Source organism: Pseudomonas shahriarae (genome assembly GCF_014268455.2).
GTDB classification, from domain to species: domain Bacteria; phylum Pseudomonadota; class Gammaproteobacteria; order Pseudomonadales; family Pseudomonadaceae; genus Aquipseudomonas; species Aquipseudomonas shahriarae.
The window spans coordinates 2,622,717-3,084,089 of sequence record NZ_CP077085.1 but is presented as its reverse complement, the minus strand read 5'-3'; the positions used below and the strand labels follow the sequence as shown (position 1 = coordinate 3,084,089).

Annotated in this window: 407 protein-coding genes, 2 tRNA genes and 13 pseudogenes (1 of these 422 cut by a window edge); 203 read left to right on the top strand and 219 right to left on the bottom strand. The window is 60.5% G+C overall.

The window, feature by feature from the left end:
• Positions 1–30: 30 nt before the first annotated feature.
• Genes HU773_RS13790 through HU773_RS13780 form a run of 3 tightly spaced genes read right to left on the bottom strand, consistent with a single transcriptional unit; the run spans position 31 to position 2,679 of the window.
• On the bottom strand, positions 31–372 hold the full coding sequence (locus HU773_RS13790; protein ID WP_057438450.1) for a cupin domain-containing protein: 342 nt from the start codon (positions 370–372) through the stop codon (positions 31–33).
• A 27-nt stretch (positions 373–399) separates the two neighbouring features.
• On the bottom strand, positions 400–1,806 hold the full coding sequence (locus HU773_RS13785; RefSeq protein WP_169990194.1) for an NAD(P)/FAD-dependent oxidoreductase: 1,407 nt from the start codon (positions 1,804–1,806) through the stop codon (positions 400–402).
• Between the two features lie 48 nt (positions 1,807–1,854).
• Entirely contained in the window at positions 1,855–2,679 is an 825-nt protein-coding gene (locus tag HU773_RS13780; protein ID WP_186625746.1) for a helix-turn-helix domain-containing protein, read from the bottom strand.
• A 257-nt stretch (positions 2,680–2,936) separates the two neighbouring features.
• Between HU773_RS13780 and HU773_RS13775 the strand changes: the two genes are divergently transcribed.
• Positions 2,937–3,209, top strand: coding sequence for a DUF1652 domain-containing protein (locus HU773_RS13775; protein ID WP_057438448.1), 273 nt, complete (start codon positions 2,937–2,939; stop codon positions 3,207–3,209).
• Between the two features lie 47 nt (positions 3,210–3,256).
• Here HU773_RS13775 and HU773_RS13770 read toward each other — a convergent pair whose 3' ends face one another.
• On the bottom strand, positions 3,257–5,722 hold the full coding sequence (locus HU773_RS13770; protein ID WP_186625744.1) for a UvrD-helicase domain-containing protein: 2,466 nt from the start codon (positions 5,720–5,722) through the stop codon (positions 3,257–3,259).
• A gap of 227 nt (positions 5,723–5,949) precedes the next feature.
• Between HU773_RS13770 and HU773_RS13765 the strand changes: the two genes are divergently transcribed.
• Positions 5,950–6,645, top strand: coding sequence for a pirin family protein (locus HU773_RS13765; RefSeq protein ID WP_057959680.1), 696 nt, complete (start codon positions 5,950–5,952; stop codon positions 6,643–6,645).
• Positions 6,646–6,775: 130 nt separating this feature from the next.
• On the opposite strand, the gene pgm is transcribed toward HU773_RS13765, so the two are convergent.
• From pgm to HU773_RS13745, 4 genes are all read right to left on the bottom strand, one after another.
• Positions 6,776–8,422 carry a phosphoglucomutase (alpha-D-glucose-1,6-bisphosphate-dependent) gene (gene pgm / locus HU773_RS13760; protein WP_186625742.1) on the bottom strand — a complete coding sequence of 549 codons (1,647 nt, stop codon included), beginning with the start codon at positions 8,420–8,422 and terminating at the stop codon, positions 6,776–6,778.
• A gap of 114 nt (positions 8,423–8,536) precedes the next feature.
• Positions 8,537–9,943: an aminotransferase-like domain-containing protein gene (locus HU773_RS13755; RefSeq protein ID WP_186625764.1), complete on the bottom strand. Its 1,407-nt coding sequence runs from the start codon at positions 9,941–9,943 to the stop codon at positions 8,537–8,539.
• Positions 9,944–9,980: 37 nt separating this feature from the next.
• Positions 9,981–11,390, bottom strand: a complete 1,410-nt coding sequence (locus HU773_RS13750; RefSeq protein ID WP_169990191.1) for a hypothetical protein — start codon at positions 11,388–11,390, stop codon at positions 9,981–9,983.
• A 701-nt stretch (positions 11,391–12,091) separates the two neighbouring features.
• Positions 12,092–13,114, bottom strand: a complete 1,023-nt coding sequence (locus HU773_RS13745) for a zinc-dependent alcohol dehydrogenase family protein (RefSeq protein WP_120733064.1) — start codon at positions 13,112–13,114, stop codon at positions 12,092–12,094.
• Between the two features lie 247 nt (positions 13,115–13,361).
• Between HU773_RS13745 and HU773_RS13740 the strand changes: the two genes are divergently transcribed.
• The gene (locus HU773_RS13740) at positions 13,362–14,276 is read left to right on the top strand and encodes a LysR family transcriptional regulator (protein WP_057959684.1); all 915 of its coding nucleotides are present in this window, start codon (positions 13,362–13,364) and stop codon (positions 14,274–14,276) included.
• Positions 14,277–14,589: 313 nt separating this feature from the next.
• Here HU773_RS13740 and HU773_RS13735 read toward each other — a convergent pair whose 3' ends face one another.
• The gene (locus HU773_RS13735) at positions 14,590–15,495 is read right to left on the bottom strand and encodes a LysR family transcriptional regulator (RefSeq protein ID WP_186625740.1); all 906 of its coding nucleotides are present in this window, start codon (positions 15,493–15,495) and stop codon (positions 14,590–14,592) included.
• 130 nt (positions 15,496–15,625) lie between these two features.
• On the opposite strand from HU773_RS13735, the gene HU773_RS13730 reads away from it, so the two are divergent.
• From HU773_RS13730 to HU773_RS27550, 3 genes and pseudogenes are all read left to right on the top strand, one after another.
• Entirely contained in the window at positions 15,626–16,456 is an 831-nt protein-coding gene (locus HU773_RS13730; RefSeq protein WP_186625738.1) for an oxidoreductase, read from the top strand.
• 79 nt (positions 16,457–16,535) lie between these two features.
• Entirely contained in the window at positions 16,536–17,537 is a 1,002-nt protein-coding gene (locus HU773_RS13725; protein ID WP_057959686.1) for an aldo/keto reductase, read from the top strand.
• A gap of 107 nt (positions 17,538–17,644) precedes the next feature.
• Positions 17,645–17,833, top strand: a pseudogene (locus HU773_RS27550) (IS66 family transposase); the annotation flags it as partial.
• A gap of 41 nt (positions 17,834–17,874) precedes the next feature.
• On the opposite strand, the gene HU773_RS13715 reads toward HU773_RS27550, so the two are convergent.
• From HU773_RS13715 to HU773_RS13680, 8 genes are all read right to left on the bottom strand, one after another.
• The gene (locus HU773_RS13715; RefSeq protein ID WP_186625736.1) at positions 17,875–18,462 is read right to left on the bottom strand and encodes a hypothetical protein; all 588 of its coding nucleotides are present in this window, start codon (positions 18,460–18,462) and stop codon (positions 17,875–17,877) included.
• Positions 18,463–18,557: 95 nt separating this feature from the next.
• The gene (locus tag HU773_RS13710) at positions 18,558–18,728 is read right to left on the bottom strand and encodes a ribbon-helix-helix protein (RefSeq protein WP_120733054.1); all 171 of its coding nucleotides are present in this window, start codon (positions 18,726–18,728) and stop codon (positions 18,558–18,560) included.
• A gap of 468 nt (positions 18,729–19,196) precedes the next feature.
• Positions 19,197–19,553 carry an NTP transferase domain-containing protein gene (locus tag HU773_RS27640; protein ID WP_057959688.1) on the bottom strand — a complete coding sequence of 119 codons (357 nt, stop codon included), beginning with the start codon at positions 19,551–19,553 and terminating at the stop codon, positions 19,197–19,199.
• Between the two features lie 54 nt (positions 19,554–19,607).
• Positions 19,608–20,588 carry a GTP 3',8-cyclase MoaA gene (locus HU773_RS13700; protein WP_186625734.1) on the bottom strand — a complete coding sequence of 327 codons (981 nt, stop codon included), beginning with the start codon at positions 20,586–20,588 and terminating at the stop codon, positions 19,608–19,610.
• A complete protein-coding gene (locus HU773_RS13695) occupies positions 20,578–21,561 on the bottom strand; it encodes an XdhC family protein (protein ID WP_120733050.1) in 984 nt (327 codons plus the stop codon). Before HU773_RS13695 ends, HU773_RS13700 begins: the two co-directional genes overlap by 11 nt.
• 2 nt (positions 21,562–21,563) lie before the next feature.
• Positions 21,564–23,750 carry a xanthine dehydrogenase family protein molybdopterin-binding subunit gene (locus HU773_RS13690; RefSeq protein ID WP_198817441.1) on the bottom strand — a complete coding sequence of 729 codons (2,187 nt, stop codon included), beginning with the start codon at positions 23,748–23,750 and terminating at the stop codon, positions 21,564–21,566.
• Between the two features lie 11 nt (positions 23,751–23,761).
• Positions 23,762–24,220 carry a (2Fe-2S)-binding protein gene (locus tag HU773_RS13685; RefSeq protein ID WP_120733048.1) on the bottom strand — a complete coding sequence of 153 codons (459 nt, stop codon included), beginning with the start codon at positions 24,218–24,220 and terminating at the stop codon, positions 23,762–23,764.
• 144 nt (positions 24,221–24,364) lie between these two features.
• Positions 24,365–24,982 carry a hypothetical protein gene (locus HU773_RS13680; protein WP_120733046.1) on the bottom strand — a complete coding sequence of 206 codons (618 nt, stop codon included), beginning with the start codon at positions 24,980–24,982 and terminating at the stop codon, positions 24,365–24,367.
• A 479-nt stretch (positions 24,983–25,461) separates the two neighbouring features.
• Here HU773_RS13680 and HU773_RS13675 point away from each other — a divergent pair, with 479 nt between their 5' ends.
• The 8 genes from HU773_RS13675 to HU773_RS13640 all read left to right on the top strand — a co-directional run bounded on the left by HU773_RS13675 (position 25,462) and on the right by HU773_RS13640 (position 33,061).
• The gene (locus tag HU773_RS13675; protein WP_186625732.1) at positions 25,462–26,388 is read left to right on the top strand and encodes an AraC family transcriptional regulator; all 927 of its coding nucleotides are present in this window, start codon (positions 25,462–25,464) and stop codon (positions 26,386–26,388) included.
• A gap of 126 nt (positions 26,389–26,514) precedes the next feature.
• Complete coding sequence (locus HU773_RS13670) at positions 26,515–27,780, top strand: low temperature requirement protein A (RefSeq protein ID WP_200661123.1); 1,266 nt, start codon at positions 26,515–26,517, stop codon at positions 27,778–27,780.
• 569 nt (positions 27,781–28,349) lie between these two features.
• Entirely contained in the window at positions 28,350–28,649 is a 300-nt protein-coding gene (gene hxsD / locus HU773_RS13665; RefSeq protein ID WP_057438442.1) for a His-Xaa-Ser system protein HxsD, read from the top strand.
• Positions 28,646–30,133 (top strand): His-Xaa-Ser system radical SAM maturase HxsB, encoded by a 1,488-nt coding sequence (gene hxsB / locus HU773_RS13660; RefSeq protein WP_186625730.1) that lies wholly within the window; start codon positions 28,646–28,648, stop codon positions 30,131–30,133. The genes hxsD and hxsB overlap by 4 nt, the downstream gene beginning before the upstream one ends.
• Complete coding sequence (hxsC, locus tag HU773_RS13655; protein WP_128593714.1) at positions 30,133–31,368, top strand: His-Xaa-Ser system radical SAM maturase HxsC; 1,236 nt, start codon at positions 30,133–30,135, stop codon at positions 31,366–31,368. Before hxsB ends, hxsC begins: the two co-directional genes overlap by 1 nt.
• Entirely contained in the window at positions 31,365–31,973 is a 609-nt protein-coding gene (hxsA, locus tag HU773_RS13650) for a His-Xaa-Ser repeat protein HxsA (protein WP_128593713.1), read from the top strand. Before hxsC ends, hxsA begins: the two co-directional genes overlap by 4 nt.
• A 50-nt stretch (positions 31,974–32,023) precedes the next feature.
• On the top strand, positions 32,024–32,437 hold the full coding sequence (locus HU773_RS13645; protein ID WP_128593712.1) for a hypothetical protein: 414 nt from the start codon (positions 32,024–32,026) through the stop codon (positions 32,435–32,437).
• Positions 32,438–32,578: 141 nt separating this feature from the next.
• Complete coding sequence (locus tag HU773_RS13640) at positions 32,579–33,061, top strand: hypothetical protein (RefSeq protein ID WP_128593711.1); 483 nt, start codon at positions 32,579–32,581, stop codon at positions 33,059–33,061.
• A gap of 23 nt (positions 33,062–33,084) precedes the next feature.
• Here HU773_RS13640 and HU773_RS13635 read toward each other — a convergent pair whose 3' ends face one another.
• Complete coding sequence (locus HU773_RS13635; RefSeq protein ID WP_411356326.1) at positions 33,085–33,447, bottom strand: 5'-nucleotidase; 363 nt, start codon at positions 33,445–33,447, stop codon at positions 33,085–33,087.
• Positions 33,448–33,476: 29 nt separating this feature from the next.
• Positions 33,477–33,626, bottom strand: a complete 150-nt coding sequence (locus HU773_RS27810; protein ID WP_411356325.1) for a 5'-nucleotidase — start codon at positions 33,624–33,626, stop codon at positions 33,477–33,479.
• A gap of 297 nt (positions 33,627–33,923) precedes the next feature.
• Between HU773_RS27810 and HU773_RS13630 the strand changes: the two genes are divergently transcribed.
• Both HU773_RS13630 and HU773_RS13625 read left to right on the top strand, forming a co-directional pair.
• Positions 33,924–34,214: a type II toxin-antitoxin system ParD family antitoxin gene (locus HU773_RS13630; RefSeq protein ID WP_032698686.1), complete on the top strand. Its 291-nt coding sequence runs from the start codon at positions 33,924–33,926 to the stop codon at positions 34,212–34,214.
• A gap of 2 nt (positions 34,215–34,216) precedes the next feature.
• On the top strand, positions 34,217–34,573 hold the full coding sequence (locus HU773_RS13625; RefSeq protein ID WP_128593693.1) for a type II toxin-antitoxin system RelE/ParE family toxin: 357 nt from the start codon (positions 34,217–34,219) through the stop codon (positions 34,571–34,573).
• 97 nt (positions 34,574–34,670) lie between these two features.
• Here the strand turns inward: HU773_RS13625 and HU773_RS13620 are convergent, their stop codons facing one another.
• From HU773_RS13620 to HU773_RS13580, 9 genes are all read right to left on the bottom strand, one after another.
• Positions 34,671–36,089 (bottom strand): aldehyde dehydrogenase family protein, encoded by a 1,419-nt coding sequence (locus HU773_RS13620; RefSeq protein WP_128593692.1) that lies wholly within the window; start codon positions 36,087–36,089, stop codon positions 34,671–34,673.
• Between the two features lie 14 nt (positions 36,090–36,103).
• Positions 36,104–37,429: an omega-aminotransferase AptA gene (gene aptA / locus HU773_RS13615; protein ID WP_128593691.1), complete on the bottom strand. Its 1,326-nt coding sequence runs from the start codon at positions 37,427–37,429 to the stop codon at positions 36,104–36,106.
• A complete protein-coding gene (locus HU773_RS13610; RefSeq protein ID WP_169990117.1) occupies positions 37,426–38,943 on the bottom strand; it encodes a serine hydrolase domain-containing protein in 1,518 nt (505 codons plus the stop codon). Before HU773_RS13610 ends, aptA begins: the two co-directional genes overlap by 4 nt.
• A 67-nt stretch (positions 38,944–39,010) precedes the next feature.
• Positions 39,011–40,291: an OprD family porin gene (locus HU773_RS13605; RefSeq protein WP_128593690.1), complete on the bottom strand. Its 1,281-nt coding sequence runs from the start codon at positions 40,289–40,291 to the stop codon at positions 39,011–39,013.
• Positions 40,292–40,421: 130 nt separating this feature from the next.
• On the bottom strand, positions 40,422–42,053 hold the full coding sequence (locus HU773_RS13600) for an ABC transporter ATP-binding protein (protein ID WP_128593689.1): 1,632 nt from the start codon (positions 42,051–42,053) through the stop codon (positions 40,422–40,424).
• 2 nt (positions 42,054–42,055) lie between these two features.
• Positions 42,056–42,925 carry an ABC transporter permease gene (locus tag HU773_RS13595; protein ID WP_169990116.1) on the bottom strand — a complete coding sequence of 290 codons (870 nt, stop codon included), beginning with the start codon at positions 42,923–42,925 and terminating at the stop codon, positions 42,056–42,058.
• Positions 42,922–43,863: an ABC transporter permease gene (locus HU773_RS13590; RefSeq protein WP_128593687.1), complete on the bottom strand. Its 942-nt coding sequence runs from the start codon at positions 43,861–43,863 to the stop codon at positions 42,922–42,924. Before HU773_RS13590 ends, HU773_RS13595 begins: the two co-directional genes overlap by 4 nt.
• An 11-nt stretch (positions 43,864–43,874) precedes the next feature.
• Positions 43,875–45,443 (bottom strand): ABC transporter substrate-binding protein, encoded by a 1,569-nt coding sequence (locus HU773_RS13585; protein WP_169990115.1) that lies wholly within the window; start codon positions 45,441–45,443, stop codon positions 43,875–43,877.
• Positions 45,444–45,568: 125 nt separating this feature from the next.
• On the bottom strand, positions 45,569–46,435 hold the full coding sequence (locus HU773_RS13580; protein ID WP_169990114.1) for an alpha/beta hydrolase family protein: 867 nt from the start codon (positions 46,433–46,435) through the stop codon (positions 45,569–45,571).
• Between the two features lie 131 nt (positions 46,436–46,566).
• Between HU773_RS13580 and HU773_RS13575 the strand changes: the two genes are divergently transcribed.
• Positions 46,567–47,445, top strand: a complete 879-nt coding sequence (locus HU773_RS13575; RefSeq protein WP_128593686.1) for a LysR family transcriptional regulator — start codon at positions 46,567–46,569, stop codon at positions 47,443–47,445.
• A 228-nt stretch (positions 47,446–47,673) separates the two neighbouring features.
• Here the strand turns inward: HU773_RS13575 and HU773_RS13570 are convergent, their stop codons facing one another.
• Both HU773_RS13570 and HU773_RS13565 read right to left on the bottom strand, forming a co-directional pair.
• Positions 47,674–48,960 carry a TonB-dependent receptor gene (locus HU773_RS13570; RefSeq protein WP_225923785.1) on the bottom strand — a complete coding sequence of 429 codons (1,287 nt, stop codon included), beginning with the start codon at positions 48,958–48,960 and terminating at the stop codon, positions 47,674–47,676.
• Positions 48,944–49,723, bottom strand: coding sequence for an AraC family transcriptional regulator (locus HU773_RS13565; protein ID WP_169960295.1), 780 nt, complete (start codon positions 49,721–49,723; stop codon positions 48,944–48,946). Before HU773_RS13565 ends, HU773_RS13570 begins: the two co-directional genes overlap by 17 nt.
• Before the next feature lie 98 nt (positions 49,724–49,821).
• Between HU773_RS13565 and HU773_RS13560 the strand changes: the two genes are divergently transcribed.
• Complete coding sequence (locus HU773_RS13560) at positions 49,822–50,073, top strand: hypothetical protein (RefSeq protein ID WP_057438437.1); 252 nt, start codon at positions 49,822–49,824, stop codon at positions 50,071–50,073.
• Between the two features lie 141 nt (positions 50,074–50,214).
• Positions 50,215–51,705, top strand: coding sequence for an MFS transporter (locus HU773_RS13555; RefSeq protein ID WP_186625728.1), 1,491 nt, complete (start codon positions 50,215–50,217; stop codon positions 51,703–51,705).
• 29 nt (positions 51,706–51,734) lie between these two features.
• Here the strand turns inward: HU773_RS13555 and HU773_RS13550 are convergent, their stop codons facing one another.
• Entirely contained in the window at positions 51,735–52,349 is a 615-nt protein-coding gene (locus tag HU773_RS13550) for a helix-turn-helix domain-containing protein (protein WP_186625726.1), read from the bottom strand.
• A gap of 145 nt (positions 52,350–52,494) precedes the next feature.
• Between HU773_RS13550 and HU773_RS13545 the strand changes: the two genes are divergently transcribed.
• From HU773_RS13545 to HU773_RS13535, 3 genes are all read left to right on the top strand, one after another.
• Entirely contained in the window at positions 52,495–53,667 is a 1,173-nt protein-coding gene (locus HU773_RS13545; RefSeq protein WP_189691253.1) for an NAD(P)/FAD-dependent oxidoreductase, read from the top strand.
• A gap of 26 nt (positions 53,668–53,693) precedes the next feature.
• Positions 53,694–54,074 (top strand): RidA family protein, encoded by a 381-nt coding sequence (locus HU773_RS13540; RefSeq protein WP_186625724.1) that lies wholly within the window; start codon positions 53,694–53,696, stop codon positions 54,072–54,074.
• A gap of 96 nt (positions 54,075–54,170) precedes the next feature.
• Positions 54,171–55,238, top strand: coding sequence for a YkvI family membrane protein (locus tag HU773_RS13535; RefSeq protein WP_186625722.1), 1,068 nt, complete (start codon positions 54,171–54,173; stop codon positions 55,236–55,238).
• A 66-nt stretch (positions 55,239–55,304) separates the two neighbouring features.
• Here the strand turns inward: HU773_RS13535 and HU773_RS13530 are convergent, their stop codons facing one another.
• The 8 genes from HU773_RS13530 to HU773_RS13495 form a co-directional block, all read right to left on the bottom strand.
• Positions 55,305–56,552: an OprD family porin gene (locus tag HU773_RS13530; protein ID WP_186625720.1), complete on the bottom strand. Its 1,248-nt coding sequence runs from the start codon at positions 56,550–56,552 to the stop codon at positions 55,305–55,307.
• A 39-nt stretch (positions 56,553–56,591) separates the two neighbouring features.
• Positions 56,592–57,926: an MFS transporter gene (locus HU773_RS13525; protein ID WP_169990110.1), complete on the bottom strand. Its 1,335-nt coding sequence runs from the start codon at positions 57,924–57,926 to the stop codon at positions 56,592–56,594.
• Between the two features lie 53 nt (positions 57,927–57,979).
• Positions 57,980–58,741 carry a 1,6-dihydroxycyclohexa-2,4-diene-1-carboxylate dehydrogenase gene (locus tag HU773_RS13520; RefSeq protein WP_186625718.1) on the bottom strand — a complete coding sequence of 254 codons (762 nt, stop codon included), beginning with the start codon at positions 58,739–58,741 and terminating at the stop codon, positions 57,980–57,982.
• Positions 58,742–58,751: 10 nt separating this feature from the next.
• A complete protein-coding gene (gene benC / locus HU773_RS13515; RefSeq protein ID WP_169990108.1) occupies positions 58,752–59,774 on the bottom strand; it encodes a benzoate 1,2-dioxygenase electron transfer component BenC in 1,023 nt (340 codons plus the stop codon).
• Positions 59,775–59,784: 10 nt separating this feature from the next.
• Entirely contained in the window at positions 59,785–60,273 is a 489-nt protein-coding gene (gene benB / locus HU773_RS13510) for a benzoate 1,2-dioxygenase small subunit (protein ID WP_128593680.1), read from the bottom strand.
• Complete coding sequence (locus HU773_RS13505; protein ID WP_186625716.1) at positions 60,270–61,646, bottom strand: Rieske 2Fe-2S domain-containing protein; 1,377 nt, start codon at positions 61,644–61,646, stop codon at positions 60,270–60,272. The genes benB and HU773_RS13505 overlap by 4 nt, the downstream gene beginning before the upstream one ends.
• 107 nt (positions 61,647–61,753) lie before the next feature.
• Entirely contained in the window at positions 61,754–62,701 is a 948-nt protein-coding gene (locus HU773_RS13500) for an AraC family transcriptional regulator (protein WP_057959707.1), read from the bottom strand.
• A gap of 294 nt (positions 62,702–62,995) precedes the next feature.
• Positions 62,996–64,453: a TrkH family potassium uptake protein gene (locus tag HU773_RS13495; RefSeq protein ID WP_057959708.1), complete on the bottom strand. Its 1,458-nt coding sequence runs from the start codon at positions 64,451–64,453 to the stop codon at positions 62,996–62,998.
• 427 nt (positions 64,454–64,880) lie between these two features.
• On the opposite strand from HU773_RS13495, the gene HU773_RS13490 reads away from it, so the two are divergent.
• Positions 64,881–66,647, top strand: a complete 1,767-nt coding sequence (locus HU773_RS13490; protein ID WP_186625714.1) for a peptidoglycan D,D-transpeptidase FtsI family protein — start codon at positions 64,881–64,883, stop codon at positions 66,645–66,647.
• 141 nt (positions 66,648–66,788) lie between these two features.
• On the opposite strand, the gene HU773_RS13485 is transcribed toward HU773_RS13490, so the two are convergent.
• Positions 66,789–68,444, bottom strand: a complete 1,656-nt coding sequence (locus HU773_RS13485; RefSeq protein ID WP_186625712.1) for a methyl-accepting chemotaxis protein — start codon at positions 68,442–68,444, stop codon at positions 66,789–66,791.
• Between the two features lie 323 nt (positions 68,445–68,767).
• Positions 68,768–69,652 (bottom strand): LysR family transcriptional regulator, encoded by an 885-nt coding sequence (locus HU773_RS13480; RefSeq protein ID WP_186625710.1) that lies wholly within the window; start codon positions 69,650–69,652, stop codon positions 68,768–68,770.
• Between the two features lie 113 nt (positions 69,653–69,765).
• Between HU773_RS13480 and argC the strand changes: the two genes are divergently transcribed.
• Positions 69,766–70,722, top strand: coding sequence for an N-acetyl-gamma-glutamyl-phosphate reductase (argC, locus tag HU773_RS13475; RefSeq protein WP_128593696.1), 957 nt, complete (start codon positions 69,766–69,768; stop codon positions 70,720–70,722).
• A 49-nt stretch (positions 70,723–70,771) separates the two neighbouring features.
• On the opposite strand, the gene HU773_RS13470 is transcribed toward argC, so the two are convergent.
• Positions 70,772–71,662, bottom strand: coding sequence for a LysR family transcriptional regulator (locus HU773_RS13470; RefSeq protein ID WP_057438424.1), 891 nt, complete (start codon positions 71,660–71,662; stop codon positions 70,772–70,774).
• A 165-nt stretch (positions 71,663–71,827) separates the two neighbouring features.
• Between HU773_RS13470 and HU773_RS13465 the strand changes: the two genes are divergently transcribed.
• The 4 genes from HU773_RS13465 (at position 71,828) to HU773_RS13450 (ending at position 77,033) form a co-directional block, all read left to right on the top strand.
• The gene (locus HU773_RS13465) at positions 71,828–72,910 is read left to right on the top strand and encodes a 4-oxalomesaconate tautomerase (protein WP_186625709.1); all 1,083 of its coding nucleotides are present in this window, start codon (positions 71,828–71,830) and stop codon (positions 72,908–72,910) included.
• 43 nt (positions 72,911–72,953) lie between these two features.
• Positions 72,954–74,261 carry a dicarboxylate/amino acid:cation symporter gene (locus tag HU773_RS13460; RefSeq protein ID WP_186625761.1) on the top strand — a complete coding sequence of 436 codons (1,308 nt, stop codon included), beginning with the start codon at positions 72,954–72,956 and terminating at the stop codon, positions 74,259–74,261.
• A 127-nt stretch (positions 74,262–74,388) separates the two neighbouring features.
• Complete coding sequence (locus tag HU773_RS13455) at positions 74,389–75,693, top strand: CitMHS family transporter (RefSeq protein ID WP_186625708.1); 1,305 nt, start codon at positions 74,389–74,391, stop codon at positions 75,691–75,693.
• Between the two features lie 86 nt (positions 75,694–75,779).
• Positions 75,780–77,033 (top strand): OprD family porin, encoded by a 1,254-nt coding sequence (locus HU773_RS13450; protein ID WP_169990103.1) that lies wholly within the window; start codon positions 75,780–75,782, stop codon positions 77,031–77,033.
• Between the two features lie 87 nt (positions 77,034–77,120).
• On the opposite strand, the gene HU773_RS13445 is transcribed toward HU773_RS13450, so the two are convergent.
• From HU773_RS13445 to HU773_RS13425, 5 genes are all read right to left on the bottom strand, one after another.
• A complete protein-coding gene (locus HU773_RS13445) occupies positions 77,121–78,365 on the bottom strand; it encodes a M20/M25/M40 family metallo-hydrolase (RefSeq protein WP_186625707.1) in 1,245 nt (414 codons plus the stop codon).
• Between the two features lie 305 nt (positions 78,366–78,670).
• Positions 78,671–79,885 carry an aldose 1-epimerase family protein gene (locus HU773_RS13440; RefSeq protein WP_128593674.1) on the bottom strand — a complete coding sequence of 405 codons (1,215 nt, stop codon included), beginning with the start codon at positions 79,883–79,885 and terminating at the stop codon, positions 78,671–78,673.
• Positions 79,886–80,160: 275 nt separating this feature from the next.
• Positions 80,161–80,640 (bottom strand): YbaK/prolyl-tRNA synthetase associated domain-containing protein, encoded by a 480-nt coding sequence (locus HU773_RS13435; protein ID WP_016964635.1) that lies wholly within the window; start codon positions 80,638–80,640, stop codon positions 80,161–80,163.
• Positions 80,641–80,656: 16 nt separating this feature from the next.
• Positions 80,657–81,415 (bottom strand): sulfite exporter TauE/SafE family protein, encoded by a 759-nt coding sequence (locus HU773_RS13430; RefSeq protein ID WP_032859412.1) that lies wholly within the window; start codon positions 81,413–81,415, stop codon positions 80,657–80,659.
• A gap of 4 nt (positions 81,416–81,419) precedes the next feature.
• Positions 81,420–82,505 (bottom strand): TauD/TfdA family dioxygenase, encoded by a 1,086-nt coding sequence (locus HU773_RS13425; RefSeq protein WP_057959720.1) that lies wholly within the window; start codon positions 82,503–82,505, stop codon positions 81,420–81,422.
• 109 nt (positions 82,506–82,614) lie between these two features.
• On the opposite strand from HU773_RS13425, the gene HU773_RS13420 reads away from it, so the two are divergent.
• Entirely contained in the window at positions 82,615–83,547 is a 933-nt protein-coding gene (locus tag HU773_RS13420) for a LysR family transcriptional regulator (protein ID WP_057959721.1), read from the top strand.
• A gap of 144 nt (positions 83,548–83,691) precedes the next feature.
• Here HU773_RS13420 and HU773_RS13415 read toward each other — a convergent pair whose 3' ends face one another.
• Positions 83,692–84,261, bottom strand: a complete 570-nt coding sequence (locus HU773_RS13415; RefSeq protein ID WP_120732999.1) for a DJ-1/PfpI family protein — start codon at positions 84,259–84,261, stop codon at positions 83,692–83,694.
• 163 nt (positions 84,262–84,424) lie between these two features.
• On the opposite strand from HU773_RS13415, the gene HU773_RS13410 reads away from it, so the two are divergent.
• On the top strand, positions 84,425–84,862 hold the full coding sequence (locus HU773_RS13410) for a GNAT family N-acetyltransferase (RefSeq protein ID WP_186625706.1): 438 nt from the start codon (positions 84,425–84,427) through the stop codon (positions 84,860–84,862).
• A gap of 136 nt (positions 84,863–84,998) precedes the next feature.
• On the opposite strand, the gene HU773_RS13405 is transcribed toward HU773_RS13410, so the two are convergent.
• Both HU773_RS13405 and HU773_RS13400 read right to left on the bottom strand, forming a co-directional pair.
• Entirely contained in the window at positions 84,999–85,436 is a 438-nt protein-coding gene (locus tag HU773_RS13405) for a tetratricopeptide repeat protein (RefSeq protein WP_120732995.1), read from the bottom strand.
• Between the two features lie 217 nt (positions 85,437–85,653).
• Positions 85,654–85,860, bottom strand: a complete 207-nt coding sequence (locus HU773_RS13400) for a hypothetical protein (protein WP_225923859.1) — start codon at positions 85,858–85,860, stop codon at positions 85,654–85,656.
• Between the two features lie 251 nt (positions 85,861–86,111).
• Between HU773_RS13400 and HU773_RS13395 the strand changes: the two genes are divergently transcribed.
• Positions 86,112–87,485, top strand: a complete 1,374-nt coding sequence (locus HU773_RS13395; RefSeq protein ID WP_217883924.1) for a transposase — start codon at positions 86,112–86,114, stop codon at positions 87,483–87,485.
• 180 nt (positions 87,486–87,665) lie between these two features.
• On the opposite strand, the gene HU773_RS13390 is transcribed toward HU773_RS13395, so the two are convergent.
• The gene (locus tag HU773_RS13390; protein ID WP_120732990.1) at positions 87,666–88,397 is read right to left on the bottom strand and encodes a helix-turn-helix transcriptional regulator; all 732 of its coding nucleotides are present in this window, start codon (positions 88,395–88,397) and stop codon (positions 87,666–87,668) included.
• Between the two features lie 161 nt (positions 88,398–88,558).
• Here HU773_RS13390 and HU773_RS13385 point away from each other — a divergent pair, with 161 nt between their 5' ends.
• On the top strand, positions 88,559–89,503 hold the full coding sequence (locus tag HU773_RS13385) for an alpha/beta fold hydrolase (protein WP_120732988.1): 945 nt from the start codon (positions 88,559–88,561) through the stop codon (positions 89,501–89,503).
• 356 nt (positions 89,504–89,859) lie between these two features.
• On the opposite strand, the gene HU773_RS13380 is transcribed toward HU773_RS13385, so the two are convergent.
• Positions 89,860–90,753, bottom strand: a complete 894-nt coding sequence (locus HU773_RS13380; RefSeq protein ID WP_120732986.1) for a LysR substrate-binding domain-containing protein — start codon at positions 90,751–90,753, stop codon at positions 89,860–89,862.
• Positions 90,754–90,847: 94 nt separating this feature from the next.
• Between HU773_RS13380 and HU773_RS13375 the strand changes: the two genes are divergently transcribed.
• Complete coding sequence (locus HU773_RS13375; RefSeq protein ID WP_186625929.1) at positions 90,848–92,014, top strand: MFS transporter; 1,167 nt, start codon at positions 90,848–90,850, stop codon at positions 92,012–92,014.
• Positions 92,015–92,065: 51 nt separating this feature from the next.
• Here HU773_RS13375 and HU773_RS13370 read toward each other — a convergent pair.
• From HU773_RS13370 to HU773_RS27805, 3 genes and pseudogenes are all read right to left on the bottom strand, one after another.
• Positions 92,066–92,554, bottom strand: a pseudogene (locus HU773_RS13370) (P-loop nucleotide/nucleoside kinase family protein); the annotation flags it as partial.
• A 269-nt stretch (positions 92,555–92,823) separates the two neighbouring features.
• Positions 92,824–93,678: an EamA family transporter gene (locus HU773_RS13365; protein WP_057959726.1), complete on the bottom strand. Its 855-nt coding sequence runs from the start codon at positions 93,676–93,678 to the stop codon at positions 92,824–92,826.
• 62 nt (positions 93,679–93,740) lie between these two features.
• Positions 93,741–93,961 (bottom strand): annotated as a pseudogene (locus HU773_RS27805) (DUF1493 family protein); the annotation flags it as partial.
• Positions 93,962–94,194: 233 nt separating this feature from the next.
• Here HU773_RS27805 and HU773_RS27420 point away from each other — a divergent pair.
• Positions 94,195–94,329 carry a helix-turn-helix domain-containing protein gene (locus tag HU773_RS27420; RefSeq protein WP_225923873.1) on the top strand — a complete coding sequence of 45 codons (135 nt, stop codon included), beginning with the start codon at positions 94,195–94,197 and terminating at the stop codon, positions 94,327–94,329.
• On the opposite strand, the gene HU773_RS13355 is transcribed toward HU773_RS27420, so the two are convergent.
• From HU773_RS13355 to HU773_RS13340, 5 genes and pseudogenes are all read right to left on the bottom strand, one after another.
• The gene (locus HU773_RS13355; protein ID WP_186625930.1) at positions 94,326–94,907 is read right to left on the bottom strand and encodes an HD domain-containing protein; all 582 of its coding nucleotides are present in this window, start codon (positions 94,905–94,907) and stop codon (positions 94,326–94,328) included. The genes HU773_RS27420 and HU773_RS13355 overlap by 4 nt on opposite strands.
• 107 nt (positions 94,908–95,014) lie before the next feature.
• A complete protein-coding gene (locus HU773_RS13350; RefSeq protein WP_057959728.1) occupies positions 95,015–95,572 on the bottom strand; it encodes a helix-turn-helix domain-containing protein in 558 nt (185 codons plus the stop codon).
• Between the two features lie 157 nt (positions 95,573–95,729).
• Positions 95,730–96,455, bottom strand: coding sequence for a methyl-accepting chemotaxis protein (locus tag HU773_RS27800; RefSeq protein WP_374068045.1), 726 nt, complete (start codon positions 96,453–96,455; stop codon positions 95,730–95,732).
• Between the two features lie 132 nt (positions 96,456–96,587).
• Positions 96,588–96,872, bottom strand: a pseudogene (locus HU773_RS27795) (HAMP domain-containing protein); the annotation flags it as partial.
• 648 nt (positions 96,873–97,520) lie between these two features.
• Positions 97,521–98,060: an ATP-binding protein gene (locus tag HU773_RS13340; protein WP_057959730.1), complete on the bottom strand. Its 540-nt coding sequence runs from the start codon at positions 98,058–98,060 to the stop codon at positions 97,521–97,523.
• A 172-nt stretch (positions 98,061–98,232) separates the two neighbouring features.
• Here HU773_RS13340 and HU773_RS13335 point away from each other — a divergent pair, with 172 nt between their 5' ends.
• Positions 98,233–99,213 carry an NAD-dependent epimerase/dehydratase family protein gene (locus HU773_RS13335; protein ID WP_169990097.1) on the top strand — a complete coding sequence of 327 codons (981 nt, stop codon included), beginning with the start codon at positions 98,233–98,235 and terminating at the stop codon, positions 99,211–99,213.
• Here HU773_RS13335 and HU773_RS13330 read toward each other — a convergent pair.
• Complete coding sequence (locus tag HU773_RS13330; protein ID WP_120732971.1) at positions 99,179–99,568, bottom strand: MerR family transcriptional regulator; 390 nt, start codon at positions 99,566–99,568, stop codon at positions 99,179–99,181. The genes HU773_RS13335 and HU773_RS13330 overlap by 35 nt on opposite strands.
• Positions 99,569–99,960: 392 nt before the next feature.
• On the opposite strand from HU773_RS13330, the gene HU773_RS13325 reads away from it, so the two are divergent.
• From HU773_RS13325 to HU773_RS13315, 3 genes are all read left to right on the top strand, one after another.
• Complete coding sequence (locus HU773_RS13325; protein ID WP_057959733.1) at positions 99,961–100,356, top strand: hypothetical protein; 396 nt, start codon at positions 99,961–99,963, stop codon at positions 100,354–100,356.
• Positions 100,357–100,512: 156 nt separating this feature from the next.
• Positions 100,513–101,139, top strand: a complete 627-nt coding sequence (locus tag HU773_RS13320; protein ID WP_057438400.1) for a LysE family translocator — start codon at positions 100,513–100,515, stop codon at positions 101,137–101,139.
• Between the two features lie 161 nt (positions 101,140–101,300).
• Complete coding sequence (locus HU773_RS13315; protein ID WP_186625931.1) at positions 101,301–102,263, top strand: arsenic resistance protein; 963 nt, start codon at positions 101,301–101,303, stop codon at positions 102,261–102,263.
• Here the strand turns inward: HU773_RS13315 and yddG are convergent.
• Positions 102,260–103,150, bottom strand: a complete 891-nt coding sequence (gene yddG / locus HU773_RS13310; protein WP_057438397.1) for an aromatic amino acid DMT transporter YddG — start codon at positions 103,148–103,150, stop codon at positions 102,260–102,262. The genes HU773_RS13315 and yddG overlap by 4 nt on opposite strands.
• 730 nt (positions 103,151–103,880) lie before the next feature.
• Here yddG and mexE point away from each other — a divergent pair.
• The 3 genes from mexE to HU773_RS13295 are packed head-to-tail and all read left to right on the top strand — an operon-like array spanning position 103,881 to position 109,732.
• Positions 103,881–105,125, top strand: a complete 1,245-nt coding sequence (gene mexE, locus HU773_RS13305; RefSeq protein ID WP_057959775.1) for a multidrug efflux RND transporter periplasmic adaptor subunit MexE — start codon at positions 103,881–103,883, stop codon at positions 105,123–105,125.
• 15 nt (positions 105,126–105,140) lie between these two features.
• On the top strand, positions 105,141–108,320 hold the full coding sequence (locus HU773_RS13300; RefSeq protein ID WP_120732962.1) for an efflux RND transporter permease subunit: 3,180 nt from the start codon (positions 105,141–105,143) through the stop codon (positions 108,318–108,320).
• A complete protein-coding gene (locus tag HU773_RS13295) occupies positions 108,317–109,732 on the top strand; it encodes an efflux transporter outer membrane subunit (RefSeq protein WP_057959735.1) in 1,416 nt (471 codons plus the stop codon). Before HU773_RS13300 ends, HU773_RS13295 begins: the two co-directional genes overlap by 4 nt.
• Positions 109,733–109,883: 151 nt before the next feature.
• Here HU773_RS13295 and HU773_RS13290 read toward each other — a convergent pair whose 3' ends face one another.
• Positions 109,884–110,900 carry an AraC family transcriptional regulator gene (locus HU773_RS13290; RefSeq protein WP_057440114.1) on the bottom strand — a complete coding sequence of 339 codons (1,017 nt, stop codon included), beginning with the start codon at positions 110,898–110,900 and terminating at the stop codon, positions 109,884–109,886.
• Between the two features lie 188 nt (positions 110,901–111,088).
• Between HU773_RS13290 and efeU the strand changes: the two genes are divergently transcribed.
• The 5 genes from efeU (at position 111,089) to HU773_RS13265 (ending at position 116,760) form a co-directional block, all read left to right on the top strand.
• Positions 111,089–111,922, top strand: coding sequence for an iron uptake transporter permease EfeU (efeU, locus tag HU773_RS13285; RefSeq protein WP_169990094.1), 834 nt, complete (start codon positions 111,089–111,091; stop codon positions 111,920–111,922).
• 78 nt (positions 111,923–112,000) lie between these two features.
• On the top strand, positions 112,001–113,134 hold the full coding sequence (gene efeO, locus HU773_RS13280; protein WP_225923872.1) for an iron uptake system protein EfeO: 1,134 nt from the start codon (positions 112,001–112,003) through the stop codon (positions 113,132–113,134).
• Between the two features lie 14 nt (positions 113,135–113,148).
• Positions 113,149–114,438 carry an iron uptake transporter deferrochelatase/peroxidase subunit gene (efeB, locus tag HU773_RS13275; protein ID WP_057959776.1) on the top strand — a complete coding sequence of 430 codons (1,290 nt, stop codon included), beginning with the start codon at positions 113,149–113,151 and terminating at the stop codon, positions 114,436–114,438.
• A gap of 23 nt (positions 114,439–114,461) precedes the next feature.
• Positions 114,462–115,274 (top strand): iron uptake system protein EfeO, encoded by an 813-nt coding sequence (efeO, locus tag HU773_RS13270; RefSeq protein ID WP_115128161.1) that lies wholly within the window; start codon positions 114,462–114,464, stop codon positions 115,272–115,274.
• A 289-nt stretch (positions 115,275–115,563) separates the two neighbouring features.
• A complete protein-coding gene (locus HU773_RS13265) occupies positions 115,564–116,760 on the top strand; it encodes an MFS transporter (RefSeq protein WP_057444795.1) in 1,197 nt (398 codons plus the stop codon).
• Here the strand turns inward: HU773_RS13265 and pssA are convergent.
• On the bottom strand, positions 116,757–118,100 hold the full coding sequence (pssA, locus tag HU773_RS13260) for a CDP-diacylglycerol--serine O-phosphatidyltransferase (protein WP_186625933.1): 1,344 nt from the start codon (positions 118,098–118,100) through the stop codon (positions 116,757–116,759). The genes HU773_RS13265 and pssA overlap by 4 nt on opposite strands.
• A 124-nt stretch (positions 118,101–118,224) precedes the next feature.
• On the opposite strand from pssA, the gene HU773_RS13255 reads away from it, so the two are divergent.
• The gene (locus HU773_RS13255; RefSeq protein ID WP_057959740.1) at positions 118,225–118,788 is read left to right on the top strand and encodes a TetR/AcrR family transcriptional regulator; all 564 of its coding nucleotides are present in this window, start codon (positions 118,225–118,227) and stop codon (positions 118,786–118,788) included.
• A gap of 44 nt (positions 118,789–118,832) precedes the next feature.
• Positions 118,833–119,312: a nuclear transport factor 2 family protein gene (locus tag HU773_RS13250; protein WP_057440109.1), complete on the top strand. Its 480-nt coding sequence runs from the start codon at positions 118,833–118,835 to the stop codon at positions 119,310–119,312.
• 51 nt (positions 119,313–119,363) lie between these two features.
• Here the strand turns inward: HU773_RS13250 and HU773_RS13245 are convergent, their stop codons facing one another.
• Both HU773_RS13245 and HU773_RS13240 read right to left on the bottom strand, forming a co-directional pair.
• The gene (locus tag HU773_RS13245) at positions 119,364–120,521 is read right to left on the bottom strand and encodes a PQQ-dependent sugar dehydrogenase (RefSeq protein WP_169990090.1); all 1,158 of its coding nucleotides are present in this window, start codon (positions 120,519–120,521) and stop codon (positions 119,364–119,366) included.
• Between the two features lie 18 nt (positions 120,522–120,539).
• Positions 120,540–120,857, bottom strand: a complete 318-nt coding sequence (locus HU773_RS13240; RefSeq protein ID WP_120732947.1) for a hypothetical protein — start codon at positions 120,855–120,857, stop codon at positions 120,540–120,542.
• A 197-nt stretch (positions 120,858–121,054) separates the two neighbouring features.
• On the opposite strand from HU773_RS13240, the gene ku reads away from it, so the two are divergent.
• Positions 121,055–121,891 (top strand): non-homologous end joining protein Ku, encoded by an 837-nt coding sequence (gene ku / locus HU773_RS13235; RefSeq protein ID WP_128593703.1) that lies wholly within the window; start codon positions 121,055–121,057, stop codon positions 121,889–121,891.
• 24 nt (positions 121,892–121,915) lie between these two features.
• The gene (gene ligD / locus HU773_RS13230; protein WP_186625934.1) at positions 121,916–124,339 is read left to right on the top strand and encodes a DNA ligase D; all 2,424 of its coding nucleotides are present in this window, start codon (positions 121,916–121,918) and stop codon (positions 124,337–124,339) included.
• A gap of 31 nt (positions 124,340–124,370) precedes the next feature.
• On the opposite strand, the gene lpxO is transcribed toward ligD, so the two are convergent.
• The gene (lpxO, locus tag HU773_RS13225) at positions 124,371–125,270 is read right to left on the bottom strand and encodes a lipid A hydroxylase LpxO (protein ID WP_057440106.1); all 900 of its coding nucleotides are present in this window, start codon (positions 125,268–125,270) and stop codon (positions 124,371–124,373) included.
• 284 nt (positions 125,271–125,554) lie between these two features.
• Entirely contained in the window at positions 125,555–126,898 is a 1,344-nt protein-coding gene (locus HU773_RS13220; protein WP_169990087.1) for an LPS O-antigen chain length determinant protein WzzB, read from the bottom strand.
• A gap of 402 nt (positions 126,899–127,300) precedes the next feature.
• On the opposite strand from HU773_RS13220, the gene HU773_RS13215 reads away from it, so the two are divergent.
• Positions 127,301–127,711 carry a TIGR03067 domain-containing protein gene (locus tag HU773_RS13215; RefSeq protein WP_169990086.1) on the top strand — a complete coding sequence of 137 codons (411 nt, stop codon included), beginning with the start codon at positions 127,301–127,303 and terminating at the stop codon, positions 127,709–127,711.
• A 127-nt stretch (positions 127,712–127,838) separates the two neighbouring features.
• Here HU773_RS13215 and HU773_RS13210 read toward each other — a convergent pair whose 3' ends face one another.
• A complete protein-coding gene (locus HU773_RS13210; RefSeq protein WP_186625935.1) occupies positions 127,839–128,651 on the bottom strand; it encodes a class I SAM-dependent methyltransferase in 813 nt (270 codons plus the stop codon).
• Positions 128,652–129,121: 470 nt separating this feature from the next.
• Between HU773_RS13210 and HU773_RS13205 the strand changes: the two genes are divergently transcribed.
• Positions 129,122–130,708: an ABC-F family ATPase gene (locus HU773_RS13205; RefSeq protein ID WP_071610063.1), complete on the top strand. Its 1,587-nt coding sequence runs from the start codon at positions 129,122–129,124 to the stop codon at positions 130,706–130,708.
• A gap of 178 nt (positions 130,709–130,886) precedes the next feature.
• The gene (locus tag HU773_RS13200; RefSeq protein ID WP_115128153.1) at positions 130,887–132,059 is read left to right on the top strand and encodes an MFS transporter; all 1,173 of its coding nucleotides are present in this window, start codon (positions 130,887–130,889) and stop codon (positions 132,057–132,059) included.
• On the opposite strand, the gene HU773_RS13195 is transcribed toward HU773_RS13200, so the two are convergent.
• On the bottom strand, positions 132,053–133,090 hold the full coding sequence (locus tag HU773_RS13195; protein ID WP_186625936.1) for an alpha/beta hydrolase family protein: 1,038 nt from the start codon (positions 133,088–133,090) through the stop codon (positions 132,053–132,055). The genes HU773_RS13200 and HU773_RS13195 overlap by 7 nt on opposite strands.
• Positions 133,091–133,274: 184 nt before the next feature.
• A complete protein-coding gene (locus HU773_RS13190) occupies positions 133,275–133,886 on the bottom strand; it encodes an FMN-dependent NADH-azoreductase (protein ID WP_057440100.1) in 612 nt (203 codons plus the stop codon).
• 125 nt (positions 133,887–134,011) lie between these two features.
• Here HU773_RS13190 and HU773_RS13185 point away from each other — a divergent pair, with 125 nt between their 5' ends.
• Both HU773_RS13185 and HU773_RS13180 read left to right on the top strand, forming a co-directional pair.
• A complete protein-coding gene (locus HU773_RS13185) occupies positions 134,012–134,920 on the top strand; it encodes a LysR substrate-binding domain-containing protein (protein ID WP_057440099.1) in 909 nt (302 codons plus the stop codon).
• 11 nt (positions 134,921–134,931) lie between these two features.
• Complete coding sequence (locus HU773_RS13180) at positions 134,932–135,282, top strand: MmcQ/YjbR family DNA-binding protein (protein ID WP_057440098.1); 351 nt, start codon at positions 134,932–134,934, stop codon at positions 135,280–135,282.
• An 88-nt stretch (positions 135,283–135,370) separates the two neighbouring features.
• Here HU773_RS13180 and HU773_RS13175 read toward each other — a convergent pair whose 3' ends face one another.
• Both HU773_RS13175 and HU773_RS13170 read right to left on the bottom strand, forming a co-directional pair.
• On the bottom strand, positions 135,371–135,754 hold the full coding sequence (locus tag HU773_RS13175; RefSeq protein WP_057440097.1) for a DUF1294 domain-containing protein: 384 nt from the start codon (positions 135,752–135,754) through the stop codon (positions 135,371–135,373).
• The gene (locus tag HU773_RS13170) at positions 135,754–136,584 is read right to left on the bottom strand and encodes an undecaprenyl-diphosphate phosphatase (RefSeq protein ID WP_186625937.1); all 831 of its coding nucleotides are present in this window, start codon (positions 136,582–136,584) and stop codon (positions 135,754–135,756) included. The genes HU773_RS13175 and HU773_RS13170 overlap by 1 nt, the downstream gene beginning before the upstream one ends.
• Before the next feature lie 249 nt (positions 136,585–136,833).
• Here HU773_RS13170 and HU773_RS13165 point away from each other — a divergent pair, with 249 nt between their 5' ends.
• The 3 genes from HU773_RS13165 to HU773_RS13155 all read left to right on the top strand — a co-directional run bounded on the left by HU773_RS13165 (position 136,834) and on the right by HU773_RS13155 (position 139,700).
• Positions 136,834–138,468: a methyl-accepting chemotaxis protein gene (locus HU773_RS13165; protein ID WP_057959748.1), complete on the top strand. Its 1,635-nt coding sequence runs from the start codon at positions 136,834–136,836 to the stop codon at positions 138,466–138,468.
• 147 nt (positions 138,469–138,615) lie between these two features.
• On the top strand, positions 138,616–139,179 hold the full coding sequence (gene pnuC / locus HU773_RS13160; RefSeq protein WP_057440095.1) for a nicotinamide riboside transporter PnuC: 564 nt from the start codon (positions 138,616–138,618) through the stop codon (positions 139,177–139,179).
• The gene (locus HU773_RS13155) at positions 139,176–139,700 is read left to right on the top strand and encodes an AAA family ATPase (protein WP_057959749.1); all 525 of its coding nucleotides are present in this window, start codon (positions 139,176–139,178) and stop codon (positions 139,698–139,700) included. The genes pnuC and HU773_RS13155 overlap by 4 nt, the downstream gene beginning before the upstream one ends.
• Before the next feature lie 5 nt (positions 139,701–139,705).
• On the opposite strand, the gene pvdQ is transcribed toward HU773_RS13155, so the two are convergent.
• Positions 139,706–141,994: a bifunctional acylase PvdQ gene (gene pvdQ / locus HU773_RS13150; RefSeq protein ID WP_169990083.1), complete on the bottom strand. Its 2,289-nt coding sequence runs from the start codon at positions 141,992–141,994 to the stop codon at positions 139,706–139,708.
• Positions 141,995–142,247: 253 nt separating this feature from the next.
• Here pvdQ and HU773_RS13145 point away from each other — a divergent pair, with 253 nt between their 5' ends.
• Complete coding sequence (locus HU773_RS13145; RefSeq protein ID WP_057959751.1) at positions 142,248–142,628, top strand: hypothetical protein; 381 nt, start codon at positions 142,248–142,250, stop codon at positions 142,626–142,628.
• Position 142,629: 1 nt separating this feature from the next.
• On the opposite strand, the gene HU773_RS13140 is transcribed toward HU773_RS13145, so the two are convergent.
• The 6 genes from HU773_RS13140 to HU773_RS13115 form a co-directional block, all read right to left on the bottom strand.
• On the bottom strand, positions 142,630–142,824 hold the full coding sequence (locus HU773_RS13140; protein ID WP_057440092.1) for a hypothetical protein: 195 nt from the start codon (positions 142,822–142,824) through the stop codon (positions 142,630–142,632).
• Positions 142,825–143,082: 258 nt separating this feature from the next.
• Positions 143,083–143,856 carry an enoyl-CoA hydratase gene (locus HU773_RS13135; protein WP_057959752.1) on the bottom strand — a complete coding sequence of 258 codons (774 nt, stop codon included), beginning with the start codon at positions 143,854–143,856 and terminating at the stop codon, positions 143,083–143,085.
• Between the two features lie 14 nt (positions 143,857–143,870).
• Positions 143,871–144,998 carry an acyl-CoA dehydrogenase gene (locus HU773_RS13130; RefSeq protein WP_186625938.1) on the bottom strand — a complete coding sequence of 376 codons (1,128 nt, stop codon included), beginning with the start codon at positions 144,996–144,998 and terminating at the stop codon, positions 143,871–143,873.
• A 9-nt stretch (positions 144,999–145,007) separates the two neighbouring features.
• A complete protein-coding gene (locus HU773_RS13125; protein WP_057959754.1) occupies positions 145,008–146,201 on the bottom strand; it encodes an acetyl-CoA C-acyltransferase in 1,194 nt (397 codons plus the stop codon).
• A 12-nt stretch (positions 146,202–146,213) separates the two neighbouring features.
• Positions 146,214–146,981: an SDR family NAD(P)-dependent oxidoreductase gene (locus HU773_RS13120; protein ID WP_186625939.1), complete on the bottom strand. Its 768-nt coding sequence runs from the start codon at positions 146,979–146,981 to the stop codon at positions 146,214–146,216.
• Between the two features lie 21 nt (positions 146,982–147,002).
• On the bottom strand, positions 147,003–148,655 hold the full coding sequence (locus HU773_RS13115) for an AMP-binding protein (protein WP_186625940.1): 1,653 nt from the start codon (positions 148,653–148,655) through the stop codon (positions 147,003–147,005).
• 254 nt (positions 148,656–148,909) lie between these two features.
• On the opposite strand from HU773_RS13115, the gene HU773_RS13110 reads away from it, so the two are divergent.
• The 4 genes from HU773_RS13110 to HU773_RS13095 all read left to right on the top strand — a co-directional run bounded on the left by HU773_RS13110 (position 148,910) and on the right by HU773_RS13095 (position 154,249).
• Positions 148,910–149,803, top strand: a complete 894-nt coding sequence (locus HU773_RS13110; protein ID WP_115128142.1) for a bestrophin family protein — start codon at positions 148,910–148,912, stop codon at positions 149,801–149,803.
• 75 nt (positions 149,804–149,878) lie between these two features.
• Entirely contained in the window at positions 149,879–150,937 is a 1,059-nt protein-coding gene (locus HU773_RS13105; protein WP_120732924.1) for a HEAT repeat domain-containing protein, read from the top strand.
• Between the two features lie 142 nt (positions 150,938–151,079).
• Positions 151,080–152,582 (top strand): ATPase domain-containing protein, encoded by a 1,503-nt coding sequence (locus tag HU773_RS13100; protein ID WP_057959759.1) that lies wholly within the window; start codon positions 151,080–151,082, stop codon positions 152,580–152,582.
• On the top strand, positions 152,579–154,249 hold the full coding sequence (locus HU773_RS13095; RefSeq protein ID WP_170045617.1) for a response regulator: 1,671 nt from the start codon (positions 152,579–152,581) through the stop codon (positions 154,247–154,249). Before HU773_RS13100 ends, HU773_RS13095 begins: the two co-directional genes overlap by 4 nt.
• Before the next feature lie 130 nt (positions 154,250–154,379).
• Here HU773_RS13095 and HU773_RS13090 read toward each other — a convergent pair whose 3' ends face one another.
• From HU773_RS13090 to HU773_RS13070, 5 genes are all read right to left on the bottom strand, one after another.
• Positions 154,380–154,757, bottom strand: a complete 378-nt coding sequence (locus HU773_RS13090) for a response regulator (RefSeq protein WP_057440084.1) — start codon at positions 154,755–154,757, stop codon at positions 154,380–154,382.
• 78 nt (positions 154,758–154,835) lie between these two features.
• Positions 154,836–156,029, bottom strand: coding sequence for a hybrid sensor histidine kinase/response regulator (locus tag HU773_RS13085; protein ID WP_057959761.1), 1,194 nt, complete (start codon positions 156,027–156,029; stop codon positions 154,836–154,838).
• The gene (locus HU773_RS13080) at positions 156,023–156,628 is read right to left on the bottom strand and encodes a chemotaxis protein CheB (protein ID WP_057959762.1); all 606 of its coding nucleotides are present in this window, start codon (positions 156,626–156,628) and stop codon (positions 156,023–156,025) included. Before HU773_RS13080 ends, HU773_RS13085 begins: the two co-directional genes overlap by 7 nt.
• The gene (locus tag HU773_RS13075) at positions 156,625–157,440 is read right to left on the bottom strand and encodes a CheR family methyltransferase (RefSeq protein ID WP_057440081.1); all 816 of its coding nucleotides are present in this window, start codon (positions 157,438–157,440) and stop codon (positions 156,625–156,627) included. Before HU773_RS13075 ends, HU773_RS13080 begins: the two co-directional genes overlap by 4 nt.
• A 15-nt stretch (positions 157,441–157,455) precedes the next feature.
• Positions 157,456–160,956 (bottom strand): response regulator, encoded by a 3,501-nt coding sequence (locus tag HU773_RS13070; protein WP_057959763.1) that lies wholly within the window; start codon positions 160,954–160,956, stop codon positions 157,456–157,458.
• Positions 160,957–161,179: 223 nt separating this feature from the next.
• Here HU773_RS13070 and HU773_RS13065 point away from each other — a divergent pair, with 223 nt between their 5' ends.
• On the top strand, positions 161,180–161,542 hold the full coding sequence (locus HU773_RS13065; protein WP_057959764.1) for a response regulator: 363 nt from the start codon (positions 161,180–161,182) through the stop codon (positions 161,540–161,542).
• A gap of 123 nt (positions 161,543–161,665) precedes the next feature.
• Here HU773_RS13065 and HU773_RS13060 read toward each other — a convergent pair whose 3' ends face one another.
• From HU773_RS13060 to HU773_RS13050, 3 genes are all read right to left on the bottom strand, one after another.
• The gene (locus tag HU773_RS13060) at positions 161,666–162,337 is read right to left on the bottom strand and encodes a DUF3313 domain-containing protein (RefSeq protein WP_186625941.1); all 672 of its coding nucleotides are present in this window, start codon (positions 162,335–162,337) and stop codon (positions 161,666–161,668) included.
• A 141-nt stretch (positions 162,338–162,478) separates the two neighbouring features.
• A complete protein-coding gene (locus tag HU773_RS13055) occupies positions 162,479–162,973 on the bottom strand; it encodes a DUF934 domain-containing protein (protein WP_057440077.1) in 495 nt (164 codons plus the stop codon).
• The gene (locus tag HU773_RS13050; RefSeq protein WP_186625942.1) at positions 162,970–164,640 is read right to left on the bottom strand and encodes a nitrite/sulfite reductase; all 1,671 of its coding nucleotides are present in this window, start codon (positions 164,638–164,640) and stop codon (positions 162,970–162,972) included. Before HU773_RS13050 ends, HU773_RS13055 begins: the two co-directional genes overlap by 4 nt.
• A gap of 239 nt (positions 164,641–164,879) precedes the next feature.
• Between HU773_RS13050 and ccoN the strand changes: the two genes are divergently transcribed.
• Positions 164,880–166,307, top strand: coding sequence for a cytochrome-c oxidase, cbb3-type subunit I (ccoN, locus tag HU773_RS13045; protein WP_169961003.1), 1,428 nt, complete (start codon positions 164,880–164,882; stop codon positions 166,305–166,307).
• Entirely contained in the window at positions 166,307–166,528 is a 222-nt protein-coding gene (locus HU773_RS13040) for a cbb3-type cytochrome c oxidase subunit 3 (RefSeq protein ID WP_120732912.1), read from the top strand. Before ccoN ends, HU773_RS13040 begins: the two co-directional genes overlap by 1 nt.
• 1,055 nt (positions 166,529–167,583) lie before the next feature.
• On the opposite strand, the gene HU773_RS13035 is transcribed toward HU773_RS13040, so the two are convergent.
• On the bottom strand, positions 167,584–168,078 hold the full coding sequence (locus tag HU773_RS13035) for a hypothetical protein (protein WP_057440074.1): 495 nt from the start codon (positions 168,076–168,078) through the stop codon (positions 167,584–167,586).
• A gap of 119 nt (positions 168,079–168,197) precedes the next feature.
• On the opposite strand from HU773_RS13035, the gene HU773_RS13030 reads away from it, so the two are divergent.
• A complete protein-coding gene (locus HU773_RS13030) occupies positions 168,198–168,899 on the top strand; it encodes an aspartate/glutamate racemase family protein (RefSeq protein ID WP_057959638.1) in 702 nt (233 codons plus the stop codon).
• On the opposite strand, the gene HU773_RS13025 is transcribed toward HU773_RS13030, so the two are convergent.
• From HU773_RS13025 to HU773_RS13015, 3 genes are all read right to left on the bottom strand, one after another.
• Positions 168,887–169,399, bottom strand: coding sequence for a GNAT family N-acetyltransferase (locus HU773_RS13025; protein WP_057959637.1), 513 nt, complete (start codon positions 169,397–169,399; stop codon positions 168,887–168,889). The two genes, HU773_RS13030 and HU773_RS13025, sit on opposite strands and share 13 nt — an antisense overlap.
• Before the next feature lie 60 nt (positions 169,400–169,459).
• Positions 169,460–170,608, bottom strand: coding sequence for a glycerate kinase (locus tag HU773_RS13020; RefSeq protein WP_186626289.1), 1,149 nt, complete (start codon positions 170,606–170,608; stop codon positions 169,460–169,462).
• Between the two features lie 112 nt (positions 170,609–170,720).
• Positions 170,721–171,821 carry a sugar diacid recognition domain-containing protein gene (locus HU773_RS13015; RefSeq protein WP_057959635.1) on the bottom strand — a complete coding sequence of 367 codons (1,101 nt, stop codon included), beginning with the start codon at positions 171,819–171,821 and terminating at the stop codon, positions 170,721–170,723.
• 170 nt (positions 171,822–171,991) lie between these two features.
• On the opposite strand from HU773_RS13015, the gene HU773_RS13010 reads away from it, so the two are divergent.
• Positions 171,992–173,302, top strand: coding sequence for an MFS transporter (locus HU773_RS13010; RefSeq protein ID WP_128593741.1), 1,311 nt, complete (start codon positions 171,992–171,994; stop codon positions 173,300–173,302).
• Positions 173,303–173,416: 114 nt separating this feature from the next.
• Here HU773_RS13010 and HU773_RS13005 read toward each other — a convergent pair whose 3' ends face one another.
• Positions 173,417–174,121, bottom strand: a complete 705-nt coding sequence (locus HU773_RS13005) for an SDR family oxidoreductase (RefSeq protein WP_186626288.1) — start codon at positions 174,119–174,121, stop codon at positions 173,417–173,419.
• A 101-nt stretch (positions 174,122–174,222) separates the two neighbouring features.
• On the opposite strand from HU773_RS13005, the gene HU773_RS13000 reads away from it, so the two are divergent.
• A complete protein-coding gene (locus HU773_RS13000) occupies positions 174,223–175,125 on the top strand; it encodes a LysR family transcriptional regulator (RefSeq protein ID WP_128593743.1) in 903 nt (300 codons plus the stop codon).
• 128 nt (positions 175,126–175,253) lie between these two features.
• Complete coding sequence (locus tag HU773_RS12995; protein WP_186626287.1) at positions 175,254–176,264, top strand: aldo/keto reductase; 1,011 nt, start codon at positions 175,254–175,256, stop codon at positions 176,262–176,264.
• A 32-nt stretch (positions 176,265–176,296) separates the two neighbouring features.
• Here HU773_RS12995 and HU773_RS12990 read toward each other — a convergent pair whose 3' ends face one another.
• Positions 176,297–176,773 (bottom strand): Lrp/AsnC family transcriptional regulator, encoded by a 477-nt coding sequence (locus tag HU773_RS12990; RefSeq protein ID WP_120732899.1) that lies wholly within the window; start codon positions 176,771–176,773, stop codon positions 176,297–176,299.
• A 133-nt stretch (positions 176,774–176,906) separates the two neighbouring features.
• Here HU773_RS12990 and rarD point away from each other — a divergent pair, with 133 nt between their 5' ends.
• Positions 176,907–177,788, top strand: a complete 882-nt coding sequence (gene rarD / locus HU773_RS12985) for an EamA family transporter RarD (protein WP_170060418.1) — start codon at positions 176,907–176,909, stop codon at positions 177,786–177,788.
• Positions 177,789–177,837: 49 nt separating this feature from the next.
• Here rarD and hppD read toward each other — a convergent pair whose 3' ends face one another.
• The 3 genes from hppD to HU773_RS12970 form a co-directional block, all read right to left on the bottom strand.
• On the bottom strand, positions 177,838–178,914 hold the full coding sequence (gene hppD / locus HU773_RS12980) for a 4-hydroxyphenylpyruvate dioxygenase (protein ID WP_057440066.1): 1,077 nt from the start codon (positions 178,912–178,914) through the stop codon (positions 177,838–177,840).
• Positions 178,915–179,209: 295 nt separating this feature from the next.
• Entirely contained in the window at positions 179,210–179,920 is a 711-nt protein-coding gene (locus HU773_RS12975) for a fimbrial biogenesis chaperone (protein ID WP_186626286.1), read from the bottom strand.
• A gap of 27 nt (positions 179,921–179,947) precedes the next feature.
• Complete coding sequence (locus HU773_RS12970; protein WP_186626285.1) at positions 179,948–180,511, bottom strand: fimbrial protein; 564 nt, start codon at positions 180,509–180,511, stop codon at positions 179,948–179,950.
• Positions 180,512–180,864: 353 nt separating this feature from the next.
• Between HU773_RS12970 and HU773_RS12965 the strand changes: the two genes are divergently transcribed.
• Together HU773_RS12965 and HU773_RS12960 are read left to right on the top strand one after the other, a co-directional pair.
• Positions 180,865–182,406, top strand: a complete 1,542-nt coding sequence (locus HU773_RS12965) for an EAL domain-containing protein (protein ID WP_186626284.1) — start codon at positions 180,865–180,867, stop codon at positions 182,404–182,406.
• A gap of 197 nt (positions 182,407–182,603) precedes the next feature.
• Positions 182,604–182,969: a histone-like nucleoid-structuring protein, MvaT/MvaU family gene (locus tag HU773_RS12960; protein WP_029294664.1), complete on the top strand. Its 366-nt coding sequence runs from the start codon at positions 182,604–182,606 to the stop codon at positions 182,967–182,969.
• Positions 182,970–183,172: 203 nt separating this feature from the next.
• On the opposite strand, the gene HU773_RS12955 is transcribed toward HU773_RS12960, so the two are convergent.
• Complete coding sequence (locus HU773_RS12955) at positions 183,173–183,709, bottom strand: DUF4946 domain-containing protein (protein WP_120732894.1); 537 nt, start codon at positions 183,707–183,709, stop codon at positions 183,173–183,175.
• A gap of 192 nt (positions 183,710–183,901) precedes the next feature.
• Here HU773_RS12955 and gloA point away from each other — a divergent pair, with 192 nt between their 5' ends.
• Positions 183,902–184,423 carry a lactoylglutathione lyase gene (gene gloA / locus HU773_RS12950; protein WP_057440061.1) on the top strand — a complete coding sequence of 174 codons (522 nt, stop codon included), beginning with the start codon at positions 183,902–183,904 and terminating at the stop codon, positions 184,421–184,423.
• 138 nt (positions 184,424–184,561) lie between these two features.
• Here gloA and ahpF read toward each other — a convergent pair whose 3' ends face one another.
• From ahpF to HU773_RS12935, 3 genes are all read right to left on the bottom strand, one after another.
• The gene (gene ahpF, locus HU773_RS12945; protein ID WP_057959615.1) at positions 184,562–186,115 is read right to left on the bottom strand and encodes an alkyl hydroperoxide reductase subunit F; all 1,554 of its coding nucleotides are present in this window, start codon (positions 186,113–186,115) and stop codon (positions 184,562–184,564) included.
• 126 nt (positions 186,116–186,241) lie between these two features.
• Positions 186,242–186,805, bottom strand: coding sequence for an alkyl hydroperoxide reductase subunit C (gene ahpC / locus HU773_RS12940; RefSeq protein WP_010210361.1), 564 nt, complete (start codon positions 186,803–186,805; stop codon positions 186,242–186,244).
• Positions 186,806–186,937: 132 nt separating this feature from the next.
• Complete coding sequence (locus HU773_RS12935; RefSeq protein WP_186626283.1) at positions 186,938–187,870, bottom strand: site-specific integrase; 933 nt, start codon at positions 187,868–187,870, stop codon at positions 186,938–186,940.
• Positions 187,871–188,051: 181 nt separating this feature from the next.
• Here HU773_RS12935 and HU773_RS12930 point away from each other — a divergent pair, with 181 nt between their 5' ends.
• A complete protein-coding gene (locus HU773_RS12930) occupies positions 188,052–189,059 on the top strand; it encodes a DNA-binding protein (protein ID WP_057959613.1) in 1,008 nt (335 codons plus the stop codon).
• Here HU773_RS12930 and gorA read toward each other — a convergent pair whose 3' ends face one another.
• Both gorA and galU read right to left on the bottom strand, forming a co-directional pair.
• The gene (gene gorA, locus HU773_RS12925; protein ID WP_186626282.1) at positions 189,060–190,418 is read right to left on the bottom strand and encodes a glutathione-disulfide reductase; all 1,359 of its coding nucleotides are present in this window, start codon (positions 190,416–190,418) and stop codon (positions 189,060–189,062) included.
• Between the two features lie 100 nt (positions 190,419–190,518).
• Positions 190,519–191,358, bottom strand: a complete 840-nt coding sequence (gene galU / locus HU773_RS12920; RefSeq protein ID WP_057440057.1) for a UTP--glucose-1-phosphate uridylyltransferase GalU — start codon at positions 191,356–191,358, stop codon at positions 190,519–190,521.
• Between the two features lie 309 nt (positions 191,359–191,667).
• Here galU and HU773_RS12915 point away from each other — a divergent pair, with 309 nt between their 5' ends.
• From HU773_RS12915 to HU773_RS12860, 12 genes are all read left to right on the top strand, one after another.
• On the top strand, positions 191,668–191,853 hold the full coding sequence (locus HU773_RS12915) for a hypothetical protein (protein WP_029294643.1): 186 nt from the start codon (positions 191,668–191,670) through the stop codon (positions 191,851–191,853).
• Between the two features lie 107 nt (positions 191,854–191,960).
• Positions 191,961–193,183 (top strand): IS3 family transposase gene (locus HU773_RS12910; RefSeq protein ID WP_162947727.1). Its coding sequence is split into 2 segments (ribosomal slippage): positions 191,961–192,312 and positions 192,312–193,183, totalling 1,224 coding nucleotides; the frame shifts between segments, so codons are not numbered across the junction.
• Between the two features lie 658 nt (positions 193,184–193,841).
• A complete protein-coding gene (locus HU773_RS12905; RefSeq protein WP_057959611.1) occupies positions 193,842–194,363 on the top strand; it encodes a fimbrial protein in 522 nt (173 codons plus the stop codon).
• Positions 194,364–194,413: 50 nt separating this feature from the next.
• Positions 194,414–194,974, top strand: coding sequence for a fimbrial protein (locus tag HU773_RS12900; protein WP_057959610.1), 561 nt, complete (start codon positions 194,414–194,416; stop codon positions 194,972–194,974).
• Between the two features lie 21 nt (positions 194,975–194,995).
• Positions 194,996–197,605 (top strand): outer membrane usher protein, encoded by a 2,610-nt coding sequence (locus tag HU773_RS12895; RefSeq protein ID WP_162947793.1) that lies wholly within the window; start codon positions 194,996–194,998, stop codon positions 197,603–197,605.
• On the top strand, positions 197,602–198,360 hold the full coding sequence (locus tag HU773_RS12890) for a fimbria/pilus periplasmic chaperone (protein WP_057959608.1): 759 nt from the start codon (positions 197,602–197,604) through the stop codon (positions 198,358–198,360). The genes HU773_RS12895 and HU773_RS12890 overlap by 4 nt, the downstream gene beginning before the upstream one ends.
• 25 nt (positions 198,361–198,385) lie before the next feature.
• Positions 198,386–198,967 carry a fimbrial protein gene (locus HU773_RS12885; RefSeq protein WP_057959607.1) on the top strand — a complete coding sequence of 194 codons (582 nt, stop codon included), beginning with the start codon at positions 198,386–198,388 and terminating at the stop codon, positions 198,965–198,967.
• Between the two features lie 10 nt (positions 198,968–198,977).
• Entirely contained in the window at positions 198,978–199,469 is a 492-nt protein-coding gene (locus tag HU773_RS12880; protein ID WP_186626199.1) for a fimbrial protein, read from the top strand.
• Between the two features lie 13 nt (positions 199,470–199,482).
• Entirely contained in the window at positions 199,483–199,962 is a 480-nt protein-coding gene (locus HU773_RS12875; RefSeq protein WP_057959605.1) for a fimbrial protein, read from the top strand.
• Positions 199,963–199,973: 11 nt separating this feature from the next.
• On the top strand, positions 199,974–200,522 hold the full coding sequence (locus tag HU773_RS12870; protein ID WP_057959604.1) for a fimbrial protein: 549 nt from the start codon (positions 199,974–199,976) through the stop codon (positions 200,520–200,522).
• A gap of 112 nt (positions 200,523–200,634) precedes the next feature.
• On the top strand, positions 200,635–201,588 hold the full coding sequence (locus tag HU773_RS12865; protein WP_057959603.1) for a fimbrial protein: 954 nt from the start codon (positions 200,635–200,637) through the stop codon (positions 201,586–201,588).
• 155 nt (positions 201,589–201,743) lie between these two features.
• Positions 201,744–202,025 (top strand): YgdI/YgdR family lipoprotein, encoded by a 282-nt coding sequence (locus tag HU773_RS12860; RefSeq protein ID WP_057440049.1) that lies wholly within the window; start codon positions 201,744–201,746, stop codon positions 202,023–202,025.
• A 9-nt stretch (positions 202,026–202,034) separates the two neighbouring features.
• On the opposite strand, the gene HU773_RS12855 is transcribed toward HU773_RS12860, so the two are convergent.
• The 4 genes from HU773_RS12855 to HU773_RS12840 form a co-directional block, all read right to left on the bottom strand.
• Positions 202,035–202,265 carry a hypothetical protein gene (locus tag HU773_RS12855; protein ID WP_186626200.1) on the bottom strand — a complete coding sequence of 77 codons (231 nt, stop codon included), beginning with the start codon at positions 202,263–202,265 and terminating at the stop codon, positions 202,035–202,037.
• Positions 202,266–202,338: 73 nt separating this feature from the next.
• Entirely contained in the window at positions 202,339–203,262 is a 924-nt protein-coding gene (locus tag HU773_RS12850) for a c-type cytochrome (protein WP_169960848.1), read from the bottom strand.
• A complete protein-coding gene (locus HU773_RS12845) occupies positions 203,259–203,909 on the bottom strand; it encodes a c-type cytochrome (RefSeq protein ID WP_169960849.1) in 651 nt (216 codons plus the stop codon). The genes HU773_RS12850 and HU773_RS12845 overlap by 4 nt, the downstream gene beginning before the upstream one ends.
• A gap of 182 nt (positions 203,910–204,091) precedes the next feature.
• Positions 204,092–204,442 (bottom strand): hypothetical protein, encoded by a 351-nt coding sequence (locus HU773_RS12840; RefSeq protein ID WP_057440046.1) that lies wholly within the window; start codon positions 204,440–204,442, stop codon positions 204,092–204,094.
• 213 nt (positions 204,443–204,655) lie between these two features.
• On the opposite strand from HU773_RS12840, the gene HU773_RS12835 reads away from it, so the two are divergent.
• From HU773_RS12835 to HU773_RS12785, 11 genes are all read left to right on the top strand, one after another.
• Positions 204,656–204,958: a DUF1883 domain-containing protein gene (locus tag HU773_RS12835; RefSeq protein WP_003173824.1), complete on the top strand. Its 303-nt coding sequence runs from the start codon at positions 204,656–204,658 to the stop codon at positions 204,956–204,958.
• 29 nt (positions 204,959–204,987) lie between these two features.
• Positions 204,988–205,155, top strand: a complete 168-nt coding sequence (locus tag HU773_RS12830) for a hypothetical protein (protein WP_162947682.1) — start codon at positions 204,988–204,990, stop codon at positions 205,153–205,155.
• Between the two features lie 31 nt (positions 205,156–205,186).
• Positions 205,187–205,855 carry a DNA oxidative demethylase AlkB gene (gene alkB / locus HU773_RS12825; RefSeq protein WP_186626201.1) on the top strand — a complete coding sequence of 223 codons (669 nt, stop codon included), beginning with the start codon at positions 205,187–205,189 and terminating at the stop codon, positions 205,853–205,855.
• 87 nt (positions 205,856–205,942) lie between these two features.
• Positions 205,943–207,019, top strand: coding sequence for a bifunctional DNA-binding transcriptional regulator/O6-methylguanine-DNA methyltransferase Ada (gene ada / locus HU773_RS12820; protein WP_057959599.1), 1,077 nt, complete (start codon positions 205,943–205,945; stop codon positions 207,017–207,019).
• An 83-nt stretch (positions 207,020–207,102) separates the two neighbouring features.
• Positions 207,103–208,167, top strand: coding sequence for an NAD(P)H-dependent flavin oxidoreductase (locus HU773_RS12815; protein ID WP_057959598.1), 1,065 nt, complete (start codon positions 207,103–207,105; stop codon positions 208,165–208,167).
• A gap of 110 nt (positions 208,168–208,277) precedes the next feature.
• Positions 208,278–209,030, top strand: coding sequence for a molybdate ABC transporter substrate-binding protein (gene modA / locus HU773_RS12810; protein WP_057959597.1), 753 nt, complete (start codon positions 208,278–208,280; stop codon positions 209,028–209,030).
• Positions 209,031–209,711 carry a molybdate ABC transporter permease subunit gene (modB, locus tag HU773_RS12805; RefSeq protein WP_057440041.1) on the top strand — a complete coding sequence of 227 codons (681 nt, stop codon included), beginning with the start codon at positions 209,031–209,033 and terminating at the stop codon, positions 209,709–209,711.
• A 5-nt stretch (positions 209,712–209,716) separates the two neighbouring features.
• Positions 209,717–210,796 (top strand): molybdenum ABC transporter ATP-binding protein, encoded by a 1,080-nt coding sequence (gene modC, locus HU773_RS12800; RefSeq protein ID WP_128593753.1) that lies wholly within the window; start codon positions 209,717–209,719, stop codon positions 210,794–210,796.
• Between the two features lie 66 nt (positions 210,797–210,862).
• A complete protein-coding gene (locus HU773_RS12795; RefSeq protein ID WP_057440040.1) occupies positions 210,863–211,900 on the top strand; it encodes a DNA topoisomerase IB in 1,038 nt (345 codons plus the stop codon).
• Between the two features lie 146 nt (positions 211,901–212,046).
• Positions 212,047–213,681 (top strand): ABC-F family ATP-binding cassette domain-containing protein, encoded by a 1,635-nt coding sequence (locus tag HU773_RS12790; protein ID WP_186626202.1) that lies wholly within the window; start codon positions 212,047–212,049, stop codon positions 213,679–213,681.
• Between the two features lie 79 nt (positions 213,682–213,760).
• Complete coding sequence (locus HU773_RS12785) at positions 213,761–214,465, top strand: YoaK family protein (protein ID WP_057959594.1); 705 nt, start codon at positions 213,761–213,763, stop codon at positions 214,463–214,465.
• A gap of 136 nt (positions 214,466–214,601) precedes the next feature.
• Here HU773_RS12785 and HU773_RS12780 read toward each other — a convergent pair whose 3' ends face one another.
• The 4 genes from HU773_RS12780 to HU773_RS12765 form a co-directional block, all read right to left on the bottom strand.
• Positions 214,602–214,955 (bottom strand): hypothetical protein, encoded by a 354-nt coding sequence (locus HU773_RS12780; protein ID WP_057440037.1) that lies wholly within the window; start codon positions 214,953–214,955, stop codon positions 214,602–214,604.
• A gap of 39 nt (positions 214,956–214,994) precedes the next feature.
• The gene (locus tag HU773_RS12775) at positions 214,995–215,306 is read right to left on the bottom strand and encodes an AzlD domain-containing protein (RefSeq protein WP_057440036.1); all 312 of its coding nucleotides are present in this window, start codon (positions 215,304–215,306) and stop codon (positions 214,995–214,997) included.
• On the bottom strand, positions 215,303–215,998 hold the full coding sequence (locus tag HU773_RS12770) for an AzlC family ABC transporter permease (RefSeq protein ID WP_186626203.1): 696 nt from the start codon (positions 215,996–215,998) through the stop codon (positions 215,303–215,305). The genes HU773_RS12775 and HU773_RS12770 overlap by 4 nt, the downstream gene beginning before the upstream one ends.
• Positions 215,999–216,089: 91 nt before the next feature.
• The gene (locus HU773_RS12765) at positions 216,090–216,305 is read right to left on the bottom strand and encodes a hypothetical protein (RefSeq protein ID WP_003212603.1); all 216 of its coding nucleotides are present in this window, start codon (positions 216,303–216,305) and stop codon (positions 216,090–216,092) included.
• Positions 216,306–216,479: 174 nt separating this feature from the next.
• On the opposite strand from HU773_RS12765, the gene HU773_RS12760 reads away from it, so the two are divergent.
• From HU773_RS12760 to HU773_RS12720, 9 genes are all read left to right on the top strand, one after another.
• A complete protein-coding gene (locus HU773_RS12760) occupies positions 216,480–216,836 on the top strand; it encodes a metalloregulator ArsR/SmtB family transcription factor (protein ID WP_057444819.1) in 357 nt (118 codons plus the stop codon).
• A gap of 18 nt (positions 216,837–216,854) precedes the next feature.
• Positions 216,855–218,138 (top strand): arsenic transporter, encoded by a 1,284-nt coding sequence (locus HU773_RS12755; protein WP_057440035.1) that lies wholly within the window; start codon positions 216,855–216,857, stop codon positions 218,136–218,138.
• Between the two features lie 12 nt (positions 218,139–218,150).
• Positions 218,151–218,621 (top strand): arsenate reductase ArsC, encoded by a 471-nt coding sequence (locus HU773_RS12750; protein WP_057440034.1) that lies wholly within the window; start codon positions 218,151–218,153, stop codon positions 218,619–218,621.
• A 12-nt stretch (positions 218,622–218,633) separates the two neighbouring features.
• Positions 218,634–219,320, top strand: a complete 687-nt coding sequence (gene arsH, locus HU773_RS12745; protein ID WP_057440033.1) for an arsenical resistance protein ArsH — start codon at positions 218,634–218,636, stop codon at positions 219,318–219,320.
• Between the two features lie 52 nt (positions 219,321–219,372).
• On the top strand, positions 219,373–220,200 hold the full coding sequence (locus HU773_RS12740; RefSeq protein WP_057959591.1) for an AraC family transcriptional regulator: 828 nt from the start codon (positions 219,373–219,375) through the stop codon (positions 220,198–220,200).
• Between the two features lie 47 nt (positions 220,201–220,247).
• A complete protein-coding gene (locus HU773_RS12735; protein WP_057959590.1) occupies positions 220,248–220,859 on the top strand; it encodes a LysE family transporter in 612 nt (203 codons plus the stop codon).
• Positions 220,860–221,164: 305 nt separating this feature from the next.
• Positions 221,165–221,449 carry a hypothetical protein gene (locus HU773_RS12730; protein WP_081044239.1) on the top strand — a complete coding sequence of 95 codons (285 nt, stop codon included), beginning with the start codon at positions 221,165–221,167 and terminating at the stop codon, positions 221,447–221,449.
• A gap of 209 nt (positions 221,450–221,658) precedes the next feature.
• Positions 221,659–224,373 carry a magnesium-translocating P-type ATPase gene (gene mgtA / locus HU773_RS12725; protein ID WP_186626204.1) on the top strand — a complete coding sequence of 905 codons (2,715 nt, stop codon included), beginning with the start codon at positions 221,659–221,661 and terminating at the stop codon, positions 224,371–224,373.
• Positions 224,374–224,480: 107 nt separating this feature from the next.
• The gene (locus tag HU773_RS12720; protein WP_128593755.1) at positions 224,481–225,209 is read left to right on the top strand and encodes a PA4824 family protein; all 729 of its coding nucleotides are present in this window, start codon (positions 224,481–224,483) and stop codon (positions 225,207–225,209) included.
• A gap of 342 nt (positions 225,210–225,551) precedes the next feature.
• Here the strand turns inward: HU773_RS12720 and HU773_RS12715 are convergent, their stop codons facing one another.
• Complete coding sequence (locus tag HU773_RS12715) at positions 225,552–226,283, bottom strand: tellurite resistance TerB family protein (RefSeq protein ID WP_057959587.1); 732 nt, start codon at positions 226,281–226,283, stop codon at positions 225,552–225,554.
• 295 nt (positions 226,284–226,578) lie between these two features.
• On the opposite strand from HU773_RS12715, the gene HU773_RS12710 reads away from it, so the two are divergent.
• Positions 226,579–226,863 (top strand): hypothetical protein, encoded by a 285-nt coding sequence (locus HU773_RS12710; RefSeq protein WP_057440027.1) that lies wholly within the window; start codon positions 226,579–226,581, stop codon positions 226,861–226,863.
• Positions 226,864–226,900: 37 nt separating this feature from the next.
• On the opposite strand, the gene HU773_RS12705 is transcribed toward HU773_RS12710, so the two are convergent.
• Positions 226,901–227,083, bottom strand: coding sequence for a hypothetical protein (locus HU773_RS12705; RefSeq protein ID WP_057440026.1), 183 nt, complete (start codon positions 227,081–227,083; stop codon positions 226,901–226,903).
• Positions 227,084–227,309: 226 nt separating this feature from the next.
• Between HU773_RS12705 and HU773_RS12700 the strand changes: the two genes are divergently transcribed.
• Complete coding sequence (locus HU773_RS12700) at positions 227,310–227,912, top strand: glutathione S-transferase family protein (protein WP_057959586.1); 603 nt, start codon at positions 227,310–227,312, stop codon at positions 227,910–227,912.
• Here the strand turns inward: HU773_RS12700 and HU773_RS12695 are convergent.
• Together HU773_RS12695 and HU773_RS12690 are read right to left on the bottom strand one after the other, a co-directional pair.
• The gene (locus HU773_RS12695; RefSeq protein WP_186626205.1) at positions 227,902–228,333 is read right to left on the bottom strand and encodes an MAPEG family protein; all 432 of its coding nucleotides are present in this window, start codon (positions 228,331–228,333) and stop codon (positions 227,902–227,904) included. The two genes, HU773_RS12700 and HU773_RS12695, sit on opposite strands and share 11 nt — an antisense overlap.
• Positions 228,330–228,641 (bottom strand): hypothetical protein, encoded by a 312-nt coding sequence (locus HU773_RS12690; RefSeq protein ID WP_057959584.1) that lies wholly within the window; start codon positions 228,639–228,641, stop codon positions 228,330–228,332. Before HU773_RS12690 ends, HU773_RS12695 begins: the two co-directional genes overlap by 4 nt.
• A 112-nt stretch (positions 228,642–228,753) precedes the next feature.
• Here HU773_RS12690 and HU773_RS12685 point away from each other — a divergent pair, with 112 nt between their 5' ends.
• The gene (locus HU773_RS12685; RefSeq protein ID WP_057959583.1) at positions 228,754–229,563 is read left to right on the top strand and encodes a helix-turn-helix domain-containing protein; all 810 of its coding nucleotides are present in this window, start codon (positions 228,754–228,756) and stop codon (positions 229,561–229,563) included.
• Positions 229,564–229,573: 10 nt separating this feature from the next.
• Here HU773_RS12685 and HU773_RS12680 read toward each other — a convergent pair whose 3' ends face one another.
• The 6 genes from HU773_RS12680 to eutH all read right to left on the bottom strand — a co-directional run bounded on the left by HU773_RS12680 (position 229,574) and on the right by eutH (position 236,892).
• Positions 229,574–232,411 carry a TonB-dependent receptor gene (locus tag HU773_RS12680; RefSeq protein ID WP_186626206.1) on the bottom strand — a complete coding sequence of 946 codons (2,838 nt, stop codon included), beginning with the start codon at positions 232,409–232,411 and terminating at the stop codon, positions 229,574–229,576.
• 97 nt (positions 232,412–232,508) lie between these two features.
• Entirely contained in the window at positions 232,509–233,474 is a 966-nt protein-coding gene (locus HU773_RS12675) for a FecR domain-containing protein (protein WP_057959581.1), read from the bottom strand.
• On the bottom strand, positions 233,471–233,977 hold the full coding sequence (locus HU773_RS12670; RefSeq protein ID WP_057959580.1) for a sigma-70 family RNA polymerase sigma factor: 507 nt from the start codon (positions 233,975–233,977) through the stop codon (positions 233,471–233,473). The genes HU773_RS12675 and HU773_RS12670 overlap by 4 nt, the downstream gene beginning before the upstream one ends.
• Before the next feature lie 280 nt (positions 233,978–234,257).
• Positions 234,258–235,103 carry an urea carboxylase-associated family protein gene (locus HU773_RS12665; RefSeq protein ID WP_057959579.1) on the bottom strand — a complete coding sequence of 282 codons (846 nt, stop codon included), beginning with the start codon at positions 235,101–235,103 and terminating at the stop codon, positions 234,258–234,260.
• Positions 235,104–235,234: 131 nt separating this feature from the next.
• The gene (locus tag HU773_RS12660) at positions 235,235–235,591 is read right to left on the bottom strand and encodes a DUF1937 family protein (RefSeq protein WP_120732854.1); all 357 of its coding nucleotides are present in this window, start codon (positions 235,589–235,591) and stop codon (positions 235,235–235,237) included.
• 56 nt (positions 235,592–235,647) lie between these two features.
• Positions 235,648–236,892 carry an ethanolamine utilization protein EutH gene (eutH, locus tag HU773_RS12655; protein WP_057440016.1) on the bottom strand — a complete coding sequence of 415 codons (1,245 nt, stop codon included), beginning with the start codon at positions 236,890–236,892 and terminating at the stop codon, positions 235,648–235,650.
• A 386-nt stretch (positions 236,893–237,278) separates the two neighbouring features.
• Here eutH and HU773_RS12650 point away from each other — a divergent pair, with 386 nt between their 5' ends.
• Complete coding sequence (locus HU773_RS12650; protein ID WP_057959577.1) at positions 237,279–238,058, top strand: DeoR/GlpR family DNA-binding transcription regulator; 780 nt, start codon at positions 237,279–237,281, stop codon at positions 238,056–238,058.
• A 4-nt stretch (positions 238,059–238,062) separates the two neighbouring features.
• Here HU773_RS12650 and HU773_RS12645 read toward each other — a convergent pair whose 3' ends face one another.
• The 3 genes from HU773_RS12645 to HU773_RS12635 are packed head-to-tail and all read right to left on the bottom strand — an operon-like array spanning position 238,063 to position 242,138.
• A complete protein-coding gene (locus tag HU773_RS12645; protein ID WP_057959576.1) occupies positions 238,063–239,478 on the bottom strand; it encodes an FGGY family carbohydrate kinase in 1,416 nt (471 codons plus the stop codon).
• A 25-nt stretch (positions 239,479–239,503) separates the two neighbouring features.
• Entirely contained in the window at positions 239,504–240,742 is a 1,239-nt protein-coding gene (locus tag HU773_RS12640; RefSeq protein WP_120732853.1) for an NAD(P)/FAD-dependent oxidoreductase, read from the bottom strand.
• On the bottom strand, positions 240,729–242,138 hold the full coding sequence (locus HU773_RS12635) for an NAD(P)/FAD-dependent oxidoreductase (protein ID WP_186626243.1): 1,410 nt from the start codon (positions 242,136–242,138) through the stop codon (positions 240,729–240,731). Before HU773_RS12635 ends, HU773_RS12640 begins: the two co-directional genes overlap by 14 nt.
• An 811-nt stretch (positions 242,139–242,949) precedes the next feature.
• Between HU773_RS12635 and HU773_RS12630 the strand changes: the two genes are divergently transcribed.
• Positions 242,950–247,926 (top strand): glycosyltransferase family 32 protein, encoded by a 4,977-nt coding sequence (locus HU773_RS12630; RefSeq protein WP_186626244.1) that lies wholly within the window; start codon positions 242,950–242,952, stop codon positions 247,924–247,926.
• A 19-nt stretch (positions 247,927–247,945) separates the two neighbouring features.
• Here HU773_RS12630 and HU773_RS12625 read toward each other — a convergent pair whose 3' ends face one another.
• Positions 247,946–249,268: an aminotransferase-like domain-containing protein gene (locus HU773_RS12625; RefSeq protein WP_169960866.1), complete on the bottom strand. Its 1,323-nt coding sequence runs from the start codon at positions 249,266–249,268 to the stop codon at positions 247,946–247,948.
• Positions 249,269–249,360: 92 nt separating this feature from the next.
• On the opposite strand from HU773_RS12625, the gene HU773_RS12620 reads away from it, so the two are divergent.
• Genes HU773_RS12620 through yghX form a run of 3 tightly spaced genes read left to right on the top strand, consistent with a single transcriptional unit; the run spans position 249,361 to position 251,731 of the window.
• Complete coding sequence (locus HU773_RS12620) at positions 249,361–250,251, top strand: DMT family transporter (protein ID WP_120732846.1); 891 nt, start codon at positions 249,361–249,363, stop codon at positions 250,249–250,251.
• A gap of 51 nt (positions 250,252–250,302) precedes the next feature.
• Entirely contained in the window at positions 250,303–250,797 is a 495-nt protein-coding gene (locus tag HU773_RS12615) for a PaaI family thioesterase (RefSeq protein ID WP_120732844.1), read from the top strand.
• A 46-nt stretch (positions 250,798–250,843) separates the two neighbouring features.
• Positions 250,844–251,731, top strand: a complete 888-nt coding sequence (yghX, locus tag HU773_RS12610; protein ID WP_057959570.1) for a YghX family hydrolase — start codon at positions 250,844–250,846, stop codon at positions 251,729–251,731.
• A gap of 291 nt (positions 251,732–252,022) precedes the next feature.
• On the opposite strand, the gene HU773_RS12605 is transcribed toward yghX, so the two are convergent.
• On the bottom strand, positions 252,023–252,901 hold the full coding sequence (locus HU773_RS12605) for a LysR family transcriptional regulator (RefSeq protein WP_057439722.1): 879 nt from the start codon (positions 252,899–252,901) through the stop codon (positions 252,023–252,025).
• Between the two features lie 132 nt (positions 252,902–253,033).
• On the opposite strand from HU773_RS12605, the gene ampC reads away from it, so the two are divergent.
• Positions 253,034–254,176: a class C beta-lactamase gene (gene ampC, locus HU773_RS12600; RefSeq protein ID WP_186626245.1), complete on the top strand. Its 1,143-nt coding sequence runs from the start codon at positions 253,034–253,036 to the stop codon at positions 254,174–254,176.
• 227 nt (positions 254,177–254,403) lie between these two features.
• Here the strand turns inward: ampC and ubiT are convergent, their stop codons facing one another.
• The 7 genes from ubiT to norR all read right to left on the bottom strand — a co-directional run bounded on the left by ubiT (position 254,404) and on the right by norR (position 260,969).
• Positions 254,404–254,871: a ubiquinone anaerobic biosynthesis accessory factor UbiT gene (ubiT, locus tag HU773_RS12595; RefSeq protein ID WP_057439724.1), complete on the bottom strand. Its 468-nt coding sequence runs from the start codon at positions 254,869–254,871 to the stop codon at positions 254,404–254,406.
• Positions 254,865–255,755, bottom strand: coding sequence for a U32 family peptidase (locus HU773_RS12590; RefSeq protein ID WP_057959568.1), 891 nt, complete (start codon positions 255,753–255,755; stop codon positions 254,865–254,867). Before HU773_RS12590 ends, ubiT begins: the two co-directional genes overlap by 7 nt.
• Positions 255,756–255,765: 10 nt before the next feature.
• The gene (gene ubiU, locus HU773_RS12585) at positions 255,766–256,761 is read right to left on the bottom strand and encodes a ubiquinone anaerobic biosynthesis protein UbiU (RefSeq protein ID WP_186626246.1); all 996 of its coding nucleotides are present in this window, start codon (positions 256,759–256,761) and stop codon (positions 255,766–255,768) included.
• A 64-nt stretch (positions 256,762–256,825) separates the two neighbouring features.
• Entirely contained in the window at positions 256,826–258,061 is a 1,236-nt protein-coding gene (locus tag HU773_RS12580; RefSeq protein WP_115128087.1) for a molybdopterin molybdotransferase MoeA, read from the bottom strand.
• Positions 258,058–258,612 (bottom strand): molybdenum cofactor biosynthesis protein B, encoded by a 555-nt coding sequence (moaB, locus tag HU773_RS12575; protein WP_057444821.1) that lies wholly within the window; start codon positions 258,610–258,612, stop codon positions 258,058–258,060. Before moaB ends, HU773_RS12580 begins: the two co-directional genes overlap by 4 nt.
• A 92-nt stretch (positions 258,613–258,704) precedes the next feature.
• Positions 258,705–259,352, bottom strand: coding sequence for a pyridoxamine 5'-phosphate oxidase (gene pdxH / locus HU773_RS12570; RefSeq protein ID WP_057439727.1), 648 nt, complete (start codon positions 259,350–259,352; stop codon positions 258,705–258,707).
• Positions 259,353–259,451: 99 nt separating this feature from the next.
• A complete protein-coding gene (gene norR, locus HU773_RS12565; protein ID WP_186626247.1) occupies positions 259,452–260,969 on the bottom strand; it encodes a nitric oxide reductase transcriptional regulator NorR in 1,518 nt (505 codons plus the stop codon).
• 178 nt (positions 260,970–261,147) lie between these two features.
• Here norR and HU773_RS12560 point away from each other — a divergent pair.
• Positions 261,148–261,597, top strand: a pseudogene (locus tag HU773_RS12560) (hemerythrin domain-containing protein); the annotation flags it as partial.
• Between the two features lie 40 nt (positions 261,598–261,637).
• On the opposite strand, the gene HU773_RS12555 reads toward HU773_RS12560, so the two are convergent.
• On the bottom strand, positions 261,638–262,069 hold the full coding sequence (locus HU773_RS12555) for a hypothetical protein (protein WP_057959566.1): 432 nt from the start codon (positions 262,067–262,069) through the stop codon (positions 261,638–261,640).
• Positions 262,070–262,079: 10 nt separating this feature from the next.
• A complete protein-coding gene (locus HU773_RS12550; protein WP_186626248.1) occupies positions 262,080–263,267 on the bottom strand; it encodes an NnrS family protein in 1,188 nt (395 codons plus the stop codon).
• Between the two features lie 513 nt (positions 263,268–263,780).
• Between HU773_RS12550 and HU773_RS12545 the strand changes: the two genes are divergently transcribed.
• Together HU773_RS12545 and HU773_RS12540 are read left to right on the top strand one after the other, a co-directional pair.
• Positions 263,781–264,500 (top strand): Crp/Fnr family transcriptional regulator, encoded by a 720-nt coding sequence (locus HU773_RS12545; RefSeq protein WP_057444811.1) that lies wholly within the window; start codon positions 263,781–263,783, stop codon positions 264,498–264,500.
• Positions 264,497–264,697 carry a hypothetical protein gene (locus HU773_RS12540; RefSeq protein ID WP_057959563.1) on the top strand — a complete coding sequence of 67 codons (201 nt, stop codon included), beginning with the start codon at positions 264,497–264,499 and terminating at the stop codon, positions 264,695–264,697. The genes HU773_RS12545 and HU773_RS12540 overlap by 4 nt, the downstream gene beginning before the upstream one ends.
• Here HU773_RS12540 and HU773_RS12535 read toward each other — a convergent pair.
• The 4 genes from HU773_RS12535 to HU773_RS12520 all read right to left on the bottom strand — a co-directional run bounded on the left by HU773_RS12535 (position 264,691) and on the right by HU773_RS12520 (position 269,953).
• On the bottom strand, positions 264,691–266,532 hold the full coding sequence (locus HU773_RS12535; protein ID WP_057959562.1) for a nitric oxide reductase activation protein NorD: 1,842 nt from the start codon (positions 266,530–266,532) through the stop codon (positions 264,691–264,693). The genes HU773_RS12540 and HU773_RS12535 overlap by 7 nt on opposite strands.
• A 72-nt stretch (positions 266,533–266,604) precedes the next feature.
• Entirely contained in the window at positions 266,605–268,026 is a 1,422-nt protein-coding gene (locus tag HU773_RS12530) for a cbb3-type cytochrome c oxidase subunit I (RefSeq protein ID WP_057959561.1), read from the bottom strand.
• Positions 268,027–268,029: 3 nt separating this feature from the next.
• Complete coding sequence (locus HU773_RS12525) at positions 268,030–268,470, bottom strand: c-type cytochrome (protein WP_057439734.1); 441 nt, start codon at positions 268,468–268,470, stop codon at positions 268,030–268,032.
• Between the two features lie 1,015 nt (positions 268,471–269,485).
• A complete protein-coding gene (locus tag HU773_RS12520; protein ID WP_057439736.1) occupies positions 269,486–269,953 on the bottom strand; it encodes a GNAT family N-acetyltransferase in 468 nt (155 codons plus the stop codon).
• A 224-nt stretch (positions 269,954–270,177) separates the two neighbouring features.
• Here HU773_RS12520 and HU773_RS12515 point away from each other — a divergent pair, with 224 nt between their 5' ends.
• Positions 270,178–271,428, top strand: coding sequence for a ribonucleotide-diphosphate reductase subunit beta (locus HU773_RS12515; protein WP_170045163.1), 1,251 nt, complete (start codon positions 270,178–270,180; stop codon positions 271,426–271,428).
• Between the two features lie 52 nt (positions 271,429–271,480).
• Here HU773_RS12515 and HU773_RS12510 read toward each other — a convergent pair whose 3' ends face one another.
• Positions 271,481–271,780 carry a putative quinol monooxygenase gene (locus HU773_RS12510; RefSeq protein ID WP_057441906.1) on the bottom strand — a complete coding sequence of 100 codons (300 nt, stop codon included), beginning with the start codon at positions 271,778–271,780 and terminating at the stop codon, positions 271,481–271,483.
• An 83-nt stretch (positions 271,781–271,863) separates the two neighbouring features.
• Positions 271,864–272,874, bottom strand: a complete 1,011-nt coding sequence (locus tag HU773_RS12505; RefSeq protein WP_186626175.1) for a zinc-binding alcohol dehydrogenase family protein — start codon at positions 272,872–272,874, stop codon at positions 271,864–271,866.
• A 112-nt stretch (positions 272,875–272,986) separates the two neighbouring features.
• Between HU773_RS12505 and HU773_RS12500 the strand changes: the two genes are divergently transcribed.
• The gene (locus HU773_RS12500; protein WP_057959539.1) at positions 272,987–273,877 is read left to right on the top strand and encodes a LysR family transcriptional regulator; all 891 of its coding nucleotides are present in this window, start codon (positions 272,987–272,989) and stop codon (positions 273,875–273,877) included.
• 36 nt (positions 273,878–273,913) lie between these two features.
• Positions 273,914–274,402, top strand: a complete 489-nt coding sequence (locus tag HU773_RS12495; protein WP_057441896.1) for a DUF1289 domain-containing protein — start codon at positions 273,914–273,916, stop codon at positions 274,400–274,402.
• A 148-nt stretch (positions 274,403–274,550) separates the two neighbouring features.
• Here the strand turns inward: HU773_RS12495 and mdeB are convergent, their stop codons facing one another.
• Positions 274,551–277,229, bottom strand: coding sequence for an alpha-ketoglutarate dehydrogenase (mdeB, locus tag HU773_RS12490; protein WP_186626176.1), 2,679 nt, complete (start codon positions 277,227–277,229; stop codon positions 274,551–274,553).
• A gap of 192 nt (positions 277,230–277,421) precedes the next feature.
• On the opposite strand from mdeB, the gene HU773_RS12485 reads away from it, so the two are divergent.
• Positions 277,422–278,360, top strand: coding sequence for a class I SAM-dependent methyltransferase (locus HU773_RS12485; protein ID WP_057959537.1), 939 nt, complete (start codon positions 277,422–277,424; stop codon positions 278,358–278,360).
• 150 nt (positions 278,361–278,510) lie between these two features.
• Positions 278,511–279,233, top strand: a complete 723-nt coding sequence (gene pcsA / locus HU773_RS12480) for a phosphatidylcholine synthase (RefSeq protein WP_057441892.1) — start codon at positions 278,511–278,513, stop codon at positions 279,231–279,233.
• A 58-nt stretch (positions 279,234–279,291) separates the two neighbouring features.
• Here the strand turns inward: pcsA and HU773_RS12475 are convergent, their stop codons facing one another.
• Entirely contained in the window at positions 279,292–280,077 is a 786-nt protein-coding gene (locus HU773_RS12475; protein ID WP_057441891.1) for a sulfite exporter TauE/SafE family protein, read from the bottom strand.
• Positions 280,078–280,280: 203 nt separating this feature from the next.
• Between HU773_RS12475 and HU773_RS12470 the strand changes: the two genes are divergently transcribed.
• The 6 genes from HU773_RS12470 (at position 280,281) to HU773_RS12445 (ending at position 284,557) form a co-directional block, all read left to right on the top strand.
• The gene (locus tag HU773_RS12470) at positions 280,281–280,802 is read left to right on the top strand and encodes a DUF3455 domain-containing protein (RefSeq protein ID WP_057959536.1); all 522 of its coding nucleotides are present in this window, start codon (positions 280,281–280,283) and stop codon (positions 280,800–280,802) included.
• A 91-nt stretch (positions 280,803–280,893) separates the two neighbouring features.
• Positions 280,894–281,433, top strand: coding sequence for a sigma-70 family RNA polymerase sigma factor (locus HU773_RS12465; protein WP_057959535.1), 540 nt, complete (start codon positions 280,894–280,896; stop codon positions 281,431–281,433).
• On the top strand, positions 281,430–282,122 hold the full coding sequence (locus HU773_RS12460) for an anti-sigma factor (RefSeq protein WP_057959534.1): 693 nt from the start codon (positions 281,430–281,432) through the stop codon (positions 282,120–282,122). The genes HU773_RS12465 and HU773_RS12460 overlap by 4 nt, the downstream gene beginning before the upstream one ends.
• 84 nt (positions 282,123–282,206) lie before the next feature.
• The gene (locus HU773_RS12455; RefSeq protein WP_057441885.1) at positions 282,207–282,764 is read left to right on the top strand and encodes a UPF0149 family protein; all 558 of its coding nucleotides are present in this window, start codon (positions 282,207–282,209) and stop codon (positions 282,762–282,764) included.
• Between the two features lie 102 nt (positions 282,765–282,866).
• Positions 282,867–284,123 carry a 3-phosphoshikimate 1-carboxyvinyltransferase gene (aroA, locus tag HU773_RS12450; protein WP_186626177.1) on the top strand — a complete coding sequence of 419 codons (1,257 nt, stop codon included), beginning with the start codon at positions 282,867–282,869 and terminating at the stop codon, positions 284,121–284,123.
• Positions 284,124–284,155: 32 nt separating this feature from the next.
• Positions 284,156–284,557, top strand: a complete 402-nt coding sequence (locus HU773_RS12445) for a hypothetical protein (protein ID WP_057959531.1) — start codon at positions 284,156–284,158, stop codon at positions 284,555–284,557.
• Positions 284,558–284,598: 41 nt separating this feature from the next.
• Here HU773_RS12445 and HU773_RS12440 read toward each other — a convergent pair whose 3' ends face one another.
• Positions 284,599–285,279 carry a GNAT family N-acetyltransferase gene (locus HU773_RS12440; protein ID WP_057959530.1) on the bottom strand — a complete coding sequence of 227 codons (681 nt, stop codon included), beginning with the start codon at positions 285,277–285,279 and terminating at the stop codon, positions 284,599–284,601.
• A 27-nt stretch (positions 285,280–285,306) separates the two neighbouring features.
• Entirely contained in the window at positions 285,307–286,212 is a 906-nt protein-coding gene (locus tag HU773_RS12435) for a LysR family transcriptional regulator (RefSeq protein ID WP_057441905.1), read from the bottom strand.
• 119 nt (positions 286,213–286,331) lie between these two features.
• Here HU773_RS12435 and HU773_RS12430 point away from each other — a divergent pair, with 119 nt between their 5' ends.
• The 6 genes from HU773_RS12430 (at position 286,332) to HU773_RS12405 (ending at position 294,267) form a co-directional block, all read left to right on the top strand.
• Positions 286,332–287,552, top strand: coding sequence for an MFS transporter (locus HU773_RS12430; RefSeq protein WP_186626178.1), 1,221 nt, complete (start codon positions 286,332–286,334; stop codon positions 287,550–287,552).
• A 54-nt stretch (positions 287,553–287,606) separates the two neighbouring features.
• The gene (locus HU773_RS12425) at positions 287,607–288,317 is read left to right on the top strand and encodes a FadR/GntR family transcriptional regulator (RefSeq protein WP_057959528.1); all 711 of its coding nucleotides are present in this window, start codon (positions 287,607–287,609) and stop codon (positions 288,315–288,317) included.
• 109 nt (positions 288,318–288,426) lie between these two features.
• A complete protein-coding gene (gene lhgO, locus HU773_RS12420) occupies positions 288,427–289,620 on the top strand; it encodes an L-2-hydroxyglutarate oxidase (RefSeq protein ID WP_057959527.1) in 1,194 nt (397 codons plus the stop codon).
• Between the two features lie 172 nt (positions 289,621–289,792).
• Positions 289,793–291,121 (top strand): MFS transporter, encoded by a 1,329-nt coding sequence (locus HU773_RS12415; RefSeq protein ID WP_057959526.1) that lies wholly within the window; start codon positions 289,793–289,795, stop codon positions 291,119–291,121.
• Positions 291,122–291,201: 80 nt separating this feature from the next.
• Positions 291,202–292,053: a CAP domain-containing protein gene (locus HU773_RS12410; protein WP_186626179.1), complete on the top strand. Its 852-nt coding sequence runs from the start codon at positions 291,202–291,204 to the stop codon at positions 292,051–292,053.
• Positions 292,054–292,080: 27 nt separating this feature from the next.
• Entirely contained in the window at positions 292,081–294,267 is a 2,187-nt protein-coding gene (locus HU773_RS12405; protein WP_057959525.1) for a response regulator, read from the top strand.
• A 3-nt stretch (positions 294,268–294,270) separates the two neighbouring features.
• Here HU773_RS12405 and HU773_RS12400 read toward each other — a convergent pair whose 3' ends face one another.
• The 5 genes from HU773_RS12400 to HU773_RS12380 all read right to left on the bottom strand — a co-directional run bounded on the left by HU773_RS12400 (position 294,271) and on the right by HU773_RS12380 (position 300,196).
• A complete protein-coding gene (locus tag HU773_RS12400) occupies positions 294,271–295,398 on the bottom strand; it encodes a GGDEF domain-containing protein (RefSeq protein WP_186626180.1) in 1,128 nt (375 codons plus the stop codon).
• Between the two features lie 191 nt (positions 295,399–295,589).
• A complete protein-coding gene (locus HU773_RS12395; RefSeq protein WP_186626181.1) occupies positions 295,590–296,153 on the bottom strand; it encodes a nucleotidyltransferase family protein in 564 nt (187 codons plus the stop codon).
• Positions 296,154–296,207: 54 nt separating this feature from the next.
• The gene (locus tag HU773_RS12390; RefSeq protein ID WP_169990558.1) at positions 296,208–296,687 is read right to left on the bottom strand and encodes a VOC family protein; all 480 of its coding nucleotides are present in this window, start codon (positions 296,685–296,687) and stop codon (positions 296,208–296,210) included.
• 71 nt (positions 296,688–296,758) lie between these two features.
• Positions 296,759–297,973 (bottom strand): EAL domain-containing response regulator, encoded by a 1,215-nt coding sequence (locus HU773_RS12385; RefSeq protein WP_057959523.1) that lies wholly within the window; start codon positions 297,971–297,973, stop codon positions 296,759–296,761.
• 168 nt (positions 297,974–298,141) lie between these two features.
• Positions 298,142–300,196, bottom strand: a complete 2,055-nt coding sequence (locus tag HU773_RS12380) for a TonB-dependent receptor (RefSeq protein WP_057959522.1) — start codon at positions 300,194–300,196, stop codon at positions 298,142–298,144.
• 252 nt (positions 300,197–300,448) lie between these two features.
• Here HU773_RS12380 and HU773_RS12375 point away from each other — a divergent pair, with 252 nt between their 5' ends.
• From HU773_RS12375 to HU773_RS12365, 3 genes are all read left to right on the top strand, one after another.
• The gene (locus HU773_RS12375; protein ID WP_186626182.1) at positions 300,449–301,669 is read left to right on the top strand and encodes a multidrug effflux MFS transporter; all 1,221 of its coding nucleotides are present in this window, start codon (positions 300,449–300,451) and stop codon (positions 301,667–301,669) included.
• 15 nt (positions 301,670–301,684) lie between these two features.
• Positions 301,685–302,296, top strand: a complete 612-nt coding sequence (locus HU773_RS12370; RefSeq protein ID WP_057959520.1) for a TetR/AcrR family transcriptional regulator — start codon at positions 301,685–301,687, stop codon at positions 302,294–302,296.
• A 361-nt stretch (positions 302,297–302,657) separates the two neighbouring features.
• Positions 302,658–302,744 (top strand) — tRNA-Leu (locus tag HU773_RS12365).
• 180 nt (positions 302,745–302,924) lie between these two features.
• On the opposite strand, the gene HU773_RS12360 is transcribed toward HU773_RS12365, so the two are convergent.
• On the bottom strand, positions 302,925–303,575 hold the full coding sequence (locus HU773_RS12360; RefSeq protein WP_057959519.1) for an NAD(P)H-dependent oxidoreductase: 651 nt from the start codon (positions 303,573–303,575) through the stop codon (positions 302,925–302,927).
• 93 nt (positions 303,576–303,668) lie between these two features.
• Between HU773_RS12360 and HU773_RS12355 the strand changes: the two genes are divergently transcribed.
• Positions 303,669–304,298, top strand: coding sequence for a TetR/AcrR family transcriptional regulator (locus tag HU773_RS12355; protein ID WP_057959518.1), 630 nt, complete (start codon positions 303,669–303,671; stop codon positions 304,296–304,298).
• A gap of 172 nt (positions 304,299–304,470) precedes the next feature.
• Here HU773_RS12355 and HU773_RS12350 read toward each other — a convergent pair.
• A pseudogene (locus tag HU773_RS12350) lies at positions 304,471–304,620 on the bottom strand (phage holin family protein); the annotation flags it as partial.
• A gap of 161 nt (positions 304,621–304,781) precedes the next feature.
• On the opposite strand from HU773_RS12350, the gene HU773_RS12345 reads away from it, so the two are divergent.
• Positions 304,782–305,123, top strand: a complete 342-nt coding sequence (locus HU773_RS12345) for a hypothetical protein (RefSeq protein WP_186626183.1) — start codon at positions 304,782–304,784, stop codon at positions 305,121–305,123.
• A 122-nt stretch (positions 305,124–305,245) separates the two neighbouring features.
• Here HU773_RS12345 and HU773_RS12340 read toward each other — a convergent pair whose 3' ends face one another.
• On the bottom strand, positions 305,246–305,827 hold the full coding sequence (locus tag HU773_RS12340) for a hypothetical protein (protein ID WP_120732793.1): 582 nt from the start codon (positions 305,825–305,827) through the stop codon (positions 305,246–305,248).
• Positions 305,824–305,949, bottom strand: a pseudogene (locus HU773_RS12335) (recombination protein NinG); the annotation flags it as partial. The gene HU773_RS12340 and the pseudogene HU773_RS12335, both read right to left, overlap by 4 nt.
• Before the next feature lie 499 nt (positions 305,950–306,448).
• Here HU773_RS12335 and HU773_RS12330 point away from each other — a divergent pair.
• Positions 306,449–307,012 carry an isochorismatase family protein gene (locus HU773_RS12330; RefSeq protein ID WP_186626184.1) on the top strand — a complete coding sequence of 188 codons (564 nt, stop codon included), beginning with the start codon at positions 306,449–306,451 and terminating at the stop codon, positions 307,010–307,012.
• Positions 307,013–307,607: 595 nt separating this feature from the next.
• Here the strand turns inward: HU773_RS12330 and HU773_RS12325 are convergent.
• From HU773_RS12325 to HU773_RS12290, 8 genes and pseudogenes are all read right to left on the bottom strand, one after another.
• Positions 307,608–309,437 carry a hybrid-cluster NAD(P)-dependent oxidoreductase gene (locus HU773_RS12325; protein WP_128593930.1) on the bottom strand — a complete coding sequence of 610 codons (1,830 nt, stop codon included), beginning with the start codon at positions 309,435–309,437 and terminating at the stop codon, positions 307,608–307,610.
• Between the two features lie 36 nt (positions 309,438–309,473).
• Entirely contained in the window at positions 309,474–310,235 is a 762-nt protein-coding gene (gene chbG / locus HU773_RS12320) for a chitin disaccharide deacetylase (RefSeq protein WP_169990561.1), read from the bottom strand.
• A 200-nt stretch (positions 310,236–310,435) separates the two neighbouring features.
• Entirely contained in the window at positions 310,436–312,142 is a 1,707-nt protein-coding gene (gene nagE / locus HU773_RS12315) for an N-acetylglucosamine-specific PTS transporter subunit IIBC (protein WP_057959511.1), read from the bottom strand.
• A gap of 25 nt (positions 312,143–312,167) precedes the next feature.
• Positions 312,168–314,681, bottom strand: a complete 2,514-nt coding sequence (ptsP, locus tag HU773_RS12310) for a phosphoenolpyruvate--protein phosphotransferase (RefSeq protein WP_217883923.1) — start codon at positions 314,679–314,681, stop codon at positions 312,168–312,170.
• Positions 314,682–314,717: 36 nt separating this feature from the next.
• The gene (locus HU773_RS12305) at positions 314,718–315,740 is read right to left on the bottom strand and encodes an SIS domain-containing protein (RefSeq protein WP_115127493.1); all 1,023 of its coding nucleotides are present in this window, start codon (positions 315,738–315,740) and stop codon (positions 314,718–314,720) included.
• Positions 315,721–315,858, bottom strand: a pseudogene (locus HU773_RS27415) (hypothetical protein); the annotation flags it as partial. The gene HU773_RS12305 and the pseudogene HU773_RS27415, both read right to left, overlap by 20 nt.
• A gap of 140 nt (positions 315,859–315,998) precedes the next feature.
• Positions 315,999–316,121: pseudogene (locus tag HU773_RS12295) on the bottom strand (type VI secretion system contractile sheath small subunit); the annotation flags it as partial.
• Between the two features lie 397 nt (positions 316,122–316,518).
• Positions 316,519–316,731: pseudogene (locus HU773_RS12290) on the bottom strand (DUF4113 domain-containing protein); the annotation flags it as partial.
• Between the two features lie 176 nt (positions 316,732–316,907).
• Here HU773_RS12290 and HU773_RS12285 point away from each other — a divergent pair.
• The gene (locus HU773_RS12285; protein WP_128593602.1) at positions 316,908–317,519 is read left to right on the top strand and encodes a hypothetical protein; all 612 of its coding nucleotides are present in this window, start codon (positions 316,908–316,910) and stop codon (positions 317,517–317,519) included.
• A 43-nt stretch (positions 317,520–317,562) separates the two neighbouring features.
• On the opposite strand, the gene HU773_RS12280 is transcribed toward HU773_RS12285, so the two are convergent.
• The 3 genes from HU773_RS12280 to HU773_RS12270 form a co-directional block, all read right to left on the bottom strand.
• Positions 317,563–317,709, bottom strand: coding sequence for a hypothetical protein (locus HU773_RS12280; RefSeq protein WP_186625849.1), 147 nt, complete (start codon positions 317,707–317,709; stop codon positions 317,563–317,565).
• Positions 317,710–317,826: 117 nt separating this feature from the next.
• A complete protein-coding gene (locus tag HU773_RS12275) occupies positions 317,827–319,146 on the bottom strand; it encodes a sensor histidine kinase (RefSeq protein ID WP_057441967.1) in 1,320 nt (439 codons plus the stop codon).
• Positions 319,139–319,813: a response regulator transcription factor gene (locus HU773_RS12270; protein ID WP_057441969.1), complete on the bottom strand. Its 675-nt coding sequence runs from the start codon at positions 319,811–319,813 to the stop codon at positions 319,139–319,141. The genes HU773_RS12275 and HU773_RS12270 overlap by 8 nt, the downstream gene beginning before the upstream one ends.
• 170 nt (positions 319,814–319,983) lie before the next feature.
• On the opposite strand from HU773_RS12270, the gene HU773_RS12265 reads away from it, so the two are divergent.
• Positions 319,984–320,127: a hypothetical protein gene (locus HU773_RS12265; protein ID WP_162947681.1), complete on the top strand. Its 144-nt coding sequence runs from the start codon at positions 319,984–319,986 to the stop codon at positions 320,125–320,127.
• Positions 320,114–320,713, top strand: a complete 600-nt coding sequence (locus HU773_RS27410) for a hypothetical protein (RefSeq protein WP_225923858.1) — start codon at positions 320,114–320,116, stop codon at positions 320,711–320,713. Before HU773_RS12265 ends, HU773_RS27410 begins: the two co-directional genes overlap by 14 nt.
• A 27-nt stretch (positions 320,714–320,740) precedes the next feature.
• Here HU773_RS27410 and HU773_RS12255 read toward each other — a convergent pair whose 3' ends face one another.
• Together HU773_RS12255 and HU773_RS12250 are read right to left on the bottom strand one after the other, a co-directional pair.
• Positions 320,741–321,349: a LysE family translocator gene (locus HU773_RS12255; protein WP_057959778.1), complete on the bottom strand. Its 609-nt coding sequence runs from the start codon at positions 321,347–321,349 to the stop codon at positions 320,741–320,743.
• 202 nt (positions 321,350–321,551) lie between these two features.
• Complete coding sequence (locus HU773_RS12250; RefSeq protein WP_057959779.1) at positions 321,552–321,947, bottom strand: MerR family transcriptional regulator; 396 nt, start codon at positions 321,945–321,947, stop codon at positions 321,552–321,554.
• A 73-nt stretch (positions 321,948–322,020) separates the two neighbouring features.
• On the opposite strand from HU773_RS12250, the gene HU773_RS12245 reads away from it, so the two are divergent.
• Positions 322,021–323,085: an SDR family oxidoreductase gene (locus HU773_RS12245; protein WP_186625850.1), complete on the top strand. Its 1,065-nt coding sequence runs from the start codon at positions 322,021–322,023 to the stop codon at positions 323,083–323,085.
• 95 nt (positions 323,086–323,180) lie between these two features.
• The gene (locus tag HU773_RS12240; protein ID WP_128593604.1) at positions 323,181–324,065 is read left to right on the top strand and encodes a LysR family transcriptional regulator; all 885 of its coding nucleotides are present in this window, start codon (positions 323,181–323,183) and stop codon (positions 324,063–324,065) included.
• Between the two features lie 46 nt (positions 324,066–324,111).
• Here the strand turns inward: HU773_RS12240 and HU773_RS12235 are convergent, their stop codons facing one another.
• From HU773_RS12235 to HU773_RS12225, 3 genes are all read right to left on the bottom strand, one after another.
• Positions 324,112–325,206, bottom strand: coding sequence for an alkene reductase (locus tag HU773_RS12235; protein WP_057959782.1), 1,095 nt, complete (start codon positions 325,204–325,206; stop codon positions 324,112–324,114).
• A 161-nt stretch (positions 325,207–325,367) separates the two neighbouring features.
• Positions 325,368–326,033, bottom strand: coding sequence for a TIGR02466 family protein (locus HU773_RS12230; protein ID WP_128593615.1), 666 nt, complete (start codon positions 326,031–326,033; stop codon positions 325,368–325,370).
• A 164-nt stretch (positions 326,034–326,197) separates the two neighbouring features.
• Positions 326,198–326,815 (bottom strand): LysE family translocator, encoded by a 618-nt coding sequence (locus HU773_RS12225; protein WP_057445077.1) that lies wholly within the window; start codon positions 326,813–326,815, stop codon positions 326,198–326,200.
• Between the two features lie 66 nt (positions 326,816–326,881).
• Between HU773_RS12225 and HU773_RS12220 the strand changes: the two genes are divergently transcribed.
• From HU773_RS12220 to HU773_RS12210, 3 genes are read left to right on the top strand one after another with little or no spacing between them, the layout of a single operon-like run.
• Positions 326,882–327,799 carry a LysR family transcriptional regulator gene (locus tag HU773_RS12220; protein ID WP_186625851.1) on the top strand — a complete coding sequence of 306 codons (918 nt, stop codon included), beginning with the start codon at positions 326,882–326,884 and terminating at the stop codon, positions 327,797–327,799.
• Between the two features lie 35 nt (positions 327,800–327,834).
• The gene (locus tag HU773_RS12215) at positions 327,835–328,362 is read left to right on the top strand and encodes a P-loop nucleotide/nucleoside kinase family protein (RefSeq protein WP_057959786.1); all 528 of its coding nucleotides are present in this window, start codon (positions 327,835–327,837) and stop codon (positions 328,360–328,362) included.
• Between the two features lie 52 nt (positions 328,363–328,414).
• A complete protein-coding gene (locus tag HU773_RS12210) occupies positions 328,415–329,035 on the top strand; it encodes a LysE family translocator (protein ID WP_057959787.1) in 621 nt (206 codons plus the stop codon).
• A gap of 87 nt (positions 329,036–329,122) precedes the next feature.
• On the opposite strand, the gene HU773_RS12205 is transcribed toward HU773_RS12210, so the two are convergent.
• Together HU773_RS12205 and HU773_RS12200 are read right to left on the bottom strand one after the other, a co-directional pair.
• Positions 329,123–330,703 (bottom strand): sensor domain-containing diguanylate cyclase, encoded by a 1,581-nt coding sequence (locus tag HU773_RS12205; RefSeq protein ID WP_169990568.1) that lies wholly within the window; start codon positions 330,701–330,703, stop codon positions 329,123–329,125.
• A 321-nt stretch (positions 330,704–331,024) separates the two neighbouring features.
• On the bottom strand, positions 331,025–331,480 hold the full coding sequence (locus HU773_RS12200; RefSeq protein WP_057959789.1) for a tautomerase family protein: 456 nt from the start codon (positions 331,478–331,480) through the stop codon (positions 331,025–331,027).
• A 96-nt stretch (positions 331,481–331,576) separates the two neighbouring features.
• Between HU773_RS12200 and HU773_RS12195 the strand changes: the two genes are divergently transcribed.
• From HU773_RS12195 to HU773_RS12175, 5 genes and pseudogenes are all read left to right on the top strand, one after another.
• Complete coding sequence (locus HU773_RS12195; RefSeq protein ID WP_057959790.1) at positions 331,577–332,536, top strand: GlxA family transcriptional regulator; 960 nt, start codon at positions 331,577–331,579, stop codon at positions 332,534–332,536.
• Between the two features lie 161 nt (positions 332,537–332,697).
• The gene (locus HU773_RS12190) at positions 332,698–333,567 is read left to right on the top strand and encodes an AraC family transcriptional regulator (protein ID WP_057959791.1); all 870 of its coding nucleotides are present in this window, start codon (positions 332,698–332,700) and stop codon (positions 333,565–333,567) included.
• A 128-nt stretch (positions 333,568–333,695) separates the two neighbouring features.
• Entirely contained in the window at positions 333,696–334,781 is a 1,086-nt protein-coding gene (locus HU773_RS12185) for an NAD(P)/FAD-dependent oxidoreductase (RefSeq protein ID WP_186625852.1), read from the top strand.
• Between the two features lie 106 nt (positions 334,782–334,887).
• A pseudogene (locus tag HU773_RS12180) lies at positions 334,888–335,091 on the top strand (chlorhexidine efflux transporter); the annotation flags it as partial.
• A gap of 50 nt (positions 335,092–335,141) precedes the next feature.
• A complete protein-coding gene (locus HU773_RS12175) occupies positions 335,142–335,672 on the top strand; it encodes a hypothetical protein (RefSeq protein ID WP_057959793.1) in 531 nt (176 codons plus the stop codon).
• Here HU773_RS12175 and HU773_RS27405 read toward each other — a convergent pair.
• Positions 335,632–335,941 (bottom strand): annotated as a pseudogene (locus HU773_RS27405) (transposase); the annotation flags it as partial. The gene HU773_RS12175 and the pseudogene HU773_RS27405 sit on opposite strands and share 41 nt — an antisense overlap.
• 270 nt (positions 335,942–336,211) lie before the next feature.
• Positions 336,212–336,682 carry a hypothetical protein gene (locus HU773_RS12170; RefSeq protein WP_189691268.1) on the bottom strand — a complete coding sequence of 157 codons (471 nt, stop codon included), beginning with the start codon at positions 336,680–336,682 and terminating at the stop codon, positions 336,212–336,214.
• 406 nt (positions 336,683–337,088) lie between these two features.
• Between HU773_RS12170 and HU773_RS12165 the strand changes: the two genes are divergently transcribed.
• A complete protein-coding gene (locus HU773_RS12165; RefSeq protein ID WP_057959795.1) occupies positions 337,089–339,083 on the top strand; it encodes a methyl-accepting chemotaxis protein in 1,995 nt (664 codons plus the stop codon).
• A 406-nt stretch (positions 339,084–339,489) separates the two neighbouring features.
• Here HU773_RS12165 and HU773_RS12160 read toward each other — a convergent pair whose 3' ends face one another.
• The 7 genes from HU773_RS12160 to HU773_RS12130 all read right to left on the bottom strand — a co-directional run bounded on the left by HU773_RS12160 (position 339,490) and on the right by HU773_RS12130 (position 347,464).
• Positions 339,490–341,235 (bottom strand): ABC transporter ATP-binding protein, encoded by a 1,746-nt coding sequence (locus HU773_RS12160; protein WP_057959796.1) that lies wholly within the window; start codon positions 341,233–341,235, stop codon positions 339,490–339,492.
• Between the two features lie 55 nt (positions 341,236–341,290).
• Positions 341,291–342,238 (bottom strand): acetamidase/formamidase family protein, encoded by a 948-nt coding sequence (locus tag HU773_RS12155; protein WP_120732767.1) that lies wholly within the window; start codon positions 342,236–342,238, stop codon positions 341,291–341,293.
• A gap of 75 nt (positions 342,239–342,313) precedes the next feature.
• Complete coding sequence (locus HU773_RS12150; protein WP_186625853.1) at positions 342,314–343,933, bottom strand: ABC transporter substrate-binding protein; 1,620 nt, start codon at positions 343,931–343,933, stop codon at positions 342,314–342,316.
• A 29-nt stretch (positions 343,934–343,962) separates the two neighbouring features.
• Positions 343,963–344,889, bottom strand: a complete 927-nt coding sequence (locus HU773_RS12145; protein WP_057959799.1) for an ABC transporter permease — start codon at positions 344,887–344,889, stop codon at positions 343,963–343,965.
• Complete coding sequence (locus HU773_RS12140) at positions 344,890–345,738, bottom strand: ABC transporter permease (RefSeq protein ID WP_186625854.1); 849 nt, start codon at positions 345,736–345,738, stop codon at positions 344,890–344,892. It lies immediately after the preceding gene.
• The gene (locus tag HU773_RS12135) at positions 345,735–346,328 is read right to left on the bottom strand and encodes an ANTAR domain-containing response regulator (protein ID WP_057959801.1); all 594 of its coding nucleotides are present in this window, start codon (positions 346,326–346,328) and stop codon (positions 345,735–345,737) included. Before HU773_RS12135 ends, HU773_RS12140 begins: the two co-directional genes overlap by 4 nt.
• Positions 346,325–347,464 (bottom strand): transporter substrate-binding protein, encoded by a 1,140-nt coding sequence (locus HU773_RS12130; RefSeq protein WP_057959802.1) that lies wholly within the window; start codon positions 347,462–347,464, stop codon positions 346,325–346,327. The genes HU773_RS12135 and HU773_RS12130 overlap by 4 nt, the downstream gene beginning before the upstream one ends.
• A 1,153-nt stretch (positions 347,465–348,617) precedes the next feature.
• On the opposite strand from HU773_RS12130, the gene HU773_RS12125 reads away from it, so the two are divergent.
• From HU773_RS12125 to HU773_RS12105, 5 genes are all read left to right on the top strand, one after another.
• Positions 348,618–349,070 (top strand): hypothetical protein, encoded by a 453-nt coding sequence (locus HU773_RS12125; protein WP_225923857.1) that lies wholly within the window; start codon positions 348,618–348,620, stop codon positions 349,068–349,070.
• Positions 349,071–349,347: 277 nt separating this feature from the next.
• Entirely contained in the window at positions 349,348–350,184 is an 837-nt protein-coding gene (locus HU773_RS12120; RefSeq protein WP_120732761.1) for an MliC family protein, read from the top strand.
• 1,069 nt (positions 350,185–351,253) lie between these two features.
• A complete protein-coding gene (locus HU773_RS12115) occupies positions 351,254–351,739 on the top strand; it encodes a sigma-70 family RNA polymerase sigma factor (RefSeq protein WP_057959804.1) in 486 nt (161 codons plus the stop codon).
• Positions 351,736–352,677 (top strand): FecR domain-containing protein, encoded by a 942-nt coding sequence (locus HU773_RS12110; protein WP_120732759.1) that lies wholly within the window; start codon positions 351,736–351,738, stop codon positions 352,675–352,677. The genes HU773_RS12115 and HU773_RS12110 overlap by 4 nt, the downstream gene beginning before the upstream one ends.
• Before the next feature lie 100 nt (positions 352,678–352,777).
• Positions 352,778–355,303 (top strand): TonB-dependent siderophore receptor, encoded by a 2,526-nt coding sequence (locus HU773_RS12105; protein ID WP_057959806.1) that lies wholly within the window; start codon positions 352,778–352,780, stop codon positions 355,301–355,303.
• 300 nt (positions 355,304–355,603) lie between these two features.
• Here the strand turns inward: HU773_RS12105 and HU773_RS12100 are convergent, their stop codons facing one another.
• Entirely contained in the window at positions 355,604–355,873 is a 270-nt protein-coding gene (locus HU773_RS12100; protein WP_115128046.1) for a hypothetical protein, read from the bottom strand.
• A 302-nt stretch (positions 355,874–356,175) separates the two neighbouring features.
• Between HU773_RS12100 and HU773_RS12095 the strand changes: the two genes are divergently transcribed.
• Together HU773_RS12095 and HU773_RS12090 are read left to right on the top strand one after the other, a co-directional pair.
• Positions 356,176–356,616 carry a hypothetical protein gene (locus tag HU773_RS12095; RefSeq protein WP_120732757.1) on the top strand — a complete coding sequence of 147 codons (441 nt, stop codon included), beginning with the start codon at positions 356,176–356,178 and terminating at the stop codon, positions 356,614–356,616.
• Between the two features lie 57 nt (positions 356,617–356,673).
• Positions 356,674–357,564, top strand: coding sequence for a tetratricopeptide repeat protein (locus HU773_RS12090; RefSeq protein ID WP_115128044.1), 891 nt, complete (start codon positions 356,674–356,676; stop codon positions 357,562–357,564).
• A 191-nt stretch (positions 357,565–357,755) separates the two neighbouring features.
• On the opposite strand, the gene HU773_RS12085 is transcribed toward HU773_RS12090, so the two are convergent.
• Both HU773_RS12085 and HU773_RS12080 read right to left on the bottom strand, forming a co-directional pair.
• Complete coding sequence (locus HU773_RS12085) at positions 357,756–358,280, bottom strand: lysis system spanin subunit (protein WP_128593611.1); 525 nt, start codon at positions 358,278–358,280, stop codon at positions 357,756–357,758.
• Positions 358,280–358,408, bottom strand: a pseudogene (locus HU773_RS12080) (cell wall hydrolase); the annotation flags it as partial. The gene HU773_RS12085 and the pseudogene HU773_RS12080, both read right to left, overlap by 1 nt.
• Before the next feature lie 28 nt (positions 358,409–358,436).
• On the opposite strand from HU773_RS12080, the gene HU773_RS27790 reads away from it, so the two are divergent.
• Positions 358,437–359,006, top strand: a complete 570-nt coding sequence (locus HU773_RS27790) for a site-specific integrase (protein WP_437181146.1) — start codon at positions 358,437–358,439, stop codon at positions 359,004–359,006.
• Positions 359,007–359,106: 100 nt separating this feature from the next.
• Here the strand turns inward: HU773_RS27790 and HU773_RS12065 are convergent.
• Positions 359,107–359,180 (bottom strand) — tRNA-Cys (locus tag HU773_RS12065).
• A gap of 229 nt (positions 359,181–359,409) precedes the next feature.
• Positions 359,410–361,134, bottom strand: coding sequence for a gamma-glutamyltransferase (gene ggt, locus HU773_RS12060; RefSeq protein ID WP_057959811.1), 1,725 nt, complete (start codon positions 361,132–361,134; stop codon positions 359,410–359,412).
• Positions 361,135–361,277: 143 nt separating this feature from the next.
• On the opposite strand from ggt, the gene HU773_RS12055 reads away from it, so the two are divergent.
• Positions 361,278–362,564, top strand: coding sequence for an MFS transporter (locus HU773_RS12055; protein ID WP_057439638.1), 1,287 nt, complete (start codon positions 361,278–361,280; stop codon positions 362,562–362,564).
• Positions 362,565–362,770: 206 nt separating this feature from the next.
• Here HU773_RS12055 and HU773_RS12050 read toward each other — a convergent pair whose 3' ends face one another.
• The 6 genes from HU773_RS12050 to nosR form a co-directional block, all read right to left on the bottom strand.
• Positions 362,771–363,304 (bottom strand): nitrous oxide reductase accessory protein NosL, encoded by a 534-nt coding sequence (locus tag HU773_RS12050; protein WP_225923856.1) that lies wholly within the window; start codon positions 363,302–363,304, stop codon positions 362,771–362,773.
• Positions 363,301–364,131, bottom strand: coding sequence for an ABC transporter permease (locus HU773_RS12045; RefSeq protein ID WP_120732632.1), 831 nt, complete (start codon positions 364,129–364,131; stop codon positions 363,301–363,303). The genes HU773_RS12050 and HU773_RS12045 overlap by 4 nt, the downstream gene beginning before the upstream one ends.
• Positions 364,128–365,039 carry an ABC transporter ATP-binding protein gene (locus HU773_RS12040; RefSeq protein ID WP_186625864.1) on the bottom strand — a complete coding sequence of 304 codons (912 nt, stop codon included), beginning with the start codon at positions 365,037–365,039 and terminating at the stop codon, positions 364,128–364,130. Before HU773_RS12040 ends, HU773_RS12045 begins: the two co-directional genes overlap by 4 nt.
• Positions 365,039–366,286 (bottom strand): nitrous oxide reductase family maturation protein NosD, encoded by a 1,248-nt coding sequence (locus HU773_RS12035; RefSeq protein ID WP_186625865.1) that lies wholly within the window; start codon positions 366,284–366,286, stop codon positions 365,039–365,041. Before HU773_RS12035 ends, HU773_RS12040 begins: the two co-directional genes overlap by 1 nt.
• Positions 366,287–366,476: 190 nt before the next feature.
• Positions 366,477–368,399 (bottom strand): TAT-dependent nitrous-oxide reductase, encoded by a 1,923-nt coding sequence (gene nosZ, locus HU773_RS12030; protein WP_057439642.1) that lies wholly within the window; start codon positions 368,397–368,399, stop codon positions 366,477–366,479.
• A 38-nt stretch (positions 368,400–368,437) separates the two neighbouring features.
• Complete coding sequence (gene nosR / locus HU773_RS12025; protein WP_186625855.1) at positions 368,438–370,618, bottom strand: transcriptional regulator NosR; 2,181 nt, start codon at positions 370,616–370,618, stop codon at positions 368,438–368,440.
• 221 nt (positions 370,619–370,839) lie between these two features.
• Here nosR and HU773_RS12020 point away from each other — a divergent pair, with 221 nt between their 5' ends.
• On the top strand, positions 370,840–371,631 hold the full coding sequence (locus HU773_RS12020; protein ID WP_057959828.1) for a MipA/OmpV family protein: 792 nt from the start codon (positions 370,840–370,842) through the stop codon (positions 371,629–371,631).
• A gap of 601 nt (positions 371,632–372,232) precedes the next feature.
• Here the strand turns inward: HU773_RS12020 and HU773_RS12015 are convergent.
• Positions 372,233–373,513, bottom strand: coding sequence for an ATP-binding protein (locus HU773_RS12015; RefSeq protein ID WP_057439651.1), 1,281 nt, complete (start codon positions 373,511–373,513; stop codon positions 372,233–372,235).
• Between the two features lie 4 nt (positions 373,514–373,517).
• Positions 373,518–374,225, bottom strand: coding sequence for a winged helix-turn-helix domain-containing protein (locus HU773_RS12010; protein ID WP_057439652.1), 708 nt, complete (start codon positions 374,223–374,225; stop codon positions 373,518–373,520).
• A 157-nt stretch (positions 374,226–374,382) separates the two neighbouring features.
• On the opposite strand from HU773_RS12010, the gene HU773_RS12005 reads away from it, so the two are divergent.
• Positions 374,383–375,582: an MFS transporter gene (locus HU773_RS12005; RefSeq protein ID WP_057439653.1), complete on the top strand. Its 1,200-nt coding sequence runs from the start codon at positions 374,383–374,385 to the stop codon at positions 375,580–375,582.
• Here the strand turns inward: HU773_RS12005 and HU773_RS12000 are convergent.
• A complete protein-coding gene (locus HU773_RS12000) occupies positions 375,538–376,140 on the bottom strand; it encodes a MiaE family protein (protein ID WP_186625856.1) in 603 nt (200 codons plus the stop codon). The genes HU773_RS12005 and HU773_RS12000 overlap by 45 nt on opposite strands.
• A 157-nt stretch (positions 376,141–376,297) precedes the next feature.
• On the opposite strand from HU773_RS12000, the gene HU773_RS11995 reads away from it, so the two are divergent.
• Positions 376,298–377,164, top strand: coding sequence for a universal stress protein (locus tag HU773_RS11995; protein WP_057439655.1), 867 nt, complete (start codon positions 376,298–376,300; stop codon positions 377,162–377,164).
• A gap of 250 nt (positions 377,165–377,414) precedes the next feature.
• Here the strand turns inward: HU773_RS11995 and HU773_RS11990 are convergent, their stop codons facing one another.
• Positions 377,415–377,885 carry a DUF1289 domain-containing protein gene (locus tag HU773_RS11990; RefSeq protein WP_057439656.1) on the bottom strand — a complete coding sequence of 157 codons (471 nt, stop codon included), beginning with the start codon at positions 377,883–377,885 and terminating at the stop codon, positions 377,415–377,417.
• A 395-nt stretch (positions 377,886–378,280) separates the two neighbouring features.
• Between HU773_RS11990 and acnB the strand changes: the two genes are divergently transcribed.
• The 5 genes from acnB (at position 378,281) to HU773_RS11965 (ending at position 384,847) form a co-directional block, all read left to right on the top strand.
• Entirely contained in the window at positions 378,281–380,890 is a 2,610-nt protein-coding gene (acnB, locus tag HU773_RS11985) for a bifunctional aconitate hydratase 2/2-methylisocitrate dehydratase (RefSeq protein WP_057439657.1), read from the top strand.
• Positions 380,891–381,205: 315 nt separating this feature from the next.
• Entirely contained in the window at positions 381,206–382,099 is an 894-nt protein-coding gene (locus tag HU773_RS11980; RefSeq protein WP_115128033.1) for an alpha/beta fold hydrolase, read from the top strand.
• A 25-nt stretch (positions 382,100–382,124) separates the two neighbouring features.
• Positions 382,125–383,396 carry a glycosyltransferase gene (locus HU773_RS11975; protein ID WP_186625857.1) on the top strand — a complete coding sequence of 424 codons (1,272 nt, stop codon included), beginning with the start codon at positions 382,125–382,127 and terminating at the stop codon, positions 383,394–383,396.
• Between the two features lie 119 nt (positions 383,397–383,515).
• The gene (locus HU773_RS11970; protein WP_057959820.1) at positions 383,516–384,241 is read left to right on the top strand and encodes an autoinducer binding domain-containing protein; all 726 of its coding nucleotides are present in this window, start codon (positions 383,516–383,518) and stop codon (positions 384,239–384,241) included.
• Between the two features lie 27 nt (positions 384,242–384,268).
• Positions 384,269–384,847: an acyl-homoserine-lactone synthase gene (locus tag HU773_RS11965; protein ID WP_057439660.1), complete on the top strand. Its 579-nt coding sequence runs from the start codon at positions 384,269–384,271 to the stop codon at positions 384,845–384,847.
• A gap of 42 nt (positions 384,848–384,889) precedes the next feature.
• Here HU773_RS11965 and HU773_RS11960 read toward each other — a convergent pair whose 3' ends face one another.
• Positions 384,890–386,167 (bottom strand): HAAAP family serine/threonine permease, encoded by a 1,278-nt coding sequence (locus HU773_RS11960; protein WP_057439661.1) that lies wholly within the window; start codon positions 386,165–386,167, stop codon positions 384,890–384,892.
• Between the two features lie 237 nt (positions 386,168–386,404).
• Here HU773_RS11960 and HU773_RS11955 point away from each other — a divergent pair, with 237 nt between their 5' ends.
• The 7 genes from HU773_RS11955 to pdxR all read left to right on the top strand — a co-directional run bounded on the left by HU773_RS11955 (position 386,405) and on the right by pdxR (position 392,612).
• Positions 386,405–386,599: a hypothetical protein gene (locus HU773_RS11955; protein ID WP_057439662.1), complete on the top strand. Its 195-nt coding sequence runs from the start codon at positions 386,405–386,407 to the stop codon at positions 386,597–386,599.
• Positions 386,600–386,915: 316 nt separating this feature from the next.
• A complete protein-coding gene (locus HU773_RS11950) occupies positions 386,916–387,410 on the top strand; it encodes a DUF4822 domain-containing protein (RefSeq protein ID WP_057959822.1) in 495 nt (164 codons plus the stop codon).
• A gap of 79 nt (positions 387,411–387,489) precedes the next feature.
• Positions 387,490–387,921 (top strand): hypothetical protein, encoded by a 432-nt coding sequence (locus HU773_RS11945; protein WP_057959823.1) that lies wholly within the window; start codon positions 387,490–387,492, stop codon positions 387,919–387,921.
• A gap of 156 nt (positions 387,922–388,077) precedes the next feature.
• Positions 388,078–389,031: a 2-hydroxyacid dehydrogenase gene (locus HU773_RS11940; protein ID WP_057959824.1), complete on the top strand. Its 954-nt coding sequence runs from the start codon at positions 388,078–388,080 to the stop codon at positions 389,029–389,031.
• Positions 389,032–389,160: 129 nt separating this feature from the next.
• Entirely contained in the window at positions 389,161–390,228 is a 1,068-nt protein-coding gene (locus HU773_RS11935) for a phosphotransferase family protein (RefSeq protein WP_120732624.1), read from the top strand.
• Between the two features lie 17 nt (positions 390,229–390,245).
• The gene (locus tag HU773_RS11930; RefSeq protein ID WP_057439666.1) at positions 390,246–391,013 is read left to right on the top strand and encodes an SDR family oxidoreductase; all 768 of its coding nucleotides are present in this window, start codon (positions 390,246–390,248) and stop codon (positions 391,011–391,013) included.
• Between the two features lie 165 nt (positions 391,014–391,178).
• Positions 391,179–392,612, top strand: coding sequence for a MocR-like pyridoxine biosynthesis transcription factor PdxR (pdxR, locus tag HU773_RS11925; RefSeq protein WP_186625858.1), 1,434 nt, complete (start codon positions 391,179–391,181; stop codon positions 392,610–392,612).
• A 29-nt stretch (positions 392,613–392,641) separates the two neighbouring features.
• Here pdxR and HU773_RS11920 read toward each other — a convergent pair whose 3' ends face one another.
• Positions 392,642–393,271, bottom strand: coding sequence for a DNA-3-methyladenine glycosylase I (locus HU773_RS11920; RefSeq protein WP_186625859.1), 630 nt, complete (start codon positions 393,269–393,271; stop codon positions 392,642–392,644).
• A gap of 232 nt (positions 393,272–393,503) precedes the next feature.
• On the opposite strand from HU773_RS11920, the gene HU773_RS11915 reads away from it, so the two are divergent.
• The 3 genes from HU773_RS11915 (at position 393,504) to HU773_RS11905 (ending at position 396,299) form a co-directional block, all read left to right on the top strand.
• Positions 393,504–394,814, top strand: a complete 1,311-nt coding sequence (locus tag HU773_RS11915) for a C4-dicarboxylate transporter DctA (RefSeq protein WP_057439668.1) — start codon at positions 393,504–393,506, stop codon at positions 394,812–394,814.
• Positions 394,815–394,904: 90 nt separating this feature from the next.
• A complete protein-coding gene (locus HU773_RS11910) occupies positions 394,905–395,606 on the top strand; it encodes a FadR/GntR family transcriptional regulator (protein WP_057439669.1) in 702 nt (233 codons plus the stop codon).
• Between the two features lie 15 nt (positions 395,607–395,621).
• Positions 395,622–396,299, top strand: coding sequence for a GntR family transcriptional regulator (locus tag HU773_RS11905; RefSeq protein ID WP_170060708.1), 678 nt, complete (start codon positions 395,622–395,624; stop codon positions 396,297–396,299).
• A gap of 1,577 nt (positions 396,300–397,876) precedes the next feature.
• On the opposite strand, the gene HU773_RS11900 is transcribed toward HU773_RS11905, so the two are convergent.
• Positions 397,877–402,736, bottom strand: a complete 4,860-nt coding sequence (locus HU773_RS11900) for an NAD-glutamate dehydrogenase (protein ID WP_057439671.1) — start codon at positions 402,734–402,736, stop codon at positions 397,877–397,879.
• Positions 402,737–403,263: 527 nt separating this feature from the next.
• On the opposite strand from HU773_RS11900, the gene HU773_RS11895 reads away from it, so the two are divergent.
• The 11 genes from HU773_RS11895 to HU773_RS11845 all read left to right on the top strand — a co-directional run bounded on the left by HU773_RS11895 (position 403,264) and on the right by HU773_RS11845 (position 418,917).
• Positions 403,264–404,868, top strand: coding sequence for a dermonecrotic toxin domain-containing protein (locus HU773_RS11895; protein ID WP_186625860.1), 1,605 nt, complete (start codon positions 403,264–403,266; stop codon positions 404,866–404,868).
• 94 nt (positions 404,869–404,962) lie between these two features.
• Positions 404,963–405,316: a hypothetical protein gene (locus HU773_RS11890; RefSeq protein ID WP_057959831.1), complete on the top strand. Its 354-nt coding sequence runs from the start codon at positions 404,963–404,965 to the stop codon at positions 405,314–405,316.
• A gap of 247 nt (positions 405,317–405,563) precedes the next feature.
• Entirely contained in the window at positions 405,564–406,523 is a 960-nt protein-coding gene (locus HU773_RS11885) for an AAA family ATPase (RefSeq protein WP_057959832.1), read from the top strand.
• Positions 406,524–406,528: 5 nt separating this feature from the next.
• Positions 406,529–407,461: a DUF58 domain-containing protein gene (locus HU773_RS11880; protein WP_057438643.1), complete on the top strand. Its 933-nt coding sequence runs from the start codon at positions 406,529–406,531 to the stop codon at positions 407,459–407,461.
• Positions 407,458–407,952 (top strand): DUF4381 domain-containing protein, encoded by a 495-nt coding sequence (locus HU773_RS11875; RefSeq protein ID WP_057438644.1) that lies wholly within the window; start codon positions 407,458–407,460, stop codon positions 407,950–407,952. The genes HU773_RS11880 and HU773_RS11875 overlap by 4 nt, the downstream gene beginning before the upstream one ends.
• Complete coding sequence (locus HU773_RS11870) at positions 407,945–409,033, top strand: vWA domain-containing protein (protein ID WP_057959833.1); 1,089 nt, start codon at positions 407,945–407,947, stop codon at positions 409,031–409,033. The genes HU773_RS11875 and HU773_RS11870 overlap by 8 nt, the downstream gene beginning before the upstream one ends.
• Positions 409,030–410,766, top strand: coding sequence for a tetratricopeptide repeat protein (locus tag HU773_RS11865; protein ID WP_186625861.1), 1,737 nt, complete (start codon positions 409,030–409,032; stop codon positions 410,764–410,766). The genes HU773_RS11870 and HU773_RS11865 overlap by 4 nt, the downstream gene beginning before the upstream one ends.
• Entirely contained in the window at positions 410,763–412,403 is a 1,641-nt protein-coding gene (locus tag HU773_RS11860) for a BatD family protein (RefSeq protein ID WP_057959835.1), read from the top strand. Before HU773_RS11865 ends, HU773_RS11860 begins: the two co-directional genes overlap by 4 nt.
• A gap of 1,035 nt (positions 412,404–413,438) precedes the next feature.
• Positions 413,439–414,680 carry an exonuclease SbcCD subunit D C-terminal domain-containing protein gene (locus HU773_RS11855; RefSeq protein ID WP_057438646.1) on the top strand — a complete coding sequence of 414 codons (1,242 nt, stop codon included), beginning with the start codon at positions 413,439–413,441 and terminating at the stop codon, positions 414,678–414,680.
• A complete protein-coding gene (locus HU773_RS11850) occupies positions 414,677–418,315 on the top strand; it encodes an AAA family ATPase (RefSeq protein WP_186626305.1) in 3,639 nt (1,212 codons plus the stop codon). The genes HU773_RS11855 and HU773_RS11850 overlap by 4 nt, the downstream gene beginning before the upstream one ends.
• Positions 418,312–418,917 carry a glutathione S-transferase gene (locus tag HU773_RS11845; protein WP_076965179.1) on the top strand — a complete coding sequence of 202 codons (606 nt, stop codon included), beginning with the start codon at positions 418,312–418,314 and terminating at the stop codon, positions 418,915–418,917. The genes HU773_RS11850 and HU773_RS11845 overlap by 4 nt, the downstream gene beginning before the upstream one ends.
• Before the next feature lie 13 nt (positions 418,918–418,930).
• On the opposite strand, the gene HU773_RS11840 is transcribed toward HU773_RS11845, so the two are convergent.
• The 3 genes from HU773_RS11840 to HU773_RS11830 all read right to left on the bottom strand — a co-directional run bounded on the left by HU773_RS11840 (position 418,931) and on the right by HU773_RS11830 (position 420,718).
• Positions 418,931–419,110, bottom strand: coding sequence for a hypothetical protein (locus HU773_RS11840; RefSeq protein ID WP_076965178.1), 180 nt, complete (start codon positions 419,108–419,110; stop codon positions 418,931–418,933).
• Between the two features lie 155 nt (positions 419,111–419,265).
• Positions 419,266–420,441 carry a lactonase family protein gene (locus tag HU773_RS11835; RefSeq protein WP_057438650.1) on the bottom strand — a complete coding sequence of 392 codons (1,176 nt, stop codon included), beginning with the start codon at positions 420,439–420,441 and terminating at the stop codon, positions 419,266–419,268.
• Positions 420,428–420,718, bottom strand: a complete 291-nt coding sequence (locus HU773_RS11830) for a DUF5629 family protein (protein ID WP_057959839.1) — start codon at positions 420,716–420,718, stop codon at positions 420,428–420,430. The genes HU773_RS11835 and HU773_RS11830 overlap by 14 nt, the downstream gene beginning before the upstream one ends.
• Positions 420,719–420,859: 141 nt before the next feature.
• Here HU773_RS11830 and HU773_RS11825 point away from each other — a divergent pair, with 141 nt between their 5' ends.
• Both HU773_RS11825 and HU773_RS11820 read left to right on the top strand, forming a co-directional pair.
• Positions 420,860–425,722, top strand: a complete 4,863-nt coding sequence (locus HU773_RS11825; RefSeq protein WP_186626306.1) for a DUF6543 domain-containing protein — start codon at positions 420,860–420,862, stop codon at positions 425,720–425,722.
• A gap of 43 nt (positions 425,723–425,765) precedes the next feature.
• Positions 425,766–430,427 (top strand): dermonecrotic toxin domain-containing protein, encoded by a 4,662-nt coding sequence (locus HU773_RS11820; RefSeq protein ID WP_186626307.1) that lies wholly within the window; start codon positions 425,766–425,768, stop codon positions 430,425–430,427.
• A gap of 50 nt (positions 430,428–430,477) precedes the next feature.
• Here HU773_RS11820 and HU773_RS11815 read toward each other — a convergent pair whose 3' ends face one another.
• Positions 430,478–432,853, bottom strand: coding sequence for an efflux RND transporter permease subunit (locus HU773_RS11815; RefSeq protein WP_057959842.1), 2,376 nt, complete (start codon positions 432,851–432,853; stop codon positions 430,478–430,480).
• 15 nt (positions 432,854–432,868) lie between these two features.
• Positions 432,869–433,909: a WD40/YVTN/BNR-like repeat-containing protein gene (locus tag HU773_RS11810; protein WP_057438652.1), complete on the bottom strand. Its 1,041-nt coding sequence runs from the start codon at positions 433,907–433,909 to the stop codon at positions 432,869–432,871.
• Between the two features lie 328 nt (positions 433,910–434,237).
• On the opposite strand from HU773_RS11810, the gene HU773_RS11805 reads away from it, so the two are divergent.
• Positions 434,238–435,353: a Gfo/Idh/MocA family protein gene (locus tag HU773_RS11805; protein ID WP_057438653.1), complete on the top strand. Its 1,116-nt coding sequence runs from the start codon at positions 434,238–434,240 to the stop codon at positions 435,351–435,353.
• A 773-nt stretch (positions 435,354–436,126) separates the two neighbouring features.
• Here HU773_RS11805 and HU773_RS11800 read toward each other — a convergent pair.
• From HU773_RS11800 to HU773_RS11750, 11 genes are all read right to left on the bottom strand, one after another.
• Complete coding sequence (locus tag HU773_RS11800; protein WP_169990682.1) at positions 436,127–437,302, bottom strand: integrase core domain-containing protein; 1,176 nt, start codon at positions 437,300–437,302, stop codon at positions 436,127–436,129.
• Between the two features lie 307 nt (positions 437,303–437,609).
• Entirely contained in the window at positions 437,610–439,313 is a 1,704-nt protein-coding gene (locus HU773_RS11795; RefSeq protein ID WP_057438654.1) for an AMP-binding protein, read from the bottom strand.
• 27 nt (positions 439,314–439,340) lie between these two features.
• The gene (locus HU773_RS11790; RefSeq protein ID WP_057959844.1) at positions 439,341–440,639 is read right to left on the bottom strand and encodes an acetyl-CoA C-acetyltransferase; all 1,299 of its coding nucleotides are present in this window, start codon (positions 440,637–440,639) and stop codon (positions 439,341–439,343) included.
• Entirely contained in the window at positions 440,636–441,538 is a 903-nt protein-coding gene (locus HU773_RS11785) for a MaoC family dehydratase (protein ID WP_057959845.1), read from the bottom strand. Before HU773_RS11785 ends, HU773_RS11790 begins: the two co-directional genes overlap by 4 nt.
• Before the next feature lie 2 nt (positions 441,539–441,540).
• Complete coding sequence (locus HU773_RS11780) at positions 441,541–442,884, bottom strand: 3-oxoacyl-ACP reductase (protein ID WP_186626300.1); 1,344 nt, start codon at positions 442,882–442,884, stop codon at positions 441,541–441,543.
• A gap of 143 nt (positions 442,885–443,027) precedes the next feature.
• A complete protein-coding gene (locus HU773_RS11775; protein ID WP_186626301.1) occupies positions 443,028–445,553 on the bottom strand; it encodes an acyl-CoA dehydrogenase in 2,526 nt (841 codons plus the stop codon).
• A 295-nt stretch (positions 445,554–445,848) separates the two neighbouring features.
• Positions 445,849–447,291: an outer membrane protein transport protein gene (locus HU773_RS11770; RefSeq protein ID WP_076964899.1), complete on the bottom strand. Its 1,443-nt coding sequence runs from the start codon at positions 447,289–447,291 to the stop codon at positions 445,849–445,851.
• Between the two features lie 125 nt (positions 447,292–447,416).
• Positions 447,417–447,932, bottom strand: a complete 516-nt coding sequence (praB, locus tag HU773_RS11765; protein ID WP_076964898.1) for an alkane oxidation protein activator PraB — start codon at positions 447,930–447,932, stop codon at positions 447,417–447,419.
• A gap of 129 nt (positions 447,933–448,061) precedes the next feature.
• Positions 448,062–448,556, bottom strand: coding sequence for an alkane oxidation protein activator PraA (praA, locus tag HU773_RS11760; protein ID WP_057438657.1), 495 nt, complete (start codon positions 448,554–448,556; stop codon positions 448,062–448,064).
• A gap of 146 nt (positions 448,557–448,702) precedes the next feature.
• A complete protein-coding gene (locus HU773_RS11755; protein WP_186626302.1) occupies positions 448,703–449,980 on the bottom strand; it encodes an alkane 1-monooxygenase in 1,278 nt (425 codons plus the stop codon).
• A gap of 326 nt (positions 449,981–450,306) precedes the next feature.
• Positions 450,307–451,305, bottom strand: a complete 999-nt coding sequence (locus HU773_RS11750) for an alpha/beta fold hydrolase (protein WP_057959851.1) — start codon at positions 451,303–451,305, stop codon at positions 450,307–450,309.
• Between the two features lie 299 nt (positions 451,306–451,604).
• On the opposite strand from HU773_RS11750, the gene HU773_RS11745 reads away from it, so the two are divergent.
• The 3 genes from HU773_RS11745 to HU773_RS11735 are packed head-to-tail and all read left to right on the top strand — an operon-like array spanning position 451,605 to position 454,899.
• A complete protein-coding gene (locus HU773_RS11745; protein WP_186626303.1) occupies positions 451,605–453,161 on the top strand; it encodes a flavin-containing monooxygenase in 1,557 nt (518 codons plus the stop codon).
• A complete protein-coding gene (locus tag HU773_RS11740) occupies positions 453,158–454,054 on the top strand; it encodes an SDR family NAD(P)-dependent oxidoreductase (protein ID WP_076964895.1) in 897 nt (298 codons plus the stop codon). The genes HU773_RS11745 and HU773_RS11740 overlap by 4 nt, the downstream gene beginning before the upstream one ends.
• Complete coding sequence (locus HU773_RS11735) at positions 454,054–454,899, top strand: metal-dependent hydrolase (protein WP_057959854.1); 846 nt, start codon at positions 454,054–454,056, stop codon at positions 454,897–454,899. Before HU773_RS11740 ends, HU773_RS11735 begins: the two co-directional genes overlap by 1 nt.
• Positions 454,900–454,962: 63 nt before the next feature.
• Here the strand turns inward: HU773_RS11735 and hemN are convergent, their stop codons facing one another.
• From hemN to HU773_RS11720, 3 genes are all read right to left on the bottom strand, one after another.
• Positions 454,963–456,348, bottom strand: coding sequence for an oxygen-independent coproporphyrinogen III oxidase (gene hemN, locus HU773_RS11730; protein ID WP_225923855.1), 1,386 nt, complete (start codon positions 456,346–456,348; stop codon positions 454,963–454,965).
• Positions 456,335–457,660 (bottom strand): oxygen-independent coproporphyrinogen III oxidase, encoded by a 1,326-nt coding sequence (locus HU773_RS11725; protein ID WP_076964892.1) that lies wholly within the window; start codon positions 457,658–457,660, stop codon positions 456,335–456,337. The genes hemN and HU773_RS11725 overlap by 14 nt, the downstream gene beginning before the upstream one ends.
• A gap of 93 nt (positions 457,661–457,753) precedes the next feature.
• The gene (locus tag HU773_RS11720; protein WP_057959857.1) at positions 457,754–458,197 is read right to left on the bottom strand and encodes a CopD family copper resistance protein; all 444 of its coding nucleotides are present in this window, start codon (positions 458,195–458,197) and stop codon (positions 457,754–457,756) included.
• Between the two features lie 329 nt (positions 458,198–458,526).
• Between HU773_RS11720 and HU773_RS11715 the strand changes: the two genes are divergently transcribed.
• Together HU773_RS11715 and HU773_RS11710 are read left to right on the top strand one after the other, a co-directional pair.
• Complete coding sequence (locus tag HU773_RS11715; protein ID WP_057959858.1) at positions 458,527–459,132, top strand: SCO family protein; 606 nt, start codon at positions 458,527–458,529, stop codon at positions 459,130–459,132.
• Positions 459,132–459,602: a copper chaperone PCu(A)C gene (locus HU773_RS11710; protein ID WP_057438666.1), complete on the top strand. Its 471-nt coding sequence runs from the start codon at positions 459,132–459,134 to the stop codon at positions 459,600–459,602. Before HU773_RS11715 ends, HU773_RS11710 begins: the two co-directional genes overlap by 1 nt.
• Before the next feature lie 991 nt (positions 459,603–460,593).
• Here HU773_RS11710 and HU773_RS11705 read toward each other — a convergent pair.
• The gene (locus tag HU773_RS11705; RefSeq protein ID WP_076964891.1) at positions 460,594–460,923 is read right to left on the bottom strand and encodes a DHCW motif cupin fold protein; all 330 of its coding nucleotides are present in this window, start codon (positions 460,921–460,923) and stop codon (positions 460,594–460,596) included.
• Between the two features lie 135 nt (positions 460,924–461,058).
• Between HU773_RS11705 and HU773_RS11700 the strand changes: the two genes are divergently transcribed.
• Positions 461,059–461,373: the 5' portion of an HIT family protein gene (locus HU773_RS11700; protein WP_186626133.1), read on the top strand. It continues 180 nt past the right edge of the window; 315 of the gene's 495 nt are visible here — the first part of the coding sequence; its start codon is at positions 461,059–461,061; the stop codon falls past the right edge of the window.

The window sequence follows — 461,373 nt, the reverse complement described above, 5'->3', positions numbered from 1 at the left end:
TTTTATGGCAGGCGATCAAGGATCAAAAGATTAGAGGATCAACACATAGGTCTTGCGCACGGTCTCCTGGATATCCCAGATGCCCGTGCTGTTGGCCGGCAACATCAGTGCATCGCCGGCTTCGATATGCAGGGTTTCGCCGTCATCGGGGGTGAAGGTGCAGCGGCCCTGGATAAAGTGACAGAACTCCTGGGCCACGATCTGGCGCCGCCAGCGGCCGGGGGTGCATTCCCAGATACCGGTTTCGACGCCGTCGTTGCGCTCTACGCTGAGGGTGGAGGCCACGGCAACCGGAGTGCCCAGGGGCACGGCGACCGGGTTTGAGTCCGGCAAGTGGCGGTTAAGGGTGTCTTTGAATTGGGTAATGCTCATGGTCATACCTGTGGTGATTGAAGCGACTTAGTGCATGAAACCTTCCATGAAACCGGCAATCCCACTGGCCAGCTTGCGCCGCCAGGGCGCGGTGTTCGGGTCGGCCAGGGTCTGGTCCTCATGGACAAAACTGCGAATGATGGCGTTGTAGCCCAACCAGCGGCACGGCTCCGGCTCCCAGCCCCGGAGGGCACTCAGGCCGCCGTCGCGCAACACCCATGGCTGCTGGACCAGCGGCGTGTCGCGCCCCAGGATCAGGTCGGCCAGGGTCCGGCCACCCAGGTTGCTGGCGCCCACGCCCTCCCCGCCATACCCGCCGGACAAGGCGATGCCGCGCTGTTGGTCGCACAGCATGTGCGGCCGGAAACGCCGCGACATGCCGAGGTTGCCGCCCCAGGAGTGGGTGACCCGCACATGCTTGAGTTGCGGGAACAGCTCGCAGAACAGGTAGCGGCGCAGTTCCACTTCGCTGTCGGTGAGGTCGAAGTTGTGGCGCAGCTTGCCGGCAAACTGATAGCCACCGCGCGCCCCGAACACCAGGCGGTTATCGGCGGTGCGCTGGCCGTAGGTGACCTGGCGGCTGCTTTCACCGAAGGCCTGGCCTTGATTCAGGCCGATTTCCTCCCAGGTACTGGCCGGCAGGGGTTCGGTGGCGACGATCAGGCTCTGCACCGGCAGTTGATAGCGACCCAGGGGCTTGAGCGTCGGCGCATAGCCCTCCACCGCCGGCACCACCCACGAGGCGCGGACCTGGGCCTGCTCGGTGCGCAGGCTGCCGGACTGCCAGTGGGTGACCGGGCTGTTCTCGTAGATCGCCACGCCCATGGCCTCGACCACCCGCGCCAACCCGCGCACCAGCTTGGCCGGGTGGATCGTCGCGACGTGGGGGGTGTAGACCGCACCATAGGCCGAGGCGATGCGGATCTGCCCGGCCAATTGTTCGGGGCTGAGCCAGCGATAGTCGTCGTCGGTCAGGCCCTGGCCATGCAGCTTGGCCAGGTATTCGCGCAGGCTGGCTTCCTGCTCGGGGTAACGGGCGGCGCAGTGCAACGCCCCGCCTTTGCGGTAGTCGCAGTCGATACCTTCGCGCTGCAACACCTGCCCGACTTCATCGGGGATGCCGTGCAGCAGGTCAAACGAGGCCCGGCGCTGCTCGGCGGGCAGCCCTGCCAGCAAGCGATCTTCGCCCAGCAGATTGCCCATCAGCCAGCCACCGTTGCGCCCGGAAGCGCCAAAACCGGCGGTCTGCGCCTCGATGATCACCACCTTGAGCTGCGGCGCGTGGCGCTTGAGGTAATAGGCGGTCCACAACCCGGTGTAGCCGGCGCCAATAATGGCCACATCGACATCCAGGTCCTGCCCGAGGGACGCACGCGCCTCCAGCGGCTCTTGCAGCTGGTCCATCCATAAACTGATCTTGCGCCATGCCGGCATGCCGAACTCCACCACCAAACGTCGATGGCGTGATCCTAGTGCCTGGCTTCAGTCGTCGTCTTGCGCGCGTGCACGCAGGGAAATTTGTTTGACGTAGGCCTTGGGCGACAAGCCAGTGTGCTGGCGGAAACAGCTGTAAAACGCCGACAAGGAATTGAAACCGGCGGCAAACGCCAGCTCGTCGATACGGATCGGCGGCGTGGCGCCGTCCAGCGCCGCCAGTAAATGCTGCAGGCGGGCCTGGTTGACGTAGCGGTAGAAGCTCTGCCCCAGCACCTGGTTGAGCAGGTAGGAAATCTGGTTGCGGCTGTAACCACATTCCTTGGCCACCCGCTGCAGGTCCAGTTCCGGGTCGAGATAGGGTTGCTGGCGCTGGAAGTACTGCTGCAGATCGTTGGCCAGGTAACTCAGTTGCTGGGGCGACAGGCCCAGGCGGCTGACGGTCGGCCGCGTAGCCTGGGACTGGGAGCGGCTGGTGGCGGGCTCGTGCACCAGGGACGCGTATTCGTTGACGCACCAGATCAGCCCGTCACGCACGGTGATCGCCTCACTGGTGCGAAACGACACCAGGCCCTGGCCGCCACGCAAGGTCACGCGATACTGGATAAAGGCGGTATCGCCGTCGGTGCGAATGCGGTCGGTGTGTTCAATGCCTTCGTCGGGGTCGCGGGGCATGCTGGCTTGCAGGTACTCACGCAACTGGTCGAAGCACACCACGCGGTTCTGGAAGAAGTCGTGGTACTGGATATCCGGGTGATAGTGCGCCATCACCCCGTCCAGGTCCCGGTGTTTCCAGCAAAGATGATGGCGCAACACCACCTCGGCAGTCGCTTGCGTCTGTTGCGGGCTATCGGCCGGGACGGTCTGTGGCATACAACGCTCGAAAACGGCTAAAGCCTGGAGCTTGCACAACTTTACCAAGGGCTTCAATGGCAACGTGACAGTTTTAAGTGGTGGCCTTTTGCCTAAGTATTTGTAAGACATGACCCACGTCAAACTTCTTGCAAGCAACTGCCGAACGGATAGAAAAAACTCCGCTGCTCACTGCAAGTGAGTGCTATTTTTTAAGCTTCACAGTCAGCACCATTGATGGTTCTGACACCCTTGCCGCGAGCTAAAGGAAGTGCTCAATGAACAAGGTGGGCCACATGAACAAAGTGACGTTCCCCAACGCATGTCAGTTGATGCGCTGGCATTTTCATCCGGTCGGTTTTGAAGGCAGCATGGACGCACCCGGCAGCCTGATTGCGCGCCTGTTTGACCGAGAGAGTGGTGAAACCCTGATTGCCATCGCTGGCATTCCCTGCGCCACGGTGATGAATGCCACGGATGTGGAGCGGATTATCGAAGCGATCGAGGCTGAGCTGGAATCGTTTGTGCGGCCAAAGTTGCTGCAGGCCTGAAGGGTGTGGGAGCTGTCCCGCCCGGCGAGACAGCTCCCACATTTGATTTATTGCGCTTTAATGGCGCGGCGATCATCAAAGAACGCCTTGCCCCCCGCCACCCGATCCGACGCCCTGGGCGCATGCCCCACCTGGCCATCCTGCCCTTCGACATACCAATAGCAATGGCTCACCGCCCGGGTAATCCCGACATAGGCCAGGCGCAGCACTTCGTCTTTTTGCGCATTGTCGTAAGGCTCGGCATCCCCGTCCTTGCCAAGGCCGGCCATGCGGTACACCTGGTTCTTGTAAGGCGAACGGGTCAGGTGCTGGCAGTCGCCAAGCAAAAACACGGCATCCGCCTGCAGCCCCTTGGCGCTGTGGTAGGTCAGTTGCTTAAAGCGGCGCATGCCCGGCGGCAAGCTAGAATCAAGGTTAACTACAGACCGAATATGCTCCTGAATCAATAGCTTATCGCTGCTTTTTCGATACAGCATCAATACCGATTCGCCCCGTTGATAGTGCGCCAGCAACTGCTGCGCCAGGCCCGCCTCGTCACGATCCAGCACCTGTACCGGCACCAGCGCCCTGGCTGCGCCGCTGGCCTTGGCCTTCTTGCCGCTGATTGCCGGTGCGGCTTTAACGATATGTTCGGCCGCATCAATGATGTGCTGATGACTGCGGAAGTTCTCCCCGAGCATCACCCGCGTGGTGGTCGGCGACGGGAACTCCTTGTTGAACTCCATGAAGTACTTGGGCGAACTGCCGCGCCAGCCATAGATCGACTGCCAGTCATCACCGACACAGAGCAGCGAAGAATGCTGGGCCGCGCGCCCCACATGCAGCGCCGGCCCACGGCTGCGGATCTCGCGCAGGCTGGCGCGGATCCACGACACGATCTGTGGCGAGACATCCTGGAATTCGTCGATCATCAAGTGCGACAGCGGGCGCAACAGCCCGTCGCTGAGCAGCTTGAGGTTTTCTGGCGTGTTCTCGCCAAACAGCGAAAACATGCGGTTGTAGGTCATGATCGGCGGCGACTGGTCCAGCAGATGATCTTCCAGGGCCTTCCAGAAAATACTCAGGGCCTCGAAGAAGCCGCGGTCCGGGTCATCCTTGGCAAAGCTCATCTGGCCCACCGCCGTGGGCACGTCCAGGCCGAGGTTCTCGATAAAGCCGGCGGCGCTCACGAAACAGTCCAGCAATGGCGCTGAAGCCAACTCACCCTTGACCTTGTAATCAAACCCGGGGCCGGAGCTGGCATCCCCCGCCAGGCTGCTCAACAGGCGCCTGGATGATTCGTAATTATCCAGCCAAATCAATGGCTTGCGGCAGAATGCTTGAAACAGGGTGCGCTTGACCGCCCATTCAGCCCGCACCGACAGCTTAGCCCCAGAGCGGGCGATCTGTGGGTTTTCCCTGGCGTCGAAACCCAGCACTACCCAGGCATCCAGCTCGGCGCTGTAGCCATGGCAATGGAACGACGCACCATTGATTTCAACACGCTGGCGGTTCGGCTCGATGCCCTTGATCGGCCATGCGCCGGCCCGGAACCACAGATCCTCGATCACATCGCACAATTCTTCATCGCGCTTGGCCGCCAACTCGGTGACGGCCACGCGTTTTTGCACATCCGGGTGGTCGCGCTCCAGCTCCTTGAGCTGCAAGGCATGGCGGGCCATCGGTGCAATCAACTCGCGAAAACGTGCATGCCGGCCGTAGAGGCCGTGGTAGCAGGCATTGAGCTGCTGGCGCTGGGCATCGTTGATGCGCAGGTCGAAGGGGTTGCTGTCGGCCTCGTCATCGTAGAGGCCGCTGCGCAGGTTTTCGAAGGCCTGCAACCGCTCAAAGCCCGGAAGGCTGCGAACCATGGGCAGGATGCGCGAGTGAAAGGTCCGCACTACCGCCTGGGCTTCTTTCAAAGCAAGGGGTTGGCCCCACAGGTGGAGAATCTCCATGAGCTTGCGGATAAAGTCCTGGCGTGACTCGCGGGTGAAGGTCACCACGGTCATGGCGCTCAGCTCAAAGCCCAGGTAATGGGTCAACAGCAGGATCCGCAGGACCAGCGAGGTAGATTTGCCAGCCCCGGCCCCGGCAATCACCGAAGTTGAAGGGGTATCGCTGAAGATCATCTTCCACTGCGCCGTGCTGGGCTGCGCATGGGCCGGCAGCAGGCGCGCCACATCGGCTTTGATGCGTTTTTTCAACTCGGGGGTCAGTGGCAGGCGCCAATCGTCGAACAGGCTGTCGTCCACGCCCGGGGCGCGGTGCTCATCGCTACGGAAGTCGCGAATCAACAGAACCTGACGCCCCTCTTCGATGCCATCGCGCCGGCCTTCCTGGTAGCCATACTCCACGCCGGCCTCATGCCCGCTGCGAAAGCCATCGGCCTGACCGTGCAACCACGAAAAACGATGCTGGGCCCGCAGGCGCGTCAACCCGTGGCCAAACAGCCGCGCAGCCAGGCGTTTGAACAGCGGCATTTGCGCCAGGGGGCGCAGTTCGGGAGGCAGATCGGGGGTGTGTTGCGGCACGCGGACTCCTGCGGGGGCTTGAGCGAACAGAGCCCCTATGGTCGCCGGAATCCCCCGACAGTTCCAGCCAATTGCTTTGGCTTCATGCAGTTAGGCGATTAACTGAAGCTGGGGTCTAGTTCTGGGACTGGAAAAACAATCGAATAATCTGATGAGAATTAGGCATTTTTTACGCTTTTTGTCGATGATGCCCTGGCGGATGATAGGCCCATCAACAGGAGACGATCATGCTTGAACTTCGACCTTTTACCTCCCTGGGCGGCGCCAATCACGGTTGGCTGGATGCTCATCACCACTTCTCGTTCGCCGAGTACCATGACCCGCAACGTATGCACTGGGGCAACCTGCGGGTGTGGAACGACGACATCATCGCGCCGGGCACCGGCTTTCCGCAGCATCCGCACCGGGACATGGAAATCATCACCTATGTGCGTGAAGGTGCCATCAGCCACGCTGACAACCTGGGCAACAAGGGCCGTACCGAGGCGGGCGACGTGCAGGTGATGAGCGCCGGTACCGGGATCGCCCATAGCGAATACAACCTTGAAGCCACGGCGACCAAGATTTTCCAGATCTGGATCATTCCCAATGAAGCGGGCTTGCCCCCTTCCTGGGGCGCCAAACCTTTTCCCAAGGGTGAGCGCGAAGGGTTCGTGACCTTGGCCAGCGGCAAGCACGGTGACCATGAAAGCCTGCGGATCCGTGCCGACGCACGCCTGGTGGCGGCCAATCTGAAGGCTGGGGAAAGTGCCGAGTATCACCTGGATGCAGGCCGCCGGGCGTACCTGGTGCCGGCGACCGGGGTGATCGAGGTCAATGGTCTGCGAGCGCAGGCGCGTGACGGCATTGCGGTGCAGGATGAGCGGGTGTTGCGGGTGACGGCGGTCGAAGACAGCGAAGTGGTGCTGGTGGACCTGGCCTGATCTCGAGCCAGACTCAAAAACCAATGTGGGAGCGGGCTTGCCCGCGATGACGATGGGTCAGTCACACATGTATTGACTGATCCACCGCCATCGCGAGCACGCCCGCTCCCACATTTTTTACAACTGTGTGTCAGTTCGGGGTGATGGCGCCATCCACCAACACCTGAGCCTCTTCCACCAGGCGCTTGAGGTGATCTTCGCCAACAAAGCTCTCGGCGTAGATCTTGTAGATATCCTCGGTGCCCGACGGCCGTGCGGCAAACCAGCCGTTTTCGGTCATGACTTTCAGCCCGCCAATCGCCTGGTCATTCCCCGGCGCATGGCTGAGGATCTGCTGGATGCTCTCCCCGGCCAATTGCGTGGACGTGACCTGCTCCGGTGCCAGTTTGCCCAGCAGCGCCTTCTGCGCCGGCGTGGCCTTGGCATCCACCCGAATGGCGAACGGCTCGCCCAGGGCGTCGGTCAGGCCACGGTAGATCTGGCTGGGGTCCTGGCCTTTGCGCGAGGTCATTTCTGCGGCCAGCAAGGCCGGGGTCAGACCGTCCTTGTCAGTACTCCACACGCTGCCGTCCTTGCGCAGGAACGAAGCGCCCGCGCTTTCTTCGCCGCCAAAGCCCAGGGAACCGTCGAACAGGCCGTCAGCAAACCATTTGAAGCCTACCGGCACTTCGTACAGGCGGCGGCCGATGCGTGCGGCCACGCGGTCGATCAAACCGCTGCTGACCACGGTTTTACCCACGGCAGCATCCGCCCGCCATTGGGGACGGTTCTGGAACAGGTAGTCGATCGACACCGCCAGGTAGTTGTTCGGCGCCAACAGCCCGCCCGACGGAGTGACGATGCCGTGGCGGTCGTGGTCGGGGTCGCAGGCAAACGCTACATCGAAGCGTTCTTTAAGGCCGATCAGGCCTTGCATCGCGTAGCTGGAGGACGGGTCCATGCGGATCTGGCCATCCCAATCCACGCTCATGAAACGGAAGGTCGGGTCGACTTCGGTATTCACCACGTCCAGGTTCAGACGGTAATGCTCGGCGATGGCCGACCAGTAGCGCACCCCTGCTCCACCCAGCGGGTCCACGCCCAGGCGCAGATCGGCGCTGCGGATGGCGTCCATGTCGATGACATTCACCAGATCGGCCACATAGGTGTTGAGGTAGTCATGGCGATGGGTGGTGTCGGCTTTCAGCGCCTGCGCGTGGGTGATGCGCTTGACCCCGGCCAGCTTGGCCGCCAGCAGTTCGTTGGCCTTGGCCTCGATCCATTTGGTGACGTGGGTATCGGCCGGGCCGCCGTTGGGCGGGTTGTACTTGTAGCCGCCGCTCTGGGGCGGGTTATGGGAGGGCGTGATGACAATGCCGTCGGCCAGCCCGCTGGTGCGGCCACGGTTGTAGCAGAGGATGGCGTGGGAAATCGCCGGGGTCGGCGTGTATTCATCGCCTTCGGCAAGCATCACATGCACACCGTTGGCGGCCAGCACTTCCAGGGCGCTGGCGCCGGCCGGCGTGGACAGCGCGTGGGTGTCGAGGCCGACAAACAGCGGGCCATTGATGCCTTGCGCCTCGCGGTACAGGCAAATGGCCTGGCTGATGGCCAGTACGTGCCATTCGTTGAAGCTCAAGTCAAAAGAACTGCCACGGTGCCCGGACGTACCGAAAGCCACGCGCTGAGTGGAGATCGCTGCATCGGGCTGGCCGGTGTAATAGGCCGTCACCAGTCGCGGGATGTCCACCAGCAATTGAGCTGGCGCCGGTTTGCCCGCAAAAGGACTGAGAGTCATGCAAAAACCTCTGAAAAGAAGGATTCGGAAAAGGAATGCAGTTTACTGGGTGTTCGACCGCCACGCGACGGTATCTATCCCACAACAATCAGTGATATTTCCCACAAAACCAATTCATCCGTGCTGCCCCTGCCTGAGGGCCTGGGCCAACTCCTCCAGCACCAGGTCCAGGCTGTGATGAGTGCTGACCACATGGCTCAAGCGAAAGTGCTGCTGGTACAGGCCAGTCACGCTGAACAACTCGCCCGGGGCGATCACCACCTGGCGCGCCAGCATGTTCTGGAACACCCGGCGCATATCCACGGCCTCGGTCGAACGCAACCAGAAGGTGGCGCCAGCCTGCGGCGTCCGGTACGTCACGCGCTCGCCCAGATGCTGGGCCAGGCGTGCCTGCATCGCTGCAGCGTGTTCCTTGAGCACTATGCGCAAATCATCCAGGTGCTGGTCAAAGCGGCCACTGTGGTAAAGCCGGGCAATCGCACGCTGGCGAATGGACGATAAACGAAACGCACGCAACAGGAACTGACGCTGCAAGGGCGTGCTCAGGTGCCGCGAGAGTAGATAACCATAGGGCGCCTCCGGGCCCATGGCTTTCTCGAAACTGGAAAACACCATCAGCCGCTCGGGGTTCACCAGGTCCCGCAGGTAGCGGGTGCACGCCTCAAACGCCAGCCCGCCATGGGTGTCGTTTTCCAGCAGCCAACAGTCATATTGCTCCAGTAACCTGGCCACCTGCGCCTGATCCGCCACACTCAAGACGTTGCCCGTGGCAAGGCCTGGGGTCGAGGACAGCAGCGCCAGTTGCACCCCCTCGGTCCGCAGTTGCTGCTCCAGATACCCAGGATCGAGCCTGCCCTGCTCGTTGCATGGCCACTCGATCACACGCACTCCGGCATCTTGCAACAGGCGCAGGATAAGCCAGTCACATGGCGACTCCACCAACACCGTCGCCCCTTTGAGCGCCAGCACTTCGATCAGAATGGCCAGGACACCTCGCAGGTCCGCGCCGATGTACACGTCATCCGCCTGCCAGCAACGTGTGGGCGAACGGGTATAGCGCGCCGCCAGTGCCGCACGCAGTTCCCAGATACCACACGGCTGGGAATAGGGTTGCAACTGGCGCGGATACTGGCGCACCAGTTCACGCTCCAGTTGCAGCAGCGGCGCGTCCAGGGACAACAGCTGTGCCGGCTCATCGGCACTGAGTACCAACATCCCCGGCCTGCGTGCCCCTACATACAAGCGCTCCAGCAAATCCCCCGTGGTACAGCACGCAGTGCTACCGGCAATGGGCAAGGCGTAGTAGCCGGACTTGGCTACCGAGTACACCCTGCCCTCCTTTTCCAGGAGCGAGTAGGCGTACTGAATGGTGGAAATCGACACATTCAACCGCTCTGCCAGGTGTCGCAAGGACGGCAGCTTGACCCGGCCCTCGGTGCCCACTTCATTGATTAGGTTGATCATGTAGCGATACACCGCCTGATAGGCGAAGTCTGCCTGTTTATCGTCCCTCATGAGGATTCCTGCCCGAGCAACGGCTGCCGTCGCGCAACCACCCTCAGTACCCTGTTACGCCGCACGGTCCTGTGGCCGGCTCCTCGACATTGATACAGGCCGCATTGGCCGCGACATGGGTGCCGTACAAATGCTGCAAAAGCGCCAGGGGCAAACCGCTGGTATCGACCATCCAATGCTGGATCAGCTCTGCCGACGCCTTGCCCTCGAGAGCTTTGTGCAGTTCGGGCAGCACCACCAGCATGCCCGGGTGACAGCGACGCAAGAAGGCTTCCAGCCGCTGTCCTTGCTGGATAAACGGTGAAAACAACAGGCACACCAGTTGGCTCTCCTCCAGGCCAAAGAACTCGCGGGCGTAGGTCGCCGCCAGCATGCGCCCATCCTTGGTGCCGGCTTGGGCAATCAGCAATTCGGGGATTTTTTTACGGCGCATAAAGCCGCTGGCGTGTTCGATAAAGCGCGTGACGCCCTCTCGATAATCAAGGCCCAGCAGCACTTCGGCCTGCAGGCCATGCATATGCGCCATCAGCAAGGGGTTGGCGTAGGCCGGGGTGCTGAACTGAAAGGCGAATTCATCCTGTTTGTAACCCATAAAATCGTTAAGCAGTGCCGTGAAATCCTGCCCGGCCGCGCGTAACAGATCGGCCACGCCGATATAGGTCAGGTGACGATGCACCTCTTTGGAAGCGTTATCCTCCGACGCGTAATGTTCGCCATAGACATCGCGGTAATAGCCGGCGCTGCAATCATCCATCCGGCAAAACAGGGCATTGAGCGCCAGTGGCTGGCCGGCGTGGCCTTTCATGCCAGCAGCGCGGGTGGTCCTGAACAGCCACGCCAGGTATTGGTTCTGCTGGCGCGGCGAATCACTGCTGACCAGGGCGTGCACCCCACCGTCCCATGCCGTGATACGGCGATAGAAATCCCCCAGGGACAAGTATCTGTCGTTGCACACGCTGGCGCGGATATCCCCTGAACGCTTATGCCCGATCATCAACATGTTGCGCCGGCCGATATCCTGGCCCGCTGCTGAAGCGGGGCGCAGGTGGTTGAAGGGCAGAACCTCCTGGTTTTCCACCATCAGCAGCTCGACCCTGGGGTCGTCGTGGAAAAACAACGCGCTGTAGCCCCGATGAATGCTGTCCAGCGCCGCTTGCGTCATCCCGGTATGGCGCAGGGTTGCGACTCGCAATTGAAAACTCCTCGGCGCCCGGCCGGCGATGGTCAATTGGGCGGCGCGCAAGAAGGCCAGTGCGTAACTGCTGCCTTTGCCGCCCCCGTGGGTGACCAGTACTTTGTAGTCGCCGATCTGCTCGATGCCACCTGCCGCTACAATCAACCGCTGAATCAATAACTGAAGTGCGGTGCGCTCCGCTCGCGAGAAGTAGCCCTGCAACCGTTGCAATACCTGCTGGTAAACATAATTCATGGCTTGTTCGTGAATAGCGCTCATAGCTTTACTACCTGAGGTTAACTGTCAGTTCCGAGCAAGCAGTTGCGCGTGCCTGTCCGACCTGCTGTTTGCTTAGAGTTGACGTCTGTTGCGATTAAAGCTGATAGCTAAATGTTAGCACCGCACAACAAAACGCCAGTTGGAACATCCCGACGAAGATGCGACCACCTGCTGAAGAAAGCCCCTACAGCGGCCCAATGACCGCCTTAGGAACGGTCTTACAACTTCCTACTAGTCTTTAACTCAAACATTAAAGAATGATCTGACATATGCAGTGCAGGGCAAGGTCGGGATTCAGTTCGCGCGCACTTTAAGCCTCTCTCTACAGGCCAACGTCCTTGAGCCGGTATACAAGACGACTTGTTAGTTACAGCGAACCGCTGTTTGGATTTGATTTCTGCAATCATTGCTCAGTCCTTGAGATGAAAGTGACTGGGCAATTATCAGCGCTTGTTTGATGATTAAAAGATACAGACTCGGCGCGAAAACCAGTGCAGTTTGGCGAGCCGGTGTTTACCGCAGTGCCCATGTAAAACGCCGCTGCTCTGGGATTCAGGGCAGCGGCGGCATTAAAGGCAGGTTTTGCAGGGGAAGAATCCCGGCGGCAGATTCAGCAGGCGCGGAGATCCTGTCCTTCTAAATGGCGTATTTGCCCCATGGCAAACACCGGCGAAATGTCCGTTTACGAACATTCCCACAGATCAAACGGCTTCAACCTGCAACGCCACCCGCTCGCGACATGGGCATTCGTCCATATAGCGATGGGCTTCGACGAACTGGCTGAACGCAAACACTCGGGTCTTGAGCGGCACCAGCATGCCGTCGGCGGTCAACTGGTTGATCTCGCGCAGGGCCCGTTGCAATGCGGCCTGGTCCTGGGCAATGCCCAACTCCGGCTTGCCAGTGAAGTTGCCGATGCAGTGCACAAAGAACTGGATGTTTTTCTGGAACGCGGCACAGGCCGGGAACGGGGTCTGGTTACCACCTTGCAAGCCATACAACACCAGGCTGCCACGGGGTGCGAGCACATCGCCCAACAGCGACATCTGGGGGCCACCGAGGCCGTCAAACACCACATCCACGCCGCGTCCCTCGGTGAACTTGTTGATTTGCATCAGCAAGTCCTGCTCTTCAGTGACGATGACCTTTTCCGCGCCCAGGGACAGCAGGTATTCACGCTCGTCCGGCGACTTGGTGGCGGCAATCACCCGCGCCCCCAGGGCCTTGCCCAATTGTACGAACGAAGGCCCGGCACAATGGCTGGCATCCGTGACCAGGGCGAATTGCCCGGGCTTGACCCGCGCCAGGTCGACATAGGCAAAGTAGGCAATCAACAACGGTGTGTAATGCACGCTGGCCTGCACCGGGCTCAAGACATCCGGGTAACGGGTCAGGGCTGAACGGGGCAGGACAATCAGTTCGCCATACACTGGATAGTCATTCGGGCTTTCGGCCGGAAAACTGGCAACCTTGTCGCCAATGGCCAGGTCTTCAACGCCCTCGCCCACCGCCACCACCACACCGGCCATTTCATGGCCAAGGCCCGACGGCAAGCGCGCATGGGAAGACGCCAGGTTCTGCCGCCAGAGAATGTCGTACCAGCTGATGCCAATCGCTTCGACACGCACCTGCACTTCGCCCGGTGCGGGCAACGTGGCTTCATGCTCTTCGCACTTGAGCACCTCGGCCGGACCAAACTTGTGAAAACGGATCGTGCGGGACATCGCAAACCTCGCCAAAGTAACCTCTAATGCCATGAACTTTATCTGGGCTTTCGGGGCAAGGCCACCAGTCGCCATTAATAGTCGTCATGTCTGTCATTGATTCCGCCACCTCGGAAAATACCCCAGGCAGCGTAGGAAATCTGAATTAGCCGGTGCAGAGTACCAGCCTTTCCCCGTAAGATTCATGCCGGCCATTGTTATCATGTGGCCGCTCACGTCAAGTTCGCTGAATCTGCCAGGACACAAGATGAACCGTAACGACCTGCGTCGTGTCGACCTGAACCTGTTGATCGTATTCGAAACCTTGATGCATGAGCGCAGTGTGACCCGCGCTGCCGAGAAGTTGTTCCTCGGCCAGCCGGCCATCAGCGCCGCCTTGTCGCGCCTGCGCGGGTTGTTCGATGATCCGCTGTTCGTGCGCACCGGGCGCAGCATGGAACCCTCGGCCCGGGCGGTGGAGATTTTCGCCCTGCTCTCGCCGGCCCTGGATTCGATTTCCACCGCCGTCAGCCGCGCCGCCGAATTCGATCCGGCCACCAGCACCGCAGTGTTTCGCATCGGCCTGTCGGACGATGTCGAGTTCGCCTTGCTGCCACCCCTGCTCAAGCGCCTGCGCGCCGAAGCACCGGGCATCGTGCTGGTGATCCGCCGCGTCAATTACATCCTGATGCCGGGCCTGCTGGCTTCCGGGGAAATCTCCATCGGCGTCAGCTACACCGCCGACCTGCCGGCCAACGCCAAACGCAAGCTGCTGCGCCGCAGCCTGCCCAAACTGCTGCGCGCCGACAGCGTGCCCGGCTCCCTGAGCCTGGACGATTTCTGCGCCCGCCCCCACGCCCTGGTCTCGTTTGCCGGCGACCTCAGCGGGTTTATTGATGAAGAGTTGGAAAAGCTCGATCGCAAGCGCCATGTGGTGCTGGCCGTCCCGCAATTCAACGGCCTGGGCACCCTGCTGGCGGGCACCGACATCCTCGCAACCGTGCCCGACTACACCGCCGAAGCCCTGACCGCCGCAGGCGGCCTGCGGGCTGAAGACCCGCCGTTGCCGGTGCGCAGTTTTGAATTGCATATGGCGTGGCGTGGTTCACAGGACAATGATCCGGGGGAGCGCTGGTTGCGGTCGCGGATACAGATGTTCTTCGGCGACCCTGAGAGTCTTTAGGCGTTGTCGGGCAGGCTGTTTAGCTGATCATTTCTGGCTTTTCATAGGCCATGGAGATCCATTCACTTCCAGTGGATTGCTACATTGGGGGCAAATCTGAGGGCATGCTTTGGATGGTTTGAAAAGGATGCCCCAGGCTGAAGTCCAACAGCCACTTCTCGGAAAAGTCATACGCTGCCGCTCCCAAACCGCCGTCGAGCGCTATCCGATCACCTCAATTTGTAGACTTGAAGCGATCTTCTGGCGCCTCTGAAATCCTGACAATTCCGTCCAGGAACGCCAACTACAGAGGTCGTTGGAAAAAATAATAACGCTATAAATTTTTGATCTGGCGGGTAGAGCGAGTGAATTCAATAAATGCCTTTAGCGGAGCGGGAGTATGTCGCCGGCCAGGGTAGTACAAGTGCAACCCTGGATAGTATGGGCACCAATCGGCTAAGACCTGTTTCAGTCTCCCATCTGCTAAATACTCAGTCACCATGCCTTCAAAGACATAAGCCAACCCCAGCCCATCTATGGCTGGTCCGAGCATAAGGCTGACGTCACCCAGAGTGAGTGGACCGTTAACTTCGATTTCTTGGGCGATTCCCCCCCGCTCGAATTCCCAGCGATAAATCGAGCCACTGGGAAATCGATGGCGAATACAGGGGAGCCGATGCAAATCCTCGGGTTTTTGCGGCGCAGCATGGCGTTCGAAAAGCGAAGGTGACCCCACAACAATTGACCGCATGTTGGGCCCAATAGCCAGAGAAACCATGTCTGCTTCTAGACGATTACCGAAGCGCACCCCAGCGTCAAACCCTCCAGCTACTACGTCTACAAACGCATCACTTTCGACAATCTCTACTCTGATATCCGGGTACTGCTGGAGAAACGGGCTAACAATTGGGAGCAGCACCAATTCGCAAGCTTGGCGTCCTGCGGTGATGCGCAAACTGCCAGAAGGCTTGTCACGAAAGCTATTGAGATCTTCAAGGGCATCATCGATATCTCGAAACGCAGGCCGCAAACGAATGTACAGCCGCTCCCCCGCCTCCGTAAGGGCGACGCTACGAGTCGTCCGATTGAATAAGCGCACGCCGAGACGACTCTCCAGTACTCGCAGCGAATGGCTCAATGCTGAGGGGGTAAGGCCAAGATCTATCGCCGCTCTACTCAGGTTTAGATGCTGAGCGATGCTCAAAAAGATCGATAAATCGGCGGGAGATGGAGATTTCATTTGTGAGCCGCTTTCACAGAGTCAAGTAACCTTCATGGTATTAACACATCAGTAATGCACATTTAAAGTTGCGTCAACTTATCAGTAAGGCCCGGCAATGCCGCACGGGCTACTGGCAGGAGGAGTTGATATGCGTACTTGGTTCATTACAGGCGCTTCTCGTGGTTTTGGCACACTCATCGCAGAACAAGCTCTGCGTGCTGGTGATGCAGTCATCGCTACCGCTCGCAAGCCTCAAGACATTACCAGTCGCTTGGGAGATCACCCGAATCTGTTGGCTGTACGCCTGGACGTAACCAGTGAAGAAGAAGCACATCAGGCTGTTGCCGAAGGTATCAAGCGATTTGGCCAGATCGACGTGGTCGTCAACAACGCCGGCTTTGGCGTGTTGGGCGCCGTTGAAGAAACCAGTGCTGAAGAGACGGAACGCCTGTTCGCCACAAACGTCTTCGGTGTGCTCAACGTGACGCGCGCTGTTCTGCCGCACCTGCGTCGGCAACGTAGCGGGCACATCATCAATATTTCCTCTGTAGGCGGATATCAGTCGTTTATCGGTTGGGGTGTGTACTGCTCCACCAAGTTTGCTGTGGAAGGCATTACCGAGGCACTGCATCAGGAATTGGCACCTCTGGGAATTCGAGTGACGGTCGTTGAGCCCGGTTTCTTCCGCACCGACTTTCTTGATGAGCAGTCGTTGATCAAGACCGCGCTGGAGCTGTCTGACTACGATGAGACGGTCGGTAAAATGCGGCAGTTTGCTGAGGGCGCTAACCACGCGCAGTCCGGTGATCCATTGAAGTTTGCAGAAGCCATGTTGACGCTGGTCAATGCACCTAACCCTCCACAGCGTTTGACGATGGGTAGTGACACGGTAGCCATCGTTGGCGAGAAGAATCGTTTTGTGAACGCTGAATTGGCTGAATGGAAAGAGCTGTCTATCTCGACCGATTTTAAAGTCTAAACACGCAATGATATGGAAACCGAGCTTGCTCGGTTTTTGCGTATCTTGACTACCCAATTAACGATCTGCTGGAGGGTTTATGAAGTACGTGAAACTTGGTAGTACGGGCCTTGATGTTTCCAGACTGTGCCTTGGATGCATGACCTTCGGTGATCCTGATGCTGGCATGCATCCCTGGACATTGGGTGAGGAAGCAAGCCGACCGATCATCAAGCACGCAGTGGAGCAAGGGATCAACTTTTTTGACACAGCAAACAGCTACTCCGCTGGAACGTCGGAAATTATCGTTGGCAAGCTGCTGAAGGAGTTCACACGTCGAGAAGAGACCGTAATCGCCACGAAGGTATTTTTCCCGGCAAACATGAGGGAATGGGAAGGCTCCGCAAAGCCAAACGAGAAAGGTCTTTCTCGTAAAGCCATCATGGCCGGCGTTGATGCGAGCCTGATTCGCTTGGGCACCGACTACATCGACCTGTACCAGATTCATCGTTGGGACTACGACACGCCTATCGAAGAAACGATGGAGGCCCTGCATGACATCGTCAAAGCAGGCAAAGCCAGGTACATCGGCGCCTCATCCATGTATGCATGGCAGTTCGCTAAAGCACAGCAGGTCGCCATGGCAAACGGATGGAGCAAGTTTGTGTCCATGCAGAACTATCTGAACCTGGTGTATCGAGAAGAAGAGCGGGAAATGATCCCATTCTGCCTCGATCAGGGCGTGGGGTTGATGCCATGGAGTCCGATGGCACGCGGCAGGCTGACCAGACCATACGGCCAGCAGACCGAGCGCACCAAAACCGATCTCTCAGGGCAGTCGTTTTACCAGGCTACTGAAGTCGAAGACGGTCGGGTGATTGACATTGTTGAGCAGATTGCTGGGGAACGAGGCGTGCCTATGGCGCAAATTGCGTTGGCATGGGTGTTAGCCAAGCGTGGCGTCTCAGCACCTATCGTTGGCGCCTCTAAAGCAACCCAACTTGACGACGCAATCGCTGCGCTGGAGTTGGTACTGAGCGAAGAGGAAGTCAAACGCCTTGAGGCCCCATATGTACCCCATGCGGTGACTGGATTCTCCTGATGCGGCAGTAAAAGAGATACCGGCAAACTTATGCCGGTATCAGCTTATCGCCGCTGATCGACTCCTACTCTGGCACAACCTGCGGCATGACTTTCTCGCCTAGCCTCGATCAGATGCCCAATGGATCAGCAACGGCCAACACCCTGGGTTACAGACTTAAACGCTGGGTAGCGCTGACGCGCTACCCGGAAGACGAGGCCGTGCCCATCGACTACAACCCGGTGGAGAACCATATCAGGCCACGGGTACTTGGGCTCTCAAACCGGTGGTTTACCGGGCCGCCGCGTGCAGATCGAAGCTTGCGGCGCCCGTGGGAGACACGCGGGTGCGTGCCTTGTCAAAGGATGACATAAAGCCTCAAGATCCAACTCACCTGATAAGTAATGGCCGCGAGCACCAAAACCATCTGGAGTTTCTTTGAAGTGATTGCTACTGCAATTATGCAAAGGAGGACGAACGCAATCTGTCGGATCAAGTACTCGACCCCGAGTGAGTACAGGTAATCCTCGCCTTTTATTAATGTATCTCCAACATCTAGCAAAAACGCAAAGGCAAGTAGTCCGAAAAACCAGCGCTTGCGCTGCTCGAAGTAGTCCTCGAATCCCTTGTACTCATACATTTGGTCGGGAAGCAATAATGCCGTGAGCGCTGCAAACACCATCGCGTAGAAAAGCAGGAACCCATAGAGTGGGAATGTCCAGACAGGGATCCGCGACAAATGGAATTCGTACCACCAAAAGTGCACGATCGTGATGAAGAGGAATATCACCCACCCAAGGTGGACAGGATAAACTTTAATTATTCCTGGGTGCTGTACGAAGCGTGTCAGGCCGTTTACCAGTCGCGCAAGGCTTAGGCCCAAGACCATGCCGATAATCGTGCGCACATGCGAAAAATACTCTGGATGAGTTGAGGCCACTTCCATAGATAGTTCCATCCTTGATGAGCAGTACAGTTTTTGGGGCCAAGCGGCCGAGTATTCCTATATGTAACTCCAACGCGATCTTGCCCGAAAGAAAATTACTCCGGCTCACCGGTCAACCTCCGAGTTTCGGCTTCTATGAGGTATAGCTTTATCAGCCTCCGAATGATTTGCGACGTTGTTTTGTCTTCTTCTTCCGCGACCTGCTCCAGACGCTGTTTAGTCGATGGGGCAATCAAGATTGTCAGCCTTTCAGTATTCTTTTGCATTTGTGTCCACTCCTCCGGCGCCTATATTTCGTCACTCCGCCTAGGCTTTTTGATTGTAGTGCATGCTGCCTCGCAAGCCAGTCCAGCTATTCTGGCTCGGCCATATACCGCTGCCAGCTCTTCCGCTCTTTGTCAGGCAGTTGGAGCAGTTCGGGAAGCACCATGGCGACGCGGGTGGGTATCTGCGATTCGTTTTTCCAGGCGAGGACTTGCGCTTAGAAGGGATATGTAAAACTGCAGGCACCATGAGTAGATATATTTTCCACCGACTAGGTAAAAAGAGCGCCCCGAGGGGCGCTAAAGATTCATCTCTTTCCAAAGGAGCTCTACAGAAAAGCTTCAGAGATGAATATTGCTCGATGTGTAGCTTGTAGACTTGGATGTTTTTATTCGCATTTAACCAGCTTAAAAAAGGTAGAACGTCGTACTTGTACAGCTAAGCGAACGATGAAAATTCTAAAGGCGTGATCACCATTCGATGAACTCTTCGATTTCGACACGCCGCCGGGAATCGATATCGCTTAGTTCTGGGGGCCATACAGGGTGCGGAGCCACCTGCAATTGGTCTTTTTCATCGAAGTCCTCAGCAAGCAACTTTAACGTTTGCCAGAACTGCCGCTTTAACAAGAAATTAGCCCCTTGTACCCTCCTAAATGTCGGAATAACTATGCGTTCAGGCGAGACTACTGACACGAGATGATGCAGAGTGTCGCCAGTGATCCAGGGCATGTCACTAAGAAAGCTCGCCGCTGACAATGCATCCGCGTGCTCGATCGCCCGTATACCACTTAGCAGGCCCTGGCTCCTAGCCCGGGCAGAAACCATGCTGCGTATTACCCATACCCGAGGTGGCGATTCAGTTTCAGGGATCATTGCTTATTACCCACCAATGACTTTCATGATCATGAGGTCGCCCGTGAAATGAGTCGGTTGTTTGTCCAGTAAGGCGTGCCTCGACAATTCGCGAATACGTGACAAGGCAAGATCGCGTGGAAGTTCAAGGGCATCGCCCAAGTAATGGCTTTGGCTGGAGGAAAGGCACCCATGCAGCCACCCGCTCGAACTTAGGCGCACTCGGTTACAACTGCAGCAAAAAGGCGCGCTGGCGTTGGCGATCACGCCGAAGTGACCTCGCCCCGGTATATTGAAGCGCAATGCCGTGGCGCTGGGCGCACTCGGTACTGCGCTGAACGGATGGTGCTGACCGATAACCTCAAGAATCTCGGCCATGCCATAGAACTGCCGACGAAAAGTTTCATCATCGCGCGCCAGATGCCCCATGCGCATCAACTCGATGAAGCGCAATTCCACCCCCCGGGCCAGACAGTACTCAAGTAGAGGTAAGATCTGATCATGGTTGTGCCCAAGAAGCGGCACCATGTTGATTTTTACCTGCAAACCAGCCTCCAGGGTTTGGTCAATGCCATCGAGTACTGTGGCCAGATCCCCACCCCGGGCGATGCGCTGGAAAGCCTCTGCATCCAGTGTGTCGAGCGAAATGTTGATACGCTTGACGCCAGCCTCCAATAACAGAGGAAGCTTGCGCGACAGTAATTGACCATTGCTGGTCAGCGATACATCTTCGAAGCCCAGCCGCCCTACTGCCCCGAGAAAGCCATCGAACAAAGGGCTGATCAGCGGCTCGCCGCCGGTGATCCTCAGGCGCCCCAGTGGGTTTACGGTTTTCAGGTATTCCACCGCCAGCAACAACTTGTCCAGCGACAAGCTATCGTTGCGAGCCTGAAGACGTTTGCCATCAGCCACGCAGTAGATGCACGCGTAATTACATGCGCTGGTCAGGCTCAGACGCAGGTTTCCCAAACGCCGCCCTTGCCCATCGACGATCGGTTCAGAGTGCATCGCGTGACCTTCCACGCTGGACTCGGATGATATCCGCCATCACCGCCAGTGCGATCTCGGCAGGCGTCTTGCTGCCCAAGGACAACCCTATCGGCATGTGCAGTCGAGCAATTTGCTTGTCGCTTAACCTCCCGATACGGCGCAGTCGCTCCGCGCGCAGCTTAGAGGTTTGTAGCGAACCCATGACGCCGATGTAGAAGGCCGACGTGCCTACAGCCTCCATCATCGCCAAGTCGTCGATGCGCGGATCATGGGTCAGCGCCACTACGGCAGTGGCAGCATGGCATCCGCCGGCACTGATGAACATCGACGGCAAGATAGTTTTAACCTCTATGCCGGGTAGCTCGACACCTACTAGAGCTTCCTCCCGTGGGTCACAAAGGATGACTTCGAAACCAAGCGTGCGGGCGAACTCGGCGCACGCCACCGATACCGGCGACATACCTGCGATGATCAGGCGCGCAGCCGGACCGATCCGCAAATGCACGATTTCACTTTCGACCTGTTCAACTACCCGCGGGCCAAGGCCGTCGTCGACCTCGAAACGGGCATCGCCGCTGCTTAAGTTGACACAACGCAGCAGATGGCGCTGCCCGCGCAGTGTCGAACGCATGATCTCCAACTGGTCCAGTGTCGCCGGGTCGGCCGGCAGACGCTCGATCAGCACTTTCAATATTCCACCGCAAGGCAGAGTGATTCGCGAATCCCGTGGTCCACCGTGGGCATCCCCGTAACGCACGACCTGAATACGATCCCCGAACTCACCCTCCTGCAAGCGTTCAAGGAAATCCTCCTCGACACAGCCACCCGACAGTGAGCCAACGTAGCGCCCATCGCTGCGGGCCACGAGCCAGGAACCTGGCCCTCGCGGAGAGGACCCGAAAGTGGCGAGCACTGTGCACAGCCAAACATCCTCGCCACTGCGGGTCCAGGTCAACGCTTGCTCAATAACCTGCAAGTCCAAATGCTGCATGGTCAAGCCGACAACTGGTCACTGATAGGCAAGCGCCGAATACGCTTGCCGGTCGCCGCAGCCAAGGCGTTCACCAGCGCCGGCGCGAGAGGCGCAACGGGCGGCTCACCGATACCGCTTGGCGGGCTTGCCGACGGCACTATATGTACCTCGACCTTAGGCATGTCATAGATGCGCAGCGGTTCGTTGTTATGGAAGTTGGATTGATCAATCTTACCGTCGGTCAAGGTAATCGCTTCGTGCATGGCCGCTGAAAGAGCGAAGCCAACGGAGCCCTCGACCTGAGCACGGATTACATCCGGGTTGACCGCAATGCCGCATTCCACCGAGCAAACCACACGGTCCACTTTGAATTTGCCGTCGCTTTGCACCGTAACCTCGACCACTTGCGCCACCACAGAGCCAAAGGCTTCGTGCAGAGCCACTCCCCGGCCACGACGTTCACCCTGCTTGCCAGCTGCCAACGGCGTGTCCCAGGCAGCCTTTTGCGCCACCAACTTGAGCGTTTCGATGTGACGTGAATGCCCTTCGAGCATTGCCAGGCGCCAGGCCACTGGATCCTGTCCCGCCATCTGAGCGAGCTCGTCAAAAAAACACTCAGTGGAGAAAGCGTTATGGGAATGTCCCACTACCCGCCACCACTGTATGGGTACTGGAATATCGCTTGGGGTATGCAGATCAACACGCAGATTGGGGATTCGATAAGGAAGCGTCGACCCTCCCTCTACCGATGTGGAGTCGATGCCATCCTTAATAAACGCAGCGAAAGGTGATCCTGCGAACACGGATTGACCGACCAAGCGGTGCTGCCAGGCCACCAGTTTGCCTTGCTCATCTAGCCCGGCAGTCAGGCGATGATGGTACATCGGTCTGTAGTGGCCGGCCTGCATGTCGTCTTCGCGTAACCACACCAGTTTTACCGGCGCCTTCCCACCGATAGCTTTGACGATATGGGCATTTTCCAAAACGTAATCAGCATCTTTACTAGCCCGCCGGCCGAAACTGCCACCGGCGTAAAGCGTGTGGACCCGAACCTGCTCCGGTTCCAGGCCGAACAGGTCGGCCAACACCGTCTGCACATGTGACTGCATTTGCGCACCATGCCAAGTTTCACAACCGTACTTAGTCAGGGCGACCACGCAGTTCATCGGCTCCATGGCCGAGTGGGCAAGAAAGGGAAAGTCGTACTCCGCTTCCAACGTACGCGTTGCGCCCGCAAGACCGGTATTAACATCACCATCGTTGCGGACAACCGTACCCTCCGTTTTGGCTAACTCACGGTAGCGCTTGAACAACTGCTCGGAGCTTTGCTTGAACGCACCACTCTCGTCCCACTGGATCGCTACTGCGTCACGCCCCTTCTTTGCGCTCCAGGTGTCTTTCGCCACAACAGCGACGCCGCTGGGGATCTGCACCACATGTACCACTCCAGGGATGGCAAGCGCCGCCTTGGCATCAAAGGATTTCACCTTGGCGCCAATGCGCGGCGGATGAGCAACCACAGCCGTTAGCATGCCGGGCAAGTGAATGTCCTGGGTATAGATCGCCTTGCCATTGACCTTGTCAGCCGAGTCTTTACGCGCCAACTGCTGCCGACCGATCAGTTTGAATGCACTGGGATCTTTGAGCTTGACCTGGGCCGGGACCGGCTGATCGGCGGCGAGCTTGGCAAGTTGGCCGAATGTTGCCTGCTTACCCGACGCAGCATGCCGCAGTACCCCATCTACCACTTCGATTTCTTGCGCCGGCACTTTCCACAGCCAAGCCGCGGCCGATACCAGCATGGCGCGAGCGGTAGCTCCGGTCATGCGCAGTTGTTCCCAAGAGTTGGCGATGGAGCTGCTGCCACCGGTACCTTGAATACCCAATAGCGAATTTTTGTAACGCGACTCTGCCGGGGCGCTTTCAACACGGACTTGCGCCCAGTCTGCATCCAACTCCTCAGCAACCAAAGTGGCCAGACCAGTGTAAGCGCCTTGTCCCATCTCCAAATGTTTGGAGATGACGGTGACGACATTATCTTCGCCTATGCGCAAGAAAGCGTTGGGTTCAAACTCTCCCTCCTTCTTTCCCACGCGCGCGGTGCTGTCAGCCAGCGACCAAGGCATATAAACGGCCAAAGTGAGGCCTGCTGTACCTTTGAGGAAGCGGCGACGACTTTCGTTCTCGATAGACCGGATCATATTCATTACCTCGTTGCTCAAGCCAGCGACTTGGCAGCATCATGGATGGCCGCGCGAATGCGTACATAGGTTGCGCAGCGGCAGACATTGCCACCCATTGTTCGATCGATGTCGGTATCTGAAGGTGAGCGATTGGTTTGCAGCAAAGCCACAGCGCTCATGATCTGACCTGACTGGCAGTAACCACACTGCACCACGTCGAGCCGTTGCCAGGCCTCCTGAACTACCTTACCGGTCGGGGTATCGCCGACACCTTCAATCGTGACGATCTTCGCCTCGACTGCTGCCGAGACAGGTGTAACGCAAGAGCGGACGGGCTGACCATTAAGGTGAACAGTGCACGCCCCGCACAGGGACATACCGCAGCCGAACTTGGTACCGGTAAGCTGCAAACTATCGCGCAGCACCCACAGCAGGGGCGTATCGGGGGCAACGTCGACACGCAGGTCCTTGTTATTGATATTAAGCGTGATCATGAAATCCTCCGACCCGTAGGTGTTTAAATGGCTGGCGCCAGGCCAGCCTTGCGAAGCGTTTGCCCGAAGGCTGTTTAAAGGGCGAGTGCCAGACACTCGCAGATCGCTCGCCAAAAACTGTTTGGCAGCACATCAATATGTTCATCATTCGGGACAAGGCTGGCCTGCAGCACCCCACACGGTCATGTCCTGCACGTGCGTCTCGAAACTGCCTGGCGGTGTAGAGCGCCCAGGTCCGGGAACCCAGGCCCAGGGAATAAAGCCCTTTATCTTTGCGTCATGATGAAGGTGCTCAACCAGGCCAGCGGCATCACGTCCCCCATTACGCTTGGGGTCGCGCAACTGGGTACAAATCTCCGCGCCGGTCTTTGCGAACCACTCGAATGCCACTGGGGCGAGCTGCCAGGGAAGGCCCACATGCGGCGGCATGTTGGGGGCAACGTTTGGTGTGTCCGAACTTGCGTGACAAGCAACGCAAGACACTGTTTCAACGCCTATTCGAGAGTCACCCGCGTGGATATTCATGCCGTGCGGGCGGGTCTTGTTCTCACTGGCGATGGTCCACATTGGAATATTGTTGGGGCCGACGTGACAGTTGGCGCAGCGCGGGTGAGTCACCACGGCTTCAATCCGCTGCCAAGCCTTTAACCCCTCGGCTTTACTGACACTACCTGCCGGAGGCATGGAACTGCCTGCGCTGTCAGCCAGTGCCGTGCCCGAAATAGGCAATGCCAGTAATAATGCGATCAGTCCTATTTTCATTATAAAGGTCCTTCAGGCGAACTCACGGTGTTGGACAGACGGCTTGGTGAATACTTTCTCCAGAACATGCCAGGTTATTCAGGCGGCATCTTTTTACGCCGCTCTTGATTGATCCGGTGACAGCCAATGGATAACCCACGGCGCGATTTCTGATGATGCAGTCACCACTTTGTTGTCCACGCAGATGCTTAAGAGTAGGTGAGCAACATCTCGACTGCTTGCACAAAAGTTATGATTACTTGCCTGATTAATCGGATTCGGCAATTAGCGACGCGGGAGGCGAATGATCTTGCGATGCTGGACGGCCAGGCAACAACGGTCGGGCATGGCTTGCATCTAGTGGACTGCACTACAACCAAGACCAAATTGCCTGATTCTTAGATTTTTTTACCTAAAAGACGGAAATTTCAGGGGGGCTACAACTTCCAGCGGCGCCTGCTGCTACCATTTTCCGTTTAGTTAGCTAAGGAAATTACCAAATGCACGACGATCAGGGATCTAAAACCGCAAATGTCCCTCAGGCAGCAGAGTTGTCCGCCGCGATTCAGCGTTTTGCCAGCACTGACGGTGATTTCACTACAGCGTTTCCCGCGCTGACAATGCATCGCCGTCATGGCGTTAGCGAGCCGATGCCTTGCATCTATAACCTGGGCATAGGCGTCATTACCCAGGGCTATAAGCAAATCATGGTCGGCGACAAGGTGCACAATTACGGGCCTGGCCAATTGATGCTGTCGACTTTCGACATGCCAGTGACTGCCCACGTCACGCGGGCATCTCGCAGCGAACCACTGCTGGGTATGATGCTGAAGCTGGACATTCGCCAGATTGCGCAAGTGGCCTATGAGATGGAGTTGCCGTCTTCGCCCGAGACCGCCTATGAGCCAATCTCTGTCCACAAGCTGGAGCCTGCTTTATTCGATGCGTTTTTGCGACTGGTACGGCTACTGGACGAGCCGCAATTGGTAAGCCCACTTGCGCCACTGCTTCAGCAAGAAATCGTCGTCCGTTTGTTAGCTGGTCCCCAAGGTTCCCAACTTCGCCACATCATTGCCGATGGCACGCCGCGTCAGCGAATGGCCCAAACCCTTTCCTGGCTCAGGAAGAATTTCAAACAAGCTTTGAATCTGGATGACCTGGCCGCTCACGCGCACATGACTCCATCAACGTTCCGTCAGCACTTTCGCGATATCACCGGTATGAGTCCTCTGCAGTTCCAAAAGCAAATGCGCCTGCAAGAGGCTCGGCAATTGATGTTGAACCAGGCTTTCGACGCAGGCGAAGCCAGCAACCTTGTCGGCTACGAAAGCGCCTCGCAATTCAGCCGGGAATATAAGCGACTGTTTGGCTCGCCCCCTTCGCGCGATATTCGGCGCATGCGTCTTGACGCGGACGTGTCTGAATAGCCGACTCCTTGAGCCAACCTCTTTGTGGCGTCACGCGCGGGAAGCGAAATGACCTATGCGAGTCACGTTGAACATAACTTTTCAAACCACCTTTGATACATGGCGCTTGCCAACGAGGGATCACGCATGAGCACATCGGCGTCTGTTACTAAAGCTCTTCACCATCACCTACGGCGGATGTCCGGGCGCGATCCGCACGAAACACACCGCGTTGCCTCGTCTCTCGAACTATTGTTCGACCTGACCTTCGCGACCTGCTTCGCGTTTGCTGCTACCCAACTCGCACATGCATTGGCAGCAGGCCACTACTCCACTGCATTGATTGGGTTCGGATTCGCGAGCTTTTGCATTTGTTGGGCTTGGACCAATTTCTCGTGGTTCGCATCAGCCTACGATACTGACGATTGGATTTTTCGCATTACCACAATGGTGCAGATGGCTGGTGTCCTCGTGCTGGCGATCGGATTGCCACGGCTGTTCTCCTCAATAGAGGAGGGTCACCAGCTGGATGCTTCAGTTATGGTACTGGGCTACGTGATCATGCGCATTGCGATGATATTTCAGTGGTTGCGAGCAGCGAAACAAGACCCTTCAAGGCGCCGCGCCTGCATCACTTACGCTGTCGCGATCGCGGTGGCGCAACTCGGCTGGATAGCACTTTTCATTTTTCCTCTTTCGATAGACGTCACCATCACACTGTTTTTTTTGTGGTTTCTAGTCGAGTTTGCAGGTCCGATATTGGCGGAACGCAGGGACGGCGGCACGCCGTGGCACGCGGAGCACATTGCAGAGCGCTACAGCTTGTTCGCAATTATTGCCCTGGGCGAAGGGTTGGTGGGGACGGTCGCAGCCCTGTCTGCGGAAATGGAGCATGTGGGATGGACGGCTGAAACGGCACTGGCCTGCGTTGCAGGTGTCGGAATCACCTTTGGAATGTGGTGGGTCTATTCAATTCTGCCATCGGCTAACGTGCTGCACGCTTATCGCTCGCGCGCTTTCGTATGGAGCTATGGGCAAATACTGATTATTGCCTCGATTGTCGCAACGGGTGCGGGACTGGACGTCGCGGCGAACTTTATCGAGAACAAAGCCCACATTGGAGTGCTACCGGCTCTGCTCGCCACAGCTATTCCGCTTGCGATCTTTCTTGGGCTGATTTACGCGCTTCATTATTTTCTAGTGCGCCACTTTGACCTACTGCACGTATGGCTCTTGCTGGCGACCGTTGTGGTCATCGCGGTTGCGATCGGCGCAGCTATGTTGGGCATGAGCATCGTAGTGTGCCTGGTCGTGCTCATGTTTGCGCCTATCATCACAGTAGTCGGTTACGAGGTTCTAGGGCATCGTCACCAGGGAGAAATGCTCAGTGAACGATTAGCGGAGGCCGCGTAAGTCGGCGTTATCTTTCGACTCCTTACCTCAACAGCTTGGGCCTGGAGGCAACGATCCCCGCGGGAGAAAAACACTGAGTACCAGCCACTGCCACACTGGAGTTCGTCGGAAGCCGCCCTTCACGTCCATTCGCGTATTCGGTGCGAGTGGGGGCAAAAACAAACTCGTTCGACCTGGAAACACCGTCCTAGAGCCAAGTCAAAATGTTTTTGGGGGATCCTGAGAGTCTTTAGGGGTCGTCTGGCAGGCTGTTCGGCTGATCATTTCCGCCTTTCCATAAACCATGGAGCTCCATTCACTTCCAGTGGATTGCTACATTGGGGGCACATATGAGGGCATGCTTTGGATGGCTCGAAAAGGACGCCCCCAGGCTTAGGCCAAGCAGGCTATTGATGAGGATGGGTGGACATGCCCCCTCGGCCCTACCCCGTATCAATGGCCGGGCCGTAGTGAGCGCATCACCCACCACGCCGGACAAATGCGTGCAAATGTAAAAAAATATGATGGCATAATGCCTCGGCAACCGGCAAAATCCACACGATTCCAATGGATTTGAAGGACCGATTCCGATGACATGGCCAGTCACGCTGAAACTCGACAGCGCAGCCTACCCGCTCAGCGTGGTGCAACGCGCCGCTTATTCTCTGGCCGACACTGTCACGATCCAGGTCGGTATTGACGCCAATCAGATAAGCCTCACGGCCCACCCCGCTGAAGTAAGGTTAATGCTTTCCCCGGAGCAGGCTCACTCGCTGATCCTTCAGCATCTGAACGACTTCGCCCTACGCGACCATATCAACCGCGAAACAGCAGGGTTGCGCGAAGTCCTGGCCCGAGCCGCGCTCGCTGGATGTGGGATTTCCCAGTGACACTGATTGCGACAGACGCCAAGCACTACCGCTTGCTGCCTTTTCGATTCATGCGCATGAACATGGGACATAGCCGTGACATCCTGCTCACCTCCGATACCGGTGAGTACATGCACGTGAACGACGCGCAATTACGAGCCCTCAGTTACTTCGACGTTCAAGCAAGTACACCTTTTTACAAGGACTTGCTGGCCCGCCACTTCATCTACGAACCAGGCCGCCATGACCCGTTCCTGGAAATGGCCGCGCAGTATCGCAGCCGCAAGGACTTCCTCTTCCAGGGCCCTGCACTGCACTTGTTCGTGGTTACATTGCGCTGCAACCACACCTGCCAGTACTGCCAGGTGTCGCGGGCGCCTTTGGGGGGAACCGGCCATGACCTGTCGGAAGCAGATGCACAGGCGGCGGTCGATCGCCTGTTCGAATCGAACGCCCCCACCCTGACTGTGGAGTTTCAGGGTGGCGAGCCGCTTCTAGCCTTCGAGCGCGTCCGTCAGATTGTTGAATGGGTCGTTGAGCGAAACGTGGTCGAACAACGGGATATCCAGTTCGTCATCACCACCACGCTGCACCACCTGACGGAGGAAATACTCGACTTCGCAGAACAAAATCGCATCCAGTTTTCGACCTCGCTCGATGGGCCGGCGCCCTTGCACAATGCCAACCGCCCTACCCCGTCACGAGACTCCTACGAACGCACTGTAAAAGGCATCCAGTGGGTCCGTGAGCGCCTTGGCCATGATGCAGTTTCCGCGCTTACCACGCTGACCTCAAGAAGCCTCGAACAACCTGAAGCGATCATTGATGAGTATGTAAGCCAGGGCTTCTCCAGCATCTCGCTTCGGCCTCTGAGCCCTTATGGGTTTGCCACCAAGAGTGCCCATCGACTGGATTACCCTATTGAGCGATACCTGGCCTTCTACAAGAAGGCTTTGGCCTATTTGCTGCATATCAACCAACAGGGCGTATACCTCTCAGAGAGTTATACGAGCCTGTTGCTGAAGAATATCCTGACACCCTTCTCCTCCGGCTATGTAGACCTGCGCTCTCCCGCTGGCGCAGGCACTGCGGCGCTGGTTTATAACTATGACGGTTACGTCTATCCCTCAGACGAAGCCCGAATGTTGCTGGAGATGGGTGAAGACGGCTTGAGGCTCGGCACCGTGCAGCAACCCTTGTCTGAATTACTTGCATCGCCCGTTATGAATGCGTTGCTCGCCAGTGGTGTGGCAGAGGCGCTGCCGGGCTGCTCCGACTGCGCACTTGTCCCGTACTGTGGTGCTGACCCCATCGAACACTACGCCCGTCAGGCTGACCCAATCGGACACCGAGTGTTCAGCAGCTTCTGCAAGAAGAACATGGGGCTGCTGAAGCATCTTTTCGGCCAGCTTCGCGATGGCGACGACAATGTGCAAAGGGTGCTGCTGTCTTGGTTGAACAAGCGCTCTTACAACGATGTCCGGTTCCCGGGTTACAGGGGCTGATGGCGATGCTGCGCAAAGATACCCACTTCGAAATCCATCACCTCAATGAGCCGAAACTGTTCAAGGTCATCACTCTGGATGAGTTCATCGAACAAGGCCTGGCTGTTTGTGCCGGAAGCGCTGAATTCGGTGACCTGCTACTTTGGCTGCCAAACGAAGAACGGCTACATAGCCCGCATCTGCTCTCATTACCAGTAGGTGGTTTCCTGATCCCGGAGCCATTGATCGGCGACCTCGACAGCGAGCGGCCGTACCTGCACGCCCCCAAAAATGCGGATGTCGTGCAGCCCGGCGATGTCATTGCCATCGCACCCGGCAACGCGTTGGTGCGAGTGCTCTATCGACGAGGCTCAGACAGTAACCTGCTGTTCATGACCGATCGTTGCAACAGCCTCTGTCTGATGTGCTCGCAGCCGCCCAAAGATATCGATGACCGTTGGCACATCGAGGAGAACCTACGGCTGATCGACCTGATGGACCCGGGCGAGGAAAGTCTGGGAGTCAGCGGCGGAGAACCAACGCTTTATCGCGACGGCCTGCTCGAAATCCTGGCCAAGTGCAAAGCCGTTTTACCGCAAAAATCCATTCATGTGCTCAGCAACGGGCGTCTGTTCCAAGACCCGAGCTGGATCGCAGCACTCTCTGCCATCGGCCACCCTCAGTTGAGCTGGGGCATCCCGCTATATGCCGACAATGCCGAAGACCATGACCATGTGGTGCAGGCTTCAGGGGCATTCAGCGAAACCCTGCAAGGTCTTTACAACCTCGCGCGCGCCAACCAGATCATAGAGATACGCGTGGTGCTCAATCGCCTGACCACACCACGCTTGCCAGAGCTCGCCCACTACGTGTTCAGGAACCTGCCCTTCGTGCGGCATGTTGCACTGATGGGTATCGAAAGTACCGGCCTGGCCAGGAAGAACTACGAAGAACTGTGGATTGACCCGCTGGACTATCAGGAGTCGTTGAGCCAGGCCGTGTATTTCCTGTTCAACCGCGGAATGCCGGTTTCGATCTATAACTTGCCCCTATGCCTGATCCCGGCCCACCTCTCGCGTTTCGCCCGCCAGAGCATCTCGGACTGGAAGAACCTGTTCATCGATACCTGCCAGCAATGTGCTGCCGTCAAACAATGCTCTGGCTTCTTCAAATCCCACACCGACCGCTGGCAGAGTCGCGGCGTACAACTACTTTCGAACGAGGCCTTTAGCGCCTATGCAAGGAGTGCACAGTGAAATTGCTCGACCGCTGGAAAGTCCTGATCAGTGGGATCAGCTTGCTGCCAATGGCAGGTACCGCCCTGGCACATGCGGGCCATCTGTCGCTCGCCGATGCAAACTGGCAACCCAACGACAAGCTACAGCCCCCGGTATTTGCCGATACGCTCAATGCGCCAAACACAGTCAACATCTATGCGGCGCATCGCTCGCACAGTTCCCATCGGTCCCACAGTTCGCACAGTTCTCACTACAGTGGCTCGGGTGGCTATAGCGCACCTCGCTACTACAGCCCACCCGCTACCAGTACCCGAAGCTACAGCACGCCGAGTGCTTCGAGCAGTTCCCCAAGCAGCAACAGCCTTTATCAGTCGTCTGGCACTACCAGCGGGACAAGTTCGAGCACTTCAAAGAGCCGCGCGACCAATGAACAGAAAAGCAACCTGGTCACCCGTGTGCAGACCGCGCTGATGGTGCGCCAGTATTACCAAGGCATCATTGATGGGGTGATGGGCAAGGCGACACGTGGTGCGTTGATGGCCTTTCAGATGGACAGTGGGCTGACCGTGAATGGCCGGATGGATACGCCATCGCTGAATGCGTTGGGTATCAAGATTCCATAAGTTGTTTCAGGTTAAAGCTAGCGTCCGCTCAGTAACGAAGGAGTAATCCCATGCAGCACATCATTCAAGTCGACAACACTCTCTGGGCATTGATCAGCCGCCTGCAAGGCAAGGAACTGCAAACACCATCGCGTAGCGCCCGTTTCCGTATCACGACCGTTGATGCAGATCGCGTTATGATTGAGACCGGATCGCAAGACTCGCAGTTGGCGCTGACTCGAACAGCTTTCCAACAAACGTTGGACTACCTCACCGGAAACAATCATTTCGGCCAAGCACAAGCGGCTGAAATCAGCTCCAACCATACGTACGAAAAAGCCGGCCCACTGTGCCAGGCGGCTCGTTACCGAGAAGATGGCAAGCCGGGGCGTACCAACATCACCTACATTCTGCCGATTCTGGAGCAGTGCCAGGCAGTCGGCATCTGTTCAACCACCCCAAACAGTACTTGGCTACTGCCCTGAGGGGAGCCGAGATATAGCCCCTTGGCTCAATGGCTGCCCGTAACAGAGCACGCGAACCTGGAGCACGGACCTGAATTTAGCGTCAGAGCACCGTATTACTACGTTATAGAGTCAGTATCCGACTGCTGGAACTGCTCAAATTTGACCCGCGTGTTCTCATTCAAGCTGTCGGAGCAACATGAAGAGTTCGATTACTACGAGGATGAGGACGAAGATTTCGAGCTCACAAGGAACCTCGGCGAATGGAAGTGCCATGGGTATCGCGGAACGGTCTCCAACGTCGTCAGCCTCTCTCCCTTGGTAGCGAAGCAGATCCATCATTTCACCAACAAGTTCAAGCAGGCCTACAGCAAAGCGGCATGCAGCCGCTACCTGATGAATCACTGCGAAAATTGCGGGGCAAAGCTCGGCGATTTCTTCCTGCACAGCGAACCTAGTGGAGCTTTTTTCCCGACCTCACCACAATCAGCAGATGACTCTCGTCAGAATCAACGAGCGGTTCGACGCCAACTGCGGCGTCGGCTTTGCATCCGAAGTTTTTTTCGACTGGATGCAGGTTCGCGAGCAAGCCTAATTACCCTATCCAACAACGGGTGCCCGAGGAGCCTATACGGATTTCTGTAGCACTACGCGCTCAAACCTCCGTGTTACACCACCTGCTGGACATGATCAGCTTCAGGCTCTAACGCAACCACTGTCGCGACATGGTTGGTGATGCCGAAAGGAATGTGCACGGATGGAGCAACTGCGCTAGTCGATTTAAGGTGCCCTGATTGGTCATCGAAGAAGATGTGTGGTTTCAATACACCCAAGATTTTGCCTTTCTCGATGCCACCCAGGAAGAATGCGTCATTAGCCATGACACCCCAACTCTTGAGTGTATTCATCGCACGCTCATGAGACGGAGCATTGCGGGCTGTGACGATCGAGACGCGTATGCGGTTTTCGTATTTAGGATTGAGCTTCTTGTGCTTCTCTTCGGCTGACTGGATTTTGGATATCCGTACCATGAACTCCTCCAGCAGCCCTGGGTTACCCCTTAGGAAGCGGAACGTGAAGATTTTTTTGCTGAAACTTGCGGTATTTCTCCTCCCCCCTGACTCTGAAACACTGCGTCCGATGCCCGAAAATCAAACACAGCGCTGGAAGCGACGCCGATCACCAGTCGATTTTCTAACTCATAGGGCATTGGGACCTCTCTTGATACCTCTAGACGCAAATATTGATGGGCATCGAACATGCCGATCGATTTTCAGGGCGGATCGAGAAACACACATCGCGCGCCTCCTGCATGCACAGTCAGGCATATCAGCCTTCAAATCAATCTGCAGTTGCTTTATTAGGGATGTATCACTTTGAACCTTGCTGATTGACGCTGCCCACCACCTGATCGCCGGATGTCGGCCCCAAGCTATTCTCCTCATCGAAGATGGCATAATATGCCAACAATCAAAAGTACCCGTTTGCATGGAACTGGAGCTAAGTTATGGCGACGCGAAACGTTGTGCTCACCCCTCACCAAGAACAGGTTATCCATGACCTGGTGCAGTCCGGCCGTTATCAGAATGCCAGCGAAGTGATGCGAGAGGGTTTGCGTTTATTGGAGCAGCGCGTCGCCGAAGACACCGCCAAAATTGAGGCGCTGCGTCAGGCGACCTCGATCGGCATCATGGATCTTGAGCACGGGCGCTTTACTCAGGTGAACGAAGGGGATCTGGAGCACTACCTCGAGGGCTTGAGCCTGGAGGCAACCCTCCCCGCGCGCGAGAAACACTGAGCATGCCGCAGTATCGGATTTCCAACGCGGCACGCGCCGACATTGTCGACATCCTCAGGCTCTCCCAGACGCAGTTCGGCGATCAGGCACGCCAGCGCTACCAGATGCTCATCCTCGCGACGCTGCAAGCGCTCGCCGACACGCCTTATCGCATTGGCAGCCACGACCGCGATGAGCTTGCACCGGGCCTTCGCAGCTATCACCTCATCTATTCACGCCAGCAGGCCAAACAAGCCCGTGGAATGGTCAAAAACCCACGCCATATCGTGTTCTATCGTGTGGCAAACGACGACGTGATCGAGGTCGTCAGGCTCCTTCATGACGCCATGGAAGTGCAGTTGCACTTGCCTGACGACTGATCAGCGACCTGGCCCAACGGATTAACTGGCCGACCAATATCAGACAAAACGCCATGATCGTCGCCGGATCAGCCTGTAAATTCATGCCTGAAACCACTTAATACCCAAACAGCGACTTGCTCTCCAGATACTCGTCAAACCCAGACTCTCCCCACTCGCGGCCGTTGCCCGACTGTTTGTAGCCGCCAAACGGCGCAGCCTGGTCGGCGCGGGCGCCGTTGAGGTGGACCATGCCGGTACGCAGTTGCCGGGCGACCCTGCGGCTGCGTTCAAGGTTGGCCGAGGTGACGTAACCAGACAAGCCGTAGGGGCTGTCGTTCGCGATCGCTATTGCCTCGGCTTCGCTGTCATACGGGATGATCGCCAAGACCGGGCCAAAGATTTCCTCGCGTGCCACCAGCATATCCGGTGTGACGTCGGCAAATAGAGTCGGTTGCCCATAGTAGCCACGCTCAACGCCTGCCGGCCGCCCCAGCCCTCCGGCGATCAACCGCGAGCCTTCGGCGATGGCCTGGGCGATCATGTCCTGTACCCGCTCGAACTGCATGGCGTTGGCTAGAGGGCCGATGGCGGTGATCGGGTTGCTGTCGTCGTAGCACACCTGCGTGAGTACTTGCTCGGCGATCTCAATCGCCGCCTGTTGCTGCGCACGCGGCACCAACAACCGCGTCGGTGCATTGCACGATTGGCCGCTGTTGCGGATACAGCCCAACACTCCATGACGCACAGCGCTGGGCAGGTCGGCATCGTCGAGCAGGATATTCGCGGATTTGCCGCCCAGTTCCTGGGACACACGCTTGACCGTATCCGCCGCCGCCTTGGCCACTGCAACGCCGGCACGGGTGGAACCGGTAAAAGACACCATGTCCACCTCGGCATGGCGCGCCAATGCGGCCCCCACCCCTGGCCCGTCGCCGTTGACCAGGTTGAACACCCCCGCTGGCACCTCGGCCTCATGCAGCACCTGGGCAATGATCCGGGCTGACAATGGCGCACGCTCGCTGGGTTTGAGCACCACGGTGCAGCCCACGGCCAGCGCGGGGGCGAGTTTGCAGGTGAGTTGATTAAGCGGCCAGTTCCAGGGCGTGATCAGGGCGCACACGCCAATGGGCTCGCGTACCACCAACGTATTGCCCAGACGACGCTCGAAGCGGTACTCGCGTAACACATCCAACGCCTGTACCAGATGGCCCAGGCCTGCCGGCACATGGGCGCTGCGGGCCAGGGACAGCGGCGCGCCCATTTCCAGGTGAACCGCTTCGATCAGCGCTTCGCTGTTGCGCTTGTAGGCTTGGATAATACGTTGTAGCAGGTCGATACGCGCCTCAAGCGAACTGGCCGCGAACCCCGCAAACGCTTGCCTGGCCGCGCCGACTGCGCGGTCCACATCATGGCTGTCGCCAAGGATGATGCGCGCAACCATCTGCTCGGTGGACGGGTTTACCACGGTTTCAACGGCCGTGCCGTGGGGCTTGACCCAGGCACCGCCAATGTAGAACTCAAACAGATCCGACATACCTTGGACTCCCTTCAGGCGACGTGTTTCAGGGCACTCGCCAGGGTGTCGAACACCTGGGCGATCTCCTGCGGGCTGATGACCAGCGGCGGCGAAATCACAATGGTGTCGCCAGAGCCGCGCACCAGCACGCCGTTGTCAAAGCACCACTGCGCAACCTCGCTGCCACGCGCGCCGGGGAAACCTGGGCGCGGCTCGAGTTCTACCGCGCAGAGCAAACCGATCGCGCGTACGTCCAGCACCGCACCGATACCTTGCAGCGCGAGTGCGGTCGACTGCCACAGCCCGCTGACCGCGTTGACGTGCTGGTTGATACTCAATTCACGATGCACCTCGAGGGTCGCCAACCCGGCCGCACACGCCAGTGGATGCGCTGAATAGGTGTAGCCATGCATCAGTTCGATGACATTCGGCGGCCCGGCCATGAACGCTTCATACACCGCGCCACTGACCAGCACGCCGCCCATGGGCACGGCACCGTTGGTCAGGCCCTTGGCGGTGGTGATCAGGTCCGGCAGGACGCCGAAGGCTTGCGCGGCAAAGGGCGCGCCGACGCGGCCAAAGCCGGTGATTACCTCGTCGAAAATCAACAGCACGCCGTGCCGTGTGCAAATCTCGCGCAAGCGTTGCAAATAGCCTTGGGGCGGCGGATAAACCCCGCCGGAACCGGTAACCGGCTCGACAATCACCGCAGCCACGGTGCTAGGGTCCTGGATATCCAGCAGTTGTGTCAGCGCATCAGCGTAACTGGCGCCCTGCTGCGGCTGCCCGACACTAAAACGCATGCCCGCGTCATAGGGCAATGGCAGGTGCGAGACCTCCCCCAGCAGTGGGCCAAAGTCACGCTTCTGGCGGCCGATACCGGATACCGACAGCCCACCGAAGCCCATGCCATGGTAGCCCTTGGCACGCCCGATAAATTTGGTCCGGCGGCAATCACCACGCGCCTGGTGATAGGCCCGCGCGATCTTCAGCGCGGTATCCACCGCTTCAGAACCCGAGTTGGTGAAGAACACCTGCTCCATATCGGCGGGGCTGATGTCGATCAGGCGCTCGGCCATTTCCTGGGCCTGTGGGTGGCTCATCTTGAATGACGAGACGAAGTCCAGGCGCCCCGCTGCTTCGCGAATGGCTTCGACGATTTTCGGTTGGCCATGCCCGGCATTCACGCACCATAGCCCCGCCATTGCGTCGAGTACGCGGCGCCCATCGGTAGTGGTGTAGTGCATACCGTCGGCGCTGGCAAACATCATCGGTTGTTGCTGGAACTGGCGCATCGGGGTGAATGGCGCCCAGAACGCACCGCGCGCGGAAATTGAAGGGTTGGAAAGATCGTTCATGGCGACTCCTGCAAAGCGATGGCTGGGTGGCCGGTCAGCGTCGGGCGCTGCAACGGGCCTGCATTTACGTTGACGCTGCGGTCCACGGACAAGGTGCCGTGTTCGATACGGCAGGTGACCCGATCACAAAACGCCGTCTCGACAAACTGCCAGGTCATGCTCAACACCCCGTCTTCGGTCCAGCGCGCCTGCGCCACCACCGGGGTGAGTTCCGGCTGGTATTGGTGATGCAGATAGTGGCCGGTCATACTGGTCTGGGTTTCGATGCCGGCGGTGAACCCGGCACGAATGCAGTGGGTGCCACGGGGGTCGGTGAGGTAAAAGTCACAATGCTCAGGTCCGAACTCCAGGCGTACTTCGCTGACCTGGTCTTCGTTGGCCTGCATGACAAACGTGCGGCTGAATTCAGCCTGGCGCGGCGAGCTCGCGGCGCCAGACAGGACCGGCCGCTGTTGATGCGCCAGCAGCGCCGCCAGGCCGGCATCCGCCGGGCCTTCGGTGGGCACGTCCAGCGCAGGCAAAAGATGCTCCCAGAGCAGGCTGTGCAAGCGCCGCTCGCCCAGGGCAAGCCCCGCGGTAAAGGCAATCACCGCGTTATGACGAGGTAACACAATGCACTGCTGGCCAAACACGCCGGAGGCGTAATACCCACCGTGCAGGGTCATCCACCACTGGTAGCCGTAGCCTTCGCGACGCGTGACAGCAGCATCGCTCGACTCGTCGCGGCTCAGGTAGCGCTTGCCATCGAAGGCGCCCATCCATACATCATCGACATGCCCGCGGGTCGCTTGGGCCACCCATTCCCGGGACAGCAATTGCTGCCCCTCCCAATTGCCGTGTTGCAAGTGCAATACGCCGAACTTGAGCAAGTCTTCGGTGCGGCAACTGAGGCCATTGCCACCGGTGTTGAAACCGCCAGGTGCCAGGTCCCACTCGATGGGGCCCATGCCCATGGGTTGGAAGATGCGTACGTTGCACAGCTCGAACGCCGTCTGGCCGCTGACCACGCTGACAATCGCCGAGAGCATGAAGCTCGACGCACTGCTATAGATAAACCGGTGCCCTGGCGGGTCTTCGACCGGCTCATTGAGGAACAACCGCACCCAACTGTCACTGCGCCCGCGCCAGGCGCCACCAGAGATGCCCTGGCGGTGGCCGGTGCGCATGGTCAGCAAATCCCGAACGGTCATGGCCGCCAGGTTGGCGCTGATGGATGCCGGGCAATCGGCGGAAAAAAAATCCACCACTTTGGCGTCCAACGACAGCGCGCCGTCATCCACCAACAGCCCGACGGCCATGGACACCCAGCTTTTGGTCGCCGAATGTTGGACATGCAGGCGTGCGGCGCAATAAGGCGCCCAGAACGCTTCAGCTACCACCGCGCCATCGCGGTACAGCATGAAGCTGTGCAACTCCAGGTCCGCAGCGTTCACCGCTTCGATGAAATCACTTACGCCACGCGCCGATACGCGTTGTTGACTGGGCAGTGCCCGCCGCAACGGCAAACTCGTCATCTGATCTATCCCCTCATTTCCACTGCTTGGGCGTGCAACAGGCTGTTCCTGTTGCACGCCATTACCGCTACCAGAGCGCCACGGTGTAGCCCAGGATCACTCTGTTTTCGTTGGTGTCACGGGCGAAGTTGCTCGTGGCACTGGCGTTCTGCCAACGCAGCGATACATCCTTGAACGTGCCGCTCTGCACCACATAGCCGAGGCTCAAGTCCCTCTCCCACTCGCGTCCTTCGCCGTTGAAACCGATGACCTTGGCGTTGTCGCCCTTGGCATAACGCATCGAGAACAGCAGGCCCGGAATGCCCAGCGAGGCGAAGTCATAGTCATAGCGGGCATGCCATACGCGCTCGCCGGTCTGGGAGAAGTTGGCCAGTTGATACTCGGTGAACAGGTAGGTGTTGGTACCGTCCACATACGTGAACGGCGTCGAACCGTACTGTTCCTGGTAACCGCCGCTGAGGTTGTGGCCGTAGAGGCCATAGCCGATGCGCGTGCTCAACGCCCGGTTATCCACCTTGCCGGCCAGGGCCGCAGCGTCTTCACTGGCGCTGAAGTAGCGGATATCGGTCTTGAACATGCCAGGGCCCCACTTGAAGCTGTTTTTCAAGCCCAGGTAATGCTGTTGGTACAGGCTTTCCAGTTGCGCGAACTGGTAGGTCACAAAGGTCGTCGGTGTGAGTGCGTACTCGCCGCCGGCATAGCGGAACTCATCGCTCTTGGCGCTGCTTTTGTAGGCGCCGTATTGACTGGTAAGCCCCATATCCTCGTAATGGGTTGAGTCGCGCTGCTTGACCTGGTCCAGTTGGCCCGCGGTCAGTGTCAGCTTGTCGATGTCCTTGGAGGTAAGTGCAGTACCGCTGAAACTCTGCGGGAACAAGCGGCTCAGGTTCGGCTGCAGCGTCGGCAGGTCAGGCACCATGTAACCCACGCGCAACTCGCTTTTGGCCAGGCGCGCCTTACCGGTGAGGCCAAGTTTGGAGTAGTTGTCATGGGCTCGGCGGGCGTAGCTGGGGGAGCCTGGCTCGGCCATGCTGGAGCGCGCCAGCAGCCCGGTGCCGGAGTTGTCCGGGCTCGAATCGAGCTTGATGCCCAACATGCCTACCGCGTCCAGGCCCAAGCCCACGGTACCATCGGTAAAGCCCGACTCGAGCTTGAGGATAAAACCCTGCGCCCATTCGGCACGCTTGTTCTGTCCGCTGGACTCGCGGTAGTCGCGGCTGAAGTAGTAGTTCTTCAACTCCAGCGCCGCTTTGCTATCGGCGACTAAGTCGGCCTGGGCAAACAAGGGCATGAAACCGGCGCCCATGACGCTGGCACTGGTGACAACTTTATTGATGCGGTTATTCATGTGTAGGTTCCTGGCAGACAGGTTGAGTGGGGTTGTTTTTGTTTTCTTCGGCCATGGCTTCGCCCGCTTCGCAAATCGTCGATTTGCGAAGGGTTGGGTTTTAATGCCGTGGCCTGGGGTGCAGCAGTACCTAAATCACGCTGGCACGGAGGCGGTAACTGCCGTCCGCACGTTTCTCCAAGGGGCTGGCCGCGGCGAGTAGCCGACGGGTGTAAGGGTGTTGGGGGGCGTCGAAAATCGTGTCACGTGGGCCCATTTCGACCACTTCGCCCTGGTTCATAACCGCCACGCGGTGGGCGATGCGTTCTACCGCCGAGAGATCGTGGGAAATGAACAGGCAGGCAAAGCCGTATTGGCGTTGCAAGCGCTCGAACAGTTCGAGGATCTGCTTCTGGATGGTCATGTCCAGTGCCGAAATCGGCTCGTCGGCAATCACCAGCTTGGGTCGCCGCACCAACGCACGGCCAATCGCCACGCGCTGGCGCTGACCACCGGAGAGTTGATGGGCAAAGCGCTCGCGAAACTGTTCGGGCAAGCCTACGTCGACCAGAGTGTCGGTGACCCGCTGACGCTTTTGCACGGCCGTCAGGGCTGGTTCATGGCGCAGCGGTTCGGCGAGGATCTGGCCGACGGTCATGCGCGGGTCGAGGGACGAATACGGATCCTGGAAAATCATCTGGCATTGCAGGCGGTGTGCCCGGTTGGCGGCTTTGAGGATATCCACGCCCTGGAACAGGATCGCCCCGGCACAGGGGTTGACCAACCCGACGACCGCACGCCCGAGGGTGGTCTTGCCCGAACCGCTGCCACCGACCAGGGCCAGGGTCTCGCCCGGCGCGATACTCAGGTTCACCGAGTGCACCACGCGATTGGGCACGCTGCGCCCCCAGAAACTGCGCGGTCCCGGGTGTTCGATACACACATCCCGGACCTGCAACAACGCGCGATCGGCCGTCGGCAGTGGCACCAGTTCCCCGCGCCGTGGCAGCGCGTCCAGCAATTGCCGGGTGTATTCGGCCTCGGGGGCAAAGAGGATGTCTTCGATACGGCCCTGCTCGACCGCCTTGCCCGAGCGCATCACCACGACTTTGTGGGCATAACGCGCCACCAGGGACAGATCGTGGCTGATAAACAGAATCGCGGTGCCCTGCTCGCGGGTCAGTTCCAGCATCAACTCGATCACATCCAGTTGCGCCAGGCAATCCAGGGCCGTGGTCGGCTCGTCGGCAATCAGCAGCGCCGGGCGCAGCAACATCACCGAGGCGAGCATGATGCGTTGGCGCATGCCACCGGAGAATTGGTGCGGGTAGGATGCCAGACACTTTTCGGCGTCCTTGATGCCGATGCGTTGCAGCATGGCGATGCAGCGCTCATGGATCGTCGCCGAATCCAACGTGGTATGCAGCTTGAGTGCCTCGCTCATCTGCCGGCCGATGGTCAGCGCGGGGTTGAGCGAGACCATCGGTTCCTGGAACACCATGCCGATCCGCGCACCCCGCACTTCACGCATGGCCTTGGCATTACTGCTATCCAGCGCCTGCCCCTGGAAGAGGATGCGCCCACCGCACACCTGCATCGGTGCTGGCAGCAAGCCAATGGCAGCTCGCGCGGCCATAGTCTTGCCGCTACCCGACTCGCCCACCAGTGCGACGATTTCGCCGGGGGCCATGGTGAAGCTGAAGTCATCGACGGCCAGCGGACCGTCCACGCCGACGCGAATCTGTAGATTTTCAACGGCCAGTAAAGGGACTGGAGCGCTCATGCTCATTTCCTCATGCGTGGGTCGAGACGATCACGCAAGGCATCGCCGAACAAATTGATAGCCAGCAACGTCAGGCTGATAAAGATGCCCGGGAAGATCCCCAGCCACGGCGCCGTCGAGATATAAGTGCGGCTCGCCGAGAGCATGCTGCCCCAGGTCGCGGCCGGCGGTGGAACCCCGAGGCCGAGGAAACTCAGCGCACTCTCCGAGAGCAACGCCCAGCCAAACATGCTGGTGGCCAATACACACAGCGGCGCCAGACAGTTTGGAGTGATGTGACGGAACATGGTGTACAGCTCGGAGTTGCCGATCACCCGCGAAGCCTCGATGAACTCCAACTCACGCAGCGACAGCACGCTGCCACGTACCACCCGCACCACCGAAGGGGTGTAGGCGATACCCAGGGCGAGCACGATGCCGTACTGGCTCGCACCGACAATTGCCATGATGCCCAGGGCCATAAGAATGCCGGGGAACGCCAGCAACGCATCGTTGAGCATCATCAGCACCCGGTCGGTCCAGCCACGCAAGTAACCGGCGAGCATGCCGATCACCGTGCCGCAGATCACCGCCACGCTGACCGAGAGCAGGCTGATCCATAAGCTGGTACGCGCACCAATGATCAGCCGGCTGAACACATCCCGGCCAAACTCGTCGGTACCCAGCCAATGCATGGCGCTCGGTGGGTGCAGGCGTGAGAGCAGGTCCAGTTTGAGCGGGTCGTAAGGCGTCCACACCACGCCGAGCAATGCCAGCAACACCAGTGCCGCGAGCAAGCTGGCGCCGATCAGGGCGTTCAGCGGCGGGTAACGCCGGCGCCGCCGAGGCTGGATCGCCGCCACGGTGGGCAAGGCAGGAGTCTTGAGGTTCATAGCTTCACCCTTGGATCGAACAGCGGATACAGCAGATCCACCAACAGGTTGACCAACACATAGATGCAGGTGACCAGCAGCAGGCATCCCTGCAACACCGGGTAGTCGCGGGAGAAAATCGCATCGACCATCAATCGGCCGATACCTGGCAAGGTGAACACCGTTTCCAGCACCGCAATGCCGCCCAGCAAGTTGCCAAGGATCAGTCCAATCAAGGTCCAGGTCGGTGCAAATGCGTTGCGCAAGGCGTGCCGGCACAGCACCGCGCTTTCCGACAATCCCTTGGCCCGGGCATGGGCGATGTACTCCAGGCGTAGCACCTCAATGGTGCTGGCCCGTGCCATCCGGGCAATTGCACCGAACTCCACCAGCGTCAAGGTGATGATCGGCAGCACCACATAGGTCAAGGCTTTCATCGGGTCAGTGGCAAAGCCGACGTAACCGATCACCGGCAACCAGCCCAATTGAATGCCGAAGACATACAGCAGCAACAAACCCAACCAGAAGCTGGGTACCGACAGCAACAACGTTGCCGTCGCCACCAGGCCCAGATCCATCGCACTGTTTTGCTTCCAGGCTGCGAGCAAGCCCACCGGCACTGCGAGCAGGGTCGCCAGCAACACTGCCACCAGCACCACGGTCGCACTGACACTGAAGCGCTCAAGCAGCAATTCCAACACCGGCTGGCGGCTGCTGATGGACACACCGAGGTCGCCACTGAGCACCGATTTAATCCAGATCAGGTACTGGGTCACCACTGAGTGGTCAAGCCCCAGGCTGCTGCGCATATCGGCAAGGCTTTGCGGGTCGGCCATGTCGCCTAGCATCAACAGCGCCGGGTCACCGGGGATCAGGCGGATCAAGGCGAACACAATCACCGAGATCAGTAACAGGGTCGGCACCGCCATGCCGAGCCTGTGCAATATGAATCGAAACATAGCGCTACACCTTACTTGGAAGTGTCGAGCAGCTTCACGCCCCACAGGCGCGGCTTGGCAACAGGCCAGGAACGATACCCCTCGACGCGCTTGCCCATGGCGCCAATGGCAGTGCCGTTATAGATAACCACCATGGGCACATCCTTGAGCATCAGCGTGTGCAGCCTGTCGAACAGTGGCCGGCGCTTGGCTGGGTCAACTTCACGCTGAGCCTCACGCAATATGGTCAGGGCTTCGGGGTTGTCCCAGACCTTACGCGGTTCCTTGTCCTTGTCGCCGATCACCGATTCGTAGCTTTGCGCCGCATCGAAACGTCCTGAGTACGAGAACGACATCATCTGGTAGCTACCGGTCTGGTAACGCTCCAACTGTGTGCCCCACTCCAGGGTTTCCATCTCGATGTTCAACCCTGCCGCTTGGGTCATGGCTTGGCTGAGCAAACCCATGTCGAACATCTGTGGGTAGCGCTTGTTGACCAGCATGCGGATTTTTTCACCGCTGTAGCCGGCCTCCTTCAACAGGCGCCGGGCCTCGTCGAGGTTGTAGGTATAACCCTGGTGCGCGGTGCCGGCGTAGTACGGACTCGCTGTGGGAATGATTGAGTTGTTGACCACCGACAAACCATCGGACAACGCCGCCACCATCTGCGCGTAATCCAGGGACAACGCCACTGCACGACGGATGCGCACGTCCTTGAGCAACGGGTCGCGGGTCTGGAACAGCAACCCGCTGATGGTCATGATCGGGCTGACCTGGATCTGCAGGTTCTGGACCTGCTTGAGTTGTGCGGCATCCATTGCGGTCACGTCCGGCAGCAGGTCCACGCCACCCGACAGCAACGCTGCCTTCGCCGAGGCCGAATCGGGGATCACCTCGAACCGCACGGTGTCGACAAACGCCTGCTTGTTGCCGGTGTAACCGTCCACCGCGCCTTCTGCACGTGGGGTGTATTGCTTGAAGCGATCCAATTCGACGTACTGGCCCTTCTGCCATTTTCCCAGGGTGAACGGGCCGGTGCCAATCGGTGCGCGCCAACTGCCATCGGCGGCCAGGGAGTCTGGATGCAGGATGCCGCTGCCCGCGCAATCCGGACGGGCCATGGCGGCCAGGAACAAGCCATTGGCCTGATCCAGGGTGAACACCACGGTTTTCGGATCGGGGCTGGCGATATCAACGATCTTGGCCGCACCGCGGCCATCGAACTCTGCCAGGCAACGCCATTGAGTCTTGGGGTCCAGGTAGCGCTGCCAGGTCCATTGCACATCCTTGGCCGTCAATAGCTGGCCGTTGTGGAAGTGCACGCCGTCGCGCAGGGTAAAGGTGTAGCGCAGGCCATCCGCCGAAACGTCAACGCCGCTGGCTAGCATCGGGGCGATGCTGGTGTCTTCACGGTACGCCACCAATCCTTCGACGATATGCATCATCACCGCGTCGGTGTTGTCGTCGCGGTTGACGCCTGGGTCGGTGCTGCGGATATCACCGTTGAGCCCAACGCTGATGACCTTGTCCTGGGCAACGGCCATGGAAAAGGTGCACGCCGACATTACGACGGCCAATGCCGTCTTTACGTAACTATTCACGGGAGAAAGACTCCTTGAAGGAATTTTCCGGTCAGTGGCGGGAGCCAAGGCAGGACCGGCATCAGAATGAGTGAATCCTTGATTATTGTTATGCGGTCTTTTCTGAGTGCATCACCTGCGGTGTATCAGCCCAAGCTGCGCTTGTGGCGCAACACCTTGGCGAAAAAGTCCTGGGCAGCCGGCATGGCCTTGATGCCCTGGTGCGCGACGTTGGGCAGCAGGTCGAAGTGCACCTGCACACCGGCAGCCTCGAAGCTGGACTTCAAGGTAGCCAGGCGCTCTGGTCGCGTACGTCCGGCAGCGTTGGCACCGGCCATGAAGTGTTTGCCGTCTTCTCGGTGGGTAATTTCCCAGGTTTCGAGGTCTGAATCACCCACCACCATGTGCACAGGCAATCGCTGCAAGGCTGGTAGGTTCAACGGTTTGCCAAAGCGTGTGGCAAAGTCCCGCACGCCGACCCACCAGTCCTGATCGGCATCAAGCAGGGTCACCGAGCCCGGCGCGCCAATGGACGCAGCCCAGAGTTTTTCGGGGTGCAGATAGCAGAAGCGATGGGTGAATTGCCCTCCACCGGAATAGCCGAACAGTGCAAAGGTATCGAAGCTGCGACCGTAGCGCTTGCCAACGCTGGCAATCATGTCGAGTAATACTTGGTCGTAACGGATATCGCCTTCGACCATCTGCTTGTAGCCATCACCATTGCCGTCGCCCAGCACGCCGACCGGGAACAGCGGCGACAGGATCACACAATCGTTCCAGCGGCCAAATTCCGCGAAGCCATTGCGGTAAAGCTCCATCGCACGGGTCGAGCCGTGCAGCGAGACCACCAGATCTACCGGCCGGGAGGTGTCCTCGATGGCTTCAGGCACGTAAAGGGTGTAGGCAAACCGGCTGTCCTGATGGTGGGAGTACACGGTGGTCGCGCCAAGGTGATAGACGTTTTTTGCCGCACGTAATGCTGCGTCTTCAGGGCTGATATCTGGATTGCTCATTGAGAAAGTTCGCCAAGTCAGTTCGGACTTGAGTATTGGTCGAGCACTATAAAAAGAAAAACTAATTTAACTTTAGCCAATGTAAACAAAACCTTTACCATGCAGGCGAGCCCATAAACGCGGTCCTCCCCATGAGCAACATTCGTTTCTTCAAGACGTTTATCGCCGTCGCCGAGTACGGCAGTTTTGCCGCCGCCGCCGACCGTGTGGCCCTCACCAACGCAGCCGTTGGCCAGCAAATGCGTGCCCTCGAAGAAGAGATGCGCCGACCGCTGTTCGACCGTAGCCAGCGACAGATCAAGCTGAGCCGCGATGGCGTGTTGTTACTGCCCAAGGCCAAGCGCCTGTTGGCGGACTACGAGCAAATGATTGCCGAGGCACCCGATGGCATGGCCATGGAGGGTGAAGTGTCCATCGGCGGCATTACCTCCGGCATGGGCCTGCTCGCCAATTGCCTGGTGCAACTGAAAAAGCTGCACCCTCGCATATCCGTCAACCTGATGACCGCCCGCTCCGACGAAGTGGTCAACCTGGTACACGCCGCCAAGCTCGACGCAGCATTGCTGATCGAGACGGCACGGCAAAACTTTGACGGATTGAGCTGGACCCTGCTCTACAACGAGCCCATCGTCATGCTCGCCAACACCGCGCAAACCGCCGGCATCAACGACGCCGTGGAATTGCTCAGGACCCAGCCGTTCATTCGCTATGACCGTTCCACCGCCGTAGGCCGCAAGGTGCAGTCGATCATCAAGAGTGAATCGGTGGAGCCGTTGGAAATCCTCGAGCTGAACTCGATCATCGGCATCGCCGACCTGGTGCGTCAGCAAGTCGGAGTGGCGATCGTACCGCTGCTGAAAAATTTTGACTGGCATAAAGACCCCAGCTTGCGCGTATTGCCGCTGCCGGGGGACCTCGCAGTACGCCGGGTAGGGATTCTGGAGCAAGGCACCAAAAGTGCGATTACGGGTGAAATTCGCAAGTTGCTGATGTCGGCGGTGGCGAAGTGACCGTGACCGGGCGGCGGTCTAAGGTTCACGCTTCGCAAGTTCCTCCAGCAGGTCCGCGGACGACATGAAAAACAAGCCATCGGTGACCGCCGTACTGAAATCCAGCAGCCGGTCGATGATGCGCAGGGAAAACGTCAACCTGATCGGTGCCGCTTGGGGTTACGCGCCACAGACAAAAAAACGCCTGCATCGCTGCAGGCGTCTTTGTATGCGTTGCTCCAGGCCCCGTCAGAAATCTACGGTACCCGAGACCAGCAAGGTACGCGGTGCACCCAAACCACCGGAAAGGCCGCTGCCGTCACCGCCGTTCCACGAACCGAGCCAGTACGCCTTGTTGGTGACGTTCTGCACGGTGGCGCGCAGGGTCACCGGCTTGGTCTCGACCTTGAAGGCATAGCGCGCGCCCGCATCGTAGGTGGTGTAAGCGTCCAGCGAGACCCGATGGTCGTTGGTCGCGTATTGCTTACCGGTATGGTTGACATTACCGATCAAGGTCAGCCCAGGCACGTCAAGCAGGTCGTATTCGGTGCCCAGCTTGGCGAGCACCTTAGGTACGCCGGTGACTTGCTCGCCTTTGACGCCGCCGGCGACCACCTTGGTCATTTCCGCCTGGGTATAGGTCGCGCCCCCCATCAGGCGCAGGCGCGGTAGCGGCTCACCGAAGAACGACCACTCCACACCACGGTTACGTTGCTCGCCGTAGACGCCGAAGATATTGGTGGCCGGATTGGTATAGGCACTCGGTTTCTCGATCTGGAACAGGCTGACGGTGTGGGCTAACGTGCCCAGGTCGACCTTGGCCCCTACCTCGTATTGCTTGGTCTGGTAAGGCTGCATGACTGCATCGCGATTCGCCGCCGTATCAGGTGCCGTAGCGCCCTGGCTCAGGCCTTCGATGTAGTTGCCATAGAGCGACACCTTGTCCGTCACTTTGACCAACAGCGCAGTGGCCGGCGAGACGCGGCTTTCGTCGTAGCGGACTTTCGACGCCCGGTCACCGAAGTTCTCGGTGGTGTTTTCCACGCGCTGGCGGCGGGCGCCCACGGTCCATTGCACGCGGTCATCGGCGAAAGACAGGGTATCGGCCAGCGCATAACTGCCCAGGGTCGCGCGGGTCTGCGAGGTGGTCACGCCATAACCCGGGAAGGTCGGTGTGTCGCCAAAGTCCAGGTTGTCGAAATGGGTGGTACCGGGAATACCGGCCCTGGCGTCCTTGAAGCTGTTGTCGGAGGTGAAACGGGTGGTAGCGAGGGTCCAGGCGTGGCCCACAGGCCCGGTCTGGAATTTGCCCTTCAGGCCTACTTCACCGGATTGCTGGGTGCCGCTGCGGGTCGAGCTACTCGCCGAAGAACTGATGTCACCCACATCGTTGATCAGGGTGCTGGAGTTGATCAGCGCGTTGTCACTCCCATCGCGCGGCCCCCATGCCGCGTAGGCCGTGACGGAATCTGACAGGTCGCTCGTATTGGATCGGATCCCGGCTAGGGCGCGCCCGGCCTCAAAGGCAGTTTGCAAAGTAGCGACCCGGTGTAACACCGAACGTGCGACGAAACAGTGCAATAAAAGCGCTGACGTTTTCGTAGCCCAATTCCAGGGCCACACGGGTGACCGACATGTCCGCCGCAAGCATTTCCAGGGCCCTTAGCAGGCGCACCCGCTGACGCCATTCGGTAAAGCTGAAACCGGTCTCCACCACAAAGCGCCGTGTCAGCGTGCGCGGTGCCATCCCCACCCAGGTCGCCCAGGCCTGCAGGCCGCGCTCGTCATCGGGGTGATCCGACAGCGCCTGGGCAATCTTGCGCAACCGGGCGTCCTGAGGTATCGGCAAACCCAGGGCCACCCGGGGCAGAGTCTGTATTTCATCAAGCACTACACCGGCCAAGCGCGACTGCGCCTGGTCCAGAGGCTTGGCTCCCCACCCCGCAGCACGGGCAACTACTTCTCGCAGAAGCCCGGACACTGCAAGGATGCATGGCGTTTCAGGTAAATCAATGCACGCCAGTTCGCGCACGTAAACGCTCCACCCGGCAAACGGCCCATGGGAACGCACGCCGTGGGGGATATTGGGCGGGATCCACACGGCATGTGTCGCAGGCACCACCCACTGACTGGTACCGGCATCCACCGAAAGCAGGCCCGACGTTGCGCCAAGCAACTGGCCCCGCGCATGGCCGTGGCGCTCGGTAACCCGTGGTTCAAGCTCCTTGCGGATCACTGCAACAATCAACGGATCCTCGGCCGAGGAGGCCTCGGCGGGGGAAATCAAGGCAGCTGGCATGAGTGGCCTTATTGGGTTATTGATTGTCTTCAATAACGTAAATCAGCCAACACTACGCCCTTATAGTCAAGGTCTTCAACACCTAGCGAGGAAACACCATGCGCGCAGAAGATATGCTGCCCGATGACAAAAACCAGGTACAACGCAACGGCGTCATGATTCGTAAAGGCAGCGTTGGCGCCTTCCTGATCAACGCCAGAGTGTGGACCGCCCCTACCTCCACGCCCGCGGCGCGCAGCGCTGCCGAGCAGGACCTGATCGACAGCCTGCCGGCCCTGCGTGCCCTGGGACTATTTGAAGTGCTTGCGATCCGTGATGGCGCCTTGCAGCGTCTGGTGGATGCACATTGATGGGCTTTTGCCCACAGGGCTATCCCTTGCAAGGTCTTTTGAAAGGCCAGTTGTACTCGGAGATGGAGGCTGACCTGGGTCTTGACCTGAACCTTACTTGAGGTTTTATAAGGAGTGCCTGAATCGCAACGTGGCCTCCCTATGAATACCCACCACACCTCACCAGATCAACGTTCGCAACCGGTACCAGAGGTCGATGATCCTCCAAATGCAGGTTGGGCCACCCTCCTCTCTGGCGCCAATGGCGTGCGCTCCCTGGCGTTGGCAGGGGGCGTCGTGCTCCACGCGATCAACGTCTACATTGCGACTACGATCCTGCCCTCAGTTGTCCGGGACATCGGCGGTATCGACTACTACGCGTGGAACACCACACTGTTCGTCACCGCCTCGATCCTTGGCTCAGCATTGTCAGCCAGGCTCCTGGTCGGCTTGGGGGCACGCGGCGCCTACACCCTCGCCACGCTGGTGTTTGCAGCCGGTGCGCTGATCTGTGCGTTTGCCCCATCCATGCCCGTGATGCTGGCCGGCCGTCTGATCCAGGGGTTGGGTGGCGGTTTTCTGTTCGCGCTCTCTTACGCGATGATCCGCCTGGTGTTCCATGAAACCTTGTGGCCGCGAGCGATGGCGTTGGTGTCGGGCATGTGGGGAGTGGCCACACTGATCGGCCCGGCGGTCGGTGGCGTCTTCGCTGAACTCGGCGTATGGCGCGCGGCTTTTTGGTCGCTCATCCCTGTCGCCGCGTTGTTCGCCCTGTTGGCTACCGTGGTGTTGCCCAAACGCAACGCCATCAGATCACAACGCTTGCCGCTCCCTCTGGCCCAGTTGGTGTTCCTGACGTGGGCCGTGCTTGCGGTTTCAGCCGCCAGCGTCTCGTCAACACTCGCCTGGAACATCGCCGGTCTGGGTGCCGCCGCGATACTGACTGGCCTGCTGATAGTCACAGAAAGCCGCGCCCGCCATCGACTGCTGCCAACGGGCGCCTTCAGGATCACCTCCGCGCTGGGAGTGCTGTATGCAACCCTGTCCTTGCTTGCGGTGGCCGTTACCAGTGGCGAGATCTTCGTGCCACTTTTCCTCCAGGTCCTGCACCATCAATCGCCGCTCGCCGCCGGCTACCTCGCGGCGCTTATGGCGGGCGGATGGACGCTGGGCTCAATCGCAAGTTCCGGGGCGCGCGGCAAAGGCATCAGGCGCGCGATCCTTGCCGGCCCGATCCTTGGCTTGACGGGCATGGCTGCACTGGCCGTTTTGATTCGCGTCGAAAGTAGCGGTGGCTGGCTGACGGTCACGCCGATCTGCCTGGCGCTCGTCGCCGTCGGGTTTGGCGTCGGGCTGGCGTGGCCGCATTTGCTGACCCGGGTATTTCAGGTGACGCCTGCCAGCGAGCAGGACTTGGCAGGCGCGTCGATTACTACTGTGCAACTGTTCGCCACCGCCCTCGGTGCGGCCCTCGCCGGCATGGTGGCAAACCTTGCCGGCCTTACGCATCCCGCAGGCATCGCCGGCACGGCCAATGCTGCCGGCTGGCTGTTCGGTGTGTTTGCGGTCGCACCCGGCGTTGCCATTTTTACCGCCCTGCGGGTGATCCGGTGTTACTCCAAAGACCAGGCAATCACTGCAGGGCACCGGTAGAGGTCACTGCCCAAAAACGCCTTGGCGCCTCAGGACTCCGACATCACCACCATCACTTCGGCGGCGGTGCCATCCTCGCCTTCCGCCAGGTAAATATGGCCGATTGCACTATTGAAATAGGCCGTCTCACGACAGCCGATGCTAAGGGATTCACCGGTTTCAAATTGAATGCGCACGCGGCCTGACAGGACGACCGCGAACTCTTGCCCAGGGTGCCGGATGTAGTCTTCGAATTGACCCAGTTCCCGCGCATAGATCCGCGCATACATGGGCGTCATGCTGCGCCCGGGGAAATCCCCGGCCATCGGGTGATAGTCATAATTGCCCGTGCTGTAGCCGGCCGCACCGTCGATGGCGGTGCTGACCACCGTAGGCTGTTGGGCGCTGACACCTTGTCTGGTCGGGCTGAACAGCTGGGCAATATCTATATTCAGGGCCCGCGCCGCAGCCGCCAGTTTTTCATAACTTACCGACACCTGCGCCAGTTCCATCTTCGACAAGGTCGACAAAGCCACGCCTGAGCGCTCGGACAGTTGTTTGAGCGTCAACTTCTGGCGCTTGCGGATCACACGCAGGCGGGCGCCAACCTGGGCGCGATCTATCAAGGGATGGGTTGTGGAACCCGAGGCGCAATCGGAACTCATGCAGGCTCTCTGTCGTACAAAAAACGGTGCCTGGAGCTGAGCCAGGGCATGGGCAGGAATAATACCTCATGGTTGTGGGTTGACTGGAAAATTCTCATATCTTACATTTCTCTTATCTGAGAATTATAAAAACACAGGAAAGGGCATGTCGTTCCTTCCCCAGAGACAGGAGGTACTCGCAGTGCCCAACAGCGAATGTTTCGATTTCGCCATCATCGGCGGTGGTATTGCGGGGGCCTCCCTGGCTTATCGCCTGGCCGGCCAGGCCAGTGTCGTGGTGCTCGAACGTGAAAGCCAGCCGGGTTACCACGCCACCGGGCGCTCTGCTGCAATGTTCATGGAGAGCTATGGCACGCCACAGATCCAGGCCCTGACCCGCGCCAGCCGAGGCTTCTATGAGCAGCCGCCCGCCGCGTTCACCGAACATGCACTCCTGGAACCGCGCGGCTGCCTGTACATCGCCGGCCAAGAGCAGCAATCCCTGCTGCAACAAGCCTTCGCCACCAGCCGGGCGCAGGCCGGCAACGTGTCATTGATTGATACCGAGCAGGCCCTGGCATTGGTGCCGTGCCTGCGCCCCGAGGCGGTTGCCGGGGCGATGCTCGAGACCGATGCCCGCGACCTCGACGTGCATGCGCTGCACCAGGGCTTTTTGCGGGCCATGCGGCGGGCCGGCGGGGTGCTGCACTGCGATGCCCAACTGAAAGGCGCCACCCGCGAAGGCCTTCAATGGCACCTGGTACTGGCCGACGGCCGCCAACTGCGCGCGCGCCACCTGGTCAATGCCGCAGGCGCCTGGGCCGATCAGGTCGCACAGCAGTGCGGCGTGCCGCCCGTTGGGTTGCAACCGTGCCGACGCTCCGCCTTTACCTTTGACGGCCCCGAAAACACGGACTTCTCCCGCTGGCCGGCGGTGATCGGTATCGACGAAAGCTTCTACTTCAAACCCGACGCTGGCCAATTGCTGGGCTCACCGGCCAATGCCGATCCTGTCCCGCCACAGGATGTAATGCCCGAAGAGCTGGATATCGCCACCGGCATCTATCACATCGAGGCCGCCACCTCCTTGACCATTCGCCGCCCACGCCATAGCTGGGCCGGCCTGCGCTCATTCGTCGGCGACGGTGACCTGGTGGTCGGCTGGGACAATCATTGCGAAGGCTTCTTCTGGCTGGCGGCACAGGGCGGTTACGGCATTCAGTCCGCAGCCGGTGTATCGCAACTGGCCTGCAGCCAATTACTCGATCTTCCCCTTCCCGAGACCCTGCGCCACCAGGGCGTCGAGCCACAACGCCTGGCCCCTGGCCGCTTGCGTTAATTCATCCCCCCAACGAGGTGCATAGCATGTCTGACACTTTCCAGCGTTACCCCAGCCACCTGCCCTACCCGTTCTCCAAGGCCATTCGGGTCGGTGATTTCCTGTACCTCTCCGGGCAAGTCCCCATGACCCCTCTGGGCGAAGTGGTGCTCGGTGATATCCGCGAGCAGACCGAGGCGGCCATGGCCCGCATCGGCGAAACCCTGGCCGAATGCGGAGCAAGTTTCGAGCAGGTGATCAAGGCCACCGTGTGGCTGTCGGACATGCAGCATTTCGCGGGTTTCAACGACGTGTATAAGCGCCACTTCGACGGTGGCTTCCCGGTGCGCTCCACGGTCGGCGGCGCCCAATTGGCCTTGGGCGTCGATGTCGAGATCGAAGTCCAGGCATGGGTCGGCGCCCGTTGATCCACCCCAGCCGTTTGCCAGAGCGATGCCCCGGTAGGCCATGAGCAGTGGCCTTCCCCCCTGAGCGATAACAACAATAATTTGAGGGAAGTCGTCATGAAAGAAAGTCTGAAAATAGCCGGCGCATTTGTCGGCGTCATTGTCGGTGCAGGGTTCGCCTCCGGTCGGGAGCTGCTACTGATGTTCGTGGATTTCGGCGTCTGGGGGCTGCTGGGTTCGGTGGTCAGCGCCGCGCTCTTCATCTTTCTCGGCATGGCGTTGGCGGGCATGGGCAGCCGGCTGCGGGCAAAGTCCCACAAGGACGTAGTGCATGCATTGTGCGGACGCTACCTGGGGACCTTTGTCGACCTGATGATCACCTTTTTCATGTTTGCGGTAACGGTGGTCATGCTGGCCGGGGGTGGCGCCCTGCTGGAACAGCAGTTCGGCATTCCCGCCCTGTTCGGCAGCGCTGGGGTGACGCTGATCGTGGTCGCCATCGTGTGCCTGGATGTGAAGAAGGTCATTGGCATGATCGGCGCCGTCACACCGCTGCTGGTCCTGACAGCGGCAGGCGTGGCCCTGTATGGCGTCGCCACCCGGGGCCTGAGTTTCGGCGACCTCAACCAACTGGTCAGCCAGCAAGACCCTGGCGCGAGCCATTGGCTGCTGGGCGCGTTGTTGTATGTGTCCTACAACATCGTGGCCGGGGTGCCGTTTCTGGCGATCATGGGCGGTGCCGCAAAGTCCGAGAAACAGGCAATCTGGGGTGGTATTTTCGGCGGAGCATTACTGGGGCTGTTGATGTTGGTAATGAGCCTGGGTCTGCTGTCACGCCTGGACAGCGTGGCGGACCTGCCCATGCCCATGCTGTCCATCGCCACTGAGGTTTCGCCGGCCCTCGGCCTGCTGATGGCGTTGATCATTTTCCTGATGATCGTCAATACGGCCGTGGGGACCTTGTATTCCTTTTCGGCCCGATTGCTGCCGGCAGGCACACGTACATTCCGCATTGGCTCAGCAGCCTTCGGTGCATTGGCATTCGCTGGCAGCCTGGTGGGATTTGTCAGCCTGGTGGGCCAGGTCTATCCGCTGTTCGGTTACCTGGGCTTTTTGCTGATTGGTGCAGTGGTCGTGGGTTGGCTACGCGTAGGGGGATTGTGGCTGGCCAGTAACGGTAGATGATTCGGTACACCTGCGCCGCACACAAAAACTAACCGAGCAAGGCCTGGAGCCCTGCTCGGTCAGGGTCTAAAGCAGCGTCCAGGTGTAACTGAGGATCAACCGGTTCTCATTGATATCGCTGCGGTAGTTTGAGCGCGCCATCACATTGCGTACCCGAATCCCCAGGCCACTGAGTACGCCGCTTTGCACCGCATACCCGATATCCAGGTCACGCTCGCGGTCCCGGCCCTCGTAGCCGCCGCCGGTGTTGACGTTGTCGCCGGTGATATAGCGCACCGTGGTAGTCAGCCCCGGCACCCCGAATGCCGCGAAGTTGTAGTCATAGCGCACCTGCCAGGAGCGCTCGTCGGTATACGCAAACTCGTAGGTGGGGACTTCGTTACCCAATGGCGTGACATTGGCAAATACCCGGGGGAAGGCGCTGTCGCCGTACATCGCCTGGTACCCCACGTAAAAGGTATGGCCACCGCGCCTGGCCGACAGCAGCGAGAAAAACGCCTGGTTGTCGATCTTGCCGAGTAACTGCTCGCCCTCCTCGCGCGCTGTGTAGTAACCCAGGTTGGCACCCAGCACCCACGTCCCGAACGGCTGACTATGCTTGAGGCCGATAAAGTCCTGGGCGTAGATGTCCTGCAACTGGCCATGCCAGAGGCTGACACTGGTGCGTTCGCGATTAAAGGCGTAGTCGCCGCCGACATAATTGAAGGCATCGCTCTGAGCCCCGCGCTGCGGCACATGGCCGAGCATGGCGATCATCTTGCCGTCACCGGCCTCGTTGCGCAGGCTGGTGGTGCTCAGGTGCCCCGCCTGCAGGGTCAGCCCCGTGATTTCATTGGAGCTGAGACTGAGCCCCTGATAACTCGGCGGCAGCAAGCGAATGTCACTGAAGGCCAGCACCGGCAGGTTCGGCTGCAACTCCCCAACCTTCAGTTCACTACTGGACAACCGCGCCTTGAAGGTCAAGCCCAGGCGGCTGTAGTCGTCGGCAGCGCGGCCGTCGTCCTTGACCGGCAACAAGCCGCTATTGACCCGGTCCGGGCTGCTGTCGAGCTTGAGGCCCAGGGTGCCCAGCGCATCCAGGCCAAAGCCAATGGGTCCGGGGGTATACCCGGATTTGTAAGTCAGGATAAACCCCTGGCCCCACTCCTGGGCCTGGGACTGTTGATTGGCGCCGACAATATCGGAGAAGTCGCGGCTGAAGTAATAGTTGCGGGCCTGCAAGGTAGCCGTGGAACCCGCGAAAAAACCACCCTCGCCCGCCGTTGCCGCAAGGGGCAGCCCTAGCAGGGAAAGCCAGATACGTTGTGTGTGCATGTCGTTGCTCTTTGTTTTTATTATCGACAGGTCGGACAGTTACAGCGCCTGGGCGGCGGGCAACCGGATAGCGGTGCGCCGCTCATTCAAGGCGAACATCGTCATGGCCAGGGCCGCAATGGCACCGGGCACGGCAAAGGCCATGAAGTTCAGTTGCAGCGGCAGCTCGATCGCCATCAGCGCGCCGCCTAACAGTGGGCCGACGATGGCGCCATTGCGCCCGATGCCGGAGGCCCAGCCCAGGCCGGTGGCGCGAATCGACAAGCCATAGAGTTGCGCCGCCCCCGCATACAGGAGGATTTGCGTGCCGATGGTGGTGGCACCCGCAATAAAGATCAGCAGGTACAAGACCGGCATCGGGCTGTTGATGCCCAGCAGGCTGATGGAAACCACGGCGGCAACAAAGAAGCAGATCACCACTTTCACCAGGTTCAGCCGATCCCCCAACCGCCCGCCAATCAACGCCCCGGCCATACCGCCCAGGTTCAGGGCAATCAGGAACGACAAGCTCGACCCGAGGCTGTAGCCAGCCCCGGCCATCAGCTTGGGCAGCCACGAACTCAAGGCATAGACCATCAACAGGCAGCAGAAAAACGCGGTCCAGATCATCGCCGTGCGCATGGCCAGGCCATGGCGGAACAACTCCACCACCGACGCGCCCTTGCTCTTGACGTCCGCGATGAGCAGTTCATCCCCGGCGTTGATCGGGGTGTCTGGCGACAGGCGATTAAGCAGCACTCGGGCCTGCTCTACACGGCCCTGGCGGATCAGAAAGCCAATGGATTCGGGCAACCACAGCACAATCACCGGCAACAGCAGCAGCGGGATGACGGCGACAAAAAACATCGACGACCAGCCATAGGCCGGCAACATGAAAATCCCCACACTGGCGGCGAGCATGCCACCCAGGGAATAGCCGCTGAACATGAAGGCCATCAAGGTGCTGCGCACTTTTTTCGGCGCATATTCGTTGATCAGCGCCGCCGCGTTGGGCATCAGCCCACCACAGCCAAGCCCGGCGATAAACCGGCAGATGCCGAACTCCGTGGGGCTGCTGGCAAAGCCGTTGATCACCGTGGCAATGCTGAACAACGCAAAGCAAAAGACGATGCCTTTCTTGCGCCCGAAGCGGTCCGCCAGGGTGCCGAAGATCAGCGCGCCGAACATCATGCCGAACAGCGCATAACTGCCCAGGGCGCCGGCCTGCAGGGGCGTCAGCCCCCACTCGCGCATGATCGATGGCAAGACCACGCCATAGATAAACAAGTCATAGCCATCAAAGATCAACAGCAAGGCACACAGGCTGACAACCAGCCAATGGAAGCGATTGAAAGGGGCATTGTCGATAATCGAATGAACGTCATGGGTACGCATGGCAGTGCTCTCTTTATTGTTGTTGTGAGTCAATGTCTGCAGGTAACGGTGAATCAGCCGAGGTCGCCACCTCCTACCGGCAAGGTCACGCCGGTGATATAGGAGGCCTCGTCAGAGGCCAGAAATAGAATCGCGCCCGCTTGCTCGTCGATGCTGCCGTAGCGTTTCATCGGGCTGCTGTCGAGGGTCTGGTCGACGATCTGCTGGTACCACACGCGCTCCTGCTCGCTTTGCGGCTGGCTGTTGCGCGGGATGCGCCGCGGTGGGGCCTCGGTGCCGCCCGGTGCGGTGGCATTGACACGGATGCCGCTGCCGACGGTCTCCAGGGCCAGGCACGCGGTCAGGGCATTGACCCCGCCCTTGGCCGCGCCATAGGGCACCCGATTGACCCCGCGTGTGGCGACCGAAGACACATTGACGATGGCACCACTGCCCTGCTCGAGCATGTAGGGCAGCACGCAATGGCAACACCACAACGTGGGGAACAGCGAGCGGCGCACTTCGGCTTCGATTTGCGCTACCGCGTAGAACTCAAAGGGCTTGGCCCAGATAGTCCCGCCGACGTTGTTGATCAGAATGTCGATGCGCCCAAACCGCACTTTGGCGGCGGCCATGACCTCGGCACACGCGGCATGTTGCTCAAGGTCAGCGGTCAGGGTCAGCAGCCGTGCATGCTGCAACTCATGCACCAGCTCCGAGCGATCGACCGCAACCACCCAGGCGCCCTCCGCCAGCAACCGCTCGGCCACGCGCCGGCCGATGCCCTGGGCGGCGCCGGTAACCAGCGCTACCTTGGTGTCAAAACGTGGATTCATGCTGATCTCCTCACGCGGCGTCAGAACTTGCGACGGCATTGGCGGTGAATTTCTCGTAATGGAAGCTGGCCGGGCTCACGCCTTGGTGCTTGAAGTGCTGGCGCACCGCATCGACCATCGGCGGCGGCCCGCACAGGTAGACATCGACATCACCGTCGTGGAGCGCCTCGCGGCCCATATGCTGGGTGACATACCCCTGGCGCGGGTGCGCGGTCTGCGGGTCGGCCACGCACGTGACAATCGTGAGCTGGGGCAAGCGCGCGGCGAAAGCCTCCAGGGCCTCAAGCAGGACCAGGTCCTGATCCCGCGTTACCCCATAGATCAGTGTGATCGGCCGGGCTTCCCCGCGCTGTGCCAACACCTCAAGCATCGACAGAAACGGCGCCAGACCGGTGCCGCCGGCCAGTAACAACAGGGGCCGCATCACCTCGCGCAGGTAAAAACTGCCCAGTGGTCCAGTCATCGGCACGCGATCGCCCGGCTGGGCGCGCTCCAGCCAGCCGCTCATCAAGCCGCCCGGCACATGCTTGATCAGGAAACTGGCGTGCGTGTCGCCAGGACGGCTGCTGAATGAATAGGAGCGCGTCTGCCCACTGTCGGGCACACCGATATTCACGTACTGGCCGGGTAAAAATACCGGCGCCTGGTCCAATGCAAAGCTCACCTCCAGCGCGGCATCGGCGTGGCGGGTAATGCTCGCCAGCGTCGCGGCAAACTGCGTGGTGCCGGTCTTGCACGCACTGGACGGCAACGGCACGGCAATCACGCAATCGGATTGCGGCACCATCTGGCAGGTCAGCACCTGGCGTTCCCGGGCTTCGTCGGCGCTCAGGGCGTCGTCGATATAGTCGTCACCCAAGTCGTAGGCGCCGGTTTCACAATGGCATTTGCAGGTACCGCACACCCCGTCGGAGCAGTCCATGGGCAGGTTGATGCGTTGGCGAAAGGCGGCATCGAGGACCTTCTCCCCCACCTTGCAGTCGATGAAGCGGGTCACCCCATCTTCGAAGTTCAGGGCAATGGCATAGCTCATGGCGGTGTCCTCAGATGTGGTAGATGTCGATGACCTGGTGGATGTAATCGTTTTTCAGCACCACCTTCTTGCGCGTGATCAGCGGCTGCTCGCCACTGATATCCAGGCCATAGAAGGACGTCCCGAAATAGCTGTCCGTGGTCTTGTAGCGGTGGCTGAGGGTGTGCCAGTTGAAACGCAGCTCTACCTGCGCGCCATCGTCGGCCAGCACTTCGAGGTTGCCGAGCAGGTGCACCGTGCGCGGCTCGGGCGTGCTGGCGCTGGATCGCTCGGTCTTGATCCGGAAGATGCGGTCTTCCAGGCCGTCGCGGCTGGGGTAGTAGATCAGTGAGATTTCGCTGTGCGGGTCTTCGGTGAGGGTGTCGTAGTCGTCCCAGGCGGGCATCCAGAACTCCACTTTGGGCGAGTAACACGCCAGCCATTCATCCCACTGGCGGTCATCCAGCAGGCGCGCTTCGCGGTAGAGAAAATCCAGCAGGCGGTCACGGGACAGGCTCATGGCTGCACCTCCCGGTCGCTGGCGATCAGGCCCTGCTGTTCGCGCTCGATTGCGCGCTGCAGGCTGGCGGCCCAATGCGCATGCTGGCGCACGAACAAGCCTTCGTCTTCGGTCTTCACCCCGCTCAGTTGCGGGTGCATGCCCATAGCCCTGGCGTTGTCGTCAGCACCCTCCACCCACTGTTTGGCGCCACGGCTCAGGTCATTCCACAGGGTGGTCGCCCCCTGGTAGCCGGTCTGGCAGGCGCGGAACTCCTCCAGGTCATCCGGGGTACCCATGCCGCTGACGTTAAAGAAGTCTTCGTACTGGCGAATCCGCGTCGCCCGCTCCTGGGCACTTTCGCCGATCGGCGCCATGCAATAGATGGTCACTTCGGTCTTGTCCACCGCGAGGGGCCGCACCACACGGATCTGCGTGGAGAACTGGTCCATCAGGTACACATTGGGGTAGAGACACAGGTTGCGGGTCTGGTCGACGATAAAGTCCGCACGCGCCTGGCCCAGGCGCTCGGCCAATGCTTCGCGGTGGGCATGCACCGGACGCACCTCGGGGTTGAGCAGGCGCGTCCACAGCAGGATATGCCCGTGATCGAAGGCGTAGACCCCGCCCAGGCTTTTCGACCAGCCATTGGCATCGACCGTGCGCGTGCCTTCGGCCTCGTAATTGCGCCGGCCCATGGTCGCCGAGTAGTTCCAGTGCACGGAACTGACGTGGTAACCGTCGGCACCGTTCTCGATCTGCAGCTTCCAGTTGCCGTCGTAGACATAGGATGAACTGCCGCGCAGCACCTCCAGGCCCAGGGGAGCCTGGTCGACCATCTGGTCGATGATGACGCGGGTCTCGCCCAGGTAATCACTCAGTTCCGGCACCGCGTCGCTGAGGCTGCCGAACAGAAAACCGCGGTAGTTTTCAAAGCGCGCCAGGCGCTTGAGGTCATGGGAGCCGTCACAGTCGAAGCTGTCCGGGTAGGCCCCGGTCTTGCCATCCTTGACCTTGAGCAGCTTGCCGGCGTTGCTGAAGGTCCAGCCGTGGAATGGGCAGGTGAATGAGCCCTTGTTGCCCTGCTTGCGCCGGCACAACATGGCGCCGCGATGGGCGCAGGCATTGACCAGGCCATGCAGGGTGCCCTGTTTGTCGCGGGTGATCACCACCGGCTGGCGGCCAATCCAGGTGGTGTAGTAGTCATTGATTTCCGGCACCTGGCTTTCATGGGCCAGGTACAGCCACCCGCCTTCGAAAATGTGCTTGATCTCCAGGGCAAACAGCTCGGGGTCGGTAAAGATGTCGCGGCGGCAGCGGAACACCCCGGTAGCGGGATCTTCCTGAACGGACTCGCGCAGTTGTGCGGCGAGGCGCTCGAGTGTACTGGTCATGGGGCAGGCCCTCCGTTGTTCTTGTATCAGGCGCCCTCACCGTACGTGTTCGTCCTGTTCCTCAATATCCGCTTCCTGCAAATCAGTATCCGGCTGGCGCAAGCCGCTTAGCGATGGCGCTTCCAGGTCTGCGAAGGCAGCTCACCAAAGCGTTTGCGATAGGCCTCGGAGAAGCGCCCCAGGTGCATAAAGCCATGGTCCAGTGCCACCTCCGTCACACTGCGCGCGGTAGTCAGTTGTAAACGCGCATGCACCCGCTCCAGCTTGCGCTGGCGCACATAATCACGGGGCGACAGACCCACCTGGCGTTCGAACAGGCTATACAGCGAACGCTCACTGACCTTGGCCACCGCCATCAGTTGCTCGATGCTGATATCCTCGCCCAGATGTCCCTCGATAAACTCGCGCACGGCCTCAAAACCGCCGCCTTGCGCCGCCTGGGGAACCACCCGCAGCACATTGCTGGCCAGCAGCGCCAGCAGCTTATTGGCCACAATCCGCTCATACAGGCCCTGTACCTCAGGTTCGGCGGCGTTTTCCGCCTCATGGCAGATCAGCCCCAGTAACTGCAGAAAACCGTCCATCTCACTCAGCGCCCGGCGTGCATCCGCAAAGCGAATACCCGGTTGCGGCAGCGTCCAGTGCTGCGCCAGGCAAGCGTTTTCCAACAGACGCACCGGTAACTTGATGATGAATTTCTCGCAGTCGGCGGAATAGGTCAGGTCCACCGGGTCATCCGGGTTGATCAGCAAGATCTCTCCTGGCCCGAAGACCTGCTCCCCGCCCCGGGAGTTGGAGCGGCAGTGGCCTGTCAGCAGGATCTGCAAGTGATAAATGGTTTCCAGCGCCACCGACGTGACCCTGACCGGCGCGCCATAGCTGATACGGCACAAGTCCAGGCTGGAAAAGGTCCGGTGACTGATACTCGCCATGGGCCGGCCCTTGGGCGGCAGGCGGATACAGTGGCTGCCCACATGCTGGTTGACATAGTCCGACACGGCATAGGCATCGGCGCCCTGGAAAATCTGGCTGCGCTCACTCAATAGCACGGTCATGGTGCGCCTCTTTATCGTTATTGGCCTCAGGCTGAGGCGTGATGCCGCGACCGTCCAATATGGATAAGGTCTGACGGGATACCTTGGAGGTATGGTCGGCTTTGCGTGGGGCGATAATCCGCACTAGGCCGGGCATCATGCGGCGCACGACCGCTTGGGGGGCGACATGTCTTGATACGTGTTCCGTAGCGCCTTAGATCAGAAGTGCGCTCATGGGATGTGCTGCCACTTTTTATAAGCGGGCGCGGGTTGCGGGCTTCGAGGCGGGCTAGTCTCGGCCCTCGACAATCGGGGTCAATATCTCCAGAAAACCGGAGTTACGAGTACTAACACCGTCAGGATTTCCAACCTTCCCAGAAGCATGCCAACGGTCAGTAGCCATTTTGCGGCATCCGGTAATGATGAGAAGTTACCGGCCGGGCCAATGATTGTGCCAAGCCCCGGCCCGACGTTACACACCGCAGTAGCGGCACCGCTCAACGCGGTTGTCCAATCAAGTCCGATGAGCGCCAGGCCCAAGGCGATGACGGCAATGGTGATGGTGAAGAAAAACGAGAAGGTCAATAGCGAGCGCACGATCTCTTCGTCGATGGGATGGCCGTTGTATTTTTTCTGAATCACGGCTCGGGGGTGAATCAACTGCTTCAAGCTACTGACCAGTAGAGCGGCAGCCACCTGAAAACGGAAGATTTTAAGCCCGCCGGCAGTGGAGCCGGAACAACCACCCACGAACGTCAAATAGAAAAACAGCAAGACCGCGAAGCTGCCCCACAAGGTGTAGTCGCCAACAGCAACACCCGTGGTCGTGACGATTGAGGTCACGTTGACTGCCACGATACGAAACGCATCCCACCACTCGTAATCGCTGTGAAAATGCAGCCAGGTGCCCACAGCCAGCGATGTGACAAGCAAGAATCCAATAAATCCGCGTACCTGGTGATCCTTGATCAGCGCACGCCGATTACCCCGCAATGTGGCGACGTACAAGGTGAACGGCATACTGCCCAGAATCATGATGGCCACTGCCACCCAGTGAATCGTTGGTTGTGTCCAGTGCCCAAGTGAGGCATCGGAAGTTGAGAACCCCCCGGTAGAGATCAACGACATTGCGTGGTTGATCGCGTCAAATGGCGTCATTCCAGCGAACCAGAGCGCCAGGGCTCCGATGCCAGTAAGCCCGCAATAGAGCAGCAGGATGTACTTGGCGCCCACATGGGAACGCGGCGTTATTTTCTCTGACCAGTCTGAGGACTCTGTCTGGAACAGCCGCATGCCACCCACTCGTAACAGTGGAAGGATCGCCACGGCCATGCCAATAAATCCTATGCCTCCCAACCAATGCAGCATGGAGCGCCAGATCAACAAGCCGGGAGATGAGGTGTCCAGGCCGCTGAGTACCGTCGAGCCGGTGGTTGTGATGCCAGACATCGTTTCAAAAAACGCGTCGGTGTAACTGATGTGAGTGATGAACAGCATTGGCAACGCTGCGAAGGTGCACACCACCACCCAACTGCCCGTCGTCAGCAGGTACATATCTCTCGGGCGAAGCTGACCAGCATCCGGACGCCCCCCCCGGACAACCAACAGGAGGCCACAGATGAGGGTAATCAGACTTGACCAGAGAAATGCCGCCAGATCGTCGTTACGCTCGTAGACCACCAGCGTGATCATGGGGATAACCATGCTTATGGCCAGCGTGATCAGAAAAATGCCTAAGATAAATCCAATAAGCCGAATTGCTGCGAGGGACATACAGTAGCGTTCCAAATTATCACCCCGCAGTATCGGATGCCCAACCTGAAAGCTCCGTAAATTTTGCGTAAAACTTTCACGAGCAAGCCGTCAGACTGCGTGCGTCAAAGGGCAGCTTTTGGCCCAGAGCAATTCAACCAGCAGCATGCTGCCAAACGGGTATGACCTCATCACGTTGCCGGGTACTCGATTCGCTTAAAGCGTCTGCGTTGCAGTTGCCATTATTATTTTTCCCATTCAACAACGAGGAAGCCCGTTGTAAAGATAAGAAATTATCTGTATTGCTAAAATCCAAAGCTGGAATCAACTATCCAATTCTCTAGAGGCGAATAGATCGAGAAAAGACATTTCTTAATATTACAGAGCGAAGCACGAATAATTTAGTTAGGCTGGTCCTGTTTTGAACGTATACAACAGGATGTGCCGTGTGAAGCCCCTAGCGACAAACCCAAGATTCGCCATTGTCTTAGCTGTTTTTTATACACTATCAATGGTTCTTGCGGCCAAAGTAACTTACCTGATGATTTTTTCCCATGAATTCCTGGCCAGCGAAGGCCGCAAACGAACAACGCGAATGATTGAAACGATCCCCGTTCGCGGGACTATATTCGACAGATTCAGTCAGCCGCTGGCAGTTTCCACACCGGTGAGCACCTTGTGGGTAAACCCTAAACAGTTTGACCCAACAAATCAGCAAGCAGCCTTACTCAAAGAACATCTTGACATCAATGAATCACTAACAAAAAACCTAACACTAAACACTCAAAACAAATCCTTTGCCTATTTGGCCAGAAGGATTGATCCCCAGCTGGCGAACACGATAATGGAACTATCTATTCCTGGCGTTTATGAACGCCAGGAATACAAGAGATACTACCCTCAATCCTCGATGCTTGCTCAGTCAATAGGCTTCACCAATATTGACCAGAAAGGTATCGAAGGTATCGAATTAATGTATAACCATAAACTTTCTGGCCTGCCTGGCATAGAAGAGCACACGTTAAACCTACACAAGCGAGCCACTCGTGAAATCGTTGTGCACAAACCCTTTACTCCGGGAGACAATCTGCATTTGACGATTGACTCCACACTTCAACATTACGTTGAAAAAGCACTACTGAAAGCCCTCATGAAAAATGCAGCCAAGTCTGCAAGTGCGATCCTTATACACGCTAAAACAGGTGAGATACTAGCACTCTCTACAATGCCCTCCTTTAATCCCAATGCACGCAAAAGCTTCAACGCGGAGCTTATTCGAAATCGCGTTTTCACTGATGTGTATGAGCCCGGCTCAGTGATAAAACCATTCAGTATGGCAGCCGTTCTGACGGCTAAAATAATTGACAAAGACGCCATTATTCAAATAGCACCAGGATTCGTAAAGATAAATGGATATACCATCAGGGATGTAGGCAGAGACAGCCAATTGGATTTGGCGGGAATTATCCGCCGCTCTTCAAATGTTGGCATGAGCAAGGTTGCGATTCCGACAGGTGGCGCAGTCATCTCGCAATTGCTTACTGAGTTGGGATTCGGAATCAACACAGCTATCTACTTCCCCGGAGAAAGCGTCGGGACGGTTCCAGTCAACCGGGTGTGGTCCGACATTGCTACAGCGAGTCTCTCATACGGATACAGCTTGTCTGTCAACTTGGCACAACTGGCTCAGGCCTATACCGTCTTTGCGAATGACGGGAATCTAGTTCCATTATCAATAATCAAAGGCGAGGCAAAGCCGGCACGCAACGTCATAAGTCCGGAGGTCGCCAACAGTGTTCTGAGCATGATGGTGCAGGCCGTGGATGGCCCTGGAGCAGGTGGAAAGCGCGCAGCCATCGACGGTTACACAGTTGCAGGCAAAAGCGGCACGTCACGCAAGGCATCCAGCGGCGGATATCAAAACAATAAATATAGAGCCATGTTCGTAGGTATCGCTCCGGCCAACGCGCCGGAATTCATAATGGCCGTAATCGTAGATGAACCCACTGCCGGAGGCTATTTCGGGGGAGCTATTGCAGCACCGATTTTTAAGGAGGTCCTTGAAGACGCTCTTCGGATCAGAAATATTCCGAGTGATGAGCGTCGTTCCACTCGCGCCACGCCTGGGCGTGCGGGGGCCCCATCGCCCGCGATGTTTACGACGCCTATGCACTCGCAGCCACCGTTGCGAGCCCATATATCCGCAACGGGTTGAACGCTCAGTCTGAACTGGGCAGTAAGCTGGGTTCCCAATGATGAGTTGGATGTGGGCCAGCTTTCCGAGTGCAACTCAATGATCATTGCTAGGGAGCCATTTCTCGCAGCAACGCGGCTCGCGATGAAACGGCAACAGCCCCTAGAGCTGAAAGCGCGAGATGTTCTCTCGCAATGTCACGCTGGTGCGTGCCAATCCTTCGCTCTCCTGCTGAGCGCTGCGGAAGGCTGCAGCGGATTGCTCGGCGCTTTGGCTGACGGTCACGATGCCCCGGCTGATCTGCTCGGCAACGGTACTCTGCTGCTCGGCGGCAGCGGCGATTTGGTGGTTCATGCCGTTGATCCGCTCGATCATGGTGACGATCGTGCTTACCGCGTCACCGGCCTCGGAAACGCCGGACACCGACTGCGCACTGGAGTGCTTGCAGCGTTGCATATGCTGCGAGGTCTCATCGGCAATTTTCTGCAGACTGGCGATCAGCCCCTCAATCTCTGAGGTGGCCTTCTGGGTACGCTGTGCCAGGCTGCGCACCTCGTCGGCGACTACCGCGAAGCCGCGTCCGGCCTCGCCAGCACGGGCAGCCTCGATGGCAGCGTTGAGCGCCAGCAGGTTGGTCTGGTCGGCCACCGACTTGATCACTTCAAGCACGCCGCCGATATTGCCGGTTTCATTCTTCAGCCGACCCATGGCCATATTGGACTGTTCGATTGTCTCGGCCAGTTCGCCGATCATGTTCACGGCATCTTTGGCCTTCTGCTGGCTGTACAGAGCCGCGCTATCGGCCTCGCTGGCGGCACTGGCGGCGGATTCGGCATTGCGCGCGACATCCTGCACGGTGGCGGCCATTTGGTGAACGGCGGTGACGATCTGCTCGACCTCGCACTGTGCCACGGCCACGCTTTCGGCGTTTCTCAGGCTCGACTGGCTAAGCTCCTGGCTGGATTCGGCCACGGTCTGTGAGGACAGGTTTATGCCCTTGGTCATGTCCCGCAGGTTCTCCTGCATGCTCAGCAAGGCGGCCATGATGCTGGCTTGTGGTGGCTCAATCGTGCGCTCGCTAGCGCGCAAATCGCCCTGGGCAACCCGTTGGGCGAGCTGGTTGAGTTCACTCGGTTCGGCACCCAGCGCGCGCAGCAGGTTGCGGCTGATGACGTAGCCCAGTACCGCTGCTAGCAAGACGGCCAGCGCCGTAATGGCGAGCAGCAGGTTGCGTTGTGACAGATAGTTTGCGTCATTTTCGCTGACCTGCAGGTCTGCCTTCTGGTTGGTGTAGCGCAGGTATTCACCAATTGCCCGGGTCAGCTCGGCCAGCAATGGTGTGCACTGCTCGCTGACCATGCGCATGGCCTCATCGTTTTCACCCTTGAACAGGTGTTCGGCAATGGTGTGCGCTACCGGTTTGTAGCGGCTCTCGACCTGCTCGATGGTTGAGAACAGCTCACGTGATCTGGGCGACACATCATCATGGCTATCAATTGCCTGGCGTAGCGCGGCGAGGCTGCTGGCCACCGTTTGTTCGTTGAGGGCAATCGCGCCCCGCTGCTGTCCTCTCGCGGTGACATTGCTGTTCAAGGCGATGTTACGCAGGGCAATCGCGCGCTGGGCGGCGGCGTCGTTCAGTGTGTTGGCCAGGCGGGTACGTGCATCAACGCCGTTAACGTAGAGGAAAAAGTCCTTATTGCTGTTAGCCAGGGCGTACAGCGAGATGGCGGCGATCAGCAACATAAACGCGACCAGGCTGGCATAGCCGGCATAGAGACTGGTGCGTGTAGAGAGCCGGAGAGTGTGCGATGGCATGATGTACCTGCGGAATGAGAGGAGCAATTTAGGGACACCTGCAAGGGCTGTATTCGCCCCTGGTCCGCATCCTGCGCAGGTATTCTTTTGTTCATCGGCAACGAGTAGCGGCGTTGTTTCCTGGTCAGTGACACTTGTACAAGAAATTATTCCTGTACAACTCTTGTACAGATATATTTGGATGATGTCGTCATGACATCACTCAATCCCGATGAACGGTTAGTCGCCTCCGGTTTCTGACAGGCGCGATAAATAGAGGCCGGGCTGACTGTCGCCAACGTCAGCGATAGCTCGAAAGCGCTCCTTTCTCTGACAACATCGCCCTAGCCCGCGCTCAACCCCCACAACACATCCAGCACATGCTGCGTCGGCCGCTCGACGTCCCCACCACGGTGGGCAATACCGAGTTGACGCCACAATAAAGGCTGTAATGGCCGCATGACGATCCGGGTATCGGGCAATGGTGTGGAGGCTTCATGGGGCAACAACGTCGCGCCGTAACCGGCCGCCACCAGGCTTTTGATCGCATCGTTGTAGTTCAGTTGAATACGCGGCATGGGCTGGCATCCATCACTGGCGAACCACTCCGAGGTCAAGCGCGAAAGCCGAGTAGTGTTGTCATTCAGAATCAATGGCTGAGCGGCCAGCCAACCAGGGCTCACAACCTCCGGGCATTCCCAGCGTGCCGGCAAGAAGGCCATGACCGGGTCCCGCCGCCATGGTTCGATCCGCAATGCCTTCACCGGGGTCTGTGGCAGCGCGACCAGACCGATCTCCAAAGAGCCCTCGGCAAGCTTCTTCAAGGTTTCCTGCGACGTGAGCACCGCGACCTGCACATCAATAGCGGGATGGCGTTGGCTCAAGGTCTCCAACGCTTGCGGCAACAACTGCGCGATAGCCCCTGTGGAGGCACCCAGCCGCACACGCCCGGCCAAGCCCTGCACCTGACGCTCCACATCCTCAAGCGCCTGCTCAGCATCCGCCAACAGGCGCCGCGCGCGGTCCACCAGGGTTCCTCCTATCGCCGTAGGCTGCACGCGCCCACGCGTGCGCGACAACAGCTTGCCGCCAACCCGCGACTCCAGGTCGGCGATATGCAAACTCACCGTGGGGGGCGCCAGGTGTAGTGCACGGGCCGCCTCGGCAAACGAACCCAGGTCGGCAATGGCCACCAACGTGCGCAGACGGTCCAGGCTGATTTCGCGCATGATCACTCATCCTTCAGAAAAACTGAATCTCATCGTTTGGAAATTCAACTTTTCCTATCTTAACCCCGCGCTGAAGATTGGAACTCCTGATTTCCTATGTCCGAGAGCATTCCATGGCAAGCCCCCTTGTATTCATCGACGGCGACCAAGGCACCACCGGGTTGCAAATCCATCAACGTCTACGCGACCGGACCGATCTGCGGCTTATCACGCTCAGCCCCGAACACCGCAAGGACCCGCAACGTCGCGCCGAAATCATCAACGCCTGCGACATCGCGATTCTCTGCTTGCCCGACCAAGCCGCACGCGACGCCGTAGCGAGCATCGAAAACCCCGCCGTTCGGGTGATCGATGCGAGTTCGGCGCACCGCACTCATCCAGACTGGACCTATGGTTTTGCGGAGATGAACTCACAGCAGGCCCAGCACATCGCCCTGGCGCGGCGGGTCAGCAACCCCGGTTGCTATCCCACGGGAGCGATAGGGTTGCTGCGCCCATTGCTGGAGGCCGGGTTGCTGCCCAGGGACTTCCCGACGAACATTCATGCGGTGTCGGGCTATTCCGGAAAAGGCCGCGTCGGCGTGCAAGAGCATGAGGGAGAAGGCGCGTCACAGGCGCCGTCGTTTCAGGTTTATGGCCTGGGGCTGGCACACAAACATATTCCGGAAATTCAGCAGCAAAGCGGTCTGACGGAACGGCCGATGTTTGTGCCGGCCTATGGGGCTTTTCGTCAGGGGATCGTGCTGACCATACCGTTGCAACTTCGGTTGTTGGCGCCGGGCGTGGATGCGCTGCGGTTGCATGCGTGCCTTATGCAGCACTACATCGGTGCGGAGCATGTACAGGTGATGTCGATGCAAGAGTCTAAAGAGTTGACGCACCTTGATCCTCAGGCGCTTAACGGGACGGACAGATTGCGCTTGGTGGTGTGTGAAAATGATGAGACGGGGCAGGTTTTGTTGGCTGCGGTGTTTGACAATCTTGGGAAGGGAGCCGCTGGAGCGGCGGTGCAGAATCTGGACTTGATGGTTGCAGGAAGCCGTTTGCAATCCAGTCGGGCTTGGGGTTAAACGGTCGTCCACGGCAGGCAGCAATCGGCCAAACTCAGCCGTTCACTGTCTATTGCGGCCATTGCTCAAGCAATATCGAGACGAATTTTTCCGCCGCTGGCGAAAGTGATGATCCGCGGCGGTAGACCAAGCCCAAAGAGCGGTTCACAACCGGTTCGATCAACGGGACGCTGACCAAGGTGGGATGATCTTCCGCCGGCATGGACAGGCTCGGCATCGCCGAAACCCCCAGGCCGGCCTCCACCAGGCCCAGAGAAGTGGAGAGATGCTGCACTTCGTAGAACCATTGCGGCCGCCAACTCAACCCAGAAAGGGCATGATCGAGCAGCATGCGGTTCCCGCTCAGGCGCCCTACCCCAATAAGACGGTAATCGCTCAGTTCAGACCAAGTGACCGCACTGCGCCCAGCCAATTCATGATCGCGCCGGCACGCCAGTACAAAAGGTTCGCTGACCAATGGCACGAACTCAATGTCCGGATGCTGCCCACTCATCATGTTGATACCGAAGTCGGCCTCCCCCCGCAGTACCGCTTCAAGCCCCTCATTGGCACTCAAATCCAGCAGACGGATCCGGATTTTTGGGTAGCGCTCGTTGTACAGCCGAATGACTGAAGGCAAGAAATAGAATGCGGCAGTTGGGATACACGCCAGGGTTACCCGGCCAATCTGGCGCTCGGCCAGTTCACGGATATTGAGAATCGACTCATCGAAGTCATCCAGCAACCGACGCGCCTTTGGAAGAAAGTCGCGGCCGACGCTCGTGAGGCTGACCTTGCGTGTGGTGCGATCCAGTAAAGAGGTGCCCAACCCCTCCTCCAGTTTTTTTATCCGCCGACTGAGTGCAGGTTGAGACAGATGCAAGGCATCAGCTGCTTCGTGAAAACTGCCAAGTTCGGCAATTTTAACGAAAGATCGAATGTCGTTCAGCTCATAGTCCATGTCTTATCTCATCAGCAGCAGGCACCAGAAGAACACCCAGCGTAAATTTATCATTCGCAAAACGCAATAATCTCTTCAATCTTTGCATTTGATAGATTTTTTAAAGCTTGAGACTCTTGCCCCAAGAACATCAATTGCGTCGATTGATTAACAAGAGTCAGCATCATGCAAAGAATTCCCTGTGTGCTTATGCGCGGTGGCACCTCTAAAGGCCCGGTTTTTCTCGACTGGGACTTACCGGCAGCCATTGAGGCCCGTGACGAACTGCTGCTCAACCTGATGGGCTCCGGCCACGAGCTGGAGATCGACGGAATCGGCGGTGGCAGCCCGCAAACCAGCAAGGTGGCGATTGTCAGCCCTTCGCTGCACCCGGACGCAGACGTTGACTACCTGTTCGTTCAAGTGATGGTTTCGCAACGCCGGGTCGACAGCGCGCCCAACTGCGGCAACATGCTGTGCGCCGTCGGCCCGTTCGCCATCGAACAGGGCCTGGTCAAAGGCACACCGGGTCGCACTCGTGTGCGCATTCGCAACGTAAACACAGGGACTTTTATCAACGCCGACGTGTACACACCGGATGCCAAGGTCAGTTACGAGGGCGACACCGCCATCGATGGTGTGCCGGGTACGGCAGCGCCGGTGCAACTGACGTTCCTCGATGCGGCTGGCAGCAAGACCGGCAAACTTTTCCCTACCAGCAATAGGCAAGACGTGATCGACGGCATTGCAGTGACCTGCATCGATATGGCCATGCCCATGGTGCTGATCGAGGCCAGTCAACTGGGCAAGCGTGGCGATGAAAGCCCGGCAGAACTGGACGCCGATAAAGACTTCCTGCGGCGCCTTGAGTCATTGCGGCTTAAGGCAGGCCTGGCCATGGGCCTGGGTGATGTCAGCGACAAAGTGATTCCAAAGCCGGTGCTGGTCTCGCCCGCCAAAGCCGGCGGTACGATCCAGGTTCGCTATTTCATGCCACATAACTGCCACCGCGCCCTGGCCATTACCGGCTCGATTGGGTTGGCCACCGCATGCGTGATAGAGGGCAGCATCGTCGCGCAGATGCTCGGCGGGATCAGTACGCCGCGCCTTGAAGCGGTGCGTATCGAACATCCGAGCGGCGGGATTGATGTCGTATTGTCCTACACCGGCGTCAACGATGAGACAATTCAAGCGTCCGTCGTACGCACTGCGCGCAGGCTTTTCTCTGGTTATGTCTACGCCACAAACGCTCAACGCCTGGCCGGGTAATTCCGGTGGTCGTTGGCGCTTTTGCATCCGCACAATTCTAAAAATGGGTGATGCCATGAAAGTTGTTAAATCGCTCTACTTCCAGATTCTCTGCGCCGTGGTGCTGGGCATCATGGTTGGGCATTTCTGGGCTCAGCAGGCCATCGCGCTCAAACCACTGGGTGATGCGTTCATCAAGCTCATCAAAATGATGATTGCCCCCGTGGTGTTCTGCACCATCGTCACTGGCATCGCCGGGATGAGCGACAAACGCTCGCTCGGCCGCCTGCTCAGCAAAACCATGCTGCTGTTTTTCGGCCTCACGGTGATCAGCCTGGTGATCGGCCTGGTGGCGGTGTACGTGTTCCAGCCGGGTGCCGGCATGAACATCGATCCCAGCCAACTGAGCACCATGGGCCTGGCCCAGTACACGGAGTCGGCTGCGAAGCTTGGGGTTGTGGAGTTTTTCATGCACATCATCCCGGACACTTTTATCGGTGCCTTCAGTAAAGGGGAAGTGCTGCCGGTGCTGTTTATCGCGGTGTTGTCCGGCTTCGCCCTGTCATCCCTGGGCGAGCGTGGCAAGCCAGTACTCGACGTGCTCGAATCGGCTTCGCAGATGGTGTTCAAGATCTTCGCTTACCTGATGCGTTTTGCTCCGATCGGCGCCTTTGGCGCCTTGGCGTTCACCGTCGGCCAGTACGGCATCACTTCGCTGGGTTCGCTGGCGAAACTGATCATGACCTTGTACATCGCCTGCGGCTTCTTCGTGTTCGTCGTATTGGGCAGTATTTGCCGGGCCAACGGTTTCAGCCTGTGGAAACTGCTGCGCTACTTGCGCGAAGAGTTCCTGGTGGTACTCGGCACCTCTTCCACGGAACCCGTCATGCCGCGCATGTTGGAGAAACTCGAAGCACTGGGTTGCAAAAAAGGCATCGTGGGCCTGGTACTGCCCACAGGCTACTCGTTCAACTTGGACGGCACGGCCATCTACCTGTCATTGGCGGCGATTTTCATTGCCCAGGCCTGCAACATTGACCTGAGCTTTACGCAAATCATCACCATGCTGGCGATCATGCTGCTGTCCTCCAAAGGCGCGGCCGGCGTGACCGGCAGCGGGTTCGTGGCACTGGCCTCGACCCTGACGGTCATTCACGACATCCCGCTGGCCGGCCTGGCGTTACTGATCGGCGTTGACCGCTTCATGTCTGAAGCGCGGGCCCTGACCAGCCTGGCCAGTAACGCGGTCGCGACCGTGGTGATTTCGATGTCTGAAAATGCCTGCCACCGCGAAACGCTGACGCGGATGCTCGACGCAAAACCCGATGAGGCAACAGCCTGGGAAGACCTGAAGGTCGCCAAACGCGTCTAGCGCAAACCGCAAACACCTGACTTGACTGCCCCCCCTCCCCGCCAGGCGCCATTGTGCCACCCGGCGGGTCAGGGCTCGTGCGCCTCGGCGTCAGCCATTCTTACGATAACAACAAGAGAATCGTCCTATGCTCGCTTTCCTTGGCTTGGCCATGGTGGTCGTATTCACCTTCCTCATCATGACCAAGCGCTTGTCGCCGATCGTCGCGCTCACCGTGGTGCCTATAGTCTTCGCCGTGATTGGCGGTTTCGGCGGCACCACCGGCAAAATGATGCTCGACGGCCTGAAAATGGTTGCACCGTCTGCCGCGTTGCTGCTGTTTGCCATCCTGTTCTTTGGCCTGATGATCGACGCGGGGTTGTTCGACCCGCTGATCCGCAAGATCCTCAAACGCGTCAATGGCGACCCGATGAAAATCGCAGTGGGCACGGCCCTGCTGTCCTTGCTGGTCGCGCTCGACGGCGACGGCACCACCACCTACATGATTACCTGCGCGGCGATGTTGCCGCTGTATAAACGCATCGGCATGAACCCGATGATCCTGGCGACCATCTCCATGCTGTCGTTGAGCATCATGAGCGGCATGACCCCTTGGGGCGGCCCCGCGACACGGGCCATCGCCGCGCTGGGCCTGGATGCCGGGGAATACTTCGTGCCGTTGCTGCCGACCATGATCGGCGGCGCCATGTGGGTGGTCTTCTCCGCCTTCCTACTGGGGCGAGCCGAGCGCAAGCGTATCGGCAACGTGCAACTGCAAAGCGGTGGCGGCGATTGCTACATCAACGCGATTCTTGAGGACACCCCTCACAAGCGTCCGAAGCTGGCCTACGTCAACCTGGTGCTGGTGATTGCGGTGATGGTCGCCCTGGTCCTGGGCCTGATGCATTCGGCGATCCTGTTCCTGATCGGCTTTGTGCTCGCGCTGATGATCAACTATCCGCAATTGGACATTCAGAAAGAACGCATCCTGGCGCACTCGGGCAATGCCATGACGGTGGTGCTGCTGGTATTTGCCGCAGGGATCTTTGCCGGGATTTTTTCCGGCACCAAGATGGTCGACGCCCTGGCGCAGACCCTGGTCGACTGGATCCCACCCTCCTGGGGCCACCTGTTCCCGCTGGTGGTTGCAATCACCAGCATGCCGCTGACCTTCGTGCTGTCCAACGACGCCTACTACTTTGGCGTGGTACCGATCCTGGCCAATGCCGCCGCGGCATACGGCATCGACCCGGTGGAAATCGCGCGGGCCTCGATCCTCGGGCAACCGGTGCACCTGATGAGCCCGCTGGTCGCCTCGACCCTGCTGCTGGTGGGCATGGTCGACCGTGACATCGGCGACTTCCAGAAAGCCACCGTCAAATGGGCGGTGCTGACCTCCCTGGTCGTTACCGCCCTGGCATTGCTGACTGGGGCCATCAGCCTGTTTACCTGATTCATCTTCCTGCTGCCGTTCAACGCGCCTCGCTCACGGGGCGCGTGTTGCCTTGCACCCCGAATAACAACAACGAGACGTTTGCCATGAACCCTATGTATACCCGTCGGGCCCTTTTTTGCGCGTTCGGCCTGGTCCCCCTCGCCGGTGCCAATGCCGAAGGCTTTATTGACGACAGCAAACTCAAGCTGCAACTGCGCAATGTGTATTTCAACGAGAACTTTCGCGATGAGCACGGCATGAGCGCACGCGCCGCAAGAACGGCCAAAAGCGAGCGCACCGAGTGGGCCCAGGGATTCCTGCTGGACTACCAGTCCGGGTTCACCGCCGGCACCCTCGGCTTGGGCATGAATGCCCTGGGGCTCTATGGCATGAAGCTCGACTCAGGCCGCGGGCGCAGCGGCACGGGGCTGCTGCCGGTTCACGATGACGGCCGCGCAGCCGGTGAATTTGCCAGTGCCGGTGCCACCGTAAAAGCCAGGTTCGCCAAAACCATCGTCAAGTACGGCACCTTGCTGCCCAAGACGCCGGTGCTGATTTACAACGACGCACGCTTGCTGCCCCAGACCTACCAGGGCACCCAGGTCAGCAGCAACGACATCGAGAACCTGACCGTCACCGGTGGGCACCTGGACCGTTTCAAATTACGCGACTCCAGCGACAGCGTACCGATCGTGCCGGATGGCTACAGCGGCGAAAAATCAGGGGATTTCAACTACGCCGGTGCTGAATACAAATGGGGCAAGAACACCCGGCTGAGCTATTTCTACGGTGAACTGGAAAACTTTTACCGACAGAATTTCGCCGGCATCCAGCACGACCTGCCGTTGGCCGGAGGCGTGCTGACCGGCGACCTGCGTTACTTCAACAGCGTTGATGGCGGCTCGGCCTACGCCGGCAAAATCGACAATGACATGCTCAGCGGCCAATTGTCCTACGCGATCGCAGGCCATACGTTCGGCGGCGGCTACCAGACCCTGCGCGGCGATGCCGGTTTGCCCTACATCAGCGGCGCCACCGTGTACTCGTTCAGCAACGCCGGTATCGGCAAGTTCATCGAGGAAGATGAGAACACCTGGATGCTCAACTACGGCTACAACTTCGCCGCCGCTGGCGTGCCGGGCCTGACCTTCTCCACGCGCTACCTGAGCGGCAATGACGGCAAGTCCACGAGCACGGTCAAGGAATGGGAGCGTGACGCCGAGCTGGCCTATGTTGTGCAAACCGGCACGTTCAAGGGCCTGGGCATGCGCATGCGCAACTACGTCTACCGCTCCGAGTTCTCCCGGGGCCGTGACAGCAACCGCCTCTACCTCACCTACGACATCGCACTCTGGTAGGTCGTTGGGCATTCGTCTTTGCCAAAAACGGAGCTTCCCGACCGGCCACAAGCATTTTGTCGCCTGTGGCTGCGGAAACCGTCGTAGTTACGGTGCTACGTCAGCGCCGGACAGCTGGGTGATCAGTGCCACCGTAAGGTAAAGCCTCGGAGCAATGCTCGACAGCTCGATGTATTCGTCATCGGCGTGCAATCCGGCACCGACGACACCCATCGTCTCCAGCACAGCCGGTTTCGCGCTCCCTGGCATGTATGCGTAGCCCGCATCGGTGCCAAAGCGCATGGCGATAGGCTCAATGTTGCGGCCTATTTTTTTGTAAAGCGCTTGTGCGGCTTTCGCCAGTTGTTCGGAGCCCGGATTCTTGGCCAGCGGTGGGCGACCCTTTTCCAGGCGCAATGTCACTTCAGTGCCATCGATGAGTTTATTCGCAGCGATGCGTTGGGCGTCGGCGAGTACGCGGTCAGTTTCACTCAGATCGGCGTAACGCATATCTGCCTCGGCCGAGGCGCTGGAAGGAATGATGTTGCGTTTCTCTCCACCTTTTATCAACGTCCAGTTGACCGTGGTGCCTTTGGCCGGATCGCCAAGGTCCTTGAGTTGCAACATCTGGTGCGCGAGTTCCATGGCCGCGTTGTGCCCGGCTTCAGGGGCAGAACCAGCATGCGAAGACTTGCCCTTCACGTCGAGAAACACGCCGTTTATGCCGTTGGTAGCGACGGTTACCGCGTCCCTGTCCGGTGGCTCGTACGAGAACACATAGTCCTGCTGACGAGCGAGCTCGGCGATGATTTTTTTCGAACCCGCAGAGCCGGTTTCTTCATCGGGATTGAACAGCACTGTTAGGGTACCGAAATCCTTGAACTTCTGGTCCTGCAGTATCTGCAATGAATGCAGAATCATCGCGACGCCACCTTTGGCGTCAGCAACACCGGGACCATAGGCGCGCTCGCCGTCGAGCTTGAATGGGCGTTTCGCCGCTGTACCTGGCCCGAACACCGTGTCGTAGTGGACCATCAGCAGAAAGTTCTTGCTGCCAGTGCCTTTGAGCGTGCCCACGATGTTATCGCCCGCAGAGGGGGTCGCAGGTGTCGTGGTGACTTCAGCACCCAACCCCTTGAGCCGCTCAACTAACATCGCGCTGACGGTTTTCAGGCCGAGCCCATGGCCGGTTCCGGTATCAATGTCCACCAGCTCTTTGACGGTGGCAAGATAGGATTTTTGTTCGGCCTCGGCTTTTTTCAGCAACTGGGGGGCCAAATCCGTAGCGAACGCGGTACAGGATAAGAATGAACACGCGAGCGCGGCGGCGATGGATGAACGTCGGATAAGCATGCTGTCTCCTTCAGATCATTGCTAATTGAAGCCCCATCTTTACCCCATAAATTTCGTCAACGCCACCTATCGCTGCGGGCGTTCACGCAGGCAATGCTGGTTACCAGCAATATAGTTTGTCTATGAATGCCAACACAGAATTGACCCACCTCCCTATCGGTACTAATCCATTAAGGGCAATGGTTTTCGAGGCGGCAGACCGGGTCAGCAATATTTCGGCAACTGGGTCAATTCGACTTCGGTGCCAACACGAAGTCGACTTTTTCAACAGAATCGGCCAAGAGCCGACAATGCTCCAGCCGGTCTCACCCCTTGCTCAGATCAACCAACGGCGTCTGCCGCACCTCAGTCTCCCGCCCATCCTGAATCTCGCTCACCCGCTTCAAGGCCTTATCCACCGCCACCTTATCCGCCAACAAGCTGTAGCTGATGCGGAACTGCTTGTGTTCCTTGGGCCCAATTGTCGGTACCAGGTTCAGTGGCCGCTGATAACGGCGGTTGTAGGAAAAACTTGTCCCCGGCTCCAGCCCCGTGACATAGCCCTGGCCTTGGGTATCGGTGTTTTTCCACAGGGAAAACACGGGCAGTGTCTGGGTGTTGAAGCCGACCGAAACGCCCAGGCTGCCGGCCTTGTTGTGCAACACGGTCAACGTGTCGCCCTTGGCATCGGCATACGGCACCACGTTGTAAACCGTTTCGTCGTAGTCCCTGGTCGGTGCGCGGTAGGTTTGCCAGTCGGGCAGATCGCCCTTGGCCTTGTCGTTGAACGGCGACACCTGTTTCACCGGCGCGGCAAAACGGGCGCCCTGCTCCAGGAACGGGGTGCTGAAGTTGCTGTGATACAGCGCCTGGTATTCCTTCGGATAGTCGCCGTTGTTAGTCAGGGTGTCGTTGAGGGTGAACACGACGCTGCCGGGTTCGGTGACCAGTTCGGTCGCGACCGAGAAATCGACCTTCTTGAACGCCTGCTCTTTCAGTTCGCCACGTAGGGTGATGGCGTACGGTGGTTTTTCATCGATATGCAGGGTGACTTTGTTCGCAGGAATGTTGGCGGCCCGACCGTGCAGGGTCAGCAGTTCGCCGTTGTCGATGCCTGGGTGGCCGACCCATTCGAATCCGCAGCGGGTGACCAGCTCATTGAAACCTTCCAACCAGCCCAGACCACCGCGGCCATTGAGCTCGATGAAGGACGGATTGACCACTTCCTTGACCGGCGAATCCCAGCCCATGCGCACATTGCCCACCGAGGCCTGCAAGACGTTCATTCCGCGAGTCGGCACTACCGAGAGTTTCAGCGTGCCGTTATCGATTTCGACGATGCTGACGCCCTCCTGCCGACCGCCGTGCAGGGTGCGCAGGGTAACGCTGAAGGGTTTGTCGGTTTTTAGTCCGAGTTGCTGACTGGTGATCTGCCAGTTCTGGGCAGCTTTGTCGGTGTCGAGCAGAACGTAATCCCAAGCCATGGCGTGGGAGGCAGCGGACAGTGCGCTGAGGGCAACAAAGAGTTTGAGCGGGGTCATGGCGGCAGCCTTTCTTGGAGTTGTGCCATTTTTATAAACTTGATGAAACGCTTCAGCAAGCTAAAAATCGACCCAACGCCGACGAAGTTGGCAATGCAGCGGCCAGTGCAGTTTGAGATCACTGAGCAAACACGGTCAGCTCTCGTGGCCTGCATACCGCAGCCCCTCTACCCACTCTTCAATACACTCGTATCGGCAAAGGCTGGGTGAAGGCCATAGGCCTTGATATAGATCTGTCCCCTTTTTCTTTTTTGCGGCGTTGTGAAAACGTCTGCTCAGGCCTGGCTGATATCCAGCAATCGAGGCATGGCAATCGCCAGATAATCCTGCGTATCGAGCACCATCGACGCATCCAGCCGCCCCGCGTTGAAGGCTATTTCAGCGTAGCCTGTGGTCAAGGCCGGATCGACGATCAATTGAATTCGCTCATCGAAGACAAAAGGAGGGATGGCGCCGATCCGGCACCCGGTCAGTTCCATGGCGGTTTCGGCCTTCACCAGCTCGGCTTTTTTGCCGCCCAGGGCCGCTCCGACTTTCTTCATGTCCAGCTTCTGGTCGCCCGGCAGTATCACCAGTGCATAGGGTCCGGCCTGCCCCTTGAGGGAGCAAAGCATGGCCTTCGCGCCCTGGCCGGGCTCGGTGCCACGGATTTCGGCGACGCGCGCCGACTGGCCCTCGGCATCGTGCATCAACACCCGGTAGGAGGCTGAGCGGGCATCGAGTAGTGCCACGAGGCGATCGAACATGGGATGCATGGAGTTTTCCTCTGGTTTACAGGAGCAGGTCGTAGGACAGTTTGCTGATCAGAATCACCAGCAACACCAGGAATAGAGCCCGGACAAAGGGCACGCCTTTATGAACCGCCAGCCAGGTGCCAGTGAGCGCGCCCAGAATGTTGAATGCCGCCATGGGGATTGCGATCAGGTAGAGCACGTTACCCGTCGGAATGAAGAACATCAGTGCCGCTACGTTGGTCGCGATGTTCACTAGCTTGGCCGATGCCGAGGCATGAAGAAAGTCGAAGGCGAAGCAGCGGATGAACAGGAAGATCAGGAAGCTGCCAGTACCGGGGCCGAACAGACCATCGTAGAAACCGATGGCACCGCCGATGACGATCGCCAGCAGTTTTTCCTTGGTACCGATACGCATGGGTTTGTGCAGGGCGCCGAAATCTTTTTTCCAGAAGGTGTAGATCGCCATCAGTACAATCAACACCAGCACCGCCGGCCGGATCATCGACTGGGGTACGAACGACACCGTGGCGGCTCCGAAGAAGGCCATGACAAAAGCCGCGCAGGCCGCGGGGATCACAAGACCCCAGTCAATCACCACCTTACGCACGAAGGACCGAGCCGCGAATGCCGTGCCGCAGGCGGCCGCAACCTTGTTGGTACCCAGCAGCGCCGCCGGTTGAGCGCTGGGTAGCACGTTGAACAGCGCGGGAATCTGGATCAGTCCGCCGCCGCCCACCGCCGCATCGATCAGGCCGGCGGCGAAGGCGAACACGCAAAGGATGACAATATCGACCATGAAATCAGGCTCTGACTATGTAGGGTTGATGAGGGTCCAGCGGCACCACGCGTGCCGGATCATTGACCCCGAAGACACGTAACATCCAGCGATCACGGCCGTCGTAACGGGGTGTAAAACCATCCCGGGCATGCAGGGTTTGCTGGTTTTTGAAGATCAGCATGTCCCCTGGTTGCAGCAGTATGTGGTGCACGACATCGGGATGATTGGCAGCGGCGGCGAACAGCTGGAGGGCAAACTGCGCATTGGCGCAGGTCGTTTCGACACTCGCTTTGTTGTAGCGGCAATACAGGCCATCGTTTGCGCTTCTGTACAGCAAGGGGACGTTTTCCAGCACATTCCCCTGTTTGCCGAAGGAGGCCGGTCGGCGAACGGTGAAGTTCGGTCGTGACAATTCTTCTTCGACGCAGGCCGGGAGAATGGCCAGCACCTCGTCAATTGCGACGATGCGCGTCGGCACGTCGAGCTCGCAGCGCAGGCCGGTCAGGGACAGGTACTCCGGACAGGCCGACAACTGCGAGACGGGTTCGCAGGTCAAAGGCAAGTGAGGGTTGTCGACATGCATGTCCAGATCCGCGCGCGAGCCATAGGAACTCTTTTCGGTCTCTCGCTTATGCTTGGGCGATACGTGACGGAACACTGTGTCGTTGCTCTCACCGTCGTACGCCAGCGGATGGGTTTGCAGAGTTTGCAGCACGGACAAAATAGCCCCGGCCAGCGTCGGCACGTTCTCGATACCCGGCTCCAGGTCATAGGGCGTGGCGGGCAGTTGCGGGTCCAGCGGCAGCCCCCTGATGATCATCGCCACCTCAGGGGCCTGTGGAAAATTGCGCAGCTGCTGGATTTTCTCGGTGCACAGGACACTTTCCAGCAACAACCCCAGGACCGGCATGTGGCGGATACCCGAGGCGCTATCGGTCACGTCCAGCGATGCCAGACCGGCCTGAAGTGTGCGTTGTTCTTCGAGCGACAGATGAATTTGCGGTATCTCCCGTCGGGTCGACGTCACTGAATTTTGTTCCTGCCATTCATGAATTACTTCATCAACACCCGCTGCGGCTTTCCCGATTACTTCTTCCAGCTTCGACACGTCCTTGCGCTCCTGTTTGCCCCATCCTTGTGGGTTGAACGGGAAGGTTAACGGAAGGACCTTTTTTGTGTTGCAATGCCGCGTTGTGAAAAATGCAATGAGGTGGAGAGTGGCGTTGAATATGTTGGGGGAACTTGAAGCCTTCGCGACCGTGGCTCGCAAGCGCAGCTTCGTCGCCGCGGCACGGACTCTGGGGCGCTCCCCCAGCGCACTGACCCGTGCCGTTCAAGCCCTGGAGGAAAGTGTGGGGCTCAAGTTGTTCCATCGCTCGTCCAATGCCGTGACCTTGACCGAAGCGGGTGAATGCTTATTGCCCCACGCGCACAAAATGCTCGATCTGCAACGTGAGGTGGATGAAGACCTGGCCGGTCTCAGCGGCCTGGCCTCTGGCTGGATCCGTTTTTCCGCCCCCGAGGTTCTCGGACACGGGGTATTGCCCCGGTTGATCGCACAGTACTGCGAGCGTTATCCGGACGTTAACATCGATGTGATTTTCACCGATGAGATCATCGACCCGGCCAAGAGCAAGCTGGACTTCTCGATTCGCGGTGCGTTCCCACAATCCAGCGACTTGATCGGCTTTGCGCTCTGGAGTTACTCACGTTATCTGTATGCCAGCCCCGACTACCTGGAGCGCAACGGCATGCCCGACTCCATCGAGGCACTGGAGTCGCATTCGCTGATCCTGCATACGGCGCCACGGATTCTCAAGGAGTGGAATTTTCGCAGTGAAGAGCAGGCCATCAGCTTTCGGGTGCATCCAAAATTTCGTTTCAGCTCCGGCCTGGCGGTATTCCAGGCAGCCCTGGCGGGCGTCGGGATCGCCCGCTTGGCAGATTGGATGGCGGAGCCCGAAGTGGATGCGGGACGCCTGTTTCGGGTTTGTCCTGAGTACAAGCTCACCTCCAGCAACGGTGAGAGCCCACAGATGCACGCGGTGTACCCGGCCGGAAATTTGCCAATGCGGGTGAAGGCCTTGATGGAAATGATCCGCGGCTTAGGTGAAAGCCTCGAATGTAAACGCGGCTCAGCACTAATATGAGGTTACGGGGCGTTCAGCCGTGTCCGCTCACTCTGCAGTTGATCAGACCTGACACGCTGAACCCCACCCTCGGCTACCGCAGACGAGCATCGACAAGATGCTACACCGAGGATTTTGTATTAGAAACTCCTTGGCGCGACGCAGTCACCGATGTTCCGCTGCCAACATTGATCTGAATTGAGAAGTGGTCTCGGAAGATAGCCCGGCAGCTTCGAACACTGCGCAGGTGAAGCTAACGGGTGCAGGGCCTGGAGCAGTTATGATGCGGTCTGCAACCACAGCTACTGGGCTGCTTCGATAAAGCGTGCCCCCCTCATAACCCATGGCATTCTGTTGCAGGAAATCGGCGCTGTTCGAGGTATGAGGAACGGTGTCGAGAAGGCTGGCCCTGGCAAGTGCCAGCGTTCCCCCACAGATACCGGCAATTGTCGCTCCACTTGCACGACTAGCATGAAGAAACTCTCGGATATCAGGTGCTTCTGCACGTTCCCAGACCATTCCTCCAATCACGACTACAACGTCCGGTTTCCAGTCCAGACATTGTTGCAAACTGCTCTCGACCGTTACCGCCAATCCACCCTGCGAGCGAAACTGCCCCGTAGCAGAAGCGAAAAACCTGACGTCGATCCCGTAAAACGGAGACGCAGTTCCAGCAATGAAAGCGTATTCCCAGTCCGCAAAACCGGGTGTCAGTATCAATCCCACACGTGCCATCAGTCAGAATCCTCCATGAATACCAATAACATATGGCGACGACACACATACATCAAGGGCAGCTAGGGGTCGATAGCTGCCACTGGCGTACCCACGGCCCACACATCAAGATCCCCAGAGAACTCAGAAGGGTTTCGCGCCCGATCAGAGAGAATTGACCTCAATGGAAATTCAACGGATCACGCATCTGCCGCCACAAATCCTCGACCTTGAGAAAACCGCGGTTGCAGAAGGCTTCAGGTTTCTCACCCGACTGACTTCAGAATGGCAGTCAGGCACCAATCGCTTCGATGGGCCTGGCGAATGCCTCATGGCAGCGTATCTGAACCAGCAGCTTGTAGGCATTGGAGGTCTGTCTGTTGATCCGTTCACGCATGACCGTACGGGAAGGCTGCGACGTGTGTATGTGGCGCCGTTATCACGTGGGCAACAGGTTGGCCGGAGATTGGTTAGCGCGTTGCTTGCCCACGCCGCATTGCATTTTGAAAGTGTGCGTCTCTACACCGATACCCCCGATGGGAGCACTTTTTACCTGCGCTGCGGCTTCATTCGAACAGAAGACGCTGACGCGACCCACATCGTGCTGATCACAAACCTCTAAGTTTTTCGGCTATCGGCCAAAAGCGGACTGTTACGCAGGGTTAGGAGCCCTCTTTGAAGCCTGAAGGCGTCTACAGAAGAAGGCGCGGCTCAGAGAAGCCTGAATGTAAATGCAGGACCTGATGATTACGTTATTGTCAAAGATCAGCACGTGTCTTGAGAAAGTTCAGGTAACGGGCGTCCTCTGCAGCGAAAATCTCTGGGCCAGCTCCCATGTATGCACGCATAAGTTCTTCTACTGCGAGGTCATTTTGCGCATCATCCAGTAGAACCTGTCCAAGGCGCAGATGCAAAAAGGGGTTCCCAAGACCACCAGGGCACGTCATTGCGTACTGCAAAGCCTCGCGTGCTGAGGTGGTAAACCCTGATAGGAAGCAAGCGTCAGCGATAGCCGCCAAGATCCAGGTTGCAGCCTCCCAATCATTTTTGGGGGAAGGGATCAATTCCCAAGCGTTATTATATTGGGCTACCGCTTCTTCAAAGCGGCCTGACTCAGCCAGTAGGTCTCCGTCACTGCTGAATTTCTTTATTTGCGCGTGCAGATCCGGACTTAACTCTTCATTTCCATTCTTCATTATCCGCTCCGTAGATTCGAGAAAAAGTGAGCTAAACTTACCTTGGTTTCGCTGGTTTTTGTAGGCGTCTCGATATCTTCCACGAGACTTTGTATTGCCCATCACCAGACTTGCTTGAGCTTAGTTTGATGCCACCACCTTGGACGGGCTCTTTTTGGTGGATTGCAGCCGTTCACAGCCATAATATTAATTATGCGAGCACAACGACGTCAGGAAGTTAAAACTCCAATACATCATCGAATGGAATGAACAAAGCTGAAGCGGACATCACGAATAGGCTAGCGATATCCAACGCATCTTCAACATTTTTAAGCTCAGGCGTTGGGTACTCGTGCTCGAGAATATTTCGCATGTCGACGACTTTACGCAAGAGACTTGGCGCCAACAACCCAAGCGCCCTCAGCCGTTCGATCTTCTTCGGCACGTTCTGAATCGCCCCAGATGTACTAGACAACCCGTTGGCTGCTTTGGACTGCCCCCTGCACCGGAGACATCTCCAGCCTATGCTCCTGGCCAACGGCCGTCTTGGTCCTTTTCAGCCGGTCACGAAAGGCAGAAAACGGCCATTAGTCGCCGTTCGTCACTGTCAGGTATCGGCCGATTCTGTTGAAAAAGTAGCTCCCCTGGCTGGCCTCCGGCAAAATCTCCGCATTGGCCAGCAGGGAAGCACGCAACATGATGGGACAGTTATCGAGTGGGCAGGAGCGGCTGTTTTACTCGTTCAACCTTGAAGATCACATCCCAGCCACTCACCTTCTACGCAACATTGATTGGTGTCTTGATCTGAGCGACCTGCGCCATTACCTCGCCGATTTCTATAGCCCGATTGGGCGTCCGTCGATTGATCCTGAACTGATGATCCGCATGCTGATCGTCGGCTACTGCTATGGCATCCGCTCCGAACGGCGGTTGTGCGAAGAGGCCCATTTGAACCTGGCGTATCGCTGGTTCTGCCGGTTGAGCCTTGAAGATGAAGTACCCAATCACTCGACGTTTTCCAAAAATCGACACGGCCGTTTTCGGGACAGTGATCTGTTTCGCTGGTTGTTCAATGAAGTGCTGCGTCGCTGCATGGACGCCGGTCTGGTCAAGGGCGAAGGCTTTGCAGTGGACGCCAGCATTATCAAAGCAGATGCGAGTCGGCAGCGCGGCGTACCGGGAGATGAACAGGTCAACTGGAGCGATCCATCTCTGAGCACCCGCGCCGTGCGTGAGTACCTTGAGGCACTCGATGAAGAGGCTCTGGCCGAAACGCTACCGAAGCGCCTGTCGCTGACTGATCCTCAAGCCCGCTGGACCGCTGCTCCAGGAGGCCCAGCTTTCTACGCTTACTCCACGAATTATCTGATCGATACAGAGTACGGCGTGATCATGGATGTGGAACCCACACCGGCTCATCGAACCGCAGAAGTCGATTGTACCAAGACGATGATTGATCGGGTCGAAACGCAGTTCGACATCAAGCCGGAACGCCTCATTGGCGACACCGCTTACGGTACAGCGCCGATGCTGGCCTGGATGGTGGAGGAAAAGGACATCGAGCCGCATGTGCCGGTATGGGACAAAACCGAGCGCAAGAACGACAGTTTCTCGAGCAACGATTTCCACTGGCATGAAGAGACTGAGGAATACTGCTGCCCGGCCGGCAACCCATTGCGCAGCGAATGGCGAGCCTTCAAGAATGAGCGTTCACATGTCACCAAAGCCAACACCATCATCTTCCGATCCCGGCAGACCGACTGCGCTACGTGTCCGATGAAAGCCAAGTGCTGCCCGAACACTTCGTTCCGCAAGATCGCTCGCAGCGTCCATGAAGCCGCTCGCGATGTGGCTCGGCGCATTGCAGCAACGCCGGCATATCAGCGCTCTCGCCACGAACGTAAAAAGGTCGAAATGTTGTTTGCCCACCTCAAGCGCATCCTGAAATTGGATCGCCTGAGACTACGTGGCATGAGTGGTGCGACGGATGAATTCACGCTGGCCGCTGCGGTGCAGAACCTGCGACGGCTGGCCAAATTTTCATCTCAAGGGCCACCAGTCACGGGATAGGTGCGCCTGCACCAAGCAAAAAACCTCAAATTAACCCAATAACAGAGCAGCAAAGGTCACCGAAGGGCCGAAAAACCACTCAATGTGGTGAGTAGGTTCTCCGGTGGTGGTCGTGCCTGAGTTCAGGCGATCTGAAAATCCGACTTTTTCAACAGAATCGGCCTAAAGCGGTCAGTGTGTCTAAAAAGACAGGGGCGATTCAGAATTATCCAGAGGCCGGACGCCATCATCGAAAACGACGTTCCGCTTTCGAAACTTCGTTCCTTCGATACAGTGCGGTTTTCTGATCCTGTCCATGCGGAAATGCCGGAAATCTTCACGTGCAGGATCCCAGGCCACCAGATACCAGAGGGGCGGCAGAATCAACATCGCTTGCGGCTCAACCACACGTGTGCTGCTTTCACCTTTCGCATCGCGGTAATTGAACCGCAGATGCAGGCGCTGAAGAAACGCTGCCTCGAACTCCGGAAGCAAGGCAGGGTCCATTGTTCCGATATTGGATCTCTCCACCTGCGGGGCAAGTTCTCCAATATACAGGCAGTCCAGAAAATGCCGCAGATCCCGAATCTTGTCTGACGGCAGTGCCTTTTCAATCTTTGCAAGCCCGGTATCTGCAACGCTTGAAAATGGTAGATTTCCCGCCGCGCGCATAGATGCCACGCTAATCAAAAGCGCAAAAACCTCGATCACTGATAAACGTGGCGCGGTCTGAACTGAACGAGGGTCAAGCTGCAGCCCGCCGCCGCGACCAGGTTCAGAGCGAATGACAAAACCCTGCTCTCGCAACGCGTTAATGTCACGTAGCAGCGTGCTGCGGGATGCCCCTACCTGCCCTGCGAGCTCGGCAATGGTTGATGATCCGTTGCGACGGAGGCTGCGTATGATGGCTTCTTGTCGAAGGCGAACATTCATCTTCTTTGGATCAATAATCAAAGGTGTCAGATTTTGACACCTTTACCTCATAGTTTACGAGTGTCGACGCCAGCTTGATGTCTGACTCGAGCCCTCGGACCTACCGGCATTAAGTGCTGCGCCGCTACCTGGTCGCCCATCCAAACCCAAAAGGAAGATAAATGCTTACCTCCAACGGCTTTCCCCAGCCCACCTTGATCTCGGTAAACGGTGTTGAATTGGAAGTGTTTGAAGCCGGAAAAGAAAACTTTGGAAACCCGATCGTACTTTGTCACGGCTGGCCGGCGCATGCCTTTTGCTGGCGGTATCAATTGCCAGCGCTTGCGACCGCTGGCTATCACGTCATCGTGCCGAACCAGCGTGGGTATGGCAATTCTGCACGGCCGACTGATGTGACCGCATATGACCTCGCGCATTTGACTGGCGACCTTGTCGCGCTGCTTGATCACTTCGGATACGACGATGCCGTCTTTGTCGGCCATGATTGGGGCGCCAATGTTGTCTGGGGAACGGCGCTACTGCATCCAAACCGAGTGAGCAAGCTCATCGCGCTCGCACTTCCGTATCAGGAACGGGGTGACATCCCGTGGGTGGAGTTGATTGAAAGCTTCATGGGGCCTGATAACTACATGGTGCATTTCAATCGGTACCCCGGAGTGGCGGATGCGATCCTGGATCAAAACAGGCAACAGTTCCTTCGAAATCTGTATCGCAAGAACGAACAAACACAAGCACCAGAACTAGGAATGGCAATGATCAACTTGGCTGAGGCTGAGGCTGATACCGGAGAGCCGCTCATGACAGATACCGATTTGTCTGTCCTCGACGCCGCGTTTGAGATCTCTGGCTTCACGAGCAGCATCAACTGGTATCGAAATCTGGACCGCAACTGGCATCTCTTGGCGGGCGTTGACCCGATTGTTCATCACCCCGCTCTAATGATCTACGGGGACCGCGATACGATACCAAAGTCCCCAAATCTAAGTGACTTTGTGCCAAACGTCGAGGTTGTCAGCCTGGACACAGGCCACTGGATTCAGGAAGAAAAGCCAAAAGAGACAACCGAGACAATTCTGGACTGGTTAAAGAAGACGTCTGCAAGCTGACCCTCAAAAGAGCAACGACTCATTTGCGCCCTCTTTCTTGAATAGAGGGCGCATACGAACGCTGAAGGAAAAACGATGGAAGAGTCGACCTTTTTCGTCACTCCATCGCCTCGAAGTGAGTCGCTTCTGATTTTGTAGACACTCAATGGGCTAATGGCCGATTTCTTCTGGTCTCCAGCGGCATCTATGGGTCGCAAGCCGCCCCCCACAAATAGCCTTCAACCAATCAAGCCCATTCACAACCTGCAGGCCAGACACCCATCCCATTGCTCCCATCAGGCAGACCACACTACCGCGTTTTTCACTACTTGCCCCTCCGCGCCCCCTCCCCCGGAAAGCTGATCTGCCACCACCGCCTAGATCCGATGATGTTCCAGCAAAAAGTCCACAAACAACCGCACCCGCGCAGGCATTGCCGAGCCGCCTACGAACACCGCATGAATCGGTTCCCGGTCGCCGGGGTTCCAGGCTTGCAGCAGTGGTATCAGGTCGCCGCGCTGCAGATCCTCGTTTACGGTGAACTCGCCGATACGCGCAATGCCGGCACCGACTCGCGCAAGTTGTGCCAGCGCTTCACCGCTGCTGCATTCGATATTGCCGCTGACCTTCAGGGAAAATTCTTTCCCGTCGCGGATGAACGGCCAGTTAGGCTCGGCACGCCGGAAGTTGAAACCCAGGCAGTTGTGCCGGAGCAGGTCTTCCGGTTCCTGGGGGGTGCCGTGGCGCTGTAGATACTCGGGCGATGCCACCACGACCTCACCGGTGTCGCCGAGCCTGCGTGCGGTCAGCGGGCTGTCGGGCAGATGGCCAAAGCGTATTGCTACGTCGGCTTGGCCGCCAAGAATGTCGACCACTTCGTCGCCAAGGTTGAGGTCGACGACGATGTTCGGGTACTGCGCGCTGAATGCCGCCACCAAGGGAACGATGGTCTGCCGCCCATGGCCAAGGGCGGCGCTGACCCGTAATCGGCCCCTGGGCACGCCCTGGTCGGCGATGGCCTCTTCCATCTCGTTCATGTCCGACAGAATACGTCGGGCACCTCGCAGGAACGCCTCGCCCTCGGCGGTGAAGATGATCGCGCGAGTGGTGCGCAACAGCAGCCGGGTGCCAAGGCGTAGTTCGGTACGCGCGATGATCCGGCTGACCGCCGAGGGTGTCAGCCCCAATGCACGGGCGGCCGCCGAGAGGCTGCCCTCCTGCGCCACGCTGGCGAACACAAGCATTTCACCGGATCTGCCGTTGAAGTCCATTTGTGCCTCTTGCGCAAAGGTGATTGCCAAAAATGCTATCTACCGCCTCAGATGGCTGGATCGTAGCATTGGCGGCATAGATAAGGAGCCTTTCATGCGTATCAATCCACCCCTCGTTGCACTCGCCATGGGTGCCTTTGGCATCGGCGTTACCGAGTTCGCCCCCATGGGCATGTTGCCGAGCATTGCGGCGGACCTCGGCGTTTCGATTCCTGCTGCGGGCCTGTTGGTGAGCGCTTACGCCCTGGGCGTACTGCTCGGCGCGCCACTGATGACCCTGACCACCGGCAGGATTCCCCGGCGCTACCTGCTGATAGGGCTTATGGCGATTTTCACCCTGGGCAATCTGATGTCAGCCCTGGCGACCGATTACTACAGCCTCATGGTCGCCAGGGTGGTGACCTCACTGAACCACGGCGCGTTTTTTGGCGTGGGCTCCATCGTCGCCGCCAGCGTGGTCGCCCCAGAGAAACGCGCCGGCGCGGTGGCGGCAATGTTTATGGGCCTCACCCTGGCGACCATCGGCGGTGTGCCGCTGGCTGCCTGGTTTGGCGAACTGTTCGGTTGGCGCACCGCGTTCTGGGGCATTACCGGCCTCGGCGTGGTGGCCATGGCCGCATTGTGGTTCGCCCTGCCCAACCTGAAGGCGCCGCCAAGCGTCGGAGTAATGGCCGAAATTCGCGTACTGGGCCGTGGCCCGGTGCTGGGTGCGTTGGCCCTCACCGTCGTCGGCTCGGGTGCCATGTTTACCGTCTTCACCTACATCGCGCCGATCCTCAGCAGCGAGACCCACGCGTCCACCGCCTACATCACCGCGATGCTGGTGCTGTTCGGCGTGGGGCTCACACTGGGCAACATGTGGGGTGGCAAGGCTGCCGACCGCTCGATAGATCGTACCCTGATCGTATCGTTGAGCGTGCTGATTGCCGTCTTGCTGGCGTTCACCGTACTGATGCGCTGGCCGTTGCCAGCTGCCGTGGCCATCCTGATATGGGGCATCGCCAGCTTCGCCCTGGTACCGCCGCTGCAGATGCGCGTGATGGAAGCCGCCAAGGACGCCCCCAACCTGGCCTCGGCGGTGAACATTGGCGCCTTCAACTTCGGCAACGCGATTGGTGCGGCACTGGGCGGCGCGGTGATCAACGCCGGGTTGGGTTATCCGGCGATTTCCCTGGCTGGAGCGGCAATGGCGGGGCTGGGGTTGTTGATGGTGCTGGGGTTTGCCTGGCGGTCGAGGGCGGTGGCGGCAGCGGTGGTGTGAGGAGGATGTGAGCCATCCCCGGAGGATGCCGTCCCTAGGCGCCGCTACCCGTCAAAGACGGTGGATTTTAATCTGGAGTCCTTCATCCTCGTCCGGGGCCCGAAAGTAGCTAGTGATCAGATCGAACTCAGCATCTGTCGCCGCAAACTCATGGTCGGCGCGGCGGTTGCGGATATGCAACCTGCCTCGACAGGTCTCATCGTCCACCTCAAGGTAGTGGACACAATGGGCAACCCCGGCTGAGTCAGCGAGGCCGCGCAACCATTGTCGATCTTCAGGGGTGTTGGCGGGAAAATCCAAGACCACTGTCACGCCAGTATTCAGCACATCGACGACGAGCGGGCCCACCACCTCTCTAATCTGGCGCGACAGGCGCACGTAATCGGTTACTGACTTGATCTGATTAGGGTAAAGCCGTGACAGCCAATGATCCTCACTCAGCAGAATCGCCGACTGTTCGGCTGCCAAACTTTTGGCCAGCGTTGATTTGCCGGATGCAATCTTGCCTGAGATCAGATGAAGCACGGGTTTGGGCATAGGGGACGTCTCCTTGTCGAACCCTGATGATGCTCATACAAAAGCGTCGAAGCAACTACAGATACCTCACTTCGGGTCGAATCGGCTAGTCGCCAGCATCGGCCAGAGTGGTTGCCGTATTCGGTGCGGCGAAGACGCACTGCGCTTATCTCTTGGCCATCCGTTACAGATCGGGTACGGCAAATACAGGATGCCGTCGACGGGCTGAACCACACACCGTCGGTCATGTGAACGTGTGTTGGATATACGCTTACTTTTTTTGAGCGCAGATATCAGGTTTTCAGGTGCAGCACAAATGCACCGCCCAGTACCAGAACAACGCCCAGCACCTGCACCTTTCCCAGTCGTTCCTTGAAAAACACATAACCCAAAATTGCCGCGATACCGCCCGACAATGTGCTGATTACTGTCACCACCGAAACTGATCCCGACACCGCTCCATAAGCGAACGCCGAAAAACCACCTAGGTTCATCAGGCTCACACCCGTTAGCGCCATGCAGTTTTTTAAGGGCGGAAATTTCAACCCTTCCTTGATCTTCAAAACCATAACGAACATTACAATCAGCCCGACCAGATAGGCCAGCCAAAGCATGGTCACTGGTCCAAGGACGGGGAGAACGAAATGCCCCTGCAACCAAAAACTGGTGCCGAAGAACACTGCCGCCAGTAACGCAAAGGAAATTGAACTACTGGCCTGCGTGGTGTGTGGCACTTTCGAGTCAGAGTGAATGCTGGAGAGAATTACTCCGAGCACGCACAAGGCGATGCACAGCAACTGGATTAGACTGATCTGCTCACCGCCAGCCCATGACAGCAATGTCGTAACCACACCGTAGGACGTCACCAGCGGCGCAACGATAGAAGCTTTGCCAAGTGCGAACGCTTTGGACAGGGCCAAGGCGCCGAACACAGTCAAAACGGCAGCGGCGATGCCGATGAGCCATATATCGAATGGTGCTGCCATGGATTTAAGAATGAAGGTCGGGAAAACGATCAGCAGTATGCTCATGATGGCAAAACCCATCGTCTGACCGAAAAACACGGCGCGTTTGACGCCGACTGCGCGAGCGTTTAGGCCCACTAAAAAATCTGTACCGCCCCAGAGTAAGGCAGCCAGCAACCCCATTAGTACATCCACGTTTTGTCCTTATAGATGCTCGCTTTGCACATCGAGAGTCCTTCAGACTCCTAAGTGTTCCAGCGTTGGGCCCTCATGGCCTTGTAGAGTATGCCGATGGTCATCGGGATATTGTCGCCTCGACCCTTGGCCCTACTTTTGAGCAACAGATCATAGCCTTCAGGTTGTAAGTAGCGATAGGCGTCGTAGCCCCCCAAAAATCGAATGCAAACATTTCTACCAATCCTTTCATCAAATACCTCGCCTCGGCACCGTCCGAGACCACTTCGAAGATCGAGGCTTTGTTGTTCTCTACACCGCTTCAACCACTTTGTGACATGGCCACCTGCAACGCATCACTGAACTTGGTGGGATGCTTGATATTTGGCGTTGTTAGCGGTGTGCGCCCAATGGCGATGACCGTCACCTGTCGGCTTTCGGGATTTAGGAATTGCTGGCGCAAAGATGCGTGGGGTTTACAGAGGCCGCAAGAAAAAACCGTCCAACAATCTGGTGGTAAGCTGAATTGACCGCGCCTGCGCTGGAGATAGTAAATCTAAACTAGCGCGTAACTTTGAAATCAGTCGCCAGACACTTTATCGGTACTTGAGATCTACTCAGGGGACTCCTCAGTCACATCCCGAATCGGCACCCACTTAGTGATTTTTAGAATTCGCCAGTATGTGTTCTTTGGTCTCCTGGTCGATGATAGTGCGCAGCACCTCAAACAACGGCGCGGCATCTGTGTATTTTTTGCCATAGGCAAGATTGAATTCGTAATCGAAGCCCGTTGGGTTCTTGCCTTGGTTGTGCTGCAGCATCGTTTCCAACTTATCCAGCGCCTTGACGGCTACGGCCTCTGGCGACGAAGCATTTTCATAGTCATCCCAAAGCGCCAGTATCTCGGCCTTCAACGGTTCATCCAGGGCACTGGTCAAGAGCAGGAGATCGTTTCTCTCTTGCTCGCTCTTGTTGGGAAACGAATCTTGATTGACGGCGGGAACATCTCCGTTAATGGCCTCCCCCAAGTCGTGGATAACACACATCTTGAGCATTTTCAGCCGATCGAGATCAGTCAGGTAGTCCCCAAAGACAATGGCCATCAGGCAAAGGCGCCAGCTATGCTCCGCCGTGCTTTCGGTGCGCCCGCAAGAGGTGTGCGCGCTTCTAAGCACGTCTTTGAGCTTTTCCGCCTCGCGTAGAAATTCGAGGCGCCCTTTGATTTTTTCGATGTCCATGAAAACCTCTGATTCAGTCGGCGAACCGAATACCGCTCACCTTGTTCACGCCAGACTAAATCTCAAGATGTTCAGCGTCCACGCATAAAATATGCAGGGCGATGCCGTCAGAGCGACTCGACCAAGCGCGCTGTTGTTCCGTCGCACAGGGGCATACGCGTCCAACGACACAGGCTTTGGCTGATCGGAACGATGGACGAATTATTGTCACCCGTCAGAAACTCCAGCGCGGGGGGTGCAAAGGCTTCCCGCCAGCCCAATTTATCCAGGGCGAGCTCGGTGCTGATGATATTGGGCGTAGCGAAGCGCCATAGCGAGCGACCCAGCAGTTCACTGACCGGACTCGTGAACTGGGCGGCGCGCGAAGGAGAACAAGCAAGCAGACGGTGCGTCAAATCACACATGAGATGAACAGGACGCGAGCTTTCCCGCACCATTCGTCCCAGCGCTTTATCCGCCGCGGTGGTGAGACGAGCGGCCAGCAATTGCTCAAGCTTTTTGTGCGCGAGAGGATCCAACTCGAGTACGCCACTCTCCCAGCGAGAGATAGTCGATTGAGTGACGTTAAACAGCTCCGCGGCATGGGATTGTTTGACCCGGTGTAACAGGCGCCATCGCCTGAGCATAACGCCGGGTAAGACAGGACTTAGCAACATGTCAGACATTTGGTATTACGGAAAAGTGGAAGGTCTCGCAAGTTTGCTCTGTGCGAGACCTGCATGCAAATGGGCTAAAGAGTGATCGTTTCACCTCGAAAACAGCCGCTCTGCAGCCCACTCCTGGCGCATGACACCAATCCCCGACCCAGAGCGTCTCAGCCCATCAAAGTCGAAACCGCCCCACCGACTGCGCCAACTGCCCCGCCAGCGCCGACAACTCATCCGTAGTTCCGGCCGTCTGGCCAATCACCCGTGTATTGCCTTCCGACATCCCGGCAATCATCTCGACCTGATGCGCGATCTCATTACTTGCCAGGCTCTGCTCACCAATCGTGCGGGTAATGTCGTTAACCAGCTGCGTAGTATTCAACGTCGCGTCAAGAATCTCACGGATCGCCCGCTCCACATCGGCCGTGACGGCCATGCCTTTATCCACCTGGGCCACCCCTTCTTCCATGCTGGTGACAGCCTCGCGGGTGCTTTGCTGGATACGCGTGACCATGCTGGCGATTTCCTGGGTGGAGGCGCTGGTGCGCCCTGCCAGGCTGCGCACTTCGTCAGCCACCACGGCAAAGCCGCGCCCCTGCTCGCCGGCGCGGGCGGCTTCAATGGCGGCATTGAGGGCCAGCAGGTTGGTCTGGTCGGCGATGCCCTTGATTACCTGGATAATGCTGTAGATGCCTTCGGACTCCTTGTCCAGGGTGCGGATCACCTGGGCCGAGTGTTGCGCCGAGCGAGCGATGGCGTCCATGTCGCTGACGACTTGGTGAATAACTTGCCCACCGTTTTTGGCCAGGGTTTGCGCCTGGTTGGCCATTTCCAGGGCGTGCTCGGCATGCCGGGTGATTTCTTCGATGCTGGCGGTCATTTGGCTGGTGGCGGCCGACATGGTCCCCGCTGCAGAACTCTGCTGCTGACTGCTGGCAGCCACTTCATGGCATCCGTTGCTCAGTTGTTGGCTCATGCGCGTAACGCCCTGGGCATTGCTGCGCACCACGTCGATCATGCCGCGCAGGTCATGTTGCATAACGGCAAGGCTGCGAATCAGCATGCTTGCCTCATCGCGGCTGGCGGGTTCGGGAATCGCTTCGCTAAGGTTGCCATGGGCAATGCTCTCGGCAATCTGCCGCGCCAGTTGCAGCGGCCGCATGATGCTGCGGGTGACCCAGTAGCCCTGGGCAACCAGCAACAGCAGGCACAGCACCAGCACCACCGCGAGGGTAAAATTGGCGCTGCGCACGGTTTGACGGGTCTGCTCGCCAGTGGCCTTGGAGTTGTTTTCGATCAGTTCACTGAGGCTGGCCATCCGGCCTTCCAACTGGGTGAAGGCGTCGCTGAAGGTGCCCAGTTCTTGTTGGGCCGCAACCGGATCGTTCATCGCCACGCCGACAATCCGCTCCCCCAGGGCGATGTAATTGTCGAGGCTGGGCTTGATGTCACTCAGCGCGGCTTCGAGGGTCGGGTTGAGCGGCAGCGCAACGTTATTGCCCAGCGCCTCGCGAAAGTGCGCGGTATGGTCGGTGACGGCTTCAAGTACTTCATCCCGACTGCTGACACTTTTGCCCAGCCCCACCAGCATTGCCGACAGCACATCGGCGCGCAGCGCGTCGTGCATCATGTCGGCCTCCAGATGATTGCTCAGGGCGGTCATGCTGACCTCACTGTCAATCATCGCCGCCTCCATCCGCGCATTCCCCAGGTAGTTCACCAGGCTGATGACCAGCACGGTAAGCACACTGGTGCCGATCAGCAAAAACAGACGAAGTTTTATCGACATCCCTAAGCCCTCTGCGGTTATGGCCTAAAACAAGGTATTGATAGCTGTCGTTTAAAACCCATCGACGCGTTCGTTACCACTGATTTAAGCCTACTTGCAGGTTTTCGCCTTGGTGATGGCGGTTAGGTGTCCTTTGTGACGCCTGACGTCGCCGCCGACTCCTGTGCTGAACGGGATTTATCGGTATAGCAACGTCGCCTGAAAGGCGTGCGCAACCATTTGCTCAGCCGTGTGTTCCCCGTCAATGCGCAAGACCGGCACCGTCTGCCTGGAAATCCACGCTTCATGCCGCGCTCGGTTGCGCCCGGAACAGCGCGGATCGTCATACTGGGAGGCCCATTCGCGAAAGGCGACATGTATCTCGTGCATATCGCCCCCAGGGGCAATGCGCTCGCCAAAGAGGCGCTTTTCACGCAGGTCCAACCGCTGAAGGCGCACAGGTGTTGGCGTTATCACGAACACGATCAGGTCCACATGCACCATAAGCGCTTCGCCCCAGCCATCAGAAGAGCCGGTCAGCACCCAGCCTTGGTCACCGAGCGCTTGCTTGATCAAACACACGCGCTCATTGGGTGGCCGCTTGGTGGTGAACGGTGGGTGGGTGGGCAGCCAGTAAAAGTCATCCACATCCACATGGATCAAGCCCAGCGACGCAGCCAGGGCTTGCCCCAACGTCGTGACGCCTGCGCACGAAGCGCCAGTAATGTAGATGCGCACTGTTCTCTCCATGAATATAAGTCGGCGTTGGATTCTACAAGAAATCCAGGGGCGAACCCGTTCACTCGAAATTGCGGTTTTTGCTGACGGCAGCGCTTGACTCTGTCCCTTGGGACAAGCCCTACCCTGCCTTATCTATTTCAGTTTCCGCCGTCAGCGGATAAGGCAACCCATGAGTACGCTATCGTTGGTCACCGGTGCGAATGGGCATCTGGGCAACACCCTGGTGCGGACGCTGCTCGCCCGCGGGCAACAGGTGCGCGCCGGGGTCCGTGACCCGGAGCGAAGCACCGCCCTGGCAGGGCTCGACTGCCAGTTAGTGCGCGCCGAGCTGCAAGATCCGCAATCCTTGCGCCAGGCCCTGCAAGGGGTGGGTGTGCTGTACCACGTGGCGGCGGTGTTCAAGCACTGGGCGAAGGATCCACAGACCGAGATCGTCGAGGTCAATGTGCAAGGCTCACGCAATGTCCTGCGTGCCGCCGCCGAGGCCGGGGTTCGGCGGGTGGTGTATGTCAGTTCCGTGGCAGCCGTCGGGCACAACGGTCAGTTTTTGGATGAAACCAGCTGGAACGCTGATCAGCAAAACCCCTACTACCGCTCAAAAATCCTCTCTGAACGCGCGGCCTGGGAAACCGCCCGGGCCTATGACCTGCCCCTGGTCAGCGTGTTGCCCTCGGCAATCATCGGCCCGCATACCACGCGGCTTACCGACACCATGGGGTTTCTGGCAGCCGTACTGGCGCGCAAGTTGGTACTGGACCCGAATTTTCATTTCAACTTTGTCGATGTGCGCGACGTGGCCGATGGGCTGATCCGCGCGGCGGAAAACGGCAGGCCCGGCCAGCGCTACCTACTGGCCAACCGGCAGGCCTCATCACTGGCGCAGGTGATCGAAGCCCTCAACGCCCTTAGCCCAGGCTACCCATTGCCGCGCCGCGCCCCCAAACCCCTGCTATTGCTGATCGCCTGGCTGAAAGAGCAGCAGGCACGCTACACCGGCCGGCCAGCTGACTTGCTGCTCAGCCAGGTGCAAATGTTCTATGGCGTGCGTCAGGTTTACTGCATCGACAAGGCGGTCAACGAACTGGGCTACCAGCCGCGCTCGCCGCATGACGCCCTCACCCAGGCATTTGCGCATTTGTTGGCACGCTGAGGCTGGGGGCGAATTGCTGGTTGATCTGTTGTTGCAACTGCGTCAGCTGCTGCTGCCGATCCTGCAAGGCCAGGATCTGCGCCTGCAACTCCAAGCGCTTGACCTCGATGCCCTGATTGGCCAGTGCCAGGGGGAACGGTGCCTGGTGTTGCTTGGCAGCCAGCAACTCACTCAATTCAGCCAGTTTGAACCCCACCGCCTGGGCGCGGCGAATCATCTGCACCAACCTCAGGTGATGGGCGGTGTACAACCGATAACTGCCACGGCGCTGCGGCGTCAGCAGGCCCAGTTGTTCATACAAACGGATGGCTTTGGGCGTGCATCCCGTCAGCTTGGCCAGTTCACCAATGTACATATACCGTCTTCTCCCTGATGCGACGTCGGACCGCAGTTTACTGGGTTGGGCTTCCAGTGGGTAATACCGGCTTTGGGGGAAACGGCCGAACATCACCACCCCCCACCAAGATGCGGTGAATGTTCAAATGCACCCAATTATTGCGCGGAGGCTTTTCGTGTCGTCGCCATCCACTCCTTCAGCCCCTCACGCCGAAAGCCTGGCCGGGACGTCAATCAGATGATTTCGTACAGGCTAAGAGTCTGGGGGAAGCCGCCCTTGAGGCCCCCTCCCCGTTAAACACCCCGTATTGCTTGATGACTCTCTGACCGGAACCCAAATGGCTGAATCACTCACTGAGTTGAGCGATCAGGCAACCCCCTGATCCCCTCAACAACACTTAGGAATCCAGCATGATCAACAGCGCTCCATATCAGCCATCAGCGGCCCTCTCAGCCAATGCTCAACCACAGATTGAAGAGCTGCGCATGCCCCCCGAGCCAGGCATGCCGAATCGACAAACTGTGCGCGTCAGCGTAGCCAATGAACACGTATTCCCGACGGCCGAAAGCTTTCATAAACTGGCCGATTCACTGGGTATTGAAAACGTCAGCGTGTCAATCGGCGCACCTCACTTCGCTGACTATGTAACCCCACCGAAAAATGTGTGGCCCGTCAGCATTCATTTCAGGCCAGACCTGCCCGACGAAAAGTTCAGCCCTGTGCAATTGGAGAAAGTGAACCGGTTTGATCAGCAGATTGACGCAGAACTGCAGCGAAACAAAATCGTAGATCTGGGACCGCAGTGATGTCGCGGCGTCGAGAGGGTTGAACCATATTCGTGGCGACTACGCCATGCCCTGAGAAGGCGCTAGTTCCAACAAACCTGTGGCAGCAGGCTTGATCTTGGAGGCCCCGCGGGAGCACGATGGCCTCCCTACCCCCTCGACGAAAGGACTGTCGTTATGTTCCCCCTGGAAATCTGGCTGACCTATACCGCCGCCTGCCTGTTGCTGGTGCTCTCCCCCGGGCCGGACAATCTGCTGGCCATCGCCAGGGGCCTGAGCCAGGGGCGTATGGCAGCCGCCATTTCGGGGATCGCGTCGGGTACCGGGATTCTGTTTCACGTGGCCACCGCATCGCTGGGCTTGACCCTGCTGATGCAGACATCCGCCGTGGCCTTCTGGGTGGTCAAAGTCATCGGCGCCAGCTACCTGTTGTGGCTGGGCATCAAGGTCTTGCGTTCGCGCAGCCTGATCAACTTCAAACCGGCGGCGCGGCAACCGCTCAAAAACATCTTCCTCACCGGCTTCCTGTCGGCGGCGCTGAACCCTAAGCCTGGGCTGTTTGTGCTCGCGTTCATTCCGCAGTTCGTCAACCCGTCATTGGGTTCGGTCACCGTGCAAATGATGGTCTATGGCGCCTGGTTCGCCGCATTGACCGCCCTGGGCTTTGCGCTCATGGGGATCTTTGCGACGCGCCTGTCGACATGGCTGCAGCGCAAGCCAAAAGTGGTCAATGGCCTGAATGTGGGCGCCGGACTGACCTTCGTCGCGTCCGGGCTTTCGGTAGCGGCACTCAGTCAAAAATAGACCGGACCAAAGACTGGATGGCCTGCCTGTGCGCCAGACATTGCAGCGCGCGCTGGGCTTACACGGGGGCGATCCGGCGGGCGGACATGGCGGCCGCGCGCGGGGCTGTGGTTTCGATTACCCTGCACGGCGCAAACAGCCCCCCGTGACAAGGACACCCCGTGACCCGAGAACAACTTGAGCACAACCAGATCCCCGTCTACCTCGTCGCCGTGATCGGCGCGGTGCTCGGCGGTCTGCTCGCCCCACAGGCCGCACCGGCTCTTGGCGCCCTGGTAACCCCGACGATTGCCGTGCTGATGTACGCCATGTTCCTGCAGATCCCGTTTCTGCAGTTGCGCCAGGGGCTCGCCAATAAACGCTTTATGGCGGCACTGCTGATTGCCAACTTTGTCTTGATCCCCCTGCTGGTCTGGGGCCTGACCCGTGGCTTGAGCGAGCGTCCGGCGCTGCTGATCGGCGCGTTGCTGGTGCTGCTCACGCCGTGCATCGACTACGTGGTGGTGTTTACCCATATCGGCAAAGGCGATGCGCGGCTGACACTGGCCGCCACCCCCGTCTTGCTGTTGCTGCAGTTGGCGCTGCTGCCGCTGTACCTGGCGGTGCTGCCGGGCGTAGAGGCGGCGGTGGCAATCCCCATCGGCCCATTTGTCGAGGCTTTTTTGCTGCTGATCGTGGTGCCATTGCTGCTGGCGGTACTGACCAGCGCCGGGGCCCGGCGCTCGCGCCTGGTCGAACGCTGGAACGACGCCTGGGCGTGGATGCCGGTGCCGGCCATGGCGGCGGTGCTGATAGTGGTGATAGGTTCGCAGATCGCGTTTGTCGCGCAGGAGCTCGAACAGTTGCTGCCGGTGGTGCCGGTCTACTTAGGCTTTATGCTACTGGCGCCAATGCTCGGGGCGCTCACGGCCTGGGTCTTTCGTCTGCCGGCAAGCACCGCGCGTTCGGTGACGTTCAGCAGTGCAACCCGCAACTCACTGGTGGTCCTGCCGCTGGCGCTGGCACTGCCGGCAGATATCCGCGCCCTGGCCGCTGCTGCCGTTATCACCCAGACCTTGATCGAACTGGTGTGTGAGCTGATCTATATCCGCGTGATCCCGGCCCTGGTCTGGCGCAGCCGCTAGGATTGCGCGCGTGTCGCGTGCCAGCACACCAGCGAACCGGCGGTCACCAGCACCGCCCCTTGCCAGAACTGCGGGGTAAGGTGGGCGCCCAGCCACAGCGCGGCGAAGGCCGAGGACAGTACCGGCGCGCCATAGGACGCGGTCGCCAGCAACGTCAGGTTGCCGCGTAGGATGCCGATATTCCACAGTGCATAGCCGCCCGCCATGGCCACACCGGTGGCCAGCAACTCCAGGCTGTTGCCCAGGCTGAAGGCCGGCAGCACCTCGGCACTGAAGGCGTATTTCACCCACAGTACGGCGGCGGTGAGGATGAAAAACAGCACCACCAGGTTTTGCCCGCCGGCATAGCGCCGCGTGACGTTGCAATACAAGGCGAAAGTGATCGCGCAGCCCAGGGCCAGGCTGTAACTCAGGGGGTTGGATTGCACATTGGCGACGATGGTTGCGAGCGCCAGGCCATCGCCACTGACCACCCACAGAATGCCAAACAGCGCCAGCGCCGAGCCTGGCACGATGATCCAGCGCGCCCTTTGGCCATTCATGACGATTGCCAGCAGCACTGTCAGGCACGGCCAGAGGTAGTTCACCACCCCCAGCTCAATCGCCTGATTGCGGTTGCTGGCAAACCCCAGAGCCAGGGACAGGCAGACCTCGTAGGCCACGAACAAGCCACTGCCCATGATCAGATAAGGCCAGGACGTGGCACGCAGACGCGGCCGCCCCAACCAGGCCAGCAGCAGGATGGCGCCCAAGGTGTAGATCAACGCCGCACCGCCCAGTGGCCCGAACAGCTCACTGACACTGCGGATCAACCCGGCGGCGGTGCTCCATAAAATGATCGCGACCAAACCACACACCGTCGCGGCCCGTTCAACCCTGATCTGCATGGATGCCTCTCTGTGAATGTCCCCAACCGCAGCGCCTGCGGCACAAAGGCCGCAACGGTACACGCTTGGGCTATTGCTTGTCTCCTTGTGGGAACCACAACAAAGGAATCTCATTGAGGGCAGAAATTCTGGCCACGCCACACCTCAAATGTGGGAGCCGGCTTGCCTGCGATGGCGATGGATCAGTCGACACATCCCTACTTGACCTACCGCCATCGCGGGCAAGCCCGCTCCCACAGGGGGAACTCAGCGAACAGAAGATTGTGGCCACATCACAAGTCAAATGTGGGAGCTGGCTTGCCTGCGATGGCGGTGGGTCAGTCGACACATCCTTACTTGACCTACCGCCATCGCGGGCAAGCCCGCTCCCACAGGGGGAACTCAGCGAACAGAAAATTGTGGCCACACCACAAGTCAAATGTGGGAGCTGGCTTGCCTGCGATGGCGGTGGATCAGTCGACACATCCCTACTTGACCCTCCGCTATCGCGGGCAAGCCCGCCCACAGGGTGATCTCTTTAGGGCAGGATTTCTTGGTTGGTTGCAGTTCGCACAACGGTGTCTTGTCATCAATGGGATTGATAGCCCCCTAACGAAACCCCCATCCTAGAGGGCTTGGCCGGCCCTTATATCATTCCGAATGATAGTTACCTTTGTTTCATTCGATTCGTGAGCGAGCACGCTGCCGAGCATGATCCGCCCATCTCAAATACATTTGGCGGATGCACCTCATGGAACAGTCACTCAAACATTTGCGCTATCCCCTGGCCCTTTTGGCCGTGCTGGTGATGAGCGCATGCGGCAAGGCCCCCGAGCAAGCGGCCGCCATGCCCGCCAGCAAAGTCAGCGTTGCCAAGGTCCTGGAACAACCGGTCAATGAATGGGACGAGTTCACCGGCCGCCTGGAAGCCCCGGAAACCGTACAGATCCGCCCACGCGTGTCGGGTCAGATCGACCAGGTCGCCTTTACTGAAGGCGCACTGGTGAAAAAAGGCGACCTGCTGTTCCAGATCGACCCGCGTCCGTTCCAGGCTGAAGTCCGCCGTCTGGAAGCCCAGCTTCAACAAACCAAAGCCGCCGCATCGCGCAGTGACAACGAGGCCCAGCGTGGCGAGCGCTTGCGCCAGAGCAATGCGATTTCCGCCGAACTGGCCGACTCGCGCACCACCGCCGCCCAGGAAGCCCGCGCAGCGGTGGCGGGGATCCAGGCGCAACTTGACCTGGCCCGCCTGAACCTCAGTTTCACCCGCGTCACCTCGCCCATCAGTGGCCGTGTCAGCCGCGCCGCAATCACCGCCGGCAACCTGGTGACCGCCGATGTCACCGAGCTGACCAGCGTGGTCTCCACCGACAAGGTCTACGCCTACTTCGACGCCGATGAGCGCGTGTACCTCAAGTACACCGAACTGGCGCGCCAGGGCCGTCGCGGCGCCACCACCCCGGTGTACCTGGGCCTGTCCAATGAAGACGGCAACCCGCACCTGGGCCAGATGAACTTTGTCGATAACCAGGTCAACCCGGCCACCGGTACCATCCGCGGCCGCGCGGTGTTCGATAACAGTGACGGGCGTTTCACCCCCGGCCTGTATGCGCGCCTCAAGTTGGTCGGCAGCGGCACCTACTCTGCCGTGCTGATCACCGACGAAGCCGTGGGCACCGACCTGGGCAAGAAGTTTGTGCTAGTGATGGACGCCGACAACAAGTCCGCCTACCGCGCCGTGGAACTGGGGCCGAAGATCGAAGGCTTGCGCATCGTGCGCAGCGGCCTGAGCAAGGACGACACCATTATCGTCAAAGGCCTGCAGCGGGTACGTCCGGGTTCGCCGGTTGCCCCAGAAACCATCCCGATGGCCAGCCAGGCAACCCTCGCCGCCCTGGCCCAACAACGACAAGCGCTTGAAGCCAGCAACCTGGAGCAAGTGGCGCCGGATAAAGCCGCGCCCAAGCTCGCCAGTGTCGCGATTCCACGCGGTTAAGGGACTACACACCAGATGAATTTTTCCAAGTTCTTCATATCGCGGCCGATCTTCGCAGCGGTGCTATCGCTGCTGATTCTGATCGCCGGCGCGATCTCGCTGTTCCAACTGCCGATCAGCGAATACCCGGAAGTGGTACCGCCAACCGTGGTGGTGCGCGCCAACTTCCCCGGCGCCAACCCCAAGGTCATCGGCGAAACCGTGGCCTCGCCGCTGGAACAGGCGATCACCGGCGTCGAGAACATGCTCTACATGTCCTCGCAGTCGACCGCCGACGGCAAGCTCACCCTGACCATCACCTTTGCCCTGGGCACCGACCTGGATAACGCGCAGGTACAGGTGCAAAACCGTGTGACGCGCACTCAGCCCAAACTGCCTGAGGAAGTGACGCGCATCGGGATTACCGTGGACAAGGCCTCCCCCGACCTGACCATGGTCGTGCACTTGACCTCCCCGGACCAGCGCTACGACATGCTCTACCTGTCCAACTACGCGATCCTCAATATCAAGGATGAATTGGCGCGGCTGGGCGGCGTGGGTGATGTGCAGTTGTTCGGCATGGGCGATTACTCCCTGCGGGTGTGGCTGGACCCGAACAAGACCGCCTCGCGCAACCTGACTGCCACCGATGTGGTGACCGCGATCCGCGAACAGAACCGCCAGGTGGCCGCCGGTGCCCTGGGCGCGCAGCCTGCGCCCAACGACACCAGCTTCCAATTGTCGGTCAATACCCAAGGCCGCCTGGTCACCGAGGAAGAGTTCGAAAACATCGTGATTCGCGCCGGCGACAACGGTGAAATCACGCGCCTCAAGGACATCGCTCGTGTTGAGCTGGGCTCCAGCCAATATGCCCTGCGCTCGCTGATCGACAATCAGCCGGCGGTGGCGATTCCGATCTTCCAGCGCCCGGGCTCCAATGCCATCGACATCTCCAATGATGTGCGCAGCAAAATGGCCGAGCTGAAAAAGAGCTTCCCCGAAGGCATGGACTACCGCATCGCCTACGACCCGACCGTGTTTGTGCGCGGCTCGATCGAGGCGGTGGTGCACACCTTGTTCGAGGCGTTGATCCTGGTGGTGCTGGTGGTGATCCTGTTCCTGCAGACCTGGCGTGCGTCGATCATCCCCCTGGTCGCGGTGCCGGTATCGTTGATCGGCACCTTTGCGGTAATGCACCTGTTCGGCTTCTCCCTCAATGCGCTGTCGCTGTTCGGCCTGGTGCTGGCCATCGGCATCGTGGTGGACGACGCCATCGTGGTGGTGGAGAACGTCGAACGTAACATCGAGCTGGGCCTGGAGCCCTTCCCGGCCACCGAAAAAGCCATGAGCGAAGTGACCGGGCCGATCATTGCCACGGCGCTGGTGCTGTGTGCGGTGTTTATTCCGGCCGCCTTTATCAGTGGCTTGACCGGGCAGTTCTACAAGCAGTTTGCCCTGACCATCGCCATCTCCACCGTGATTTCGGCATTCAACTCCCTGACCCTGTCGCCGGCCCTGGCAGCGGTCTTGCTGCGCAGCCATGACGCGCCGAAAGACCGGTTCTCCAGGTTCCTCGACAAGCTCTTCGGTGGTTGGCTGTTCCGCCCGTTCAACCGTTTCTTCGAAAAGGCCAGCCATGGCTATGTAGGCACCGTGCGCCGAGTGATTCGCGGCACCGGTATCGCGCTGTTCGTGTATGGCGGCCTGATGGTGCTGACCTTCTTCGGCTTTGCCCACACACCGACCGGTTTCGTACCGGCCCAGGACAAGCAATACCTGGTGGCCTTCGCCCAGTTGCCGGACGCCGCCAGCCTGGACCGCACCGAAAACGTGATCAAGCGCATGTCCGACATCGCCTTGAAACAGCCCGGCGTGGAAAGCGCCATCGCCTTCCCGGGCCTGTCGATCAATGGGTTCACCAACAGCCCGAACAGCGGCATCGTGTTCGTGACGTTGAAACCGTTCGGCGAGCGTAAAGACCCAAGCATGTCCGCCGGGGCGATTGCCGGGGCGCTGAACGGCAAGTACGCCGATATCCAGGAAGCCTACATGGCGATCTTCCCACCGCCGCCGGTACAGGGCCTGGGCACTATCGGCGGGTTCCGCCTGCAGGTCGAAGACCGTGGCAACCTGGGCTACGAGGAACTGTACAAAGAAGTACAGAACGTCATCGCCAAGAGCCACAACGTGCCGGAACTGTTTGGCCTGTTCACCAGCTACACGGTCAACGTGCCCCAGGTCGATGCTGCTATCGACCGGGAAAAAGCCAAGACCCACGGCGTGGCGATCAGCGACATCTTCGACACCCTGCAGATCTACCTGGGCTCGTTGTATGCCAACGACTTCAACCGCTTTGGCCGGACCTATCAGGTCAACGTGCAGGCTGAACAGCAGTTCCGCCTGGACCAGGATCAGATCGGCCAATTGAAAGTGCGCAACAACAAGGGCGAGATGATCCCCCTGGCGACCTTTATCAAGGTCAGCGACACCTCGGGGCCGGACCGCGTGATGCACTACAACGGCTTTATCACCGCCGAGATCAACGGCAACGCTGCACCCGGCTACAGCTCGGGCCAGGCAGAGGCAGCGATCGAAAAACTGCTCAAAGAGGAACTGCCCAACGGCATGACCTACGAGTGGACCGACCTGACGTACCAGCAAATCCTCTCGGGCAACACCGCGCTGTTCGTGTTCCCGCTCTGCGTACTGCTGGCGTTTCTGGTACTGGCCGCCCAGTACGAAAGCTGGAGCCTGCCACTGGCGGTGATCCTGATCGTACCGATGACCCTGCTGTCGGCTATTACCGGGGTGATTCTGTCCGGTGGCGACAACAACATCTTTACCCAGATCGGCTTGATCGTACTGGTGGGATTGGCCTGTAAGAACGCGATTCTGATCGTCGAGTTCGCCAAGGATAAACAGGAAGAAGGCCTCGACCCGCTGGCTGCGGTGCTGGAAGCCTGCCGCCTGCGTCTGCGGCCGATCCTGATGACCTCGTTCGCCTTCATCATGGGCGTGGTGCCCCTGGTGTTCTCCAGCGGTGCCGGTGCCGAGATGCGTCATGCCATGGGCGTGGCGGTGTTCTCCGGGATGATCGGGGTGACCTTCTTCGGCCTGTTGCTGACGCCGGTGTTCTACGTGTTGATCCGCCGTTATGTGGAGCGCAGCGAAGCACGCAAAGCGGCCAAGGCCTTGCAGCTGGAGACACAGCAATGAGTGTGAAAGTGTTCCTGCCGAGCCTGCTGGTACTGGCGCTCGCCGCCTGTGCCGTCGGCCCGGACTATAAAGCCCAGCAGCTGGAGGCGGCCAATATCACGGCCGCCACCGATGCCAAGCAGTACGACCACGCCAAGTTCGAAGGCATCTGGTGGCAGCAGTTCGAGGACCCGATCCTCAACCAGTTGGTGACCCAATCGTTGAGCGGCAACCGAGACCTGCGGGTAGCGTTTGCCCGCCTGCGAGCTGCCCGGGCGATTCGCGATGACGCCAGCAATGACGCGATGCCGACCATCACCAGCCGTGCCAGCAGCGATTTGGCCAAGGGCCAGATCCCAGGCCAGACCACCCGCCGGGTCAATAGCGAACGCTATGACCTGGGCCTGGACATGGCTTGGGAACTGGACCTGTTTGGCCGCATCCAGCGCAACCTGGAAGCCAGTGACGCTGACCAGCAGGCCGCCGAAGCCGACCTCTATCAACTGCAGGTCAGCATGATTGCCGAACTGGTGGACGCCTACGGCCAACTGCGCGGGGCGCAACTGCGGGAAAAAATCGCCCTCGCCAACCTGAAGAACCAGCAGGATTCGCGCACCATCACCGAAAGCCTGCGTGACGCCGGCGTCGGCGACCAACTGGACGTGGTGCGTGCCGATGCGCGCCTGGCAGCAGTCGAAGCCAGCGTGCCGCAATTGCAGGCCGAGCAGGTGCGCGAGCGCAATCGCATCGCCACCCTCCTCGGCCAGCGCCCGGACAAACTCAGCGTGGACCTGAGCCCGGCCAACCTGCCGGCGATTGCCAAGGCCTTGCCGATTGGTGACCCGGGGCAGTTGCTGCAACGGCGCCCGGACATTCTCAGTGCCGAACGCAAACTGGCGGCCGCCACCGCGCGAATCGGCGTGGCCAAGGCCGACCTGTTTCCACGGGTCAGCCTCAGTGGTTTCCTCGGGTTTACCGCTGGCCGTGGCTCGCAGATCGGCTCATCCGCCGCCAATGCCTGGGCCCTGGGCCCGAGCATCACCTGGGCCGCCTTTGACCTGGGCAGCGTACGCGCCCGCTTGCGCGGTGCGGATGCCGAAGCCGATGGCGCCCTGGCCACCTACGAGCAGCAAGTGTTGCTGGCGCTGGAAGAGTCAGAAAACGCCTTCAGCGACTACGGCAAGCGCCAGCAGCGCCTGGTGTCGCTGATCCGCCAGAGCGAATCGAGCCGTGCCGCGGCCGACCTGGCGCAGATTCGCTACCGCGAAGGCACCGCCGACTTCCTCGTGCTGCTCGACGCCCAGCGTGAACGCCTGGCGGCCGAAGACGCCCAGGCCCTGGCCGAAGTGGACCTGTATCGCGGCATCGTGGCGATCTACAAGGCATTGGGTGGCGGCTGGCAGCCGGAGACGGTGGTCGCCAGCGCAAAATGATGTAAAGAGCTCCTTTGGTTGGTCGCATCCAACCAATTTTTGCCCCGTGGTCCATTCGGTCACGGGGCTTTTTTTGCCTGCGTGAAACCGGTCACACCCTTTGCTTAAAGACGGTCACAAAGATCAAAGGTAGGAGCTGCGCTGATCCAACTCAGCTGGATTCCGTGAGGATCAAGCTGCGGTAATGCCCGGGATTGGAGCCCGACCATTTGCGAAAGGCCTTGTAGAACGAGCTCACATCGGCAAAACCCAGGCGGCTGGCGATCTCGGCAAAGCTGATATCGGCCTCGGCCAGCCACACCACTGCCAGCTCCTTGCGCACGCTGTCCTTGAGCCCCTGGTACGTCTGCCCTTCTTCGGCCAAGCGCCGGCGCAGCGTCGAGGCGGACATGCACAACTCATGGGCCAGACTGTCGGTTTCCGGCCACTGTTGGGCCGGGCGCTGGCGCAGGTCGTGTTTGATGCGCATCGCCAGGCTGTCCGGGTCGCGGTATTTGACCAGGATGTTGGCGGGCGCCTGGGCCAGGAAGCGCTTGAGTTCCTCGGGGCTGCGCTTGACCGGCAGGTCGAGGCAGTCTGCCGAAAAAATCATGCGGGTACGGGTGCGATCAAAACGCAGGTTGTCGGAAAACATCACCTGGTAATCATCACAAAATGCCGGCTGCGCACTGCGCAGTTCGATGGCCAGGATCGGGATGCGTCGGCCGGCCAGCCAGCAGGCGACGCCGTGGACGATCATCCAATAGCAAAAGTAGGTAAACGCGCGCCGTGGTTCCGGCTCAGGTTCCAGCAGCACGATTTCCGCCAGGCTTTGCTGACGCACCAGCTGCGCGGGAAGGTGCTCAAGCATCAACGACAGGAAGCCCAGGCCGGTTTCCAGCGCCTCGCCAAGGGTGGGCTGGGCCATGGAGGCACGACACAGGAACCCCAGGCTGCCCGACTTCAACTTGCGCGGGTCCATGCCAAAGAACTCATCATCCCGGCGCCGCGCCAGCAAGCGCCAGAGCCGCGCGTATGCCAGCGCCGGAACCCGGGCGGCGGGCTGCTCCAGCAACGCGGGGTCGATCCCGACCTTGCTCAGGGCCTCCCACGTCGCCGCACCGGGGGCGCAACTCTGCAACAGGGCTTCACGAACCAGGTGGATGGAGATTGTGTCTTTTTCCGACATGGGCCAGGGCTCAATCTTGTAGGTCGGCCATTGTAGGAGCGTGTTGGCTTGTAAGGAACACATACCCACGCAGCAACGACATAGAGGGCTGTTCAGGCCGCGTTCAGAAAACGTCAAGATCCTCTGTTTAGTAATGAGTATCATTATGTTACAACTTAGCACCCTAACTAATTACGTTGCGGTGCCCGATGCTCGTCCCCTTTCTCATCATGCTGCGCGAAGGCATTGAAGCCGCATTGATCGTTGGCATCATCGCCAGCTACCTGCAACAGACCGGCCGTGGTCAGTGGATGCCAGCGGTATGGATCGGCGTATTTCTCGCCGCCGCTTTGGCCCTGCTGGTCGGCGGTGGCCTGGAGTTGGTCAGCGCCGAGTTCCCGCAAAAACAGCAAGAGCTGTTCGAAGGCATTGTCGGCCTGGTCGCCGTGGGGATTCTCAGCTCCATGGTGTTCTGGATGCGCAAGGTCGCACGCTCGATCAAGCACTCCCTGCACCAGTCCCTGGATCACGCGTTGGCCGGCTCGCGCAACCAGGTGCTTGCCCTGATCGCCATGGTGTTTTTCGCCGTGGCCCGTGAAGGCCTGGAGACGGTGTTCTTCTTGCTGGCGGTGTTCCAGCAGAGCGAAGGCCCGGCCGCGCCCATCGGCGCCCTGCTCGGCCTGGTGCTGGCGATCATCGTCGGGTTCCTGATCTACAGCGGCAGCATGCGCCTGAACCTCGGTGCGTTCTTTCGCTGGACCGGGCTGTTCATCCTGGTGGTAGCCGCCGGGATCCTCGCCAACTCGGTGCAGGCCCTGCATGAAGCCGGGGTGTGGAACCACCTGCAAGGCGTGCTGTTCGATTTCAGCGCAACCCTGCCGATGGATGGCCCGCTGGGTTCGGTGCTGGCCGGCATGTTCGGCTACCAGGACGCACCGACCGTCAGCACCCTGGGCGCCTACCTGATTTACCTGGCGCTGGCGCTGGCGATGTTCTTTATGCCCGCCGCGCCAGCCACCTCTTCTTCCGTCTCCAGCCAGTAAGGTCGTCCCTTGCCAAACCCAGCCCCTGTCTCACCACCCCGCGCGTTGCGTTGGGCGGTCGCCGGTTCGGTGATCGTGATGATCGCCGCCGGCGGCCTGTTCTACTACGCCGCGCAATTGGCCGCCGCCAAGCGCCAGGTCAATCACAACGAAATCGCCGTGATCATCCACGCCCACGCCTGCGAACCCAACGCCCTGAGCGTACCGGCGGGCCGTGCGAGTTTTCGCATCATCAACCGTTCGGATCGCGCGGTGGAGTGGGAAATCCTTGACGGCGTGCTGGTGGTCGAAGAGCGCGAAAACATTGCGCCGGGCTTGAGCCAGGTGATCAACGCCAACCTGCTGCCGGGCGACTACGCCATCACCTGCGGCCTGTTGAGCAACCCACGCGGCACCCTGCATGTAACCCCGACGGCCGAGTCTGACGCCCAGGCCAAAGCCAAGCCCTCGATGGTGGCCTTTATCGGCCCGCTGTCGGAATTTCGCGTGTACCTGAGCAGCCAGGGTGGCGCTTTGATCAAGGCCGTCAGCGCCCTTGAACAAGCGATTGCCGCCGGCGACCTGGCCCAGGCCCAGGCCCAGGCCCTGTACCTGCCGGCTCGCGAGGCTTACCAACGACTGGCCCCGGCGGCCCAGCGCCTGGCCGAGCTGGACAACGCAATCAATGCCCGCGCCGATTACTTCGAGAAGCGTGAACAAGACCCGGCCTTCAGCGGCTTCCATCGCCTGGAATATGGCCTGTTCGAGCAGCACACTCTCGGCGACCTGACACCGATTGCCCAGCGTCTGCTGGCCGATGTCACCACCCTCAAGCAACAGTTGTTGGCGCAGTCGCTGCCGCCCGAGCAACTGGTAAGCATCCTGGTGCGCAACCTCAACAGCCTGGCCGACGTGCGCGCCGCCAGTGGCGAAGAGGAGCGCTACAGCCACCTCGACCTCAACGGTTTTGCCGCCAACCTGACGGTGACGCGCAAGGTGGTGGACCTGATGCGGCCGCTGTTGACCAAGTCCGCCGCCGACCTGCTGCCGGGAATTGATAGCGCGATCAACGCCTTCGCCGCGCAACTCGACGACTTGCAGGTCGATGGCCATTACCGCAGCTACAACCGCGTTACCGCCGCTCAGCGCCAGCTGATCGCCGACAAGGCCAAGGCTCTGGCCGCCGCACTCGATGGAATCGACCCAGCCCTTGGCCTCTCCGGCCTTAAGTGAAGACGACCAAACACATGAGTGATTCACCACAGTTCAACGCCCAACGCCGCCGTGTGTTGCTCGGGATGGCCGCCACCGGCGCCGCGATTGCCGGCAGCAGCCTCAGTTGCCCGGCAATGGCAGCCGGCGCAGCCCAGGTCACCACCGCGCCCAGCAGCGAAAAAACCCAGGACCACCAGGCCTTCCACGGCAAGCACCAGAGCGGCATCGTCACCCCGCGCCCGGCCTGCGGCATGCTGGTAGCGTTCGACGTCCTGGCCAGCGACCGCGAAGACCTGGAGCGGCTGTTTCGCACCCTCAACCAGCGCATCCGTTTTTTGATGACCGGCGGCAGCGTGCCGCAAGTCGACCCGAAACTGCCGCCCAGCGATTCCGGGATCCTCGGCCCGGTGGTCAGCCCGGATAACCTGACCATCACCGTATCGGTGGGTGAATCGCTGTTCGACGAGCGTTTCGGCCTGGCCGCCGCCAAACCCAAGCGCCTGATCCGCATGGTCGGCTTCCCCAACGACGCCCTGGAACCGGCGCAGTGCCACGGTGACTTGAGCCTGCAGTTCAGCTCCAACACCCCCGACACCAATATCCACGCCCTGCGCGATATCGTGAAAAACCTGCCGGACCTGCTGCTGGTGCGCTGGAAACAGGAAGGCAGCGTACCGCCCCAGGCCCCTGCCCGTGCCGGGCAACCGGCGCAGAGCGCACGCAACTTCCTGGGCTTTCGCGATGGCTCGGCCAACCCCGACTCCAACGACACCAAAACCATGGACCAACTGGTCTGGGTCCAGCCCGGCAGTGATGAGCCCGCGTGGGCCGCCCATGGCAGCTACCAGGCGGTACGGATCATCCGCAATTTCGTCGAACGCTGGGACCGCACGCCCTTGCAGGAGCAGGAAAGCATCATCGGCCGGATCAAGACCAGCGGCGCGCCCATGGACGGTCACAGCGAAGCCCAGGTGCCCGACTACAGCAAGGATCCGGCCGGCAAACTGACCAAGCTCGATGCCCATATCCGCCTGGCCAACCCGCGCACGGCCGCGACCCAGGCCAACCTGATCCTGCGTCGGCCATTCAACTACTCCAACGGCGTCAACAAGAACGGCCAGCTGGACATGGGCCTGTTGTTTATCTGCTATCAGGCGGACCTGGAGAAAGGCTTTATCAGCGTACAAACCCGGCTCAATGGCGAGCCCCTGGAGGAATACCTCAAGCCAGTGGGCGGCGGGTATTTCTTCACCTTGCCGGGCGCCACCGGGCCGCAGGATTTCATCGGCCGAACCTTGCTGCACAGCACTGCCAAGACCTAACCCTCCACAGCGGAAACCGCCCTATGAACATGTCGTCTCTTGCGTTGTTATTGAGCCTTTCTCCGCTCGCGGCCTTTGCCGCGCCGGCGCCCCTGGATCTGGTGGGCCCGGTGTCGGACTACAAGATCTATGTCACCGACAAGATCGAGGAACTGGTGACCCAGACCCAGGCCTTCACCGACGCGGTGAAAAAAGGTGACCTGGCCACCGCGAAAAAACTCTACGCGCCCACCCGCGTTTACTACGAATCCATCGAGCCCATCGCCGAGCTGTTCAGCGACCTCGATGCATCGATCGACTCACGGGTCGACGACCACGAAAAAGGTGTGAAAGCCGAAGACTTCACCGGCTTCCACCGCATTGAATACAGCCTGTTTGCCGAAAACACTACCCAGGGCCTGGGCACCCTTGCCGACGGCTTGAACACGGACGTCAAGGATCTGCAAACCCGCGTTGCCGGTCTGACCTTCCCGCCGGAAAAAGTCGTCGGCGGCGCTGCCGCATTGCTCGAAGAAGTGGCCGCCACGAAGATTTCCGGCGAAGAAGACCGCTACAGCCACACCGACCTGTATGACTTCCAGGGCAATATCGACGGAGCGAAGAAGATCGTCGACCTGTTCCGTGGGCAGATCGAACAGCAGGACAAGGCGTTTTTGGCCAAGGTCGACAAGAACTTCGCCACGGTGAACACCATCCTGGCCAAATACAAAACTGCCGATGGCGGCTTTGAAACCTACGACAAGGTCAAGGAAAGCGACCGCAAGGCCCTGGTGGGCCCGGTCAACACCCTGGCCGAAGACCTCTCGACCCTGCGTGGCAAACTGGGTTTGAACTGACACCTCAACGCTAGCGGCTCTGAGCCTGACCCACCGCCATCGCGGGCAAGCCCGCTCCCACAGGGGTCTCAGCGAGCAGAAAATGTTCGCCACACCACAAATCAAATGTGGGAGCTGGCTTGCCTGCGATGGCGGTGATTCAATCACCGACCATAGTGACTGAAGCACCGCCATCGCAAGCAAGCCCACTCCCACAGCTGTAGATCCCTATCATCCGGGTTAATCGCGCTGTGCGTTTAACCGTCTTACCTATAACGTTCCATAGACTCCCACTCACGGAAGATTTCCCATGCCTCATTCGGCCACCCGCCTTGATGCCGCCCCGCCCACTCCCTTCAACCTGCGCCCCCTGCTGCTGGCCAATATGGCCTGCACCATGGCGATGATGGCGTTTGTCTCGCTGATCGGCCCCATCGCGCGGGTGCTGGGGCTGGCGACCTGGCAGGCCGGCGCGGCGGTGACGGTGTCCGGTGTGATCTGGATGCTTTTGGCGCGGCCCTGGGGCCAGGCCAGTGATCGCCTGGGTCGGCGGCGCGTGCTGTTGCTGGGCACCGGGGGCTTCACCCTGGCCTATTGGGCCCTGTGCGTGTTTATCGACGCCTCCCTGCAACTGCTGCCCTCGGCGATGCTGGCATTTATCGGGCTGGTGCTCGGGCGCGGGTTGATCGGGGTGTTTTACGCGGCGATCCCAGTGGGGGGCTATGCGCTGATCGCGGACAATATCGAGCCGGCCCATCGCGCCAAGGCCATGGCCTCGCTGGGGGCGGCCAACGCCTGTGGCCTGGTGTTGGGCCCGGCGATTGCCGCGCTGCTGGCCCGCCACAGCCTGAGCCTGCCGTTTTATGTGATGGCGCTGCTGCCGATGCTCGGGTTTCTGGTGTTGCTGATGAAGCTGCCGCGCCAGGAGTTGCACCTCAAACAACCGCCCAAGGCCGTCAACCTCTCGGACCCACGCTTGCGCCGGCCATTGGTGGTGGCCTTTGCGGCGATGCTCTGCGTGTCGATTGCCCAGATCACGGTGGGCTTTTTTGCCCTGGATCGCCTGCAGATGAACCCCGCCGACGCCGCACAAACCGCCGGGATCGCCCTGACCATGGTCGGCCTGGCCTTGATCTGCTCGCAATTGCTGGTGCGCAAGCTGGAATGGCCACCCCTGCGGCTGATCCGCGTCGGCGCGCTTGTTTCGGCCCTGGGGTTTGCCGGGAGCATGTTCGCCGATACGGCGTGGATCCTCTGGCTGTGTTTCTTCGTCTCGGCGGCCGGCATGGGCTGGATCTTCCCATCGTTCGCCGCCCTGGCGGCCAACGCGGTGGACGCCTCGGAACAAGGCGCCACTGCCGGATCGGTGGGGGCGGCGCAAGGGCTGGGCGTGGTGGTCGGGCCGCTGGCCGGGACCCTGATCTATGCCGTTGAACCGCGGCTACCCTACCTGGTCGCGGCTGCCCTGCTGTTGCTCATTGCGCTCTGGCCGGCACCGCGCCACTAGAGGATCCGGTAAAGCAAGCGCTCGACTCGGACGCGACTGACCCGGCGCAGGAACTTGCCGACGGCTTCGGGGTAATCCACCAGTGTCTGCAACTGCTGGTAGCCCTGGATCCGCGTGGTGTGCTGGAAAATGTCCTCCAGCTCGCGGCGCCGTGGCGCCAACCACTGGCCCTGGGGATCGTCGATCAGCAGGGCGTTTTCCAGGTCCAGGCGAAAGGCCCGGGGGTTGAGGTTATTGCCGGTGAGCAAGGTATAGCGTTCGTCGACCCACATGCCCTTGAGGTGATAGGTGTTATCCCCGTCGCGCCACAGGTGCAGGTTGAGTTGGCCACTGTCGATCATGCGCTGGTGGCGCTTGGCAAAGCGGCGCAGGCTGATTTCGTAGAGATACGGCAGCGCGGCGATGATTTTGAAAGGCTCGCTGGGCGGGATGTAGAAGTCGTTGGCGGTCTTGTCGCCAACGATGATGTCGATCTTCACCCCACGGGCCAGGGCCCGGTTGATTTCCCGGGTCACCGGCAGTGGCAGGTTGAAATACGGGGTGCAGATGGTCAACTGCCGCTGGGCACTGGCGATCAGCTCGCAGATCACCCGGCTCAGCGGGTTGTTCTTGCCCACTCCCAACAACGGGCTGACCGACAACCCACCAATCCCAGCCTGGCCGGCCGTGGTGTCATAGGTCGCGTGCTTGAGCCGGCTGCGCAGGTCGCCGATGTCATTGCGCAGGCTGCGGGTGGTGGGCAGGTTGGGCAGGTCCAGGCGGTGTACCGCCTTGGCCGCCACCAGGCCGTGTTCCACCAGGTGCTGCATGGAGTCGGCCAATGGCTTGTTGTGGATCAGGTGATAGCGGTCGAAGCGGTATTTATCGAACTTGTGCAGATACACATTGTTCAGGCTGGCGCCGCTGTACAGCACGCTGTCGTCGATCACGAAGCCCTTCAGATGCAGCACGCCAAACAGCTCGCGGGTCTGCACCGCAACCCCATACACCGGCACATGTGTCGGATGTGACTGAGTCATTGCCTGGTACCAGGCGCTATTGCCCGGCTGCTTGCCCGCACCGATCAACCCGCGCTGGGCACGCAGCCAATCCACCATCACCACGATATCCAGTTCGGGCCGTGCGGCCTTGGCGGCGTGCAGCGCGTCAAACACCTCCTGGCCCGCTTCGTCCTGTTGCAGGTACAACGCGACGAGGTAGATGCGGTGTTGGGCCTGGGCGATTTGCTGCAGCAGGCAGCGGCGAAACTCGGCAGCGCCGGACAGCACCTCAATCGCGTCGGTGGCCAGGGGGAAACCGCGCAACTTGGGCAACAGGGAACGTTTGAATAACGACGGCATAGGGCTCGCAATGATCGAATCCGAAGAGCCCGAGAGCTTACACCATGGGGGTCCTCAGGTCTGCCCACTGGCCGCTGAAAATAATTGATTGACCAAGAAGAACGATCGTTCTACTGTTTGCAGCATGAACGATATGACCAGCAGTGAAACCCGCGACATTATTCTGGACGTCACCGAAAAGTTGATCTATCGGCACGGCATTGCGGCCACCGGTATGGATCTGTTGGTGAAAACCGCCGGCGTCTCCAGGAAAAGTATCTACCGCTACTTTGCCAATAAGGACGAACTGGTGATCGCCGCCCTGCAGCGGCGCGATGAACGTTGGTTGCAATGGCTGCGCAGCGAGGTCGAGCAATACGCCGGCAGCGGCGCCCGCTTGCTCGGCGTGTTCAGCGCTCTGAAGACCTGGTTCGACTCTGCGGACTTTCGCGGCTGCGCCTTTATCAACACCAGCGGCGAAACCGGTAACCCGCAAGACCCGGTACGTTTACTGGCCAAGGCACACAAACAGAAACTGTTCGAGTATTTGCTTGAACTGTGCGAGGCACATGGCACCCCGGCCCCGGAGCAGCAGGCCGCGCAACTGCTGATCCTGGTCGATGGCGCCATTACCATCGCCCTGATCATGGGCGATGTCACCGCCGCTGATAATGCGCAATGCATGGCGCAGAACTTATTGGCACTTTGAAAGTTGTACGGGTTTAACAACTAACGATCCAAAGGAGCAGTCAAATGACCGCCAATGCACACGTGCGTCCGCCCTTACCGCCCTTCACCGAGCAATCGGCCATTGAAAAGATCCGTCTCGCCGAAGACGGCTGGAACTCCCGTGACCCGCAACGCGTGTCGCTCGCCTACACCCTGGACACCCAGTGGCGTAACCGCGCCGAGTTCGCCCATAACCGCGAGCAGGCCAAGGACTTCCTGACGCGCAAATGGGCCAGGGAACTGGACTACCGCTTGATCAAGGAGTTGTGGGCGTTTACCGGCAACCGCATCGCGGTGCGTTATGCCTATGAATGGCACGACGATTCCGGCAACTGGTTCCGCTCCTACGGCAACGAGAACTGGGAGTTCGACCAGGACGGTCTGATGTCCAATCGGCATGCGTGCATCAATGACATGCCGATCAAGGAAAGCGAACGCAAGTTCCACTGGCCGCTGGGGCGGCGCCCGGATGATCATCCGGGGCTGTCCGAACTGGGGCTGTAACCTTGTAGGAGCCGGGGGGCGTCGAGTCCTTGCCGGCTCCTGCAATGCCCGTCAATCCTGCTTCAACCCCACCTGATACAACACGCCATCCTCCTCATCCGTGAGTATGTACAGGAAACCATCCGGGCCCTGGCGTACATCGCGGATACGCGCCTTCAGTTCGCCCAGCAGGCGCTCTTCGTGGACCACCTTGTCGCCCTCGAACTGCAGGCGAATCAGTTCCTGGCTGGCCAGGGCGCCGATAAACAGGTTGTGCTGCCAGGCTTTGAAGCGGTCAGCGTCGTAGAACGCCATGCCGCTGATGGCCGGTGACTTTTCCCACACATGATGGGGGCCGACCGTGCCTTCGGCTGTCTTGCCACGGGCCTCGGGAATCGGCAGCAAGGAATAGTTGATGCCGTGGGTCGCCAGGGGCCAGCCATAGTTCTTGCCACGTTCGATGATATTGATTTCATCGCCGCCACGCGGGCCGTGTTCGTTTTCCCAGAGGGTGCCAGTCCACGGGTTCAGCGCCGCGCCCTGTGGGTTGCGCTGGCCATAGGACCAAATCTCCGGCCGCGCTCCCGGCTGGCCGACAAACGGGTTGTCATCCGGCACGCGACCATCCGGGTAGATGCGCACCACCTTGCCTTGCAGCTTGTCCAGGTCCTGAGCCGTGGGCCGATCGTTGTTCTCGCCCAGGGTCACAAACAGGTAGCCGTCTCGGTCAAACACCAGGCGCGAGCCAAAGTGATTACCGGTAGAGAGCTTGGGCTCCTGGCGCAGGATCACCTGGAAGTCCTTGAGGCCGCTCAAGTCATCGCTCAAGCGACCACGGCCTACCGCCGTGCCGGCCGTACCGCCCTTGCCGCCACCTTCGGCGTAGGACAGGTAGACCAGGCGGTCTTCCTTGAAATCCGGTGACAACACCACATCCAGCAAACCGCCCTGCCCTTTGGCCCAGACCTGCGGCACGCCACTCAATGGCGCCGATAATTTGCCATCACTGCTCACATAGCGCAGCGCGCCTGGCCGCTCGGTGACCAGGAAACCTTGCTTGTCGGGCAAAAACGCCACCGCCCAGGGATGGTCCAGGCCTTTGACAATCGGGGTCGCGGTGAGGCTGCCTTGCTCGCTGGGGAACTGGCGGGTCTCGGCGGCCAACGCGGGCAGCGCGCTTGCCAGGGCGACAGCGCAGCAGGTCGCTAAAAGGGTTTTGCGTAGAAACATACGTGGGGTTCCTTGCGTTCAGGGCCGGCGATTGCCATTGGCATCTTGTGTCGGGGCTGAAGGTTGGGTGGCAGGGCGTGTGGGCACTGCATCACGTTGCGGATAGCGATTGCCGATACCGCCGTTTTCCAGGGTCGGCGGCCGCGGTACCGGCGCGGTGTAGGTACCGCGGGCGGCGGGCGTATTGGGCTGGGTGCCCTGCATGCTATTGGGATTGGCCCGCTTGATCGGGCTGTTATACGGGTTGTTGTTGCCGGGCAGGTTTTGCGCCTGCAACCCGCCACTCAAGGCAAGGCCCAGGGCCAGTACTGCAAGGCTGCGTGTACGGCTGTTCATGACAAAACCTCTATAGGGCGAGGAATACCTGCATTCGATAACACGCTACGCCCTGGGTTCGGATTTGGTAACTAAATACTTTCCAGGCAGGTGTAACACGGCTTTTCGAATGCCCCTGTGCCAACCGGCCGACAGCCGAAACTTTTGCCAGCGGCTACAGGTCACCTGAAGACCATTCCCCATCAGGAAGCACGGCCATGCCACGGGCAATATGGAAAGGCGCAATCAGCTTCGGCTTGGTACACATCCCCGTGTCGCTGGTCTCGGCCACCTCGGCCCAGGGCGTGGATTTCGACTGGCTGGACAAACGCAGCATGGACCCCGTGGGCTATAAGCGCATCAACAAGACCACCGGCAAGGAAGTCACCAAGGACAACATCGTCAAGGGCGTGGCCTATGAGAAAGGCCGCTACGTGGTGCTCAGCGAAGAAGAGATTCGCGCTGCCCATCCCAAGTCCACGCAAACCATAGAGATCATCGCGTTTATTGACCGCGACCAGATCCCTTTGCAGAACATCGACACCCCCTACTACCTGGCCCCGGACAAACGCGGCGGCAAGGTCTATGCGCTCTTGCGTGAAACCCTGGACACGACCGCCAAGGTCGCCCTGGCCAACGTGATACTGCATACCAAGCAACACCTCGCCGCACTGATGCCCCTGGATTCAGCGCTGGTGCTGGTGATGTTGCGCTGGCCCGCTGAAGTTCGCGGCCTCGACGAACTGGAGTTGGGCGAGGACGTGATCAAGCCGAGCCTGGCCAAAGGCGAACGGGACATGGCCAGGCGCCTGGTGGAAGGCATGAGTGCCGACTGGCAACCGGACGACTACCGCGACAGTTTCCAGGACAAGATCATGGCCCTGGTCAAGAAGAAGGCCAAGGCCGGCAAGATTGAAAACGTCGAGGCCCAGGACGGTGCGCAAGAGCGCAAGTCGGCTGACGTACTCGACCTCACGGAGCTGCTCAAGCGCAGCCTGGCCGGCAAATCGACGGCCAAGCCCGCTGCGCGTAAAAAAACCACCAAGGCCTCCTGAGCCGTTTGCCCAAAGGACGCCCCCATGCCCAAACCCCTGAGTGAGTATCAGCGCAAGCGCAACTTCAAGGTCACTTCAGAACCGTCGCCGTCAAGCCCCGCACGGCGCCCAGCGTTAGCTTTGACGTTTGTGGTGCAGAAACACGCGGCACGCAACCTGCACTACGACTTTCGCCTCGAACTCGACGGGGTGCTAAAAAGCTGGGCAGTGCCCAAGGGACCCAGCCTGGACCCGAGCCACAAACGCCTGGCGGTGCATGTCGAAGATCATCCGTTGAGCTATGGCGCCTTTGAAGGCAGCATCCCCGCCGGCCAGTATGGGGCGGGTGACGTGATTGTCTGGGACCGTGGCATCTGGCAACCCCACGACGACCCGCACAAGGCCTACGCCGCCGGCAAACTGAAGTTCACCCTGGTCGGCGAAAAGCTTGCGGGCGATTGGGCCTTGGTGCGCACTCGGCTCAAAGGCAGTGGCGACAAGGAGCAATGGCTGTTGATCAAGGAGAATGATCAACAGGCGCGCCCCATCAGCGATTACGACATCGTCCAGGCCCAGCCCACGAGTGTCTTGAGCAATGCGCGGGTAGGCCAGCCTAAGACCCGCCAGCCCACCCTGCCCGACCAAATGGCGCCGCAACTGGCGACCCTGGTAGACCGCGCCCCGGCTGGCGACTGGCATTACGAAATCAAATTCGACGGCTACCGGATCCTGGCGCGGGTACGCGATGGCCATGTGCACCTGTTTACCCGCAACGGCCATGACTGGAGCGATCGCCTGCCCCGCCAGGTCAAAGCCCTCGCGGCGCTGAAACTCAAGGACTGCTGGCTCGATGGCGAGGTGGTCAGCCTCAATCGCGACGGGCTGCCGGACTTCCAGGGATTGCAGCAGGCGTTCGATAGCGGTCGCAGCCAGGACCTGGTGTATTACCTGTTCGACGCGCCGTTCTTGCACGGCCAGGATCAGCGCAGTGTTGCCCTGCAAGAGCGCCGGGCAGCCCTCAAGGCGGCATTGGCGGGGAACCAGAGCCCATTGCTGCGCTTTTCCGAAGCCTTCGCGGCTGATCATCACGATATCTTGCACAGCGCCTGCAGCCTGGGCCTGGAAGGTGTGATCGGCAAGCGCGCCGGCAGCCCCTACAGTTCCACGCGCAGCGCCGATTGGATCAAGCTCAAATGCCGCCGGCGCCAGGAGTTCGTAATCGTCGGCTACACCCGCCCCCAGGGTTCACGCAGCGGGTTTGGCGCGCTGCTGCTGGCAGTCCACGCGGACCGTGCCCTGGTGTATGCCGGGCGCGTGGGGACCGGCTTCGATCAGGCAACCCTGCAAACGCTGTATAAAAAAATGCAGCCCCTGGCCCGGCAATCCTCGCCCTTGGCCAACCCCGTGACCGCCGCCCAGGCCCGTGGCGTGCACTGGATAAGGCCGCAGTTGGTGGCCGAAGTGCAATTTGCCGAATGGACCCGCGAAGGCCTGGTGCGCCAGGCTGCCTTTGTTGGCCTGCGCAGCGATAAACCACAGGAGCAGATTGTGCACGAGCCACCACTGGCGCAAAGCCGTGTTTCACAGATCCGCATTACCCACCCCGAGAGAATCATTGATCCCACCAGTGGCACACAAAAGGCGCAACTGGCCCGATTCTACGAAGATATCAGCGAGTGGCTCCTGCCCCACTTGCGCCATCGCCCGGTCGCACTCCTGCGGGCACCCGAAGGGGTCGACGGCGAGCAGTTTTTCCAGAAACACAGCGAGCGCCTGGCCATTCCCCTTATCACTCAATTGGATCAGGCCCTCGACCCCGGCCATGCGCGCCTGATGGAAATTCATAACCTCGCGGCATTGATCGGCGCCGTACAAATGGGCGCGATTGAGCTGCACACCTGGGGGGCCACGGTCGACAAAATCGACACCCCGGACCTGTTTGTACTCGATCTGGACCCGGACCCGGCGCTGCCCTGGAAGAGCATGTTGGAGGCAGCGCAACTGGTGTTGTCGGTGCTGGATGAACTGGGCCTGACTGCCTATATCAAGACCAGTGGCGGCAAGGGCTTGCACCTGATTGTGCCGTTGGCGCGCCGGGATGGCTGGGACACGGTGAAAGCCTTCGCCAAGGCCATTGCGCTGTTCATGACACAGCAACTGCCGGAGCGTTTTACCGCCACCAGCGGCCCCAAAAACCGCATCGGCAAGATCTTTATCGACTACCTGCGCAATGGCCGCGGTGCCAGCACCGTCGCCGCCTATTCGGTACGCGCCCGCCCGGGGCTGCCGGTTTCCGTGCCCATCAGCCGAGATGAACTCGACAGCCTGCGCAGCGCCCAGCAATGGAATGTGACGAATTTGCAGGCGCGCTTAAACAGCCTGAAAGCTGATCCCTGGGCGGGTTATGCCAACCGCCAACGGCTCAGCAAGAAGATGTGGCAGAAACTGGGGGCCCAGCCGCCAGAATAAAGCCCCCCGCCGATGGCAAGGGGGCTGATGCTCAGATCAGGATAAAAATCACTGCCAAACCGGCAAAGATCGCCCACTTTTCCAGGTAATAGCGGGTGCGGTTACGCTTTTTCAGCTCCTTGCCCCGCAAGCGGATCTTGTACAGGCGGGTGAAAGCGCGGTTCAAGCCACCGGTCTTGTCCCCGGCATCATTGGGTGAGCCGGCGGCCGCCATGACGTTGCGGCTGAACCAGCGATTGAACGCTGCCGCCCAACGATATTTCATCGGTCGCTCGATATCGCAGAACAGAATGATACGGTTTTGCGCCGTGGTGTTTTCGGCGTAGTGGATGTAGGTCTCATCGAACATCACCGCTTCGCCGTCACGCCAGTAATAATTCTCACCGTCCACGTTGATGTAGCAGCCTGGATCGTTGGGCGTATCCAGCCCCAGGTGGTAGCGATAGGAGCCAGCATAAGGATCGCGATGGCGGACCAGCCTGGAACCTGGCGGCAGTTCGGCAAACATCGCCGCCTTGATCGAGCCGATACTTTGCACCAGCTCGGTAGTGCGCGGGCACAGCTTCATGGCCGAGGGGTGACTGTCGCCGTACCACTTGAGGTAGAAACGCTTCCAGCCCGATTTGAAAAACGAGTTGAAGCCAACGTCGTTGTATTGGTCGGAGCGCTTGATCTCGCCGGCGCGCATCAGGTTCTGGCCTTCCTCGCGGATCTCCTGCCAATGCTCCTGGAGCGGGCTCAGGTCGGGGAAGTCACTGGGGGCAAGGTACGGCCGGCCGGGCAGCTTGGAGAACAGGTAAAGGAAGCAATTGACCGGGGCGAGGAAGGTGGAGTGGTCGCTTAATTGACGGCCCAGCTTATGTCGCACCCGGCCACGCAGATGGACATACGCAATGGACGCAACGTACAGAGCAACAATAATGAGTTTCACGAGAATTCGTCACATATCAGAAGAGTACAGGCTGCTCCGCCAGGCCCTACCGGGCTGGGGATGGAAAATGCAGCACCTGAAATCACAATTCATTAACAGACCCACGACCGTCTTGGAGACAATTCGGATAGTGGCCAATGGCAGTTATTTTAGCCATAGTTTGTAACCAAAGGTTAACTAAGAATTGTGAAAAGGTGTCTTCCGACTGTATAGCCGCGCCACCTCGAACGGGCGGTGGCGGGAGTGCCGGGCTGCGACGCAGCCCGGGAAAGGTCCGGTGTGACTCAGCCCAATGGCGGCTCATCCTTGCGTTCACGCCGGGTAAAACGGTCATCGTCCAGGCCTGAATAGGCCACAGTCTGGCGCCGCGTCAAGACCAGATGGCGAACCAGCGCAACGAACATCCCCAGCAGCAAGCCGACTGCCAGGCTCAATGCAACCACCAGGACTTTTTTCGGTTTGATCGGGCTCAGCGGCTCTTGCGCGCGCCGGTCAATCGTCACCAGTTTCAACGCACTCATATCAATATTCAGGCCACGCAGGCGTGCCACTTCAGCACGCAAGGGCTCGACGTCCTGCAGGAAAATATCTTCATTGCCCCGCCGCTTCAGGACTTCGACTTGGCGATTGACCTCCAGCAGTTGCAGCTCCTTGCCGATTTCCGCAACACGGCTACTGGTGAAGTCATCGCTGGTCCGCTGCTGCAAAGCCCTGCGCTCGGCTTCGAGGGCGTCGGTGCCGAGGAAGTACAGGGGAATCTGCTGATTATTGACCTCGGTACGCATCACCTGACTGGAGCCACTACGCCCGGCATCGGCCATAGACGAGGGTGTGGTCGGGCTCTTGATACCCATGGACTTGGCAATCGAGATCGCTTCGTTCAACTCTGCCAGGCGGTTGGAACGCTGCATTTTCATCTGTAGGCGCAGGGCACTGAGTTCATCTTCCAGCTGTGCGCGTTTGAGCTTGTCGCCCTCCAGCAGCTTGGCGATCTTCGATTCCTTGTCGGTTTCATAATTGGAGCGCGCTGCATCAATCTTGCCCTTGAGCTCGGTGAGGCGGTTGTTGACGATCACCTTGAGGTCGGCGCCCACCTGCTCACGCTCTTGCGCAATGGCGTAGTCGACAAAACCGTTGAGAATCGCCACCCCGTCAACGTCCGTGGGGTATTGCAGCTCAAGACGAATATAGCTGCTCAGGGAGTCGGATTTTTTCGGGTCGGGCAGGATCAGCTTGATCGAGTTACGGTTGAACGCTTCAAAACTCTGTTCAAGGCTGCGCCCTGGCTCCTGAAACGCCTGGAACAACGCCGGGTTGGCCTTGAAGAACCCCAGTCGCGCGTCATACGAGTCCAGTTGCGCGCCGACTTTGGCCAGTGCGTCCGCCGGCGGCAACTTATAGACTTCGGAGCGATTGAGGGCATCCAGCTCATTGATAGCCGCCGGGCGCAGCACGCTGCTGACCTGGTACTCACGGGGTGCCAGCAACGCGTAGCCAACGCCAATCAGGCCGGCAAACAGGGTACAGCCGATAACCAGTTTCTTTTGTCGCCAGATCGAGTGGAACAGATCAAATAAATCAATTTCATCGGACACCACGGGAGCTTGCACCTGGGGAGTTCTGTTCAAAATGGGGACACCCTTTTAGAAGTGGACGCTGGCTGCCCACTACACAATAGATCTGAATAACCAACTGAAAATACAGGGACAACGCCCTGGATATGGCCAGTACGACACGAGGCAACGGTCATCCGACCATTGCGTCACTGAAAAAATCCCTACCCCATTCAGATTGTTTTCCTTCAGAAAAAATAATGTCGTATAAGGCATTGATCAGCGTAGACGACATATCGGAAAACATCGGGATAACGACATGTCAGAACCGCTTTAAATAGCTGCTGGCAAAGGAAAAACCGACCGGGACAGACCTTGAGGAAGTTTTCTGCCATACCTTTGAACGGAATTTGCCAGGGCGCATTGCTGCTGTGGGCGGTCCCGCCATTTATGCCTCATTAAAAAAGGAATTTTTATATGCCCACGTCCCCTCCCCGCACCACGCCGTGCCCGACCGAACAGGACAAACAAGCCCTGCAAGGCACCTGGGAACAAATCGCCCTGGAAGACAGCGGCATCGCCAACCCACCGGATGAACACAGTGCGCCCGGTGCGCTGACCACAATCGAGGGGGATCAGTTTCGGGTCATGACCCAAGATGGCGAGGTATTACTGCAGGGCAGTTTTACCCTGGACGCCAGCACCACGCCCAAGAGCATCACCTGGATCGACGCCATCGGTGCCGACGCCGGAAAGCACCTGCCCGCCAGCTACACCCTGGATGATGAGCGCTTCGTGTTTATCGCGGCGGATGAAGGCATGCCCCGGCCGACGCGTTTCAGTACGACGCCAGGGCAGACAATGCGCACTTTCGTACGCCGGTCATGAACGGATGAGGGGCATTCGTTTTTGCGACAGGATTTTCACGAAGTATTCACGTTTGGCGCGCTAGGTTAGACCCAACTCCTCAGATGAATCCCTTGGCCCGCCGCCCCAGCGGGCCTTTTTTTTGCCTTCAGGCCGGGCGCTTGACGGCGGTCAGGGTGTAGCACATCGGCAGTTGCGCCGCCTGGTTCTCGTACTGGTCGTAGAGCTCTTCGCGATTGGAGTGCGGGTACTCCTGCAGGTGGCTGATCTGCAAGCCTGCCGCGATGGCCGCGCTGACAACCTCGCCTAAGGTGTGCACGAACCAGTAAGACGCCGCGACTGCGCTGTTACTCGGCCCCTCATAGACAATCGCCTCGTGCTGCACAAAAGGCTCGCGGCGAAAATATGAGGTGACCGGCAGCATCGGGTTCGGCGCTGCGGGGTCGAACACTTCCAGGATCGGATGAGTCTCGTAGATCACCAGCGTCCCGCCGTCTTTGAGGGTGCTGGCGACATGCCCCATGAATAGCCCGATATCCGGCATCCAACCCAACACCCCGATGGTGATCAGGGCGATATCAAAACGCCCCTGCAACCGCTCGGGCAAATGATGAATATCGGCTTCGATAAACTCGGGCGCATGGGGTGAGCGACTGGCCAGCTCCGCCGCCTGTGCCAGAAATGCATCGGACTGGTCGACCCCCACCACACTGCTGGCGCCCAGCCCATACAGCGACAGGCTTTCACGGCCGTTATTGCAACCCAGTTGCACGGCGTCCCGCCCCTTGACGCCCACCTGCATTAACAGGGTGGTCAGGGTGGGATCCAGGCAGGAGAAATCAGGCGCGCCGACATCCGCGAGCAGGCTTTGCCAGTGCTCGGTAGCTTTGTGGTGTTCGGCGGATTCGTTCCAGGCGGCCTTGTTGCTGGCGATTGCCTGTTGAGCAGACAGCGTGTCCATTGCGTCTCCAAACCATTGAACGTGCGCAACACGATGGCGATGAGCGTCGTCAAGAAAACAGAAGGGAGTCCGCCCCGCACCGACAGCCTCGCCATCCTTGAACCGGTAAAGAGCCATCACTGCAGGGCGAACGCTGGAAACTTAATCCACGGTCATTGCATGTTCAACTGTTAACAAACACAGATCGGACGGCCGATACAGTTTCGATACAACTCGATGCTTTTTGTAAGGATTTCCGCAAAAAAAAGACAAACCAGGCACTTCCAGCGGCCCGACACGCCTGCCTGTCATATAACTCACGCCGCACATATGCGACAATGCGCGCCAAATTCCAACATACACCCCATATTTTCTGCTCGGCGACTGGGCTTCACGCCTTGATGTCGCTGTTGACGCATGCCCGTTGGCCCGGGCTCCGAATGGGTCCCGGCCCAAATAAGCGCACCCCAAGCTATTGATAGGTAAAGTAATTGATCTCCACAGCTAACATCACCATGCAGTTCGGCGCCAAGCCGCTGTTTGAGAACGTCTCGGTCAAGTTCGGCGCCGGTAACCGTTATGGTTTGATCGGTGCCAACGGTTGCGGCAAGTCGACCTTCATGAAAATCCTCGGTGGCGATCTCGACCCGTCCGGCGGCCAGGTCATGCTGGAGCCGAACGTGCGCCTGGGTAAGCTGCGCCAGGATCAGTTCGCCTACGAAGAATTCAATGTCATCGACACCGTGATCATGGGTCACGAAGAGCTGTGGAAGGTCAAAGCCGAGCGCGATCGCATCTACTCGCTGCCGGAAATGAGCGAAGAAGACGGCATGGCCGTGGCCGAGCTGGAAACCGAGTTCGCCGAAATGGACGGCTACACCGCCGAATCCCGTGCCGGTGAACTGCTGCTGGGCCTGGGTATCGGCATCGAGCAGCACTTCGGCCCGATGAGCGAAGTGTCTCCAGGCTGGAAGCTGCGCGTATTGCTGGCCCAGGCGCTGTTCTCGGATCCGGAAGTGCTGCTGCTCGACGAACCGACGAACCACCTGGACATCAACACCATTCGCTGGCTGGAAAACATCCTGACCCAGCGTAACAGCCTGATGATCATCATCTCTCACGACCGTCACTTCCTGAACAGCGTGTGCACCCACATGGCTGACCTGGACTACGGCGAGCTGCGCCTGTTCCCGGGCAACTACGACGAGTACATGACCGTGGCGACCCAGTCCCGCGAGCAATTGCTGTCGGACAACGCCAAGAAGAAAGCGCAGATCTCCGAACTGCAATCGTTCGTCAGCCGCTTCTCGGCCAACGCCTCGAAAGCCAAGCAGGCCACTTCCCGCGCCAAGGCGATCGACAAGATCCAACTGGCCGAGGTCAAACCTTCGAGCCGTGTGAGCCCGTTCATCCGTTTTGAACAGACCAAGAAACTGCACCGCCAGGCGGTCATCGTCGAGCGCATGGCCAAAGGCTTTGACGGCAAGACCCTGTTCAAGGACTTCAGCTTCCAGGTTGAAGCCGGCGAGCGCGTGGCGATCATCGGCCCGAACGGTATCGGCAAGACCACCCTGCTGCGCACCCTGGTCAACGAACTGACCCCGGACGCCGGTAGCGTGAAGTGGACCGATGCGGCCGAACTGGGCTACTACGCCCAGGACCACGCCCACGATTTCGAAGACGACGTCACCCTGTTCGACTGGATGGGCCAGTGGGCTCAGGGCGAACAAGTGATCCGCGGCACCCTGGGCCGCATGCTGTTCTCCAACGATGAGATCCTCAAGTCGGTCAAGGTCATCTCCGGTGGTGAGCAAGGTCGCATGCTGTTCGGCAAGCTGATCCTGCAAAAGCCCAACGTGCTGGTCATGGACGAACCGACCAACCACTTGGACATGGAATCCATCGAGGCGCTGAACCTGGCGCTGGAAAACTATCCGGGCACGCTGATCTTCGTCAGCCACGACCGTGAGTTCGTATCGTCCCTGGCCACCCGCATCATCGAGTTGAGCCCAAGCGGCGTGATCGACTTCAGCGGCACCTATGACGACTACCTGCGTAGCCAGGGCGTGGTGTTTTAAGGGCCGCCAATAGCGGTTAGCCACACGCTGCAAGTAAAAGCCCCGTCAGCAGTGACGGGGCTTTTTGCATTTCCAGGCTCGACCAACGGCGCGTCAGGGCCGATGATTGTTAGCCTGCTTCCTTTTCTTCCAAGCCCTTGCCATGATGCGTTCACCGCCCTGCCGCGAATGAGCCTCCATGCCAGCCGCCCCCAGCTCCCTGTCGATCACCCTGCAGATCGTCTCCATCGTCTTCTATACCTTTATCGCGTTTATCTGCATTGGCCTGCCGATTGCGGTGATCCCCGGCTACGTCCATGAACAACTGGGTTTCAGCGCCGTGGTGGCCGGCGTAACCATCGGTTCGCAGTACCTGGCCACCCTCCTCAGCCGCCCCATGGCCGGGCGCATGTCGGACAACGTCGGCACCAAGCGCGCGATCGTGCTGGGCTTGAGCGGTATTCTGCTCAGCGGTGTCTTGACGTTTTTTGCCACGCTGCTGCACAGCCTGCCCAGCCTGAGCCTGGGGATTCTGCTGGTCGGTCGCGTGTTGCTGGGCGTGGCCCAGGGCCTGATCGGTGTCGGCACCATCAGTTGGTGCATGGGCCAGGTCGGCGCCGAACACACCGCGCGCTCGATCTCCTGGAACGGCATCGCCTCCTATGGCGCCATCGCCATTGGCGCGCCGCTGGGCGTGGTGATGGTTGCGCAATACGGTTACAACAGCCTCGGTCCCGCGCTGGCCGTGCTGGCAGCCCTGGGCCTGGTGCTGATCCGCAAAAAACCCTCGGTGCCGGTGGTGCGCGGCGAGCGCCTGCCGTTCTGGGCGGTGTTCGGGCGGATCGCGCCGTTTGGTGCCAGCCTGTGCCTGGCGTCCATTGGCTACGGCACCCTGACCACCTTCATTGCCCTGTTCTACCTCAATCGCGGCTGGACCGGCGCCGCCTGGTGCCTGACGGTGTTTGGCATCTGCTTTATCCTCTCGCGCCTGCTGTTTATCTCGAGCATCAGCCGTTTTGGCGGGTTTCGCGCGGCGATTGCCTGCATGACCCTGGAAACCCTCGGCCTGACCCTGCTATGGCTCGCGCCCTCGCCCGCCATTGCCTTGATCGGCGCCGGCCTCACCGGGTTTGGCTTGTCGTTGGTGTACCCGGCACTGGGCGTCGAAGCCATCAAACAGGTGCCCAACAGCAGCCGGGGCGCCGGGCTGAGTGCCTATGCGGTGTTTTTTGACCTGGCGCTGGCGATTGCCGGACCGCTGATGGGTGCGGTGGCGTTGAACCTGGGCTACTCGTGGATTTTCTTTTGCGCGGCGCTACTGTCCGTCACGGGCCTGGGCCTGACCTGGCTGCTGATGCGCCGGGCCTACTGATCCGCAGTCTGCATCCCGGCCCGCGAGTGCTGGCCGAGGGTGCGACTGAAAAATCGTCCGGCCTCGGAGATCAGGTCGCGGTGAATACCCTCGCGGTCCACCCCATCGGCATCGGTACAAAGCACCGGCATCAGCGCCAGTTGCTCGTCATCGCAAGGGGCCATGAAAATAAAGTGCCCAGCTCCGGCCAACAGTTTGAAATCCGGCGGCTGCGGCAGCTTGCGCGCCAGGGCGGCGGCGTTTTTATCCACGGCTACCAGCTTGTCGCCATCGCCGCTGTACAGCAGCACCGGCACATGCACGTCGCCCAGGGTCTGACGACCGAACATCAGGCTGAGCGGCGCCATCAGCATCAACGCGTGGATCCGTGGGTCGGCCTGGGGTTGCAGGTCATCGCGGTCGACCACCAGCTCACCCTTAGAGGTACAGGCGTCGCGGTCTTCAGGACGCTCCTGGCAATAGCGGCGCAAACGCTCGAAATCCGGCTTGGCCCCGGCCAGGATCAGCGCCGTCTCGCCGCCCGCCGAATAGCCGATCACCCCTACCTGGCCCACGTTGACGAACGGCGACAGCATCGGGTCGCCCAGGGTCGCGGTAATCGCCGCAGAAATCTGGATCGGCCGGCCATACAGGTTACTCAAGGTACCCAGGCGGCTGTGGTCCTTATAGTTGTCGCCCGGGTGCAGCACGGCGACCACCACAAACCCCTTGCGCGCCAGCGACGTCGCCAGGTCGTGCAAAGCCAGGGGCGTGCCGGTGTTGCCATGGGACAGCATCAGCAACGGGAAGCGGCCGATGGCGACCTTGGCGTCCTCGGCGGCGGCGACGCGATACGCCCCCACCTGACTGAGATGTTCATCACCCGTGGACGGATAAAACGCGATGGCTTTCATCGGCTGCGAATCCAGCGGGTCAAGAAAGCTCATGCGGTGATAGCCCACGCTCCAATGGGGGTGCGGGGCGACAGCGGCGTGCACTGAAACGAGGCCGCCGAGCAGGGAAACCAGCAAGACTGCACAAAGACGCATCATGGGGATGTCCACCTGTGCTGGGTGACGCCTGCAGGCCGATGCAGCCTCGGGCGGTATGACCCGGTGTTGCATAAGCTGCGCCATATTCGCCGGTTCAAAACAAAAAACTCCGTATTCCGCCAGCATTGAAGCTAGCAGAATACAGAGTTTAGACAGCCCGAATCAGATTGAAAGGCGCTCGTGCTTACGCCGCGACGAACAACTGCTCGCTGATCAGCGCATTGGCATCGTTCAATGCCTTGCTGCGTGCTTCGTCACCATAGGCCAGGCCGTGGGCACGTACGAACTCGATATCAGTGATACCGAAGAAGCCCAGCAGCACTTTCAAGTAGTCCTCGTGCCCGACGCCGGTCGGTTGGCCAACGTGCAGGCCACCGGCGGTGGAGACCACGATGACTTTCTTGTTGCCGCACAGGCCTTGCGGGCCGGCTTCGGTGTAGCGGAACGTCTGGCCAGCGACGGCAATGCGGTCGATCCAGGCCTTGAGCTGGGTGGGAATGGTGAAGTTGTACATCGGCGCGGCGATAACCACCGCGTCGGCAGCCAGGAACTCGGCCAGGGTCGAGGCGCTCAGGTCGGCTTCGTGCTTCTGTACGGCATCACGCAACTCGGCGCTGGTGCCCAACGCGCCCAGGGTAATCCCGGAAAAATGGGTGATACCTTCGCTGGCCAGGTCACGGTAGGTCACTTCGACACCCGGCTCAGCCGCCTGCCAGGCCTTGACCACTTCGCCGCTCAACTGGCGGGATACCGAGTTGTCACCGAGGATGCTGGAATCAATATGCAAGAGTTTCATGTGGGATCTCCAAGTGAGGATCGCCACCGGCGATCTGATGGGGAGAATCCTACAGATCAATCCAATAGCCGATTAGCCGGTTAAAATGCGATAGTTCGTCCCACTGACAGGACAATAGGCCCAACATGCAAGACCTCAATGACCTCTACTATTTCGCCAAGGTGGTGGAAGCCGGTGGCTTCGCGGCGGCTGGCCGGCTGCTGGGCATCCCCAAGTCGCGGCTGTCGCGGCGCATTGCCGAACTGGAAGAACGCCTCGGCGCCCGCCTCTTACAGCGCACCACCCGGCAACTGACCCTGACGGCCGTCGGCGAACGCTACCTGGGGCACTGCCAGGCGATGCTGCTGGAAGCGGAAATGGCCGACGAAGCCGTGGTCAACATGTCCAGCGAACCCCGGGGCCGGCTGCGGGTCAGTTGCCCGGTGGGCCTGGCCCACGAAATCCTGCCGACGGTGGTGGCGCAATTCCTCGCGGCCCACCCGCTGGTGCAACTGGAGATGATGCTGATCAATCGCCGCGTCGACCTGGTGGCCGAGGGTGTAGACGTAGCTTTGCGTGTGCGCGAGTTGGGGGACGAAGACCCACTGCTGGTGACCCGTCGCCTGCGTCAGGCGCAGACGGCCATGGTCGCCAGCCCCGAGTTTGTGCGCGACCGCCAGATCAACAGCCCGGCCGACCTCAAACACCTGCCGGTATTGGGCGCCCTGGAAGCCGACCGTATGGTCCACCTGCGCATGCTCGACCCTGCCGGCAATGCCACCGACCTGGCGATGGAGGCCCGCCTGGGCATCGACGACTTCCTGGTGCGCAAGGCCAGCGCCCTTGCCGGCCTGGGCTTCACCGTGCTGCCCATGATGTATTGCGAGCAGGAGCTGGAAAGTGGCCAACTGGTGCAACTGCTGCCCGAGTGGTCGCTGCCCGGTGGCTGGCTGCAAGCGGTGTACCCGCATCGACGCGGCGTATCCCCAGCGGTGCGCGCCTGGATCGACTTTCTGGCCCATGCCTTCAACAGTTGCGGAGATCGACTGCTATGAGTACCCGGAGCATGACCGAAGACGACGTCGCCCAGTTCTGCCTGGGCTTGCCCGGTGCACGGGAGGATTACAAGTGGGGCGGTGTGCGGGTGTTCTCGATTGCCGGCAACAAGATGTTCGCCCTGCAGAACCTGCGCGGCGACTCCCTGGCGTTCAAGGTCGACAAGGAACTGTTCCTTGGCCACGTCGACCGCCCCGGCATCCACCCGGCGCCGTACCTGGCGCGGGCGCAGTGGATCATCATGCAGCTGCCCTACCCACTGGGCGGCGAAGAACTGCGCGGCTTGCTGCAGCGCTCCCACCAGTTGGTGGTGAGCAAACTGCCCAAACGCACGCAAATCGGCCTGAGGCTGGACGAGTAAGCCAGTCCAGGTCGTCTTGTACACAACTTGATCATCGAGATATGCACATACCCCGATGGGCGCAGCTTCGCTCTCAAACCCCACGCGGCTAGAAGACTGCCAGCAGCGTGCCGCCCAGAAACAACTGATCAATCCAGAACACCTGGTGCAGCAACACAATCAGCCAGAACACCACTTGATAAGACACCTTGCGCGTCTTGTGCCGGAACACCTGCTGCGCAACCAAGGCACCCGGCCAACCACCGGCCAGCTCCATGGCATGCAGGATCTTCTCCGGGGTGCGCCAGCTATCGCTCTGGGCCTTGCGCTTGTCACTCCAATACAGGCAAAACGTCACCACGCTGACCAGGCCATAGGCCGCCAACGGGATCAGCGACACCCCGCGATACGCCAGCAGTGCCGCGCCAAACAACGGCACGGCACACAACAGTGCAAACACCACAGCCTTCAAGCGCAGATGCTGGATTGTCATCACGCCTTGGCCGCCGCCCAGTCAATCCAGCCGAACTGCCAGGTGGCCAGGATCAGCAAACCGAACGCAATGCGGTACCAGGCAAACACTGCATAGCTGTGGCTGGCGATGAACTTGAGCAAGCCACGCACTGCAATCATCGCGAAGATGAACGAGACCACAAAACCGACGGCAAACACCGGCAGATCCGCAGGCTGGAACAGGTCACGGTATTTATAGCCCGAGTACACCGCCGCCCCGACCATGGTCGGCATCGCCAGGAAGAACGAAAACTCGGTGGCAGCCTTGCGCGACAGGCCAAACAACAGGCCACCGATAATGGTCGAGCCGGAACGCGACGTCCCTGGAATCATCGCCAGGCACTGGGCAAAGCCCACTTTCAAGGCGTCTTTCCAGGTGATGTCATCGACGGTTTCGGCATGGATGACATGCTCGCGACGCTCGGCCCACAACATGATCACCCCGCCGATCACCAGCGCAGTGGCCACCGTGATCGGGTTGAACAGGTATTCGTGGATCAGGTCGGCAAAAATCACCCCCAACACCACCGCCGGCAGGAAGGCGATCAGCAGATTGACGGTAAAGCGCTGGGCGTTGCGCTGGGTCGGCAGGCCGGTCACCACGTCGAGGATCTTGCGCCGGAACTCCCAGACCACCGCCAGGATGGCGCCCAGTTGAATGATGATGTTGAACGCCATGGCGCGCTCGCCACCGAAGTCGAGCAAGTCAGCGACGATAATCTGGTGCCCGGTACTGGAGATCGGCAAGAACTCTGTCAGCCCTTCGACAATGCCAAGTATCAATGCCTGAAAGGCGGTCCAAAGATCCATTATTCCCCCAAAGGTCATGCGACGGCATGCCTCGTTGATATTTTCTAGGTGTTCACTAACGATGAGCACGCGGCAAGGCTGCGCGCAGGATCAAGGCTGACCTGCAAAAATTCTGTGAAAAATCAGGCAGTACTCAGGTTTTTTGATTCCGGGCCGAAAGCCTATCAGACAAGCCCGAATTTCGCTTCGCGTTATCACTGGCCGATCAACGCAGCACCGAAAATTATAAGAACGCGGAGTGACAAGACTATGAACAGTTTGCGCAATATGTCGATCAGTCGGCGCCTCTGGATGATCCTGATAGTCGCCGTGTTGATGTTGATGACCCTGGGTTTGTTGATGCTCAAGCAGATCCACGACGACCTCTACCAGGCCAAGAGCCAGAAAACCCAGCATGTGGTCCAGACTGCCAGCGGAATTCTGAATTTTTATCACGGCCTTGAAACCACCGGGGTGCTGACCCGCGAGGCCGCGCAGAAACAAGCCTTGAGTGTGGTGCGCGGCCTGCGCTACGACCAGAACGAATACTTCTGGATCAATGACCTGACGCCGGTGATGATCATGCACCCGGCCAACCCCAAGCTCGACGGCCAGAACCTTTCGGCCATCCGCGATCCGGACGGCTTTGCGATCTTCAATGAGTTCGTCACCCTGGCCAAGGCCAAGGGCGTCGGCATGGTCGATTACCGCTGGCCGAAACCCGGCGCGGCTGAGCCCGTGGCCAAGACCTCCTATATCCAGTTGTTCGAGCCCTGGGGCTGGATTATTGGCTCCGGCGTCTACGTGGACGACGTACAGGCACAATTTCGCGGCCAGGTCTGGAAAGCCTCGCTGATCGGCCTGGGCATTGCGCTGATCATGGCCCTGCTGGTGGTGCTGATTGCCCGCAGCATCGTGCGCCCGCTGCAGGAAGCGGTACAGGCCATGGCCAACATCGCCAGTGGCGAAAGCGACCTGACCCGCAGCCTCGACACCCATGGCCAGGACGAAGTCACGCAACTGTCCCGACACTTCAACACCTTCACCGCCAAACTGCGCCAGGTGGTCAGCCAGTTGCAGGTGTGCGCCAATGCCCTGGCCCAGTCGTCCGCCGAGCTGGGCAACAACGCCAGCCAGGCCCATGACCGCAGCCAGCAACAATCCCAGCAAATGGAGCTGGTGGCCACCGCCATCAATGAAGTGACCTACGGCGTCCAGGACGTGGCCAAGAATGCCGAGCACGCCGCCAGCGAAATGCGTGACGCGCAGACCCAGGCCGAACAGGGCCAGGTCAATATCGACGGCAGCCTGCAACAGATCGACGCGCTGTCCGGCACCATCAGCCAGGCGGTGGAAGTGATCCGCACCCTGTCCACCGAAAGCACGCAGATTGGCGGGGTGCTGGAGGTGATTCGCTCGATTGCCGAGCAGACCAACCTGCTGGCTCTCAACGCCGCCATCGAAGCGGCCCGCGCCGGCGAACAAGGCCGTGGTTTTGCCGTGGTCGCCGACGAAGTGCGCCTGCTGGCCCAGCGCACGCAAAAATCCACTGCCGAAATCCAGAACATGATCGAGCGCCTGCAAGGGCATTCCGAAGCAGCGGTCAAGGTCATCAGCGACAGCCACCAGGCCTCGCAACTGACCATCGAACAAGCCGGCCAGGCGGGCGCCAGCCTGAATGCCATCGGCCAGGCCCTGCGCAACCTCAACGGCCTGAACGCCTCGATTGCCAGCGCGACCCTGCAACAGGCCCACGTGGTGGAAGACATCAATCAGAACGTGACCCAGGCCGCCGGCCTGTCCCACAGCACTGCGCTCGCGGCCCAGCAATCGAGCGAGGCCAGCGTGCATCTGAAGGACTTGAGCGAAGAACTCAACGGCCTGCTGCGCCAGTTCAAGGTCTAGCCCTCCTCCCGGCAGCAGCCCGCTCGCCACAGCGAGCGGGTTTGCCACAGCAATCCTTCTTCCCATAATTAGCCCCCGGCCTGGACAGGATTTTGCCCGGCCGGTTGGGTACAATCGCCCTCCTCTTCGACTCTTCCAAGGAATCCCATGTCCGGGCTTGAACTGTTTGCCGCCGCGCTGGGGGTGATTGCCGTCTGGTTGACGGTCAAGCAGAACCCGTGGTGCTGGCCGATCGGCCTGGTCATGGTGCTGCTGTACACCTGGGTGTTCTTCGAGGTGAAGCTGTATTCCGACATGCTGCTGCAAGTGGTGTATGCCGGCCTGCAGGTCTACGGTTGGTGGCAATGGACTCGCGCCGGCGAGGTCAAGCAAGGGCGCCAGGTCAGCAGTCTTGGCAGCCAGGCGATCCTCCTGAGCCTGACGGTTGGCGCAGTCGGCAGCCTGTTGCTGGGCGCCGCCATGGCACACTGGACCGATGCTGCACAACCCTGGCTGGACGCCGCCCTGACCGGCTTCAGCCTGGTGGCGCAGATGTGGATGGCGCAAAAACGCGTGCAATGCTGGGCACTGTGGATTGTGGTCGATGTGATTTTTGTCGGCCTGTTTGTCTACAAGGGGCTGTACCTGACGGCCGCGCTCTATGCCCTGTTCACAGTGATTGCCGTACAAGGCTGGCGCGAATGGCGCGCCGATCCGGCGTTGCGCACATGAAGGTGCTGGTGATGGCAGGCCCCGAGTCCAGCGGTAAAAGCTGGCTGGCCGAGCAGTTGCAGGCGCATTTCGGTGCGGTGCTGGTGGGCGAGTATGTGCGCTATTTCATCGACCACTACCAGCGTGATACGACCCTCGCCGACATCCCGGACATCGCCCGTGGCCAACTGGCCTGGGAAGATGCCGGCCGTGCCCGGCAGCCGCAACTGCTGATCCTCGATACTCACCTGCTGACCAACAAGCTGTGGAGCCTGACGCTGTTTGGCGATGCCCCCGCGTGGCTCGACGAGGCACTGCTGGCCCGCCATTACGACCTGCACCTGTTGCTGTCGCCCGAAGGCATTGGCTGGACCGCCGACGGTCAACGCTGCCAGCCGGACCTGGCCGACCGCCTGGCCTTCTTCCAGGCCAGCCGCGACTGGCTGGAGCAGCATCAGCAACCGTACAAGGTGATTGGCGGGGATTGGCAGGCACGCCATGACCAGGCGTTTGCCGCCGTGGCACACCTGCTCGACCAATAAAGCCCCTACTCGTGGATCAGTTGCCGTTGATACTGTGGGTCAGCCTTGATCTGCTGTTCGGTAAACGGCAACGGGCTGAGCTTTTTCGCGGAAAACGCCTGGGTCTGGTCCTTGAAGTACGGCGACGCCGGATCGCTGGACAGTGAGAACGCCAACACGCCTTCCGCTTTCGGCCCCTGGTCGTCGAAGGTGACGATCTGCAAGTAACTGCTGCCGCTGACCACCTCACGCTTGCCATCGGCCCTCGGCACGCTTTGCATGGCGTTGTAGATCCCCAGTTCCTGTGGGCCACCGTGCATCGGAGTGCTGCCCGAGACCTGGATATCGCCCCAACGAGTGCCTTCTTTCAACCCCGATTCACTCACCTGCGCCATTGACGCCAGCATTGCCTCACGCAACGCCTTGGCCACCTCCGGCTGCTCGATGAGCAACCCGCGCGGGGTGGTTTGTGGGTGGTCCGGGTCAAACGCAACGCGCCACACCTGCGGCACTTGCTGCAGGTGCTCCATGACCTGGAAGAAATGCACCAGGCCCAGGCCGCTGTCGAGGTTGGCCTTCTGGTCCCAGTCCTTGAGGCGGGTACACAGGGTTTTCAGGGCGGCATCCGTCTGTTGCGCGCAGAACTTGAGCAGATCCGGCATCACCTGCCCAGCCAGGTACACCTGGTTATCCAGCACCATGTGTTGCAAATCGGCGACGGTGATCGGCTGTGTGTCCAGGTCCTGCAAGCGCTGCAAGGCAAAACGCGAACGTGCGCCCAAGGCAATGTGATCCTGGCTGACCACCGGCGAAAAGCCGGCCAGCGGGGCCTTGGGGTTGGCCATCCAGGCCGAGTCGTTGGAGTGCTGCACGTAGTCCCGGCGCGCCAGCTGCGGCAGTTGATCAGCGGCAAAGATCCCCGGCTGGGCGGCGCGCGGGTCGATATCCCAGGCGCAGGCACTATGGGCACCGTCGAGCATGATCATCTGCAGGCCGGCACGCGGGTCGCTGCATTGTTCGAGTTTTTTTGCACTGACGTTCGGCACCACCGACAGGTTCATATACAGGCTCTGCCCCTGATCGTCCGCCGCCAGGGTGTTGACCCAGGGAATGCCTTGCAGGCGGTGTACCGAGGCTTGCAAGTCCTTGAGGCTGCGGGCCTGGTTCATCGCGTACCACTGCTGCAGCACGCGGTCATTGCCCAGGTTGGCGTCGCGCAGGCTGAAAGCGTATTGCCCGTTCCAGTCGAGCTTGCCCGGCCATTGCACCACCGGCCCGAACTGCGAACTGTAGACCGTTTGGGTGTGGGCCTCGGCGCCCTTGACCTGTACCGTTACCTGGGTTTTCTGCAGGGGGATCGACTTGCCGTCGAGCAAATAGCGGGTCGGGTCCTTCGGGTCCAGGGTCAGGCGATACAGGGTGAAATGCTTGGATGTGTCCACCGTATGGGTCCAGGCCACATGCTGGTTGAAGCCGATATTGACCACCGGCAGGCCCGGCAAGGCGGCGCCCATTACGTCCAGCTGACCAGGAATGGTCAGGTGCATCTGATAAAAACGCATGCCGCCGATCCACGGGAAATGCGGGTTGGCCAGTAACATGCCGCGCCCGTTGAACGAGCGCTCGCTACCCACCGCCACCGCGTTGCTGCCGCGCTCCAGGGCAAAGCGTTGCTGCTTCAAGGTGGCGACCTCAAACGCTCGCACATCGCTCTGCACCGCCACGCCTGGCTGGGGTGGCGTCGCCCCCGCCAAGGCCTCGGCGAATTGCCCGACACCACCTTCCACCAGCAACCGCCGGGTCAGCTTGATCAGGTCATCGGTCGTGATCGGCCGCACCCAGGCGCCCTGGCACTGCATCGGTCGGTCCTTGGCCCCGCGCTCTTGCATGTAGCGGTTGTAACCCGCCGCATAGCCGGCAAGACGCTGCTGCATCTGCGGGGTCTGTGCCTTCCAGAAAGCCGTCACTGCTTCGGGCGTATTGAGCCAGGTAAAGAACACATCGCTGGTCAGGTTGTTGCGCTCTTCCAGGGTCGCCTGCTCGGCACCGAAGTAGCGGGCGCGCTGGCCATTGACCGTGACCACTTCGTTGGCCAGCAGGCACAGGTTGTCCTGCGCGTAGGCATAGCCGATGCCATAGCCCAGGCCGCGCTCATCGTTGGCGCGGATATGCGGGACACCAAACCCGGTGCGGCGGATATCGGCGCTCAGTGTGCCCGCCTGCACGTCGCTCACCTGGCGGGCCGTCGCACACAGGCTCACCCCCAGCAACACACCCGCCACGCAAACCCTGGACAACCCGTTGGAAATAATCACGCAGACCCCATCATCAAGCCAAATTGAACGCCCAAGGCGGGGCCGACTCGCCAACACCAGCCCATGGATAAAGACGTAGAAATCCGCAGAAATTTAGGCAGCGCGCGCCTTATTTACCGGCGCCAGGAAGGTGACAGACGTGAGACCGAGAAAATTTATCCCTCTTGGACTTCATGATTTGCGTGGCTCATACGTCTTATTAACTAGAGAGCACCATCGTTTTCCTGATCAGGCTCTGATAAGGAGTTTTTGCATGCACAACCCGCAACTGCCCACGGACGGACATTTTATGGCACACGACGCCGCTTTCGGCGCAAGTAACCCAGCCTTCGGCAAGGCCCCCGAGCATCAAGGCAACCAACGCATCCGGCATCTGCTCAAGTGTTTTGGGTTGCGTACCAGCCTGATCCGGCTGAAAGTCATCGACGCCCTGCTCACCGCCGCCGAGAACGGCCGCTCGCTGGGTGTACGGGGTGTGCACAGCCACTTGCTGGAACTGGGCATCCCGCTGTCGTTTCTCAGTGTGCGCGAGGTGCTCAAGCGCCTGTGCAGCGAGGGCGTGATCACCCTCAACAGCGACAAAAGCTACAGCCTCCATGAAGAGGCTGCCAAGGTCCTGGCTGCCAGCGCCTGACTTACAGGTTGGGCTTGACCTTGCGGCGCATGATGCCGTTGATCACCACCACAATCACCGCCACGGCAATGGCGATGTACTGGAACGTCTTCTCACTGATGGCGCCGATGTTCTGCAAATAGGACAGGCCAAACATCGTGCCGAGGACGACCAGGGAAATCAGAATCGAGTAAATCAAGCGTTGCTTCTGGGTCATGACGGGTTCCTGAAACCTGAAAATTGTATCTGGAGCGTATCAGGGCCTCATGTTACAGGCGATAAAGCGCTTTGGCATGACCCTATTTGCCTTGCCAGCGCAACGGTTGTGGCGAGCGGGCTTGCCCGCGCTGGGCTGCGTAGCAGCCCCAATACACCCAGCGCATTGCTTCAGTTGAACACGCGGGGCCGGATTTTAGGGCTGCTACGCAGCCCAACGCGGGCTAGCCCGCTCGCCACGGGGCAGTTGGTCAGGGGCTTATTGGTCCTTGAACTGCGGCGCACGCTTGGCCACGAACGCGGCCATGCCTTCCTTCTGATCCTGGGTCGCGAAGGCGGCGTGGAACACCCGGCGCTCAAAGCGCACGCCTTCCGACAGGCTGACTTCAAAGGCGCGGTTCACGCTTTCCTTGACCATCATGCTGATCGGCACCGATTTGCTGGCGATCAGCGCCGCAACCTTGAGCGCCTCGTCCAGCAGTTCGTCCGCCGGCACAATCCGCGCCACGATGCCGCAACGCTCGGCCTCCACGGCGTCGATAAAACGCCCGGTCAGGCACATCTCCATGGCCTTGGCCTTGCCCACCGCACGGGTCAGGCGCTGGGTGCCGCCCATGCCCGGCAGGACGCCGAGGTTGACTTCCGGCTGGCCGAACTTGGCCGTGTCACCGGCCAGGATAAAGTCGCACATCAACGCCAGCTCACAGCCGCCACCCAGGGCAAAACCGTTGACCGCCGCGATGATCGGCTTGCGGCGGTTGGCCACACGGTCGCTGTCGCTGAACAGATCGTCGAGGTAGATCTGCGGGTAGGTCAGCTCGGCCATTTCCTTGATGTCGGCGCCAGCGGCAAAGGCTTTCTTCGAGCCGGTCAACACGATGCAACCGATGTCGGGATTGGCTTCCAGGCTGTCCAGGGCCTGGTTCACTTCGCTGACCAATTGCGCGTTCAAGGCATTCAGCGCCTGGGGGCGATTGAGGGTAATCAGCCCGACACGGCCTTGAACCTCGAGCAAAATGGTTTCATAACTCATTGATCCGTTCCTCTTCAAAGATTGCGCGAAATGACCATGCGCTGAATATCACTGGTGCCTTCATAAATCTGGCAGACCCGCACATCACGGTAGATCCGCTCCAACGGGAAGTCGCTCAGGTAACCGTATCCACCCAGGGTTTGCAAGGCGGCAGAACAGACTTTCTCGGCCATTTCCGAGGCAAACAGCTTGGCCATGGACGCCTCCACCAGCGCAGGCTTGCCGCTGTCGCGCAGGGCCGCCGCGTAGTGCACCATCTGCCGGGCCACGGCGATCTGGGTGGCCATGTCCGCCAGGCGAAACGCTACAGCCTGGTGCTCGATCAGCGGTTTGCCGAAGCTTTCCCGCTCACGGGCGTAATCCCGGGCAGCTTCGAACGCCGCACGGGCCATGCCCACCGATTGCGCGGCAATACCCACGCGACCGCCCTCCAGGTTGGCCAGGGCGATTTTGTAGCCTTCGCCCTCCTCGCCCAGGCGGTTGGCGACCGGCACCTTCACATCCTCAAACAGAATCTGACAGGTGTCGGACGCATGCTGGCCCAGCTTGTCCTCGACCCGCGCGACGGTGTAGCCCGGCGAGTCGGTGGGCACGATAAACGCGCTGATCCCACGCTTGCCGGCCGCAGGATCGGTCACGGCAAATACAATCACCACCCCGGCGTTCTGCCCGGAGGTGATGAACTGCTTGCAGCCATTGAGCACGTAATGATCGCCCTCAAGACGCGCGCGGGTTTTCAGGCTGCTGGCATCGGACCCGGCCTGGGGTTCGGTCAAGGCAAACGCACCGAGCATTGCGCCGCTGGCCAGGGGCTTGAGGAATTGTTCTTTCTGCAGGTCATTGCCGAACTTGAGAATGGGCACGCAGCCCACCGAGTTGTGCACGCTCATGATGGTCGAGCAGGCGCCATCACCGGCAGCGACCTCTTCCAGGGCCATTGCATAGGCCAGGTAGCCGGTGTCGCAGCCGCCCCACTGTTCCGGCACGAGCATGCCGAAAAAACCCAGCTCGGCCATCTCAGCGATAGCCTCCCTGGGGAAGCGATGCTCGCGGTCCCACTCGGCAGCGAACGGTTTGAGCCGCTCCTGGGCGAATTGCCGGGCCGTGTTGCTGATTTGCAGTTGTTCGTCATTGGGCAACATAAAAATTCCTTAATCCAGGCATTCGACGGCCATGGCGGTGGCTTCACCGCCGCCGATGCAGATGGCTGCAACGCCGCGCTTGAGGCCCCGCTGGCGCAGCGCTGAAAGCAGGGTCACGAGGATCCGCGCGCCGGATGCGCCAATCGGATGCCCCAGGGCACACGCGCCACCGTGGACGTTGACCTTGTCGTGGGGGATTTCCAGCTTGCTCATGGTCACCAGGCTGACCACGGCAAAGGCTTCGTTGATCTCGAACAGGTCGACATCGCCCAGGTCCCAGCCGGTCTTGCTCATCAGCTTGCGAATCGCCCCCACCGGCGCCACCGGGAACAGCCCCGGCTCATCGGCAAAGGCCGCATGGCCGTGGATCACTGCCAGAGGCTTGAGCCCACGCTTCTGCGCTTCGGACTGGCGCATCATCAGCAAGGCCGCCGCGCCGTCGGAGATCGAGCTGGAGTTGGCCGCCGTCACCGTGCCGCCTTCGCGGAACGCCGGCTTCAAGGTGGCGATCTTGTCCAGGCGCGCCTTGGGCGGCTGCTCGTCATCGGTGATGGTCTTTTGTTCCTTGCCCACGGTGACCTGCACCGGGACGATCTCGGCGCTGAAACGCCCGGCACTGATCGCCTGCTGGGCGCGGGTCAGAGAGGCAATGGCAAACGCATCCTGGGTTTCGCGAGTAAAGCCATTGGCCTCGGCGCAATCCTCGGCAAAGGTGCCCATCAGGCGGCCCTTGTCATAGGCGTCTTCGAGGCCGTCGAGGAACATATGGTCAAGCACCCGGCCATGGCCCATGCGGTAGCCGCTACGGGCCCGATCCAGCAGGTACGGGGCATTGGACATGCTTTCCATGCCGCCGGCGATCACCACCTGCACGCTGCCGGCCAGCAGCGAGTCATGGGCGAGAATCGCCGCCTCCATGCCCGAACCGCACATTTTGTTGAGGGTGGTGCAACGTGTCGACTTATCCAGGCCGGCACCCAGCGCGGCCTGGCGTGCCGGGGCCTGGCCGAGACCGGCGGGCAGCACGCAACCGAACAGCACTTCATCCACGGCGTCGTGGGCGATACCGGCGCGCTCGACAGCCGCACGAATCGCGGCGGCGCCCAGTTGCGGCGCGGTCAGGCCCTTGAGGTCGCCCTGGAAGCCGCCCATGGGCGTGCGTACGGCGCTGACAATAACAATCGGATCGTGAAGCTGAGTCATGACAAATCCTCCTTACTTGGCCGCCATGCGCAAGGCCCCGTCAAGACGGATCACCTCGCCATTGAGCATGCTGTTTTCAATGATATGCCGGGCCAGCGCGGCGTATTCGGCCGGTTTGCCCAGGCGTGGCGGGAACGGCACGCCGGCCGCCAGGGAGTCACGAACCTCCGGGGTCATGCCGGCCATCATCGGTGTTTCAAAGATGCCCGGGGCGATGGTCATCACGCGGATGCCGAAGCGCGCCAGTTCACGGGCGGCCGGCAGGGTCAGGCTGGCAATCGCGCCCTTGGACGCCGCGTAGGCGGCCTGGCCGATCTGCCCGTCGAAGGCCGCCACCGAAGCGGTGTTGATGATCACCCCGCGCTCACCGTCGGCATCCGCCGTGGTTTCGGCAATCGCCGCTGCGGCCAGGCGCAGCAGGTTGAAGCTGCCGACCAGGTTGACGTTGATCACCTGGGCAAAGCTGGCCAGGGCATGGGGCCCATTCTTGCCGAGGATTTTCTCGCCACGCACCACGCCCGCGCAGTTGACCAGGCCATGCAGGGCGCCAAACGCCGCCACCGTGGTCTGTACCGCAGCTTCGGCGGCCGCTTCCTGGCTGATATCCGCGACCACACTGCGCGCCTGCGCGCCCAGTTTTGCAGCCTGGGCCGCCACGGCGTCGGCATTCAGGTCCACCAGCATCACCTTGGCGCCTGCGGCCACCAGCATTTCGGCGGTAGCCGCGCCGAGGCCCGAAGCGCCGCCGCTGACCATAAATACCTTGTTTTCAATCTGCATCGTTGTTTCCTTAAAAGGGGATCAAGCCGTGGTCGCTGCCTGGACCTTGGCGATTTCCTGGTTACGCAAAATAAACCGCTGCAGCTTGCCGCTTGGGGTCTTGGGCAAGTCGCTGACAAATTCGATTTCCCGTGGGTAGGCGTGGGCCGCCAGGCGCTTGCGCACATGCAGGCGCAGTTCCTCGGCCAACGCGGCGTCGGCGCGGTACTGGCTGTTGATCACCACAAAAGCCTTGACCAGTTCGGTGCGCTCGGCGTCCGGCTTGCCGACCACCGCGGCTTCGATCACCGCCGGGTGCTCGACCAAGGCGCTTTCCACATCAAACGGTCCTACCCGGTAGCCAGACGTCGTGATCACATCGTCGCTGCGCCCGACAAAACTGATGCTGCCATCGGGGTTCAATTCCACGGTGTCGCCGCTCAAGTAGTACTTGCCGACGAAGGCCTTGGTCTTGACCCCTTCATAGCCGGCGAACCAGCACATCGGTGACTGCTCGCGGTCGATCGCCAGGATGCCGGGCTGGCCGGCGGGCAGTTCGTGGTGGTTGTCGTCCAGTACCACGATGCGGTGCCCCGGCGAGGCAAAGCCGGCGGAGCCGACATGCACCGGGTGTTCCAGGCCGTGGTGGTTGCACAGGACCATGCCCAGTTCGGTCTGGCCGTAATGGTCGTGGATGGTCACGCCCAGGTTATCGGCGAACCAGCGGATCACTTCCGGGTTCAGCGGCTCGCCGGCGCTGCTGACAATACGCAACCGGCCCTTGATCGAGCGCGCGAACTGTTCGCCACCGGCGATCAGCAGGCGGTAGGCCGTGGGCGAACCGGTCAGGTTGGTGATCCCGTATTTGTTGATGACCCGGCAGGTGCTTTCCAGGGTGAACGGGCCATCGTAGAAGGTGATCGGATGGCCCATGGACAACGGCCCGGTCACACCGAAGTAGATGCCATAGGCCCAGCCCGGGTCGGCGACGTTCCAGAACGCGTCTTCGGGGCGCAGGTCCACGGCGTCGCGGGTATAACTCTGGAACGCAACCAGGGCCTTGAGCGGCACGGCCAGGGCTTTCGACGGGCCGGTGGTGCCAGAGGTGAACATCAGCAGGAATGGATCATCGGCGCCCAGCAGTACCGGTTCGCACACATTCGAATAGTTGGGCAACTCGGCCCAGAAGCTGAAATCGCCGCGCACAATGCCTTCGCCCTTGGCGCCGGCCACGGTGACGATTGTCGGGCAGTCAGCGACTTCGGCAAGCTTGCTGCGGTTGACCGCGTCGGTCACCACCAGCGCCGCGCCGGAGCTGTTCAGGCGATGCTCGATGGCCTTGGGGCCAAAGGCCGTGAACAGCGGTTGATAGACCGCGCCGATGCGCCAGGTGGCGAGCACCGTCACCAGCAATTCGGCAGTGCGTGGCAACAGGCCGGCGACCTTGTCGCCACGCTTGACGCCCTGGGCCAGGAGGAAGTTGGCCAAGCGCGCCGCCTGATCCTGCAATTCGCTGAAGGTCACGGTGGCGCTGCGGCCATCCTTACCCTCCCAAAACAACGCAATGCGCCCCGGCAACGCGTGCCGGTCGCAGCATTCGACGCAGGCGTTGAGCGCCTGCAGGTGGCCGGCCAGTGCGGCCTCGACGGTTAGCTGGTAGTTGAACTGGGTGGTAGCAGCCAAATAATCGCGCATCGTGGCAAATCCCTGTGTCTTTTGTTGTTTTGGGGGGCGTGCTTTTGCGGGGTTGAATCGGGGGAAATAGTGGCGCCAGAGCGGCGCAGGGACAATGGTCAAAGCTTTCAATATGGCTGACTGGTTTGGCCAATGGCGCCTTGGACCAAACCGTTGCGTCATAGAGGCCAACAATCAGCCGGTCAACGCAAGCGATTGGACGCCCCGCCCGCCGGCTTCTAATCTGAGGGCCTGCGCCACGAAGAAGCCCCTCGATGATTGTTCGCCCCAAACCCAACCTGTTCGGCATCCTGTTCTCCCTCAAGGGTTCGATTGCCAAGCGTATTGCCCTGCGCAGCCTGCTGGTGACCCTGCTGGCCTCGGTGATCGTGCTGGTGGAAACGCTGCACCCGGCCTACTTCTCCAAGGTCAACGCCACGCCGTTCACCCTGCTCGGGCTGTCGCTGTCGATTTTCATGAGTTTTCGCAACAACGCCTGCTACGACCGCTGGTGGGAAGGCCGCAAGCAACTGGGGCAGATGGTCATTGAAATCCGCTCGCTGATCCGCGAAACCCAGGTTTTTACCCAGCCAGGCGAACGCGAGGGCCTGTTGCGCGGCCTGTGTGGTTTTGCCCATGGCCTGGTGGCGCGCCTGCGCCTGGAAGACGAGGCCCGTGCCATCCAGCCGTGGGTCAATGTCGAGCCCGGCCACCCGAACCTGCCGGACCGGATCCTGCAAACCCTCGGCGCCCACTGCTCGGATGCCGCGCAACAGGGGCGGATCAGCGACTGGCGCTACACCCAGCTGGAAACCCGCCTGGTGGGGCTCAGCCAAGTCCAGGCGGCGTGCGAACGGATCAAGAGCACACCGCTGCCCTTCCCCTACACCTTGCTGCTGCACCGCACCATCTATCTGTTCTGCATCCTGCTGCCCTTTGCCATGGCCGAGCCCCTGGGTTGGCTGACGCCGATTTTTACTGCCATCGTCAGCTACACCTTCTTTGGCCTGGATGAAATCGGCGATGACCTGGAGGACCCCTTCGGCTTCGACGAGAACGACCTGCCGTGCAATGCCATCGTGCGCACCCTGGAACGGGAGATCCTCGCCGCCCTGGGCGAAACTGCCCTGCCAGCGCCCCTGGAGCCCGTGGACTATGTGCTCACGTGACGCGGGTTTGACACTCGCCGGTGTCTGACCGAAGCTGAGCGCTTTGCACTAGCTGCCCAGCTTTCGGACGCCTGCATGTCAAAGTCACGCCGTTACGCGATCATCGGCCTGAGCGCCCTGTTATTGGTGGTACTGGTTTTTTGGTATTTCTCCCGCAGCCCGAGCGTGTCCGTGCCGCCGGCTGTTGCCCACGGTTACTCCAAAGCCCTGAAAAAGGCGCATAACGGCGAGCCCGGCGCCGCGCGCGTGCTCTATCAGCAACTGGCGCGACCAGACCTGTCCGACGTGCGCCGCGCCGCCCTGCACAGCGAATTGCACAACTACCCAAGCCCCCAGGCCTTGAAGCTGGCGGACAAGGACTTGAGCCACCCATCCCCCCTGGTGCGCCAGGCAGCCATTGCCAGCATTGTCGGCCTGGTGCCCAGCGGCCAGCGCACCCTGTTGCTGGGCCCGTTGCTCGAGGATGACCAGCAAAGCGTGCGATTTGCCGCCGCCAACGCCCTGCTGGGCCTGTCGCCCGACACCCTGGGCCTGTATTTCGGCCCCTTGCAGCTCGTGCTGGATGAGTATGTAAAGTACCTCAAGGCCCAGCCCGAAAGCCCTGATGGCTGGATCCAGCTGGCGCGCCTGTACATCCACAGCGCCCTGTTGCCCGAGGCCCAACATGCCCTGGAGCAGGCGCTGCGCCTGGACCCGGACAACCTGCCGGCGGTGGTTTCACGCATCGAGTTGCTGGATAAACAGGGCAAGGTCGATGACTCGCGCCAGATCCTCGCCACCCAACTGCAAGCCCACCCCGAGTCAGCCTATCTGCAACACGCCCTGGGCATGTGGCTGCTGCACCATGGCGAACGGGAATACGCACTGCTGGGCCTGTCCAAGGCGGTGGAGCTGGAGCCCGACAATCAGGATTACCGCTACGACCTGGCCACCACCTTGCATGACCAGGAGGAACTGGAAGCCGCCCAGCGCCAGCTGGAAGAAATCGTCCAGCGCCATCCCGCCAACCGCAAGGCACGGGTGCTGTTGATCAACTACTGGAAGGAAAGCGGCCAGTTGCAGAACGTGCAAGTACTGCTGGCCCAACTGGAGCAGCAAAACCCGGACGATCCCGCGCTGCAGCAGGGCCTTTGAAGCGCTGCAGGCATTGCAAACTGTGGATTGGCCTGCACAAAAACGAGAAAACGTTGAACCGCCCCACAGCCCCACGGTCAAGTGAATATGGCGCGCCTTAGCCGGCACGCCGCTCAACTTATACGTGACCCGAGGGCACTTCTTGTCTACATCCAAAGAGCTGTTCACAGCAAAGGCGGCCACCGGCATCGAAGGTCTTGATGACATTCTTTCCGGGGGGCTATCGCGTAGCCATCTGTTCCTGCTCGAAGGTGAGCCCGGCACCGGCAAGACCACCGTGGCCCTGCATTTTCTCCAGGCCGGGGCCAAGGCCGGGGAACGATCGCTGTATATCACCCTGTCGGAAACCGAGCGCGAGCTGCGCCAGGGCGCCCAGTCCCACGGTTGGGAGCTGGATGAACATATCCATATCTTTGAACTGACCCCACCCGAAAGCCTGCTCAATGCCGAGCATCAGCAAAGCCTGCTGTACTCCTCCGACCTGGAGCTGGGCGAGGCCACCCGGCAGATTTTCGAGGTGGTGGAACGGGTCAAGCCGACCCGCGTGGTGATCGACAGCCTCTCGGAAATCCGCCTGCTGGCGCAAAGCTCGTTGCGCTATCGCCGGCAGATCCTGGCGATCAAGCACTACTTCGTGCGCTACGACGCCACCGTGCTGCTGCTGGATGACCTGACCACCGAATCCCTGGATAAGACCGTGCACAGCGTGGCCCACGGGGTGATCCGCCTGGAAGAACTGACCCCCAACTACGGCGCGGAACGACGCCGGGTCCGGGTGGTGAAGTACCGGGGCCAGAAGTATCGCGGCGGCTTCCACGATTTCACCATTATGCAAGACGGTGTGCATGTGTTCCCGCGCCTGGTGGCCGCCGAGCACCGCGGTGGCTACAACCGGCAGACCCTGACCAGCAGCATTCGCGAGCTGGATGCGCTGCTGGGCGGCGGTATCGAGACCGGCTCCAGCACCCTGATCCTCGGCCCTGCCGGTACCGGCAAGTCGCTGATCTCGATGATCTTCGCCGCTGCCGCAGTGGCCCGTGGCGAAAAAGCCGCCCTGTTTATTTTCGATGAAGAGCTGGGCCTGTTGTTCGACCGCATGAACAACATAGGCATCGACCTGGCCGCCCTACAAGCCACCGGCAATCTGCTGATCGAGCAGGTGGACGCCGCCGAGCTGTCGCCCGGCGAATTTTCCCACCGGGTGCGGCGCTGCGTGGATGAGCGCCAGATCAAGACCGTGGTTATCGACAGCATCAACGGTTATCAGGCGGCCATGCCCGAGGAAAACGCCCTGGTGCTACACATGCACGAGCTGTTGCTGTACCTCAACCGCCGGGGCGCAGCGACCTTCATGACCGTGGCCCAGCACGGGTTGGTCGGCGACATGCAAGCGCCGGTGGATATCACCTATCTGGCCGACACCGTGATCCTGCTGCGCTACTTCGAGGCCCTGGGCAAAGTGCGACGGGCCATTTCCATCATCAAGAAACGCACCGGCAGCCATGAGTCGACCATTCGCGAATACCGCATCGGCAGCCAGGGCATGACCATCGGCGAACCCCTGGAAGCCTTCCAGGGCGTGCTGCGCGGCGTCCCCACCTACATGGGTGCCGGCAACCCGCTGCTCAAGGATGAGCGCTTGTGAGTAGCCTGCCGGCCATTTCCGAGCGCGCGATCATTCTCGCGCCCTTGGGACGGGACAGCACGCTGGCGCTGATGATGCTCAACGAAGCAGGTTTCAGCGGCATTGCAGCCCCCAACCTGTTATCGCTCTGCGATGAACTGGAACAAGGCGCGGGCCTGCTGATCATCGCCGCCGAAGCGTTGCACGGAGTCGGGCTGGAGCCGCTGCTGGAGTATCTGCAACAGCAGCCAGCCTGGTCGGACCTGCCCATCGTACTGCTGACCCACCATGGTGGCACCGAACAGAACGCCTCATCGCACTTGAGTGCCAGGCTGGGCAACATCACCTTGCTGGAGCGGCCGTTTCACCCGGTGACCCTGATCAGTCTGGTGACCACCGCCCTGCGCGGGCGGCGACGACAGTACGAAGCCCGCGACCGCCTGATCGACCTGAGCCAGAGCGAACTGCGCCTGCAAAGCACCCTGGAAACCCTTGAACAACAAGTCGAAGAACGCACTGCGCAATTGCGCAGCAACGAAGAAGCCTTGCGCCAGTCACAAAAAATGGAAGCCGTCGGTCAATTGACCGGCGGCATCGCCCACGACTTCAATAACATGCTCACCGGGATTATCGGCAGCCTGGAGCTGCTGCGCCGGCGCCTGGCCCGGGGCCGCCTGGATGACCTCGACAGCCTGATCGACCTGGGTGTGACCTCGGCCAACCGCGCCGCCGGCCTGACCCACCGCCTGCTGGCGTTTTCCCGCCGCCAGTCGCTGGATTCCAAGCCGGTGGAGATCAACCAACTGGTGACCTCCATGGGCGAACTGCTGCAACGCAGCCTCAATGAAAGCATCGTGCTCGACATGCAGTTGAGCGGGCAGCTGTGGACCGCCGAAGCCGACCCCAATCAACTGGAAAGCGCCCTGCTCAATCTGGCCCTGAATGCCCGGGACGCGATGCCTGATGGTGGTCGGCTGGTGGTGGAAACCCGTAATCGCCACCTCGACAACGTGTTTACCGCCGCCTACGGCACTTTAACCCCCGGCGACTACGTGGAGCTGAGTGTCAGTGACACCGGCTGCGGCATGCCGGAAAACGTCATCAACCGAGCCTTCGACCCCTTCTTCACCACCAAGCCCATCGGCCAGGGCACCGGCCTGGGTTTGTCGATGATCTACGGCTTCGCCCGCCAGTCCCATGGCCATGTGATCCTCCACAGCGAGGTCGGCAAAGGCACCACGGTGAGCCTGTTCCTGCCGCGCTTTGTCGGTGAAGTCACCGCCGATGTCCCCCTCGACTCGACCCTGCCGCCATTCGCCAACGCCGGTGAAACCGTGCTGATCGTCGAGGATGACCCGGCGGTACGGGTGCTGGTGAGCCAGGTGCTGAGTGAGCTGGGCTATGCCTTTGTCGAAGCCGCGGATGCTGACAGTGCGCTACCGATTATCGAATCCAGCCAGCGCATTGATCTATTGATCAGTGATGTAGGGTTGCCGGGGATGAACGGTCGCCAGTTGGCAGAGATCTGCAGGCAGATTCGCCCGGACTTGAAGGTGTTATTCATTACCGGGTATGCCGAGCATGCGGCGGTGCGCGGGGGGTTCCTGGATCCGGGCATGCAGTTGATCACCAAGCCCTTTACCTTCGACCTGCTGACGGCGAAGGTGCGGGAGATGATTGCGACGTGACACGGATGAGCACAGCGGGAGCCAGGCTCCCGCATCGCACAGCGATCAGGCAGCAGGTGCGCGTAGCACGCGGGCCTTGGTGAAGACGACTGCATGCTGATTATCGGCAAGCCAGTGCTGGTTTTTTACTTCACGCCAACAACCGTTGGATATGCTCCTGCAACGTATCCAGGTCGAACGGCTTGGCCAGGATCGGTGCATTGCGCGTAATCGGGCTATTGCAGTCGAGGATCTCCTGCGGATAACCACTGATAAAGATCACCTTCAGCTCCGGCCGCAGCTTGATCGCGGGCTCGGCAATCTGCACCCCGGAAATTCCGCCAGGCAGGCGATAGTCAGTCACCATCAAGTCCAGGTGGGGCTTGGAAGCGAGGATTTCAAAGGCCTGCTCGCCGTTGATGGCCTTCAGTACCCGGTACCCCAGGCCCGAAAGGTACTCGCCCAATACGAACATGATCGACTCGTCGTCCTCGACGATCAGTACAACATCTTGCGCATCTTCACTCATGGGAAGCCTTTGTCCGGTCAATTGCTGCTGATACGACCCTTGGGTCACGCAGAGGTTGCGTCTGGCTGACGATTGATTTCACGCCGCGCCCGCCAAAGGCAGGCACACACGGAACAATGCGCCCTCGCCTATCCGGCTCTCGACTTCAATCGTGCCGCCGTGGGCCGCAACGATCTGCTCAGAGATAAACAGCCCCAGGCCCAGCCCTGCCACCGCATGGTTGGCGGACACCCGCTCGAACTGCTGGAAAATCCGCTTCTGATTGTCTTCGCTGATACCGATCCCGCGATCCTGCACTTCCACCCTGGCCTCGCCATGTTCGGCGTACACCCGCACCGCCACCGGGCTCTTGGCGCCGTAGCGCAGGGCATTGGTCAGCAAGTTGGAGACTACCTGCTCAATACGAAACTCATCCCACTTGCCCTCCACCGGCTGCGGCGCATCCAGTTGCACCGACGACTCGGCCGCTGCCACTTGTGGAGCAAAGTTCTCCAGCAGGTTGCGCACCAACTGCGCCAGGTCGAAATGCCCCGGGCGGATCGACAGTTTACCGGTGCGGATCCGCGAGACGTCGAGCATGTCTTCGATCAAGCGGATCAGGCTCTGGATCTGCCGCTCATCGCGGTCGACCATGGCGTGCATCTTGTCCAAGGTAAAGGCGGCGGCGTTGTCCCGAGCCAGGTGCATCTTGCGCAGCTGGGTTTCCAGGATCAGGCCGTTGAGGGGCGTGCGCACCTCGTGGGCAACGATCGACATGAAGTCATCGCGCATGCGCACCGCCTGCTCCAGTTCCGCCTGGGTCGCCTGCAGGCGGTTGAGCAACAGTTCCTGCTCGCGGCGACTGTGCTCCAGGGCTTCGACCTGCAGCTTCATGGCCTTGCTCTGGCGATACAGGTCGACGAACACATTGACCTTGCTCTTGACCGCATGGATGTCCAGCGGCTTGTGCAGGAAGTCCACCGCACCGCTCTCATAGCCTTTGAAGGCGTAGTTGAGCTCACGACCGGCGGCGCTGACAAACACGATGGGAATGTTCTTGGTCTTTTCGGTGCCGCGCATCATTTCGGCCAGTTCGAAGCCATTCATGCCGGGCATCTGCACGTCGAGAATGGCCATGGCGAACTCGTGCTCCAACAGCAGCGACAAAGCTTCGTCGGCACTCAATGCCTTGTAGACATGACGGTCCTCGCGCTTGATCAGCGCTTCAAGGGCCAGCAGGTTTTCCGGCAGATCGTCGACGATCAGCAGTTTGGCCTGGATAGTACTTAGCATGGGGAGGGTTCCAGGGAAGCCAGCAAATCGCCAATGCGGCTCAAGGTGAGAATATGGTCAGGGGTATGCAGCGCCAGGGCCGCCATGGGCATTACGGCCACCCGGGCCTCCGCGGGGTCCTGGATGACGGTGGTACCGCCGCGCTGCTTGACCTGGGCCAGGCCGCGCGCGCCATCCTGGTTGGCGCCAGTCAGCAGGATCGCCAGCAGGTTCGGGCCATAGGCGTCGGCGGCCGACTCGAACAGATAATCAATGGCCGGGCGGGAGTGATGCACGCGCTCTTCCTGGCTCAAGGACAGGCTGTGGTCATGCTCCACCGACAGGTGGTAGCCGGGGCTGGCAAAATACAGGGTGCCGGGCTGGATCGTTTCCTTGTCCCGGGCTTCTACTACCGGTATTGCCAGACGCCGATCAAAGACTTCTGCCAACTGGCTGCGACGTTCATCCGGCAAGTGCAGCACGGCGATGATCGGTAGGTTGAACCCTGGCGCCAAGGCCCCGAAAACACTCAGCAACGCCTCGACCCCGCCAGCGGAAGCGCCAACGACAATGGCTTGGACACCCGACACCAAGGCCGGGCTGGCAGCTGCTTCATTCATGATTTGCGGTAGATCCGTTCTTGCTTGACCAGGGGTTCGAACTGTTTGCTGTAGGCGGAGAAGTCCAGGGTTTCCTTACTGCCCAGCACCAGGAAGCCACGATGACACAGCGACTCATGAAACAATCCAAAGGCCCTATCCTGCAACTTTTTATTGAAATAAATCAGCACGTTACGACATGAAATTAATTGTGTTTCTGAGAATACGCTATCCGTCGCCAGGCTGTGGTCGGCGAACGTTACGTTCTCGCGCAGAGTCTTGTCGAAGATTGCGTAATCGTAGGCCGCCGTGTAGTAATCGGCAAACGACCGCTGCCCGCCCGCCTGCTGGTAGTTGTGGGTATAGGCTCGCACACTCTCCAGGGAGAAGATCCCCTGCTTGGCCTTTTCCAGGGAGCTGGGGTTGATATCAGTGGCATAGATGATCGTGCGTTCAAGCAGCCCCTCCTCACGCAGCAGGATGGCCATGGAGTACACCTCCTCCCCCGTGCTGCAACCGGCGATCCAGATCTTGATCGACGGATAGGTCTTGAGCAGTGGCACCACTTCCTGGCGAATGGCCAGGAAGTGCGACGGATCACGAAACATCTCGCTGACCGGAATGGTCAGGAACTGCAGCAACTGCATAAAGGCCGTGGGATCGTGCAACACCCGCTCCTGCAAGGCCGAAATGGTCTTGCAGTCGAACTGGCGCAAGGCATGGGCCACACGGCGCTTGACCGAAGCCCCTGAGTAGTCGCGAAAGTCATAGCTGTACTTGAGGTAAATCGCCTCGATCAGCAAGCGCAGTTCAATATCAGTACTTCGATCCACTTAGTGTATTTCCACTTAAATGCGTTCCATCTTGGGCAACCACACCCGGATCAGCGAGAACAGGCGGTCCAGGTCAATGGGCTTGGCCAGGTAATCGTTGGAGCCCGCCGCGAGGCAGCGTTCCTGGTCGTCTTTCATCGCCTTGGCCGTCACCGCGATGATCGGCAGCTTGCGCCAGCGCGGATCCTGGCGGATCAGGGCGGTGGCTTCGTAGCCGTCCATCTCCGGCATCATCACGTCCATCAACACCAGGTCGATGTCCTCGACCTCATTGAGTCTCTCGATGGCCTCACGGCCGTTACGGCCAATGACCACAATCGCGCCCTTGTGCTCCAGGGCGCTGGTGAGGGCGAAGATGTTGCGTACATCGTCGTCCACCAGCAGCACCTTGCGCCCCTCGAAGACCTTGTCGCGACTGCGGGCGGTCTTGAGCATCTTCTGCCGCTCCTGGGACAGCTGGGATTCGACTTTGTGCAAAAAGAGTGTCACTTCATCCAGCAACCGTTCAGGTGAACGTGCGCCCTTGATGATGATCGAGCGCGAATACTTGCGCAGCTCCGCCTCTTCGTCCCGGGTCAGGTTGCGCCCGGTGTAGACGATCACCGGCGGGAACGAACAGATATCCTCGGTGGCCATGCGCTTGAGCAACTCGTTACCGAGCATGTCCGGCAGCTTGAGGTCGATGATCATGCAGTCGTAGACCGTGCTGCGCAGCAGGTCCAATGCTTCCTGGGCGAAGCCGACGGCGGTGATTTCAATGTCTTCATCGCCGATCAGGCGGGCGATGCTCTCGCGCTGCAAGTCGTCGTCTTCCACCAGCAGGATGCGTTTGACCTTCTGCGTCAGCTTGGCCTCCAGGCGTGCAAACACGTCCTTGAGCTCTTCGCGGGTGGTGGGCTTGACGGCATAGCCGATGGCGCCCATATGCATGGCGGCCTCCACGCGATCCTCCACGGAAATCACATGCACCGGGATGTGGCGGGTCTCGGCGTGCTCCTTGAGGCGTTGCAGCACGGTGAGCCCGGAGTGGTCCGGCAGGCGCATGTCCAGCAGGATCGCGTCGGGCAGGTACTGCTCGGCGAGGTTGTAGCCCTCGTCCGCACCATGGGCCACCAGGCAGTGGTAGCCCAGTTCATGGGCCAGGTCGAAGAGGATCCGTGCAAAGTTCGGCTCGTCCTCCACTACCAGGATGCAACGGGTGGCGAACGGTGCCAGCTCGCGGTCGTCGGCAAAACGCGGGATCAATGCTTCGTCTGCCACCGGCAGCGGCGAAATTTTCACTGGCGCCACGGGTGCCGGGGCAACCGTCACGGCCCGCGACTGCTCGATAGCCGGCGCGTCTTCGTCGCGCTCCACATACTGCTCCGGCAGCACCAGGGTGAAGATACTGCCCTGGCCCGGCTCACTGGTGACATTGATATAGCCGCCAAGCAAGGTGGCCAGGTCACGGGAAATCGACAGCCCCAGGCCCGTACCGCCATAACGACGGTTGGTGGTGCCATCAGCCTGGCGGAACGCCTCGAAGATGCTTTCCTGCTGGTCCAGGGCGATGCCGATCCCGGAGTCGCGCACGGTAAAGGCAATGCCCTCCCCCGGCTGGCGGGAAATGGTCAGGCTGACCTGGCCCTTCTCGGTGAACTTGACCGCATTGGACAGCAGGTTCTTGAGGATCTGCTCCAGGCGCTGGCGGTCAGTGAACAGCATCAGTGGCGCGCCGGCCTGGACCTCCACCTGGAAACCCAGCTTGCGGTCGCTGGCCAACGGCTCGAACATCCCGCGCAAGCCCTCGGCCAGGCGCGCCACGCTGGTGTTTTCGGGGCGCATATCGAGCTTGCCGGCCTCGACCTTGGCGATATCCAGGATGTCGTTGATCAGGTTGAGCAGGTCGTTACCCGCCGAGTAGATCGACTCGGCAAACTTGACCTGTTCGGCGCTGAGGTTTTCCTCGGAGTTCTCCGCCAGCAACTTGGCCAGGATCAGCGAGCTGTTGAGCGGCGTACGCAGCTCATGGGACATATTGGCCAGGAACTCGGACTTGTACTTGCTCGAGCGCTGCAACTCATCGGCGCGCTCCTCCAGCTCGACCTGTACGCGATTGAGCTCGACGTTCTTGCGGTCCATGGCGTCGCGCTGGTCGGCGAGGATCTGGGTCTGATCGGCCAACTGTTCGTTGGTCTGTTCCAGCTCGGCCTGCTGGGTTTCCAGGTGGGCCTGGGACTCCTTGAGGATGCGCGACTGCTCTTCCAGCTCCTCGTTGGCGGTCTTGAGCTCTTCCTGCTGCACTTGCAGCTCTTCATTGAGCTGCTGGGTCTCGGCCAGTACTTCCTGCAGGCGCTGGCGATAGCGCGCCGCCTCGATGGACGTGCCGATATTGCCGGCGATCAGCTCCAGCAGCTCCACATCGCGCTCGTCCAGTGCGCGCAGAAAGCCCAGCTCGATCACCCCGTTGACCCGATCATCATCGCTGGTCGGCACCACCAGCACGCTGCGCGGTGCGCCATCGCCCAGGCCGGAACTGACCTTGAAGTAGTCCACCGGCACATCATCCAGGCGAATCAAGCGATGCTGCTGGGCAGCCTGGCCGACGATGCCCTCGTCGCGGTAGATCGCCTGCTCCTGCTGCTCCTGCTCACGGGAGAAGCCATACGTCGCCACGCGCTTGAGGCCACCGTGCTCCTCGCGCACATACAGCGCGGCCACCACCGAGCCCATGTATTGGGCACAGAACTGCAGGATATTGCGCCCCAGCAGGTTCAGGGTCAGTTGGCCAAGCACCTGTTCGGCCAGCTCGGTCTGGCCGTTGCGCAGCCAGGCCTGCTGTTCCAGGCGCTTGGCAATCTTCATCTGCGAGGCCAGGTTGGCACTGTAACTGTCTGAAAGAGCTAATAGATTCTTCCTTCCGACATAGGCCAGGAAGCCGCTCAAGCCCAACACGAACAGCAAGTAAACCGCCACGCTGAATACCGTGGTGCGGGTCACGTCCTTATTACGCTCGAGCCGGAACTGCTGCTCCATGGCAATCGCTGCGTCGTATTCCTTGCGGATCTCGTCGGTCAGACGCTTACCCCGCCCGGCCTTCACCGCGCCACGGTAGTCGCCGTTTTGCCGTTGCATGTCGATCATCGTCTGGGCGTAGTTGTTCCACTCCAGCTGCAATGACTCCAGGCGCTTGAGACGATCCACTTGCTGGGGGTTATCCGCGACCAACGACTGCAAATTGCGCAGATCGGAAATGATCCGCGGCTTGGCCACCTCGTAGGGGTCGAGGAAATGCTCGTCGCCGGTAATCAGGAACCCGCGCATGCCGGTTTCCTGATCCACCGTCAGTTTTGCGGTCTCATTAAGGTTATTGATCACCCGGTCCGTGTGTTCCACCCACTGGATCACCGACAACAGATAGGTGATCAGGCACACGAAAAACACCGCGCTGAGCACGCCCACACCCAACGGCAAAGCCACGTTGCGGCTCAGGAGTTTGCGGAAGCTGTTTTCATCGACTGACGAAGCGGGAGTCATGGGCGTGCCTTGGCCAAGTGCGGAAAAACCGGAAGTTTGCCCCAAAATCGACCACAAGGGCTATGTTTCTGCCGTATTTCAACGACACAGCCAGGACATCAAGCCTGATTATCGGCACAATGCCCGCCCTGTTTCGGGAACTTGCCGGGATCGACGCAACTCACTAGAGGATGGTCTTTCAACTGCTCAAGACCTGTACCTCCACTATCTGGGAACCCTCACTATGTCCGCAGCCTCCACCATCCTTGTCGTCGAAGACGACGCCATCGTGCGCATGTTGATCGTCGATGTGCTCGAAGAACTGGAGTTCAAGGTGCTTGAGGCGGCAGACGCCGAAGCGGCGCTGGCGTTCTTGGAAGACAGCGCCCATGTGATCGACCTGATGATGACCGACTGGGGCCTGCCGGGCATGAATGGCAAGGAACTGGCGGATAAAACCTGCACATTGCGCCCAGCCCTGCCCATCCTGCTTGCCAGTGGCTATGCCGAAAACATTGAGTTGCCTGCCGGTGTGCAGATGATTGCCAAGCCGTTCTCCATTGAGCAACTGCGCGACAAAGTCAAAGGCATGCTGGTGGGCGGCTGATCGCACCCAGGTGTCCGTAGGCGGCCTTGTTGTGGCGAGGGGGCTTGCTCCCGCTGGGGCGCGAAGCGACCCTGAAACGAGACTGGGGCCAGCCCGCTCGCCACAAGCCACTGTTCGCGCTCGCTATTTGGCCTTGAACTTGGAGTAGGACTGGTGCAAATCAGCCGCCCAGCCGTCTATCACCCCCTTCACGTCAGCCGCTTTCATGACCTGGCTATCGTTCTCCAGCGGCTTGCCAGTGCCTTTGCGCACAACCTGGGCAAGCACCCGCCCACTGCCACCATCGAGAAACTGCGCCTCGGTGCCCAAGGTGGTTTCCTGGTCGCGAATCCCCGTGCCGGTACTCACCGCTGCTGCCACCAAGGCCACCGGAATGAACTCATAGGGCTTGAGGCCTTCAGTCTTGCGACTGACCGCCGTGATCGCCGCCCGTACCACGATCACCCCGGGGCCCGGAGCGCTGGCCAGTGGCAGTGACTTGACCAGCTCACGCTTTAGCGCCTGGTGGTAGTACTCGTTGATGCTGCGCAAGGTGTCTTCGGGGATTTGCGCCGTGGCTTGGGGCTTGGGGAAAAACTGGGTCGGTTCGATATACACCGAGGTGTAGCGCTTCAGATTCAGCTTGGGATCGACCCAGCGCATCACCTCTACGCCCGATGGCGACTTGGCTTCCTTCAACTGGCTGTAGTCCGAAAGAAACCCCGAATACTCGTCCGGCTGTGGGACTTTACTCGCGCAACCGGCCACCCCGAGTGAGGCAATACACAACGCACTGATCATCAGCCCTAGCTTCATGGCGCAACTCCTTGGCGTTTATCGCCGAAACGTGAAGTTACAGGTATAGCCAATTCTGCAGAAATAACCTGCCTCCAGCCCCCCAGTGCGGGTTATTTCGCAGCTTCGATTTGCCCCGCAGCTGGGCGCTCCTGCTTAACGTCAGCGCCGCCGAAACAGCGGCCGCGGCTCAATCACCGAGCGGCCATAGCTCACACTCATGCCCGCCAGGCCCTTGAGCGCGTCAGCGGCCGACTTGTCCTCGCGCACGGCGAACCCATCGAAGCCACACTGGCGCATATGGCTGAGCTGGTCGCGCAGCACATCCCCCACCGCCCGCAACTCACCCTGCCAGCCCAGGCGGGTGCGCAGCAGGTAGGCCTGGCTGTAGGCTCGGCCATCGCGAAAGCTGGGGAAGTCCAGGGCAATCAGCGGCAGCACATCCAGCCACGGCTGCAGGTGTTCCACTTCATCATCCGGGCCGAGCCACACCGCGTCCTGTGGCGGGTCTGGCGCAATGCGCCGGCTCAGCCACAGGGCCAGCGGCAGAATCAGCGCCCCCTCGGGCAGCGGTACTTGTGCATCGCGCACCAGGGTCCAGGGGTCATCGTGCTTGATACGCGCCACGCCCTGTTCCAGGCTCAACAGATTGTTCATGCCGGTTGCACCACGCTGCCATACACCCGCTCCTTGAACGGCTCCAGGCCGATGCGTTGCACGGTGTCGATAAAGGGCTCGTCACTCTCCCGGTAGCGGACGTAGGTGGCGATCAGGCGGGAGATCACATCCGGGATTTGTGCCGCACTGAACGCTGGGCCAATCACCTTGCCCAGCGCGCTGGCCTTGCCCTGGGCACCGCCCAGGGTGATCTGGTACCACTCGCTGCCATTTTTATCGACCCCCAGGATGCCGATATTGCCGATATGGTGATGCCCACAGGCATTGATGCAGCCGGAGATATTCAGGCTGATATCGCCCAGGTCATGCAGGTAGTCGAGGTTGTCGAAGCGCTGCTGGATCGCCTGGGCGATGGGGATCGACTTGGCGTTGGCCAGGGCACAGAAGTCGCCGCCCGGGCAGGCGATGATATCGGTCAGCAAGCCGACATTGGCGCTGCCCAGGCCCTGCTCGCAGGCCAGGGTCCACAAGGCATGCAACTGCGCCTTGGGCACATCCGGCAGCACGATGTTCTGTTCATGGGCGATGCGGATTTCACCGAAGCCGAACTGTTCGGCCCACTGCGCCACGGCGTCCATCTGCGCGGCACTCACGTCGCCCGGCGGCGCGGCGATCCCCGGCTTGGTGGACAGCACCACACTGCTATAGCCGGGTACTTTGTGGGGCTGCACATTGCGTGTCACCCAGCGCGCGAACGCCGGGCTGTCGGCCATGTGCGTGCCAAAGTCCAGGTCGGTATCGGGCAGGGCCTGATAGTCCGGTGGTACAAAGGCCGAGGCCACGCGCTGGTACTCATCCTCGGTCAATTGCGCCGGGCCATCGCGCAGGTGCTGCCACTCCTCCTCCACTTCCCGGGAAAACGCCTCGATACCCAGGGCCTTGACCAGGATCTTGATCCGCGCCTTGTATTTGTTATCCCGCCGGCCATGGCGGTTGTACACGCGCAGGACCGCTTCGACGTACGACAGCAGATGCTGCCAGGGCAAGCCATCGCGAATCTGCAAGCCGAGGATCGGCGTGCGCCCGAGGCCACCGCCCACCAGCACGCGCAACAGCATCTGGCCGTCGGCGTCCTGATATAGATAAAGGCCGATGTCATGCATCATGATCGCCGCCCGGTCCTGGCGCGCCGAGCAGATGGCGATCTTGAACTTGCGCGGCAAAAACAGGAATTCGGGGTTGATGGTCGACCATTGCCGCAGGATCTCTGCGAGCGGGCGCGGGTCCAGCAGTTCGTCGGCGGCCACCCCGGCAAAGGCTTCGGTGGTGATGTTGCGCACGCAGTTGCCCGAGGTCTGGATCGCATGCATGTCGACTTCGGCCAGGCGCTGGAGGATGTCGGGCACCTGCTGCAACTCGATCCAGTTGAACTGCATGTTCTGGCGCGTGGTGAAGTGGCCGTAGCCGCGGTCGTAATCCCGGGCAATGCTCGCCAGGGTGCGCAGCTGCTGCGCACCGAGGGTGCCGTAGGGAATCGCCACCCGCAGCATATAGGCATGCTTTTGCAGGTACAGGCCGTTTTGCAGGCGCAGCGGCAGGAATTCCTCTTCGCTCAAGTCGCCAGCGACAAACCGTTCGACCTGATCACGAAACTGCGCCACACGCTCGAAGACCAGAGCCCGGTCGTACTCATCGTACCGATACATCTCGCTACCTCATCATGGCTGACCGCGCTCGACGGCAGCGGTTTCTATGGGGGCGACTATGCACCTACAGCTCAAGACGTCACAGATTCAGCTAAAAACTAAAAAACCATATCAGCCACGGAATACCCCATGTTTTAAGGGATAGACTCTGATCCGTATTAATGTAGTTTTTCTGAGCCTGTTTTGTTTTTCATGGATTTCCTACAGTGCCCGGGACTTGAAACCGTGGAAGACTGACCATGAGCACAGCATCAACCGGGCAGGCCTATAACTATAAGGTTGTCCGTCAATTCGTCATCGCCACCGTGGTTTGGGGCGTTATCGGCATGGCCATGGGCGTATGGATCGCCTCGCAACTGGTATGGCCGGACATGAACCTGGACCTGCCCTGGACCACGTTCGGCCGGTTAAGGCCGCTGCACACCAGCCTGGTGATTTTCGGCTTTGCCGGCAGCGCGCAATTTGCCGCCAGCTACTACGCGGTCCAACGCACCTGCCAGGTGCGCCTGTACAGCGACTGGCTCGCCGCCTTTACGTTCTGGGGTTGGCAGTCGGTGATCGTGATCATGCTGATCACCCTGCCCCTGGGCTACACCACCACCAAGGAATACGCCGAGATCGAATTCTCCGGCGCAGTGTGGATGACTGTGGTGTGGGTGGCCTACGCCATCGTGTTCTTCACCACCGTGGTGCAACGCAAGACCCAGCACATCTACGTCGGCAACTGGTTTTTCGGCGCGTTTATCGTGGTGATCGCCATGCTGCACGTGGTCAACCACCTTTCCATCCCGGTGGACTGGTTCAAGTCCTACCCGGTGTATTCCGGCGCCACCGACGCCATGGTGCAGTGGTGGTACGGGCATAACGCAGTAGGGTTCTTCCTGACCACCGGGTTCCTGGGGATGATGTATTACTTCGTGCCCAAGCAGGTCGGGCGACCGGTGTATTCCTATCGCCTGTCCATCGTGCACTTCTGGGCGCTGATCACCCTGTACATTTGGGCCGGCCCCCACCACCTGCACTACACCGCGCTGCCAGACTGGGCGCAGTCGTTAGGCATGGCCATGTCACTGATCCTGCTGGCGCCCAGCTGGGGCGGGATGATCAACGGCATGATGACCCTGTCGGGTGCCTGGCATAAGTTGCGCACCGACCCGATCCTGCGGTTTCTGGTGTTGTCGTTGGCGTTCTACGGCATGTCGACCTTTGAGGGGCCGATGATGGCGATCAAGACGGTCAACGCCCTGTCCCACTACACCGACTGGACCATCGGCCACGTCCACGCGGGTGCCTTGGGCTGGGTGGCGATGATCACCTTTGGCTCGCTGTACCACATGATCCCGAAAATCTTCGGCCGCGAGCAGATGTACAGCGTGCCGCTGATCAACCTGCACTTCTGGCTGGCAAGCATCGGCACCGTGCTGTACATCGCCTCGATGTGGGTCAATGGCATCACCCAGGGCCTGATGTGGCGGGCGGTCAACGACGACGGCACCCTCACCTACTCGTTCGTCGAGGCCTTGCAGGCCAGCCACCCGGGGTTTGTGGTGCGGTTTGCCGGTGGGGTGTTCTTCCTGGGCGGCATGTTGCTGATGGCCTACAACACCTGGCGCACCGTACGGGTGGCTGACTTGAAGGTGGCGCACAGTGATGCGCAGATCGCCTGATGTGGGAGGTCATTTTCAACCTGGCGGCGGTGATCTGCCTGTATGGCGCCGTGGAGTACTGCCTGCGCGGGCAATCGGGAACCGAGCTGGATGAGGCGAGCCTGATACCGTTTGCCGACGACCCGGAAGTGGCGCGGCGGGTGGAGCTGGCGACGGGCAAGCAGGTCAAGGCGGTGGCGCCTGAAGAGGCCAGGCCGGGCTGGGGTAATGTAGAGCTCTAAAGCTCGGTGTTGGGCTTTTTGTGGGAGCGGGCTTGTGTGGGAGCGGGCTTGCCCGCGATGGCCATAGGTGTCTACACAACTCGCTCTTTTTGGTTATTGGGAATGAGTACATATCCGTTGCTGCGGTTACGGCCACTTAGGGTTCCGCCCTTACGGCGGCTCACTTTGGAAGAGCGCCAAAGTAAGCAAAGCGCTCTTGCCCCACCACTCGGTGCCTCGCTTAGACTCGGCATGCCCGCAGTCAGGCATTGCTCCGTGGGCCCGCCGCGATCGGCCATCCCTGGCCGTGTCGCGGCTACCCCGGCATCCATGCCGGGGTGCCCACTGCGCAATACCTGCCTGCGGCCAGCGTGGTTTAACGGGGCGCCTAAGATCAAGATCAAAAGCCAGATCAAAAGCAGAGCAACAGCAACAGCAATGCCAAAGCCGGGGCGCGAAGCTCCATTCCCCTGTGGGAGCTGTCTCGCCCTGCGAGGCTGCGATAGCGGTGTGTCAGACAACATAAAGGCTAGCAGTGCCGGCGCCATCGCAGCGATGCGGCGATCCGACAAGCCAGCTCCCACAGGTATATGCGCACGCTTCGACGATCAGGTCGGCTGTCAGGCCGCCTCGCTTTGCTTTTGATCTGAGGCGCCCCGTTAAACCACGCTGGCCGTCATCCGATATTGATTTGGGGGGTAACCCGGCAGGACGCCGGGTTAGCCGCGCTGGGCCATGGATGGCCCATCGCGGCGGCCCCCCAAATCAATGTCGGATGACGGGCACACCGAGCCTAGGCGAGGTGCCGAGTGGTGGGGCAAGAGCCCTTTTGGTTACTTTTGGCTGGGCCGGCACTCCGGGCTCTTTTCCAAAAGTGACCCGCCGTAAGGGCGGAACCAATAGCCGCCGTGACCGCAGCAACGGATATGTACACAAACCCAGAAAAGAGTGGTGTAGAGACTCACGCCGCGATGGCGGTATCTCAGGTTAGGAACACTTGCCTGACACACCGCTATCGCGGGCAAGCCCGCTCCCACACAAGCCCACAAAAGCCCGCTACCACATTTGCCCGGGGATCAGCCCCGTTCGCGCGGAATCAGGCTCTGCAACTGCAAGGCCAGAAAATTGGCATCAAAGGTGAACGTGTCCGGGTCTTTCAAACCATTGGTTTTCTTCCACAGCCAATCATCATTCCCCGGCAACAACACCAGCGAAATACTGCCGTAGCGAGCAGCAGTCAGCCCCATGACCGACAACGAAATCAACCCACCCGCCCCCATCACATCCGGCACAAACTCCACCGGTTTGCCTGCGATATGAATGGTCAGTTTCTCGGTCTTGAAAGTCGACGTCTCCACCGGCACGCTTGGGCCAGACGCCACATAAGCCTCACGCTGCACCTCCAGCAAACCATCACGCTTGACCGGCGCCAACCACTGCTCGATCTCGCCGTACAGCTCAGTGATTTTCTGGGTCCAGCGGGCTGACTGCACCTCGAACTGCTGGCGCTTGTGCGCTTCGCTGTCGGCGTAGTGACGAAGCATCTCGCCCAATTGCTGTACATCGTCCATTGCGGTGTTCCTCGGGGACTGCAAACAACGATCATGGCAGATGCAGCAGCGCCGCGTATGACTAACGCTCACTGGTTGGGTAAGGTGTGGCTTTCGCCTATTCGCTTGAGGAGCTTTGCATGCGCACCATCGGCCTAATCGGCGGCATGAGCTGGGAGTCCAGCGCCGAGTATTACCGGATCATCAACCAGCAGGTACGCGACCGGTTGGGGCCGCTGCGCTCGGCACAAATCCTGCTGTACAGCGTCGACTTCGGCCCGGTGGAACAGGCCCAGCACGCCGGGCGCTGGGATGACGCGGCGCTGATCCTGCAAGACGCCGCGCGCCGCCTGCAAGCCGGTGGCGCCGACTGCATCGTGCTGTGTACCAACACCATGCATCTGCTGGCGCCGCAGATCGAAGCCGCCGTATCGCTGCCGTTTCTACATATTGCCGATGCGGCCGGCGCAGCGGCGGTCAAGGCCGATACCCTGACCGTCGGCCTGCTGGGCACCGCGTTTACCATGGAACAGGATTTTCTCAAGGCACGCCTGGCAGCCCAGGGCTTGAACGTGCTGGTGCCCGACGCAGCAGAACGCCACGCCGTGCACCGGATCATTTATGAAGAGTTGTGCGTCGGGGTGATCAGCGAAACCTCACGCCAGGTTTACCAGCAGGCCATTGCCAACCTCGCAGCCCGTGGTGCCCAGGCGATTATCCTGGGATGTACCGAGATTAGCCTGCTGATCAAACCCGAGCACAGCCACCTGCCGCTGCTCGACACCACCGAGCTGCATGCGCAGGCTGCGGTGGCGTTTGCCCTGGGGGATCAGGCGGTCTGACGCAGGCGGGCCATGCTCAGGGCGTCGACAAATACGCCGTCGCGCACGGCGTAATCGCGCAGCCGGCCTTCAGTCTCGAAACCGAACTTGCGGTACAACGCCTGGGCCGGCTCGTTGTCGACATACACCGTCAGTTCCACCCGGTGCAGGTTCATCCAGTTGTCGGCCACCTCCAGCGCCGCGCCCAGCAACTGGGTACCCACGCCCTTGCCCTGCCAGGCCACGGCCACCCCCATACCGATGCCACCGACATGGCTTTGCCGACTGCGCGCATATTGCTCCAGGGTGCAGTTACCAATGACCTCGCCCGCCTGTACCGCCACCAGCCTGAGCAGTCGCTCATTGGTATCGGCCAGGCGCTTGCGCCAGACCTCCAGTGACTGGAACGGCATCTGCAGCACCTGACGGCACACGGCCGGGTCGTTGTAGAGCGCACGCATGCCTTCGAGATGGCTTTCGGCAAAGCGCTGGATCACGATCGTGGAGTCAGGTGTAGGCATTGTGTTTCATCCTTTGAAAGACAAGTGGCCGAGCAGTGTAGGCGGCGACAGCAAGCGCTGTCATCCGCGACTGCGTTGCGCGCCCAAGCGCCACACCCGCGCAATATCCGCCGCCCGCTCACGCAGCAACCGCGGTGCTTCGCTGCAGGCCTGCTCCAGGCTCATCGGCCCGCCAGGCAAAGCAAACGCGGCGTCGACGCCATGGGCGTACATCTGCTCGTAGCCCTCGCCCAGCGTGCCGGCGATCACGATCACCGGAACACCGTGCAGCTTGGCCACCCGCGCCACGCCAAAGGGGGTTTTGCCGCGCAGGGTCTGGGCGTCGAAGCGGCCTTCGCCGGTGATCACCAGGTCGGCGCCGCGCACGGCGTGTTCCAGGCCCACTAGTTCGGCGACCACCTCCACACCCGGGCGAAACTGCGCGCCGAGGAAGGCCTTGGCGGCAAAGCCCAGACCACCGGCCGCGCCGCTGCCCGGCTCGTCGCGCACGTCTCGGGGCAGCACCTCGGCGCAGTGGTCGGCAAAGTGTCCGAGGGCCTGGTCCAGTTGCTCGACTTGGTGTGGGTTGGCGCCTTTTTGCGGGCCGAAAATCGCTGAGGCACCGTGGGGGCCGCACAGGGGGTTGTTGACGTCGGCGGCGATGTCGAAACGCACCTGGGCCAGGCGCGGGTCCAACTGCTCAAGTTTGATCCGCGCCAGCTGCGCCAGGGCCAGGCCGCCGCGCGCAAGGGGTGTGCCTTGGGCGTCGAGCAGTTGCACGCCCAGGGCCTGCATGGCTCCGGCGCCGCCGTCATTGGTGGCGCTGCCGCCGATCGCCAGGATGATCCGCTGGGCCCCGGCGTCCAGGGCGGCGCGGACCAGCTCACCCGTACCGAAGGTGCTGCTGGAGCAGGCATCACGCTGCCCCGGCGGGACCCGTTGCAGGCCGCTGGCTTCGGCCATTTCGATGATTGCCGTGGCACTTTCAGCCAACCAGCCCCAGTGCGCCTCAACGGTGCCGCCCAACGGGCCTTGCACGGTGCAACTGCGCAATTGCCCGTGGCAGGCCGCGAGCACCGACTCCACCGTGCCTTCACCACCGTCCGCCATCGGGCACTGGATCAGTTCGGCATCCGGCCAGACCTGGGCCAACCCTTGGGCAATGGCCTGGGCCACGCCTTCGGCACTCAGGCTGTCCTTGAACGAGTCGGGGGCGATGATGACTTTCATGGGCTTTCTCCGGTTTTTATGACGCCCATGCTGCCAGTTGGCACCGGCAATGACGCCTGTCCAATGCACAAGCGTGGCAGGGGTTTGTTGTTCATTTCTACAAAAGCGCCTCCTACAGGGTTTGCGGCAGCAGTTGCACCCCCAGGTACAGCGCGAGCATGCCATCCAAGGTCAGGGGATCGACACCGCTCAATTCGGCAATGCGCTCCATGCGGTAGCGCAGGCTGTTGCGGTGGATGCCCAGGGCGTCGGCGCACGCTTGGCTTTGCCCGTCGTGTTCGCACCAGCTGCGCAGCGTTGCCTGCAGTTGGCCGTTGGCGTCCTTGGCCAGGACCTTGCGTAACGGGTTGAGCAGTTCGTCGAGGGCGTCGTCGTTGCGATGGCGCCAGAGCATCACCGGCAACCGATAGCGGTTGAGGGTCAGCAGGCGTGACTGGGGCAGTACGTCGCGGCCATAGGCGAGCAAGTCCGCCACCCGCCGATAACAGCGGCGCAAGCCGGCCAACCCATCGGCCTGGCCACCCACGGCGACCCGCAGGATGTTCCAGCCCGAGGCCTCGAGTTTTTCCAGCAGGCGCGGGTTGTCCATCGGCACCGCCGCCGGGCGGCACCACAGCAACGAAAACTCTGCGGAGCTGACGCACCAACTGTCCGGGTATCGGGAGGCCAGCCAGGCTGCCAGGGCTTCGGCGGTCTGCCCCGGGCCCAGTTCAAACAGATAGGGGGTGCGCGGCAACTGCGGCTTGAGCCCCAGTTGCTGGGCCTCATCCACCAGGCGCGGCGATTCGCCGCTGTCGGCCAGCAGCAACGCCAGCAGATCATCACAACGTTGACGTCGCCATTGCTGCTCCGCCTGTTGATGGCGCTGGCTGACCAGCATCTCGGCGGTCATGCGCACCAGTTCGGCATAGGTGCGCAGCAACTGCGGTTCACCACTGATGCCCAGCACGCCGATCAGGCGCTGATCATGCAGCAGCGGCAGGTTGATCCCCGGCGCGACACCCTTGAGGTGCTTGGCGGTCTGGCTGTCGATTTCCACCACGCGACCGTTGGCCAGGACCAATTGCGCGCCTTCATGGCGGGTGTTGATGCGCTCCGGCTCGCCGCTGCCGAGGATCAGGCCCTGGCTGTCCATGACGTTGACGTTATAGGGCAAAATGGCCATCGTGCGATTGACGATATCCTGCGCCAAGTCATGATCGAGTTCGAACATGGGGCTAAATTCCTTGAAAGCGCTGCATTACGCGATTGTTCAAAGGCACAGCGCAATGGATGGATCGCTGTGCGGGGGCACAAAGACATGGCACCGTCCCGTGACCGAGACTCTTGGGGCGATCAACGTTACCCGCGCATCGCGAAAAATCATAATAAAGAGAGAACGCCATGTCACAGAGCGCCGCCGCTACCCTGGCCAACGATGACGACAAAAACGCCGTCTACAAGCGCATCACCCTGCGCTTGATCCCCTTCATTTTCATCTGCTACCTGTTCAACTACCTGGACCGCGTCAACGTCGGCTTCGCCAAGTTGCAGATGCTCGACGCCTTGAAGTTCAGCGAGACCGTGTATGGCCTCGGGGCCGGGATCTTCTTTATCGGCTACGTGCTGTGCGGCGTGCCGAGCAACCTGGCGTTGACCAAGTTCGGTCCACGGCGCTGGATTGCGCTGATGATGATCACCTGGGGCACCCTGTCCACCTGCCTGCTGTTTGTGACCACGCCGACGCACTTCTACACCTTGCGCCTGTTTACCGGTGCCGCTGAAGCGGGCTTTTTCCCGGGCGTAGTGCTGTACCTCTCGCAGTGGTTCCCGACCTTCCGCCGTGGGCGGATCATGGCCCTGTTCATGTCGGCAATCCCGGTGTCCGGCCTGCTCGGCAGCCCATTCTCCGGCTGGATCCTCAACCACTTCGCGGCGGGCCAGGGTGGCCTCGCGGGCTGGCAGTGGATGTTCCTGCTGCAAGGTGTTCCAACGGTCATCCTCGGCGCCCTCGCCTACTTCCTGCTCAGCGACAGCTTCGCCAACGCCAAATGGCTGACCGCCCATGAGCGCGCAGTGCTCGAGGCCGACCAGGCCACCGACCTGGCCAACAAGCCCAAGACCACCACTGATTCGCTGCTGGAAGTGTTCAAGAACCCGGCGATCTGGGCGTTCGGCCTGATCTACTTCTGCATCCAGAGTGGGGTGTACGCCATCAACTTCTGGCTGCCGTCGATCATCAAGAACATGGGGTTCAGCGATAACCTGGTGATCGGCTGGCTGAGTGCAATCCCCTATCTGCTGGCGGCGGTGTTCATGCTGGTGGTGGGCCGCTCCGCCGACCTGCGCAAAGAGCGCCGCTGGCACCTGGTGGTGCCGATGCTGATGGGCGCTGTGGGCCTGATCATCGCGGTGAACTTCGCCACCACCCCAGCCATTGCGATCCTCGGCCTGACCATCGCCACCATGGGCGCCCTCACCGGCCTGCCGATGTTCTGGCCGGTGCCCACCGCCATGCTCAGCGCTGGCGCGGCCGCGGGCGGCCTGGCCTTGATCAACTCCATGGGCCAGATGGCGGGCTTCTTGAGCCCGTATGTGGTGGGTTTTGTGAAAGACGCCACCGGGTCCACCGACCTGGCGCTGTACCTGCTGGCTGCGGTGATCGTCGCGGGTAGCGTGCTGGCGCTGCGCATGACCCGGACCCTGAAGGCCTGACACGGCACAAAAAATGTGGGAGCGGGCTTGCCCGCGATAGCGGTGGATCAGTCCTATATATTGACTGACACGCCGCCATCGCGGGCAAGCCCGCTCCCACATTGGGTTCGGTGTTTACAGCAAACCGCCGCCGTCGATGTCGATCACGCTGCCGGTCATAAAACCATTTTCCATGGCCATCAAATAACCCGCCGCCACCTCCTCCGCCTGCCCCACACGCCCTACCGGCAACGCCCCACCCGCCTTGGCGAACATGCCCTGACGCTGCTCCTCAGGCATCCCCGCGTATGCCGGCGTGTCGATCACCCCAGGGCTGACCACGTTGACCCGCCGTGGCGCCAGTTCCTTGGCCAACTGCTTGCCCAACGCTTCGGTCGCGGCATTGATGCCGACCTTGATAAATTGCCCCGGCACCCGCTTGCGTCCCAGTTGCCCCGAGGTGAGGACGATGCTGCCGCGCTCGTCGAGAAATGGCAGCGCCTGCTGGATTGCGCGCAAGGCGCCCCAGAGCTTCACATTGAAGTTGTCCTGGGCCAGTTGCAGGTCGGTGTCCTGCAGGTGTTTGGCCTGGACCGCCGGACCCGAGGTGAACACCAGGTGATCAAAACGCCCCACCGCTTCGAACAGGCGCTGCAGGGCGGCGCTGTCGGTGACGTCCACCGGCTCGCTGCGCACGCCATTGTCGACCGTCGACGACAGGCGTCGCCCGGCCAGTACCACGTGCGCGCCACGGGATGCCGCCTGTCGGGCGACTTCGGCACCAATGCCGCTGCTACCGCCAATCACCACCACGGTTTGGCCCTTGAGGGGAGATGTCATGGGAACTGCCTCGTCCTGAAAAAATGAGCGTTCATCTTCCCAGCTTGGCAATCATGGAAAAATCCCGGTAAAACGACAGGATCTTTAAAGGATTTTTACAAATGAGCTCAATCCTTGACCTGGAAGTGTTTGTGCGCACCGCCGACAGTGGCAGCCTCTCGGCGGCCGCCCGCAGCCTTAGCCTGACCCCGGCCGCCGCCAGCATTGCCCTCAAACGCTTGGAGACCCGCCTGGGCATGCGCCTGCTGGCCCGCTCCACCCGCAGCATGCGCCTCACCGAAGAAGGCCGGCGCTACCTGGACAGCGTGCGGGTGGCCCTGGAAGCCCTGGCGGAAGGCGAACAGGCGATCAAGCAACACGGCCAGAGCCTCAGCGGCTTGCTGCAACTGTCCGCGCCCTCGGATTTCGGACGCAATGTACTGCTCGGTTGGCTGGACCAGTTCAAGCGCGAACACCCGAATATCCGCCTGCAATTGCTGCTTAACGACAGCAACGCCGACCTGTTCCGCGAAACCGTGGACATCGCCCTGCGCTTTGGCGTGCCAAGGGATTCCAGCCTGGTGGCGCTGCCGGTGGTCGCCGATCACCGCCGTATCGCCTGCGCCAGCCCGGCGTACCTGGCACGCCACGGCACACCCCAGGTGCCGGCCGATCTGACGCAGCACAGCACCCTGCGCTACATGCGCCAGGGCCGGGCCAACAGCACCTGGTATTTTCGCCAGGGCACGTTGCTGGAAGAGGTCGAAGTGGGCGGCGACTACCTCAGTGATGACGGGGAAATCGTGCGGCGCTGGGCCCTGGCCGGCCACGGTATTGCCTACAAGGCCAACCTGGATGTGGCCGGTGATATCAAGGCCGGGCGCCTGGTGCCGTTGTTCGGCGAATGGCAAGGCGAGCCCACGCCCTTCAACCTGATGTGCCCCCATCGCCTGCAAGTGTCGGAGCGTGTCAGAGTCCTGCATCGCTTCTTGCAGGCGCGCGCTGGCGAACTGCTTGCCGAATAAGCGGAACACGGCACAAAAACGCTGTGGCCAACGCGGTGGTAGGCACCGAGCCACCCACGTCGGGCTTGTTCTAGAGCCTTGCTCTCTGGTATTGCATAGCAACCGTCTGCGCTTTTGAGGAGTTCACCATGATTTACCGCACACTGGGCCAGTCAGGGCTCAAGGTCAGCGCCTTGACCCTGGGCACCATGATGTTTGGCGAACAGACCAACACCGAAGACTCGCTGCGTATCATCGACAAGGCCTGGGACCAGGGCATCAACTTTATCGACAGCGCCGACGTCTACACCGGCGGGCGTTCGGAAGAAATCGTCGGTGAAGCCATCAGCCGCCATCGCGCCGATTGGGTCGTTGCTTCCAAAGTCGGCTTCGGCCCGCCGGATGGCCTGCCCAACCGCAGCGGCCTGAACCGCAAGCGCATTTTCAACGCGCTGGAAGCCAGCCTCACCCGGCTCGACACCGACTACCTGGACATCTACTACCTTCACCGCGAAGACCACGACACCCCACTGGACGTCACGATTTCGGCGATCGGCGACCTGATCCGCCAGGGCAAGATCCGTTACTGGGGACTGTCCAACTACCGCGGCTGGCGCATCGCCGAAGTGGTGCGCGTGGCCGAACGCCTGGGGGTCGACCGGCCGATCATCAGCCAGCCGCTGTACAACATCGTCAACCGCCAGGCCGAGGTGGAGCAGATCACCGCCGCAGCCGCCTATGGCCTGGGCGTGGTGCCCTACAGCCCGCTGGCCCGCGGGGTGCTCAGTGGCAAGTACGCACCGGATATCAGCCCCGAAGCCGGCAGCCGCGCTGCGCGCCAGGACAAACGCATCCTGGAAACCGAATGGCGCGTGGAATCGCTGCGCATTGCCCAGCAGATCCAGCAATACACCCAAGGCCGTGGCGTGGGGATTGTCGAGTTTGCGATTGCCTGGGTTTTGAACAACCAGGCGGTCAGCTCGGCGATTGTCGGGCCGCGCACTGAGGCGCAGTGGGATGCCTATACCGGGGCGCTCGATGTGAAGATCAGTGCTGAGGATGAGGCGTTTATTGACTCACTGGTGACGCCGGGGCATGCGTCGACACCGGGGTTCAATGATGTGGGGCATTTTGTTTCCGGGCGCATCCACCGCCCCTGAGCCCCTGTGGGAGCTGGCTGCCTGCTCCCACATCAGCCCAGCGGCACATCCAGGCTGACCTTGACCCGGTCCATCACCACGATGCTGCGAAACCATTTGATATTGCGGTTCTCGTAGAACAGCGTGCGGGCCAGGGTTTCGTAGGCCTTCATGGTCTCCACCACAATCACCAGCATAAAGTCCGCATCGCCGGTGACGTAATAGCACTGCTGCACCTCGGGGATCGACATCTGCACCTTGAGCACATCGAGGTCCTCGATGTGGGTGCGTTCGGCGTGCACCTCCACCAGGATCGTGATCGGCTTGCCCACTGCATCCTGATTGACCACCGCCGTATTCGCGCTGATCGCCCCGCTCTGCTCCATGCGCTTGATGCGCCGCTGCACGGCGGCGGTCGACAGGTTGACCTGTTCGCCAATTACCCGCAGCGCGGTGGTGTTGTCGCGTTGCAGGTGCTTGAGAATCGCGCGGTCGAAATCATCCAGGGGCGGCTGGGGGCTGACGGGCATGCTGGCGAACCTTGGAGGTGAGAAAATTTCCCATAAGATGCCGTAAAACAGAGCAAACGTCTCACCTCAAAAGCAATATATTCCCACCTGAAATTCCCCCCTCTTTTGTTTGAATCGGTTTGGCGAGGACTGTGTGTCTAAAGGTGTTGTTTTATCGGTAGCGGCCTCGGTGTTGTTTGCCGTGATGTATTACTTCACATCACTGCTTGCGCCCTTGAGTGGCCTGGAAATTTTCGGCTGGCGCATGCTGCTGACCGTGCCGTGCATGACGGTATTTATGGTGGTCAGCGGCGAGTGGCGTCAGGTGTGGCAATTGCTGCGATTGCTTGCGGGCAAGCCACGGCTGATCGGTGGGATTGTGCTGTCGTCGGTGCTGCTGGGGGTGCAACTGTGGCTGTTTATGTGGGCGCCGCTCAATGGCCGCAGCCTGGATGTGTCCCTGGGCTACTTCCTGCTACCGCTGACCATGGTCCTGACCGGGCGCCTGGTGTATGGCGAAAAACTCTCGCGGCTGCAGCTGATCGCAGTGGTGTTTGCGGCGATTGGCGTGCTTAACGAGTTGTACCAGGTGGGTGGTTTTTCCTGGGCGACGCTGCTGGTGATCATCGGTTACCCGATCTACTTCGTGCTGCGCAAACGCCTGGGCACCGATCAGTTGGGCGGCCTGTGGCTGGATATGGCGCTGATGCTGCCGGTGGCCTTGTGGTTTGTCCAAAGTGGCGAACAGGGCTTCGCCGTGCTGGATGAACACAAAGGGCTGTATGGATTGATCCCGATGCTCGGGCTGATCAGTGCTTCGGCGCTGGTGTGCTACATCATCGCCAGCCGCCTGTTGGCGTTCAGCCTGTTCGGCCTGCTCAGCTATGTGGAACCGGTGCTGTTGCTGGGGGTGGCGTTGCTGCTAGGGGAAAGCATCGGGCCGGGTGAATGGCTGACCTATATCCCGATCTGGCTGGCGGTGATGGTGCTGGTGTTCGAAGGGTTCAAGCATCTGGTGCGTCAGCGCCGGGCTTGAACGGGAAAGGTGTAGGAGCCGGCAAGCCGGCTCCTACAGGGGGCTAGGATCAGTCGGTGGTCAACACGCCACGACGAACCTGGTCACGCTCGATCGACTCGAACAGGGCCTTGAAGTTGCCTTCGCCGAAACCGTCATCACCCTTGCGCTGGATGAATTCGAAGAACACCGGGCCCATCAGGGTTTCCGAGAAGATCTGCAACAGCAGGCGCTTGTCGCCGGCCACGGACGAACCGTCCAGCAAGATACCCCGCGACTGCAACTGCTCCACCGGTTCGCCGTGGTTTGGCAGGCGGCCTTCAAGCATCTCGTAGTAGGTGTCCGGCGGCGCGGTCATGAAGCGCATGCCGATCTTCTTCAACGCGTCCCAGGTCTTGATCAGGTCGTCGGTGAGGAACGCCACGTGCTGGATGCCCTCGCCGTTGAACTGCATCAGGAACTCTTCGATCTGGCCGGCGCCTTTGGACGACTCTTCGTTCAACGGGATGCGGATCATGCCATCCGGGGCGCTCATGGCCTTGGAGGTCAGGCCGGTGTATTCGCCCTTGATGTCGAAGTAGCGCGCTTCGCGGAAGTTGAACAGCTTCTCGTAGAAGTTGGCCCAATAGACCATACGCCCGCGATAGACGTTGTGGGTCAGGTGGTCGATGACCTTCAAGCCGGCGCCCACTGGGTTGCGGTCCACGCCTTCGATAAACACGAAGTCGATATCGTAGATCGAGTTGCCTTCACCGAAACGGTCGATCAGGTACAGCGGCGAGCCGCCGATGCCCTTGATGGCCGGCAGGTTCAGCTCCATCGGGCCGGTTTCGATATGGATCGGCTGGGCACCCAGCTCCAGGGCACGGGTATAGGCCTGTTGCGAATCCTTGACGCGGAACGCCATGCCACACACCGACGGACCGTGCTCGGCGGCAAAGTACGAAGCGATGCTGTGGGGTTCGTTGTTGAGGATCAGGTTGATCGCGCCCTGGCGGTACAGGTGCACGTTTTTCGAGCGGTGGGTTGCCACCTTGGTGAAGCCCATGATCTCGAAGATCGGCTCCAGGGTACCCGGGGTCGGCGATGCGAATTCGATAAATTCAAAGCCCATCAGGCCCATTGGGTTTTCGTATAGATCTGCCATGATTTGGCGCCTCATCATCTTTTTTAGAATTAAGTAAATTAATTGCCAGCAAGGATGAGGTGAGCAGGTGGCGCACAGGAAATGCCCCGCACGCTGCGGGCGAGGAAGTCACCGTAGATGAGTTGGAACCCGAGTAGCTTCATGGTTGAGTCATTCTCTTACGGGCGTCTCTGACGGACGAGGCCTGCATGGAAACAGGCGCTTATTCTTGTATGCGTAAACCGATTCTACACAGCGTAAACAGCTTTGTCCGTATTCCTTATCAAATCCCTATGCCCAGGCGGGCGCAAGGGGTTTATTGCCCAGATAGATGCCCGGCAGGATCAACGGGCGCGGGTTGCATCAGGGGTGGCAGGGCAAGATCTAGGCTGGCGCGGGGGGGGGCAACCATGCCCTGCTGATCGCTGGGGACCACCTGCCCGCCCACGACCAACGCGACGTCATGGAACGTCACACGGAAAGGCGACGGGTTGAAGACACGCAGGACCGCCGGTTTGCCGGTGTGCAGCGTCCAGATCAGTTGCCCCGGCGCATCCTCGGGGCTACCCGACAAGCCCTGGGGCCGGAAAAACACCTTGGTGCGAATGCGAAAGGCGAAACGCAACTGGTTCTGGCGCTCTGCAGCCGCGAATGCTTCCGGCTGGCGGGTCGCGGGCGGCACCTCCAGCACGTTGAGCCAGAACAGCGATTCCCTGTCCCTGGGCAGCGGTTCCTGGGTATACGCCAGGCGTATGGCCTGGCTCTTGCCCGGATCCAGGCGAAACACCGGCGGGCTGAGGGTGAACGGCACCTCACTGTGCTCGGCAGTCAGCCGTGCATCACCGCCATCCAGCCACACCTGCACCAGGCGCGCGGCATGTGCGTCATCGTTGCTCACCTGCACGGTGATTTCCCTGCGCGGCTCAGGGTAAATCTGCCGGGTGCCACTGATGATCACCCCGGCCTGTGCCTGCCCGAAGACCAGGCACAGGCAGAGCGCTACCTGCAGGCGTGCTACGCAACCCATGGCCCGGGCCCTCGGTCTATCGGGCGATCAGGGAAAGATCACCGAGTACTGCACCGCCGTAGTCACCAGCCCTACCCCCGCCGCCCCGCCCGTGGCGATGTAACGTGCCGCAAAGGGCAAGGTTGCCAGGCAGCCGGTGACCGTGGCCGTGCTCGAAGCATGGCCGGTACGCAAGTCCATCGGCTTCTGGGTGGCGCCGTCGAGAATTTGCACCTCTACTTTGGCGGCAGCGGTTTTGGGGGCCATGTTGCGCAAGTTGCCAGTGGCAGGATTGATCGCCGGGCTGGTGCTTTCATACAACACAGCCACCTTGGTCGCATCCGCACAACTGGCGCCGCTGCCCACATAAATAAAGAATGGCTTGGCGCTGGCGGTTGCCCCCTCCGTCGACAGGGCGCTGGCTTGCACTTTGTCCAGGACCACCGGAAAGTTCGCACCGGAGCCCGCGACACCACCGGTCCCGCCACTGATCGTGCAGGTGGTGCCGGTGATTTCGCCGGTCAGGGTGATGGTGCCATCGGCGGCAGTGGCCAAGGGTACGGCAAGCCCGCAAGCAAGCAGCAAGGCAATCGCCAGGACATGGTTTTTCATACACGTGTTCCTAAGGGTTAAGGCGAGCCCCGGTCAGACGACGCGCAGGCACAAGCCCGCCCGCCGAGTTCGAGCTCAATGCAGCAAAACTGTTGGTTCTTGAATGGCAGCCTCTTCACGAGACTGAAGTTTTTTCTGGCAGGCACTGATCCAAGCAACAACGCAATAGACCAAACAATTTTTTCTCGTCAAAATATGTTGCAAAGTTTGGCAAGATTAAAAAACACGCACAACTAGCCAAGTCGTTAGGTCTACGCTTTGCTAATGCCATAGACCAACTATCATTGTTACTTCAGACGTACTGCCTGTAGCCGCTACCAGGCCCTTCCCTCACTTTGCTACAGGCTGCGTAAATGCCACTTACCCTCAAAGGTCCGCGCAAGCGCGCCGCCCGCTCCTTGATCACGGTCCTGTGCGGCCTGCTGCCGATTCTGCTGGGAGTGGCCATCCTGCACCTGCAGGCCCAACGCACCCTGGAGCACAGCACGTCGCAGACGGCGACCGAGGCCGTGCGCCAATTCGACCTGATGCTCGACAACACCGCCCGTGCCGCCCAGGATCTGCTGCCGCTGGCGGGCAAGGACTGTGACAACGCGGTGCAACTGGCGCTGCGCGAGCAAGTCACACGTCGCCCCTTTGTACGCGCAACCACCTTGTCGTGGAAAAAGTCCATGTATTGCACCTCGCTGTTTGGTGACACCCACGTGTCTGCGGTCAATCCTGGCGACTACGTCGAGGGTCGCCTGTGGCTGATGAATGGCAATCCGGTCACCCCCGATACCGCTCTGTTGGTGTACCGGCTGGTGGAGGGCGACAAGGCTGCGTTTGCTTCGATTGACGGTTACCACCTGACCAATGCCCTGCGCCTGATCAGCCGCTACGCGGACCTGGTGTTGCAGGTCGGCCCCAATTGGTTGGGCAGCGACGGAAAAGTCAAAAACAGTGCGCCGCCGGAGTTTCCCGTGGCCCACCAGCACCTCGCCTCCCAGCGCTACGCGTACAGCGTGGAAGCCGGCATGCCCGAAGGGGAAGTCTGGCGGTATATGGAAGCGCGCTACCCGGCGCTGTTCAGCCTGCTGGTGTTTTTCGGCGTGCTGGCCGGCGTGCTGGCGCACTGGGTGCAAAAACGCTCCTCCGCCCCCACCCACGAACTGCAGCGGGCGCTGGGCGCCAATGAGTTCGTGCCGTATTACCAACCGGTGGTTCGTGGCGATAACCTTCAATGGGCCGGCTGTGAAGTCCTGATGCGCTGGCAGCACCCCAAGGAAGGCCTGGTGCGCCCCGACCTGTTTATCCCCCTGGCCGAGCACTCCGGGCTGATCGTGCCCATGACCCGCGCCTTGATGCGCCAGGTCGCCACACAACTGGCGCCCCATGCCGATCGCCTGGGCAGCAATTTCCATGTGGGGATCAATATCACCGCCCGGCATTGCCAGGATCTGGTTTTGGTGCAGGACTGCCGGGAGTTCCTCGCCGCCTTCAAGCCGGGCCAGGTACTGTTGACGCTGGAGTTGACCGAGCGCGAACTGATCGAACCCACCGAGGTCACCCGCCAGCTGTTCCAGGCCCTGCACGAACTGGGCGTGATGATCGCCATTGATGACTTCGGCACCGGCCACTCCAGCTTGGGTTATTTGCGTAACTTCAATGTTGACTACTTGAAGATTGATCAAAGCTTTGTGGCCATGATCGGAGCCGATGCGTTATCGCGGCATATACTCGACAGCATCATTGAGTTATCCGGCAAGCTTGATTTGGGCATCGTCGCCGAAGGCGTGGAAACCCAAGAGCAATGTGACTATCTGGCCGCGCAAGGTGTGGACTTCTTGCAGGGCTACCTGTTTGGTCGCCCGGAGCCTTTTGACGCATTCATTAAATCTTTGCGGCGCGATTGAATATCCATCTAGCATCAGATGAAAAATTGTTATTTATACAAAAGACGTGATTTACTCGTGGCGCATTAACTACTACAATTTTTCCTGCCTGCGCCGAATCGGCAGGAGAACCACTTTTACCGAGTCATGCTGAGGCTCTTGGCTTATAGCTTTGTTTGCAGTGGGTATCAGCCAAATACACTATTGGAGTAAATATTTTGTCCAGACTCGCCGAATTTCGTGCCGCAGAAAAAGCCCTTCAAGAACAGCTCGCCCAGCTGGAATCCCTGAAGAACGACGCTGGCCTGAAGAAAGAAATCGAATTTGAAGAAAAGCTTCAAGGGCTGATGAAAACCTACGGCAAGAGCCTGCGCGACATCATCTCCATCCTTGATCCAAACCCAGGCAAGTCGGGGATCCAAGTGGCAGCCGCCCCCAAAACCCGCCGCGCACGCGTGGTCAAGGTGTATCACAACCCGCACACGGGTGAACTGATTGAAACCAAGGGCGGCAACCACCGCGGCTTGAAGGCCTGGAAAGAACAGTATGGCGCTGCCACTGTAGATTCCTGGCTGCGCGGCTAATACAGGCGCACTAATAAAAAGCCCCGCTGATGCGGGGCTTTTTTTGTTTTTGCGCCTCGATTTCAAACGCTGCCGCGTGCGAAAGTGAACTTTGAAATACACTCCACTTCGAACCCAATCGCCGAACAGCCGCTTTACACCGCAGCCCTGTAGTTATGGGTTTTTCTGTCAATGTGCCATGTCAGGCATCTAGCCATCGCCGATCAAAGTTTCAGGCTTGCACGTACCGAGCTGACTTCTTCCTTGCTCGACTCATAGGCAGCGGCTTGCCCGGCATATGAAAAAACATAGGCCTTATTCGTATCGACAGCACCCACCAGTGTTTGCGAGAGCACATGCCGACCGTTCTCGGTAATCACGCAGGTAGTTTCCAGCGCCTCAAGATGACTTAAGGTGCTTGAGTGAATCTTGTTGCAGACACTTTGATAACCACTGCGGGCAAAGTCCTTCTGGATGGACTTGCGCATCTCCAGCAACACCCCTTGCAGATTGACCACATGCCCGGGCTCGATCGGCGTACCCGTCAACTCCATGACCATCAGCGTCTCGCCGTTCTCATCGTTCTTGATCGCGCGCTGGCGCGACACCGGTGACGGCGTGGCTGGCGCATCGGCATCCGCCACCACCTCCTCCACCTGCCAGCCGCTGGGCCAATGAATCTCCGGGTCTGCCGCCAGTGCAACGGTGCTACCCAAGACAAGCCACAAGGCGGCCAACAATGGTTTGTTCAATCGGCTCATTGCAAAAAACACTCGAAGTTCAAGCCGCAAAGTTTGAGCCCGCCGAGGGGATGGCCGCAAGGCCCGGGTGCGTTTTTCATTTGGCGCGGCCGGTGCAGCTTGCGTATCATGATCCGGCTACACGGATCTGCCGCACGCCAAGGGACCGCTCAAATCACGAGCTGCGTCTGCCCCATTTTTTCTGGAGGGCCCATGAGCCTGCACGAATTGAACACCTTCCCGGGCGTCACCGCCCAACCCGACACCGCCACTTCGAACTTCGTGTTCAACCACACCATGCTGCGGGTCAAGGACATCACTAAGTCCCTGGACTTCTATACCCGCGTCCTGGGTTTTTCCCTGGTTGAAAAACGCGACTTCCCGGAAGCCGAATTCAGCCTGTACTTCCTCGCCCTGGTCGACAAGGCGCAGATTCCGGCCGATGCCGCCGCGCGCACCCAGTGGATGAAGTCGATCCCGGGCATCCTGGAACTGACCCACAACCACGGCACCGAAAACGATGCCGACTTCGCCTACCACAATGGCAACACCGACCCGCGCGGGTTTGGCCATATCTGCATTTCGGTGCCGGATATCGTCGCGGCCTGCGAGCGCTTTGAAGCCTTGGGCTGTGATTTCCAGAAGCGCCTGACCGATGGGCGGATGAAAAGCCTGGCGTTTATCAAGGATCCGGATGCGTACTGGGTTGAGATCATTCAGCCAGCGCCGCTGTAAACCGGTTTGTTGCCCCTGTAGGAGCGTATCACCGTGGTGTAACGGTCACGCCGAGTCGCCTGTCTCGCAGACCAGCTCCCACAAAAGCAACACCCACAAAAAACCCATGATCACTCATGGGTTTTTTAGTATCGGGCCTTACGCTCGGATCAGGTAATCAAAAGCACTCAGGGAAGCCTTGGCGCCCTCGCCCACCGCAATCACGATCTGCTTGTACGGCACGGTGGTGACGTCACCGGCGGCAAACACGCCGGGCAGTGAGGTCTCGCCACGGGCATCGACAATGATCTCGCCACGGGGCGACAGCTCCACGGTGCCCTTGAGCCAATCGGTGTTAGGCAACAGGCCGATCTGTACAAAGATACCTTCCAGGTCGACGGTCTTGAACTCGCCGGTATCACGGTCTTTGTACGCCAGGCCAGTAACCTTCTGGCCATCACCTTTGACTTCACTGGTCAGCGCACTGGTGATCACGTCAACGTTCGGCAGGCTGTAGAGCTTGCGCTGCAATACGGCGTCGGCGCGCAACTTGCTGTCGAACTCCAGCAAGGTCACGTGGCTGACAATACCGGCCAGGTCGATGGCTGCTTCAACGCCGGAGTTACCGCCACCGATCACCGCCACGCGCTTGCCCTTGAACAGCGGACCATCGCAGTGCGGGCAGAAGCACACACCCTTGGCCTTGTATTCCTGCTCGCCCGGCACCCCCATTTCGCGCCAGCGGGCACCGGTGGCCAGGATCACCGTCTTGGACTTGAGGGTCGCACCGCTTTCAAAGCGAATTTCATGCAACTCACCGGGATTTTTCGCCGGGATCAGGCTGCTGGCGCGCTGCAGGTTCATGATGTCCACGTCGTACTGACGCACGTGGGCTTCCAGGGCGCTGGCGAGTTTCGGGCCTTCGGTTTCCTGCACCGAGATAAAGTTCTCGATGGACATGGTGTCCAGTACTTGCCCACCAAAACGTTCGGCGGCCACACCGGTACGAATACCTTTACGCGCGGCGTAGATCGCGGCGGCAGAACCGGCCGGGCCACCACCGACGACCAGCACATCGAACGCGTCCTTGGCGCTGATTTTCTCGGCGGCCTTTTCGATACCGCTGGTGTCGAGCTTGGCGAGGATTTCTTCCAGCCCCATGCGGCCCTGGCCGAAGTTCACACCGTTGAGGTAGACGCTGGGCACCGCCATGACCTGGCGCTCGTCGACTTCCGCCTGAAACAGTGCGCCATCAATGGCCACGTGGCGGATGTTGGGGTTGAGCACGGCCATCAGGTTCAGCGCCTGGACCACGTCCGGGCAGTTCTGGCAGGACAGCGAGAAGTAAGTCTCGAAGTTGAACTCACCTTTAAGGCTGCGAATCTGTTCAATCACTTCGACACTGGCCTTCGACGGGTGGCCACCGACTTGCAGCAGGGCCAGCACCAACGAAGTGAATTCATGGCCCATGGGGATGCCGGCAAAACGCAGGCTGATATCGGCACCCGGGCGGTTGATGGAGAACGACGGCTTGCGCCCATCATTGCCATCGGTTTTCAGGGTAATCAGCGTGGTGAGGCTGGTTACGTCCTGCAAAAGAGCAAGCATTTCCTGGGATTTCGCACCGTCGTCGAGGGAGGCAACGATCTCGATCGGCTGGGTGACCCGCTCCAGGTATGACTTCAACTGAGCTTTAAGATTGGCGTCCAACATACGGGCGATTTCCTATTTCAAATCAATTCGGTAAAAAAAAACGCCCGAGCGAATCTCGCCCGGGCGTTTTTGAGGGCGGTGCGGCTTACTTAAGGTGCGGCAATCCGCCCTTGATACTTCACAGACTTAGATCTTGCCGACCAGGTCCAGGGACGGAGCCAGGGTAGCCTCGCCTTCTTTCCACTTGGCTGGGCACACTTCGCCTGGGTGGGCAGCGACGTACTGGGCGGCCTTGATTTTGCGCAGCAGCTCGGAAGCGTCACGGCCAACACCGCCGTCGTTCAGTTCAACGATCTTGATCTGGCCTTCAGGGTTGATCACGAAGGTGCCACGGTCTGCCAGGCCAGCTTCTTCGATCAGCACGTCGAAATTGCGGGAGATGGTCAGGGTTGGGTCGCCGATCATGGTGTACTGGATTTTGCCGATGGCTGGCGAAGTGTTGTGCCAGGCAGCGTGGGCAAAGTGGGTGTCGGTGGACACGCTATAGATCTCGACGCCCAGCTTCTGGAATTCGGCGTAGTTGTCAGCCAGGTCTTCCAGTTCGGTTGGGCAGACGAAGGTGAAGTCGGCTGGGTAGAAGAACACGACAGACCACTTGCCTTTCAGGTCAGCGTCCGACACGTCTACGAAGTTGCCGTTTTTGTAAGCGGTGGCTTTGAACGGTTTTACTTGGCTGTTGATGATAGGCATCGTTGACTCTCCGTCAGGGGTTAGTAAGTTGATGGGTGAATCCTACCCAGTCTCATCGCCGATGGCTCATTGCCAAACCTGATGCCGCCGATTGGTTTTGGCTATCAACCAGCTGTATTAATAGAAGAAATCTTAAAGCAGCGGATCGCGGGTCTGAGTCATGCCAAGAAAGGGCGTCGCTTCAACATAGCGCATGGCGGACTTCATGTCCTTCCAGCCGACGTAACTCATCAACGACTTCAAATCCCAACCACTGCGATGGGCCCAGGTGGCGAAGCCCCGGCGCAAGGAGTGGCTGGTGTACTGCTCGGCAGCAATGCCCGCGCGCCCGAGGGCCTGGCGCAGCAGCGGGATCACGCTATTGGCGTGCACCCCCTCCTCGCCCAGGTTGCCCCAGCGATCGATCCCGCGAAACACCGGGCCGCGCACCAGGGCCGAGGCACTCAGCCATTCGGCATAGGCCTGCACCGGGCACAAGCGCAGCAGTGCCGGGGTTTGATAGGTCTGGCCGAGGTTCTCGCGGTCACTCTTGCTGCGCGGCAAGTACAAGGTGATGCCCGCCCCTGGTACCGCCTGCACATGCTCGATCTGCAGCCGACACAGCTCATCACTGCGAAAACCACGCCAGAAGCCCAGCAGGATCAAGGCCGCGTCGCGCTTGGCGCGCAGCCAGCGCGGCCGATCGCCCTCTGCCCGCGCCTGCTCAGCTTCGCGCTCAAGCCAATTGACCACCTGCTCCAGGTGCTGGAGCTGCAGGGGCTCGGCCCGTTTTTCCTGGGCCGGGTGCACGGCGCGGATGCCCTTGAGCACCTTGCGCACCACCGGCGCTTTGGTCGGGTCCGGGAAACCCTGGCTGGAATGCCATTGCGCCAGCGCCGACAAGCGCAATTTCAGGGTATTGACCGACAACACCCCGGCGTAAGCCACCAGATAACGGGCCACGCTGTCGCTGGTGGCGGGCAGGAAGCCACCCCAACCCACTTCAAAGTGCTCGATGGCGGCGCGATAGCTGCGTCGGGTGTTATCGCGGGTGGCGGCGTTCAGGTAACGATCAAGTTCACTCATAGCGCTATCGCCAAGGGGTTGGTGTACGGACATAGGGGATGAATCTGCGTCAAATGGGTCATCACACGGGATAATACGCCAATATCCCATCTGTAAAATCATCAATTTAAAGGCATTTTTATTCGTGATATAGTATGTATTTACATAATACATACCACAGTACTAAATCGACGGAGACCCCATGGCTCGCGGCGGCATCAATAAAGCAGTAGTTCAAACGGCACGCCTGGCAATCCTCGCCCGCGGCGAAAACCCCAGCATTGATGCGGTACGCATCGAAATGGGCAATACCGGCTCGAAAACCACCATCCACCGCTATTTAAAGGAGCTGGACGAGAGCGAAACCCGCCTCGCCATTACCGAGGCGCCCATCGACGATGAGCTTGGCGAGCTGGTCGCACGCCTGGCCCAGCGCTTGAAAGAGAAGGCTCAGGAACCCATCGACCAGGCCCTGGCGCAGTTCGAGCAGCAGAAAACCGCCCTGCTCACCCAGGCAGAGGCACTGACCGCAGCCCACAACCAGCTCCAGCAGCAATTTGATATTCAGGCCGCCGCCCTGGCGGAAGAAAGCGCAGCCCTGCAGACCGCCAGCACCAGCCTGCAAACCGAGCAAACCCGTAACGCCGGACTCAGCCAGGCGTGCAGCGACTACGAGCTACGACTCGCGGACAAGGACGAACAGATTCGCTCGCTGGAAGACAAACACCTGCACGCCCGCGACGCCCTTGAGCACTACCGCACTGCGATCAAAGACCAACGCGAACAGGAACAACGCCGCCACGAAGGCCAACTGCAGCAACTGCAGGCCGAACTGCGTCAGGCCCAGCAGAGCGCCATGGTGCGCCAGGACGAAATCACCCAGTTGCACCGTGACAATGAACGGCTATTGATTGAGCACCGGGTCACGGCGAAGGAGTTGGCGACTCTGCAAGAGCAAAACCGCAAGGATCAGGCCCAGCAACTCAAGCTGAGCGAACAGGTAAGCCTGATTGATAGCGAGCGCACCCTGCTCCAGGAGCGTCTGCGGGTTGCCGTGCTGGACAACCAAGCACGGCAGGAGGCCCTGGCCGAGCAGCAGCACAGCCGCAAAACCCTGGAACTGGAGCTGCTCAAGGCCCAGGCCACCATTGAGGCGCTGCGCCTGGCCGCCGTCGTTGCAACGGCGCCAGAGGCAACAGGGAATACCTGATCAGCCAGCGACAGGCGTGCGCATGGTGACAAACTCTTCCGCCGCCGTCGGGTGCACGCCGATGGTCTCGTCGAAATGCTGCTTGGTCGCCCCCGCCTTGAGGGCGATCGCCAGGCCCTGGACAATCTCACCCGCATCCGGCCCGACCATGTGGCAACCCAGCACCTTGTCGGTATCGGCATCGACCACCAGCTTCATCAGCGTGCGCTCCTGGCACTCCGTCAGGGTCAGTTTCATCGGCCGGAAGCGGCTTTCGAAAACCTGCACGTTATGCCCATCGGCCCGCGCCTGCTCTTCGCTCAGGCCCACGGTACCGATATTCGGCAAGCTGAACACTGCCGTGGGGATCATCGCGTAATCCACCGGGCGGTACTGCTCAGGCTTGAATAGACGCCGCGCCACCGCCATGCCTTCAGCCAATGCCACGGGCGTCAGTTGCACGCGACCAATCACGTCGCCAATGGCCAGGATCGACGACTCGGCGGTCTGGTACAGATCGTCAACTTCGACAAAGCCACGCTTGTCCAGCTTGACCCCGGTGTGCTCCAGGCCCAGGTTATCCAGCATCGGGCGCCGGCCCGTGGCGTAGAACACGCAATCGGCTTCCAATACACGACCGTCTTTCAGGGTGGCCTTGAGGCTGCCATCGGCCTGCTTGTCGATACGTGCGATATCAGCGTTGAATTGCAGGTCCAGGCCACGCTTGGTCAGCTCTTCCTGCAAGTGCTTGCGCACCGCGCCATCGAAGCCACGCAGGAACAGATCGCCGCGATACAGCAACGACGTCTGCGCGCCCAGACCATGGAAAATCCCGGCAAATTCCACCGCGATATAACCACCACCCACTACCAGTACGCGCTTGGGCAGTTGCTTCAGGAAGAACGCCTCATTGGAACCAATGGCATGCTCATGCCCCGGAATCTCGGGGATCTGCGGCCAGCCGCCCGTGGCGATCAAGATGTCCTTGGCCGTGAAGCGCTCGCCGTTGATCTCGACCTCGTGGGGGCCGGTCAGACGCGCATGGCCTTCGTGCAGGGTCACCCCGCTGTTCACCAGCAAGTTACGGTAAATACCGTTGAGGCGATTGATCTCGCGATCCTTGTTGGCGATCAATGTCGCCCAATCAAAGTTCGCCTCGCCCAAGGACCAGCCAAAGCCGCTGGCCTGTTCGAAGTCTTCGGCAAAGTGCGCGCCATACACCAACAGTTTTTTCGGCACGCAGCCAACGTTGACACAGGTACCGCCCAGGTAGCGGCTTTCCGCCACGGCCACCTTCGCGCCAAAACCTGCGGCGAACCGCGCCGCCCGTACACCACCGGAACCGGCGCCAATCACATAAAGATCAAAATCGTAGGCCATTTCACTCTCCTCGGCAGGGCATCAGGATACCCGCTTACGCCCAAAAAACCAGAAAGCCACCCGTAGGTGGCTTTCTTGAGACTCAACAGGCGATGCTTAATCAGTAAGCCTTGCCAGTCTTGTAGAAGTGCTCGTAGCAGAAGTTGGTCGCCTCGATGTAGCCTTCAGCGCCGCCGCAGTCAAAACGACGGCCCTTGAACTTGTAGGCAATCACGCAACCGTCTTTGGCCTGTTTCAGCAAAGCGTCGGTAATCTGGATTTCGCCGCCCTTGCCTGGCTCGGTTTCTTCGATCAGCTTGAAGATATCCGGGGTCAGAATGTAGCGACCAATGATTGCCAGGTTCGACGGGGCATCTTCCGGCGCCGGCTTCTCGACCATGTCGCGAACGCGGATCAGGCCATCACCGATGTCATCACCGGCGATCACCCCGTACTTGTTGGTTTCCGCAGGGTCGACTTCCTGCACCGCAACGATGGTGCAGCGGTACTTCTGGTAGAGCTTGACCATCTGGGTCAAGACGCCGTCGCCTTCCAGGTTGACGCACAGGTCGTCCGCCAGGACCACGGCAAACGGTTCGTCACCGATCAGTGGGCGACCGGTAAGGATGGCGTGGCCAAGGCCTTTCATCTGGGTTTGACGGGTGTAGGAGAACGAGCACTCGTCGAGCAGCTTGCGGATACCGACCAGGTATTTTTCCTTGTCAGTGCCCTTGATCTGGTTTTCCAGCTCGTAGCTGATATCGAAGTGGTCTTCCAGTGCGCGCTTGCCACGGCCGGTGACGATGGAGATTTCGTTGAGGCCGGCATCCAGTGCCTCTTCGACGCCGTACTGGATCAGTGGCTTGTTTACCACCGGCAGCATTTCTTTAGGCATGGCCTTGGTCGCTGGCAGGAAGCGAGTACCGTAACCGGCTGCTGGGAACAAGCATTTCTTGATCATAAAAGTCCTTAATAAGGGCTGTGCATACGAAATTCGGCGCAGTCTAATCAGGCCGCAGCCACCTTACAATGGGCGCTGCTGGCGTTGCGATGTCAACATAGAGAAAAAATGTCGGCGTTAGTTCCACCGATCATGCAATTGGCCCTACCAACGGCATGCCCAAACAAACCGTACCCCTCTACTTGAAAGGGCTTCGGTTGTTTTAGCACGCTTTTGGGCGCAGAGCACTGACCTGCAACAACTTGCGCTTGCCCTGCGCGTTTGGCGTTATCATAGCCCGCTTGAACCAGACCACGAGATTGTTAATCGATGTCAGAACCCAAAGGCGTAAACGGCTACCTGATCACTAAGCGAGCAGACGGCTGGCACCTGATCAATTTTCACGGAGACAGCGTCGCCGGGGCATTCGCCACCGAGAGCCAGGCTATTGCAGTAGCCGAAGTGTTTGTGGACGAAGCCGGTCACGCATCGAGCAAAAGGCCAAAGGGGAAATAAGCCCCTACGATTGCACATAAAAAGCCCCGATGATCGGGGCTTTTTTGTTTGCCCTGTCCCGTCCTGAATAAGGTTTACACCTTCTGACCTATCTTCAGGAGGAGTCAATGGAATCGGGCAAAAGGCGGAGCCAGCGTGACTACACGTTAGCCTTTAAATTATCGGTCGTAGACCAGGTCGAAAAGGGCGAGTTGAGTTATAAAGAGGCTCAACGGCGCTATGGCATCCAGGGCCGGTCCACGGTACTGGTCTGGTTACGCAAGTACGGCCGGCAGGACTGGAGCCAAGGCGCCTCAATTCGAGAGCCGAGGAGCAGGTCCATGACCGAGCCAACCCTCCCGCTGACCCCCGAGCAGCGGATCAAAGAACTCGAAGAACAGCTGGCGCTAAGCAATCAGAAAGCGCAATTCTTCGAAGCCGTCGTGAATGTTCTGAAGAATGACTACGGTGTTTCCGTCGTAAAAAAGCGACCCGGCAAGTCCTCTCGCAAGGGCAAATCCAAGGCCTGAGCATCACCAGGGCTTGCCTGTTCATGGGCATTTCGCGCCAAGCGTATTACCAACGCAATCGGGCTTTCGACGAGAGAGCTCGTCAAGATCAAGAAGTCATGGACTTTGTTCTTGAAAAGCGCCGCCGTCAGCCTCGGATAGGCACGCGCAAGCTGCATTACCTGATGAGCGTCGAAGTTGGCGCATCAGTGCGGGTCGGCAGAGACCGCCTGTTTAGCATCCTGCGCAATGCTCGAAAACTGGTTGTGCGCAAACGGGCTTACCACAAAACGACGGACAGTCATCACCGCTTTCGCCGCCATCCCAACCTGCTCAAAGCAGGTCAGGAGCAGGTCGTGGCCAATAGGCCAGAACAGGTCTGGGTTGCAGACATAACCTACCTGCCGACACAGGAAAGCGTGGCTTATGTGAGCCTGGTGACAGACGCCTACTCACGCAAGATCGTAGGCCATCATGTGCATGAGAGCTTGCATACCGAGTCGGTGATCAAAGCGATGGAAAAGGCCGTTGGCGAACGCCGAAGCACGCTGCCACTGATCCATCACTCAGACCGCGGAGCCCAATACTGCTCTGAGCTTTATCAACGCTTGCACGCTAGTCATGGCGTCAGATGCTCAATGACCGACGGCTATGACTGCTACCAGAATGCTCTGGCAGAGAGGATAAACGGCATTTTGAAGACCGAGTTCCTGCTGTATCGCCCTAAAAATCTGGCGGACGCAGTGAAAATGGTGGATGAGTCGGTGCTGATCTACAACGGGGAACGGCCACACCTGTCCCTGAAATACAAAACGCCCGATGCAGTGCATCGGGCGTTTTGAGACTGAAATAGGTGTAAACCTATTTCAGGACTAGACACCCATTGCATTGCCTGTATCTGCGCCCTGGGAGAGCCGGCGCACTCACTCGCGAGAGAGGAAATTAGTTGGCCCTCATCAATAAACACTATTGCCTCCAAACACTAGCCAACCTATTTTTATAGCAACTCGCCTCTTCATCACACCAAATGTAGTCCAAGTCTTACGGTCATTTCTCGATTCTTGGAAAACAGCCATAACTTTCCTATATGCCCCACCACCAAAAGACTACGCAAGCAAGGGAACCGGACGACTTCCTTACTAAAACTAGTAGCTTAATAATTGCCCCGCCTCGAATGTTCTCCCGAAGTGCAATACAAATAGTTGGAAAATCAGGACTTCGCTGAACACCAACTCAACCGCACTCGGGCTGAGTTTTCTGCGCGCCTCCGCTGAGGCAAAGAACCGACTGGTCGGCCCGTTCCGGCTTGTCGTACGACCCTGGACTGCGCCTAAAAAGCGGCGAACTCAATCGCAAGCTTTTGATACCTCAAGAAGAGGAGAAATCCAAAGTACTGAGACCTGGACACTTAGCTGCACTCTCCATAACCGCTTTTTAATAGGTCCTACGCACAGTTGCGGCCGGACTTCTCAATAACACTTACTCTGTAGGTATCTGCAAATGAAAAATAATTTTAAAACTGCACTGCTAACTATCGGACTATTTGCTGGCGCGATCTCTGCCGCTCATGCGGCAGATGGGACAGTTACATTCGAGGGATCGGTCCACTCGGGTGCTTGTTCCATTAAGCCTGACTCCGTAGATCAAACCGTTCATCTTGGCGCGATCGCCAAACATCAATTGCAGACAGGGGGGAAATCCGAAGCCAGGCGCGTTCTGATTGAACTTGAAGGCTGCGACCTGGCAGGCCTGACTGATAATACGGTGACGACTACATTCACGGGCGCGCCCTCAAGCGTTGTCCCGGGCGGGTTGGGCACAGTGGGTAGCGCGGGCGGTATCGGCATCATGATGACCCATGGCAGCCAGCCCATTGAGCTGGGTGTCGCAACGACCCCGCAAGCCATTGCCGTCGGTAACAACACCCTGGAGTTTGGTGCCTATGTACAAGGTGCCGCCACCGGCACGGTCGTGCCTGGTGATTTCAGTGCGGTGACCAATTTCACCCTGGCCTATCAGTAAGTACGGCCCCCGCCACTTCGGGTGGCGGGGGACTCTGACGGGAGATACAGGTGAAAACATTCCTGAGTTTCGCCATTGCCTCTTCATTGACGGTGCTCATCAGCCCCTGCGTTTTCGCGAGTGCGGCGGCGCAAGGTGAGGGGTTAGTCACCTTGGGAGGAGAAGTCATTGACTCCGCTTGCGGGCTGGAACTGGTCAGTGCCGATCAAACCATCGAGATGCCTCCCGAGCCCATAGGCCGGCTGCTGCGCAGTGCGATAGGAGAACCTCACCCCTTCCAGTTGCGCCTGGTCAATTGCTCCTTGACCCGCCCTGACCCGTCACGCCCGGATGTGAACCTGCCGGATTGGCAGCACCTGCAAGTGACCTTTGACGGTGCCCGCGATAGAGACGGTCGCTCCTTTGCTGCCTTTGGTGGTTCACAGGGGGTCGCCCTGCACATTTGGGATGCGGCCGGCCAGGAGAGCATTCCGGGTGAACCGATGCCGTTGCTGCCGTTGGCAGAAGGCGACATGACACTGCACTACACGCTTCGCCTGGTCGGCAACGGGCTGCCGCTGATGCCTGGCGCTCACGGTGCCGCCGTGCGGTTCAAGCTGGAATATTTTTGAACATTGATGAGTCGTTTTTTCATGTTGAATACGTCGAAGGTCAAATATTCGCTGCGTCCAGGCCTATTTAGCGGGTTGATGTCACTGGCTGGAACTGCAATGGCCAGCGGGGATATCGAGTTCAATACGGATGTTCTTGATCTGAATGATCGCACCAATATTGACTTGTCCCGATTTGCGCGCAGCGGGTTTATTCTGCCCGGCACCTACTCAATGGTGGTGCAGGTCAATGCCCAGCCTATTGCTGAGCAGTCGGTGGTGTTCTATCCCCCCGATAATGATCCCAAGGGCAGCCAGGCCTGTTTGTCCCCCGATCTCGTCGAGCAGCTTGGCCTCAAGGCGTCCGGCGCGGCAAAACTCACCTGGTGGAATAACGGGCAGTGCCTGGATCTCCAAGGGCTGCCAGGCATGGAGGTGAGTGGGGATCTGGCCACCTCGACGCTGACTATCAACCTCCCCCAGGCTTATCTCGAATACAGCGACATCAATTGGGACCCGCCCTCGCGCTGGGATGAAGGTGTGCCGGGGCTGTTGGCGGATTACAGCATCACCGCGCAGTCCAACTATCAAAACAATCGCGGCAACCGCAACAACCTGAGTGGGAACGGAACGCTCGGCGCGAATGCCGGGGCCTGGCGCCTCAGGGCCGACTGGCAGGGGCGTTTCGAGAGACGCCGTGAGGGCGAAGCCAAGGACCAGAAACTGGACTGGACGCGCTACTACGCCTATCGCGCAATTCCTGCGCTGAAGTCGCGCCTCGTGGTGGGAGAGAACTACCTGTATTCGGACCTGTTCGACAGTTTCCGCTTTACCGGCGCCGCACTCAGTTCGGATGAAAACCAACTGCCCCCCAACTTGCGTGGCTACGCTCCGGAAGTCGTCGGAGTGGCGAAAACCAATGCAAAAGTCGTCGTCAGCCAGCAAGGCCGTGTGCTGTATGAAACCCTGGTCGCGGCAGGCCCCTTTCGCATTCAGGATCTTAACGATGCCGTGTCCGGCTCGCTGGATGTGCGGGTGGAAGAACAGGACGGCTCGGTCCACAGCTTCCAGCTAGATACGGCGGGTGTTCCCTACCTGACACGCCCCGGCCAGGTTCGCTACAAGCTGGCAACGGGACGACCGTCCAACCTCCAGTACAACGGTGACGGTGATTTTTTCGGGACCGGCGAGTTCTCCTGGGGGGTCAGCAATGGCTGGTCGCTGTTTGGCGGCGGGATCACGGATAACAATTACCATGCGCTGTCCGTCGGCGCTGGGCGTGACCTGCTCGCGTTCGGGGCCCTGTCGCTGGATGTCACCCAGTCCCAGGCAACCGTCTGGAATGAGCGGCTCGCGGGCAAATCCTACCGCCTCCAATACTCCAAGCACTTTGAGCAGTACGACAGCCAGATAACCTTCGCCGGCTACCGGTTTTCCGAGAAGGGCTTCCTGAGCATGAGTGAATACCTCAACGCTCGGCATTACGGTTTGAATGGCGAACTCGGCGGGCGCGGGGGGTACAACGAGGACGGTGAACGCATTGATGACTGGAAGCCTATCGGCGGGAGCAAGGCCCTTTATACGGCCACGGTGAATAAGCAGTTTCGCGACCTTGGGGCCACGGTCTACGCCAGTTACAACAAACAAACCTATTGGGACCGGCCACACACGCAGCGCTGGAACATGTCCGTGTCACGTTATTTCAATGTGGGCACCGTGAAAAACATGAGCCTGTCCCTGAACATCTATCGCACCCTGGAATACAGCTACAAGGATAACGGTGCGGCGCTGACCGTCAGCCTGCCGCTGGGGCGCACCGGCACGCTGTCGCTGGATGCCTACCGGGCCGCGGGCGATAACAGTTTTTCGTCGCGCTTCAGTGATCGCCTTGATGCGCGCAATAGCTACCAACTCCGTGCAAGCGATAGCTCTGCCAGCGGCTATCTGACCCACATGGGCGATCAGGCCGATATCGACCTCAGCGCCAGCCAACAATCCGGTAACAGCAGCCTCGGTGTGTCTGCGCGCGGCGGTGGCACGCTTACGTCTCACGGCGCTGCGCTGCACCGGACCAACAGCACGGGCGGAACCCGCCTGATGGTCGACACCGGCGGCGTACCTGATGTGCCTGTGCGGGGTTACGGCAGCCCAAGCCGCAGCAATGCCTTTGGCAAGGCGGTTATCTCCGATATCAGCAGCTATCAGCGTACGGCGGCCAGCGTCGACCTGGAGAGCCTGCCGAACAATGTCGAAGCCACTCAATCGGTGACGCAACTGACACTGACCGAAGGGGCTATCGGCTACCGCTCACTGGACGTGATTGCCGGCGAAAAAGCCATGGCGGTTCTTCGCCTGGAGGATGGCAACTCACCGCCGTTCGGCGCGCAGGTCAAGAACATGAAACAGCAGGATACCGGGATTGTGAATGACGACGGCCATGTCTATCTGAGCGGCATACAGGCCGGCGGGCAGATGGCGGTCAGTTGGGGAGGTGCCGAGCAGTGCATCCTCACGCTCCCTGTCGTTTTGCCTGCTGATGGCTTGACCGATGCCCTGCAATTGAGCTGCCGCAAGACCGCCACTGATCAATCCTTGCCCGTGCCGCCGGTACTGAGCGGGCAGCCTACCGATACGGAGAACACATCCTCATGACGCTCAAGACGCGCCTCCCTCTTCCGGCCTTCGCCCTGCTGGCACTGGGCTTGAGCCCGAGTGTAAATGCCGCGGTCGGCCTGGACCGCACCCGAGTGATTTTCGATGGTGGCAAACAGGCCACCAGCGTGAACATCACCAATAACAACACCCAATTGCCGTATTTGGCCCAGGGCTGGATCGAGGATGAAGCGGGCACGAAAATCACCACTCCCCTGATCGTGTTACCCCCGGTTCAGCGCTTGGAGCCGGGGAAACAGAGCCAGGTGAAAGTCCAGGCATTGCCGGCGGCAAAAATGCTGCCGCAGGATCGCGAGACGGTCTACTACTTCAATTTGAGGGAGATCCCGCCGCGCAGTGATAAATCCAATACCCTGCAAATCGCCCTGCAGACCCGAATCAAACTGTTCTACCGGCCGCAGGCCATTGCGCCGAGCCAGCAAGACCTATCCACCCCCTGGCAGGAAAAGCTGACCCTGACCCGCATAGGCGCCAGTTATCAGGTGAATAACCCAACGCCTTACTACGTGACCCTGGTGGATGCGCGCAGCAGCAGGGACGGCAAAACCGTACCGGGCTTCGAGCCGGTGATGGTACCGCCCAAAGGCGCGCTGACGCTGGGGCCATCGGCCGACACACTCGGTACTACACCCTACTTCTCCTACGTCAACGACTACGGTGGTCGCCCACTGCTGGCTTTCACCTGCAGTGGTGAAACCTGCAAGGTCAGCTCACAAACCCCACCGCCCAAATGAGTAGCGCCTGCCGCGGGAGAACATCATGAAGTCGCACAATGGGAAGGTCTTGGGCGGCCTGTTGCTGGCCTTTGCCTTGGTGGGGGGCGCACACGCCGAGGATGATATCGAGGGCATGAATGGGCTGCTGAACATTAACGGGGCCATGCATGAGACACCTTGCAGCCTGGAGATGACGTCACTGCACCAGACGATTGACCTGGGCGCCGTGTCCACCAGCCAATTGCAGCGGCCGGGCGACCAGGCAACAGCTGTGGCATTCCAGCTGCATTTTACCGACTGCCAGCGCACCGCCGGCAGCATCCGTAGCGAACGTACGGGGAACCTGGCGTGGAGTGCCTTTCAACCGGTGCTGTCGGTGACGTTTGTCGCCCCTGCCGATGACGATGATCCGCGGCTGGTCAAAGTACAAGGCATCACCGGGATGGGCCTGCGGCTGACCGATGACGTGGGGCGGGATGTACGGCTGGGCTCCAGGGGCGAACCACTGTTTCTGGCATTGGGCAGCAGTACCCGGACCTGGAATGTTCAGCCTACGCGCACCTCTGCGCCACTGACCAGCGGGGCATTTCGCGCCGTAGTGGATTTCAGGCTCAATTATGACTAAGGGCAAAACAATGGCTAAGTCAATCGGCGCGCAGGCCGTTCTTACCGGCGCCCTGGTGTGGGCGGCAGGCCAAGCAGTGTCGGCCGATACCAATCTGATCATCCGGGCACAAATCATCGCCCCGCCGCCGTGTGTCATCAACAGCGGGAGCACGCTCGATGTGCCGTTTGGCAATAACCTCCTGACATCACGGGTTGACGGGGTCAATTATCGTCGAAGCGTGCCTTACACCGTGACATGCGACTCGCCTTTCAGCAACGCGATGACCCTGGAACTCAAGGGCACCGGAGCGGCGTTTGACAGTCGCGTGCTCGGCACCCGCAAGGCCGACCTTGGGGTAAAGCTGTTCGTGAATGACGCCGACTGGCCGCTGAATACGGCTGTGAGGTTTACCTATCCAAACTTTCCGATCGTGCAGGCCGTGCCTGTCAAACGCACGGGCAGCAGTCTGACAGGAGGGGTGTTTGATGCCGCCGCCACCCTTGTCATCGAGTACCAATGAAAAGGAGCGATCAATGACCCGTTGCCAGCAGCGAGCATTGCTCGCCTTGTGTTCCATCGGCCTTTGCAGCAATGCGCTGGCCAACCTGACATTCAGCGGCACGCTGAACGAGCCGCCGCCCTGCACGATCAACGCAGGCAATAGCATTGAAGTCGATTTTGGGGATGTCGGGGTCAAGCGGGTCGACGGAGTGAAGTACCGTCGCGGGCTCGGCTACACCATCAATTGTGCCCCCGCCACGCTGCCGTGGGAGCTTAAGTTGAGTATCAGGGGCACGGCGACAGGGTTTGACGGCGCCGCATTGCAAACCAATGTGCCTGCACTGGGGATCCGGATTTTCCAGAATGACCAGCCGTTTCCACTCAACACACCGCTGGACATCAGCCTGTCGTCACCGCCGGCATTGGAGGTTGTTCCCGTCAAACAGCCAGGCACCACGCTGTCCCCTGCACAGTTTACGGCGGTGGCAACGTTGCTGGCCGAATACGAGTAGGAGATCCGTCCATGGGACACGAAACGATTTATAAGGGCTGGCCAAGTGCGGGGCTGGCCTTACTGCTGACCACCGGCCTGCCCCCCGAGGGGCAAGCGGCGGACAACCTGCGCTTGAAGGGCAACCTGGTGGAAGAGGCCTGCACTATCCGTCCAGGCGACGAGGCCATCACATTGGAGCTCTGGGACCTGACCAGCAAGCATCTCTACATCAACACCCGCTCCCAGGGTCGGGGTTTCAAGCTGCACCTGGAAGATTGCAACACCACAATCAGCAACACGGTCACCATCACGTTCGGCGGCAGGGAAAACCCGGCGCTGCCCGGATTGCTCGCGCTGGACGCAGGGAGCGGTGCCTCAGGCATTGGCGTCGGTATCGAGACACCGAGCCAAAAGCCATTGCCGCTGAATACAGTCAGCGACGAACAGGTGTTGCGTAATGGCAGCAACGTTATTGAGCTCAAAGCCTATGTCCAGGGTGAGCCGAATGCCATCAGGGACCAGAGCATTGGCCATGGCGCCTACACCGCGACCTCTACTTTTACCCTGGACTACCCGTAATTCGTAGGCTCAAAAAACCGATTGATACCCATAGGCTTTCAGGCCAACCAGGTTTACAGCGACTGATTGTTCGCTGGACAGCGCCTGCGTAGAGAAGCAACGAGAGATCAAGATGAAACGACTATATGAAGCCATGGTGCTTCTCCTGCTGATTAGCGTTAGTTCGGCCGCGCTGGCTGTCGATTGTCGGATCAATGGTGGGGAGTGGGCGCGGGTGACCCACCTGACCGTTCCCGTAGACGTACGGCTCGATACAGATCGCGTGAGGATTCTGATGGAGGGCGCCCGGCTCGAATGTCGGTTTACCGCCGGCGCAGGCCCCGTTTGGGGAGAGGATTACTGGGCAACCGGGAATGCCTCGGGAACGCCCTGGACGTCCGGCCCCAAATTCACCCGGGAAAGGAGCGGTTTGCGCATCAATGGCAGCTTCCTCGATACGCCGGTTCCGGCGGGTATCCGCGTGGCCACCATGCCCAACAACGGGATCGGCTACCCGATCAATATCACCCCCTATATTCTGGTGCGTAACGATCCCTCCAATCCGATTGATGTGCGCACAGGAGACACCCTCGGCCTGTTGCGCCTCACCAGCTCGAACAATTTCGACGGCACCCGACCGCAACTCACGGTCACTTATACCGCCGCCAACGACTTCACCATTTCCCCGTCAACCTGCACGATCAACAATAACAACCCGATCGAGATCGACTTCGGCGATGTACACCAAAGGGCAATCGGCACCGACCCGCTGACAACCACCGTTCGCCGTGACCGCCGACTCACCTACGCGTGCCCGGACCCGGGGATCACCACGCCGATCACCATTACCTACAAAGGTACCCCTTCATCGTTCGACTCCAGGCTGCTGCTGATGAGCAACCCGGATGTCGGCACGGCACTCGTAAGGAGCGCAACGGCCGTCCAGGTCGGCGGCGCCTTCCTGTCCAGTATTACCAATAGCGTGGGCGGCGACGATGTGACGTTTACCCTCGTCCGGCGAGCCGGTTCCCTACCCACCCCAGGCCCCGTCAGCGGCAGCGGTGTACTCGTGATGGGTGTGCCATGACACACGCAGAAGACCAGGGCTGGACACATCGCGGGGGCGCAGTCGCAGACTTTGTTTCTGAGACTGCGCATTAAGTGGCAGTTCGCTATACTCTCGCGCCAACGCCCCACGACAGTGTCAGCGCCCCTCCAACACCCTCGACGACGACCCAACTCATGAACAAAATCCTGGCACTGATCTCGGTACTGGCGCTTGCCGGCTGCACTACCACATCTGATATCTATCTGAAAAATGGCGAACAAGGCCTGACCATCGACTGCTCGGGCGAGGCCAACTCTTGGGCCAGTTGCTATGAAAAAGCCGATGCATCCTGCGCAGGCACCGGTTACCGCATCGTCGGTACCGAAGGCACGCCGGCCTTGCAGGACAGCGACAAGACCCTGGGCGTGGACGTGGGCAATTTCAAGGGCCGCAGTGTGGTGGTGGTCTGCAAGTAACCGGGGCGGTTACATGTGAATCTCGGCGAACTTGATGCCCAGGCTACGAATGGTGTCGATCAGGTCATCCAGTGTCGCAAAGGATTCGACCTCGTCCTGGTCATCCACCAGGAAAAAGCTGCGCCCGCCGCTTTTCTTGAAAAATACAATCCACTCCCCCGAATTGGCCGGATTTTGAATCACATGGGTCGCAGAGATGTGACCCTCTGCATGCCGCTCTCTGACGCGTTCACGTTTCATAATTGCTTTCCAGAATGACAATGCCGCTCAAACCCCGGGGTTTGAGCGGCATTTTTTGTGGTCGGCCGATAGTTTAACGGATGCCTTGGCCAATCAGTACGCCATCAACCGTTTGCCCGTACAGATTCACGCCATCATTGGCGTGGAACTTGACGCGGGTCTTCTCCACCGAGCCGTCCACCAGGCGCGGATCCTGGGGGCGCTCATGGCGGTTGACGTAGGCCGCCACGTCCCAGGCCTGCTGGTCGCTCAAGCTACCGCCCTTGCCCAGCGGCATGTTGTGCTTGATAAAGGAGGCCGCCGTGTTGATCCGGTGCATACCGGCGCCCCAGTTATAGGAGTCCTTGCCCCACAACGGTGGCATCACGTAGCTATCACCGACCTTCTGCCCCTGCCCCTCGCCGCCATGGCACACCGCACACTGTGCCTTGTACACCTCGGCCCCTTGCGCCAGGTTGTAGCCTTTGGCCGGTTGTGGCACATCAGGGTAACCACGCCCAGGCAACTCCACGCCCAGCGGCGCCTTGCTCGCCAGCCAGTAAGCGTAGGTCGACAGCGCGGCAATCTCAGGGCTGTCGGCTGCCGGTGGCGTGCCGCCGTCCATGCTGAACTGGAAGCAACCCTGCAAGCGTTCGGCGAAGGAGTTGACCTTGTCATTCTTTTTTCGATAGGCCGGGTACATCGGGTAAGCCCCCCACAGCGGCGAGGAGTTGGCCAGGCGCCCCTGATCCAGGTGGCAGTTGCTGCAATTGAGACCGTTGCCGACAAACTGCGGCGCCAGGCGCTTGGTATCGACGAACAACGCATAACCCTGCATCACCAACTTGCCGTAGGCATTGTCGGGCAACTCGCTTGCCTGAGGTGGCTGGAACGCCGTGGTGGCAGACACCGCAGCCGGCACCTGCAGTTGCGACTGATCTTCCATGGCTATCGGTGCGGCCAACGCCGGCACACTGATCAACGCGACCAGCACGGGTGCAAATGACAGGTTCTTCATGGCTTGACCTCCTGGCCAGGCAAGGAGGCGAAATAACCGGCAATCCCCTGCACTTCGTCATCCGTGAGGGATTTGGCCACATGGCCCATCAGGTCATTGGGATCATTGTGCCGGGTGCCACTGCGCCAGGCATTGAGCTGGGCGGCCAGGTAGGCGGCAGATTGCCCGGACAGCGGCGGGAACGCCTCGCCCACGCCGACACCTGCAGGGCCATGGCAACTGACGCACGCAGGAATCTGCCGCTCCCAGGCCCCCTGCAGTGCCAGTTTTTCGGTGGGATTGGTCGGGGCCATGCTGCGATGGCCGGTTTGCACGGCCGGCGCCGGCATCGCCGCCAGCGTCTGGGTCACTGCGGCGATTTCTTCATCGGTAAGCGCCTTGGCCAGCGACGTCATCACCGGGTTGCTGCGCGCACCACTCTGGAAGTCATGCAGTTGTTTGCTCAGGTAAGCCGCCGGCAACCCCGCCAGCCGTGGAAACCCCGCAGCCGCCAGCCCCAGGCCATCGGCGCCATGGCACGCCATGCAAGCCGCCGCGCCAGGCTGCGCGCCACCTTCATTGAACACCTTTTTGCCCTCCAGCGCCTGCGCGCTGCCGAGCATGAGCAGCAGGGCGCCACCCATCAACACTCTCTCCACAGACATCATCACGACTCCATTTTTATAGTTATATGCTTAGACCTACAATGCATAAGCCTACAAATGGTAGGGTAATGGGCTGACAGTCACAACCGCTGGGTAAGAAATTTCAGGCAATAAAAAGCCCGGCACTGCAAGCGCAGGCCAGGCTTCTTGATCGGAGTTGATCGCGTATGAGCGGTGAGGTGGACTCAGCCGGAAATGCAGTCTTCCGCAGCTTTCTTCACATCACCCGGACGAATCGGCACATTGGACATGCTCTCGTAGAGCTTGATGCTGCTACCGCTGGAGCGGTCTTCAATCTCGAAAATGGCCGATGGGTCAGCCGAAAATTTCTGCGGCACAATTACCCGCACACCTTCCTTGAGCGGCTCGATCTGCGACGGGCGACGGGTCGCCGACAGTTTCTGCACCACACACGCCGCGTATTCCTGCGGTTTTTTCCCGGAGATAACCGCCAGGGTTGGCGGTGTCTGCTTGATGTCTGAAACCGAAGCACATCCACCTATTGCCAGGGCCAGAACCAATACACTCCACTTCATACAAAACCTCCGATAAAGACCCTACGACAGCGAAGATGGTATTTTTCTCCCGCCAACGTAGGATTTATCCCTGATATATCGGTAAATAACTGTTTTAAATTGTCGAAGACGCCGACGACGACCCGATAATAAACGTGCTGGGGCTGATAAACTCCATCTTAACCCACGTATCGTTCTGATTTTTCAGAAAAAGCCCTTCTGGAGACACCCCCCATGAAATTCATCCACCAGCGCGAACACTTGAACGAAGGGGACATTGTCGTCATTGAATGCTCGCAGACCTGCAATATCCGCCTGATGAGCGATGCGAATTTCCGCAGCTTCAAAAATGGTGGTCGCCACACGTATCACGGTGGCGCGTTCGACAAATTCCCGGCCAAGATCACCGCGCCAAGCACCGGGTTCTGGAACATCACCCTGGATGTGGTGACACGCCGTGCCATCAGCGTTACCCGCAAGCCGGCCTTGTCCCATAAAATCCGCATTGTTCGCCGCACCAGCACCAAACTCAGCTGATTGCGCAGCCTTACACCACAGGAATGCCCGTGAACCAGACCACCAAATACGTCATCAAGTACAAGCTCAACGGCGAACGCCGTTTTGAATTTGCCCAACTGCAGTCGGCCAGCACCGAAGAAGCCCAGGCGGCCTTGGCGAAAATCCACGATGCCAGTGACGAAATCACTGAGATCACCGTGAGCAAGGCCCTGTAAACCATCACCAGCAGCGGAGTGATTGTGCAACATGGACCCTCATTCCACCGGCGACCTGTTCAGCGACGAGGCCTTGCAGCAACCGGCCCGTCGCGAGCAAATCGGCGAACAATCCTACGTCCTCAGGGGCTATGCCCTACCCTGGCTTGAACGTGTCTTGCCCGAGCTGCGTGCTGTCCTGGTCCAGTCCCCGTTCCGGCATATGGTCACCCCCGGTGGCTATACCATGTCGGCGGCCCTGAGCAGTTGCGGCGCACTGGGCTGGACCACCAGCCCCCAGGGCTATCGCTACAGCCCCCTCGACCCCGAGCGCCAGCAGCCCTGGCCGAGCATGCCGGTGGTGTTGCGCGAACTGGCGATCAACGCGGCCAGCGCTGCGGGCTTCGACGGTTTTGCGCCGGACGCCTGCCTGATCAACCGCTATGTGCCGGGTGCGAGGATGTCCCTGCACCAGGACAAGAACGAGCGCGACTACAACGCGCCAGTGGTCTCGCTGTCCCTGGGCCTGCCGGCGGTGTTTCTGTTTGGTGGCCATCAACGCAGCGACAAGACGCAAAAGATCTCGCTGTTCCATGGCGACGTGGCGGTCTGGGGCGGCGTTGACCGCCTGCGTTTTCATGGGGTGCTGCCGATCAAGGAAGGCGCGCACCCGCGCATGGGGCCACAACGGATCAACCTGACGTTTCGCACGGCCGGCTGACCCCGGTGAATTCAACCGCAAGCAACGGAGTGTGCGGCCCCTCCCCGGTGATTATCCTGGCCACTGATCCATTGCCGAGCTATTGCCATGAGCACTGAAGATGATCTGCGCTGGGCGGCCATTGTTGCCCGTGACGCTACGGCCGATCTGACCTTCGTCTATGGGGTCAAGACCACCGGGGTGTATTGCCGTCCCAGCAGCAGCGCACGCCAGCCGCTGCGCAAGAACGTCGAGTTCTTCGACACCCCGCAGCAAGCCGAAGCCGCCGGGTACCGCCCCAATAAACGCACCTCGGCCGATCAGACCCAGGTCGCGCAACGCCATGCGCACCTAGTCGCCGCCGCCTGCCGCCATATCGAACAGGCCGAGACCCTGCCGGCCCTGGAAGACCTGGCCAACGGCGCCGGCCTGAGCCCCTTCCACTTCCACCGGGTATTCAAGACCCTGACCGGGCTGACGCCACGGGGCTATGCGCGGGCCCATCGTTCACGCAAGGTCAGGGCTCACCTGCAGGACAACCAGTCGGTGACCGACGCGCTGTACGACGCAGGCTTCAACTCCAACAGCCGCTTCTATGCGTCTGCCGACCAGTTGCTCGGCATGACACCCAGCGACTACAAGGCCGGCGGCATCCATAACGATATCCACTTTGCCATCGGCGAGTGCTCCCTGGGGGCGATTCTGGTGGCGCAAAGCAATCGCGGGGTCTGCGCGATCCTCCTGGGCGACGACCCGGACCAACTGGCGCGCGACCTGCAGGACCAATTCCCGCAGGCCAATCTAATCGGCGCCGACCCCGGTTTTGAACAGTTGATCGCCCAGGTGGTGGGTTTTATCGAAGCACCTGCCCTGGGCCTGAACCTGCCCCTGGACCTGCGCGGCACCGCGTTCCAGGAGCGTGTCTGGCAGGCCCTGCGCGACATTCCGTTAGGCAGCACGGCCAGCTATGCCGAGATTGCCCAACGCATCGGCGCGCCCAGCGCCTTTCGCGCCGTGGCCCAGGCGTGCGGCGCCAATCGCCTGGCCGTGGCGATTCCCTGTCACCGCGTGGTACGCAGCGATGGTCATCTTTCGGGCTACCGCTGGGGGGTGGAGCGCAAGCAGCAATTGCTCCAGCGCGAACGCCGCACCGTGCATGAACAGGCGCCTGCGTCCAGTGAATAATACAGACTGGCCTTGCCCTGGCCGCCCCTGTTAAAAATGCCGGGCAGCCCTCCCCGGGCGTGCCACCACTGGAGAAGCGAACCATGAGCACCTGGCCAGATACGCGGATTATTGACCTCTTGGGCATTGACCTGCCGATCATCCAGGCCCCCATGGCCGGCAGCACCAGCCCGCAGATGGTGATTGCCGCAAGCCAGGCCGGCGCCCTCGGCTCAATGCCGGCGGCCACCTTGAGTCTCGAGCAACTGCGCCAGGCGCTGAGCACCATTCGCCAGGCCAGTGCCCGACCGTTGAACGTCAATTTCTTCTGCCATCAGCCACCAGCCCCTGCCCCCGAACGTGACCGCCAGTGGAAGGCGATGCTGGAGCCCTACTACCGTGAACTGGGGGCCGATTTTGACGCACCGACCCCGGTCTCCAACCGCGCTCCGTTCGACACTGCCAGTTGCGAAGTGGTGGAAGAGTTCCGCCCCGAGGTAGTCAGTTTCCACTTCGGCCTGCCGGAAAAAGCCCTGCTGGACCGGGTCAAGGCCACCGGGGCAAAAGTGCTGTCATCGGCCACCACCGTCGAAGAAGCGATCTGGCTGGAGCGGCACGGTTGCGATGCAATCATTGCCATGGGCTATGAAGCCGGTGGGCATCGCGGGATGTTTCTCAGCGATCGCCTCACCAGCCAGATTGGCACAATGGCCCTGGTGCCGCAGATCGTCGATGCGGTCAGTGTGCCGGTGATCGCTGCCGGTGGGATTGGCGATGCACGGGGCATGGTTGCCGCGTTCGCCCTCGGCGCCTCGGCGGTGCAGATCGGCACGGCCTATCTGTTCACGCCCGAAGCCACTATCACCCCCGCCCACCATCAGGCATTGCACAGCGCCCAGGCCAGCGAAACGGCCCTGACCAACCTGTTCACCGGGCGCCCGGCGCGCGGGATCGTCAATCGGGTGATGCGCGAACTGGGGCCGATCAACCCAGCGGCGCCGGCGTTTCCATTGGCCGGCGGTGCCTTGATGCCTTTGCGCGCCCTGGATGAAGCCGACTTCAGTAGCCTGTGGGCCGGCCAGGCGCTGCGCCTGGGGCAGGACCTGTCGACCCGCGAGCTGACGCTGAACCTGGCCCGGCAGGCCCTGGCGCAACTTAATAAGCGCTGAGCCCCTGAGACAACTTTGCACTGTACCGACGATGGCGAAGCGCTATATATTCCCATACATAGCGATTACCTATGACAAGCCGCCACGTCGGCACCCCAAGGAGCTGCTGCATGATGATTCGCGCCTCAGGCCTGGCCACCCTGTTTGCCCTCTTCACCCTGGGCTCGGCCCACGCCGATGAAGTTCAGGTAGCCGTCGCCGCCAACTTCACTGCCCCTATACAGGCCATCGCCGCCGACTTCAAAAAAGACACCGGACACACCCTGGTCGCCGCCTACGGGGCTACCGGGCAGTTCTACGCCCAGATCAAGAACGGCGCGCCGTTTGAAGTATTCCTCAGTGCCGACGACAGCACCCCGCAAAAGCTCGAGAGCGAAGGCGACACCGTCAAGGGCTCGCGCTTCACCTATGCCGTCGGCACCCTGGCGCTGTGGTCGGCCAAGGAAGGTTATGTGGATGCCAAGGGCGATGTGCTGCAGAAAAACCAATACCAGCACCTGTCCATCGCCAACCCGAAAGCCGCCCCCTACGGCCTCGCAGCCACCCAGGTGCTGGCCAAGCTGGGCCTGACCGACCAGGTCAAGAGCAAGCTGGTCGAAGGCCAGAACATCACCCAGGCCTATCAGTTTGTGTCCACCGGCAATGCCGAGTTGGGCTTTGTCGCCTTGTCGCAGATCTATAAAGACGGCAAAGTCAGCAGCGGCTCGGCGTGGATCGTTCCTGGCCAGATGCATGACCCGATCAAACAGGACGCGGTGATCCTCAATAAAGGCAAGGACAACCCGGCCGCCAAGGCGCTGGTTGACTACCTCAAGGGGCCAAAAGCTGCCGCGATTATCAAATCCTACGGTTATCAACTGTAAATGCCCCTATCGAGTGCCGATTTTTCTGCGATCTGGTTGACCCTGAAACTGGCGTCGCTGACCACCGTGATTCTGCTGGTCATCGGCACTCCGATTGCCCTGTGGCTATCGCGCACCCGCTCCTGGTGGCGCGGCCCCATCGGCGCGATCGTGGCCCTGCCGCTGGTGCTGCCGCCCACGGTGATTGGCTTCTACCTGCTGCTGACCATGGGCCCCCATGGCTACCTCGGGCAGTTCACCCAATGGCTGGGCCTGGGCACCCTGACCTTCAGCTTCGCCGGCCTGGTGATTGGCTCGGTGATCTATTCCATGCCGTTTGTGGTGCAACCGTTGCAGAACGCGTTCTCGGCCATCGGCAGTCGCCCCCTGGAAGTCGCCGCCACCTTGCGGGCCAACCCCTGGGATACATTTTTCACGGTGATCCTGCCCCTGGCCCGGCCCGGTTTTATCACCGCGTCAATCCTCGGTTTTGCCCATACCGTGGGTGAGTTTGGCGTGGTGCTGATGATCGGCGGCAATATTCCCGACAAGACCCGGGTGGTCTCGGTGCAGATCTACGATCACGTCGAAGCCATGGAATACGCCCAAGCCCACTGGCTGGCCGGGGCCATGGTGGTGTTTTCTTTCCTGGTGTTGCTGGCGCTCTACTCCAGCCGTAAAACCAAAGCGGGCTGGAGCTGATGTCGATGATCGAAGTGCGCCTGCAACTGCAGTATTCCGGGTTTGCCCTGGACGTGGACCTGAAGCTGCCGGGGCGGGGCGTCACCGCACTCTACGGGCACTCCGGCTCGGGCAAGACCACCTGCCTGCGCTGCATTGCCGGGTTGGAGCGGGCCGGTGATGGGTTTGTGCAAATCAACGAGCAGGTCTGGCAAGACAGCCGTAACGGGGTGTTTGTACCGCCGCACAAACGTGCCCTCGGTTATGTATTCCAGGAGGCCAGCCTGTTTCCCCACCTGTCGGTGCTGGCCAACCTGGAGTTCGGCCTCAAGCGTATCCCCAAGGCCCAACGCCGCGTGGACATGGCCCAGGCCACGCAACTGCTGGGCATTGGCCACCTGCTGGATCGCCATCCCGAGCATTTGTCCGGCGGTGAGCGCCAGCGCGTCGGCATCGCCCGTGCCCTGCTCACCAGCCCGCAATTGCTGCTGATGGACGAACCCCTGGCTGCCCTCGACAGCCAGCGCAAAGGCGAGATCCTGCCCTATCTGGAGCGCCTGCACGACCAACTGGAAATCCCGGTGCTGTACGTCAGCCATGCCCAGGATGAGGTGGCGCGCCTGGCCGATCACATTGTCCTGCTCAGCGAGGGCAAGGCCCTGGCCAGCGGCCCGATTGGCGAAACCCTGGCGCGGCTCGACCTGCCGCTGGCCCTGGGCGACGATGCCGGCGTGGTGATCAACGGCACGGTCAGCAGCCACGACGCCCACTACCAGTTGCTGACCCTGCAATTGCCCGACAGCCCATTGCAAATGCGCGTGGCCCATACACCGCTGGCGCCGGGCAAACACTTGCGGTTCAAGGTTCGCGCCCGGGATGTCAGCCTCAGCCTGCAACCCGGGGAGCACAGCAGTATTCTCAACTGCTTGCCCGTGACCGTGATCCAGGAGATCCCTGCCGATAACAGTGCCCATGTGCTGGTGCGGCTGGATGCTGCGGGCACGCCGTTGCTGGCGCGGATCACCCGTTACTCGCGGGACCAGTTGCACGTGCATCCCGGGCAGGCACTGTGGGCACAGATCAAGGCGGTCGCGGTACTGGCTTGAACGGACGGCACAACGCTGCGGTCAATCAGCCATACCGGCCTGATTTATTGCCAAGGACTTTGCCCCATGCCCGACTCCACCGTGCCTGCCGACCTGCCCCGTGACCTGCACTACGTTGATGACAGCCAACCGGGCCTGAGCCGCCGTAAACTGCGGGGCAAGTTCCAGTATTTCGACAGCCATGGCCAACGCCTGACCGACGCCGACGAAATCCAGCGGATCAACGCCCTCGCCATCCCGCCGGCCTATACCGACGTGTGGATCTGCGCCGACCCCAAGGGCCATCTGCAGGCTACCGGGCGCGATGCGCGCGGCCGCAAGCAATACCGTTATCACCCACGCTGGCGCGAGGTGCGCGACAGTGACAAGTATTCGCGCCTGCAGCAGTTCGGCAATGCGCTGCCCAAATTGCGCAAGCAACTGCAAGCGCAGGTCGACGCACCGGGCTTCAATCGGGAGAAAGTCCTGGCCACCGTGGTGTTGTTGCTCGATGCCACGCTGATCCGCGTCGGCAACAGCCAATACGCCCGCGATAACCGCTCCTATGGCCTGACCACCCTGCGCACCCGTCACGTGGATATCAAGGGCAGCGAAATCCAGTTCCAGTTCCGTGGCAAGAGCGGTGTCGAGCATCAGGTCAGCATCAAGGACCGGCGCCTGGCCACCGTGCTCAAGCGCTGCCTGGAGTTGCCGGGGCAGAACCTGTTCCAGTACCTGGACGAAAACGGCGAGCGGCGTACCGTCAGCTCCACCGACGTCAACGCCTACCTGCACAGCCTCACCGGCGCCGACTTTACCGCCAAGGACTATCGCACCTGGGCCGGCAGCGCCCTGGCCCTGGCGGTGTTGCGGGAGCTGGCGTGGCAACCGGAGTCGGATGCCAAAAGGCACGTGGTGGAGATGGTCAAGAACGTCGCCCGGCAACTGGGCAACACCCCGGCGGTGTGCCGCAAGTGCTACATCCACCCGGCGGTGCTGGAGCACTTCAGCCAGGGCGGGCTGGCGAAACTGCCCAGGCCCAGGGTGCGCAAGGGCTTGAAAGCCGAAGAGGTGGGGCTGGCGATGTTTCTTGAGCAACTGCAGACGGCGGCATCACCGATGTAGGAAAAATGACGCAACTGCGCTAGGCTACCGGTCCTTTCCGACCGCAGGACGACCGCCGACGTGAACAACTAAGCCTTCCAACATGTAAACGCAACGAGCCGCCTGGCGCGCTTGTTGGCTTGTGCCACATTGTTCTGGAGGTGCTGATGACTGACGTCAACCGGCTGCCTGTACTTGTTTCCTTGCATCACGTGGGTTTTCAGTTCGCCAATGGCGAGATTCTGCTGGAAGACCTCAACCTGTCTATTGATTACACCCCTACCGGAATTGTCGGCCGTAATGGCATGGGCAAGAGCGTATTGGCGCGCCTGCTGGCCGGCGTGCTTGTTCCGTCCTGTGGCGTGATCAAATCGTCGGCCCGTATCGCCTATGTCCCACAGACCATTGAGCTGTTACCGGGGCAGACCGTGGCCCAGGCCAGCGGTTGCGCACAAACCCTGGCCGCCCTTGAACGCATGGCCCGGGGTCAAGCGCAGGCTGACGACCTGGAACTGATTGATGATCGCTGGGACCTGGCCGAACGCCTGCGCCAGGCACTGGACGCCGCTGGCCTGGCCGAGATCAGCCCCGACCAGCCCGCCGAACAGCTCAGTGGCGGCCAACTGGCCAGGGTCGCGCTGATAGGTGCTTTACTTCGCGCCCCGCAATTGCTGATTCTCGACGAGCCCACCAACCACCTCGACAGCGCCGGTCGCGACTGGCTGCTGGCGACTCTCAACGCCTGGCGCGGCGCCCTGGTGGTGGTCAGTCATGACCGGCGCCTGCTCAACACCCTGGGGCGAATCATCGAGCTGTCGCCCCTCGGGGCCCGGCTCTACGGCGGCAACTACGACGACTACCGGGCGCAGCGCGATGCCCAGCAGCACGCCGCCCAGGCCGCCCTGGAACATGCCCGCCTAGATCGGCGCCGCGAGCGCCAGCGCCTGAAAAAAGACCTCGACAGCTTCCAGCGCCACGCCGCGAGCGCCCGTAAACATGCCGAGACCGCCAACGTCGATGCCTTCACCAAATCCCGCTGGAAAGGCGCCGCCAACGAAATCGTCAGCAACGTGCGCAGCGCCCATGTGCAACACAAACAGGTGTTGAACGAACGCGTGCGCTCGGCCCATGAACGGGTGGTGGACGAAACACCGACCTTCCTCGCCTTGCCCGGCACCCTCCTGCCTGCTGGCCGCCAAGTGCTAACCCTGACCGACTGCCAACTGCCCTGGCTCGCTCCCCACGCGCCGAGCACCTTTATCAACGCAAGCCTGTGTGGGCCGATACGGGTCGCAGTCCACGGGCCCAATGGTTGCGGCAAGTCCACCCTGCTCAAGCTGCTGGCCGGACAATGGCAACCGGTCAGCGGCGCCTGCACGGTGCACGTACCCTGTGCCTATCTCGATCAACAGTTGACGCTGCTCGATGACCGGCAGTCGATCGTCGAACAACTCAAACTGATGGGCACGCCCCTGGCCGAAGCCGAGCTGCGCACCCGCCTGGCCCTGTTGCAACTGGACGCATTGCGCGTAACCCAACCCATCGGCCAGCTCAGTGGCGGCGAGCGGTTGAAGGCCGCCATGGCGATTGCCTTATGGCGCAAGACCCCGGCGCAATTGCTGCTGCTGGACGAGCCCACCAACCATTTGGACCTGGAGTCGGTAATGGCCTTCGAACAGGCTTTGCAAGGGTTTAGCGGCGCGCTGATTGCGGTCTCCCATGACGCGGCATTTCTGCAGGCACTCAAGCCGACTCACGTCCTGACCTGGGACGCCATGGGCTGGCGCTTGGAGGTGAACTGAAGATGTTCCAAGTCATTGCAGTTCAGAGGAAAGCGTCCTACGGTAGTGGCCGGATAATCTCATTGAGGAACCTCCCGCCGTGCTGCCCTCCTCCCCGAAACCCTTGGTCAATACCGTCCTGCAGCATCAGCACAAATGGCGCGGGCGCATTGGCCTGACGCTGGTAGCCAGCCTCTCGGTACTGGCCGGCATGACTGACGCCATTGGCTTTATGGCCAGTGGCGATTTTGTCTCGTTCATGAGCGGCAACACCACGCGGCTGGCGGTGGCGATCAGTGAAGGCGACCTGGGGCTGACCGGACGTCTGACGCTGCTGGTGGCGACGTTTATTCTGGGGAACGCCCTGGGTGTGATCATCAGTCGGATCAGCAAGCGCCACGCGTTGCCGCTGTTGCTATGTATTGCCACGCTATTGTGCGGGGCAGCAGCGTGGCCGCTGGCCGAACAATTGCCTGCCGTGCTGGCCGCGATCATTGCCATGGGCATGCTCAATGCGGCGGTGGAACAGGTCAATGGCCTGCCCGTGGGGCTGACTTACGTGACCGGCGCGTTGTCGCGGTTCGGTCGGGGGCTGGGGCGCTGGATGCTGGGGGAGCGTCGCGATGGCTGGCGCGTACAGTTGATTCCCTGGGCCGGGATGTTTGTCGGCGCGGTGATCGGCGCTTTGCTGGAGCATCAGATGGGCATTCGCGCCCTGCTGGTCAGCGGCCTGCTGTCGGCGCTACTGGGTCTGCTGTCGCTGAAGATCCCACGGCGTTGGCACTTGGGTTATATGCCACGCTGAAAAGGTGCCCGCCCAACACAAGGCCTCGACGTCCATGTACTGGTAAAGAGCCATGATGTTGGGCGAGCGCGAGAATATTAAGGCAAAGCCGGCGGTGTGTCCGCCGGGCATTTCTGAAGAAATCTAAGGAAACAAACTACAGACAGGTCGCCAAGGCCGCCAGGCGACGCTTGGCAGCGAAATTATCTTCGGCTGCGTAGTAACTGACGGTGGTGCTGGCGCCGGCACTGCGCACATCGACAAAGTAGTCACCGCCCGTGGTGTAGACCGTATGACCACCGCCTTGCGCCGGCTCCATAAAGCCTCCGGCGTCGACGCCGAACACCGCTTCGTCCTGCCAACCGAACTGGATGCACTGGGCAACGACCAGCGCGGCCTTGTCAGAGGCCAGGGTTTTATAGGGCGCGCCTGCGCGTGCGTCTTTCATCTTCGAACCTGCGCAACCGGCCAGCGCCGCCAGGACCAACGCACCTATCACCACCTTCCGCATGCCATCGCTTCCTTGAAAAAAACGCGACTGTACCACTGCCTACAACAACCAGCGAAACAGATAGAACAGCGCCATGCTCGACAGCACCGTGGTCAAGACGCTGCGCGTCCAGAACATCAAGGCCACCGCGCAGATACCGGCCAGCAGGTAGGGGTTGGTGGGGCTCAGGTTGAGCTTGTGCTCGGCCAGGAAAATGATCGGCCCGCAGATTGCCGTCAACATGCCGGGCACCGCAAAACCGAGAAACTCCCGGGCGCCGCGATTCAGGCGAACCGGCAAGCGCGGCTCAAGAAACAGATAACGGTTGAAAAACACCGCCAGGCCCATGCCGATAATCATCACAAAAATCATCGCTGCCCCACTCCCAAGCGCTTGCAGGCATAGCCTGCACTCATGCCCAACAACCCCGAGACCACCACCGCCGACTCCCAGTGCCAGTAGCTGAGCAGCACCGAAAACAGCAGGGCCACCGCCACACACACCACCGTCGGCACATCACGCACCACCGGGGTGATCAAGGCGATAAAGGTCGCGGCGATGGAGAACTCCAGGCCCAGTTGATCGAGGTTGGGGATGCTCTTGCCGAGCACGATGCCGGCCAGGGTGAACAGGTTCCAGGCCACGTAGAACGTCAGGCCCACGCCCAGGGCATACCAGCGGTTGAAGGTCTGGCGGTCGTATTGGCTGACCAGGGCAAAGAACTCGTCGGTCAGCAAAAAGCCCAGGCTCATGCGCCACCGCGCCGGCAAAGGCGACAGGGTGCTGCGCATATGCATGCCATACAGCAGATGCTGAGAGGTCAGCAGCAAGGTGGTGAGCAAAATGGCGATCAGGCTCGCGCCGCTCTTGACCATGCCAATCGCCACCAACTGCGCCGCACCGGCAAACACAATGGCCGACAGACCCTGGCTTTCCAGCGGGGTGAACTGGGCGTCAATCGCCAGGGAACCGGCCAACAGGCCCCATGGGGCACAGGCCAGCGACAGGGGAATAACCGCAATCGCGCCACGGGCGAAAGCGTAATGCGGTAAGGCAGTAGGCATGGACAACAGGCTCATCGGCAAACAGCCCGTAAGCATGCCTGCCAGCGCAGCGATTGTCTTGAATGATCTTGCGCGCGGCTAAGCCGCCGATTCAGGCCAGCTTGACCGACACCCGCTCCACCGCATCCCTGGCCTCACGCAGTTCGTGGGCATCCTGGTTGAGCCGGTGGATGGTGTTGAGCAGGCGCTGGCGCAGCACTTCATCGCTGAGTTTTTCGACAGCGCGCATCAAATCGAAGGCCGCGGTTTCGTTGTTGTCCGCGACGGAATCGAGGGTCTTGCGCAGGTTGCGAGTGGCACGGGTCACACGTTTACTTCCTTTTTCATCAATGGCGGGCACTTTAGGACAGTTGTGTTTCATTTTAATTTCAGTCACTTACCGGCAATCCCCAGACCCTTGACCTGGATCAACGGGATATTCGTTGCCACTACATATGGATATCCGTATATTCGCATAATCATATGTTTAGTGGCGCCGATCATGAGCGATCCGTTCTCCCCCCCAGACGTTTTTAAATGCCTGGCCGATGCGACACGCATCAGGCTGATCTTGTTGATCCTGCGCGAAGGCGAGCTGTGCGTCTGCGAGCTGATCCATGCCCTGGATGACAGCCAGCCAAAAATTTCCCGTCACCTGGCCCAACTGCGCAGTTGCGCACTGCTGGTAGACCGTCGCCAGGGCCAGTGGATTTACTACCGCCTCAACCCCCAGTTGCCGCAATGGGTGAGCACGGTGCTGGAGACCACCTTGCAAGCCAATCAAGCCTGGCTGCAAAGCGACGCACAGCGCCTGGCGGCAATGGGTGACCGACCGCAACGCGCCAGCACCTGCTGCTGACCCCTGGAGAACACTTTTATGCTGATCGCCTTCGCGATATTTCTCGTCACCATTGTCTTGGTCATCTGGCAACCCAAAGGCCTGGGGGTTGGCTGGAGCGCATCCATAGGCGCGATCCTGGCCCTGGCTTGCGGCGTCATCAGCCTGGCGGACATCCCCGTGGTGTGGCAGATCATCTGGAATGCCACCGGCACCTTCGTCGCCCTGATCATCATCAGCCTGATCCTCGACGAGGCCGGCTTCTTCGCCTGGGCCGCGCTGCATGTCGCGCGCTGGGGGCGCGGCCGTGGCCGCCGGCTGTTCGCCTATATGGTGCTGCTGGGGGCGCTGGTCTCGGCACTGTTCGCCAATGACGGTGCGGCCCTGATCCTGACGCCGATTGTCATGTCGATGCTTCTGGCCCTGCGCTTCTCACCCGCCGCCACCCTGGCCTTCGTGATGGGCGCAGGGTTTATCGCCGACACCGCCAGCCTGCCGCTGGTGGTCTCCAACCTGGTGAATATCGTCTCGGCGGACTACTTCAACATCGGCTTCAACCAGTACGCGGCAGTGATGGTGCCAGTCAACCTGGTCAGCGTCGCCGCTACCCTGGCCGTGCTGCTGTGGTTCTTCCGTCGTGACATCCCGCACAGTTATGACCCCGCCGACCTGCCTGAACCGGCCAGTGCCATTCATGACCCGGCAACTTTCCACGCGGCCTGGTGGGTGCTGGGCATCCTGCTGGTCGGCTGCTTTGCCCTCGAACCCCTGGGTATTCCCATCAGCGCCATCTCGGCCGCCTGCGCCCTGCTCCTGCTGGTGATCGCCGCCAAAGGCCACAAGATTTCCACACGCAAGGTGCTCAAGGAAGCGCCCTGGCAGATCGTGATTTTCTCCCTGGGCATGTACCTGGTGGTCTACGGCCTGCGTAACGCCGGACTGACCACTTACCTCGCCACCTGGCTCAACACCTTCGCCGATTACGGCGTGTGGGGCGCGGCCCTGGGCACCGGGTTGCTGACGGCGCTGCTGTCTTCGGTGATGAACAACCTGCCGACGGTGCTGATCGGCGCGCTGTCCATCGAGGCCAGCCATGCCGTGGGCGTGGTCAAGGAGGCGATGATCTACGCCAACGTGATCGGCAGCGACCTGGGCCCGAAAATCACCCCTATCGGCAGCCTGGCGACGTTGCTCTGGCTGCATATCCTGGCGCGCAAGGGCATCCGTATTACGTGGGGGTACTACTTCAAGGTCGGCATCGTCCTGACCTTGCCGGTGCTATTGCTTACCCTGGCGGCGCTGGCCCTGCGCCTGAGTGTTTAACGGAGAATTGTCATGAAAGTCCTGTTCATCTGCACCGCCAACAGCTGCCGCAGTATCCTCAGCGAAGCCCTGTTCAACCACCTGGCCCCGCCAGGGTTCCATGCCATCAGCGCCGGGAGCTTTCCCAAGGGCCAGGTCCTGCCACGCAGCCTGAGTACATTGCAGGCCGCGGGCATCAGCACCGACGGTTTGTACAGCAAGGGCAACGAGGCCTTTGCAGACAGCCCACCCGACATTGTGATCAGCGTGTGCGACAAAGCCGCCCAGGAAGCCTGCCCGGTGTACTTTGGCCCGGCAATCAAGGCGCATTGGGGGCTTGAGGATCCGTCGGACCTACACGGCGACGAGGCGCAGATTGACGCCGCCTTCCAGGCCACCCTGCAGATCATCGAAACCCGCTGCCGGGCGCTGTTCGACCTCCCGTTCAACCGCCTCGATGCGGCACAGATCAAGGCTGAGCTGGATCGTATTGGCTTGTTATAAGCGGAGAATGTCATGACCACCCTACCCAACCTCGACCTCACATTGAGCACCCCACTCCACGCTGACACCGCACAACGGCCACGGATTCTCCTGCTCTATGGTTCCAACCGTACGCGCTCTTTCAGCCGACTCCTGGTGGAAGAAGCGGCGCGCGTGCTTCAGCATCTAGGCGCCGAGACACGGATCTTCAACCCCGCCGGCCTGCCAATGCCGGACGATGCTCCGAACGATCACCCCAAGGTCCAGGAACTACTGGCCTTGATGCAATGGTCCGAAGGCCAGGTGTGGTGCTCACCGGAACGGCACGGCTCGATGTCAGCAGTGTTCAAGGCGCAAATCGACTGGGTACCCCTGGCACTGGGTGCCATCCGCCCAACCCAGGGCAAGACCCTGGCGGTGATGCAAGTCTGCGGCGGCTCGCAGTCTTTCAACACTGTCAACCAACTGCGCGTCCTGGGGCGCTGGATGCGTATGCTGACCATCCCCAACCAGTCATCTGTGCCCAAGGCCTTCATGGAGTTCGACGATCAGGACCGGATGAAACCTTCAGCCCTCTATGATCGCGTGGTGGATGTCATGGAAGAGTTGGTCAAGTTCACCCTGCTGGTGCGTGAGCATCCGGAACTGGTGCAGCGCTATTCTGAGCGCAAGGAAGATGCTCAAGCGCTCTCTGACCGGGTCAATCAACGGTCGATCTGAACGCAGGTAAACGCGTATGCTTTGCTGCACCCGATGCCACTGAGCCCACCCCATGAGTTCCCTGCACCACGCCTGGCTGGGCCCTTACGAAATCAGCAGCACCACCTGCACCGGCCTGACCTTTGCCCGGCATAGCCACGACGAGTGCGTGATTGGCGTCAACCTGGTCGGCGCCGAGCAGGTGTGGCTGGACCGGCGCACCTTCGAGGCCGGGCCGGGCAGTATCACCCTGTACAACCCCGGCCAGATCCAGGGCGGCGGCGCGGCCGAGGGGGCACCCTGGCACTTTGTCAGCCTGTACGCCGGGGCCGATCGCCTGGCCACCGACCTTGGGCTGGCGCACCTGGAGTTCGATCGTGCGCTGTGCTTTGCCCCGGAACTGGCGGCGCAACTGGCCCAGGCCGCCAAGGGCGCATTAAGCGCCGACCCACTGGTTTGCGGGCTGAGTGAAGACGCCCTGGTGTTGCTGCTGGGCGAAGTGGTCAGGCTCAGTGGTGTGCGCCTGCCCAGTAGCGCCAGCGCCGGGTCGGGGATGGTGGCCCAGGCTCAGGAACTACTCGCTGCGCAGTTACATCAAGGCGTGGCGCTGGATACCCTGGGCGACGAGTTGGGCCTGTCGAAATTCCACGTCCTGCGCACCTTTCAGAAAGAAACCGGCCTGAGCCCCCGGCAGTGGGCCATGCAGTTGCGTACCCGCCGAGCAAAAGGCCTGCTGCGCAGCGGCCTGAGCGCCGCTGAAGTCGCCCATGAAGTGGGCTTTGCCGACCAGAGCCACCTCAACCGGCACTTCCGTGCGGCGTATGGTATTACCCCTGGCCGTTATCAGAGCGCAATCCGGTCCAAGACAACTCAGCGCCCGCAGCCGCAAACTGACCTGTAGCAGCCGACGTGTCGGCGAAGGTGCGTGATTGATTTTTGGGGGGGGTGATGCTGACAATCTTTTTTTCCGCGCTGGTCTTCGGCTTTGTATTTTGCCTGTCCCCTGGCGCAGTGCTGGCAGAAACCCTGCGCCGCGGCCTGCTGCATGGGTTCGCCCCGGCATTGCTGGTGCAGGTCGGGTCGCTGGTGGGCGATGCGACCTGGGCGGTGATCGGCCTGACCGGCATGGCCCTGCTGATCCAGCACGACGCGGTACGCGTGCCCCTGACCGCCGTTTGCGCGCTGTACCTGGCCTGGCTCGGTCTGCGCAGCCTGCTGGATGCCTGGCACCTGCCGCAACCCGACAGCGCCCCGGCCAGCACCGGGCGCAACGCGCTGATGGTCGGCGCAACCCTCTCCTTGGCCAACCCGAAGAACATTGTGTACTGGGGCGCCCTGGGCAGTGCCCTGGCAGGCATCGTCGGCACCACCCCGAGTCACGGTCAGACCCTGATGTTTTTCGCCGGTTTTATGCTGGCGTCGATCCTGTCGTGTTTTCTGATTGCGGGCTTGGTGAATGTCTTGCGAAAGAACGCCTCGCCAACTTGGCAGCGAATCAGCCATGGCGCCTGCGGCCTGGCATTGATGTATCTGGCGTTATTGGCCGCCTACAGTGTATGAACTTATATATAACGCCAATCTGAATGAAGTCTGAACAAGCGCCCAAACAAGTTCATTATTGATTGACATCCCCTACCTGCCTGAGTAGATTGCCCGTGCCTGCAACTCGGGCCTTATTTCAACCTCACAAAAGAAGCCAATGGACACAGTATCTAGTCGCTGTCCGCTCCCCGTGAATACAGGGGGCGGACGCCAAACCCAGAGTAAAGACGGGACTCGCCTTCCAGGCCGGGTTAGCTGCGCTAGAGCTTGATGCTCCAACGTAACTGCCTTGAGCCGGCGCCAGTCCGGTCCCGAGGTGTGTTATGAATTTCCAGACCCTTGTTCTACCTGATGTACGCACGCTGGCTTCAGCCCTGCGTGCCACGCCGTGCCGTGTTTCCCGGGGCATTGCCCCCGCGCGCACGGCCCTCGCCTGCCCCTCCCCGCGTATCAGCCCGGTGCACCTGCGTGCTCACTGGCGCCTGTGCCCCACCACCGGCCACCTGGTCCAGCAATGGGACCATGCCGACCCTCAAGATCCACAGAGACGGAACGTTTCCAGCCTGCCTGTTCACGTGCGCCTGTTGTTGAGCGCGCACGCGGCATAAGCCGACTGGAAACAGCAACTTCCTGATAGTTGGTCAATTAATTAACTGGCGTTCTTTGCGAACTAAGCCAGCGGCAGTTTTCTGCGCGCCCGTTAATTAACTCACCTCTTTAAAGTTATTAGAACTGATCGCAAAAAATTGCGACTCGGCATGTTCGTGCTCGCCTGCCCACCAGGCAAGTAATGAGTATGTCGACAGGAGTACACACTATGAGCGCCGTAAAAACCACGCAACTGCCCAACAAGCACCGCGCCACCCATGACAGCAAACTGTCGATGCGTGCCGCCCGCGAAGCGCAAAACGGCCTGGCGGCCACCCTGGCCAACGTCCGGGCGACCAAGGACGGCCTGACCGAACTGGATGCCAGCGCCCGCCTGCAACGCGAAGGCTATAACGAAGTGGCCCACGACAAGCCGCCACACGCTGTCGTGCAATTCCTCCAGGCCCTGAACAACCCTTTTATCTATGTGCTGCTGACCCTGGCGGTGATCAGTTTTGTCACCGACTACTGGCTGCCGCTGCGCGCCGGTGAGGACGTCGACCTGACCAAGGTCATTATCATCATGACCATGGTCGCCCTGAGCAGCCTGCTGCGCTTCTGGCAGGAGCATCGCTCGGCCAAATCCGCCGAGGCGCTGAAGGCCATGGTGCGCACCACCGCCACGGTGCTGCGCCGCGAGCAGGTCGGCGCCCAACCCATCCTGCGCGAAGTGCCGATGCGTGAACTGGTGGCCGGCGATATCGTGCAGTTGTCGGCCGGCGACATGATCCCGGCCGATATCCGCCTGATCGAGTCCCGCGACCTGTTTATCAGCCAGGCCGTGCTGACCGGCGAAGCCTTGCCCGTGGAAAAATACGACACCCTGGGCGACGTCACGCAAAAATCCGCCACCCTCAGCGCCGCCGACCAGAGCAACCTGCTGGATCTGCCCAACATCTGCTTCATGGGCACCAACGTGGTCAGCGGCCGCGCCCAGGCAGTGGTGGTGGCGACCGGGCCACGCACCTATTTCGGCTCGCTGGCCAAGGCCATCGTCGGCTCCCGGGTGCAGACCGCCTTTGACCGTGGGGTGAACAGCGTCAGTTGGCTGCTGATCCGCTTTATGCTGGTGATGGTGCCCATCGTGTTTTTCCTCAATGGCTTTTCCAAGGGCGACTGGGGCGACGCGTTCCTGTTTGCCCTGGCGGTGGCCGTGGGCCTGACCCCGGAAATGCTGCCGATGATCGTCAGCGCCAACCTGGCCAAGGGCGCGAATGCCATGGCCAAGCGCAAAGTGGTGGTCAAGCGCCTCAACGCGATCCAGAACTTCGGTTCGATGGACGTGCTGTGCACCGACAAGACCGGCACCCTGACCCAGGACAAAATCATCCTCGAGCACCACGTCAACGCCTTCGGCCAGCGGGACGACCAGGTGCTGTCCCTGGCCTGGCTTAACAGCCATCATCAAAGCGGCATGAAGAACCTGATGGACCAGGCGGTGCTCGCGTTTTCCCAGCACAACCCCAAGTTCCAGGTGCCGTTTGCCTACAGCAAGGTCGATGAACTGCCCTTCGACTTTGTTCGTCGGCGCCTGTCGATTGTCGTCAAGGACAGCCACGGCGATCACCTGCTGGTGTGCAAGGGTGCCGTGGAAGAAATGCTCGCTATCGCCACCCATGTGATGGAAGGCGCGAGCGCCGTGGCTCTGGACGAGCGTCGTCGCCAGGAACTGCTGAACACCGCCAACGAGTTCAACGAGGACGGCTTCCGCGTGCTGGTGGTGGCCACCCGCAACATTCCCAAGGCCCTGGCGCGCCAGCAATACACCCCCACCGATGAACGCAACCTGGTGATCCACGGCTTCCTGACTTTCCTCGATCCACCGAAGGAAACCGCCGGCCCGGCGATTGCTGCGCTGCAAGAGATCGGAGTCGCGGTCAAAGTGCTGACCGGCGATAACGCCGTGGTCACCCGCACCATCTGCCGCCAGGTTGGCCTGGAGCCTGGCGAGCCGCTGCTCGGCGTGGATATCGAAGCCATGGACGATGCGACCCTCCAGCAGGAGGTTGAGCAACGCACGGTGTTCGCCAAGCTGACGCCGCTGCAAAAATCCCGGGTGCTCAAGGCTTTGCAGGCCAATGGTCACACCGTGGGTTTCCTCGGCGACGGCATCAACGATGCACCAGCCCTGCGCGATGCCGACGTCGGCATCTCGGTGGACAGCGCGACTGATATTGCCAAGGAATCGGCCGACATCATCCTCCTGGAAAAGAGCCTGATGGTGCTCGAAGAAGGTGTGCTTAAAGGGCGCGAGACCTTCGGCAATATCATGAAGTACCTGAACATGACGGCCAGTTCCAACTTCGGCAACGTGTTCTCGGTGCTGGTGGCCAGTGCGTTCATCCCTTTCATGCCGATGCTGGCGATCCACTTGCTGCTGCAGAACCTGATGTATGACATCTCCCAACTGGCCCTGCCGTGGGACAAGATGGACAAGGAGTACCTGGCCAAGCCCCGCAAGTGGGACGCGCAGAACATCGGGCGCTTTATGATCTGGATCGGGCCGACCTCGTCGATCTTCGACATCACCACCTTTGCCCTGATGTGGTACGTGTTTGCGGCCAATAGTGTGGAAATGCAGACCCTGTTCCAGTCCGGCTGGTTCGTCGAAGGGCTGCTCTCCCAGACCCTGGTGGTGCATATGTTGCGCACCCGCAAGATCCCATTCTTCCAGAGCACCGCCGCCTGGCCGGTGTTGATGATGACCAGCCTGGTCATCGCCCTGGGGATCTATGTGCCCTTCTCGCCCCTGGGCACGATCGTGGGCCTGCAACCCTTGCCTTGGGCCTACTTCCCTTGGCTGGTCGGCACCTTGCTCGCCTACTGCTGTGTGGCACAGCTGATGAAGACGATCTACATCCGCCGCTTCAAGCAGTGGTACTGAGTTTGCTGTTGTGACCGGGCTGGGTGTGGCAGACAGGTTTGCCACACCCAGCCCACTCCAACAGCACCATCGCTACAGATAATTCTGTTCATTTGGAGCATGACCCCATGCACAAACACACCTTCCTTGCTGCCTTTGACTGGCTACCGGCATCGCGGCAACGGGCGCTGCGGCGCAACCTGATTTTTATCGGCGCCTTCCTGGTGCTCGGCCTGCTGTCCAAGGCCTTCGCCGCCGGTGGTTCCTATGTGGTGGACGATGGCGCCATCAACGCCCCCGGCGAATGCAATATCGACGGAGGCTACACCCGCTCGACATCGCACACCACCCTCTCCGCCGCCTGCACATCCCGCGCAATGCCCAACCTGCAATGGGGCGCCGCCCTCGAGGATGACCCTGAGCAGACCCAGCTCAGCCCGCAGTTCAAGGGCTCATTGTGGGCCTGGCAGGATGCCGGCGTGGAGATCGCCTGGGCGGCGGCAGCGCATATCGCGGTGGATCGCCGGCACCCATTCGACGGCGCAGACCTGAGCCTGCCGCTGACCTGGCAAGCGTCTCAGACGCTACGCTTGAACCTCAACGCCGGCTGGGCCCATGCCTATGACGATGGCGAACAAAACCACCGACTGACCTGGGGCACAGGCCTGGAATACCGCTTGGCGAACTCGTTGACGCTATTGGCAGAACGCTATGGCCAACAAGGCGGCGACCAGGCCTGGCAAGCCGGGCCGCGGGTGCATTTGGGTCAGCAAGTCGATGTGGACCTGGTGGTCGGACGCAACCTGACCGGGGATCGCGACCGCTGGCTGACGACCGGGGCTACCCTACGGTTCTGAAACACTGGAGGGAGATCAATGTGGGAGCTGTCGAGCTTCAGCGAGGCTGCGATGGCGGCGGTACTGCTGGCATTGATGCTGGCTGAGCCACCACTATCGCAGCCTCGCTGGGGCTCGACAGCTCCCACAGGGTTTATCGGGGTTTGCGGGATCTGTGTTCTCGAACGCGGGCGCCCTACAGCGAACACGTTATGCCAGCTGGCACAAAATAATGTGGGAGCTGTCGAGCCCCGGCGAGGCTGCGATGGCGGCGGTATGGCTGGCATTGATGTTGGCTGAGCCACCACTATCGCAGCCGCACTAGGGCTCTGCAGCAAGCACACGCTTCAAGTTGCCTCGGTATCAGGCCGGTTTGGCTTGCTGCTCAAGGTGCAGTTGCAGCTCCGGCTCGATGCCCAGCGCACCTGCCAACTCGTCCAGGTAGTTTCGCTCGGCGTCCTGTTGGTCATCCACCAACATGACGCTGGCCAGGTAGACCTCGGCAGCCACCGCCGGGTCATTGGCATATTCGGCAAAGTCGGTTGCATCCAGGGGCTTGGCGACTTGAGCGTCGAGCCATTGCTGCAAGTCCGGATCGTCGGTGTGGCGCCCAATCTCCTGGGAGATCAAGGCCTTTTCTTTCTCATCAATCCGCCCATCCGCCTTGGCCGCCGCGATCAATGCACGCAGTACCGCATGGCTATGGGCCTCGACGTCGGCGCCAGACAACTGGTCAACCGTCTGCAGCGTCTGTTGCGGCGCCGAGGCCTGTTGCCGTTGCCAGGCCTGATACGCCTGGAACGCCATCATCCCCAGTGACGCCAGGGCCGCGTAGTTGGCACCGCCAGTGCGCGCGCGGGTCGATCCGCTCGCCTGGGTCCCGCCCAACATGCCACCCAGGCCACCCAGCAGATCGCCGAGGCCGCCACCGCCCGACGCCGTTGCGGAGCCGCCGCCGCGCAGCAACCCACCGAGCAGGCCGCCCAAGCCACCGAGCCCTCCCGCGCCACCCTGGGGTGCCGCCGAGCCGCCTTGCTGCGCCATCGAGGCTTGGCCTGCACGGAGCAGTTGTTCCAGTAGAGCACTGGTGTTCATGGTATCGCCCTCCTTTGGGCTGTGCGCCAGACAATCAACAATAGTCCCTGGAACCGGTAACGCCAAGGCCGCCCAGCAGGCACGGAGTTGGCGACCTGAACGCGCCCCAGCAAACCCGGCGCCGGCCTTTAGCCACCGTGAGAATTCTTCAGATTCGGCACACCAAGACGGGTGGTGAACGTCAGCGCGCGCGTGGGGTCAGAAATATAAGGGCTCGGCCTCAATCGGCCTGGCCTTGAGCGCGAGCATCAACAGATTAGCGGTGCCGCGTACCCTCACAGAAGGAGACGCTGACATGGTCACTCACTTCAAGGTCGCGGGGCACCTCGCTTGCGGCCATCACGGCAATAACCTGACGTCCACGGTGGAACTGAACCGGGTTAAATGCCGCACCTGCCGCAACACCGATGCCTACAAGGAAGCCCGCCGTAACCAGCGCAACGCATCGCGCCGCGCGGCACGCAGAGCCCGCTCCGGTAGCCCCCACAATGACTGGCGCAGCGCCTGGACCCAACGCCTGACCGAGCTGCCCGGCCTGCAGCGCCTACCACGCGGGTTCAGCGGCCAGCCCTTCGTCTGACCCGGTGCGGGGGCCGCAAATCCGGCCCCCTCCAAGGTTATGGGGTCGGCCGTGGCCGGGCCTTGTAGCCCGGCAAGGTCGCGGCATAGGCCAGCGCCTGTTCGCGGGAGCTGAATGAAGCCAGTCGATCATCCTTGGTGCAGACGCGCCATGGGCCGCTATTGACCCGGACAATTTCATAGCCATTGAGCTGCATCTTGTTCAACAGGGGAACGCTCATAGTCACCTCTCCTCTTCCAGAGATAATCCACGGGTTGCCCGGTCCACCATACTCCCGATCCCGGCCCTGCGGCCTACCGAACGTCGCTGACTGCCGTTCGCGCTCAACATGATCCCGCCAAGGGTCCACAGACGATCGGGCTGAGTTTCAACCAGGCATTTATGGTAAAAAACAGCGGCATCAAGTCAACGCACAAACCCTTCCCCTTGATAGCAATGGAGGCTTCATGAAACTGGTTGGCATGCTGGACTCGCCGTATGTACGCCGCGTGGCGATTGCCCTGGATCTGTATGGGGTGGACTTTGAGCAGCAATCCCTCTCGGTGTTCAGCACCTTCGACGAATTCGCCAGGATCAACCCGGTGGTCAAGGCCCCGACCCTGGTGCTGGACGACGGGACGGTGCTGATGGACTCCAGCCTGATCCTGGATTATTTCGAAACCTTGGCACCAGCCGATAAAAAACTCTTGCCCCAAACTGCTGCGGCCCGTGCACGGGACCTGCAAGTGATCGGCCTGGCATTGGCCGCCTGTGACAAGAGCGTGCAGATTTACTACGAGCACAACCTGCGGCCCGCAGAGAAGCTGCATGCACCATGGCTCGATCGAGTAACCGGGCAACTGCTGGCGGCCTATTCGGGCCTGGAAAAACTCTTGGCCAACGCTCCAGGCGAGCCCTTGACCCAGGCGTCGTTGAGCGTCGCGGTGGCGTGGTCCTTTAGCCAGTACGCGGTGCCCTCGGTGGTCAAGGCCGATGACTTTCCCAACCTGCAACGCCACGCCCAGTTGGCCGAGCAACACCCGGCATTCGGCAAATACCCTATCGAATAGGCAGTAGCGCCGCACCGATCAACCCCGCCAACCCCAGCAGGCACGCCAGGCCAACGCCATAGGCCAGGGTGCGCCAGGGTTGGCGGCGACCCAGGTACATCAAGGTATGTAGCACCCGCGCGACGGTGAACAGGGCAAACAGCCAGGCCGTCGCCACCCCATGGGTGCCCAACGCCACGCACAACCCGCCCAGCGCGAAGAACAGCGGAATATTCTCCAGGTCATTGGCCCAGGCCCTGCTTGCCCGGCTGACGGCGGACAGTTCGTGCACCAGGGCATCGCGCTTGAAAAAACCGGCATCCTCGGGGTTGGTGAACGCCCGGTGCCTGAGGCGGAAAAACCCCTGGTAACAGGAAATCGCCAGCATCTTGGCAAATAACACCAGCACGCACAGGGCAAACACATACAGGCTGCTGCTCATTGCCGGCCCCTGGCAAAGCCGTTGACCACGATGTACAGCAGCGGGCCGACTGAGACAAAGACCGCCGTCAGCAGCCAATAAGGCAACACACTGGCCAGGGACCGGCCCTTGGCCCGGGCGTCGCGGTACATCCACACACACGCCAGGGCCGCCATCAGGTACAGGTCGATCACCACCTGGGCGGTATCGGGCCTGGATAGCAGCTCAAGGCCGAACGCCAGCAGCGACTGCTCGGCCCAGAGCAGGGTGCCCAGGGTGTACAGGGAGAACGCCAGCAGGCTAGCGAGGGCGATGTAGGGTCTGTGCATAGTGTCCACCACGCAGGATTGGGCAAGCCGCAGATTAGTGATAACGTCGCCGCCATCTCAATGACCTGCGAGGTCATGGACGCCCCCCGCCCCGCCCTGCCAGAGTCCATCCATGAACCGCCCACCCTTCCCCCGCGCCAACCCCGAGACCGACGCCGGCACCCAACTGCGGCTGTTGCGCCGTCAGGCGAAGTTGAGCCAATTGCAGCTGGCGCTGATCAGTGGCATTTCCCAGCGCCACTTGAGCTGTATCGAAACCGGCCGCGCCAAGGCCAGCCCGGGCACCTTGCATAACCTGCTCAGCGCCCTCGAGGTGCCCCTGGAGCAGTGCAACAGCCTGTTCCTGGCCGCCGGCTACGCCCCGCGCTATGAAGCCACGCCGCTCGCAGCGCCGGCAATGGATGCCATTCGGGATGCCATCAGCCATGTACTGAAGGCCAACAATCCGGCGCCGGCGATCGTGCTGGGCAGTCACTGGGAAGTGCTCGCCGCCAATGCCAGCACCCAGGTGTTGTTCGACCTGGTGGGTTTGGCGCCAGACGCGGCACGAGGCCTGAACCTGCTGACCACCCTGCTGCAACCGGGGGGGCTGGGCGACCATCTGCTCAATGCCGACGAGATCCGCAACCTCGCCTGGCAACGGGCTGCCCGTGAAGCACTGGGTAACCCGACCCTGGCCACGCTGCTGCAAAGCCTGCCCGTGCCGCACGGCTCGACACCCCTGGCCAATCAACTGCCGCCGCTGGTGCTGACCCGCGTGAATTCACGGCATGGCCAGCTGGATTTCATGTCCACCTTCACCACGTTCGGCATGCCCCAGGACATCACCGTCACCTCATTGCGCATCGAGCACCTGATCCCGGCCAATCCCCACACTTGGCAGGTCATGACCGCAGCCTACGAACACTTCCTGAACCGCTAGGCGTCGCTGATCAGAACTTGGTCACCACGCCCATGCGCAACGTGCGCCCCGGCGCCGGCATAAAGCTCTGGGCCAGCGGGTCCAGGTAGTAACGGTTCGTCAGGTTGTCCAGCGACACGTTGAACTGGGTGTGGTCTTGCCATTTGTAGTCGAGGAACAGGTCCACCAGCGCCACTTCGCGATAAACCAGCTGCGGCGTGGTGGCGCCGGTCTGCCAGGATTTGTCGGCGGTGACGGTCGGGCCCGAGGTGTAAGTCAGGCGCCCGCCCACGGTCAGGGTCTGGTCAAAGAAGCGCAGGCCCGAGGTCAGGTTACCGGCGACCCGTGGTGGGTTCTGGGTGTTGGTGTACGAGCCCATGAAGCTGCCCGCGGTGCAGTTGGGGGTGTCGTCAAGCTTCCGCCAAGGGTTGGAACTGGCCCGCAGGCGCGCGGCGAAGGCCGAGTCACAGGTTTCGGTCTTCAGGTAGTAGGTCGAGGACAGGTCGGCAAAGACCCAACCGGCATCGTATTTCGATTGCAGTTCCAGGCCGCTGGTCTTGAAGCTGTCGGTATTGCTGAAGTTCATCAGGCCCATCAGGCCAGGGCTTGGGTCGTAGTAGCGGGTCACGTAGTTCTTGATGGTGTTATTGAAGTACGCCAGCTTGATCGCCGCCGTGTCGTTGTCCGCCAGCAGGCCTTTTTGCAGGGTGCTCGCGCCGATTTCCCAGTTGCTCGAACGCTCCGGTTTCAGGCCCTTGCCAGGCATGGTCTGCAGGGTGCCCTGGCTGGTTTCGAACAGCGAGGGCATGCGCAGGCCCTGGGTGTACGAGGCATAGATGAAAGTATCCGGAGCGATCTCGTAGTTGATGCCGATGGCCGGCGAAAAGGCGCCCTTGCTGTCGCTCTGCTTGCCCGAATAGGTGTAGCCGGTGACCACTTCGCCCACCTGCGACGGATAGACGAGTGTGCCAACGCCCCCATAGTCGTTGTAGCGCGGGCCATCAAACGGGTTGTTGGTGTCGCTGAACACAATCCCGTTATTCAGGCGCGGGTCGGTGGCGTCGGTGTATTGGCCGTTGGCGTCGGGGAACCACAGCATATTGCCGTAGCTGCCCGGCTTGATCACGTTCACGTAGCGCAACTCACGCTCCTCGCGCTGGGCGGTCGCGTGCGGTACATGGTCCTTGGTGCGGTAGTAGGTATAGCGCCCGCCGCCCCACACCGTCAGCTCATCCACCGGTTTGTACTCCAGCTTGCCGTTGAGGCTGAATTCCTTGCGCGAACCGTCACGCAGGCTGCGGTTGGCGTTGATATCGTTCTGTGTGGTGACCACGCTCTTTTGCGGCTGCAGTTCCTCGAGCTGGAACGAGCCGCCCAGGTCCAGCTTGAAATCGCCATAGTGCGTATCAAAACGCGAGGTATTGGCCAGTTCACCACCGATGCGTCGGTCATCCTGGCGCGTCCAGTTGCGGTCCGAACGATAGGCCTGGGATTTGGGCGCCAGCACCGAGGTCAACTGGCTGGTCTTGGCATCGGTCATCCACAGGCTGGTCGTCAGGTCCACCAGCATATTGCCCGTGGGCAGGTAGTGATAGCGGGCGGTGTAGGTGTCGATCTTGGTGCTGCCGCGCGGGTACTGGTAGATACCGCCGGTGCCGAAACGGAAGATGTCCGAGGGCATGATCTCGCCTATGCGCCCATCGTAACGGATGTAGCCGAAGTCGAAGGTGTGGTCATCGGCCGGGCGCAGGGTGGTCTTGAGCAGGATCGACTCGGTCTCTGCCGAGGAGTTGAGCACCTCTTCGCCGGCGTTGTAGGTAGTGGCCACCGTCATGTTTTCCTGGCCATAGCGGTCAAAGGTGCGGTAGCGGTCCTGGCCGTGCTTGCCGGAGAAGTAGTTGCCCTGGTTGCGATGGGCGTAGGCGGCCACCACATCAAACAGGTCATGGGTATAGGCAAACGCCGCGCTGCCCGATTCCGAGTCGGAACCGAACAGGCCGCCACGGTTCTGGTGCGGTTCGGAGTACAGGTCCTCGGTGGTCGAATGGCTGTTGCGCGAGGCCGGCTCGACGCCGTTGTTCCACAGATCGCCCTTCAAGCGCAGGCCCACGTTCTTGCCGTCGCGCAGGATGTCATCGACACCCAGGGTGCGGATTGCCACCGTGCCGCCGATGGCGCTGGAGGTCAGGCTGGGGCCTTTGTCGATGGACACGTCGCTGATCAGGTCGGGGTCGATGTAGCTGCGCTGTTGCGTGCCCGCATAGCCGCGATAGACATCCAGCGCCTGCTGCGAACCGTCAACCGTGACCGCGACCCGGCTTTGCCCCTGGATCCCGCGGATATTCACATCCAGGCCACCGCCATTACGGCTGTCACCCACCTGCACCCCCGGCTGGCCCTTGAGCAGGTCGCCGGCGGAGATCACGCCAAAGCGGCGCACTTCTTCGTTGGAGATATACACCAACGAACGTGGCTCGGTGTACACCGCTTTTTTCTCAAGGTCATCGCCAGTGACTTTCTGCGACGGCAGCACCACGGCACTGGTCGCCGGATGCAGTTCAAAGCTGCCATCGGCCTGGCGCTGAAAACTCAAGCCCGTGCCCGCCAATAACTTTGCCAGGCCGGCTTCGGTGCTGAAATCGCCGTGCAGGCCGTTGCTGCGCTTGCCCGCCGTCAGCGTCGAGCTGCCCGCCATGCTGATACCCGCCTGCACGCCGAAGCGCGAGAGTGCCTGGTCCAGCGGGCCAGCTTCGATGCTGTAGGGCTGGCGCTCGGCCTGGGCGAAAACCGCCGTGCTGTACAGCGGTTGCAGGCTGAGTAACAACAGACCCAATGTGCGGGTGCGCAAGACACTTGCGGGAGAAATCATGCAGGGCTCCTAGAGGTGAAGGCCCACCTGTTTCGGTGGGTTATTCCTAGAGGCCAAGCGAGTCTGGAAAAACTACGGGGGGAACGTAAAAAAATATTCAGACCGGCACCACAGTCACCCAATAGCGGGTCCGCCGCTCGATACGCACGGGTAATGCATGGGCGACCAACGCCAACGCCGCATCGGTATCGTCCAACTGGAAGCTGCCAGTCACGCGCAACGCCGCGACCTGCTCGCTGCATCGCAAGACGCCCGGCCGGTAACGGGACAGTTCGGCCAGCAGCACATCCAGGCGCATGCGCTCGGCAGGCAAAATCCCGCGCAGCCAGGCCTGAGCCAGAAACCCATCGGTTTGCCGTGGCGTGCCCACACCCTGGCGATCGACCTGGGTCTGCCAACCTGCCGCCACTGATACCGGTGCCGAGTGGCGCAGCGAACTCACCTCGACCAGCCCGCGCAATACGGTAATCCACGTGCCCTGCTGATCATGGCGCACCAGCAGATTGGCGTCCTGGCTACGCAGCAGCGCATCCGGTGTGAGCAGTTGCAGCGGGCGCGATTCAACCCGAGCATCCAGCGCCACTTCGCCCTCGATCAACTGCACGCGACGCAGCTGCGCGCTGAAGTCCAGGCTGACAGCGCTGGCAGTGTTCAACCACAGAGAGCTGCCATCGGCCAGGGTCCAGCGGCGGCGCTCGCCGGTGGCCGTGCGGTACGTGGCAAAGGCTGCGCGCACCAGGGTCGATTCCGCGCCCTGCCAGGACAAGCCACCGAGCAGGCCCAGGCCCAATAAGCACTTGAGCACCTGCCGGCGCCGTGCCGGATCGGCCCCGGCCGCCTCCAATGCCCGCCGCGCGGTGACATCGGCCAACAGGTTGGCGCCGGGCTGGAGCATCAGCGGCAGACTGGCGACGCGTTGCCAGGCGTATTCGTGCTCGGCGTTTGCCTGGCGCCAATGCTGCAACGCCTGCTGCTCGGCCGGGCTCATCATTCCGGACTGCACGCGGACGATCCAGTCGATGGCCGTCTCGCGGACTTTCGGTGCAACCGGCTTACCAGTCATTCAAAACGGCTCGCGTAGCACACGCTGAAAGCCTTGCCCATCGCCCGTTGCACCTGGGCCACGCTCAAGCTCAACTGCGTGGCGATCTGCGGGTACGTCAGGCCATCGAGCTGGGACAGGAAGAAGATCTTGCGCACCTGCATCGACAGGCCCACCAGCAGCGAGTCGAGCTGCAGCAGGGTTTCGATCATCAGGTAGCGGGTCTCGGGCGATGGCTCCTCACCTTCCGGGCGGGCGGCGAGTGCTTCCAGGTAAGCCCGCTCAATCGCCTGGCGGCGCCAGCGGTTGATCAGCAAGCCATTGGCAATCGCCGCCAGAAACGCCATGGGCTGGCGCAACTCCCGCACATCCTGCTGCGTGCGCAACACCCGGATAAACGTGTCGTGGGCCAAGTCTTCGGCATCGGCGCAGTGCCCCAGGCGCCGCTGCAACCAGCTGCGCAACCAGGGGTGATGACGGGTATAGAGTTGTTCGACGGGCGAGACGAGACTGTCGTCGTACATGTCAGGTCCAATGAGCAGCGAATGATAATACTTCTCATTTTAGTGTCTGGACCTGATGCTTGTACAGCCTCGACTGCTCCCATAGGGGATCTCTAACCTTACACACACCACACATCAACTGTGGGAGCTGGCTTGGCTGCGATGGCGGTGTGTCAGATACCAGAAGTAGCGCCTGAACCAACGCCATCGCGGGCAAGCCCGCTCCCACAGGGGGGGGGGGGGGCGGCTGGGCACGCAATTTCCGCCACATAAAGCACTACCGCCGCCCTTCCCGGCTCCATTATTTTTCCCACGCTGCCTTGGGAATCAGCAAACCATGGTTGCCGTTGTACGCCGCGCGCGCAGGCGATTCCCAGCCGTGCAGCAGGGCCGCGTCGAGCCGATAGATCTCCACGCCCAGCGGGCGGCACACGGTCAGCGGATCCTGGGCATCCGGGCCCCACATCGGCAGCGACAGGTCGCCGCCCGGGCAAGTGGACAGTGCGCACAGCAAGTCGATCTCGGCAAAAAACTCCAGATAATCGCCCTGTTTGGCCGGGCATGCCTTCATGAAGTACATGTCGTCGTGGTTCAGGCCGGTGCACTGGAAGATGTTCAACACATCGTGCACATCGAACTCGGTCAGGCCGTGGGGCAAGATGGCGCGGGTCAGGTTGGAGTGGCAATGGTGGTGGAAGTCCTCGCCGGTGAGCATCTTGTTCACGTATGGGTCGCAGCGCGTGCCCAACAGGTCGTGCAGGCGCCCGCCGTGCTCGTCGATGCCGTAGCCGGCCAGGCTGTCATCGGTGATGGTGACCATCGGCCGCAGGAACGGCAGGTTCGACCACAAGCGGTCATAGGTGCTGACGTGGGCGCCTTGCAACTGGCGGGTGCGGGCCGCCCACATGCGCTCGCGCGGATCATTGGCATTCCACACATTGAAGTCGCCAACCTGCGGGCCGACCGGGGTGGTCACGCGGAACACGTGACCTGCCGGCACTTTCCAGGCGCGGCCGGTGCGGATCGGCACTTCAAACTGCTCGACCAGGGTGCGCTCGGCCTCGCGCACGCGATCATAAAATGCCTGGTCGACCTGCAAGGCAGCACCTTTGCTGACTTGGTAGGCGGCGGGATAGTCCTTGTACATGGGGGGTGCTCCGTTGCAGGGTTTTGCAAGACCATACAACGTGGCATGTGGCGTGCGCCATGCACACAACCCGAAGTGGGAGGGCTTTTGTGGGAGCGGGCAAGCCCGCTCCCACAAGGGGATCTGCGTTGTTAGCTGAACTCGCCAGAAACCTGCGACCACAGGCTGACCTTCTGCCCGCGATTCTTGAAGAATTCAATCTCACGCTTGATCCCCGAACTCAAGTCCCAGCCCGGCAGATCGAGGATGATCAATTCTTCCATCATGTCCATGAACAACGCATCCACCGGCGCCCACAGCTTGCCGATGGTTGCGTTGTCCTTGCCTTCGAACGCCAGGTTGATCGGGTGCGACATCGACACCTGACTGAACACCCCATGACCCGCCTCGATAATCGTGGCCGCCACCTTGTTGCACTGGATAAAGCGCTCGTGGGTGACGGACGCATCGGCATGGCTGTAGGGGCAGGCCAGAAAGATCTTTCTCATTGTTACCTCAGGGCAATGCAAGGGCTCGCACCCTTGCGATGGTTGAACAGTGGGCGTCAGACCGCCTGGGCAGCGGGCACACCGGGAGCATCGGCCTCTTCGCGCTCGCGTTCCTGCGCTTCATAACGCTGGGCGGCGGGCACCGAGATCTTGATCGCGATCGCCACGGCGAGCAGGCCGCCAAACAGCTTGGCGAGCAGGATCGGCATGATCAGCGTCGGCTGGAAGTTCGCGGTAAAGGCAAGGTGATCGCCAATGGTGGCCTGGGCACAGACACCCAGCGCCACACACAGGACCTTATCCCGGGCATTCATTTTCTTGAACAGGTGGTAAACCGCGATGATGTTGGCAAACACCATGACAAACGCCGCCGCACCATCGGCCGACAGCCCGATGTGCTTGCCCAGCACTTCCATGGGTTTCTTGCAGTAGCGGTTGAACAGGTAGCAGATCGGGAACGTACCGGCGAGCATGATGCCGATATAGCCAGCAATCTCGATGGCACGGAACAACTCCTTCTCGTCGGCGAACATCGGGTCAAAGCCCCACACACCGAAATTCTTCATGAAGAACCCGGTGAAGTGCTCAACGATGGCCAACGCCAGGACGATCTTGATAAAGGCGTCCATCAACTTACCGAACACCAGGAACCCGGCCACCATCCACGCCGCCCGGTAGCGCAGGCCGGCAGCCAGCAGGAAGCAGAACACAAACAATGGCGCGAGCAAGCGCACGCAGTCGACAAAACCCAGGCTCAGGTAATGCAACGCCGGCGACGTGGTGGACACAATGTCCCGCACCGGCAGGTTGAAGGCGGTGATCATCATCAGCGACGCAAGCACCGCGAACGGGATGCTGATCAAGCCCGCCATGGCCCCCAGCGCCAGGTACTTGTGGTCCTTGCGTTCGAGCATCATCAGGCCGACCGGGATCAGGTAGACAATGGTCGCGCCGGAGGTGTAGCCGACGATCATGGCGGTGATCCACATGTCGCGGTTCGCCGCCAGGGCATCGGCCAACTGGTAGCCGCCCATGTCCACGGCAATGATCGACAGCGCCGCAATCGACACGTCTGACCCCATCGCACCAAAGTACGGCCCCAGGGCGACCTCGATGAATTTGGACAAGTACGGGATCGCCACCATGATGCCCGCCTGCGCCAGGAACACCGGGCCGATGGAGTGGATGCCGTTGACAAACTCCTTGCCCAGGCCGCTGTCCGGCTTGATCACGGATGCAAACGCGCCAACCACCGCGCCGATCATGATCAGGTAAATAACGTAGTTGCCAAATTCCGCCATTGCTTTCGCTCCATCTGTACTGAATCAATTATTTTTGTAGGAGTACGCCCCAGTTCGGTCGCTCCATTGGCCAAACGCGTTTACAGCTCCATTTGCGGTGTTTTCACACCCTATTACTAACCACTTCCCATGCCAATCGTGTGTTTTATGTGGTTTTGCGGGTTAAACACACTGGAATCGGTCAATTGTATTGCGTAATCTCTGGTCACACCTTTCAAGGCAGCGGACTTTACGGCCGTGAACGACAAACGCCAATACCACGTTCACCTCCCTGCCGCTGGCGCTCAAACGCCCCAGCGCTAGCGACTGCGGCATCATTTGAGTGCCTCGGTAACAGCGCCGCGCCCCTGTGGCGCATTCACGTAGCATCAAGAGGATGATTACCCATGCGCCCCAATGAAAGACGCCAACATATCCTTGAGTTACTACGCCAACGTGAACGCATTTCGGTCGACGAGTTGGCGCGCACCCTCGGCACTTCGCAAGAAACCATACGCCGCGACCTCACGGCCCTGGCCGAAGACGGCCAGGTCACCAAGTTCCATGGCGGTGCCTCACTGCCCCCCAGCGGAGAGCACGAGAACGCTTTCCAGACCCGAATGAATGAGTTCTCCCACGAGAAACGCGCAGTGGCGCGCTTCGCCGCCGGGCTCTACGCGCCGGGCGACAGTCTACTGATTGATACTGGCACCACTACCCTGTTCTTCGCCCGTGAACTGGCAAAACTCAACCGCATCACAGTGATCACCAACTCCTTGTTGATCGCCGCCGCCATTGGCGCCAGCGGCAATCGCGTGTTCATGATCGGCGGCGAATACCGCCCCGAATCGGAACAGAATATCGGCGCCCTGGCCATGGAGCAGATCGCCCGTTTCAACGCCGAACATGCCGTGGTCACCATTGGCGCCCTGAACACCGACGGCGCCTTCGATTTCTCCATCGAAGAGGCGGAAATCACCCGCGCGATGATCGCCCGCACACGCTACCTCACGGTGATTGCCGACTCTTCGAAGATGGGCAAGCGTGCGCTGTTCCAGGTGTTCCCCCTGGAGCGCATCGACCGACTGATCATCGACCGCGCGCCCCTGGGCGAACTGGCCAAGGCCCTGGCAGAAGCCCAGGTTGAAGTGCTGCAAGCCCCTGCCCTGACCCGCCCGGAGTGGTGACTGGTTAACGCCAGTCGCGGCACCGCGTCACCGCGTCACTGAACGTGGCACGCCACTGCTGGGCCTGGGCGGCACTGACTTTCGGGTGGAAGCTGGTGCTGGTATTGCGCGGCGGCTTGAGCGCCACGCCAAGCCCTTTGGCCGCCAGCGCGGCACAGCCGAACGCGGTCAACTCATCGAAACGCTGAGTGACGATGCAACGCTGCAAGGCATCGGCGAGGAACTGCGCAAAGTACGGGCTGCGCGCCAGGCCGCCATCAATCGACAGGTGATCGGTGACGCTGAGAAACCCGTCCATGGCCGTGATCACTTCAACACTGCGTAACGCCACGCCCTCCAGCACCGCCTGGCACATATCCTGGCGTGTGGTGCTGCCGTTCATACCGACCCATAGGGCGGTCGCGCTGCGGTCCCAATGGGGGCAAGCCAGCCCGGACAGCGCCGGCACAAACGCCAGTTGGCGGCCAATGGCCGGAGGCTCGTCAAACGCCGCCAGCTCCGAAAAATCCGTGAACAAGCCGAGCCGCCCGGCCCACTCCACCGCCGCGCTGGCATCGTAGACACCACCGTCCATGGCATAGGTGGGCTTGCCGTCGATCTGCCAGGCAATGGTTGCCAGCAGGCCCTTTTCCGGCGCGCGGATGATCTGCTCGCCGGTCAAGGTCAGGGCAAACGCGCCGGTACCGTAGGTGATCTTGGCGTCGCCTTCATTGCGGCAACCATGGCCATAGAGCGAGGCCTGCTGGTCGACAATCGACGCGGTGACCGGGGTGGCACCAATCTCGCCAAAGTGCCCAACGGTGTCGCGGATCTGCGGCAGGGTTTCCATCGGCACGCCAAACAGCTCGCAGAGCTGGCTGTCCCACTGCCCGGTCGCCAGGTTCATCAGCGAGGTGCGCGAAGCGGTGGTGACATCGGTGGCAAAGACCCCGGTCAGACGGTCGAGAAAGTACGCATCGGTGGTGCCCAGGCGCAGCCGCCCGGCGCGCAATGCGCTCTGCGCGGCCGGCAGGTTGCGCACGATCCAGGCCAGCTTGCTCGCCGAAAAATACGGGTCGAGCGGCAAACCGGCGCGCTCCAGGGTCAGGGCCTCGCCACCGTCGCCGCGCAACTGGGCGATCTCGGCCGAGGTGCGATTGTCCTGCCAGACGATCACCGGGGATAACGGCTCGCCGGTCTGGGCATCCCACGCCAGGCAACTCTCGCCCTGGTTGGCAAGGCCGATGGCGTCCACCTGGCCGGTGGCCTCCAGGCAACGCTGCAGGTTATTGAGCAATTCCAGTGGATCATGCTCCACCCAACCAGGATGGGGATGGTGTTGCTGATGGCGCAACGAGAGCTGGATATCAGCAGACCCATTGTCACTCACCACCAGCACACGGGTGCTGGTGGTACCTTGATCGAGCGCGGCAATGCGCATGTTAAAGACTCCTCGGCAGGTCTTGTTATGGGCCGACAAAGTCGACTTCGAGTTGCTGTACGCCCTGGGGCAGGTTCAGGCTGGCGATGGGTATCAAGATCCGCCGCTCGGGCAGCGAACTGTCGGCGCGCGACCAGATCTCCTTACCGTCGGCGCGAACCACCAGGCGCCCTTTCACCCCACGACGAACCCGCAGCTGCAGGTGCTGCAGCCCCGCCACGGCAGACGGGCTCAGGCGCTGCGGTACGCAGAGTTTCAAGTCGCCCCTGCAGGCAATTTCGATACTCGACGCAGCAGACGGTAATTGCCCCTGCAGGTCACGGGCGATCATCGTAGCGATCTTATGGCCTTCGCGAAACGACCAACCTGCCGTCTCGACGGGGCGCAGCAGGTTACCGGCGGCAAAGTACGCCGGGTCGGAACAGCGCCCGTACTGATCAATATGCGGGCCGCCGCTGTTGGGGTCCAGGCGCAACTCGCTCAAACGCACCAGGCTCGATTCGGGGGTGAACTGGCCGGTGAGCAGCACGCCGTCACAGTCAAACGTCTGGGTCTGCCCGTTGGCCAGGCGCACCGTCGCGCCCTCGACCCGCCCGGTGCCGTGGATTTGCAGGAGTTGCGCGCCAAAATGCATCGGCACCCCGCACAGCCGGGGGAACAGCGACAACGGCCAGCGCGCCGTGGCCCGTGGGTTGACCTCGATCATGGCCACCGGCCGGATCCCGGCACGCCGGCAACTCATGACCGCCGACAGGCTGACCAGCTCGGTACCGACGATCAATGGGCGTTCAAAGGGCTTGAGGTGCTCCAGGTACAGATAGGATTGGAACGCACCGGTATTGATCACCCCCAGCGGGCGGTCGCCACCCACCAGGCGCGCCGAGCGCGGCGTTTCCCGGGCCCCGGTGGCGATCAGCACCCGACGCGCCTGGATCACCTTGGCGCCCTGCGGGCTGACCACCTCCAGGCGTCCGCCCTGGCCCATCTGCGTCACCGAGTGCTTGACGCGGATATCCACGCCCGCCTTCACCGCCTGCGTGACATTTTTGCGCGCATACGCCGGCCCCGTGTAGACCCGGCCATATTCACGCAGACCAAAGGGTGGATGCCCGCAATGGCGCGGAATACCGCCAGCCTCGGGCTCACGCTCGAGCACCACCACCGTGCCCACACCCAGCTTGCGCAGGGTGATCGCCGCCGACAGTCCCGACGGCCCGCCACCGATAATCGCGACATCAATGTTTTCGACTTCAATGGGCTGCATGACAAACACCTGTTGCAAGGGGAATGGCCAGATGGCCAGCGCTCAGCTCGGCCACCCGCGCCCCACAATAAAAACCCTGGCAGCGCCCCATGCAGGCCCGCGTGCGCCGCTTCAACCCGCCCAGGTCACCGGGCGGCAGCGCGCTGGCCAAGGCATTCTGGATTTCCCGCAGGGTCACCATTTCACAGTGGCAGACGATTTCGCCGTAGCCCGGCCGGTGGTAGTCGCGTGGCAAATGTTCGGCGAGGTTAGGCAGCGTCGGCCATTGCAGGATGGACGCGGGGACTGGCGTGTGCTCGCGCTGATACAGGCTGAACACGTGCCGGGCGATGCCCAGCGCCGCCGTCAGGCCGGTGGAACGGATGCCGCCGACGCTGATCCAGTTCTTACCTTCGACCCGCTGCACCCGATACTCTTTCTTTTCCGTGGCCGGGCGCAACGCAGCATAGGTGGCAGTGACCGGCATGCCGTCGAGCGCGGGAATGCGCTCGACGGCAGCGTCCACCAGTTGGCGCAATACCTCGCTGTCGAGCCCCGCGTGCAGGCGGTCTTCCTGTTCTTCGGCGGTAGGCCCCACCAACAGGTTGCCGTAGACCGTGCGCGTCAGGACGATGCCCTTGGTGCGCTCATTGGGCACCGGCAGGATGATATTGCCCAGATAGCGCGCGGCCGCCTTGTCGAACACCACGAACTGGCCTTTGCGCGGGTGAATGGAAAAGCTCGATGCGCCCAGCAACTGTTGCTCCAGCACATCGCCGAACAACCCGGCGCAGTTGATGATCGTACGGCCGCGGATAAACCCGTTGGTGGTCTCCAGGGCCCAGAGATCGCCATCAAAATAGCCGCCGTTGACCTCGGTGTTGAGACGCACCTGCGCACCATGCATCATCGCCTGGAGCAGGTACCCCAAGGGCGCCGACCACGGGTCGATAAGGAATTCGCCAGGCACCTCGACCGCGCCCAGGGCATTGAGCGCCAGGTTCGGTTCCAGGCTGCGCAGCCGCTCGCGGCCGATCAGGCTGACATCGGCAATGCCATTGGCGTGTGCCTGCTCGACGATGCCTTGCAGCTTGCCCAGGTCGTCCTCGTTCCAGGCCACCACCATCGCGCCGCTCTTGAGCAGCGGCAGCGACATCTGCTGGTGGATCTCCAGGTATTCCTGGTAGCCATCCTTCATGCACTGCAGCTCCAGGCTGCCGGTGGGCGCATCGAAGCCGGTGTGCAAGATCGCGCTATTGCCTTTGCTCGCCCCAGACAGGATATCCGGGCTCTTTTCCAGCAACAGCACCCGCGCCCCCTCCAGGGTAAAGCGCCGAACCATCGCGCATCCCACCACGCCACCGCCCACAACGATGACGTCGTAGATACCGCTCTGATTCGGGAAGGGTTTCGTCATGATCAAGCCTATGGGTGAAGTGAACGCATGGAATGCCTTGAAAGGGTGCAGGGCATATGCCACTGACCGAACCGGGGTTGGAATGACCGATTGGCTATGGCGTTTCTCGCAGTGCCCAAGGGCTCTGCGTCAGGACAAGCAGTCACAGCCATGCCAGCGCCTAATGTTTATGGGGATCCGGGCTTTAAAAACAACGTGGAAAAGGCTGACCGGATCGGTGCGCACAGAGCGGATTCTGTCAAAAAGACGTTACTGTGGATTCAGTCAATACACGCAAAAACGCTACCTAAATACACATAAAATTTATACTTGGTTACTTTTCAACACCTACAAAGCATGACCCAGACCGCTTTCCCACGGCCATATCGCGCTCTACCAGCGCCGATCAGTCAATAAAACCAACAAAAAATGACTGATACCCAAAATTAACCACATGAAATCCGCGCATTAACGACGTGAAGCCATCTTTCTTCGAGTCCTTCTATTAAAGACGTTGAAAGGGGCTGCGCTGAGACCAAGGTGCCCCTCGCCCGAGCAGATTCTGCAGGCGGCACAGGTGCTCAAAGCGATTGACCGGGTGCGCCAACAGCCGAAGGCGACCGCAACAACCAACTGCTGGAGCCCTCCGAAGGCAAGAACCGTGATGCTGACTACCCGCTGGGATTTCTGATCCGTAGCTGATGGAAATAAGAGGTAAATCAACAACTGCAGACGCAAGGGAATCATCCGGCGTTAAACCGCTACACAAGGCTAATGCCACGGTCGCTGTTTAACCCCGGACCCATTTCCAAACCTTCAGGCAGTCGCCCTTATGCTCAGTATTCCCAAGCACGTGAACCCGCAACGTCAGCCAATTCTTGCCTCCAACATCCTCCCCGTACCGCCGCCCTCCCGGCAAAAACGTGAAGCCCCCGACCCCGAAGGCCCCAACGAAAACCCGCGTATCGCAGGTGATCGCGAGCTGGCGATGGAGTACCACTCGGCGCTGTTGCTGGCCGCCAATGGCCAGAGAAACGTCACGATCAACACCCTTGCTCCCGAGTCCACGTTCGGCCAGTGGTGGGCGCAGCTGTCAAATGCCTTCAAATCGCCCGACATCCGTCAATGGATGCAAGACAAAGGCATCAATCCCCGCTCGATCGAACTGCATCCGCAATCCGGCAAAATCTCCTTCAAGCTCCAGCAGCACCTTGATCCCGAGCAGAAGCGACACACCGTCGGGCAAGACGACGCCCGCTGGGCCGCCATCAGCGGGCCCGTGCTCAAGGCCGGCCAAGTCATCGCTGCGGGCGACAGCGATACGGCCTTCTCGCCGCCGGCAAGCGACCTTATCGAGCCCGTTCCCTACTGGTTGGTCGGGCGCTTTTACAATGAGCGGCTGGACCTCACCGCCCCCTCAATGCGCCAGCGTGCTGCGCAAATCGACCAGAACCAAGGCTTCACACCGCTCGATCCAGCCACCTCGGCCCCCTTGATCAAGTCGCGCAGCGAAGATGAACTGCAAAACCAGGAAGCGCATCTGGGCGACATTGACCACCGGCACCAGGCCATCGCCGAGCTTCGTCACCTGGCAACGTCGGTCGAGCACGACATCGACTATGCCGGGCAGATCAGGAACCAACTGCACAAAAGCATGATCGAGCTGTCCCCCAACAGCACCTACCAGGCCAACCACACCGAGCAATCGAACAAGGTCAGCCTCCTGCAATTCATCGAAGACCATGGCTGGGACGTGCCCACCACTCACGAGCAGTTGGCAAACCTTGCAACCGCCCTCGCTACGCCAGCCCCCAAGGCACCGGCCAATGGCAACCTGGGTGGAGCGCTGGCCTGGCCCGAACCCCTTGACCGCGCCAGCCAGGAACAACTGCACTCGGACCTACGCGCCGGCAAGTTCGGCGATACCACGCTGAGTCCGTTTAACCATGTGCTGGATTATTTGCTGAACGGCAGGCAAATCTCGGCCGAGGAACAAAAACACCCACGGCAGTTGATCGATACCTTGCTCCATTCGCCCCGGGGCAAGGCACTGGGTAGCGCCATCCAGGCCACTTTCGAGGCGCGCGGCGTCAAAGGCAGTGCCACGGACTGGCTGTTGGCGGCCTTGAACATCGAGAGCGGCAAGCACCTGCATAACCCGTCACCCGGACAGATCGAGGGCTATCGGCTGGTCTCGGAGAACAATACGGGCAAGCCCGCCTCGGCGATCATCAAGGAACTCGCCGCGCACTTGCTCGCCCAAGGCAGCGCTTCGTCCCCTGAGAGCGCGGCAGTCAAGGCCCATCTTTTGCTGGCCAGCCGGGCACCGGAGTTCCTGGTCAAGGGCATTCCGAATCAGGTGACGCCGGGCACCCATAGCTGGGTCAGCCTGGTCACGGCAACCGCGCGCCTCGAAGCAAAAGCGCCAGGCAGCACGGCGACGATGAGCTACGCGCAAATCATGCTCGACGCCGCAACCGCCCCCATCACTGACGAAGAACGTCGTATTGAGTACACGGCGCAGAGCGAGGCGATCAAAGACTGGGGAGCAGCCAACGGCATGGGTTACCCGGCAACACCCACGGCCATAAATACCGTGCGCGAGGAGTTCAGTGCGCAGATTCGCGAGCTGAAAGAGGCCTCCGAAACCCAACTTGCGCAAATGCCTACCACCAAGGCAATTGCCCTCGAGCAACTGAAGAAAGCCCTGCCGGACATGGACCCGGCACTGTTCGACAAGAAGTGCATTACCTCGCAACCCTCCAGCCGTTATTTCCCGGGCCCCTACTCGATCCTCGACCTGTATATCGATGGTCGCGCGCTCAGCGGGGCTCCCGACTCGGCCGACAATTGGGGGGAGCATGGCCGTGCTTTTGTAAAAGACCTGACGTTTGGGGCGATCACCCTCGAGCCTGATGGCAAACCTGCGGCATGGGTTTCCTCATCTGAGGCGATCAACATCAGTGCTGTCATACCAAAGCTTAAAAACCTGGCGCGCCCGGTGGAGGCCTTCAACGAGACATTTGCGGGCTACGCCAATACGGTCAAGAAAGCCACGGCCACCCAGATCAAGCTGCTTATTTCAAAACTGCCGCCGCAAGACCGGGAGAACCTCGAGTTTGGCAAAATATCCATCAGCAAGGAGGTTCGCTACACCCGGGCCGATCACCCCATTCTCGTTGAACCGGGTGTGCTGCTGGTCAAGACCGAGCGCAACGGTAAGGTCATGACCTATGCCATTGACCGATTGAAAGGCACGGTGACCAGGCGACCGAACCAGAGTTACCAGGAGTACGCCCCCACCAGCGGCTTTTTACACGCATCAGGCGGCAAGAGATTCGATGCAGTAAAACCGGCGGGCCCGCACCCGCCTGGCATAACCGATGAAAACAAGGGGGCACAAGGCGCGCCCAACAGCTTCAACAGTGCCCGGACCCGCTACATTGCTGACGCGGTGATCGAGGCCATGGACCTGCCTGCTGTAGAACGCTACGCCAAGGGCGCCACCACCTTTGACACTGAACTACCGTTCTATAAGGCGCTTGAAGAAATCGCCCTGAACCTCATTCCATTTCGCTCGGCCATAAAGAACTTTATAGACGGCAACGTCGGCGAGGGCATTACCGACCTGGCGTTTGATATCTTCGGTTTTGCAATTGGCCTGGGCACCGCAGCCAAAGGTGCCAAAGCCCTCGCAGCCGGAGCATCGGCCCTTTCAAAACTGGGGCGTGCCGGCAAGATCATCGGGCGCGCGGCGGTTGGCGCACTGAATCCCGTCGGGGGGCTTGATGACCTGGCGCGCTCGGTAGCGAAGCTGGGGCGTACCGCCTACAAGGGGGTCAAATCCTTGCGTGGCTCCTACCGCAGCGTGAACCTGCTGGAGTTGGCGAAAAAACCTGATATCGCCGAAGGCACCTACAAGGCAGCCAATAGCGCACTTGAAAACAAAGCCTTGGCCAAGTTCGATGAGGCGAGCCAAAAATGGTATGCCTTTGACCCGCACACCCAGCGGGCGTACGGCAAAGCCCTGGACAACTTTGTGGCTACCCCCGACAACCCGATTGCTCTCGGCGGCGACACAACCCAGATCGCCAGCCAGCAGCACGGCCTGGCAGCAACCGGCACGTTCAAGGTTGGCCAGGAGACGACCGAAGGTAACGTCGTCATGTTTCAAGGCAACTGGCATCAATACGACCCGCTCAAGAAGCGAGCCTTTGGCCCCCCGATAAAGGAGTTCAAGCCGCACCGGGTAGCGGCCAATGGAGAGGTGAAATCCCTGAATGCCGATTTATCCGGGTATGAAGTCAAACATATCGCCCTGTCAGAACTAAAGATCAAGGGCCGACAGGGCAACGTGTATGTCGGGGGCAGCAATAAAGAGTATGTAAAGGTTGACGGAGCGCTGTATGAGTCACGCGTGAAAGATGGCCAGCGCGTGATCGTGCGCGCGGGAGGCGCAAGCCCCGATATCCCCGTCAAGGATCTGGGCGTTGCTGGCTGGGAACCCGTGTCCAGGGGTAACCGTCTGCTGGGCGGTGCCGGGAGCCCGCCCACGCCGTGGCGGCTCGACGAACATACTTATGTCGTGCCGATAGACGATGTCAAAACAACCGGGCGCCCACCCTCCCCCTACACGCTCAATTACATGGGCGTGGAACATAGCGTCACGTTCAATAGTTCACTCGGTGCCTGGAAGGCAACGAATACCTCTACCGGTGTTGAAGGGGTTACTGACCAGTATTTCTGGAGAACCGGCAAAGGCAAGTGGCAGCGGGGAACCCTACAACAACTCGGCAAAGCCAAGAAAATCGACGCCCATAGATTCCAGTTCGTGGATGTCAGCCCGCCGATCTCCATACATGTCCCGAGAGATGCGAGGCCATTACCCAAACAACTGCATTATTTCTGGGCAGGCCAGGACATCCCCACCAACCTGGTGGAAAACATGGCCAACAATGCCAAGAAAGCCCCAGGCTACCAATCTGTTCTCCACGTAGATGCCGACAACCCAGCCATTTTCCAACAGATAAAAAGCAAGCTGCAGAGCAAGGCTCCCGACCTGACGGTGGTGAATCTCAATGAGGACGAGGTTTTCAAACAGTTGAAAAATGGCGAAATGTACGACTACTTTCGCCAAGGCCAGGGGAAAAACCTGGCCGCCGCATCGGACGTCGCACGCTATCCGATCATGAATAAATACGGCGGCATCTATCTTGATACCGATGATGTGATTCAAGCCGATATCGGCAATGTAGTTTTAAAAGCCGGCGCCAATGACGTTCTTCTTAACAAGCCTGTTGCCCATAGCCTGACCGGCTACAACCCGTTCTATAACACCAGTAACTTTGCAACGCAGCCGGGCAATCCCGTGCTGACGGACATGATCACAGAAATGAACCAACGTTTTTCCGCCAACAAGTCGTATTTCGCCGCCAATCGGCCCACGGTTTCCAGGGGCCCCAATGGACGGGTCCAATTCACCCCCGAATTCAATGCCTATGAGCGCAAGATCTTTGAGACGGTAGGGCCCAACCTGTTCAATGACATACTTAAAGCGAAACGACCCGACATGTACGACCTAGGGTTTGACGGCATTGCCAAAGAATCAAAAGTCGTCGACAACAAAGTTGTTTCATCCGGACCGAGCGTCAATATCGAAGACGGTCTACGCGAGTTTTACGTGAGCAAGGGCATTGTTCCATCCAACCTGCTGGGTGTGAGGATCAAGGAAATGAAGGAACACTACCTCCCGCTGTTTCACAAATTCAACATCAAGGTGGGTGCTGAGCATTCCTGGATCGACGGCTGAGCCCTCACTCGGCGGATGGTCATTCGACCACCCGCCGCACCTTGAGCAATGCCGCGCGCAACGCCCCCTTATCCACCGAGCCCAGCGCCAGCCGGATCGCATGGGGCACCTGCCCCGACACCGAAAACGGCTCGGCGGTGGACACTGAAATCCCCTCCCGCGCCAGGGCCATGGTGACCTGGTCCGCGCGCACCTCCTCCCCCAGAGGCAACCAGAGAAAGTACGAGGCGGGATGGCTGATGTACGCCAGCCCGGCCAGCACCTCGGTCGCCAGCGCCTGGCGGGCCCGGGCGTCCTGGCGTTTTTGCGCCTCCAGCTGTACGACCGTGCCGTCCTCGATCCAGCCTACCGCGATGGCCGTCATCACCCCGGGGGCATTCCACACCGTGGCCATGAGCGTGCGCTCCAGCGCCGGCACCCATTCCAGGGGCGCTGCGACGAAGCCCACACGCAGGCCGGTGGCGACGCTCTTCGACAGCCCGCCCACATACACGGTGCGTTCCGGCGCCAGCTGCGCCAGCGGTGGCGGCGCGTGTTCGGCGAGGAAGGCATAGGCGGCGTCTTCGATGAGGATCAGCCCATGTTCGCGGGCGATGCGTACCAGTTCCTCACGCTGCTCGAGCCCCAGTACCCAGCCCAGGGGGTTGTGCAGGGTCGGCATGCAGTACACCGCGCGCACCGGGCGCCGGCGACAGACCTGGCGCAGCGCGGCCAGATCCGGCCCGTGCGGCGTAACCGCGATGGCGACGATCTCCAGGTGCAGGGCCTCGGCCAGCACCTTGAAACCGGAATAGGTCAACGCATCCACCGCCACCACATCGCCCGGCTTGAGCAATGCCATCATGCTCACCGCCAAGCCATGCTGGGCCCCGCCGACCACCAGCACCTGCTCGGCCGCCACGCTCAGACCACGGTGCAGCAGGTGCCGCGCCATGGCCGCCCGCTCGTGGGGGCGCCCGGCATGGGGCTGGTAACGCAGCAGCGCTTCCAGGTCGCCGGACAACGCCAACTGGCGCAAGGCGGTGCGCAGCAGGTCGGCCTGGCCCGGCAAGGACGGGTAGTTGAAGTTCAAATCGAGCATGCCCGCCGCCACCGCCATCTGACCAATGCCCTGCCCGGGCGCCAGGGCAATTTCCCGCACAAAGGTGCCGCGCCCGGTCTCGCCGCTGACCAGGCCCATGGCCTCCAGCTCGCTATACACCCGGCTGGCCGTGACCAGAGCCAGGCCATGGCTGGCCGCCAGTTGGCGGTGGGTGGGCAGGCGGGTGCCGGGCACCAGGGTTCCAGCGCGGATATCCCGGGCAAAGGCATCCACCAACGACTTGTAACGGGCACGAGGCATAGGCGATGTATCCATGACAATTTTTTGATTGTCCCAATCTTCAGCCCTAGGATGCGCCAAACGCAACCCCGCCCCCTACGAGCACACCCTGCATGGAACAGACCTCTCGGATTATCACCCCCGCGCACAGTCGCAGCGGTTGGATCAATGGCTTGATCGGCGTGCTGATTTTCAGCGGCTCGCTGCCCGCCACCCGCGTGGCGGTGCTGGAGTTCGAGCCGGTATTTCTCACCGTGGCCAGGGCGAGCATCGCCGCCGTGCTGGGCCTGTGCCTGTTGTGGCTGTTCCGGGAACAACGCCCCGCACGCCACCAGTGGCGGCCGTTGCTGATTGTTGCCCTCGGTGTGGTGATCGGTTTTCCGCTGCTGACCGCACTGGCCTTGCAGTACGTGACGTCGGCCCATTCCATCGTATTCATCGGCCTGCTGCCCCTGGCCACCGCAGTGTTTGGCGTACTGCGCGGCGGCGAGCGACCGCGCCCGGTATTCTGGCTGTTTTCGATCCTCGGCAGCCTGCTGGTGATGGGCTATGCCCTGACCCAGGGCCTGAGCGCCGCCCCCGCCGGCGACCTGCTGATGCTGTTGGCGGTGCTGGTGTGCGGGCTGGGTTATGCCGAAGGGGCCACGCTGTCACGCACCCTCGGCGGCTGGCAGGTGATCTGCTGGGCGCTGGTGGTGTCGCTGCCGGTGGTGGCGCCCCTGACCTTGCTCCTGGCCCCCGCCTCCTTCAGCGGGATCAGCCTGCCGGCGTGGCTGAGCCTGGGTTATGTGGCGCTGTTCAGCATGTTGATCGGCTTTGTATTCTGGTATCGCGGCTTGGCCCAGGGCGGTATCGCGGCGGTCGGTCAGTTGCAGTTGCTGCAACCTTTTTTCGGCCTGGCGCTGGCGGCCGGCCTGCTGCATGAACAGGTGAGCCTGGGCATGCTGGCGGTGACTGGCGCGGTGATTGCCTGTGTGGCCGGGGCGAAGAAGTTTGCGCGTTAGGGGGCTGCGCCATTAGGCTCATGGATTGGCCAAAAACAATAAGGATCCACGATGCACAGCCCTTCCCTGCAAGACACCACCGCGCCGGACGGCGTCTGTTACGGCTGCGGCCCACGCAATGCCCACGGGCTGCAGATCAAAAGCCGCTGGGATGAAGACGGCGTGCATATCGTCGCCGAGCACCTGCCCGCCGCCCAGTATTGCGGCTGGCCCGACCTGGTCTACGGTGGCCTGATTGCAATGCTGGTGGATTGCCATTCCAACTGGACCGCCATGGCCTATCACTACCGTGCCGAGCAGCGCGAACCTGGGGAGGCGCCGCGTATCGACTGCGTGACCGGCAACCTGGGCATCAAATTTATCAAGCCCACCCCCATGGGCGTGCCACTGACCCTGCGCGCCAGGGTCGAGGGCGAGGTCGGGCGCAAAAGCCGCGTGGTCTGTGAGGTGTACGCAGGCGATGTGCTGACGGCGATTGGCGACTCGATCTTCGTGCGCGTCGATACCGGGCAGTTGGCGGCGTCGGCCCATGGCCGGCCCGCCTGAGAATGGTCTACATTCAACGCCACGTGCCGAAAAAAGGAACCTGACGATGACGCGCCTGACCGCCAAAGACTTTGCCCCCGAACTGCTGGAACTCTACGACGGCTATGCCCACGGCAAGATCAACCGTCGCGAGTTTCTCGACCGCGCGGCCCTGTTCACCTTTGGCGGCCTGACCGCCTCGGCGCTGCTGGCCTCCCTGAGCCCCAACTACGCCCTGGCCGAACAGGTGAAGTTCACCGACCCGGACATCGTTGCCGACTACGTCACCTACCCTTCGCCCAAGGGCAACGGCCAGGTGCGTGGTTACCTGGTGCGTCCGGCAAAGGCCAGCGGCAAGCTCCCGGCGGTGGTGGTGGTCCACGAAAACCGTGGGCTCAACCCCTATATCGAAGATGTCGCACGGCGCCTGGGCAAGGCCGGGTTTATCGCCCTGGCACCCGATGGCCTGACCTCGGTGGGCGGCTATCCCGGCAATGATGAAAAAGGCGTGGCACTGCAACAGACCGTCGATCCGACCAAGCTGATGAATGACTTCTTTGCCGCCATTGAGTGGCTGATGAACCATGACGCCAGCACCGGCAAGGTGGGCATCACCGGCTTCTGCTATGGCGGAGGCGTGACCAATGCGGCGGCCGTGGCCTACCCGGAACTGGGCGCGGCGGTGTCGTTCTATGGACGCCAACCCGAGGCCAAGGATGTACCGAAGATCAAGGCACCGATCATGTTGCATTTCGGCGAGTTGGACACGCGGATCAACGAAGGCTGGCCGGCCTATGAGGCGGCGTTGAAGGCCGCTGGCACGACCTATGAAGCGTATATCTACAAAGGTGCCAACCACGGTTTCCACAACGACTCGACCCCGCGCTACGACGATGCTGCGGCGAACCTGGCCTGGGAGCGTACCTTGGGCTGGTTCCGTAAATACCTCGTGTAATTGCGGCGGTGGTTTCTCGGACGCCATCGCGGGCAAGCCCGCTCCCACAAGGGATCTTTGCCGGGCACACATTTGCGCCGCATCACAATTCAAATGTGGGAGCTGGCTTGCCTGCGATGGCGGTATACCAGCCACCAAAAATAGCGCCTGAACCATCGCCATCGCGGGCAAGCCCGCTCCCACAGGGGACTTTTGCCGGACACACATTTGCGCCGCATCACAATTCAAATGTGGGAGCTGGCTTGCCTGCGATGGCGTCCGAGAAGCCACCGACACCAGCAAGCCAGGCGCCTACAGGCCCTTCACCTGCTCCAACAGCCATTGCTTGAATGCCAGCATCGCCGGGGTTTCGGCGCGTGACTGCAGGCGCGTCAGCCAGTAGCTGCCGGTGCTGATGCCTACATCGAAGGGCTGGCGGATCACGTCCTGGGCCAATTGCCGCGAGAACATCATCGCCGGCGCCAGCGCCACGCCACTGCCCTGCAACGCCGCTTCCATCATCGCCAGGGACGAATCGAACACGATACTGCGCGGCACCAGGGTGTCGGCGGGCAAGCCTGCGGCCTGGAACCAGAGGTTCCATTCATCCGCCCGGTAAGAGCGCAGCAATGTGTGCTTCAACACATCGTCCGGGCCTTGCAACTGGCGGGCAATCGCCGGCACGCACAACACCGTCAGCGGCGCCTCCAGCAACTCACAGGCATGGGTGCCATGCCAGGCGCCAGCGCCGAAGCGGATCGCGTAATCCAGGCCCTCGGCCGCCACGTCCACGCGGTTGTTATGGGTCGACAACCGCAGATCGATAAACGGGCAGCGCGCCTGGAAATCCGCCAGGCGCGGTAGCAGCCAGCCCACCGCAAACGTGCCCACCGCCCCCACCGTGAGCACCTCACGGTAATGCCCGGCCTGGAACTGGCCGAGGGTCTGGGCGATACGGTCAAAGGACTCGCGCAGCACCGGCAGCAGCGTCTCGCCCTCGCGGGTGAGCATCAGGCCACGGGGCAGGCGCTTGAACAGGATGACGTTGAGTTGTACCTCCAGGCTCTTGACCTGATGGCTGACCGCCGCCTGGGTCACGCACAGCTCGATGGCCGCCCGGGTAAAGCTCAAATGCCGGGCGGAGGCTTCGAAAGCACGCAATGCATTAAGGGGTAAATGGGAACGCAGCATGGTCTAAGGCCAAATTTTTCTAATGACTGGGGCGAGATATCATCGGTTGTCCGGGGCCGGCAAACTGCCTATCTTGGCGGCGCCTGCGCAGGCAGTGATTAACCCGACCCTCCTCAAGGAAGCGACCACATCATGTACCAACATGTGCGCAACGTCACGATTCTCAGCCTATTGCTCGGTGCCGGCAACTGCATGGCCGCTGCCGACCTGCGTCAGGTGGTAGACGCCACCGTCAAGCCGCTGATGCAGCAGCAGGCAATTCCCGGCCTGGCGGTCGCCATCGTGCAAGATGGCAAGGCCCGATACTTTAACTACGGTATTGCCACCAAAGACAACCAGCAACCCGTCAGCGAGAACACCCTGTTCGAGATCGGCTCGGTGAGCAAGACCTTCACCGCCACCCTGGCCGGCTATGCCCAGGCCACTGGCAAGCTGCAGCTCGCGGAGCCGGCCAGCCACTACCTGCCAGCCTTGCGCGGCAGCCTGTTCGATCACATCAGCGTGCTCAACCTGGGCACCTACACCGCTGGCGGGCTGCCGTTGCAGTTCCCCAGCAAGGCGGACAATGCACAGCAAATGATCGGCTACTTCCAGCACTGGAAAGCCACTTTTCCCCCTGGCACCCACCGCCAGTACTCCAACCCCAGCCTGGGCCTGTTCGGCTACCTGGCGGCGCAGAGCCTTCAGCAACCGTTCGATGTGGCCATGGAAAAGACCCTGTTGCCCAAGCTCGGCCTCCAGCACACCTATCTCACAGTGCCCAAGGCGCAAATGGGTCTGTATGCCCAGGGCTACGACAAGGCCGGCAAGCCGTTGCGTGTCAGCCCGGGGGCGCTGGACAGCGAAGCCTACGGGGTGAAGACCAGCCCGGCGGACCTGGCCCGCTACATGGCGCTGAACATGGACCCGACGCCGTTGGAACAACCGTTGCAACAGGCCATCGCCGCCACCCATACCGGCTATTACACCGTGGGCAACACCACCCAGGGCCTGGGATGGGAGATGTACCCTTACCCGCTGAGTGTTGACGAACTGCTCGCCGGTAATTCGACGCTCATGGCCACGGAGCCGCACCCGGTCACCTGGCTGAAACCCGCCCAGCCGCTGCGCGCCAACACCCTGGTAAACAAAACCGGCTCGACCGGTGGCTTTGGCGCCTATATCGCTTATGTGCCGAGCAGAGGCATCGGCGTAGTGATCCTGGCGAACAAGAACTACCCCAATGCCGAGCGGGTGAAAGCGGCCCATGCGATCCTGCAGGCCATGGAGCAATAGCCCAGCTTTTTTGAACCCGGCATGTTCCCAATGTGGGAGTGGGCTTGCCCTAAAGCCGGTCAGTTAAGCGAACGCAATGCTCAAAGCAGTGAAGATCAAATGTGGGAGCGGGCTTGTCGGATCGCCGCATCGCCGCGAAGACGTCGGCCCAGCCAACATTGATGTTGACTGACCCACCGCTTTCGCGAGCAAGCCCGCTCCCACAGGGGATCTGCGCCAGCGCTATCTCACGCCGCCAGGCCTTTACCGGCCCGCTCCAGATTGCGCCACAACCAGGGCGGCAGCACATCCGGGTCGAGGCTGTCGATCAGGTTCTTCAGGCCCAGCCCCAACTCCGTATCCCCTTCGATCACCAACCGCCGACGAAAGAACAAGGTGTCCGGATCTTCCTGACGGCTGGCCAATAACAGGAACTCGCGCCAGTTGCCGCTGATGGTCACCTGCGCCTCGGCCTTTTCGGCAATGCGCAGTCCGTCCCGGCCCAGGGTCAGGTACCAGCGCAAGCCCAGGTCGGGAATGCGCAGGCACATCCAGCGCCCACGCAGCAGTTCAAAACCGCCATCGCGCAAAGGTTCGGCCAGGCAGCGATTCAGCGCCTGTTGCAACGCCAGGCGCTGCACCACAAAGGGCACCTTGCGCATCAGCGGCAGTAAGCGGTCGGCGCCCTTGAGCAGCCATTGTTTGCGATTCAGCACAGCCCCACCTCCTCGACCCGCAACATCCCGGCCTGGCCGTGCCAGTAGCCATTGCAACCTTCGACAAACAACGGCGGCGTGGCCCCCTGGCGGACCCGGTCAAAGGCTTCGACGATGCCCACCATGCCCTGGGCCCGTGGGCTCAGGCGCAGCAGGTCGGCGCCGCAACTGACCAGCCCGGGATAGTCGGCCAACAGGTTGGTGACATCCGCCGACATGGTCTGGATGCCATTTAACGTAAACAGCGCCTGCCCTTCCTGGCTGGTCAAGGCCATGCCATCCGGGTAGTTGAGGCAGCAGAACTGGCAGTCATCCTTGGGCCGGTTTTCCGCCCGCGCCGTAAAGCAGCGCGCCGAATAGGCCAGGGGCAGATGCCCATAGGCGAACACTTCGACTTCAGGCAACGGCCGGCCCAGTTCACGCACCTGCTCCAGCACATCGCCAATCAGTGCGGCCGAACATTCCACCGGCGGCACCCAGCGCATCATCCCCGCATCCAGCAATTGCACGAGAGCGTGGCCGTTATACAGATTCAGCGCCGGGCCGCCGACAAAGGGCAGCTTGCGTTCGGCGAGCAGTTGCACGGCGCCCATGTCATTGGCTTCCACCAACACCTCGCCGTTGTCACATAGGCGACGCAGGCTCGACAGCTCCGACGCGGCCTCGATCAGAGTCAGGCTCGACAGCACGATTTGCGCGTTACCCGCCGAGCGCAATTCGCGGCCCAGGCCCAACCATTGATCGAGGTTGAACGCGCGGCGTTTGGAGCACACGGTTTCCCCCAGGTAGATCACATCCAGCGCCAGGCTGGCCATCTCGGAGTAGAACTGCCCCAGTTGTTGCTTATCCCAGTAAAACAGCACCGGTCCCAGGCTGAGTTTCATGTACGGCTCCTCATTGCCACGAACGATGGTAGGCGCCCAGGGTGGTCTGGCTGCCTTCGGATAGACCGGCCAGCACACTGCGCCACTGGTCCTTGACCACAAAGCGTTCCGGCGCGCTGCGGTGGGCGTCCAGCGCGGCGCGCCAGACCCCGGTGACTTGCTCGACATACGCCGGGCTGCGCTGGCGGCCTTCGATTTTTACCGCTGCGACGCCCATGGCGAGCAACTCGGGGATCAGGTCCAGGGTGTCGAGGCTGGTGGGTTCTTCGAGGGCATGGAAGCGCTTGCCATCGACCATGAAGCGGCCCTTGCACAGGGTCGGGTAGCCTGCCGGTTCGTCCGGGGTGTAGCGGTCGATCAGCACTTCACTCAGGCGCGCACTCAGGCCGTCGGCGTCTTCACTCCAGCGCACCGCCTTGGCCGGTGAGCACACGCCACACAGGTTCGGCGATTCGCCAGTGATATACGAAGACAGGTGGCAACGGCCCTCGGCCATGATGCACAGGCTGCCAAAGCCAAACACCTCAATCGGCACCGAGCTGCTGGCGGCCACATGCTTGACCTGGGCCAAGGACAACACCCGGGGCAAAACCGCACGACGGATACCGTAGCGCTCGGCGTAGAACTGCAACGCCGCCGCATGGGTAGCCGAGCCCTGTACGGAAAGGTGCAAGGCCATTTGCGGATGGCGGCTGCTGGCGTACTGCAGCACCCCCGGATCACCTGCGATCAGGGCATCCACGCCATGGTCGGCAGCGCGGTCCACCGCCCGTTGCCAGCGCTCCCAGCCCTTGGGTTGCGGGTAGGTATTGACGGCCACATACAGCTTGCGCTGGTGCTGGCGGATATGGGCGACGGCACCGTCGAACTGCTTGTCGTCCATATTCAGCCCGGCAAAATGCCGGGCGTTGGTGTCATCGCGAAACCCCACGTACACCGCATCGGCACCTTGGCGCACGGCGGCTTTGAGCGCAGGCAGATTGCCTGCCGGGCAGACCAGTTGCATGGTTGATCCTCATCAGAAAATTCATCACCAACACCGCCCCCACAGTGATTTCCATCAAAGGGGGTTACTGCATCAGTTCGGCAAAAGACACGAACCGCACCAGCCCGCCCTTCTCCACTAGCTGATCACGCTCCACAATCGCCAGGCCATCGGCCCAACATGCGGCGCTGAGCATCGCCGAGCTTTGCCGGGGGTGCAGCGTGACCCGCGCCTGGCCGTCGAGACCCGGCGTCAGACGTGCGCGCAGGTATTGGCGACGGCGGTTGCGCTGGGCCCAGATAAAATCGGCCGGCACCAGCAGCGGCACCGACGTGACCTCGGTCACACCCTGGGCGCGCAACAGAAACGGACGCACCACCACCAACGCGGTAATCAGTGCGGCCGAAGGGTTGCCGGGCAAACCGATCCACGGTTTGCCGGCTACATCGCCAAACGCCAGGGGCTTGCCCGGCTGAATCGCCAGGCGCCAGAAATCAACGTGGCCCAGTTCCTTGATGGCTTGCTTGAGGTGATCTTCCTCGCCCACCGACACTCCGCCGGAGGTCAGCAGCAGGTCGCATTCCGAGGACGCCAGGCTCAATGCATCGCGGCTGACGGCCAATTCGTCGGCCATCACCCCATAGTCATGCACCTCCACGCCCCAGCCTTGCAGCAAGGCCGCCAGGCAGTGGCGATTGCTGTTGTAGATCTGCCCTGGAGCCAGGTGATCGCCCGGCTCGCGCAGTTCATCACCACTGCTCAACAGGCACACCCGCAACGGTCGATAGACTTTGACCTGGGCCAGCCCGGCAGCCGCCAGCAGGCCCAGTTCCTGGGCGCGCAGGCGCTTGCCGGCCGGCAGCAGCAAGGCGCCCTGGGTCACTTCTTCGCCTTGCTTGCGCACATGCTCACCCGTGCGCATCGGCGGGCACCAGATGCGTTGGCCATAGACCCGGCAACGCTCCTGGGGCACCACGGTGTCGGCCCCGGCCGGCAAGGGTGCGCCGGTAAAAATGCGCATGGTCTGCCCGCTGCCCAACGCCGTCGCGGCCTCCTCGCCAGCGGCAATCCGCCCGGCCAGGCGCAGGTAACCGCCCTCGGCCGGCAGGTCGGCAGCGCGCAAGGCGTAGCCGTCCATGGCGCTGTTGTCCCAGGCCGGCAGGTTTACCGGGGAAAAGATGTCGCCGGCCAACACCCGGCCCAGGGCCTGGGCGGTTTTCACCTGCTGCGTGGACGGCGGTGGCGGTGCCTGGGCCAACAGGCGTTCGATGGCCTCATCCACCGGGATCAGTTCGCCGCTTTCACACACCGATGTAGTCATGGCCGAGCCTCACAAGGTTCCAGCACTTGCGCGGCCTGGGGCTTGAGGTGCGGGGCGAAGTTACAGGGCCCGGTGCGGCTGTCCAGTTGCCCCAGGAGGATCTTGTCCCAACCGGTGCGGCAGGCGCCGGGCGAACCGGGCATGCAGCACACCAGCACGCCATTGCTCATGCCGGCCAGGGCGCGCGATTGCAGGGTCGACATGCCAATCTCTTGCAGGGACACCTGGCGGAACAGTTCGCCAAAGCCTTCGACATGCTTGTCCAGCAGTGGCAATACCGCTTGCGGGGTGTTGTCCCGCGCGGTAAAGCCGGTGCCGCCGGTGGTGAGGATCACTTGCACCTGGGGGTCGGCGATCCATTGCGAAATCTGTGCGCGGATCTGGTAGATATCGTCCACCACCAAGGCCCGGTCAATCAGCGCGTGACCAGCGGCTTGCACGCGGTCGCACAGGGTTTGCCCCGAGGTGTCGCTGTCAAAATTGCGCGTATCGCTGATGGTCAGTACGGCGATATTCAGTGAGACGAAATTGCGTTGAGTCAGATGTGCCATGGTGAAAATCCCGGAATAAATGAGCAATGGCGCCAGCCTGCACCGCAAAGGCCGGCGGGCCTATTCCTCCGAGGAGGTACCTCTAGGTGAATTCAGGGGGCCAGGCGGCTGCGCTGCCAGGTGCCGTCGTGCAGGCGGTAATCGAGGCGGTCGTGCAGGCGATCGGCGCGGCCCTGCCAGAACTCCACACGCTCGGGTTGCAGGCAGTAACCGCCCCACTCCGCCGGGCGCGGCGGTGGTTGCCCGGCAAAGCGTTGGGTGGCATCGCGCAGACGGCCTTCCAGCTCGGCGCGATGGGCCAGGGGCTGGCTTTGCGGCGACGCCCAGGCGCCGACCTGGCTGGCCAGGGGCCGTGAGTTGAAGTACTCATCGGACAGCTGCGGCGCCAAACGCACGACCGTGCCTTCGATGCGCACCTGGCGTTCCAGGCCCGGCCAGAAAAAGGTCATGGCCGCGCTGGGATTGCTCGCCAGCTCCTGGCCCTTGGCGCTCTGGTAGTGGCCGAAAAAGGTGAAGCCTTCAGCGCTGAAGCCCTTGAGCAAGAGGATCCGGCAATGGGCACGGCCCTGGGCATCGACGGTGGCCAGGGCCATGCTGTTGGCCTCCACCGGCGCCACTTCAGTCTTGCGCGCCTGCTCCAGCCACTGGCCGAACAATACGAGGGGATCGTCCTGTACCAGGTCATCCCGCAAACCGTACAGGGTGTAGTTGCGGCGCATCTGCGCCAGGGAAAGGGGCATGGGGCGAACCTCCGGTCAATTCGCCACAGTCTGATCAGCCGCCGCCCTGCGCACCTTGATCGCGATCAACTGCGCGCCGCGGCATGGCGTCGCAGGCCGTTACTTGAGCCCCAGGCGCCGCGCCAGTTTGTGCAGGTTGCTGGAGTCCAGGCCGAGCATGCGCGCAGCGCTGGCCCAGTTATCGCCGGACAGGCTCAACGCCTGGCGCACCTTCTGGCGCTGGCAGTCGTCCACCGCATCGCTCAAGCTCTGGAACGCCGGCGCCGGCACTTCAGGCACAGGGGCCTGGGCCAAGGTGGCGCTGTCGAGATCCAGCAGCTCGGCTTCCAGGGTCATGATCTGGTTGCGATTGCCACCCCGGCTCAACTGCTTCAGAGCGGCGCGGCTGATCACGTGTTCCAGCTCGCGGACATTGCCCGGCCAGGCATAACCGAGCAGGGTCTGCTCGGCCGCCGGAGACAGACGCAAACCGCGCAGGCCCAGGCGCGCCCGGTTGAGCTCCAGGAAATGCCCGGCCAGCAGCAGCACATCGTGGCCACGCTCGCGCAGCGCCGGGATCGGTACCGGGTACACCGACAGTCGGTGGTACAGATCGGCGCGAAACAATCCTTGGCGAATGCTCTCGGGCAGGTGGCGGTTGGTCGCGGCGATAATCCGTACATCCACATGCAACGGCTTGTCGGCACCCAGGCGCTGGATCTCGCCGTTCTGCAAGGTGCGCAGCAGTTTGGCCTGCACACTCAACGGCAACTCGCCCACTTCATCGAGGAACAGCGTGCCGCCGTTGGCCGCATCAAAACGCCCGGCACGGTCGCTGGTGGCGCCGGAAAACGCACCTTTGACATGCCCGAACAACTCGCTCTCGGCCAACGACTCCGGCAGCGCCGCGCAGTTGACCTGGATCAGCGGCTTTTTACTGCGCCGCGACAGGCGATGCAGACGGCGCGCAAACAACTCCTTGCCCACCCCGGTTTCGCCGAGCAGCAGCACCGGCAGGTCCGAATCGGCGAGCACATCCAGCTCGTTGAGCAGTTGATGCAGCACCGGGCTCTGGCCGAGGATTTCGCCATCTTCGACGCTGGGCAAACCCGCCAGTGGTTCATTGCGCGACAGGCGCAGGCTGCGGTTTTCCTGCTCCAGGCGTGTGACCCGCACCGCGGCCTCGATCTGCAAGGTGCAGCGCTTGAGTTGCTCGCGGGCATTGGCGTCGAAGGTCCCGGCATGCAGCGCGTCCAGGGTGATCGCGCCCCAGGGCCGGCCTTCGACGAACAGGCTCACGCCCATGCAGTCATGCACCGGCAGCGGTTCGCCGACCTGGGTATCGAGTAACCCGTCATACGGGTCCGGCAGGCGGCTGTCGGGTTCGAACCAGGTCGGCTCGCGGGACGCCATGATCGCCGCCAGCCGCGGGTGCTGGGCAATCACAAAGCGTCGGCCAAGGGCCTCATGCACCAGCCCCACCGTGGCCACCGGGCGCAGGCTGTCGTCGCCGTCCAGGCGCAACAGGCCCACGGCGCCGCTATGGAAATATTCACGCAGGGTCTGCACCAGGCGTTGCAGGCGCACAGCATTGGGCAGTTCGACAATCAGATCGGCCGACAGACTTTCACGCAACATGGTCATTGCTACCCTTGTATGGTCGGTTCTACCGTGCAGCATCAGGGTGTTCCTGACCACTACAAAAAATTAATCGCGTTTTTTCAATGACTTGCCGGTGGCACAAGGCATGCAATCACCGGCTTATCTGTTCACTTGATGAGGAAACCCGATGAACGCCATCGCCCCGGACAGCCTGCCCCAAGCGCAATTGATCGAGCATTTGCTGCAGCGTTACCACGCCCGCCACCGCGAACAACTGCCGGAACTGATCCGCCTGGCCAGCCGCGTCGAGCAGGTCCACGGCCATCACCTGGCCTGCCCCAATGGCCTGGCCGACTTGTTGCGGGATATCGAGCAGGAACTGGAGGGCCATATGCTCAAGGAGGAACAGGTGCTGTTCCCGATGCTGCAAATGGGCATGGGCCCCCAGGCCGCGCCGCCGATCCAGGTCATGCGCTATGAGCATGAACAACACGGCCAGGCCCTGGAGCAGTTGCTGGCGCTGACCCATCGCATCCAGCCGCCGGCTGACGCGTGCAATACCTGGCGCACCCTGTATCAAGGGCTGGAAGCGTTTCATGCAGACTTGCTGGAGCATATTCATCTGGAAAATGACGTGTTGTTTGTTCGTGCGCTAACAGCCTGACCCCTCTCCGTAGGAGCGAGCTTGCTCGCGCCTACAGGACTCAGCGCAGCATCAGCTTGGCCAGGATCACGATCAGCACCATATGCCCAAGGATGCTGCGGCGAATCCATACCGCTCGCAACGGGCTCAGGCGCTTTTGCGTCAGCCAGTACGCGAGCAACAGGTAATGCCCGATGATGCTCAGCGCCAATACGATCTTCAGGCTCAACATCGCCGAAAAATGACTGGCCCAGGGCGCGCCCAGCACGCCGCGGTAATGCCAGGCCAGGCCGACGCCCGCGCCATACAACAGCACCACCACCCCATGCAGCACCTGCCGCGAACGCCGGGCAATGGCTTGCTCGCTGGTGAACTGCGCCGACCAGGCCAACTCTTCGCGGGCGCGGTGCCAGATGAAAACCTCGAAGAACAGCGTGCCGATAAAGGCGATGGCCGCCAGCAGATGCACAATCAATAACCACGAATAGAGCATTGCCGTTCTCCTAGCCCGGATGGCCGTCAACCCGCGCACGCCACAGCATTGGGGCATAGCGCCATAGATACAGGCCCAGGCCCAGGGTCCAGCACAGGCCCGCCAGCCACAGCGCGGCATACGGCCAGATCAGCACCAGCAGCACCCGGCTCAGGCAGGTCAGGTTCAACAGCGCGAAAGCCAGGGTCATGCCCTTGGGCGGCGTCAGAGGCCGGCCGGTATGACCGAGGCTGACCCGCGCGATCATCGCCAGGATCAACCCGCCCATTGCCCCGACCGTCAGCGCATGCACCGCCAGGCTCGGGCTCAGTGGCACGCCCACGTGCCACAGCGCCATACCCAGGCAGGCCACAGCCAGCCAGGCATAGGCCAGGTGCAGCGACCACAGCAGCGGCACGCGCCACAAGCCTGGGTCGTGCCAGCGCACCAGGCGCAGCAGATGACCGAGCCCCAGCAGGGCAAACAACAGGCCGACCCAAAGGCTGGGCATCAGCGCCACGCCGCTGGCATACAGCAGCGCCACCAGCGCCGAGCCTGCCAACAGCAGGTAATCCAGCCACGGCCAGGGCTTCACTGCTTCAGTGCGCCCCAGGCCTCGCTGGGTGAAGAACGGAATCACCCGCCCGCCGATCAAGCCCATCATCGCCGCCACCAGCCACAACCCGGTCAACACCGCCTGGCGCTGCCAGCCTTCGTCAGCGCGCAGCAGGCCATACAGGGACAGGCCATCGGCCAGGGCCAACAACAGCAGGACCAGCACAATCGGGTAGTTGCGTTGTTGTCGCACTTTCCACAGGGTCCAGCCCATCAGCCCGGCGACCGCCAGGGGAAAGCTCAGCTCCAGCACCGCCAGCAGCGGCCACGGCAGGTTGAACAGCCAGGCCAGGCGTGCGGCCAGCCATACCCCGGCCAGCACCGCCAGGGGCATGCCGCTGATGCCGGGGCGGCCGGTCCAGGTCTGCACCGCCGTCAGCAGGAACCCGCCGATGATTGCCAGGGCAAAACCGAACAGCAGCTCATGGCGATGCCACGCCAGCCAACCGCCCGCCGGCTGCCAGCCCGCATCGCCGGCCAGGGCCAGCAGCCACAGGGGGATCGCCAGCAGCGCCAACAGGCAGCCACCGAGGAAAAATGGCCGGAAAGCCAGGCGAAACAACGGGGTAATCGACATAGCCTTGCGTCGATCCAGCACTTGCATACCACCACTCCTCAAGTCATTGCCGGCCCGATCATCCGGGATTGCCCGCCCCTGGCCCTTGTCGCAGATCAAGCGGGGTCCAGAGGCGGCGCACTATCCTTGGGGCCGTCGCGCAATCAGTGTTGCAAGGGCCGGGCCGAATTCCCCGGTGCGCCGCCCCACCCCTGTGGGAGCTGGCTTGCCTGGGATGCAAACACCTCGGTCTGGCGGTTACACCGCAGCGATGCCATCGCAGGCAAGCCAGCTCCCACAGGGGGGCGGTGTTGTATATGAGGGTTTAAATAACCATTAGAGGGTTAAAAAAACCCTTATAGGCCAGGTCATTTTGACCCTCAAGGCGCTACAGCCCAGGTTTTACAAGGCCCGTGCCTTGGCCCAGCTCTTGCTCTACTCGGTTATCCCTTATTACCGCCCCCACGGAGTCACCATGAAAAAAGTCATCCAGCCCCTCGCCTGGTTCGTGATCCTCGGTTCGATGATGGCGGCGGCCAGCGGCCTGTCGTTGTGGCTTGTATGATCCCGTCCCTGAGCTGTTCCAAGGATGCACCCCGGGTTTTGCACCGCGTGCATCATCAGATCCTGCGCAGCCATCACCTGTTCGAGCCGCTCAACGAAGAGCAGATGGATGAGTTGATGGCCAGCAGTCAACTGCTGAGTGTCGACAAGGGCGAGCCGTTGTTCCGCCAGGGCGAACCGGCCGATGCGTTTTACTTCGTGATTGCCGGCGCGGTGAAGGTCTACCGCCTGACCCCGGACGGCCAGGAAAAAGTCTTTGAGGTGATCGGCGAACGACAGACCTTCGCCGAGGCGATGATGCTGATGGACACGCCCAACTACGTGGCCTGCGCCGAAGCGGTGTGCCCCACGCAGTTGTATCGCCTGTCCAACGCCACCTATATGCGCCTGCTCCACAGCAACAGCCGCCTGACTTTCGCCCTGCTGGGCAAGTTGTGTGTGCGCCTGCACCAACGGGTCAACGAGATCGAGACCCTGTCGCTGAAAAACGCCACCCACCGGGTGGTGCGTTACCTGATGACGCAACTGGTGCGCCTGCACAGCGTCGACAGTTCGTTCGAACTGCCCATGGCCAAGCAGTTGATCGCCGGGCACCTGTCGATCCAACCGGAGACGTTTTCGCGGATCATTCGCCGCTTGATCGACGAAAAAATCATCACCCAGGACGGGCGCCAGATCGCCATTCTTGACCGCCTGCGCCTGGAGCAATTCGAATGAACGCCGTGCGGGTCTGCCTGTATTGCCAACATGCCAACCCGCCGGCGCAGACGGCCTGCGAACGCTGCGCCATGCCCCTGCCCGCCTCCACCGCACACCTTGAGGCGCGACGGCTCAAGCGCTTCCAATGGTTCTGCCTGGGGCTGGCCGTGTTCTGCATCGTGATGTTTTTCTGGCTGCCCCGGGACTTCTACTGATCTTCGGTCAACTGCCGGTAGAGCTGCGGCAAGCGTAACGGCAGTTGCTCCGGCTGACGGATCAGGGTGTAGCCGTGGGCGCCGAACATGTACGGCAAGTAATCCCCGGCCTGTTTGTCGATGGTGATGCAGAACGGCACCAGGCCCTGGCGCCGCGCTTCCATCACGGCCTGGCGGGTGTCCTCCACGCCATAGCGCCCCTCATACAAGTCCAGGTCGTTGGGCTTGCCATCGGTCACAATCAACAGCAGTTTGCGCCGTTGCTTGCAGGCCCCCAGGGTCTGGGTGGCGTGGCGGATGGCTGCGCCCATGCGCGTGTAATAACCCGGTTTCAGGCCCTGAATGCAGCCACGGGTATGGTCGTCGTAGGGTTGCTGGAATGACTTGAGCTGCTGCAGGCGCACCTGCTGGCGACGCAAAGACGAGAAGCCATACAAGGCAAACGCATCGCCCAGGCCCGCCAGGCTTTCGCCAAACAGCAACAGGCTGTCGCGGATCACGTCAATGACCTTTTGCGTATTGTTCAAATGGGCGTCGGTGGACATCGACAAATCGGCCAGCAGCAAACAGGCCAGGTCCCGCCGGGTGCGGCGCTGCTCCTTGAACAGGCCACGTTCGGCGCACGCTCCGTGCTGGCGTTCGACATGGAAGTCCAACCACGCCTGCAGGTCCAGTTCTGCGCCCTGGGGCTGTTGGCGCAGCCATTGGCGGTCGGTGCGCAGTTGCTGGAACTGGCGGCGCAAGCGCGCGGCCTGGGGCAACAGGCGCGCCGGCAACGGCTGGGGCGCACTGTCCCGGGGTTGCATCAGTTGCAGGTTGACGAAATTCGCTTGCAGGCACTGTTGGCGGTAGTCCCACTCGGGCAGCTTGATGCCTTCGCCCAGGGGGATATCGTCGACGTCGGCCGGGGGCAGATCCAGGTGCAACTTGAGCCCGCCGCTCTTGCGCACGCGCTGGCGCGACAGGCTCAACTGGTCGAGGTCTTCGGCGACCCGCGCGGCATCTTCGTCCTCGGAATCGTCGGCCCAGCGGTCCAGATCGACATGCTCGGTCCAACTGAACAGGTTTTCCAGGCGCACCACCAACAGGCCGCCGTCGCGGCTGTTGTCGTCGACCCGGTTGGCCTGTTTAGGCGCACCCTGCTGTTCGCCGGGCCGGGTTGCCAGGTCGTCGCCCTCTTCGTCCTGATCTGCGGCCTGCGGGCTGTGCAGGTGCAAGGGTGGATACAGCCACAGCGGCAACGGCCAGGCGGCGCGCTCGCTGCGGGGTAACTGGCGGATGCTGCCGGGTTCGCGCAGGGCCTTGCGCAAGGCTTTTTCTACGGCAGCTTCGGCGGGGTTGAGGGTGGCGGGATCGGGGCGCAATTGCAGGTGGGCGTCCACCAGGCGCTGATAACTGGGGAGCATGGCCGGGTAGCGCTGCAACAGCAGCCAGGTCCAGCGCTGATTGTCCCGGGCCCAGTGGGTCATCGGCCCGGCGTGCGCGGCCAGCAGCGCCAGCCAGCGGTACAGTTCCAGGTTCAGGGCGGCCGAGGGAAACACCGCCAGGCTTGCCGGCAGGCGCAGGCGATGACCATCGCACGAGGCCAGGGGCGCCTGCCGGCAGGTGCCGGCGATACGCATCAACAGGTTGCGCCGCAGCAGCAGATCGCGCTCGCTGGCGGCTTCCACGGCTATCCCATGGGCGCCGCCCAGGGCGCGGAACAACAGGGCCAGGCTGCGCTGGCGGTCGACCAGATCGACCCGCGCCTCGGGGAAGTCGGCACTGGCGCGGCGGGTGATAAAGCGGTGCCAGACACTGCCGACCCACTCTTCCAACTCAAGGGTAAAGGCCATGTGAAGTGCTCCAGACGTAAAACGGCCCGCAGAACCTGCCGGGCCGCCCTCTTGGGGATTGACGTTTACCGGTTAAGCCGTCACGGGAGCGGCAGAGTTCAAGCCCTTGCCCCGCTGCCGGAAGCTCCACAGGTAGCAGAGCAGGCCGAGCAGGAACACCACGCCACTGGCCAGGCGTGCCCAGAACAGCACCGTCAGGTGGTCCATGGTGGCCATGAACGGCAGCGCCACACCGTCCACTTGCCAGCGTTGCAGCCAGACCTGCACGGCACCGGCAGCGGTGAGGAACAGGGTGATCATCACCATCGACAGGACCATCATCCAGAAGCCCCAGATCTCCAGGGTCTGCGAGCGTGCATCCGGTGCTTCACCAATACCGCGCAGGCGGGGCATGGCGTAGCTGATCAGGGTCATGACGATCATCGCGTAGGCACCGAAGAACGCCAGGTGGCCGTGGGCGGCGGTCAGTTGGGTGCCGTGGGTGTAGAAGTTGACCGGTGCCAGGGTGTGCAGGAACCCCCAGACCCCGGCGCCGAAGAACGCCGTGACCGTGGTGCCCTTGGCCCACAACGTGGCTGCCCGGTTCGGGTGCTGGCGGCGACGCTGTTTGACCATGGTGAAGGCAAACATCACCATCGCCAGGAAAGGCAGGGGCTCCAGGGCCGAGAAGATCGAGCCGACCCACAACCACACCTCAGGCGCGCCGATCCAGAAGAAGTGGTGACCGGTGCCAATGATCCCGGTGATCAGGGCCATGGCGATGATCACGTACAGCCATTTTTCCACGACCTCGCGGTCGACGCCGGTGACCTTGATCAGCACAAAGGCGAGCATCGAGCCCATGATCAGCTCCCACACGCCTTCCACCCAAAGATGCACCACCCACCACCAGTAGAACTTGTCCCGAGCCAGGTTGCCCGGGTTGTAGAACGAGAACAGGAAGAACACCGCCAGGCCGATCAGCCCGGTCATCATCACCATGCTCACGGTGGTCTTGCGGCCCTTGAGCAGGGTCATGCCGATGTTGTAGAGAAAGCCCAGGCAGACAACCACGATGCCCATTTTGGTGATGGTCGGCTGTTCCAGGAACTCACGGCCCATGGTCGGCAGCAGTTCGTTATGGGTCAACTTGGCCAGGGCCGCATAGGGCACCAGCAAGTAACCGAGGATGGTCAACACGCCGGCGGCGGCAAACACCCAGAACAACAGGATCGCCAGCTTGGGACTGTGCAACTCGCGGTCGGCCTCTTCCGGCACCAGGTAGTAGGCGGCGCCCATAAACCCGAACAGCAGCCAGACAATCAGCAGGTTGGTGTGGACCATGCGGGCCACGTTGAACGGGATCAGCGGGAACAGGAAGTCGCCGATCACGTATTGCAGGCCCATGATCAAACCGAACAGCACCTGGCCCAGGAACAGGATCAGCGCGAATACAAAGTAGGGTTTGGCGACGGCCTGGGATTGGAATTTCAGATATGGATTGACGGTACGCATCCCTCAGCCCTCCTTGTTTGGCGGCCAGCCATTGGTGTTGATCTTCGAGCTCCATTTGAGGAACTCGGCCATATCGTCCACCTCCTGATCGCTGAGGTTGAATTGCGGCATCGCGCGCCGGCCCGGAACGCCCAAGGGTTGCATCTTCATCCAGGCGTGCAGGAATGGCTTGAACGCTTCATCGCCGCCACGGCGGTTGAACACATTGCCCAGTTCCGGCGCAAAGTACGCGCCCTCGCCCAGCAAGGTGTGGCAGCCGACGCAGTTGTTGCGCTCCCAGACGCCCTTGCCGCGGACCACGGATTCGGTGAGTAGCTCCTGATTACTGCGAGAGGGAAAGGTTTGTTCGGTGTGGTAGGTCAGGGCCAGGAATATCAGGAAGAAGAACACGCTTCCTCCGAAGTAGATATTCCTGGCCATGCCCTTGGTGAAGGTCTCTGACATGGTCGCTTCCTCATTGCTTGGCAGGGACCATGATAGGAAGTGAGGGGGTAAAAGCTGCTTGATGGCGATCAAGAAATGCTGATGGTTTTGGTCGGGTATTGGGTGGGGTTGGGGTTGGGTACATATCCGTTGCTGCGGTAACGGCGGCTATTGGTTCCGCTCTTACAGCGGGTCACTTTTGGAAAAGAGAGCCCCAAAAGTAACCAAAAGGGCTCTTGCCCCACCACTCGGCACCTCGCCCAGGCTCGGTGTGCCCGTCATCCGACATTGATTTGGGGGGCCGCCGCGATGGGCCATCCATGGCCCAGCGCGGCTAAACCGGCGTCCTGCCGGTTTACCCCCCAAATCAATATCGGATGACGGCCAGCGTGGTTTAACGGGGCGCCTCAGATCAAAAGCAAAGCGAGGCGGCCTGACAGCCGACCTGATCGTCGAAGCGTGCGCGGACTCCTGTGGGAGCGGGCTTGCCTGCGATGGCGATGTATCAGTCGATAAATGTATTGGCTGATGAACCGCCATCGCAGGCAAGCCAGCTCCCACAGGGGAAGGCAGCTTCGCACCCCGGCTTTGCTGTTGCTCTGCTTTTGATCTGGCTTTTGATCTTAGGCGCCCCGTTAAACCACGATGGCCGCAGGCAGGTATTGCGCAGTGGGCACCCCGGCATGGATGCCGGGGTAGCCGCGACACGGCCATGGATGGCCGATCGCGGCGGGCCCACGGAGCAATGCCTGACTGCGGGCATGCCGAGCCTAGGCGAGGCACCGAGTGGTGGGGCAAGAGCCCTTTTGGTTACTTTTGGGGCTCTTTTCCAAAAGTGACCCGCTGTAAAAGCGGAACCCTAAGTGGCCGTGACCGCAGCAACGGATATGTACCCAACCCCACCCCTGAAGAACCCCACATTACTGATAGCGAACGTTGCACACACTGGCCTTTGCCTGGATCACAACTCCCGTCTTCCAGAGCAGACGCAGGCAGTCTTGCAGGACCAGCAAGAAGCAACTGGTAGAGCACCGAACTACAAAGCCCGCTCCATCTTGATGATCTCAATGGACACCGGGCTATTGCCCCGGCTGAATGTTCCCTCGCCAATCTTGCGGAAGCCATGCGAGGCATAGAATTTTTCGGCGGTCAGGGTCGCCTCCAGATAGGCCCTGTCATGCCCAGCTGCGGCGATGCGCTGCAAAGCTTCGGCCAGCAGACGCGCACCAAGCCCCTGCCCGGCTGCCTCCCCGCGAATAAACAACTTGCTGACTTCATGGCCGTCGATCTCCACGAAGCCCTGGAGCCTGTCGTTGCAAGCCAACCACAGGTTGCCCGCGTCGATGGCCGAGCGGTAGGTCTCAGGTGAGCGACCGTCGAGCCACATGGCGATCTGCTCGGGACCGTAGTCGGCATTGCACAGGTTTTCGACGGAGTTTTTATGCACCAGGAAGATGCTCTCGGCGTCTTCTGGGGTCGCTGGGCGGATCAGTAGATTTTTCATTCCCTTGAGATTCCGAGTGTGGCCAGTAAACCCAGGCGTTATAGCCGATCTTGCGCCGGGCAGCGACCGAAGACCGCACATGTTGTGCGTTGACCAACTTTCCGACACACCATATAGTGTGCCCACCCAGGCAGCCGACCACTACATAGTGTGCGAAGCCGGTAATCATCGAGTTTTCTGGACGGTTTCATACGCCGCCAGAACAGACCAGGAAGGAGTATTTCATGCTGAGTTGGGACGAAGTCGACAACGAAGACACCGGTGCAGCGGTCATCCGTGGCACCAACGCCGGCCACGCCACCGAAGCCAACATGGACCGCCTCGACGGTGCCGGCGCTGCCGCCGCCATCGAAGCCCGCGCCGTCACCGCCAACGACTCCGCCGCCATCGTGCGCGCCAAGGCTGCCCTGGACAAACTCGACGTCGCCGAAGGCCTCGCCGAACTCGAAGGCGCTTCCGCCCGTGTCGCCGTTGACGAAAAGCGCATGATCAACTGCCGCGCCGACCTCAACCAACTCGTACCCTTCAAGTACGACTGGGCCTGGCAAAAATACCTCGACGGCTGCGCCAACCACTGGATGCCGCAAGAGGTCAACATGACCGCCGACATCGCCCTGTGGAAAAACCCCGAAGGCCTGACCGACGACGAACGTCGCATCGTCATGCGCAACCTGGGCTTCTTCTCCACCGCCGATTCCCTGGTCGCGAACAACCTGGTGCTGGCCGTGTACCGCCTGATCACCAACCCGGAGTGCCGCCAGTACATCCTGCGCCAGGCCTTCGAAGAGGCGATCCACACCCACGCCTACCAGTACTGCATCGAATCGCTGGCCATGGATGAAGGCGAGATCTTCAACATGTACCACGAGATCCCATCGGTCGCCAAAAAGGCAGCCTGGGGCCTGAAGTACACCCGTTCGATCTCCGATCCGAAGTTCGAAACCGGCACCGTCGACACCGACAAAGAACTGCTGCGCAACCTGGTCGCTTACTACTGCGTGCTGGAAGGCATCTTCTTCTACTGCGGTTTCACCCAGATCCTGTCCATGGGCCGCCGCAACAAAATGACCGGCGTGGCCGAGCAGTTCCAGTACATCCTGCGCGATGAGTCGATGCACCTGAACTTCGGCATCGACGTGATCAACCAGATCAAAATCGAAAACCCACACCTGTGGGATGCCGACATGAAGGAAGAAGCGACCCAGATGATCCTGCAAGGGACCCAGCTGGAGATCGAATACGCACGCGACACCATGCCGCGCGGCGTGTTGGGCATGAACGCGGCGATGATGGAGGACTACCTCAAGTTCATCGCCAACCGTCGCCTGTCGCAGATCGGCTTGAAGGAAGAATACCCAGGGACCACTAACCCGTTCCCGTGGATGAGCGAGATCATGGACTTGAAGAAAGAGAAGAACTTCTTTGAGACCCGCGTGATCGAGTATCAGACTGGTGGGGCGTTGAGCTGGGATTGATCCAATGCTATCGCCGGTTTGCCGGCGATAGCGATCTATCAGGCGCCACGCATCAGTTCGAGACTTGCTCAAGAAAGATCAGTTTCAGGGGTTCCTGGAGCAAGTCATCCGCCGTGGCGGCAAAGCGCTGGAAGTACGGCATTGCGAAATGCGCATCGAGGGCCGCCTGGTTTTTGAACGCTTCACGCATATAGAACGTGCCCGGCTCATCACGCAGTTCGAACAACACGTAATCCAGGTTGCCAGGCTCGGTGCGGGTTGGCTCGACCAAGGCCAGCAGGCCTGCCTTGAGTGCTTGTTCCTGGCCTGGCTTGGCCTTGAGTACGGCGATGGATATCAAAGGTTTGGTCATGCTGGCGACTCCGTTGGTAGGTTGGCTGGCACATGCAGCGAGCATCATACACAGCGATAAGCCCATGGCTTTGATCAGGGTGTTCATTGGAAATCCTCAAGCACAATCTTGCCCCGCGCCTTGCCGCTTTCGACCAGGGCATGGGCGCTGCGCATATTGGCCGCGTTGATCGCACCGAAATGTGCGCCCAGGGTGGTGTGCAACACGCCCTGGTCGATCAGTTGTGCAACCCGGTTGAGCAGGTGGTGTTGCTGGATCATATCCACCGTTTCAAACAACGAGCGGGTGAACATCAGTTCCCAGTGCAAGGACAAGGATTTGAGCTTGAGCGGCATCACATCCAGGCTGGCGGGATCGTCGATCAACCCCAGCCGCCCTTGTGGGCGAAGCACTTCGACCAGTTGCGGCAGGTACTCCTCGGTATGCGTGAGGCTGGCGACATGGCTGACCGCGTCAATGCCCAACGCTTGGAGCTGGGCCAGCATCGGCCGGCGATGGTCGATCACATGATGGGCCCCCATGCGCTGGACCCACCCAATGGTTTCCGGGCGCGAAGCCGTGCCGATCACCGTCATGTTGGTGAGTTGACGGGCCAGTTGCACCAGGATCGAACCCACGCCGCCGCCAGCCCCCACCACCAGCAGCACATCGCCCTCGCCGCCGCCTTCGGTCACGCCCAGGCGGTCGAACAGCAGCTCCCAGGCGGTGATCGAGGTCAGCGGCAAGGCGGCGGCGTGCGCCGCATCCAGTGTGCGCGGACGATGGCCGACGATGCGCTCATCAACCACCTGGAACTCGCTGTAGCTGCCGGAGCGGATCAGGGAGCCGGCGTAGTACACCGCGTCGCCCGGTTTGAACAGGGTCACGTCGGCGCCCACCTGGCGCACGATGCCCGCCGCGTCCCAGCCGAGGATTCTCGGCTCCTTGGCAAAGGTGCCGGAACGCACCTTGGTATCGACCGGGTTGACCGCCACGGCCTGCACTTCCACCAGCAGGTCCCGAGGGCCCGGCTGGGGGGCTTCGATATTCACATCAATCAGCGAGCGCGGGTCGTCGATGGGCAGGCCATGCTCGGTAAAGGTAATTGCTTTCATGGGAACTCACGAGTGATGAGGGGCGATGGCCCTCGATGGCTTGCATCTTTACCGTTCCCAGGGAGAAGAAAAATCGACAAAATGCAGCAACACTTTCATTGCTGGAGTGAAAATGATCCGCATCGATGATCTCGGGCTGTTTCTGCGCAGCGCCGCCCTGGGCAGTTTCACCGCCGCGGCCGTGGAGGCCAACCTGTTGCCGGGCCAGGTCGCGGCGGCGATCAAGCGCCTGGAGCGGGAGCTGGAGGTGCGCCTGTTTACCCGCACCACCCGCAGCCTGCGCCTGAGCGCCGAGGGCGAACAGTACCTGCCCACCGCCCGTGGCGTGCTGGAGCAATTGGAGCTGGGCCGCGAACGCTTGCGCGGCGATGACGCGCCACTGCGTGGCACCTTGCAGATCGCCGCGCCGTCGGACCTGGGGCGCAATATCCTGCTGCCGATGCTCACCGAGTTTCGCCGCCAGCACCCTGAGTTGAGCTTGCGCTTTCTGGTGTCGGACCAGGTCACCAACCTGTTTCGCGACCCGGTGGACGTAGCCCTGCGTTATGGCTGGAACGAGGACGCCAATTACATCGCCCTGCCCCTGGCGCCCTGGAACCGCCGGGTGCTGGTGGCATCACCGGACTACGTGGCGCGCCACGGCACACCGACATCCGTCGACGACCTGAGCCGCCACCCGTGCCTGCTCTACCTGCAAAACGGCCGCCTGCATGACCGCTGGGAGCTAGGCGAACAGACCGTGCAAGTCACCGGCCCCCTGTTCAGTGACGACGCCGATGTGGTGCGGCGCTGGGCCGTCGCCGGTGAAGGCATCGCCTACAAGACCTGGCTGGATGTGTATGCCGATGTGCAGGCCCAGCGCCTGGTGGTGCTGTTGCCGGAGATTCCCGGGGATGTGTACCCCTTGAGCTTCGCCTGCCCCCATCGCGGGCAGATGTCGCGGGCGGTCACCCAGTTGTATCAGTGGTTGAACCAGCAGTTCAGCGCTCTGCAGCGCCTGTGAACCCTTTTGTAGTGGATTAGGAAAGACGCGGTTTTTATGCCCAATCAAACCATCAAGACGCCGTGCGTCGGCCTGTGTTCCACCGTGTATGGCGACCTGGTGTGCCGTGGCTGCAAGCGCTATCACCATGAAGTCATTCAGTGGAATGGCTACAGCGCCGAGGAAAAACAAGCGGTCTGGCTGCGCCTTGAGCAGTTGCTGGTGCAGGTCATGACCAGCAAGCTGGAGGTGTTTGACCCGGCGCGCCTGCGCCAGCAACTGGAAGAGCGCAAGATCCGTTTTATGCCGCACCAGTCGCCTTATTGCTGGGCCTATCAACTGATTGCCCGGGGCGCGCGGGTGATTTCCAGGCTGGATGCGTATGGCTTGGCGTTGCTACCGGAGTTTCGCGAGCGGCACCTGGCGGATTTGCGTGATGCGATTGATCGGGAGTTTTTCCTGTTGTCGCAGGCGCATTACCAGCGCTACATCGCGCCGGATTTTTTGCGCGAGGCGTTTGGGCCGGCGTTGATTGCTACCCTCTAAAGCACACCCAACCCCCCCTGTGGGAACGGGCTTGTGTGGGAGCGGGCTTGCTCGCGAAGGCGGTGGATCAGTCACCTATGCACCAACCGACACTACGCCTTCGCGAGCAAGCCCGCTCCCACAATTGGTCCTCATTTACCTTAAGGTGTCAGTGAGTCCACGACGCCGCACGCTCGGTGTGCAGGCCGTATCGCTCAATCGCCCGCTGACACACCTGCGCCTCCAGGCTGCCCTGTTCCACCAGGGCGGCCAGCGCGGCGAGCACGATGTGGTGGCGGTCCACCTCGAAGAAATCGCGCAACGCCGCACGGGTGTCGCTGCGCCCGAAGCCATCGGTGCCGAGCACGGTGTAGTGGGCCCCCAGGTAGGAACCGATCATCTGCGGCACCGCCCGCACGTAGTCCGAGACGGCAATCACCGGCGCGCCGTCGGGCAGGCAGGTCGCCAGGTGGCTGCGCTGCGGGATTTGCAGTGGATGCAGGCGGTTCCAGCGCTCCACCTCACGCGCATCGCGGGCCAGTTCGCTGAAGCTGGTCACGCTGAATACCTCGCTGTCGATCTGCCAATCGTCCGCCAGTAACTGCGCGGCGGCCTGGGCCTCGCGCACCAGGGTGCCGGAGCCGAGCAGGCGCACCTTGGCCCCGGCACTGCCCTCAAGGCGGTACATGCCCTTGATAATCGCCGCCTCGACGCCTTCGGGCAGGGTCGGTTGCGGGTAGTTTTCGTTCATCAGGGTCACGTAGTAGAACTCGTCCACATCGTGCTCAAGCATCTGGCGCATGCCGTGGTCGAGAATCACCGCAAATTCGCCGGCAAACGCCGGGTCGTAAGCACGGCAGTTGGGCACGGTCGCGGCCATCAGGTGGCTGCTGCCGTCCTGGTGCTGCAGGCCCTCGCCGCCCAAGGTGGTACGCCCCGCCGTGGCGCCGAGCAAAAAGCCCCGGGCGCGCTGGTCGGCGGCGGCCCAGATCAGGTCGCCCACGCGCTGGAAACCGAACATCGAGTAGTAGATGTAGAACGGCAGCATGCGCAAGCCATGCACCGAGTAGCTGGTGGCCGCCGCGACCCAGGAACTGATAGCGCTGGCTTCACTGATGCCTTCCTCAAGGATCTGCCCGTCGGTGGCTTCGCGATAGCTGAGGATCGAACCGATATCTTCCGGCTCGTAGCGCTGACCGACGCTGGAATAAATGCCGATCTGCTTGAACAGGTTGGCCATGCCGAAGGTGCGTGCCTCGTCGGCGACAATCGGCACGATGCGCGGGCCCAGGGCCTTGTCTTTGAGCAGGTTGCTGAGCATGCGCACAAAGGCCATGGTGGTGGACATTTCCTTGCCTTCGGCCTGGGTCGCAAAACCGCCGTAGCCACTCACTGGCGGCACAGGCACCGGTTCAGCGCTCTGGCTGCGGCTGGGCACATAACCGCCCAAGGCTGCGCGGCGCTGGTGCAGGTAGCGCATTTCGGCGCTGTCGGCGGCGGGTTTGTAGAAGCTCAGGGATTCGGTCTGCTCGTCGCTCAGGGGCAACTGGAAGCGGTTGCGAAAGCCGATCAGCGCGTCGCGATCGAGTTTTTTCTGCTGGTGGGTGGTCATCTTGCCCTGCCCGGCCTCGCCCATGCCAAAGCCTTTCTTGGTCTGGGCCAGGATTACCGTAGGGCGCCCCTTGACCCGCCGCGCGGCGTGATAGGCAGCATGGATTTTCAGCATGTCGTGGCCGCCGCGCTTGAGACGGTCGATCTGCTCATCGCTCAAGCCGGCCGCCAGCTTGGCCAGGGATTCATTTTGGCCAAAGAAGTGCTCGCGGTTATAGGCACCGTCCTTGGCGGCAAAGGTCTGGAACTGCCCGTCCACGGTCTGGGACAAGGTGCGCACCAACGCGCCGTCCTCATCCTTGGCCAGCAAGGCGTCCCAGTCCGACCCCCACACCAGCTTGATCACGTTCCAACCGGCACCGGCAAACAGTGCCTCCAGCTCGTCGATGATCCGCCCATTACCGCGCACCGGGCCATCGAGGCGTTGCAGGTTGCAGTTGACCACCCAGGTCAGGTTGTCCAGGCCTTCGCGGGCGGCCAGGGTCAGGGCTGACATGCTTTCCGGCTCGTCCATCTCGCCATCGCCGAACACACCCCAGACGTGCCGGTCGGTGGTGTCCTGCAAGCCGCGATGGTGCAGGTAACGCATAAAGCGCGCCTGGAAAATCGAGCTGATCGGGCCTATGCCCATGGAGCCGGTGGGGAACTGCCAGAAGTCCGGCATCAACCACGGGTGCGGATAGCTCGACAGGCCACGGGCGCCGGCCTTGACCGCGCCCAGCTCCTGGCGATAGTGGGCCAGGTCCTGCTCGCTCAGGCGCCCCTCAAGAAAGGCCCGCGCGTAAATACCGGGCGCGGAATGCGGCTGGTAGAACACCAGGTCGCCGCCGACGTTGTCGTGACGGGCACGGAAAAAATGGTTGAAACCCACCTCGAACAGGTCCGCCGCGCTGGCATAGCTGGCGATATGGCCGCCAAGTTCGCCATAGGCCTGGTTGGCACGCACCACCATGGCCAGGGCGTTCCAGCGCACCAGCGAGGCCAGGCGCTCTTCGGTCGCCAGGTCGCCGGGAAAGTGTGGCTGCTGGTCTACGGCGATGCTGTTGATGTAGGGCGTGCCGTGGCGCGGTTTCCAACCGATGGCTGGCGTATTGCCGGCATCGGCCAGCATATCGAGGATCTCCCGCGCGCGCTCCGGGCCGGCATGGCGTACCAGGGAGTCCAGGGCGTCGCGCCACTCGGTGAGCTCCTGCTGGTCAATGGCTGTTTGATTGACTGTCTTTACGAAACCGTTCATGGGCACCTCCGAGCTGTTTTTTTCAGTTTATGTCTGCCCAAAAGGATTTTTTGACTGTTCTGGGTAGGTCAAAGGGCGATTTGCAGCACAAAACGCTTAAACATGGCTGATTAAAAGCACGTTGTGCTTCCTTCACCTGAGTCAACGCAATTGTGTTTAAAATGCCGCCCGTTTAATGATCGACGCTGCCCGATGACCCCAGACGCCCTCGCCCTGCTCCACACTCACTTGCTGACCGCCCTGCGTGACGTGCCCGTGGAAACCCGTCGCCTGTTCCACGGCCGGGGTCGTTGCTGGCCGGGACTGGAGCAGTTGACCGTGGATTGGCTGCAAGGCGTGGTGCTGGTTTCGTTGTTCAAGGAGCCTGAGCCCGCGCAACTGCAAGCCTTGCAACACCAACTGCGCGAGCTCTGCGAAAGCCGCGAATGGCAACAGGCCGGCGCCCACACTCTGGCCCTGCAACATCGCTACTTGCCGCAAAGCACCACCGAATGGCTGTGGGGCGAGAGGGTCGAGGAATTGACCATCACCGAAGGCGGCCTGCGTTATCGCATCGACCTGGGCAAAAAGCAGAACAGTGGGCTGTTTCTGGATATGCGCTACGGCCGCAACTGGGTGCGCGAACACGCCCGTGGCTTGCGAGTGCTGAACCTGTTTGCCTATACCTGCGGGTTTTCCGTGGCCGCCATCGAGGGCGGGGCCGAGCATGTGGTCAACCTGGATATGGCCCGTGGCGCCCTGAGCCGGGGTCGCGACAATCACCGGCTCAATGGCCATGACCTGGGCAAGGTGAGCTTCCTGGGGCATGACTTGTTCAAGTCCTGGGCGAAAGTCACCAGCAGCGGCCCCTATGACCTGGTGATCATCGACCCGCCGTCGTTTCAGAAAGGCAGCTTCCTGCTGACCAAGGACTACCAGCGCGTGCTGCGTCGCCTGCCCGACCTGCTGACACCCCAAGGCACGGTCTTGGCCTGCATGAATGACCCGGCGCTGGGCGAAGACTTCCTGATCGAGGGCGTCACCCGCGAAGCGCCGGGGCTGCGTTTTGAGCAGCGCCTGGCAAACCCGCCGGAATTTCCCGACATTGATCCGCAAAGTGGTCTGAAGGCCCTGGTGTTCCGTCAGGGCTGATGCCGAATCCTTCTGCGCTTGCTACGCTCAACCTAAGGCCTTGGTGGTGAACCTTATCCCCTCCTTCCCGGTCGATACCTGCATCCCTTGGCCAGATTCGACGCTCAACCGCCGTCGGCTGCCCCGTTTCACCTTTTGGAGAACGCCCCTGTGATATCGACCCTGCATGTAGCCAGACTCAAAGCCTGGGGCGCCCATGGCTTTACCGCCACCGGCGTGGTGCTGGCCTTCCTTGCGACGCTGGCGCTGCTGGAGAACCAACCCAAGGCCTGCCTGCTGTGGCTGGGCCTGGCGTTGATTGTGGATGGCGTGGACGGGTCGCTGGCGCGGCGGGTCAATGTGCAGACCGTGCTGCCAAGCTTCGATGGCTCGGTACTGGACCTGGTGATTGACTACCTGACGTATGTGTTTATCCCGGCGCTGTTTATCTACCGCTATATCGACCTGCCGGACTTCACCCACCTGTTCACCGTCTCGGTGATCCTGGTGTCGTCGTTGTTCTGCTTCTGCAACGTCAATATGAAGAGCAAGGACAACTACTTCCAGGGCTTCCCCGCGGCCTGGAATGTGGTGGCGCTGTGTGTCTACATTATCGACCCGGACGCCTGGATAACCTTGGCCACGGTGATCGGCCTGGCGCTGCTGACGGTGACGCCGATGAAGTTCCTGCACCCGTTCCGGGTCAAGCGCTTTATGCCGATCAATATTGCGGTGACCACGGTGTGGCTGCTGTGCAGCCTGTTGCTGGTGATCGACCAGCCGTACACCAACAAGCTGACCATGGGCTTGTGGTTGTTGATGTCGGCGTATTTCCTGGGGATTTGTATCTGGCGTACGGCGATGGAGTGGTTGGATAAATCGCGCAAGGCATAACCCGTGAAGTGTTGTGGCGAGCCGCCCTCGCCACAGCAACCCAGCGCAAGACCGGCAGTCAGAACGCCAGCTTGAAACCAATCAACCCCAGCATCACCGCCAGGCACGGACGCAGCAGCTCATCCGGCACCCGGCCGGACATATGGCTGCCGAAGTAGATACCCGGCAGCGAGCCCATCAGCAAGAACCCCAGCAAATGCCAGTCCATATTACCCATGCTCGCATGCCCAAGGCCCGCGACCAGGGTCAGGGGGACTGCGTGGGCGATTTCGGTGCCCACCAGGCGCTTGGTGGCCAAAAACGGGTACAGGATAAACAGCGCCACGGTGCCCAGGGCGCCGGCACCGATGGAGGTCAGGGCAACCATGGTGCCGAGGATCGCCCCAGTGAATACCGTCAACCCATTCAGGTTGCGCGGGCTCATATGGTAGTTGTCGCCCGCATGGCGCTGGGCAAAAGCCAACAATCGCTTCTTGAACAGAATCGCCAGGGCCGTGAGCAACAGCACCACACCCAGGGCTTGCTTGATCACTTCGTTCATCGCGCTGGGATCGGTATGCAGGCTCTTGAGGAACCACAGCGTCAGCAACACCGCCGGCACACTGCCCAGGGTCAGCCAGCCGGTGATGGTCCAGTCGATGTTCTTGTTCTTGCCATGCACCAGCACCCCACCGGATTTGGTGATGGCGGCATACAGCAGGTCGGTACCCACGGCGGTCGCCGGGTTGATGCCGAACCACAGCAGGATCGGGGTCATCAACGACCCTCCACCGACGCCGGTCATGCCGACGATAAAACCAACAATCAGGCCCGCCACCACAAAACCAAAATTACCCACATCCATTACAGCTACCTGCGGCCTTATAAAATTCTGGCGGCAGCATAGCGATTTTTCTTATAACTACTTATATCAATACGATCTGACTTTATTCCTTTTGTGTTTTGCAGATTTATTTGCCGCACCGTGCATCCAATCGGCCACGCCGTGAGTAGTACAGGAAGCAGCCGCAGCGCTGCTCAGCTGTTCACCCTTACGGAGAGACACCGATGAACGCTAAACCCCTGCTCTGCCTGACCTGCCTGCTGATTGCCGCACCGGCGGCCTTTGCCCAGACCAGCCTGCCCGACAGCATCAAGGTGCCGGACGGGCACAAGCTGATCCTGGAAACCACCGGTGTCGGCGAAATCACCTACGAATGCCGCGACAAGGCCAACGCTGCCGGCCAGACCGAGTGGGTCTTTGTCGGCCCCAAGGCGGTGCTCAACGATCGTAGCGGTAAGCAAGTGGGTACCTACTTCGGCCCGCCTGCCACCTGGCAGGCCAAGGACGGTTCGAAAGTCACCGGCACCCAACTGGCCGTGGCGCCGTCCAGCGCCGGCAACCTGCCCTATCAGTTGGTCAAGGCCAATCCGGCTGAAGGCCAGGGTGCCATGACCGGCGTCAGCTATATCCAGCGCGTGGCGCTCAAGGGTGGCGTGGCGCCGAGTGCCGAATGCAGCACCGCCACCAAGGGCCAGCAGCAAGTGGTGAAGTACCAGGCGGACTACCTCTTCTGGGCGGCCAAATGATCCGCCCGGCCAGAAAACTCGTCTAAGCTGCTGCGATAGCACCCCGGCCACTCTGGGCCGGGGGTTGACCCTGAAATGGCGGCCCCAGTCCTTGCCCGAACTTCTCTTTGACTATGAAGCCTGCCTGTTGGCCTGCGCCCGTGGCGAACAGCAAGCCTTGCGTCAGTTGTATGAACACGATTGCGCCCGTCTGCTCGGCGTGGCCAAGCGCATCGCACGGAACACGGCCCTGGCAGAGGACATCGTGCATGAGGCATTTATCAACATCTGGAACGGCGCCAGCGGGTTCGACCCGCGCCGGGGTTCGGCCCGTGGCTGGGTGTACAGCGTGACCCGGCATATGGCGCTCAACGTTATGCGTAAAAGTCAGCGTGAGGTCGCGCTCAGTGATGAGCACGAACGCACACTGGTGGCTGAGCCCACGGCCGAGCACTTCGAGTACCGCGCCCGCAGCGGCAAGGTTTATCAGTGCCTGGAGCATCTGGAACCGTCGCGCCGCAGTTGCCTGTTGCATGCGTATGTCGATGGCCTGTCCCACAGTGAAATCGCACAGAAACTGGACACCCCGCTGGGGACTGTCAAAGCCTGGATCAAACGCAGCCTCGCGGCCTTGCGTGAGTGCATGGCATGACACCCGACGAATTGGACGAACTGGCCAGCGAATACGTGCTGGGGACCTTGGCAGCAGATCAACGTTTGCAGGTGCAGCAACGCCTGGAACACGACGCGCCCTTGCGCGCGGCGGTGGATGCCTGGGAACAGCGCCTGCTGCCCCTGACCGAACTGGCCGAGCCGCTGGCGCCGTCGCCCTACCTGTGGCGACGCATTGAACGCAGCCTGGGCCATCACACCCTGGGCGATGCGCGGTCAGTGCCGTGGTGGAACCTGCTCGCCCTGTGGCGTGGCCTGGCCGGTGCAGGCTTGTTGGCCAGTCTGGTGCTGGCCACACTGCTGCTGACCCGCCCCGCCGCCGTCAACCCGACCGCCTACGTGGTGGTGCTGATGGCGCCACAGAGCCAGGCGCCGGGCTGGGTGATCCAGGCCAGCAACGATCAGCAAATCCAGCTGATCCCCCTGGGCGTGGTGCAGATACCGGCAGACAAGGCGCTGGAGTTCTGGACCAAGGGTGATGACTGGCAAGGCCCGGTTTCGCTTGGGTTGGTCAAGCCGGGGCAAAGCCTGTCGATCCCCCTGGATAAACTGCCGCCGCTGGCGCCCAACCAACTGTTCGAGCTGACCCTGGAAGGCCCCAATGGCTCGCCGACCGGCAAGCCGACCGGGCCGATCCAGGCGATTGGCCGTGCGGTAAAGGTGATCTAGCACTGGATTAAAACGCTGACTCGCGCCATCCTCCGCGTTTTACGCCGCCTTATCTGCGGCGCTTGACGCTCAAAGGATATGTTCATGCACGACCACGCCCTCGCCCCTGCCGATTTCGAGTTCATCGAAGACATTCTGCTCAAATACGGCGACGACAACTCGGTGTTGAACCTGGCCGAGCTCGACGGCTACTTCACGGCCCTGGTGTCCGGCCCGGCGCCGGTGGACGTTGCCATCTGGTTCCCGGCCATCTGGGGTGGGCAGGTCCCGGCCTGGGAAAGCAAGGAAGAACTCGGGCAGTTTATCGACCTGTGCACGCGCCATCTCAACAGCCTTGCCCTGCAGTTGGCCAGCGATGCCCAGGGTTTTGAGGCACGCTTTGAACAAACCGAACACCAGGACCAGCCGCTGACCCTCGCCGAGGAATGGTGCTTTGGCTATATCCGTGGCGCCGCGATCAGCGAATGGCCGCCCCTGCCGAGCGAACAGGCGGCACAGTTGGAAGCCATCTCCTGGTGCGCCGAGCAGGACAACTTCGAATTGCCGGCCGACCTGGATGTCGCCGCCCATCAGCAGCAGGTGGCGCGCATCGAACCAGCCGCCAGGGCCTTGCATGCCTATTGGCTGAGCCAGCGCGGTTAAACCTGCGCCACGATTTGACCCTGCCGTGCCGGATGGTCGATTATTCGTCTCCGCCAGCCGGCCACTCCCAGCCACCGCGCCTTGAATCAGGAGCCTTGTACCTTGAGTTCGCAGAAAACCGTGACCGTGACACCGCCCAACTTTCCATTGCACGGCAAGGTAGCGCCTCCCGGCTCCAAATCCATTACCAACCGCGCTCTGTTGCTGGCGGCCCTGGCCAAGGGCACCAGCCGCCTGAGCGGCGCGCTGAAAAGCGACGACACCCGGCATATGTCCGTGGCCTTGCGCCAGATGGGCGTGACCATTGACGAGCCGGATGACGTGACCTTTGTCGTCACCGGCCACGGCAAGCTGCAACTGCCGGCGCAACCCCTGTTCCTGGGCAACGCCGGCACCGCAATGCGCTTTCTTACGGCCGCCGTGGCGACCGTGGAAGGCAGCGTGGTACTGGATGGCGACGCGTACATGCAAAAGCGCCCGATCGGCCCGCTGCTGGCGACCCTGAACCAGAACGGCATCCAGGTTGAAAGCCCCACCGGCTGCCCGCCCGTGACCGTGCATGGGCGCAGCAAGGTGCAGGCCAAGCGCTTCGAGATCGACGGCGGCCTGTCCAGTCAGTACGTGTCGGCGCTGTTGATGCTCGCGGCGTGCGGCGAGGCCCCTATCGAGGTGGCCCTGACCGGCAAGGATATTGGCGCCCGTGGCTATGTCGACCTGACCCTGGATTGCATGCGCGCGTTCGGCGCCCAGGTGGACGTGGTCAACGACAGCACCTGGCGCGTGGCCCCCACCGGCTACACCGCCAACGATTATCTGATCGAACCCGACGCTTCGGCGGCCACCTACCTATGGGCGGCTGAAGTACTCACGGGCGGCAGCATCGACCTGGGCGTCGCGGCCCAGGACTTCACCCAGCCCGACGCCAAGGCCCAGGCCGTGATCGCGCAATTCCCGCAGATGCCGGCCACAGTGGTCGGCTCGCAGATGCAGGACGCCATCCCGACCCTCGCAGTGCTGGCGGCGTTCAACAACACCCCGGTGCGTTTCACCGAACTGGCCAACCTGCGGGTCAAGGAATGCGACCGCGTCCAGGCCCTGCATGACGGCCTCAACGAGATCCGCCCGGGGCTGGCGACCATCATCGGTGACGACTTGCTGGTGGCCAGCGATCCGGCGTTGGCGGGCACTGCGTGCACCGCACTGATCGACACCCACGCCGACCACCGCATCGCCATGTGCTTTGCGCTGGCGGGCCTGAAAGTCTCGGGCATCAAGATTCAGGACCCGGACTGCGTGGGCAAGACCTATCCTGAGTACTGGAACGCCCTGGGCAGCCTGGGCGTGCAACTGACCTACTAAGCCGTCAGCACCAGCGTGGGGAGGGAGTGATCATGACAATTCGCCAACCCTGCCCACCGGCTGTGTGTGACTGCGAGCGCGAGCAACTGCTCGAGGCCCCCGGTGCCGACCAGCGCATCCTGCAACTGACCCGCCAGGAAGAAAAAAAGCTGCTCGAACGCCTGGAAAACCTGCAAAGCCTGGCCGACCTGGAACGCATGCAACACCTGATGCACCAGCAACTGGGCATCCGCGTGCATATCGCCCCGGGGCATACCGAAGTCAAAAGCATGCGCGGGATCCAGATCGTCATCGACGACCTGCCGGGGCTGTGTCGCAAGACGCGGCAGTCGATTCCGGCAGCCATTCGCAAAGGGATGGAGAAACGGCCGGAGATTGCTTATCGGTTGCTGGATGCCCATGACCTGTTTCGCGACAGCCCGCCGTTGTTGTGAGCAACGGGCTTGATCAGACCCGTTGCCACAACAGCCGCCGGTCAGGCCAAGCGGTTTTGCACAAACACCTGGGCCTTGCGCGCCATCTGATCGAAATGCCGGTCCCGCTGTTTCTCGGCGTCGATCATCGCGCGCTTGCCGTGTTTGTTTAGCAAATAGGTGTGAATCTGCCGCACTTCCAGGGAGCTGTAGATCGACGCCACATCCAACACGCCCATCAGGCCATCGGTGCTGTAGTCACGGGTATTCATCAATACCTGAGTGCCACGCACGCCGCGCACCTGAAAGCCCATGGCTTCGAACGCCGGGACTTTTTCCACCGCGCAGGTCAGTTCGCCATGGGGGTAACGGCCGAGCATGTCGTCCATCATCGCCCGCGCCACGCCCTGGCGGCGGTGGCTGGCATGCACGGCCATATAGGTCACGCCGCAAGCCTCAGGATCGTCCTTGACCGGCAGGTACAGCAGGAAGCCAATGACCTTGACCGGATCCTGCTCATCCATCGCGACAATCAGCTCAACCGCAATGCCCTTGCCCCCGCCCAGCGCTTCCAGGTACAGGTGCACTTCGTAACCGATTGCATATTGGTAGATGTTGTACAGCAGGTTGCTCGGCGGGATGGCGACCATGCTGATATCGGTCAGGTAGTCGACCACCATCTGCAGAATCTGGCTGTTGACCGGCTCGGGGCATGGGCTTGCGTAGTGGGTAAGGGTGAACATCGAATTCCTGTTTCCTGGTATTTCGCATCAAGGCTGGCGGGATTGTACCCGTTCTGCGCCACACACCTCGCGCAAACAGCCACGCAGCCAACGATGCGCGAGGTCGGCATCCAGGCGTGGATGCCAGAGCATCGCCACGCTGAACTCCGGGACGTCGACCGGCAGGGCAAAGCTGAACAGGCCATCGCGCAGGCCATGGGTATAACGCTCTGGGACGCTGGCGATCAGGTCGGTCCTTTGCGCCAATGCCACGGCGGTGGAGAACCCGGTGACGATGGTCGCCACGTCACGCGTGAGGTGCAAGGCCTCAAGGGCATCGTCGATCTGCCCGCGCTCGCGCCCGCGCCGGGACACGTAGATATGCCGGCCGGCGGCGTAGCGTGCAGGGGTGATGGGCCCCTGGCTCAGTGGATGGCCGGCGCGGACCACGCCGATAAAGCGGTCGCGAAACAGTAACTGGGTCAGCACTTCGGGGTTGGCCGTGCTATCGACCACGCCGGTTTCCAGGTCCACGCCGCTGTCGCGCAGCGGTGTGCCGGGCTTATGCACAAAGTGCAGGCGTACGCCGGGCGCCTGCGCGGCGATATGGGCCAGCAGCGCCGGGCCAAAGCTCTCGACAAACCCTTCGCTGGTGCGCAGCACAAAGGTTCGCTGCAGGCTCTTGAGATCCAGGACCTGCAGCGGACGCAGCAGCGCTTCTGCATCCTGTACCAGTTGGCTGACCCGTTCGCGCAGTTCCAGGGCGCGTGGCGTCGGCACCAGGCCTCGGCCGGCGCGCACCAGCAACGGGTCACCGGTGGTTTCACGCAGCCGCGCCAACGCCCGGCTCATGGCCGAGGGGCTCAGGCCCAGGCGCTGGGCGGCACGGGCGACGCTGCCTTCGGCGAGCAGCACGTCCAGGGTGACCAGCAGATTGAAATCGGGAAGCGACACGGCGGCAATCCTCATCAGGCGTTTGACGCAGGTATAGAGTGCAACTGCTGCGTCTTCCGCCATGCTAGGCGAGACCATAGAGTGCGGGCAACGACTAGGTGCAGCACAAGGAAAATCCCATGACGTCCCCTACCCCACGCGGCGCGCTCGCCGGTTTATCGTTGTGCATGCTCCTGGCTACACTGGGCACCAGCATTGCCAATGTCGGCCTGCCGCAGATGGCCGAGGGCTTTACAGCAGCCTTTGCAGCGGTGCAATGGGTGGTGCTGAGTTATCTGCTGGCGATCACGGCCGTGCTGGTGGGTGTGGGCCGCCTGGGGGATCGGTTCGGCCATCGACGCCTGCTGCTGGCGGGTGTGGCGGTCTTCGCCGTGGCATGCGCCCTGTGCAGCGCCGCGCCCTCCCTCGGTGCCTTGGTCGCGGCGCGGGCGCTGCAAGGGCTCGGCGCAGCGACCATGATGGCAATGACCATGGCGCTGGTCACCGCCACCGTGCCCAAGGAGCAGACCGGGCGCGTCATGGGTTTGCTGGGAACGATGTCGGCGGTGGGTACCGGCTTGGGGCCGGCCATCGGTGGCGCACTGATTGCGGCGTCGGGCTGGCGCGCGCTGTTCCTGGTGATGCTGCCGTTGGCCGCCCTGGCGTTCGTGCTGGTGCAGCGCACACAGGCCGACAGAGATCCGCCACCACCCGCTGGCGGCCGCGTCAGTGTCTTCTCGGCACTCCATGACCGAGCCCTGGGCGCCGGGCTTGGCATGAGTACGCTGGTGGCGGCCGTGATGATGACCACCCTGGTCGCCGGGCCGTTTTACCTGAGCCATGGCCTAGGGCTGGATCCCACGCCAATGGGCCTGGCCATGGCTGTCGGCCCTTGCGTCGCGGCGCTCGCGGGCATACCGGCCGGGCGCCTGACCGACCGCTGGGGCAGCTATGCCACGACGCTTGGCGGCCTGTTGTGCATGCTCGCCGGCTGCTTGATGTTGGTGTTGCTGCCCTTGGGCGCTGCAGGTTATATCGGCGCGCTGGTGATCCTCACCCTGGGCTACGCGCACTTTCAGGCGGCCAACAACACAGCGGTGATGAGCAATCTGTCGGCGGACCGACGCGGCGTGATCGCGGGCTGGCTGAACCTGTCGCGCAATCTGGGCCTGATTATCGGCGCCTGGGCCCTGGGCGCGGTGTTTGCCTGGGGCACTGGCGATCTCCAGTCAGCCCTCCCCGCAGCAGTCGGCCAAGGCTTGCGCGTGACCTTTGCGGTGGCCGCAGGGCTGGTTGTGCTGGCGCTGCTGCTGGCCTTGGGGCGCCAGGTAAAAACGCTGCAAGCCACAGCGGCGCCTTGACAAGGGAAAATCGTAACAGCTATTGTCTGACAACCTGATCACCTAGGCTTTGCCATGCTTGAGCTTCAGCGTCCAGATTCCCTCGTTGTGCGTGTTGTCAGCGCCATACGGGCCGAGATTGACTCCGGACAACTGGCGCCCGAGTCGCGCCTGCCCACCGAGCAGCAATTGGCGGAACAGTTGAATGTCAGCCGTTCGGTGGTGCGCGAGGCGATTGCCCAGCTCAAGGCCGATGGCGTGCTGACCGCCCGCCGTGGCCTGGGCTCGTTTATTTCGCAGACCCCGGCCGGTACGGTGTTCCGCTTTCCGGAAAAAAATGGCCGACGCCCTGACCTCGCGCAAATGTTCGAAGTGCGCCTGTGGATCGAAACCCAGGCGGCCTCCATTGCCGCCCAACGCCGCGACGCCGACGACCTGCAACGCATGAAACGTGCCCTGCAGGAAATGCACGACAAGCGCGCCGACTTTGAGGCCGCTGCACTGGCCGACGTGGAGTTTCACCGGGCCATCGCCGACGCCAGCAAAAACGAGTATTTCGTCGCCTTCCACGACTTTCTGCGCAGCCAGTTGGCCAGCGCACGCAAGACCGCCTGGGAAAACTCGGCGTCGCGCTTTGCCAGCGGCTCGGCGGACGCCACCCAGGAACACCAGGCGCTGTACCAGGCCATCGTCGACGCCGACCCCCAGGGTGCCGCCGCCGCCGCCGAGGCGCATTTGCGTGCCGCCGCCAAACGCTTGCAACTGGAGCTGCCGGCCACCCATTGATCCATCGAACACCTATAAAGCGTGCCCGCGGGCACGCTGTTTTTTTAACAAAAACATTAGTCTGACAACCTGATAAGCAGACTGAAATGTACTGATTTAGGTAGCCCACATGATTTATGACTTTTGCATCATCGGTGGCGGCATTGTCGGCCTGGCCACCGCGATGGAGTTGCTCAAGCGCCAGCCCAACGCGTCCCTGGTGATCCTGGAAAAGGAACCAGTGCTGGCCAAGCACCAGACCGGCCATAACAGCGGCGTGATCCATGCCGGCATCTACTACGCACCCGGCAGCCTCAAGGCCGAGTTGTGCAAGCGTGGCGCCGAGGCCACCAAACAGTTCTGCAGCGAGCACGGGATCAAGTTCGAGGTGTGCGGCAAATTGCTGGTGGCCTCCACGGCCCTGGAAGTGCAGCGCATGGAAGCGCTGTATGCGCGCTCGCAGCTCAACGGGATGAAGGTCGAGCGCCTGGACGCCGAGCAACTGCGGGCCCGCGAGCCGAACATTGTCGGCCTGGGCGGGTTGTTCCTCGATGCCACCGGGATAGTCGACTACCGCCAGGTCTGCGAAACCATGGCTACAGTGATTCGCCGCAACGGGGGTGAGATCTGCCTGGAAAAAACCGTCACGGCGATTGCCGAAGACACCGACAAAGTCACCGTCAGCACCCACGACGGCGCCTGGCAAGCGCGGCACCTGGTGGTGTGCGCAGGCCTGCAATCGGACCGCCTGGCGACCCTGGCCGGGATTGATATCGACCACCAGATCATCCCCTTCCGTGGCGAGTATTTCCGCTTGCCCGCGTCGAAGAACAACATCGTCAACCACTTGATCTACCCGATCCCGGATCCGGAGCTGCCGTTTCTGGGGGTGCACCTGACCCGCATGATTGATGGCAGCGTCACCGTCGGCCCCAATGCGGTGCTGGGCCTGGGCCGGGAGAACTACAAGAAGTTTTCCGTCAACTGGAAGGATGTGGCCGAGTACGCGCGCTTCCCCGGCTTCTGGAAAACCATCTGGCAGAACCTCGGCTCCGGCAGCGTGGAAATGAAGAATTCGTTGTTCAAGTCCGGCTACCTGGAGCAATGCCGCAAGTATTGCCCATCCCTGGAACTCGACGACCTGCAGCCCTACGAAGCCGGGATCCGCGCCCAGGCGGTGATGCGCGACGGCAGCCTGGTGCACGATTTCCTGTTCGCCCAGACGCCGCGCATGTTGCACGTGTGTAACGCGCCGTCACCGGCGGCCACCTCGGCGATTCCGATTGGCGAAATGATCGCCGACCGCATGTTCACCCCCAACTAAACACCCCCTGTAGGAGCTGTCTCGCCCCGCGAGGCTGCGATGACGGCGGCGCAGGCAACCAATGTATCGCCTGACCCGGCGCTATCGCAGCCTCGCCAAGGCTCGACAGCTCCCACATTTGATCGCGTTCGCAACACCCTAATAAATATAATGACTGAGAAGGAAGTACAGCATGACGGCAAAAGCCCACACCCCGGCCACGGTGGAAACCCCGGCACAAACCAAGAAGCGCCTGCGCAAGGTGGCTGCTGCCACCATCTTCGGTTCGATGCTGGAGTGGTATGACTTCTACCTCTACGCAACCATGGCGGCGATTGTCTTTTCGAAGATCTTCTTTGATAACAGTGACCCGAAAACCGCGACCCTGATGGCGTTCTCCACCTTTGCCATCGGCTTTATCGCCCGCCCCTTCGGCGGCATCCTGTTCGGCTACCTGGGCGACAAGTTCGGCCGCAAACATGTGCTGGTGTTGACCTTCTGCATGATGGGCGTGTGCACCACGCTGATCGGCCTGATCCCCAGCTATGCCTCGATTGGCATCTGGGCGCCGATCATTCTGGTGTTTATCCGCATCATCCAGGGCCTGGGCGCCGGTGCCGAGCTGTCGGGCGCGGCGGTCACTTCCTACGAGCATGCTTCAGAAGGCAAGCGCGGCAGCCAGGGGGCCTGGCCGGCGCTGGGCTTGAACCTGGGCCTGCTGCTGTCGTCGCTGACCGTGTACCTGCTGACCATCAATGGCAATGAGTTCCTGTTGGCCGGCGGCTGGCGCATCCCGTTTATCTGCAGTATCGCCCTGGTGGGTGTGGGCCTGTGGGTGCGTAACAGCATCCCGGAAACCCCCGAGTTCAAAGAACTGAGCCAGGAGCCGGCCAAGGCCAAGGTCTCGCCGCTCAAGGCCCTGTTCAAGAATGACCTCAAGGGCCTGGCGGTGGTGTTCTTCGTGGCCATTGGCTACAACGCCCTGAGCTACATCTTCAAGACCTTCTCCCTGGCCTATCTGACGCAGTTCAAGGGCGTTGATGTGCACGTCACTTCGCTGTCGGTGACCATCGCCAGCCTGGTGGCGATTGTCGCCGTGCCATGCTTCGGTTGGCTGTGTGACAAGTGGAGCAGCAAGTCGGTGCTGGTGCTGGGCGGCGTGCTGTCGCTGCTGTTCGCCTACCCGTTCCTGGCGCTGTTGAACACCGGCGAAAGCCTGATGATCTACCTGGCCATCGGGATCGGCACCGGGATCCTCGCGCCGATGATGTTCGCGCCACAGGGCTCGTTCCTCAGCCGTCAGTTCCCGACCCAGACCCGTTCTTCGGGTTTCGGTACCGGCCGTGAAATCGGCACGGCCATCGCCGGTGGCCTGGCGCCTTTGGGGGCCTTGTCGATGGTGGCTGCCTCGACCACTCACTCGACAGACGGCGTGGTGATCATTCTGGCCATCGCGTCGGTGCTGGTGGTGGTGTTTGCCCTATGTGACCAGGGTCGCAAGCACTCGGCATTCAAGAACTAAGGGCAAAATATCGCCCAAGGGGTGCATCTGCGCCCCTTGATCGCGCATCATGGGCACTTTCATGCTCAAGGGAAACGTCCATGCGCGTTCTGTCATTGATGATGGGTGTTACCACGCTGGCCGCCAGTCTGGTGTTTTGCGCCACCGCGTCGGCGAGCGAAGAGAGTCAATTGATCGACTCGATCAACCAGTACCGCAGCCAGGTGCAGCGCTGTGGCGACCAGGGCTCCCAGGAGTTGCCGCCGCTGGCGGTCGACCCACGCCTGGTGTTGCCGGTCAATAATGTCGGCGATTTGCAGCAGGCCCTGGCCCAGGTGGCCTACCCGATGGTCAACGTGCAGGCGATCAGCCTGTCCGGGCCTCGCGACTCGCAATCGGCGATGAAAGCGGTGCGCGAGAGCTTCTGCCGGGTGGTGCTCGACCCGCAATTCGTCGATATTGGCGTCAGCAACAGTGGCCAGGACTGGCGCATTGTCCTCGCCCGCCCACTGTTGAGCCGTGGCTTGGCCAGCTCCCAGGACGCCGGCCCGCAGTTGCTGGAGATGGTCAACGCCGCCCGCAAACAACCGCGCCAGTGTGGCGAGCAAGCCTTCGCGGCCACCACGCCGCTGGCCTGGAACGCCCAGTTGGCGAGCGCCGCCGACAGTCATGCACGCAATATGGCCAACCACAACTTCTTCGACCACCTGGACCGCGACGGTCGGACCCCGGGCGACCGCGCGGAACTGGCCGGTTATGTGGCGCAACAGGTCGGCGAGAACATCGCGGCCGGCCTGGACACGCCGCGCAAGGTGGTTGACGGCTGGCTCGCCAGCCCCGGGCATTGCGCCAACCTGATGAACCCACAATTTCGCGAATTGGGCGCCGCCTATGGGCTGGATCCGAAAAGCGATGCGGGGATTTACTGGACGGCATTGTTGGGCACGCAATAGCGTCGAAACGAACAAGGTATTGAGTCGATGACAGACTGGCTGCAAGGCGGCGGTGAGATGGCCGAACGGGTTCGCCGCCATGACTGGGCCAACTCGCCCCTGGGGCCAATAGAGCAATGGCCGGACGTGCTCAAGACCACGGTGTCCCTGAGCCTTGCTTCCCGTTTCCCTCAGGCGGTGGTGTGGGGGCCCGAATTGATCACGCTGTATAACGACGCGTTCATTCCGGTGCTGGGCAACAAACCAGAGGCACTGGGCCAACCCTTCAGCACGATCTGGCAGGAAGCCTGGAGCCAGATCCGCCCGATCGCCGATGCTGCATTCGACGGCCAGGCAACGTTTATCGAAGACTTCCCACTGATCGTCGAGCGTGGCGCGGCGCCGGAACAGGCTTATTTCACGTTCTGCTATAGCCCGATCCGCGACTCCACAGGCAAGGTGGTGGGGATGCTCGACACCGTGACCGAGACCACCAATACGGTGTTTATGACGCGCCGCCTGGCCGTGCTGGATGCCATCAGCCTCGGTGTGGCCAACGCCACCGATCCGGCGGCGATCATGGCGGCCACCACGCGGGTGCTGGCGACCCACCTGAACCTGTCCAACTGCGCCTATGCCGACATGGAGGCCGACGAAGACGGTTTTACCATCCGCGGCAACTGGGCCGCAGAAGGCTCGCCCAGCATCGTCGGGCATTATCGCCTGACGGACTTCGGCCAATTGGCGGTCGAGCGCCTGCAGGCCGGCGAGCCGTTGATCATCAATGACAACCTGACGGAGCTGACGCCCGAGGAGGCCGCGACCTTCCAGGCCATTGGCGTGACGGCGACGATTTGCATGCCGCTGATCAAGTCCGGGCGTCTGACCGCGCTGATGGCCATTCACGACCGCGTCCCGCGGCGCTGGTCTTCCTACGACCTGGCGCTGCTGGGTGAGGTCACGGAGCGCTCCTGGGCCCATATCGAACGGGTGCGGGCCGATGCCATTGTGCGTGAGGGCCTGTCGGCGCTGGCCGATTTGAATGCGACCCTGGAGCAACGGGTCATGGAGCGCACCACCCTGCTCAACCAGACTGAAGCGGCGTTGCGCCAGTCGCAGAAGCTCGAAGCCATTGGCCAGTTGACCGGCGGCGTTGCCCACGACTTCAACAACCTGCTGACAATCATCCGCTCGTCGGTGGACTTCCTGCGCATGCCCAACCTGCCCGAAGAGCGCCGCGAGCGATACATGAGTGCGGTGACCGATACCGTAGAACGCGCCAGCAAGCTGACCAGCCAATTGCTCGCCTTCGCCCGGCGCCAGCCGCTCAACCCACAAGTGTTCAATGTGGGCCAGCGCGTGCAAAACATCGGCGACATGCTGGAGACGCTTACCGGTGCGCGGATTCACGTCCGCGTCCAATTGCCGGAACAGGCGTGTTACGTCTGCGCGGATTCCAGCCAGTTTGAAACCGCGCTGATCAACATCGCCCTCAACGCGCGGGATGCAATGAATGGCCAGGGTACGCTGGTGTTACGCCTGGACCGGGACCAGCCGTTGCCATGCATTCGCGGGCATGGCGGCTCCGGCAAACCCTTCGTCGCGATCTCCCTGGCGGACACCGGCAGCGGGATTGCCTCGAGTACCTTTGAACGCATCTTCGAACCGTTCTTCACCACCAAGGAAGTCGGCAAAGGCACCGGGCTTGGGCTGTCGCAGGTATTCGGGTTCGCCAAGCAGTCGGGAGGCAATGTCGATGTCGCCAGTGTGCTCGGCCAGGGCACCGTGTTTACCCTGTACCTGCCGCAAGTGGAGCCGGAGACGATCCTCGACAACGTGGTCGAGACGCCGCTTGAACTGGCCCCGGACGCCGGGCGACGGCGCATCTTGATCGTGGAGGACAACCTCGAAGTGGGCCGCTTCGCCAACCAGATTCTGCAGGACCTGGGCTACCAGACAGTGTGGGCCACCCATGCCGAAGAAGCCCTGGAAATGATCGGCCCGGATGCCCGGGCATTCGATGGGGTGTTCTCCGACGTGGTGATGCCCGGCATCGGTGGCGTGGCGCTGGCCCGGGAGTTGCGCCGGCGCCGGCCCGATCTGCCGGTGATCCTCACCTCCGGCTACAGCGAGGAACTGGCCAAGTCCGGTTATGACGGCTTTGAGTTTCTCGCCAAACCCTACTCCGCCGACCAGGTCTCACGGGTGCTGGCCAAGGCTATGGGCAAGGACTGAAGCCTAGGACGCGACCACCACCTGGTTGCGCCCCAAGGCCTTGGCGCGGTACAGGGCTTTGTCGGCCGTGTTCATCAAGTGCTGCAAGTCGTCGCCCACGGCAAGCGTCGAGGCCACCCCCAGGCTCGCACTCAACACCTGCACCGGGTCAATGGTCAAATCGGCAATGGCGCGGATCAGTTGTTCGCCGATGTCCCGTGCTACCTCAAGCGTGGTGTCGGGCAACAACACCGCAAACTCCTCGCCCCCCAGGCGGCCATAGATATCCGTCTGGCGAAAGGAGGCGCTGATCACCTGGCCAATCTGCTGCAACACCCGGTCACCCGTCTGGTGGCCGTAGGTGTCGTTGATGGCCTTGAAGTGATCCATGTCCAGCATCAGCGCACACAGGGGCTGGCGAGTGCGTTTGCATTGGTCATACAGCACCTGGGCCTTTTCGAAAAACGCCCGGCGGTTCATCAGCCCGGTGAGTTCGTCGGTCTCGGCAGCGCGCGTGGAAATACTGTGGGCCCGCTCTATTTCGCGGGTCAGGCGAAAGGCCTTCTGCAGGGCCTCGGACAATTTCCGCGAGGCGCCTACGACAAAGGATGAGAACACCAGCACTGCGATAGCCATGCCCATTTGCATCTTGGAAGGTTGAAACAGCAACCACAGGGTGCACGGCAACAGCACCAGGGCCATGGACACCATGGTCATGTAGCGGTAGGCCGAGTAACACGACACCGCACTGACGGACATCCCCACGGTAAAGAGGATGACCAGCGCCTGGGTCAAGCGGTCATCGGCGGGCATTATGGCAAGGGCACCCGCGCCCCAGATCCCCGCAGAAAGCACCAGCGTAAGCCAATAATGGAGCTCCCAGCGGCGCGGCGTGCGCTCACTTCTGGGGCTGCGAAAATACTGGAAAAACATCAAAAAGCGCAGGAGCGACGAGCCGGACAACAAGATCAGCCAGCCGATCATCAGGTCGCGATCAAGGCGGTCCCAACACAACCAGCACAACATGCCGGCGGCCAGATAGCTGCCGAAAACCGCAGAAAAGGATTGGCGAAACAACTGATGCAGGCAATCACTCCGCACCTGCGCTTCGATGAAAAAATCCTGGTCCTGCTCACGCCCAAGGCCATTCATTTGATTCGCCTGATCAGTAGTGCCGCGACAAAATGGCATTGTGGCACCCTGCCAGTATCCAGAACAGCGAAATCCGCTGTAGGTACCGCGTAAACGCCCATGTTAAAGACATCGCGCCTCTGTAGGAGCCAGCTTGCTGGCAATGGCGATATGACTGTGAGCTGCAACGCCACGTCGCCCGGCGTCGACAGCTACTGCGGGTTTTCAATCCTGAGCCACGACCAGCGGGCCTGATAGCTTCTGGCCTTCTGCTGAAACAGATCCGGCTGCGGGGTGATGGGGTTGAGCCGAAGTATTCCCTGCTCGATGTCGGCCAAACCGAAAGGCGCATAAATTTCGCCCGTGTCTACGGCCAAGGCGATGCAGGTGCCCGCCACCAAATAGCGATCCACCCCATCCATGGCCGAGTGCAACTGGGGATAAGGCATGCCGAACCGCTGCGGGTACCAGAGGTGCACACGCGCCTGATTCTTCACTTCAATGTTCGCATGCAGGTCGCGGAAAAGTTCGGCGGTGCGCTCAATCACCGCATTCTCGGCTTCCCAGGACAGATCGGGATCGAAGTAGAACACGTCGTAATCCTTCACGCCCCAATCGGCGCTCAAACCGGCCTGATGATTCCACACCGCCTGGAACAGGCAACCGGCCGTCAGCAGGCATTGATCCAGGCCAAGGGCTGGCAGGCGCGCGGTCATTTCAGCATTGATGGGGTTGGTCATCGCCAACTCAACCAGCCTCTGGGTCGTCAGTCTCATGTGCAGTCCGTTGCCATTGCTCGTGTTGAGGGCAAAGGTTATACCAGGGTTTCGTTACCCCTTGAGCGCCGCCTCGATGGCCGCGATGTCGATTTTCACCATGCCCATCATCGCCTCGAACGCACGCTTGGCTGCGGCCGGATCGGGGTCGGTGATCGCCGCCGTGAGCACCCGCGGGGTGATTTGCCAGGAAAGCCCCCACTTGTCCCGGCACCAACCGCACGCAACCTCCTCGCCACCATTGCCGACAATCGCCTGCCACAGGCGATCCGTCTCGGCTTGGTCGTCAGTGGCGACCTGGAATGAAAACGCCTGGTTGTGCTGGATACCCGCCCCGCCATTGAGGCCCAGGCACGGGATCCCCATGACGGTGAATTCCACGGTCAGGACATCGCCCTGCTTACCCGCCGGATAGTCACCCGGGGCTGTATGTACGGCCTCTAAGCTGCTGTCCGGGAATGTCGCGGCATAGAACCTGGCAGCGTCCAGGGCGGCGCCGTCGAACCAGAGGCAGATGGTGTTTTTGTGGGTCATCTGGATACTCCAAAAAAGGCCATTGACCGCTACAGTCTAGCCCTACCGTGAGCGGGCCCAGTGACGAGCAATCAAAGCGTACCGCACGACACCGACTTCATGCCCAGCCAGGCCAGCGCACGCGTGGCACTCATGGGCCGCGCGCAGAGGTAGCCCTGGCCCAGCTCGCAACCGAGCTTGAGCAAGCCCTGGCGCTGGCTTTCGTGCTCGACGCCCTCGACCACCACCGCCATATCCAGCGCTTGAGCCAATGCCAGGGTGCTGCTGATCACTGCACGGTTACGGCTGCTGGTTTCAAGGTCGCGGGCGAAACGGGCATCGAGTTTGATTTCGGTAAAAGGCAGTTGGCACAGGCGCTCCAACGACGAATAGCCGATACCAAAATCATCAATGGACAGGCCGGCGCCCATCATCCGCAAGCGAATCAAGGTTTGCAGCACCCCGGGCGAGACCTGCAGTAATCCGCTTTCAGTGATTTCGAAGGTCAGGCGCGAAGGATGGATGGCGTAGCGCTCCAGCGCTGCGCACAGACGCGGGAGCAAGGACTTACAAGCCAGTTGCCCGGCCTCCAGATTAAACGCCAGAGAGAGCACATGCCCCTGTTCCTGAGCCGTCTGCTGGAACGCCAACGCCTGTTCCAGCAGGCTGAAAAACAGTTCATCCATCAAACCGAAACGCCCTGCCGGGGCGAGGAAATCAGCCGGGGGTAACACGCCAAACTGAGGGTGTTCCCAGCGCGCCAGCACTTCAAGACTGTCGCTTTTACCGGTCATCAGATTGAACTTGGGCTGGAAAAAGGCCTTGAGCTCATCCCGTGCAATAGCGTGCTCCAAACGTGCTTTGCTCGCGCGGGTATGGCGCGCCTGCCGAGAGACGGGGTGCCCGGCAGCGACCGTGGTTTCCAGGTATCGGGTCAACAGCGCCGCAATCGCCACCGCTCGCACCGGAGCATCGACATACCCCAGGAAACTCACCCCCAGCAGGCCGAGCATCCGTTCGATGGCGTCATGCAGATCCTGGGCATGGCTACTGCAAATGATCATGGACCTGACCCACCGGGTGCGGCTGAGTGCTTCGAGGGTCGTCAGCCCTTGCAGTCCTTCCTCCTTAAGGGTGCACAGCACGATATCCACCGGCCCTGTGCGGTCGAGCAGTTCCAGGGCCGCGGCCACGTCGGCCACGCCCATCACCCACTCACACCCCGAGTCCTTGAAGACCTGAGTGGCAACGAGCTGCTTGAAGGGGTGCTCTTCGACGACCAGAACACGAATTGGTAGAAAGGACATGACAAATCACAGACGACAGGGAAGTACGGCCATTCTCGTCACGCTTCCTACCGGCGTATTTAGGAAAAGTCTTAAATGGAAAACGAAAACTCCATGGTTTGAATACGTCGCAAATCAACTGAGAGCGCTGGCTTACCTGCTCCCTCAGTTGATTTGCGCATCATTGCCCTACATCTCGTAACGCAACGCCAGGCCCACCGTGCGCGGTGCGCCTACATCGACGATATCGCCACTGCGGTTGTTGGTGATGTATTCCTTGTCAAAAGCGTTTTTCACGAAGCCGGAGACCGCGATATTTTTGCTGACTTTGTACTCGGTGTTGAAGTTCATCAGCCAGTAGTTGTCGCTCCGGCGCTCGCCCGTGACGTTGCCTGCGGTATCAAACCTGTATTCCGAGGGCGCGGTGCTTTGATACACCAGGTCGGTGTTCAGGGTCAGGCGATCATTCCAGCGGTAGGTACCGCCCAAGGACAGTTTGTACTTGGGCGAGTTGAGGAAGCTCTCGCCGCTCATATTGCGGCCGTCGCCGGTCACGAAGTCCTTGTACTTGCCCGCAGTGATCGAGCCGCCTGCCGTCAGGGTCAGTTGTTGGCCGAGGTCTTTCTCGACAAACACTTCCAAGCCCTTGATATCGCTGCTACCGGCGTTGAACACCTGGACGAAATCGGTGTGGCGCTCCAGCACACTGACCTGCTGGTCTTTCCAGTCGGTGTAGTACAGGTTGGCGCGGGTACGCAGAGTCTTGTCGAAGAACGAGCCACGGTAGGACAGCTCGTAATTGGTGGTGTATTCCGGGTCGTAGCCCTCGTGGCCGCCACCGGCGCGGACGTTGACGCCGCCACCGCGATAGCCCTTCTGCACCATCACGCCAAGGTATTGGTTGGCAGCCAACTCATAGTCGAGGCCCAGTTTCGGCAGGAGCGCATCAAACGATTTGCTGACTTTTCCAGGGCTGGAGAAATCGTCCTGCTTGATGTTGGTGTCGTTGGTTTCGTGGTCGTAGCGCAGCCCGGTGATCAAGGTCCACTGCGGGGCGAATGTCCAGTTGATTTCACCGAACACGGCCTTGCTTTCAACGGTGGTATCGCCCTTGGCGGTACCAAACAGGACGTTGTCGAACAACAGGCGGTCGTGGAAGTTGTTGGTGTTGTGGCCGTAGTAGGCGCCGACAAAACTCTTCAGCGTGTCGCCACTGTAGTTCAGGCGCAGTTCCTGGCTGAACAGGTCGCCGTCCTGGGTGCGCAACACTACCTCGTTGGCGTCGGCTGACTGGTCGAAATCCAGGCGTGCGTCGTAATCGGAGCGAGTATTGGCAGTCAGGCTGGTCAGCGACCAGTTGTCGTCCAGGCGATAGTCCACCTTGGCGCTGAGCGTGTCCTGCTCAAGCTTGTCGTAGGCCCTGGTGTTGGACGTGATCTTGTAATAACGGATCTTGTCGTTCTGGCGCATGGCAGCGTTGTCGCCCTTGCGGCTTTCGCCATGGGCGTAGGTCAGCAACACATCCAGATCGTCGTTGGGCAGGATCAGTAGCTTGCCCCGGGCATTGCCGGTACGGGTCGGGTTGGCGTCGTCATGCAGGGCAACGTTGTCGATGTAGCCGTCGCCGTCCTGGTAATCCACGGCGATACGCGCGGCGATCTTGTCATCGACCAACGCGCCCCCACCGGCCACCGCTGCACCGCGCTCGCCATAAGTGCCCATGTTGGTGCGCGCGGAAAAACTCGGCTCGAACGTTGGGTTGCGGGTCTGGATCACCACTGCGCCGGCCAGCGAGTTGCGGCCCTGGGTGGTGGATTGCGGGCCGAGGAACACTTCGACCTGGTCGACGTCCCACAGCGGCATCGGGCTGAGGGTCAGGGCACGATTCGGTTGCACGGCGCCATCGACGAAGACCGACACCGCACCGTTGAGCGTGGCAGGGCCCTGATCATCGAAACCGGATACGGGCACGCCGCGAATCCCCCAGTTTTCATTGCCGGACTGGTTGTACACACCTGGCGTACGCGCAAATACGTCCACCAGATCACGGTCCTGCTTTTCACGCAGTTGCTGGTCGGTCACCACCACCACGCTCGACTGGGTCTGTTCCAAGCTGCGGTTGATCTTTTCACCGGTGACGGTGATCGGCGCGATCTCCAGAGCGCTTGCCGGTTCCGCGGCCCACGCACCGTTGCACAGGCAGATAGCCGAACCCACCGCCATTGTCGTTTTCTTTAAATTCACGCCCTGCTCCCCTACGCCTGTTTTTTGTTTTTTCTCGTGCCCGGAACGCTGTTTGTGCCCAGCCGGCGGGAGTCTAATTCAATCTTGATGTTAAAGAAATACAATTGATAACACATCTCATTCGTGGAATTTAGTGTCATGTAACGATGCTGATATCCCCGAACGTTTGCCGTACGTTGACCATTTCTGGAGCAGTGGTTATTATTCGAAAACCTACCGACCGGTAGGCAGTTTTTTTACGTTGGAGGCTGTATGAATTCGCAACCCACCCACAGGGTTCCCCTGAGGCTGGCTATTGGTCTGGGACTGATCGGCGCCCTCGGCCCGTCGGCGGTCGATATGTACTTGTCGAGCCTCCCGCAGATTGCCCACGAGTATCAGAGCAGCTTCGCCAGCGTGCAGTTGACCTTGACGTTCTTCCTCCTGGCCATGGGTGCAGGCCAGTTGATCTTCGGGCCCATCGTCGATGCCTATGGCCGGCGCCGCCCCCTGCTGGCCGGCCTGCTGTTGTTTACCCTGTGCTCATTAGGCGCGGCGTGGGCACCGACCCTTGAGACATTGATCGCTCTGCGTTTCGTCCAGGGACTTGGCAGCGCACTGACGCTGGTGGTGATCATGAGCATGGTCCGGGATGTCAGCGAAGGCGTGGCCGCAACCAAGCTCTTTGCGTTGCTGATGACCATCGAAGGGGTTGCGCCCATCTTCGCCCCGGCACTGGGTGGGATTATCGACACCCATTACGGATGGCGCGCGGTGATGCTGGTCCTCGCCGGGTTTGGCCTGGCCGTGCTCGGCAACAGTTGGCTGTCGCTGCCGGAAACCCTGGCCCCCAGCCAACGGGAACCGCTGCGCCTGGGCGCGGCGTGCCGGACTTACCTGACCATCGCCAGGGACCCGCACTTCCTGCGCCCGACCCTCGCCGTGGCCGCGGTGTTCTTCTTTCTGTTTGCCTACATCGGCGGTGCAACCCTGGTGTATCAGCAAACCTATGGCCTGAGCCCGCAAGCGTTTGGCATGCTGTTCGGCGTCACGGGCGTGGCCATCCTGATCGGGGCCATGAGCGCCGGGAAACTGGTCAGCCGCCTTGGCTTGAACCGTCTTTCCTTGATTGGCGTGTCGTGCATGGCGGGTGGCTCGGCAATCGCCCTGGTTTCCAGCGTTACCCTCCTGAGCCTGCCCGGTATAGTGGCGGGCATGGCGGTTGCCCTGTTTGGCCTGGGCATCGCGGAGTCCACGCTAATGTCGCTGGTAATGTCCTCGCGAAAACGCGCGCTGGGCTCCACCGCCGCACTGTTGGGGGCATTTCAACTGTCGATCTCCGCCAGTGCGACGCCGATCTCGGCCTTGGCGCTGACCTATGGACCAGTAGCTTGGGCCGCGTTGCTGCTGGCCAGCGCGTTGCTGACTTGCCTGCTGACCACCACCAGCCTCCCCCGGGGTGCTGGGCAAACCTATGACCTGACCGGGCACTGATCAAGGAGCAGCACCATGACATCCACCATCCTGACCTCGGCCGCCGAACGCATCGCACAACTGGCCGTGGAGCAATTTGCCGAGCATGGTTACGACGCCGCCTCACTGAATGACATCGCCGTTCGCGCAGGCATCAAGAAGGCTTCGCTATACGCCCACTTTGCGAGCAAGGACGCGCTCTACGTGGTCGCACTCGAACTCGCCCTACGGGCCGAGCTCGATTACGTGCAAAGCCAATTTGCCAGGAACTCGCGGTCGATCAAGGCCCCCGGCGAGGTCTATATCAACAACCTGCAACGCCGCCACAGCGCCAATCAATCCCTGCGGTTCTTGTTACGGGCCGCGTTCTACCCGCCGACGCCGCTGAGGGACGTGGTCATGTCCGGGTTCAATGACTATATGGCGACGATCCGCGGCCATTTCCAACAGGCGCTGCTTAAGGCCTATCCGGACGTAGACGAGCAGGCCATGCAAGTGTTGGCAGAGGCTTACCTGGTGATGATCGACAGCCTGCATGTAGAACTGACCTACGGTGATGCGCCGGCCTACGCACGCCGTCTGGAGGCGCTGCAACGGTTGTCGCGGGCGGTGGGTTACGATGAGATTATTCTTCGGCTACGGGGGTAAATACCTGAACGGCCTTGGCAGATTCAAGTTCCGTTTTGGTTCTCATCGGAATGACGCCCAGGCCACTTCCCGAATCGAATGTTCTAAACATAGGTGATCGCAATGCCATGTGTTAAACAGCGACTACAAGGCCGGTGGAGTGCCCGCCGTGGTGACGTGCCGCCGAGTCGCATGCCCGCCCAGGAAAATGTAGATCACTGATATGGCGGGCTTTTTTTCAAAGCTGGCGCACGCATTCCAGCAGAAAAAGAGCGCATGCAAACTTGCGCCAAGGTGCCTGGATCTATATATTCCCTAGCCTGCTGCACCGCTCAAGCGCTTTGTTCGACAACGCCCCCTTGAGCAGCTTCATCGCGCTGCCGCCCGAATGGCGAAACTGGTAGACGCATGGGACTTAAAATCCCCCGCTCGTAAGGGCGTCCCGGTTCGATTCCGGGTTCGGGCACCATAGATATCAAGGGCTTGCATGATGAACTTCGTGCAGGCCCTTATCTTTTCTGCTCCGCAATTTTAGACTCTGCTCCGCAATTATCCCTCCCTCGGCGTCCTGCCGACCGAACACGAACTACCAAATTTCCCACGACTCGTGGTGCTTGTCGTATGGCCGCGTTCGGCCAGAAGCGAGAATTCAGGTCATGGAAAATAAATCTGTCCCGTTATGACTGGTTCCGTTATTACTGCATCGCTTAGATACAGTGAAAAGTTCGCGACCGAGAGCTCGTGCAGTGTCCATATGAACCTTCGGATCCTGCATTTCTGACTCGAGTAGGAGTTCGGACGTCACTACGCATGCGCCGCAATAGTCGAAGATCCCATGGTCAATCTGCGTCTTCATGGCGTCGGCATAGCCGTGCCGCTCATAGGTTCCCCCATCGGCACCGCCGACACCGACAAGATGAACGCGCAGGTGACGAAGCTTCTTCACCAGCTTGGCATCCGAACTGTAATCAAACGCCCAGCCATTGGCGAACACGCGATCGATCCACCCCTTGAGAAGCGCCGGCATCGACCACCAGTAGATGGGATAGACCAGCACAAGGGCATCGGCGCGATCGATCCGCGCCTGCTCGGCGGCAACATCAGCGGGAGGCGGTTCCTCCCTGTGATGGACAGCGAGATCAGCCGCAGTGAACCTTGGATCGAACGCTTGCGCCGAGAGGTCCGCGATTTCGAAGGAGTTGCCGGGATCTGCCAGGGATACGCCTTCGGCGATTTGCGAAGCGAGGCTATGGGTGAGGGACTGGGGATCGTGATGGGCAACAACGATAAGCGCGTGAATGTCGAAAACTCCTGCTACTGATTGAGGGCGAAAGGGCGAACCCTATATACTATTGGTAAGTTACGCACAGTAAGTTACTTTTGGTATATAGCCATGTCAAGCATCGAGACAAGAGAGCAGGGTTCCAGACCGCAGCCGCGTCGGCGCATGTCAAGGGAAGAAAGGCAACGACAGTTGCTGGACGTCGCCTGGCGGCTAGTCCGGGAGGAAGGCACGGAAGCCTTGACGCTTGGACGGCTCGCCGAACAAGCTGGCGTGACAAAACCCGTGGTTTACGATCATTTCAGCACGCGGCCCGGGTTGCTGGCGGCGCTCTATCAGGAGTTCGATGCTCGCCAGACCGCACTCATGGACGCCGCGCTTCAGACGAGCGAACCCACCTTGCAGGACACGGCGACGGTCATCGCATCGTCTTACGTCAACTGCGTGCTTCTTCAGGGCAACGAGATACCCGGTGTGATCGCGGCGTTGGCCAGCTCACCAGAGCTCGAAAAGATCAAGCGCGAATACGAAGCGATCTTCATGAACAAGTGCCGGATGGCCCTCTCCCCATTTACCAGAGAGGGTTCTATCGCGCCCGCGAGTCTTCGAGCGATGCTCGGTGCGGCCGAGGCCCTATCCCATGCCGCCGCAACCGGAGAAATCACACCCGAGCAGGCGCAGGGCGAACTCTTCGAAACGATCATCGCAATGGTCGACAGAAGCGCGCGCGGTGGCACGTAAAGTGTCGACGAGAGCGGTGAGCTGAGCGTTTAGTGAATCGGAGGGCCAAACACGAATCTATCGGACGTTGCACCGGACGTCCGAAAAGGGTCGATTGTAGCCGGTCGCGAAAGACCTGAACCGGCCAGAAGCGAACACTCAATATAACTCCTAGTCACCATGGTGCAGAATGCCCTTCCAAAGAGCGGCGGCCTCGATTACCGCCGCCATAGATGATCCTGATACCAGCCATCAAGGCAGATAGCCCGGCAGCATAAAGCGTTGGCGAATGCTGACTCAGCCATGCAAGCACGATGAGCCAGGTGTCTGGTTTGTCTGGCATGTTGGGCGTCGTAGCTGCGCTGATTAAAGGTAAGTCGCTGATAAAGTTCAGGCTCGGAGAAGAGCATATGGCCACGTGTTACGATCGGCTGCGTTAAACGGATATGTCCCCCAGGGGAACCTGGTACACGATCTAATGAGCTGCAAAATGAGAGGCGAAATATGCAATTTAGAAAACACTACCCAATACTGATCGCTATGAGCTGTCTTCTCTTAACAGCGTGTGACACGAGGAAAGATCAGATTTATCAGGTCGTCCGTTGCGTTATGGCAACAGAGACTGTGGCCGGCGGCGCCCCTGGTGAAGTGGGGATCAAAACCGGGCAGGCGGTTGCTCAATATCAGAAGGACCATGGCCTAGATATGAACTACGAAGAAATTAAAGATCTCGCAGAAAAAGCACGAATAGAAATAACAGGAAATCCGGAGTTGCCAATGCCTGCTCAGATTGATCGAGCAAAAAAAATCATGGCTTCGGATCAATGCAAAAATAGTCATCCCTGATTAATTTGCTTCGCAAAATAATTTCGCAAATAAAAAACCGACTATGTGGTCGGGCCTCTATCAAACTCGCCGTAGGCAAAATATTAACTATGGGGAAATAATTTTCTCAGCCGTGCGGGAATTCAAGCGGCCTCATTCATCTTGTAAGTTATCCCACCAATTGGGCGTAATGCCTTGGCGTCAATGTCATAGCAGGCATCGAAGCAGAGCTGCACAAAAGGCTCCCAGTCCCTCCCCCAAGCTGCCGGTGGGAGCTTGATGCCGTACTCCCCTTCCAACCAGGCACGAAAGATCTCTGGCTTGATGAATGGATCAGGGTTCGAAGACTGCCCGCCCTGGTGCATGTATCGATAGCGGCGAAATACACCCTTAGCGACGTACGCAGCACGATCACGCTTGCTGGCAGTCATGCGCTCTACTCGGGAGCAAGCCTGGTTGAAAACTGCCTCTTCCGCATCCTCCCGATCATCATCGGTCGGCTCTGCCGCGTACATAGCATTGCCAAAGGCGCGTAGCAGGTAATGGAGACGCGCTATCGCCGACTGGATGTGACCAGCAAGCGCTCCGTGCACCGCGTGATTTGCAGTAGGTCCTCGCTGGGTACTCTGCACCACTACTCCAAGCTCTGCGGCATCTGAGGATTGGCCAGGCGCTGGGTTGTCGTTGCAGTCATGCCATGCCTGGCGCGCTGAATTAATCTTCATGCGACAGCCCTCTTCAGCTCTCTAGTCTTCGCTCGGTAGTCGGCGGTCATCGCCTTTAACTTTTCGACCGTGTACTTCTTGGCCTCATGAGGTCCCTCCAACCACTCAACTGCCTCAGCGCCTAGCGCTATTGATATGTGGCTGATCGAGAGCGAAACGCTCGAACCGTGCGAATGACCTGGCAAGCAATGCGCCCCGCGAATCCCAGCGGAAGAAGGGAGATTCAACTGAACAGAATTAGCGGTCCCGATAGCCTCGGCTGGGAACACCGGACCTCATGCACCCTGCCCCACTCAACCAGGGCATTCAGAGCTGTAGCGTGCATTTTGTAAGGGCCTTTTGCCCAGGGATTCACCTCGAAAGAGATCGCCCGGGAGGCAGGCATTGAGGGAGGCATGAGTGTTGACGAATACAGGTGAACATCCGGGACAACCGGCTGGCCGTCAAGCAGGGTAAAACCATCAACCATCACGGGGCTTACGAACTGGGTTGAGCAGCAAGGCGGCACAGAAATAGCCGACAACGTTCGCGGCGCGTTGGATTCATGTTCGACCAGTTGCTGGGAGCAGATTGTTACAGCAAACTCAATCCGCTCGCCCCACCTAAAGGAACTGAAATCACATGAAGGATCAACCCAGCCCTATCCCCCTAGTTATCCTTGACGTTCAGGACGCCATTGATCGCCCGAACTGGGACGGAAAAAATAATCCTGGGTACGTGGCGGTAATCCAACGCCTTCTTGATCTATGGCGATCAAACGACTGGCCAGTTCTGCACGTGAAGCACGATGAACGAACTCCTACATCTAGTTATTACGTCCATGGCCCGTGGAATGGCATCAAGGAAGTCGTTGCCCCGATAAAGGGAGAAGCCGTCATCATCAAACATGAAAACTGCGCCTTCATTGGCACCGAGTTGGACGCCACTCTCAAAGGGATGAAAGCAAAGCAGTTGGTGCTAACGGGGGTCGTCATTCATAACAGCATGGATGCCACGGTCCGTGCGGGCAAAGCACTCGGATACAGCATCATTCTTCCCTCAGACGCCACAACTGCTGTGCCCGTCGTCGGGGCGAATGGAAAGACCTGGGACGCCAAAACTGTTTACGACCTGACCTTGGCAATACTTGGTGATGAATATGCCGATGTTATGTCATCGGACGAAGTGATCGCACAGTTCACGTAAGGCTAAGAGGCTTCCTCAACCGCCCTGCCTCAGTATGAAGGCACCTATTGATGCGATAACAGTCGCTAGCGCCAGATGCAAAAAGCCCAGCGCTGGTTGGGCGGTTGGCTACCACAGAGCAACTCGAAAGCTACTGATATCTCGAATGCTCGCACGCTGCCTTCAGTCGTTGCATCGCATCCGGCGCCATAGGCGCGGTCATCATTGACCTGTAGGTCATGCACTCTTGAGTTTCATGGGGCTTTGGAATATCAACGTGACTCGAAGCGCACCCCGCCAGCAGCACCACCGCTACCGCCGCTATAAAAATCCGCATGTCGTTCCCTCTGTGGTTTGGCGGGACTGTAGCACTTATAGGACTGCGCAAAAGCTCGGCCCCTAGTCGTGTTTTACCAATCACATGAATGTTCAGTAAGCGGCTCATCAAACTGGACAAGGACGACTCGCGTGTAGCTACGGGCATTCATCACCCCCAGCAAAAACAGCGTCCTTTCTGCTGAGCCGCACGGGGTGTTTCCCGGCAGTCGAACCTCGATGTGCGCAGAGAGCAGCATTTTTTCCATAAGCTGGAAGTTTGAAACCTCTATACCTCAAGTCACGCAGATTCCACTACCAAGTCTGTTAATGGAACCGCACAGCAGGTCAAGACATGATTGCTCATTTGCTCTTCTGCAGATACCGCTGATGCACTTTGTTGGTCAACGCACCCAGAAACGACTCTCACTTTACATTGACCACAAAACCCTGCACGACATCCATAAGGTAATTGCACACCCGCTTGCTCAGCCTGACGCAATAAAGGCTGCTGATTATCGCCTAAGAAGGCGACTCCATTGACTATCAGGTTAACAGGCCTAAACTCAGCCTGAGGGATAATAGCAACATTGAAGGTTTCTTGATGATAATGTGACTTAGGCACACCGAGCTTCAATAACTCACACCGAGCATATTTCATGAACTCATCAGGACCACAGGCAAATACCTGCCGTTCGCTTACCTTAGGAATCCCCTTGAGCAACTGAGTATCTAAGCGTCGCTTTGGCCCGCCCCATAATTCATCAGGCCGAGTTAATGCGACAATAACTTTCAGATTAGGGTTAACGCTCTTAAGATAATCAATCTCTGACTTAAAAGCTATGTCTTCCCGAGTGCGGCATTGATAGTAGAGATAAATATCAATATGCCTTTTATTATCATAGAGGTAACGCAGCATAGAAATCATTGGTGTGATACCGCTGCCCGCAGCAAGCAATAGAAGCTTATCAGCAGTAATATCGAGATAAAATTCACCGGCAGGTGATTCCATAGCTAACTTGTGCCCCACCTGCAAGCGATCATGTAACCAGTTCGAGACACGCCCACCGGGTGCTCGTTTTACCGATATTGCATATAGCCCCGCGCGCGAAGGCGTTGACGATAGCGTATAGCGACGCGTGAAATACTGACCGTCTATTTTAAGCGTTATAGGAAGATGTTGCCCTGGAAGGTATGAGGGAAGTAAATTGCCGTTTCCAGATTCAAACCAGAAAGTACAAATATCGTGAGAGACGTTCTCCCGCTTAGCACAAATCAGACTTAGGCGTTGAGTGGCACTGACGTTAAATACCTCCCGGGGCTTCTCTTCTAAAACCTCGATAAAATCCCCTACTCTAATCACTCCTTCGTTGAGGGCAACAAGATTATGCCCGAATTTAATATTTCCTTGTTCATCGCTTCTGAATTCAGACAGTGTTTTTAACGGCTCTTTTTTTGCATCGAAGATTGTGCTTTTCGGATCAATCGTTGTGAGAACACATCGCGTGCAGGGTTTAACTCCCTCAAAGATAACGTCACCAATACGAATTCGCTTCCAGCTATCCTCATCGAAAGCATTCGTTCCACTGACCACTAGATTAGGTCTAAAATGGGTCATTGAGACATTCTCGATGCTGCGCTCATTCAGCGCGGCCAGAGAGGCCTCACTGATAATAAGCAAAGGGTAACCGTCAGCGAAACTGATGTTAAATGGAATAGCCTCACGCGTTCTATTTGATTGTTCACCGGTATAAAGCAGTTGCACCGGGGCACTCAAAATAGCCGAAAACCATTGATTCGCCTCATCGGTGGTAGTAAAGGCAATAAAGTTATCCTTGAACACATTGGTACCAGCCTCAAGCATCATAAAATCCGAATACTTTAATACGAGACGTTTGCATTGCGCATAGGTTAAATATAATCCCTCCGCAAATAGCGCAGCGGTTATATTAAGTAACTGCGGGAACTCACGGGCCGTTATCATCTCGCCATCTTCACGCGCCACCATAAAGCGGCGATCGAACGCAATCCCCTGCTTCTCAACCCACACTTGTGACTGGCTGATTCCACCCGTCGATTTAACAGGATAAAATGTTATCTCAGTTAAATAAGGTTTATTCGTCAAGGTCACCTGATCCTCCGGATATTTTTAGACCGAATTGAATTATCAGATCGAAGAGTAGTTTTCCAAGCTATATCCGCGGGATATTATTTCTTTCCTGAGCGCCAGGGAGGTCAAAACATCAATCTCTTTAATCCGAGGGTAGCAATATGAACTCCTTAGAATGACATCATCTAAAAATGCGGGATGACACATTATCTCAAGACTCATACAACCTCGCTTATCGGCATTCTCTAGTATTTGCAGGATAAGCGCCTCTGAAACGGCCTCTCCATAAAAACTGGAATCGAAATAATTGGTGGCACGGGAAGTATTTACTTGAATATTAAATTTTTTAGCTTCAGTGCGGTCTATCCGCAAAGGCAATAATTTACTGCTTGCGAAGCTCTCAACCACGGGATAAATTTCTGGCAGCATATGCACAAAATGATGGCTGTCCAAATGTGTAGGGCCCCTCCCAAAAACCTCTATAAACTTCTCAAATTGCGCATTTAATTCGACTGCTATCTCTGCGGGTTCCAGCATTCCCTTTTCTGCATATCCCCACAACCATTTACCTAGCTCCCCGGCTTCATTAACCAGACTTTTCATAGCCGTTAACGGACGTCCATAGGTCAAAACAAAGTGAAGCCCGACGCCTAAACCTGGGTTTTTCTGACTCAGTTCAGCTGCGTGTAACGCATAAGGAGAGGTAACCATGGCGGTTGTCGACGTGACGATGCCGTTATTGTAGGACTCAACTATCCCGTAGTTCTGGCCTTTGCTCATGCCAAAGTCATCGGCATTAACAATTAAGATTTTTTTCATTTTGCTCCTCTCGTCATGTTCAATACTCCTCTGAATAGCGGGCTAAAGCAGAGAAGCGGAGCCTAGGGGAGATCTGAAGTAGCCAGCGTTTTTGATGCCGTCGTTGATTGAGGTCAAAAAAACGCTGCAACGCCATCCGATCTCAAAACACGCATTTATAGGCCCGACGGAAATTTCGGCGGTTTGGGCATACCACCCCTTTAAGCGCCCGCCCCGGTCTGTTGAGCACCGACCAAGCACTCAAGCGCCTCACCCAAGCCTGTGGCCTTGTCACCAATCAACAAGTGCCAAACACCGCTTTCCAGCTGGCTGAGACCTTGGCAACCTAGCGCAGTGAGATCAGCTTCGGACAACCCCGATTCATCCCCCAACTCCACACGCAACCGCGTCATCGCCACCGCTTCCAACTGCCGCACATTCCCCCTGCCACCCAACGCGCTCAGCCATTTCTCGGCTTCCTGCACATCCACCGCCATCGGCTTATCCAAGGGCGCACCCGTCACAGGTGCTCTGACAACAAACGAAGGCATGGCCAACCGAATTTCATCAGCAATGCAATCCGCCATCGGCCCGACCACCACCTGCAAACTCCCGCCGCTCCCTGGCCGCACAACAGCTATCGCGCCGAGTGCTTTCAGCTCCGCGTCCACCGCCTTGTTGCGGTCGACCATGTCCAGGCGCAGACGGGTGGTGCAGGCGCCGACGCTGAGCAGGTTGTCGGCGCCGCCCAGGGCGCGGATATAGGCACTGGCCCGCTGGCTATCACTCATTGCTTGGGCCTGTACCACCTGGATATCTTCACGGCCAGGGGTCTTCAGGTTGAACCGACGAATGCAGTAGTTGAACACGCTGTAGTAGATCACCGCGTAAGCCAACCCCACAGGAAACACCAACCAACCATTGCTGGACTTGCCCCAACCCAGCACCATGTCGATAACCCCTGCGGCGAAGGTAAAGCCCAGGTGGATATCCAGCATATTGGTGACAGCCATCGACAGGCCAGTCAGCACCGCATGGATCAGATACAGGAATGGCGCCAGGAACATAAACGCGAATTCGACCGGCTCAGTCACTCCGGTCAAGAACGAGGTCAGCGCCATCGACAGGAAAATCCCGCCCATCACTTTGCGGCGTTCAGGCAGCGCATTCCGATACATCGCCAAGCACGCAGCGGGCAGGCCGAAGAGCATCACCGGGAACATGCCGGTCATGAATTGGCCGCCTTTGGGGTCGCCCGCGAAGTAGCGAGCGAGGTCGCCAGTGACCACGGCGCCGGTCACCGGATCGGTAAAGGTGCCGAACACAAACCACGCCATATTGTTGAGGATGTGGTGCAGGCCAGTGACGATCAGCAGGCGGTTGACCACCCCAAACACAAACGCGCCGAGGCTGCCGCTTTCCATCAGCAGCACGCCGAAGCTGTCGATACCGTGCTGGATCGGCGCCCAGATCAAACCAAAGATCACCCCCAGTCCAACCGCGCTGAACCCCGTGATAATCGGCACAAACCGCCGCCCGCCAAAGAACGCCAGGTACTCCGGCAACTTGATGTCCTTGAAGCGGTTATACAGCGCGCCTGCCATCAAGCCACTGGCGATACCCGCAAGCATGCCCATGTTGATAGAGGTGTCCATCCCCTTGAGCGTGGAGACCATCACCAGGTAACCAATCGCACCGGCCAAACCCGCCGTGCCGTTGTTGTCACGGGCGAACCCCACGGCGATGCCGATGGCGAAGATCAGCGCGAGGTTGGCGAAAATTGCCTGCCCGGCGTCGTGCATCACCGCGATGTTCAGCAGGTCGGTGTCGCCCAGGCGTAGCAGCAGGCCGGCGATCGGCAGGATCGCGATCGGCAGCATGAGTGCCCGGCCCAGGCGTTGCAGGCCTTCGATAAAATGTTGATACATGGCATGTCTCCTTTTGTTGTTGTTATCAGCTCAGCGGCCAGTGGTGTTGACAGGCTTGGCGGACGGCTTTGGCACTGCTCAGGTCGAGCAGGCCTTGGCTCAGTTGCCGGCATTGCGCCGCGTCCAGGTGGCGGACGCGGTCCTTGATTTCACCGATCTGCGGCGGGCTCACCGACAGCTCGCTGACGCCCAGACCGACCAGCACCGGCGTAGCCAGCGGGTCGGAAGCGAGGGCACCGCACACACCGACCCAACGCCCGTGTTTAGCCGCGCCGCTGCAGGTCTGGGCGATCAGGCGCAGCAGCGCCGGGTGCAACGCATCGACCCGCGCGGCGAGGCCGGCGTGGTCGCGGTCCATGGCCAGGGTGTACTGGGACAGGTCATTGGTGCCAATGGACAGGAAGTCCGCGTGCCTGGCCAGTTGCTCGGCCATCAACGCAGCGGCGGGCACTTCGATCATCACTCCCAGTTCGGGGCGCTGGGTCAGTTCCAGCTCTGCGCACAGCTCATCGAAGCGCTGGCGGATGTGCAGCAGCTCGTCGACTTCGCTGACCATCGGCAGCAGGATGCGGCAACGCGCCAGCGGGCTTACCTGCAGCAGAGCACGCAATTGCTGGTCGAGCACCTCAGGGCGGACCTGAGCCAGGCGAATACCGCGCAAGCCCAGCACCGGGTTGGTTTCAATCGGCAGCGGCAGATAATCAAGCTGCTTATCGCCGCCCACATCGATGGTGCGGATAATCACGGACTTGTCGCCCATGGCATCCAGCACGGCTTGGTAGGCCTGGCGCTGTTCCTGCTCATCTGGCGCGGTGCGGCGGTCGACGAAGAGGAATTCGGTGCGCAGCAGGCCCACGCCATCGGCGCCGCTTTCAAAAGCAACCTGGGCTTCGGCGCTGGAGGCGACGTTGGCGGCCACTTCGATGGTCGTGCCATCAATGGTGTTCGCCGGCTGTTGGGCCTGGGCCTGTTGCTGTTGGCGACGCAGCTTCTGTGCGTCGCGAATCTGGTGCACTTCGGCGCGGCGCGCTTCGGTGGGTTCCAGTTCCAGGCGACCGTTGACGGCGTCGAGCACCACCCGTTGGCCTTGGGGAACATCGAGTACTTCGGCGCCCAGCGCTACCACACACGGCAAGCCTTTGCCACGAGCCAGAATCGCCACATGGGAAGTCGCACCGCCTTCGGCCATACAGAGGCCGGCAGCCTGCTGGGCACTCAATTGCAGCAGGTCAGACGGCGTCAACTCGTGGGCGCTGACGATCGCGCCGGCAGGCAATCCGAAGTGCCAGGCTTCACCTTGCAAAGCTCGCAATACGCGTTGTTGCAGATCCCGTAGATCGTTTGAACGCTCGGCGAACAGTGGTTTGCCCAAGGCCAGCAACACCCCACATTGCGCCTGGATTGCATCGTGCCAGGCGTGGGTGGCGGCGCTGCCGTTTTCGATGGCGCCGGTAGCCGCCTCCAGCAGTGTTGGGTCCTCCAGCAAGGCGAGATGCGCCGCGAAGATCTCCTCTTCCTGGACGCTCTTACGCTGGCGGGCATGCTTCAGTGTCGTGCGGATTTCGCTGCGCACTTGCTCCAACGCTGCGTCCAGGCGTTGCAGTTGTTCGTCGGCGGAATGGTTGCCGGTGTCGGCCGGCAGTTCGATACCGGTCAGGTGAAACAACGGCCCGTAGACCAGTCCCGGCGCAGCACACACACCTTGCAGCACACCGGCTTCACTGTTTGCCCGGCGTGGAGCGACGATGGCCGGGGCGTGGTGTTCTTCTTTAATGACGACGGATAAGGCCGCGACCAACGCCTGCAGCGCCGCGTCGGCATCCTTTCCGACACAGTTCACACGGACTTCATCACCTTCGCCAATGCCCAGGCTCATCAAGCCGATCAGGCTGTCGCACGACGCTGACTTGTCGCCGAAATGCAACTGCACCTGGCTACTGAAACCCTGCGCAGCCTTGCGCACTAATGCCGCCGGCCGTGCATGCAAACCGCCACGGTGGGTAATGCGCACGCTGGCACTGGCGTGCGCCTCGGCGGTGTCGGCCATCACGGGCTGCACGACGCCAGCCTGACGCGCAACGATGCGCAGCAGGGCTTCGCCGACCTTGACGGCGTTCACGGCCACGGGGCGCAGTTCGAACTGCTCACCGTTAGTGAGGATGATCAGGCTGACCAGGCTTTTGCACTGGCGGGCGATGCGATCCAGGTCAAAGCGCACCAGGGGCTGCCCATTGCTGACCCGTGCGCCTTGCTGGACCAGCAAGGCAAAGCCTTCGCCTTGCAGTTCGACGGTGTCGATGCCCACATGCAGCAGCACCTCGGCGCCATTGTCGGCGCGGATAGTCAGGGCGTGGCCGGTACGGGCAACGTGGATCACGACCCCGGCACACGGCGCATGCAGGCAATCGTTGAGGGGGTCGATGGCAATCCCGTCGCCCATGGCGCCACTGGCGAACACGTCGTCAGGCACATTGCCCAGGGTCAGCACTGGCCCGCTGAGGGGGGCGCTGAGGGTGAGGTCATTATTATTGTCGGGCATGGGCACGGTACTCATCAGGAAACGACAGAAATCAACTCAGTGGGTGCGAGTGACTTTGCTCAGGTGGCGGGGCTGGTCCGGGTCCATGCCCCGGGCCTGCGCCAGGCCGGCGGCCATCACGTAGAAGCTCTGGATTGCCAGGATCGGGTCCAGGGCCGGGTGTTCGGCGCGGCTGAGGGTCAGGTCGCGTTCGGCGATATCGTCGGGCGCGGCCAGCAGCACCCGAGCCCCGCGCTGGCGCATTTCTGTGGCCAGGCTCAGCAGGCCCGGCTGTTCGGCGCCGCGTGGGGCGAACACCAGCAACGGGTAGTTATCGTCGATCAAGGCCATCGGCCCGTGGCGCACTTCGGCGCTGCTGAAGGCTTCGGCCTGGATCGCCGAGGTTTCCTTGAGCTTGAGCGCGGCTTCCTGGGCGATGGCAAACCCGGCGCCACGGCCGATGACCATCAGGCGCTGGCAGTCGCGCAGGGCGTCGATGGCCAGGCTCCAATCCTGGGTCGCCGCTTCGCGCAGGCCGGCAGGCAGGGCGTGGCAAGCTTCGAGCAGGCCGTCTTCCTGGTTCCAGTGCCCGACCAACTGGGCGCTGGCGCTCAAGGTGGCGATAAAACTCTTGGTCGCGGCCACGCTACGCTCGGGGCCGGCGCACAGCGGCACATGGAATTCGCAGGCGGCTTCCAGGGGCGAGTCTTCGGCGTTGACCATCGACACACTCAAGGCCCCGCGCTTGCGCAGCAGGCGCAGGCTGTTGACCAGGTCCGGGCTCTGCCCCGACTGAGAGAAGCCGAAGGCCGCCTGGCCGCTGACCTTCAGTGGCGCCTGCGCCAGGGTCACCACCGACATCGGCAGCGACGCCACGGGAACGCCCACATGCTGCATGGTCAGGTAGGCGAAGTAGCTGGCGGCGTGGTCCGAACTGCCACGGGCGACGGTCATCGCCACTTGCGGCGGCTGGCGGCGCAGGCGGCCGGCGACCTCGGCCAGCAGCGGGTCGAGGCATTGCAGTTGGGCCGCGACGGCCTCACAGGAGGACAGGGCCTCTTCAAGCATTTTTGAAGTCAATGGTTTCTCCTTCGACCATTACGTCGGTGAGGTGCAGGGAGCGGTCCAGGCGCACGCCGCCCAGGCATTTGGACACGGTGTGGCTGCCCAGCTTGTATTCGCCGTCGGGCATGCTGGCGGTGCCGGGAGCGAAGCCCACCAGCTTGGCGGACTCATCTGAGGCGTTGATTGCCTGGATGTGCTGCGGGGCACGCACCACGGAGGACGCTGTCAAAGTTGGTTTTGTGAGGATTAACTTTTCGCTATTCCTCACCATTAATCACCCATGACCATTAGTTTCAGTGGCAATTCGACTTTCTTCTGAGCACTACCGGCGTGCAGGTCTAGCGTTATATTGATCCGAGTCTTTGGCACTTCATTTTGGAAACTATTTGAAGCCATACCCCCCTCCCCTCCAGGCTTTTTTGCAGCAGCAAGTGCTAAAGCGAAACCAATACTGAAACCAGTGCATATAGCCGACGCGTCAAATAGCACACCCGCCATAACACATAAGTTCCATTCCTAAAGAGGGCATAAAGCGCTTACACGTTGCTCGCTTTTGCCCGGCCAAGACCATGGTGAATAATTTCAAATGGTGATTACTAGCCTTCACAGCGCGCCAGGGATCATTCAGAACAAAAATCAGGAATTATCCTACAAATAAACTGATTAACATTCGGGAACCCGCTCCGCACTTGTAGGAGGGGCATGACTCACCCACATGGGTTACAAATCAGTTCACGCACATAGGTAACAGTTACTGACTGGCAGGCAATTACTGATCATCGGATACCTTCAACTACCTGCAAGACACCGACCAAAGCTGATCAAGTCTTGTCGTATAGCTCTGACTCATAAGCTCCCGCCGCATCGCCCCGTCAGGATTCGCCGGCACTCTGGCTGAACGCAACGAGCCCCGGCCCCAACAACCATTAATCTGATCCAGCACGCTCATCACCCTGGACACGTTTACAGGTTGCGACACTGCAAACAAATCTTCGGTGTACTGGCCTCAGTCATTGAGGCAGGCTGTCCTCGTGCCGGCTCATTTGATTTTCTCGGTATCCGGCGCACGGGAAAGGCTAGACCCGGTCACGCTCAAGAAGCGTGCCGAGCAGAGGGTGTTGCGCCAGGGTAAGCAGGCCGTGGGCAACGTCAGGAACAAAGGGCCGACTCTGAAGCCCTGACATGCGCCTGGCACGCCCGCAGCGCGATCAATCCTTGGTCGTAGGCGTTGATATTGCCTACAATCGGCGACCTCAAGATAAAGACAAAGGAGCAAATTTGAACAAGAACTCGTATCGTTATCTGGTGCCTTTGATTTTTGGAACGCTGCTCTCTGCTTCCTTGCTTGTTACATGGCATAGCCATATTTACTCCAGAACCTTCTTCAAGCCAGATCTACAACAAAGCTACCTTATCGCCTCATCAGTACTAGCAATCATAACTTCGCTGGGCATGTTATTATTTAAATCAAACATCACACCAGGCAACACTCTCAAAAACATAAAAATCATTATCTGCACGCCAATAGCCGCACTTATAGTGTGCATGCTTATATTAGTCATTCCATTTTCACTTTCAATCTACCTTTCCACTGGAACTCAAAGCAGCTACACGACTGCCTATAAAAAAACCTCAGGCGGCAGAAGAAGCTGTAGTGGGATTGAATTCTTCGAGCCAGAACTGAATAAAGAAATAAAAATATGCCGATCAAACGTTATCGACAATACTGGACAGGTAAGCGTTTACAAAACCAGCACTCATAACGGCATAGTCATAATAGGCACAAAAATTTAATGGTGTTCTTAGGCAGGGGGTTAATATTTTAGGGAGCTGTAAACTATCCCCTCCCCCTATCCGACAGGGTGAACAACTGGCCCTGGGCCCAGTCAGTCATGCCCCGGTAGATCGCCGAGATGTCACGCAGCAGCGAGCAGGCATCAGCCTTGTTCTGCAGGTTCAGGTTGCAGATGAAACGCAGCTCCAAAGGCCGAGACTTTGACCGGCCTGCCATCACCCGCAATGACAGGAAAACTGCACGAAAAACCGAGCTTGGGTACAACAATCAGTTTGCGCAAAACGCCACCTGTCGACCCAATACTGTTCACCCTCTTCCCCCCGGCACCCCAACACCCTGCAAGCTGGTGAACTCCAGAGCGACGGTAAAACGCTGCTGCTCCAGAATTACATCAATCTGCCAGCCCAATTTTGCACATAACTGACGCATCAACTGCAGCCCCAGGCCGTAGCCGTAATCGCTGGACTCCTCCCTCGGCTTGGCCTCCCTGATGTGGTTGGCAATTACCAGGCGCGGGTAGTTGAAGCTGATTTCTACCTGGCCCTCTTCCGCGTATTGCAGGGCGTTGCGCAGGAAGTTACCGATCACGATGCGGCACGCGGTGGGGGGGAGTCGGCAGGGTTCGCTGTGGATGTCGACAAGCAGCTCGATATCCCGATTGCCGATCAGGTAGCGATGTTTGTCAATCAGCTCGCCGACCAACGCGCTCAGGTCTATATCTTCCTCAGGCAATGGTTCTGGGCGTTCGCGGCTCATCCACAGCAAGGTCTCGGCGATAAGTTGCATGTTCAACACCGAGCGCTCAATGCGCTGCAGGGAAGATGGCAAGACACCGCCGGCCTGCAGGGTCAACAGTTCTATATTGGCCTTGAGCACCGCCAATGGGGTTCGCAGTTCATGGCTGGTGTAGCGCAACAGGCGGCCTTCACGCTGGCTGGCAGCTTGTACTTGCTCAACACTCTGGGCCAGCGCATCGGCCAGGGTATTGAACTCCTTGAAGCTGAAATCCGGGCGCTCGCCGGCCCGGGCATCCGGGTTGTTCAGGGTACTGGACCATTGGGCCAGGCGTCCGAGCGGCCGCACCAGCCACCAGACCAACAGGGCGATAATGATCAGCGCCGGCACGAACACCGCCAGGCTGACAAACACGACGCCCTGCAGTACCTGATCAAAGTAGGCATCGGACAGCGGCGTCTCGACCTCACCGCCCTCTTCGTGATCATGGTCAATGTCATACATATAAAGGGTCTTGCCGTCACCCAGGGGCTGGGTGAGGACTGCCCGGATCTCAGCATCGTCATCATCGGAGTCTGTATCACCGAAGACCTGAACGGCACCGAAGGACATGCTCGGCGGTGCCTCGAGCAGTTGGCGCACGCTCGCCGGCAAGGCTTCCTTGCCGATAACGGCTTCGAAGAAGTAGTTGCGCGGCGGTGGCGTGGTCGGATCCTTCTTGTAATGCCTGACGAAATACTGAGCCTCTTCTTCCATCATTGCGCTGGCGGTGTAGAGCAGGCCACGCACGGTGTATACCGGCAGCAGTTGGCTGTAGATCAGTAACACCACAGCAATCAGGAACAGGAAGCTGCCACTGATCACCCACTTCAGACTCAGGCGGTTACGCATGGGGCTTCACCTGAACCCCGACCCCAGGCAGGGTGTGGATCAGCGGCCGGTCAAAGGGTTTGTCTACCGCCTTGCGCAGCCGGTGCATGTGGACTTTAAGCGTGTTGCTGTCCGGCGGCTCATCGCCCCAGATCGTGGTTTCCAGGCGCTCCCGGGGCACGAGTTCAGGGCTGGCGCGCATCAGGTACTCCAGCAGGGTCCAGCAAATGGGCGACAAATGCAGCTCCTGCCCGGCGCGGCTGACTTTGCGGGTGGTCAGCTCCATGACCAGGTCGTCCACCTGCAGGCGGCTGGTCTGGCCACTGCGGCGCACGCTCAGGGCGCGAATCCTGGCGACCAGTTCGGCCAGCTCGAAGGGTTTGACCAGATAGTCGTCGGCCCCCGCCGCAAAGCTGGCGAGTTTGTCAGGGAGCGCGTCCAGTGAAGTGAGCATCAGGATCGGCGTCTGGCTGCCTTGCTGGCGTAGCCGTTCGCACACTTGCTGGCCGTCCAGGCGCGGCAACATGATGTCCAGGAGAATCACGTCGTAATGCTGGTCGAGTGCCAGGTTAAGGCCGGCCTGGCCGTTAGTGACGTGGTCGCAGACCATGCCGCTGATTTCCAGGTACTCGATGATGGTCGTGGCCAGGTCAAGGTTGTCCTCGACCAGCAGCAGGTGAATATGCACGGAAAAGTCCCCTCGGACAGGTGTTGCGCAGAGGGTTGAAGGATAACGGAAGTCGGGCATTTCCCGTGGATGTTTACCTCGCGTTAACCCGGCACTCTCTAAGCTGGGGCTCTTCCTATCCTGAGCTCATCACCGTCATGAACCTTTACTCGATGGTTAAAAGAGTCCTGTTGGCTTTGATTCTATTCGGCCTGATGGCCAGCGTCCTGCCGTCTCGCGGGCAATTGGTCAACCTGGGAGGCGGCAGCCGGTTTCTGGTGGGCGAGCATCTCGAGCAGGCAGCTGCGTGCTGTGTCGCCAGTGCGTTCCGATAACGTAGGCGCCAGTTACAGCTGGCAGGTGCTGATATGCCTGGGGCTGATTGTGGGTGTGTCGATTGCGATGGGTAGCTACATCGTTCATTTGAATGCGCGCATTGATAAGCAGCGAGAACTGTCGCCGGTGTATCTGCACCAATGTGGCAACGGGCGCGGGGGGTTTATTGTGTACCCCGACGGCAGGCGCAGCAGTGATGACTGCTACCCCGCCGATGACCTTGAATCGACGAGCACTGATCAGCCACAGGACGTACCAGGCACACCCCGCGAGCAATGGCTCAAATACATCCTGCCTGCCGTTGAAGGCCTGCGCAGAATGACCTCCAACAGTCTGATCAGCACCTCCAGGCCCCGGCCGAAACCCCGGCACGCCAGCCTGCCAGGCACATCTGATATGCTTTTTTCTTTAACACCTGCATCTGTACCGAACAGTGCACAACCCGGACAATGGCTCATCGGCAGGAACTCCCCGGCCGCCCTTCTTCCTTTTGGAGGCCCCATGGCTAAGATGGCATTTTTTCTTTTAGGGTTTCTGGCACTGACCGTTGGCATTGGCCTGCTGGCCACGATCTCACCGGTTTGAGCCCCGGCCCGTAAAAGCCTGGACTCTTTAGCCGGCAAAAAACATCGGGTACAACGACAGCACCAACAGCCCCGCCATCGACCCGTTGAACAGCTTCAACCAGCGGGGCTCACGCAGGACATTGCGCAAGCCGGTGCCACACCCCGCCCACACGCACACACTCGGCAGGTTGACCACGGCAAACACCACGGCGATGACCAGCACGTTAGTGAAGTAGCCTTCAGCCGGCGTATAGGTGGTGATCGCGCCCAATGCCATGACCCAGGCCTTGGGGTTGACCCACTGGAACACCGCAGCGGCGAGAAAGGTCATGGGTTTGCGCTTGCCGTCGGTGTCGTCCGACATTGCGCTGGAGGTCGCTATCTTCCACGCCAGGTACAGCAAGTAAGCCGCCCCGATATAGCGCAACGCGGTGTACGCCCATGGCAACGCCTTGAACACCTCCCCCAGGCCCAGGCCGACCGAAATCACCAACAACATAAAGCCCACGCTGATCCCCAGGGCATGGGGAATCGAGCGGCGAAAACCGAAGTTCACCCCCGACGCCAACAGCATGGTGTTATTGGGGCCAGGGGTGATCGAAGACACGAAGGCAAACAGCGCGAAGGCCGATAGCAAGCTGGTGGACATGAACATGGTGCGTCATCCGGCGAATTATTGTCGCCTTGACAGTAGAGGGTTATGCCGCGCCTCGCCCCGTACAGCTAGGGGCAGATCGAGAGATACAATTCATCAAGGGTGGGAGCTGTCGAGCCCGGCGAGGCTGCGATGGCGGCACAGCCCCCAGCACGATGACAACTTCGCCAAAGCCTGACAGCAAATACGAAACAATTGACGCTTAAACCGGACTTGGCACTTGCCGATAGGTGACTGTTTGCCCCAGCGCGATGGCACTGGCCTCAAGCCGCAGACGCTCGGCGTCAAGAAAGCCATGCAACGTTTTGAGATGACCGATCTTGAGTTGAATCTCAGCCATTTTGTCGGCCACCAACGCAGCGCCCTGGGCACAGTCAATCGTACTTTGCCGCTTGGCTTCGAGGATTTCGCCGACTTCAGCCAGGGAAAACCCCATCTTCTGCGCCATCTGAATAAACGCCAGGTCCAGTGCCGTCTGCTCACTGTAAACGCGGTAGTTATTGGCTCCCCGCTGCACGGTGATCAGCCCCAGCGCCTCGTAATACCGCAAGGTATGGCGCCCAAGGCCGCTCCTACGCTCAAGCTCTGCGACTTTCACGGTAAATTTTCCTTGACTGTAGAGGTAGCTCCACAGTTTAGCCTGCGCACCTTATCCAACCAAGGAATGCGCCATGAGTACTCAATGTTTTGTCACCGGCGGCAGCGGATTTATCGGGCAGCATTTGCTGGCCCACCTGAGCGCTACAGGGCACGAGGCCTGGGTGCTGATGCGCCACGCCGCAAACCTTGAAACGCTCAGGGAGCAGGTGCGCCTACTGGGGGGAGAACCCTCGCGCATTCAGGCCGTTCAAGGCGACCTCAATCACCCGAACCTGGGGCTGAACGCGACTGACCGCCAGCGTATTGCCTCAGCCCGCGTGGTATTCCACGTCGCCGCCCAGTTCGCCTGGGGCCTGTCTATGGAGCAAGCCCGCGCGGTCAACGTCAAAGGTGCTCTGGAGGTTGCCCGGTTATCGGCAAGCCAACACAGTCGGCTGCTGATGGTGGGAGGCTACATGCTGCAAAACACCGCGCACTTGACCAGCATTGGCATTGATCAGCAACGTCCAGAACACAGCGATTGGCCCGCCGTGTACAGGCGTGTGGGTGGGTACGAGGCAAGTAAGCTGGAAGCGCATTTTGCGGTCATTCGCTACATGCAGGCGCAACGGGCCGACTACACCATCGTGCACCCGGCAACGGTCTGCGGGCATAGCGAGAGCGGGCATATCCTGGCTGGTCAGCCGGTAGCAGAGCTGATTCGCAACCTGGCGACGGGCAAGTTGACGGCGATTCCTGGATCAACCCGCCACTGGCTGCCATTGGTCAGTGTCGATTACCTGGTGGCGTTGATGGTCGCGGCGGCATTCGACCCGGCAATGGCAAATCAACAGGCCCTGGCACTGGACGAGCTCAGCCCAAATCTGCAAGGACTGGTCACACACATCGCCCACACCCTGGAAGTGCAGACTCCCCGCCGCCACCTACCACTGGGCCCACTCAGATGGCTGCTGAAAATACCGGGCGTGGCTACGCACTTTGGCACTAGCCCGGAATCCCTGAACTTCATCCGCACCGAGCGATTCGACATGACTCATAGCCGCAAGCTGGAAAGCCGATATCAGCTCAAGCATGCTGATTTGGCATTAACGCTGGAGAAAACTGCGCGATTCGTCAGGCATGGACTTCTGAACTGAAGGAGGTTTTGCCCCCCAACAAATGACATGAGCACTGTTGAGTGCTGGCGTAGAATCCAGCCCAAAGCACAATCATATTCAGGGAAATCCGGATAATGCTCTTCGAGAACCTCGCGCTGTTTTTGTTGATTGTCGAGAAAGGCGGATTGTCGGCGGCAGGCCGCGAGGTCGGGCTTTCGTCCACGTCTGTGTCGGGGCGGCTCGGGGCCTTGGAAAGGCACTACGGCGCGACCCTACTGACCCGTACGACCCGCTCAATCAGCCTGACGGACGAAGGGCGGACGCTGATGGAGGGCGCCCGGCGCCTGCTCGCAGAAGCTGAAGACATCGAGAGCACTATCAAACTGGGCACCGAACGAATCTCGGGGCTGATACGCCTGAGCGCCCCCGTCGACCTGGGCCGCAACCGCATCGTGCCCATCCTCGATGATTTTCTGCAGGAGCATCCCAATGTCAGCCTCGACCTGAACCTGACCGATGGCTACCTGGATCTCGCGGGGCAAGGGATTGATTTCGCCATTCGATATGGCGCCCTGTCCGACAGCACCCTGCGCGTCAGAAAACTCAGCGAGGGCCGTAGGGTCGTGTGTGCATCCCCCGCCTATCTCAAGGCCCATGGCACGCCCCAACACCCATCGGACCTGGCGCAGCAACAGTGCATCCTGATGCGCTTTGGCAGCAGCATCCACCGTGAATGGCAGTTCCGCGCCGCTGGCCGTACGTTCAAGGTGCTGGTGTCGGGCAGGCGTATTGCCAATGATGGCGATCAGGTGCGCCAGTGGTGCCTGGCCGGCCACGGCATCTGTATCAAGTCCTACATCGATGTACGTGATGACTTGGACGCCGGCCGACTGGTCGAGGTGCTGGAGACCTACTCCCTGCCGGGCGTGGACTTGCAGATTGTCTACCCTTCCGGCCACGCAATGCCGCGCCGGGTCAAACTGCTGATGGACGAAATCTCCTTGAAGCTGGCGACCTGAGCGCGCCCCAAGGAGATTCTTTGGACCTGACCTACCGCTTTCAGCCCTACTGAGCCCAGGCGGCAAAGTCCGAGTAACCACGTTCGGTACCGCCAAACAACTCAGCGCCTTCCAGACCGGCTAACGGGTAACCCTTCTCCAGCCGCAGTGGCAGATCCGGGTTGGCCACAAACTTGCGTCCAAAGGCGATAAAGTCTGCGTAGCCTTTTTCCAGGACCCACTCAGCAAGTTCCAGGTCGTACTTACCGGCCACCACAATCGCATTACGAAAGCGCTCGCGCACGGCCTGGCGGAAGTCTTCGGGAAACTTGGGGGCATCATCCCAGTCCGCTTCGACCAGGTGCAGATACGCAATATTTTTGCCCTGCAAATAGCGGGTCGCTTCCAGCAACGTCGGCAGAATGTCCGGGCAAGCCATGCCACGCGCCGTAAGAAACGGCGCAACCCGGATGGCTGTGCGATCGGCCCCCACTTCATCAATTACCGCATCCATGACTTCCCTGAGAAAGCGCAGACGGTTCTCGCGCGATCCGCCGTACTCATCCGTACGCGTGTTCGACGTGGTGCGCAGGAACTGGTCGATCAGGTAGCCGTTGGCCCCATGCACTTCGACACCGTCGAAACCTGCCGTCATGGCATTACGCGCAGCCTTACGATAATCGTCGACGATGGCGTGGATTTCGGCGCGCTCCAGTGCCCGTGGTGTCGGGCACGGGGCCATACTGCCGACACCCGACGCAGAATCTACTTTCCAGATGCTGCCATCAAACGCAATTGCAGACGGCGCGACCGGTAATTCGCCATTGTGGAAGTCGGGGTGCGACATGCGCCCTACATGCCACAACTGCAGGAAAATTCGTCCGCCAGCGGCATGCACCGCATCGGTCACCAGGCGCCAGCCGGCGACCTGTTCGTCACTGTAAATCCCTGGGGTGAATGAATAACCCTTGCCCTGGGGCGAGATCTGCGTGGCTTCAGTCACAATGAACGCAGCCGACGCCCGCTGCGCGTAGTACACCGCGTTCATAGCGTTCGGCACATCGCCAGGCTGGGTGCTGCGCGAGCGAGTCATGGGCGCCATGACGACACGGTTGGGCGTGCTCAGTTGACCAACAACGCCTGGGGTAAAGAGTGTGGACATCGGTGTCTCCTCGTAGATAGTCGGTGGTGCCAATGACCACAGCGTATCTGCGAGGGGATTTCTTGATAATCGACTCAGTTCGGGAAACATATTCCGGTTAATCCGGATAATGCGATGGTAGGCAGACGCAAAGCCCGCATGATCAAAAGACGGTCGGCAACTCAGGCGCCAAAATTAAAGGCAATAGAAATGCGCGGACGCGCGCCTTCAAAACGTCTTACGGAATGCATCAGCCACGACGGAAACATAATGAACGTTCCACTGGTAGCGGCATAAGTCGTACTAAAGCCAGCAGTAACACAATCTTCCACCCTCATGCGCAGCGCAGGATTGTAGATCGATGCAACCATCCCGCGGGGGTCGATAAACTCAAGGTCACCGCCAACAGCCGGATCTTCCTCTCGCCCGCCGGCATCCACCCAATAAACCCCCGACCAGAATGCCCCCGGGTGGCCATGCAACGCATTGCTGTGCCCTGCCTGGTTAACGTTTGCCCAGGCATTGAGTTTCCATGCAAAACTCGGCTCAGTTAAGCCGTACTGCTCGCTATGCACCGCCGTCAGTTGAGTGGCGAACTCGGTGGCAAAGCCAACCAACGCATCGCAGGCCTGCCCGCCCCATTCCGGGAAGTCGCTCGCCGACTGCCAGCCGCCGTCATTACTGCGCTGCGTGCCGCCCAGATCGTCCGCCATGCGACAAGTGATCAGGGTTTTCAGCTCTGTATTGAGTTTTTCTGCATCGGGGTACTGGAGACTGGCCAGGGGAGTTGCAAACAGCCGTCTGATGTTTATCAGTTCAGGGTTTAGCGGGTTATTACTGGAGTGCATTGCGATGCTGACCAAGTTGCGCTAGTTGCAAAAACCTTACCGGACGAACTAAATAACAGCTGTAAACCTTTGTTAAAATTTACTGGGCATTAGTTAACCACACCCTATCAAGTTGCCGAAAAGTCGAATTCAACCTCAGTCCATATAAGCCCCCACCGACACACTCAAGCTGAATACTGAGTGATTACCAGCAGTATCCCGAAGCTCACCAGCAAGGCGCCAAAAGCCCGGTCAATCCATTGTCGTGCAGCCATCAGTTTTTCGCGCACCCTCCCAGCGGAAAAGCACAGCGCAATAAGGCTGAACCACAGCACATGCGCCCCCGCGATAAATAGCCCATAGGCCATTTGCACGGTCAACGCGGTGTCCGGTCGTACTACCCCCATAAACAGACTGACGATAAAAATCGATGTCTTGGGGTTCAACGCATTCGTGAGAAACCCGGTACGCAACGCTTCCAGGTCAGACATCGCGGCAGGTGGCGCGTCCAGCTGTTCAGTCGCAGGCCGGGAACGCAGCATCTTGATCCCCAAGTAGACCAGATATGCCGCTCCAGCCAGCTTCAACGCATTGAACAACCAAGGAGTCTGTTGCAGCACCAACCCTAATCCGAGCAGCGTGTAGCCCACATGAACCAGCACCCCCAGGCCGATTCCCACAGCGGTGAGCACACCTGCCCGCCGGGACAGGAGCAAGCCGTTACGAGACACCATGGCGAAGTCCGGCCCTGGACTGATGCATGCAAGGAGTGTGATGGTGATTACTGCTATCCATTCGCCCATGTTGTAGCCTTTGAATTATTGGTTGTGTAAGGCAATATTTGCAGATCCTCTGCTTGGGTAATAACGATGATTTCTGAAGAAAATAGTGACTACAACTCACTGATTTCTGAGACGCGCATGCCCTCCCTGCTTGCATTGCGCTGCTTCGAATCCGCCGCACGCCTGGAAAACTTCGCCCGTGCGGCTGACGAACTGCACCTGACGCCCGGCGCCATTAGCCGCGCAGTGCGCCTGCTGGAGGAGGATTTGGGCGTTGACCTGTTCGAGCGACGCAGCCGAAGGGTGTTTTTAACGGAGGCCGGAAGACGCCTGGCAAAAGCCGTCAGTGAAGGGCTCGGGGTGATGAACCAGGCCGTGCGCGGGATACGCAGCGACGCCCGTCGAGCGCGCCGGCTTGTCTTATCCTGCGAGCCAACGCTGCTGATGCGTTGGTTGATCCCTCGCTGGAGCGACTTCCAAACACATCATCAAGGGCTGGACATTCACCTGGTTGCCGGCGGTGGCCCCTTCTCATTCAACCAGGGCATCGACCTGGCCATACGGCGGGACGATTTCCCACGGCCTCCCGACTACCATGCCGAGACACTATTCCCAGAGAGGGTCGGCCCTGTATGCCGGCCGGACAAAGTAGCTGAGTGGTTTGGTAAAAACCGCAAATCCCTGCTCGCCTCGGCCCCGCGCCTACAGACGACTAGCCGGCCTACGGCTTGGCAAGAGTGGGCCAACGCAAAAGGCCTGCCCACTCCGACCATGGAAATGCAATCCTTTGAGCACTTTTACTTCAGCATCCAGGCAGCGGTTGCAGGCCTTGGAGTAGCCATTGGTCCGTGGCACCTGGTGCGCGACGATATCGAAAGCGGTGTATTAGCCGCGCCATTGGGGTTTGTTGAAGATGGCTCGCGGTACTGCCTGCTATCGCCGGCAGCCCCCAAGCCAGGCAGCATGGAAATGGCGTTACTTAACTGGTTGCAGGAGCGATCCTAAATGCCAGGCAACATTCACCCAGCGAAGGACAGACAGTGCTTATCGTATTCAGCGGCCTTCCCGGCACCGGAAAAACCACTCTCGCCAAGGACCTCGCCGCGACGACAGGCGCCGTCTACCTGCGCATCGATACCATTGAGCAAGCAATCCGAAACTCCGGAACGCTTGCCCAAGACGTGGGACGCAGTGGTTACGTGGTCGCTAATGAGCTTGCACTGAGCAATCTCCTGCTAGGCCGCACCGTCATCGCCGACTGTGTAAACCCGGTAAGCGAAAGTCGAGTAGCCTGGAGCGAAACCGCCTCAAAGGCCGGTGTTCGGCTAGTCAATATCCAAGTGATTTGCTCTGATAAAAATGAACATCAGCGACGGGTAGAAACACGGAGGGTGGATATTCCGGGGCTGACGCCACCCACCTGGCAGTCGGTACTCAATCATGAATATGAAGCGTGGGACCCCGCCCCGTTTTGCATAGACACTGCCCTGGCTTCACCGGCGCAAGCGGTGTCGATGATCACAAACCAATTCCTGCCCAGGGGAGAAGGTGTGATTAGCGAGCAATGACATCGACAGGGCTGCAAATGTAGGATTTATGCAAAATGGTCTGGAGAGGCATATGGACGTTGCAACACTCGCATTATTCCTGCCCGCCTGCTTTGCACTGAATATGGCGCCGGGGCCCAACAACCTGCTGTCCATCAGCAATGCAACGCGCTACGGATATCGCACAGCCTGCATCGCAGGCGTGGGGCGCTTGCTGGCATTCGCCATCATGATCGCACTTGCTTCGGCGGGCCTGGCGGTGGTGTTGCAAACGTCAGAGCTGATCTTCTACGGGATCAAAATAGTCGGCGCGGCGTACCTTTTCTACCTGGCGTATCAGCTGTGGAACGCCGCACCGCAAGCAGCAGCCGAATCAGAAACCTCTGGGACGGGGTTGTGGGGGCTGGCCAGGCAGGAGTTCCTCGTCGCTGCCGGCAACCCCAAAGCCATCCTGATCTTTACCGCGTTCCTACCTCAATTCGTTGACCCAACGGCAGACGTTGGCGCTCAGTTCCTATTGCTCGGATTGCTGTTTCTGATACTGGAGTGGATCGCCATTGGCGCCTATGCCTATATCGGGCTGCATATGCGCCGCTGGTTTACGCAGCCTCGCGGCAAGAAATTTTTTAATCGTTGCTGTGCCGGTTTGTTGTCTGCGGCTGCCTCGGCTCTATTGATGGCGCGGCGTACCTGATCCTAAAAACAGGAGCGTTTTATTTTCGAAGCAGCTGCACCAGTGCCCCGGACGCATTGTGTGTCGCACACTCGGGCGAGGCCTGTGTCAGGACGCTGGCCCGGTGGCACTGGATTCTTGCTCTGCCACAACCTGGTTACGCCCCTGTTGCTTGGCGCGGTACAGCAATTGATCTGCCTTATGGAACACATCCTCCATCGAGTCGCCGGATCGCCAGAGCGCAACCCCCAGCGAGACAGTAATGTGACCAACAGTCTCCAGGGCGGTGGATGCGATCGAGAGTCGCAAACGCTCTGCGATGTCTACAGCGGCAGCGATTGAGCTATCGGGAAGCAGCAAAACGAACTCCTCCCCCCCTACACGGCAAAGCAGATCGCTCGGCCGAGAGTTCTGTTTCATCAGTCCTGCTACCGATCTGAGCGTCTCGTCACCTACGTCGTGGCCAAAGGTATCGTTCACTCGTTTGAAATGATCAATATCCACGGAAATCACAGCAATCGTCTTCTTCGACTCCAACCACACCGTGAGCGCGTCTTGCATTGCGCGACGGTTTGCCAGCCCGGTGAGTGGATCACTTTGAGCCTGGTGGTTGAGCCTGCCGATTTTTTCCTGCAGTAGGCTCACGCTAAGCAAAAGTGCCCGACGTAACTGCCAGCTTTCCAGGTAGTCCACAGGGATGGCGCTGATGCGCTCATAGCTTTCCGGCACGTCCAGGCGTCCGGCGCTGTCCGCCAAGCGGGACAACGGGTTGGAGATTCTCGACCCCGCCCACCATATTAGTAGCAAACCCAGCAGGCCCAGTGGCACGATCCCTTTAGCCACCTTCAGCGCGGTAACGCTCAAAGTTTCCTGAACAACGGCCATTGGCTGTTGCGAGACAATGCCCCAACGGCTGCTGGGTATGCCCGCGTAACCCGCAAGCATTTCATTCCCATCCCGGTCGACCGCCTGGAGTGAACCATTAGCCTGACTCAGTGCAGCATCTACAATCCGATCATGGTCAATGAGCCTGCCGATTTGTTGCGGGTCAGGGTGGTAGAGCACACGTCGCTGACTGTCTACGAGATAGACATATGCCCCATTTTGTCGACGGTTCAAATCCATCAGCGCTTGAAGCGTATTCTGCTGCTCCAACCTGAGAGTCCCGCCCACCAGCCCGAGGTACTGCCCACTTGCATCGAAGACCGGCTGGGATACGAAAACCACCAGATTGCCAGTGATAGAGTGAAATGCATTACTGACCATTGGCTTACGCCGCTCGAGCGGTTCACGGCGTTGAAGAGATTGGCCGTTTAGCTGCAACCGCTCTGGCGCAGATGCGACGATAGTGCCGTCGGCGTTGGCAATCAGCACTGAGTTGAAGCTGTTGTCTTGCTCAAGCAGCCGTCGAGCCTCGACAGCCAGCAGCTGGCGGTCAGAGAAGTTCTTTGAAAGGATGGCCGAGCCATATTCAAGGCGGTCTAGATCAGAACTCAACACCCCTTCTACCGCTGCTGCGATACGAGCAGCGTAAGCTCGGTTGCCTTCCAGCGCGTTTTCAATGAGCTCTCGCTTTTGGATCTTGAACATTACCCAGAATGTATTGGCAAGAGTGACTGCGGCACTGAACAGCGCAAAGGTGAGCAGTACGATGCGTAGGTTCAGTCTGGGTTTCGGCTGAGAAGGCATTCGGTGTTCCAAGGATATGCAGGTGTAATTTGCTGAAGTCTCAGCCATCGGGTAGAGAATGCACGTCCGAGTGCTTCTAGCTATTGGACAACACCTGCAGGATCTTAAATGGTGCAACGTCAATGGTTAGTGTCTCATGCAAAAGCCCCAGTCACCAACGGCCAGGCCCTGATGAACAGGCCTGGCCAGCAAATAGGCACCGTGGCTCACGCGATTGGGGCATCTGATGCAACTCGGCCTACACTGTTAACGAGAACAAAAAACAGGACAGATTTATTTTCGCAGAGCCCACTACGAGAAATAAATCTGCCCCCGTTAGGCTTACTGCTCCAACTGCCCCAGCAGATGCCGGTACCCAGCCGCTTGAATGAAATCGGCCAAATGCCAAATCGCTCCGTTGGCTGCCCAGAAGCCATCTGTGACTTCATCAAGGATGATCGAGGTCATGATGATTCGATGGTCGTCCGCTGCTTGCGACCGGGTGACGGCTTGATGCAAACGCTGCACATAGTCACTTCGCATGGCCGCATTCAGCACACCCCCGGGGACCCTGACCTGCACGATACAGGGGATGGCGTGAGCGCTGATATCCACTGAACCACATGTCCAGTAGCCAGAGGCCACTTCATCAATGAGCACCCAGCACAGACTTTGTTGACGGGGATCGTCGCCGACTTGCTCGACCTCGCTGGCCACTTTCGTCACCTCTTCGCACAGCAGTACTCGTTGTTCGCGAGAAAAAGAACCTTGAGGCACCTTGATCAGTATATTTGGCATAGGGGTTAGCACTCGATGAAATGGAGGCGTTATTAAGCCAACCCTCGAGCACCGCAACCAGCGACCGATTTGACATCTTTCGTGCATAATCGGCCAATGAACGACTTCACAATCCTGATAACTGCCGGCGCCTTTGCCTCCAGTGTCGCACTGACTCTGGATATCCTCTCAACGGCGGCCTTGCGCGCCCAGCGCTTGGGCACCGCTGTACCTCGCTGGCAAGTCTGTGGGCTGAACACAGATTGCGTGACGCTCGGCCACGGTATGCAGATTGCGGTTCAGCCCTTGGCGATCAGCCCGCACGACCGTTCTTGCTGGATCATCCCCGGCATCGGGGTGGCTGACGCCCTCATGATTGAGCATCGATTGCAACAGGCGGATATTGCGCTGCTGACGACGGCATTGCGCGCGCATGTGCAGGCCGGGGGGCATGTCGCCGCATCATGCTCTGCGGTGTTCGTGCTACAGGCTGCCAACCTGCTGGCAGGACACTGTGTGACCACCTCTTGGTGGTTGGCTCCCTTACTCCAGCAGCGGGCACCAGAGTGCCAGGTAGATGCCGAACGCATGGTGATCCACGACCCGCCGTTGATGACGGCGGGCGCCGCGCTAGGTCATACCGATCTGATGCTGCATCTTCTGCGCAGCCATTTCTCCCCTGCTTTGGCAGATGACGTTGCTCAGGTGCTACTTATTGATGGTCGGCAACTGCAGTCGCCGTTTATGGTTCCGGCAATGATGGCCCAGGGGAACGAATTGATCGCACAATTGACGGCTCATATTGAAGCTTCGCTACCGACAATTATCAGCGTCAGTACGCTCGCATCCGACTTTGGATTGTCAGAGCGGACCCTGTCTCGGCATGTCCACAAGGCCACCGGATATAGCCCGTTACGGCTGATCCAGCGTGTCCAGGCTCATAAAGCACGGGAACTGCTGGCAAACAGTAAATACTCGATCGACACCATTGCCGAACACGTTGGATACAGAGATGCCACCTCCCTGCGACGACTGATGAAAAAAATGCTGAACGTAACACCACGGCAACTGCGTTAACTGCCAAGCCGGGACAGATCTATTCTCAGGGAGACTCAATAAATAAACCTTTCCCCTTTTCTCAAGCCTCTCAGGGCGTCGCCCTTGAGCAAACTCGGCTAGGCGCGTTCACGTCGGTATAGCGGACTCTACTGGCGACCGTACTTCCAGGAGCTTTTCCAGTGTCTGACATGCCGACCCATTTTGCTTACACACAACGCTTCAACGCCGTGCTCGCCTACATTGATGCCAATCTCGAAGGCGACCTGTCGGTGAAGACGTTAAGCGGTGTAGCAAACTTTTCGGCATTTCACTTCCACCGACAGTTCACCGCGTTCGTTGGCGTGCCGGTCTCACGATATGTGCAACTGATGCGCCTACGCCGTGCGGCACATCGCCTGGCGGCCGTCGCTGATCATTCGGTACTGGACGCCGCACTCGACGCCGGCTTTGAAAGTCCCGAGGCATTCTGCAGGGCGTTCAAGCGGGCGATCGGTATGACGCCGAGTGCGTTCAGCAAGGAACCGAACTGGCAAGTCTGGAATACGGTGTTCGCAATTCCTCACTTTTCCAGGACTATCATCATGCAAGTAAGGATCGTAGATTTCCCTGAGGTCAAGGTAGCAGCGCTTGAGCACCGCGGGCCAGCGGGGCTCGTCAGCGAGAGCGTGCGCAAGTTCATCGAGTGGCGTATGCACAGCGGACAGTCGCCGCAGGCATCGAGTCGCACCTTTGGCATTCCCTATAACAACCCCGATACGACACCTCCACAAGCGTTCCGCTTTGCGATCTGCGGCGAGATTCATGAGGCTGTGGCGCCAAATGAGTTTGGCGTGCACGCGCTCGTCATTCCTGGCGGCCGCTGCGTCGTGGTGCGCCATACGGGTTCACCGGATCATATTGGCGAAACGATCTATCCGATTTACCGCGACTGGCTTCCCACCAGTGGAGAGGAACTTCGTGACCAGCCGCTGTTCTTCAATTACCTGAGCGCCTACCCCCAGACACCGATGGATCAATGGCAAACAGATATTTATGTTCCACTGCAGTAGGGGAATAAGCTGCCTTCGACCTTGAGTTGACGGTAGCGAGCGTAAATCGGGGCAGGTGTATTTTTAGAGGTAAATCTGCCCCTTTTCACTCACATATCCCCCAACGCTCTCGCAATCAGATCGACAAAATGGAGGTTGATGTGGAGGATCGCAAGCAAAGCCGAGTCGTCGTCATAGGCGCGGGCATAGTGGGCGCGTCCCTGGCTTATCACCTGGCAGGCAAAGGTGCAGATGTTACGTTGGTAGACGCCGGAGATATTGCGTGCGGCGTGACGGGGACCTCATTTGCATGGATCAACGTTTCTCACAGCGGGTTCGACCCTATTGCGCAACTGCGCGGCTTGGTCATCAATGAGTTCCGTCGACTCGACATGGAATTATCCGACCTGAACGTTCGATGGACAGGTGCCCTAACTTACGGCACGAACCTGGATGAAACGCTGCAAAGGGCAGGCAATACAACTGCAGAACATTTAGTGTCCCGCCCCCAGATTGTCGATATTGAACCCAATCTCAAGCATCCCCCTGAACAGGCCTTATACGAAACCCAAGCAGGTGCCTTGGATGCGGTACGAGCAACGCACGCCTTGATTGCAGGCGCGAAAGAGCATGGGGCCAATGTATTAACCCATACACGGGTTCTCGGATTTAGAATGCTGAATACTCGAGTTACGGGACTCGAAACCACAGCGGGAATAATTGACGCTGATATCGTTGTAACCGCAGCGGGGATTGGCACCAGGAAACTCACCGACATGCTTAACGTTTCTCTTCCTATAGAAGAATCTCCAGCCATTTTTATTCGTTACAAGGCACCCGCCAACCTGGTGCAGACCATAATTTCCAGCCCCGCAATGGAAGTCAGACAAGAAGAGGATGGGACGTTGCTAGCCGCAGAGGATTATCTGGGTGATGCCCTGGACAACCAGGCAGAAGCGATTGCGCTACGAACAGCCCAGGCCATCCGGGACGAACTTCATGGGGCTGATTCCATTGAGCCGGAATTGGCATGTGTCGGGCTAAGACCATTTCCCGCTGATGGCATTCCCATTGTCGGTTACTTGCCCACAGTCAGCGGTGTATATGTTTGCACAATGCACCCTGGCGTTATCCTTGCCCCGATAGTAGGCCGTCTGGCCAGCGAAGAGATAATGGACGCCACTCTGGCCCCTGCCCTCGGCCCTTGCCGCCCTGACAGGTTCATTCAACCTTAGTCCGTGCTGGTTGACACCACCATGGCCACTAACTTTCCATGCCTGAGGCTGTCGGCTACCAGTACATTGTTTGCCAGCAGCAGCCCATGACCGGTGATCGCAGCGCTCACTGGGTTTTGAGGGTGGGCTAGTTCTACTGTGGGTGCCACTGGTGGCATGGTGGCTGGAAATTTCCTGGTGGGCTGCACTGGTCACCGATCTGGGGCTGTTCGTTTTCTTCTTCTTTTACGCGCTGGCGTTTCAGTGGGTCTTTGATAGGGTGTTTGATGTACCAGAGTCCGCGAAGGAGCAGGTTTCGGTTAACCCGTAATCCGCCCGGAATCCCGATTGGCCCACCTGTAGCAGCACTAGGATTTGTGCATGAAAAACGCCACCAAAGCGATTGAGAACTACATCTTCGGCAAGGACGGAAATCGGCCTGACTTGTTGCGGCATGCTTTCAGTCCAGACGCAACTCTTACCATGCTGGTGCAGACAAGCACCATCCAATTTCCCCCCAACGTCCAGGGGCGCGAAGATATTGCTGAAGTACTGGTACGCAGCTTTAGCCTGCAATATGAGAACGTTTATACATTCTGCTTCGGTGCCCCTCCAAAGCCCGAAGCACATGCTCATAGGTGCAAATGGCTGGTTGGCATGTCAACAAAAGCAACTGGAGAGTTGCGCGTAGGCTGTGGGGAATATCATTGGGTCTTTTCACCGCAAAGCGGCCTGGCCATGCAACTGTCCATTACTATCGAACACATGTTGGAGTGCCCTTCCCAGCATATGCAGAAAATAATGGATTGGCTTCAAGGTCGCAGCTATCCATGGTGTGAACCTGCCGACATGCTCGATTCGGCACCGCCACTCACTTGCCTCCAGCCGGTTCTTGTCTACGTTGCTGCATGACCCCTATGGTTGTAAACGTTCGCGAGCGTACGCGTTCTTTCGTGTAGCCAAACTGGCGCTTGATCACACGAAAGGCATGTTCAACCTTGGCCCGCACCTACGCTTTGGCGTATTCAATCTTGCGTCGCATACAGCCCGATCAAGCTCTTTTTTCCGCGCCTTCTATAGCTGCTCGGACGCGCGGCGATCGCCCACATCATCGCGCGGTTCTGATGCTCGGCACGCTTCTCCTCACCGGTACAACCCGCATCGCCGCACACATACGTTTGCCGGCGTACTCGGCATCGGCGAAAGGCATCTGTTTCTCGGTGCAAGAGCGCCTCGCATAATGGACGTTATGGCTAAATTCAGCGCCGAGACTTCGCTATTATCCCAGCGCTAAATGCCTCGATTCCGACGGCATAGCGACCATAACGTCACAGACATTATGCTTAACTCCGATAGCGATCTGGAACACCGCGCGCCAGATTCAAAAGCAGCCACCGTAGTCCTCGGCTGACCGGCCTTCGTTTGGCCTTTGGGCCATCGGACTTTTACGGCTAGTCAGCACACCGTTCACCAACACTATGGTGAACTCGATAACTTTGCCCGTCGTAACGCAGCACTGGAAAACACAAGCCCGGGCCACCGACCTCAACATCAGGCCAACCATTACTGCCTTTGCTAGCGAGAAACTCAGCGACACCGCTTTCTTTGAGCATGAGTTTCCAGTGGCCGTCAGGCTGCTGACTTACCAGATAAAATCCAGTACCTGCTTGCCCATAACAGTAAGTGCTGCCTTCGGTAATCAACGCATCCGGTCGGCCGTCACCGTTCAGGTCCTCAACCAATTCCATGGTTACCGGCCTGTAGCTACCAGTTTCCTGAATTTCACACTCCGACGTCTCTTGGTTAAATCCAGCAGCGTGGAATGCTTTTATCTGCTCGCTACGCGGTAGTTCATCTGCCTGCGCCGTAACACTGCTCACGAAACATGCCACCCATAGACCTAACGTAAAACTTCCCTTCATATCGACCGTCCCTTTATGATGCTCAACGTTATTAAGTATCGTGCATGTACCCACACAAGCATCTTGGATAAGTTGGCCGTTTCACATGGGTGCGCGTGCGGTACAGCATGCCTTCCGCAGTACCAGCGACGCTAACGACACCCTCAGGAAAAACAAGACCACGGACTGCATTTTTACAGGTGCCAATGATCATTTCGACCGCACCCAAGGCTCGGCCTTCACGGAGGTAAAACCGGCGATTAAGCCACCCTCCAATGGGTAACCTCGCAGCTGATGCGCGCAAGGTCACGGTCAAGCCGATTAACTCAGCACCGTCGTACCTAAAGCTCTTCCTTGCCAAGCCGATAGCCCGACGAAGCTCTAATAAAGCCGCGTCGATAATAAACGCTTCGTAAGGACGACCTCCATGCCCACACTGCGCTCCATCCAGACCCGCTACACCCTGTTCCTGGTGCTGTTCGTCCTGGTGTTATCGGTACTAACCGTCGTCGGCATCGGCCAATTGGTCGCCCCCACGTTAAAACACACTGAAGAACAGGTGGTGCTCAACCGCATCGCCGAGGTAGCTGTGCAGATCCAGGGCGAACTCAACAAGGTTCAAGCCCAGCAACGCAGCATCACCCAAACCATCCCGCTGCTCGACAGTGACGCCATCGACAAGGTGCTGCCCGGCCTGGTGGATCAGTATGGCGAGCTGAAAGTCTTCGGCGGCGGTATCTGGCCGCTGCCCAACCAGCGCACGCCGGGGCGCAACAAGCACAGCACGTTCTGGCACCGCGATGCCTCGGGCAAGCTGGCGGTGAATACGTTCTGGAACAGCGACGCCGCACCCAATTATTACGACCAGAGCTGGTACAAAGGCGGCCTCGCCTCGCCCCGTGGCCAATGCGCCTGGGCCGCCGCCTACAAGGACGACGCCAGCCAGGAGCCGCGCACCAACTGCGCCATGGCCATCCAGCGGGACGGCGCGGCCTACGGCGTCGCCACCATCGACGTGACCCTGGGCTTTTTCAATGAGCTGGTGGCCAGCAAGGAAAAAGACATCGGCGGCCAGATGCTGATCGTCGAAGGCGACGGCAAGATCATCAGCAACAGCACGCGCATCAGTAGCCCGGTGGTGCTCAAGAACATCAGCGAACTGACCGGCACCTCGGCGTTTGCCGCCCAGGTCAGCAAGGCCCTTGCCCATCGCGACCAGGCCCTGCAGCGCGGTGAATTCGACAACCAGGGAGTGGCCAGCACCTTTTACATGCGCCCAATCGAGGGCACCCCGTGGTTCCTCGCCACTGCCCTGCCCACCTCGCTGATCACCGCCCAGCGTGACGATGTGCTCGGCAGCCTGGCGCTGCTGCAAATCCCGATGGTACTGCTGCTGGTGCTGCTGGCGTTCTATGCGATTCGCAATCTGGTGCAACGCATGAAGTCGCTGCGCACCAATATCGACTCGCTGTCTGCCGGAGATGCCGACCTGACCAAGCGCATCACCATCCGTGCTGAGGATGAAATGGGCGCCATCGGCCACTCGGTAAACCGCTTTATCATCTACCTGCAGAACATGATCGGCGAAGTGACCCAGGCCACGGGCGCCATGGCCTCGGGGCTTGAGCAATTGCAGCAGACGTCGGCGCAGACCAACCGGATTCTGGTGCGGCACGCCTCGGAAACCGATCAGACGGTCACGGCCATCACCGAAATGAGCTCCACCGCCGACACCGTCGCGCAAAACGCCGCTGAAACCGCCTCGTTCACCCAGCGCGCCAACGAACACGCCGACCGCTCCCGCGTGGTGGTGGGCGAAGCCTCGACCAGCGTCAGCGCGCTGATCGGCGAAGTGGCCAGCGCCACCCACACCGTAGAAAACATGCGCCAGGACGCCGCACGTATCACCGAAACCCTCGGCGTGATCGGCGCGATTGCCGGCCAGACCAACCTGTTGGCACTCAACGCGGCCATTGAAGCGGCGCGCGCTGGCGAACAAGGCCGTGGATTTGCGGTGGTCGCCGACGAAGTCCGGGCGTTGGCCGCACGCACCCAGGCCAGCACCTCGCAGATCAACGAGATGTTGGCGCGCCTGACCACTGGCGTGAGTTCGTCGGTGACGGCAATGGAAAACACCCAGGCCAGCTGCCAGTCAGCGGCGGATGCCACGGCACGCGTCAACACTGGGCTGGACGAAATGGCCGGCTCGGTCAGCCATATCAACAACCTCAGCACGCAGATCGCTACCGCCGCCGAGCAGCAAAGTGCGGTGACCGAAGAGATCAACCGCAGCATGGTGCAGATCCGACATATGGTCGAAGAGCTGGTGGAAAGTGGCCATGCCACTGAAACCAATACGCAAAGCCTGCTGGATGCCAATGGCCGGGTGATTACGTTGATGAGCCGCTTCAAAGTGCGCTGATAAATGAGTGAAACACTCCCGTGCAAACCACGGGAGTGGGACTATTCTGGCAGATCCCAGTGCGAGATTTCGCCACATAGGCGGTGTGTCATGCATGCTGCTGGGCATTCTGTCCATGTGGAGCGGTCAGTCGACTAAAGCGATCAGAGAGCTTGAGCTTGGGCTCCCCAAGCTACACCGCGTAACGATGCAAGCCTCGTCATTGAACCTGGAAATCGAAGGGCTGATTTTTATTCCAGACCAGAATCCACTGAGGGGCCAGAACTGCCGGGGCGCAACAACCGCCCCCATCACAAAGCCGGAGGTGTGCGCCACAGCAGCGCGCGCCATTCCTGCCGATAACGCAAAGATCGTTTGCCTCTGCTCCGCTGTCAGGTCGTTATTGCTCACCTCTCCCTACAGCTGGTTAGCCTACCGCTACCCAATGCTCGTTCCCCAAGTCCTGAAACTTCTGCGCCGGCGCTTCAAAGCCTTTTGACTTGATCGGGCTTGGTTGCTCGAACTCATGCAAGAGCGCCTTGAAATCGCGCTTACGGTCAACGTCCGGCATTGGGACGGCGCTGAGCAGGCGCTTGGTGTAAGGATGTTGAGGGTTGCCCAGGACCTGATCGCGGCGGCCAATCTCGACGATCTGACCGCCGTACATGACGGCCACACGATGACAAATGCGCTCGACCACCGCCATGTCATGGGAAATGAACAAGTAACTGAGCCGATGCACCTCACGCAAATGCTCAAGCAATTCCAGCACCTGAGCCTGAACCGAAACATCAAGGGCCGAAACGGATTCGTCGGCGATGATGACTTTCGGGTTGAGCGCCAGCGCCCGTGCGATACAGATGCGCTGGCGCTGGCCACCGGAGAACTGGTGGGGGTAGCGATACATCGTGTCGACTGGCATGTCGACTTGGCGAAGCAGTTCAGCGACCCGTTCCTGGCGTTGCGCCAGGGGCAACTGGTGGTGAATCAACAAAGGCTCGCCCACCAGTTCCAGGATGTTCTTGCGTGGGTTCAAGGCCGCATAGGGGTCCTGAAACACCATCTGGATATCCCGCCGCACCGCATGAAGGTCGGCGCCTTGCAGGCCGTTGAGCTCTTTGCCGAACAACTTCACGCTGCCCTGGTAAGCCTGCATGTTCATCAGGGCCTTGCCCGTACTGGACTTGCCGCAACCGCTCTCCCCCACCAGCCCCAGCGTTTCGCCCTGGCGCAACTCGAAGTTGACGCCCTCGACCGCATGCACTTGCCGGTTCTCCTCAAACCAGCCGGTACGCACGGGAAAACGTACGGACAAATCGCGAACCTGCAAAATCACCGGCTGCTGGCTGATGTTCTCCGGTTGACCCACGGTGCCCAACACCGGAACGGCTGCGAGCAATTTACGCGTGTAGTCTGCCTGCGGCTGTGTAAACAGTTGACGCACCGGTGCCTGTTCTTCGGTACGGCCATGATTCATGACGACCACTTGGTCGGCCATTTCCGCGACCACGCCCATGTCGTGAGTGATCATCAGCAAGCTGGTGCCGTACACCTGCTGCAACTCGCGCATCAATTCCAGAATCTGCGCCTGAATAGTGACGTCGAGCGCTGTGGTCGGTTCATCAGCAATCAACACCTTGGGCCGGCAAAGCATGGCCATCGCGATCATCACACGCTGGCGCATGCCACCGGAGAGTTCATGGGGGTACTGCTGTAGACGTTTTTCGACCTGCGGCATGCGTACCGACGCCAGCATTTCCTTGACTCGCAGGCGTAGGGCCTGACGCCCCAGCGGTTCGTGGCGCAGCAGCGTTTCCTCCAACTGCTGACCAACGGTCATCAGCGGATTCAGCGAGGTCATCGGTTCCTGGAAAATCATGCCAATCTCTTTGCCACGCAACTGCTGAAGTTCGCGCTCAGGCATCCCGATCAGGTTGCGCTCGGCAAACCTGATAGCACCCTCCGCCACCCGCACGGCCTTAGGCAACAGCCCCATGATCGCCAACGACGACAGTGATTTTCCGCTACCGGACTCTCCGGCGATACACAGCGTCTGTCCCGGATACAGGTCGAAATTAAGGTTATCGACCACCCGCCGGGGCGTGGCCCCCAGGCCGACATCAATGGATAAATGCTGCACCGACAGAATCGGCTTGGAGATCCCGTTACTCATCAAAGCTCCTCGCGATTGAAGCGGCATACATCAAGCCGCTCGCAATGAAAACGCATCAGGCAAACACGACTTTCGGGAAGTAGAACGACACCACCCAGTTGGGCAGGTCGACAACTTCACTGATACGCAGATCGCCGCATACCGAACACAACATATAGGCCTGCTCTGCCGGCATAGCGTGTTCACGGCACAGCCAGTCGATGGTATTGCTCACGGCTTGACGCGCCGCTTGCATCAGGTCCGGGCCGATCCCGGTGAACGCTTCGTAGCCGGCAGAATCGAGGTGGCGTGTGACCGGGCCAGGTGTGCTGAAGCGCGGGGTTGCCAGCGGGGTATCCTTGATCAGGTCGATTTTCACCACCACGTCCATGGCGCTTTCAATCGCGGTGCCACACACCTCTCCATCACCTTGTGCCGCGTGGGTATCACCGATCGACAGCAATGCGCCACTGACCTCCACCGGCAAGTACAACGTGGTGCCAGCGGACAGGTCCCGAATGTCCAGATTGCCGCCGACCCGGCGTGGTGGAACCACCGAATGTAACCCTGCCTGCGCTGGGGCCAGGCCGATGGTGCCAGCGAAAGGTTTGAGCGGCACACGGGCAAAATCACTGAACGCCGCAGGGGCCAGGTTGACCTTGTCGTAATGCCACAGGGCCAGGGCCGGGTCCTTGAACTGGTCGGCCAGCAGGCCGAAGCCCGGAATATTCGCCGTCCAGCCAAAGCCGCTGGGCTTGAAACTGTCGAGGGTAATTTTGAGCACATCTCCTGGTTCAGCCCCTTCGACGAAAATAGGCCCGGTAACCGGGTTGATTTTGTCGAACGGTACCTTGCCCACGTCACTCACCACCGAGTTGGGCGTAAAGAACCCGTTGGACGAATCAAGGCAGCAGAATTCAAGCATAGAGCCCGGCGTTACCTGTGCGGTTGGTTCGAAGCGGTTGTCCCAGCCAAAATGGCTGTTGACACTATGAATGGTCTTGACCAGGCAGTTCTGGCACATAAGGGAAGGTCTCCGCGTTGAAGGCCACACCTTTTGGCAGGCGTGGCAAAGGCTGATCGTCAGGTCGACCGCGCGTTACTTGAGGTAGATGTAGTCGTAGTTGACCGGCACGTGAACCGGGTCGACGTACAGCGAATCGGAGCCGCCCATGCGCGCAGAACGCACGGTGAAGCGCTGCTCGTTGAAGATTGGCACCCACGGCGCGTCAGCCATCACGTCGATGAAGATTTTCTTCCACAGCGCGATGCGCTCGGCTTGTTGCTCCGGCTTGGCCATGCTGTCGGCTTTGGCCGCCAGTGCATCCAGCGTCTTGTTGCAATACAGTGCCCAGTTCCAGCCGCCGTCAATCGCACCGCCGCAGCCCAGGATCGGCCCGTAGAAGTTCGACGGGTCCGGGAAGTCGGCAATCCAGGCCATGCCACCTGACCACACCATCGGTGCCTGATCCTTGGAACTGCCGGCTGCAATCACGTTGGCTTGTGCCAGGGATTTGATCTGCGCCCGGATACCGACCTTGGCCAGGTCTTGCTGGATGGCTTGGGCGATACGCGGTTGCGGATCGGTGTTCATCACGTACAGTTCGGTGTCAAAGCCCTTGGCGAAACCGGCGTCTGCCAGCAGTTTTTTCGCCGCCTCGACGTCGTAGGCATAGCCTTTATAGTCCTTGTCGTAGCCCGGCATGGCCGGCGGCAGCGGCTGGTTGGCCGGGACCGCACGACCATTGATGATGCGCACGATACGATCCTTGCTGATCGCCATGTTCACTGCCTGGCGTACCTTGAGGTTGTCGAACGGCGGCATCGTGGTTTTCAGGGTCAGGTAGCCGGTTTGCAACTGGTCACCGGTCACCACCAGGTGCTTGAACTTTGGATCGTTCTTGAATTCCAGGAACTTGGCGGGCGGCACACCGTCACCGGCGATGTCGACTTCACCCTTTTGCAAGCGCAGCAGGGCGACCATCGGGTCCTGGCCCACTTCAAAGGTGATGCTGTCCAGGTGCGGCAGGCCAGCCTTGAAATAGTTGGGGTTTTTCTTGAAGACAATATGTTGTCCAAGCTTCCACTGCTCCAGGCTGTAGGCACCCGTACCGACCGGATGCTTGCCGAAATCGGCGCCCCACTTCTCGACTTCTTCCTTGGGCACCACAGAGGAGAAGTTGATCGCCATCACATGCAGGAACGTCGCACTCGCCTCCTTGAGGGTGATCTTGACGGTGTAGTCGTCCACCACTTCAATGCCCGACAAGTGTTCGGCCTTTTGGGTGCTCATTTCGTCATAGCCCACGATCGGGCTGAAGAAGCCGGCGCCCGGGCTCTGGGTTTTCGGGTTGACGGTGCGCTCCAGGGAGTACTTGACGTCGCTGGCCTTGAGCTCGCGACCGTTCTGGAACTTCACGCCTTTACGCAAGGTGAAGGTGTAGACCGTGCCGTCATCGGAGATGGTGTAGTCCGATGCCAGGTCCTTGACCAGCTCCGTGGTTCCGGGCTTGTAGTCCATCAGGCTATCGAACAGGCTTTTGATCATCGACCAGTTCTGCCAGTCGTAGCCAATGGCGGGGTCAAGTGTGGCCACGTCGTTCTGATAGGTAATGACTGCGGCGCCACCGTCTTTTGCGTTTGGATCGAAGTCATCGGCCAGAAGATTCCCGGCGAACAATGCAGCCGCGATGGCCAAGGATAATGCTTTGCGATTCATGCTCCAGCCCCTTACCTATGATGTGTTTTTTAGTGTTTTTGGATGTCGATGCGCGGATCGACCCATGGGATCACCAGGTCTGCGACCAGATTGCCCAGCACGATGGCGACCGCTGAAACCGTGGTCACGCCGACAATCACCGGAATGTCCACCTGCTGAATGGCTTGCCACGTCAACTGGCCGATTCCCGGCCAGCCAAAGACCGACTCGACCACCACCAGCCCACCCATGAAGATGCCGATATCGATGCCGATCATCGGGATCACCGGCACAATGGCGTTGGGGAGTACATGCCGCAGAACCACGCGCACCCGGCTCAGGCCCTTGGCCCGGGCGGTGCGAATGAAGTCCTGATGCAACACCTCGATCATCGAGGAGCGCACCATGCGCGAATACCAGCCGCTGCCGAGAATCCCCAGGGTCAGCGCCGGCAGCAGCAGATGCTCGAACCCGCCATAGCCCCCTAGTGGAAACCAGCCCAGTTTTACGGCGAAGAAGTACAGGAAGAGCATCGCAGCGATGAATTGCGGGGCTGACACGCCGATGAACGAGAGCGCCATAAGCGCCTTGTCGGCCCAACTGTCGCGCCGCAACGCCGCGATCACACCCAGGCTGATGCCGATCAGCAATTCGAAACCAATACCGGCAGCCATCAACTCAAGCGATGGCCGCAGGCGCGAGCCGATCAACTCGGTCACCGGGCTGCGCTGGATATAGGAGCGCCCCAGATCACCTTGCACCAGGTTGCCCAGGTAGTTGGCGTACTGCCGATAGAACGGCAAATCCAGGCCCAACTGCGTACGAATCCCCGCCACCACTTCCGGTGTGGCACTGCGCCCGGCAATCTGGCGCGCAGGGTCGGCAGGCAGCATGAACAGCAACAGATAGGTGATGAAGGTCACGCCGAGCAAAATCAGCAACGAATAGCCGATGCGACGAGTGATGAAGGCGAACATTCAGCTTCTCCCATGCAGGGTAGGATCGAGTTCATCGCGCAGGGCATCACCGACCAGGTTGAAAGCCAGCGACAGCAGGACAATCGCGATACCGGGGAAGAACACCAACCATGGCGCGGAGGTGAAATAGGTCTGGCTTTCAAAAATGATGTTGCCCCAACTTGGCGTTGGCGGCTGGACCCCCACTCCCAGGTACGACAGGGTGGCTTCGAGCAGCACCGTGGTCGAAATACCCAGGGTCGCCCATACCAGAATCGTCGGCAGCAAATGGGGCAGCAGGTGCGAAAACAGGATGCGCAGCGAGCTCGCGCCCAAGGTCCTCTCCACCGCCACGAAGTCACGGGCACTCAAGGCGATGGTCTCGGAGTAGATCACCCGGGCAATCTGCACCCAGTTGACCATGGCGATGACCAACGCAACGATCCACACGCTGGGTTGGAAAATCGCCGACAACGCAATCGCCAACAGCAGCGCCGGGAACGCCATCATCAAGTCGGTAAAGCGCATCAGCGTGCTGCCGATCCAGCCCCGCAGAAAACCTGCGCTCAAGCCCACCAAGGTGCCGATCAGCACGGCCAGGCCGTTGGCAAGCAGGCCGATGAACAGTGAGGTACGTGCGCCGTAGATCAGGCGCGACAGCAAGTCGCGACCCAGCAGGTCAGTGCCCAGCCAATACGGCATATCTGGCGGTAGCGGCGCGCCCTCCATTGACAGGCCTTCGACAAATTGCTCGGACGGATCGTGAGGGCTCATCCACGGTGCAAACAGCGCCAACAGCACCACGATGACGATGTACAACAACGACAACGCCACCGCGGGCCGGCGAATCAAGGCGCGCAACACTTTCATTGGCACGCCCCGCCTTGCTGAAGATAATCGGCGGCCATGTCCGCACACAGGTCATCCAGGCTGCGATTAAGGTGCATCGACAGGCTGCGCAGGCGCTCATAAGCCTCGCGCTCGTCAATCTTGTGCTCAACCATCAACCGCGCCAATGCCTGGGCCAGCAGAGGTCGCGCATCGAGGCGCTGGCGCAGCGCTTCGAGGGTTCGCGCATCACTGTCCAATCGCTCACGCAAACTGATCGCCATCATCAGCGTGGTGTAGACAGAGCCCTGGGTAATCGGTTTGTTCAACAAGGCGGTCGCCCCCAGTTCGATGGCGCGCTGGATCTGCGACAGGGTTTCGTGGGGCGTCAACGCCACGATTGGCACACCGGTGCTATTAAGCCGTTGCAGGGTGGCGGGACTGGCGAAGTGCTCCAGATCGACCACGGCGGCAAAGCAGCCTTCAAGCGAATCCAGCGCGTCTTCAAACAGCGCCTGCGGCGTGATGCCCAGGCGTTGCAGGCTTTTCTGCAGACTGGCCAACGTACGCGGTTCGCAGTCAACCAACAGCAACCGACCACTTTCGAAGTCCGGGCGTTTGAGCAGGCTCATTTGACGATCCTCAGGCGGGGCGCTGGCGCAATCGTGCGCAGGCGTTGGAATTCACTCAGGTCAGTGGCAGTCAGGTAAGGATCGGCTGGCAACGATTGCGCTTCACTGTGCAGTACGACAAAGCGCCCTTCGCGCAATTCGGCGATATGGCAAGGCTGGCTGCAGTGATTGTTGTGCGCAGAAATGTTTAACGTGCCGAGCACACTGTGCTGGGGGTGTTCGTAGAGGTAGTTGCAAATGAGCTCGGGATCGTCGCTGCCACACTGGTCCAAGGCCTTTGCAAACAAGTGCAAGGCGACGTACATCCCGGTGTAAAAATGCGACAACGGGTACAGTCCATGTTGGCGGCGTTGCTGCTGGCTGAAAGCCCGGTCTACATCCTCAAAAAATGGGCCGCACGACAACAGGCGCAGGCTCCGCATGACGCCGACTTCAGGCAGCTCGGCTTCCGTCAGGTTGCAGCTCAACACCGGTAGATTCAAGCCGACGGCAAGACACGCCGCGTCCAATTGCTGCAAGAAGACGTAGGAGGACTCACCGACTAGATTATTGAGCACAAACGCCGGTTTTTCAGTTATCAGGGTCTGGATAAGCTCACTGAAGCGAGTCGTGCCCAAATGCACGTACTTTTCCAGAAGCACAGTGCCGCCTGCGACATCGAGCACTTCCCGTGCGACGCGGTTACTTTCCCAACCCCAGATGTAATTCGAACCGATCAACGCAGCGCAAGAACCAAACGCCTGCAAGGCATACCTCAACAACGGGATCAACGTCTGATTCGGACACCCGCCCAGATAAAGGACGTTCTCACTGCTTTCAAAACCTTCATACGGACAGGCGTACCACAACAGGCTCCCGTTCTGCTCGAGGTCCGGAATGATTTCCTTGCGGCTGGCCGAGGTCGTCGCACCAAAAATATGCCGAACCCCGGCCTGCATCAATTGAACAGCGCCTTCGCTGTAACTGTGCAAGAAGCCCTGCGGATTGATATGGGTAACTTGTAAGGTAAATGGGTAATCGGGATTGGCATTGATTTCCTGCAGTGCGTGTGTGGCCCCTGCCAGAGCATTCCGGCCTATGCACTGGTAAGTCCCATCGATAGAGAGCAAGAGTCCGACATCGATTGTGTGGCGCATTTATTCACTCCAAAAAAAAACCTGATAGACCAGTGGACTGGTCGATCAGGCTTCATTACCTGGCGCTTGGGCGCATGATGTAGGCAAGACTTAAAGGCCGGGGCCTGGCTTACTCGTTTATTTCTCTATGGAAAAAGTGTGCCAAATTGGTTTTTTGCTGAAAATCGGCCTTATCCGCAATGCTCATGACAGCCAGCGCACCGGTCTGAGCCGTAGCACTGTATTTTGCACCTAAGAGGTGCACATCAAATGTGAGGTTTTTGACGGGAACACTGCCCGCTTTATGAATGGGTGTGTAACGTAAATTCCCAGGTCGCCGACCTTGGAAACTGACAAACCTCAATAGCCGGTGTGACGCAACGTAATAAAGGGCACGCTGATGTAGTACGCGCGGCGTAGCAGAAGCGAACCGCCCTTGTATCAATCGGGTGTGGGTTCCATCTAAGACGAAGAACACTAAAAATTAACGCTTCAAGCTAGGGTTAGCAAAGCCAGGTACGGAAGCGATCGTCAAATCTTAGGCAATAAAAAACCCGTGGACCGTTGATCTACAGGGCTTTCAAGATGCGAGCGCTGACGCCATCATCGATGTTCCTCCGGATGTCCTCAAAGCAGTGAATGTCGGTCTCGGTGATTCTTTGAGCATTGAGCGGGTCGACGAATCGATAGTGCTAAATCCAGTCAGTGAGGTTGACGCGAAGACCTAAGGCCGACGCTGTTGAACACGTCTGTTTTCCCAAATCACCAGAAAACCGCTAGCTAAAAGCACGTTTTTTGTACACGGTTATGTAAAGCCCAAGCCCAAATACCTGTGCGGCGACGCCGGGTTTAAATCTCATGCGCGTGCTTTTCTGCCGTGAAAACCACATCCGACTTTTTCAATAATATCGGCCAAAAGCAGGCTGCCATAAAAGTGCGCCTGTGCCTTCGCTGGCTCGAAGCTGATGGGCGATGAGTTTGCTAATCCGCTCAAGTACTTGCTGGCATTGCGATGCGCTATCCTAATCAACTCGTTAAACAAGGAAGAATAATGTGCTCGTCGTCATTTCTGTCGTATCTCAAACTCCCGGCTGTTCTGCTGATTACCTGTCTTACAACCGCTTGTTCCAACTACCACTACAAGGATTACCAAGGCGATTGGGTGCCGGACTTGATGACGCCATATGACCTGTCCAATAACACGGCCAATGCGCCGGTGGTGTATTTCGCCACCACCCGCTTTCGCGGACTGGGAATAAAATTCCATCGACTGTTGCTGGCCACGCATGTGGACGACCAACTGCTAGAGGGCGCTGGGCGGCGCTCGATCCTCGACGTTTCCGGCAAGCAGGCACTGCGCTTGACCCCGGGCAAGCACTCGTTGAGCTGGTGTTGGGTCTCGATGAATGCCTTGGGTACCGGTGGCGCGAAGTGCGGCTTCGGTGCGCGCGATGTGGAGTTCCGTGCAGGCCAGCGATATGTCGTGGACTTCACCACTCGCGACGACATCAATGGGCCTCCTGGGCGTCAGGTCTCGACCATTACTATCGAATCCGAGATTCGAAATCTGGATACCCATGAAGTGATCTACCCGCTGAAAGGTATTGCAGAGCTGGAGAAGGAATAACGATTGCGACGATCACCGTCACAAACTGAGTTGGTCGGTGATCGGAAGCTACGTGGCAGAGAACAGCTTCCGACTGAATGTTGCCCTTAGCGAGAGACTGCAAACGGCCCAAAGCAGCTGCTCTACAAGGCCTGCTATCGACCCTTCACGGCAGAACATGCCGGCCAAGAACGGCCCTAGGACTTCAACTAAATCGGATATGATTACCCGAACGTTGGGGGCATGAATCAGGCTTAGGTCGGTGCCTGGCAACTGCTTAAATCAAAAGGGAGCCCGCATGAGCAAATATCTGGTTTTGTTGTTGGTTGGCGCCGCAGGCGTTGCTCAGGCTCAATCGGCGTGCACTTACCCATGGTATCAATCGATCGATAAGATACTGCATACAACTGACGGACAAGGGCATGGGCCGGATATAGGCTCCGATGAATGGAAATCGGTGATCGAATTCAAATTAGGGGTTCGCGATGGGGCAGATGTCCCTGAACGAAGTTCCGATCAGTGGTGCCAATACATTGATCAGCATATCAATGGGAAGCAGGCGACCGGGGGCAGTACGGGGAAATCGTCGATAGTCAATGTGACACTTGGCCCTTCTTACGATTGCGCCAAGGTGAAGCCTGGTGCTATCGAAGCGATGATATGTGAGGACAAGGTGTTATCCGCGCTCGATCGCAATCTGTCGGAAGTATATGCCAGCGCGAGAATCAAGGCCGGAAACGAGCACCCACCCCAGCTTAAAGCAGAACAACGTGGATGGATAAAGGGTCGCGACGACTGCTGGAAGAGTGATGACGTCGGTGCATGCGTGCGCATGGAGTACCAGCGCCGCATCGCCGAGTTGCAAGCACGGTACCGATTGGTACCGGGAACCGGGCCTGTCTATTACGAATGCGAAGGCAACCCTGCCAGCGAGGTTGCTGTCATGTTCTTTAAAACCGATCCGCCGACATTAATCGCCGAGCGTGGCGACAGCGTATCGCTCATGTACCAGCAGCCAAGTGACAGTGGCGTAAAGTACCTTGGACGCAATGAAACGCTTTGGGAACATCAGGCCGAAACTATAATTACTTGGGGATACGGGGCGCCCGAATTACATTGCAAAAGAAAGCTTTGAGCAACGACCCAGTCAGCTGGGTAATTGCATTTTGGCGAAGGCTAGTAAGTGGCCGGAGGTGGCGTTCGTGAACGGATTCAAACGGTCCAGAGTGTGTAAAAACGCATATGGACTCGCGGTGACGGTTACGCACCGGTTCGAAGACTGAGCCGCCCCGGGCTTCGTAGACGCCCTTGGTGTCCGTTTTTGGCGGTTAGTGGATGTTTAGTCTCCTTAGTCTCGAGCACAACCCCATGTCCAATCGAGGAGAGGCATAGCGATAACGGCGTCTTAAATTTCTCGAAAGACGGCAGGGTTGCGAAAACGATCCGAAAAATTGCGGAAGCGATGACCAAATGGCAGACAATAAAAAACCCCGTAGACGTTAATCTACGGGGCTTTCAAGAATGGAGACCGAGGTCGGAATCGAACCGGCGTAGGCGGATTTGCAATCCGACCGGGAAACGTAAGCGGGCTGTGACCTGTAGAGATATTTACTTCCGAAACCAACACAAAAAATCCCCTCTGGAGACCGCGTAGAATGCGGTCTATCTTCTTTATTTGGGAACTGATTTGCCCCTCCCCTAGCGTCCTGCCGACCGAACACAACCCACCACCAAGCAACCCAACTGCTACGCTGTTCACTCCAAGGAGGAACACCGATGCCGAACTCAGACCTGCTCCCTTACCTGGTGCACCGTCGCCCAGATCGCCTGAAACAGAAGGAGGCGCAGACGGAGGATCACTGGACCCAGGTCGAAGAGCTTGGGTGAGCCTGACTGGCGGCCATGGTGCTGATCGGATTCATGAGACCACTACACACTCTTTCAGGCGTGGATGGCGTCACCCAGTACCTAACCGAGCCAGAGCAGAAACGATGCGGGCACCCCTTCCCTAAGCAGGACACTGAAGCAATACCGAGGGCATGGCAGCGTCCGCCACCTATCCGCGTACTTAAACCGGCACCTTCTACTGCATTGCAAACCTTCCTCGCCTGCTTATAATTAAGATCAATTCTTATCCGCATCTTGTAACTAGGAAGATCTAGGTGTCCTACCCTCAGTCGCCCGAATCCTCCCCCCAGGATGATATGCATGCGCTCTATCGCGACCACAGCCAATGGCTTCAGGGCTGGATTCGTCGGCGCCTAGGTGATGCAGATCGTGCCGCGGATATCACCCAGGACACGTTCTTGCGCCTGATCAGCAGCGCACTGCGCCAGCCATTGAGAGAGCCGCGCAGCTTCCTGGCCACGGTGGCCCGAAGGGTGATGATCGACCAATTGCGCCGACGCAACCTGGAGCAGGCCTACCTTGAGTTTCTGGGCAGCCAGCCGCTCCTCGAGGAGTGCTCCCCCGAACAGCGCCTACTGATGCTGGAAACCCTGATGCAACTGGATGCCATGCTCGACGGCCTGGGCCAGAAAGTGCGAGATACCTTCCTGTACGTACAGCTCGATGGCCTGAGCTACCCTGAGGTCGCGCAGCGCCTCGGGGTGTCCGTCAGCTCGGTGACCAAGTACATGGCCAAGGCGACAGAGCGGTGCCTGCTGTTCGCTTTCGATGCGCAACTATGAATCCTTCCGATCAACGCAAAGCCCTGCGCGAGGCGGCGCAATGGCATGCGCGCCTCCACGCGGCGCGTGACTGTGCGGATAACCGCAGGCAGTGGCAGGTCTGGCTCGATCAGTCGCCGTTGCACGGTTGGGCGTGGGAGCGCCTTGAGCGGTTGCAAGCAGATCTTGCCGGTGTTCCCGGTCCGCTGGCACGGCACACCCTTGTCGCAGGCCATGGGGAACTGGGGCGGCGTACGCTACTCAAGGGCCTGGTGCTGGGTCTTGGCGTTTCAGGGGCTGTCTGGACGGGTTATCGCCACTCGCCGGTTTGGTTGGCCGACGTGCGCACCGTCAAGGGCGAACGCCGCAGCCTGACCTTGGAGGACGGTACGCGGCTGACGCTCAATACAGATTCTGCCGTCGATATCCGCTACAGCGCAGACCAGCGGCTGATAGAACTGGTCGAGGGCGAGATTGCCGTTTACACCGCTAGCGACCCACGCCCGTTGCGCGTGCACACGGTGCATGGCCGAATGCGCGCCCTCGGTACCCGCTTCAACGTGCGCCTGCATGCAGACCGCACAGAGCTGATCGTCATCGAACACGCTGTCGCGGTGCACAACGCCGCAAGCGAACACGAAGTGCGGGTCGATGCTGGCATGGCCCTGACCTTCAACAGCGGGCCGCTATCCGAGCCCCGTGCGGCTGACCTTGCTAGCACTGAGTGGCGCGAAGGTCAGTTGGTGTTGGACGGCTGGCCGCTGCGCCGCGCTCTGGCCGAACTCCAGCGTTACCGCCCGGGCGTGTTGAGCTGTAGTGACGATGTGGCGCAGCTGCGTCTCGCCGGGGTGTACCCGTTGGATGACACCGACCGCGCACTGGTGGCAATCGCCGGGGCGCTAAAGCTGAAGGTCAATACCTGGACGCGCTATTGGGTCAGGCTCACCCCGGCCGATTAAACCAAACGAATGAAAAAAATTCTCAGTTGCATTGTCGGATTGGCCACTCTCGTACGAGCTCTTCTGAAAACCGCCCAAACAGGCATTTTAAGGAGCTGTCATGTCTAGAGCGACAATCTACCCACACGCGCGCCGAAAACACCTCACCCCCCTGCTGCTTGGCAGTGCCATAGCGCTGCAGGTCGGGATGCTGGCCCCGCTGCTGTCAACGGATGCCCAGGCCCACGCCGAACAGGTCAGCCGCGTTTACGACATTCCACCGGGGCCATTGGTAGCAACCTTGAACCGCTTCGCCCGCGAGGCCGGGGTGCTGCTGTCGTTTGATGCGACGCTGACCCAGGGACAACAGAGTCGCGGGCTAAAAGGTCGCTTCAGCACCGAGCAGGGGTTTGCCCAACTGCTGGCTGGTAGCGGGCTGGAAGCTCTGCTGGTGGGTAACAATTGGGTGCTTGCGCCTCAGGCGCAGGCCGGTTCAGCGCTGCAACTGGATGCAACCAGCATCACCGGCCAAAGCTTGAGCGTCACCACAGAAGGCAGTGGTTCCTACACCACCGGCGCAACTGCCGCCGCCACACGCCTGGACCTGAGCCTGCGCAAGACTCCACAGTCAATCAGCGTAGTGACACGCCAGCAGATGGACGACCAGAACCTGCAAAGTGTTTCCGATGTCCTGAAGCAAACCCCTGGCATCACCGTCAACCAGGAGAGCTCCGAGGCCTTCACTTTCTATTCGCGCGGTTTCAAGCTGGATAACTTCCAGTTCGATGGCGTGCCCAGCCTGTCCTCGGACGGCGGCTCATTGCGCGACAACTACAGTATCGGCAACAGCCTGATCTATGACCGAGTCGAAGTGCTCAAGGGTGCGACCGGCCTGGTCAACGGCTCCGGCAATCCTTCGGGGGTCATCAACCTGGTGCGCAAGCGCCCGACTGCCGAGGCGCAGGGCCATATCAGTGTCGGCGCAGGCTCCTGGGATAAATACCAGGCCGATTTTGACTTCGCCGGGCCGTTGACCGACAGCGGCAATATCCGTGGCCGCATGGTCGCGGGTACGCAGTCGCAGCGCAGTTATGTCGATTACCTGACCGGCGAACAAAATACCTTCTACGGTGTGCTGGAAGCCGACTTGAGCGAGAAAACCCTGCTCACACTCGGCCATGACGTACAGAAAAACTATGACAACGGCAGCACCACCGGTGCCCTGCCCGCGTTCTTTATGGATGGCCGCAGGGCCAAGTTCGATCGTGACACCAACGCTGCCGATCGCTGGACCTGGCGCAATCAGGAAACCCAGCGCACTTTCGTGGAGTTGGCCCACAGCTTCGACAACGACTGGGTCCTCAAGGGGGTCGCCAGCAGCCGCGACTACCGTTCGAGGGAGCTGATCTCGGGCATCAGCAGTGAGGCCATTCAGGCCGACGCAAGCATCTCCCACGGCTTCATCGCCGGCAACGTCGACCGCGCCAGCGGCTATGTGAACAACAGCGGCACCGCGAGCAAGTTCAACACTACCAGCAAGGAAAAAGGCCTGGACCTGTATGCCCGCGGCCCGTTTTCGCTGGGTGGTCGCATGCACGAAGCCGTATTCGGCTACAGCATCGCCCATACCGAATCCACGTCCAAGCGCCACGACGGGGTTACCAATGGCATCATCAACGATGTATTCCAATGGGATGGCTATGGCGATACACCGAGGGACTTCGAATGGTGGTCGACCTTCAATATCGAAGCACGGCAGAAAGTCGGGTTCGCGGCCACCATCCTTAAACCGACCGACGCGCTGGCAGTGATCCTGGGCGCCCGTATCGTCGACTACAAATGGGACATCGACACGATCAACGCCATCGGTCGCCGCCTTCCGGCCAGCGCCACCAACTCCAGCGAAATCGTGCCTTATGCCGGTATCACCTACGATCTGGACGCCTACCACACGGCCTACGCCAGCTACACCGACATCTTCAAACCGCAGGCCTACAGCCTCGGCCCGGACGGAAAACCTATCGACCCACTCTCCGGCGAAAGTTATGAGGTCGGCATCAAGGGCGCCTACTTCGACAACCGCCTAAATGCCAGCATGGCGCTGTTCGAGCTCAAGCAGGACAACTTCGCCGTACCCACCGGCGGTAGCACACCGAGCGGTAGCAGTGCCTATCGAGCAGAGAAAGGCGTCACTACTCGCGGCGTCGAGCTGGAGGTTAACGGCGAACTGATGAATGACCTGCAGGTGATGGCAGGCTACACCTTTGCCGAGTCCCATAACGCGGATGACCGGCGCGTGGCTACCAACCAGCCGCAGCACCTGCTCAAGATGGCAACCAACTACCGCTTGCAGGGCGATTGGCACAAATTCACCGTGGGCGGCAATGCCTACTGGCAGAGTTCGACGTTCTTTAAGCCAAGCGACGAGGATTGGTACGAGATCAAAGACCCCACCGCCAAATTCGAGCAGAAGTCTTACGCACTGGTGGGGCTGGTTGGCGGCTATGATGTCACCCGCGACCTGAAGGCGACTCTCAACGTCAACAATCTGTTCGACAAGCACTACTACAGTGGTATTGGCAATTACGGCACAGTGTTCTGGGGGGCGCCGCGCAACGTGATGTTCAATGTGAAATACAGCTTCTAGGCGGTTTCTCGGTAGTACGCTTACCCCCTGCGCCAAGGCGCCGGGGGTACGACGAGTACGTTCAGGCCTGGGCAAATTTAGCTCAAGCGCTTGAGGCCACGCCGAAAACACTTTTGAATCGCCCCTTATTTCATCGACGCGTTCAATTGTCTGACTTTTGCCAATTAGCCTGTTCTGAATGACGGAAGCGGGTCATAAGCCGCCTGACCCGATCGGCGGCTTTTGGCCGAATGCGGCCCCTCATGACAGACAGCAATCGGCCAGAAGCGTTCATCTAAGTTGCGCGCTATCCGGAATGACTTAGGCTTCGACGTTAAACCTGCTCAACAATGCGGCACCGTCAGTGACACCAAGAATCTGATCGATTGCAGCGATTTTAAAGCTTGCCTTGGCGATCTGAAAATCTGCGTTGTTGTATGCAGCCTCCGCCTCATTGTGGAGCGCATAGGCCATATGTGCCGCGACACGGACACTCATAGGAGCATCTACATCTCTGCCCAGGTAATCGGCAAGCAATGTCCTGATCTCAAGCAGTGCGAGCGCGAGTAGCTTGGTCTGGTCAGTCTGCATAAAGTGATCCCGGATTCTAAAAGCGAGAGTGCTAGCGGATTCGTGAGGTTACATAAACTCTTGGTCAGTCAAAAGCGGACGCTAATGAACGGGAATGCTTAACTATTAACCGATTAAAGACCTGATGCCCACAAATTCGTATCCTTAATGTAGAACTTGTCACTTTTCTCCTTTGCCCGTGTTGAGCTACTGGCACTCGGCTCAAGACTCGTGGATTACATACGACGAGGGACGGCCTGCGACACAGGTGGCGTAAAAAATTTATCATTTGTATCGCCCACTTCTAGTTAGGTGTTGAGACTATGCGCATCCAAGATCATAAATTGGCGTGGCGCTGGACCGATCCAGCGTATGCCGTGTTGCCAAATAAAGTCCTCGCGCAAATGCACTCAGTGACCTCCGATGAGGCGAAGGCGTTGTATAAGCGGGCGCAAGGGTTCATGGGTAATCACGGCCTGAGCACCGAGCTACGTCCTGAAATGGTCAGCGCCGAAGAGGCCGCATCGGAGGCCGGTTCCAATTGGCTGAAGCAACATCAGCCACATTTAGAGCAGCCAGTATCGCTTTCTTGGGATTCAGAGACCGCGCTGCGTACAACCTGGGGAGTGTTCATTTCATACTGGCCGGAGTTCTGCTATCCGGCTTCAGACGATCTGGTCGTGTTTCCAGAGTCAGAGGCGTGGATGCTCTTGTACCATCATGAGCGTGAGTTTCACTTTGGTAGACGAGCCGCCAAAGCCTAGCCAGTTGTTCCAACTGAGTACTCCGCCGCCGCTTTACTCCAACGCAGGATTCCACGCATGCATCACATGAAAAAGGCAATTGTTGTACTGGCAATCACGGGCCACATCGCAGGGTGCCAAACCTCCAGGCCGCCAAGCTCCTTTGAACAAACTCTGGCCAAAGTCCAATGCATACTTTTTGAGGGCGTAAAAAGCCCCACTGCAGAAGATGTTCAATACATTCGTAAAGCCAGCGATGACGGCAACGTGCGTTGTAAGATCGCGCTCGGCGGTTTGTACGAATCCGGCCGTGGTGGTCTGCCACAAGATTTTGGCAGGGCCAAATCGCTCTATGAATCCGTCGCTGCCGTAGATGGCGTCGGTAACGAGAGACTGGCGCGCATGGCCGAAGAGGGGCATGGGCAAGCACGCAACGACGTGGAAGCGCGACGGCTTTATCAGTTGGCGCTGACCAACAGCGACAGCGATAAAAGTAAACTCGCATTGGCCAGATTGATGGAGGAAGGCCGCGGTGGCCCGCAGGATTTGTTCGGGGCAATGATGTATTACGTGGAAGCCAGCCAACATTCCGGCGATGTTGCCTGGAAGGGCATTCAGCGGATCCGCTCTCAAGGGTTGGTGCTGACGGCTGCACAGACACAGCGCTACAACGACGTCTGGAGCGATACCAGCCGCAAGAGTCTAAACCGTACGACATTGGACATCGAGATTGCCTTGAACAAGCAATTCAAACGCGGCAGCGCCAGCAAACCGGTGACGCTGCAAGTGCAAGGCAAGCCGGGTTCAAATGTGCCGAAAATCGCATTGATAGAAAGCTCGGGCAACGCCGACGTAGACCAGGCCGTCGTCAAGGCATTCGGTAAATACCGCATTCCTGCCGAACCAACATTGCAAGCAGGCCAGGACTCCTGGTCTTCCGAGCGGTCCATCAAAGTCGGCTTGAATTGAAGCGCTAGCGCCGTTTGCCTAGACCGAAAAGGAGACGGATTTATTTGTTTCTTAAGTCCGCTGTCGCTTAAATGAACCCGCCTTCTTTTGCCTTTAGGTTGATGTCGCTCGCTTGTGCATGAAGCTGGAAAAGGCGTTCTGCGGGAAAGGGGCCGGGGTGGATGTTGACGCATAATGCCCGGCCGCTCCTTTTACTTCGCTGTAGAGACTTCTTTTGCGTAGGCCTGACAGGCTCGCCGCGCGATCAATCCTTGATCGCCGCTGTCGGTAATGGCGATAATTCGTTGAGCATGCGCTGGGGCAAGTTGGGCTCGACGGGCTGCATGAACCACGCCGACGCCGCCGGTGGTGGCAGGCACGTTGAAGCCACTGGCTGAATCCGTGGCCTCGAGAAGGACTGACAGCCGCACATCAGCAGTAGCAAGGCGGTCACGCAGGAGAGCCTGGCTGCGTTGAGCATCGGAAAGTTCTCGGGTGTGTTGTTGATCGGATGTGGCCAGCGTCTGCTCCAGGGCCATGCGCCTGCCCTGCTCGGCGCTCACCTGCTTGGCGGCGGCCGCGCTGACGGCAGCCAGCTCGCCCTGGCGCAGGCCGACCTGCTCGGACAGCCTCTTGCCCGTGCGCCATTCCTGCACCTGCCAGGCGGAGCCGGCGGCGCTGGCCATCAGCACCAGGATCAGCACCATCAGCCCGGCCAGCTTCTGCACGGGCGTCATCACGGCACATCCTTGAAAAAAACGTGATGCCCGAAGCGCAACGTCTGCTTGGCCTTCGCCGCCCAGGCCGGAGCCTTGGGCATCGTGGTTGCGTAGTAGTGCGTGGCCCCGCCGGTTGGATCCGGTATTGATCAGCTCCGCTTCGCTCGGGACGCCATGGACGAAAAGATCAAGGCTGCCGAGGCAACGCCAAAACGCGTGGTTTGGCGAGTCTGTCGTGGCGGCGTATGCGTGGGCAACTACCCAGAGGATCAGTACGAAAAAGCAGCCGACCACCTGCTGCGCATCTTCAAACCGAAATTCATGGAAGAGGCAGCGGGCTACGTGAAGAAGCCCTACGGCACCGAGACGTTCCGCCGCGAACTGCCAAGCATCGAGATCAATGCGAGTTACCCAGTTCGAATACGACACCGAGTGGCTCCCCTCCAAATCCTAAACCACCTTCTGCTGCCCAGCGCAGCAAGAACGGGGATGCGCGTGTCTCAACAAATGCTGCGTAACAGATGGGACGACGCCCGAGAAGCTGCTCGCTCCTTGGCCGCCAGTGAGGGACGAGTTGATGACGCGGAGAAGATCCAACAGTTTCAGTTCAAGGATATCCGACCGAAGGCGGCATCCGAAATTACTGATATCGCAGACGCCAACCTCCTGCTCGGGCACTCGGAGCAGGAGATCACCAAGCGCGTTTACCGGCGCATCGGTGCGGTCGCGCAGCCTTCAAAATGAGATAGTTTCGGAACTCCACCCTCTAAAGTTTCGGAACTCCAGCACTTTCCTACAGGCAATAAAAAACCCCGTAGACGTTAATCTACGGGGCTTTCAAGAGTGGAGGCCGAGGTCGGAATCGAACCGGCGTAGGCGGATTTGCAATCCGCTGCATAACCATTTTGCTACTCGGCCTCAAACGATCAATGCCCAAACCACTGACATTCACCGCATATAAACTTGAGTGGGCTATGTGAAGCTTGCCTCTACTCTATCTCATTGAAAACATTGAAGTTTTTTATGCCTCAGTGCGTTCGATGGCGGCAATTATGTACTGATTTGCCGGGACTGGCAAGCCCTTGATTTCAAAAAATATTCTTCCGTGGAGCAGAACAGGAGCGGTTGGCCCCTGCTCTGCCTGGGCTTAGTAGCCCAGGGACAGTCCGGTATTGCGCCGTGGGTCGTTGGCGCCGTAGAAGCGGTTGTTGCCCACGGGCTTGCCGTCCAGGGACGGGGCGCCGACGAGGATGGCGGCCAGGTGGTTGGCGTCTTGGGGGCCGGCGAATTTATGGCCCCAGCTTTCGAGGATTTTCTGGGTGTCGGGGCTCAGGGCGAAGGTTTCGAGGTTGGTGGTGTCGGGCATCCATTGTTGGTGGAAACGTGGGGCGTTGACGGCTTCCTGGATGTTCATCTTGTAGTCGATGACGTTGAGGATGGTCAGCAAGGTGGCGGTGATGATGCGGCTGCCGCCGGGTGTGCCGATGACCATCACGGCCTTGCCGTCCTTGGTCACGATGGTCGGGCTCATGGACGACAAGGGCGCCTTGCCCGGGGCGATGGCGTTGGCTTCGCCCTGGACCAGCCCGTACATATTGGGCACGCCGACTTTGACGGTGAAGTCGTCCATTTCGTCGTTGAGGATGACCCCAGTCTTGCTGGCCATGACGCCGGCGCCGAACCAGTCGTTGAGGGTGTAGGTCACCGACACCGCGTTGCCCCATTTGTCGACGATGGAGTAATGGGTGGTGTTGCTGCCCTCATGGGGCGCAACGCCGGGTTTGATAGCCATGGAGTCGCCGGCTTTTTGCGGGTCGATGGCGGCGCGCAGTTTGGCCGCGTAGTCCTTGTCCAACAGGTGTTCCACCGGGTTCTGCACGAAGTCCGGGTCGCCCAAGTAACTGTTGCGGTCGACGTAGGCGTGGCGCATGGCTTCGATCTGGTAATGGGTGCCCTGGGCCGAGCCGTAGCCCAGTTCGGCCATGGGGTAACCTTCGAGGATGTTCATGATCTGGCAGATCACCAGGCCGCCCGAGCTCGGTGGTGGTGCCGAGACCACGTGGTAGCCACGGTAGTCGCACTCGATGGGTGCCAGCTCGCGGGTCTGGTATTTGTCCAGGTCGGCCTGGGCGATGATGCCCTTGCCGGCCTGGCTGGAGTCGACGATGGCCTTGGCCACCCAGCCTTTGTAGAAGCCATCGGTGCCCTTGGCGGAAATTTCCCGCAGGGTCCGGGCCAGGTCTTTTTGCACCAGCTTCTGCCCGACCTGCAGCGGCTCGCCTTTATTGAGAAAGATGCCACGCAGGTCCTGGTCTTTTTTGAACTCTTCGGTGGCGCTGTGCAGCATGTCGATATCGCCCTGGTCGAGGGCAAAACCGTCTTCCGCGAGCTTGATCGCCGGTGCGATCACTTGGGCACGTTTGAGGGTGCCGTATTTGCTCAGGGCCAGTTCCATCCCGGAGACGGTGCCGGGCACGCCGACCGCCAGGTGGCCCTTGGCGCTGAGGCCGGGGACGACATTGCCGTCCTTGTCCAGGTACATGTCGGCAGTGGCCGCCAGCGGCGCTTTTTCACGGAAGTCGAGGAAGGTCTTGCGCCCGTCCGCCAGTTGCACGGTCATGAAACCACCGCCGCCGAGGTTGCCCGCAGCCGGGTAGACCACCGCCAGGGCGTACCCCACCGCCACTGCCGCGTCCACGGCGTTACCGCCAGCCTTCAGCACGTCCACACCCACATGGGTGGCCAGATGCTGGGCCGTCACCACCATGCCGTTTTCGCCGGCCACCGGGGCCTGGGAGGCGGCCTGCACGCCACTGAATGTCAGGACCAGGGCCGTCGCTATCAAGGTTCGGGTAAGGGGTTGGTAGTTCATCCGTGGATACTCTGTTTATTAGAAGCATTAAACGTAGCTTCTTTCGCACGGCAACCCCAGTCAGGTGGCGCGTTTCAGACAGAGCGTGTCGGTGACGGAATGCTATATTCGCCCCGCCCTCCTCATTGCCCTGAGACACACCGATGCCCACGGTCGCCGACCCGATTCACGCGCTGTACCACAAGATCACCTGGAAGCTGATCCCGTTCCTGTGCTTCTGCTACCTGGCTGCCTACCTGGACCGCATCAACATCGGTTTTGCCAAGTTGCAGATGCAAGACCAGCTGCAGTTCAGCGAAACCGCGTTCGGCCTGGGCGCCGGCCTGTTTTTTGTCGGCTATATCCTGTTTGAAGTACCCAGCAACCTGATCCTGGAGCGCGTCGGCGCGCGGATCTGGATTGCGCGCATCATGATCACCTGGGGCCTGCTGTCGGCTTGCACGTTGCTGGTCACCTCCACCACGCAGTTCTATGTGCTGCGGTTTTTGCTGGGCGTCGCCGAAGCCGGGTTCCTGCCGGGGGTGTTGTATTACCTGACCACCTGGTTCCCCACCCATCGCCGGGGCCGGGTGATTGCGCTGTTCATGATCGGCCTGCCGCTGTCCAGTGTGATTGGCGGGCCGTTGTCCGGCTGGATCATGGGCCACTTCGACCAGATCGGTGGCCTGCGCGGCTGGCAGTGGCTGTTCCTGCTTGAAGCCCTGCCCAGCGTGCTGTTGGGGGTATTGGCGTTCTGGGCGTTGCCCAATACCTATCACCAGGCCAAATGGTTGTCAGCCGCCGAAAAGACCCTGCTGCAACAGCAGTTGCAGGCCGATGACAGCCAGGCCAGTCAAAGCCCACGGCGTTTTCGCGAAGGGTTCTTCAACCTCAAGGTGTGGATGCTTGGCGGGATCGACTTTTCGATCCTGCTCAGTGCCTACGCCATGGGTTTCTGGATGCCGACCCTGATCCGCAACGCGGGGATCAGCGACACCTTCCATATCGGCCTGCTCACCGCCCTGCCCAGTGTGGCCGCGCTGGCCGGCATGCTGCTGATCGGCGCCAGCTCCGACAAACACCGCGAGCGCCGTTGGCACATTATCGTGCCGTTTGTGGTGGGCGCCGTGGCCATGGCCGGCAGCACGTTCTTCACCCATAACGTGGTCGCCACCGTGGCCCTGTTTGCCGTGGCCTCGGCAGCAATCCTCGGCGCCGTACCGGTGTTTTTCAGCCTGCCGGCGACCTTCCTCACCGGCACCGCGGCGGCCACCGGCTTTGCCCTGGCCTGCTCCCTGGCGAATATCGCCGGGCTGGTCAGTAACTCGTTGATGGGCCTGGCGATAGATATCACCGGCAGCAGCGCCGGGGCCATGTGGTTCTTTGCCGCCAGCTTGCTGCTCAGTTGTTTGTTGGTGATTGCGTTGCCGGCGAAATTGGTCAACCGCTAGGAGCGAGCACGAAGCTATACACCCCTGTGGGAGCGGGCTTGCTCGCGAAAGCAGTGGGTCAGTCAACATCAATGCTTGCTGGGCCGACGTCTTCGCGGCGATGCGGCGATCCGACAAGCCCGCTCCCACATTTGATCTTCACTGCCTTGAGCATTGCGTTCGCTTAACTGATCGGCGTTAGGGCAAACCCGCTCCCACAGGGGGGCTCAATGACTGCTATGGCCCATGCCATTCGGCTGCTGCAACAGAGCCAGGTCAATCTCCTCGAAACGCAGCACCCGCCCGCCGGTATCGGCCGCGATTTTCTGCGCCACCGCCTGCTCGGCAAACGAGGCCAGCACCACGCCCATGGCGCCCTTGAGCCCGGTGCCGAGCACGTAGTAGGCGGTCTTGGCGTCGATCAGATGGGCATCGTCCGGGGTATCCCAATGGCTGCGCCCCATGTCATGCACATACAGCTTGGACTGGGCATGATGGTTTTCCGGCTGCAACCACCAGCCGAGCATTTCTGCCGTAGAGCAAAACTTCTTCGCCGCGCCCTGCTCCACCACCTCGCCCTTGGGCCCCGGGAACTCGCTGATCACCATGCCACACACATGGCACTCATCTGCAGGATGGAACGCCACCGGCCCGTCACCCGCCCCCGCCGCCACCGGTTTGTCACAACCGACCAACAGCAGGCTCAACAGTAAAACCAACCCCATCTTCATGCTTACGTGCTCCACCGATAAAAAATTCATGCCGCGCGCCGGCCGAACAGCCAATAGGCCCAGACCAATGGCCCGGCGACCCACGCCGCCAGGCACAGCCACAACGCCGCCTCCGGCACCGCCAGGTCTGCGCCCAGGGCCATTACGCCCATGGACGCGGGGCCGGCATCGAAACCCGACAGGTTGATCAGGCGGTACACATCCGCCGGGTTGAACAGCAACAGCCAGGGCAGCAGCGTCGGGCTGAACTGGCCTTCGCTGAGCACCAGCAGCGCCAGCAACGCCAGGTCGAAGACCAACACAAAAAAGAACCACACCCCCAGGGCCAAGCCGGCCGCCGTGGATTTCTCCGCCGAGACGCTGCTCAACACATACGCCAGCCCCAAAAAGCCCCAGCCAAGCAAGGTCGAGGTCAGCATGAACCGGCCAAAGGCCCAGAGCAGTAGGCTGAACTCGACGTCATCCACCAGCAGCGCAATGGCGAGCATGGCGCAGCCGAATCCGATAAAGGTCGCCAGCGCCAGGATCAACCCGTGCCCGACAAACTTGCCGAGCAGGATCTGCCCGCGCCCCAGGGGATAGGTGAGCAATAGCAGCAAGGTCCCGCTTTCGTCCTCGCCGACAATCGCGTCATAGGCCAGCAGCAGCGCAATCAACGGCATCAGGAAGGTCGCCAGGCTGGCCAGGCTGGCGATGGTTGCCGGGATAGAGGTAAAGCCCAGTTGCCCGGACGCCGCGGCCCCGAGCCAGGCAATGCCGATGGCCAGCACCGCAAACAGCAGGCTGATGGCCAATAACCAACGGTTGCGCAGGCCATCGCTGAATTCTTTGCGGGCCATGTTCCAGATTGGCGTCATTGGGTACGCTCCACAGGGCTGTCCATGTAATGGCGATACAGGTCTTCCAGGGACGGCACGACAATTTCCACATCGCTGGGGCTGTCCTGGTCGAGCAACTGGCGCAGCAGGTCCAATTTATTGCCATTCAACGCCGCCACTTGCAGCCCTTCCGCGCCCCAGCGCTGGGTCACGTGGCCAGCCTCGCTCCAGCGTTTTTGCAAGTGCGCCGCACGTTGCAGGCCGCTGCTGCGGATCAGGGTGGGCAGCCCGGCCTCTTCGCGCAACGCCGCCAGGGTGCCGAGGGCCAGCAGACGGCCCTGGGTCAAGATGGCGGCGCGGTTGATATGGGCCTCCACACCGGGCAACACATGGGAGCAGAGAATGATGCTGGTGCCCTGCCCGCGCAGGCGGTCGAGCAAGCGATACAGGTCCTGGGTGGCAATCGGGTCGAGGCCCACGGTGGGCTCGTCGAGCAGCAGCAGGCGCGGCTCGCCAAGCAGGGCCTGGGCCAGGCCGAGGCGCTGGCGCATGCCCTTGGAATAGGTCTTGACCCGCCGCCGTGCCGCCGCCGTCAGGCCGACGTCTTCGAGCAGGGTCTGGACCTGGCTCAACGGCGCGCCCTTGAGCCGGGCGAAATGCTGCAAGGTTTCCAGGCCGCTGAGTTGCGGGTAGAACGTGACGTTTTCCGGCAAGTAGCCGAGCATCTGCCGCACATGAGGGTCGCTGGGCGCGCGACCGAACACCCGCACCTGACCACTGCTTGCCTGCAACAAGCCGAGGATCAGTTTCATGCTGGTGGTCTTGCCCGCGCCGTTATGGCCGAACAGGCCCAGCACTTCCCCGGGCGCCAGGCTCAGGCTCAAGTCGTGCAGCACAGTGGCGCGCCCATAACGCTGGGTCACGCCTTCGATTTCGACAACGGGCATCATGCAGGCTCCTTGAGCAGGGAAAGCGTGGGGTCTTGCATCAGCGGATGGCTGTCCATCACCCCCGGCGACTTGATCACCGGAAACGCCCGCTGCACCCAGCGCAGCAACTCGATGCCGGGGCTGTTCATCAACAGGCGCACCTGGGGATACAACCACAGCAGGCGGTCGACGTTATCGTTGGGCTCGTAGGCCACATCCCCGAGGCCGTCGTTATTGCGGTCCCAGCCCAGGTAGTCGCTCCAGTAATTGCCGCGGCCTTCTGCCGACCATTCCTGCAAGCGGGTGGCCACGTACTTGACCTGGCGCTGGTTGCCGACAAAGGCATTGTTGGCAATCCGGTTGTCCTCGGAGCCGGCCGTGAGGTGAATGCCCACCGCGCTGCGCCCGAAGTGGTTGTGTTCGATGCTGTTGAACAGCGAGTTGTAGATAAACAACGCCTTGCCTTCGGCCCCGGTGATCATGGTGTCGCCGGTTGTGCCGTCGCGCACGTCGTTGACCACGTTGTCGCGCAAGGTGGAATAGGTGATGTAGTTCATCAGGATCCCGTAGTTCTGATCCTCCTCGGAGCGATTGCCGATTACCGTCAGCTTGCGGCTTTGCATCAGCGCATAGCCGGTGCGGGTGCGGCGGGTGATATTGCCGAGTACCTGGTTGTCATTGGCGAACATGTAGTGGATGCCGTAGCGCAGGTCTTCCAGGGTGTTGCCTTGCAGCAGGTTGCCGTTGGAGGTGTCGATGTAGATGCCATCGCGGGCATCGCGCACCTGGTTGCCGATCACCCGCGCGCCTTTGACTGCGTAGAGGTGGATGCCATTGCCCCGGTCCTGGGAGCGCATGGTCGGGTCGCCCTGGATCTGGTTGTCGATCACGCTCACATCCGCCGTGCCATCGACCCACACGCCAAAACCCTGGCCGCGCAGGCGGTTGTTCTTGATCAGGGCGCCGTGGGCCTTGGGCTGGATGAAGATGGCCGCGTTCATCGCGGTGAGGTCATGGCCCCAGTCGAGGAAGGTGCAGCCCTCGACGGTGACGTCGGCAGCGTTGATCAGCAAGCCATTACCCAGGCCTTGGCTGTGGATCACCGCACCGGGTTCGCAAGTCAGTTGCAGGGGTTGGTCGATGCTGAAGGAGCCCTGGTAGTCACCGGCAGGCAGGCGCCAGTGCTGCGGGCCTGCGGCGACCAAAGGCAGGTCGGTAATGGGCAGTACAGCAGCGCCGGCGGCGGCCGAAAATAGCAGCCACACACACCCGGTCCATAACGTGCGGGGTCGAGCCACGGAGTCTTCCTTTTGATCAAAGCCCAATCTGTGGAGCGACACAGATCTGGTGTGAGAGCTGGCTTGCCTGCGATGGCGGTGTACCAGCCACCAAAAACAGTGGCTGAACCGCCGCTATCGCGGGCAAGCCCGCTCCCACATTGGTTGGTGCTCGCCGTTAAGTGCGCTCGACCAACATCCGCCCCACCATCTCCATATGCAGCGCATGGCAGAACCAGCTGCAGTAGTACCAATGCAGCCCCGGTTTATCGGCAATGAAGGTGATGGAAGAGGTCTGCTGCGGGCTGATTTCCATGCTCACGCCATGGTTGGTCATGACAAAGCCGTGGGTCACGTCCTCGATCTGGTCGATGTTGGTGATGGTCACAGTGACCTCATCGCCATGCTTGACGGTGAACTCCGTCAGGCCATAGGTCGGCGCCATGGACGTCATGTACACCCGCACTTTCTTGCCGTCGCGGATCACCTTGTTATCGGTCTCCAGCTTGATCCCGTCCTTGGCCGCAATGGCCACGGTTTCGGCGAAGAAGGGGTCGTTGCGTTCCCAGATTTTCTTGGTCTTGATCTGGTCGCGCCGCGCCATCACACAGTCATGGGGTTCGGCGAAGGTCGGGCCGTCGTGGACCAGTTTCATTTCATCGCCCGAGATGTCGATCAACTGGTCGTTTTCCGGGTGCAGCGGGCCGGTCGGCAGGAAGCGGTCCTTGGAGAATTTGCTCAGGACCACCAGCCATTGGCCGTCGGCATCCCGGGTCTCGGTGAGCGAGGCATGGTTGTGGCCGGGTTGGTAGTGCACATCGAGCTTCTGCTTGATGTAGTTGACCTTCTCGCCGCCGTAGGCGCGGATGGCTTCGGCGATGTTCCACTTGACCACCTGGCTGTCGATAAACAGCGTGGTGTAGGCAAAGCCCCGGCCATCGTAAGTGGTGTGCAGCGGGCCCAGGCCCAGTTCCGGCTCGCCGACCACCACGCCGCGCGGGTCTTTGATCTTGTCGCTGAACAGGTCGTCGAGCTTGTCGATGGCAATGATGGTGCAGGTCGGCGACAGCTTGCCGTTGGCGATAAAGTACTTGCCGTCCGGCGAGGTGTTGCAGCCGTGGGGGTTCTTCGGCACCGGGATATAGCGGGTGAATTCGCTGTCCTTGCCATCATCGCCCTTGCGCCCGTCCACCACCGGCACCTTGACGCCGTCGAGGTTGATGAACTTGCCGGCCTTGATAGCCGCCTCGATGCGCGGGATGTTGAACACCACCACCCAGTCGCGCTCGTTGCGCATCATGCCGCCCAGGTCGGAGGCTTTCTCCGAGTTGTAGCAGGTGGCCGCCGCGTATTTGCCGGTGTAGTCCATGTCGGCGTTGTCGAGGTTGCCGTCAACGATGACCTGGAAGGCCATTTCCATCTTCTCGGCGTCGATCGCGTTGAACATGGTGAAGCTGTTCTTGTCCTGCAGGTCGAAGGTGTGGCCGTCATTGGGGTGCGGGATGATGAACTCGGCGTTGCAGAACACGTACTTGGTGTACGGCACCTTTTGCAGGCGCAGGCCGTGGATCGCCTGGGCGTTGGGCACGGTGACGATCTTGTCGCACTTCATGATGTCCAGGCGGATCCGCGCCACGCGGGTGTTGGCCTTGTCGTTGATGAACAGGTATTTGCCGTCGTAGCGGCCATCGGTGGTGGACAGGTGCGGGTGATGGCAATCGCCGTTCTGGTACTTGGCGCCCTCGCCCAGGATGCGCTTGCTCTCGTTGGTCAGGCCCCAGCCGGTGGCGGAATCGACGTTGAACACCGGGATACGCATCAGTTCACGCATCGACGGCACACCGAGTACCCGCACCTCACCCTGGTGGCCGCCGCTCCAGAAACCGTAGTACTGATCCAGCTCCCCTGGGCCCACATGGATCTTCGACTTGGCTTCTTTGGCCGCCGCCGCAAAGGACTCGCGGGTAAACACCGTACCACCGAGGGCCGAGGCCCCTGCCAGCACCGCGCCGGTGACTGCGCCGGTGCCAAGGAAGCCACGCCGGCTCATGCCTTCAGGTTCCGGGGTGGCCCCGGCTTTTTTCGATTCACTGTCGTTCATGATGTGCTCCAGATGGGAAAAGTGAGTGCCCAAGGCCGTCATTCAGGCACCGCCACCTGCACCACCGGGATCAATTGCCCAGTGGCGGGTGCGGCCTTGTTGCGTTTCTTGCGCTTGTTGATCAGTGGCGGGCATTTGTGGTCGTTGTGCCAAGTCATCTGGCAATCCAGGCAGTAGTGGCATTCATTGGCGTTGATATGGCCGTCAGGGTGAATCGCCTGGATTTCGCATTCCTTGGCGCACAACTGGCACGGATCGCCACACTCTTTGCGCCGTTTGAGCCAGTCGAACAGCCTGAACTTGCTGGGGATCGCCAGCGCGGCGCCCAGCGGGCAGATGTAGCGGCAGTAGACTTTGCGCGTGAACAGGTTGATCACCAGCAGCGCCACCGCGTACAGCACGAACCACCACTGGCGGTCGAAATGCAGGGTGATGGCGGTCTTGAACGGCTCCACTTCGGCAAACCGCTCGGCGGTGGCCATCGACTCCAGCGACAAGCCAAACAGCCCCAGCAGGATCAAATACTTGATCGCCCACAGCCGCTCATGCACGGCAAACGGCAGCTCGAACTGGCGCACTTTGAGCCTGCGCGCCGCCTCATTGATCAGCTCCTGCAGCGCCCCGAACGGGCACAACCAGCCGCAGAACACACCTCGGCCCCACAGCAGGATGCTGGCGGCGGTGAATACCCAGAGCATGAAGATCAGCGGGTCGGTGAGGAACAGCTCCCAGCGGAACTGCTGGAACAGCGCATGCACAAAGGTCAGCACATTGACCACCGACAGCTGCCCCAGGGCGTACCAGCCGATAAACACCACGGTAAACAGCAGGTAGCCACGGCGTACCCAATGCAACAGGCGCGGGCGCCGGGCCAGGCTGTCCTGCAAAAACAGAATCACCGTCAGCAGTACCAGGGCTGCGCCCAGGATCAGGATCTGCACGTGTTTCTGGTACCAGATCGTCAGCCACATCGGCCGATTCGCTTCGTCGATGGCAGCCTGCTCGGCGGCAGTCGGCAACGGGCGCTCCAGATACGCCTCGGGCATCTGGTAGGGCAATTCAAAACTGCTGAAGGTGCCGCTGACCGGGCCGGTCTGGCGCCGTACCAGCAGTTCCAGGGTCCAGGCCGAGCCAGGGTCGAACCCGGCCTGGGGGCGCACGATAAACACCGACATCTCGTCGAACTCGGGCATGCCCTCGGCGAACACGTCATACAGGCGCTGGTGGTCCATATCGCGGAAGCTGATGACATTGCCGAACTGGCGCAATTGCACCCGATCAAAAATCCCGCCGCGCACGTAGCCCGAGCCCTTGAACGAAAACAACCCACGCCCCAGCACCGCAATGGCCTGCTCGCCGGGCTTGAGGCCCTGCATCAGCACCCGGTATTGCGCGTCGCCCAACAGGTTGCGGCCGATGGTCGGCGCGTTGAGATCGGCCACATACAGGTCAATAAAGGTCTCGTCGACCTGCCCCGGCGCCGCCACTTCCACGCCTTCGGCCTCGGTGCCCTTGAAGGCCGCGTCCACTTGCCCGCGCGTCAGGTGCAGGCGGCGCACCGCGCCGTTGCCGGTCAACTGCGCCCAGTTGGCCGGCTCGAACAGGTCAGCGCGCACCAACGCGACTTTCTGCGCGGTACTGGCCTTGTCCTCGATCAGCTTGAGCGACACCGCCACCTCGTGGGCGGCGCGCATGATCACCTCATTGACCACCATGGCCGTGACAGTAGCGCCGGCCACCGCATCCACAGTCACCGCCTGGCTGTCGCTGGAGTGCCCCACCACCACCCGTTGCTTGACGTTGATCCCGCTATAGCGGGCGGTGAAGTCATGCAGCTTGGCCTCGGGAATGCCGATCAACAGAATCGGCTCGTGGTGCTCCAACACATAGGCATCACGGATCACCCCGGCCGGGTCGAGGATCACCTGGGTGTTGATCGGTTTGCCGGAATACGCCGGGATGTCCACCACGTCCAGGCTCTGGAACACATAGCCGATGACCGCGCCGTTGGCCGACAGCGTGCGCACCTTGAACTTGCCTTCGGCGGCGGAAATGGCGTCGGTCTGCGGGAAAATCTTGTCGATGCGCTGTTGTTCAATCGCGCCGTAGGACTTGGCCTGGGCCGGGCCGGCCAGGCTGAACAGCAGCACCAGGACAACCAACCAGGTGACGGGACTTGCGGCCAGGGTAGCGAGGGCCGAGGGCTTGGTGCGGTTCATGGGCTCACTGACTTCAACGGCCGGAATATGAAGTCGATGGTAGGTGGCAGCTGGCCAGTGAGCCCTTGATTGAAATCAAGTCTGGGGGCGGTGCGGCGTTTGGGCGCTGGGCGTTGCGCCCCCACTTAACAGTCTTTGACAGTTTCCCGACAAAGCTGTCAAAGACCCCTGCCCACGCCGTCCCTAGGATTTGAGCCTTCCTTGGAATGACGAAGGCCATCATGCGTTCAAAAACGATTTACCTCGCTGCCACTTCTGTGTGCCTGATCACCTGCACCCAACTGTCAGCCGCCGCCGACTGGCAATACAGCCTGCAAGCCGGGGCGGCCAACCTGCCGCGTTACAGCGGCAGCAATGAGCGTATGACCGCGCCATTGCTGGGCGCAAACGTCGTCAGCCCGTGGGGGATTTTTCTCGATACCAACAAGGGGCTGGGCTGGGGTTATGAGGATGACAACCTCAGTTTCAGTGCCTATGTCGGCGCCAGCACTGCGCGCAAGGACCAGAAGAAAAGCACCAGCCTGGGCTCCGACCGGCTCAAGGGCATGGGCCAAATCAAGTCGCGACCGCAGTTCGGTGTGAGTGCCAGCTACACCTTGGGCACGGCCGTGCTGGGCGCGACCCTGGAACATGCGCTGGAGCAAGACGATAAAAAAGACAGCGGCAAGGCGTTTACCTCCCTGGAGCTGAGCATTGGCACCAACCTGTATGACGGTGACTACGGCACCGTGGACGCCAGCCTCAATAGCCTCTTTGGCGATGGCAACTATGTGCGCACCTGGTACGGCGTCACCCCCGGCCAGGCCCAGCACAGCCGCTTTCGCGCGTATGACGCCAAGGGTGGGATGGTCAGCCGGGGCTTGAACCTCGATTGGAGCGTGCCGCTGGGCGACCACACAACCTTCTCTACCTTGCTGGATGTGCAGTATTTGTCGGGGGATGCCGGCAAAAGCCCGATTGTGGAACGCCGGATGCAAACCTCCGTGATGGGTGTGCTGAACTACAGCTTTTGATTTGCAAACCCGATCAGACAGGGGGGGCTGGCTTGCCGGTCGCTCCATTACTGCGATGGTCATTCGCTCTTTTTGGGTTGTTGGGGGGGGGGGTGTACATATCCGTTGCTGCGGTCACGGCGGCTATTGGTTCCGCCCTTACGGCGGGTCACTTTCGAAGAGCGCGAAAGTAACCAAAGCGCTTTTGCCCCACCACTCGGTGCCTCGCCTAGGCTCGGCATGCCCGCAGTCAGGCATTGCTCCGTGGGCCCGCCGCGATCGGCCATCCATGGCCGTGTCGCGGCTACCCCGGCATCCATGCCGGGGTGCCCACTGCGCAATACCTGCCTGCGGCCATCGTGGTTTAACGGGGCGCCTAAGATCAAAAGCCAGATCAAAAGCAGAGCAACAGCAACAGCAACAGCAATGCTAAAGCCGGGGCGCGAAGCTGCATTCCCCTGTGGGAGCTGGCTTGCCTGCGATGGCGGCCCAATAGATCGCCACAGAGTGTCAGGTACCCAACGTCATCGTTTACGACCATCGCAGCGAGGCGGCGACCCGACTAGCCAGCTTCCACACCCGCCAGCCCCCACATTTACAATCTTCATGGGTTTGCAGAGGATCAGTCGGCGTACGCCCAGGTCATCCGGAACGACGCCCCGCCCCACTGCGAGTCCAGCACCTGCACCTGCCCGCCATGCCACTGGCTGACCCGCTGCACCAGCGCCAGGCCCAGGCCAAAGCCGCCGGTGCGGCGGTCGCGGCTGGCGTCCAGGCGCATAAAGGGTTGGAAGATTTTCTCCCGGCCGTCCTCGGGTACGCCGGGACCGTCGTCGCAGACGCGTACTTCATAACCACTGCCGAACTTGACCAGCGACACCTCGACCCGATGCTCGGCGTAACGAATGGCATTGCGCAGCAGGTTGATCACCGCGCGAGCCATAAACCGCGGTTCGATCTGGATGAAGTCGACTTCACAGGTGCCCAGGGACAGTTGCACGCCTTCGGCCTCGGCTTCCAGGGCCACGCTGCCGATCACACTGTCGAGCCAGCTGTGGGCCTCGATGTTCTCGCGGGTGACCTGTGTCGCGCCACGTTCAAGGCTGGCGTAGGTCAACAGTTCGGAAACCATGTCCTCCAGTTCGCCTAGGTCGGCGTACATATCGCCGATCAACGCGCGGCTCTGGCGCGGATCGGCCTCCTGTTTGAGTTGGTCGAGTTCAAACGACAAGCGCGCAATCGGCGTGCGCAGTTCATGGGACACCGCATTGGTCAGCTCGCGCTGATTGGCGATCAGGTGTTCGATGCGCTCGGCCATCTGGTTGAAGTGCCCGGCCAACTCGCGCACGCTCGAGCGCCGTGGCAGGAGGATGCGCGAGCCCAGGTCATTGTCACCAAATCGCTGGGCCGCCAGGCGGATATGCTCCAGGTCGCGCCAGTGCGGGCGTACCCAGAAATACAGGACAATCGCCAGGCACAGGCCCAACAAGCTATAGGCCCACAGGTACAGCCAGCGCGGCTCCACCGGCAGCTTGATCTGAAGCAGCTGCGCGCCACCGTCGATTTCGGTGATGAACTCCATAAAGTCGCCGCGCACCACCAGCTTGCCGTCAGTCAGCAATTGTTGCTCGCGGGAGGTGAGTGCCGCAGCGTCCCGGGCAATCAAGGCCAGGCGCAGGCCATAGTGCTGCTGCAGCTCGGCCAGGCGTGCCTCGCGGGCCACGCCAGCCGGCAGCGGGCGCAACTGCTCCACCAGGCCGTAGGCCGGGCCGCGCATGGCTTCGCGGTTGTAGGTTTCGTTGGCTTCGGGCAGCAGTTCGTCGAAGGTGTAGTTCACCAGCCAGATTGCCCCGGCCAGGCCCAGGGCCAGGATGATGTACAGACGCAGAAACAGGCGCAGCATCGGGCTAGGCCTCCCAGGCAAACGGGTTGAACAGGTAGCCCTTGCCCCAGATGGTCTTGATGCACACCGGCTCGCGGGGGTTGTCATTGAGCTTGTTGCGCAGCTTGCTGATATACACATCGACACTGCGGTTGAGCCCATCGAAGGCGATCCCGCGCATGCGGTTGAGGATATCGTCCCGCGAGAGGATCTTGCCCGCGCTGCTGGCCAACAGCCACAGCAGCTCGAACTCCATGGTGGTCAGGTCGATCTTCTCGTCACCCAGGCTTACCCCCCGACAACTGCGGTCAATCGCCAGTTGGCCGAACGCCAGGGAACCACGCACCGTCGGCTCGGGCAGATGGCGGCGCTGCAAGGCGCGCAGGCGTGCCAGCAGCACCGGCGGCTTGATCGGTTTGATCACATAGTCATCGGCGCCGGATTCCAGGCCGAGGATATGGTCCAGGTCGTCTTCCTTGGCGGTGAGGATCACGATGGGGGTGTCGGACACATTGCGGATCTCGCGACACACATGCAGGCCGCTCTGGCCCGGCAGCATCAGGTCGAGCACGACAATCTTCGGTTTGAACGCCAGGAACACCGCCAACGCCTCATCGCCCCGGTGCACCACGCGCACTTCAAAGCCATGCTGTGACAGAAAATGCGCGATCAGCCCTGCCAGCTTCTCATCGTCCTCAACGAGTAGGACCTTGCCCAGACCCAGGTTTTCCATACGTTCTCAGTGTGCAAAAGCGGATTGAAGAGCGAGCATTATAGGTGGCAAGCTGTCCGGCAAAAGCGCCTGGCCAGCAGCGGCTGACGAAGCTTCATGTTTTTAAGAGTTTTTAACAATTAGCCTGCAATGTTTAACGCCACCCACAGGGAGTTGTATGCGCAAGGATTACCTGGCGTTCTTTGTTTCGCTGTTCCTGTCCCGGCTGGCGGACCAGATTCTGCTGTTTATTGTGCCGCTGATCGTATTTCAAACCACCAACAGCGTAGCGTGGGCCGGGCTGGCGTTCTTTATCGAGTCGCTGCCGCGATACCTGGCGTTCCCGGTGTGCGGGGCATTGTGCGACAAGTTTTCGCCCGTGCGCATCCTGCATATCAGCCAGGCCTACCGGGCGCTGGCGTGCCTGGTGGCCGTGGCGCTGTACGCGATGTTCGGCGGCATCCATTGGCTGGTGATCCTGTCGGCGCTGTGTGGAGTGCTGACGACCCAGGGCATCATGGCGCGAGAAGTCGTCATGCCGCATATTTTCAAGCATTACACCTACGCCAAGACCCTCTCCTACTCGCAAATCGCCGACCAGAGCGGCCTGGTGCTAGGGCCACTGATTGCTGCGCTGATGCTGGAGGTGTGGGCCTGGCATTGGGTGGTGCTGGGGATTGCCGGGCTGTTTGTGCTGGCAGACCTGGCAATGCTGGTTTGGCAGCGCACTACCACGGTGAATCTCGAAAACCACGCGCAACACCGGGATATCTGGCTGCAACCGCTACGCATCGCGCTCGGGCATATCCGTAACCTGGCGGAGCTCAAGCGCATTATCGCCCTGGCAGTCGGCGTGAATTTGATTATTGGCGTGACGCTGGCCACCTCCGCCGCCATGGTGACCGGCCTCTACGCGGCCGACAAGGATGCCTATGCACTGCTGCAGGCCGCCGGCGCGGTGGTGACCATCGTCATCCTGTTTTACCTGGCGCGCTCGAGCCTGGCGTTGAAAGTGCTGGGCGGGCTGTCGTATTCGGTGATTGCGCTTGGGGCATTGATCATGGCGATCAGTCCCAACCTCTGGCTGTACACCCTGGGCTTTCTGCTGGTCACCGGTTTCGACAAGATGTTCAACGTGTACATGCGCAGCACCCGTCAGCGGGTCATTCCCGTGCAGGATTTCGGCAAGACGGTGGGCGTGATCACCTTGTTCAATAACCTCGCGCAGCCATTGGCGGGCCTGGCAATTGCCGTGCTGGCGGCACCTTTTGGCACGCAAACGGTGATCCTGCTGCTGACCGGGATCACCGCGCTGATCGGCGTGGCCGTGGCCTCAGGCTGGCACGCCACTGTGAAAGCGGAACTCGATATCGGGTGATTCGATCAATTCCTGCTCGGCCGCCCTCACCCGCTCGATGACCTGGGCAACATCCTTGGCATCACCGTATTGATAGGCCAGCTTCAGATAGCCCTGGAAATGCCGTGCCTCGCTTTTCAGCAGGCCAAAGTAGAACTTGCCGAGTTCTTCGTCCAAATGCGGCACCAGTGCTTCGAAACGCTCGCAACTGCGCGCTTCGATAAACGCCCCGACCACCAGGGTGTCCACCAGCTTCACCGGTTCGTGGCTGCGTACCACCTTGCGCAAACCCGAGGCATAGCGGCTGGCATGCAGCTGGCGCAGCTCGATCTTGCGTTTTTTCATCAGGCGCATGACTTGCTCATGGTGCACCAGCTCTTCGCGGGCCAGGCGCGACATCATGTTGATCAGGTCGACATGGGAGTGGTACTTGGCAATCAGGCTCAAGGCCGTGCTGGCGGCCTTGAATTCGCAGTTTTTATGGTCGATCAGCAGGGTTTCCTGGTCGGCCAGTGCGGCCTGGACCCAGGTATCAGGGGTGCGGCAACCGAGGAAGTCATGGATTTCGGGGAGGTTCATCGGGCTCACGGGCAAAGGGTCACAAAAGGCCGCCGATTATACCGACCCCGCCGCAGACCACCAGTCACGGGGCTTGATGTGCATCAACATGCTGTACGGCGGGCAACAACTATAGTTGTTCGAAGCCTTGCCCTTCCCACCCTTGGAGATCTCGCTCATGAACGAAATTGGCAAAATCCTGGTGATCATTGAGCCCGAACACTCGGAAAGCCTGGCCCTCAAGCGCGCCAAGCTGATCGCTGGGGTGACAGGCGCTCATTTGCATCTGCTGGTGTGCGACAAAAAGCATGAGCATTCGGCGCTATTGGCCTTGCTCAAAGAGCAATTGTCGGCCGATGGCTACAACGTCACAACCGAACTGGCCTGGAACAACAACCTGCACGAAACCATCATCGGTGTGCAGCAGGCCGAAGGTTGCGCACTGGTGATCAAGCAGCACTACCCCGACAGCCCGCTGAAAAAGGCCCTGCTGACGCCGGCGGACTGGAAACTGCTGCGCTTGTGCCCGGCCGCTGTGCTGTTGGTCAAGACCGCGACCCCATGGACCGACGGGGTGATCCTGGCGGCCATCGACGTGGGCAACCTGGATAACGAGCATAAAGACCTGCACGCGGCCATCATCGACCATGGCTTTGACATCGCCAGCCTGGCCAAGGGCCAGTTGCATGTCATCAGCGCCCATCCCTCGCCCATGCTGTCGGCAGCCGATCCGGTGTTCCAGCTCAAGGAAACCATCGAGGCGCGCTATCGCGAGCAGTGCAAGGCGTTCCAGGCCGAATTCGACATTGACGACAGCCGCCTGCATATCGAAGAAGGCCCGGCGGATGTGCTGATCCCTCATACCGCCTATAAGTTGAGGGCGGCCGTCACGATCATTGGCACCGTGGCACGCACCGGGATTTCCGGGGCGCTGATCGGCAATACGGCGGAAGTGGTGCTGGATGCGCTGGAGAGCGATGTGCTGGTGCTCAAGCCCCAGAGCATCATCGACCACCTGGAGGAACTGGCCAGCAAGGCACAGTGAAGATCAGACATGTGCGAGCGGGCTTGCTCGCGATAGCGGTGAGTCAGTTGATACATCCCTGACTGAACTGGCGCTATCGCGGGCAAGCCCGCTCCCACAAGGGATCTTGGCAGGGCAGGATATTTTGGCCACACCCCAGAACAAAAGTGGGAGCTGGCTTGCCTGCGATGGCGGTGGGTCAGTTGATAGATGCCTGACTGACACGCCGCCATCGCGGGCAAGCCAGCTCCCACATGTTGATCGGCGACAGTCAGTGACCTAGTGCATCCTTGAGGAAGCCAGGGGCGATATAGCGCTGGTAATGCGCCTCGGACAGGATAAAAAACTCCCGATCAATGGCATCACGCAGTTCCGGCAGGTTCCAGTCGCGAAACTCCGGCATCAGCACCATGCCATAGGCTTCCAGGTTGTTGATCACCCGCGCGCCCCGGGCGATCAACTGGTAGGCCCAGCAGTATTCGGACTGGTGCGGCACAAAGCGGATTTTTCGCTGTTCGAGTTGCCAGCGCAGCCGTTTGGGGTCGAATACTTCCAGCTTGCCCGCCATGACCTGCACCAGCAGTTGCTCAAGCCGCAGCCATACTGCGCGTTTTTCTTCCTCGCCATAGCCGTTCCACTGGATCACTTCATGGTGGAAACGCTTGCAGCCGCGGCACACGAGATCGCCGTAAACCGTGGAGCACAGGCCGATGCAGGGGGTCTTGATGGTTTGGTTGGGCATGGGTGACAACGCACAAATCAGCGAAACAGTGGCCCATGTTAGCCCTTTGTCTAAGGTTCATCACCCTGCAAACTTGCTGCGGCAACTTACCTTTAGAAATTTTTTGCCGTAGAATCATCCGGCCTTGTAAGGCGCCAAATAATCCGTTGGAAGCTGTTTTCAAAGCGTCACGAGCACAGTCGTTCCTTCAGAACGGTGTTGGCGCTGGTTATTTACCCTCCAAATAACCAGCACCAACCCTCATCAGCTCCGTTCTGCAGGCGTAAAACTTTGAAAGCAGCTTCTGTGAGAAATGCCGGCAGCGCTGGCTCTACGGCCCAAAAAGCCCCCGAGCGCATGCGTGCCGTGCATGTCTGGATGAGCGTCCCGTGGGACCACTGATGAGGGTAATAACTGTGCTTGAAGCCTACCGCAAACATATCGAAGAGCGTGCAGCCCTGGGTATCGTTCCCCAGCCGCTAAACGCCGAACAAACCGCAGGCCTGGTCGAGCTGCTGAAAAATCCCCCGGCTGGCGAAGAAGAGTTTCTCGTTGACCTGATCACCAACCGCATTCCACCAGGCGTTGACGAAGCTGCCTACGTCAAGGCCGGTTTCCTGTCTGCCCTGGCCAAGGGCGAAGTGTCTTCCCCCCTGATCGACAAAAAGCGCGCGGTTGAACTGCTTGGCACCATGCAAGGCGGCTACAACATCGTGACCCTGGTCGAGCTGCTGGACGACGCTGAACTGGCCGCCGTTGCAGCTGCCCAGCTCAAGCACACCCTGCTGATGTTCGATGCATTCCACGACGTCGCGGAAAAAGCCAAGAACGGCAACACGCACGCCAAGGAAGTGATCCAGTCCTGGGCCGACGGCGAGTGGTTCAAGAACCGCCCGACCCTGGCCGACAAGATCAGCCTGCGCGTGTTCAAGGTCACCGGCGAAACCAACACCGACGACCTGTCCCCTGCTCCCGATGCCTGGTCCCGTCCTGACATCCCGCTGCACGCCCTGGCCATGCTGAAAATGGCCCGTGAAGGCATCGTGCCGGACGAGCAAGGCAAGACCGGCCCGATGAAGCAGATCGAAGAAATGCGCGGCCAGGGCTTCCCGATCGCTTACGTCGGTGACGTGGTCGGTACCGGTTCGTCCCGTAAGTCGGCAACCAACTCGGTGCTGTGGTTCTTCGGCGACGACGTCCCGTACGTGCCTAACAAGCGCGCTGGTGGCTTCTGCTTCGGCAGCAAGATCGCTCCCATCTTCTACAACACCATGGAAGATGCTGGCGCACTGCCAATCGAATTCGACGTCACCAACATGCACATGGGCGACGTGATCGACCTGTACCCGCATGCTGGCAAAGTGTGCAAACACGGCACCGACGAAGTCCTGACCACCTTCGAAATGAAGACCCCGGTCCTGTTGGACGAAGTCCGTGCCGGCGGCCGTATCCCGCTGATCATCGGCCGTGGCCTGACCGACAAGGCTCGCGCTGAGCTGGGTCTTGGCCCTACCGACCTGTTCAAGCTGCCTGAAGCACCGGTCGACACTGGCAAGGGTTTCACCCTGGCCCAGAAAATGGTCGGCAAGGCCTGCGGCCTGCCGGAAGGCAAAGGCGTTCGTCCAGGTACCTACTGCGAACCGAAGATGACCACCGTGGGTTCCCAGGACACCACCGGTCCAATGACCCGTGACGAACTGAAAGACCTGGCGTGCCTGGGCTTCTCCACCGATCTGGTGATGCAGTCCTTCTGCCACACCGCGGCCTATCCAAAGCCGATCGACGTGACCACCCACCACACCCTGCCTGACTTCATCATGACCCGTGGCGGTGTATCGCTGCGTCCAGGCGACGGCATCATCCACAGCTGGCTGAACCGCATGCTGCTGCCGGACACCGTGGGTACCGGTGGTGACTCCCACACCCGTTTCCCGATGGGCATTTCGTTCCCGGCCGGTTCTGGCCTGGTAGCGTTCGCCGCAGCCACTGGCGTAATGCCACTGGACATGCCTGAGTCGATCCTGGTGCGTTTCAAAGGCAAGATGAAACCTGGCATCACCCTGCGTGACCTGGTTCATGCCATTCCTTACTACGCAATCCAGTCCGGCCTGCTGACCGTTGAGAAGAAAGGCAAGAAAAACGCCTTCTCCGGCCGCATCCTGGAAATCGAAGGCCTGAACGACCTGACGCTGGAGCAGGCTTTCGAGCTGTCCGACGCCTCGGCCGAACGTTCGGCTGCCGGTTGCACCATCAAGCTGTCGAAAGACTCCGTCACCGAGTACCTGAACTCCAACATCACCCTGCTGCGCTGGATGATCGGTGAAGGCTACGGTGATGCGCGTACCCTGGAACGTCGTGCCCAAGCGATGGAAGCCTGGGTTGCCAACCCTGAGCTGATGGAAGCCGATGCCGACGCCGAATACGCCGAAGTCATCGAGATCGACCTGGCCGAAATCAACGAGCCAATCCTCTGCGCGCCAAACGACCCGGACGACGCCCGTCTGCTGTCCAGCGTCGCTGGCGAGAAGATCGACGAAGTGTTTATCGGTTCGTGCATGACCAACATCGGTCACTTCCGCGCTGCCGGCAAGTTGCTGGAACAGGTCAAGGGTCAGCTGCCAACCCGTCTGTGGCTGTCGCCGCCGACCAAGATGGACGCTCACCAACTGACCGAAGAAGGCTACTACGGCATCTACGGCAAGGCTGGCGCGCGCATGGAAATGCCGGGCTGCTCGCTGTGCATGGGTAACCAGGCACGTGTTGAGCCGAATTCGACCGTAGTGTCGACGTCGACCCGTAACTTCCCGAACCGTCTGGGTGATGGCGCGAACGTCTACCTGGCATCGGCCGAGTTGGCGGCAGTCGCCTCCACCCTGGGTCGCCTGCCGACCGTCGAAGAGTACATGGGCTACGCAGCGAAACTGGACACCATGGCCAGTGACGTCTACCGCTACCTGAACTTCGACCAGATCGCCGAGTTCCGTAAAATCGCAGCAAGCGCCAACATTCCGGTGGTTCAAGCCTAACGGTGTGTTGATGTGAAGAACGCCGCGTATCGCAAGATACGCGGCGTTTTTTTATGCCTGGAAAAACCTGCCGGGCACTGGCTGTCGACGGCCTTTCTCCAACGACCTACCAGATCAGGTAGTTGTCCCGCCGCGCCTTGAAGGCCGAAACTCTCCACACCCTGATGCCCGCGTCATGGGATCCGCCTGCTTTGGATGTACTCGCGCTGTATGCCGTACGACTTCTAATAAAAACAGCCAAGCCTCGTCGTCGATGCCCGTACCCGGTGGCAGGGGCGCTCTCACCCGTTTTTAAGTGCTTAATGGAGGTGTGTTATGTGGCGCAATCAATATGTGATCAAGAACGTCTTCAAGGACTATGCGGTGTCGGTGGAACAAATCGGCGATGCCCCCGATAAAAAGAATGTGCTGCTGGTCAATGGCGCCATGGCCACAACCTCGGCCTTTGCCCGTACCAGCAAGTGCCTGGCCGAACACTTCAACGTGGTGCTGTTTGACTTGCCATTCGCCGGAAACTCCCGGGCTCACAACCCGAATCGGTGCCTGGTGACCAAGGACGATGAAGTCCAGATCCTGCTGGCCTTGATCGAAGGCTTCAATATTCACCATCTGGTTTCCGCATCCTGGGGCGGCCTGTCGACCTTGCTGGCCCTCGCCCAGAAGCCGGACAACGTCGAAAGCTCGGTGGTGATGTCATTCGCTCCCGGCCTCAATGGTCCGATGCTCGACTACGTCAGCGGCGCCCAGGCACTCATGGCCCGGGATGACAACGCGGGTATCGGGCACTTGCTCAACCAGACGCTGGGCAAGCACCTGCCGCCCCGCCTCAAGAGTGCCAATCAACAGCACATGGCGCAGTTGATCAACGCCGAGCAGCATCAGGCGCGATTCCATATCGACCAGGCCCTCAAGCTCAATGAAGGGGCATACCTGCCCCAGCTTTCGAACATCGACAGCCACGTGCACTTTTTGAACGGTGCCTGGGACGAATACACCAGCGCCATGGACGTGCAGCGCTTCAAGCAGTACATCCGCGACTGCAGCTTCTCCACGGCCGAGAGCAGCGGGCACTTTCTGGATCTGGAATCCAGGGCTGCGGCCAACGGCGTGCACCGCGCGTTGCTCGGCCATTTGCTGACGCATCGCGACGCCCGGCCAGAGGCGTTTTGCATGGCGCCCCCTCACCGAGCGCAGTTGAGCTTCGCCTGAGCACTTTTGAACAAGGATGTGGATGATGCGAGTAATCATGATTGCCATCGGTTCGGCCGGTGACGTTTTTCCCTTTATCGGCCTGGGCGCGGCACTGACCCTACGCGGTCATCAGGTAACCTTGTGCAGCATGCCGGCGTTTCAACGCACCATCGAGGCCCGGGGCCTGGACTTCGTGCCGTTATGCGATGAGGCGACCTACAACGCTGCCATGGGCGATCCCCGCCTGTGGGATCCGAAGACTTCCTTCAGCGTGTTGTGGCAAGCCATCGCAGGCCTATTAGAGCCGGTCTACGATTATGTAACCGCGCATAACACTGACGATAGGGTAGTGGTCGGCTCACTGTGGGCCCTGGGTGCACGTATAGCCCATGAAAAATACGGTTTCCCTTACCTCTCGGTCCAAGTGTCCCCTTCAACCCTACTGTCGGCACATTTACCGCCTGTACACCCCACTTTCAACGTGTCACGTCGCCTGCCCTTGACGGTGCGCAAATTGCTCTGGCGCGGGATCGAATACCTGAGCCTGGACCGGACCTGTGCCCCACAAATCAATGCCCTGCGCCGCAAACACGGATTGCCGGGCGCGGTGAAGAACATCTTCAGCCAATGGATGCATGCCCCCCAAGGCGTGATTTGCCTGTTCCCCGAATGGTTCGCCCCCGTCCAGCAAGACTGGCCGCAGCCCCTGCACATGGCTGGCTTCCCACTGTTCGATGGTGGCACCCTGGGGCTCGATGAACAGACCCGGGCCTTCCTCGATGCCGGACCGCCCCCCGTGGTTTTCACCCAAGGCTCCACTGAGCACTTTGACCAGCAGTTTTATCACTTCGCCCTGGAAGCGCTGCACAGGGTCGGCGCACGCGGTATTTTTCTGACCGGTGATCGGCCGGTGACCAGCGATTTGCCGCCCACGGTGATGCAACGTCCGTTTTTGCCGATGAGTTCGCTGCTGCCCCGCGCAGCCGGGCTGGTCCACCCCGGCGGCATTGGCGCCATGAGCCTGGCGCTGGCTGCCGGCATCCCACAGATTGTCCTGCCGATCGCCCATGACCAGTTCGATAACGCCGAACGACTGGTGCGCATGGGGTGCGGAATACGTCTTGCCCTGCCCTTGGACAGACAAGACCTGCAAGGGGCGATCACAGCGCTGCTACACGACACCCGATTGCAACAGGCCTGTGCTCGGGCGAGCAGCCTGATGCCCGCCGATGCGGCGTCCTGTGAAACAGCGGTCAAGGCCATTGAACAGTGCCACGCGCACCATTCAATACCTCGCCTGCGCCAAGCGTCATAAACACCGGCCTCTTGGGCAAAAGTGCCGTGCCAGAGCCGTCGGCAAAGCACCGGAAAAGTTTGACAGAAAGATCACGTGGGCTAGATTGCCAAAGGTTCCAGGAATCGAGGCGACTGTCCATGGAGAAGGAAAACGACCTCATCCGCTGGTGGAATCGCTTGCGGATAGAGATGCTCAAGCAACAGGGAGGAGCACAAGTGTTCGCGCTGCTGGAGCGGGAAGTGTTGCAATTGGGGTTCGAGTATTACGCCTATGCCGTACGCCACCTGACCCCTTTTACCCGACCAAAAACCGAGATTCACGGCTCTTACCCCGAAAGGTGGCTGGAACATTACCAGGAGCAAAACTACGCGGCTGTCGATCCGTCGATCCTCAGTGGCTTGCGTTCCACCGAGATGGTGCTGTGGAACGACGCACTGTTTGAAAACAGCCGCAAGCTATGGTTGGAAGCTCGGGATTGGGGTCTGTGCATCGGCGCCACGCTGCCGATTCGCAGCCACGATCACTCGCTGCGGGTACTGTCCGTGGCCCGGCGCCAGGATCCTATTTCGCGGGCTGAAAGCGACGAAATTCAATTGCGCCTGCGCTGCATCCTCGAACAGGTGACGCTGCGCCTGACAGATCTGGGCCATAACGAACGCGCCCACCCGTCGGTCTGCCTCAGCCTGCGTGAGCGGGAAATTTTGCAGTGGACCGCCGACGGCAAGAGTTCAGGCGAGATCGCGCTGATCCTGACCATCTCCATCAACACGGTGAACTTTCACCTCAAGACCATCCAGAAGAAATTCGGCGCAGCCAACAAGACACTGGCGGCTGCCTATGCCGCCGCACTGGGCCTGATCTAGGCCCGACGATCACGATAAGGACATCCAATGATCAGCATCATCACCCGCCATCACCATGAACTGTCTGCAGCCCTTGAGGACGACCTGGGCCGCTATCGACACGAAGTGTTCATCGAGCAACTGGGTTGGCAGCTGGACTCCACCCACGCCCGGCCCCAACGTGAATTCGATCAGTTCGACCAGGCCGACACGCGCCATATCCTCGCCCTGGACACAAAAGGCCAGGTCTGCGGTTGCGCACGGCTGTTGCCGACCACCCAACCTTATCTACTGTCGGAAGTCTTCGGGTTTCTGTGCGACCAGCCAAGCCCGCGCAGCCGTGACACCTGGGAAGTGTCGCGTTTTGCCGCCCGCGCCCTGGAGAAAGGCACCCTACCGATGCGCGTCTGGTGGAACAGCCTGCACCATGCCTGGAGCCACGGCGCCAATCAGGTGGTGGCAGTGACCACTCCAGCGCTGGAGCGTTATTTCCTGAAAAATGGCGTGCAATTGAGTCGCCTCGGCGCCCCGCAACGCGTGAACAACGACCATGTGGTAGCACTGAGTTTTCCGGCCTGGCAGAAAAACGGCCGAATCGCGCTGCACGCTGATTCGGCCGTTGCCTAGCTAGAGATATGAGTAACGCCGAGGTCGCCGGCGCTGATCACATCAAGGGATCAGCGAGTAAATCAGCGAAGAGATGGCGACCAGGCCGACCAGGGTCACGAACACATTGGACATCTGCCCACGGTACTTGGCCATGGCCGGCACCTTGCGGATCGCGTACATCGGCATCAGGAACAGGATCGAAGCAATGATCGGCCCACCCAGGGTCTCGATCATCCCCAGGATGCTCGGGTTCAGGGTGGCGATGATCCAGCACACCACCAGCATAAAGCCAGCAGTCATGCGGTCCAGGGCCTTGGCGCCCGGGCGGCGGCCGCTCTTGACGATCAGGCCCTTGAGGCCTTCGCTGGCGCCGATGTAGTGGCCCAGGAAGGACTTGGCAATCGCCACAAACGCAATCAATGGCGCGGCAAAGGCGATGGTCGGGTTATCGAAGTGGTTGGCCAGGTAAGACAGGATCGACAGGTTCTGCGCCTTGGCTTCGGCCAGTTGGGCCGGTGACAGGGTCAGCACACAGCTGAACACGAAGAACATCACCATCGCCACCATCAACAAGTGGGCACGGGACAGGATCTGCGAGCTGCGCTCTTCGGCGTGGGCGCCGTACTGGCGTTTCTGGTCAACGGCGAAGGCCGAGATGATCGGCGAGTGGTTGAACGAGAACACCATCACCGGAATCGCCAGCCACAGGGTGTGCAGCAGCGCCGACGGTGCCGGAACGGTGCTGGCCGTGCTGAGGATGCCGCCATTCCAGTGCGGAACCAGGTACACCGCCAGAAACAGCAAGGCAACAATAAACGGATAGACCATCAGGCTCATGGCCTTGACGATCACCTGCTCGCCGCAACGCACCACGGCCAGCAGGCCCAGGATCAGCACAAACGACAGCAGCGCCCGTGGCGGTGGCTCGATGTGCAGTTGGTGCGACATAAAGCTTGCGACGGTATTGGTCAGCGCCACGCTGTAGATCAGCAGGATCGGGAAGATCGCAAAGAAGTACAGCAAGGTGATCAAAGCACCGGCCTTGATGCCGAAATGCTCTTCAACCACCTCAGTGATGTCCGAGCCCGCACGCCCCGACAGCACAAAGCGGGTCAGGCCACGGTGTGCGTAGTAGGTCATGGGGAACGCCAACAGCGCGAGGATCAGCAACGGCCAGAAGCCGCCCAGGCCTGCGTTGATGGGCAGAAACAAGGTGCCGGCGCCAATCGCCGTGCCGAACAGGCCAAGCATCCAGGTCGTGTCCTGGCGGCTCCAGCCCGTGAGGGTTACAGGTGTCGTTGCGTAGCGTTCATCGACGCTATTGGCCTGATCATTCATCCGCTCGGTTCTCCACTTTCATACGATCGCGGCGAGTCAGAAAAACCTGACAGGCAGCGCCACGACCGTAACAGGGGCGCGATTGTCCGGGATTCACTTGAATAAGCAAAGACTTAGCTGAGGAATGGTTGTACGGAGCAGAGCCAGTCGATTGACCACAAATTGTTGGAATCAGGAACGTTACGCCCCCATCGCCCACTCAATGCAAGCTCTACTACAAAACCTGGAGATTCAAGCATGACGACTTCAAGCCTGAACATTTTCAACGCTGGCCAGTTGGTCGATAGCGTATCGACCCACATCGCCGATCAAATCGCCGCCCAAGACAAGCCCAAGCAACAACAGTCTGACACCTTCACATTCAACGGCATTGAATACGCCGCCGCGCCCAAGCCTCGCAACACACTGATACCCACCCCGCGAATCGGCTAAAGATTGGCGAAACTGAGGAATGGGGGTGGCGCAAATGCGTTTAATCAGGCAACAACCCTATAGATAGCCGCCCCTTTAAACATAGAATTTATATACTTATCGCAATCTATATCTCACCAGCTTATTTGTAGGAATCCCCCTACTTCACAGCGAGCATTTGAATATTTTTTAAATGATTGCCCATGGATTTGTTACAAACATATACCCAGGCATTGATAGCACCTGCCAGCACATTTATATTCCGTCACTGCCGGGCCCAAGCAATACCCAACCAAATACAAGAATAAAAACCCACGCCCCATGTAGGAATTATCCAATGCGAAAATGCCATGCCGTTTTTACAGGTCTACTTCTCGCTGGACTGCTCGCTCCACTTTCCAGCCAGGCACAATCGACAAACTCCGACATCCGCGCACTCGCTTCTTCGCCCCAGTGGCTGACCACCAAAGTCTATATAGAAGGCGCCCCGCAAATTGACGTCAAGGACAAGTATCCGGGCGTGGTTGGCATCTCCATGTGGGACCCCGAGCGTAATCGCTATGAGTTTTTCTATGCCGACACCGGGCTGTCAAAGTATGACAATGGCGGTGGCGGTTACTTTCTGGTCACAGGCGACAAAACCACCCATATCCTGGTACCAGACAAGGGCCCTGCCAGAACAGTGGTCAGGCGGCTTGAGGTCCTCAACAACCAAGAGTTCACCTATTCGCGGGAAGTGCCCCGGGACATGGTCGAGACCAACGAGAAAGTTCGTATCTACGTGGTCCATGCGCCTTACAACGGGCCGATCAAAACCTCCACCTCCCACTGAGTATTCTTGACCTGCCAGATACCATCAGGCTTTGACTACTTACTTCAAAAATCCATAAAACAATAAAAAGACGCCTCTTATGAAAACTCAACTCAAGTCGTTATTAATATCCACCGTATGGTTGTCCGCCCTTCTTTCCAGCGGCGCCAATGCGCAACCCTCAGCCCCCGCGACAGCAAAAATACCGCACGCCACACCCGAAAATGCAATTATGTTGACGGTATTTCTCAAACATGATCAATCCCGCCCATTAAGCGAACTAAGGGCGCAACTCGCCAAGCAGGATTTCTACAAAGTATTTCCACCGGAGGGAGTAGAAGTCGTCAGTTGGAACATCACCATGGGAATCGGCCAAGTCATCGTCCTGCGCCTACCCGCCTCTCGGTTGTCAGCGGTCAATCTGGCACTGGAAAATGCTGCATGGGGCACCTACCGGACCGAGTTTTTCCCCACCTATGATTTCCGGGAAATCGCCCAGGCAGAACAGAACAAGGTAAGACAAACCCAGTAACGCCCCCCACGAATGCCCAGCGTCTGCAGCCTGCGCCGACGCTGGCATCCCCATGCCAAGGCCTCCCATCGAGGAAGCATCTTTCATCTGCGGGCATTCGTACTACAAAAAATACCGCATACTCCAGAGATCAAACCCCACAACAAGAGCTGCCCCATGCCCGCCACTGTTCTGGTCCTGGTTGAAACCATCAATGAATACCTGCCCATCATCGAGAGCAACGACTTTCATGTGATTCTGGCGCCAACCCCCGCAGAACGCGCCCAGGCGATCAAGACCCATGGCGGGCAGATCCGTGCCGTGCTGACCCGTGGTCCACTGGGGTTGTATGCCGAGGAGATCGCCGCCCTGCCACTGCTGGAAATCATCTGCGTGATCGGTGCCGGCTATGAGCATGTCGACCTGCAGGCGGCGAGCAATCGCAAGATTGTGGTCACCAACGGTGCCGGGGTAAACGCGCCCTCAGTGGCCGACCACGCCATGGCCTTGTTGCTGGCGCTGGTACGCGGCATTCCCCAGACAGACGCGGCCGTGCGACGTGGCGAATGGCCCAAGGTGATGCGCCCGTCCCTCGCCGGCAAACAGCTGGGCATCCTCGGCCTCGGCGCGGTAGGCCTGGAGATCGCCAGGCGCGCCGCCCTCGGGTTTGGCATGGAAGTCAGTTATCACAACCGCCAGCCCCGCGATGACGTGGACTACACCTACTGCGCCAGCGCCGTGGAACTGGCGCGTAACTCGGACTTCCTGGTGCTGGCCACCCCCGGCGGCGTCGGCACGTACCACCTGATCGACCGCCAGGCCCTGGACGCCTTGGGACCCCACGGCTACCTGGTGAACATCGGCCGCGGCAGCGTGGTGGTGACCGCCGACCTGGTGGCCGCCCTTGAGCAACGCCGTATCGGCGGCGCGGCCCTGGATGTGTTCGACGACGAGCCCCAGGTGCCCGACGCCCTCAAGCGCCTGGGCAATACGGTGCTCACCTCCCATGTCGCCGGCCTGTCGCCCGAAGCGGCCCATGACACCGTGCAAAGGGTCGCCGAAAACCTCGTGGAACACTTCGCCGGGCGCCCGGTACTCACACCGGTTGCCTTGCCCCCGCCCGAAAAATGACCGATCAGGCACGCTGATTGTCGTCCAACACGCTAGCCTATTAAGCCACCACAGCCTTGTGGCAGGTTGGCTGTGCGCATTAGATTAGCCAATAGTCCAAGGCCTCAAGAATAAGCAAAAGGGATAAGCATGGCGCTCAATGACCAATCCACCCAGATTCGCCCAGGCGAAGAACTGGATGCCAGCCTCATCGACCCCTACCTCAAGGCCCATATCCCAGGCCTGAGTGGCAGCGCCAGAATCAGCCAGTTTCCAGGCGGCGCCTCCAACCTGACCTACCTGCTGGAATACCCCGAACAGGAATTCGTCCTGCGCCGCCCGCCGTTTGGCCACAAGGCCAAGTCGGCCCATGACATGGGCCGTGAGTTCCGCATCCTCAACCAGCTCAAGGATGGCTTCCCCTATTGCCCCAAAGCCTACGTGCACTGCACCGACGAATCGGTGATCGGCGCCGAGTTTTACGTGATGGAACGGGTCAAGGGCATCATCCTGCGCTCGGACCTGCCGCCGGAGCTGGGCCTGGACGCGGCGCGCACCGAAGCCTTGTGCAAGAGCTTTATCGACAAGTTCGTCGAACTGCACCAGGTCGACTACAGCGCGTGCGGCCTGGCCGACCTGGGCAAGCCTGAAGGTTATGTGCAACGCCAGATTCGCGGCTGGAGCGAGCGCTACGAAAAAGCCCTGACCCCCGACGCCCCGAAATGGGAAGCCGTGCGTGCCTGGCTCAACGACAAGATGCCCGCCGATCATCCGACCTCGAGCATCGTGCACAACGACTATCGCTTCGACAATGTGATCCTCGACCCCAACAACCCGATGCAAATCATTGGCGTGCTGGATTGGGAGCTGACCACCCTGGGCGACCCGCTGATGGACCTGGGCAACAGCCTCGCCTACTGGATCGAAGCCGCCGACCCGGCGCCCGTGCAACTGATGCGCCGCCAACCGAGCAACGCCCCCGGCATGCTGACCCGCCGCCAGTTTGTCGATTACTACGCCGAGCGCTCCGGCATCCAGATCGACAATTTCGACTTCTACTACACCTACGGCCTGTTCCGTCTGGCCGGCATCGTGCAGCAGATCTACTACCGCTTCTTCCATGGCCAGACCCAGGACAAACGTTTCGCGCAGTTCATCCGCATGAACACGCTGCTGGAACAGATGAGTCTGAACGTCATCCACAAATCCACCCTCTGACCCGACAAGGAACCACCATGTCCAAGACTCATCTGTTCGACCTCGATGGCAAGATCGCGTTTGTTTCCGGGGCCAGCCGTGGCATTGGTGAGGCCATCGCCAAGCTGCTGGCCCAGCAAGGTGCCCACGTGATTGTCTCGAGCCGCAAGATCGACGGCTGCCAGCACGTGGCCGATGCAATCATCGCCGCCGGCGGCAAGGCCACGGCCATTGCCTGCCATATCGGCGAGATGGAGCAGATCAGCGAGGTGTTTGCCGGCATTCGCCAGCAGTTCGGGCGCCTGGACATCCTGGTCAACAACGCCGCGACCAACCCCCAGTTCTGCAACGTGCTGGACACCGACCTCGGCGCGTTCCAGAAAACCGTCGACGTGAACATCCGTGGCTACTTCTTCATGTCAGTGGAAGCCGGCAAGCTGATGCGTGACAACGGTGGCGGCAGCATCATCAACGTGGCCTCGATCAACGGCATTTCCCCGGGGCACTTCCAGGGCATCTACTCGGTGACCAAGGCCGCCGTGATCAATATGACCAAGGTGTTTGCCAAGGAATGCGCGCCGTTCGGCATCCGCTGCAACGCCCTGCTGCCGGGCCTGACCGACACCAAGTTTGCCTCGGCCCTGGTGAAAAACGAGTCGATCCTGAACATGGCCCTGGCCCAGATCCCGCTCAAGCGCGTGGCCGACCCCAGTGAAATGGCCGGCGCGGTGCTGTACCTGGCCAGCGATGCCTCGACCTACACCACGGGTGTTTCGCTGAATGTGGACGGTGGCTTCCTCTCCTGACCCACGCTTGTGTGGGAGCGGGCTTGCTCGCGAAGACGTCGGCCCAGCAAACATTGATGTTGACTGACCCACTGCTTTCGCGAGCAAGCCCGCTCCCACATTTTTGATCGGCGTGGCCGGTACATACGAGTAACCTTGGCAGAATTGACCGCCTCGGAATGAAACATGGAACTGCACGTCGTCATCCAGGGCCGCAAGGACCTGGCCGAACAGCTTTACCAGCAACTGCGCGACGCGATTGAATCAGGACGCCTGGCCGCTGGCGCGCAGTTGCCCCCCAGCCGCTTGCTGGCCGAGCAGTTGGGGGTGTCGCGCAAGACCGTGTCCGACACCTACACCACCCTGACCTACGAAGGCCTGCTGATCGGCAAGATCGGCCGTGGCACCTTCGTCACCCCCCATGCGCTGCGGCCAAAGGGCCTGCAAAGTGCAGCCGACCTGGCCTGCGCCGCCAACCTGGCCAAGTGGCAGGCCCTGCCCTCGCCCATGCGCCATCCGACACGCGAAAGCACGTTGCGCTGCGAGTTCATCGGTGGCGCCACCACCCGCAGCCTGTTCCCCCAGGACGAATGGCGACGTTGCACCCAGGACGCTCTGCGCCGCATTGCCAAAAACAGTGGTTTCTACGGCCAGCCCGAGGGCTTGCCGGCCTTGCGCAATGCGATTGCCGGGCATATCGCCTTTTCCCGTGGGGTCAACTGCTGCGACGACGACATTGTGGTGTGCAACGGTGCCCAGCAGGCACTGGACCTGATCGCCCGCGTGGTGCTGGAACCGGGCAGCATCGTCGCCATGGAAGACCCCGGCTACGCCCCGGCGCGCCTGCTTTTCGAAGCCATGGGCGCCACGGTGGCCGGCGTGCCGCTGGACGCGCAAGGGATCCAGGTCGAGTTGATTCCCGAAGGCACCCGACTGATCTACGTCACCCCGTCCCACCAGTTTCCATTGGGTATCCCCATGAGCCTGCCGCGCCGCGAAGCGCTGCTGGAACGGGCGCTGGCGCTGGGCGCAATTGTCATCGAGGACGACTACGACAGTGAGTTCCGCTACGAAGGCCGCCCCGCCGACGCCCTGCAAAGCATGGATACACGAGGCATCGTCGCCTATGTCGGAACCTTCTCCAAGACCCTGCTCCCAGAGCTGCGCCTGGGCTACACGGTGCTGCCACCGGCCATCCGCGGCGCGGTACTCAAGGCCAAGCAACTGAGCGACCAGCACAGCTCGACACTGCCGCAATGGGCCCTGGCCAAGTTCATCAGCGAAGGCTATCTGCTCAAGCACATCCGGCGTTGTCACGCGGTCTACACCACCCGCCGCGAACGCATCCTCAGCCGCCTGGCCGGCGACCTGTCGCCCTGGTTCGAAGCCGTGCCCAGCGTGGCCGGGTTCCACTTGGCCGCACTGTGCAAAGTGCCCGTGAACATCCCCCTGCTGATCGAACGGGCGCGCCAGGTGGAAGTCGGCCTGTATCCACTGGACGTGTTTTTCCATCAGGCGCCGGTGCGTAGTGGCTTGATCTTCGGCTTCGGCGCCATCGAGACCCTGGATATCGACCCATCCCTGGACAAGGTGCGCGATATCCTGTTGCAGATTGGCTGAGGAGTAAGGAGGCCCTGCCAGTTCAGGACTCAGGGGCGCCTGAACTGGCGGCGCAGGTCTTCAATCGGCTGCCGACAGGCGCAGCCTTCCAGGTGGTCATTGACCATCCCCATCGCCTGCATGAATGCATACATCGTCGTCGGCCCGACGAATGTCCAGCCGCGCTTCTTCAAGGCCTTGGACAAGCGTACCGACGCCGGTGACGTCGAGTTGCCCGTCCAATAGGCCATGTCCACCACCGCCGGGCGCTCGTCGGCCGCCGGCTCGAATGCCCACAACCAGGCCGCCAGCGAGCCGTATTCATCCACCAGTTCACAGGCCCTGCGCGCATTGTTGAGGGTCGAGAGGATTTTCGCCCGGTTACGCACAATGCCGGGGTCGGCCATCAAGCGCTGGATATCCTGCTCGGTGTACTGCGCCACCCGGCGAAAATCAAAACCCTCGAACGCCCGGCGAAAATGCTCGCGCTTGCGCAGGATGGTGATCCACGCCATGCCGGCCTGGAAGCCTTCCAGGCAGATTTTCTCGTACAGCGCCCTATCATCGGCAACCGGTACACCCCATTCGTGATCGTGGTAATCGGGGTACTCGGCAGCGGCCGTTCGCCATGTACAACGGGTCAGTCCCGTTTCATCGGTTGTCAGTCCAGGCTTGTCCATGCATCACCTCAGCAGCCAAGCCGGGGATGATAAGCGAAAAATTTTCCAGACCGCCAACCGCTCAAGCATCACGGTTACCGAGCAACTGGTAAGACCGGACAAGCTAAACAGCCCCTCCCCCCCTTGTAGTTTGCAAAAAACCGAGCGTAGACTGGCCGCGCACTGGACTTACCGGTAAGACCACAACAATTAAGCCCTGGACCCACCAGGGCACCGAATAGAGATCCTTCCCATGCTCAGATGGTGCTCGCGTTCGATTTTCCTGCAAGTCGTCATAGGCCTGATGCTCGGCATCGCGTGCGGCTTGGCCCTTCCCGAATTCTCCTCACAACTCAAACCCCTGGGTGACGGCTTTATCAAGCTGATCAAGATGCTGATCGGCCTGATCGTGTTCTGCGTGGTGGTCAGCGGCATTTCCGGTGCTGGCGACCTGAAAAAAGTCGGGCGCATCGGCCTCAAGTCGGTGATCTATTTCGAAATCCTCACCACCATCGCCCTGGTACTGGGCCTGGTGCTGGCCTTCAGTACCGGGATCGGTAGCGGGGCCAATATCCATCTGGAACAGCTGTCTTCCGCCGGCCTCAATGAATTGGCGGATCGTGGCCAACATATCAAGGGCACTAGTCAGTTCCTGATGGACCTGATCCCCAACTCGGTGATCGGCGCCTTTGCCGACAACAACGTACTGCAAGTGCTGTTGTTCTCGGTGCTGTTCGGCAGTGCGCTGAACCTGGTAGGGGAAGCGGCGTCGGGCATTTCACGACTGATCAACGAACTGAGCCATGTGATCTTCCGCATCATGGGCATGATCGTGCGCCTGGCGCCCATCGGCGTATTCGGTGCCATCGCCTTTACCACCAGCACCTATGGCCTGGATTCGCTACAGCACCTGGGCAGCCTGGTGGGTCTGTTCTACCTGACCTGCATCGCGTTTGTCGCGCTGATCCTGGGCGCGGTGATGCGCCTGTCGGGCCTGCGCATGCTGCCGCTGCTCAAATACCTGCGCGAAGAGCTGCTGATCGTGATGGGCACCGCGTCATCCGATGCAGTGTTGCCACAGATCATGCGTAAACTGGAGCACCTGGGCATCGGCAGTTCCACCGTCGGCCTGGTGATCCCCACCGGTTACTCGTTCAACCTCGATGGTTTCTCGATCTACCTGACCCTGGCCATTGTGTTTATCGCCAACGCCACCGGTACGCCGTTGTCGATGACCGATCTGCTGACCATCCTGCTGGTGTCGCTGATCACCTCCAAGGGTGCCCACGGCATACCGGGCTCGGCCCTGGTGATTCTGGCCGCGACCCTCACCGCCATTCCCGCCATCCCGGTGGTGGGCCTGGTGCTGGTGTTGGCCGTGGACTGGTTTATGGGGATTGGCCGTGCACTGACCAACCTGATCGGCAACTGCGTGGCCACCGTGGCCATTGCCCGCTGGGAAAAGGACATTGATCTGCAACGGGCCAACAAGGTGCTGGAGGGGCAGCAAGGGTATGCGTTCCAGGCCAAGAAGCCGGTGTTGCCGGCTCACCAGGAGTTCTAGCGCAGATCGAGTGTGGGAGCGGGCTTGCTCGCTCCCACCGTTAATCGTCGCCATTTTTACCGTTTGTGTTTGCAACATAAGGAGCCCGGCGTGATCAGCACCTCAACCGTCGTCAATTCAGTCGTAGAAAAACTACGCGCCGCCCTGGCCCGAGGCCAATGGCGGCGTGGCGAAATGCTCCCCGGCCAGCGCGAACTGGCCGAACAATTGGGCATCAGCCGCCCGAGCCTGCGCGAAGCCGTGATCGTCCTGGAAACCCTCGGCCTGGTGCGCTCGATGCCCGGCAAAGGCGTGGTCGTGCTGGAAACCAGCGTCAACGAGCCCCAAGCCCATGATGCCGTGGCCGACGCCAGCCTCGCCGACATCCTGCAACTGCGCTACACCCTGGAGCCGTTTATCGTCGGCCTGGTGGCCCAGTCCATCACCAGCAAGGAAATCGGGCAACTGCGCCTGACCCTGATGGACATGCGCGAAGCCCTGGACGCCAACGACAGTGAAGCGGGGATGAACGCCTACATCGCCTTCCACGAAGAACTGTTCGCCCTGACCTCCAACCCGATCTTCCAGAACGTGGTGCAGCAGACTAGCAACGCCCTCAAGCAAAGCGCCCAGGTGTTGCGCAACTCCCCCGAACACCTGGCCGAGCGCCTGCAGGAAAACGAAGCGGTGGTGCGCGCGATCCGCAGCAAGAACAGCGCCCAGGCCAGCGCCGAAATGCGCCGCCATATCCTCAACGAAGGCCAGCGCATGGGGACCGCCCTGAACATTCCCGACGACCATCTCGGCAACTGACTTTGGAGGCTGGCCATGAGCGCTCATGCCCTGCAACGCACTAACGTTGTCACCGCCCCGCCCCCCATGCGCCTGGTGCCCGGTAAACGGCCCTCGGTGGATGACCTCTACCCACGGCTGTTCGATGCCATCCTCGAACAGCGCATCGTGCCCACCAGCCGCTTTACCGAAGAAGGCCTGGCCGAACAATTTGGCGTCAGCCGCAGCGTACTGCGCCGGGTCCTGGCGCGCCTGGCCGAGCAGCAAGTGATCATCCTGCGCCCCAACCTGCGTGCCCAGGTGGCGGCGCCCGATGCGCAGCAGGTGCAACACATTCTCGAGGCGCGGCGCTTGATGGAAGTGACCGTGGTGCAATTGGCGTGCGCACAGGCCAGCCCCGGCCAGGTGCGGCGCTTGCGTGAACTGGTGGCGCGCCAACGGGCGTGCGTCGAACAGGGCCAGCAAGGCCCGGCCATCCGCCTGTGTGGCGAGTTTCACCTATTGCTGGCGAGCATTGCGGGGAATCGGCCACTGGCGCAGTTTCTCAATAGCCTGGTGCCGTTGACCTCGCTGGTCATTGCGCAACAGGGAACGTTCGCCGGGACCTGGCGTGAGCAGTCGGCGATGATCGAGGCACTGGAGCGCAGGGATGGGGGCACGGCCGTAAGCCTGATGACCCAACATCTGGATCATCTGCAAGCACAACTCTCGTAAGCCAATGGAGATTCAACTGTGGGAGCTGGCTTGCTTGCGATGGCGGTGGGTCAGCCGCCAGCAACAGTGACTGGACTGTCGCTATCGCGGGTAAGCCCGCTCCCACAGGGGATCTGCGCGGGGCAGAGAATGTTGGCACCACCACAAATCAAATGTGGGAGCTGGCTTGCCTGCGATGGCGGTAGATCAGTTGCCAGAAACAGTGACTGGACTGCCGCTTTCGCGAGCAAGCCCGCTCCCACAGGGGATCTGCGCGGGGCAGAGAATTTTGGTACCACCACAAATCAAATGTGGGAGCTGGCTTGCCTGCGATGGCGGTGTATCAGCCGCCAGAAACAGTGACTGGACTGCCGCTTTCGCGAGCAAGCCCGCTCCCACAGGGGATCTGCGCGGGGCAGAGAATTTTGGTACCACCACAAATCAAATGTGGGAGCTGGCTTGCCTGCGATGGCGGTGTATCAGCCGCCAGAAACAGTGACTGGACTGCCGCTTTCGCGAGCAAGCCCGCTCCCACAGGGGATCTGCGCGGGGCAGAGAATTTTGGTACCACCACAAATCAAATGTGGGAGCTGGCTTGCCTGCGATGGCGGTGTATCAGCCGCCAGAAACAGTGACTGGACTGCCGCTTTCGCGAGCAAGCCCGCTCCCACAGGGGATCTGCGCGGGGCAGAGAATGTTGGTACCACCACAAATCAAATGTAGTAGCTGGCTTGCCTGCGATGGCGGTGAGTCAGCCGCCAGCAACAGTGACTGGACTGCCGCTATCGCGGGCAAGCCCGCTCCCACAGGGGATCTGCGCGGGGCAGAGAATTTTGGTACCACCACAAATCAAATGTAGTAGCTGGCTTGCCTGCGATGGCGGTGAGTCAGCCGTCAGCAACAGTGACTGGACTGCCGCTTTCGCGAGCAAGCCCGCTCCCACAGGGGATCTGCGCGGGGCAGAGAATGTTGGTACAACCACAAATCAAATGTGGGAGCTGGCTTGCCTGCGATGGCGGTGGGTCAGTTGCCAGAAGTAGTGACTGGACTGCCGCTTTCGCGAGCAAGCCCGCTCCCACAGGGGATCTGCGCGGGGCAGAGAATTTTGGCCCCACCACAAATCAAATGTGGGAGCTGGCTTGCCTGCGATGGCGGTAGATCAGTTGCCAGAAGTAGTGACTGGACTGCCGCTATCGCGGGCAAGCCCGCTCCCACAGGGGATCTTCGTGTGGCAGAGAATGTTGGTACAACCACAAATCAAATGTGGGAGCTGGCTTGCCTGCGATGGCGGTGGATCAGTTGCCAGAAGTAGTGACTGGACTGCCGCTATCGCGGGCAAGCCCGCTCCCACAGGGGACCTCACTGGCGCAGAGAATGTTGGTACCACCCCAAATCAAATGTGGGAGCTGGCTTGCCTGCGATGGCGGTGGGTCAGCCGCCAGCGACAGTGACTGGACTGCCGCTATCGCGGGCAAGCCCGCTCCCACAAGGGGCACCAGGGGCAGCAAATTTTGCATACACCCTACATTGAATCGAGTGAAAACAAAAAGCCCCGTCTCTCGCGAGACGGGGCTTTGTTTTAACGCGCTAGCAGCCGATTACAGCACCGCTTGACCACTCATGGCCAGGTCCAGCAGTTCCCGGTTGGCCACCGCGTACATGGCGTAGTCCGTGCCGACCGCAGCCCGGATTTCCACCATCATCGCGCGCCAGCGTTCGACCATGCTCGCGTTCTGCTCAAGCCACAGGGCCACGCGAGCTTCCATGTCTTCTGGCGCATCGGCCATTTGCAGAACCTTGATGGTGATCGCCCGTTGCTGCCAGTCCACGTCATCGCGGAAGGCTTCGCGGGCCTGGGCCTGCCAGTTGTTGCCCACCGGCAGATCGCTGATCTGCTGCAGGTACCACGGCAAGTCCAGGGCGCTGCCCACGGCGAAGTAGGCCTTGGCCACATCGGCAGCGCTCTGACCGGTAACGTCAGCAGCCTCGATGATCGGCAACAAGGTGTACAGGTGCGTGGTGCCAGCAACCATGCGCGCCAACAGCTCAGGCACACCGGCTTCGACATAGGCCTGGTAACGGTTCTGCCAGCCTTCGCGGGTCGGGCCTTCCAGCAGTTCGTCGAGCTTGAGGCCCAACGCCGCCAGGTGCGGACCGAAGTGCGCCACATCACGCGCGGCATCCTGCTCGTTGCGACGGCTGCGCAGGAACCAGCGGGTAGCCCGACGGCCCAGGCGCATCAGTTCGTCCATCAGCGCCAGTTGCACTTCAGCCGAGACCTGGTGATCCAGGGCTTCGATCTGACGGAACCAGTGCGGGAGATGGAAGATGTCGCGCACGATCACATAGGCGCCCGCCACGTTCGCCGGGCTCATGCCGGTCGACTCTTTGAGGCGTTGCACGAAGGTGATGCCCATGTGGTTGACCAGGTCGTTGGCGATCTGGGTGCTGACGATCTCGCGCTTGAGGCGGTGGCGACGCATGGCCTCGCCGAACTTGGCCACCAGGCTCGGCGGGAACGCGGTCTCCATGTCGCGGGTCAGGTAGTCGTCATCCGGTACCAGGGACTTGAGCAGCGCTTCCTTGAGGTCGATCTTACTGTAGGAAATCAGCACCGACAGTTCCGGACGGGTCAGGCCCTTGCCGGTCGCGGCGCGCTCGACGAGCTGCTCCTCGGTCGGCAGGTACTCGATGGCGCGGTCCAGCTTGCCGCGGCCTTCCAGGTCGCTCATCAGACGCTTGTACTCGGCCGCACGCTCGTAGGCTTTGCGCGCCGCCAGGGACAGGGCCTGGGTCTGCTTGTAGTTGTTGCCCAACACCAGGCTGCCGACTTCGTCGGTCATGCTCGCCAGCAACTGGTTGCGTTGCTTGTCGGTCATGTCGCCAGCCTGCACCACTTCGTTGAGCAGGATCTTGATGTTCACTTCGTGGTCGGAGCAGTCCACACCACCGGCGTTGTCGATAAAGTCGGTGTTGGAACCGCCGCCATTGAGGCCGAATTCCACGCGACCCAGCTGGGTCATGCCCAGGTTACCGCCCTCGCCCACTACTTTGCAGCGCAGCTCGTTGCCGTTGACGCGCAGCGCGTCGTTGGCCTTGTCGCCGACATCGGCGTGGCTTTCGGTGCTGGCCTTGACGTAGGTGCCGATACCGCCGTTCCACAACAGGTCCACCGGCGCCTTGAGCAAGGCGTTCAGCAGCTCGGTCGGGGTCAGCTTGTCGGCCTGGATGTCGAAGCGTTCTTTCATCTGGGGCGAGATGGCAATGCTTTTGGCGCTGCGCGAGAAGATCCCGCCGCCTTCGGACATGATGCTGGTGTCGTAGTCCGACCAGGCCGAACGCGGCAGCTCAAACATACGCTGGCGCTCGATGAAGCTGGTTTCCGGGTTCGGGTTTGGATCAATAAAGATATGCAGGTGGTTGAAGGCCGCGACCAGTTGCAGCTTGTCGGACATCAACAAGCCGTTGCCGAACACGTCACCGGCCATGTCGCCGACGCCGACCACGGTAATGCTGTCTTTCTGCACATTGATGCCGCGCTCACGGAAGTGACGCTGCACACCGACCCACGCGCCCTTGGCGGTGATGCCCATTTTCTTGTGGTCGTAACCGGCCGAACCACCAGAGGCAAACGCATCGCCCAGCCAGAAGCCGTAGTCGATGGCAATGCCGTTGGCGATATCGGAGAAGGTCGCGGTGCCTTTGTCGGCCGCCACTACCAGGTACGGGTCGTCGTTGTCGTGGCGGACCACGTTCAACGGCGGCACCAGGGCACCGTCTTTCAGGTTGTCGGTAATGTCCAACAGACCGGAAATGAAGATGCGGTAGCAGGCGATGCCCTCGGCCGCGATCTCGTCCCGGCTGCCGCCCAATGGCAGGCGACGCGGCAGGAAGCCGCCCTTGGCGCCGACCGGCACGATCACCGAGTTCTTCACCTGCTGGGCTTTTACCAGGCCCAGCACTTCGGTGCGGAAGTCTTCTTCACGGTCGGACCAGCGCAGGCCGCCACGGGCAACGTTACCAAAGCGCAGGTGCACGCCTTCGACCCGCGGCGAGTAGACGAAGATTTCAAACTTCGGCACTGGCTTGGGCAACTCGGGAATAGCGTGGGGGTTGAACTTGAAGCTGAAGTACGACTTGTTCTGGCCGTTGGCATCCGCCTGGTAGAAGTTGGTGCGCAGGGTGGCCTTGATCAGGTCCAGGTAGCGCCGCAGGATCCGGTCTTCGTTAAGCACCTGCACATCGTCCAGGGCGTTGAGGATCGCTTGCTCCAGGCGCTGCTGCTTGTCTTCCAGGTCGTCGGCAGTGAGCTTGCGCGCCAGGTAGAAGCGCGTCTTGAACAACCGGGTCAACTCGCGGGCGATGTCGGTGTGGTTGTTCAGGGTGCTGGCGATGTAACCCAGGTCGAAGCCCAGGCGGATCTGCTTCAGGTAACGGGCATAAGCACGCAGCAGCGCCACGTCACGCCATGGCAAGCCGGCAGTCAGTACCAGGCGGTTGAATGCATCGTTCTCGGCATCGCCATTGACGATGTGCACGAACGCATCCTGCAGGGTGTCGTTGAGCTGCTGGATATCGAGGTTCAGGCCTTCGGCGGCGGTGAACGCAAAGTCATGGATCCAGAACTCGCGGCCATTGGCGTGGCGCAGGCGGTACGGGAACTCACCGAGCACGCGCAGGCCGAGGTTCTCGAGGATCGGCAGTACATCCGACAACGCCAGCGGAGTGTCAGCGTGGTACAGCTTGCAGTGCAATTCCTGCTGGCCGGTCACGTGGCCCAAAGGCTGATAGAAGCTCATCACCAGTGGCTTGGCTTCGGTCAGGTTCAACAGGTGCTGCATGTCGACCACGGCCGAGTGCGCGGCAAAGCGCTCGCGGTAGCCTGCCGGGAAGCCTTTCGGGAAATCCGCCAGCACATTGGTGCCGTGGGCTTCGCCGAAGCTTTCGACCACCAGGCTCGCGTAGTCGTCCTGCCAGCTGCGGCAGGCCTGCACCACTTCTTTTTCCAGGAGCAGCGGGTCGATATCCAGGCGGTTCTTCGGATCGACCCGCAGAATCAGCTGGACACGGGCCAGTACGGACTCGGAGAAGAACGTCCAGAATTCGCAATCCGAGGCTTTCAGGCGATCCATCAGCACTTGCTGGATCTTCTGGCGCACTTCGGTGGAGTAGATATCGCGCGGCACGTAGGCCAGGCAGTAGCAGAAACGGCCGTACGGGTCTTTGCGCAGGAACACGCGGATCTTGTTGCGCTCCTGGATCTGCACGATCGACATCACGGTGCTGAACAGCTCGTCCACCGGGGTCTGGAACAGGTCGTCGCGGGGCAGCACTTCAACCACCTGGGCCAGCTCCTTGCCCAGGTGCGCCTTGGCCTGGAAGCCCGAGCGGCGCTCGATTTCCGCGACCTTGCGGCGGATATAAGGAATCACCCGCACGCTTTCGCCGTACACCGAGGAGGTGTAGAGGCCCATGAAGCGGCATTCCTTGACGACCTTGCCGTCAGCATCGATCTGGCGGATCGACACGTAGTCAGGGTAAGCCGGACGGTGTACACGGCTTGGGTGCGCGGCCTTGGCGAACGACAACACGGTCGGCTCGCGCAGGTAGGCCACGGCGTAATCTTCGATGCGCAGGTCTTCAGCGGTGAGGCCGGCGCGCAGCAGTTTGGTCAGGCCGAGGAAGGAGTTGGCGTCATATTCCAGATGACCGCCGTCCTTCTCGTCACGTACCACAAATTCTTCGTAGCCGAGGAAGGTGAAGTGGTTGCCCACCAGCCATTCCAGGAAACTTTTGATCTCGGCCTTTTCTTCACCGTCGATGGTCAACGGGCTGTTATCGATGCTGTCCAGCAACTCCTGGACCTTGGCTTTCATCGGCTCGAAATCAGCCACGGCCACCCGCACTTCGCCCAGTACCTGCTCAAGTTCCTTGCTCAGGACGTTCAGCTCGGCGGCGTTGGCGCAGCGGTCGATCTCCAGGTACATCAGGGATTCTTGCAGGACGTCTTCGCCCTGGGTGCCCTTGGGCAGGATTTCCAGCAACTCGCCCTTCTTGCCACGGCGCACGCTGAGTACGGTGGTTTGCAGGGTATGGATGCTGTAGCCGCGACGGTTCAGCTCAGTGCGCACCGAATCCACGAGGAACGGCAGGTCATGGTGCAAGACCTCGACCGCAGTGTGGGTCGACTGCCAGCCGTGGCGTTCGTAGTCGGGGTTGTAGACCCGCACTTGCGGCTGGGTGTGATCAAAGCGCTCAAGCAGGCGCCAGGCAGACAGGGTGCAACCGGCCAGGTCGGACATGCGACGCTGGGTCAGCTCGTCCAGGGAAATGATGCCGAAGAATTGTTCAGCGAACAGCGCCACTTGTGGCAGTGCCTGTTCACTGATGTGCTGCGCCAGTGCCGCTTGCAGTTGATGCTGGAAGTCGGCTTTGCTGGCTGCGGTGAAGAACGCCATCTGTGGTACTCCGCTTGGGCTTGTTATTGATGGAAGCGTCGCGTGTTGTCCCCTGATGGGGAGGCCGTCATGTCTGTTCGCAGGTGCTGATGATAAGCACCATAGACGAATCAGGGTGACAGGTGGGTGAAGCTGGACAAGACCCTGAGGTCACATTCGACGTCCACTGGATGCACCACCGGCGGATGACGACACGACGGGCAGGCCAGAGTCACGCAGAAGGTACACCCGTTGCGCAGCTTAACGAGTGCGGCGAGCAGGCTGCTTACTGCACTGCGACATATTCGGTCAACACCCGGCAATGGGCGGTTGCACCAAGAGCAACCCCTCCCGCCAGTAAAGGGGTGGCTAGCGATTGAAAGTGGGTGGCCATGCAGGCACGGCGAGAGTGCTGACAGGTAAATATTCATACACTCGTACAATCTAATTCCCAGCTCCACGCAGGAACCGTATTTCAAAATTCAGTCACTTAGTGTGCGTAGGCAGTCATACCCATAAAGGCCCTATTACCACTCAACGAGGCTCAATTGAACGTACACTCTTCCGCCCTTAACGTCCCACCCGGTGGGAACCGTGGCTCTTTCTTCCAGCCCACTGCACGATCAAGTTCGGACAATGCCCCCGTTGCCTCCACGCCGCACTTTCCGGTGCCCTATTTCAAAGCGCCCCTATCCAGCAACAAGGCCGTCGAACAACTCATCAGCCAGTACAAGCAGCCCAAGACGGCAGATGAAATTACATCCATGGAAGTAAAGCGTCAGATAAAGGAAAAGTTCGGTAAAGATATTGACCCCGATAACACCTACTTAGTGAGCATTCAGTATGATCACCGCACCAATACCCCACCTTACAGCGGGGTCATTGTTCAAAAAATATCCCTGACCCAGGCAGCGAGGCTCAACCAGCAGGAAGAGCCTGACTTCCACGGGGCGATACGTTCAAAAGAGGACGGCCCTTTTGAAATAAGGAAAAGTTCAAAACATACAGATAAGCCTGACGCCTTTGGTAGGTTCCCGCGCCCAAATGAGACAGGGTTCACCAGCCACTTTCAAGGGATTTACACGGAGCCGCAGCAGGGGTCTGCGAATACCTATGATGCGAGCAACAGGGTCGATATCCCGGCAACTGAGTTCAAACAGATGGTATGGGATAACAGTTATAAATCCCCTTATGACCAGTACCTTAACAATTACTGGAACGGCAACTCCCGCCATGCCTACTCCGAAGCGGCGAGAGGCGCGTTTTTGAAAGCGTCACACGTTCAACACCATGACAAGTCTCTTACCGAAAACGATCGCCAGATTGCCATGGGTGTCGCGGGCATGCCGGCCGACAAAAGTTACCTATTCCTTAATCAAAATGACCTGACACAGCCCTACAAGGCTGACCCGAATCTGGAAACCAAATTCCTCACATTCAAAGGTTTCCCCATGCGCGCTTTTTACACCCAGGATAAGACCACGGGCAGGGTCTTGTTGTATCTACCTGGCCAGGCGTCTCCGTTGAAAGGCTTCGACTCCAAGAAAGAAATGAATAAATGGCTGGCCGAGCAAATGAAAGATCCGCAATTCGTCGAGAGTTTCAAACTTTACTTCCGCCCCGAAGACCTCGGTAATGAATTCCTGTCCAAAGGCATTGATGCACTCGTAGACAACACCCGCAATGTACTTAACGGTGACCTTCCTGCCTCCACGCAAGAAAAGCTCGGTTATTTTGACGAGGGTGGCCTATTCGATGGCCAGGTTGTCCAGGGAAGTCCATTCGAGGAACTCCAGCATCGCACCGAGGTAGACCTGAAAAGCGCCACTCGTTTTCAATTCGTCCTCAATCGCGACGTCAACGCAAAGACTGCGTTCAAGTACTTGAACTGGGCAAAATATGGGCTACTTCTTTTAGCCCCACTCGGAATCGCTTTCCCGCCGCTGGGCATTGCCCTGACGGCCACAAGCACAGCGGTGGGCACCGCGCAACTCGGCATTGGCATAGACAGCTATATCCACAGGCGCCCTGGGGCAGACAAGCTCATTGGCGAAGGTTCCGTGAAAACCCTTCTTCCTGTGTTCACCAGTGGTTTGGGGAATGCCTTTAAACCGTTAAGCAGCGCAATCAGTGCCTGGGCCTCCAAAACCTGATGCCCGCTTGATACAAAAGCCGACACAAAGCCCGATGCAATGGCAGAATCAAGGCCTGCCGGCCTTGAAGCCGCCTTTCCAGACAGGACTCTACATGCAACTGACCACCACCCACCTGCTCGCCACCCCCTGCGACGACGAAGAAGACAACATGGCCATGCTCTGCTGCCACGGTACCCATGGCGAGATGTTCATGCTGTCGCGTTATCCAGATGAGGACGAGGTTGAACTGACCTGGGACTACGAGCCTTCGACCCTGGAAGGCTTGAAGATCACCCTGAGCGCGACCACCCTCCTGGTGGAAATCGGTGCGGCGGACAAGGACGCATTGGGCGGCAGCGACCACCTGCAGATCAATCACGGTACCGCTGAGGCGGACTTGGCCGAGGTAGAAGAAACCCTGCAGAACATTCTCAAGGGCACTGGCACTTATATCCGCACGCCTTGATGGGCACCTGCTAAATCGCCATCGCGGCAATGCGGCGACCCGACAAGCCCGCCCCCACCTGTGGGAGGCCGGGCTTGCCCGCGATGAGACCCTTATAAACGCCAAAAACCTCAGACCTTTCCTACAGATCGCAAAAAAATACCCCCTGGTTCATTAGTCGCCAGCCCCTCCAATGCATTAAAGTAGGCCCCCCAGGCCTTGGCATTTTTCCCAATCCCCAGGCTCATCTTTCCAGGAACCGTCCTTGATGGAACATCGTGAAGCGCTGCTCGCGCTGCGAACCTTTCTTTCTACGCAGATTCTCGGCCAGGAAAAACTCATCGAGCGTTTGCTCATTGCCCTGCTCGCCGACGGCCATATGCTGGTAGAGGGCGCTCCCGGCCTGGCCAAGACCAAGGCCATCAAGGAGCTTGCCGAAGGGATCGAAGCACAGTTCCATCGTATCCAGTTCACCCCCGACCTGTTGCCCGCCGACATCACCGGCACCGAGATCTATCGTCCGGAAACCGGCAGTTTCGTGTTCCAGCAAGGGCCGATCTTCCACAACCTGGTGCTGGCGGACGAGATCAACCGTGCTCCGGCCAAGGTCCAGTCGGCCCTGCTCGAAGCCATGGCCGAGCGCCAGGTCAGCGTCGGGCGCAGCACCTACGAGCTGTCGCCGCTGTTTTTGGTAATGGCCACGCAGAACCCCATCGAGCAGGAAGGCACCTATCCCCTGCCCGAAGCCCAGCTCGACCGCTTCCTGATGCACGTCAAGATCGGCTTCCCCGATGCCGCCGTGGAGCGGCGCATCCTGCAACAGGCCCGTGGCGAAGCGCTGAATGGCGAGACAAAGCCCGAGCGGCGGGTCAGCCAGCAGGCGATTTTTGCCGCGCGCAAGGAAATCCTCGGCCTGTACATGGCCGACGCCGTGGAGGAATACCTGGTGCAACTGGTCATGGCCACGCGCACCCCGGCCAAGTTCGACGCGGAAATGGCCGAGTGGATTGCCTATGGCGCCAGCCCCCGGGGCTCGATTGCCCTTGATCGCTGCGCCCGCGCCCACGCCTGGCTGGCCGGGCGTGACTTTGTCAGCCCGGAAGATATCCAGGCGGTGCTGTTCGATGTACTGCGCCACCGCATCATTCTGTCGTTCGAGGCCGAAGCGGCCGGCATCGACCAGGACCGCGTGGTGCAGCGTATTCTCGACGTCGTAGCCGTCGCTTGATCTCCATGAATGCCGGCGACGGGATCCATGTCAGCCTCAGCGAATTGATCGAGATGCGCCATCGCGTGCGCGAAGTACAGCTGTTTTCCACGCCCAGCCAGCGCAGCCCGTTGATCGGCCTGCACCACTCCAAACTGCGCGGGCGCGGTGTGGACTTCGATCAGGTGCGGGTGTACCAGGCCGGCGACGATGTGCGCACCATCGACTGGCGCGTCACCGCCCGCACCCAGGAGCCCCACACCAAGCTGTTCCACGAAGAGCGCGAACGGCCGATCTTTATCATGGTGGAGCAAAGCTGCCGGCTGTTTTTCGGCTCCGGGCTGATGTTCAAGTCGGTCCTCGCCGCCCAGGCCGCCAGCCTCATCGGCTGGGCCGCGCTGGGCCACAACGACCGGGTCGGCGGCCTGGTGTTCGGCGATAACGAGCACTACGAAATCAAGCCCCGGCGCAGCAAGCAAAGCCTGCTGCAACTGCTCAACCGCCTGGTACGGGTCAACCAGAGCCTCAACACCGAGAGCCGCCCCGAAGCCGACGCCCTGGGCATGGCCCTGCGCCGTGGTCGCGAAGTGCTGCGCCCCGGCAGCCTGGTGATTGTGATTTGCGACGAGCGCGCCCTGACCGAGGGCGCGGAGCAGCAACTGAGCCTGTTGTCGCGCCATTGCGACCTGTTGCTGCTGCCGGTCTCAGACCCGCTGGACCACGCACTGCCCGCCGCCGGGCTGCTGCGTTTCGCCGAGCGCGGCGCGCAATTGGAAATCGACACCTTGAACTTCGAGCTGCGCCAGGCCTACAAGGCCCAGGCCGAAGCACGCATCGCCCGCTGGGAATTGCTCGCGCAAAAACTGCGGGTACTGCTGATGCCATTGAGCACCCAGAGCGAAATGGTCGAGCAACTGCGCGAATACCTCAACCCGCAACGCCCGGTGAAAAAGCCATGAGCAGCCTGGACCAGTTGCAACCGCTGATCGCCCCACCGGCCATTGGTTTCTGGCCGCCGGCGCCGGGCTGGTGGCTGTTGCTGGCGCTGATCCCCCTGGCGGGCTGGGGCTTGTGGCGGCTGCGGCGCTTCCTGCCGAGCAAACGCCCCCTGGCCCGGGCCGAACAGCCCCTGGACCCGCTGCGTATTGCCGCCCTCGCGGAACTGGCGCTGATGCCCAAGCCCTACGACGGCGCACCGGCCGGCGCCTGGCTGCAGCAGCTCAACGGCCTGCTCAAGCGCCTGTGCCGCAACGACTACCCCTACAGCCAGAGCCACACCCTCAACGGGCGCAAATGGCTGGCCTTTCTCGACAACCGCTGCCCCGCCGCCGGCCTCACGCGCTGGATGGTCCTCGTCGAGGGCGCCTACAAACCCGAGTGCAAGCTCGACGACAAGGCCATCGCCGGCCTGACGCAAGCGGTCGACACCTGGATTCGCAAACATGTTTGAGTTCGCCTGGCCGTGGGTCTTTGCCCTGCTGCCCCTGCCCTGGCTGATGCGGCTGATCCTGCCGGTGGCCGACAGCGGCGAGCCGGCCTTGAAAGTCAGCTTTCTGGGCGACCTCGAAGGCCTGGCCCGGCGCCGCGCGCGCATCAACCTGCCAGGCTGGCGCCAACAAGCGCCGTTCGTGGTGCTGTGGTTGTTGCTGCTGACCGCCGCCGCCCGCCCGGAATGGCTCGGCGAACCGTTGCCGATTGCCGCCAGCGGCCGCGACCTGTTGGTGGCGGTGGACGTGTCCGGCTCCATGGACTTCCCCGATATGCAATGGCAGGACGAAGACGTCAGCCGCCTGAACCTGGTCAAGCACCTGCTTGGCGACTTTCTCGAAAGCCGCGAGGGCGACCGCGTTGGCCTGATCCTGTTTGGCAGCCAGGCCTACCTGCAGGCACCGCTGACCTTCGACCGGCGCACCGTGCGCACTTGGCTGGATGAGGCACGCATCGGCATCGCCGGAAAAAATACCGCGATTGGCGACGCCATTGGCCTGGCCCTCAAACGCCTGCGGCAACGCCCGGCACAAAGCCGGGTGCTGATCCTGGTCACCGACGGGGCCAACAATGGCGGCGAAATCGACCCATTGACCGCCGCCCGCCTGGCCGCCGAAGAAGGCGTGAAAATCTACCCCATCGGCATTGGCGCCAGCCCCGAACAGACCGGCAGCCTGGGCATGCTCGGCCTCAACCCCAGCCTGGACCTCGACGAGCCGGCGCTCAAGGCCATCGCCCAGACCACCGGCGGGCAGTATTTCCGCGCCCATGACGGCGCCGAGTTGCAAGCGATCAAACAAACCCTCGACCAGCTGGAGCCGGTGGCGCAACAACCAACCCAGGCCCGCCCGACCCAGGCGCTGTATAGCGGGCCGCTGGCCCTGGCGCTGTTTCTCAGCCTGCTGCTGGTGATCCAGGAACGCTGGCCGGACAACGCCCTGCAACGGCTGCTCAATAAACTCTCGACCAAGGGCCATTTCCTGCAACAGCACCCGCAATGGCGGCAACGCCTTAAACGCCTGCGCTTGCGGAGGCGTCGATGATCGCTTTATGGCCGCACTGGTTCCGCCCCTGGTGGCTGTTGCTGCTGCCCGTCCTCGGCTGGTTGCTGTGGCAACTGTGGCATCGGCAAAAACGCGCCGGGCGCTGGCAGATGATCCTGCCGCCGGCCTTCCACGCCGCCCTGCTCAGTGGCGGCAATGGCCGGGAAAGCAAGTCACCATGGCTGTTGCTGGGCCTGGCCTGGCTGCTGGCGGTGCTGGCCTTGCTCGGCCCCGGCTGGCAACGGGTCGAACAGATCAGCCAGAAGCCCGCCGACCCGCTGGTGGTGGTGCTGGAGCTGACCCCAGAGATGCTTGCCACCGACAGCCCGCCCAATCGCCTGGAGCAGGCGCGGCGCAAGCTGGTGGATCTGCTGCAGGCGCGCAGCGATGCGCAGACCGCCATCGTCGTGTATGCCGGCAGCGCCCACACGCTGGTGCCACTGTCCGACGACCTGGCCACCAGCCGCAACCTGCTGGAAGCCCTGCGCCCGTCGATCATGCCCGAGGCCGGCCATCGTGCCGACCTGGCAGTGGAAAAAGCCCTGGGCCTGCTCAAGCACGGCGGCCTGGGCCAGGGTCGCCTGTTGTTGATTGGCTCGTCGCTGTCCAAGCAGGAACGCCAGGGCATTCGCCTGCTGCTGCAAGGCCAGGCGCCGAGCCTGTCGATCCTCGGCATCGGCAGCCGCGAAGGCACGCCAGTGACCCAGGAAAGTGGCGAGTTCCTCAAGGACGAACAAGGCGCGATCCTGATCCCGCGCCTGGACAGCCCGACGCTCAAGGCCTTTGCCAGCGAAATGGGCGGCCGCTATCGCCAGGCCCGCCTGGACGACAAGGACCTGCGCGGACTGGGCCTGCTGGACGGCCCGCAAAACCTGCGCGACGACGGTCAGCGCCTGCAACTGGACACCTGGGCCGACCAGGGTTACTGGCTATTGCTGCCCTTGCTGCTGCTTGCCGCCTGCGCCGGGCGCCGTGGCTGGCTGTTCTGCCTGCCGTTGCTGCTCCTGGCCGCGCCGCAGCCGAGCTACGCGTTCAGCTTTGACGACCTGTGGCTGCGCCCCGATCAACAGGGCCAGTACCTGCTCAAGCACAAACGCCCGGCCGAAGCCGCCGAACACTTTGAAAACCCGCAATGGCAGGGTGTCGCCCTGTACGAGGCGGGCAACTATGCGGAGGCGGCCCGACGTTTTGCCGAAGGCAGTGATGCCTATTCCCACTACAATCGTGGCAATGCCCTGGCCCGCACCGGTGAGCTGGAAGCCGCGATAGACGCCTATGAGCAAGCCCTGGAAGCCCAGCCGGACTTGCAGCCCGCCCTGAAAAACAAAGCCCTTGTCGAGAGCCTGCTGCTGGAAGAACCGGAACCTGAGCCGCCCGCACCGGAAAAAAACGAGGATGACGAATCCACCCAACCCGGCCAAACTGCACAACCGGGCGACAGCGGCCAGCAGGCCAACGGCGGCGAGCAATCGCCCCAGGGCGCGGGCCAGGCAGGCACGGCTGACACACAAACCGGCACCCCGCCCGTTGCCGGCAACAACGAAGTACCCGGCAGCGAACTGGGCGACGAACAAACCACGACGCCGCCCTTGCGCCCCACCGAGAGCCACCTCGACGAGGAGCACCGCCAGGCCCTGGAACAGTGGCTGCGACAGATCCCGGACAACCCCGGCGAGTTGTTGCGACGCAAATTCTGGTACGAACAGCAACAACATCAGGACAAGACTCGATGAGCCGCTGCACCCCCTTTGTCTTATTGCTAGCGCTGTGGGCCGGTCACGCCCAGGCGGCCGACCTGGCCGCCAGTATCGACCGCAGCCGCGTCAATTCCGGGGAAACGGTGGAGCTGACAATCGAGTCCAACGACGTCACCCAGTTCGGCAAGCCGGACCTAGCGCCCCTGGACCCGCTGTTCGACGTGCGTGGCACCCGCCAGATCAACCAACTCACCACCCTTGACGGCAGCAACCACGCCACCACTCGCTGGATCATCACCTTGCAGCCCAAGACCACCGGCACCGTGGTGATCCCGCCGCTGCAACTGGGCGAACTCAAGACCCAGGCGATCAGCCTGCAAGTGGACGAAACCCTGGGCCAGGACAGTGATAATCAACTGGAACCGGTATTCATCGAAGCCAGCCTCGATGAGGGCAGCGTCTATGTGCAGGCCCAGGCCCTGCTGACGGTGCGCATCTACCACTCGGTGGCGCTGTATGACGACAGCAGCCTGACGCCGTTGCAGTTGTCTGACGCGCGGGTCGAGCAGGTGGGCGATTCGCGCACCTATGAAAAAGTCATCAACGGCGTGCGCCACGGCGTGATCGAAATGCGCTATGGGATCTACCCGCAACACAGCGGGCAACTGCTGATCCCGGCGCAAATATTCAGTGCCACCCAAGTCGAACCGCGCCCGGCCCAGGGCACCACGCCCCAGGCACCCAGGCCCGGCAAGCTGTTGCATGTCAATTCCACCGAAATCCCCCTGACGGTCAAGCCCAAGCCGGCCCTGTACCCCGCAGACGCCCCCTGGCTGCCGGCGCGCAGTCTGAGCCTGGGTGAAAGCTGGAACCCGGAACCTACGAACGTGCAGGTCGGCGACTCCCTGACCCGCATCCTCACCCTCAAGGCCGAAGGCTTGGCCAGTGCCCAGTTACCGGCGCTGCCGAGCACCGAAATCGCCGGCCTGCGGCGTTACCCCGACCAGCCGGTGTTGAGCAACCAGAGCAGCGAGCGCGGGGTGATCGGCAGCCGCGAAGACCGCGAGGCCCTGGTGCCCAACCGCGCCGGCGCCCTGGAGCTGCCGGCGGTGGAGGTGGTGTGGTGGAATACCCATGAAGACCATCTGGAACGCACCAGCCTGCCGGCCCGCACCCTGCAAGTGGCGGTCAACCCGAGCCTGGTGGTCGACACCCCGGCCACCCCCACCGTAATCACCGCACCGGACGATGGCCGCCTGTGGATCTGGCAACTTACCAGCCTGCTCCTCGCCGGCACCACCCTGCTCGGCTTCGGCCTGTGGTGGCGGGCCCGCTCCCGCCCGGCAATCCAGCGCGCCGCCCAGACAGGGCCCAGCCCCCGTACCTTGCTCGACGACCTCAAGCGCGCGAGCCAGGCCAATGACCCCCAGGCCACACGCCAGGCGCTGGATGCCTGGGCACGCCAACAACCGGAAACCCTGGCGGACATGGCGGCGCGGTTTGTGCCCTTGTCCGATGCCCTGGATGGGCTGAACGGCGCGCTCTATAGCGAAACCGGCCAGTATTGGCAGGGTGAGGAGCTGTGGCGGGCGATCAAGGCCATTCCCATGGCCGAGCGCGAACAGGCGCCGGTGGCCGACAGCACCAGCTTGCCGCCGCTGTATCCCAAGTAACTGCCCATGCTGTAGCGACATTGGGCTCGGCGCAGGCATATTCGTTGGGGCATGCGTGGACTGCTGTGGGAGCTGGCTTGTTGGTGATGGCGGGGTTGTGTACATATCCGTTGCTGCGGTCACGGCGGCTATTGGTTCCGCCCTTACGGCGGCTCACTTTGGAAGAGCGCCAAAGTAAGCAAAGCGCTCTTGCCCCACCACTCGGCACCTCGCCTAGGCTCGGTGTGCCCGTCATCCGACATTGATTTGGGGGGCCGCCGCGATGGGCCATCCATGGCCCAGCGCGGCTAACCCGGCGTCCTGCCGGGTTACCCCCAAATCAAAATCGGATGACGGCCAGCGTGGTTTAACGGGGCGCCTCAGATCAAAAGCAAAGCGAGGCGGCCTGACAGCCGACCTGATCGTCGAGGCGTGCGCGTACTCCTGTGGGAGCTGGCTTGTCGGGTCGCCGCATCGCTGCGATGGCGGTGTATCAGTCGATAAATGTATTGGCTGATGAACCGCCATCGCAGCGATGCGGCGACCCGACAAGCCAGCTCCCACAGGGGAATGCAGCTTCGCGCTCTGGCTTTGCTGTTGCTCTGTTTTTGATCTGGCTTTTGATCTTGATCTCAGGCGCCCCGTTAAACCACGATGGCCGCAGGCAGGTATTGCGCAGTGGGTACCCCGGCATGGATGCCGGGGTAGCCGCGACACGGCCAGGGATGGCCGATCGCGGCGGGCCCACGGAGCAATGCCTGACTGCGGGCATGCCGAGCCTAGGCGAGGCACCGAGTGGTGGGGCAAGAGCCCTTTTGGTTACTTTTGGCTGGGCCGGCACTCCGGGCTCTTTTCCAAAAGTGACCCGCCGTAAGGGCGGAACCAATAGCCGCCGTGACCGCAGCAACGGATATGTACACAACCCCGCCATCACCGACAAGCCAGCTCCCACAAAGCCCCGTAGCTTTGCGCTCTGGCTTTGCTGTTGATCTTGGGCGCCCCATTACCATTTACAGGTAAACTCCCCTCCTTTCCCTATTCCCCACGGAGTTCGCCTTGCGTCTGTTTCACACCTCCGACTGGCACCTGGGCCAAAACCTCCACGGCCAGGAACGCGACTTCGAGCACGCCTGTTTTCTCGAGTGGCTGCTGGGCCAGATCAAGCTGCACTGCCCCGATGTGCTGTTGATTGCCGGCGATATCTTCGACACGGTCAACCCGCCGCTCAAGGCCCAGGAGCGTCTGTATGACTTCATCATCAACGCCCATGAACAAAACCCCGACCTGACGATTGTGATGATCGCCGGCAACCACGACTCCGGCTCGCGCATTGAGCTGCCGGCGCCGTTGATGCGGCGCTTGCGTACCCATGCCCTGGGCCGGGTGCTGTGGCTGGATGACGGGCAACTGGATGTGGAGCGCTTGCTGATTGCTCTACCGGACAAAACCGGGGCTGTGGCCGGCTGGTGCCTGGCGCTGCCGTTCCTGCGCCCGGCCGAGGTCACTGGCGCACTGCTGGGCGACGATTACCTCAAGGGTATCGGCCAGGTGCATGAGCGCCTGATCGCGGCGGCCAACGCCAAGCGCCAGCCGGGCCAGGCGCTGGTTGCCATCAGCCACGCGCATATGGCCGGCGGCTCGGTGTCGGAAGACTCCGAGCGCAGCCTGATCATCGGCAACGCCGAAGCGCTGCCGGCCAGTCTGTTCGATGCCAGTGTCAGCTATGTCGCCCTCGGCCATTTGCACAAGCCGCAGCGGGTCAATGGTGAGGAGCGCATCCGTTATTGCGGCTCGCCGATCCCGCTGTCGTTCTCCGAAATCGGCTATCAACACCAGATTCTCGACGTGCAACTGGACGGCGACACCCTGGTCAGCGTCGAATCGCGCCTGATCCCCCGCGCCGTGCATCTGCAACGCCTGGAAGCCGCCCCCCTGGCCGAGATCCTCAAGCAACTGGCGGAGCTGCCCGATGTCGACCTGCTGGCCGAAACCCAGCGCCAGCCGTGGCTGGAGGTGCGGGTGCGCCTCGACGAACCCCAGCCCGACCTGCGCCAGCAAGTGGAAAACGCCCTGCTGGGCAAGGCCGTGCGCCTGGTGCGCATCGCCGCCGAGTACGCCGGCAGCGGCGCACGCCAGGACCATGGCCAAGAGCAGTTGATCGAACTCGACCAGCTCACGCCCCAGGAATTGTTCAGCCGTGCCTGGCAGGAAAGCTACGGCAATGACGTGGACGAACAGACCCTCAAGGATTTCGCCGTGCTGCTCCAGGAAGTACAACAGGAGGAGCAACTGCCATGAAGATCCTCGCCATCCGCCTGAAAAACCTCGCGTCCCTGGCCGGGCCATTCGAGATCGACTTTACCGCCGAGCCCTTGGCCAGTGCCGGCCTGTTTGCGATCACCGGGCCCACCGGCGCCGGCAAAAGTACCTTGCTTGACGCCCTGTGCCTGGCGCTGTTTGGCGCCGTGCCACGCCTGGGCGATACCGGCCAGGCGAAAATGCCCGATGCCGATACCGATATCTCCATCGGCGACCCGCGCACCCTGATCCGCCGCGGTACCGGCGGCGGGTATGCCGAGGTGGACTTTATCGGCGTCAGCGGCCGGCGCTACCGCGCGCGCTGGGAAGCCAACCGTGCCCGCGACAAGGCCAGCGGCAAGCTGCAGAACAGCCGGCAAAGCCTGATCGACCTGGACAGCGAGCAACTGCTGGCCAGCCAGAAAACCGAATACAAGACCCAGCTGGAACTGGCCCTGGGCCTGAACTTCGAACAGTTCACCCGCGCCGTGCTGCTGGCGCAAAGTGAGTTCAGCGCCTTTCTCAAGGCCAACGACAACGAGCGCAGCGAACTGCTGGAAAAGCTCACCGACACCGCGCTCTACACCCAGTTGGGCCAGCGTGCGTTCGTCAAGGCACGGGAGGCCAAGGAAGCCCACAAGCTGCTGCAAGACCAGGCGACCGGCGTCACGCCGTTGCCGGCCGAGGCCCGCGCCGAGCTGGATCAACAGTTGAGCGCAGCCCAGCACCAGCTCAAGACCCAGCAGGCCCAGCTCAAGCAACTGGAACTGCAGCACACCTGGCTCAAGGAACTGCGCGAGTGGCAAGAGCGCCAGCACAGTGCAGCCGAACAGTTGCAGCAAGCCCAACAGCAATGGGACAGCCAAGGCCAGCAGCGCCAGGACCTGAACTACTTGGAGCAACTGGCACCGCAGCGTCATCATTTCGCGCGGCACAGCGAATTGACCGGCCAACTGGAACCCCTGGCCGCGCAGATCCGCCAGCACCTTGAACAACAAAGCGCCCTGCACACGCGCCAGGAGCAGCTGCAACAGCAGCAAGCCAGCGCACACAGCGCCTTGGCCGCAGCCCTGCAACAACAGACCGACGCGGTGCCGCTGCTGCGCCAGGCCTTCGAGGAACAAAGCAGCCTCGCCCGCCTGACCCGCGAGCTGGCCCAGAGCAACGAACAACTACAACTGGGGCAAACCGCCTGCACCGAGGGCCAGGCCGCACTCGATGCCTTGCACGCCCAGCAACAGCAGGTCGCCAGCCGCCTGCAACAACTGGCGGCACAGCTTGAGCGCAGCGCCGGGCTGGCGCCCTTGAGCGACGCCTGGAACGCCTACCGCGACCGCCTGCAACAACTGATGCTGATCGGCAATCGCCTGAACAAGGGCCAGGCCGAACTGCCGCAACTGGAAGAACGCGCCAACCGCGTCAGCGAGCAATGGACTCAGCAGCGCGCGGCCCTGGACCTGCTGTATCAGGAAGCCGGCGCCGAACCCCATGCCGTGGCCGAGCAGATCCAGTTGCTCGACAGCCTGCTCAAGGACAATCGCAAGCAGCAACGGGCCTTCGAAGACCTGACGCGGCTCTGGGACAGCCAGCAGCAGTTGGAGCAGCAACAACAGGAGTTGGCCCTCAAGCAGGCCACCGCCCAGCAACAACGCGAGCAGTTGAACCAGACCGGCCTGCAAGCCAAGGCCGAGCTGACAGTGGCCGAGCAGACCCTGAGCGTGACCAAGCAGTTATTGGAGCGTCAGCGGCTGGCACGCAGTGCCAGTGTCGAGGAGTTGCGCGGGCAATTGCAGGATGATCAGCCCTGCCCGGTGTGCGGCAGCGTCGAGCATCCTTACCATCAGCCCGAAGCCTTGTTGCACAGCCTCACGCGCCACGATGAAAACGAAGAGGCCACTGCACAGCTCGCCGTCGAGACCCTCAAGGAAAAGCTCACCGACCTGCGCGGCGAAGTTGGCGGCTTGATCGCCCAGCAGAAGGAGTTCCTGCAACAGCAGGAGCAGTTGGCGACCCAGCGCCAGGCCCTGGCGCCGAGCCTCGAGGCCCATCCGTTAAGCGCCACCCTGTTCAACCAGGACAGCGACAAACGCAGCGCCTGGCTGGCGCAGCAACTGGGCCAGCTCAGCCAGAGCATCACCCAGGACGAACAGCGCCAGGGCGCCCTGCTCAACCTGCAACAAAATGCCGGGCGCCTGCAGCAACAGTTGCAAGCCGCCCAGGATGCCAGCCAACAGGCCCGCCAGCAGTTGATCGACCAGCAACGGGAGCTGGCCAGCGACCGCGAGCGCCTGGACGAAGAGCTCAATGCTTTCGCCAGCCTGCTACCGGCCGAGACCCTCGAAGGCCTGCGCACGGAGCCCGCGACCACGTTCATGCTGTTGGACCAACAGATCAGCCAGCGCCTGGAGCAGCTCGGCTACCAGAAGGATGAACTGGCCGAGCAGCAACAGCGCCAGCAAACCCTCGAAAAAGAACAGGACCGCCAGCAACATCGCCAACAACAGCTGGCCGTGTTGCAGCAACAATTGGCTGAGCTGAGCGCCCAACAGCAGGCCGCCCAGGCACAACTCAGCGCCCTGGTGGGTGAGCACAGCAGTGCCGAGCACTGGCAGCAGCACCTTGAGCAGGCGGTGGAACAGGCGCGCCAGAGTGAGACCCAGGCCAATCAGCAGTTGCAGGACACCCGCAGCGAACTGATCCAATTGGCCGCCGACCTCAAGGCCCGCCAGGAGCGCCAGCAAGCCCTGGACAGCGAACTCCAGGCGTTGCACAGCCGTATCAGCGAGTGGCGCGCCCAACATCCGCAGCTTGACGACGCCGGCCTGGCGCACCTGCTGGCCTTCGACGAGGCGGCTGTCAGCGCACTGCGCCAGCAGGTGCAGCACAGCGAAAAAGCCATTGAGCAAGCCAAAGTTCTGCTGCAAGAGCGCGAGCAACGCCTCAAGGACCACCAGGCCCTGCACAACGGCAACCTCGACGCCGAACAGCTGGACGCGGCCCTGGCCGACCTTAATCAGCAATTGCACAACGCCGAGAAACACTGCGCCGAACTGCGCGCCCAACAAGCCGAAGACCAGCGACGCCAGGACGCCAACCAGAGCCTGGCACTCACCACCGCCAAGGCCTATGAAGAGTGGCAGCGCTGGGCGCGGCTGGATGCGCTGATCGGCTCGGCCACCGGCGACAAGTTCCGCAAGTTCGCCCAGGCCTACAACCTCGACCTGCTGGTGCACCACGCCAACGTGCAACTGCGCCAACTGGTACGCCGTTATCGCCTCAAGCGCGGCGGCAGCATGCTCGGCCTGCTGGTGCTGGACACGGAAATGGGCGATGAACTGCGCTCGGTGCACTCGCTGTCCGGCGGCGAGACGTTCCTGGTCTCCCTGGCGCTGGCCCTGGGGCTGGCGTCGATGGCCTCCAGCACCTTGAAGATCGAGTCGTTGTTTATCGACGAAGGCTTCGGCAGCCTGGACCCCGAATCCCTGCAACTGGCGATGGATGCCCTCGACGGCCTGCAGGCCCAGGGGCGCAAGGTGGCGGTGATTTCCCATGTGCAGGAAATGCACGAGCGGATACCGGTGCAGATCCAGGTCAAGCGCCAGGGCAATGGCCTGAGCACCCTGGAGGTCAAGTGAGCGAGACGCTGCTGTTTTCGTTCCGTCGTTGCCCCTACGCCATGCGCGCGCGAATGGCCCTGCGGTATTCAGGGGTGGCGCTGCGGATTGTCGAGGTCAGCCTCAAGGCCAAGCCGGCCGAGATGTTGGCGCTGTCACCCAAGGGCACGGTGCCGGTGTTGTGTGTGGGTGGCCAGGTGATCGACGAGAGCCTGGCGATCATGCACTGGGCGTTGGCGCAGAACGACCCCGAGGACTGGCTGCTCGAGGCTGATCCGGCGGCGCAGAGGTTGATGGCGCAATTGATTGGCGAGAATGACCAGGCCTTCAAGGTGTATTTGAATCGCTACAAATACGCCGAGCGCTACCCGGAGCAGCCGATGGAACACTATCGCGCCGAGGGCGAGGTGTTTTTGCGCCAGCTGGAGGGATTGCTGGCGCAACGTGATTACCTGCTGGCCGATCACCTGAGCCTGGCGGACGTGGCGCTGATGCCGTTCATTCGCCAGTTTGCCCATGTGGATCGGGAGTGGTTTGCAACAACGCCGTATCCGCGTTTGCAGCAGTGGCTGCAGCGTTTTCTGGCGGCGCCGTTGTTTACCGCAGTGATGGCAAAAACCTGAAGCCGAGTGCTGCTCACTGCGGGGTCTTGTGATCCAGGGCGGCGTAGAAGTTGGCGCTCTGTTGCAGGTATTTCTGGGTGTAGGCGCTGGTGCTGGATTTTTTGCTGCTGATCTCCACGCTGGCGCTGGCTGGCAAGGCGACGGTGGCGGAAACAGCGGAAGCGGCAATGATCGAGAAGAGATTGAAGTTCATGGCGGTAACCCTTGTGTTCAGTTGGCTGGATGGCTTGTGAAGGCCTTGGAGCAAACTTACGCCTGGGTTCCGGCTCGCTGAAATGCTTTGAAACAGTAGCCGTTATCACTGGGATTAATACAAGGAGTCAGGCCCCGTACACCGGGGCCTGTGGCTTATTGACGCACCAGAAACTTGAGATCGCTGGGAGCATCAATCGGCAGTTTTTGTACCGTTTTGCCCAGTTGGCCGGTCTGGCTATCGCGCTCGATCACCACGATCTGGTTGCTCTTCTGGTTGGCAATCAACAGGAACCTGCCGCTCGGATCCAGGCTGAACTCACGGGGATGATCGCCGTCCACGGCGCGGCGCTGGATCTCTTTCAGCTGTGCGTTGGCCGGATCAATGGCGAACACCACGATCTGATTGGCGGTGCCACGGTTACTGACGTAGAGGAACCTGCCGTCGCTGGAGGCGTGCAATGCCGCGCCGGCCTTGTCCGACAGCGGTTGCCCGGCGGCAAAGTCCACCCGTTGGCGTTCGCTCAGTTTGCCGTCCTGGTAGTCGTACACCGCGACCTGCGCGCTCATCTCGGTGGTCAGCCAGGCATGCTTGCCATCGGCACTGAACAGCAGGTGACGCGGGCCACTGCCCGGCGGCAACTGCACGGAATCCGGATCGGCGGGGGTCAGCGGCCGCTCAGGGTTGGCCTTGGGGTCGTAGCGGTAGGCAAAAATCCGGTCCGCCCCCAGGTCCTGTACAAACACGTACTTGCCATCCGGCGACGACACCACCGAATGCACATGGTTGGACGCCTGGCGCTCGGGGTTGACGCCGCTGGCCGGGTGCCCGCTCAGTTGCACCGGTGGCGCCAGCCTGCCCTCGGCATCGACCGGCAGGGCCGCCAGGCTGCCGCCCGGATCTTGCAGCACCGAGTAGTTGGCAACAAACAGGTAACGCCCATCGGCGGCCAGGCTTGAGTGGGTGGGTTCGTTGCCCAGGCTCTGCACCTGGTTGATCAGGGTCAGTTGGTGGTTGGCCGGGTCAATGCGATAGCTGCTGACACGCCCGACTTCGTCCTGCTGGCCCGGGCCGTTTTCATTGACCACGAACAGGCGTTTCTGGTCCGGGGACAAGGTCAGCCAGGACGGGTTCTGCGCCTTGGCCGCCAGCACCGGCGGGCCGCTGAACTGGCCGGTACGGCTGTCGAACTGCAGGCGATAGATGCCTTCGCTGGTGCCGGCGGTGTAGCTGCCCACCAGCAGATCAAAGGTATCGGCCGTGGCGGCCTGGACCGACATCGCACCGACACTGCCGGCCATCAGCAGGGGCCAGAATTTACGCATCAGCATGTTCGTCGTCCTCGTCTTCGTTGCTGCCGGTGATGGCGCTCAGGCACACCAGGCGGTGCTCGCCCGAGTCACCGGTGAGCGTCCAGCTTTGCAAGGCTTCATCAAACGTCGCGGCCTGCACCTGGGCGATGCTGAACGTCCAACGTTTCTCGGCCCGACCGTCCATGCTCTTGATCAGCAACTGCCGGTCATCGAAGGTGAAATCAAAAGCATGCAGGCCATCGATTTCGAGCATGTCGCTGGTGTGGAGTGCAGTAGGCAGAGTGGCAGCAGTCATCAGGATCATTCATCAGTGGAAAAACGTTGATGATAGGCCAAACCGTGTTCGCCGTCGTGTCGCGATAACCGGCTACCACACTGCGGCCCCAGCGGCTTGCCATTCTGCGGAGGAACCCCATCGCGCAGAACGGAATCTTTTATGCCGGACACTTTACCCGCCCCACCCCCTGGCCCATCGCTGTTCACTCACCGCAGCAACACCCCGGCCCTGGCCGTCGCCCGCCAATTCGCCGATCGCCCGGGCTTGCGCCAGGTGCTTGAGCAACACCTGCAGGAACGCCTGCTGGAACACTTCCCGGTGCTGCGCCTGGATGTGTCTACGGTCAGGCTGGCCACCCCCAACCAACGGCGCGGCTGGGATCTCAAGCGCCTGATCGACGTCGTCCTCGATCACCTGGGCAAGGGCACGGCCCTGAACCTGACCCTGGTCATCGACGAACGCCGCTGCTTCCTGTCCCAACGACCGCCGTCGCGCCTGACCTATGAGGCCAATGGCCCCCGCGAGCCGGATATGACCGTCATTGAACGGGTGATTCTGGACCTCGCCTTTACCCTGCCTATCGCTTTGCAACACGCCCTGACGAGCTACTGGAACCTCGACGCAGAAACCGGCGTCAGCCGCTGGCAATGGCTTGGCGACCTGCTGTGCGACACCCTGAAAAACACCGCAAGCCTGCTGCCGAGCGGCCCCGCCCGGAACATGCTCGATAGCGTGACCGGCGAGCCCGATCGCCGCGAGCGCCAGGCCGCGCCCGCAGGTTTCGTGCATGCCTACTGCCTGCAAGCCTGCGTGAGCAACCAGGACCGCGAAGCGCGCCTGCTAAGCACCGACCTGCTGTTGGTGCAGGGCACCCAGATCCTGCTGTGCCAGGCGTCGGGCAATGTCGAGCCCTTTGCCTCAATCGAGGCCTTCACCCACACCTGGGGCCAACGCCTGGTCAGCCGCTTGCAAGCGGACACGCTGGTGGTCAAGCGTTACGAGCCCGATGGCAATCTCTTCGATACCCAGGCCGCCTTACTGCTCAACCAGCAACTGGACGACCTTCAAGCCATCCGTTTGCCGGCTACCGAAGGGGTACGCGCCCTGGAGCAGCAGGTCGCCGACGCCAGCGACCCTGTGCCCTTGTTTATCGCCGCCCCCGCGCCGGACCCGACGCTGCAGCCTGTCCTGCAGGCGGCGCTGCCCCCCTGGCTGCTGGCAGCCGATGCCGAGCAGCGCTTTGCCTATCGCCAAGGGCTGTTGGACCAGGCGCGCCTGCAACGGCAAACCGGCGGTGCATCCTTTCTGAGCGGCGTCGAAAACCTGCAAGCCTTCACCACCCGCACCCTGCGCGAGCAGATGCGCCGCGACCACCCCGAGTCCAGCGTGGAGCCGGACAACCTGGCGCTGACCTTCCATGTCCCAGTGGGAGACCTGCGTAGCGGCTATCTGGCACAGCAGACCATGAGCCTGAGCGAACTGGCGATCAACAACCTCGCCGCCGCGCCCCAGGGTCGCCTGACCCTGCGCGACACCTCGGGGGCGGACGTTCCGCAGTGGCTGACCGAAGACTACGTCCTGGGGAAAAAGGGTCTGCTCCATAGCACCCCAGGGCTGATCCGCCAGGTGGACATCGGCCGGCACTACCCGCAGATAATCCGCGAACAGCTGTTGGGGGACACCGCCCAAGCCCGTCGGCGCGAGGCGCTGTTCGGCCAGGAGCTGGCGGTACAGTTGCCGCGCCAAGCCCTGGAGTTGGCGATTCGCGGGCAACAGGGGTTTACCTTCCTGGGTTATCGCTACGTCAAGGCGGTACTGCACAGCAACCTGTCGGGGCGGGTGGTGGATGCCCAGGACATCGTGATCCGCCCTCTGGCCTTCGCCCATAAGCCCGGTGCCGTGCCGGATATCGTCAGCAACATGTTTATCATCGAACCGCGCGCTAGCGACGCCGGGCCGCCGATTCTCTACCGCCCGTTGTACCAGGACGCGCTGCAGCAATTCAGCAGCCGTGCGGCCCTGTTCGACGCCATCGCACAACCCGGCGCGCTACAAGACAGCGTATTGTCCTGGATGACGGACAAGGCCCGGCCGATCTATAGCCATAATGGCTTTCACAGCCCACATATCCTGCGCTTCGGCCAGGGTGACGACAGCGTGCAATGGCCTGCCCCACCGCCCGCCCAGTTGGCGCAGGACAGCCATGGCGGCGAAATCCCCGGTTCCCTGGCGCAGGCACTGGCCACGGGCAACCTGACCCAATACCTGTACGGCAGCAATGCCCGGGCGCTGGTGGACCTGGCAGACCGGGATTCGGTGTCCAATGCCGAAAGCCGCTGGAAAGTGCTGCTGGAAGGTGGCTGGCTGCTGTTCAACGCTCTGCTGCTGCCGCTGCTGCGCGGGCCGGCAATGGTGGCGGGCTGGATGGCACAACTGGCGGTCAGCCTGCGCCACGATATTCTCGCCCTGCAAGGCAATGACGCCGCTGCGCGGGAACTGGCCTGGGTCGATATGCTGCTCAACATCGGCCTGATTCTGTTGCACGTGGCCTCCCGGCCCACCCCTACCCTTGAGCAGGCGGCGCACACCACCGAGCCGGCCTTGGCGCTGACCCTCGCGGCACTGCGCCGCCCGGCGACGACGGCCCACCCGCCGACAGTGATCGAACAAGGCACGGTGGGCCTGCCCGCCGAGCCACCGGCCGGCGACCAGACCCTGGTGGACTTTATCCACTCCAACGCGCGGGACAGCAGTCGCCGACGCCTGCTGGAGGCCCTGCACGAACTGCATGTACCCTGGCCGGTGCCGCCGCCCTTACCGGTGAGCATCGGCGCCTTCAAGGGCCTGTACCGCATTGATCAGCAGTGGCATGCCTCGGTGGCCGGCCTGCTGTTTCGCGTGAATGTCCTGCCGGACCTGGGCCAAGTGTTCCTGGTTCATCCGCACAAACCGCAGCACCCCGGCTTCCAGCTGACACGCAATGCCCAGGGTCGCTGGAGCCTGGACCTGGGCCTGAAACTGCGCGGTGGCGGGCCGAAGAACCGGCTCAAGGCCAAGCTGGCGCAAATCGATCAGCAACGCAGCCAGGTGTCGGAGGAAATTAATCGCATCGGTGATCAGATCAGCGTCCTGATCAAGCGCCTGCAACCGATCGACCAGGTGCTGGATGCCGCCCGCTTGAAGTTCGAGCAAGCGCATAACGCCTTGGGCAAAACGCGCCTAAGCTTGCGCAGCAAACCGGACGACCCGGCGCTGATAGCCGAGCACCGCGACAAAGTCGCCCAACGCTCCCGGACCAGGACCGCCTTCCAGCTTTTTCAGGAGCGCTTCGATCAGGCCGCCGCCGAATTGCTGCAACAGCGGCGCGAGCTGATCACGGCCTATGGCCAAATGAAAGAAGTGGACAGTCGCTTCGACTACGAAGGGCAGTGCGTCGAGCAATATCAGTCGATTCTGGCCACCGATGAAATCCGCGTCAGCCAGTTGTCATCCCTCTACCTGGCAACATTCATTTCCGAACAGGGCGAGTCGCTGATCGAACTGCAAGGCGCAGCCCACGATGTCGGGGCGATGCGCTATGTCAAGGATCTGCTGGAGACCAACTTTGCGGTTTCCGAGCGCCACGCCCAGGCGATGACTGCCATTGAGAACACCCTGGAGGAAATGGCCGCACGCTTGAAGACCGGCCCCGCGCAACGCCTCAAGTACCTCAATGGTCACCCCAAGCGCCGGTTCTACAACCGCCTCAACGCCACCCTCGAATCCCTGGATGTGCTGACCGAGTTGAGCATCGACCAGACGATCCCGGCCACCACGCCCCAGGAACACTACTTCCTGGCGCGCCATGAACACCTGCAATCCTCGCTGTCGCCTCTGGAAGACTCACACCTGGAGTTACTGACCACCGAAGGCTTCACCCCAGCCGAGCGCAAGGCCGTGCTGAGCAACCTGATCAAGCATTACCGCCGCCGACTGCAGATTTACCAGAGCCTGCTGGAACTGGACTCGCCCCTGGCACACCCACGGTATATGCCGCTGCTGATCGAGCGCCTGCACACCGCCCGTGACAGCGCCGAGACGGATCTGGCGGCCCTGTTGCGCGAGGATGAATTCCTGCCGCCACAACCGACGCCGTTTAAACCGGTACGCACGACGTCGCGAACCAAACGCGTATTCAAATCACGGGACAAGGGTGCCCTGGTCGGCGAGTTGGAACCCGCGCAAAGCGACATCCCCTTCCCCACCATCGTGACCCGCAACCCGATTACCCAGCAGGTCAGCGGGCGCTTTATGGAGCATCCCAATGAGGGCTGGGTAGAGATTGTCGACGCCCAGCCCACCGCGCCGGTCGAGCCATCTCCGGCGCCGTCCCTGGCGACCTTGCGCACCCAGGCACAACGGCTGCTGGAAGAAGTGCCCGGTATCGAGCGCTCTATCGAGTTCCAGAAAAAGAAGCTCAGCGACCCGACACGCCGCGATGAACTCAACCCGCAAGACTGGCGCGACATGCTCGCGCACCAGGCCGAGCGCCTCGAAGCGGTCGCGACCGAGTTGACCAACCACCATGGGGACAAGCCGGACATGCCGCAGACCGTGGAACGCTTGCGCCGGCGCGCCAGCGACTTGCGCAGCCAAGGCACGCAGCAGTGCATCGAGGGCTACAAGGCCCAGCGCCCGCGCCAGGAACACATCGAGTTCCTGCGTAGCCACGGCGCGATTGATATCGGCCTGGTCCACGGCGCCCAACGTACCGCGTCCAGGGACTACGTGTCGGAGTTCGCCGTGCGCGAGAAAAACAGCCTCACGGTGCTGTGGTACGCCCACTTCCACTACAGCCAGGCCGACAGTTTGCCCAGTGCCTACACCGCCGCCCATCTCAAGCGCCCCGAACAGCGCTTTGTGACCCTGCGGGACTTGATCGCCCAGGCCGGTGCAGACAGCCAGGCCATCGTGCGAGACCTGTACCACCCGATCACCGCGCCGTTTGACCAACGCCTGTTCCTCAGCCTGTTGCCCGCCTAGAACCCCGCCATGAAGGCATCTACTGCCAATAAAAAGGATGTTTATGCAAAACCTCACCCCCTCCTCCATCGCCCATGCCGTGAGCGCTCGATTTGCTGATCGCCCCGCGCTGGAAACGGTGATCCGCCAACAACTCGCCGCGGCCATCGGCGCCCAATACCCAACGCTGACGATAGACCTGAGTCGCACGCGCCTGGCCCGGCCGCAACGCCGCAGCTGGCTGTTACAGCCATTTATGCCAGTGGTACAGGATGCGCTGGCCAGTGGCATAGCGCTGGACTTCAGCGATGTGGACAACGTGCCCTGGTACCTCTCCGACGAGCCGCCAAAACGTCTGAAACTGCCCGGTTTGACCGGGGAACAACTCAATATGCAGGTCATCGCACGCCTGGTTGGCGAACTGCCCCAGACCCTGCCCATCGCCCTGCAAAATGCCTTGGCCGAGTATTGGGACGCCGGGCATTGGCGCTGGCTTGCGCACGTGCTGATGGACACCTTGCGCGTATCCGCCCTTCGCCACACAGGCCTGGATGCCCAGGCGCAGGAGGCGATCGACCAACTGGTGGCCATCCCCGACCGTGAAGCGCGAATCGCCCGCCATGGCCAGGGTGTGGTGTTCGCCTATGGCCTGGAAGTCACCCTCAAGAGCGGGGAACAGAGCAGCCACCTGCTGAGTCCGGAACTGGTGCTGGTCCGCGCCGTGAACGGCAAGATGCCGGTGCTGCTGTGCAGCCCCGGCGGCGGCATTGAAGTGTTCGCCTCCATGGATGGGTTGGTCCAGGCCTACGGCCAGCGCCTGGGCAGCCAATATCAGGTCGACGATATCCTCATCCAGCGCTACGAGCCCGACGGCGATATCTTCGAACACCAGGCGGCGATGATCCTCAATCGCCAGTTGGCAGACCTGGGCAACCTGCGCCTGCCCACGGCCCAGCCCTTCAGCGCCTGGCAGGCGCTGTATGCTGAACTCACCGATCCCGGCCGGTTTTTCCGCGACTCGCCGGCCGCCCCACCCCAGGCCCTGGACACCCTGCGCCCACACCTGCCGAGCTGGCTGCAACAGGCCAGCGCCGACGACCGCGCGACTTACCGGCGTTATGCCCTGGCGCTGGCCAGCGCCAAACAGCGCGGCGGCGGGCGCCACTTCCTCAGTGATCTGGACGATATCCGCACCTACACCGTCAAGACCCTGCTGCAAACGCTGCAACACGACGCCGTGAACTTCGATTCCCTGTTGCCGACGCCGCCGTCTGTCGCCGCGCTGCACCCCGACGACCTGCAACTGACCTTCGCCGTCACCGCTGGCTATCCGGGCACCGTCGGAATTATCCGCCACGAGCGCATGAGCCTCACGGACATGGCCATCGACAACCTGGCCAGCCGCCCCAGCGGCACCGTGACCCTGACCCATCGCCATGGCCTGGCGCTGCCGTCGTGGCTGACCGCCGACTATTTGATGGGCGCCGGTGGCCTCATTGAAAAGGTCGATATCGGCCAGCACTACCCCCGCCTGCTGGAGCAGCACCTGCTGGGCGACAGTCCCGAGGCGCAGCAGCGTGAAACGTTGTTTGCCGATCAGCAGGCCGCGCAACTGCCGTTGCTGGCGCTGGAGTTGTGCCTCAAACAACAGGCCGGCGTAAGCCGCCAGGGCACGCGCCTGGTGGCCGCGCTGATGCAGGGCAATGTTGCCGAGCAGCAGGTTGATAACCGTCAGGTGGTGATCCGTCATCTGGCGTTGGTGCGGGCCCCTGGCGCCTCTCCCGACAGCGTCAGCAACATGTACTTGATCGAAACGCGGGACGCCGAGGTCGGCCCTCATCTGCTGTACCGCCCGTTGTATGCCCAAGCGCTTCTGGAATTCGCCAGCCGCGAGGCGCTGTTCGAGGCCATCGCCCAGCCCGGCGAGCTACAAGACAGTGTGCTGACCTGGCTGAGCGACAGCGCCCGGCCGATCTATGCCCACGGTGGCTTGCGCGAACCACATTACCTGCGCTTCGGCCAGGGCGATGAATTTGCCCCCCTGAATAAGCCGGTGCCGGCGCGCCTGTCCAGCGATGGCATCAACGATGAATTACAACAATGCCTGGTGACCGGGCGCCTGATGAGCTACCTGTTCAGCGACCACGCCCGTGGCTTGGTGCAACAGGCCAACCGCGAGTCGGTGTCCAACAGCGAGAGCCGCTGGCGGGTACTGCTGGAAGGCAGCAGCCTGTTGTTCGGCAACCTGCTGCTGCCGTTGCTGCGTGGTCGGGCGATGCTCACCGGCTGGTTGATGGCCCTGATGGCCAGCCTGGACCAGGACATACCGGCGCTGGATGCGCCCGACCGCCAGACCCGGGAACTGGCTGCCGTCGATCTGCTGCTCAACCTCGGCCTGCTGCTGTTCGAGGCGACGCCCGAGGTGACCGCGTCTTACCCGCCCCTGGCTGCCGGGCTCAAGGCGCGTGCACTGCCTTCGGCCCTCGCGCCGCGTATTGCCGAACAATGGCCGGTGCCCGCGGCGCCGACGGTTCGCGAGGGAGCCGTGGCCCTGCCAGGTGTGTTGCCGGACACCCGCCGCAATGTGCTGGACTTCAGCTTTGCCCAGACCCGTCAACGCCTGACGCCAGCCCAGCGCGTGCGGCTGAGCAGCTTCAAGGCCATCCGGCCGACGCCCCTGCCCCGCCCCGTGCTGAATGGGCCACGCAGGGGGCTGTACCTGGTTGAAAACATTTGGCACGCCGAGGCGAACGGCGAGTGGTTGCAAGTGAGCCTGGAGCCGGAGGGCGACATCAGGGTCGTCGCCCCTGGCGACCCCAACCGCAGCGGCCCTTACCTGCGCAGCGATGCCAACGGCGTGTGGTCGGTAGACACCCGCCTGCGCCTGCGCGGTGGCATGCCCCCCAGGCGAATCGCCGCCGAACGCCAGCGACGGGCTGAACGGGTCAGCCAACTGAAGCGTTCTTACGAACAGTTCATCCAGGGTCAGGTGGCCCGGCAAAACCGGATCGAGATTATCCTGGGGGTGATGACCAGGACCGCCGAAGACCCACGCTTCAGCGAAGCGCAACAGGCTGACAGTCGCCAGCGCTTCGATACGGCCCTGCAGGAACAGACATTGGAATACCAGCAGCAGTTGGACAGCCTGAAAGAACGCAGCGAGCTGGGGATTGCCTTGCCACCCGAATCGGTGGCGAGCTTGCTGGAAAACATCGTCAACAATACGCGCAAGCATGTGGTGGTGGCCGAGAAAGATCGCGGTGCGCTGTACCGCAACAACAGTCACTTCACGTCCCGAAGCACACGCCTGGCCGAGGCTGTGCTCAGTGACTTTGCGGCTTACCAGCGGTTCATCCGCGAAATGATTGCCATCAATGAGCGTTCGATCCACTGGCTGGAGCTGCGCGACCGCTACCTGGACCAACTGTTCAACCTGGGCACCGCCGGCAGCGAATACTACAACCGTCTGACCTGGGACCGTCCGCAGGAAATCAGCGCCCTGGCCGTCAAGGATCTGCTGATGCGCAACTACGAACTGATGACCCACAAGTACCCGGATCATCCACTGGTCGATGTACTGATCGACATCCTTGAGCCCCTGCAGGAACACTTGCGTACCCACAGTGAGCTGAACGACCTGGAACTGACGGCCGAGGACCGCGTGAGCGTGCTGGAAAGCCTGGTGGAACACTATGGCCGGGGCCTGGATTCGTTGCAGGGGCTGGGTATCGTCAATGCCGATGAGCTGGACAGCGAATATTTTGCCAAGCTGGTCACGCTGGTAGAGGGACTGTACCAGGACGCCGCCAAGCAACTGGCCGGCGAAATCAAGCCCGTCGCCCAGCCCCCCAGGCGCCCGAGCCGACGCAACCCGGCAATGATCGGCAAGCCTCTGAAAAAAGTGATCCGTACCCCGAAAAAGGGCACCTTTATCGGTGAGGTCAAGCCAGTGGGCTCGGTGGAAACGGTGGAGGTTCGCTCCCAGGTCAGTGACCAACTGCTGGCCATGTATTCACAACGGGGGGACCAGTGGATCGAATACAAGGAGTCGCGACCACCGGCCTCTGCGCCAGCACCGCGCAGTCTGAGCCTGGTCAAGGGTGAAGCCCGCAAGCTGCTGGCCATGCTCGAAGAACACCTGCGCCGTGGCGAGCAATACCGGAGAATCTCCCGGCACCCGCAAGAAGTGCAGGAAGTGCTGCAATTTGAAGCGGTGCGTTACGACAGACTGGCCAACGAACTGCATCTGGCGATTCAGGCCCAACCCGCCGAGGCGCGTACGTCAGCGGATCAAACCCTGGTTAACAACATGCGCCAGGCGGCGGTGCGCTTGAGTGAGCAAGGCCTGGCGCTGCGTACCCAGCTGTGCCTGGACCTGCCCCCGACCCACGGCAACCTCGAGTACCTGATCGAACAGAAGCGCGCCAACATAGGGTTGCTGGGGGAGCGTATCCAACTGAGTGGCGAGCGTCGGGATTTTGTCCAGGAGTATGCGGTGAACGACCAGGGCGGCTATCCGTTGTGGTATGCGCACTTGCACTACCCGGCGGCCGATACGCCCAAGGAACTGTATACCGCGGCCCACCTGAAAACCCGGGAGCAGCGCAAGCAGAGCTACTACTCGCAACTGGCCAGGGCGCAAAGCCCCCAGGCAGTCGTGGATGTCCATCGCGGGTTGATCGGCAAGGCGTTGGTGCAGCGCTGGTTCCTGCCGCTGGCCCCCTGACCGGCTGTGGCGAGCGGAATTGCCCACTCGCCACAGGGGGGCCTCTTGGGTCAGTGGGCGAACAAGGAGTTGCCCTTCTGCCCCGCCAGTTTCTCCGGTTTGATCAGGAACCGCGCCAGTGCCGGCAGCAGCCACAGTGCACCGAACATGTTCCACAGCAGCATGAAGGTCAGCATCAGGCCCATATCGGCCTGGAACTTGATGGCCGAGAAGATCCAGGTGCACACGCCGATCGCCAGGCACAGGCCGGTGAACAGTACTGCTTTACCGGTGGATTTGAGGGTCTGGTAATAGGCTTCCTGCAACGGCAGACCGGCGCGCAGGAAGCTTTCCAGGCGGCTGTAGATGTAGATGCCGTAGTCCACGCCAATCCCCACCCCCAGCGCCACCACCGGCAGGGTCGCGACCTTGACGCCGATGCCCATGAACGCCATCAGCGCGTTGCCCAGCACCGAGGTCAGTACCAGCGGCAGCACGATGCACAGGGTCGCCGCCCAGGAGCGGAAGGTGATCATGCACATGGTCGCCACGCACAGGTAGACCAGGATCAGGATGGTCAGCTCGGCTTCCTTGATCACTTCGTTGGTGGCCGCTTCGATCCCGGCGTTGCCGGCGGCGAGGATGAACTCCAGGCCTTCCTTGTTGTTTTCCTTGGCGAAGTCCTGCACCGCATGCACCGCACGGTCGAGGGTCTCGGCCTTGTGGTCGTTGAGGAACACCAGCACCGGCGCCAGGGAGCAATTGTTGTTGTACAGGCCATCGGCACGGGCGATGGAGTTGTTCAACACATCCGGGTTACGCGACAGGGTTTCCCATTTCAGGTTGCCCTCGTTCATACCCTTGATCATCTGCTTGGACACGGTCACCAGGGAGATCGCCGACTGCACCCCCTCGGTGTTCTGCATCTTCCACATCAACTGGTCGATGGGTGCCATGGCTTCGTAGCGCGAGCAGCCTTCTGCCTTGGTCTTGACCATCACCACCAGCACATCGGAGCTGGTGGAGTAGTTGCTGATGATGAAGTTGTTGTCTTTGTTGTAGCGCGAATCCGGGCGCAGTTCCGGGGCGCCCTGGTCGAGGTCGCCGATCTTCAGGTTCTGGCTGTACCACAGACCGCCACCAAAGGCGATCACGGCCAGGGCGACGGAGATCGGCGCGACTTTCGGGCTGGCGAAGTTCGACAACAGGCGCCAGAACGGATGGTCGCGGTTGGCGTCCTTTTTGCTCTTGGCAATCGCGCGTTTGCTGATGCCCACATAGGAGATCGCGACCGGCAGCAGGATCAGGTTGGTGAACACGATCACCGCCACACCAATGGAAGCGCCGAAGGCCAGTTCACGGATCACGCCGATGTCGATGATCAGCAGGGTGATAAAGCCGACCGCATCCGCGAGGATCGCGATCATCCCCGGCAGGAACAGTTGCCGGAACGTGCGGCGGGCTGCCGTCAGGGCGTTGTCGGCCTCACTGGATTGCAGGGCGATGCCGTTGATCTTCTGCACGCCGTGGGAAATGCCGATGGCGAAGATCAGGAACGGCACCAGCATCGAGTACGGATCCAGGCCGAACCCGAAAAAGTGCATCAAGCCCAGTTGCCAGACCACCGCCACCAGTGTGGTGATCAACACTGCGATGGTGCTGCGCACGCAGTTGGTGAACCACAGCAGCAGCACCAGGGTGATCACGAACGCGACACCGAAGAACAGCACCACCATGATCAAGCCGTCGATCAGGTCGCCGACCTTCTTGGCGAACCCGACGATATGGATCTGGACGTTGGGGTTCTGCTCCTGGAACTTGGTGCGGATCTTGTCTTCCAGTTCGTGGGAAAACTTCTGGTAGTCCAGGGCCAGCAACTTGCCCTGGTCCTGCGGGTCCGGGTAGGACTCCAGCAGCGGGATATCGACGATGCTCGACTTGAAGTCGTTGGCCACCAGGCGCCCGACCTGGCCGGACTTGAGCACGTTGTTGCGCAACTGGTCGAGGCTTTCCGGCGAGCCGTTGTAGCTCTGCGGGATCACTTCGCCGCCGGCAAAGCCCTCCTCGGTCACTTCGGTCCAGCGTACGCTGGGGCTCCACAGGGACTTGAGCCCGGAGCGGTCGACACCGGAGATGTAGAACACTTCGTCGTTGATCTGGCGCAGGGTCTCCATGTACTCCTTGGAGAAGATGTCACCGTCCTTGGCCTCCACCGCGATGCGCACGGTGTTGCCCAGGTTCGCCAGGTCGTTGCGGTGCTCCATCATCTTTACGATGAAGGGGTGTTGCAGGGGGATCATTTTTTCAAAGCTGGTGGACGGGCGAATCAACATCGCCTGCCAGAACAGGAAGATGCTCACCAGCAGGCAGATGACGATCACTGCCGGGCGGTTATTGAAGATCAGGCGCTCAAGAAAGGTCGCTTTATCGTTGTGATGACTGCTCATTCTGTCCCCGCCTTCTTATTGTTTTTTGCGTTCGGCGCCGGTTGGCTCGGCGACGCGCACGCCACCCTGCCCCACCAGAATCAAGTCGCCATTGCCCGCCGCCGTCACTGCCGAGAGTGAAATGCGGTCCGGGCGATTGAATACGCTGAACGTCAGGCCATCATCGTGGCTGACCACCACGCTGCCGCCGTTACCCACCACCACCAGGGTGCCGTCGTCGAGCAAGGTCGCGCCCGACAGGCCGAACTCCAGGGCGCCACGGGCGGCCTTGAGCGCCACCGGCTCCCAGGTGTCGCCAAAATCGGTGGAACGGAACAGATTGCCGCGCAAACCGTAGGCCAACAGGGTCTTGGGCTGGGCGGTGCCGATCACGCCAAACAGCGAGCCCTCGTAAGGGCCTTCGAGTTTTTCCCAGGTCTGCCCCTCGTCGCTGGAGCGGAACATGCTGCCCTGCTCGCCGACGATAAACAGGCCGGCGTCCTTGACCCGGGCAATGGCGTTGAGGTGGTACTGGTCTTCGTTGTCGAGGCGGTCGCTGACATCCTCCCAGGTCTTGCCCGCGTCGGTGGTCTCGATCAGCGCACCGTAGGCGCCCACGGCAAAGCCGTGGTTGGGGTCGTTGAACAGCACGTCCAGCAGCGGAGCTTCGCGGCTGAGGTCCTTGAACTGCTCGCTCCAGGTGGCCCCGGCATCGCTGCTGGCGAGGATCTTGGCGTCATGCCCGACCGCCCAGCCATGCTGGTCGTCGATAAAAAACACCGCCGTGAGCAATTGCCGGGTCGGCACCTTGGCCTGCACCCAGGTGGCGCCCTGATCATCGGAATAGAGGATATGCCCGCGATCACCGACCGCCACCAGGCGCTTGCCGGCCTGCACGACGTCGATCATCAGGCCTTTTTCGGCCCTTGGCGATTCAATGGCAAATGCCGCAGGTTCTGCGGCGTCGGTTGCAGCCTGGGCAGCCGTCGACAACGCGACAACCCCCAGCAGCGAGAGCGCTGTGGCCAGCACCGCGACCTTGCGCGACGCGAGCGGGCGGCAAAAACCCACACCCATGACAGGCTCACTCATAGACCTTTCTCCCATTTATTATTGTTAGGTCGTAACACCTTCCAGGGTGTTCGCAGTGCGCAAACCTGCAATCTAGAGCCCCTTGAGGAAGCAGGGGCCATCCTATCGGGCTTTCGAATCGTCTGACAATCGGCGCTACGTTATCTTTTGTTAACTAAAGACCTTTTGCCCTCGCGCTGAATATAGCTGCATTCGCTGAAATGATGAGTTGCCCGCATTCGCGAGGCGATATTTTTATTCCATATATTGATCATTGGGAATTTTTATTCTATTAATTGCGTTCCTGAAACAATAATTCAAAAGGACCACCGCCATGCGCTCACTCGGAATCGGCCTGATCGGTACAGGCTTCATGGGCCGTGCCCACGCACTGGCGTTCAATAACGCCCGTGCGGTGTTTGAGCTTCCCTTCAACCTGACGCTGGCGGCCCTGGCCGATGCCGATACCAAGCGCGCGCAACGTTGCGCCAGCGCCTGGGGCTTTGCCCAGGCCCATGGCGACTGGCAACAATTGATTGATAACCCGCACGTGGACCTCGTCGCTATCACCACCCCCAACCACCTGCACTACCCCATGGCCATGGCCGCACTGGCGGCGGGCAAGGCGGTGTATTGCGAAAAACCCCTGGCGACCAGCCTGCAGCAAGCCGACGCCATGCGCCTCGCCGCCTACGAGGCTGGAGTGGTGACTCGGGTCGGCTACAACTACCAGCACAACCCGATGATCGCCCTGGCGCGACAGATGATCGACGCGGGCGAGTTGGGGCAGATCATCAGTTTCCAGGGCGAGTTCAGTGAAGACTTTATGGCCGACCCGGCGTCGCCCTGGTCCTGGCGCTGTGAGGTGGAGCATGCCGGCGGCGCCCTGGCGGACCTGGGCAGTCATCTGCTGGCGATGGCGCGTTATCTGGTGGGCGATGTGAGCAAGGTGTGCGCCGACAGCCAGACCGTCCACGCCCAACGCCCGGCCAGCCCTGGCAGTACCGAGTGGCGTTCGATTGCGGTGGATGATCAGGTACATGCCTTGCTGCGTTTTGCCAATGGCGCACGCGGCACCGTCAGCAGCAGTTGGCTCAAGCACGGCTACAAGAATCACTTGAGCTTCGAGATCAGCGGCACACACGGCACCCTGGCGTTCGATCAGGAGCGATTGAATGAGTTGCGCCTGTTTCGCGCCGGTGAACAGGGGTTCCAGCGTTTACTGGCGGGCCCCGCCCTGCCCGGCTATGCCGCGTTCAGCCCGGCGGCGGGGCATCAGTTGGGGTACAACGAACTGAAAACCCTGGAAGTGCAGGAGTTGATCATGGCCCTGGCCGGGCAAGGTGCCGCGGGTACTGATTTTGAAGCGGCGTGGGAGGTGGAGCGGTTGGCGACAGCGCTTCGGCTGGCGGCGCGGGAGGAGCGGTGGGTCAACGTGAGCGAAATTTAAAGACCTGCACCGATTGATGTGGGCTTGTTCGCGATGGGCATAGGTAGCTATACAACTCTCTTCTGGGGTTGTGTACATATCCGTTGCTGCGGTTACGGCGGCTATTGGTTCCGCCCTTACGGCGGCTCACTTTGGAAAAGAGCGCCAAAGTAAGCAAAGCGCTCTTGCCCCACCACTCGGCACCTCGCCCAGGCTCGGTGTGCCCGTCATCCGACATTGATTTGGGGGGCCGCCGCGATGGGCCATCCATGGCCCAGCGCGGCTAACCCGGCGTCCTGCCGGGTTACCCCCCAAATCAATATCGGATGACGGCCAGCGTGGTTTAACGGGGCGCCTAAGATCAAAATCACAAGCAAAGCGAGGCGGCCTGACAGCCGACCTGATCGTCGAGGCGTGCGCGTGTACCTGTGGGAGCTGGCTTGCCTGCGATGGCGGTGTACCAGCCAATAGATTTATCGACTGATACACCGCCATCGCGGGCAAGCCCGCTCCCACAGGGGAAGGCAGCTTCGCGCTCTGGCTTTGCTGTTGCTCTGCTTTTGATCTGGCTTTTGATCTTGATCTCAGGCGCCCCGTTAAACCACGATGGCCGCAGGCAGGCATTGCGCAGTGGGCACCCCGGCATGGATGCCGGGGTAGCCGCGACACGGCCAGGGATGGCCGATCGCGGCGGGCCCACGGAGCAATGCCTGACTGCGGGCATGCCGAGCCTAGGCGAGGCACCGAGTGGTGGGCATGTACGGGACAACCACATAGGTTACAAAAAAGTGCATTCACATAGGTGACACTTTGATTGAAACATACCCGTTCTTTGCGTCTCTAGCATCGACACGGCCTAGGATCACAGGCCCGAAGATCACCTCCCAGACATCATCTCGAATTAGCTCCATTCCAATGGTCTGATGCTTGAGCAGATTGCCTATGTAGATCCTAAGACCTGCTCGATTGATGATTCCATTACTATCAGCCAGGTAACACTCCACGTGGCTCGCATACCCCATTTCAGGCAGCTTTTCCGGGTAAGCGCGGGGTGAGGGCAAATAACATGAGGCTGGTGTTTTCTGGCCAAGCGCCTCGTGCCCTCGCTCATGATTATAGTGCTGCATAAAGCGATCAAAGTGTTTCTGCTGAGCTTCCCAAGCAATCGCCGCTGGTTGGGGCAAAGTGCTTTTCAGGGTTCGGTGCATCCTTTCATGGCGCCCATTCTGATCTGGGCGGCCGGGCTCAATTCGCTCAGGGATAATCCCCAACCGCAGCCACCAGATCGACAGCTGTGATAACCCTGCACGGCCCGTGCTGGCAAACGGTATGCCGTTGTCGGTCCGAATACGTTCAGGCAAGCCATACTCGCGAAAAACACGCTCGAAGGTTTGTTGGGTTTCTTTGAAGTTGGTATTGCGCATGCCCTGGCAGGCCAGTAGAAAGCGGCTGGCATGGTCCATGATCGTCAGCGGATAACACCACACTCCGGCCCCTGTCAGAAACTGCCCCTTGTAGTCAGCGCTAAAGAGCTGATTTGGGGTTTCTACCTTGCACAGGGGCTTTGGATAGACAGCCACGCGCTGACGCACACGTCGAGGTGCAATCAGATCAGCGGCCTTGAGGATGTTGTAAATGGTTGTTTTCGAGGGTGGATCCTGCCCGGGAAAACGCTGGCGCAAGTCGTTCTGAATCTTCTTCGGCCCGGGAATAGTCTCCCCGATAGAACGAAGCTCGATAATTGCTTGCCTGATAGCAAGAGGCACAACATAGGTTTGATTGTGCCGGCACCGGCTACGCTCTTCGAGCCCTCTGGGCCCTTCAGCCTCGTACCGCTCGACCCATTTGTAGCCAGTCTTCCGACTGACCTGGTAGTCGCGGCACAGCTGGCTAAAGGTATCTCTTTCAGCCAAATAGGCGGCGATGAACATCACTTTGAGGTCCATAGGTTTCAGCTCTTCCCAGGGCATGGTCAGATCCTCACAAAATCGACCCTGCCAGTTAATAACTGTTACCTATGTGCGTGAACTGATTTGTAACCCATGTGGGTGAGTCATACCGGCAAGAGCGCTTTGCTTACTTTGGCGCTCTTCCAAAGTGAGCCGCCGTAAGGGCGGAACCCTAAGTGGCCGTAACCGCAGCAACGGATATGTACACATACCGAAAAGAGAGTTGTGTAGCTAATCATGCCGCAATGGCAGGCTGTCAGTCAGCAAATGTATTGACTAGCACTCCGTCATCGCGGGCAAGCCCGCTCCCCCATTAGACCGCATCAAGTCAGCGCAATGCGCGGCGCAGGACCTTGCCCACCGTAGTCTTGGGCAATTCCTCGACGCGAAACTCGACAAACTTCGGCACTTTGTACCCCGTCAGGTATTCCCGGCAATGCGCCAACAGCTGCTCCTGGGTCAGGCTGGGGTCGCGACGCACCACGACAATCTTCACCTTCTCTCCGGTCACCCCATCCTCCACGCCAATCGCCGCCACTTCCGCAACGCCCGGGTGCAACGCCACCACGTCTTCGATTTCATTGGGGTACACGTTGAAACCCGACACCAGGATCATGTCCTTCTTGCGATCCACCAGGCGGATGAAGCCCTGTTCATTCATCACCCCGATATCCCCGGTGGACAGCCAGCCCTCGGCATCCAGCACTTCGGCGGTTTCCTTGGGGCGCTGCCAGTAGCCCTGCATCACCTGCGGGCCGCGCACCTGCAGTTCACCCGGTTCACCGATGTCGGCGAGTTCACCGTCCTCGCGAATAAAGCGCACCCAGGTCGACGGCAGTGGCACGCCGATGCTGCCGGTAAATTCCATCTCGCGCATGCGCGAGATGTCGATAGGGCTGATGCTCACCACCGGCGAGCACTCCGTCAGGCCGTAACCCTCGATGATCGGCAGCCCGGTGACTTCCTTCCAGCGCTTGGCCACCGCGGTGTGCGTGGCCATGCCGCCGGCGATGACCAGGCGCAGGTCGGAAAAGTCCCGGGCACGGAACTCTGCGTTCTCCAGCAAGCCGTTGAACAACGTGTTGACCCCGGCAATGCCGTTGAAACGCTCCTTGCGCAGGATCATCTGCACCCGCTTCACGTCCCGTGGGTTGGCGATCAGGATATTGCGCCCGCCCAGGCACATGAACATCAGGCAATTCACGGTCAGGGAAAAGATGTGGTACAGCGGCAACAAGGTGACGTTGGTTTCCTGCTGGTTCTGGTCCAGTTGATCACCCACCCACGCCTTGGCCTGCAACAGGTTGGCGATGATATTGCGGTGGCTGAGCATCACGCCCTTGGCATCGCCGGTGGTGCCGCCGGTGTATTGCAGGAACGCCAGTTCTTCACGCGCCAGCGGCACCGGCGTATGGGTCAGGCCCCGGCCCTGCTTGAGCGTCTGGTTGAAACGCAGTGCACCCGGCAGGTTGTAGGCCGGCACCTGCTTCTGCACCCGGCGCAGGATGAAGTTCATCGCCGCGCCCTTGAAGGTGCCGAGCAGGTCGCCGATGGCCGCAATGACCACGCGCTTGACCGTGCTGCCGGCCACGACTTTTTCCAGGGTATGCGCGAAGTTCTCGAAGATCACCACGGTCTCGGCGCCGCTGTCCTTGAGCAGGTGCTTGAGTTCGTGGGAGGTGTACAACGGGTTGACGTTGACCACCACCGCTCCGGCAAGGATGGTGCCCAACAGGCAGATCGGATACTGCAAGCAGTTGGGCATCATCAACGCCACGCGATCGCCCTTGCGCACGCCCTGGGCCTGCAGCCAGGCGGCAAAGGCGATGCCCTGGGCCTGCCAGGTGGCGTAGGTCATTTCGGTGCCGATGCTGACGTAGGCCACGCGGTCGCGGTATTTGTGCAAATGTTCGAGAAACACCTCGCGCAACGACGGGTAGTCCTCGATGCCGGCGTCGATGTCGCTGGGCACCCCAGGCAGATAGGCGTTCAGCCAGATACGTTCGGTTTGGTCCAGGCTTACAGCGTTCATCGCAGTCTCCTTATTGTTGTTGTACGGCTACTTTTCAACGATGGCGGTAATGCCCAGGCCGCCGGCGGCACAGATGGAAATCAAACCGCGTCCGCCACCGCGCAGGTGAATGGCCTTGGCCAGCGCCGCCAACTGGCGGCCACCGGTGGCGGCAAAGGGATGACCGCAACCGAGCGAGCCGCCATTGACGTTCATCCTGGCGCGGTCGATAGCCCCCAGTGGCGCCTCCAGCCCCAGGCGCTCACGGCAGTAATCGGCATCTTCCCAGGCCTTGAGGGTGCACAGCACCTGGGCGGCGAAGGCTTCGTGGATCTCGAAGAAATCGAAATCGGCAAAACTCAGGTTTTCGCGTGCGAGCATGCGGGGCACGGCGTAGGCCGGGGCCATCAGCAAGCCTTCGCTGCCGTCGACGAAGTTCACCGCGGCGGTCTCGCCGGTACGCAGGTAGGCCAGCACCGGCAGGCCACGAGCGGCGGCCCACTCCTCGCTGGCCAGCAGCACCACCGAGGCGCCATCGGTCAGCGGCGTGGAGTTACCGGCCGTGAGGGTGCCGTTCTGCCGATCGTAGGCCGGGGACAGGCTGGCGAGCTTCTCCAGGCTGGCATCGGCGCGCAGGTTGTTGTCGCGGGACAGGCCGCGATAGGGGCTGATCAGGTCGTCGAAGAAGCCGTTTTTATAGGCCGCGTCGAGGCGCTGGTGGCTGGTCAGGGTCAGTTCGTCCTGGGCCAGGCGCTTGATCTGCCAGCGCTTGGCCATTTCTTCGCAGTGCTCGCCCATGGACAAGCCGGTACGCGGCTCGCCATTGCGCGGCAGCAGCGGCTTGAAAAACATCGAGGGGCGCACCTGCAACAGGCTGCGCAACTTGTTGCCGCTGCCCTTGGCGCGGTTGGCCGCCAGCAGCGTGCGGCGCAGGGATTCGTTGATGCCGATGGGCGCGTCGGAGGTGGTATCGGCGCCCCCGGCAACCCCCACATCAATCTGGCCGAGGGCGATTTTATTGGCCACCAGCAACGCCGCCTCCAAGCCGGTGCCGCACGCTTGCTGCAGGTCGTAGGCCGGGGTCTCGGCGGACAGGGTGGTGGACAGCAGCGACTCACGGGCCAGGTTGAAGTCCCGCGAGTGTTTGATCACCGCGCCGGCGGCAAACTCGCCCAGGCGCAGGCCGTGGAGGTTGTAGCGGTCCACCAGGCCTTGCAGCGCGGCCACCAGCAAATCCTGGTTGCTGTCGTGGGCGTATACCGTGTTGGAGCGGGCAAACGGAATGCGGTTGCCGCCGACAATCGCCACGCGGCGCGTCGGGGCGGGGCTGAAGCTGTAGTCACTCATGAACGACTCTCATCAAAACGCGAGGTCCAGATAAACAGGCCACGCATATGGGGTTTGTCCCCGGCCGGATTGCGCACTTCGAATGCACGGCGCGGGCCGTCTGCCGGGGCATTCCACAGGGCGACCTGGCTGGGCAGGTAGATCGGCAACTTGAAATCGCAATGGGCCTCGGCCACGTCCAGCCCGCCTGGGGGTTGCTGGGCGGCCAGGGCGCGGCCCAGGGTCCACATGCCATGGGCGATGGCCCGGCGAAAACCGAACAGCCGCGCGCCGATCAACGAGGTATGGATCGGGTTGAAATCCCCCGACACCTTGGCAAAACGCCGCCCCAGGTCCGCTGGCAACACCCAACGCTGAGTGCGCCGCACGCCCTCTTCGGGCAATGCCAGGCTGTCGCCCCATGGCTCGCCCACCGGGTTGGCGACATCGCGACGCAGGTACAGGCTTTCGCTTTGCCACACCAACTCGCCCGCGCTGTAAGCGTGGGTGGCAATACTCAAGGCCTGGCCCTTGGCATGGGCCACCCAGCGCTCGGCAAACACTTCCAGGCGCAGGGCCTGACCTTCCTGCAGGCGTCGATGTTGGCGAATGCGATTGGCCAGATGCACCATGCCGCTGGCCGGGTACGGAAAGCTCGGGCGCGTCAGCAACATCAAGTGCAAGGGGAACGCCAGCACATGGGGGTAGGACAGCGGCACCCCTTGCTCGCGCCGAAAGCCACAGGCCCGGCCATAAGCCGCAATAGCATGGGCGCTCAACTCCACCGCCGAGCGCACCAGGCGCTCCCGGGGCAACGTGGGGGCGCCTTCCAGCCTGGGTTTGCGCATCGCCAACAGGCCGTCCAGCAGCAGGCGATTGCGCGACGGTGGCGGGTCGATAATCTGCGTCACGTCGTCCATGCTCAGGCTCCCAACAGGCTTTGGCCACATACGCGCACCACCTGGCCGTTGACCCCGCCCGAAGCCGGGTGCGCCAGCCAGGCGATGGTTTCGGCGACGTCGATGGGTTGCCCGCCCTGGGACAGGGAGTTCATGCGCCGCCCCGCTTCGCGAATCATCAGCGGGATTTTCGCGGTCATCTGGGTCTCGATAAACCCCGGCGCCACGCCGTTGACCGTGACCTGCTGCGCCGCCGCCACTGGCGCCAGGCCCTGCACCAGGCCAATCACCCCGGCCTTGGAGGTGGCGTAGTTGCTTTGCCCCAGGTTGCCGGCGATCCCGGAGATCGACGACACGCACACAATCCGCCCACCGGCCTTGAGCCCCTGCCCTTGCAACAAGGCTTCACTCAACTGCAACGGCGCTTCGAGGTTGACTGCCAGCACACTGCGCCAGGCGGTTTCGGTCATCTTGGCGATGGTCTTGTCGCGGGTGATCCCGGCGTTGTGCACCACCACATCAAACGCGCCATGCTCGGCCACATAGGCCTGCAACTGCTGCTGCGCATCGGCGCCGGTGATGTCCAGCGCCCAGGCCTGGCCGCCGACGCTGCTGGCCGCCTGCTCCAGGGAGGGCAGCGCTTGCGGCACATCCACGCACACCACGTGCGCGCCGTCACGGGCCAGCACCTGGGCGATGGCCAGGCCGATGCCACGGGAGGCCCCAGTGACCAGGGCGCGGCGGCCGCTGAAGGGTTTGTCCCAGTTGATGGCGGGGGCGGCATCGACCGGTTTTTCCAGGCGCACCACCTGCCCCGAGACATAGGCCGAACGCCGCGACAGGAAGAAGCGCAAGCTGCTGTCCAGGGCCTGCTCGGCACCCGGCGCGACATAGATCAACTGCACGGTGATCGCCCGCCGCAGCTCCTTGGCCAAGGATCGCACCAAGCCCTCCAGAGCTCGCTGGGCGATGGCCTGGGGCAAGTCCTGGCAGTGTTCGGGCGCGGTGCCCAGCAGCACCACCCGCGCGTGCGGCCCCAGGCGCCGGGCGTTGGCATGGAAAAATTCGTAGAGTTCGTCCAGTTGCTTGAGGTCGACCACGGCGCTGGCATCGAACACCGCGCCCTGGACCTTGACCGTGGACGGCGCCTTGAGCGTGGCGGCCTGGGCCGGCACGGTGTCGGTGGCCTTGAAGAGGCGCCGCACTTCGTCCGCCAGGCGCCCTGCCCCAGCGATAATCACCGGGTTGGCCAGGCCCTGCTGGCCGCTGCGGTGACGTTGCAGGGCCAAGGGTTGCGGCAAGCCGATAGCCTGGGCCAGACGACGGCCCCAGGCAGAATTAACAAAAGAAAGGTAGCTGTCGCTCATAAATCAATCCGTTTTCCTGACCTGCAAATCCAACCCCTTTTGGGAGCTGGCTTGCCTGCGATGGCGGTGGATCCGATTGCATCTGTGGCGCAGATACACCGCTATCACAGGCAAGCCCGCTCCCCCATTGAGCGCGCTCGTTTCTAGTTCACCGGGGCGTTTTCACGTTTTTTGCTGCTGGGTTTGGCCGCTTGTTCCAACGTTTGCTGGCGCTTTTGCAAGGCCTCCAGCAACCCGAAGTCCTGTGGGAAGTCGTCCACCTGGATGCCGTGATCGGCGTATTCCACATAGCGCGCCAGCAAGGCGTCTTCGTCGGCGCTGATCAAATCCAGGGCGCGGGCCTTGATGCGCCAGGCGGTAAAGGCCGTGCTGCTGATCGGCATCGGGCCGAGGGTGCCTTGCTTGACCGCCGCCTTGAGCCGCCCTTCGATCAACTCCACCTGGGGTAGCAGGCGGAACGCCAGTTCGCCATAGGCCAGCTTGTCGACTTCCGGACGCGGGATGTAGGAATTGGCCAGCAAACGGTCGCGGCTTTCGCCCGGGGTCTGCACCAGCTCGGCCACTTGGGCCAGCAGGCGGTCGGAGGGTTTGCGCTGGGGAATGCCGAACGGGAAGCTCAAGCCACGCATCACTGCCGCAGCCGGCGTCGAAGGATAATTGTCGAGCACCTCGGCCAGGGCTTCATGGGCCCGCAACAAGGCATCCTGGGCCGACCAATGCACCAACGGCAGGTCGGCCTGGGGCCGGCCATCGTCCTCAAAGCGTTTGAGCACGCAGGACAGGATGTAGAGCTGGGACAGAATATCGCCCAGGCGCCCGGTGATGCTTTCCTTGCGCTTGAGCGCGCCGCCCAGCACGCCCATGGAAATATCGGAAATCAACGCCAGCACCACCGACAGCCGATTGGCCTGGCGGTAGTAGGACGCCAGCGCCGGATCCGTCTTGGCCGGTACGCCAATCAGCCGTCCGCCTGTCAGGGAATGCACTGCCGCACGTACGGTGTTGGCCAGCACAAAACTCAGGTGACCGAACATGGCGCTGTCGAACTCGAGCAACGCCTGGCGATTATCAGTGTTGCGCGCCGCTTCCATTTCTCGGAACACGTAGGGGTGGCAACGGATCAGGCCCTGACCGTAGATGATCAGGCAGCGGGTCATGATATTCGCGCCTTCCACCGTGATCGCGATGGGGCTTTGTTGATAGGCACGGGCCAGGAAGTTGTTGGGCCCCATGCAAATACCCTTGCCGGCGACGATGTCCATGCCATCGTTGACGATGATCCGCGCACGCTCGGTGACGTGGTATTTGGCAATTGCCGAGATAACCGAGGGTTTCTCGCCGGCATCCAACGACGCCACCGACACTTTGCGTACCGCATCGCAGGCATACAGGTGCCCGGCCATACGTGCCAGGGGCGCCTGCACCCCTTCAAACTTGCCAATCGGCAGGCCGAACTGCTTGCGCATCGCCGCGTAGGCCGTGGTACCGCGTACCGCCACCTTGCCCAGGCCGACGTTGGCCGACGGCAGGGAAATCGCGCGCCCGGCGGCCAGGCATTCCATCAGCATGCGCCAGCCGTTGCCCACTTGCTCGCGGCCGCCGATCACCCACTCCAGGGGGATAAACACGTCCTTGCCGGTGGTCGGGCCGTTCTGGAACACCGCATTGAGGGGCCAATGGCGGCGACCACTGTTCACCCCGGGATGGGAAGTGGGGATCAACGCGCAGGTGATGCCCAGCGAGCCGGGCTGGCCCAGCAGGCCGTCAGGGTCTTCGGCGCGAAAGGCCAGACCCAGCACCGTGGCGATGGGGCCGAGGGTGATATAGCGCTTGTCCCAGGTCACGCTGAAGCCCAACACTTCCTGGCCTTCATGCAGACCCTTGCAGACGATGCCCAGGTCGGGAATCGCCCCGGCGTCGGAGCCGGCATAGGGGCTGGTCAGGGCAAAGCACGGGATGTCTTCGCCACGGGCCAGGCGCGGCAGGTAGTAATTGCGCTGGGCGTCGGTGCCGTAATGCAGCAACAGTTCGGCGGGGCCCAGGGAGTTGGGGACCATCACCGAAATCGCTGCCGCCGAGCAACGGGTCGACAGCTTCATCACCACTTGCGAATGGGCATAGTGGGAGAAGCCTTTGCCGCCATATTGCTTGGGAATGATCATGCCGAGGAAGCCGGCGTCCTTGGTGTACTGCCAGCCTTCGGGCGACAGGTCCTGCCAGACCTGGGTGGTTTCCCAGTCGTTGGCCATGTCGCAGAGGGTTTCTACTTCGTTGTCGAGAAAGGCCTGTTCTTCGGCGCTCAAGCGTGCCGGCGCGGCTTGCAGCAGGCGCGGCCAATTGGGTTTGCCGCTGAACAACTCGGCGTCCCACCACACGGTGCCGGACTCGATAGCCGCGCGTTCAGTGTCGGACATGGCCGGCATGATCGTGCGAAACAGGCCCAGGGCCCTGCTGGTCAACAGTGTGCGACGCAGGGGCTTGATGCTCATCAGCAGCGCCGGTACCACCACCAGCAACGCCGCAACGCTCAGGCCAAACCCTGCAACCACATTGAACAGATAGCCGCCCGCCAACCAGGCCAGGCCAGCACCCAGCCACAGGGTGGCTGCCGCTTGTCGATACGCCAGGGCAGTCGCCACAGCGAGTCCCGCCAATAACCAGATAACCATGGAGATACCTCTACTTATTATTCAGGGCACGGCACGCACAGCAGCAGGTCGGTACGGCCTGCGACTGATCACCACACTACAAACTTGAAAAGCCAAATTCAAATTTTGTTTTGAAATTTTTATTTAATGTCTTTGCGAAATAATTCTCGGCCGAACGCGTCAGCCGAAGTGTTAAAGGGAGAAGGAAATCACCAGGGGTCGCGTGGGCGCCCCACAGGTGGAGCACCGGGTAAACGCAGTAGAAAGATGCGCTGACTACGCGTTTACCCAGGCACTACGCAGATACAACCCCAGGTCAGAAGGCGTAGGTAGCCGACAGGCTGACCACTTCGCCCTTGGCCTCGGATTTGCCATCCAGCGACGCTGCGCCAAGACGGTCAACGTTCTTGGTCTTGAGCTTGACGGTCTCCACAAACTGGCGGGAATACGCGCCGTCGATGCTCAGGCCCGGAATGGCGCGGATGTTGTAGCCAAAGCCCAGGGAAGCGAAGGTGCGATCCCCATCCGGGATACGCGGGTCACGGGTGGAGTTGCGGGTTGGGGTCTGGTCGAAGGCCACACCGGCACGCACGGTAAAGTCATCCGTGAGTTTGTAGTCACCGCCGAACGAATACATCCAGGTGTTCTTGTACTTGTACGGGATCGACACGATGGTGCTGCCATTGGACTTCAAGGTCAGCGCCTCGAAGGAGGACCATTGGGTCCAGGTCACACTGGCGCCCAGGGCCAGGCGGTCAGAGAAGTCGTGTACCCAGTCCAGGGACGCGTTGGCAGGGATATCCAGTTGCGTGGAGGCATTGGCACCGCCCGGATACAGTTTCAGCCCAGGGTAAGCCAACTCGACCAGGGTTTTACCGTCGACCACCGGGGTGGTCATCAGCCCTTCCGAGCCTGGATCGGCGTACATGTTGTACTTTCCCTCCAGCTTGTTCTTGATCTTGGCGTGATAGTTCAAGCCCAGGGTGTCCTGCGCCGTGGGTTTCCAGGTCATCCCCGCAAACCAACCCAGGGAGTTATTGTCGACTTTGACCCGCATCAAGGCGAAGCCCTGGCCGGCCGGGAACGGAATCATCCCGAAGTCCGGCGACTGCGCAGCAGCGGCATACAGATCGACGTTCTGGCTCACAAAGCCTTTGGTGTGCTGGAGAATCGCACCACCACCGATGGAAAACTCATCATTGACCTTGAACGACAGGGAGCCGGTCAGGCCCACGGTTTCGATGCGGGTGTCCACCGCGAAGTCGCGACCTTTCCAATCCTCATCCCAGGTTGTGCGCGCGCCCATCGGCACCACTTGGCTCAAACCAAAGGCAAAACGATCGTTGATCGGGATCACCATGAAGCCAGTGGGTACCCACGCTTCGAAGCCGCCTTGACCGCCATTACCGGTGCGAGGTGTCGATGTTAACTCGCCAGTATTGGGATCATAGACCGTGTTGGACGTCGGATTGCCAGCGTAGTCATACGCCGACCCTTTGTATTTGATGTCGATGTTTGCGTAGTTGATGGTGAACTGCGAAATGGTCTTGTCAATGAAAGCCATGGCAGCAGGGTTGTTGTACGCCGATGACGGGTCGTTCTTGAACATCGACCCCCCACCAAACGCCCGGCCCCAACCAGCAGTGTTTGCGGTTGGCGTCATGAAACCACCCGCCTGAACGGTTCCCGCTGAGGCGATCAGCCCGCCCAACAATGCCAGGCCTAACAACGCCTGGGCCTGCTGCTTCATATTATTCATGCGTCACTCCTTATTGTTTTTATTTGTCACAGCCGGTTGGACCGAACGGCTTTACCTCAACAGATGCCTCTGACGAGGCACCTGTTTTTCACCGGGTGATCAAGCCTATTTCCGAAGTGCCGGCATCAAGGAACAATGGTGACGCCGGTAGCGCCTACGTTCAGTGTCACCACCGTGCAACTGCCGCTAAGCGGCTGGTTGGTCGCAGCAAGAGTGATACTTGGAGACGGAGCTGGGGTTGAGGCCAGCGCTACATCGATAGCCGTAGGGCCGCAGTTGGTTGGAGGGAACGAAGTGATCGTGTAACCAACGTTGTAAGCTTTACCGGCACTTGTGCTGGTGGCTTCCAGCAACCAAGGCAAACCAGTGATATTGGGTAGGTTGCACAGCACGCTTGATCCTGGAGAGATAGTTACTTTGGTGATATCTGCCTTACCATCAGGGCGCACCTTGCCTTCGAATACAGCCTTACATGTTACGGGCTGCTGAAACGACGAAGGTGATTTAACAACAATGCTCCCAGTCGCCCCTGTAGTAAACGTCGCTCCAATTGGACTAAAAGACGCCGCACTGGCCATCGAAGCCGCGCCAAAGCACAGAGCAAACGAACTTACACAAACGAGGGTTTTCAAACTTTTCATTATTTTTCCTCACATGTATGGCGAGTCATTTCGCCGGGGTAATGGCCATGATCGAGAGGTCACGGAGAAACAGCAGAACTTCCCTTTCCAGCCAAATTTCAATTCATTTACCGCTACAAATTCGGGGGTTTACTCGACGACTTTGAACGTCGGCGGCATCTTGATCGACACGGTTTTGATCTTGCAGTCTTCGCCAATCGGCACATTGACCGCTTCCAACTTGCCGGTGGCGTTATCCCAGGTGCCTTCGGCAGTGGACGGGCCACACTTGCCGCCCAGGCCAAAGGCGTGCACATCGACGCTGATCTTCGACATGGAGCCGCTCCTGGCATCCCTGGCCACTAATATCCACGGCAGGTTGATGGCTTCGACGCGGCTGCACTTGAGGCCACCGTCAAACTCGACCTTGTCGACATTGACTTGCGAACCATCGGCCGCGACCTTGCCGGCCACCTTGATGGTGCAGTCGGCGCTGATCAGCGCGCCCTTGGAAAAGCTGATGGGGCCCTGGGCAGTGAAGGCGCTGCCGGCGGGTTCGATACGGGCGGCCTGGGCCTGGTGATAGGCAATAAGCCCCAGTGCAGCGAGCACGATATGCGCAGTGAACTTGGCAGGTGTTTGCATGGTGTACGTCCTTCCCTTGATTTTATTTTTGTTAGGGTCAAACAACTTTCTTGCAACTAAGCAGCACTCGAAACCGGCAAACCGTGGGCGATGAAAACCTGCGCGATACACAGATCCCGAGTGCGCCCTACAACAGTTAATTCACATTAGAAGGTGCTGGTCTTGCCGTACTGCTCCAGTATCTTCAAGCGTTTGGATGGCTGGATATTGGCCAGGGTGACATCCCCCGAATAATGCCGTAGTACCCGGTGATCCATACGCCGGCGCCATAAGTAAGGGATATAGGCCCAGACAATCATGCTGGCGTAGCCATACGGCAGTTGCGGCGATTCATCAAAGTGGCGCAACGACTGATAACTGCGAGTCGGGTTGGCGTGATGATCAGAGTGGCGCTGCAACTGGAACAGAAAGATATTGGTGACAATACGGTTACTGTTCCACGAGTGGCGCGGCGAACACCGTTCATAACGGCCGTTAGGCAACTTCTGGCGTTTAAGCCCGTAGTGCTCGACATAGTTCACCACTTCCAGCAACGAGAAGCCGTAGATGCCCTGGATCAACAGGAAGGGAATCACCGCCATGCCCAGCCAGGCGATCATCGCGCCCCACAACACCACGCTGTACATCCAGGCGCTGAGTACGCCGTTCTTCCAGTGCCACGCCGGCAGGCCGAGCTTGCGCAGGCGTTCGCGTTCCAGGTTCCAGGCCGAGCGCGCACTGAACCACACCGAGCGCGGCAGGAAGGCCCAGAAGCTCTCCCCCAGTCGCGAGCTGGCCGGATCTTCCGGGGTGGCAACGCGTACGTGATGGCCACGGTTGTGTTCGGTGTAGAAGTGCCCGTAGAAGGTCGGCGCCAGGGTGATCTTCGCCAGCACAATCTCCAGCAGGCGCGGCTTGTGCCCCAGTTCATGGGCGGTGTTGATCGCGATGCCGGTGGCAGCGCCGGTGGACATGGCCATGCCCAGGTAGGTAAACCCACTGACCTCACCGTGCAACTGCACCCGGGCCGTCAGGAAGCTGGCGGTTTGCGCCATCCAGCTCGAAGGATCGAGGGAGGCGGTAAGTTGCAGCAGCCCGCCGCTGATCATCCAGTCGATGCCGCTGACGGCCAGCCAACCGGTGATCACCACCGAGGAAATAACGAACAACACCCCGGTGTAGACGATCCAGCGGTAGTACTTCTGCGATTCAAGGCCGCTGACAGCGGATTCCGGCGGGTTGCTGACGTCTTCGCCGAGCAGGCCGTCGATCAGCGGGATCAGGCCGAAAATCACCAGTACACCGACCCACCACAGTTGTTGTACGCCGGTAGTGATAGCCAGGGCGCCGGACAGCAGCGGGGTCGCCAGAGGCATGATGCCGAGCCACCACAGGTGGCGCTTGCCGTCGGTCCAGACGTGGGGGGCGGCCAGGGTCTGATTCATGGCAACCTCCGGGCGCACTGCGCGGCAGAGAGTGAGAGCGAAGCAAAAGAGGCAGAAAAGCGGTTCAGGCGGCACTGACGGCCACTTGAAACAAACCATGCGATAAAAGGCGTTTTTTTCATTATTTTATTCGCTCTTAGGCATTTCAAAAATCATTTCAAAATAAATATTGAAATATTTTTTTAAATAAATAGCGCGGAATCGATAGGTCGTCAACTACTTTTTCGGGGCCTTTTTTACGTGACCGGCCAGTCTCTTTTTCATCCGTTCGGTCAGGTGTCTAGGGCAAGCGTCAGCGACTTTCGACCACGCCGTGGGGTTCACGATTATTTACTCGCCAGCGCAAACGGCGGGTGCAACACCGTGGCGCTTGCCACCGGCTTGCTGCGCTTGGCCACCTGCTCGACCAGTGCCGCCACGCGCTCGGTGGCGGTGATTGGCAGCATATGGCCACGGCCTTCGACCAGCTGCAGCTTCAGCCCTGGCACCTTGTCTGCCAGGGCCTGGCCGTGCTTGCGAAAGTCCAGCACCTTGTCCCGCGAGCCATAGATCAGGCCGATGGGCAGGCGCAGTTGCGGGTAGCGTTTGACCATCTCGGGCAGGTAATCGTTGACCAGACTGATTTCGGTGGAAGCGGCATAGAAGTTATCGGGGCGCATCCCCAGCAGGCCGCCGCCACGGGTGGCGAAGTCGGCCGGCGCCGGGTCGGGAGCGAACACGCCCTTGACCACCGCACCACTGGTGAGCATGCCGATGGGCACCGTCAGCGTGCGCGACACCCAGCGCCGCAGCCAGGCCGGGCGCACCGCCAACGACAGAAACACCAGGGGGAGCATGCGCTGGGGATGGGTCAGGGGTGCCACCAGCACCAACCCGGACACCGCATGGGGATGGTCCAGGGCCAGGGCCAGGGAGATCGCCCCGCCCAGGGAATGCCCCAGCACCAGGGGCTGGCCCAGGTCCAGGGTCTGGATAAAGGTCGCCACTTGCCGGGCCTGGCTTGGCAGGTCGGCACCGGTGCCTTTGCGGCGGGTGGAATAGCCTGAGCCGGGTCGGTCCAGGGTGATCACCCGAAAGTGCTCGCGCAGTTGTGCGGCCAAGGCATAGGTCAGGTTACGACTGCTGCCCATCAGGCCGTGGATCATCACCAGCGGCGGGCCCTTGCCCTCGTCTACATAATGAAAGCGCTCGCCATCCACTTCCAGAAAGCGCCCGTTACTTGGAACAGCCGCTTCGATACGGCGCGTCATCCAGGCACTCAAGCCCCATAACGCCGCACTGGCAGCCATAAACACACCCGCAGCGACAACCCATTCGACAGCCATAGCTCGGTCCTCTGCTTCCCTGCTGCTGGCGATCCGACCGGTATTGGTCAAGACCTCAGCCATCGTCCACACCCTGGACTTCAACTGCGTGCGTCAAGCGTTCGTCCGTCGGACAAATCGCACATAAAGGACAAGGGTCTAGCGTAGACGACATTTTCAGGTAGATTATTAAAAATCTTTTTTAAAATAATAAATACAATTTTTCTTTGCAATGGTGTTCTATCTAAAAGCCAAAACAAAAAAGGAGCACATCCGATGTCAACACCCGTAAGGCGCCCACAGCCCACGAGGGACACCCTATGAATGCCTCTACCCAGCCAAGCGGCCCGGCAGATTGCGTCGATATCGCGATCATTGGCTCAGGCTTCGCCGGCCTGTGCATGGCGATCAAACTCAAGCAAGCCGGGCTCGACGACTTCTTTATTGCCGAACAGGCCGACTCCCTGGGCGGCACCTGGCGCGACAACCACTACCCGGGCTGCGCCTGTGATGTGCAATCCCACGTCTATTCGTTTTCCTTTGCGCCCAACCCCGACTGGACCCGCCAGTTCGCCCCCCAGGCGGAAATCCGTGCCTACCTGGAACATTGCGCACAGCGCTTTGAGTTGGCGCCGTACCTGCGTTTTGGCATGGGCCTGCAACAGGCGGTGTTCGACGAGCAACTGCAACGCTGGCAATTGCAGTTCAGCAATGGCCGCCGCGTCAGTGCACGGGTACTGGTGTCGGGGATGGGGGGACTGTCCCGCCCGGCACTGCCGGATATTCCGGGGTTGGACAGTTTCAAGGGCAAGCGCTTTCACTCCCAGCACTGGGACCACGACTATTCACTCCAGGGCAAGCGTGTGGCGGTGATTGGCACCGGCGCCAGTGCGATCCAGTTCGTGCCGCGTATCGCCCCCCACGTGGCGCACCTGGACCTGTTCCAGCGCACCCCGCCGTGGATCATGCCCAAGCCGGACCGCCCCATTTCAGGTTTTGAGCGCTGGGTGTTCAAGCATCTGCCGTTCACCCAGCGCCTGGTGCGCGGGGCTTTCTACTGGGCTCTGGAAGGTCGGGTGGTGGGCTTTGCGCTGCACCCGCGCCTGATGAAAGTGGTGCAAAAAATCGCCGTGCGCCATCTGCACAAACAAGTGGCACGCCCTTCCCTGCGCAAAGTCCTGCGGCCGGATTACACCATCGGCTGCAAGCGCGTACTGATCTCCAACGACTACTACCCAGCGCTCTCACGCAGCAATGTCGAAGTGGTCACCGACGCTGTACTGCGAATCGAGGCCGACGGGGTCGTCACCGCCGATGGCATCAAGCACCCGGCTGATTGCCTGATCTTCGGCACCGGGTTCCAGGCTACCGACCCCCTGCCCCGCGACTGCATCATCGGGCGCGGCGGCATTGACCTGATGGAGGCCTGGCGCGATGGCGCCCATGCGTACAAGGGCACCACCGTGCCGGGCTATCCGAACCTGTTCCTGATCGTCGGGCCCAACACCGGGCTGGGCCACAACTCGATGATTCTGATGATCGAGGCACAGGTCACCTACATCCTCGATGCCCTGCAACAGATGCGCCGCCAGCAAATCGCCACGGTCGAGGTCAAGCCAGCCGTGGAAAGCGCCTACAACCAGCAAATCCAGGCAAAACTCCAGCGCACTATCTGGAACACCGGCGGCTGCCGCAGTTGGTACCTCGACCCGCGCACCGGCAAAAATACGACGTTGTGGCCCGGCTCGACCTGGCGCTTCAAACAGGTCACCCGCCAGTTCGCCCTGCGCGATTATCAGGTCACGCCACTATTGACCGGCGCCACACCGCGTCCCGTCGCGCCACCCCATGCCACCGCAGAAGGAAGCCTGTCATGAAGTCATTCAATGGCCGCGTGGCGGCCATCACCGGTGCCGCGTCCGGCATGGGCCGCGCCTTGGCCCTGGCCCTGGCGCGCGAGGGTTGTCACCTGGCCCTGGCGGACAAGAACCAGGCCGGCCTGCAACAAACCGTGGAGCTGATCCAGCGCAGCAGCCTGGCGCCGATCCGCGTGACGTCAAGGGAGGTGGATGTTGCCGACCGCCAGGCCATGGAGGATTGGGCCGCCAGTTGCGCGGCAGAACACGGCCAGGTGAATTTGATTTTCAACAATGCCGGGGTGGCCCTGTCGAGCACCGTGGAAGGTGTGGACTACGCCGACCTGGAGTGGATCGTCGGCATTAATTTCTGGGGCGTGGTGTACGGCACCAAGGCCTTTCTGCCCTACCTCAAGGCCAGCGGCGAGGGGCATGTGGTCAACACCTCCAGCGTGTTCGGCCTGTTCGCCCAGCCCGGCATGAGCGGCTACAACGCCACCAAGTTCGCGGTGCGCGGCTTTACCGAGTCCCTGCGCCAGGAACTGGATTTGCAACGCAGCGGCGTCTCGGCCACCTGCGTGCATCCCGGTGGGATCCGCACCGACATCTGCCGCAGCAGCCGGATCGACGCGAACATGACCGGGTTCCTGATCCACAGCGAACAACAGGCCCGCGCCGACTTCGAAAAACTGTTTATCACCGATGCCGACCAGGCCGCCAAGGTCATCCTGCAGGGCGTGCGCAAGAACAAGCGCCGCGTGCTGATCGGCCGCGACGCCTACGCCCTGGATCTGCTCGCGCGCTGGCTGCCGGCGGCCTATCAAGGGCTGGTGGTGTTCGCCAGCCGGCGCATGGCACCGAAACAGCGCAAGGCCCTGCCACCCTCCCCCCTCTCTGAACAGGAGTCGCCATAATGCTGCCCATTCGCCGCGACCTGCGTTTTACCCTGCCTGCCGAACGCATCAAGGACTGGCACGAGCAAGGCCCGTTCATCACGCACTTTTTCAATGCCCTGTCGTTGCTGTTTCCCCAGGGCGAATTGTTCTTCATGGACAGCGTGCGCCACTATCGCCAGCGCATCGACGACCCGGCGTTGAAAAAGGAGATCCAGGGTTTTATCGGCCAGGAGGCCATGCACAGCCGCGAGCACGTGGCCTACAACGAGCTGCTGCAAGCCGCCGGGCTGCCGGCCCACCTGCTGGACCGCCGCTTGAAATTTATGCTCGACCTGCAAAAGAAGCACTTGCCGCCGTCCTTCAACCTGGCGGTGACCATCGCCCTGGAACACTACACGGCGATGCTCGCGGAAATCCTGCTCAGCGACCCCACGCGTTTTGGTGATTCGCTCAAAGGCTACCAACAGATGTGGTACTGGCACGCCCTCGAAGAAACCGAGCACAAGGCCGTGGCCTTTGATGTGTGGAACAGCGTGATCAAACCAGGGCCCAAGCGCTATCTACTGCGCACCGGGACCATGCTGTTCACCACGGTGTTTTTCTGGCTGGTGGTGTTTGATTTCCACCTGCGCCTGCTGATCGCCGATCGCCGCGCGGGCGGGCATCTGAAGGGTTTCTGGCGGATGCTGAAGTTTCTCTACGGGCCCAAGGGCGTGTTCCCGCGCATGGCGCGGCCGTGGCTGCATTATTTCAAGCCGGGGTTTCATCCGTGGGATCACGACAACCGGGCACGGTTGGAGGGGATTGATAAGCTGGTGGAAGAGATTGAGCGCACCAACGGCGCGGCAGGCGCCTATACCTGAGCCGTGGTGAGGGGGGCTGTGGCAAGGGGCCTTGTCCCCTCGCCACAAGGGTGGATTCGGTAGTCAGACCGTGCGGGAAAACTGCCCCTTCTGCTGCCCACCCAGGTACGCATCAAACGCCATCGCCACGCTGCGCACCATCAGTTGCCCCTGGGGCAGCAACTGCACCCCATCGTCCTCGACATGCAGCAAACCATCCGCCACTTGCTCATCCAACTGTGACAACGCCTGGGCAAAGTATTCGGTAAAGCGGATCGCATGCCCCGCCTCGACCCCGGCAAAGTCAATGCGCCCATGGCACATCAGGCCGTTGATCACGTCCCGGCGCAACACGTCATCGGCGTTCAGGCGGTAGCCGCGCTGCACCGGCAACAACCCGGCGTCGATCCGCGCGTAGTACTGGGACAACTCCTTGACGCTCTGGCTGTAGCTGTCGCCCACCTTGCCGATGGCCGACACGCCCAGCCCGATCAGGTCGCAATCGGCATGGGTCGAGTAGCCCTGGAAATTGCGCTGCAAGGTGCCATTGGCCCGGGCCAGGGCCAGTTCGTCGTCGGGCAAGGCAAAGTGGTCCATGCCGATGTACACATAACCCGCTTCGGTCAGCCGGCGAATGGTCAACTCCAGCAGCTCCAGCTTGCGCTCCGGCGGTGGCATGTCTTCGGGGCGGATCATGCGCTGGGCGCGGATTTGCGTGGGCAAATGCGCGTAGCTGTAGGCCGCCACACGGTCCGGGCGCAGGGCAATCAGCTTGCCCAGGGTCACGTCGAAACTGGCCACGGTCTGCAATGGCAGGCCGTAGATCAGGTCCACGCTGATGGACTTGAAGCGTGCCTGCCGGGCGGCCGCGACCAACTGCACAATCTGCTCTTCGCTCTGCACGCGATTGACCGCCGCCTGCACATCGGCATCAAAGTCCTGCACGCCAAAACTCAGGCGATTGAAGCCCAGCCCGCGCAGGTTATGGATGCGTTCCACGCTGATGGTGCGCGGGTCGACCTCAATGGAAAACTCATGGTTGTCGCTGGTATCCAGGCTGAAGCCCTGCGCCAGGCTTGCCATCAACTCGGCCAGTTGTGCATCGTCCAGGTAGGTCGGCGTACCGCCCCCCAGGTGCAACTGGGTCAGGGGCCGCGTGCGATCGAACAGCGCGGCCTGCATCTGGATTTCGCGCTTGAGGTAGCTCAGGTACTCCACGGCGCGATGGGTCTTGCGCGTGATGATCTTGTGGCAACCGCAGTAGTAACAAAGGCTCTGGCAGAAAGGTATGTGGATGTACACCGACAACGCCTTGGGGGCCGCCCCCTGGTTGCTGGCCGCTACTGCCTGCCGGTAGTCATCCAGGGCAAACGCCGAATGAAACTGCGGCGCCGTCGGGTACGAGGTGTAGCGCGGCCCCGGGCGGTCGTATTTCTGCACCAGGGCCCGGTTGAACTCAAACGCTTTCATGGTCGATGGTCTCATCGTTGGAGCAAGGGGGAACCGCGCTGCCTGCCCGGTCAAACAGCGCGCAGAGGGCTTCGACCCGCTGCCGGCCCGCAGGCAGCACACAGAGGAAGCGCTCGGACAAGTCGATCAGGCCGTCCTGGTGCAGATGCTCCAGCAACGGCCAGATCGCCGAAAAGTAGCGGGAAAAAATCACACCATAACGGCGCTCCAGCGCCTGGATATCCAACTCCAGGTCACAGGCCAGGCGCTCCATGACATGCTGACGGATCTGATCGCCCGCCTCGCAGCGCCAGCCGCGGGCGGTGGGCAACAGGTCGCTGTCCAACTGCTGACGATAGCGCGCCAGGTCGTCGGTGTTTTGCGCATACAGGTTGTCGAGCTGGCTGATGGCGCCCAGGCCAAAGCCGATATGGTCGCAGTAACCATGACGGGTAAAGCCCTGGCAATTGCGGCTCAGGCGTCCGTGTTCCTGGGCCAGCGCCAGGTCATCGTCAGGGCGTACGAACTGGCCCAGGCCAATGTAGTGATAACCGGCAGCTTCCAGGTGCTGGAAGGCGATCGCGCGCATCGCGCACTTGTCGGCATTCGACGACAGCGCCCGCGCCCGTTGCTGCTGGTAGCGCCGGGGGGCCTGGGCATAGTCGAACACTTGCAGGCGGTCCGGCTCGAGGGCGATCAGGCTGGCCAGCTTGGCTGCAAAGCTGTTGCAGGTCTGCCAGGCGTGGCCATACCCGAGGTCGACATTCACCGAGCGAAAGCCCAGGGTGCGCGCCGCGTCGATCAGCGACTGGATGGGCGCCGGGTCTTGATAGCCGGCCACCGAAGGTGTGACGTCGCTACTGGCATCCGACACGCCGATATTGATGTGATTGAAGCCCAGTTCACGCAGGCGGCCCATGGTCGCCCAGTCGGTGTGCAGCGGGTCGAGGTCGAGGCTGTAGTCACCCTGGTCATGCTCGAGAAAATGCAGGCGACTGCGCAGGTGCGCCATCAACCGCTGCAGGTCGGCCATCGCCGGGGTAGCGCCGCCCAGATGGAATTGATCCACCGGCTGGCGCCCGCCCACGTGGCAACCGACCAGGTGGATTTCCTGCTCCAACGCGTCCAGGTAGTCATCGGCCACCAGGCCCGCCGGCCATTGCAGGTTCAGCGCCAAGGGGCGTTGGCGCTGGCGACTGCTGCGCATGGCGCGCAACAGGTCGAGGGAGCCGATCCCCGTATGAAATTTGCCGATGTCGACCTGGCCCTGGTCCAGCACGCTTTGGTCACGGCGCAGGCGCCACTCGCGGGCGGGATGAATGACAGTGAGCATGACGGCCTCCGGGTCTGGCTACGGTGGATCATTGTGCGGTGCGACCGGACAGCGCACCTTGATATGCATCAAGGCCAGGGAATACGAGGGGGGTTACCAGGTGATGTAAAACATGCTTTTGGCCAGCAACACAATGGCGACCATATGGCAGAACAGGCTCAGATGAACGAAGCGCAAATAGGCCGCGCTGACCCGCCCACGACGCATCAGCCACACCGTCAGCAAAAAATGCATCAGCACACTGGCGGCGAGGATCAACTTGAGGGTCAGCAAGGCGCCGAATGCCGAACTCGATGGCGCCGCCAGCACCGGCAGATAGCGCAACCAGACCATGCCGATACCCGCGCCGAAAAGCACCAGCAGCACCCACGGCATCAAGGCCCTGGCACGGTTGCCGATGCCCTGCTCCACCAGCAGCATGACGCGGGCCGGCAGTTGCTTGTGCACGCTGGCGAGGATCAGTACTTCAAAGAACACCGTGCCGATAAACATCAGCGCCGCGAACAGATGGGCCAGCAGAAACAGGAGATAGAGCATCAGCGCCTCACAGTGGGCCGGTCCGTATGGCGTGACTGTGCCCCAGGCCGGGGGGACGCTGCCTTGATGCGGGTCAAGAGCCCTGATAATCGTTGAAACATTTGCCCAAAGCCTTGTACGCCGGGCGTTTCAAGGCGTCTGCGACAGTGTGCCACAGACGCAATCGCCCCCTCGGCTGGTAAGGTGGCGACCGCCCCTGTGGCAGAACGTCGCAGATTATCAAGCGTGATCAACACCGGTAGACTACCCACCCTGCTTGTTCACCGCTTTTCAAAGCCTGACTGACCTGTTATGCGCAGCCGTCAGGCGCTTCACGGGACGCCCACTTCATGAATACGTTACTCACCCGCCGCAAGGTCCTCACCGGTATGGGCCTGCTGGGCCTGGGCCTGCTGAGCGGCTGTGACACCGGCCCCAAGCTGAATTTCAAGTACGGCAAGGATCTGAGCAACAAGATCATGGGCCGCACGTTCAAGCTCAAGAATACCGCCGGCGAAACCGTGACCCTGACTTCGTTTCGCGGCTTGATGCCGGTGGTGTTCTTCGGGTTCACCCAGTGCCCGGCCGTGTGCCCCACCACCCTGGCGCGCATGGCCCAGGCCAAGAAGCTGATGGGCCGCGACGGCGAAATCATGCAGGTGATCTTTATCACCCTGGACCCGGAACGCGATACGCCCGAAGTGCTCGACGCCTACGTCAAGGCCTTCGACCCCAGCTTCGAAGCGCTCTACGGCACGCCGGAAGAAATCGCCGTGGCCGCCAAGGAGTTCGGGATCTTTTATGAAAAGATCCCCGCAGGCGACACCTACACCCTGTCCCACACCGCCACCAGTTTTGTGTTCGACACCCGCAGCAACCTGCGCCTGGGCCTGTCGGCATCCCTTAACGCCAAAGAGTGCGCAGAAGACCTGCTCACCGTCATGGAGGTCTGCTAATGACTGCTGTCCACACCCTCAAGCGCATCGCCCTCGGCCTTTCCCTGCTGGGCCTCGCCGCCCACGCCAGCGCCCAGGTCCAGGTCAGCGATGCCTGGGCCCGCGCCACCGTACCGGGGCAGCATTCGAGCGGGGCATTCATGACCCTCACCGCCGACAGCGACAGCAAGCTGCTGAGCGTCAAGTCGCCGGTGGCCAAGGAAGTGCAGATTCATGAGATGAGCATGAAAGACGACGTCATGCGCATGGGCCCGGTGGATGCCGTGGCACTGCCGGCCGGCCAGGCGGTGAAGCTTGATCCCGAGGGTTATCACGTGATGCTGATGGGCCTGACGGGCCAGATCAAGGAAGGCGACCAGGTGCCGCTGACCCTGACGGTGGAAGATGCCAAGGGTGACAAGCAGACCCTCGAAATCCAGGCCCCGGCCCGCAGCCTGGGTAGTGCTGGTGGTCATCATATGAACCATTGATCCTGAGGGTGGGAGCTGGCTTGCTCGGGGTGGCCTTAGGTATCTTCTTCTGGGTATGTGTACATATCCGTTGCTGCGGTTACGGCCACTTAGGGTTCCGCCCTTACGGCGGGTCACTTTTGGAAAAGAGCCCCAAAAGTAACCAAAAGGGCTCTTGCCCCACCACTCGGCACCTCGCCTAGGCTCGGTGTGCCCGTCATCCGACATTGATTTGGGGGGCCGCCGCGATGGGCCATCCATGGCCCAGCGCGGCTAACCCGGCGTCCTGCCGGGTTACCCCCAAAATCAATATCGGATGACGGCCAGCGTGGTTTAACGGGGCGCCTCAGATCAAAAGCAAAGCGAGGCGGCCTGACAGCCGACCTGATCGTCGAAGCGTGTGCGTACCCCTGTGGGAGCTGGCTTGCCTGCGATGACGGTGCATCAGCCAATACATTTATCGACTGATACACCGCCATCGCAGGCAAGCCAGCTCCCACAGGGGGGAATGCAGCTTCGCGCCCCGGCTTTGCTGTTGCTGTTGCTCTGCTTTTGATCTGGCTTTTGATCTTGATCTCAGGCGCCCCGTTAAACCACGCTGGCCGCAGGCAGGTATTGCGCAGTGGGCACCCCGGCATGGATGCCGGGGTAGCCGCGACACGGCCAGGGATGGCCGATCGCGGCGGGCCCACGGAGCAATGCCTGACTGCGGGCATGCCGAGCCTAGGCGAGGCACCGAGTGGTGGGGCAAGAGCGCTTTGCTTACTTTGGCGCTCTTCCAAAGTGACCCGCCGTAAGGGCGGAACCCTAAGTGGCCATAACCGCAGCAACGGATATGTACACATACCCAGAAAAGGATACCGATGGCCACCGCGAACAAGCCAACTCCCACAGGGGATCTTTGCCGAGTGCAGAGCTTTGTGCCACACCGCCCATCAAATACGGGAGTTGTGCCGAGACACCAAACTCTGAAAACCCCACGATGGATCCATCTCAGCCGATGGACGACTAATCAATCCACAATAAACAGCCTGGCCCCGGTGGCTGTGCTCGACCGGTGCCCGTCCCTGTCGTTGCCCACCTGATAACTCATCCCCGCCGTCAGGGTGAACTGGCGGCCATCCTCCAGTTCAGTCTGCAACTCCCCCTCCAGGCACAACAACACATGACCGCGCCAACACCAGTGGTCAGCCAGGTAGCCAGGGCTGTATTCGACCATGCGCACGCGGGTGGTGCCGAAATGGCAGGTGCGCCATAGGGCGCTGCCGGTTTCGCCAGGGTGCAACTCTGGTTCGACGCTCGACCAGTCGGTGGTGCCAAAAGGGGTAGCCAGTAGATCCATGATTGCCTCAGCGTTAAAGCAAAGAGCAGGACAGTACCCACAAGACCCGCCCGTCGAAAGACACAGATCGCGCCCATTTCTGGGATACAGGGGGTTGCCTTTGGTATCCTGCCGGCCCGACCTAGGTGCCCGGCCATGCACATTGCTCCGTCCCATATCCTCCACGAAACCGAACACTGGCTGCTCAACCATCACCTGGCCTCGGCCCTGCCCGGTTATTTGATGCTGGGGGCCAAGACGCCAATCAGCTCGCTGGCTGACCTGCCCGACGCGGCCCTGGCGGAAATGGGTGGCCTACTGGCGAAAACCCAGCGGGTGATGGAAGTACAGCTCCAACCCAAGTGGCTATACATCAGCCGCTTTGGGCATATGCCCGGTTTCCCGCTGCATTTTCATTTGATCCCGGTCTATGACTGGGTCGAAACGCTGTTCTGGGAGGATGAGCGCTAC

Excerpts from the sequence above, each read along its gene's own strand:
- HU773_RS11835 (WP_057438650.1), bottom strand. The coding sequence starts at position 420,441 with ATGCTGATGCGTAAATTCTGGCCCCTGCTGATGGCCGGCAGTGTCGGT.
- HU773_RS12555 (WP_057959566.1), bottom strand. The coding sequence starts at position 262,069 with ATGCTCTATTCGTGGTTATTGATTGTGCATCTGCTGGCGGCCATCGCC.
- HU773_RS13330 (WP_120732971.1), bottom strand. The coding sequence starts at position 99,568 with ATGTACATTGGTGAACTGGCCAAGCTGACGGGATGCACGCCCAAAGCC.
- pdxH (WP_057439727.1), bottom strand. The coding sequence starts at position 259,352 with ATGCCCCTTTCCCTGGCGCAGATGCGCCGCAACTACACCCTGTACGGT.
- HU773_RS12210 (WP_057959787.1), top strand. The coding sequence starts at position 328,415 with ATGGACGTTGCAACACTCGCATTATTCCTGCCCGCCTGCTTTGCACTG.
- HU773_RS13550 (WP_186625726.1), bottom strand. The coding sequence starts at position 52,349 with ATGAGTTCCGATTGCGCCTCGGGTTCCACAACCCATCCCTTGATAGAT.
- HU773_RS12890 (WP_057959608.1), top strand. The coding sequence starts at position 197,602 with ATGACGCTCAAGACGCGCCTCCCTCTTCCGGCCTTCGCCCTGCTGGCA.
- HU773_RS12470 (WP_057959536.1), top strand. The coding sequence starts at position 280,281 with ATGAACGCTAAACCCCTGCTCTGCCTGACCTGCCTGCTGATTGCCGCA.
- HU773_RS12935 (WP_186626283.1), bottom strand. The coding sequence starts at position 187,870 with ATGAGTGAACTTGATCGTTACCTGAACGCCGCCACCCGCGATAACACC.
- HU773_RS13040 (WP_120732912.1), top strand. The coding sequence starts at position 166,307 with ATGTGGGAGGTCATTTTCAACCTGGCGGCGGTGATCTGCCTGTATGGC.
- HU773_RS12840 (WP_057440046.1), bottom strand. The coding sequence starts at position 204,442 with ATGAAGTGGAGTGTATTGGTTCTGGCCCTGGCAATAGGTGGATGTGCT.
- HU773_RS12675 (WP_057959581.1), bottom strand. The coding sequence starts at position 233,474 with ATGACTGGTAAGCCGGTTGCACCGAAAGTCCGCGAGACGGCCATCGAC.
- HU773_RS11805 (WP_057438653.1), top strand. The coding sequence starts at position 434,238 with ATGCGCTCACTCGGAATCGGCCTGATCGGTACAGGCTTCATGGGCCGT.
- HU773_RS13635 (WP_411356326.1), bottom strand. The coding sequence starts at position 33,447 with ATGGTACGGATATCCAAAATCCAGTCAGCCGAAGAGAAGCACAAGAAG.
- ada (WP_057959599.1), top strand. The coding sequence starts at position 205,943 with ATGAGCACTGAAGATGATCTGCGCTGGGCGGCCATTGTTGCCCGTGAC.
- HU773_RS12430 (WP_186626178.1), top strand. The coding sequence starts at position 286,332 with ATGACGTCCCCTACCCCACGCGGCGCGCTCGCCGGTTTATCGTTGTGC.
- HU773_RS12795 (WP_057440040.1), top strand. The coding sequence starts at position 210,863 with ATGCCCGACTCCACCGTGCCTGCCGACCTGCCCCGTGACCTGCACTAC.
- HU773_RS12605 (WP_057439722.1), bottom strand. The coding sequence starts at position 252,901 with ATGCTGCGTTCCCATTTACCCCTTAATGCATTGCGTGCTTTCGAAGCC.
- HU773_RS13195 (WP_186625936.1), bottom strand. The coding sequence starts at position 133,090 with ATGATGCGTCTTTGTGCAGTCTTGCTGGTTTCCCTGCTCGGCGGCCTC.
- HU773_RS13470 (WP_057438424.1), bottom strand. The coding sequence starts at position 71,662 with ATGGACTATGAGCTGAACGACATTCGATCTTTCGTTAAAATTGCCGAA.
- HU773_RS12750 (WP_057440034.1), top strand. The coding sequence starts at position 218,151 with ATGAAAGTCCTGTTCATCTGCACCGCCAACAGCTGCCGCAGTATCCTC.
- HU773_RS12620 (WP_120732846.1), top strand. The coding sequence starts at position 249,361 with ATGGAACAGACCTCTCGGATTATCACCCCCGCGCACAGTCGCAGCGGT.
- nosR (WP_186625855.1), bottom strand. The coding sequence starts at position 370,618 with ATGAACCGCACCAAGCCCTCGGCCCTCGCTACCCTGGCCGCAAGTCCC.
- HU773_RS12415 (WP_057959526.1), top strand. The coding sequence starts at position 289,793 with ATGACGGCAAAAGCCCACACCCCGGCCACGGTGGAAACCCCGGCACAA.
- HU773_RS12405 (WP_057959525.1), top strand. The coding sequence starts at position 292,081 with ATGACAGACTGGCTGCAAGGCGGCGGTGAGATGGCCGAACGGGTTCGC.
- HU773_RS12515 (WP_170045163.1), top strand. The coding sequence starts at position 270,178 with ATGCTGAGTTGGGACGAAGTCGACAACGAAGACACCGGTGCAGCGGTC.
- HU773_RS13575 (WP_128593686.1), top strand. The coding sequence starts at position 46,567 with ATGAGCAACATTCGTTTCTTCAAGACGTTTATCGCCGTCGCCGAGTAC.
- ccoN (WP_169961003.1), top strand. The coding sequence starts at position 164,880 with ATGAGCACAGCATCAACCGGGCAGGCCTATAACTATAAGGTTGTCCGT.
- HU773_RS12880 (WP_186626199.1), top strand. The coding sequence starts at position 198,978 with ATGGCTAAGTCAATCGGCGCGCAGGCCGTTCTTACCGGCGCCCTGGTG.
- HU773_RS13555 (WP_186625728.1), top strand. The coding sequence starts at position 50,215 with ATGAATACCCACCACACCTCACCAGATCAACGTTCGCAACCGGTACCA.
- HU773_RS12970 (WP_186626285.1), bottom strand. The coding sequence starts at position 180,511 with ATGAAAAACCATGTCCTGGCGATTGCCTTGCTGCTTGCTTGCGGGCTT.
- HU773_RS13105 (WP_120732924.1), top strand. The coding sequence starts at position 149,879 with ATGTCAAAGTCACGCCGTTACGCGATCATCGGCCTGAGCGCCCTGTTA.
- HU773_RS13245 (WP_169990090.1), bottom strand. The coding sequence starts at position 120,521 with ATGTTTCTACGCAAAACCCTTTTAGCGACCTGCTGCGCTGTCGCCCTG.
- HU773_RS12580 (WP_115128087.1), bottom strand. The coding sequence starts at position 258,061 with ATGACTACATCGGTGTGTGAAAGCGGCGAACTGATCCCGGTGGATGAG.
- HU773_RS11880 (WP_057438643.1), top strand. The coding sequence starts at position 406,529 with ATGAATGCCGGCGACGGGATCCATGTCAGCCTCAGCGAATTGATCGAG.
- HU773_RS13240 (WP_120732947.1), bottom strand. The coding sequence starts at position 120,857 with ATGAACAGCCGTACACGCAGCCTTGCAGTACTGGCCCTGGGCCTTGCC.
- HU773_RS13645 (WP_128593712.1), top strand. The coding sequence starts at position 32,024 with ATGCAGCACATCATTCAAGTCGACAACACTCTCTGGGCATTGATCAGC.
- alkB (WP_186626201.1), top strand. The coding sequence starts at position 205,187 with ATGGACCCTCATTCCACCGGCGACCTGTTCAGCGACGAGGCCTTGCAG.
- HU773_RS11780 (WP_186626300.1), bottom strand. The coding sequence starts at position 442,884 with ATGAGCGACAGCTACCTTTCTTTTGTTAATTCTGCCTGGGGCCGTCGT.
- pssA (WP_186625933.1), bottom strand. The coding sequence starts at position 118,100 with ATGCCGTCGTTATTCAAACGTTCCCTGTTGCCCAAGTTGCGCGGTTTC.
- nagE (WP_057959511.1), bottom strand. The coding sequence starts at position 312,142 with ATGTATCAACATTTTATCGAAGGCCTGCAACGCCTGGGCCGGGCACTC.
- praB (WP_076964898.1), bottom strand. The coding sequence starts at position 447,932 with ATGAAAAGTTTGAAAACCCTCGTTTGTGTAAGTTCGTTTGCTCTGTGC.
- HU773_RS13060 (WP_186625941.1), bottom strand. The coding sequence starts at position 162,337 with ATGAAGCTAGGGCTGATGATCAGTGCGTTGTGTATTGCCTCACTCGGG.
- HU773_RS12200 (WP_057959789.1), bottom strand. The coding sequence starts at position 331,480 with ATGCCAAATATACTGATCAAGGTGCCTCAAGGTTCTTTTTCTCGCGAA.
- mdeB (WP_186626176.1), bottom strand. The coding sequence starts at position 277,229 with ATGAACGGTTTCGTAAAGACAGTCAATCAAACAGCCATTGACCAGCAG.
- HU773_RS12495 (WP_057441896.1), top strand. The coding sequence starts at position 273,914 with ATGCCCAATCAAACCATCAAGACGCCGTGCGTCGGCCTGTGTTCCACC.
- hxsC (WP_128593714.1), top strand. The coding sequence starts at position 30,133 with ATGGCGATGCTGCGCAAAGATACCCACTTCGAAATCCATCACCTCAAT.
- HU773_RS12330 (WP_186626184.1), top strand. The coding sequence starts at position 306,449 with ATGAAGGATCAACCCAGCCCTATCCCCCTAGTTATCCTTGACGTTCAG.
- argC (WP_128593696.1), top strand. The coding sequence starts at position 69,766 with ATGGCAAGCCCCCTTGTATTCATCGACGGCGACCAAGGCACCACCGGG.
- HU773_RS11770 (WP_076964899.1), bottom strand. The coding sequence starts at position 447,291 with ATGAATAATATGAAGCAGCAGGCCCAGGCGTTGTTAGGCCTGGCATTG.
- HU773_RS12875 (WP_057959605.1), top strand. The coding sequence starts at position 199,483 with ATGACCCGTTGCCAGCAGCGAGCATTGCTCGCCTTGTGTTCCATCGGC.
- norR (WP_186626247.1), bottom strand. The coding sequence starts at position 260,969 with ATGTTGCGTGAAAGTCTGTCGGCCGATCTGATTGTCGAACTGCCCAAT.
- HU773_RS12170 (WP_189691268.1), bottom strand. The coding sequence starts at position 336,682 with ATGAAGGGAAGTTTTACGTTAGGTCTATGGGTGGCATGTTTCGTGAGC.
- HU773_RS12530 (WP_057959561.1), bottom strand. The coding sequence starts at position 268,026 with ATGCGTACCGTCAATCCATATCTGAAATTCCAATCCCAGGCCGTCGCC.
- HU773_RS11820 (WP_186626307.1), top strand. The coding sequence starts at position 425,766 with ATGCAAAACCTCACCCCCTCCTCCATCGCCCATGCCGTGAGCGCTCGA.
- HU773_RS13385 (WP_120732988.1), top strand. The coding sequence starts at position 88,559 with ATGCTTACCTCCAACGGCTTTCCCCAGCCCACCTTGATCTCGGTAAAC.
- HU773_RS12760 (WP_057444819.1), top strand. The coding sequence starts at position 216,480 with ATGAGCGATCCGTTCTCCCCCCCAGACGTTTTTAAATGCCTGGCCGAT.
- modB (WP_057440041.1), top strand. The coding sequence starts at position 209,031 with ATGCCCCTATCGAGTGCCGATTTTTCTGCGATCTGGTTGACCCTGAAA.
- efeB (WP_057959776.1), top strand. The coding sequence starts at position 113,149 with ATGAGTGATTCACCACAGTTCAACGCCCAACGCCGCCGTGTGTTGCTC.
- HU773_RS12410 (WP_186626179.1), top strand. The coding sequence starts at position 291,202 with ATGCGCGTTCTGTCATTGATGATGGGTGTTACCACGCTGGCCGCCAGT.
- HU773_RS13495 (WP_057959708.1), bottom strand. The coding sequence starts at position 64,453 with ATGTCCCTCGCAGCAATTCGGCTTATTGGATTTATCTTAGGCATTTTT.
- HU773_RS12155 (WP_120732767.1), bottom strand. The coding sequence starts at position 342,238 with ATGTGCCAGAACTGCCTGGTCAAGACCATTCATAGTGTCAACAGCCAT.
- HU773_RS13290 (WP_057440114.1), bottom strand. The coding sequence starts at position 110,900 with ATGTCGGAAAAAGACACAATCTCCATCCACCTGGTTCGTGAAGCCCTG.
- HU773_RS11795 (WP_057438654.1), bottom strand. The coding sequence starts at position 439,313 with ATGAACGCTGTAAGCCTGGACCAAACCGAACGTATCTGGCTGAACGCC.
- HU773_RS13695 (WP_120733050.1), bottom strand. The coding sequence starts at position 21,561 with ATGCAGCATTTGGACTTGCAGGTTATTGAGCAAGCGTTGACCTGGACC.
- HU773_RS12955 (WP_120732894.1), bottom strand. The coding sequence starts at position 183,709 with ATGAGCCGATTGAACAAACCATTGTTGGCCGCCTTGTGGCTTGTCTTG.
- HU773_RS12705 (WP_057440026.1), bottom strand. The coding sequence starts at position 227,083 with ATGAGCGTTCCCCTGTTGAACAAGATGCAGCTCAATGGCTATGAAATT.
- HU773_RS12185 (WP_186625852.1), top strand. The coding sequence starts at position 333,696 with ATGGAGGTTGATGTGGAGGATCGCAAGCAAAGCCGAGTCGTCGTCATA.
- HU773_RS12680 (WP_186626206.1), bottom strand. The coding sequence starts at position 232,411 with ATGATTTCTCCCGCAAGTGTCTTGCGCACCCGCACATTGGGTCTGTTG.
- HU773_RS11830 (WP_057959839.1), bottom strand. The coding sequence starts at position 420,718 with ATGACTGCTGCCACTCTGCCTACTGCACTCCACACCAGCGACATGCTC.
- HU773_RS12625 (WP_169960866.1), bottom strand. The coding sequence starts at position 249,268 with ATGCCTCGTGCCCGTTACAAGTCGTTGGTGGATGCCTTTGCCCGGGAT.
- HU773_RS13080 (WP_057959762.1), bottom strand. The coding sequence starts at position 156,628 with ATGAATGAAGCAGCTGCCAGCCCGGCCTTGGTGTCGGGTGTCCAAGCC.
- HU773_RS13085 (WP_057959761.1), bottom strand. The coding sequence starts at position 156,029 with ATGCTAAGTACTATCCAGGCCAAACTGCTGATCGTCGACGATCTGCCG.
- HU773_RS11740 (WP_076964895.1), top strand. The coding sequence starts at position 453,158 with ATGAAGTCATTCAATGGCCGCGTGGCGGCCATCACCGGTGCCGCGTCC.
- HU773_RS13295 (WP_057959735.1), top strand. The coding sequence starts at position 108,317 with ATGAGTGTGAAAGTGTTCCTGCCGAGCCTGCTGGTACTGGCGCTCGCC.
- HU773_RS12995 (WP_186626287.1), top strand. The coding sequence starts at position 175,254 with ATGATTTACCGCACACTGGGCCAGTCAGGGCTCAAGGTCAGCGCCTTG.
- HU773_RS12110 (WP_120732759.1), top strand. The coding sequence starts at position 351,736 with ATGAATCCTTCCGATCAACGCAAAGCCCTGCGCGAGGCGGCGCAATGG.
- HU773_RS12720 (WP_128593755.1), top strand. The coding sequence starts at position 224,481 with ATGCACAAACACACCTTCCTTGCTGCCTTTGACTGGCTACCGGCATCG.
- HU773_RS11735 (WP_057959854.1), top strand. The coding sequence starts at position 454,054 with ATGCTGCCCATTCGCCGCGACCTGCGTTTTACCCTGCCTGCCGAACGC.
- HU773_RS13620 (WP_128593692.1), bottom strand. The coding sequence starts at position 36,089 with ATGTCGGATCTGTTTGAGTTCTACATTGGCGGTGCCTGGGTCAAGCCC.
- ahpC (WP_010210361.1), bottom strand. The coding sequence starts at position 186,805 with ATGCCTATCATCAACAGCCAAGTAAAACCGTTCAAAGCCACCGCTTAC.
- HU773_RS12710 (WP_057440027.1), top strand. The coding sequence starts at position 226,579 with ATGGTCACTCACTTCAAGGTCGCGGGGCACCTCGCTTGCGGCCATCAC.
- HU773_RS11865 (WP_186625861.1), top strand. The coding sequence starts at position 409,030 with ATGATCGCTTTATGGCCGCACTGGTTCCGCCCCTGGTGGCTGTTGCTG.
- HU773_RS13670 (WP_200661123.1), top strand. The coding sequence starts at position 26,515 with ATGAGCACATCGGCGTCTGTTACTAAAGCTCTTCACCATCACCTACGG.
- ligD (WP_186625934.1), top strand. The coding sequence starts at position 121,916 with ATGCCCAAACCCCTGAGTGAGTATCAGCGCAAGCGCAACTTCAAGGTC.
- HU773_RS13265 (WP_057444795.1), top strand. The coding sequence starts at position 115,564 with ATGCCTCATTCGGCCACCCGCCTTGATGCCGCCCCGCCCACTCCCTTC.
- HU773_RS12780 (WP_057440037.1), bottom strand. The coding sequence starts at position 214,955 with ATGCGGAAGGTGGTGATAGGTGCGTTGGTCCTGGCGGCGCTGGCCGGT.
- galU (WP_057440057.1), bottom strand. The coding sequence starts at position 191,358 with ATGATCAAGAAATGCTTGTTCCCAGCAGCCGGTTACGGTACTCGCTTC.
- HU773_RS13500 (WP_057959707.1), bottom strand. The coding sequence starts at position 62,701 with ATGACCGTGCTATTGAGTGAGCGCAGCCAGATTTTCCAGGGCGCCGAT.
- HU773_RS13090 (WP_057440084.1), bottom strand. The coding sequence starts at position 154,757 with ATGAGTGAAGATGCGCAAGATGTTGTACTGATCGTCGAGGACGACGAG.
- HU773_RS13750 (WP_169990191.1), bottom strand. The coding sequence starts at position 11,390 with ATGAGCGCTATTCACGAACAAGCCATGAATTATGTTTACCAGCAGGTA.
- HU773_RS12175 (WP_057959793.1), top strand. The coding sequence starts at position 335,142 with ATGAAAAACGCCACCAAAGCGATTGAGAACTACATCTTCGGCAAGGAC.
- HU773_RS13110 (WP_115128142.1), top strand. The coding sequence starts at position 148,910 with ATGATTGTTCGCCCCAAACCCAACCTGTTCGGCATCCTGTTCTCCCTC.
- HU773_RS13375 (WP_186625929.1), top strand. The coding sequence starts at position 90,848 with ATGCGTATCAATCCACCCCTCGTTGCACTCGCCATGGGTGCCTTTGGC.
- HU773_RS12115 (WP_057959804.1), top strand. The coding sequence starts at position 351,254 with ATGCATGCGCTCTATCGCGACCACAGCCAATGGCTTCAGGGCTGGATT.
- HU773_RS27640 (WP_057959688.1), bottom strand. The coding sequence starts at position 19,553 with ATGGTTTCTGCCCGGGCTAGGAGCCAGGGCCTGCTAAGTGGTATACGG.
- HU773_RS13325 (WP_057959733.1), top strand. The coding sequence starts at position 99,961 with ATGATCAACAGCGCTCCATATCAGCCATCAGCGGCCCTCTCAGCCAAT.
- HU773_RS12445 (WP_057959531.1), top strand. The coding sequence starts at position 284,156 with ATGACAATTCGCCAACCCTGCCCACCGGCTGTGTGTGACTGCGAGCGC.
- ggt (WP_057959811.1), bottom strand. The coding sequence starts at position 361,134 with ATGAACTACCAACCCCTTACCCGAACCTTGATAGCGACGGCCCTGGTC.
- HU773_RS13000 (WP_128593743.1), top strand. The coding sequence starts at position 174,223 with ATGAGCTCAATCCTTGACCTGGAAGTGTTTGTGCGCACCGCCGACAGT.
- HU773_RS13690 (WP_198817441.1), bottom strand. The coding sequence starts at position 23,750 with ATGAATATGATCCGGTCTATCGAGAACGAAAGTCGTCGCCGCTTCCTC.
- mgtA (WP_186626204.1), top strand. The coding sequence starts at position 221,659 with ATGAGCGCCGTAAAAACCACGCAACTGCCCAACAAGCACCGCGCCACC.
- HU773_RS11970 (WP_057959820.1), top strand. The coding sequence starts at position 383,516 with ATGGAGAAGGAAAACGACCTCATCCGCTGGTGGAATCGCTTGCGGATA.
- HU773_RS13785 (WP_169990194.1), bottom strand. The coding sequence starts at position 1,806 with ATGCCGGCATGGCGCAAGATCAGTTTATGGATGGACCAGCTGCAAGAG.
- HU773_RS12615 (WP_120732844.1), top strand. The coding sequence starts at position 250,303 with ATGCACAGCCCTTCCCTGCAAGACACCACCGCGCCGGACGGCGTCTGT.
- HU773_RS13355 (WP_186625930.1), bottom strand. The coding sequence starts at position 94,907 with ATGGACATCGAAAAAATCAAAGGGCGCCTCGAATTTCTACGCGAGGCG.
- HU773_RS12085 (WP_128593611.1), bottom strand. The coding sequence starts at position 358,280 with ATGACGCCCGTGCAGAAGCTGGCCGGGCTGATGGTGCTGATCCTGGTG.
- HU773_RS13180 (WP_057440098.1), top strand. The coding sequence starts at position 134,932 with ATGACCGAAGACGACGTCGCCCAGTTCTGCCTGGGCTTGCCCGGTGCA.
- HU773_RS13175 (WP_057440097.1), bottom strand. The coding sequence starts at position 135,754 with ATGACAATCCAGCATCTGCGCTTGAAGGCTGTGGTGTTTGCACTGTTG.
- HU773_RS12645 (WP_057959576.1), bottom strand. The coding sequence starts at position 239,478 with ATGCGCATTGCCGCGCTCGATCAAGGTACCACCAGCACCCGTGTGCTG.
- HU773_RS12045 (WP_120732632.1), bottom strand. The coding sequence starts at position 364,131 with ATGACGCCAATCTGGAACATGGCCCGCAAAGAATTCAGCGATGGCCTG.
- HU773_RS12865 (WP_057959603.1), top strand. The coding sequence starts at position 200,635 with ATGAAACGACTATATGAAGCCATGGTGCTTCTCCTGCTGATTAGCGTT.
- HU773_RS13410 (WP_186625706.1), top strand. The coding sequence starts at position 84,425 with ATGGAAATTCAACGGATCACGCATCTGCCGCCACAAATCCTCGACCTT.
- HU773_RS13590 (WP_128593687.1), bottom strand. The coding sequence starts at position 43,863 with ATGTTTCGATTCATATTGCACAGGCTCGGCATGGCGGTGCCGACCCTG.
- HU773_RS12355 (WP_057959518.1), top strand. The coding sequence starts at position 303,669 with ATGTCAAGCATCGAGACAAGAGAGCAGGGTTCCAGACCGCAGCCGCGT.
- HU773_RS12965 (WP_186626284.1), top strand. The coding sequence starts at position 180,865 with ATGCCACTTACCCTCAAAGGTCCGCGCAAGCGCGCCGCCCGCTCCTTG.
- HU773_RS12650 (WP_057959577.1), top strand. The coding sequence starts at position 237,279 with ATGCGCCCCAATGAAAGACGCCAACATATCCTTGAGTTACTACGCCAA.
- HU773_RS12225 (WP_057445077.1), bottom strand. The coding sequence starts at position 326,815 with ATGGGCGAATGGATAGCAGTAATCACCATCACACTCCTTGCATGCATC.
- ahpF (WP_057959615.1), bottom strand. The coding sequence starts at position 186,115 with ATGTTGGACGCCAATCTTAAAGCTCAGTTGAAGTCATACCTGGAGCGG.
- HU773_RS11870 (WP_057959833.1), top strand. The coding sequence starts at position 407,945 with ATGTTTGAGTTCGCCTGGCCGTGGGTCTTTGCCCTGCTGCCCCTGCCC.
- HU773_RS12640 (WP_120732853.1), bottom strand. The coding sequence starts at position 240,742 with ATGCAGCCCATTGAAGTCGAAAACATTGATGTCGCGATTATCGGTGGC.
- HU773_RS11930 (WP_057439666.1), top strand. The coding sequence starts at position 390,246 with ATGTCCAAGACTCATCTGTTCGACCTCGATGGCAAGATCGCGTTTGTT.
- HU773_RS13380 (WP_120732986.1), bottom strand. The coding sequence starts at position 90,753 with ATGGACTTCAACGGCAGATCCGGTGAAATGCTTGTGTTCGCCAGCGTG.
- HU773_RS11720 (WP_057959857.1), bottom strand. The coding sequence starts at position 458,197 with ATGCTCTATCTCCTGTTTCTGCTGGCCCATCTGTTCGCGGCGCTGATG.
- HU773_RS12005 (WP_057439653.1), top strand. The coding sequence starts at position 374,383 with ATGCGCAAGGATTACCTGGCGTTCTTTGTTTCGCTGTTCCTGTCCCGG.
- HU773_RS11775 (WP_186626301.1), bottom strand. The coding sequence starts at position 445,553 with ATGGTTATCTGGTTATTGGCGGGACTCGCTGTGGCGACTGCCCTGGCG.
- HU773_RS11905 (WP_170060708.1), top strand. The coding sequence starts at position 395,622 with ATGAGCGCTCATGCCCTGCAACGCACTAACGTTGTCACCGCCCCGCCC.
- HU773_RS13255 (WP_057959740.1), top strand. The coding sequence starts at position 118,225 with ATGAACGATATGACCAGCAGTGAAACCCGCGACATTATTCTGGACGTC.
- HU773_RS12855 (WP_186626200.1), bottom strand. The coding sequence starts at position 202,265 with ATGAAACGTGAACGCGTCAGAGAGCGGCATGCAGAGGGTCACATCTCT.
- HU773_RS13165 (WP_057959748.1), top strand. The coding sequence starts at position 136,834 with ATGAACAGTTTGCGCAATATGTCGATCAGTCGGCGCCTCTGGATGATC.
- HU773_RS11995 (WP_057439655.1), top strand. The coding sequence starts at position 376,298 with ATGAACGAAATTGGCAAAATCCTGGTGATCATTGAGCCCGAACACTCG.
- HU773_RS12665 (WP_057959579.1), bottom strand. The coding sequence starts at position 235,103 with ATGTACAAGGACTATCCCGCCGCCTACCAAGTCAGCAAAGGTGCTGCC.
- HU773_RS11810 (WP_057438652.1), bottom strand. The coding sequence starts at position 433,909 with ATGGGTGTGGGTTTTTGCCGCCCGCTCGCGTCGCGCAAGGTCGCGGTG.
- HU773_RS13125 (WP_057959754.1), bottom strand. The coding sequence starts at position 146,201 with ATGACTCAGCTTCACGATCCGATTGTTATTGTCAGCGCCGTACGCACG.
- HU773_RS12240 (WP_128593604.1), top strand. The coding sequence starts at position 323,181 with ATGCTCTTCGAGAACCTCGCGCTGTTTTTGTTGATTGTCGAGAAAGGC.
- HU773_RS12630 (WP_186626244.1), top strand. The coding sequence starts at position 242,950 with ATGCTCAGTATTCCCAAGCACGTGAACCCGCAACGTCAGCCAATTCTT.
- efeU (WP_169990094.1), top strand. The coding sequence starts at position 111,089 with ATGCTCGTCCCCTTTCTCATCATGCTGCGCGAAGGCATTGAAGCCGCA.
- HU773_RS12160 (WP_057959796.1), bottom strand. The coding sequence starts at position 341,235 with ATGAGTAACGGGATCTCCAAGCCGATTCTGTCGGTGCAGCATTTATCC.
- HU773_RS13775 (WP_057438448.1), top strand. The coding sequence starts at position 2,937 with ATGAACAAGGTGGGCCACATGAACAAAGTGACGTTCCCCAACGCATGT.
- HU773_RS13545 (WP_189691253.1), top strand. The coding sequence starts at position 52,495 with ATGTCGTTCCTTCCCCAGAGACAGGAGGTACTCGCAGTGCCCAACAGC.
- HU773_RS11745 (WP_186626303.1), top strand. The coding sequence starts at position 451,605 with ATGAATGCCTCTACCCAGCCAAGCGGCCCGGCAGATTGCGTCGATATC.
- HU773_RS12550 (WP_186626248.1), bottom strand. The coding sequence starts at position 263,267 with ATGCAAGTGCTGGATCGACGCAAGGCTATGTCGATTACCCCGTTGTTT.
- HU773_RS11785 (WP_057959845.1), bottom strand. The coding sequence starts at position 441,538 with ATGGACGACGTGACGCAGATTATCGACCCGCCACCGTCGCGCAATCGC.
- HU773_RS12715 (WP_057959587.1), bottom strand. The coding sequence starts at position 226,283 with ATGAACACCAGTGCTCTACTGGAACAACTGCTCCGTGCAGGCCAAGCC.
- HU773_RS13450 (WP_169990103.1), top strand. The coding sequence starts at position 75,780 with ATGAACCCTATGTATACCCGTCGGGCCCTTTTTTGCGCGTTCGGCCTG.
- HU773_RS13350 (WP_057959728.1), bottom strand. The coding sequence starts at position 95,572 with ATGTCTGACATGTTGCTAAGTCCTGTCTTACCCGGCGTTATGCTCAGG.
- HU773_RS13780 (WP_186625746.1), bottom strand. The coding sequence starts at position 2,679 with ATGCCACAGACCGTCCCGGCCGATAGCCCGCAACAGACGCAAGCGACT.
- HU773_RS13525 (WP_169990110.1), bottom strand. The coding sequence starts at position 57,926 with ATGCGTACCCATGACGTTCATTCGATTATCGACAATGCCCCTTTCAAT.
- HU773_RS13065 (WP_057959764.1), top strand. The coding sequence starts at position 161,180 with ATGTCCGCAGCCTCCACCATCCTTGTCGTCGAAGACGACGCCATCGTG.
- HU773_RS13725 (WP_057959686.1), top strand. The coding sequence starts at position 16,536 with ATGAAGTACGTGAAACTTGGTAGTACGGGCCTTGATGTTTCCAGACTG.
- HU773_RS12370 (WP_057959520.1), top strand. The coding sequence starts at position 301,685 with ATGACATCCACCATCCTGACCTCGGCCGCCGAACGCATCGCACAACTG.
- HU773_RS12000 (WP_186625856.1), bottom strand. The coding sequence starts at position 376,140 with ATGAACCTCCCCGAAATCCATGACTTCCTCGGTTGCCGCACCCCTGAT.
- HU773_RS13415 (WP_120732999.1), bottom strand. The coding sequence starts at position 84,261 with ATGGCACGTGTGGGATTGATACTGACACCCGGTTTTGCGGACTGGGAA.
- arsH (WP_057440033.1), top strand. The coding sequence starts at position 218,634 with ATGACCACCCTACCCAACCTCGACCTCACATTGAGCACCCCACTCCAC.
- HU773_RS12055 (WP_057439638.1), top strand. The coding sequence starts at position 361,278 with ATGCCCACGGTCGCCGACCCGATTCACGCGCTGTACCACAAGATCACC.
- HU773_RS13685 (WP_120733048.1), bottom strand. The coding sequence starts at position 24,220 with ATGATCACGCTTAATATCAATAACAAGGACCTGCGTGTCGACGTTGCC.
- HU773_RS12090 (WP_115128044.1), top strand. The coding sequence starts at position 356,674 with ATGCATCACATGAAAAAGGCAATTGTTGTACTGGCAATCACGGGCCAC.
- HU773_RS11800 (WP_169990682.1), bottom strand. The coding sequence starts at position 437,302 with ATGCCCTGGGAAGAGCTGAAACCTATGGACCTCAAAGTGATGTTCATC.
- HU773_RS12685 (WP_057959583.1), top strand. The coding sequence starts at position 228,754 with ATGAACCGCCCACCCTTCCCCCGCGCCAACCCCGAGACCGACGCCGGC.
- HU773_RS12010 (WP_057439652.1), bottom strand. The coding sequence starts at position 374,225 with ATGGAAAACCTGGGTCTGGGCAAGGTCCTACTCGTTGAGGACGATGAG.
- HU773_RS12770 (WP_186626203.1), bottom strand. The coding sequence starts at position 215,998 with ATGCCTACTGCCTTACCGCATTACGCTTTCGCCCGTGGCGCGATTGCG.
- HU773_RS11715 (WP_057959858.1), top strand. The coding sequence starts at position 458,527 with ATGAATACGTTACTCACCCGCCGCAAGGTCCTCACCGGTATGGGCCTG.
- HU773_RS11710 (WP_057438666.1), top strand. The coding sequence starts at position 459,132 with ATGACTGCTGTCCACACCCTCAAGCGCATCGCCCTCGGCCTTTCCCTG.
- HU773_RS12905 (WP_057959611.1), top strand. The coding sequence starts at position 193,842 with ATGAAAAATAATTTTAAAACTGCACTGCTAACTATCGGACTATTTGCT.
- gloA (WP_057440061.1), top strand. The coding sequence starts at position 183,902 with ATGAGCCTGCACGAATTGAACACCTTCCCGGGCGTCACCGCCCAACCC.
- HU773_RS12275 (WP_057441967.1), bottom strand. The coding sequence starts at position 319,146 with ATGCGTAACCGCCTGAGTCTGAAGTGGGTGATCAGTGGCAGCTTCCTG.
- HU773_RS12990 (WP_120732899.1), bottom strand. The coding sequence starts at position 176,773 with ATGCCCGTCAGCCCCCAGCCGCCCCTGGATGATTTCGACCGCGCGATT.
- HU773_RS13480 (WP_186625710.1), bottom strand. The coding sequence starts at position 69,652 with ATGCGCGAAATCAGCCTGGACCGTCTGCGCACGTTGGTGGCCATTGCC.
- nosZ (WP_057439642.1), bottom strand. The coding sequence starts at position 368,399 with ATGAACGACAGTGAATCGAAAAAAGCCGGGGCCACCCCGGAACCTGAA.
- HU773_RS13025 (WP_057959637.1), bottom strand. The coding sequence starts at position 169,399 with ATGCCTACACCTGACTCCACGATCGTGATCCAGCGCTTTGCCGAAAGC.
- HU773_RS13485 (WP_186625712.1), bottom strand. The coding sequence starts at position 68,444 with ATGCCATCGCACACTCTCCGGCTCTCTACACGCACCAGTCTCTATGCC.
- aptA (WP_128593691.1), bottom strand. The coding sequence starts at position 37,429 with ATGAACGATCTTTCCAACCCTTCAATTTCCGCGCGCGGTGCGTTCTGG.
- HU773_RS12385 (WP_057959523.1), bottom strand. The coding sequence starts at position 297,973 with ATGTCCTTTCTACCAATTCGTGTTCTGGTCGTCGAAGAGCACCCCTTC.
- HU773_RS12870 (WP_057959604.1), top strand. The coding sequence starts at position 199,974 with ATGGGACACGAAACGATTTATAAGGGCTGGCCAAGTGCGGGGCTGGCC.
- HU773_RS13215 (WP_169990086.1), top strand. The coding sequence starts at position 127,301 with ATGCCCACGTCCCCTCCCCGCACCACGCCGTGCCCGACCGAACAGGAC.
- HU773_RS13200 (WP_115128153.1), top strand. The coding sequence starts at position 130,887 with ATGCCAGCCGCCCCCAGCTCCCTGTCGATCACCCTGCAGATCGTCTCC.
- HU773_RS13055 (WP_057440077.1), bottom strand. The coding sequence starts at position 162,973 with ATGAACAATCTGTTGAGCCTGGAACAGGGCGTGGCGCGTATCAAGCAC.
- HU773_RS12195 (WP_057959790.1), top strand. The coding sequence starts at position 331,577 with ATGAACGACTTCACAATCCTGATAACTGCCGGCGCCTTTGCCTCCAGT.
- HU773_RS12740 (WP_057959591.1), top strand. The coding sequence starts at position 219,373 with ATGAGTTCCCTGCACCACGCCTGGCTGGGCCCTTACGAAATCAGCAGC.
- HU773_RS13675 (WP_186625732.1), top strand. The coding sequence starts at position 25,462 with ATGCACGACGATCAGGGATCTAAAACCGCAAATGTCCCTCAGGCAGCA.
- HU773_RS27810 (WP_411356325.1), bottom strand. The coding sequence starts at position 33,626 with ATGCCCTATGAGTTAGAAAATCGACTGGTGATCGGCGTCGCTTCCAGC.
- HU773_RS12735 (WP_057959590.1), top strand. The coding sequence starts at position 220,248 with ATGCTGACAATCTTTTTTTCCGCGCTGGTCTTCGGCTTTGTATTTTGC.
- HU773_RS11825 (WP_186626306.1), top strand. The coding sequence starts at position 420,860 with ATGCCGGACACTTTACCCGCCCCACCCCCTGGCCCATCGCTGTTCACT.
- HU773_RS11750 (WP_057959851.1), bottom strand. The coding sequence starts at position 451,305 with ATGGCTGTCGAATGGGTTGTCGCTGCGGGTGTGTTTATGGCTGCCAGT.
- HU773_RS13445 (WP_186625707.1), bottom strand. The coding sequence starts at position 78,365 with ATGCTTATCCGACGTTCATCCATCGCCGCCGCGCTCGCGTGTTCATTC.
- ampC (WP_186626245.1), top strand. The coding sequence starts at position 253,034 with ATGTACCAACATGTGCGCAACGTCACGATTCTCAGCCTATTGCTCGGT.
- HU773_RS12455 (WP_057441885.1), top strand. The coding sequence starts at position 282,207 with ATGCACGACCACGCCCTCGCCCCTGCCGATTTCGAGTTCATCGAAGAC.
- HU773_RS13435 (WP_016964635.1), bottom strand. The coding sequence starts at position 80,640 with ATGCATCCCATGTTCGATCGCCTCGTGGCACTACTCGATGCCCGCTCA.
- HU773_RS12100 (WP_115128046.1), bottom strand. The coding sequence starts at position 355,873 with ATGCAGACTGACCAGACCAAGCTACTCGCGCTCGCACTGCTTGAGATC.
- HU773_RS13580 (WP_169990114.1), bottom strand. The coding sequence starts at position 46,435 with ATGAGCAATCCAGATATCAGCCCTGAAGACGCAGCATTACGTGCGGCA.
- HU773_RS11955 (WP_057439662.1), top strand. The coding sequence starts at position 386,405 with ATGACGACTTCAAGCCTGAACATTTTCAACGCTGGCCAGTTGGTCGAT.
- HU773_RS12860 (WP_057440049.1), top strand. The coding sequence starts at position 201,744 with ATGAACAAAATCCTGGCACTGATCTCGGTACTGGCGCTTGCCGGCTGC.
- HU773_RS12475 (WP_057441891.1), bottom strand. The coding sequence starts at position 280,077 with ATGGATGTGGGTAATTTTGGTTTTGTGGTGGCGGGCCTGATTGTTGGT.
- HU773_RS12635 (WP_186626243.1), bottom strand. The coding sequence starts at position 242,138 with ATGACGAAACCCTTCCCGAATCAGAGCGGTATCTACGACGTCATCGTT.
- HU773_RS13170 (WP_186625937.1), bottom strand. The coding sequence starts at position 136,584 with ATGGATCTTTGGACCGCCTTTCAGGCATTGATACTTGGCATTGTCGAA.
- yddG (WP_057438397.1), bottom strand. The coding sequence starts at position 103,150 with ATGCAGATCAGGGTTGAACGGGCCGCGACGGTGTGTGGTTTGGTCGCG.
- HU773_RS12120 (WP_120732761.1), top strand. The coding sequence starts at position 349,348 with ATGAGCAAATATCTGGTTTTGTTGTTGGTTGGCGCCGCAGGCGTTGCT.
- HU773_RS13335 (WP_169990097.1), top strand. The coding sequence starts at position 98,233 with ATGAGTACGCTATCGTTGGTCACCGGTGCGAATGGGCATCTGGGCAAC.
- HU773_RS13070 (WP_057959763.1), bottom strand. The coding sequence starts at position 160,956 with ATGACTCCCGCTTCGTCAGTCGATGAAAACAGCTTCCGCAAACTCCTG.
- HU773_RS27790 (WP_437181146.1), top strand. The coding sequence starts at position 358,437 with ATGGACGAAAAGATCAAGGCTGCCGAGGCAACGCCAAAACGCGTGGTT.
- HU773_RS11885 (WP_057959832.1), top strand. The coding sequence starts at position 405,564 with ATGGAACATCGTGAAGCGCTGCTCGCGCTGCGAACCTTTCTTTCTACG.
- HU773_RS13140 (WP_057440092.1), bottom strand. The coding sequence starts at position 142,824 with ATGACCCAGAAGCAACGCTTGATTTACTCGATTCTGATTTCCCTGGTC.
- HU773_RS13565 (WP_169960295.1), bottom strand. The coding sequence starts at position 49,723 with ATGCCAGCTGCCTTGATTTCCCCCGCCGAGGCCTCCTCGGCCGAGGAT.
- chbG (WP_169990561.1), bottom strand. The coding sequence starts at position 310,235 with ATGAAAAAAATCTTAATTGTTAATGCCGATGACTTTGGCATGAGCAAA.
- HU773_RS12150 (WP_186625853.1), bottom strand. The coding sequence starts at position 343,933 with ATGAATCGCAAAGCATTATCCTTGGCCATCGCGGCTGCATTGTTCGCC.
- HU773_RS13560 (WP_057438437.1), top strand. The coding sequence starts at position 49,822 with ATGCGCGCAGAAGATATGCTGCCCGATGACAAAAACCAGGTACAACGC.
- moaB (WP_057444821.1), bottom strand. The coding sequence starts at position 258,612 with ATGGCACATCTGACTCAACGCAATTTCGTCTCACTGAATATCGCCGTA.
- HU773_RS12895 (WP_162947793.1), top strand. The coding sequence starts at position 194,996 with ATGTTGAATACGTCGAAGGTCAAATATTCGCTGCGTCCAGGCCTATTT.
- HU773_RS13145 (WP_057959751.1), top strand. The coding sequence starts at position 142,248 with ATGCACAACCCGCAACTGCCCACGGACGGACATTTTATGGCACACGAC.
- HU773_RS13135 (WP_057959752.1), bottom strand. The coding sequence starts at position 143,856 with ATGAGTTATGAAACCATTTTGCTCGAGGTTCAAGGCCGTGTCGGGCTG.
- HU773_RS12220 (WP_186625851.1), top strand. The coding sequence starts at position 326,882 with ATGATTTCTGAAGAAAATAGTGACTACAACTCACTGATTTCTGAGACG.
- modA (WP_057959597.1), top strand. The coding sequence starts at position 208,278 with ATGATGATTCGCGCCTCAGGCCTGGCCACCCTGTTTGCCCTCTTCACC.
- HU773_RS12915 (WP_029294643.1), top strand. The coding sequence starts at position 191,668 with ATGTCAGAACCCAAAGGCGTAAACGGCTACCTGATCACTAAGCGAGCA.
- hemN (WP_225923855.1), bottom strand. The coding sequence starts at position 456,348 with ATGAAAGCGTTTGAGTTCAACCGGGCCCTGGTGCAGAAATACGACCGC.
- HU773_RS13680 (WP_120733046.1), bottom strand. The coding sequence starts at position 24,982 with ATGAAAATAGGACTGATCGCATTATTACTGGCATTGCCTATTTCGGGC.
- HU773_RS12375 (WP_186626182.1), top strand. The coding sequence starts at position 300,449 with ATGAATTCGCAACCCACCCACAGGGTTCCCCTGAGGCTGGCTATTGGT.
- HU773_RS12535 (WP_057959562.1), bottom strand. The coding sequence starts at position 266,532 with ATGGCCTTTACCCTTGAGTTGGAAGAGTGGGTCGGCAGTGTCTGGCAC.
- HU773_RS12135 (WP_057959801.1), bottom strand. The coding sequence starts at position 346,328 with ATGAGCCTGCTCAAACGCCCGGACTTCGAAAGTGGTCGGTTGCTGTTG.
- eutH (WP_057440016.1), bottom strand. The coding sequence starts at position 236,892 with ATGGCGGAATTTGGCAACTACGTTATTTACCTGATCATGATCGGCGCG.
- HU773_RS12390 (WP_169990558.1), bottom strand. The coding sequence starts at position 296,687 with ATGACCCACAAAAACACCATCTGCCTCTGGTTCGACGGCGCCGCCCTG.
- praA (WP_057438657.1), bottom strand. The coding sequence starts at position 448,556 with ATGCAAACACCTGCCAAGTTCACTGCGCATATCGTGCTCGCTGCACTG.
- HU773_RS13185 (WP_057440099.1), top strand. The coding sequence starts at position 134,012 with ATGCAAGACCTCAATGACCTCTACTATTTCGCCAAGGTGGTGGAAGCC.
- HU773_RS12485 (WP_057959537.1), top strand. The coding sequence starts at position 277,422 with ATGACCCCAGACGCCCTCGCCCTGCTCCACACTCACTTGCTGACCGCC.
- HU773_RS12230 (WP_128593615.1), bottom strand. The coding sequence starts at position 326,033 with ATGCACTCCAGTAATAACCCGCTAAACCCTGAACTGATAAACATCAGA.
- HU773_RS13390 (WP_120732990.1), bottom strand. The coding sequence starts at position 88,397 with ATGAATGTTCGCCTTCGACAAGAAGCCATCATACGCAGCCTCCGTCGC.
- HU773_RS12790 (WP_186626202.1), top strand. The coding sequence starts at position 212,047 with ATGACTGACGTCAACCGGCTGCCTGTACTTGTTTCCTTGCATCACGTG.
- HU773_RS13440 (WP_128593674.1), bottom strand. The coding sequence starts at position 79,885 with ATGACCCCGCTCAAACTCTTTGTTGCCCTCAGCGCACTGTCCGCTGCC.
- HU773_RS12235 (WP_057959782.1), bottom strand. The coding sequence starts at position 325,206 with ATGTCCACACTCTTTACCCCAGGCGTTGTTGGTCAACTGAGCACGCCC.
- HU773_RS12285 (WP_128593602.1), top strand. The coding sequence starts at position 316,908 with ATGCGCCTGGCACGCCCGCAGCGCGATCAATCCTTGGTCGTAGGCGTT.
- HU773_RS12395 (WP_186626181.1), bottom strand. The coding sequence starts at position 296,153 with ATGAGACTGACGACCCAGAGGCTGGTTGAGTTGGCGATGACCAACCCC.
- HU773_RS12690 (WP_057959584.1), bottom strand. The coding sequence starts at position 228,641 with ATGCACAGACCCTACATCGCCCTCGCTAGCCTGCTGGCGTTCTCCCTG.
- HU773_RS13460 (WP_186625761.1), top strand. The coding sequence starts at position 72,954 with ATGGGTGATGCCATGAAAGTTGTTAAATCGCTCTACTTCCAGATTCTC.
- HU773_RS13155 (WP_057959749.1), top strand. The coding sequence starts at position 139,176 with ATGAAGGTGCTGGTGATGGCAGGCCCCGAGTCCAGCGGTAAAAGCTGG.
- efeO (WP_225923872.1), top strand. The coding sequence starts at position 112,001 with ATGATCGCCGCCGGCGGCCTGTTCTACTACGCCGCGCAATTGGCCGCC.
- mexE (WP_057959775.1), top strand. The coding sequence starts at position 103,881 with ATGGAACAGTCACTCAAACATTTGCGCTATCCCCTGGCCCTTTTGGCC.
- HU773_RS11950 (WP_057959822.1), top strand. The coding sequence starts at position 386,916 with ATGCGAAAATGCCATGCCGTTTTTACAGGTCTACTTCTCGCTGGACTG.
- HU773_RS11960 (WP_057439661.1), bottom strand. The coding sequence starts at position 386,167 with ATGAATGATCAGGCCAATAGCGTCGATGAACGCTACGCAACGACACCT.
- benB (WP_128593680.1), bottom strand. The coding sequence starts at position 60,273 with ATGAGCCTGTCCCGTGACCGCCTGCTGGATTTTCTCTACCGCGAAGCG.
- HU773_RS12975 (WP_186626286.1), bottom strand. The coding sequence starts at position 179,920 with ATGGGTTGCGTAGCACGCCTGCAGGTAGCGCTCTGCCTGTGCCTGGTC.
- HU773_RS11890 (WP_057959831.1), top strand. The coding sequence starts at position 404,963 with ATGCAACTGACCACCACCCACCTGCTCGCCACCCCCTGCGACGACGAA.
- HU773_RS12130 (WP_057959802.1), bottom strand. The coding sequence starts at position 347,464 with ATGCGCCACACAATCGATGTCGGACTCTTGCTCTCTATCGATGGGACT.
- HU773_RS11705 (WP_076964891.1), bottom strand. The coding sequence starts at position 460,923 with ATGGATCTACTGGCTACCCCTTTTGGCACCACCGACTGGTCGAGCGTC.
- HU773_RS12700 (WP_057959586.1), top strand. The coding sequence starts at position 227,310 with ATGAAACTGGTTGGCATGCTGGACTCGCCGTATGTACGCCGCGTGGCG.
- HU773_RS12205 (WP_169990568.1), bottom strand. The coding sequence starts at position 330,703 with ATGCCTTCTCAGCCGAAACCCAGACTGAACCTACGCATCGTACTGCTC.
- hxsD (WP_057438442.1), top strand. The coding sequence starts at position 28,350 with ATGACATGGCCAGTCACGCTGAAACTCGACAGCGCAGCCTACCCGCTC.
- HU773_RS11900 (WP_057439671.1), bottom strand. The coding sequence starts at position 402,736 with ATGGCGTTCTTCACCGCAGCCAGCAAAGCCGACTTCCAGCATCAACTG.
- HU773_RS11945 (WP_057959823.1), top strand. The coding sequence starts at position 387,490 with ATGAAAACTCAACTCAAGTCGTTATTAATATCCACCGTATGGTTGTCC.
- pdxR (WP_186625858.1), top strand. The coding sequence starts at position 391,179 with ATGGAACTGCACGTCGTCATCCAGGGCCGCAAGGACCTGGCCGAACAG.
- hppD (WP_057440066.1), bottom strand. The coding sequence starts at position 178,914 with ATGGCAGATCTATACGAAAACCCAATGGGCCTGATGGGCTTTGAATTT.
- HU773_RS12050 (WP_225923856.1), bottom strand. The coding sequence starts at position 363,304 with ATGAATTTTTTATCGGTGGAGCACGTAAGCATGAAGATGGGGTTGGTT.
- benC (WP_169990108.1), bottom strand. The coding sequence starts at position 59,774 with ATGAGCTATGCCATTGCCCTGAACTTCGAAGATGGGGTGACCCGCTTC.
- HU773_RS12425 (WP_057959528.1), top strand. The coding sequence starts at position 287,607 with ATGCTTGAGCTTCAGCGTCCAGATTCCCTCGTTGTGCGTGTTGTCAGC.
- HU773_RS12255 (WP_057959778.1), bottom strand. The coding sequence starts at position 321,349 with ATGTTCATGTCCACCAGCTTGCTATCGGCCTTCGCGCTGTTTGCCTTC.
- lhgO (WP_057959527.1), top strand. The coding sequence starts at position 288,427 with ATGATTTATGACTTTTGCATCATCGGTGGCGGCATTGTCGGCCTGGCC.
- HU773_RS13540 (WP_186625724.1), top strand. The coding sequence starts at position 53,694 with ATGTCTGACACTTTCCAGCGTTACCCCAGCCACCTGCCCTACCCGTTC.
- HU773_RS13465 (WP_186625709.1), top strand. The coding sequence starts at position 71,828 with ATGCAAAGAATTCCCTGTGTGCTTATGCGCGGTGGCACCTCTAAAGGC.
- HU773_RS13455 (WP_186625708.1), top strand. The coding sequence starts at position 74,389 with ATGCTCGCTTTCCTTGGCTTGGCCATGGTGGTCGTATTCACCTTCCTC.
- HU773_RS11755 (WP_186626302.1), bottom strand. The coding sequence starts at position 449,980 with ATGAATCAGACCCTGGCCGCCCCCCACGTCTGGACCGACGGCAAGCGC.
- HU773_RS11980 (WP_115128033.1), top strand. The coding sequence starts at position 381,206 with ATGTGGCGCAATCAATATGTGATCAAGAACGTCTTCAAGGACTATGCG.
- HU773_RS12040 (WP_186625864.1), bottom strand. The coding sequence starts at position 365,039 with ATGCCCGTTGTCGAAATCGAAGGCGTGACCCAGCGTTATGGGCGCGCC.
- HU773_RS12885 (WP_057959607.1), top strand. The coding sequence starts at position 198,386 with ATGAAGTCGCACAATGGGAAGGTCTTGGGCGGCCTGTTGCTGGCCTTT.
- HU773_RS12015 (WP_057439651.1), bottom strand. The coding sequence starts at position 373,513 with ATGCTGCGCCTGTTTCTGCGTCTGTACATCATCCTGGCCCTGGGCCTG.
- yghX (WP_057959570.1), top strand. The coding sequence starts at position 250,844 with ATGACGCGCCTGACCGCCAAAGACTTTGCCCCCGAACTGCTGGAACTC.
- HU773_RS13700 (WP_186625734.1), bottom strand. The coding sequence starts at position 20,588 with ATGCACTCTGAACCGATCGTCGATGGGCAAGGGCGGCGTTTGGGAAAC.
- HU773_RS12775 (WP_057440036.1), bottom strand. The coding sequence starts at position 215,306 with ATGATTTTTGTGATGATTATCGGCATGGGCCTGGCGGTGTTTTTCAAC.
- pgm (WP_186625742.1), bottom strand. The coding sequence starts at position 8,422 with ATGACTCTCAGTCCTTTTGCGGGCAAACCGGCGCCAGCTCAATTGCTG.
- HU773_RS13035 (WP_057440074.1), bottom strand. The coding sequence starts at position 168,078 with ATGGACGATGTACAGCAATTGGGCGAGATGCTTCGTCACTACGCCGAC.
- HU773_RS13250 (WP_057440109.1), top strand. The coding sequence starts at position 118,833 with ATGACCGCCAATGCACACGTGCGTCCGCCCTTACCGCCCTTCACCGAG.
- HU773_RS11850 (WP_186626305.1), top strand. The coding sequence starts at position 414,677 with ATGAAGATCCTCGCCATCCGCCTGAAAAACCTCGCGTCCCTGGCCGGG.
- HU773_RS13365 (WP_057959726.1), bottom strand. The coding sequence starts at position 93,678 with ATGGGGTTGCTGGCTGCCTTACTCTGGGGCGGTACAGATTTTTTAGTG.
- HU773_RS12440 (WP_057959530.1), bottom strand. The coding sequence starts at position 285,279 with ATGTTCACCCTTACCCACTACGCAAGCCCATGCCCCGAGCCGGTCAAC.
- HU773_RS13605 (WP_128593690.1), bottom strand. The coding sequence starts at position 40,291 with ATGAATAACCGCATCAATAAAGTTGTCACCAGTGCCAGCGTCATGGGC.
- HU773_RS12540 (WP_057959563.1), top strand. The coding sequence starts at position 264,497 with ATGAACGCCGTGCGGGTCTGCCTGTATTGCCAACATGCCAACCCGCCG.
- HU773_RS11975 (WP_186625857.1), top strand. The coding sequence starts at position 382,125 with ATGCGAGTAATCATGATTGCCATCGGTTCGGCCGGTGACGTTTTTCCC.
- HU773_RS12695 (WP_186626205.1), bottom strand. The coding sequence starts at position 228,333 with ATGAGCAGCAGCCTGTATGTGTTTGCCCTGTGCGTGCTGGTGTTATTT.
- modC (WP_128593753.1), top strand. The coding sequence starts at position 209,717 with ATGATCGAAGTGCGCCTGCAACTGCAGTATTCCGGGTTTGCCCTGGAC.
- HU773_RS11840 (WP_076965178.1), bottom strand. The coding sequence starts at position 419,110 with ATGAACTTCAATCTCTTCTCGATCATTGCCGCTTCCGCTGTTTCCGCC.
- HU773_RS12125 (WP_225923857.1), top strand. The coding sequence starts at position 348,618 with ATGACGCCATATGACCTGTCCAATAACACGGCCAATGCGCCGGTGGTG.
- HU773_RS13395 (WP_217883924.1), top strand. The coding sequence starts at position 86,112 with ATGATGGGACAGTTATCGAGTGGGCAGGAGCGGCTGTTTTACTCGTTC.
- HU773_RS13010 (WP_128593741.1), top strand. The coding sequence starts at position 171,992 with ATGTCACAGAGCGCCGCCGCTACCCTGGCCAACGATGACGACAAAAAC.
- HU773_RS11815 (WP_057959842.1), bottom strand. The coding sequence starts at position 432,853 with ATGAGCAGTCATCACAACGATAAAGCGACCTTTCTTGAGCGCCTGATC.
- pnuC (WP_057440095.1), top strand. The coding sequence starts at position 138,616 with ATGTCCGGGCTTGAACTGTTTGCCGCCGCGCTGGGGGTGATTGCCGTC.
- HU773_RS11990 (WP_057439656.1), bottom strand. The coding sequence starts at position 377,885 with ATGCCCAACCAAACCATCAAGACCCCCTGCATCGGCCTGTGCTCCACG.
- HU773_RS13600 (WP_128593689.1), bottom strand. The coding sequence starts at position 42,053 with ATGAGCGCTCCAGTCCCTTTACTGGCCGTTGAAAATCTACAGATTCGC.
- HU773_RS13520 (WP_186625718.1), bottom strand. The coding sequence starts at position 58,741 with ATGAATCCACGTTTTGACACCAAGGTAGCGCTGGTTACCGGCGCCGCC.
- HU773_RS13630 (WP_032698686.1), top strand. The coding sequence starts at position 33,924 with ATGGCGACGCGAAACGTTGTGCTCACCCCTCACCAAGAACAGGTTATC.
- HU773_RS12460 (WP_057959534.1), top strand. The coding sequence starts at position 281,430 with ATGACACCCGACGAATTGGACGAACTGGCCAGCGAATACGTGCTGGGG.
- HU773_RS13535 (WP_186625722.1), top strand. The coding sequence starts at position 54,171 with ATGAAAGAAAGTCTGAAAATAGCCGGCGCATTTGTCGGCGTCATTGTC.
- HU773_RS12145 (WP_057959799.1), bottom strand. The coding sequence starts at position 344,889 with ATGTTCGCCTTCATCACTCGTCGCATCGGCTATTCGTTGCTGATTTTG.
- HU773_RS13130 (WP_186625938.1), bottom strand. The coding sequence starts at position 144,998 with ATGTTGCCCAATGACGAACAACTGCAAATCAGCAACACGGCCCGGCAA.
- HU773_RS13210 (WP_186625935.1), bottom strand. The coding sequence starts at position 128,651 with ATGGACACGCTGTCTGCTCAACAGGCAATCGCCAGCAACAAGGCCGCC.
- HU773_RS12505 (WP_186626175.1), bottom strand. The coding sequence starts at position 272,874 with ATGAAAGCAATTACCTTTACCGAGCATGGCCTGCCCATCGACGACCCG.
- HU773_RS13765 (WP_057959680.1), top strand. The coding sequence starts at position 5,950 with ATGCTTGAACTTCGACCTTTTACCTCCCTGGGCGGCGCCAATCACGGT.
- HU773_RS12660 (WP_120732854.1), bottom strand. The coding sequence starts at position 235,591 with ATGAGAAAGATCTTTCTGGCCTGCCCCTACAGCCATGCCGATGCGTCC.
- efeO (WP_115128161.1), top strand. The coding sequence starts at position 114,462 with ATGAACATGTCGTCTCTTGCGTTGTTATTGAGCCTTTCTCCGCTCGCG.
- HU773_RS13735 (WP_186625740.1), bottom strand. The coding sequence starts at position 15,495 with ATGAAATCTCCATCTCCCGCCGATTTATCGATCTTTTTGAGCATCGCT.
- HU773_RS13050 (WP_186625942.1), bottom strand. The coding sequence starts at position 164,640 with ATGTATCGGTACGATGAGTACGACCGGGCTCTGGTCTTCGAGCGTGTG.
- HU773_RS13020 (WP_186626289.1), bottom strand. The coding sequence starts at position 170,608 with ATGAAAGTCATCATCGCCCCCGACTCGTTCAAGGACAGCCTGAGTGCC.
- HU773_RS13715 (WP_186625736.1), bottom strand. The coding sequence starts at position 18,462 with ATGGAAGTGGCCTCAACTCATCCAGAGTATTTTTCGCATGTGCGCACG.
- HU773_RS13595 (WP_169990116.1), bottom strand. The coding sequence starts at position 42,925 with ATGAACCTCAAGACTCCTGCCTTGCCCACCGTGGCGGCGATCCAGCCT.
- HU773_RS12500 (WP_057959539.1), top strand. The coding sequence starts at position 272,987 with ATGATCCGCATCGATGATCTCGGGCTGTTTCTGCGCAGCGCCGCCCTG.
- HU773_RS13405 (WP_120732995.1), bottom strand. The coding sequence starts at position 85,436 with ATGAAGAATGGAAATGAAGAGTTAAGTCCGGATCTGCACGCGCAAATA.
- HU773_RS27800 (WP_374068045.1), bottom strand. The coding sequence starts at position 96,455 with ATGTCGGCCGCCACCAGCCAAATGACCGCCAGCATCGAAGAAATCACC.
- HU773_RS12815 (WP_057959598.1), top strand. The coding sequence starts at position 207,103 with ATGAGCACCTGGCCAGATACGCGGATTATTGACCTCTTGGGCATTGAC.
- HU773_RS11935 (WP_120732624.1), top strand. The coding sequence starts at position 389,161 with ATGGCGCTCAATGACCAATCCACCCAGATTCGCCCAGGCGAAGAACTG.
- HU773_RS12845 (WP_169960849.1), bottom strand. The coding sequence starts at position 203,909 with ATGATGTCTGTGGAGAGAGTGTTGATGGGTGGCGCCCTGCTGCTCATG.
- HU773_RS12850 (WP_169960848.1), bottom strand. The coding sequence starts at position 203,262 with ATGAAGAACCTGTCATTTGCACCCGTGCTGGTCGCGTTGATCAGTGTG.
- HU773_RS13710 (WP_120733054.1), bottom strand. The coding sequence starts at position 18,728 with ATGCAAAAGAATACTGAAAGGCTGACAATCTTGATTGCCCCATCGACT.
- HU773_RS13790 (WP_057438450.1), bottom strand. The coding sequence starts at position 372 with ATGAGCATTACCCAATTCAAAGACACCCTTAACCGCCACTTGCCGGAC.
- HU773_RS12345 (WP_186626183.1), top strand. The coding sequence starts at position 304,782 with ATGCAATTTAGAAAACACTACCCAATACTGATCGCTATGAGCTGTCTT.
- HU773_RS13625 (WP_128593693.1), top strand. The coding sequence starts at position 34,217 with ATGCCGCAGTATCGGATTTCCAACGCGGCACGCGCCGACATTGTCGAC.
- HU773_RS12520 (WP_057439736.1), bottom strand. The coding sequence starts at position 269,953 with ATGAAAAATCTACTGATCCGCCCAGCGACCCCAGAAGACGCCGAGAGC.
- HU773_RS13730 (WP_186625738.1), top strand. The coding sequence starts at position 15,626 with ATGCGTACTTGGTTCATTACAGGCGCTTCTCGTGGTTTTGGCACACTC.
- HU773_RS12400 (WP_186626180.1), bottom strand. The coding sequence starts at position 295,398 with ATGAATGGCCTTGGGCGTGAGCAGGACCAGGATTTTTTCATCGAAGCG.
- gorA (WP_186626282.1), bottom strand. The coding sequence starts at position 190,418 with ATGGCCTACGATTTTGATCTTTATGTGATTGGCGCCGGTTCCGGTGGT.
- HU773_RS11790 (WP_057959844.1), bottom strand. The coding sequence starts at position 440,639 with ATGAGTGACTACAGCTTCAGCCCCGCCCCGACGCGCCGCGTGGCGATT.
- HU773_RS13320 (WP_057438400.1), top strand. The coding sequence starts at position 100,513 with ATGTTCCCCCTGGAAATCTGGCTGACCTATACCGCCGCCTGCCTGTTG.
- HU773_RS12165 (WP_057959795.1), top strand. The coding sequence starts at position 337,089 with ATGCCCACACTGCGCTCCATCCAGACCCGCTACACCCTGTTCCTGGTG.
- HU773_RS11940 (WP_057959824.1), top strand. The coding sequence starts at position 388,078 with ATGCCCGCCACTGTTCTGGTCCTGGTTGAAACCATCAATGAATACCTG.
- HU773_RS13530 (WP_186625720.1), bottom strand. The coding sequence starts at position 56,552 with ATGCACACACAACGTATCTGGCTTTCCCTGCTAGGGCTGCCCCTTGCG.
- HU773_RS13300 (WP_120732962.1), top strand. The coding sequence starts at position 105,141 with ATGAATTTTTCCAAGTTCTTCATATCGCGGCCGATCTTCGCAGCGGTG.
- HU773_RS11920 (WP_186625859.1), bottom strand. The coding sequence starts at position 393,271 with ATGGACAAGCCTGGACTGACAACCGATGAAACGGGACTGACCCGTTGT.
- HU773_RS13030 (WP_057959638.1), top strand. The coding sequence starts at position 168,198 with ATGCGCACCATCGGCCTAATCGGCGGCATGAGCTGGGAGTCCAGCGCC.
- HU773_RS13745 (WP_120733064.1), bottom strand. The coding sequence starts at position 13,114 with ATGTCCCGCACGATCCGTTTTCACAAGTTTGGTCCGGCCGAGGTGCTC.
- HU773_RS13430 (WP_032859412.1), bottom strand. The coding sequence starts at position 81,415 with ATGGTCGATATTGTCATCCTTTGCGTGTTCGCCTTCGCCGCCGGCCTG.
- HU773_RS12510 (WP_057441906.1), bottom strand. The coding sequence starts at position 271,780 with ATGACCAAACCTTTGATATCCATCGCCGTACTCAAGGCCAAGCCAGGC.
- HU773_RS12590 (WP_057959568.1), bottom strand. The coding sequence starts at position 255,755 with ATGAAACTCAGCCTGGGACCGGTGCTGTTTTACTGGGATAAGCAACAA.
- HU773_RS12020 (WP_057959828.1), top strand. The coding sequence starts at position 370,840 with ATGCGTTCAAAAACGATTTACCTCGCTGCCACTTCTGTGTGCCTGATC.
- ku (WP_128593703.1), top strand. The coding sequence starts at position 121,055 with ATGCCACGGGCAATATGGAAAGGCGCAATCAGCTTCGGCTTGGTACAC.
- HU773_RS12545 (WP_057444811.1), top strand. The coding sequence starts at position 263,781 with ATGATCCCGTCCCTGAGCTGTTCCAAGGATGCACCCCGGGTTTTGCAC.
- HU773_RS13005 (WP_186626288.1), bottom strand. The coding sequence starts at position 174,121 with ATGACATCTCCCCTCAAGGGCCAAACCGTGGTGGTGATTGGCGGTAGC.
- HU773_RS12525 (WP_057439734.1), bottom strand. The coding sequence starts at position 268,470 with ATGTCAGAGACCTTCACCAAGGGCATGGCCAGGAATATCTACTTCGGA.
- HU773_RS11965 (WP_057439660.1), top strand. The coding sequence starts at position 384,269 with ATGATCAGCATCATCACCCGCCATCACCATGAACTGTCTGCAGCCCTT.
- HU773_RS13190 (WP_057440100.1), bottom strand. The coding sequence starts at position 133,886 with ATGAAACTCTTGCATATTGATTCCAGCATCCTCGGTGACAACTCGGTA.
- HU773_RS12140 (WP_186625854.1), bottom strand. The coding sequence starts at position 345,738 with ATGAAAGTGTTGCGCGCCTTGATTCGCCGGCCCGCGGTGGCGTTGTCG.
- HU773_RS13505 (WP_186625716.1), bottom strand. The coding sequence starts at position 61,646 with ATGACCAGTACACTCGAGCGCCTCGCCGCACAACTGCGCGAGTCCGTT.
- HU773_RS11860 (WP_057959835.1), top strand. The coding sequence starts at position 410,763 with ATGAGCCGCTGCACCCCCTTTGTCTTATTGCTAGCGCTGTGGGCCGGT.
- HU773_RS12340 (WP_120732793.1), bottom strand. The coding sequence starts at position 305,827 with ATGAAGATTAATTCAGCGCGCCAGGCATGGCATGACTGCAACGACAAC.
- HU773_RS13610 (WP_169990117.1), bottom strand. The coding sequence starts at position 38,943 with ATGACGAGTTTGCCGTTGCGGCGGGCACTGCCCAGTCAACAACGCGTA.
- HU773_RS12245 (WP_186625850.1), top strand. The coding sequence starts at position 322,021 with ATGAGTACTCAATGTTTTGTCACCGGCGGCAGCGGATTTATCGGGCAG.
- HU773_RS12095 (WP_120732757.1), top strand. The coding sequence starts at position 356,176 with ATGCGCATCCAAGATCATAAATTGGCGTGGCGCTGGACCGATCCAGCG.
- HU773_RS11915 (WP_057439668.1), top strand. The coding sequence starts at position 393,504 with ATGCTCAGATGGTGCTCGCGTTCGATTTTCCTGCAAGTCGTCATAGGC.
- HU773_RS13120 (WP_186625939.1), bottom strand. The coding sequence starts at position 146,981 with ATGCAGATTGAAAACAAGGTATTTATGGTCAGCGGCGGCGCTTCGGGC.
- HU773_RS11725 (WP_076964892.1), bottom strand. The coding sequence starts at position 457,660 with ATGCTCACTGTCATTCATCCCGCCCGCGAGTGGCGCCTGCGCCGTGAC.
- ubiU (WP_186626246.1), bottom strand. The coding sequence starts at position 256,761 with ATGCAACTGGTCTGCCCGGCAGGCAATCTGCCTGCGCTCAAAGCCGCC.
- HU773_RS13015 (WP_057959635.1), bottom strand. The coding sequence starts at position 171,821 with ATGTTCGAACTCGATCATGACTTGGCGCAGGATATCGTCAATCGCACG.
- ptsP (WP_217883923.1), bottom strand. The coding sequence starts at position 314,681 with ATGCCCGACAATAATAATGACCTCACCCTCAGCGCCCCCCTCAGCGGG.
- HU773_RS12670 (WP_057959580.1), bottom strand. The coding sequence starts at position 233,977 with ATGTACGACGACAGTCTCGTCTCGCCCGTCGAACAACTCTATACCCGT.
- HU773_RS13740 (WP_057959684.1), top strand. The coding sequence starts at position 13,362 with ATGAACCGTAACGACCTGCGTCGTGTCGACCTGAACCTGTTGATCGTA.
- HU773_RS12105 (WP_057959806.1), top strand. The coding sequence starts at position 352,778 with ATGTCTAGAGCGACAATCTACCCACACGCGCGCCGAAAACACCTCACC.
- HU773_RS11875 (WP_057438644.1), top strand. The coding sequence starts at position 407,458 with ATGAGCAGCCTGGACCAGTTGCAACCGCTGATCGCCCCACCGGCCATT.
- HU773_RS12835 (WP_003173824.1), top strand. The coding sequence starts at position 204,656 with ATGAAATTCATCCACCAGCGCGAACACTTGAACGAAGGGGACATTGTC.
- HU773_RS12755 (WP_057440035.1), top strand. The coding sequence starts at position 216,855 with ATGCTGATCGCCTTCGCGATATTTCTCGTCACCATTGTCTTGGTCATC.
- HU773_RS12930 (WP_057959613.1), top strand. The coding sequence starts at position 188,052 with ATGGCTCGCGGCGGCATCAATAAAGCAGTAGTTCAAACGGCACGCCTG.
- HU773_RS12730 (WP_081044239.1), top strand. The coding sequence starts at position 221,165 with ATGAATTTCCAGACCCTTGTTCTACCTGATGTACGCACGCTGGCTTCA.
- HU773_RS13115 (WP_186625940.1), bottom strand. The coding sequence starts at position 148,655 with ATGCGCGATTATTTGGCTGCTACCACCCAGTTCAACTACCAGCTAACC.